403 protein-coding genes, 1 other RNA gene, 3 pseudogenes and 2 CRISPR repeat arrays (2 of these 409 only partly in view) are annotated in these 461,373 nt (G+C 70.8%); of the genes and pseudogenes, 194 read left to right on the top strand and 213 right to left on the bottom strand.

The annotated features are described in order from the left end of the window. Window positions 1-408, bottom strand: the 5' portion of a protein-coding gene (locus AB0H21_RS01025; protein ID WP_358509648.1) for a GNAT family N-acetyltransferase. The gene continues 369 nt to the left of window position 1, outside the view; the window shows 408 of its 777 coding nt (coding positions 1-408); it begins with the start codon at window positions 406-408; the stop codon falls past the left edge of the window. Further along, window positions 408-1,547 (bottom strand): dTDP-4-amino-4,6-dideoxygalactose transaminase, encoded by a 1,140-nt coding sequence (gene rffA / locus AB0H21_RS01030; RefSeq protein ID WP_358511330.1) that lies wholly within the window; start codon window positions 1,545-1,547, stop codon window positions 408-410. Before rffA ends, AB0H21_RS01025 begins: the two co-directional genes overlap by 1 nt. Before the next feature lie 359 nt (window positions 1,548-1,906). On the opposite strand from rffA, the gene AB0H21_RS01035 reads away from it, so the two are divergent. Next, complete coding sequence (locus AB0H21_RS01035; protein ID WP_358509651.1) at window positions 1,907-3,259, top strand: oligosaccharide flippase family protein; 1,353 nt, start codon at window positions 1,907-1,909, stop codon at window positions 3,257-3,259. Here the strand turns inward: AB0H21_RS01035 and AB0H21_RS01040 are convergent. Beyond that, window positions 3,235-5,601, bottom strand: a complete 2,367-nt coding sequence (locus AB0H21_RS01040) for a hypothetical protein (protein ID WP_358509654.1) — start codon at window positions 5,599-5,601, stop codon at window positions 3,235-3,237. The two genes, AB0H21_RS01035 and AB0H21_RS01040, sit on opposite strands and share 25 nt — an antisense overlap. Window positions 5,602-5,962: 361 nt before the next feature. Here AB0H21_RS01040 and AB0H21_RS01045 point away from each other — a divergent pair, with 361 nt between their 5' ends. The 4 genes from AB0H21_RS01045 to AB0H21_RS01060 are packed head-to-tail and all read left to right on the top strand — an operon-like array spanning window position 5,963 to window position 9,781. Then, complete coding sequence (locus tag AB0H21_RS01045; RefSeq protein ID WP_358509657.1) at window positions 5,963-6,904, top strand: sulfotransferase; 942 nt, start codon at window positions 5,963-5,965, stop codon at window positions 6,902-6,904. Between the two features lie 32 nt (window positions 6,905-6,936). Then, entirely contained in the window at window positions 6,937-7,566 is a 630-nt protein-coding gene (locus tag AB0H21_RS01050; RefSeq protein WP_358509660.1) for a class I SAM-dependent methyltransferase, read from the top strand. Beyond that, a complete protein-coding gene (locus tag AB0H21_RS01055; protein ID WP_358509663.1) occupies window positions 7,559-8,638 on the top strand; it encodes a deacetylase in 1,080 nt (359 codons plus the stop codon). The genes AB0H21_RS01050 and AB0H21_RS01055 overlap by 8 nt, the downstream gene beginning before the upstream one ends. A gap of 27 nt (window positions 8,639-8,665) precedes the next feature. Then, window positions 8,666-9,781, top strand: a complete 1,116-nt coding sequence (locus AB0H21_RS01060; protein WP_358509666.1) for a glycosyltransferase — start codon at window positions 8,666-8,668, stop codon at window positions 9,779-9,781. Here the strand turns inward: AB0H21_RS01060 and AB0H21_RS01065 are convergent. Continuing rightward, on the bottom strand, window positions 9,760-11,016 hold the full coding sequence (locus AB0H21_RS01065; RefSeq protein WP_358509669.1) for a hypothetical protein: 1,257 nt from the start codon (window positions 11,014-11,016) through the stop codon (window positions 9,760-9,762). The two genes, AB0H21_RS01060 and AB0H21_RS01065, sit on opposite strands and share 22 nt — an antisense overlap. A gap of 431 nt (window positions 11,017-11,447) precedes the next feature. On the opposite strand from AB0H21_RS01065, the gene AB0H21_RS01070 reads away from it, so the two are divergent. The 5 genes from AB0H21_RS01070 to AB0H21_RS01090 are packed head-to-tail and all read left to right on the top strand — an operon-like array spanning window position 11,448 to window position 17,175. Then, window positions 11,448-12,671 carry a glycosyltransferase gene (locus AB0H21_RS01070; protein ID WP_358509672.1) on the top strand — a complete coding sequence of 408 codons (1,224 nt, stop codon included), beginning with the start codon at window positions 11,448-11,450 and terminating at the stop codon, window positions 12,669-12,671. Continuing rightward, complete coding sequence (locus AB0H21_RS01075; RefSeq protein ID WP_358509675.1) at window positions 12,668-13,633, top strand: NAD-dependent epimerase/dehydratase family protein; 966 nt, start codon at window positions 12,668-12,670, stop codon at window positions 13,631-13,633. The genes AB0H21_RS01070 and AB0H21_RS01075 overlap by 4 nt, the downstream gene beginning before the upstream one ends. Before the next feature lie 59 nt (window positions 13,634-13,692). Next, window positions 13,693-14,691, top strand: a complete 999-nt coding sequence (locus tag AB0H21_RS01080) for a GDP-mannose 4,6-dehydratase (RefSeq protein ID WP_358509678.1) — start codon at window positions 13,693-13,695, stop codon at window positions 14,689-14,691. After that, window positions 14,688-15,725, top strand: coding sequence for an MraY family glycosyltransferase (locus AB0H21_RS01085; RefSeq protein ID WP_358509680.1), 1,038 nt, complete (start codon window positions 14,688-14,690; stop codon window positions 15,723-15,725). Before AB0H21_RS01080 ends, AB0H21_RS01085 begins: the two co-directional genes overlap by 4 nt. A gap of 4 nt (window positions 15,726-15,729) precedes the next feature. After that, window positions 15,730-17,175, top strand: a complete 1,446-nt coding sequence (locus AB0H21_RS01090; protein ID WP_358509683.1) for a polysaccharide biosynthesis tyrosine autokinase — start codon at window positions 15,730-15,732, stop codon at window positions 17,173-17,175. On the opposite strand, the gene AB0H21_RS01095 is transcribed toward AB0H21_RS01090, so the two are convergent. From AB0H21_RS01095 to ugpC, 4 genes are all read right to left on the bottom strand, one after another. Beyond that, on the bottom strand, window positions 17,079-17,720 hold the full coding sequence (locus tag AB0H21_RS01095; RefSeq protein ID WP_358509686.1) for a hypothetical protein: 642 nt from the start codon (window positions 17,718-17,720) through the stop codon (window positions 17,079-17,081). The genes AB0H21_RS01090 and AB0H21_RS01095 overlap by 97 nt on opposite strands. Then, the gene (locus tag AB0H21_RS01100) at window positions 17,704-19,464 is read right to left on the bottom strand and encodes a DUF4012 domain-containing protein (protein ID WP_358509689.1); all 1,761 of its coding nucleotides are present in this window, start codon (window positions 19,462-19,464) and stop codon (window positions 17,704-17,706) included. Before AB0H21_RS01100 ends, AB0H21_RS01095 begins: the two co-directional genes overlap by 17 nt. Next, on the bottom strand, window positions 19,454-20,371 hold the full coding sequence (locus AB0H21_RS01105; protein WP_358509692.1) for a hypothetical protein: 918 nt from the start codon (window positions 20,369-20,371) through the stop codon (window positions 19,454-19,456). The genes AB0H21_RS01100 and AB0H21_RS01105 overlap by 11 nt, the downstream gene beginning before the upstream one ends. 306 nt (window positions 20,372-20,677) lie before the next feature. Continuing rightward, a complete protein-coding gene (gene ugpC, locus AB0H21_RS01110; RefSeq protein WP_358509695.1) occupies window positions 20,678-21,898 on the bottom strand; it encodes a sn-glycerol-3-phosphate ABC transporter ATP-binding protein UgpC in 1,221 nt (406 codons plus the stop codon). A gap of 166 nt (window positions 21,899-22,064) precedes the next feature. On the opposite strand from ugpC, the gene AB0H21_RS01115 reads away from it, so the two are divergent. Beyond that, complete coding sequence (locus tag AB0H21_RS01115; RefSeq protein WP_358509698.1) at window positions 22,065-23,063, top strand: LacI family DNA-binding transcriptional regulator; 999 nt, start codon at window positions 22,065-22,067, stop codon at window positions 23,061-23,063. Here the strand turns inward: AB0H21_RS01115 and AB0H21_RS01120 are convergent. Then, entirely contained in the window at window positions 23,060-23,548 is a 489-nt protein-coding gene (locus tag AB0H21_RS01120; RefSeq protein WP_358509701.1) for a glutathione peroxidase, read from the bottom strand. The genes AB0H21_RS01115 and AB0H21_RS01120 overlap by 4 nt on opposite strands. A gap of 413 nt (window positions 23,549-23,961) precedes the next feature. On the opposite strand from AB0H21_RS01120, the gene AB0H21_RS01125 reads away from it, so the two are divergent. After that, complete coding sequence (locus tag AB0H21_RS01125; protein WP_358509704.1) at window positions 23,962-25,185, top strand: hypothetical protein; 1,224 nt, start codon at window positions 23,962-23,964, stop codon at window positions 25,183-25,185. An 88-nt stretch (window positions 25,186-25,273) separates the two neighbouring features. Here the strand turns inward: AB0H21_RS01125 and AB0H21_RS01130 are convergent, their stop codons facing one another. The 7 genes from AB0H21_RS01130 to AB0H21_RS01160 form a co-directional block, all read right to left on the bottom strand. After that, window positions 25,274-25,603, bottom strand: a complete 330-nt coding sequence (locus AB0H21_RS01130) for a DUF202 domain-containing protein (RefSeq protein WP_358509707.1) — start codon at window positions 25,601-25,603, stop codon at window positions 25,274-25,276. Between the two features lie 21 nt (window positions 25,604-25,624). Continuing rightward, on the bottom strand, window positions 25,625-25,966 hold the full coding sequence (locus tag AB0H21_RS01135; protein WP_358509710.1) for a DUF202 domain-containing protein: 342 nt from the start codon (window positions 25,964-25,966) through the stop codon (window positions 25,625-25,627). A 57-nt stretch (window positions 25,967-26,023) separates the two neighbouring features. Next, on the bottom strand, window positions 26,024-26,389 hold the full coding sequence (locus AB0H21_RS01140; RefSeq protein ID WP_358509713.1) for a hypothetical protein: 366 nt from the start codon (window positions 26,387-26,389) through the stop codon (window positions 26,024-26,026). 80 nt (window positions 26,390-26,469) lie between these two features. After that, window positions 26,470-27,024 (bottom strand): hypothetical protein, encoded by a 555-nt coding sequence (locus AB0H21_RS01145; protein ID WP_358509715.1) that lies wholly within the window; start codon window positions 27,022-27,024, stop codon window positions 26,470-26,472. Next, window positions 27,021-27,407: a hypothetical protein gene (locus AB0H21_RS01150; RefSeq protein WP_358509718.1), complete on the bottom strand. Its 387-nt coding sequence runs from the start codon at window positions 27,405-27,407 to the stop codon at window positions 27,021-27,023. The genes AB0H21_RS01145 and AB0H21_RS01150 overlap by 4 nt, the downstream gene beginning before the upstream one ends. A gap of 167 nt (window positions 27,408-27,574) precedes the next feature. Then, complete coding sequence (locus AB0H21_RS01155) at window positions 27,575-29,194, bottom strand: Na+/H+ antiporter (RefSeq protein ID WP_358509721.1); 1,620 nt, start codon at window positions 29,192-29,194, stop codon at window positions 27,575-27,577. A 154-nt stretch (window positions 29,195-29,348) separates the two neighbouring features. Next, window positions 29,349-31,112, bottom strand: coding sequence for a hypothetical protein (locus AB0H21_RS01160; protein ID WP_358509723.1), 1,764 nt, complete (start codon window positions 31,110-31,112; stop codon window positions 29,349-29,351). A gap of 438 nt (window positions 31,113-31,550) precedes the next feature. Here AB0H21_RS01160 and AB0H21_RS01165 point away from each other — a divergent pair, with 438 nt between their 5' ends. Then, complete coding sequence (locus AB0H21_RS01165; RefSeq protein ID WP_358511333.1) at window positions 31,551-33,623, top strand: ATP-dependent DNA helicase; 2,073 nt, start codon at window positions 31,551-31,553, stop codon at window positions 33,621-33,623. Between the two features lie 36 nt (window positions 33,624-33,659). Here AB0H21_RS01165 and AB0H21_RS01170 read toward each other — a convergent pair whose 3' ends face one another. From AB0H21_RS01170 to AB0H21_RS01205, 8 genes are all read right to left on the bottom strand, one after another. Further along, window positions 33,660-34,460 carry an SGNH/GDSL hydrolase family protein gene (locus tag AB0H21_RS01170; protein WP_358509726.1) on the bottom strand — a complete coding sequence of 267 codons (801 nt, stop codon included), beginning with the start codon at window positions 34,458-34,460 and terminating at the stop codon, window positions 33,660-33,662. Continuing rightward, window positions 34,457-34,891, bottom strand: coding sequence for a type II 3-dehydroquinate dehydratase (gene aroQ / locus AB0H21_RS01175; protein WP_358509729.1), 435 nt, complete (start codon window positions 34,889-34,891; stop codon window positions 34,457-34,459). The genes AB0H21_RS01170 and aroQ overlap by 4 nt, the downstream gene beginning before the upstream one ends. A 162-nt stretch (window positions 34,892-35,053) precedes the next feature. Continuing rightward, window positions 35,054-36,130: a 3-dehydroquinate synthase gene (gene aroB / locus AB0H21_RS01180; protein WP_358509732.1), complete on the bottom strand. Its 1,077-nt coding sequence runs from the start codon at window positions 36,128-36,130 to the stop codon at window positions 35,054-35,056. Further along, the gene (locus AB0H21_RS01185) at window positions 36,127-36,660 is read right to left on the bottom strand and encodes a shikimate kinase (protein ID WP_358509734.1); all 534 of its coding nucleotides are present in this window, start codon (window positions 36,658-36,660) and stop codon (window positions 36,127-36,129) included. Before AB0H21_RS01185 ends, aroB begins: the two co-directional genes overlap by 4 nt. After that, entirely contained in the window at window positions 36,657-37,835 is a 1,179-nt protein-coding gene (gene aroC, locus AB0H21_RS01190) for a chorismate synthase (RefSeq protein ID WP_358509737.1), read from the bottom strand. The genes AB0H21_RS01185 and aroC overlap by 4 nt, the downstream gene beginning before the upstream one ends. 93 nt (window positions 37,836-37,928) lie before the next feature. Continuing rightward, window positions 37,929-38,720, bottom strand: coding sequence for an A24 family peptidase (locus AB0H21_RS01195; RefSeq protein ID WP_358509740.1), 792 nt, complete (start codon window positions 38,718-38,720; stop codon window positions 37,929-37,931). A 32-nt stretch (window positions 38,721-38,752) separates the two neighbouring features. Beyond that, window positions 38,753-39,328 (bottom strand): SseB family protein, encoded by a 576-nt coding sequence (locus AB0H21_RS01200; protein WP_358509742.1) that lies wholly within the window; start codon window positions 39,326-39,328, stop codon window positions 38,753-38,755. Between the two features lie 61 nt (window positions 39,329-39,389). Further along, a complete protein-coding gene (locus AB0H21_RS01205) occupies window positions 39,390-40,496 on the bottom strand; it encodes a ring-opening amidohydrolase (protein ID WP_358509744.1) in 1,107 nt (368 codons plus the stop codon). 361 nt (window positions 40,497-40,857) lie between these two features. On the opposite strand from AB0H21_RS01205, the gene AB0H21_RS01210 reads away from it, so the two are divergent. Beyond that, window positions 40,858-41,196, top strand: a complete 339-nt coding sequence (locus tag AB0H21_RS01210; protein WP_358509746.1) for a hypothetical protein — start codon at window positions 40,858-40,860, stop codon at window positions 41,194-41,196. Between the two features lie 182 nt (window positions 41,197-41,378). Beyond that, window positions 41,379-44,594 carry a S8 family serine peptidase gene (locus AB0H21_RS01215; RefSeq protein WP_358509749.1) on the top strand — a complete coding sequence of 1,072 codons (3,216 nt, stop codon included), beginning with the start codon at window positions 41,379-41,381 and terminating at the stop codon, window positions 44,592-44,594. Window positions 44,595-44,668: 74 nt separating this feature from the next. On the opposite strand, the gene AB0H21_RS01220 is transcribed toward AB0H21_RS01215, so the two are convergent. After that, window positions 44,669-45,835, bottom strand: coding sequence for a pyridoxal phosphate-dependent aminotransferase (locus tag AB0H21_RS01220; RefSeq protein ID WP_358509751.1), 1,167 nt, complete (start codon window positions 45,833-45,835; stop codon window positions 44,669-44,671). Between the two features lie 93 nt (window positions 45,836-45,928). Here AB0H21_RS01220 and AB0H21_RS01225 point away from each other — a divergent pair, with 93 nt between their 5' ends. From AB0H21_RS01225 to AB0H21_RS01250, 6 genes are read left to right on the top strand one after another with little or no spacing between them, the layout of a single operon-like run. Next, window positions 45,929-46,942 carry a DUF418 domain-containing protein gene (locus AB0H21_RS01225; protein ID WP_358509754.1) on the top strand — a complete coding sequence of 338 codons (1,014 nt, stop codon included), beginning with the start codon at window positions 45,929-45,931 and terminating at the stop codon, window positions 46,940-46,942. Between the two features lie 25 nt (window positions 46,943-46,967). Beyond that, entirely contained in the window at window positions 46,968-47,789 is an 822-nt protein-coding gene (locus tag AB0H21_RS01230; RefSeq protein ID WP_358509757.1) for a carbon-nitrogen hydrolase family protein, read from the top strand. 10 nt (window positions 47,790-47,799) lie between these two features. Beyond that, on the top strand, window positions 47,800-48,258 hold the full coding sequence (locus tag AB0H21_RS01235; RefSeq protein WP_358509759.1) for a hypothetical protein: 459 nt from the start codon (window positions 47,800-47,802) through the stop codon (window positions 48,256-48,258). Further along, window positions 48,255-48,683, top strand: coding sequence for a hypothetical protein (locus AB0H21_RS01240; RefSeq protein WP_358509762.1), 429 nt, complete (start codon window positions 48,255-48,257; stop codon window positions 48,681-48,683). Before AB0H21_RS01235 ends, AB0H21_RS01240 begins: the two co-directional genes overlap by 4 nt. Beyond that, the gene (locus tag AB0H21_RS01245) at window positions 48,680-49,189 is read left to right on the top strand and encodes a sigma-70 family RNA polymerase sigma factor (RefSeq protein ID WP_358509765.1); all 510 of its coding nucleotides are present in this window, start codon (window positions 48,680-48,682) and stop codon (window positions 49,187-49,189) included. Before AB0H21_RS01240 ends, AB0H21_RS01245 begins: the two co-directional genes overlap by 4 nt. Next, complete coding sequence (locus AB0H21_RS01250; RefSeq protein ID WP_358509768.1) at window positions 49,182-50,447, top strand: hypothetical protein; 1,266 nt, start codon at window positions 49,182-49,184, stop codon at window positions 50,445-50,447. Before AB0H21_RS01245 ends, AB0H21_RS01250 begins: the two co-directional genes overlap by 8 nt. On the opposite strand, the gene AB0H21_RS01255 is transcribed toward AB0H21_RS01250, so the two are convergent. From AB0H21_RS01255 to AB0H21_RS01265, 3 genes are all read right to left on the bottom strand, one after another. Next, on the bottom strand, window positions 50,411-51,925 hold the full coding sequence (locus AB0H21_RS01255; protein WP_358509770.1) for a carboxyl transferase domain-containing protein: 1,515 nt from the start codon (window positions 51,923-51,925) through the stop codon (window positions 50,411-50,413). The genes AB0H21_RS01250 and AB0H21_RS01255 overlap by 37 nt on opposite strands. A 20-nt stretch (window positions 51,926-51,945) precedes the next feature. Then, window positions 51,946-53,103 (bottom strand): CoA transferase, encoded by a 1,158-nt coding sequence (locus AB0H21_RS01260; protein WP_358509773.1) that lies wholly within the window; start codon window positions 53,101-53,103, stop codon window positions 51,946-51,948. 322 nt (window positions 53,104-53,425) lie between these two features. After that, window positions 53,426-53,572, bottom strand: coding sequence for a hypothetical protein (locus AB0H21_RS01265; protein ID WP_358509776.1), 147 nt, complete (start codon window positions 53,570-53,572; stop codon window positions 53,426-53,428). Between the two features lie 214 nt (window positions 53,573-53,786). Here AB0H21_RS01265 and AB0H21_RS01270 point away from each other — a divergent pair, with 214 nt between their 5' ends. From AB0H21_RS01270 to AB0H21_RS01290, 5 genes are all read left to right on the top strand, one after another. Further along, window positions 53,787-54,707 carry a DUF2786 domain-containing protein gene (locus AB0H21_RS01270; protein WP_358509779.1) on the top strand — a complete coding sequence of 307 codons (921 nt, stop codon included), beginning with the start codon at window positions 53,787-53,789 and terminating at the stop codon, window positions 54,705-54,707. A 503-nt stretch (window positions 54,708-55,210) separates the two neighbouring features. Next, a complete protein-coding gene (locus AB0H21_RS01275; RefSeq protein ID WP_358509782.1) occupies window positions 55,211-56,050 on the top strand; it encodes a vWA domain-containing protein in 840 nt (279 codons plus the stop codon). A gap of 100 nt (window positions 56,051-56,150) precedes the next feature. Next, window positions 56,151-56,876: a hypothetical protein gene (locus tag AB0H21_RS01280; protein WP_358509785.1), complete on the top strand. Its 726-nt coding sequence runs from the start codon at window positions 56,151-56,153 to the stop codon at window positions 56,874-56,876. 3 nt (window positions 56,877-56,879) lie between these two features. Further along, window positions 56,880-59,000, top strand: a complete 2,121-nt coding sequence (locus tag AB0H21_RS01285) for a hypothetical protein (RefSeq protein ID WP_358509788.1) — start codon at window positions 56,880-56,882, stop codon at window positions 58,998-59,000. A gap of 244 nt (window positions 59,001-59,244) precedes the next feature. After that, complete coding sequence (locus tag AB0H21_RS01290) at window positions 59,245-59,616, top strand: hypothetical protein (RefSeq protein ID WP_358509790.1); 372 nt, start codon at window positions 59,245-59,247, stop codon at window positions 59,614-59,616. A gap of 25 nt (window positions 59,617-59,641) precedes the next feature. Here the strand turns inward: AB0H21_RS01290 and tnpA are convergent. Then, a pseudogene (gene tnpA, locus AB0H21_RS01295) lies at window positions 59,642-60,087 on the bottom strand (IS200/IS605 family transposase). A 16-nt stretch (window positions 60,088-60,103) separates the two neighbouring features. Here tnpA and AB0H21_RS01300 point away from each other — a divergent pair. Next, window positions 60,104-61,366 carry an RNA-guided endonuclease TnpB family protein gene (locus AB0H21_RS01300; RefSeq protein ID WP_358509793.1) on the top strand — a complete coding sequence of 421 codons (1,263 nt, stop codon included), beginning with the start codon at window positions 60,104-60,106 and terminating at the stop codon, window positions 61,364-61,366. Between the two features lie 236 nt (window positions 61,367-61,602). On the opposite strand, the gene AB0H21_RS01305 is transcribed toward AB0H21_RS01300, so the two are convergent. From AB0H21_RS01305 to AB0H21_RS01315, 3 genes are all read right to left on the bottom strand, one after another. After that, a complete protein-coding gene (locus AB0H21_RS01305; RefSeq protein ID WP_358509796.1) occupies window positions 61,603-62,811 on the bottom strand; it encodes a S8 family serine peptidase in 1,209 nt (402 codons plus the stop codon). A 199-nt stretch (window positions 62,812-63,010) separates the two neighbouring features. Beyond that, complete coding sequence (locus AB0H21_RS01310) at window positions 63,011-64,216, bottom strand: S8 family serine peptidase (protein ID WP_358509797.1); 1,206 nt, start codon at window positions 64,214-64,216, stop codon at window positions 63,011-63,013. Between the two features lie 73 nt (window positions 64,217-64,289). Beyond that, the gene (locus AB0H21_RS01315) at window positions 64,290-64,517 is read right to left on the bottom strand and encodes a hypothetical protein (protein WP_358509798.1); all 228 of its coding nucleotides are present in this window, start codon (window positions 64,515-64,517) and stop codon (window positions 64,290-64,292) included. A 289-nt stretch (window positions 64,518-64,806) separates the two neighbouring features. Here AB0H21_RS01315 and AB0H21_RS01320 point away from each other — a divergent pair, with 289 nt between their 5' ends. Continuing rightward, window positions 64,807-66,816: a hypothetical protein gene (locus AB0H21_RS01320; protein ID WP_358509800.1), complete on the top strand. Its 2,010-nt coding sequence runs from the start codon at window positions 64,807-64,809 to the stop codon at window positions 66,814-66,816. A gap of 4 nt (window positions 66,817-66,820) precedes the next feature. Here the strand turns inward: AB0H21_RS01320 and AB0H21_RS01325 are convergent, their stop codons facing one another. Together AB0H21_RS01325 and AB0H21_RS01330 are read right to left on the bottom strand one after the other, a co-directional pair. Further along, window positions 66,821-67,294: a hypothetical protein gene (locus tag AB0H21_RS01325; protein ID WP_358509802.1), complete on the bottom strand. Its 474-nt coding sequence runs from the start codon at window positions 67,292-67,294 to the stop codon at window positions 66,821-66,823. Window positions 67,295-67,760: 466 nt separating this feature from the next. Next, window positions 67,761-69,113, bottom strand: a complete 1,353-nt coding sequence (locus AB0H21_RS01330) for a hypothetical protein (protein WP_358509804.1) — start codon at window positions 69,111-69,113, stop codon at window positions 67,761-67,763. Window positions 69,114-71,012: 1,899 nt separating this feature from the next. Here AB0H21_RS01330 and AB0H21_RS01335 point away from each other — a divergent pair. Further along, window positions 71,013-73,175 (top strand): vWA domain-containing protein, encoded by a 2,163-nt coding sequence (locus AB0H21_RS01335; RefSeq protein ID WP_358511335.1) that lies wholly within the window; start codon window positions 71,013-71,015, stop codon window positions 73,173-73,175. A gap of 358 nt (window positions 73,176-73,533) precedes the next feature. Here AB0H21_RS01335 and AB0H21_RS01340 read toward each other — a convergent pair whose 3' ends face one another. Then, the gene (locus AB0H21_RS01340; RefSeq protein ID WP_358509806.1) at window positions 73,534-73,752 is read right to left on the bottom strand and encodes a hypothetical protein; all 219 of its coding nucleotides are present in this window, start codon (window positions 73,750-73,752) and stop codon (window positions 73,534-73,536) included. 169 nt (window positions 73,753-73,921) lie between these two features. Here AB0H21_RS01340 and AB0H21_RS01345 point away from each other — a divergent pair, with 169 nt between their 5' ends. The 7 genes from AB0H21_RS01345 to AB0H21_RS01375 all read left to right on the top strand — a co-directional run bounded on the left by AB0H21_RS01345 (window position 73,922) and on the right by AB0H21_RS01375 (window position 82,916). Next, window positions 73,922-74,683, top strand: coding sequence for a CU044_2847 family protein (locus AB0H21_RS01345; RefSeq protein WP_358509808.1), 762 nt, complete (start codon window positions 73,922-73,924; stop codon window positions 74,681-74,683). A 38-nt stretch (window positions 74,684-74,721) separates the two neighbouring features. Continuing rightward, window positions 74,722-79,029: a trypsin-like peptidase domain-containing protein gene (locus AB0H21_RS01350; protein WP_358509811.1), complete on the top strand. Its 4,308-nt coding sequence runs from the start codon at window positions 74,722-74,724 to the stop codon at window positions 79,027-79,029. A 33-nt stretch (window positions 79,030-79,062) separates the two neighbouring features. Beyond that, on the top strand, window positions 79,063-80,196 hold the full coding sequence (locus tag AB0H21_RS01355; RefSeq protein WP_358509813.1) for a protein kinase: 1,134 nt from the start codon (window positions 79,063-79,065) through the stop codon (window positions 80,194-80,196). 400 nt (window positions 80,197-80,596) lie between these two features. Continuing rightward, window positions 80,597-81,433 (top strand): hypothetical protein, encoded by an 837-nt coding sequence (locus tag AB0H21_RS01360; protein WP_358509815.1) that lies wholly within the window; start codon window positions 80,597-80,599, stop codon window positions 81,431-81,433. Between the two features lie 89 nt (window positions 81,434-81,522). Then, window positions 81,523-81,966: an ATP-binding protein gene (locus tag AB0H21_RS01365; protein WP_358509818.1), complete on the top strand. Its 444-nt coding sequence runs from the start codon at window positions 81,523-81,525 to the stop codon at window positions 81,964-81,966. Between the two features lie 25 nt (window positions 81,967-81,991). Then, a complete protein-coding gene (locus AB0H21_RS01370; protein ID WP_358509821.1) occupies window positions 81,992-82,126 on the top strand; it encodes an AbrB/MazE/SpoVT family DNA-binding domain-containing protein in 135 nt (44 codons plus the stop codon). A gap of 115 nt (window positions 82,127-82,241) precedes the next feature. Continuing rightward, window positions 82,242-82,916 carry a sulfotransferase family protein gene (locus tag AB0H21_RS01375; protein WP_358509824.1) on the top strand — a complete coding sequence of 225 codons (675 nt, stop codon included), beginning with the start codon at window positions 82,242-82,244 and terminating at the stop codon, window positions 82,914-82,916. A 122-nt stretch (window positions 82,917-83,038) separates the two neighbouring features. Here the strand turns inward: AB0H21_RS01375 and AB0H21_RS01380 are convergent, their stop codons facing one another. Both AB0H21_RS01380 and AB0H21_RS01385 read right to left on the bottom strand, forming a co-directional pair. After that, entirely contained in the window at window positions 83,039-84,868 is a 1,830-nt protein-coding gene (locus AB0H21_RS01380; RefSeq protein WP_358509827.1) for a hydantoinase B/oxoprolinase family protein, read from the bottom strand. Continuing rightward, a complete protein-coding gene (locus tag AB0H21_RS01385) occupies window positions 84,865-87,009 on the bottom strand; it encodes a hydantoinase/oxoprolinase family protein (protein WP_358509830.1) in 2,145 nt (714 codons plus the stop codon). The genes AB0H21_RS01380 and AB0H21_RS01385 overlap by 4 nt, the downstream gene beginning before the upstream one ends. Window positions 87,010-87,433: 424 nt before the next feature. On the opposite strand from AB0H21_RS01385, the gene AB0H21_RS01390 reads away from it, so the two are divergent. Then, window positions 87,434-88,096, top strand: coding sequence for a thymidine kinase (locus AB0H21_RS01390; protein WP_358509833.1), 663 nt, complete (start codon window positions 87,434-87,436; stop codon window positions 88,094-88,096). A 78-nt stretch (window positions 88,097-88,174) separates the two neighbouring features. Here the strand turns inward: AB0H21_RS01390 and AB0H21_RS01395 are convergent, their stop codons facing one another. The 5 genes from AB0H21_RS01395 to AB0H21_RS01415 form a co-directional block, all read right to left on the bottom strand. Continuing rightward, window positions 88,175-89,077 carry a hypothetical protein gene (locus AB0H21_RS01395; protein WP_358509836.1) on the bottom strand — a complete coding sequence of 301 codons (903 nt, stop codon included), beginning with the start codon at window positions 89,075-89,077 and terminating at the stop codon, window positions 88,175-88,177. A 531-nt stretch (window positions 89,078-89,608) separates the two neighbouring features. Then, the gene (locus AB0H21_RS01400) at window positions 89,609-90,472 is read right to left on the bottom strand and encodes an SRPBCC domain-containing protein (protein WP_358509839.1); all 864 of its coding nucleotides are present in this window, start codon (window positions 90,470-90,472) and stop codon (window positions 89,609-89,611) included. Between the two features lie 178 nt (window positions 90,473-90,650). Continuing rightward, window positions 90,651-90,800, bottom strand: coding sequence for a hypothetical protein (locus AB0H21_RS01405; RefSeq protein ID WP_358509842.1), 150 nt, complete (start codon window positions 90,798-90,800; stop codon window positions 90,651-90,653). Window positions 90,801-90,958: 158 nt separating this feature from the next. Beyond that, window positions 90,959-91,885, bottom strand: a complete 927-nt coding sequence (locus AB0H21_RS01410) for a hypothetical protein (RefSeq protein WP_358509845.1) — start codon at window positions 91,883-91,885, stop codon at window positions 90,959-90,961. Continuing rightward, entirely contained in the window at window positions 91,882-92,628 is a 747-nt protein-coding gene (locus AB0H21_RS01415; protein ID WP_358509848.1) for a Crp/Fnr family transcriptional regulator, read from the bottom strand. Before AB0H21_RS01415 ends, AB0H21_RS01410 begins: the two co-directional genes overlap by 4 nt. 687 nt (window positions 92,629-93,315) lie before the next feature. Between AB0H21_RS01415 and AB0H21_RS01420 the strand changes: the two genes are divergently transcribed. Together AB0H21_RS01420 and cydB are read left to right on the top strand one after the other, a co-directional pair. Next, window positions 93,316-94,749 (top strand): cytochrome ubiquinol oxidase subunit I, encoded by a 1,434-nt coding sequence (locus AB0H21_RS01420; RefSeq protein WP_358509851.1) that lies wholly within the window; start codon window positions 93,316-93,318, stop codon window positions 94,747-94,749. A 30-nt stretch (window positions 94,750-94,779) separates the two neighbouring features. Beyond that, complete coding sequence (cydB, locus tag AB0H21_RS01425) at window positions 94,780-95,715, top strand: cytochrome d ubiquinol oxidase subunit II (RefSeq protein ID WP_358509854.1); 936 nt, start codon at window positions 94,780-94,782, stop codon at window positions 95,713-95,715. A gap of 94 nt (window positions 95,716-95,809) precedes the next feature. Here the strand turns inward: cydB and AB0H21_RS01430 are convergent, their stop codons facing one another. From AB0H21_RS01430 to AB0H21_RS01455, 6 genes are all read right to left on the bottom strand, one after another. Continuing rightward, complete coding sequence (locus AB0H21_RS01430) at window positions 95,810-96,184, bottom strand: peptidase inhibitor family I36 protein (RefSeq protein WP_358509857.1); 375 nt, start codon at window positions 96,182-96,184, stop codon at window positions 95,810-95,812. Between the two features lie 203 nt (window positions 96,185-96,387). Then, entirely contained in the window at window positions 96,388-98,778 is a 2,391-nt protein-coding gene (cutA, locus tag AB0H21_RS01435; RefSeq protein WP_358509860.1) for an aerobic carbon-monoxide dehydrogenase large subunit, read from the bottom strand. Window positions 98,779-98,839: 61 nt separating this feature from the next. Next, window positions 98,840-99,364: a (2Fe-2S)-binding protein gene (locus AB0H21_RS01440; RefSeq protein ID WP_358509863.1), complete on the bottom strand. Its 525-nt coding sequence runs from the start codon at window positions 99,362-99,364 to the stop codon at window positions 98,840-98,842. Continuing rightward, window positions 99,361-100,296 (bottom strand): FAD binding domain-containing protein, encoded by a 936-nt coding sequence (locus AB0H21_RS01445; RefSeq protein WP_358509866.1) that lies wholly within the window; start codon window positions 100,294-100,296, stop codon window positions 99,361-99,363. The genes AB0H21_RS01440 and AB0H21_RS01445 overlap by 4 nt, the downstream gene beginning before the upstream one ends. After that, window positions 100,293-101,663: a solute carrier family 23 protein gene (locus tag AB0H21_RS01450; protein ID WP_358509869.1), complete on the bottom strand. Its 1,371-nt coding sequence runs from the start codon at window positions 101,661-101,663 to the stop codon at window positions 100,293-100,295. Before AB0H21_RS01450 ends, AB0H21_RS01445 begins: the two co-directional genes overlap by 4 nt. Before the next feature lie 1,007 nt (window positions 101,664-102,670). Next, a complete protein-coding gene (locus tag AB0H21_RS01455) occupies window positions 102,671-103,312 on the bottom strand; it encodes an ATP-binding protein (protein WP_358509872.1) in 642 nt (213 codons plus the stop codon). 276 nt (window positions 103,313-103,588) lie between these two features. Between AB0H21_RS01455 and AB0H21_RS01460 the strand changes: the two genes are divergently transcribed. From AB0H21_RS01460 to AB0H21_RS01470, 3 genes are all read left to right on the top strand, one after another. After that, window positions 103,589-105,160 carry a hypothetical protein gene (locus AB0H21_RS01460; protein ID WP_358509875.1) on the top strand — a complete coding sequence of 524 codons (1,572 nt, stop codon included), beginning with the start codon at window positions 103,589-103,591 and terminating at the stop codon, window positions 105,158-105,160. 69 nt (window positions 105,161-105,229) lie between these two features. Next, on the top strand, window positions 105,230-105,496 hold the full coding sequence (locus AB0H21_RS01465; protein WP_358509877.1) for a hypothetical protein: 267 nt from the start codon (window positions 105,230-105,232) through the stop codon (window positions 105,494-105,496). Window positions 105,497-105,651: 155 nt separating this feature from the next. Continuing rightward, window positions 105,652-106,254 carry a hypothetical protein gene (locus AB0H21_RS01470; RefSeq protein WP_358509880.1) on the top strand — a complete coding sequence of 201 codons (603 nt, stop codon included), beginning with the start codon at window positions 105,652-105,654 and terminating at the stop codon, window positions 106,252-106,254. 112 nt (window positions 106,255-106,366) lie between these two features. On the opposite strand, the gene AB0H21_RS01475 is transcribed toward AB0H21_RS01470, so the two are convergent. From AB0H21_RS01475 to AB0H21_RS01490, 4 genes are all read right to left on the bottom strand, one after another. Beyond that, window positions 106,367-106,915, bottom strand: coding sequence for a helix-turn-helix domain-containing protein (locus AB0H21_RS01475; protein WP_358509883.1), 549 nt, complete (start codon window positions 106,913-106,915; stop codon window positions 106,367-106,369). Window positions 106,916-106,992: 77 nt separating this feature from the next. Further along, a complete protein-coding gene (locus tag AB0H21_RS01480; protein WP_358509886.1) occupies window positions 106,993-108,246 on the bottom strand; it encodes an MFS transporter in 1,254 nt (417 codons plus the stop codon). 299 nt (window positions 108,247-108,545) lie between these two features. Continuing rightward, on the bottom strand, window positions 108,546-109,565 hold the full coding sequence (locus tag AB0H21_RS01485) for a phosphotransferase (RefSeq protein WP_358509889.1): 1,020 nt from the start codon (window positions 109,563-109,565) through the stop codon (window positions 108,546-108,548). A 123-nt stretch (window positions 109,566-109,688) separates the two neighbouring features. Next, window positions 109,689-111,254, bottom strand: a complete 1,566-nt coding sequence (locus AB0H21_RS01490; RefSeq protein ID WP_358511337.1) for a PucR family transcriptional regulator ligand-binding domain-containing protein — start codon at window positions 111,252-111,254, stop codon at window positions 109,689-109,691. A 156-nt stretch (window positions 111,255-111,410) separates the two neighbouring features. Between AB0H21_RS01490 and AB0H21_RS01495 the strand changes: the two genes are divergently transcribed. The 4 genes from AB0H21_RS01495 (at window position 111,411) to AB0H21_RS01510 (ending at window position 117,988) form a co-directional block, all read left to right on the top strand. Next, on the top strand, window positions 111,411-112,301 hold the full coding sequence (locus tag AB0H21_RS01495) for a DUF2877 domain-containing protein (protein ID WP_358509891.1): 891 nt from the start codon (window positions 111,411-111,413) through the stop codon (window positions 112,299-112,301). A 74-nt stretch (window positions 112,302-112,375) separates the two neighbouring features. Beyond that, window positions 112,376-113,761, top strand: a complete 1,386-nt coding sequence (locus AB0H21_RS01500) for an FdrA family protein (RefSeq protein WP_358509894.1) — start codon at window positions 112,376-112,378, stop codon at window positions 113,759-113,761. Next, window positions 113,758-115,152, top strand: coding sequence for a DUF1116 domain-containing protein (locus AB0H21_RS01505; RefSeq protein WP_358509896.1), 1,395 nt, complete (start codon window positions 113,758-113,760; stop codon window positions 115,150-115,152). Before AB0H21_RS01500 ends, AB0H21_RS01505 begins: the two co-directional genes overlap by 4 nt. Before the next feature lie 163 nt (window positions 115,153-115,315). After that, window positions 115,316-117,988: a protein kinase gene (locus AB0H21_RS01510; RefSeq protein WP_358509899.1), complete on the top strand. Its 2,673-nt coding sequence runs from the start codon at window positions 115,316-115,318 to the stop codon at window positions 117,986-117,988. A gap of 40 nt (window positions 117,989-118,028) precedes the next feature. Here AB0H21_RS01510 and AB0H21_RS01515 read toward each other — a convergent pair whose 3' ends face one another. Both AB0H21_RS01515 and AB0H21_RS01520 read right to left on the bottom strand, forming a co-directional pair. Continuing rightward, window positions 118,029-119,597 (bottom strand): metallophosphoesterase, encoded by a 1,569-nt coding sequence (locus AB0H21_RS01515; protein WP_358509902.1) that lies wholly within the window; start codon window positions 119,595-119,597, stop codon window positions 118,029-118,031. Between the two features lie 74 nt (window positions 119,598-119,671). Beyond that, window positions 119,672-121,270: an FAD-binding oxidoreductase gene (locus tag AB0H21_RS01520; RefSeq protein WP_358511339.1), complete on the bottom strand. Its 1,599-nt coding sequence runs from the start codon at window positions 121,268-121,270 to the stop codon at window positions 119,672-119,674. 244 nt (window positions 121,271-121,514) lie between these two features. Between AB0H21_RS01520 and AB0H21_RS01525 the strand changes: the two genes are divergently transcribed. From AB0H21_RS01525 to AB0H21_RS01535, 3 genes are all read left to right on the top strand, one after another. Beyond that, complete coding sequence (locus tag AB0H21_RS01525) at window positions 121,515-123,101, top strand: glycerol-3-phosphate dehydrogenase/oxidase (RefSeq protein ID WP_358509905.1); 1,587 nt, start codon at window positions 121,515-121,517, stop codon at window positions 123,099-123,101. A 581-nt stretch (window positions 123,102-123,682) separates the two neighbouring features. Beyond that, window positions 123,683-124,540: a sucrase ferredoxin gene (locus AB0H21_RS01530; RefSeq protein WP_358509908.1), complete on the top strand. Its 858-nt coding sequence runs from the start codon at window positions 123,683-123,685 to the stop codon at window positions 124,538-124,540. Between the two features lie 112 nt (window positions 124,541-124,652). After that, window positions 124,653-124,964, top strand: a complete 312-nt coding sequence (locus AB0H21_RS01535; RefSeq protein WP_093171423.1) for a WhiB family transcriptional regulator — start codon at window positions 124,653-124,655, stop codon at window positions 124,962-124,964. Between the two features lie 159 nt (window positions 124,965-125,123). Here the strand turns inward: AB0H21_RS01535 and AB0H21_RS01540 are convergent, their stop codons facing one another. The 4 genes from AB0H21_RS01540 to AB0H21_RS01555 form a co-directional block, all read right to left on the bottom strand. Continuing rightward, complete coding sequence (locus tag AB0H21_RS01540) at window positions 125,124-125,780, bottom strand: phosphoribosyltransferase family protein (protein ID WP_358509911.1); 657 nt, start codon at window positions 125,778-125,780, stop codon at window positions 125,124-125,126. 51 nt (window positions 125,781-125,831) lie between these two features. After that, entirely contained in the window at window positions 125,832-126,932 is a 1,101-nt protein-coding gene (gene rsgA / locus AB0H21_RS01545; protein WP_358509914.1) for a ribosome small subunit-dependent GTPase A, read from the bottom strand. A gap of 236 nt (window positions 126,933-127,168) precedes the next feature. After that, on the bottom strand, window positions 127,169-128,431 hold the full coding sequence (gene glyA / locus AB0H21_RS01550) for a serine hydroxymethyltransferase (protein WP_358509916.1): 1,263 nt from the start codon (window positions 128,429-128,431) through the stop codon (window positions 127,169-127,171). A gap of 105 nt (window positions 128,432-128,536) precedes the next feature. Then, window positions 128,537-129,535 carry a YihY/virulence factor BrkB family protein gene (locus tag AB0H21_RS01555; RefSeq protein WP_358509919.1) on the bottom strand — a complete coding sequence of 333 codons (999 nt, stop codon included), beginning with the start codon at window positions 129,533-129,535 and terminating at the stop codon, window positions 128,537-128,539. Between the two features lie 149 nt (window positions 129,536-129,684). On the opposite strand from AB0H21_RS01555, the gene AB0H21_RS01560 reads away from it, so the two are divergent. The 6 genes from AB0H21_RS01560 to AB0H21_RS01585 all read left to right on the top strand — a co-directional run bounded on the left by AB0H21_RS01560 (window position 129,685) and on the right by AB0H21_RS01585 (window position 133,792). Beyond that, window positions 129,685-129,861, top strand: a complete 177-nt coding sequence (locus tag AB0H21_RS01560) for a hypothetical protein (RefSeq protein WP_358509922.1) — start codon at window positions 129,685-129,687, stop codon at window positions 129,859-129,861. A gap of 81 nt (window positions 129,862-129,942) precedes the next feature. Further along, on the top strand, window positions 129,943-130,026 hold the full coding sequence (locus tag AB0H21_RS01565; protein ID WP_358511342.1) for a putative leader peptide: 84 nt from the start codon (window positions 129,943-129,945) through the stop codon (window positions 130,024-130,026). A 143-nt stretch (window positions 130,027-130,169) separates the two neighbouring features. Continuing rightward, a complete protein-coding gene (locus AB0H21_RS01570) occupies window positions 130,170-131,852 on the top strand; it encodes a nitrite/sulfite reductase (RefSeq protein ID WP_358509925.1) in 1,683 nt (560 codons plus the stop codon). A 37-nt stretch (window positions 131,853-131,889) separates the two neighbouring features. Continuing rightward, window positions 131,890-132,033: an Insertion element protein gene (locus tag AB0H21_RS01575; protein ID WP_358509928.1), complete on the top strand. Its 144-nt coding sequence runs from the start codon at window positions 131,890-131,892 to the stop codon at window positions 132,031-132,033. Window positions 132,034-132,119: 86 nt separating this feature from the next. Continuing rightward, window positions 132,120-132,848, top strand: coding sequence for a phosphoadenylyl-sulfate reductase (locus AB0H21_RS01580; protein WP_358509931.1), 729 nt, complete (start codon window positions 132,120-132,122; stop codon window positions 132,846-132,848). Window positions 132,849-132,970: 122 nt separating this feature from the next. Further along, entirely contained in the window at window positions 132,971-133,792 is an 822-nt protein-coding gene (locus AB0H21_RS01585) for a sirohydrochlorin chelatase (RefSeq protein WP_358509934.1), read from the top strand. Window positions 133,793-133,984: 192 nt separating this feature from the next. On the opposite strand, the gene AB0H21_RS01590 is transcribed toward AB0H21_RS01585, so the two are convergent. Continuing rightward, complete coding sequence (locus AB0H21_RS01590; RefSeq protein ID WP_358509937.1) at window positions 133,985-134,890, bottom strand: NADP-dependent oxidoreductase; 906 nt, start codon at window positions 134,888-134,890, stop codon at window positions 133,985-133,987. A gap of 113 nt (window positions 134,891-135,003) precedes the next feature. Here AB0H21_RS01590 and AB0H21_RS01595 point away from each other — a divergent pair, with 113 nt between their 5' ends. After that, complete coding sequence (locus AB0H21_RS01595) at window positions 135,004-135,369, top strand: MerR family transcriptional regulator (RefSeq protein ID WP_358509941.1); 366 nt, start codon at window positions 135,004-135,006, stop codon at window positions 135,367-135,369. A gap of 29 nt (window positions 135,370-135,398) precedes the next feature. On the opposite strand, the gene AB0H21_RS01600 is transcribed toward AB0H21_RS01595, so the two are convergent. After that, entirely contained in the window at window positions 135,399-135,515 is a 117-nt protein-coding gene (locus tag AB0H21_RS01600; RefSeq protein ID WP_358509944.1) for a DUF397 domain-containing protein, read from the bottom strand. A gap of 355 nt (window positions 135,516-135,870) precedes the next feature. Here AB0H21_RS01600 and AB0H21_RS01605 point away from each other — a divergent pair, with 355 nt between their 5' ends. Further along, window positions 135,871-136,887 (top strand): hypothetical protein, encoded by a 1,017-nt coding sequence (locus tag AB0H21_RS01605; protein ID WP_358509947.1) that lies wholly within the window; start codon window positions 135,871-135,873, stop codon window positions 136,885-136,887. A 456-nt stretch (window positions 136,888-137,343) separates the two neighbouring features. Here AB0H21_RS01605 and AB0H21_RS01610 read toward each other — a convergent pair whose 3' ends face one another. Continuing rightward, complete coding sequence (locus AB0H21_RS01610; protein ID WP_358509950.1) at window positions 137,344-137,895, bottom strand: hypothetical protein; 552 nt, start codon at window positions 137,893-137,895, stop codon at window positions 137,344-137,346. 728 nt (window positions 137,896-138,623) lie between these two features. Here AB0H21_RS01610 and AB0H21_RS01615 point away from each other — a divergent pair. From AB0H21_RS01615 to AB0H21_RS01635, 5 genes are all read left to right on the top strand, one after another. Beyond that, the gene (locus AB0H21_RS01615) at window positions 138,624-140,321 is read left to right on the top strand and encodes a histidine kinase (RefSeq protein WP_358509953.1); all 1,698 of its coding nucleotides are present in this window, start codon (window positions 138,624-138,626) and stop codon (window positions 140,319-140,321) included. Then, on the top strand, window positions 140,312-140,959 hold the full coding sequence (locus AB0H21_RS01620) for a response regulator transcription factor (RefSeq protein WP_358509956.1): 648 nt from the start codon (window positions 140,312-140,314) through the stop codon (window positions 140,957-140,959). Before AB0H21_RS01615 ends, AB0H21_RS01620 begins: the two co-directional genes overlap by 10 nt. A gap of 96 nt (window positions 140,960-141,055) precedes the next feature. Continuing rightward, the gene (locus tag AB0H21_RS01625; RefSeq protein WP_358509959.1) at window positions 141,056-142,150 is read left to right on the top strand and encodes a hypothetical protein; all 1,095 of its coding nucleotides are present in this window, start codon (window positions 141,056-141,058) and stop codon (window positions 142,148-142,150) included. Further along, on the top strand, window positions 142,147-143,403 hold the full coding sequence (locus AB0H21_RS01630; protein ID WP_358509962.1) for a hypothetical protein: 1,257 nt from the start codon (window positions 142,147-142,149) through the stop codon (window positions 143,401-143,403). Before AB0H21_RS01625 ends, AB0H21_RS01630 begins: the two co-directional genes overlap by 4 nt. After that, complete coding sequence (locus AB0H21_RS01635; RefSeq protein WP_358509965.1) at window positions 143,400-143,780, top strand: hypothetical protein; 381 nt, start codon at window positions 143,400-143,402, stop codon at window positions 143,778-143,780. Before AB0H21_RS01630 ends, AB0H21_RS01635 begins: the two co-directional genes overlap by 4 nt. 506 nt (window positions 143,781-144,286) lie before the next feature. Here the strand turns inward: AB0H21_RS01635 and AB0H21_RS01640 are convergent. Both AB0H21_RS01640 and AB0H21_RS01645 read right to left on the bottom strand, forming a co-directional pair. Continuing rightward, on the bottom strand, window positions 144,287-144,550 hold the full coding sequence (locus AB0H21_RS01640) for a DUF397 domain-containing protein (protein WP_358509968.1): 264 nt from the start codon (window positions 144,548-144,550) through the stop codon (window positions 144,287-144,289). After that, on the bottom strand, window positions 144,547-145,419 hold the full coding sequence (locus tag AB0H21_RS01645; RefSeq protein WP_358509971.1) for a helix-turn-helix transcriptional regulator: 873 nt from the start codon (window positions 145,417-145,419) through the stop codon (window positions 144,547-144,549). Before AB0H21_RS01645 ends, AB0H21_RS01640 begins: the two co-directional genes overlap by 4 nt. Before the next feature lie 216 nt (window positions 145,420-145,635). Here AB0H21_RS01645 and AB0H21_RS01650 point away from each other — a divergent pair, with 216 nt between their 5' ends. Genes AB0H21_RS01650 through AB0H21_RS01660 form a run of 3 tightly spaced genes read left to right on the top strand, consistent with a single transcriptional unit; the run spans window position 145,636 to window position 146,670 of the window. Further along, a complete protein-coding gene (locus AB0H21_RS01650; protein ID WP_358509974.1) occupies window positions 145,636-145,881 on the top strand; it encodes a hypothetical protein in 246 nt (81 codons plus the stop codon). After that, window positions 145,878-146,285 carry an ATP-binding protein gene (locus AB0H21_RS01655; RefSeq protein WP_358509976.1) on the top strand — a complete coding sequence of 136 codons (408 nt, stop codon included), beginning with the start codon at window positions 145,878-145,880 and terminating at the stop codon, window positions 146,283-146,285. The genes AB0H21_RS01650 and AB0H21_RS01655 overlap by 4 nt, the downstream gene beginning before the upstream one ends. Before the next feature lie 22 nt (window positions 146,286-146,307). Next, a complete protein-coding gene (locus AB0H21_RS01660) occupies window positions 146,308-146,670 on the top strand; it encodes a hypothetical protein (RefSeq protein WP_358509978.1) in 363 nt (120 codons plus the stop codon). Between the two features lie 15 nt (window positions 146,671-146,685). Here AB0H21_RS01660 and AB0H21_RS01665 read toward each other — a convergent pair. Then, window positions 146,686-147,075: pseudogene (locus AB0H21_RS01665) on the bottom strand (N-acetyltransferase family protein); the annotation flags it as partial. 371 nt (window positions 147,076-147,446) lie between these two features. On the opposite strand from AB0H21_RS01665, the gene AB0H21_RS01670 reads away from it, so the two are divergent. After that, a complete protein-coding gene (locus tag AB0H21_RS01670) occupies window positions 147,447-148,031 on the top strand; it encodes an RNA polymerase sigma factor (protein WP_358509981.1) in 585 nt (194 codons plus the stop codon). After that, window positions 148,028-148,747 (top strand): hypothetical protein, encoded by a 720-nt coding sequence (locus AB0H21_RS01675; protein WP_358509983.1) that lies wholly within the window; start codon window positions 148,028-148,030, stop codon window positions 148,745-148,747. The genes AB0H21_RS01670 and AB0H21_RS01675 overlap by 4 nt, the downstream gene beginning before the upstream one ends. A 354-nt stretch (window positions 148,748-149,101) precedes the next feature. On the opposite strand, the gene AB0H21_RS01680 is transcribed toward AB0H21_RS01675, so the two are convergent. Both AB0H21_RS01680 and AB0H21_RS01685 read right to left on the bottom strand, forming a co-directional pair. Then, window positions 149,102-149,530: a hypothetical protein gene (locus AB0H21_RS01680; RefSeq protein ID WP_358509986.1), complete on the bottom strand. Its 429-nt coding sequence runs from the start codon at window positions 149,528-149,530 to the stop codon at window positions 149,102-149,104. Between the two features lie 187 nt (window positions 149,531-149,717). After that, window positions 149,718-150,065, bottom strand: a complete 348-nt coding sequence (locus tag AB0H21_RS01685) for a helix-turn-helix transcriptional regulator (protein ID WP_358509989.1) — start codon at window positions 150,063-150,065, stop codon at window positions 149,718-149,720. 504 nt (window positions 150,066-150,569) lie between these two features. Between AB0H21_RS01685 and AB0H21_RS01690 the strand changes: the two genes are divergently transcribed. From AB0H21_RS01690 to AB0H21_RS01700, 3 genes are read left to right on the top strand one after another with little or no spacing between them, the layout of a single operon-like run. After that, on the top strand, window positions 150,570-151,511 hold the full coding sequence (locus AB0H21_RS01690) for an SPFH domain-containing protein (RefSeq protein WP_358509992.1): 942 nt from the start codon (window positions 150,570-150,572) through the stop codon (window positions 151,509-151,511). Next, entirely contained in the window at window positions 151,508-151,771 is a 264-nt protein-coding gene (locus tag AB0H21_RS01695) for a hypothetical protein (protein ID WP_358509995.1), read from the top strand. Before AB0H21_RS01690 ends, AB0H21_RS01695 begins: the two co-directional genes overlap by 4 nt. Further along, complete coding sequence (locus AB0H21_RS01700) at window positions 151,771-152,406, top strand: GPP34 family phosphoprotein (RefSeq protein ID WP_358509998.1); 636 nt, start codon at window positions 151,771-151,773, stop codon at window positions 152,404-152,406. Before AB0H21_RS01695 ends, AB0H21_RS01700 begins: the two co-directional genes overlap by 1 nt. 92 nt (window positions 152,407-152,498) lie before the next feature. Here the strand turns inward: AB0H21_RS01700 and AB0H21_RS01705 are convergent, their stop codons facing one another. The 3 genes from AB0H21_RS01705 to AB0H21_RS01715 all read right to left on the bottom strand — a co-directional run bounded on the left by AB0H21_RS01705 (window position 152,499) and on the right by AB0H21_RS01715 (window position 154,993). Further along, window positions 152,499-153,395: a DUF1707 domain-containing protein gene (locus AB0H21_RS01705; protein ID WP_358510001.1), complete on the bottom strand. Its 897-nt coding sequence runs from the start codon at window positions 153,393-153,395 to the stop codon at window positions 152,499-152,501. 102 nt (window positions 153,396-153,497) lie between these two features. Next, entirely contained in the window at window positions 153,498-154,439 is a 942-nt protein-coding gene (locus AB0H21_RS01710) for a maleylpyruvate isomerase family mycothiol-dependent enzyme (RefSeq protein WP_358510004.1), read from the bottom strand. Then, window positions 154,439-154,993 (bottom strand): sigma-70 family RNA polymerase sigma factor, encoded by a 555-nt coding sequence (locus AB0H21_RS01715; protein WP_358510007.1) that lies wholly within the window; start codon window positions 154,991-154,993, stop codon window positions 154,439-154,441. The genes AB0H21_RS01710 and AB0H21_RS01715 overlap by 1 nt, the downstream gene beginning before the upstream one ends. A 165-nt stretch (window positions 154,994-155,158) precedes the next feature. Between AB0H21_RS01715 and AB0H21_RS01720 the strand changes: the two genes are divergently transcribed. Further along, on the top strand, window positions 155,159-156,787 hold the full coding sequence (locus tag AB0H21_RS01720; RefSeq protein ID WP_358510010.1) for an isovaleryl-CoA dehydrogenase: 1,629 nt from the start codon (window positions 155,159-155,161) through the stop codon (window positions 156,785-156,787). Window positions 156,788-156,885: 98 nt separating this feature from the next. Here the strand turns inward: AB0H21_RS01720 and AB0H21_RS01725 are convergent, their stop codons facing one another. From AB0H21_RS01725 to AB0H21_RS01795, 15 genes are all read right to left on the bottom strand, one after another. Further along, on the bottom strand, window positions 156,886-157,284 hold the full coding sequence (locus AB0H21_RS01725; RefSeq protein ID WP_358510013.1) for a nuclear transport factor 2 family protein: 399 nt from the start codon (window positions 157,282-157,284) through the stop codon (window positions 156,886-156,888). Further along, complete coding sequence (locus AB0H21_RS01730) at window positions 157,281-158,480, bottom strand: amidohydrolase family protein (protein WP_358510016.1); 1,200 nt, start codon at window positions 158,478-158,480, stop codon at window positions 157,281-157,283. Before AB0H21_RS01730 ends, AB0H21_RS01725 begins: the two co-directional genes overlap by 4 nt. Continuing rightward, complete coding sequence (locus tag AB0H21_RS01735) at window positions 158,477-160,192, bottom strand: hydantoinase B/oxoprolinase family protein (protein ID WP_358510019.1); 1,716 nt, start codon at window positions 160,190-160,192, stop codon at window positions 158,477-158,479. Before AB0H21_RS01735 ends, AB0H21_RS01730 begins: the two co-directional genes overlap by 4 nt. Continuing rightward, entirely contained in the window at window positions 160,189-162,267 is a 2,079-nt protein-coding gene (locus AB0H21_RS01740) for a hydantoinase/oxoprolinase family protein (protein ID WP_358510022.1), read from the bottom strand. Before AB0H21_RS01740 ends, AB0H21_RS01735 begins: the two co-directional genes overlap by 4 nt. 3 nt (window positions 162,268-162,270) lie before the next feature. Beyond that, window positions 162,271-163,275: an ABC transporter ATP-binding protein gene (locus tag AB0H21_RS01745; protein WP_358510025.1), complete on the bottom strand. Its 1,005-nt coding sequence runs from the start codon at window positions 163,273-163,275 to the stop codon at window positions 162,271-162,273. Further along, window positions 163,272-164,240, bottom strand: coding sequence for an ABC transporter ATP-binding protein (locus AB0H21_RS01750; RefSeq protein WP_358510027.1), 969 nt, complete (start codon window positions 164,238-164,240; stop codon window positions 163,272-163,274). The genes AB0H21_RS01745 and AB0H21_RS01750 overlap by 4 nt, the downstream gene beginning before the upstream one ends. After that, window positions 164,237-165,109 (bottom strand): ABC transporter permease, encoded by an 873-nt coding sequence (locus AB0H21_RS01755; protein WP_358510030.1) that lies wholly within the window; start codon window positions 165,107-165,109, stop codon window positions 164,237-164,239. Before AB0H21_RS01755 ends, AB0H21_RS01750 begins: the two co-directional genes overlap by 4 nt. Beyond that, window positions 165,082-166,092, bottom strand: coding sequence for an ABC transporter permease (locus tag AB0H21_RS01760; RefSeq protein ID WP_358511345.1), 1,011 nt, complete (start codon window positions 166,090-166,092; stop codon window positions 165,082-165,084). The genes AB0H21_RS01755 and AB0H21_RS01760 overlap by 28 nt, the downstream gene beginning before the upstream one ends. Then, complete coding sequence (locus tag AB0H21_RS01765; protein WP_358510033.1) at window positions 166,092-167,756, bottom strand: ABC transporter substrate-binding protein; 1,665 nt, start codon at window positions 167,754-167,756, stop codon at window positions 166,092-166,094. Before AB0H21_RS01765 ends, AB0H21_RS01760 begins: the two co-directional genes overlap by 1 nt. A gap of 113 nt (window positions 167,757-167,869) precedes the next feature. Further along, window positions 167,870-168,202 (bottom strand): XRE family transcriptional regulator, encoded by a 333-nt coding sequence (locus AB0H21_RS01770; RefSeq protein WP_358510036.1) that lies wholly within the window; start codon window positions 168,200-168,202, stop codon window positions 167,870-167,872. 113 nt (window positions 168,203-168,315) lie between these two features. Next, window positions 168,316-169,758, bottom strand: a complete 1,443-nt coding sequence (locus AB0H21_RS01775) for an NAD(P)/FAD-dependent oxidoreductase (protein ID WP_358510039.1) — start codon at window positions 169,756-169,758, stop codon at window positions 168,316-168,318. Continuing rightward, window positions 169,755-170,042 carry a (2Fe-2S)-binding protein gene (locus tag AB0H21_RS01780; RefSeq protein ID WP_358510042.1) on the bottom strand — a complete coding sequence of 96 codons (288 nt, stop codon included), beginning with the start codon at window positions 170,040-170,042 and terminating at the stop codon, window positions 169,755-169,757. The genes AB0H21_RS01775 and AB0H21_RS01780 overlap by 4 nt, the downstream gene beginning before the upstream one ends. Window positions 170,043-170,056: 14 nt before the next feature. Beyond that, window positions 170,057-171,238, bottom strand: coding sequence for an FAD-dependent oxidoreductase (locus tag AB0H21_RS01785; RefSeq protein WP_358510045.1), 1,182 nt, complete (start codon window positions 171,236-171,238; stop codon window positions 170,057-170,059). A 7-nt stretch (window positions 171,239-171,245) separates the two neighbouring features. Beyond that, window positions 171,246-172,169, bottom strand: a complete 924-nt coding sequence (locus AB0H21_RS01790; RefSeq protein WP_358510048.1) for a dihydrodipicolinate synthase family protein — start codon at window positions 172,167-172,169, stop codon at window positions 171,246-171,248. A gap of 200 nt (window positions 172,170-172,369) precedes the next feature. After that, window positions 172,370-172,906 carry a cupin domain-containing protein gene (locus tag AB0H21_RS01795; RefSeq protein ID WP_358510051.1) on the bottom strand — a complete coding sequence of 179 codons (537 nt, stop codon included), beginning with the start codon at window positions 172,904-172,906 and terminating at the stop codon, window positions 172,370-172,372. 179 nt (window positions 172,907-173,085) lie between these two features. Here AB0H21_RS01795 and AB0H21_RS01800 point away from each other — a divergent pair, with 179 nt between their 5' ends. The 4 genes from AB0H21_RS01800 (at window position 173,086) to AB0H21_RS01815 (ending at window position 175,852) form a co-directional block, all read left to right on the top strand. Next, window positions 173,086-173,694, top strand: coding sequence for a cadmium resistance transporter (locus tag AB0H21_RS01800; RefSeq protein ID WP_358510054.1), 609 nt, complete (start codon window positions 173,086-173,088; stop codon window positions 173,692-173,694). Window positions 173,695-173,803: 109 nt separating this feature from the next. Further along, window positions 173,804-174,364: an MFS transporter gene (locus AB0H21_RS01805; protein WP_358510057.1), complete on the top strand. Its 561-nt coding sequence runs from the start codon at window positions 173,804-173,806 to the stop codon at window positions 174,362-174,364. A 225-nt stretch (window positions 174,365-174,589) separates the two neighbouring features. Continuing rightward, the gene (locus AB0H21_RS01810; RefSeq protein WP_358510060.1) at window positions 174,590-175,144 is read left to right on the top strand and encodes an MFS transporter; all 555 of its coding nucleotides are present in this window, start codon (window positions 174,590-174,592) and stop codon (window positions 175,142-175,144) included. Between the two features lie 126 nt (window positions 175,145-175,270). Next, entirely contained in the window at window positions 175,271-175,852 is a 582-nt protein-coding gene (locus tag AB0H21_RS01815) for a sigma-70 family RNA polymerase sigma factor (protein WP_358510063.1), read from the top strand. Window positions 175,853-175,988: 136 nt separating this feature from the next. On the opposite strand, the gene AB0H21_RS01820 is transcribed toward AB0H21_RS01815, so the two are convergent. The 28 genes from AB0H21_RS01820 to hpaD form a co-directional block, all read right to left on the bottom strand. Then, entirely contained in the window at window positions 175,989-176,762 is a 774-nt protein-coding gene (locus tag AB0H21_RS01820) for an ABC transporter ATP-binding protein (protein ID WP_358510066.1), read from the bottom strand. Further along, a complete protein-coding gene (locus AB0H21_RS01825) occupies window positions 176,759-177,883 on the bottom strand; it encodes an iron ABC transporter permease (protein ID WP_358510069.1) in 1,125 nt (374 codons plus the stop codon). Before AB0H21_RS01825 ends, AB0H21_RS01820 begins: the two co-directional genes overlap by 4 nt. A 3-nt stretch (window positions 177,884-177,886) precedes the next feature. Then, window positions 177,887-178,969 (bottom strand): ABC transporter substrate-binding protein, encoded by a 1,083-nt coding sequence (locus AB0H21_RS01830; protein WP_358510072.1) that lies wholly within the window; start codon window positions 178,967-178,969, stop codon window positions 177,887-177,889. Window positions 178,970-179,054: 85 nt separating this feature from the next. Beyond that, window positions 179,055-180,503 carry an MFS transporter gene (locus tag AB0H21_RS01835; protein ID WP_358510075.1) on the bottom strand — a complete coding sequence of 483 codons (1,449 nt, stop codon included), beginning with the start codon at window positions 180,501-180,503 and terminating at the stop codon, window positions 179,055-179,057. After that, window positions 180,500-184,894 (bottom strand): amino acid adenylation domain-containing protein, encoded by a 4,395-nt coding sequence (locus AB0H21_RS01840; RefSeq protein WP_358510078.1) that lies wholly within the window; start codon window positions 184,892-184,894, stop codon window positions 180,500-180,502. Before AB0H21_RS01840 ends, AB0H21_RS01835 begins: the two co-directional genes overlap by 4 nt. Beyond that, window positions 184,887-185,138: a phosphopantetheine-binding protein gene (locus tag AB0H21_RS01845; protein WP_358510081.1), complete on the bottom strand. Its 252-nt coding sequence runs from the start codon at window positions 185,136-185,138 to the stop codon at window positions 184,887-184,889. Before AB0H21_RS01845 ends, AB0H21_RS01840 begins: the two co-directional genes overlap by 8 nt. Window positions 185,139-185,162: 24 nt before the next feature. Then, window positions 185,163-186,731, bottom strand: coding sequence for a long-chain-fatty-acid--CoA ligase (locus tag AB0H21_RS01850; RefSeq protein WP_358510084.1), 1,569 nt, complete (start codon window positions 186,729-186,731; stop codon window positions 185,163-185,165). 21 nt (window positions 186,732-186,752) lie between these two features. Next, entirely contained in the window at window positions 186,753-187,280 is a 528-nt protein-coding gene (locus tag AB0H21_RS01855) for an FcoT family thioesterase (protein ID WP_358510087.1), read from the bottom strand. Continuing rightward, complete coding sequence (locus AB0H21_RS01860) at window positions 187,277-188,140, bottom strand: TauD/TfdA family dioxygenase (protein ID WP_358510089.1); 864 nt, start codon at window positions 188,138-188,140, stop codon at window positions 187,277-187,279. The genes AB0H21_RS01855 and AB0H21_RS01860 overlap by 4 nt, the downstream gene beginning before the upstream one ends. A gap of 48 nt (window positions 188,141-188,188) precedes the next feature. Further along, a complete protein-coding gene (locus AB0H21_RS01865) occupies window positions 188,189-188,434 on the bottom strand; it encodes a phosphopantetheine-binding protein (protein ID WP_358510092.1) in 246 nt (81 codons plus the stop codon). 5 nt (window positions 188,435-188,439) lie between these two features. Further along, complete coding sequence (locus AB0H21_RS01870) at window positions 188,440-189,453, bottom strand: beta-ketoacyl-ACP synthase III (protein WP_358510095.1); 1,014 nt, start codon at window positions 189,451-189,453, stop codon at window positions 188,440-188,442. A 427-nt stretch (window positions 189,454-189,880) separates the two neighbouring features. Continuing rightward, complete coding sequence (locus AB0H21_RS01875) at window positions 189,881-192,046, bottom strand: heavy metal translocating P-type ATPase (protein ID WP_358510098.1); 2,166 nt, start codon at window positions 192,044-192,046, stop codon at window positions 189,881-189,883. A 137-nt stretch (window positions 192,047-192,183) separates the two neighbouring features. Then, a complete protein-coding gene (locus tag AB0H21_RS01880; protein WP_358510101.1) occupies window positions 192,184-192,843 on the bottom strand; it encodes an ATP-binding cassette domain-containing protein in 660 nt (219 codons plus the stop codon). After that, window positions 192,830-193,786 (bottom strand): ABC transporter ATP-binding protein, encoded by a 957-nt coding sequence (locus AB0H21_RS01885; RefSeq protein WP_358510104.1) that lies wholly within the window; start codon window positions 193,784-193,786, stop codon window positions 192,830-192,832. Before AB0H21_RS01885 ends, AB0H21_RS01880 begins: the two co-directional genes overlap by 14 nt. Then, on the bottom strand, window positions 193,783-194,628 hold the full coding sequence (locus AB0H21_RS01890) for an ABC transporter permease (protein WP_358510107.1): 846 nt from the start codon (window positions 194,626-194,628) through the stop codon (window positions 193,783-193,785). The genes AB0H21_RS01885 and AB0H21_RS01890 overlap by 4 nt, the downstream gene beginning before the upstream one ends. Next, a complete protein-coding gene (locus AB0H21_RS01895) occupies window positions 194,628-195,626 on the bottom strand; it encodes an ABC transporter permease (protein WP_358510110.1) in 999 nt (332 codons plus the stop codon). The genes AB0H21_RS01890 and AB0H21_RS01895 overlap by 1 nt, the downstream gene beginning before the upstream one ends. After that, window positions 195,608-197,194, bottom strand: a complete 1,587-nt coding sequence (locus AB0H21_RS01900) for an ABC transporter substrate-binding protein (RefSeq protein ID WP_358510113.1) — start codon at window positions 197,192-197,194, stop codon at window positions 195,608-195,610. The genes AB0H21_RS01895 and AB0H21_RS01900 overlap by 19 nt, the downstream gene beginning before the upstream one ends. Window positions 197,195-197,408: 214 nt before the next feature. After that, the gene (hpaE, locus tag AB0H21_RS01905) at window positions 197,409-198,887 is read right to left on the bottom strand and encodes a 5-carboxymethyl-2-hydroxymuconate semialdehyde dehydrogenase (protein WP_358510116.1); all 1,479 of its coding nucleotides are present in this window, start codon (window positions 198,885-198,887) and stop codon (window positions 197,409-197,411) included. Further along, complete coding sequence (gene dapA, locus AB0H21_RS01910; RefSeq protein WP_358510119.1) at window positions 198,884-199,816, bottom strand: 4-hydroxy-tetrahydrodipicolinate synthase; 933 nt, start codon at window positions 199,814-199,816, stop codon at window positions 198,884-198,886. The genes hpaE and dapA overlap by 4 nt, the downstream gene beginning before the upstream one ends. Before the next feature lie 33 nt (window positions 199,817-199,849). Next, a complete protein-coding gene (locus AB0H21_RS01915) occupies window positions 199,850-201,307 on the bottom strand; it encodes a fumarylacetoacetate hydrolase family protein (RefSeq protein ID WP_358510122.1) in 1,458 nt (485 codons plus the stop codon). A 35-nt stretch (window positions 201,308-201,342) separates the two neighbouring features. Next, entirely contained in the window at window positions 201,343-202,446 is a 1,104-nt protein-coding gene (locus AB0H21_RS01920; protein ID WP_358510125.1) for an ABC transporter substrate-binding protein, read from the bottom strand. Beyond that, window positions 202,443-204,209, bottom strand: a complete 1,767-nt coding sequence (locus tag AB0H21_RS01925) for an iron ABC transporter permease (protein ID WP_358510128.1) — start codon at window positions 204,207-204,209, stop codon at window positions 202,443-202,445. Before AB0H21_RS01925 ends, AB0H21_RS01920 begins: the two co-directional genes overlap by 4 nt. After that, on the bottom strand, window positions 204,206-205,360 hold the full coding sequence (locus AB0H21_RS01930; RefSeq protein ID WP_358510131.1) for an ABC transporter ATP-binding protein: 1,155 nt from the start codon (window positions 205,358-205,360) through the stop codon (window positions 204,206-204,208). The genes AB0H21_RS01925 and AB0H21_RS01930 overlap by 4 nt, the downstream gene beginning before the upstream one ends. Before the next feature lie 97 nt (window positions 205,361-205,457). Beyond that, on the bottom strand, window positions 205,458-206,900 hold the full coding sequence (locus tag AB0H21_RS01935; RefSeq protein WP_358510134.1) for an aldehyde dehydrogenase family protein: 1,443 nt from the start codon (window positions 206,898-206,900) through the stop codon (window positions 205,458-205,460). Next, window positions 206,897-208,534, bottom strand: a complete 1,638-nt coding sequence (locus AB0H21_RS01940) for a thiamine pyrophosphate-dependent enzyme (RefSeq protein WP_358510137.1) — start codon at window positions 208,532-208,534, stop codon at window positions 206,897-206,899. Before AB0H21_RS01940 ends, AB0H21_RS01935 begins: the two co-directional genes overlap by 4 nt. Before the next feature lie 19 nt (window positions 208,535-208,553). Continuing rightward, on the bottom strand, window positions 208,554-209,486 hold the full coding sequence (locus AB0H21_RS01945) for a PDR/VanB family oxidoreductase (protein WP_358510140.1): 933 nt from the start codon (window positions 209,484-209,486) through the stop codon (window positions 208,554-208,556). 11 nt (window positions 209,487-209,497) lie between these two features. Next, a complete protein-coding gene (locus AB0H21_RS01950) occupies window positions 209,498-210,664 on the bottom strand; it encodes an aromatic ring-hydroxylating dioxygenase subunit alpha (RefSeq protein ID WP_358510143.1) in 1,167 nt (388 codons plus the stop codon). A 121-nt stretch (window positions 210,665-210,785) separates the two neighbouring features. Further along, window positions 210,786-211,631, bottom strand: coding sequence for a 3,4-dihydroxyphenylacetate 2,3-dioxygenase (gene hpaD, locus AB0H21_RS01955; protein ID WP_358510146.1), 846 nt, complete (start codon window positions 211,629-211,631; stop codon window positions 210,786-210,788). A 174-nt stretch (window positions 211,632-211,805) separates the two neighbouring features. On the opposite strand from hpaD, the gene AB0H21_RS01960 reads away from it, so the two are divergent. Together AB0H21_RS01960 and hisC are read left to right on the top strand one after the other, a co-directional pair. Then, window positions 211,806-212,531, top strand: a complete 726-nt coding sequence (locus AB0H21_RS01960) for an FCD domain-containing protein (RefSeq protein WP_358510149.1) — start codon at window positions 211,806-211,808, stop codon at window positions 212,529-212,531. Window positions 212,532-212,647: 116 nt separating this feature from the next. Continuing rightward, a complete protein-coding gene (gene hisC, locus AB0H21_RS01965; protein WP_358510152.1) occupies window positions 212,648-213,718 on the top strand; it encodes a histidinol-phosphate transaminase in 1,071 nt (356 codons plus the stop codon). A 109-nt stretch (window positions 213,719-213,827) separates the two neighbouring features. Here the strand turns inward: hisC and AB0H21_RS01970 are convergent, their stop codons facing one another. The 3 genes from AB0H21_RS01970 to AB0H21_RS01980 are packed head-to-tail and all read right to left on the bottom strand — an operon-like array spanning window position 213,828 to window position 217,686. Then, complete coding sequence (locus AB0H21_RS01970) at window positions 213,828-215,033, bottom strand: M20 family metallopeptidase (protein ID WP_358510155.1); 1,206 nt, start codon at window positions 215,031-215,033, stop codon at window positions 213,828-213,830. Then, window positions 215,030-216,235 (bottom strand): amidohydrolase family protein, encoded by a 1,206-nt coding sequence (locus AB0H21_RS01975; protein ID WP_358510158.1) that lies wholly within the window; start codon window positions 216,233-216,235, stop codon window positions 215,030-215,032. Before AB0H21_RS01975 ends, AB0H21_RS01970 begins: the two co-directional genes overlap by 4 nt. A gap of 2 nt (window positions 216,236-216,237) precedes the next feature. Then, window positions 216,238-217,686 carry a hypothetical protein gene (locus AB0H21_RS01980; RefSeq protein WP_358510160.1) on the bottom strand — a complete coding sequence of 483 codons (1,449 nt, stop codon included), beginning with the start codon at window positions 217,684-217,686 and terminating at the stop codon, window positions 216,238-216,240. A 244-nt stretch (window positions 217,687-217,930) separates the two neighbouring features. On the opposite strand from AB0H21_RS01980, the gene AB0H21_RS01985 reads away from it, so the two are divergent. After that, window positions 217,931-219,406 carry a hypothetical protein gene (locus AB0H21_RS01985; RefSeq protein WP_358510163.1) on the top strand — a complete coding sequence of 492 codons (1,476 nt, stop codon included), beginning with the start codon at window positions 217,931-217,933 and terminating at the stop codon, window positions 219,404-219,406. Window positions 219,407-219,469: 63 nt separating this feature from the next. On the opposite strand, the gene AB0H21_RS01990 is transcribed toward AB0H21_RS01985, so the two are convergent. Genes AB0H21_RS01990 through AB0H21_RS02010 form a run of 5 tightly spaced genes read right to left on the bottom strand, consistent with a single transcriptional unit; the run spans window position 219,470 to window position 225,950 of the window. Beyond that, on the bottom strand, window positions 219,470-220,651 hold the full coding sequence (locus tag AB0H21_RS01990; protein WP_358510166.1) for a M20 family metallopeptidase: 1,182 nt from the start codon (window positions 220,649-220,651) through the stop codon (window positions 219,470-219,472). Continuing rightward, entirely contained in the window at window positions 220,651-221,466 is an 816-nt protein-coding gene (locus AB0H21_RS01995; RefSeq protein WP_358510169.1) for an ATP-binding cassette domain-containing protein, read from the bottom strand. The genes AB0H21_RS01990 and AB0H21_RS01995 overlap by 1 nt, the downstream gene beginning before the upstream one ends. Continuing rightward, window positions 221,466-223,418, bottom strand: a complete 1,953-nt coding sequence (locus AB0H21_RS02000; protein ID WP_358510171.1) for a dipeptide/oligopeptide/nickel ABC transporter permease/ATP-binding protein — start codon at window positions 223,416-223,418, stop codon at window positions 221,466-221,468. The genes AB0H21_RS01995 and AB0H21_RS02000 overlap by 1 nt, the downstream gene beginning before the upstream one ends. Continuing rightward, window positions 223,415-224,404 carry an ABC transporter permease gene (locus AB0H21_RS02005; protein ID WP_358510174.1) on the bottom strand — a complete coding sequence of 330 codons (990 nt, stop codon included), beginning with the start codon at window positions 224,402-224,404 and terminating at the stop codon, window positions 223,415-223,417. The genes AB0H21_RS02000 and AB0H21_RS02005 overlap by 4 nt, the downstream gene beginning before the upstream one ends. 4 nt (window positions 224,405-224,408) lie before the next feature. Continuing rightward, complete coding sequence (locus AB0H21_RS02010; RefSeq protein WP_358510177.1) at window positions 224,409-225,950, bottom strand: ABC transporter substrate-binding protein; 1,542 nt, start codon at window positions 225,948-225,950, stop codon at window positions 224,409-224,411. A gap of 1,027 nt (window positions 225,951-226,977) precedes the next feature. On the opposite strand from AB0H21_RS02010, the gene AB0H21_RS02015 reads away from it, so the two are divergent. Beyond that, window positions 226,978-228,327 carry a HAMP domain-containing sensor histidine kinase gene (locus tag AB0H21_RS02015; RefSeq protein WP_358510179.1) on the top strand — a complete coding sequence of 450 codons (1,350 nt, stop codon included), beginning with the start codon at window positions 226,978-226,980 and terminating at the stop codon, window positions 228,325-228,327. Between the two features lie 98 nt (window positions 228,328-228,425). On the opposite strand, the gene AB0H21_RS02020 is transcribed toward AB0H21_RS02015, so the two are convergent. Further along, window positions 228,426-229,199, bottom strand: a complete 774-nt coding sequence (locus AB0H21_RS02020) for a CPBP family intramembrane glutamic endopeptidase (RefSeq protein ID WP_358510182.1) — start codon at window positions 229,197-229,199, stop codon at window positions 228,426-228,428. Between the two features lie 152 nt (window positions 229,200-229,351). Here AB0H21_RS02020 and AB0H21_RS02025 point away from each other — a divergent pair, with 152 nt between their 5' ends. Continuing rightward, complete coding sequence (locus tag AB0H21_RS02025; RefSeq protein WP_358510185.1) at window positions 229,352-229,996, top strand: hypothetical protein; 645 nt, start codon at window positions 229,352-229,354, stop codon at window positions 229,994-229,996. Window positions 229,997-230,185: 189 nt separating this feature from the next. Here the strand turns inward: AB0H21_RS02025 and AB0H21_RS02030 are convergent, their stop codons facing one another. Then, window positions 230,186-230,584, bottom strand: a complete 399-nt coding sequence (locus AB0H21_RS02030) for a hypothetical protein (protein ID WP_358510188.1) — start codon at window positions 230,582-230,584, stop codon at window positions 230,186-230,188. On the opposite strand from AB0H21_RS02030, the gene AB0H21_RS02035 reads away from it, so the two are divergent. From AB0H21_RS02035 to AB0H21_RS02050, 4 genes are all read left to right on the top strand, one after another. Beyond that, window positions 230,559-230,987: an OsmC family protein gene (locus AB0H21_RS02035; RefSeq protein ID WP_358510191.1), complete on the top strand. Its 429-nt coding sequence runs from the start codon at window positions 230,559-230,561 to the stop codon at window positions 230,985-230,987. The two genes, AB0H21_RS02030 and AB0H21_RS02035, sit on opposite strands and share 26 nt — an antisense overlap. 390 nt (window positions 230,988-231,377) lie before the next feature. Then, on the top strand, window positions 231,378-233,510 hold the full coding sequence (gene glgX / locus AB0H21_RS02040; protein WP_358510194.1) for a glycogen debranching protein GlgX: 2,133 nt from the start codon (window positions 231,378-231,380) through the stop codon (window positions 233,508-233,510). Window positions 233,511-233,583: 73 nt separating this feature from the next. After that, window positions 233,584-234,306 carry a pyrimidine reductase family protein gene (locus tag AB0H21_RS02045; protein ID WP_358510197.1) on the top strand — a complete coding sequence of 241 codons (723 nt, stop codon included), beginning with the start codon at window positions 233,584-233,586 and terminating at the stop codon, window positions 234,304-234,306. Window positions 234,307-234,332: 26 nt separating this feature from the next. Further along, window positions 234,333-235,403, top strand: coding sequence for an ATP-dependent DNA ligase (locus AB0H21_RS02050; protein WP_358511348.1), 1,071 nt, complete (start codon window positions 234,333-234,335; stop codon window positions 235,401-235,403). A gap of 93 nt (window positions 235,404-235,496) precedes the next feature. Here AB0H21_RS02050 and AB0H21_RS02055 read toward each other — a convergent pair whose 3' ends face one another. Both AB0H21_RS02055 and AB0H21_RS02060 read right to left on the bottom strand, forming a co-directional pair. Further along, window positions 235,497-236,018: a hypothetical protein gene (locus AB0H21_RS02055; protein ID WP_358510200.1), complete on the bottom strand. Its 522-nt coding sequence runs from the start codon at window positions 236,016-236,018 to the stop codon at window positions 235,497-235,499. A gap of 143 nt (window positions 236,019-236,161) precedes the next feature. Then, window positions 236,162-236,896 carry a BTAD domain-containing putative transcriptional regulator gene (locus AB0H21_RS02060; protein WP_358510203.1) on the bottom strand — a complete coding sequence of 245 codons (735 nt, stop codon included), beginning with the start codon at window positions 236,894-236,896 and terminating at the stop codon, window positions 236,162-236,164. 237 nt (window positions 236,897-237,133) lie between these two features. On the opposite strand from AB0H21_RS02060, the gene AB0H21_RS02065 reads away from it, so the two are divergent. Beyond that, on the top strand, window positions 237,134-237,595 hold the full coding sequence (locus AB0H21_RS02065) for a hypothetical protein (RefSeq protein WP_358510206.1): 462 nt from the start codon (window positions 237,134-237,136) through the stop codon (window positions 237,593-237,595). Window positions 237,596-237,774: 179 nt separating this feature from the next. On the opposite strand, the gene AB0H21_RS02070 is transcribed toward AB0H21_RS02065, so the two are convergent. Further along, window positions 237,775-239,127, bottom strand: coding sequence for a 6-phospho-beta-glucosidase (locus AB0H21_RS02070; RefSeq protein ID WP_358510209.1), 1,353 nt, complete (start codon window positions 239,125-239,127; stop codon window positions 237,775-237,777). A gap of 43 nt (window positions 239,128-239,170) precedes the next feature. After that, entirely contained in the window at window positions 239,171-239,929 is a 759-nt protein-coding gene (locus tag AB0H21_RS02075) for a DeoR/GlpR family DNA-binding transcription regulator (RefSeq protein ID WP_358510212.1), read from the bottom strand. Window positions 239,930-240,063: 134 nt separating this feature from the next. Here AB0H21_RS02075 and AB0H21_RS02080 point away from each other — a divergent pair, with 134 nt between their 5' ends. After that, the gene (locus AB0H21_RS02080) at window positions 240,064-241,212 is read left to right on the top strand and encodes a PfkB family carbohydrate kinase (protein WP_358510215.1); all 1,149 of its coding nucleotides are present in this window, start codon (window positions 240,064-240,066) and stop codon (window positions 241,210-241,212) included. A 140-nt stretch (window positions 241,213-241,352) separates the two neighbouring features. After that, the gene (locus AB0H21_RS02085; RefSeq protein WP_358510218.1) at window positions 241,353-242,204 is read left to right on the top strand and encodes an LLM class F420-dependent oxidoreductase; all 852 of its coding nucleotides are present in this window, start codon (window positions 241,353-241,355) and stop codon (window positions 242,202-242,204) included. Between the two features lie 84 nt (window positions 242,205-242,288). On the opposite strand, the gene ligD (AB0H21_RS02090) is transcribed toward AB0H21_RS02085, so the two are convergent. From ligD (AB0H21_RS02090) to hemG, 5 genes are all read right to left on the bottom strand, one after another. Beyond that, window positions 242,289-243,308 (bottom strand): non-homologous end-joining DNA ligase, encoded by a 1,020-nt coding sequence (gene ligD, locus AB0H21_RS02090; RefSeq protein WP_358510221.1) that lies wholly within the window; start codon window positions 243,306-243,308, stop codon window positions 242,289-242,291. A gap of 636 nt (window positions 243,309-243,944) precedes the next feature. After that, complete coding sequence (gene msrB / locus AB0H21_RS02095) at window positions 243,945-244,346, bottom strand: peptide-methionine (R)-S-oxide reductase MsrB (RefSeq protein ID WP_358510224.1); 402 nt, start codon at window positions 244,344-244,346, stop codon at window positions 243,945-243,947. Between the two features lie 102 nt (window positions 244,347-244,448). Further along, window positions 244,449-245,009 (bottom strand): hypothetical protein, encoded by a 561-nt coding sequence (locus AB0H21_RS02100; RefSeq protein WP_358510227.1) that lies wholly within the window; start codon window positions 245,007-245,009, stop codon window positions 244,449-244,451. 232 nt (window positions 245,010-245,241) lie between these two features. Next, window positions 245,242-245,946, bottom strand: coding sequence for a hydrogen peroxide-dependent heme synthase (gene hemQ, locus AB0H21_RS02105; RefSeq protein WP_358510230.1), 705 nt, complete (start codon window positions 245,944-245,946; stop codon window positions 245,242-245,244). An 81-nt stretch (window positions 245,947-246,027) separates the two neighbouring features. Continuing rightward, the gene (gene hemG / locus AB0H21_RS02110; protein WP_358510233.1) at window positions 246,028-247,476 is read right to left on the bottom strand and encodes a protoporphyrinogen oxidase; all 1,449 of its coding nucleotides are present in this window, start codon (window positions 247,474-247,476) and stop codon (window positions 246,028-246,030) included. A 162-nt stretch (window positions 247,477-247,638) separates the two neighbouring features. Between hemG and AB0H21_RS02115 the strand changes: the two genes are divergently transcribed. Then, on the top strand, window positions 247,639-248,688 hold the full coding sequence (locus AB0H21_RS02115) for a DUF4349 domain-containing protein (RefSeq protein ID WP_358510236.1): 1,050 nt from the start codon (window positions 247,639-247,641) through the stop codon (window positions 248,686-248,688). Between the two features lie 6 nt (window positions 248,689-248,694). Here AB0H21_RS02115 and hemE read toward each other — a convergent pair whose 3' ends face one another. After that, a complete protein-coding gene (gene hemE, locus AB0H21_RS02120; RefSeq protein WP_358510239.1) occupies window positions 248,695-249,732 on the bottom strand; it encodes a uroporphyrinogen decarboxylase in 1,038 nt (345 codons plus the stop codon). A gap of 757 nt (window positions 249,733-250,489) precedes the next feature. Between hemE and AB0H21_RS02125 the strand changes: the two genes are divergently transcribed. After that, window positions 250,490-251,092 carry a DUF3000 domain-containing protein gene (locus tag AB0H21_RS02125; RefSeq protein WP_358510242.1) on the top strand — a complete coding sequence of 201 codons (603 nt, stop codon included), beginning with the start codon at window positions 250,490-250,492 and terminating at the stop codon, window positions 251,090-251,092. Continuing rightward, window positions 251,089-252,360 carry an HRDC domain-containing protein gene (locus AB0H21_RS02130; protein WP_358510245.1) on the top strand — a complete coding sequence of 424 codons (1,272 nt, stop codon included), beginning with the start codon at window positions 251,089-251,091 and terminating at the stop codon, window positions 252,358-252,360. Before AB0H21_RS02125 ends, AB0H21_RS02130 begins: the two co-directional genes overlap by 4 nt. 52 nt (window positions 252,361-252,412) lie before the next feature. On the opposite strand, the gene AB0H21_RS02135 is transcribed toward AB0H21_RS02130, so the two are convergent. The 3 genes from AB0H21_RS02135 to dxs form a co-directional block, all read right to left on the bottom strand. Next, window positions 252,413-253,420 (bottom strand): LacI family DNA-binding transcriptional regulator, encoded by a 1,008-nt coding sequence (locus AB0H21_RS02135; RefSeq protein WP_358510249.1) that lies wholly within the window; start codon window positions 253,418-253,420, stop codon window positions 252,413-252,415. An 86-nt stretch (window positions 253,421-253,506) separates the two neighbouring features. Further along, entirely contained in the window at window positions 253,507-254,991 is a 1,485-nt protein-coding gene (locus AB0H21_RS02140; protein ID WP_358510252.1) for an amino acid permease, read from the bottom strand. Between the two features lie 142 nt (window positions 254,992-255,133). Further along, complete coding sequence (gene dxs, locus AB0H21_RS02145; protein ID WP_358510255.1) at window positions 255,134-257,089, bottom strand: 1-deoxy-D-xylulose-5-phosphate synthase; 1,956 nt, start codon at window positions 257,087-257,089, stop codon at window positions 255,134-255,136. A 178-nt stretch (window positions 257,090-257,267) separates the two neighbouring features. Here dxs and AB0H21_RS02150 point away from each other — a divergent pair, with 178 nt between their 5' ends. Further along, window positions 257,268-258,044: a neutral zinc metallopeptidase gene (locus AB0H21_RS02150; protein ID WP_358510258.1), complete on the top strand. Its 777-nt coding sequence runs from the start codon at window positions 257,268-257,270 to the stop codon at window positions 258,042-258,044. A gap of 29 nt (window positions 258,045-258,073) precedes the next feature. Here the strand turns inward: AB0H21_RS02150 and AB0H21_RS02155 are convergent, their stop codons facing one another. The 5 genes from AB0H21_RS02155 to AB0H21_RS02175 all read right to left on the bottom strand — a co-directional run bounded on the left by AB0H21_RS02155 (window position 258,074) and on the right by AB0H21_RS02175 (window position 263,647). Continuing rightward, window positions 258,074-259,276, bottom strand: coding sequence for an ROK family transcriptional regulator (locus tag AB0H21_RS02155; RefSeq protein WP_358511351.1), 1,203 nt, complete (start codon window positions 259,274-259,276; stop codon window positions 258,074-258,076). A gap of 164 nt (window positions 259,277-259,440) precedes the next feature. Next, window positions 259,441-260,694: an ABC transporter permease gene (locus tag AB0H21_RS02160; protein WP_358510261.1), complete on the bottom strand. Its 1,254-nt coding sequence runs from the start codon at window positions 260,692-260,694 to the stop codon at window positions 259,441-259,443. Continuing rightward, a complete protein-coding gene (locus tag AB0H21_RS02165) occupies window positions 260,691-261,467 on the bottom strand; it encodes an ATP-binding cassette domain-containing protein (protein ID WP_358510264.1) in 777 nt (258 codons plus the stop codon). Before AB0H21_RS02165 ends, AB0H21_RS02160 begins: the two co-directional genes overlap by 4 nt. 100 nt (window positions 261,468-261,567) lie before the next feature. Beyond that, window positions 261,568-262,692: a substrate-binding domain-containing protein gene (locus tag AB0H21_RS02170; protein WP_358510266.1), complete on the bottom strand. Its 1,125-nt coding sequence runs from the start codon at window positions 262,690-262,692 to the stop codon at window positions 261,568-261,570. A 229-nt stretch (window positions 262,693-262,921) separates the two neighbouring features. After that, on the bottom strand, window positions 262,922-263,647 hold the full coding sequence (locus AB0H21_RS02175; protein WP_358510269.1) for a TSUP family transporter: 726 nt from the start codon (window positions 263,645-263,647) through the stop codon (window positions 262,922-262,924). Window positions 263,648-263,826: 179 nt separating this feature from the next. On the opposite strand from AB0H21_RS02175, the gene AB0H21_RS02180 reads away from it, so the two are divergent. Together AB0H21_RS02180 and AB0H21_RS02185 are read left to right on the top strand one after the other, a co-directional pair. After that, on the top strand, window positions 263,827-264,282 hold the full coding sequence (locus tag AB0H21_RS02180) for a sigma-70 family RNA polymerase sigma factor (RefSeq protein WP_358511354.1): 456 nt from the start codon (window positions 263,827-263,829) through the stop codon (window positions 264,280-264,282). Beyond that, window positions 264,279-265,253, top strand: coding sequence for a hypothetical protein (locus tag AB0H21_RS02185; RefSeq protein WP_358510272.1), 975 nt, complete (start codon window positions 264,279-264,281; stop codon window positions 265,251-265,253). The genes AB0H21_RS02180 and AB0H21_RS02185 overlap by 4 nt, the downstream gene beginning before the upstream one ends. A gap of 124 nt (window positions 265,254-265,377) precedes the next feature. Here AB0H21_RS02185 and acnA read toward each other — a convergent pair whose 3' ends face one another. Both acnA and AB0H21_RS02195 read right to left on the bottom strand, forming a co-directional pair. Then, entirely contained in the window at window positions 265,378-268,113 is a 2,736-nt protein-coding gene (gene acnA / locus AB0H21_RS02190; protein ID WP_358510275.1) for an aconitate hydratase AcnA, read from the bottom strand. Window positions 268,114-268,330: 217 nt separating this feature from the next. Further along, the gene (locus AB0H21_RS02195; RefSeq protein WP_358510278.1) at window positions 268,331-269,062 is read right to left on the bottom strand and encodes a metal-dependent hydrolase; all 732 of its coding nucleotides are present in this window, start codon (window positions 269,060-269,062) and stop codon (window positions 268,331-268,333) included. Window positions 269,063-269,601: 539 nt separating this feature from the next. Here AB0H21_RS02195 and AB0H21_RS02200 point away from each other — a divergent pair. From AB0H21_RS02200 to AB0H21_RS02210, 3 genes are all read left to right on the top strand, one after another. Then, the gene (locus AB0H21_RS02200; protein WP_358510281.1) at window positions 269,602-270,321 is read left to right on the top strand and encodes a PadR family transcriptional regulator; all 720 of its coding nucleotides are present in this window, start codon (window positions 269,602-269,604) and stop codon (window positions 270,319-270,321) included. 6 nt (window positions 270,322-270,327) lie between these two features. Next, window positions 270,328-270,897 carry a DUF1707 domain-containing protein gene (locus AB0H21_RS02205; protein ID WP_358510284.1) on the top strand — a complete coding sequence of 190 codons (570 nt, stop codon included), beginning with the start codon at window positions 270,328-270,330 and terminating at the stop codon, window positions 270,895-270,897. A gap of 332 nt (window positions 270,898-271,229) precedes the next feature. Continuing rightward, window positions 271,230-271,886: a DUF6879 family protein gene (locus AB0H21_RS02210; RefSeq protein WP_358510287.1), complete on the top strand. Its 657-nt coding sequence runs from the start codon at window positions 271,230-271,232 to the stop codon at window positions 271,884-271,886. Window positions 271,887-271,913: 27 nt separating this feature from the next. On the opposite strand, the gene AB0H21_RS02215 is transcribed toward AB0H21_RS02210, so the two are convergent. The 3 genes from AB0H21_RS02215 to AB0H21_RS02225 form a co-directional block, all read right to left on the bottom strand. Next, complete coding sequence (locus AB0H21_RS02215) at window positions 271,914-274,430, bottom strand: polynucleotide kinase-phosphatase (protein WP_358510289.1); 2,517 nt, start codon at window positions 274,428-274,430, stop codon at window positions 271,914-271,916. An 88-nt stretch (window positions 274,431-274,518) separates the two neighbouring features. After that, window positions 274,519-276,045, bottom strand: coding sequence for a 3' terminal RNA ribose 2'-O-methyltransferase Hen1 (locus AB0H21_RS02220; RefSeq protein WP_358511356.1), 1,527 nt, complete (start codon window positions 276,043-276,045; stop codon window positions 274,519-274,521). Between the two features lie 107 nt (window positions 276,046-276,152). Beyond that, window positions 276,153-277,073, bottom strand: a complete 921-nt coding sequence (locus AB0H21_RS02225; protein ID WP_358510292.1) for an LLM class F420-dependent oxidoreductase — start codon at window positions 277,071-277,073, stop codon at window positions 276,153-276,155. An 86-nt stretch (window positions 277,074-277,159) separates the two neighbouring features. On the opposite strand from AB0H21_RS02225, the gene ligD (AB0H21_RS02230) reads away from it, so the two are divergent. Continuing rightward, the gene (gene ligD, locus AB0H21_RS02230) at window positions 277,160-278,155 is read left to right on the top strand and encodes a non-homologous end-joining DNA ligase (protein WP_358510295.1); all 996 of its coding nucleotides are present in this window, start codon (window positions 277,160-277,162) and stop codon (window positions 278,153-278,155) included. 65 nt (window positions 278,156-278,220) lie between these two features. Here the strand turns inward: ligD (AB0H21_RS02230) and AB0H21_RS02235 are convergent, their stop codons facing one another. Further along, a complete protein-coding gene (locus AB0H21_RS02235; RefSeq protein ID WP_358510298.1) occupies window positions 278,221-278,682 on the bottom strand; it encodes an Lrp/AsnC family transcriptional regulator in 462 nt (153 codons plus the stop codon). Window positions 278,683-278,735: 53 nt separating this feature from the next. On the opposite strand from AB0H21_RS02235, the gene AB0H21_RS02240 reads away from it, so the two are divergent. The 6 genes and pseudogenes from AB0H21_RS02240 (at window position 278,736) to AB0H21_RS02265 (ending at window position 281,797) form a co-directional block, all read left to right on the top strand. Continuing rightward, window positions 278,736-279,494 (top strand): AzlC family ABC transporter permease, encoded by a 759-nt coding sequence (locus AB0H21_RS02240; protein ID WP_358510301.1) that lies wholly within the window; start codon window positions 278,736-278,738, stop codon window positions 279,492-279,494. 6 nt (window positions 279,495-279,500) lie between these two features. Then, window positions 279,501-279,827, top strand: a complete 327-nt coding sequence (locus AB0H21_RS02245; RefSeq protein WP_358510304.1) for an AzlD domain-containing protein — start codon at window positions 279,501-279,503, stop codon at window positions 279,825-279,827. A gap of 466 nt (window positions 279,828-280,293) precedes the next feature. Continuing rightward, window positions 280,294-280,596 (top strand): hypothetical protein, encoded by a 303-nt coding sequence (locus AB0H21_RS02250; protein ID WP_358510307.1) that lies wholly within the window; start codon window positions 280,294-280,296, stop codon window positions 280,594-280,596. A 92-nt stretch (window positions 280,597-280,688) separates the two neighbouring features. After that, window positions 280,689-280,778: pseudogene (locus tag AB0H21_RS02255) on the top strand (hypothetical protein); the annotation flags it as partial. A gap of 595 nt (window positions 280,779-281,373) precedes the next feature. After that, window positions 281,374-281,628: a hypothetical protein gene (locus tag AB0H21_RS02260; protein WP_358511397.1), complete on the top strand. Its 255-nt coding sequence runs from the start codon at window positions 281,374-281,376 to the stop codon at window positions 281,626-281,628. A gap of 43 nt (window positions 281,629-281,671) precedes the next feature. Next, complete coding sequence (locus tag AB0H21_RS02265) at window positions 281,672-281,797, top strand: peptidoglycan-binding domain-containing protein (protein ID WP_358511359.1); 126 nt, start codon at window positions 281,672-281,674, stop codon at window positions 281,795-281,797. 264 nt (window positions 281,798-282,061) lie between these two features. Here the strand turns inward: AB0H21_RS02265 and AB0H21_RS02270 are convergent, their stop codons facing one another. Continuing rightward, on the bottom strand, window positions 282,062-282,568 hold the full coding sequence (locus AB0H21_RS02270) for a hypothetical protein (protein ID WP_358510309.1): 507 nt from the start codon (window positions 282,566-282,568) through the stop codon (window positions 282,062-282,064). A gap of 251 nt (window positions 282,569-282,819) precedes the next feature. Then, on the bottom strand, window positions 282,820-283,266 hold the full coding sequence (locus tag AB0H21_RS02275; RefSeq protein ID WP_358510312.1) for an NUDIX domain-containing protein: 447 nt from the start codon (window positions 283,264-283,266) through the stop codon (window positions 282,820-282,822). Window positions 283,267-283,592: 326 nt separating this feature from the next. Between AB0H21_RS02275 and AB0H21_RS02280 the strand changes: the two genes are divergently transcribed. Then, window positions 283,593-284,348, top strand: a complete 756-nt coding sequence (locus tag AB0H21_RS02280; RefSeq protein WP_358510315.1) for a hemerythrin domain-containing protein — start codon at window positions 283,593-283,595, stop codon at window positions 284,346-284,348. A gap of 153 nt (window positions 284,349-284,501) precedes the next feature. Here AB0H21_RS02280 and AB0H21_RS02285 read toward each other — a convergent pair whose 3' ends face one another. Further along, the gene (locus tag AB0H21_RS02285) at window positions 284,502-285,443 is read right to left on the bottom strand and encodes a phosphotransferase (protein ID WP_358510318.1); all 942 of its coding nucleotides are present in this window, start codon (window positions 285,441-285,443) and stop codon (window positions 284,502-284,504) included. A gap of 58 nt (window positions 285,444-285,501) precedes the next feature. After that, window positions 285,502-286,962: a hypothetical protein gene (locus AB0H21_RS02290; protein WP_358510321.1), complete on the bottom strand. Its 1,461-nt coding sequence runs from the start codon at window positions 286,960-286,962 to the stop codon at window positions 285,502-285,504. A 186-nt stretch (window positions 286,963-287,148) separates the two neighbouring features. Between AB0H21_RS02290 and AB0H21_RS02295 the strand changes: the two genes are divergently transcribed. From AB0H21_RS02295 to AB0H21_RS02305, 3 genes are read left to right on the top strand one after another with little or no spacing between them, the layout of a single operon-like run. Continuing rightward, window positions 287,149-289,014 (top strand): hypothetical protein, encoded by a 1,866-nt coding sequence (locus tag AB0H21_RS02295; RefSeq protein ID WP_358510324.1) that lies wholly within the window; start codon window positions 287,149-287,151, stop codon window positions 289,012-289,014. After that, on the top strand, window positions 289,007-289,693 hold the full coding sequence (locus tag AB0H21_RS02300) for an SDR family NAD(P)-dependent oxidoreductase (RefSeq protein ID WP_358510327.1): 687 nt from the start codon (window positions 289,007-289,009) through the stop codon (window positions 289,691-289,693). Before AB0H21_RS02295 ends, AB0H21_RS02300 begins: the two co-directional genes overlap by 8 nt. After that, on the top strand, window positions 289,686-291,077 hold the full coding sequence (locus AB0H21_RS02305; protein ID WP_358510330.1) for an AMP-binding protein: 1,392 nt from the start codon (window positions 289,686-289,688) through the stop codon (window positions 291,075-291,077). The genes AB0H21_RS02300 and AB0H21_RS02305 overlap by 8 nt, the downstream gene beginning before the upstream one ends. A gap of 145 nt (window positions 291,078-291,222) precedes the next feature. Here the strand turns inward: AB0H21_RS02305 and AB0H21_RS02310 are convergent, their stop codons facing one another. Together AB0H21_RS02310 and AB0H21_RS02315 are read right to left on the bottom strand one after the other, a co-directional pair. Continuing rightward, a complete protein-coding gene (locus tag AB0H21_RS02310) occupies window positions 291,223-291,609 on the bottom strand; it encodes a hypothetical protein (RefSeq protein WP_358510333.1) in 387 nt (128 codons plus the stop codon). Window positions 291,610-291,676: 67 nt separating this feature from the next. Next, a complete protein-coding gene (locus AB0H21_RS02315; protein ID WP_358510336.1) occupies window positions 291,677-292,003 on the bottom strand; it encodes a helix-turn-helix transcriptional regulator in 327 nt (108 codons plus the stop codon). A gap of 147 nt (window positions 292,004-292,150) precedes the next feature. Next, a CRISPR array of direct repeats spans window positions 292,151-292,847; the repeat unit is 29 nt; unit sequence CGGCTCACCCCCACGTGCGTGGGGAGGAC. A gap of 319 nt (window positions 292,848-293,166) precedes the next feature. Here AB0H21_RS02315 and cas3 point away from each other — a divergent pair. The 7 genes from cas3 to cas6e are packed head-to-tail and all read left to right on the top strand — an operon-like array spanning window position 293,167 to window position 300,865. Next, the gene (gene cas3, locus AB0H21_RS02320; RefSeq protein WP_358510339.1) at window positions 293,167-295,623 is read left to right on the top strand and encodes a CRISPR-associated helicase Cas3'; all 2,457 of its coding nucleotides are present in this window, start codon (window positions 293,167-293,169) and stop codon (window positions 295,621-295,623) included. Further along, window positions 295,610-295,999, top strand: a complete 390-nt coding sequence (locus AB0H21_RS02325) for a hypothetical protein (RefSeq protein WP_358510342.1) — start codon at window positions 295,610-295,612, stop codon at window positions 295,997-295,999. Before cas3 ends, AB0H21_RS02325 begins: the two co-directional genes overlap by 14 nt. 38 nt (window positions 296,000-296,037) lie before the next feature. Beyond that, the gene (casA, locus tag AB0H21_RS02330) at window positions 296,038-297,612 is read left to right on the top strand and encodes a type I-E CRISPR-associated protein Cse1/CasA (protein WP_358510344.1); all 1,575 of its coding nucleotides are present in this window, start codon (window positions 296,038-296,040) and stop codon (window positions 297,610-297,612) included. Beyond that, window positions 297,609-298,208, top strand: coding sequence for a type I-E CRISPR-associated protein Cse2/CasB (gene casB, locus AB0H21_RS02335; protein WP_358510347.1), 600 nt, complete (start codon window positions 297,609-297,611; stop codon window positions 298,206-298,208). Before casA ends, casB begins: the two co-directional genes overlap by 4 nt. A 16-nt stretch (window positions 298,209-298,224) precedes the next feature. Continuing rightward, window positions 298,225-299,412 (top strand): type I-E CRISPR-associated protein Cas7/Cse4/CasC, encoded by a 1,188-nt coding sequence (gene cas7e / locus AB0H21_RS02340; RefSeq protein WP_358510350.1) that lies wholly within the window; start codon window positions 298,225-298,227, stop codon window positions 299,410-299,412. Window positions 299,413-299,418: 6 nt separating this feature from the next. Beyond that, on the top strand, window positions 299,419-300,186 hold the full coding sequence (gene cas5e, locus AB0H21_RS02345) for a type I-E CRISPR-associated protein Cas5/CasD (RefSeq protein WP_358510353.1): 768 nt from the start codon (window positions 299,419-299,421) through the stop codon (window positions 300,184-300,186). Further along, entirely contained in the window at window positions 300,161-300,865 is a 705-nt protein-coding gene (gene cas6e, locus AB0H21_RS02350) for a type I-E CRISPR-associated protein Cas6/Cse3/CasE (protein ID WP_358510356.1), read from the top strand. The genes cas5e and cas6e overlap by 26 nt, the downstream gene beginning before the upstream one ends. 118 nt (window positions 300,866-300,983) lie before the next feature. Next, window positions 300,984-302,596: direct repeats of the CRISPR family, unit length 28 nt; unit sequence GTCCTCCCCACGCCCGTGGGGGTGAGCC. Window positions 302,597-302,677: 81 nt separating this feature from the next. Here the strand turns inward: cas6e and AB0H21_RS02355 are convergent. The 3 genes from AB0H21_RS02355 to AB0H21_RS02365 all read right to left on the bottom strand — a co-directional run bounded on the left by AB0H21_RS02355 (window position 302,678) and on the right by AB0H21_RS02365 (window position 303,580). After that, window positions 302,678-302,899: a hypothetical protein gene (locus AB0H21_RS02355; RefSeq protein WP_358510359.1), complete on the bottom strand. Its 222-nt coding sequence runs from the start codon at window positions 302,897-302,899 to the stop codon at window positions 302,678-302,680. Further along, window positions 302,896-303,126: a hypothetical protein gene (locus tag AB0H21_RS02360; protein ID WP_358510362.1), complete on the bottom strand. Its 231-nt coding sequence runs from the start codon at window positions 303,124-303,126 to the stop codon at window positions 302,896-302,898. The genes AB0H21_RS02355 and AB0H21_RS02360 overlap by 4 nt, the downstream gene beginning before the upstream one ends. A 70-nt stretch (window positions 303,127-303,196) precedes the next feature. Next, complete coding sequence (locus tag AB0H21_RS02365; RefSeq protein ID WP_358510365.1) at window positions 303,197-303,580, bottom strand: ATP-binding protein; 384 nt, start codon at window positions 303,578-303,580, stop codon at window positions 303,197-303,199. A 477-nt stretch (window positions 303,581-304,057) separates the two neighbouring features. On the opposite strand from AB0H21_RS02365, the gene AB0H21_RS02370 reads away from it, so the two are divergent. The 4 genes from AB0H21_RS02370 (at window position 304,058) to AB0H21_RS02385 (ending at window position 306,407) form a co-directional block, all read left to right on the top strand. Beyond that, on the top strand, window positions 304,058-304,909 hold the full coding sequence (locus AB0H21_RS02370; protein WP_358510368.1) for a helix-turn-helix transcriptional regulator: 852 nt from the start codon (window positions 304,058-304,060) through the stop codon (window positions 304,907-304,909). Window positions 304,910-304,916: 7 nt separating this feature from the next. Next, window positions 304,917-305,126, top strand: coding sequence for a DUF397 domain-containing protein (locus AB0H21_RS02375; RefSeq protein ID WP_358510371.1), 210 nt, complete (start codon window positions 304,917-304,919; stop codon window positions 305,124-305,126). Between the two features lie 351 nt (window positions 305,127-305,477). Continuing rightward, on the top strand, window positions 305,478-305,663 hold the full coding sequence (locus AB0H21_RS02380; protein ID WP_358510374.1) for a hypothetical protein: 186 nt from the start codon (window positions 305,478-305,480) through the stop codon (window positions 305,661-305,663). A 300-nt stretch (window positions 305,664-305,963) separates the two neighbouring features. Further along, the gene (locus AB0H21_RS02385) at window positions 305,964-306,407 is read left to right on the top strand and encodes a hypothetical protein (protein WP_358510377.1); all 444 of its coding nucleotides are present in this window, start codon (window positions 305,964-305,966) and stop codon (window positions 306,405-306,407) included. A gap of 115 nt (window positions 306,408-306,522) precedes the next feature. On the opposite strand, the gene AB0H21_RS02390 is transcribed toward AB0H21_RS02385, so the two are convergent. Further along, the gene (locus AB0H21_RS02390; protein ID WP_358510380.1) at window positions 306,523-307,788 is read right to left on the bottom strand and encodes a class I SAM-dependent RNA methyltransferase; all 1,266 of its coding nucleotides are present in this window, start codon (window positions 307,786-307,788) and stop codon (window positions 306,523-306,525) included. Window positions 307,789-307,802: 14 nt separating this feature from the next. Next, complete coding sequence (locus AB0H21_RS02395; RefSeq protein ID WP_358510383.1) at window positions 307,803-309,815, bottom strand: APC family permease; 2,013 nt, start codon at window positions 309,813-309,815, stop codon at window positions 307,803-307,805. Between the two features lie 140 nt (window positions 309,816-309,955). Here AB0H21_RS02395 and AB0H21_RS02400 point away from each other — a divergent pair, with 140 nt between their 5' ends. Together AB0H21_RS02400 and AB0H21_RS02405 are read left to right on the top strand one after the other, a co-directional pair. Then, window positions 309,956-310,624, top strand: coding sequence for a TrkA family potassium uptake protein (locus AB0H21_RS02400; RefSeq protein WP_358510386.1), 669 nt, complete (start codon window positions 309,956-309,958; stop codon window positions 310,622-310,624). Further along, entirely contained in the window at window positions 310,624-311,280 is a 657-nt protein-coding gene (locus AB0H21_RS02405; RefSeq protein ID WP_358510389.1) for a TrkA family potassium uptake protein, read from the top strand. Before AB0H21_RS02400 ends, AB0H21_RS02405 begins: the two co-directional genes overlap by 1 nt. A 28-nt stretch (window positions 311,281-311,308) precedes the next feature. Here the strand turns inward: AB0H21_RS02405 and AB0H21_RS02410 are convergent, their stop codons facing one another. From AB0H21_RS02410 to valS, 6 genes are all read right to left on the bottom strand, one after another. Then, window positions 311,309-312,073: a DUF3159 domain-containing protein gene (locus tag AB0H21_RS02410; protein WP_358510392.1), complete on the bottom strand. Its 765-nt coding sequence runs from the start codon at window positions 312,071-312,073 to the stop codon at window positions 311,309-311,311. 34 nt (window positions 312,074-312,107) lie between these two features. After that, window positions 312,108-312,497: an OB-fold nucleic acid binding domain-containing protein gene (locus AB0H21_RS02415; protein ID WP_358510395.1), complete on the bottom strand. Its 390-nt coding sequence runs from the start codon at window positions 312,495-312,497 to the stop codon at window positions 312,108-312,110. A gap of 60 nt (window positions 312,498-312,557) precedes the next feature. After that, the gene (locus AB0H21_RS02420; protein ID WP_358510398.1) at window positions 312,558-313,226 is read right to left on the bottom strand and encodes a DUF3710 domain-containing protein; all 669 of its coding nucleotides are present in this window, start codon (window positions 313,224-313,226) and stop codon (window positions 312,558-312,560) included. Between the two features lie 23 nt (window positions 313,227-313,249). Next, window positions 313,250-313,684: a dUTP diphosphatase gene (dut, locus tag AB0H21_RS02425; protein ID WP_358510400.1), complete on the bottom strand. Its 435-nt coding sequence runs from the start codon at window positions 313,682-313,684 to the stop codon at window positions 313,250-313,252. An 81-nt stretch (window positions 313,685-313,765) separates the two neighbouring features. Beyond that, window positions 313,766-314,944, bottom strand: coding sequence for an AI-2E family transporter (locus AB0H21_RS02430; protein ID WP_358510403.1), 1,179 nt, complete (start codon window positions 314,942-314,944; stop codon window positions 313,766-313,768). A 142-nt stretch (window positions 314,945-315,086) separates the two neighbouring features. Then, window positions 315,087-317,645 (bottom strand): valine--tRNA ligase, encoded by a 2,559-nt coding sequence (gene valS, locus AB0H21_RS02435; protein WP_358510406.1) that lies wholly within the window; start codon window positions 317,643-317,645, stop codon window positions 315,087-315,089. A gap of 77 nt (window positions 317,646-317,722) precedes the next feature. Here valS and AB0H21_RS02440 point away from each other — a divergent pair, with 77 nt between their 5' ends. After that, window positions 317,723-318,022, top strand: coding sequence for a DUF4235 domain-containing protein (locus AB0H21_RS02440; RefSeq protein WP_358510409.1), 300 nt, complete (start codon window positions 317,723-317,725; stop codon window positions 318,020-318,022). A gap of 185 nt (window positions 318,023-318,207) precedes the next feature. Here the strand turns inward: AB0H21_RS02440 and AB0H21_RS02445 are convergent, their stop codons facing one another. The 5 genes from AB0H21_RS02445 to AB0H21_RS02465 all read right to left on the bottom strand — a co-directional run bounded on the left by AB0H21_RS02445 (window position 318,208) and on the right by AB0H21_RS02465 (window position 323,439). Continuing rightward, a complete protein-coding gene (locus AB0H21_RS02445) occupies window positions 318,208-319,587 on the bottom strand; it encodes a trehalose-6-phosphate synthase (RefSeq protein ID WP_358510412.1) in 1,380 nt (459 codons plus the stop codon). 193 nt (window positions 319,588-319,780) lie between these two features. Further along, window positions 319,781-320,617 carry a hypothetical protein gene (locus tag AB0H21_RS02450; protein ID WP_358510415.1) on the bottom strand — a complete coding sequence of 279 codons (837 nt, stop codon included), beginning with the start codon at window positions 320,615-320,617 and terminating at the stop codon, window positions 319,781-319,783. Window positions 320,618-320,633: 16 nt separating this feature from the next. Further along, the gene (locus tag AB0H21_RS02455) at window positions 320,634-320,933 is read right to left on the bottom strand and encodes a DUF4193 domain-containing protein (RefSeq protein ID WP_214415384.1); all 300 of its coding nucleotides are present in this window, start codon (window positions 320,931-320,933) and stop codon (window positions 320,634-320,636) included. 275 nt (window positions 320,934-321,208) lie between these two features. Then, entirely contained in the window at window positions 321,209-322,789 is a 1,581-nt protein-coding gene (locus tag AB0H21_RS02460; RefSeq protein WP_358510419.1) for an ATP-binding protein, read from the bottom strand. After that, entirely contained in the window at window positions 322,786-323,439 is a 654-nt protein-coding gene (locus tag AB0H21_RS02465; protein WP_358510422.1) for a response regulator transcription factor, read from the bottom strand. The genes AB0H21_RS02460 and AB0H21_RS02465 overlap by 4 nt, the downstream gene beginning before the upstream one ends. Before the next feature lie 331 nt (window positions 323,440-323,770). Here AB0H21_RS02465 and AB0H21_RS02470 point away from each other — a divergent pair, with 331 nt between their 5' ends. Next, window positions 323,771-323,935: a hypothetical protein gene (locus AB0H21_RS02470; RefSeq protein ID WP_181871217.1), complete on the top strand. Its 165-nt coding sequence runs from the start codon at window positions 323,771-323,773 to the stop codon at window positions 323,933-323,935. Between the two features lie 72 nt (window positions 323,936-324,007). Here the strand turns inward: AB0H21_RS02470 and AB0H21_RS02475 are convergent, their stop codons facing one another. After that, entirely contained in the window at window positions 324,008-324,823 is an 816-nt protein-coding gene (locus tag AB0H21_RS02475; RefSeq protein ID WP_358510425.1) for an inositol monophosphatase family protein, read from the bottom strand. Beyond that, window positions 324,820-326,802: a S9 family peptidase gene (locus AB0H21_RS02480; protein WP_358510428.1), complete on the bottom strand. Its 1,983-nt coding sequence runs from the start codon at window positions 326,800-326,802 to the stop codon at window positions 324,820-324,822. The genes AB0H21_RS02475 and AB0H21_RS02480 overlap by 4 nt, the downstream gene beginning before the upstream one ends. Window positions 326,803-326,875: 73 nt before the next feature. On the opposite strand from AB0H21_RS02480, the gene AB0H21_RS02485 reads away from it, so the two are divergent. Then, a complete protein-coding gene (locus tag AB0H21_RS02485) occupies window positions 326,876-327,850 on the top strand; it encodes a ferrochelatase (protein ID WP_358510431.1) in 975 nt (324 codons plus the stop codon). On the opposite strand, the gene AB0H21_RS02490 is transcribed toward AB0H21_RS02485, so the two are convergent. Continuing rightward, a complete protein-coding gene (locus AB0H21_RS02490; RefSeq protein WP_358510434.1) occupies window positions 327,841-329,070 on the bottom strand; it encodes a lytic transglycosylase domain-containing protein in 1,230 nt (409 codons plus the stop codon). The two genes, AB0H21_RS02485 and AB0H21_RS02490, sit on opposite strands and share 10 nt — an antisense overlap. Window positions 329,071-329,175: 105 nt before the next feature. Between AB0H21_RS02490 and AB0H21_RS02495 the strand changes: the two genes are divergently transcribed. The 3 genes from AB0H21_RS02495 to sepH all read left to right on the top strand — a co-directional run bounded on the left by AB0H21_RS02495 (window position 329,176) and on the right by sepH (window position 334,867). Beyond that, a complete protein-coding gene (locus tag AB0H21_RS02495; RefSeq protein WP_358510437.1) occupies window positions 329,176-330,417 on the top strand; it encodes an MFS transporter in 1,242 nt (413 codons plus the stop codon). Between the two features lie 93 nt (window positions 330,418-330,510). Beyond that, window positions 330,511-331,809, top strand: a complete 1,299-nt coding sequence (locus AB0H21_RS02500) for a D-arabinono-1,4-lactone oxidase (RefSeq protein ID WP_358510440.1) — start codon at window positions 330,511-330,513, stop codon at window positions 331,807-331,809. Window positions 331,810-332,119: 310 nt separating this feature from the next. Beyond that, a complete protein-coding gene (gene sepH, locus AB0H21_RS02505; RefSeq protein WP_358510443.1) occupies window positions 332,120-334,867 on the top strand; it encodes a septation protein SepH in 2,748 nt (915 codons plus the stop codon). A gap of 183 nt (window positions 334,868-335,050) precedes the next feature. Here the strand turns inward: sepH and AB0H21_RS02510 are convergent, their stop codons facing one another. Together AB0H21_RS02510 and AB0H21_RS02515 are read right to left on the bottom strand one after the other, a co-directional pair. Continuing rightward, entirely contained in the window at window positions 335,051-336,571 is a 1,521-nt protein-coding gene (locus AB0H21_RS02510; RefSeq protein ID WP_358510446.1) for a PH domain-containing protein, read from the bottom strand. After that, the gene (locus AB0H21_RS02515; protein ID WP_358510448.1) at window positions 336,568-337,083 is read right to left on the bottom strand and encodes a PH domain-containing protein; all 516 of its coding nucleotides are present in this window, start codon (window positions 337,081-337,083) and stop codon (window positions 336,568-336,570) included. Before AB0H21_RS02515 ends, AB0H21_RS02510 begins: the two co-directional genes overlap by 4 nt. 239 nt (window positions 337,084-337,322) lie before the next feature. On the opposite strand from AB0H21_RS02515, the gene AB0H21_RS02520 reads away from it, so the two are divergent. After that, entirely contained in the window at window positions 337,323-338,309 is a 987-nt protein-coding gene (locus tag AB0H21_RS02520) for an ATP-binding cassette domain-containing protein (RefSeq protein ID WP_358510451.1), read from the top strand. Beyond that, complete coding sequence (locus tag AB0H21_RS02525; RefSeq protein WP_358510454.1) at window positions 338,306-339,118, top strand: ABC transporter permease; 813 nt, start codon at window positions 338,306-338,308, stop codon at window positions 339,116-339,118. Before AB0H21_RS02520 ends, AB0H21_RS02525 begins: the two co-directional genes overlap by 4 nt. Window positions 339,119-339,134: 16 nt before the next feature. Here AB0H21_RS02525 and AB0H21_RS02530 read toward each other — a convergent pair whose 3' ends face one another. Then, window positions 339,135-342,515: a BTAD domain-containing putative transcriptional regulator gene (locus AB0H21_RS02530; RefSeq protein ID WP_358510457.1), complete on the bottom strand. Its 3,381-nt coding sequence runs from the start codon at window positions 342,513-342,515 to the stop codon at window positions 339,135-339,137. A 93-nt stretch (window positions 342,516-342,608) separates the two neighbouring features. Here AB0H21_RS02530 and AB0H21_RS02535 point away from each other — a divergent pair, with 93 nt between their 5' ends. From AB0H21_RS02535 to AB0H21_RS02555, 5 genes are all read left to right on the top strand, one after another. After that, window positions 342,609-343,184 (top strand): YbhB/YbcL family Raf kinase inhibitor-like protein, encoded by a 576-nt coding sequence (locus tag AB0H21_RS02535; protein ID WP_358510460.1) that lies wholly within the window; start codon window positions 342,609-342,611, stop codon window positions 343,182-343,184. A gap of 183 nt (window positions 343,185-343,367) precedes the next feature. Then, window positions 343,368-345,344, top strand: a complete 1,977-nt coding sequence (locus AB0H21_RS02540) for a hypothetical protein (protein ID WP_358510463.1) — start codon at window positions 343,368-343,370, stop codon at window positions 345,342-345,344. Between the two features lie 81 nt (window positions 345,345-345,425). Then, complete coding sequence (locus AB0H21_RS02545) at window positions 345,426-347,717, top strand: SulP family inorganic anion transporter (RefSeq protein ID WP_358510466.1); 2,292 nt, start codon at window positions 345,426-345,428, stop codon at window positions 347,715-347,717. Window positions 347,718-347,929: 212 nt separating this feature from the next. Beyond that, window positions 347,930-348,943: an NAD-dependent epimerase/dehydratase family protein gene (locus AB0H21_RS02550; protein ID WP_358510469.1), complete on the top strand. Its 1,014-nt coding sequence runs from the start codon at window positions 347,930-347,932 to the stop codon at window positions 348,941-348,943. A gap of 274 nt (window positions 348,944-349,217) precedes the next feature. Next, on the top strand, window positions 349,218-349,526 hold the full coding sequence (locus tag AB0H21_RS02555; protein ID WP_358510472.1) for a cell division protein SepF: 309 nt from the start codon (window positions 349,218-349,220) through the stop codon (window positions 349,524-349,526). Between the two features lie 90 nt (window positions 349,527-349,616). Here AB0H21_RS02555 and AB0H21_RS02560 read toward each other — a convergent pair whose 3' ends face one another. Beyond that, window positions 349,617-350,234, bottom strand: a complete 618-nt coding sequence (locus AB0H21_RS02560; protein ID WP_358510475.1) for a hypothetical protein — start codon at window positions 350,232-350,234, stop codon at window positions 349,617-349,619. 558 nt (window positions 350,235-350,792) lie between these two features. Between AB0H21_RS02560 and AB0H21_RS02565 the strand changes: the two genes are divergently transcribed. The 3 genes from AB0H21_RS02565 to AB0H21_RS02575 all read left to right on the top strand — a co-directional run bounded on the left by AB0H21_RS02565 (window position 350,793) and on the right by AB0H21_RS02575 (window position 353,262). Then, window positions 350,793-352,013, top strand: a complete 1,221-nt coding sequence (locus tag AB0H21_RS02565) for a hypothetical protein (protein WP_358510477.1) — start codon at window positions 350,793-350,795, stop codon at window positions 352,011-352,013. A gap of 203 nt (window positions 352,014-352,216) precedes the next feature. Next, window positions 352,217-352,840, top strand: a complete 624-nt coding sequence (locus tag AB0H21_RS02570) for a TetR/AcrR family transcriptional regulator (protein WP_358510479.1) — start codon at window positions 352,217-352,219, stop codon at window positions 352,838-352,840. A 2-nt stretch (window positions 352,841-352,842) separates the two neighbouring features. Next, window positions 352,843-353,262: a thioesterase family protein gene (locus tag AB0H21_RS02575; protein ID WP_358510482.1), complete on the top strand. Its 420-nt coding sequence runs from the start codon at window positions 352,843-352,845 to the stop codon at window positions 353,260-353,262. A gap of 123 nt (window positions 353,263-353,385) precedes the next feature. Here AB0H21_RS02575 and AB0H21_RS02580 read toward each other — a convergent pair whose 3' ends face one another. Both AB0H21_RS02580 and AB0H21_RS02585 read right to left on the bottom strand, forming a co-directional pair. Then, window positions 353,386-353,622 carry a hypothetical protein gene (locus AB0H21_RS02580; protein ID WP_358510485.1) on the bottom strand — a complete coding sequence of 79 codons (237 nt, stop codon included), beginning with the start codon at window positions 353,620-353,622 and terminating at the stop codon, window positions 353,386-353,388. Next, on the bottom strand, window positions 353,619-354,050 hold the full coding sequence (locus AB0H21_RS02585; protein ID WP_358510488.1) for an ATP-binding protein: 432 nt from the start codon (window positions 354,048-354,050) through the stop codon (window positions 353,619-353,621). The genes AB0H21_RS02580 and AB0H21_RS02585 overlap by 4 nt, the downstream gene beginning before the upstream one ends. Window positions 354,051-354,431: 381 nt before the next feature. Between AB0H21_RS02585 and AB0H21_RS02590 the strand changes: the two genes are divergently transcribed. The 3 genes from AB0H21_RS02590 to AB0H21_RS02600 all read left to right on the top strand — a co-directional run bounded on the left by AB0H21_RS02590 (window position 354,432) and on the right by AB0H21_RS02600 (window position 355,902). Next, the gene (locus AB0H21_RS02590; RefSeq protein WP_358510491.1) at window positions 354,432-355,283 is read left to right on the top strand and encodes a helix-turn-helix transcriptional regulator; all 852 of its coding nucleotides are present in this window, start codon (window positions 354,432-354,434) and stop codon (window positions 355,281-355,283) included. An 11-nt stretch (window positions 355,284-355,294) separates the two neighbouring features. After that, complete coding sequence (locus tag AB0H21_RS02595) at window positions 355,295-355,498, top strand: DUF397 domain-containing protein (RefSeq protein WP_358510494.1); 204 nt, start codon at window positions 355,295-355,297, stop codon at window positions 355,496-355,498. 200 nt (window positions 355,499-355,698) lie between these two features. Then, the gene (locus tag AB0H21_RS02600; protein WP_358510497.1) at window positions 355,699-355,902 is read left to right on the top strand and encodes a DUF397 domain-containing protein; all 204 of its coding nucleotides are present in this window, start codon (window positions 355,699-355,701) and stop codon (window positions 355,900-355,902) included. Here AB0H21_RS02600 and AB0H21_RS02605 read toward each other — a convergent pair. Continuing rightward, entirely contained in the window at window positions 355,880-356,428 is a 549-nt protein-coding gene (locus AB0H21_RS02605; protein WP_358510500.1) for a hypothetical protein, read from the bottom strand. The genes AB0H21_RS02600 and AB0H21_RS02605 overlap by 23 nt on opposite strands. Before the next feature lie 253 nt (window positions 356,429-356,681). Between AB0H21_RS02605 and AB0H21_RS02610 the strand changes: the two genes are divergently transcribed. The 3 genes from AB0H21_RS02610 (at window position 356,682) to AB0H21_RS02620 (ending at window position 360,832) form a co-directional block, all read left to right on the top strand. After that, complete coding sequence (locus AB0H21_RS02610) at window positions 356,682-357,926, top strand: hypothetical protein (protein WP_358510503.1); 1,245 nt, start codon at window positions 356,682-356,684, stop codon at window positions 357,924-357,926. Between the two features lie 1,770 nt (window positions 357,927-359,696). Then, a complete protein-coding gene (locus tag AB0H21_RS02615) occupies window positions 359,697-360,353 on the top strand; it encodes a hypothetical protein (protein ID WP_358510506.1) in 657 nt (218 codons plus the stop codon). Further along, window positions 360,350-360,832 carry a hypothetical protein gene (locus AB0H21_RS02620; RefSeq protein WP_358510509.1) on the top strand — a complete coding sequence of 161 codons (483 nt, stop codon included), beginning with the start codon at window positions 360,350-360,352 and terminating at the stop codon, window positions 360,830-360,832. Before AB0H21_RS02615 ends, AB0H21_RS02620 begins: the two co-directional genes overlap by 4 nt. Window positions 360,833-361,084: 252 nt before the next feature. On the opposite strand, the gene rnpB is transcribed toward AB0H21_RS02620, so the two are convergent. From rnpB to AB0H21_RS02640, 4 genes are all read right to left on the bottom strand, one after another. Next, window positions 361,085-361,474: RNase P RNA component class A (rnpB, locus tag AB0H21_RS02625), an RNA gene on the bottom strand. Between the two features lie 184 nt (window positions 361,475-361,658). Next, window positions 361,659-362,897, bottom strand: coding sequence for a bifunctional RNase H/acid phosphatase (locus tag AB0H21_RS02630; RefSeq protein WP_358510512.1), 1,239 nt, complete (start codon window positions 362,895-362,897; stop codon window positions 361,659-361,661). After that, on the bottom strand, window positions 362,894-363,634 hold the full coding sequence (locus tag AB0H21_RS02635) for a C4-type zinc ribbon domain-containing protein (RefSeq protein ID WP_358510515.1): 741 nt from the start codon (window positions 363,632-363,634) through the stop codon (window positions 362,894-362,896). Before AB0H21_RS02635 ends, AB0H21_RS02630 begins: the two co-directional genes overlap by 4 nt. Further along, window positions 363,635-364,480, bottom strand: coding sequence for a Nif3-like dinuclear metal center hexameric protein (locus AB0H21_RS02640; RefSeq protein WP_358510518.1), 846 nt, complete (start codon window positions 364,478-364,480; stop codon window positions 363,635-363,637). A gap of 59 nt (window positions 364,481-364,539) precedes the next feature. On the opposite strand from AB0H21_RS02640, the gene AB0H21_RS02645 reads away from it, so the two are divergent. From AB0H21_RS02645 to AB0H21_RS02665, 5 genes are all read left to right on the top strand, one after another. After that, entirely contained in the window at window positions 364,540-365,982 is a 1,443-nt protein-coding gene (locus AB0H21_RS02645) for an NAD(P)/FAD-dependent oxidoreductase (protein ID WP_358510521.1), read from the top strand. Window positions 365,983-366,167: 185 nt separating this feature from the next. Next, window positions 366,168-367,229, top strand: a complete 1,062-nt coding sequence (locus AB0H21_RS02650; protein ID WP_358510523.1) for a membrane dipeptidase — start codon at window positions 366,168-366,170, stop codon at window positions 367,227-367,229. Beyond that, entirely contained in the window at window positions 367,226-368,329 is a 1,104-nt protein-coding gene (locus AB0H21_RS02655; RefSeq protein ID WP_358510526.1) for a M20/M25/M40 family metallo-hydrolase, read from the top strand. Before AB0H21_RS02650 ends, AB0H21_RS02655 begins: the two co-directional genes overlap by 4 nt. Then, complete coding sequence (locus AB0H21_RS02660) at window positions 368,326-369,162, top strand: GNAT family N-acetyltransferase (protein WP_358510529.1); 837 nt, start codon at window positions 368,326-368,328, stop codon at window positions 369,160-369,162. Before AB0H21_RS02655 ends, AB0H21_RS02660 begins: the two co-directional genes overlap by 4 nt. A gap of 325 nt (window positions 369,163-369,487) precedes the next feature. Then, complete coding sequence (locus AB0H21_RS02665; RefSeq protein WP_358510532.1) at window positions 369,488-369,748, top strand: hypothetical protein; 261 nt, start codon at window positions 369,488-369,490, stop codon at window positions 369,746-369,748. Window positions 369,749-369,883: 135 nt separating this feature from the next. On the opposite strand, the gene AB0H21_RS02670 is transcribed toward AB0H21_RS02665, so the two are convergent. Together AB0H21_RS02670 and AB0H21_RS02675 are read right to left on the bottom strand one after the other, a co-directional pair. Then, entirely contained in the window at window positions 369,884-370,843 is a 960-nt protein-coding gene (locus AB0H21_RS02670; RefSeq protein WP_358510535.1) for a hypothetical protein, read from the bottom strand. After that, window positions 370,843-371,388, bottom strand: coding sequence for an RNA polymerase sigma factor (locus AB0H21_RS02675; protein WP_358510537.1), 546 nt, complete (start codon window positions 371,386-371,388; stop codon window positions 370,843-370,845). Before AB0H21_RS02675 ends, AB0H21_RS02670 begins: the two co-directional genes overlap by 1 nt. A gap of 665 nt (window positions 371,389-372,053) precedes the next feature. Here AB0H21_RS02675 and AB0H21_RS02680 point away from each other — a divergent pair. The 7 genes from AB0H21_RS02680 (at window position 372,054) to AB0H21_RS02710 (ending at window position 380,725) form a co-directional block, all read left to right on the top strand. Then, window positions 372,054-373,397, top strand: coding sequence for a HAMP domain-containing sensor histidine kinase (locus tag AB0H21_RS02680; protein WP_358510540.1), 1,344 nt, complete (start codon window positions 372,054-372,056; stop codon window positions 373,395-373,397). A gap of 309 nt (window positions 373,398-373,706) precedes the next feature. Next, the gene (locus tag AB0H21_RS02685) at window positions 373,707-374,039 is read left to right on the top strand and encodes an antibiotic biosynthesis monooxygenase (RefSeq protein ID WP_358510543.1); all 333 of its coding nucleotides are present in this window, start codon (window positions 373,707-373,709) and stop codon (window positions 374,037-374,039) included. A gap of 48 nt (window positions 374,040-374,087) precedes the next feature. Next, complete coding sequence (locus AB0H21_RS02690) at window positions 374,088-375,671, top strand: sugar ABC transporter ATP-binding protein (protein ID WP_358510546.1); 1,584 nt, start codon at window positions 374,088-374,090, stop codon at window positions 375,669-375,671. Then, window positions 375,655-376,653 carry an ABC transporter permease gene (locus AB0H21_RS02695; RefSeq protein ID WP_358510548.1) on the top strand — a complete coding sequence of 333 codons (999 nt, stop codon included), beginning with the start codon at window positions 375,655-375,657 and terminating at the stop codon, window positions 376,651-376,653. The genes AB0H21_RS02690 and AB0H21_RS02695 overlap by 17 nt, the downstream gene beginning before the upstream one ends. Further along, window positions 376,654-378,006, top strand: a complete 1,353-nt coding sequence (locus AB0H21_RS02700; protein WP_358510551.1) for a hypothetical protein — start codon at window positions 376,654-376,656, stop codon at window positions 378,004-378,006. After that, entirely contained in the window at window positions 378,003-379,202 is a 1,200-nt protein-coding gene (locus tag AB0H21_RS02705; protein ID WP_358510554.1) for a DUF917 domain-containing protein, read from the top strand. Before AB0H21_RS02700 ends, AB0H21_RS02705 begins: the two co-directional genes overlap by 4 nt. Further along, window positions 379,199-380,725, top strand: a complete 1,527-nt coding sequence (locus AB0H21_RS02710; protein WP_358510557.1) for a helix-turn-helix domain-containing protein — start codon at window positions 379,199-379,201, stop codon at window positions 380,723-380,725. Before AB0H21_RS02705 ends, AB0H21_RS02710 begins: the two co-directional genes overlap by 4 nt. Window positions 380,726-380,811: 86 nt before the next feature. On the opposite strand, the gene AB0H21_RS02715 is transcribed toward AB0H21_RS02710, so the two are convergent. Beyond that, the gene (locus AB0H21_RS02715) at window positions 380,812-382,488 is read right to left on the bottom strand and encodes a hydantoinase B/oxoprolinase family protein (RefSeq protein ID WP_358510560.1); all 1,677 of its coding nucleotides are present in this window, start codon (window positions 382,486-382,488) and stop codon (window positions 380,812-380,814) included. A gap of 25 nt (window positions 382,489-382,513) precedes the next feature. After that, window positions 382,514-384,565, bottom strand: a complete 2,052-nt coding sequence (locus AB0H21_RS02720; RefSeq protein WP_358510563.1) for a hydantoinase/oxoprolinase family protein — start codon at window positions 384,563-384,565, stop codon at window positions 382,514-382,516. Window positions 384,566-384,729: 164 nt separating this feature from the next. Here AB0H21_RS02720 and AB0H21_RS02725 point away from each other — a divergent pair, with 164 nt between their 5' ends. Further along, on the top strand, window positions 384,730-386,124 hold the full coding sequence (locus AB0H21_RS02725) for a leucyl aminopeptidase family protein (protein WP_358510566.1): 1,395 nt from the start codon (window positions 384,730-384,732) through the stop codon (window positions 386,122-386,124). Then, complete coding sequence (locus AB0H21_RS02730) at window positions 386,121-387,053, top strand: ornithine cyclodeaminase family protein (RefSeq protein WP_358510569.1); 933 nt, start codon at window positions 386,121-386,123, stop codon at window positions 387,051-387,053. Before AB0H21_RS02725 ends, AB0H21_RS02730 begins: the two co-directional genes overlap by 4 nt. A gap of 216 nt (window positions 387,054-387,269) precedes the next feature. On the opposite strand, the gene AB0H21_RS02735 is transcribed toward AB0H21_RS02730, so the two are convergent. Together AB0H21_RS02735 and AB0H21_RS02740 are read right to left on the bottom strand one after the other, a co-directional pair. Beyond that, on the bottom strand, window positions 387,270-387,593 hold the full coding sequence (locus AB0H21_RS02735) for a tetratricopeptide repeat protein (RefSeq protein ID WP_358511362.1): 324 nt from the start codon (window positions 387,591-387,593) through the stop codon (window positions 387,270-387,272). A gap of 96 nt (window positions 387,594-387,689) precedes the next feature. After that, on the bottom strand, window positions 387,690-388,016 hold the full coding sequence (locus AB0H21_RS02740) for a DUF397 domain-containing protein (RefSeq protein ID WP_358510572.1): 327 nt from the start codon (window positions 388,014-388,016) through the stop codon (window positions 387,690-387,692). 165 nt (window positions 388,017-388,181) lie between these two features. Here AB0H21_RS02740 and AB0H21_RS02745 point away from each other — a divergent pair, with 165 nt between their 5' ends. Both AB0H21_RS02745 and AB0H21_RS02750 read left to right on the top strand, forming a co-directional pair. Next, window positions 388,182-388,811, top strand: coding sequence for a protoglobin domain-containing protein (locus AB0H21_RS02745; RefSeq protein ID WP_358510575.1), 630 nt, complete (start codon window positions 388,182-388,184; stop codon window positions 388,809-388,811). Window positions 388,812-388,963: 152 nt separating this feature from the next. Next, window positions 388,964-389,155: a hypothetical protein gene (locus AB0H21_RS02750; RefSeq protein ID WP_358510578.1), complete on the top strand. Its 192-nt coding sequence runs from the start codon at window positions 388,964-388,966 to the stop codon at window positions 389,153-389,155. A gap of 80 nt (window positions 389,156-389,235) precedes the next feature. Here AB0H21_RS02750 and AB0H21_RS02755 read toward each other — a convergent pair whose 3' ends face one another. From AB0H21_RS02755 to AB0H21_RS02765, 3 genes are all read right to left on the bottom strand, one after another. Continuing rightward, window positions 389,236-389,487, bottom strand: coding sequence for a hypothetical protein (locus AB0H21_RS02755; RefSeq protein WP_358510581.1), 252 nt, complete (start codon window positions 389,485-389,487; stop codon window positions 389,236-389,238). A 256-nt stretch (window positions 389,488-389,743) separates the two neighbouring features. Continuing rightward, window positions 389,744-389,920, bottom strand: a complete 177-nt coding sequence (locus tag AB0H21_RS02760) for a PIN domain-containing protein (RefSeq protein WP_358511365.1) — start codon at window positions 389,918-389,920, stop codon at window positions 389,744-389,746. A gap of 246 nt (window positions 389,921-390,166) precedes the next feature. After that, on the bottom strand, window positions 390,167-390,418 hold the full coding sequence (locus AB0H21_RS02765) for an AbrB/MazE/SpoVT family DNA-binding domain-containing protein (RefSeq protein ID WP_358510583.1): 252 nt from the start codon (window positions 390,416-390,418) through the stop codon (window positions 390,167-390,169). Between the two features lie 460 nt (window positions 390,419-390,878). Between AB0H21_RS02765 and AB0H21_RS02770 the strand changes: the two genes are divergently transcribed. Beyond that, on the top strand, window positions 390,879-391,889 hold the full coding sequence (locus AB0H21_RS02770; protein WP_358510586.1) for a LacI family DNA-binding transcriptional regulator: 1,011 nt from the start codon (window positions 390,879-390,881) through the stop codon (window positions 391,887-391,889). A 70-nt stretch (window positions 391,890-391,959) separates the two neighbouring features. Further along, window positions 391,960-392,127 carry a hypothetical protein gene (locus AB0H21_RS02775; RefSeq protein ID WP_358510589.1) on the top strand — a complete coding sequence of 56 codons (168 nt, stop codon included), beginning with the start codon at window positions 391,960-391,962 and terminating at the stop codon, window positions 392,125-392,127. Here the strand turns inward: AB0H21_RS02775 and AB0H21_RS02780 are convergent. After that, window positions 392,124-393,410 (bottom strand): MFS transporter, encoded by a 1,287-nt coding sequence (locus AB0H21_RS02780; RefSeq protein ID WP_358510591.1) that lies wholly within the window; start codon window positions 393,408-393,410, stop codon window positions 392,124-392,126. The two genes, AB0H21_RS02775 and AB0H21_RS02780, sit on opposite strands and share 4 nt — an antisense overlap. Window positions 393,411-393,584: 174 nt before the next feature. Between AB0H21_RS02780 and AB0H21_RS02785 the strand changes: the two genes are divergently transcribed. Both AB0H21_RS02785 and AB0H21_RS02790 read left to right on the top strand, forming a co-directional pair. Next, on the top strand, window positions 393,585-394,136 hold the full coding sequence (locus AB0H21_RS02785; protein WP_358510594.1) for a copper resistance CopC family protein: 552 nt from the start codon (window positions 393,585-393,587) through the stop codon (window positions 394,134-394,136). Further along, window positions 394,133-395,275, top strand: a complete 1,143-nt coding sequence (locus AB0H21_RS02790) for a CopD family protein (RefSeq protein ID WP_358510597.1) — start codon at window positions 394,133-394,135, stop codon at window positions 395,273-395,275. The genes AB0H21_RS02785 and AB0H21_RS02790 overlap by 4 nt, the downstream gene beginning before the upstream one ends. An 86-nt stretch (window positions 395,276-395,361) precedes the next feature. Here the strand turns inward: AB0H21_RS02790 and AB0H21_RS02795 are convergent, their stop codons facing one another. Continuing rightward, complete coding sequence (locus AB0H21_RS02795) at window positions 395,362-396,528, bottom strand: hypothetical protein (protein WP_358510600.1); 1,167 nt, start codon at window positions 396,526-396,528, stop codon at window positions 395,362-395,364. 115 nt (window positions 396,529-396,643) lie between these two features. Here AB0H21_RS02795 and AB0H21_RS02800 point away from each other — a divergent pair, with 115 nt between their 5' ends. The 3 genes from AB0H21_RS02800 (at window position 396,644) to AB0H21_RS02810 (ending at window position 401,832) form a co-directional block, all read left to right on the top strand. Beyond that, complete coding sequence (locus tag AB0H21_RS02800; RefSeq protein ID WP_358510603.1) at window positions 396,644-399,217, top strand: alpha/beta fold hydrolase; 2,574 nt, start codon at window positions 396,644-396,646, stop codon at window positions 399,215-399,217. Window positions 399,218-399,525: 308 nt separating this feature from the next. Then, window positions 399,526-400,320 (top strand): ABC transporter permease subunit, encoded by a 795-nt coding sequence (locus AB0H21_RS02805; protein WP_358510606.1) that lies wholly within the window; start codon window positions 399,526-399,528, stop codon window positions 400,318-400,320. 177 nt (window positions 400,321-400,497) lie between these two features. Then, on the top strand, window positions 400,498-401,832 hold the full coding sequence (locus tag AB0H21_RS02810; RefSeq protein WP_358510609.1) for a hypothetical protein: 1,335 nt from the start codon (window positions 400,498-400,500) through the stop codon (window positions 401,830-401,832). 118 nt (window positions 401,833-401,950) lie between these two features. On the opposite strand, the gene AB0H21_RS02815 is transcribed toward AB0H21_RS02810, so the two are convergent. Then, on the bottom strand, window positions 401,951-402,118 hold the full coding sequence (locus AB0H21_RS02815) for a hypothetical protein (protein WP_181871229.1): 168 nt from the start codon (window positions 402,116-402,118) through the stop codon (window positions 401,951-401,953). A 218-nt stretch (window positions 402,119-402,336) separates the two neighbouring features. Between AB0H21_RS02815 and AB0H21_RS02820 the strand changes: the two genes are divergently transcribed. Next, complete coding sequence (locus AB0H21_RS02820; protein WP_358510612.1) at window positions 402,337-404,457, top strand: ATPase; 2,121 nt, start codon at window positions 402,337-402,339, stop codon at window positions 404,455-404,457. Window positions 404,458-404,550: 93 nt separating this feature from the next. Here the strand turns inward: AB0H21_RS02820 and AB0H21_RS02825 are convergent, their stop codons facing one another. Next, window positions 404,551-405,537, bottom strand: a complete 987-nt coding sequence (locus AB0H21_RS02825) for a 4-epi-cubebol synthase (RefSeq protein ID WP_358510615.1) — start codon at window positions 405,535-405,537, stop codon at window positions 404,551-404,553. A gap of 60 nt (window positions 405,538-405,597) precedes the next feature. Then, window positions 405,598-406,020: an ankyrin repeat domain-containing protein gene (locus tag AB0H21_RS02830; protein WP_358510618.1), complete on the bottom strand. Its 423-nt coding sequence runs from the start codon at window positions 406,018-406,020 to the stop codon at window positions 405,598-405,600. 138 nt (window positions 406,021-406,158) lie between these two features. Here AB0H21_RS02830 and AB0H21_RS02835 point away from each other — a divergent pair, with 138 nt between their 5' ends. Both AB0H21_RS02835 and AB0H21_RS02840 read left to right on the top strand, forming a co-directional pair. Further along, window positions 406,159-407,064 carry a PAC2 family protein gene (locus AB0H21_RS02835; protein ID WP_358510621.1) on the top strand — a complete coding sequence of 302 codons (906 nt, stop codon included), beginning with the start codon at window positions 406,159-406,161 and terminating at the stop codon, window positions 407,062-407,064. Continuing rightward, a complete protein-coding gene (locus AB0H21_RS02840; protein ID WP_358510624.1) occupies window positions 407,061-408,125 on the top strand; it encodes a Gfo/Idh/MocA family oxidoreductase in 1,065 nt (354 codons plus the stop codon). Before AB0H21_RS02835 ends, AB0H21_RS02840 begins: the two co-directional genes overlap by 4 nt. Window positions 408,126-408,127: 2 nt before the next feature. On the opposite strand, the gene AB0H21_RS02845 is transcribed toward AB0H21_RS02840, so the two are convergent. Then, window positions 408,128-408,961 (bottom strand): tyrosine-protein phosphatase, encoded by an 834-nt coding sequence (locus AB0H21_RS02845; RefSeq protein WP_358510627.1) that lies wholly within the window; start codon window positions 408,959-408,961, stop codon window positions 408,128-408,130. A gap of 527 nt (window positions 408,962-409,488) precedes the next feature. Between AB0H21_RS02845 and AB0H21_RS02850 the strand changes: the two genes are divergently transcribed. Genes AB0H21_RS02850 through AB0H21_RS02870 form a run of 5 tightly spaced genes read left to right on the top strand, consistent with a single transcriptional unit; the run spans window position 409,489 to window position 415,968 of the window. After that, window positions 409,489-411,183, top strand: a complete 1,695-nt coding sequence (locus AB0H21_RS02850) for an ABC transporter ATP-binding protein (RefSeq protein ID WP_358510630.1) — start codon at window positions 409,489-409,491, stop codon at window positions 411,181-411,183. Then, window positions 411,180-411,743, top strand: a complete 564-nt coding sequence (locus AB0H21_RS02855) for an ECF transporter S component (RefSeq protein ID WP_358510632.1) — start codon at window positions 411,180-411,182, stop codon at window positions 411,741-411,743. Before AB0H21_RS02850 ends, AB0H21_RS02855 begins: the two co-directional genes overlap by 4 nt. Window positions 411,744-411,747: 4 nt before the next feature. Continuing rightward, the gene (locus AB0H21_RS02860) at window positions 411,748-412,563 is read left to right on the top strand and encodes an energy-coupling factor transporter transmembrane component T (protein ID WP_358510635.1); all 816 of its coding nucleotides are present in this window, start codon (window positions 411,748-411,750) and stop codon (window positions 412,561-412,563) included. After that, window positions 412,560-413,921 (top strand): amidohydrolase family protein, encoded by a 1,362-nt coding sequence (locus AB0H21_RS02865; protein ID WP_358510638.1) that lies wholly within the window; start codon window positions 412,560-412,562, stop codon window positions 413,919-413,921. Before AB0H21_RS02860 ends, AB0H21_RS02865 begins: the two co-directional genes overlap by 4 nt. 13 nt (window positions 413,922-413,934) lie before the next feature. Beyond that, window positions 413,935-415,968, top strand: coding sequence for a nitrate- and nitrite sensing domain-containing protein (locus tag AB0H21_RS02870; RefSeq protein WP_358510642.1), 2,034 nt, complete (start codon window positions 413,935-413,937; stop codon window positions 415,966-415,968). 76 nt (window positions 415,969-416,044) lie between these two features. On the opposite strand, the gene AB0H21_RS02875 is transcribed toward AB0H21_RS02870, so the two are convergent. Continuing rightward, window positions 416,045-416,704: an HAD family hydrolase gene (locus AB0H21_RS02875; RefSeq protein ID WP_358511368.1), complete on the bottom strand. Its 660-nt coding sequence runs from the start codon at window positions 416,702-416,704 to the stop codon at window positions 416,045-416,047. 160 nt (window positions 416,705-416,864) lie between these two features. On the opposite strand from AB0H21_RS02875, the gene AB0H21_RS02880 reads away from it, so the two are divergent. Both AB0H21_RS02880 and AB0H21_RS02885 read left to right on the top strand, forming a co-directional pair. After that, window positions 416,865-417,608 carry a Uma2 family endonuclease gene (locus AB0H21_RS02880; protein ID WP_358510644.1) on the top strand — a complete coding sequence of 248 codons (744 nt, stop codon included), beginning with the start codon at window positions 416,865-416,867 and terminating at the stop codon, window positions 417,606-417,608. Window positions 417,609-417,922: 314 nt separating this feature from the next. Then, the gene (locus tag AB0H21_RS02885) at window positions 417,923-419,593 is read left to right on the top strand and encodes a CHAT domain-containing protein (protein ID WP_358510647.1); all 1,671 of its coding nucleotides are present in this window, start codon (window positions 417,923-417,925) and stop codon (window positions 419,591-419,593) included. Window positions 419,594-419,844: 251 nt separating this feature from the next. Here the strand turns inward: AB0H21_RS02885 and AB0H21_RS02890 are convergent, their stop codons facing one another. Further along, window positions 419,845-420,339 carry an ATP-binding protein gene (locus tag AB0H21_RS02890; protein WP_358510650.1) on the bottom strand — a complete coding sequence of 165 codons (495 nt, stop codon included), beginning with the start codon at window positions 420,337-420,339 and terminating at the stop codon, window positions 419,845-419,847. A gap of 271 nt (window positions 420,340-420,610) precedes the next feature. Here AB0H21_RS02890 and AB0H21_RS02895 point away from each other — a divergent pair, with 271 nt between their 5' ends. After that, window positions 420,611-422,206 carry a hypothetical protein gene (locus AB0H21_RS02895; protein ID WP_358510653.1) on the top strand — a complete coding sequence of 532 codons (1,596 nt, stop codon included), beginning with the start codon at window positions 420,611-420,613 and terminating at the stop codon, window positions 422,204-422,206. A 459-nt stretch (window positions 422,207-422,665) separates the two neighbouring features. Here AB0H21_RS02895 and AB0H21_RS02900 read toward each other — a convergent pair whose 3' ends face one another. The 5 genes from AB0H21_RS02900 to AB0H21_RS02920 all read right to left on the bottom strand — a co-directional run bounded on the left by AB0H21_RS02900 (window position 422,666) and on the right by AB0H21_RS02920 (window position 432,890). Then, window positions 422,666-423,007, bottom strand: a complete 342-nt coding sequence (locus AB0H21_RS02900) for a hypothetical protein (protein ID WP_358510656.1) — start codon at window positions 423,005-423,007, stop codon at window positions 422,666-422,668. Continuing rightward, the gene (locus tag AB0H21_RS02905; RefSeq protein WP_358510659.1) at window positions 422,985-423,425 is read right to left on the bottom strand and encodes an RHS repeat-associated core domain-containing protein; all 441 of its coding nucleotides are present in this window, start codon (window positions 423,423-423,425) and stop codon (window positions 422,985-422,987) included. Before AB0H21_RS02905 ends, AB0H21_RS02900 begins: the two co-directional genes overlap by 23 nt. Window positions 423,426-423,596: 171 nt before the next feature. Beyond that, the gene (locus tag AB0H21_RS02910; protein WP_358510662.1) at window positions 423,597-423,770 is read right to left on the bottom strand and encodes a hypothetical protein; all 174 of its coding nucleotides are present in this window, start codon (window positions 423,768-423,770) and stop codon (window positions 423,597-423,599) included. A gap of 981 nt (window positions 423,771-424,751) precedes the next feature. After that, window positions 424,752-425,561 carry a hypothetical protein gene (locus AB0H21_RS02915; RefSeq protein ID WP_358510664.1) on the bottom strand — a complete coding sequence of 270 codons (810 nt, stop codon included), beginning with the start codon at window positions 425,559-425,561 and terminating at the stop codon, window positions 424,752-424,754. Window positions 425,562-425,684: 123 nt separating this feature from the next. Continuing rightward, window positions 425,685-432,890 carry a DUF4082 domain-containing protein gene (locus AB0H21_RS02920; protein WP_358510667.1) on the bottom strand — a complete coding sequence of 2,402 codons (7,206 nt, stop codon included), beginning with the start codon at window positions 432,888-432,890 and terminating at the stop codon, window positions 425,685-425,687. 292 nt (window positions 432,891-433,182) lie between these two features. On the opposite strand from AB0H21_RS02920, the gene AB0H21_RS02925 reads away from it, so the two are divergent. Continuing rightward, window positions 433,183-433,971 (top strand): AfsR/SARP family transcriptional regulator, encoded by a 789-nt coding sequence (locus AB0H21_RS02925; protein WP_358510670.1) that lies wholly within the window; start codon window positions 433,183-433,185, stop codon window positions 433,969-433,971. A gap of 25 nt (window positions 433,972-433,996) precedes the next feature. On the opposite strand, the gene hrpA is transcribed toward AB0H21_RS02925, so the two are convergent. The 3 genes from hrpA to ppgK form a co-directional block, all read right to left on the bottom strand. Next, on the bottom strand, window positions 433,997-437,878 hold the full coding sequence (gene hrpA, locus AB0H21_RS02930; protein ID WP_358510673.1) for an ATP-dependent RNA helicase HrpA: 3,882 nt from the start codon (window positions 437,876-437,878) through the stop codon (window positions 433,997-433,999). Between the two features lie 185 nt (window positions 437,879-438,063). Beyond that, window positions 438,064-438,495 (bottom strand): ATP-binding protein, encoded by a 432-nt coding sequence (locus tag AB0H21_RS02935; RefSeq protein WP_358510676.1) that lies wholly within the window; start codon window positions 438,493-438,495, stop codon window positions 438,064-438,066. Window positions 438,496-438,643: 148 nt separating this feature from the next. Further along, window positions 438,644-439,402, bottom strand: a complete 759-nt coding sequence (ppgK, locus tag AB0H21_RS02940) for a polyphosphate--glucose phosphotransferase (RefSeq protein WP_358510679.1) — start codon at window positions 439,400-439,402, stop codon at window positions 438,644-438,646. Between the two features lie 145 nt (window positions 439,403-439,547). Here ppgK and AB0H21_RS02945 point away from each other — a divergent pair, with 145 nt between their 5' ends. Further along, window positions 439,548-440,591: a hypothetical protein gene (locus AB0H21_RS02945; protein ID WP_358510682.1), complete on the top strand. Its 1,044-nt coding sequence runs from the start codon at window positions 439,548-439,550 to the stop codon at window positions 440,589-440,591. A 123-nt stretch (window positions 440,592-440,714) separates the two neighbouring features. Here the strand turns inward: AB0H21_RS02945 and AB0H21_RS02950 are convergent, their stop codons facing one another. Then, entirely contained in the window at window positions 440,715-442,103 is a 1,389-nt protein-coding gene (locus tag AB0H21_RS02950) for a cation:dicarboxylase symporter family transporter (protein ID WP_358510684.1), read from the bottom strand. A gap of 137 nt (window positions 442,104-442,240) precedes the next feature. Here AB0H21_RS02950 and AB0H21_RS02955 point away from each other — a divergent pair, with 137 nt between their 5' ends. Together AB0H21_RS02955 and AB0H21_RS02960 are read left to right on the top strand one after the other, a co-directional pair. Further along, window positions 442,241-443,875: a sensor histidine kinase gene (locus AB0H21_RS02955; protein WP_358510687.1), complete on the top strand. Its 1,635-nt coding sequence runs from the start codon at window positions 442,241-442,243 to the stop codon at window positions 443,873-443,875. Next, on the top strand, window positions 443,872-444,543 hold the full coding sequence (locus tag AB0H21_RS02960) for a response regulator (protein WP_358510690.1): 672 nt from the start codon (window positions 443,872-443,874) through the stop codon (window positions 444,541-444,543). The genes AB0H21_RS02955 and AB0H21_RS02960 overlap by 4 nt, the downstream gene beginning before the upstream one ends. A 66-nt stretch (window positions 444,544-444,609) precedes the next feature. On the opposite strand, the gene AB0H21_RS02965 is transcribed toward AB0H21_RS02960, so the two are convergent. Continuing rightward, the gene (locus AB0H21_RS02965; RefSeq protein WP_358510692.1) at window positions 444,610-444,798 is read right to left on the bottom strand and encodes a DUF2795 domain-containing protein; all 189 of its coding nucleotides are present in this window, start codon (window positions 444,796-444,798) and stop codon (window positions 444,610-444,612) included. Window positions 444,799-445,315: 517 nt separating this feature from the next. On the opposite strand from AB0H21_RS02965, the gene lanKC reads away from it, so the two are divergent. The 12 genes from lanKC to AB0H21_RS03025 all read left to right on the top strand — a co-directional run bounded on the left by lanKC (window position 445,316) and on the right by AB0H21_RS03025 (window position 455,470). Next, window positions 445,316-447,958 carry a class III lanthionine synthetase LanKC gene (gene lanKC / locus AB0H21_RS02970; protein WP_358510695.1) on the top strand — a complete coding sequence of 881 codons (2,643 nt, stop codon included), beginning with the start codon at window positions 445,316-445,318 and terminating at the stop codon, window positions 447,956-447,958. A 1-nt stretch (window position 447,959) separates the two neighbouring features. Beyond that, complete coding sequence (locus tag AB0H21_RS02975; RefSeq protein WP_358510698.1) at window positions 447,960-448,088, top strand: SapB/AmfS family lanthipeptide; 129 nt, start codon at window positions 447,960-447,962, stop codon at window positions 448,086-448,088. Between the two features lie 66 nt (window positions 448,089-448,154). Next, window positions 448,155-448,283: a SapB/AmfS family lanthipeptide gene (locus tag AB0H21_RS02980; protein ID WP_358510698.1), complete on the top strand. Its 129-nt coding sequence runs from the start codon at window positions 448,155-448,157 to the stop codon at window positions 448,281-448,283. An 84-nt stretch (window positions 448,284-448,367) separates the two neighbouring features. Further along, the gene (locus tag AB0H21_RS02985) at window positions 448,368-450,278 is read left to right on the top strand and encodes an ABC transporter ATP-binding protein (RefSeq protein ID WP_358510701.1); all 1,911 of its coding nucleotides are present in this window, start codon (window positions 448,368-448,370) and stop codon (window positions 450,276-450,278) included. Continuing rightward, entirely contained in the window at window positions 450,275-452,080 is a 1,806-nt protein-coding gene (locus tag AB0H21_RS02990) for an ABC transporter ATP-binding protein (RefSeq protein WP_358510704.1), read from the top strand. Before AB0H21_RS02985 ends, AB0H21_RS02990 begins: the two co-directional genes overlap by 4 nt. A 101-nt stretch (window positions 452,081-452,181) precedes the next feature. Next, window positions 452,182-452,652: an Asp23/Gls24 family envelope stress response protein gene (locus AB0H21_RS02995; RefSeq protein ID WP_358510707.1), complete on the top strand. Its 471-nt coding sequence runs from the start codon at window positions 452,182-452,184 to the stop codon at window positions 452,650-452,652. Next, on the top strand, window positions 452,649-453,056 hold the full coding sequence (locus AB0H21_RS03000) for a hypothetical protein (RefSeq protein WP_358510710.1): 408 nt from the start codon (window positions 452,649-452,651) through the stop codon (window positions 453,054-453,056). Before AB0H21_RS02995 ends, AB0H21_RS03000 begins: the two co-directional genes overlap by 4 nt. Then, entirely contained in the window at window positions 453,049-453,237 is a 189-nt protein-coding gene (locus AB0H21_RS03005; RefSeq protein ID WP_358510713.1) for a DUF2273 domain-containing protein, read from the top strand. The genes AB0H21_RS03000 and AB0H21_RS03005 overlap by 8 nt, the downstream gene beginning before the upstream one ends. Next, a complete protein-coding gene (locus AB0H21_RS03010; protein ID WP_358510715.1) occupies window positions 453,234-453,641 on the top strand; it encodes an Asp23/Gls24 family envelope stress response protein in 408 nt (135 codons plus the stop codon). The genes AB0H21_RS03005 and AB0H21_RS03010 overlap by 4 nt, the downstream gene beginning before the upstream one ends. Continuing rightward, entirely contained in the window at window positions 453,638-454,315 is a 678-nt protein-coding gene (locus AB0H21_RS03015; RefSeq protein WP_358510718.1) for a DUF6286 domain-containing protein, read from the top strand. Before AB0H21_RS03010 ends, AB0H21_RS03015 begins: the two co-directional genes overlap by 4 nt. A gap of 4 nt (window positions 454,316-454,319) precedes the next feature. After that, a complete protein-coding gene (locus AB0H21_RS03020) occupies window positions 454,320-454,874 on the top strand; it encodes an alkaline shock response membrane anchor protein AmaP (RefSeq protein WP_358510721.1) in 555 nt (184 codons plus the stop codon). Window positions 454,875-455,098: 224 nt separating this feature from the next. Continuing rightward, complete coding sequence (locus tag AB0H21_RS03025; protein WP_358510724.1) at window positions 455,099-455,470, top strand: VOC family protein; 372 nt, start codon at window positions 455,099-455,101, stop codon at window positions 455,468-455,470. 204 nt (window positions 455,471-455,674) lie between these two features. Here the strand turns inward: AB0H21_RS03025 and AB0H21_RS03030 are convergent, their stop codons facing one another. Together AB0H21_RS03030 and AB0H21_RS03035 are read right to left on the bottom strand one after the other, a co-directional pair. Continuing rightward, window positions 455,675-456,946 carry a hypothetical protein gene (locus AB0H21_RS03030; protein WP_358510727.1) on the bottom strand — a complete coding sequence of 424 codons (1,272 nt, stop codon included), beginning with the start codon at window positions 456,944-456,946 and terminating at the stop codon, window positions 455,675-455,677. After that, window positions 456,943-457,452, bottom strand: a complete 510-nt coding sequence (locus AB0H21_RS03035) for an RNA polymerase sigma factor (protein WP_358510730.1) — start codon at window positions 457,450-457,452, stop codon at window positions 456,943-456,945. The genes AB0H21_RS03030 and AB0H21_RS03035 overlap by 4 nt, the downstream gene beginning before the upstream one ends. A 268-nt stretch (window positions 457,453-457,720) precedes the next feature. On the opposite strand from AB0H21_RS03035, the gene AB0H21_RS03040 reads away from it, so the two are divergent. Both AB0H21_RS03040 and AB0H21_RS03045 read left to right on the top strand, forming a co-directional pair. Next, complete coding sequence (locus tag AB0H21_RS03040; RefSeq protein WP_358510733.1) at window positions 457,721-459,142, top strand: amidase family protein; 1,422 nt, start codon at window positions 457,721-457,723, stop codon at window positions 459,140-459,142. 102 nt (window positions 459,143-459,244) lie between these two features. After that, complete coding sequence (locus tag AB0H21_RS03045) at window positions 459,245-459,679, top strand: CBS domain-containing protein (RefSeq protein ID WP_358510736.1); 435 nt, start codon at window positions 459,245-459,247, stop codon at window positions 459,677-459,679. A gap of 57 nt (window positions 459,680-459,736) precedes the next feature. Here AB0H21_RS03045 and AB0H21_RS03050 read toward each other — a convergent pair whose 3' ends face one another. Next, window positions 459,737-459,880, bottom strand: a complete 144-nt coding sequence (locus tag AB0H21_RS03050) for a hypothetical protein (protein ID WP_358510739.1) — start codon at window positions 459,878-459,880, stop codon at window positions 459,737-459,739. Between the two features lie 178 nt (window positions 459,881-460,058). Beyond that, window positions 460,059-461,373 carry the 3' portion of a gamma-glutamyltransferase gene (locus tag AB0H21_RS03055; protein ID WP_358510742.1) on the bottom strand. The gene runs 242 nt beyond the window's last position, so 1,315 of the gene's 1,557 nt are visible here — the last part of the coding sequence; its start codon lies beyond the right edge, outside the window; the stop codon is at window positions 460,059-460,061.

The following is a 461,373-nucleotide window of genomic DNA, read 5'->3' on the forward strand; positions in this document are numbered from 1 at the left end:
GTCATACGCCTCGAAGAGCGGATCGGCCCCGTAGTGATTGCGGTACCCGGCGAAGATCTCGCCGACCAGCGCGCCCGCCGCCTCCGGGTCGCGAAGCTCCCCCGTCCACAGGCCCGGCGCCTGCGGCGCCCCTCGCCCCCGTCCCACGGCGAGACGCCAGTAGACCAGGGAGTCCGCCAGCAGAACGGTGCGGCCGGTGGTGAGCAGCTTCGCGAACCAGTCGATCCGCTCCGCCGGGTACCGAAGGACGATCACATCGGCTGCCGACTCCAGGATCGCCGCGCGCACCGGCGCGAACGACGGGTCGCTCTCGCCGCGCACCGTCAGCCGCTCGACCGGCCGTCCGAAGCGCGCGGATTCGAGCGGGGACGCCAGCGTCCGCACCGCCAGTACCTCCCGCGGGCCCATCAGGAGACCCGGTAGGAGGTCACCGCGTCGATCACGCGCCGCAGTTCCCGTTCCTCCAGGCCGGGGTACAGCGGGAGCCGGACCTGCCGGTCGGCGACGCTCTCCGCGACCGGGCAGCCGCCCGGGGCCGTCCGCCCGTACCTCTCCCCGGCCGGCGAGTTGTGCAGCGGGAAATAGTGGAAGACCGCCTGTACGCCGTGCCCGGCGAGGTGGCTGATCAGCGCCTGACGGTTGGCCATGTCCGGAAGCAGTAGATAGTAGATGTGCGCCGGGTGGGCGCATTCCGGCGGGACCACCGGGCGCGCGACCCCGTTGTCGTGAGCCCACGCCGCCAGGCTCTCGTGGTAGGCCCGCCACACGTCCTGCCGCCGCCGCTGGATCTCGCCGAACGACTCCAGCTGTGCCACCAGCTGTGCCGCGAGCGGCTCGGCCGGCATGAAGTTGGAGCCCACATCGACCCATCGGTACTTGTCCACCTGGCCGCGGAAGAACTCCCGCCGGTTGGTGCCCTTCTCCCGGATGATCTCGGCGCGCCAGGCGAGGTCGTCGTCGGCGACCAGCAGCGCGCCTCCCTCGCCGCACTGCACGTTCTTCGTCACGTGGAAGCTGAGCGCGCCGAGGCTTCCGAAGGTGCCGAGCGGCCGATCCCGGTAGGACCCACCCAGTCCGTGCGCGTTGTCCTCGACCAGCGCCAGGCCGTGGCGCTCCGCGAGCTTGGTGATCCGGTCCATCTCACAGCCGACGCCGGCATAGTGCGTGACCACGATGGCGCGGGTCCGCCCGGTGATCGCGGCCTCGATCCGCTCCTCGTCGATGTTGAGGGTGTCGGGACGGCAGTCCACGAACACCGGGACCGCGCCGCGCAGCACCCACACGCTCGCCGTGGACACGAAGGTGTACGACGGGACGATCACCTCGTCGCCCGGGTCCAGGCCGAGCAGGAGCGTCGACAGGTCCAGGGCCGTGGTCGCGGAGGTGGTGAGGACCACGTGCCCGGCTCCCGTGATCTCCCGCAGCAGCCGGGCGGCCCTCTCTCCGAACGGCCCGTATCCGGAGGACAATTTTCCGTGCATGGCCTCCGTAACATAGCCGAGCTGGTTTTCCGCGACGAATGTCCGGTGGTACGGGATCGCCGTCATATCTGTTGTGCTCACGAAAAACAATGAACACCGAGGCGGGCCGGAGTCGCACCGCCGAATGACCGCGCTTTGACAAGTTCTTGCTCAAGCAGTCACCGGCCCTTCCACGCGGTGTCCGCCGGCCAAGTGACCGCGAACGGGCATATCACGCGTCGCACTCCAAAAGGCCGAATGCGACGAACGGCCGGAGGCGCCGCACCGGAGCGCGGCGGGCCGGTATCGGCGCGCCATTTCGATATGCTGGCCGAATTCAGGCCCGATGCCCTCGCCGAAAATACGGCTCGGCACGTCCGCATCGCGGTCGACGCGAGCCGGAGGTCGGAAATGAGCACCAGCCCGGGCGGAGTGGCGGCCGCCGGATGACCGGCGCGGCGAGGGCCCTGGTCCACACCATCGCTGCCCGGGGGGTCGTGACCGCCTCCTCGGCCGTGATCAGTGTGATCACCGCACGCACCCTGCTCGCCGAGGGGCGGGGAGAGTACGCGGTGCTGATCGCCATCGCCTGGGCCGGCCTGGTACTCGGCGGGCTCTCGGCCGAGCAGGGGCAGGTGGTCCTGTGGGCCGACGCCGGGCTCCGTCCCGCGCTGACCGCGAACGCCCTGGTGCTCGGCATCCTCATGGGCGTGCTGACCGCTCCGGCCGTCGGTGCCGCCATGCTCCTTTCCGGATGGAGCGCCTCCTGCGCCGCCGTCATGCTGGCGGCCGTCCCGATCCTGATCGTGTGGGAGTACCTCTGCGGCATCGCGTTGCTGCGGGACAGGGCCCGCATCCTGAACAACGGCACGATGATCGGCTGCCTGGTGTGGTGCGCCTCGGTGATGGCCGCCGCGATGGCGGGATGGCTTACGGCCAAGGTGGCCTTCGCCCTGTGGACGGCTTACGAGCTGGTCACCGTCGTCTACTTCGTGCACGCGCTCCGGCCGCGACTGAGGGATTTCGACCACAGGCTGGCCCGTCGTACCGTGGGCGTCGGGCTGCGCTACCACCTCGGCCTTGTCTCCACGCAACTGCTTCCCCGGGTGGACGTGCTGATGGTGAGCGCGTTCTCCTCCACCGGCCAGGCCGGGCTCTACGCCGTCGCCACCACGCTCGCCGACCTGGCGCGCATACCGGTCGAGGCCCTGGTGAAGGTCGCGATGCCACGGCAGGTGGAGGGAGACCACGAGCGCGCGGTGGAGGTGACGCTGCGCGCGGTGCGCGCGGCCTTCGTCATGGCGCTGGTCACGGCCGGCGGCCTGTGCGCGCTGGCGTCCGCGCTCGTCCCGCTCGTCTACGGGGACGCGTTCCGCGGAAGCGTGCTCCCCTTCCTCTGCCTCGCGCCCGGCATCGTGTCGGCGAGCGTCGCGCGGCCGATCTGGATCTTCCTGCTGCGCCTGGACCGGCCCTGGGTGGTCACCTCCATGTCGGTCGGGGCGCTGGTGCTGGACGTGACGCTCAACGCGCTGCTCATCCCCCGCTGGGGCGCCACGGGATGCGCGGCCGTGACCGGCGTCGTGCTGACCGTGCTGGCCGGCACGCAGTGCGGGTGGTTCCTGCGGGCCACCGGAACACCGGCGCGGCGTCTGCTCCCGCGGTGGCCGGAGATCGCCGTCGCGCTGTCGGCGGCGGCACGGGCGGCCGGCGACACCCCTCTCGCCGGGCGCGTCCTGGCCGGCCGGCGGGCGTCACGGGTGCGTGAGCCGGACGCTCACGAGCGGTCCGGCAGCCGGTAGACGGCGTAGTCGCCGGAGCGGAACCGCAGGCCGGCGAGGGCGTCCAGAGAGGAGCCGGGACCGGTGAGGCGCAGGTCGACCAGCAGCCAACGAACGTGGTGGCGGTCGCGCAGCAGGCCGAGGGAGGCCGCGGTGGGGGTGTTGACGGCGGTGTCGTTCAGGCGCAGCAGTTCCTGGTCCCAGAAGGGCGGGTACCGGTAGTCCTGGCCCGGCCGCCACCGGTCGTTCGCCCGGGTGGTGTAGCGCCAGCCCTCGACCAGAACGCGCCGCTCCGTGAGCGCCGCCGCCCAGAACTGACCGGCGTCGCACGGATCACGCCGTCCCCAATGGCAGTGGGAGTTGGTGGCGACCAGGTCATCGGGGGCGGAGTGGTCGCGCAGCCAGCGCGCCGCGGCCAGGGCGCCCTCCGGCACCGCGTCGGACTCCGACGGCACGGCATGGCCGACCTTGCCGAGGCCCTTCGCCGCGACCTTACCGGGAAGCCACAGCATCAGGCCGTATCCGCAGGCCGTGAGGCCGACGCCGGTGGCGGCGGCGGTCAGCAGGGCCGTGGCGCGAAGCCGTCCGATGGTCACGGCCAGCACGGCGCCGGCCAGGCCGATGCCGGCGAGCACGGTGAGGTAGGGCAGGAACAGGGTGATGGCGGGCCGGCCGGGAGCGAGGGGGACCGTCACGTGCCAGGCGAAGGCGACCAGGCAGACGCCCAGGACGGCGGTCACCAAGGCGCAGGCGGTCGCCCACGCGGGAACACGCGCGCGGCGCAGCAGGGTGCGGGCGCCGTAGACGCTGACGATGACCAGGTAGGGGTAGACGGCGAACAGGAAGAAGAACTGGCTGTAGCCGGGGTGGTGGAAGAGCAGGGTGACCGCGTGGCCGGCGGCGGCCATGGCGAGCATGAACACCACCGCGGGCCGGGCGAGCAGCCGCCGGTCCGCCAGCAGTCCGGCGGCTCCGCACCAGGCGAACGCCAGGCACAACGCCAGCAACGCGCCGATGCCGAGCAGCCAGAGCGGGCCGGCGCCGGGCTGCCCGCCGAGTTCCTGCCAGCGCTGGCGCATGGCGGAGACCGGAGACAGAAGGATGCCTTGGCGGGCTTGCCCGAACAGCACGAGTTGGGCGTAGACCGTACAGGCCAGGGTCATCGCCGCCGCGAGCAGGCCGGGCCACCGGGGCCCTCGCCCCAGCGCGGCCCCGACCGCGATCACCGCGACCAGCCCTGCCAGCAGCAAGGGCAGGAAGACCGCCTTGGCCCCCATCACGGCCACCATCAGCACGGCGGCCACCGTCCAGAGCCCGGCCCGCGACGGTACCCTCAGCGCCTGCGGCCCGGCTCGCCCGGTCAGCTGGTCCAGAACGAGAACGGCCAGCGCGGCGAACAGCAATGCGCCGAAGGTCTGCGTGGGACTGCGCCAGGCGGTCGACTGGACGCCGCCCCAGCCGAAGACCATGTTGGAGCTGAGGTACAGGCTCGGCGTGCCCACGAACACGGTGCCGGCCAGCACCGGCGCGGTGATCCCCCATGACCCGGCGACCCGCCGCGCCGTCATCGCGATCAGCACCAGGAACGCGGCCAGCATGGGCAGCACCGAAAGCCGCAGCACCAGGACGACAAGCTCCACCCCGGTGACCCAGCTCGATGCCGCGACGTGCGCGTAGGCGAACCAGTGATACAGCAACGGCTCGCCCGCCACCATCGGCGTCCGCGGCGGCACGTGGTGCTTCAACTCCGCCGCCAGCGCGAGATGGAACGGCTCGTCGTAGTCGCCCGCCCCCATGGCCGGCCAGCTCAGGGGGTTGTTACGGAAGAACGGGACGGCGCTCCACACGGTGAGCCCGGCGAAGGCGGCCGCGATCGCCCATGATGACCGGAGCGGCGCGCGGACCCGCGCGCCGCTCCGCCAGAACCGCCGCAGCCCGGGAACCAGGAGGAAGACCAGGTAGGTGGCGACCGGCCATGCCAGGACGAGCCGCGGCGCCCCGAGCGCGCGGGCGGGGATGTAGGTGAGGACCTCGAGGGCGTATCCCACCACCAGGCCGAGCGCGACCTCCTCGGCCACCGTACGCCGGCCCCGGTAGACGGCACGGACCACCAGCGTCCCCGGCAACGCGACACACAGCGCCAGGTACGCGCAGAACACCGCGATGTCCCGGCCCGGGGTCCCGAACCACGCCGCCACGGCCACGGCCACCAGTAGCCCGAACAGAGCCGGCGACCACACCCGCACCCGGGACGGCCGTTTCGGTGACGGCCCGCGCCCGCCCGGGCGCACCTCCGTCGGCGCGGTGTCGACCAGGAACTCCGACCGGCTCTCGGAGCCGGGAAACGACGAGGTATGGGCCATGCGGCAATTCTGGTCGGCGGGCTCCCGGGGACGCCCTTTCGAATAAGCGCCCGACGGTATTGTTGCCGGTTCTTTGCCCGCGACCGCGAATGCCGCCGAAAACAACCGGTCACCGGTGCAGGCGGCAAGACGTTACGGGCGGATTCGGGAGCGCGCGCGGCGAATGGACGGACTCATCACGGAGGAACGGCCGGGGACCGGACGATACCGGCGCCGGACGATCTGGGCCGTCCGGTCAACCGCGACTATGAACATGGCAGCGATTCGGAAACTCGGCCGAAGCGCCGCGGGCGGTCGTCCGGTGTGGGTGTACCTATGTTTCTTCGAACATGCAGCCGCCGTGACACCGGGAGATCGCGTAATGGAAAACAGCCGCTCCATGGCGCGGAGCCAGGTCGCGACGGTGAATCCCGTCGATCCGCCCGGGAGCCTGAACCTCTCCTTTCTCCTCGGCACGGGGCGCTGCGGTTCCACGCTGCTGTACAAGGTGCTGACCCAGCATCCCCTGCTCGGTTTCCCGACCAATCTCGACGATCGGTACGGACGCCTCACGCCACCGCTCCGGCGGCTGGCGGCGGCCATGCACCGGTGGTCGCGGCCGGGCTTCCCGCCGAGACGGGTACGGCCGAGTGAGGCGCAGGCGGCCCTGACCCGGGAGGTGTCGCCGCTGGTCGTCGACCCGTTCCGCGAACTGGTGGCGGCCGACGTCACGCCCTGGCTGGCACGGCGGATGAGCTCGTTCTTCGAGGAGCGGGCCGTGCGCGAGGGGGTGGACCACTACGTGCACAAGTTCACCGGCTGGCCGCGCGCCGGCTTCCTCCTTGAGATCTTCCCTCAGGCTCGCTTCGTGCACATTCTGCGGGACGGGCGGGCGGTCGCCAGCTCGTGGACGCGGATGCCGTGGTGGCGGGGCCATCTCGGCCCCTGCGGCTGGCACTACGGGCCGCTGCCGGACGCGTACGCCGAGGAATGGGACCGCGGTGGGCGGTCGATGATCCATCTGGCCGGGATCGGCTGGAAGATCCTCATGGACGCGTACGAGCGCGCCCGGGCGACCGTTCCCCCCGACCAGTGGCTCGAGATCCGCTACGAGGACCTGGTCGACGATCCGCGCAAGCACATGACCGTGATCCTTGAGTTCCTCGGCCTGCCGTGGACCTCCCGTTTCGACCACGGCTTCGGCCGTCACAGGTTCGAGAGCAGGCAGGTGGACGCCTTCCGCCGCGACCTCACCCCCGCCCAGCTGGCGCTGTTGAACCGTTCTCTCGGCCCGCACCTCGGTGAACGGGGTTACGCGTTCTGACCGCGATATCGGATGTATGCAGGGGGCTCGTGATGCAGACCACAGTGAAAAGGCTCAACAGGAAAATCGAGGTCGCGCGACGGCACGGAGCCGACAACGTCGCCAAGGCCCTCGTGGGAAAGGCGGTGCAGTTCCCCCTGTCGCTCATATTCGGCGGCGACCGATGGCACCTGCGGGGATTTCACACCACCAACTACAAGAAGATGGCGGTCGAGCTCGCCCGGACGGTGCCCGGGCGGCTGGACGTCGTCGCCGAGGTGGGGTGCGGCCTCGGCGAAATCCTCAACCGGGTCCCGGCCGGACGCAGGCTCGGCTTCGACATCGACCGCGGCGTCATCGCCTGGGCCCGGTTCCTGCAGCGGTCGCGCCGGCCGAGGGCGGAGTTCGCCGTGGGCAGCTTCGACGCGCTGATCAAGCACGATGTCCGGGAGATCGACCTTCTGATCGCGATGGGCTGGTTCCATTACATGCCCGACGAGTGGATCGAGCACCAGACGCGCGCGCTGCTCGCCCTCAAGCGGGTCAGGTACGTGATGGTCGACGAGTTCCCCGAGCAGAAGGGCCGGATCGAGCGCATCTTCGACGGCTTCGGCGTCCGGGTGGACAGGCGTCACGACTGGCAGGACGACAAGCACCTGCTGCTCTACCGCTGCGATGTCTGATCCCCGGCCACCGGCCTCCGCGGCGGGGACCGGACGGAGCGACGCCGGGCCGCGGCGGCCCGCCTTCATCATCACGATCGACGTCGAGGAGGACGACGCCTGGAGCGGCTCCGCGACGGGCACGACGCGGAACGCCGCCTTCCTGCCCCGCTTCCAGGCGCTGTGCGACAGGTACGGCCTTCCTCCCACCTATCTGGTCGACTGGACCATGGCCACCAGCCCGGCCTTCCAGGAGTTCGGCCGCGCGGTGCTGGAGCGCGGCCGGGGAGAGCTGGGCATGCACCTGCACGCCTGGACCACGCCTCCGATCCTGCCGTTGACCGGGGCGGACCACCAGTACAAGCCGTTTCTGACGGACTATCCGGAACACGTGATGGCGGCGAAGGTGACGACCGCGACGAGGGTCCTGCAGGACACCTTCCAGATCGCGCCGGTGAGCCACCGTGCCGGGCGGTGGACGCTGGACGAGACCTACGCGCGGATCCTCATCGAGCACGGGTATCTGGCCGACTGCTCGGTGACGCCGCACATCTCCTGGCGCGGCACCTCCGGCGCGCCCGGCGGACGCGGCCCACGGGACTACACGGCATTCCCGGAGGAGCCGTACTTCGTGGACCCGGGAGCGCTGGACAGAGCGGGTGGGTCGCCGCTGCTGGAGGTGCCGATGACCATCGTGCCCCGCCGCTACGGCGCCCTGGCGGAACGCACCCGCGCCCTGCTGTCCCGCAGCGGCCCGGCGCGACGCGTGGCGGGCAGGCTCTGGCCGGCGACGACCTGGATGCGCCCGAACGGCAGAAACCGCCGCGAGATGATCGAACTCGCCCGGCGCGCGCTGCACTCCGGGCACGATCACGTCGAGTTCATGCTGCACTCCTCGGAGCTGATGCCGGGCGGCAGCCCGTACTTCCGGACCTTCCGGAGCGTCGAGGCGCTCTACGACGACATCGAGTCGCTCTTCGCGTTCGCCGCCGGCGCGTTCGAGGGGCTGACCCTCGCCGGATACCGGACCCGGTTCGCCGCGAACGCGGGGCGGCCGCCGGAATCCGCGGCCGGGCCGCGACGGACCACATAGACCGCATAAAGGACAGAGGGAGACACCGTGCGCCCCGTGCACGTCTGCGAAGTGATCAAATCGCTCGCCAGGGTGGGCGGTGCCGAGGTCCTGCTCACCCGGCGGCTGTGCGCGGCTCCCCCGGGCAGGCGCTACACCGTCGTGTGCCTGGAGGCCACCCCAACGCTCTTCCTGGAGCGGCTCCGGCGGCACGGCGTGGCCGTCGTCGACCTCACCTCCTGCCCCCGCCCGCTCAGGATGGCCCGGCTGGCGGCCGTGGTGCGGCGGCTGCGCCCGGACGTGCTCAACGTCCACTCCCCCCTGCCCGCGTCGGTCCTCCGGCCGGCCTCCCTCCTGTGGCGCCACCGGCCGATGCTGGTGTCCACCGTGCACAGCGTCCGGTTCCGCCTACCGACCCTGCTCCTCGACCGCGCCACCGGGTGGCTGGACCACCACACCGTGGCCGTCTCCCCCGAGGTCGCGCGGAGCGTGACGACCCTGGGCGCGCGCCGCCTGTCGACCCGCGTGCACGGTGTCGACGTGGCGGAGCAGCGCCGCTGGGCGGCGGAGGCGGCGCTGATCAGGAAGGAGTGGGACGTGCCCGAAGACGCCTTCCTGATCGTGCACGCCGGCAACTTCCGGGCCGTCAAGAACCACGGCTTCCTCATCGAGGCGGCGGCCGAGCTGGCGGCCTCGGGGGAGACGCGCGCGACGTTCCTGCTCGCCGGATCGGGCCCGCTGTTCGCCGAGACGGCGCGGCGCGTCGCCGATCTGCGGCTCCCCCGTGTGCGCCTTCTCGGCCACGTGCCGGACGCCGCGCGCCTCATCGCCGCCGCCGACCTGCTGGTGCTCTGCTCCACCTACGAAGGGCTGCCGGTCGTCGTCATGGAGGCGCTCGCCGCGGGCGTTCCCGTGGTGTCCACCCGCGTCGGCGGCATCCCGGACCTCGTCGAGTCCGGCCGCAACGGCCTGCTCGTCCCGCCGGGCGATCCCAAGGCGTTCGCGGAGGCGATCCTGCGGGCGATGCGGCCGGACGTGCACGCCCGCTTGCGCGAAGGCGCGCGCGAGAGCGCGGGGACGCTCGACATCGGGGAGACCGCGAAGTGGTTCGACCGGCTGTACGACGAGGCGCCGCGCCGATCTCAGGTCAAGCCCGCCGGCTGAGCGGCCCGCTCCATCTCCGGCGGGGCCTGCTCCTCAGGAGGCGTCCGCGTCCACGCGAGCGCGCACAGCAGGCTCGTCACCATGACCAGGGGCATCCGCTGGCGGGCGATCAGCCCGATGTTGGCCATCGTGGTGGCGTAGACGAGGGCGCCGGGGATGACGAAGAGCAGGAGGATCAGCAGCATCCTGCGGTCGCCGCGCCACAGCCGGCGGGCGCCGGCCACCCCGAAGAAGAGCAGCACGTACCACACGCACGTGTCGATCTTGCCCAGTTGCAGCGCCAGGCTGCCGGGCGTCCACGGGAACGGGGACAGCAGCGTGTAGACCAGCTTGGGGCCGAGCGCGCCCCACGCGAGGCCACCGTCGTCGAAGGCGATGCCCGACCCGTGCCGCCACCCCGACAGGCCGGCGTTGGAGTTCTGCGCGGCCGGCGACTGGGCGTACTCCAGCTGGTTCCGCATCGCCTCGACCGGTTCGCTCTGCATCACGAATTCGAACTGGAACAACACGACCATCGCCAGGGCGGTGAGGACGACCAGGCTCCGCACCGAGACGACGTGCTTCAGCCCGCTGATCCCGAGGGCCAGCGGGAGCACGCACATGAAGGCCATGTAGGGGCGGACGTTCCACAGCGCCCACAGGAGCGGCGCGAGCATGAGCAGCCTGCCGAGGCTGAATCGCCGCGTGAGCGAGACCCCGACGGCCAGGGAGGCCACCACGAGCAGCGCGTTCAGGCCGTCCTTGTAGGTGTCGGAGGTGTGCAGCAGGAAGGCCGGCATGAAGGCCACCACGACGAGCAACCAGAACGCGGCCCGCTCGTCCGCGCCGAGTATCCTCGCGAACCTGTACATGACCACGCACAGCACACAGGCCATCAGGGCCATGAGCGCCGCGGAGGCCAGCGGGGCGGGGCCGTCGCAGATGTATCTGATCAAGGCCAGCAGGTTGCAGTGGAGCGCGGCCCCGTAGAGCCGCCCGGCGCCGCTGACCGTGACGTACGAGATGCCGTCCCGCCTCCACTGGTCGGCGATCTCCTGTGCCCACAGGTCGTACACGACGTTGTCGCCGCCGTAGTCGAAGAGAGCGCCTCCCCTCAGCGACACGTGGGCGGCCAGGCGGGCCATGAAGGCGACCAGCAGTACCGGCAGCACCCGCTTCGCCGCCGTCGCGTCCAGACCGGCGCGGACGGCCAGGACCAGCGTCGCCGTGATCGCGACGACGATGAGAAATTCCATGAGGACCGGCTCCCCCCGCGCGGTTCGAGATCACACCCGGGGCCGACGGTCGCGGAACGCCCTGGATGGAGGCACTTCGCACGACGCTAGTGCCGGAGCGAGGCAAGAGATCGCCGCGGTCGCCTCGCCTGGTACGACGATGACCCGCACCGTGCGGACTTTTTCCCCGCCCCGGCGGCCTTCGCGGACCCCGAACGGCTATTTCCCCTTCAATCCACAACTGTGCCACCGCCGGGTCATACGGCGGACAAATACGAAAACCACTGGGACGGATACTCCATCGAGCGGATCACACCCGCTCCGCCACAAAACGGCCATGAGTGGGTACCGAATAAGGAAACACTTTTGCGGCAACCGCGACGGTGCGGCGAACGGAATAAATGGCGAGCTAGCTTCTTCGACGTGACCAGGCCCACCGCCAAGGAGCGCGCGTGAAGTCAGACGACCGGATCCGAGTCATGGAGATAATCGCGCGGTTGAACGTCGGCGGACCGGCGACCCAGATATCCGGGTTGATCGAGCGGCTGAACCGCCGTGAATTCGACCACCGCCTGTACACCGGGTACGTCGAGGAGGACGAGGCCGACCATCTTCGGCTGAGCGGCTTCCCTGGGCACCCGGGCGCCCCTCCGGCCGAAGGCGAGCCGGACGGCCCGGCCGCGCGGGTGCACCGGGTTCACGGGCTCGGCCGGGCGATCAGGCCGTCCGACGACCTTCGCGCCCTGGCCCACCTCGTCGCCGCCATGCGCCGCTTCCGGCCGCACGTCGTGCACACCCGGACGGCCAAGGCGGGGGCCCTCGGCCGTCTCGCCTCCCTGTTGTCGGGGGTCGGTTCGGCCCGGGTGCACACCTTCCACGGTCACCTGCTCGACGGGTACTTCACCGGGGTCAAGCGCGCGGCGTACGTGCGTTCCGAGCGCCTGCTGGCCTCGGTGTCGCACCGGCTGGTCACGGTCGGGGACCGCGTCCGCGAGGACCTTCTGGCCGCCGGGATCGGCACGCCGGGCCAGTACGTCGTCATCCCCCCTGGTGTCGGCGTCCGCGCGCTGCCGGCCCGTGAGGAGGCCCGGCGGGCCCTGAACCTCCCCCAGGACGCGCCCGTCGTGGCCTTCGTGGGGCGGCTGACCAAGGTGAAGCGGCCCGACCGCCTGCTCGCCACGGCACACGCCGTCCTCGGGTGGATCCCCGGCTGCCGGTTCGTCGTCTGCGGCGGTGGCGAGCTCCGCGAGGAGGTCGAGCTCGCCGCGGCGCGGCTTCCCGCGCCGGTCGTGTTCACCGGCTGGCGCGGCGACACCGGGACGGTCTACGCGGCCGCGGACGTCGTCCTGCTCACCTCGGACAACGAGGGCACGCCGCTCACCCTCATCGAGGCCGGCATGGCCGGCGTGCCGGTCGTGTCGACCCGCGTGGGCAGCGTCGGGGAGGTGGTGCTGGACGGCCGTACCGGTCTGCTCGCCGGCCGTGACCCCGCCGAGCTGGCGGGCCACGTCGTGCGGCTGCTCACCGATCCCGGGCTCGCCCGGACGATGGGCGAGTCCGCCCGCCGGTGGACCACCTCGGCCTTTCCCACCGAACGCCTGGTCTCCGACACCGAGGACCTTTACCGGTCGGTCGCCCGCGGCCGCCGGCCAGAAACCACGGAGGTAGACAGATGAGAGTGCTCGTGACCGGCGGGGCCGGGTTCATCGGCGCGAACCTGTGCCGGGCGCTGGCCGCCCGGCCCGACGTCGAGCGGATCACGGTCCTGGACGACCTCAGCGGCGGGGACCTCGTCAACCTCGCCGGGGTCGACGCCGAGTTCGTGCTGGGCAGCGTCCTGGACCGGCCGCTGCTGGCCGAACTCGTCGCCGGCGCCACGACGGTGATCCACCTCGCGGCCTTGCCGTCCGTGCCCCGGTCCCTGAAGGATCCGATGACCTCGCACGCCGTCAACGCCACCGGCACCGTGAACGTGCTGGAGGCGTGCCGGCGCACCAGGCCGCACGTGATCGTCGCCTCGTCGTCCTCGGTGTACGGGGACAGCCCGGAGGCGTTCAAGCACGAGGACCTGCCCACCCGGCCGCTCAGCCCCTACGGCGCCGGGAAGCTCGCCGCCGAGAGCTACACGCTGGCCTACGGGCAGAGCTACGACCTGCGGGTGCTGGCGTTCCGGTTCTTCAACGTCTACGGGCCGCTGCAACCGGCCGACCACGCCTACGCGGCCGTCGTGCCGGCGTTCGTCTCGGCGGCCCTGCGCGGCGAGCCGATCCCCATCTACGGCGACGGCACGCAGGCCCGGGACTTCACGTACGTCGAATCCGTGACGGGAGTGCTGGCCGACGCGGCGGCCCGGCGCGTGACCAGCCCCGTGCCGGTCAATCTCGCGTTCGGCACGCGCGTCTCCCTCCTGGAACTGAAGCACACGCTCGCGACCGTGCTCGGACGTCCCGTCGAGGCCACCTTCCTGCCACCCCGGACCGGCGACATCCGCGACTCGCGATCCTCTCCCCGGCTGCTCGGAGAACTGTTCCCGGACCTGCCGCCCGTCCCGCTGGAGGAAGGGCTCCGCCGGACGGTGGCCTGGTTCCAGACGTTCCTGCGCCCGGTGACGGGCCACGAGATCAACGCGGCCATCTGATGGAACACGGCCACCGCATCGACCACCAAGCACGTCCTCGCACGCTCACAGGAGAAGCCGTGAACGACTCGCCAGGGAAGACCTATCTGATAACCGGCGGGAGCGGGTTCATCGGATCCCATCTGACCGATTCCCTGCTCGCCCGGGGTGACTCCGTGTTCATCCTGGACAACCTGTCGACCGGGCGCCTCGCCAACATCGAACACGTCATCGGCCATCCGCGCCTCCGGTTCGTCCAGGGGTCGGTGCTGGACGAGCTGATCGTCGACGAGCTGGTGCACCGGTGCGACGTCGTCGTCCACCTCGCCGCGGCGGTCGGCGTGAAACTGATCGTCGAGCATCCGCTGCGGTCGCTGACGACCAACATCCGCGGGTCCGAGATCGTCATCGAGGCGGCGCACCGTTACCGCCGGAAGATCATGATCACCAGCACGAGCGAGATCTACGGGAAGAACTCCGGCGGCCCGCTCTCGGAGCTCTCCGACCGCGTGCTCGGCAGCCCGGCGGTGGTCAGGTGGGCCTACAGCACGGCCAAGGCGGTCGACGAGATCCTCGCCAACGCCTACCACAAGGAACGCGACCTGCCGACCGTCATCGTGCGGCTGTTCAACACGGTCGGGCCGCGGCAGAGCCCCGCCTACGGGATGGTCATCCCGCGCCTCATCCGGCAGGCGCTCGGCGGCACGCCGCTCACCGTCTTCGGGGACGGCACGCAGACCCGGTGCTTCGCCCATGTGGGGGACGTGGTGGTCGCGCTGCAGGAGCTGCTGGACCGCGAGGAGGCGATCGGCGAGACGTTCAACGTCGGCGCCTCGCACGAGGTCACCATCCTGGAACTGGCCAAGATGATCATCGAGCTGACCGGGACGACCAGCGGGATCGACAACATCCCGTACGCCGAGGCGTACGAGACGGGCTTCGAGGACATGACCCGCCGGGTTCCCGACACGGCGAAGCTGCACGCCCTCACCGGATGGACGCCGCGGCGCTCACTCCTCGACATCCTGCGGGAGACCATCGTCGAGGCCCGCGGCGAGCTGGTGACGTCGCTGAGATGAACGCGTTGACCATCCTCGTGACCGGGCTCGCCGGTTTCCTGCTCACCACGCTCGCGACGGGGCCGCTCGGCCGGCTCGCGACGCGCTGGGGACTCACCGACCGCCCGGGCGGATACAAGGCGCACGCCCGCCCGATCCCCTATCTCGGGGGAGTCGCGATCATGCTGGGCACCATCGCTCCCGTGATCGTCATCGTCGGCCTGAACGATTTCACGCTGGCCATGGTGATCTGCGCCGCCGTGGCGGTGGCGCTGCTCGGCCTGATCGACGACATCGCGCCGCTCTCCCCCCTCACCCGGCTCGGCGTCGAGTCGGTGGCGGCGGGCGGGGTCGTGCTGAGCGGGATCCAGGCCCCCGTCACGGGCGGCTGGCTGGACGTCCCTCTGACGATCCTGTGGATCGTCCTGATCACGAACTCGTTCAATCTGCTGGACAACCAGGACGGCGCGCTCGGCGCCATCACGACGGCGGGGGCGGCCATGCTCGCCGTCACGGCCTTCGCCGCCGGCCGGCCGATGATCGGCATGCTGCTGACCGCGCTCTGCTGCGCCGGACTGGGATTCCTGCTGCACAACTGGGCGCCGGCCAGGGTGTTCATGGGCGACTCCGGCTCGCTGTTCATCGGCTTCGTCCTCGCCTGCTCGGCCACGGCGGTGGTGACGGACCACGGCCTCGACCAGGTGATCGGCAGTCTGCTCCTGCCCACCTTCGTCGCCACGATCGACACCGGGGTGGTCCTGCTGTCCCGGGCGCGCGCCGGACGTCCCTTGCTGCTCGGCGGCACCGACCACCTGTCCCACCGCCTCAACGCGCTCGGCTTCGGCGTCCGGCTCACGGCCGTCGTCCTGGCCGGCGCCGCGGCCGTGTCGGGCGCGCTCAACCTGGCGATGACGCTGAATCTCACCTCGCCCCTCGTCACCACGGTCGCCGCCGTCGCCGCGGCCATCGTGCTCATCGGAATCCTGCAGAAAGCGCACAGCCCGGTGCCGGGCCACGCCGGCGAACCTGCCGTCAGCATCACTGAAAGGCGTTAATCAGGTGCAAGGTCTCTACTACCTCCGGCTCATGCGCGCGCACTGGGCGGTCATCGCGCTGACGCTGATCGTCTCCGCCGCCGCGGCCATGGCCATCACCGCCAACACGCCGCCGAAGTACGAGGCACAGATCAGCATGCTGGTGACGGGGTACGACAAGGAGGGCAGTCTGGCCACCGCCATCCAGGCGGGCGCGCTCTCCCAGCAGCGGGTGCAGTCGTACGCGAACCTCGTGCCCAGCCGGCGGGTGGTCGGCCAGATCACGAGCCCGGACGACGTCGGGCGCGTCCAGGCCGCCGTCAAGGCCGAGGCCATTCCCATGACCACCCTGATCAGGGTCACGGTCACCGACAAGGATCCCACCCGCGCGGCACTGCTGGCCAACAAGCTGGGCGTGGCGTTCCCTCGGGTGATCGGCCAGCTCGAGCGCCCCAGCCGGTCGAGCCCTTCCACGGTCAAGGTGACGGTGGTGGACCAGGCGAGCGTCCCGGTGAGACCGATCAGCCCGCGCCCGCTGACCAACCTCGTCATCGCGGAGCTGATCGCGCTGATCGTCGTCTTCGGGGCGCTGGTGCTGCGCGATCGCATGGACACGACCATCAAGACGGCCGAGACGCTGCAGGCCGTGTCGAAGAGCCCGACCATCGGGATGATCGGGCGCGAACGTGACGCGCAGCGGCATCCCCTGATCCTCCGCGACCGCGGCAGATCGTCCAGGGCCGAGGCGTTCCGGGCGATGCGCACGAATCTGCAGTTCATCAGCGTCGACCGGCGGCCGCGATCGCTGGTGATCACCAGCTGCCTCGCCGGGGAGGGGAAGACCTCGATCGCCGTCAACCTCGCCATCGTGCTCGCCCAGGCCGACTGGCGGGTCATGATCGTGGACGCCGACCTGCGCCGTCCTCGCGTCGCCGACCACCTCGGCCTCGAAGGGGCGGCGGGACTCACCGACGTGCTCATCGGCTCGGCGTCGCTGGAGGACGTGGCCCAGACCTGGGGACCGCCTTCCCTCACCGTGCTGACGAGCGGTCAGATCCCGCCGAACCCCAGTGAGCTGCTCAACTCCCAGGGGATGTGCAAGCTGCTCGGCACGCTCACCGAAAAGTACGACATCGTCATCATCGACACTCCCCCGCTCCTGCCGGTGACCGACGGAGCCTCGCTGGCCGCGGTCTGTGACAGCACGCTGCTCATCGCCCGGCACGGCAAGACGCGCGCGGGGCACATCGCGCGCGCGACCGAGATGCTGTCGTCCATCAACGCGCGCGTCGTCGGAACCGTGCTGAACTTCGTGCCGACCAAGGCCGACGGCTCGTACGGCTACGAGGACAAGTATGAGCCGGATGACGGCGCTCAGCGGATGCCGGTCGAGGTCGGCGCGGCCCCGGCGGTCAGCGTCGCGAGCGGGGCCGACAGGCCGGCGACGATCAGCCGGGCGGCCGACCTGTAGGCGAGCATCGAGCCGCCGAACGGGTCGGGGACGTCAGGGTCCTCCACCCGGACCAGCCCGCGCAGCGGCCGCGCCCGGGCGAGGAGGGCGTGTGCCCGCCGCGCCGGGTCCCCCGCCTGGGCTATCTCCACCGCTGACCGGGGCCGCGCGAGCACGGCCCCGGTCAGCGCGCCGAACTCGACGATGGTGAAGACCCGGCCGGCGATCCGCGGACGGCCCTGCACCACGAGGCCGCGATGCGCGGTGGTGGCGGTCAGGATCAGGTCGGCCTCCTCCACCATCCGCGAGGTCAGCCGGCGCGAGGCGAACCCCGAGGGATCGCCGCCCAGCTTCTCCAGCACGCGCGCCGCCCTGCGCGTCATCGGCCGTCCGGAGACGGCGCGCACGCCGGCGCTCTCCACGACGACGGGCGAGCACGCGCCCAGCGCGGCACGGGTGTACCGCTCGGCGATGGCGGAGCGGCAGATGTTGCCGGTACAGACGAACAGCAGGCGGAACCGTCCCTCATGTGGCGCGATACCGCCCGGATCAGGGCGGGCAGCCATTCCGGTCCTGGGTGATCCGGGTGTCCTGCGGACGGGCCAGGGGCTGCACCGGGATCACGGGGGACGCCCCGGAACCCGGTTCCACGAGGTCGAGTTCCCATGTCCTGGACTGCCCGGGGGCCAGTTCCAGGAGGGTGGAGTAGACCGGGTGGGACCTCTCGGCCTCCTTGATGGCCGTGACGGGGCGGCCGTCCAGGCGGGCCCCGGTGAGCTCGGTGCCGAGCCCGGCGTACAGCGACACCCACAGCAGGTTGGACCCGGGCACGTGGGGAATCCCGGGGCTGTCCAGCCTGCCGGTGACGTAGGAGGGCAGCGCGACGCGGGGCACGTCGTTGGTGAGCCGGATCCGCACGCGCGTCTGCCGCCGGCCGCCCCGGCAGGGGCCCAGCGTGTACTGCAGGGAGCGGTTCAGGTAGTAGTCCAGCTTGCCACCGGCCGAGTTGTTGACCACCAGCCCGGCGTACGGTCCCGGCAGGCGCGGCAGCACACCGCCGAGCGCGGTGGCGGACAGGCGCCGCTGCTCGGCGTCGCGGCGGCTCCATATCTGGAGCCTGCGCTCCTCGGCCATGGGCTTGAGCACGGGCAGCACGTGGGAGGGTCCGGGGAAGGACTTGGGCAGCGCCTCGCCGACGGCCGTGGCGATCGCGATGAGGAATCGCTTGCGCCTCACCGGGTCGGGATAGCGGGCGTAGGCCGCGCGCTCGGTCAGGTCGACGACGTTGGAGGTGGTCACCTGCTCCCCGCCCGGGAGGGTGACCGGCCCGACCAGGCCTAGCACGTAGGACAGACCCACCGGGTCGATCGCGATGGCGCCGTCCAGCCGCCGGCCGGTCTGGCGCTCCCACATCGCGGTCCAGGTCTTGGCGGCGTAGGGGAAGTGCGGGGAGAGATTGGAGACCGAGAGGAGCCGGGCCGCGCCGTCGCCGTACCGCGCGCGGAACGCCAGGCCGTGGTCGGTGACGGGGCGGGCGCTGGAGCTCAGGTCGTTGTCGGCGGCCAGCCGCGTGACGCGGACACGGCCCCGGTCGGCGGAAAGGATGCCGAAGGCGCCGACGAGGCCGCCGGTCCCCCGTGACTCCGCGTTGGTCTGGAAGGCCAGGAAGTAGCGGCGCGGGCCGTCATCGCCCAGCATCGGAGGGATCAGGTCCGCGGCGGTCGCCGCACCGCCGACCCAGCCGCGCAGCCGGTCCAGCTCGTACAGGACCTTGCTCCGCGTCTCGTCCACGGAGGCCACCCGGGTGCGCGCGGGGGTGGCCGCCAAACGGTCCCGCGCCCGCGTGAGCCGGGCGGCGGCTCCGTGCAGAACCGGAGCCGCCCCCCTGAGACCGGCCAGGAGCCGGTGAACGTCGTCCGCGGAACCGGACTCGGCCGTGAGGATGGACGTGCCGACCCCCTGAAGGCCGGTCAGCACGCCGGTGATCTCGGCCGCCGACTCGGCCAGCCCCCGCACGGTCATGGCGCCGTCACCCATCACGGGCAGGTGGGTGAGCAGCGACCAGTCCGCCCCGCCGGTGAGGCGCCGCGCCTCGGCCGCGTGGCGGTGGGCGTCGGCGAGCGTGACGGCCACCCGGTCGAGATCGCGGGCGCTCATCACCGCGCGCAGGTGCATCAGGGCGTCCCTGGTCGCCTGCAGGTGGTCGCGCACGCTGAGCCCGACATACGCCGACCAGCCCCCGTACGACGCCACGACGAGCACCGGCACGAGGGAGCCGGCGACGAGCCGCCGGCGCCGTCTAGCGTGCACCAGTGGATCGGCGGCGCCGCACGGAGATCAGGACACCGGCGGCTCCGGCGACCAGCAGGGCGCCACCGACCCCTGCCAGCGCGGTCACGGGCGCTCCCGTGAACGGGAGCTGCTTTCCGGCGTGCTGCCCGCCCGCGGGCTTCTCACCGGCAGGCTGGTGACCACCGGCCGCGGGCGCTTCCGCACCCCCGCCTCCGGGACCGCCGTGCCCGCCGTCGTGGCCGACATGGCCATGGTGGTCCGAGTGGTCACCGCCTCCGCCGCCGTCGTCGGCGTTCTCCAGGTGGAGCAGCTTGTCGGCCTTGATGATCTCCTGATCACCATCTGAATCGTGGTGGTTCCTGTCGGCCACCGTGGCGACATGATCGGCATGGTCATCGTGCTTGGCGTCGGGCTCGTTCGTCACGGCGTCGTCGTGCTCCTTGCCGTCCTCGTCATGGCCGTGCTCCTCGCCGTCCTCGTCGTGATGGTGGTGGTGGCACTTCTTGCATTCGCTGGCGTCGCGGGTGACGATGTTGCTCGCCGCCGACTCGTTACCCTGGGCGTCCCGCGCCCTCACGAAATACGAGACGGTGTCGCAGCACCGGCGCTTGTCGAGGTATGTCAGGACATTGCCGGGCACCGTGGCGATCAGGTGGAACGACGGGTCGCCGGCGTAGATGTCGTAGGCGACCACGCCAGGGCGCGGCGGGTAGCCGTCCTCGGGCGGGTCCCACTTCAGCTTGATGAGTTTCTTGGTGATCTGGAAAAGTCTCAGGTTCCTCGGCGCGTTCGGCTGCCGGATCTCAAGGCGGAAGGGCTCCGCGCGCACGACAGGCGTCGAAGCGGTCGGCCCGGTCGGCGCGCTCGCGGCCACCGCCGCGGCGCCCGTTCCCGACCCCATGGCACCGGCCAGGGCCAATGCCAAGAACGTAGGTATAGTGCGTTTCCCAGCCATTCAGGACTCTCCGATGGGCGCGGTTCCGGCTGCGGGAGACATCGCCCGTAAGCCGAGCGGGATGTCGACGCAACCGTTCTACGCACTCAAGCGGAAAGGCGGACACCCGGCGCACCGCTTTTGCGGAACCATCACATGCCATTCCTCCTTCCTTGACCGCGAAAAGCCGTGAAACGCGAAAAAGCCCCCGCCGTGGGAGGGGTGCACGGCGGGGGCTTCTCGCCCGGAAGGCTGGTTCGCGGGGGCGCGGCGCCGCGAGGGGCGCCGCGCGGGACCTCAGCGGCCGACGTTGACCGGGTGGCCGATGGCCAGACCGCTGTCGGTGTCGAAGAAGTGCAGGTTGTGGGTGTCGACCGCCAGCTCGATGTTCTGACCGGGGCGGACGTGGCTGCGCGCGTTGACACGGGCCGTCCACAGCGACTTGTCGCCGACCAGGGGCAGCGCGGCCTCTTCGTCCTCTCCGGAGTCCTGCGCGGCGACGGTGTCCTTGTGCTCGACCGGCGGGGCGTCGATGAGGAACAGGACGTTGATCTCGCTGCCGAGTTCCTCGGTGACCTCCGCGCGGGTCGGGATGCGGGCCCAGCCGCCGGAGCTGCCGTTGGCGGCCGCGGCGTCCTCGAAGTCGGAGGGGCGGATGCCGAGGATGAGCTTCTTGCCGAGGTACTGGTCCAGGCCGGGCTTCTCGGCGAACGTCGAGTCCGGCACCGGCAGCTTGTAGCCGGCGAAGGCCACGGCGGCGCCGCCGTCGCCGCGCACGAGCTCGGCGTTGACGAAGTTCATGGACGGGGAGCCCATGAAGCCCGCGACGAACAGGTTGACCGGGCTGTCGAACAGGTTCTGCGGGGTGTCGACCTGCTGGAGCAGGCCATCGCGCAGGACGCAGACGCGGTCGCCGAGGGTCATGGCCTCGACCTGGTCGTGGGTGACGTACACCGTGGTGACGCCGAGGCGCTCGTGCAGGGTGTTCAGCGAGGCGCGCATCGACACGCGGAGCTTGGCGTCCAGGTTGGACAGCGGCTCGTCCATGAGGAAGGCCTGCGGCTCGCGGACGATGGCGCGGCCCATGGCGACGCGCTGGCGCTGGCCACCGGACAGGGCGGCGGGCTTGCGCTTGAGGTACTGGTCGAGGCCGAGCATCTTGGCGGCCTCCTGGACGCGCTTGGCGATCTCGGCCTTGGGCATCTTCCGCAGCTTCAGGCCGAAGGCGAGGTTCTCCTCGACCGTCATGTGCGGGTACAGCGCGTAGTTCTGGAAGACCATCGCGATGTCGCGGTCCTTCGGCGGCAGGTGGTTGACCACCCGGTCGCCGATGGAGATCTCGCCGCCGCTGATGTCCTCCAGGCCGGCGACCATGCGCAGCGCCGTGGACTTGCCACATCCCGACGGGCCGACGAGCACCATGAACTCGCCGTCCTTGATCTCCAGATTGAGGCCGTTGACGGCCTTCACCCCGCCGGCGTAGATCTTGTCGACGTTGCGCAGAACGATTGATGCCATGGCAGTCCTTCGTGCGTCCGGGTGCCCGCCGGATGTGGATACGTTTTCATGAATCTCATCTGAACCGGACATCTCTGTCAAGCCCCTGTGAAATATAAGCTCTTCACACTCTTCGGATAGGGCCGCTGCCTGGACGATCGATGAAAACCATGATGGAATCGTTTCCATGAAGATGAGCGAGCAGCGCCGCACGACCATCAAGGACGTCGCCGAGGCGGCGGAGGTCGGAGTCGCGACCGTCTCACGCGTGCTGTCCGGCACCGGCTCGTCGAGTCCGGCGACCCGCGAGAAGGTGCTGGCCGCCGCGGCGCGGCTCGACTACCGCCCGAGCGCGCTCGGGCGCAACCTGCGCCGGCGGCGTACGGGCGGCATCGGCCTGCTCATTCCCGACATCACCGACACCTTCTACGCGCGGCTGGCCGACGGCGTGCTCGCCTGCGCGCAGTCCGCCGGCGAGCCGGTGATGATCGGCACCACCGGCGACGACCCCGAGCGTGAGGCCGAGCTCATCGGTTCACTGATCGAAGAGAGCGTGGAGCGCGTGATCGCGGTGCCGTCCGGCGACGGCGAGATGTGGGGCCCGGCGTTCCGCGCCGGTCTCGACGTGGTCTTCGCCGAACGGCCCGTGCGGGGACGCGAAGACGTCCCCGCCGTCGTCACCGACGACCGTTCGGGCGTGCGCACGGCGGTCGAGTACCTCGCCGCGCTCGGGCACCGCCGCGTCGCCTTCCTGGCGCGCCACGGCCAGGAGCAGCGCGTGCGCGCCTTCCGCGAGGCGATGGGCACGCTCGCTCTGCCCGTCGACGAGGAGCTGATCGTACGGGCGCGCGCGACCCGCGACTCGGCGTACGCGGCCGCGGCCGGCCTGCTGCACCACCGGTCCGACCTGACGGCGGTGCTGGCGGGCGGCAACCTGCTCGGCGAGGCCGCCGTCCTCGCCGCCCGGGAGCTCGACGTCCGCGTGCCGCGCGACGTGTCGATGATCATGTTCGACGACGTGCCCTGGGCGGAGCTGTGCTCGCCACCGCTGACGGTGATCTCCCAGCCCGCCCAGGACATGGGCTACCGCGCGGCCGAGCTCGTCCTGCGCCAGGGCCGCCGCACGCGCGGGGTGACCCTGCCGACCGAGCTGATCGTCCGGGGTAGCTGCGGCCCGCGCCGCTAGCCGATCGCCTTCTCGATGGCGCCGGTCACGGCCGGGTCCTCGGGTTCGGTGCGCGGACGGAAGCGCGCGACCACCGCGCCCTCACGGTCGACCAGGAACTTCTCGAAGTTCCACTGGATGTCGCCGGCCTCGCCCTCGGCGTCCGGCGCCTCCACCAGCTCCGCGTACAGCGGGTGGCGGTTCTCGCCGTTGACCTCGGCCTTCTCCAGCAGGGGGAAGTCGACGCCGTAGTTGGTGGCGCAGAACTCCTGGATCTCGGCCGCCGAACCGGGCTCCTGCCCCATGAACTGGTTGCAGGGCACGCCGACGACCGTGAAGCCGCGGTCGCCGTACCGCTCCTGCAACCGGACGAGGCCGGTGTACTGCGGGGTCAGCCCGCATTTGGACGCCACGTTCACCACGAGGACGGCCTTGTCGCCGGCGAGCCGGCCAAACGTCGTCGGCGCGTCGTCCAGCGTGCGCACCGGAATATCCCTAAGACTCATGAAGCCACCCTAATCAGGCGTCCGCCTCGCGCGCGGCTCGCCGTGTGCGAAACCGCTTCCGTCCTTGCTCCACGGGGCCCTCGCCGCGAAACCTCAACCGCGCGGCATTTCCGGATCACGCGGTGATCATCCCCGGCGCGACGCGCGCCAACCGGGGCCCGCGAGACGGCAGAGATGTCCCACCTCGATGGCAAACAACCGTCCGTAGCGTGTCACGGAACGCGGGCGCCGGGCGGGCCACCTATTAGAAACCGCCGTAGAGCACGTCGCGGCGCCTTCCGGGAGACATCTCTGTCTTCAACCGACTCCGGAAAGGCCACGCGGACGTCGCGGCGCCCGAGCCACGGGCGCGCGACGAGAGACGGCCGCCTCGCGCGGCCCCCTCCGCACGCGACCCGATGAATAGGACAGATTTGGACAGTAAACGCGCTATTCATGGCGCCGTCGCGGCCCTCATCGTCACCGCCGTCCTGAACGCGGCGGCAGGTGCGGCACAGGCCCTCACCCGGGCGGACAGCACGGCCGACTCCGTCACGGAGACGGCGGAACCGACGGGCGCACTCGCGACGGCGGCCCACGCCGCCACCGGCACGCCGGCCGAAGCGCAGGCCGGATCACACGCCGATGCACCGGCCCGCGCACAGGCCGACGCGCAGGCCATCGTCACGGCGCCGGCCGTCGTGACACCGGGCGGCATCACCGCACGGGCCACGGAGGCGGTGAGCGCCGTCACCACGGCCCCCGTCACGTCCGCCCAGGCCGCTGCCGCCCACCCGGCCCAGACGGCCGGAACCGTGTCCCCGATGTCCCAGATGGCCCCGGTCCACCCGGTCCACCCGGTCTACGCCGCCTACTCGGCGTACGTGGCGCCGATGACGCAGGGGGCCCAGGCGCACCAGACGACCGGCACATCCGGCGCGATCGGCGCGATCGACACGGCCGAGAACGCGATCGGCGCGATCGGCGACACGGCCGTGAACGCGATCAGCGCGGCCGGGAGCCCGCCCGTCACGGCCACCGCGGCTGCGCCCGCGAGCGTCCCCGCGGCCCACCCGGCCTGGACGCCCGTCCGGCCGGTCTGGACGCGGGCGGGAGCGGTACGGCTACCGTCCGCCCCGGCCCGCGGGCAGGCCGCGCACGCGAGGCTGAGGTCCAAGCCCGCCGCGAAGACCGCGGCGAGGACGCCCGCCAAGGCGAGGTCGGCGAGAAAGGCCCCGGCGAAGGCCGTGCCGAAGGCGGCGGTCGCGCGGAAGGCGGCGCCCTACCGGGTGCACAGCCGCCTCTGGACGACCTCGGCCCGCCCGGCCGTGCGATCGTGGACGCCCACGACGCCCAAGGGCAGGAACAAGGCGATCGCCTATCGCATGGTCACCCAGCGATCCTGGCCGGTGACCCAGTTCCACTGCCTCGACAGCCTGTGGACCAGGGAGAGCAACTGGAACCACAAGGCGCAGAACCCGTCGTCCGGGGCCTACGGCATCCCGCAGGCGCTGCCGGGCGACAAGATGGTCGGCGTCGGTCACGACTGGCGCGTCAACCCGGCCACCCAGATCCGATGGGGGCTCAAGTACATCCGGGGCCGCTACGGCTCGCCCTGCGGCGCGTGGGGCCACTTCCAGTCGCACAACTGGTACTGACCACGAGCGGGAGTGCCCAGGGGAAGGACGCACTCCAGGCGCCCGGGGGGATCACCCCGGGCGCTTCCGTTTCCCCCGGGTGAGCGGCTCAGGACGTGAGCACGAAGGCGAGCGCGCCCGCCGCCACGGCCAGCACGCCGAGCCAGGCGAGCAGCGCGTCCGCGCGGGCGTCCAGGGGAAGGCCCTGGCGCAGCGCCCGGTCGACGCGGTGGTAGCGCACGCCGGTCCGCGCCAGCAGGATCGCGCCGCACAGCGCGGCGAGGATGAACGGGACCGCCGCGCCGCCGTGCCCGAGTTCCCGCCCGGCGACGCCCGCCGCGCCGAGCCCGCCGGCGGCCAGCGTCGCGGCCGTGCGGATCCACGCCAGCAGGGTGCGCTCGCCGTGCAGGCCCGGACGTTCCTCCACCCCGCCGCTCATCTCACGGTCTCCCTCCGCGCCTCAGCCCGCGACGACGATGAGGACGAGCGCGATCAGGGCCACCGCCGCGACCCCGTACCCGAACACGGGGGCCAGCGCGAGCCCGGGCAGCGGCGCCTGGTGCCGCAGGGCCCGCTGGACGTTGCGCCAGCGCGGGTAGGCCAGCACCGCCGCGACCGCGGCGAGGACCACGAGGATGACGGCGAGGGCGGTGCGCATCCAGGGGATGAAGATGCCCCTCGGCACGGCCGCCATCGCCACGCCGCCGGCGCTGAGCGCGAGCGAGGTGCTGAGCCACGTGAGGAACGTGCGCTCGTTGGCCAGCGTGAACCGGGGGTCCGGCTCCCTTCCTTCGACGTCCATGGAATGAGGCTAATTCATGCACATTTCCCCTGGACAAACAGGGTTTTCAGCCTGGGATCAGGTGCATTCCTCGGCGATGGTGCGCACCGTCCGCGCGGTGTCCGTGGCGACCTTCTGCGCCGCGGCCGCCGCCTCCTCGGGGTTGTCGATGTTCAGCTTCTTGAGGCTGTCCGCCAGGCTCTGCAGGGCCTCGTTGAGCGTGGTGTTCCCCGCCGTGCCGGCGACGTCCTCCAGCTTCGCGGCCCCGTCCTTCAGGGCCTTCTCCATCGCCGCGGGATCGCCGGCCACGCCGGTGATCTTCGCACCCATGTCGGCGAGCGTCTTGTTGGCCTCGATGCACGCCTGGGCCTTGTCGACGGTGCTACATCCCGTCAGCACGGTGAATCCGATCGCCGCAACCGCGGCCAGGGGGAGGAATCGCATACGAACAACCCTATCCAAATCGCCTGACAGGGAGGGCTATGCGAAGAGTACGTCCGTCCGAGTGCGACCGGCCCGATCGGTCAACTATTCCTGATCATTTTGTCGCCGCCCAGGGCCAGCAGGAGGAACATATCGAACTGGTGGAGGTTCGACTTGTCCATGCGTTTGATGGCCTCGATGCCGGACCGGGCGGTGTTGATGTGGCCAAGAGCGCTCAGGCGTGTGGCATCGAACGCCGGGTCATAGTCGGCACCGTGCCTGGCTTCCTGAAGCTCGCTGAACGCGCTGGCGAGCACTTCGAGATCAACGGGCACTTTTCCGGTGACCGGGTCGACGAGCAGGAGCCTTACTGGGTTGGGGGGTGTACGACCGGCTGCGATGTCCTCCACCCATCGGGCGGCCTTCTTGAAGTTGCCGTGGGCGTACCAGCGGCCGATCGCCTGCTGGTGCTCGGTCGGCCCCGTCCTGGCGGCGCGCTTCGCGCCATGCTGAACCAGCTCGTGGAAGAGGGCATAGTAGGCGGTCGACGTCGCACGCCGAAGGTAGGCCGTGCGAGGACGCCCGCGTCCAGCGGTACGGCCCGCGAGCATGCCCGCCAGGTGCAGGTAGTCGTCGGCCTTGAAGTCTCGCCTCACGACCCGTCCTGCTGCTGGTCCCGGATCAATGCCTGGTCGATGTCGCTCGTACCGAAGCCGTCCAGCGGTTCGTCCGCACCTGTGCGGGCCTCGTATTCCTCTTCTGTGAAAAGGGCGACGTACACGTGCTCGTCGAGATCGCGTTCGGCGGCGAGCTTGTTCACCTGTCCGCGCAGCGTGTGTGTGAACTCTGCCGACCATCCACCTTCTTCGGGTGCGTCCAGGACGATGACCGCCTTGAGCGCGGGCTCGCCGTCCGCGTCCACATACGGCTCGACCGACGCGTTCTGGATCGCCGGTGAACCCGGAACGGTCACGCCCCGTATCGCTTCGGCCAGCTCGTTCAGGACTTCGTCTCGCCGGTTGACGCTCATGATGACCATCTTCGCACTCCCTGGTGCGCTTGGAGAGGAGGGCGACTAGAGGTTCGCCATCCTGCCATGGCTCTCCCTGACTCGTGGCCTCTTCCCAGGCATTTCCGGACGCTGAGCGAGGAACGCCGGGCGGCGCCGCCGTCGCGCTCCGCAGCCGAACTCCCGGGCAGAGGCCGTCAGTCGCGGGCCAGGGTCGCCTCCTCGTAGTCCAGCTCGCGGGTCACGCGGCGCAGCACCTCGTCGTCGATGCGCCGCTCGTCGCGCATGCGCACCAGCACCGCGCGCTCGGCCTCCAGCATGGCCCGCCGCAGCCTGCTGTACATCGCGCTCGGCGTCTCCTCGCCCTCCGGGCCGGTGCCGCCGCCGAGCCGTTCCCAGGCGCCCATCGCGCGGCGCTCGGCGTGCGCGCGCAGCCGGTCGACCACCTCGGCGTGCGTCTCCAGTACACCGTCGCTCGTCAGCTCGTCCAGCCGGGCCAGCGCCGCCCCGGCCGCCGCCTGCTGCGCCGCCGCCTCCGAGAGGTTGTCGCGGTAGACCTCGGTCTCGCTGGAGACGCGCAGGCGCCGGATCAGCCACGGGAACGACAGGCCCTGCACCAGCAGCGTGCCGATGACGACGACGAAGGTCAGGAAGAGGATCAGGTCGCGGCCGGGGAAGTCGGACGCCAGCGTGAACGCGGCCGCCAGCGACACCACACCGCGCATCCCGGCCCAGCCGATCACCATGATGTGCGAGGCGGGCGGCCGCTCCTCCCGCTCGCGGATCCTGCTGGAGAGCATGCGCGGCAGGTGGGTGCCGGCGAACACCCAGATGACGCGGGCGACGACCGCCGCGGCGAACACGACCACCGCGTACCCCGCCACCCGCCACGGGTCCTGCCCGGCGAGCCCCTTGAGGATGAGCGGGAGCTGCAGGCCGATGAGCAGGAAGACCACGATCTCCAGCAAGAAGTCGAGCACCTTCCACACCGAGTACGACACCACCCGGGTGCCGTACGTCGTGCGGTTCATCCGGTGGCCGATGTAGACCCCCACCACCACGACGGACAGCACCCCCGAGGCGTGCACGGCCTCGGCCGCGAGGTAGGAGGTGAAGGGGATCAGCAGCGAGATCGCGTTCGTGATCAGCGGATCGCGCACCCGCTTCATCAGCCAGCCGAAGGCGAGCGCCAGCACCAGGCCGATGACCAGCCCCACCCCGGCCGCGTACAGGAGCTGCCCGGCGGCGCTGAGCAGCGTCACGCCCACCCCGCCGGAGACGATGCCCACCCCTCCGACGGCCGCCACCGCGACGCGGAAGGCCGTCAGCGCGGTGGCGTCGTTGAACAGGCTCTCCCCCACCAGGATGGTGATGAGCTTGCGGGGCAGGCCGAGCCTGCGGGCCACCGCGACCGCCGCCACCGCGTCCGGCGGCGCCACGATCGCGCCCAGCGCGAAGGCCGCCGCGAGCGGCAGGCCGGGCACCATGGCGTACGTCAGCAGGCCGATCACCGCGGCGCTGAACAGCACCAGCCCGACCGACAGCAGCGCCACCGGGCGGCGCAGGTCGCGCAGGCGCAGGTAGGAGCTGTCCAGGGCCGCCGAGTACAGCAGCGGCGGCAGGAAGACGAAGAGCACGATCTCGGGGTCCAGCTCGTACTCGGGCATGCCCGGGACCCGCGCCGCGATCAGCCCGATGACGAGCCCGGCGAGCACGAGCAGCAGGGGCACCGACCAGCCCCGCCAACGGGCGAAGGCCGCGACCGCCACCGCGCACGCCGGGAGCAGCACGAGCTGGAGGACCGTCGTTACATCCATGATCCGAAGGATAAGTGGGAATCACGCGCGAGACAGCTCGTCATCAGGGCGACGGCCTCGTACGGCCGCACGCCCCCGCGCCGCACGCCGTCAGCGCGCCGGCGAGGAACGCGCCCCTCTCACCGGCCGGGCCGCGCGCGCCCGCGGGCGCCGCTCACCACTCACGGCCCTTCTCCTCGGAGTACGGGCGCCCGCTCTCTTCCGGCCGGGGACGGCCCGCCTCCGGGCGCGCCCGTTCCCCCGTGCTGTTCATCGCGTCGGGGACGTAGGGCCGCGAGAGCTGCGGATCCGTGTGTTCCATGGGGTGCTGGCCGATCGCGCCGAGCCCGAGCGGGTCCGCCGGATCGACGGGCACCTGGCCCTGCCGCGGGGTCCCCCAGTCGTATCCGGAGGGGTCCGCGGGCGCCTGGTAGCCCGGGTCCGGGTGCCCGCCGGGCGGGGATCCGTAGGGCAGGGAGTCGTTCACGATGAGGTTCTCCCTCGGCACGACGTCCCCCGGGTCGGCGCCGTAGCGCGCCCCGCCGTACTCGTTGGAAGGCGGGTACTCCGTCGAGTCGGCGTAGCCGGGGCGGCCCGAATAGTCGAGCGGAGGCGTGCCGTAGCCGCCACCGCCGAACGCGTCGCCGGGCTCGCCGCCGCGGCCGTAGCCGCCGGGCCGGGACTCGCCCGCCGCACCGTACCCGGCCGGGGGGTAGTCCCCCTGGGGCGCGTACTCGCCCGTGGGGCCGTACTCGCCCGTGGGACTGTACTCGCCCGTGGAGCCGTACTCGCCGCGCGGGGCCGCCGGGCCGGGCGTGAGCTGCTCGGCCGGGAAGCTGTAGCCGGTCGGCGGCGTGAAGTCGGGGTTGACCCCGGTGTCGGACGAGGCGCCCGGGTCGGGGTACTGGGCTCCGTACTGCGGGGAGCCCGCGTGGTCGGGACGGCCGCCGTACTGGGCCGGTCCGCCGGGCTCGGGGGCGCCGCGGTACTGCGGAGATCCGTAGTCAGAGGGCGCGGCCGGGTCGGGGTACGCCGGACGCGCGCCGTACTCGGGCTGCGGCGCGGCGGCCCCCCGGCCGTACTCGGGCGCGCGGCCGTAGTCGGCGGACGGCTCGTGCTCGGAGGCGGGCGCGCGGCGGGCCTGGGGCTCGCCGTACCCGGGCGGGACGCCGTAGTCCCCCACGCCGGGCGGGATGGCCTGCGGGCCGGTGGTGGGCATGGGCACGCCCCCGGGGAACTCGGCGGGCGACGGCGGGGCCTGCGGCGGAACGGGGTGGGCGGCCCGGTCACGGAAGTCGGCCTGCGGGTGCTCGCCCTGTGGCGGGACGTCGGCGGGACGGCCGCCGGAGGCGACCAGCTTGTCCGGGGCGGGCGCCGCGCCGCGCGCCACGAGGACGTCCTTCGGGCCGTGCGCGGGCACGGGGGCGTCCTGGTCCTGCGGGCCCCCCCTCCCCTGCGCGTACGCCGGGTCGTTCCGGTAGTCGTCCTGGTCGTCGGCGTAGGACTCCTGGTAGGACTCGCCGTAGGAGTCCTCGTAGGCGTCGCCGTAGGACATGGCCTGGGTGTACTCGCCGTCGTCGGGCGCGCCGGCGGGGCGGGCGTACTGCCCGGTGCCCGGGTACTGGCGGTACTCGGCGTACTCGCCGTCGTCGGCGTAGTCCCCCTCGTCCCCCTCTTCCCCGTCGTCCTGGTGTCCGGGGTGCTCGCCTTCGTGGCCCTCGGCGTATTCGCCGCCCGCGTCGGCGTACCCCTCGTCCAACGTGTCGAGGAGACGTCCGACGTCCTCCATGGGCATGCGGAAACTGGCGGTGCACATCTCGCCCCGCCACAGGCTGAGAACAAGCGTGCCGTCGTGCCAGGTGACCCGGAGGACACGCTCCTGGCCCCGGGCGTCGAAGAACACCTCACCGAACGATGGCAGTGGGACAACTTCCGACATGGCAGACATCGTGCTTTAACCAGCCTTTATTCGTCCACTCAACCTCAAGAAACCCTACCGAACCGTGAACGCCACCGTCATGGCAGACCCCATGGGCCACTCTTGGCGCATGTGCCGCCGGAACGGAGGCGTAAGGTAGATCGTCATTGACCCCCCAGAACCGGTGCGGCAAGTCTGCCACGCGAAGAGCCGTCCGGCTTCCGGAATGCCGAGATGCACCCGGAACGCACCGCGAGTCGCGGGACCGGTCCAGGCACCGCGACCCCTCCGGGGCGGGTAGCGTTGCGTGTCGTGCTCGACGACTCCCTCGACCCCGTGGACACCTCGGATCCCTCGGACATCTCCGGCGCCTCAGGCACCGCGGCCGCGACCCGCTCGGCGTACGACGCCGGGGACGGCCACGATGACTTCGACGACGAAGGCGCCTTCGAGGACGACCTGGAGGAAGAGGAAGAGCTTCCGCCCGTCGAGCAGTTGCTCGCCGCGGCCGTCACGGGGGTCGGCGGCGCCGAGCGTCCCGGCCAGGTGAAGATGGCGCAGGCCGTGCGGCACGCCATCGAGAGCGACGAGCACGTCGCCGTCCAGGCCGGCACGGGCACCGGCAAGTCGCTGGCGTACCTCGTGCCCGCGATCCGCCACGCCATCGAGTCCGACAGCGCCGTGGTCGTCTCCACCGCCACCATCGCCCTCCAGCGCCAGCTCGTCGACCGCGATCTGCCCCGCCTTTCGGAGGCCCTGGCCGATTACCTACCCCACGAACCACAGTTCGCCATCCTCAAAGGCAGGCGAAACTATCTATGCCGCTACAAAATCACCGCCGCGTGGCCGGACGACGAGGACGACCAGCTCTTCGACCCGCGCGAGGTCAGCGCCACCGGCCGCATGGTGCAGCGCATCCAGGAATGGGCCGAGGAGACCGAGACCGGCGACCGCGACGAGCTCGTGCCCGGCGTCAACGAGCAGGCGTGGCGGCAGTTCTCCGTCACCGCCCGTGAGTGCCTCGGCGCGCAGCGCTGCCCGAGCGGCGCCGAGTGCTTCGCCGAGCGCGCCCGTGAGCGCGCGGGCCAGGTCGACGTCGTCGTCACCAACCACGCGCTGCTCGCGATCGACGCCATGGAGGAGTTCGCCGTCCTCCCCGAGCACGACGTCGTCATCGTGGACGAGGCGCACGAGCTCGTCGACCGCGTGACGAGCGTGGTCACCGACGAGCTGTCGGAGGTCTCCGTAGCGACCGCCGTCCGCCGGGTCGGACGGCTGATCGAGCAGGCCGTCGCCGACCGCCTCCAGGAGGCCGGCGAGGACCTGAAGGCCCTGCTCGCCGCCGCTCCGCCCGGCCGCATCGACCAGATGCCCCAGGTGCTCGGCATGACGCTGTCGCTGGTGCGGGACTCCGCGTGGGCGTGCATCACCGCGATGGGCCCGCGCGGCGGCGACATGTGGGGCGGCGGCAAGAACGACGACCCCGAGAAGGCCGGGCAGCGCAAGGCCGCGTTCACCGCCCTGGACGAGGTGCACGACACCGCCGTCCGCATCCTGGAGGCGTTCGGCGGCGACTCCGAGGTCGACCGGGCCGAGGTCGTGTGGCTCGACGGGGCGACCGACCGCCGTCCCCCGGTGCTCAGGGTCGCGCCGCTGAGCGTCGGCGGCATGCTGCGCGACAAGCTCTTCGCCGACCGCACCGTGATCCTCACCAGCGCCACGCTGGCCCTCGGCGGCACGTTCGACGGCATGGCCCGCCAGTGGGGTCTCGGCCCCGCCCGCGCCGACCAGGCCGACCATGCCGATCATGCCGCACCTGCCGCCCCGGCCGAGAAGACCGACTCCGGGCAGAAGCGCAAGCCGTGGACCGGCCTCGACGTCGGCTCGCCGTTCGACCACGCCCGCAGCGGCATCCTCTACATCGCCAAGCACCTGCCCCAGCCCGGGCGCGACGGGCTTCCCAAGGAGTACCTGGACGAGATCACCGAGCTCATCGAGGCGGCGGGCGGGCGCACGCTCGGCCTGTTCTCGTCCATGCGCGCCGCCAAGGCCGCCACCGAGGCGCTGCGCGACCGCCTGGACACGCCCCTGCTCTGCCAGGGGGACGACTCGACGTCCCTGCTGGTCAAGCAGTTCGCCGAGGACCCGGCCACGTGCCTGTTCGGCACGCTGTCGCTGTGGCAGGGCGTCGACGTGCCCGGCCCGTCCCTGAGCCTGGTGATCATCGACCGCGTGCCGTTCCCCCGGCCGGACGACCCACTGGCGTCGGCCCGGCAGCGGCACATCGCGGCCAGGGGCGGCAACGGGTTCATGGCCGTCGCCGCCACCCACGCGGCGCTGCTCCTCGCCCAGGGCGCGGGGCGGCTGCTGCGCAGCCAGAACGACAAGGGCGTCGTCGCCGTCCTCGACCCCCGCCTCGCGACCGCGCGCTACGGAAGCTTCCTGCGCGACTCGCTGCCGCCGTTCTGGACCACCAGCGACCCGCAGAAGGTGCGCGCGGCCCTGCGCCGGCTGACCTCGGCCGCCTCGTAGGACGGCCAGGGCGCGCCGGGCGTGCGCGCCGGGCGGCTAGGTGCGCGCGTCCCCGGGCGGGGTCTTCGCGTCGGCCATGGTGAGATACGGCCCGAGCGAGGGACGCTTCGGGTCCACCGCGTCGCCCGAGGACCTGCCCCGCAGCCGTCGGCCCACCCACGGCAGCAGGTGCTCGCGCAGCCAGAGCCGGTCCTCGCGCAGCTTCACCCGGCGGTCTACACGCTCGCGCGGCGGCCAGGTGTAGCGCCAGTCGTCCTCGGACGGGACGCCGAGCACCTCGCACACCTTCGCGGCCACCAGGCGGTGACCCTCGGCGTTCATGTGCAGGCGGTCCTCGCTCCAGGCACGCCAGTCGCGCAGGGACTGCATCGACCACTGGTCCACCACCCGGCACCCGTACAGGTCGGCGATGGAACGTACGTGCAGGTAGAACGTGGCGCAGCGGCCCCGGACGTGGCGCATCAGCGGCGTGTCGCGCGGGTCCACGCCGGTGAACAGCACGACCTCGGCGCCCATGGCGCGCAGGTCGCGGACGGCGCGGGCGAACGTCTTGGCCATGCGGTCCGGGTCGCCGCCGGGGCGCAGCAGGTCGTTGCCGCCGGCGCAGAAGGTGATCAGATCCGGCTTCAGCTCGACGGCGGCCGGCACCTGGTGCTCGACGATCTGCTCCAGCAGCTTGCCGCGCACGGCGAGATTGGCGTAGCGGAAGCCGGGCTCCAGCGCGGCCAGGCGCTCGGCGACCCGGTCGGCCCAGCCGCGGAAGTGCCTGTCGTGGCCCGGGTCGTTGAGGCCCTCGGTGAAGCTGTCGCCGATCGCGACGTAGGAGGTGTACGTCACGCGCCCTCCTCGGCGATGGCGCGCAGGGCCAGCTCGTAGGAGCGCAGGCCGAACCCGGCGATCGTGCCCGACGCCACGGCCGCGACCACCGAGGTGTGGCGGAACTCCTCGCGGGCGGCCGGGTTGGAGATGTGCACCTCGATCAGCGGGGCCGTGCGCTGGGCGATCGCGTCGCGCAGCGCGTACGAGTAGTGGGTGAAGGCGGCCGGGTTCAGCACCACGGGGATCGCGCCGTCGGCGGCCTCGTGGATCCAGCCGACCAGCTCGGCCTCGTCGTCGGTCTGCCGGACGTCCACCGACAGCCCGAGCTCCCGCCCCGTCCGCCGGCACAGCGCCTCGAGGTCCTCGAACGTCTGCGCGCCGTACACATCTGGCTCGCGCGTCCCCAGCCGCGACAGGTTGGGGCCGTTGAACACGAACACTGTCCTCATCGAACCGTCCTCATCGAACCGGGCCTCACCGAACCGGGCCTCATCAAACCGGGCCTCACCGCACCGGGCTCATTCAACCGGGCTCGCCGCTCTTCTCTCCCCCACACGGCCGTCCGGGCGCCGTGCCCGTCCCTGCCGCCTGCCGCCGGCGCGCCTCCGCGGTCACCGGGCGATCTGGCCGTAGGCCGCCTCCAGGAGTTCCTCCGGCGGGTCCTCCAGCCGGGTGACCTTCGCGACGTCGTCCAGGATCACGAACCGCCGCTTGGCGCCGCGGTTCTTCTTGTCGACCCGCATGTGGTCGCGCAGCTCCGGCCAGGCCTCGCGGCGGTAGGCGGTCGGCAGGCCCACCGACGTCAGGATCGAGCGGGTGCGCTCGACCAGGTCCGCCCCGGCGTGCCCGGCCAGCCGGGACAGCTCCGCGGCGTACACCATGCCGATGGACACGGCCTCGCCGTGCCGGATGTGGTAGTCCTCGACCCGCTCGATCGCGTGAGCCAGCGTGTGGCCGTAGTTGAGGATCTCGCGCAGGCCCGACTCGCGGAGATCCGCCCCGACGACGTCGGCCTTGACCTGGATCTTGCGCTCGATCAGGGCGCGGGTGTGGCGGCCCTCGGGCAGGCGGGCGCCCTCGGGGTCGTCCTCGATCAGGAGCAGGATCGTCGGGTCGGCGATGAAGCCGCCCTTGATGATCTCGGCGAGCCCGGCCACGTAGTCGTCGCGCGGGACCGACACCAGGGTCGCGAGATCGCACAGGACCCCGGCGGGAGGATGGAACGCGCCGACCAGGTTCTTGCCCTCGGCGGTGTTGATGCCCGTCTTGCCGCCCACGGCGGCGTCGACCATGCCGAGCAGCGTGGTCGGCATCTGGACGACCTCGACCCCGCGCAGCCAGGTGGCGGCGGCGAACCCGGCGAGGTCGGTGGTGGCGCCGCCGCCGACGCCCACCACGGCGTCCGACCGGGTGACGCCGTAGCGGCCGAACGCCGACCACAGCTCGGCCGCGACCTCGACGGACTTGGCGGACTCGCCGTCCGGCACGGGCAGCTCGACCACGGTGTACCCGGCCGACCGCAGGACGCCGCAGACCGGGCGGGCGATCTCCGGCAGGCCGGCGGGGTGGACCACCGCGACCGTGTGCACGCCCGCGCCGAACAGGCCGGGCAGCTCGGCGAGCACGCCGGTGCCGACGACCACGTCGTACGGACGGTCGCCCTTGACGGTGATGCGGGTGCTGGTCACGCCTGGAGCCCCTTGACGATCTCGTCGGTGATGTCCTCGGGAGTGCGCCCGTCGGTCGCCACGATCAGGGACGCCAGCCGCTCGTAGATGGGGCGGCGCTCGTCCATGAGCTGCTTGAGGCGGCTGCGCGGGTTCAGCACCAGCAGCGGGCGCGCCTGGGCGAGCCCGACGCGCTGCACGGCGTCCGCGAGGCCGACCCGCAGGTAGACCACCGGGTGCCCGGCGAGCAGGCCCTGGGTGGCCTCGCTGAGGATGGCGCCGCCGCCGAGCGACAGCACCCCGGCGTGCTCGGCGAGCGCGCGGCGCACGGCCTCGGCCTCGAGCTCGCGGAAGCGGTCCTCGCCGTCGTCCACGAAGATGTCGGAGACGGGCTTGCCCGCCGTGGCCTCGACGTCGGCGTCGGTGTCGCGGAACGACGTGCCGAGCCGGTCGGCCAGCAGGGCGCCGACGGTCGACTTGCCCGACCCCGGCGGGCCGATCAGCACCGCCCTGGGCGTCGTGCGGTCGTCGCCGGGTGCAGGAGAGGTCACTTGATCACCATAGACGAGAGGTAGCCGGACACGTTGCGGGCGACCTCCTCCACGGAGTCGCCGCCGAACTTCTCGACGGCCGCGTCGGCGAGCACCAGCGCGACCATCGCCTCAGCGACGATACCGGCGGCCGGGACGGCGCACACGTCCGACCTCTGGTTGATCGCCTTGGCGGGCTCTCCGGTGAGGACGTCCACCGTGGACAGGGCGCGGGGCACCGTGGAGATCGGCTTCATGGCGGCGCGGACCCGCAGCGGCTCGCCGTTGGTCATGCCGCCCTCGACGCCGCCCGCGCGGTTGGTGACGCGCCGGACGCCCTCGGCGGTGTTCTCGATCTCGTCGTGGGCCTGCGAGCCCCGGCGGCGCGCGGTCTCGAACCCGTCGCCCACCCCGACGCCCTTGATCGCCTGGATGCCCATGAGGGCCGCCGCGAGGCGCGCGTCCAGGCGCCGGTCCCAGTGGACGTAGCTGCCCATGCCGGGCGGCAGCCCGTACGCCACGACCTCGACGACGCCGCCGAGCGTGTCGCCCTCCCTCTTGGCCGTGTCGATCTCTTCGATCATGGCGGCGGCGGCCTCGGAGTCCAGGCAGCGGACGGGATTCTCGTCGATCGCCGCCAGGTCGCCGGGGCCCGGGATCACGTCGGGGGGCGCCTCGACGGAGCCGATGCCGATCACGTGGCTGACGATGTCGACGCCGAGCGCCTGCTTGAGGAAGTTCCGGGCGACCTGGCCGAGCGCGACGCGGGCCGCCGTCTCACGGGCGCTGGCGCGGTCCAGCACGGGGCGGGCGTCGTCGAAGCCGTACTTCTGCATGCCCGACAGGTCGGCGTGGCCGGGGCGGGGACGCGACAGCGGGGCGTTGCGGGCCTGCGCGGCGAGCAGGTCGGGGTCGACCGGGTCGGCCGCCATCACCGTCTCCCACTTGGGCCATTCGGTGTTGCCCACGCGGATCGCCACCGGGCTGCCCAGCGTGCGGCCGTGGCGGACGCCACCGACGATGGTCACCTCGTCCTGCTCGAACTTCATGCGCGCGCCCCGGCCGTACCCCAGCCGGCGCCTCGCCAGAGCGTCCTGAACATCGGCGGTCGTCACCGCGACTCCGGCGGGCAGCCCTTCGAGGATGGCGACGAGCTCGGGGCCATGGGACTCGCCTGCGGTCAACCAGCGCAACATGATGACAAGTCTTCCATGCACCGCCCACTGCCCTCACCCACCTCCCGGCGAACCCGGCGCCCTGCTCCGGGGCGGTGCCGGTGGCCGTTCCGGCTAGCGGAAGGTGGCGGCCAGGGCCCCGAGGAGGATGAACGGGCCCAGGGGGAAGTGGGTCTTGGCGGTGGCGCGGCGGGTGAGGAGCAGGGTGACGGCGTACAGGGCGCCGAGGAACTGGCCCGCGAGCGCGCCCACGAGCCACGCGTCCAGGCCGAGGGCGCCGGTGAGCATGCCGACGAGCCCGGCGAGCTTCACGTCCCCGAAGCCGAGCGCGTCGGGCCGGACGAACCACATGATCGCGTACGCCCCGGTCAGCGCAAGGCCGCCGAGCAGCCCGCCGGCGAGGTGCCCCGTGGGGACCAGCAGGACCGCGAGGATCGGGTAGGACGGCAGCGTGATCGCGTCCGGCAGCCGCCGCGTACGCCAGTCGATCACCGCGAGCGCGCACCCCGCGAGCGCCGCGTACAGCCAGGCGGCCAGCTCCCACGAACCCGCGAACCTCCAGGCCACCAGCGCGCAGACGACGGCGACGCCCGTCTCGGCGACGGGCGGCCACGCGGGCCGGGGGACGGCGCGCACCATGCCACGGAACGCGCGCCGCGCCTCTTCCCTGGAGGCCCGCCGCGTCGCACCATGATCGAGCCGCGCCACGTCCTGGTGTACGTCCGCCGGATCCTCCGGGGCGAGGTCGGCCGCTTCGTGCCGGTCCGCCTCAGGGCCCTCCGGCGTCGGCTGGGCCGGGGTCCGGACGGTGAGGTCTTCGGACGGGCCGAAGCCGTTCGCCAGGGCGCGGATGTACGGCCCGGCGAGGAGACCCAGGAGGGCGGCTCCGGCGACGATGAAGCTCACACGCCGACCCTAGCCGCCGCGGCCCCTGGCGATCAGCCGTTGTCGCGGCGCAGGCGGCGGAACAGGCCGCGCCTGGCGGTGGGGATGCGCGCGACGGTCACGTCGGCGTGTGCAGCCAGCCCGCGCAGCAGGGCCTGCACGCCGTCGCCGTCTCCGGTGGTCCCGCCGATGGAGGCCAGGGCGCGCAGGACCCCGCCCTCGATCGCGAACGGCACCGGACCGGCGACGTCGATCATCACGGCGGCGGCGTCCTCACCCAGCGCGGCCCGGCAGACCTGTGGGGTGGCCGCCTGGATCGGCCGCGCGTCGGCGCGCCACAGCCGGAGCGACTCGGCCCCCGTGAACGCCGGCACCGCCTTCCTGCCGTCGGCGCCCACCAGGACCGGCAGCGCCATCTCGCTTTCCTTCTCCCGCCGGAGGCCGTTCTCTGCGACCTCCGACTCGGTCAGGAGCGCCACCACGGGGACGAGCAGGCGCGCGGTGCTCAGGGCGGTCGCCACCTCGGCGGCGCCACCGGTCCCGGCGGCGTACGCGGCCAGCGCGGCGGCCACCGACGGGTCGGCGCGACCGTCGTCGTCGGGAAGCAGCGGCTGCGGAATGCTCGGCACGACCCGCGAGCCTACCCGCCGCCACGGCACGCTCACGCCACGAGACCCGCCCGGTCTCCCGTCAGCTCAGGTCGGCGATGGCGGCCACGGGGCCGCCGCCCGAGGGGCCCTGGTGGACGGCGGCCACCGAGACGAAGACGGCCGGGTCGCCGGTGACACCGGCGGCGACGCCGCCGACCGTGGCCTTGATCTGGCGGTGCCAGTGGACGTCGGAGTCGTCGAGCATGATGTTCCTGCGCCCGCGCACCCGGCCACTGGGATCGGCCTCGCACTTCATGAACACGTTGACGAGCCGGCCGCCGAGGTCGCTCGGGTGCGGGCGGTCGGGCAGGTCGATGCCGCTGGCGCGGATCGCCTCCCAGATGCCGTCCGCGTCCAGGGCGTCCTTCATCACGCTGTGCCCGATGCGGTACCGGCCGCCGATGCCGCGGACGTTGCCGACGACGACGATCTGCGCCCGGTCCAGCTCGACGCCGGACGAACACGAGGCGACGCTGGAGTAGAGGGAGAGGTCGCGGTGGATCTGCTCGGCGCTCGGCATCTCGATCTCGCCGAGCGCGACGGCGATGCCGAGGGCGGTCGTGGAGTTGGAGATGTCCATGGAGGGGCCGGTGTCCTCGATGACGACGTCCTGCCCGCGCGACTTGGCGTCGGTGATCGTGGCGAGGGTGAGCAGCGGGGTCTTGGTCTGCACGTAGTGGACGTCGGCCGGGTCCTCGATCCCGGCGATCTTCATGGCCTCCCGCACGCCGGCGGCGACCTTCTCGACCATCGCGGGGCGGCCGATGTCCTCGGGGAGGATGACGTCGCTCATCGCGACGCCGACCGAGACGCGCGGCTCCTCGGACGGCTCGACGGTGGCGGGGTCGACGGAGGCGAAGATCGTGGCGTGCGGGCTGAGCACGCCGTCGGTGCCGCCCGACCACACCAGCGGCACCTGCGCGACCTCCTCGGGCTTCCGCGTTCCCTTGGCGATCAGGACCTCGCGGAAGGCGCGGTCGGCCAGGATGCGGGTGTAGTCGTTGACGCCGCCGTTGCCCTCGGTCTTGCCGATCACGGCGAGCACGCGGTCGGCCTCGATCACGCCGTCGTCGATGAGCTTCTCCAGCCCGGAGGCGTCGGTGACGCTCTCGATGGCGACCTTGCGCACCTCGATCGGATCCGGCATATCTCTTTCCTCTCCTATCTTCCGGTCACCGCCCGGTCACCGCGCGCGGGGCCGGTCGTTCCTTCACGGCCGGACGTTCCCGGCCGGCATGTCCATCACTCCCGTCGCGGGCTCCGGGCTCGGGGACGCGGCTCACGGCCCGGTCCCGTCCACGATCGTCCCGGCCCGAAGCTATCCACACCGGAGTCCGGCCTCATTGGCTACTATTGCCCACTGATTCCGGTTTCTTCGGAGCATTTCGCCGAATAAGATCCGGCCATACCACCATTTACCACCCCGCAGGTATATCGATTCGACGGAGACGCCGCCCGGGGCGCGGATTCCTCGCGCCCGCGGTGCGTCACGATGCAGAATCGGGGGCGTGGAGTCCCAGAAACTGGAGCGCGACGAGGTCGCCGCCGCCATGTCCGCACGCCGCGAGCTCGGCCCCCAGTACGAGCTCGAACTGGCCGAATCCCTGGTCGACCGAGTGAACGCGGTCATCGACGCCAGGCTGGCCGCCCGGCCGAGGCGCCAGGGTCCCGACTGGGCGCAGATGGCGCTCGGTCTCGGGTCGCTCGCACTGTCGGTGCCCCTGACGTTCGCCGTGGTGCTGAACACCTCGAGCACTTTTGCGCTGCTGCTCGTGTTCGCGCTCATCGCGGCCGTCAACTTCGCGTACGCGATCACCAGGACCGGCGGGCGCGACAACAGAAAGTGACGGCCGTCCCGCCCGGGCGCACCCCCATCCCTTCACTCCCTGAGTGCTAAATCGTTCCACATCCCATTATGTCGCCAAAGTCCGACTTTTTCTGAAAATATTTCGCGGCGGGAGGCAACCTCCCGTCGCTTTTTCGTGTCTGATCGGGTTGACGGGTAGTAAACAATCCGCAAAGGACGACGATGAAGCGAAAAGTCGCAGCAATCGCCCTCGCGGCCGTGACCACGCTGGGCGTGACGGCGGGGCCCTCGGCCGCCGGCACGGCCACGGCACAGCCCGGCGGGAAACAGCCCGGTACCGGGCAAGGCGCGGCGAAGAGCGTGTCCGGCACGGTAACCCTCATCACGGGCGACCGGGTGACGGTGTCCGGATCGCCGGACGACGCGAAGGCGTACCAGGTCCGGCCGGGGGCGGGGCGCAAGGCGTCCTTCTCGATCCAGAAGTACGCCGGGCACGTGTACGTGATCCCGTCGGACGCGGCCCCCCTCATCGGCAAGGGCCTGGTCGACCGGCGGCTGTTCGACGTCACGCAGTTGCTGGCGTGGGGCTACGACGACGCGCACCGCGCCGACATCCCGATCATGACGCAGGGCGGCGCGGCGCCGAAGGCGGCCAAGGCCGGGCGCACCCTGGACGACGTCGGCCTGGCGGCGTCCCGCGTGCCGAAGGCGCAGGCCGCCACCGTCTGGGACGGCCTGCGGCCCGGCACGGCCGCCAAGTCGCTCACGGCCGGCGTGACCAAGCTCTGGCTCGACGGCAAGCTCTCCTACCTGCTGGACAAGAGCGTCCCGCAGATCGGCGCGCCGGAGGCCTGGAAGACGGGCCTGACGGGCAAGGGCGTGACCGTCGCGGTCCTCGACACCGGCTACGACCCAAACCACCCCGACCTCAAGGGAGTGGTCACCCAGTCCGCCAACTTCTCCGACGAACCCGACACCAGCGACGACGTCGGCCACGGCACCCACGTTGCGTCCATCATCGCGGGCTCGGGCGCGGCGTCGGGCGGCAGGTACAAGGGCGTCGCGCCCGAGGCCAAGATCGCCGTCGGCAAGGTCGGCGGGGCCTTCGGGATCGCCGAGTCGGCGCTGATCGCCGGCATGGAGTGGGCCGCGACCGAGGTCAAGGCTCCGGTGGTCAACGTCAGCATCGGCGGGCCGGACGGCCCGGACGTCGACCCGGTCGAACAGGCGGTGAACACGCTGAGCGAGCGGACCGGCACGCTGTTCGTCATCGCGGCGGGCAACTCGGGCGTGCCCGGATCGGTCGGCAGCCCGGGCACCGCCGACGCCGCGCTCACCGTCGGCGCCGTCGACGGGAACGACCGTCTCGCGGCGTTCTCCAGCCAGGGCCCGCGCGTGGGCGACCGCGCCGTCAAGCCCGACATCACCGCGCCGGGCGTGGCGATCACGGCCGCGGGGGCCGCGGGGACCACGCCGGAGCAGTACGTGGCCTACAGCGGCACCTCGATGGCGACCCCGCACGTCGTGGGCGCCGCCGCGATCCTGGCCCAGCAGCACCCGGACTGGACGGGGGCGCGCCTCAAGGCCGCGCTGATGGCCTCGGCCAAGCCCGGCACGGACCTGACGCCGTACCAGCAGGGCACCGGCCGGGTCGACGTGGCGAAGGCCGTCACCCAGACGGTGGTGGCCGACACCCCGAACGCCTGGGCCGTCGTGCGCTGGCCGGGAAGCGGCCCGGCCGTCACCAAGGAGATCACCTACACCAACACCTCGTCCGCGCCGGTGGACCTCGCGCTGGCCGAGGACGGCCCGTTCACCCTCTCCGCCGACCACCTCGCGGTCCCCGCGGGCGGCAGCGCGTCGGTGACGCTGACCCTGGCCTCCGGGCTGACCGCCGGCGCCTACCCCGGCGTCGTCACCGCGACGGCGGACGGGGTGACCGTGCGCGGCCTGGCGGGCGCGTACGTCGAGCCGGAGTCCTACGACGTGACGCTGAAGGCGACCGGCAGGGACGGCCAGCCCCTCGACGACGCCTTCGCCACGTTCTACAACCTCAAGTCCGGCGATTACAACGATCTGCGCTTCACCGGCGGGGTCGCCACGGCCCGCCTGCAGCCCGGCGAGTGGAAGCTCATCGCCGAACTGCAGGAGGAGAACGCCTACACCTTCACCCACCGCACGGTGACGGTCGGCACGCATGACGAGACCGTGACACTGGACGCCCGCAAGGCGAACCCCGTCACGTTCTCGCTGGACGACCCGGCGGCCACGCGCTCAGAGTTCATCCAGATCAACACGCGCATGAAGGACGGCGACTCGGCGTACGAGAGCTTCTTCGCGAACGCGGCTCCGCAAGGCTGGAACGCCTACCTGCTGCCCTCCCGGGAGCCGAACCTCGACTACCTGTCGCGAACGGTGTGGGAGAAGGGCTCGCCCGTGACGAGCCGGTACGACCTGGCGGACTACCGCAAGGGCGGCCTTCCCGCCGACCCGGGCGGCCGGTTCAGGAAGGCGGACCTGGCGAAGATCACGACCACCTTCCGCGCGCAGGACGTCGCCGCCCCCGCCGAGTTCGACCGGGTCGCGAACCTGCCCGGCCAGTCGTTCATCCTCCGCGGGCTGTCGTCGTCGGCCGTGACGGTTCCCGGCAAGCTCACCAACTACGTGACCCCCGGGACCGAGATGTCGTGGAACGGCGCCCTCGCGCACGACCTGGGGGCCTACATCCTCGCCGACGCGGCGGCACACACCGTGCGGCGCGGGAACGCCTCCGAGGTGTGGAACGCCGCGGCCATCGGCCCGTCCGCGCCTCCGGTGCTGCGGTTCGAGGACGAACTGCTCTACGTCCTCGACGGCCTGTTCAGCGACCGCGCCGCCGGCCGCCGGGGCTGGGACAGGAACGTCACGGGGACCGCGAGCCTCAGCAAGGACGGCACGGTCCTGCAGAGCATCAGGCTGGACGGCTGCGTCTTCGGCGGCATGTGCGCGCTGCTGACGACGGTCCCGGCCGCCGAGGCGACCTACACGGTGAACGTGTCGGCCCGGCGCTCGGTCCCGTACTCCACGCTGGCGACGGCGGTCGACGCGTCCTGGACGTTCAGGTCGGCGCACACGGCCGACGTGTCGGCGCTCCCGGTTCCCGCCGTGAAGTACGACCTGGTGGGGGTCGACGACCACAACCGGGCGAAGCCCGGCTCGGTCACCGCGATCGGGATGACCGCCGAGGGTGGCGCGCTCTCGTCGCTGAAGGTCGAGGCGTCCTTCGACGACGGCAAGACCTGGCGGCCGCTGCGGGTGAACCGGGTCGGCGACAAGTGGGCCGCCTTCGTGGCCAACCCCGCCTCCGCCGGCTTCGTGTCCCTGCGCACCACGGGCGCCGGCCCAGGCGGCGTCGAGGTGAAGCAGACGATCACGCGGGCCTACGCGGTCAAGCGCTGACCGTGCGCCGGGCGCGGCGGCGGATCCGGGAGACCGGCCGCCGCCGCGCCCGGCGCGAGCCGTACGGCGCGGCGTCAGCCGTTCAGGCGGGCCAGCCGGGCCACGGCCTCGTCGATGACCTCGTCCTTCTTGCAGAAGGCGAACCGGACGAAGTGCCGCCCGAGGTCGCGGCGGTCGTAGAAGACCTGGGTGGGGATGGCGACGACGCCGGCGAGCTCGGGCAGCCGCCGCGCGAGGTCGAGGCCGTCGGTGAAGCCGAGCGGGCGGATGTCGGTCTGCACGAAGTACGTCCCCGCGGGCCGGTAGACCTCGAAGCCGGCCGACGTAAGCCCGGCCATCAGGCGGTCGCGCTTGGCGGCGAGCCCGTCGCGCAGGCCGCCCACCCAGGCCAGTTCCTCGCGCAGGCCGTGGGCGACCGCGAGCTGCCACGGGGCGCCGGAGGTGAACGTGAGGAACTGCTTGACCGTCTGGGCGGCGGTGACCAGCCCGCGCGGCGCGCAGATCCAGCCCGTCTTCCAGCCGGTCACCGAGAAGGTCTTGCCCGCCGAGGAGATCATGACGGTGCGCTCACGCATGCCCGGCAGGGTGGCGAGGGGGATGTGCTCGACCCCGTCGTAGGTCAGGTGCTCGTACACCTCGTCGGTGACGGCCACCAGGTCGTGTTCCCGGACGACGTCGGCGATCATCGTCAGCTCGTCGTAGGTGAAGACGGTGCCGGTGGGGTTGTGCGGTGAGTTGACGAGGATCGCCCGGGTGCGCGGGCCGGCGGCGGCGCGCAACTCGGCGGGGTCGAAGGTGAAACGGCCGTCCACGGGGCGCAGCGTGACGGGCCTGCGCACGGCGCCGGCCAGCGAGATCGCGGCGGCGTAGGAGTCGTAGTACGGCTCGAAGACGATGACCTCGTCGCCGGGCTCGCACAGGGCGAGGACCACGGCGGAGATGGCCTCGGTCGCGCCGACGGTCACCAGGATCTCGCCGTCCGGGTCGTAGTCGAGGCCGTAGTGCTGCTTGCGGTGCTCGGCGACGGCCTGCCGCAGTTCGGGCAGCCCCGGCCCGGGAGGGTACTGGTTGAAGCCGTCCCTGATCGCGGCGACGGCCCGTTCGAGCATGGCCGGGGGGCCGTCGGTGTCGGGGAAGCCCTGGCCGAGGTTGATCGACGCCGTGCGGACGGCCAGCGCCGTCATCTCGGCGAAGACGGTGGTGCCGAACTCGCGCATGCGCGCCACCAGAGGTTCGCTCACACCGGCAGCCTATCCGGCCGCCGGGCATTAGCCTCGTCGGATGGACGCCTGGATTGCCCCCTTATGCGGGTCATGTGAGCGGCGGCGGCGCGGGTGACGCGGATCCGGGAGCTCGACACGCTGCGCGGTTTCGCCGCCTGCGGCATCACCGTCGTCAACACCTGGCAGCACACCGCGGGCGCGCTGGAACGGCGCGTCCCCACCCCCGCCGACTGGATCGTCGAGAACCTCCTGCAGGGCCGCTTCTACCCCGTCTTCTCCTTCCTCTTCGGCGTCAGCTTCGTGCTGTTCCTGCGCTCGGCGGCGCGCAGGACCCCTCGTCCGTGGTGGCCGCTGCTGCGCAGGCTCGGCGTGCTCGCCTGCCTGGGCCTGCTGCACCGGTTCGTCAGCCCCGGAGAGGTGCTGCTGCCGTACGCGATCGCCGGGGCGCTCGTGCTGCTGCCCGCCTCCTTCCTGCCCCGATGGCTGGTGCTCACCGCCGGGGTGGGCGGCACGCTGTGGGCCGTGCTCGCCGAGGCCGGCGGCATCTGGCTGGTCCCGGGGCTCTTCCTGCTCGGCATGGCCGTGATCGAGTACGCCCCGGGCCCGCGCGCCCTGGCGCCCGCGTTCGCGGTGAGCGCTCCCCTGGCCGTCGCGCTGACCGGCGCCTGGGTGTACCTGTGGGCGCACCCGGAGACGTTCCGCTTCCCGTACACCGTGGCCGTCTACCCGCTCGCCGGGCTCGCCTCCGCCGTCGCCTACTGCACCGGCGTCCTGCTGCTCGCCCGCCGCGCCCCCGGCGTCGGCGCCTTCCTCCAGCCGCTCGGGCGGATGACCCTCACCGCCTACCTGGCGGGCAGCCTCTCGGCCGCGGCCCTCGCGCCGCTGCTGGCGCGGGACGGCACCAGGCTCGGCGCCCTGGCCGCGGCCGCCGCCGTCCTGGCGATCCTCGCCGGGTTCGCGCACTGGTGGCTGGCGCGTTTCCGCCACGGACCGCTCGAATGGGCCTGGCGATGCCTCACCTGGGGAGAGCTCGTCCCGGCCCGCCGCTCCCCCGATCCCGCGCCGCCGGCGACCGCGCCCCGCGACCTCTCCGGCGGACCGGCGGCGCGAGATCTCGGCAACTGAGGCCCTCCCCGCTTACCCTGGTGGGGTGACCCGCATCGCGCTGTGCCAGATCCCGGTGTCCGAGGACCCGAAGACCAACCTGGAACGCGTCCGTGACGCGCTCGGCCGGGCCGCCTCCAAGGGCGCCGCCCTGGCCGTGTTCCCCGAGGCGACGCTCACCCGCATCGGCAAGCGCGTCACCGACTTCGCCGAGCCGCTCGACGGCCCCTTCGTCACCGCCGTGGCCGACGCCGCGCGCACGCACGAGGTGGCGGTCGTCCTCGGCACGTTCGAGCCGGTGGAGGGCCGGGTCTTCAACACCGCCGTCGCGCTGGACCGCCGCGGGCGGCGCGCGGGGGCGTACCGGAAGATCCACCTGTTCGACTCCTTCGGCGCCCGCGAGTCCGACCTGGTCGCGCCCGGGGACGCGCCCGTCGTCGTGGAGCTCGCCGGCCTGCGCCTCGGCCTGATCACCTGCTACGACATCCGCTTCCCCGAGCACGCCCGCGCGCTGGTCGACCTCGGCGCCGACGCCTTCGCCGTCATCGCCGCCTGGGGCACCGGGCCGATGAAGGAAGAGCACTGGACGACGCTCGTCAAGGCGCGGGCCATCGAGAACACCATGTGGACGATCGCCGTCGGCCAGGCCCCGAACCCCGAGGCCCTGGACGGTTTCGGCGTCGGCAGGAGCATGCTGGCCGACCCGATGGGCGTGGTCCGCGCCGACCTCGGGCCCGCGCCGTGCGTCCACGTGGCCGAGATCGACCTCGCCGAGACCGAGCGCGTGCGCGCCACGCTGCCCAGCCTCTCGCACCGGCGCGCAGATATTTATCGCGCAGTGCCAAAAGCCGAGGTCGCCAGATCGTAAAATACCGAGTGTGAGCGAGCCGGCGCCAAGAACGCAGATGCAGAAGGTCATCCCTCCTCGGCTGCTGGTTCCCTACCTCGCGGGCCAGCGCACGATCATCTCGGGGTACGTCTACCGCGTGCAGGACTGCTCGCGCCTGTCCACCCCCGAGCAGATCATCTCGGCGCTCGACCTCACCTTCGAGGGCTCGGAGCTGACCCCCGAGGTCCCCGAGCTGTACATCCTGCGGTGGCTCTCGCGCGAGACCGACGTCTACGTCGTCCCCTACGGCCCGCACGTGGGCGGAGATTGGAACGATTCGCCCCCCTTCGCGGGCAACGGCTTCACCACCTCGCGCCAGCACGTCGTCCCCCAGTTCCACACCACGCCGATGCCCATCCCGGCGGGCGCCGAGATCCACCACCTGACCCCGCGCGGCGAGCGGCGCTTCGCCGAGTACGACGGGCTGACCTGGCGGTCGGCGGCATGAGCGAGATCGAGCCCATCGGGCTGGGCTTCATCGCCCGCCGTCACGACCAGACCTACGCCGCCGCCCTCGGCCCCGGCCCCGGCGACGTCGTCCTGTTCAGCGAGGAGCCCCGCGAGGGGTTCGACCAGGTCGGCGGTTACTGGCGGCGGCGGGTCCGGCGCGACGAGCTGCAGTGGCTGGTGCTGCTGCGCACGGTCGGCGCGTTCGGCGGCGAGCCGTGCGTGGTCCTGGACGAGGACGAGGACGGCCTGCACATCGCCTACACCGGCCACAGCGGCCCCAAGGCCGAGGCCCTCGGCTACTGGATGGTCGACCACGGCGCGTACGAGGTCGTGGTGCCGCACGAGGAGGTCCACTCGATCCGGGTCGAACGCATCCCCGTGCCGAGTCAACCGGCCCAGGGTGCAGGTGTCTCTCGTATGTGACCCAAACCCCGACCGTCTCCCGCGAGCGGCCCACGGTCGCCGAGATCTTCGCCGCGCACTACCCGGCGATGGTCCGGCTGGCCGGGCTGCTCGGCGCGGACGATCCCGAGGACATCGCGCAGGAGGCGTTCGCGCGCCTGCACCGAAGACAGGGACGGCTGCGCGATGACGGCGCCGCCGTCCCCTACCTGCGCGCCATCGTCTGCAACCTGACCCGCAACCGCGTCCGCCACCTGCGGCTCGTACGCCTGCGCCGCCCGGACCCTCCGCCGCCCGTGCCGAGCGGCGAGCAGACGGTACTGGTCGCCGAGCGCCACCGTGCCCTGCTCGCCGCCGTCGACCGCCTGCCGCGCCGCCAGCGCGAGGCCGTCGTGCTGCGGTACTGGCTCGACCTGTCCGAGCGCGAGATCGCCGACGCCATGGGCGTCTCCACCGGCTCGGTCAAGAGCCATGCCAGCCGCGCGATCGCGGCCCTCGGGCGTGCCCTGGAGGAGAACGATGATTGAGGACGACCTTCGCGAGGCCCTGGAGGCCCGGGCCTCCAGCTATGAGACAGATCCCCGCGCGTGGGACGGCGTGCGGCGCCGCGCCTCCCGGGGACGCCGCCTGGCGTGGGCGAAGGCCGCCACCGTCCCGCTCGCGGCGGGGGCCGTGCTGGGCGGCGGGTGGGTCGTCGTCACCACCGGGGCGGGTCCGGGGGGCGACGCGGTGACGGTGACCACCGTCACCCCCTCTCCCACGCCGTCCGCCAGCGCCCCGCCGAAACGCCACGAGGGGGCGTACACGACGGTCACCGCGACAGCGCCGCCGATCGGCGACACGCTGACGGTGGAGGACCCCAGCGTGGGCAGGCCCATGCGGCTCTGGTTCGCGGAGCAACGGGGAACGGACGGCACGGCGTACGTCGCGCTGTGCACGGCGCAGCAGACGCCCACAGGCGGCAGCGACGCGAGCTGCGGGGCCAGGAACGACGAGACCGGCCACCCCGGCGAGCGGGCCTGGTTCGGGAACCGCACAGAACACGGCTGGCCGTTGCCGGAGAAGCAGACCGCCTACGGCGCGGCGCGCGAGGACGTGGCGAAGGCGGAGGCCGTGAGCCCCGACGGCTCGCGGTTCACCGGCGAGATCCACCGGTTGCGCGGCGCTCCTCTGGCGGTCTGGACGGTGACGTACCCGTACGAGGCGAAGATCAGGGGTTTCGAGTTCTCCGACGCCCAGGGCAAGGTCGTCCAGTGGGTGGCGAACCCGTTCTACCCGAACTTTCCCGATCCGGTGGGCGCGTCCAACGCCAAGCAGGTGGGGCCGGCGCTGGACCTGCCCGGCGGGCCCGAGGCACGCATGTACGACGACGGGTCGCTGGTGTGGCGGCTCGGCGACAGGATCGTCGGCGCGGATTTTGCGGGAAATATGGCGATATCTCCACCTGATGGGCACCTCTCGAACGGGGTGACCGACGTCCCGGTCGCCTCGCACTTCGACGCCGGACGGTGGTTCGGCTACGCCAGGGCCCGGACGACCCGGGTGGAGGTCACGTTCGAGGACGGGCGGACGGCCCGCGCGCGGACCGTCCGGGACCCGTGGAAGCAGGGCGTGGTCCTGTTCTCGGTCCCCTTCGAGCCCGCCGGCGACGTGTACATCTCCGGATACCGGGTGACGGGGTTCGACGCGCGGGGCAAGAGGCTATGGCGGCACGACGAGCCCCCGCACCCGCCGCTGTGGCAGGCCGGTCAGGCCGGGCCGCCTCCCACGCCTAGCCGGCGGTAGCGGGCGAGGCGGGCGGCCAGGCGGTCCTCGGCCGGGCGTTGGAGCAGACCGATGATCTCGTACTCCAGCGCCCGGGCCACCCGCTCGCAGAAGGGCCGGGGTTCGTAGGCCGCATCCGGATATTCCGGAATTATGCGGTCGACGATCCCGTCCCGCTGAAGGTCGGCCGCCCGCACGCCCTGGGCCTTGGCGATCTCCGGCGCGAAGTCGATCGTCCGGTACAGGATCGCCGAGGCGCCCTCGGGCGGCAGCGGGGACAGCCAGCCGTGCTGGGCGCACAGCACGCGGTCGGCGGGCAGCAGGGCCAGCGCCGCGCCCCCCGCGCCCTCCCCCAGCAGCAGGCAGACGGTGGGCGCGTCCAGCACCACCAGGTCGGCCAGGCTGCGGGCGATCTCGCCCGCCAGCCCGCCTTCCTCCGACGCCCTCGACAGCTCCGCCCCCGCCGTGTCGATCACGGTGACCAGCGGCAGCCCGAGCTCGGACGCCAGGCGCATGCCCCGGCGCGCCACCCGCAGCCCCGCCGGGCCGAGACTGCGCCCCTGGCGCCTGCGGTCCTGGCCGAGGACGACGGCGGGCGCCGCGCCGAACCGGGCCAGCGCCAGCAGCACCCCCGGATCGCTCTCTCCGACGCCCGTCCCGTTCAACGGCGTGACGTCCGACGCGCCGAGCTTCAGCAGCGCCCTGACGCTCGGCCGGTCGTCGCGCCGCGAGCGGCTGATCGCCTCCCACGCCTCCACATGCACCGGCCGCTCGACCGGCTCCGGCCCGCGTTCAAGCTCCGGCCCCGTCGGCGCGCACAGCACGGCCAGGGCACGGATCGCGATCTCCCTGGCGTTCCCGGCCGACACCACTGCGTCGACCAGCCCGTGCTTGAACAGGTTCTCCGACACCTGCACGCCCTCGGGGAACGCGTAACCGTACAGCGACTCGAACACCCGCGGGCCGAGGAAACCGATGAGCGCGCCCGGCTCGGCGGCGGTGACGTGCCCGAGCGACCCCCACGAGGCGAACACGCCACCGGTCGTCGGGTGCCGCAGGTACACGATGTACGGCAGGCCCGCGGCGCGGTGGGCCGCGACGGCCGCGCCGATCTTGATCATCTGGACGAAGGCGAGCGCGCCCTCCTGCATGCGGGTGCCACCGGAGGCGGGGGCGGCCAGCAGCGGCAGCCGCTCGGCCGTCGCCCGCTCGACCGCGCGGACCAGCCGCTCGGCGGCGGCCACCCCGATGGACCCGGCCAGGAAGGAGAACTCGCAGGCCATGACCGCCACCCGGCGCCCGGCCAGCAGGCCCTCGCCGGTGACCACGGACTCGTCGTAGCCGGTCTTGGCGCGCGCGGAGGCGAGCTCCTCGGCGTAGGCGGACCCGGGCGGGGCCGGGTCCAGCGGCGGCTCGTCCCACGACTGCCAGGAGCCGTGGTCGAGGACGGTGTCGATGAGCGTACGGGCGTCAGGCCGTTGCGGGCTCGTCGGCGACATCGGCGACACGGTCGGCCAGGTCACCCTTCCCGCTCGGCCAGCCAGCCGAGCACGGCCCGGGTGTCCTGGCCGAGCTCCGGCGGGGGCGTGTGCTCGGCGGGCGGCACGCCGTCGAACCTGAGCGGCGACCCCGGCAGCTCGATCGTCCCGAGCACGGGATGCTCCACGGTCACGACCAGCCCCTGCGAGCGGACCTGGTCCCAGGCGTAGACCTCGTCCAGCGAGCGGATCGCCCCTGCCGGAACGCCGAGATCGGCGAGCACGGCCAGCCAGTGCGCCCGGTCGTGGGCGGCCAGGGCCTTCTCGATGTCGGCGATCAGCTCGTCGCGGTGGGCGAACCGCTGCCGGTTGACCGCGTACCTCGGGTCGGCGGGGTCGATGCCCAGCACGGGCGCGAGCCTGCGCCACTGCGCGTCGTTGGCGACGGCGATCTGGATCATCCCGTCGGCGCAGTGGAACGCCCCGTACGGCGCGATCGAGGTGTGGTGGTTGCCCGCCGCGGCCGGGACCTTGCCGCCGACCGTCCACGCCGTCCCGTGGTAGGAGTGCACGCCCACCACCGAGGCCAGCAGGGACGTGCGGACGACCTTGCCCTGGCCGGTGCGCTCGCGCTCGTACAGGGCGGCCAGCACTCCGTACGCGCCGTGGATACCCGCGAGCAGGTCGGCGATCGACGCGCCCACGCGGTACGGCTCGGCGGGCGAGGGGCCGGTGAGGCTCATCAGGCCCGCCTCGCCCTGGGCGATCTGGTCGTAGCCGGGCCTGCCGCCCTCGGGGCCGTCGTGGCCGAAGCCCGTGATGGAGAGGATCACCAGGCGGGGGTTCAGCTCGCGCAGCCGCTCCATGGAGAAGCCGAGGCGGTCGAGCACGCCGGTGCGGAAGTTCTCGATCAGGACGTCGCTCTGCCTCACCAGGCGGGTCAGCAGATCGGCGCCCTCGGGGGACTTGAGGTCGAGGGTGATCGACTTCTTGTTGCGGTTGGCCGCGAGGAAGTACGTCGAGACGTCACCCGCGGGGCCGGCGAACGGCGGGCCCCAGCCGCGCGACTCGTCGCCGCCGTCGGGATGTTCCACCTTGATGACCGTGGCGCCCAGATCGCCCAGCATCTGCGCTCCGTGCGGCCCGGCGAGCGCCCGGGACAGGTCGAGCACCACGATGTCGCTGAGAGGTCCCTGCAAGGTCAGCCTCCACGGGGGTCGGGGGGAGAATCATAGTCCCCACCGGCAAGCCTGCCAGGTCCGGCCGTCCGATCCACACTCAGGTCGCCCGGCGATTCCGTGTCACCCTGTGTCGCGTTATGTCGGATTGTGTCGCGTTGTGTTGCGGCCAGTCGTCCAGTGGCGTCCTGTACCGGCCTGTGCCGCCGTCGTCCGCGCCGTCCCGTGCCGCCGCGCCGGCTCCGGTGGCGCCGCCCGGCGCGTTCCAGGCGGCGCCGGCCACCCATGCCGGACGGACAGCGGGATCGTGCGGGTCCGGGCCGCTGTCACTCTCGCGTGGGTCCTAGTGGGTCGTCTTGCGCGCCCGCCAGCGGTCCACCAACTCGCGAAGCTTGCGCTGGTTCTGCGGGTCACGAGCCATCGTCTTCGCCTTCTCGACGTTCTCGCGGCCCTTCGCGCTACGCAGGTACTCCTTGATGCGCTCAACCATGGACGCCATATTCTTCACCACCATCTGTCGGTCACCGTTTCCACTGAACGGCTACCCTCGACATCCCCCGCCAATCACGCATTGTGCCCACTACCTGCAAAAACAGGACAACCAGTGACGATTGCGGGATAGAACCACAAGGTTCGCGCGATCACACCGTGACGAATCAGGTTCGGCCCGGCGTCACGCTCCGCGCCTTCGCCGGTGCGTTACCGTGGTCACCCGTACGGCCAGGAGTGGAACCGGCAGGGAGGGCGCGCGACTTGGGAGCCCCGCGACGCGTCACCGGGAGGACCCCCTGAACGGCAGCGACGACCCGGCCTCGGCAAAGATCATGGAGCGGGTCCGGCGCCTGCTCGACCTCGCCGAGCACCCCGCCACCGGCGAGGAGGAAGCGGCCGTCGCCTCCGCCCACGCCGCCGCGCTCATGCTCCGGTACGGGCTCGACGCCTCCGCCGTCCGCCGCGGCACGACCGGCCGGGCCGAGACGATCGACGGCATCGAGTTCGAGGTCTCCAACCGCGGCGGCCACGCCCGCGAGCGATGCTGGGCCCTGCACCTGGTGTGCGAGGCGCTCGACTGCAAGATCGCCCAGCACTGGACGGGGGTCAAGGGTCGCGGCATCCGGGCCGCCACGCGCGTCACCGTGACCGTCGTCGGGCCCGAAGCGGTCCTCGACGGCCTGCGCGTCCTGCTGCCGTCCCTCGCGCTCCAGATGGAGAACCAGGTCAGGCCCGCGCTGCGGCGGTTCGCGGCGGCGGCACTGGAAGGTGTGACCGACAAGGACCGGCGCGCCAAGGTCTCCACCGACTTCCGCCGCGCCTTCTACGTCGGCTTCGGCACGGGCGTGTCCGCCAAGTTGCGCGAGCGGGTCGCCGAGGTCGCCGGTGAGGTCCGGGGAAGCGGGGCGGAGCTCGTCCTGCTCGACCGCGCAGCCCTCGTCCGCGAGGAGTTCGACCGCCGCTTCCCCGGCCTGAGGCCCGCCCGCAACACTCCCCTGCACCACGACGGCTTCTACACCGGCCGCGAATCGGGCCGCCACGCCGACCTGAACGACCGCAACCTGGACGGCCTCACGGCGGGCGAACTGACCACATCACGCCGACCGGCGGCGCGAGACGAGGACCGTAGTTAGTCCCCGCGCTTCGCGTCACCGTCGTTCAGCGATCCACGGGATCCCACATGACGCGGAACGGGTCCCGCGAGCCCCCACGTGCCCGACTCCGGAGACGCGAATTCAAGGAGGTCTACATCCACTCGCAGTGACGGCCCAGTGGTGCTCTCCCGTCCCGGGCTGTGCGTTCTGCGCTCCCGCGACCGGAGATCTTCCGGCACGGTGACAACCCGACAACGCCTCGCGAATGCCCGGCAGTCTCCCTCCCGCCGGGCATTCGCCCTTGCGTGATCGCCGGTGGTCCCGCCGCTGGGGCAAGCTGGCCTGGCCTGCTCACCGGCCGGATCGGCGCCGGTGCACCCAGCTTCATCTGATGTGAGATACGCCGTGGCTGCATCTTGGAGTGATACTGGATCGTGATCTCTTAGACGTGAATCGTTCCAAATTCTATGGTTACCTCCCTCCTGTATTGCGCGCCGTAACGCACAACGGGCCATTCACGCGTTCAGGAAAGGACGGGGTTCATGCCCTATACGGCTGAGATCAGCCGGTCGAATCCGACCTGTTTCGTCTTCCTCGTCGACCAGTCAGCTTCGATGAGCGACCCCATCGGAGGCGAGGTCCCGACGAGCAAGGCGTCGGTGGTATCCGATGCCATCAACCGACTGCTGACCGAACTGTCAGTGAAGTGCGCCAAGGAGGAGGGCGTTCGGGACTACTTCCATGTCGCTGTGGTGGGATACGGCCACAACAGCGTGGGGTCCGCTTTCGGCGGCGCGCTCGCGGGACGTGATCTCGTACCGCTCAGCCAGATCGCCGACAACCCGGCGCGTGTCGAGGAGCGCACGAAGAAGATCCCCGACGGGGCCGGTGGCCTGGTGGAGACTACGGTACGGTTCCCGATCTGGATGGACCCGGTGAACAACGGCGGCACACCGATGCGGCAAGCGCTTGAATACGCTCACCGCCTCGTCGATCGATGGCTTGGCGAGCACCCCGCCTGCTTCCCCCCGATCGTCCTCAATCTCACCGATGGAGAGGCTAACGACGGCGACCCGACCATCCCCGCTGGCGGCATCCGCTCTCTTGCCAGTGCCGACGGAGCCGTACTGCTCTTCAACCTGCATGTATCGGACGCGGGCGGCTCCCCCGTGACCTTCCCGGACACCGAAGCCGGCCTCCCCGACAGTTACGCGCGCACGCTGTTCGGCATGTCCAGTCCGTTGCCCTTGCATATGCGGTCGTACGCGGCGCAGGAAGGTTTCACGGTCAGCGACGGCACTCGCGGCTTCGTCTACAACGCCGACATCACCTCGGTGGTGCAGTTCCTCGACATCGGCACCCGTGCGACCGACCTGCGGTAGACGGATACGAGGGAGCGTCGCCTGCCATCACTTACACAAGGGAGGCGGCGGGGCGGAGGAATACGAGGACGCGTACGCAGTTCTCCCCCGCGTGTCGCCTGTGGAAGAGATCGACATCGCATCCCTGAGGATCGCCCTGTCCGACGGTGCGTCCGAGAGTGTCCTCGCCGGCCTGTGGGCGCAGACACTGGTGGATCACTTCGTGGCCGTCACCCCCGGGGCCATCGCCTCGCGAGAGAGCTTTGGGGACGAAGCGGTCATGGCCACCGCATCATGGGAGGCGACCCTCGGCGACTACATCGCCCAGCGCGACGCCGCCGGACGGCCCATCAGGTGGTACGAGCAGCCGAAGCTTGACCGTGGAGCCTACGCCACGCTGCTTGCCGTCGCCTTCCATCCGCTAGGGAAGGGTGAGCCGACGGATCCGCGTGATGTGGGATGGTGGTCCGCCGCGGTGATCGGAGATTGCTGCCTCTTCCAGGTTCGCGACCGCTCGCTCGTTACGGCCTTTCCGCTGACGGGATCGGACGACTTCGGCACCAGCCCTCACCTGCTCAACAGCCGGAACCGGAATTCACTGCTCATCTCCGAACGCGTGGTCATGAGCACGGGGAGCCTGCAGCAGCAGGACGACTTCTACCTGTGCACCGATGCCATGGCCGCGTGGTTCCTGCGCGAGGTCGAGCAGGGCGGTCGCCCCTGGGAAGAGTTGAGGGATCTCGGCATGAGAGACCGCCCGTCATTTGCTGACTTCGTGGAGACACAGCGAGCGAGCGGACGCATGCGCAACGACGACACGACCCTGATTCACGTGGCGGTGTGGTGAGGCATGTCGACCAGGCGGTTCCCCAGCGGCAGCCAGTACGTCGAGGCGCTGCAGAACCCTAACCTGTGCTTCACCGACCCCGAGTTGCGCTCCGCGACGTTACAGGTCGACAAACTGGGGAGACCCAAGCCCATCTCGGGTAACTTCGCCAGTGTCTTCTCCGTACGAACAACGTCGGGAACGCGCTACGCGATCAAGTGTTTCACGAGGGACGTACCCGATCAGGAGAAACGCTACCGGGCGGTGAGCGAGCACCTCCAATGGCTCCCGCACATATGGAGGATGGGCTTCGACTACCAGCCCTACGGCATAAACGTGGGCGGTCAGAGATTCCCCATTCTCCGGATGGAGTGGGTCGAGGCCGTCAGCCTGATCCGCTGGATCGAAGATCATCTTGGCGATCAGGCGGCACTGCTCGATTTGGCGGAGCGGTTCGCCAACCTGGTTTCGGATCTTCACCGTGCGGGAATCGCCCACGGGGATCTCCAGCACGGCAACCTCCTCGTGGCACCCGACGGCACGTTGAAGCTCGTCGACTACGACGGCATGTACGTGCCTGCCCTGGCGGGGCTGCCAGCAACCGAACATGGCCATCGTCACTATCAATCCCCCGGTCGCACAGGGGCGGAATTCGGGCCTGAGCTGGACAGATTCTCCGCTTGGCTGATCTACCTGTCCCTGGTCGCCGTCGCTCTGGATCCCCGGCTATGGCAGGTTCTACACGAGCCTGGCGGCGAGCACCTGCTGCTGACCGACAAGGACTTCAGCGACGTGGGTTCCACAAGCGGGATGCCCGCCCTCATGGGCCACCAGATAATCGAGATCAAGCGCCTGGCCAGCCAGGTAAAGGACCTTGCCTCTCTGCCACTGACCTCCCTGCCCCCCTTGACTCCACTGCAGGTAATAGGACCCTCGTCGAACGCTGGCGCCGCGAGTAATCCCCAATCGGTCGCGGTCACCGCAGTTTCTCCAGGACTTCCGGCCTGGATGAGCGGGCACATGCCCACGCCCACGCCTCCGTCACTTGTCGCCATTCAGAAGCGCTCGGGTGCGCTACTGATGGCCCGACTGGCCCTCGCGGGGCTGTCTATCATCTTGGCGCTGATCGTATGGATGGCGCACCTTCCAGAAATCGCTGCACTCCTGGGCCCGCTCCTCGGTATAGGCGTCACCAGAGCCATCTACGCTTCGCATCCAGAGCCAAGGGAACGAAAGCCCATCGCCTCCCGGCTCGAAGCGGCCCGCCGACGCGCCATGAACGCCTATAGAACAGCGGCCAATACCGAAAGGGAACGCGACAAGATCCAGGCATACCCTGCCACTGTCGCTGACACCCACGCAAAGGAACTACAGGGTCTCAAAGAGCGGAACCGCCAGAACCTCGCCAATTACGACCGGCAGACCGCACAGCAACTCAATACCCACGACTACCAGCTACAGGCTCTCACCGCTAAAAAGTCGGAGGAACTTAGCCGCGCCCTCCATCAGCTCCAATGGCAGCATATCGATGCCTATCTCAGGCGCATCCGACTACGGCCTGGTTCCATCTCTGGCATCGGCGAGACGACGGTTGCCAACTTAGCGGCCTACGGCATCTCAACTCCAGCCGACTTCCGCGAAGTCCAGTACGTTGCCACCGGCTATCAGACCTCCGAGGTCCACGTGATCCTCGCCAACGGTCATTCGGTACGCGTGCCCGGGGTCGGCGAATCCCGTGCCGCGTCGCTGGCTGTCTGGAGGGAAGGGCACATGCAGACGGCCATGCGACAGCCGGACATGCCTAACACGCTGCCGACTCCACAACGTAGAGCGATCGAGTCGCGTTTCGTTACGGAAGAGCATGTGCTTAGGGACGGTCGCGCTCAGGTCGAAGAGGGCCTACAGAGGGGACGAACTAACCTCATTTCGCAGCAAATGGATGCGCTGAGGCAGTTGACCGACCGGCAGGGCGCTGCCATGCGGGCCGCAGCACAGGCACTGCAAGACGTCAATCAGCGACTGGCGACGCTGCGTGCCGAGCACCACGCAGCCGTCCAGGAAGAGCAGGCGCTCGCCCGCCAGCTTGCCGCCTACCGCCAGATCACCTATAGACGGTTCCTCCGCACCATCCTGATTGGCCGCTGATCTCTTGCAGGCCGTCTATACCTGTCCATTCGACGACGGAAGGCCCACGCCAAGGAGCTTCAGCAATTTCTGCGCTTCCCTCGTAGCCTGGAGACCGAACCGGAAGAGTCTGACACGAAAATAGAGTGAACCGCGCAGGTCAGACGGCTGTGATCGGTTCGAATGCGAGGCGCTCGGCTGCAAGGGCGCGCAGCGCTGGACCGGCGTCAAGGGCCGCGGCATCCGAGCCGCCACGCGCGTCACCATGACCGTCGTCGGGCCCGAAGCCGTCCTCGACGGCCTGCACGTCCTGCTCCCGTCCCTCACGCTCCAAATGGAGAACCAGGTCAGGCCCGCGCTACGCCGGTTCGCCGCGGCGGCGCTGGAAGGCGTGACGGACAAGGACCGGCGCGCCAGAGCCTCCGCCGACTTCCGCCGCGCCTTCTACGTCGGCTTCGGCACGGGCGTGTCCGCCAAGCTGCGCGAACGGGTCGCCGAGGTCGCCGACGAGGTCCGGGGAAGCGGGGCCGAGCTCGTCCTGCTCGACCGCGCCACCCTCGTCCGCGAGGAGTTCGACCCTCCGCAGTGCTCCGGCCTTCAGGTTCAGGCCGGGGTTGAAGCGTACTCTCCCGCGTAGCGGGGCAGGAAAAGCCGATTCGCCGTCAAGGCGAACCGGCGTCCAGGCGGGCTCGGACAGGGCGGTTCTGCTGCTCGATGTACTGGCGCAGACGCTGAACGGCGCGCCGCCCACGCTCCCGGCGAAGTAGGAGCCGGACCACAGCTTGTTCGCCCGGTAGTAGTGGCGGGCCAGTTCATGGAACTCCTGCCGCATCCGACGCAGGGAGACGCCCTTGAGGCTGTTGACGAGCCGGGACAGGGCGACCTTGGGCGGGAAGTTCACCAGCAGATGCACGTGATCGGCCTCGCCGTTGAACTCGGCAAGCTCGCACTCGAAGTCGGCGCACACGTCCCGCATGATCTGCTCCATGCGTTCCAGATGTGCCCCGGTGAACACCCGGTGCCGGAACCTGGTCGCGAAAACCACGTGGGCGTGCAGGACGAAAACGCGGGGGCCTGCCGATTTTTGATGTCTCCTTACTGGCTGTATGCCGTATGATCACGCTGTGCAGCTCCGGTACAACTTCCGCCTCTATCCGACCGCTGGTCAGCGTGCCGAGCTGGCCAAGGCGTTCGGGTGCGCGCGGGCGGTGTTCAACCACGGGCTGCGCGCACGGACCGACGCCCACGCGGCCGGGCTGCCGTACATCTCCGACGCAGAGCTGTCCAAGCGGGTCATCACCGAGGCGAAGAAGACCCCGGATCGCTCCTGGCTTGGTGAGGTGTCGGCCGTGGTGTTGCAGCAGGCGCTGGCGGACCTGAACACCGCGTACCGGAACTTCTTCGACTCGATCACCGGGAAGCGGAAGGGGCCGAAGGTGGGCCCGCCCCAGTTCCGGTCCCGTAAGGACAACCGGCAGGCCATCCGCTTCACCAAGAACGCCCGCTTCTCGATCACCCCCGGCGGGAGGTTGCGCCTGCCGAAGATCGGGGATGTGGAGGTCCGCTGGTCCCGTTCCCTGCCCGCCGACCCGTCCAGCGTGACGGTGGTCAAGGACGCGGCCGGACGGTACTTCGCCTCGTTCGTCGTGGAAGTCGATGAGCGGCCCCTCGCGCCGGTCGAGTCCGAGACCGGGATCGATCTCGGCCTGTCCGCCTTCGCGGTCCTGTCCGACGGGCGGAAAATAGACGCCCCGCGCTTCCTGCGCAGGGCGGAGAAGAAACTCAAGAGGCTCCAGCGGGCGCTGTCCCGTAAGGCCGAGGGGTCGAACAACCGGGCCAAGGCCCGGCTGGCGGTCGCCCGGCAGCACGCGAAGGTCGCCGACGCGCGCCGCGAGTTCCACCACCAGCTCTCCATGAAGATCATCCGTGAGAACCAAGCGGTGATCGTGGAAGACCTGGCCGTGGCGGGACTGGCACGCACCCGGCTGGCCAAGTCCGTGCATGACGCGGGCTGGTCGGCGTTCGTCGGCATGCTGGAGTACAAGGCCACGCTGCACGGGCGGGTCTTCCACCGGATCGACCGGTGGTTCCCCTCCTCGAAGCTGTGCTCCGGGTGCGGGACTGTCGCCGACAAGATGCCGTTGAAAGTCCGGGAGTGGACCTGCCTGTGCGGGGCGGTCCATGACCGGGATGTCAACGCCGCGCGTAACATCCTGGCCGCTGGGAGGCGGCAGGTCGCCGCTGGACGGAAACCCGTGCCTGAGATGGGCGGGAAGCGGAGACCCAAAACGCCTGTGGAGACTGGTAAGACCCGGACCTCCGCGCCCCGGCGCGGTGAGAAGGGCACGGTCGAGGAAGCAGGAAGCCACCGAAGTGCCGCCGCATGAGCATGTGCGGCACAGGCGGAATCCCCGGGCCTTCAGCCCGAGGAGCGCGTCAATACTTCAACGTGTACATCCCGTACATCCCCTCCCCTGACCAGCCTCCGCACCGAGACAGGTGCGCCGGAGCCCGAGCCCTGGACCGCGAGGTGGGTCACCACCCGGCTGGGCCGTCGTGAATGGCGCTGGCTCATGGACACGACTTCGGTGTCCATGAGCCCGTCCCCGTCCGTCGGTCGGTGTCAGAAGGTGGCGACGTTCAGCAGTTTCTCCGGAATGCCTGAAACCGGGACGGCCGCGGCCTGGAGCGACGTCCTGACGGACGCCGGAGTCGCGACCGGGTGCGTGGCCTTCCAGAGCGCCGCGCCGCCCGCCACGTGCGCGCTCGCCATCGAGGTGCCGGAGAGGGTGTTGTACGAACTGTTGATCCAGGTGGAGTAGATGCAGAGGCCCGGAGCGATGAGGTCGACGTCGGCACCGAAGTTGGAGGTGGGACTCCGCGTGTCGTCGGGAGCGCTGGAGCAGCCCGTCCCCCCGCCGCCCGGAAGCCCGTTGTAGTCGGCCAGCGCGCTGACGGTGATGACCTCGTCGTAGGACGCGGGCACGAAGCCGGCCGCGTTCGAGGCGCTGTTCCCGGCCGCCACCGAGATGGTCACACCCGCCCGGACCGCCGCGCAGATCGCCCTGTGCAGGGCGTCGCCGATGGTGACGCCGCAGTTGCCGTCGTCGCCGCCGGACCCGCCGATGCTCATGTTGGCGACCTCGATCTCCGAGGCATGGGCCGTGACGTAGTCGACCCCGCAGATCACCTGCGACCAGGAGCCGCTCCCGGCGGCGTTCAGGACCCGTACCGGCCACAACCGGGCTCCGGGCGCGACGCCGACGACGCCGATGGTGTTGTCGGTCGCCCCGATGATGCCGGCGACGTGCGTCCCGTGGCCGTTGAGGTCGTTGGCGCTGGTGCCGTCGTTGCAGTTCTTGGCGCCCGCCGTGTAGACGTTCAGGTCGGGGTGGGTGTACTGGATTCCGGTGTCGATGACGGCCACGTCCACATCGACCCGTTCGCCCGGGCCGTCGACGTTGTTGATCCTGGCGGTGGGGCTGAGGTCGGTGTCGACCCGGTTGACGCCGGTGGGCAGCGTCTGCGCGGCGATCGAGATCGTTCTGTCCGGCTGCACCCACTGGACGAGGGGGTCCTTGGCGAGGGCCGCGGCCGCTTCAGCGGTCATCTTGGCCGAATAGCCGCTGAGCGCGTGGCTGTAGACGTTGCCCACGCTGATGGCCCGGGAACCCGCCGGCGAATTACGGGCGAACGACGCGGCGTCGGTCCCGTCCTTCAGCACGACGATGTAGTCCCCCACGGGGTCGGGGGCGGCGGCCGCGGCCGCGGCCGGAATCGTCGCCACGGCCAGGGAAGCGGCGAACAGCGCCGCGAGAAGCGTTCTACGCACGGGAGGTTCCTCCAACTCAATGGTCCACATGACCGCGAAACTTCGAGCCGACAGGAAGGACAAACCGGTTACCCGCGACGCGCCCCGACCGACCCCGTCAGCCCTGATCGCGAAAAGGACCCACGGGGCGCTGATCCCCGTGGGTCCTTCAGCACTTCATTTCAGCCTTTCCGTTCAGGGACGGAGGGCTCGGACGACCTCAGAAGGTCGCGACGTTCAGCAGCTTCTCCGGGATGCCGAGAATCGGGACGGCCGCGGCCTGGAGCGCGGTCTGCACCGCGGCGGGAGTGGCCGTCGGGTGCGTGGACTTGTAGAGGGCCGCTCCACCCGCGACGTGCGGGCTGGCCATCGAGGTGCCCGAGATGGTGTTGGTGGTGTTGGTCGGCCACGTGGACAGGATGCACACGCCCGGGGCGATGAGGTCCACGTCGGCGCCGAAGTTGGAGAAGGTGGCCCGCGTGTCGTCGGCGCCGTAGTTGGAGCAGGTGGACGCCGCCCCACCGCCGGGAACCCCGTTGTAGTCGGCCAGAGCGCTGACCGTGATGACCTCGTCGTAGGCCGCCGGCACGAAGTTGGCCGCGTTGGCGCCGTTGTTGCCCGCCGCCACCACGAACGTCACGCCAGCCCTGACCGCGGCGCAGATGGACTTGTGCATGGCGTCGTTGTTGTTGTTGCCGCAGTTGCCGTCGTCGGTGCCGAACCCGCCGAGGCTCATGTTGGCGACCTCGATCTGCGAGGCGTTCGCGGTGACGTAGTCGATGCCGCAGATGACCTGTGCCCAGGTGCCGCTACCGCTGGCGTTGAGCACGCGCACCGGCCACAGCCGCGCGCCGGGGGCGACGCCGACGACGTAGCTCGTGTTGTCGAGGGCGCCGATCGTGCCCGCCACGTGCGTGCCGTGGCCGTTGAGGTCGTTGGCGCTCGTACCGTCGTTACAGTTCTTGGCCCCGGGGGTGTAGACGTTCAGGTCGGGGTGCGTGAGCTGGATACCGGTGTCGATGACCGCCACGTCGACGTTGACCCGTTCGTCCACGCCGTTGATCCTCGCGGTCGGGCTGAGCTCGGCGTCGACCCGGTTGACCCCGGTGGGCAGCGTCTGCGCGGTGGTCGAGACCGTCTTGTTGGGCTGCACCCACTGCACCAGCGGGTCCTTGGCCAGGGCCGCGGCCGCCTCAGCGGTCATCTTGGCCGAGTAGCCGCTCAGCGCGTGGCTGTAGACGTTGTCCACACTGATGGCCCGGGAACCGGCCAGCGAGTTGTTGACGAACGACGTGGCGTTGGTTCCGTCCTTCAGGACGACGATGTAGTCGCCGACCGGGTCCGGCGCCGCCATCGCGGCCGTGGCCGGGATCACCGGCAGGGCCAGAGCGGCGGCGAACAGGGCTGTGAGGAGCGTTTTGCGCACGGGGGGGATCCTCCACTCTTCGGTCCATCCGTGTTGTGGACCGCCAAAGAGGAGATTGACGCGCCTTTCCGCCTCATTCCAGAGCAGATGCCAATCTGTTACCTGGAATTGACAAAACACGGTCGCCTGAGTCTGAAGTGACAGAAAACATGCTTTGAAACTGAAAGGTGCCGACACTGCGGCGGATTCCGGGAATACCTAAATCGCGATCGACCATAGGACCATGTGCATAGTCCGATAAAATATGCCCGCCCGACAAAATGGCCAGAACAAAAATCCCCGTCCTCGCAACCCCGTCCATCCGTTACAGATCCCCCATCTCCCGCCGACTTACGATGATCGACCTTTTCGCCGGCCTTCCTGCGTTACGTTGGTACATCCGGCACCACAGGAACGCCGCACATCCGGCGAGCGGAGCCCGACAGGATGTGCCCGGCCAACGGAAGGGACCGCACGGGGACGGGCCGGACGAAGCGGCCGGGCCGACGGGGACGGATCGAGCGGCGCCGGGCGGGCGGTACGCACACCGGCCGCAGGGACGTGAGTGAGAACAGGGGACGTGAGCAGATGAGCACAGGGGGCGTGATCGCATGAGCACCGTGCCACCAGGCACAGGACCACTGTCACCCGACTTCACGGGCATCGACCCGAACCTGATGGACGGCCTCATCACCGAACTGGAGCGGGCTCGCAGCGTCATAGGCGAGCACACCGAGGCCATCCGCCGCGTCTACGCCTCCAACACCCTCCCCGCGACGTCCCTGGACCCCATACGCGAGGTCGAACGCTGGCTCGATGAACGCCTCCCCGACCTCAGACGCCGCAGCAAAATGGCCCACGACATGGCCAAGCTCCCCGACTGGTCGCCGGGCGCGGCCAGTGCGCTAGTGCCGTACGAGGAGAAGGACATGCTCCCGACGGCAGAGGCACGGCGGCTCGGGACTGATCTGGCGGCCCAGTACAAGAAGATCGACCCGGATGTCTTCTTCGACCCGGGCCTGGATGAGAAGTACCAGAAGATCGTCGACGCCCTGGGCTCCCATGCCAACGATGCCGAGTTCACTACCGCCTTCTTCGCCGGCCTAGGCCTGGACCGGACCTTGCGGCTTCCCGAGCGACTGCGGCACGCCCTCCAGGAGGGCGAACAGTCGGCGATCGACACGGTCAGCAGGGCGCTGGGAACGGCCCTCAGCGCTGGTGGCGCCGCGGTGGCCGGTCTCACCGCGTTCAGCAGCGGCATGAGGAACAAGGCCGCGAACCGCGACGAGCAGCAGGCCATCGGCGACCTGCTGTCGGCCGGCCGCTTTCCGACCGAGTGGCTCGCCCAGGTGGTCACCACCCAGATCTTCTTACCAGGCGACAAATCCGTGGGCTCGACGCTGACGCCGTACCTCAAAGCCCTGTCCAACGACCCAGGAGCGGCCCGCCTGGCGATCAGCCTGGCAACCCGCGACAGTCCGCTACCGAAGGACGCCTTCGCCAGGTTGTTGCCACACCTGCCCTCGGGCGTGACAGACCAGCGGCCCGACCTGGTGACATTCCTGAAGAACCTCAACGATCGGGCCAGAGTGGATGATGCATCGGCCGACGCATTCGGACGCATGCTGGCAGCCGCCTCCGGCGCCTACGACGAAAAGGACGGCCACCACAGCGACGCCGCAGCCCGCTTCGCCTTCACCGTCATCACCACAGCAGACGACTTCAAGCTTGCCGACCCCACCAGAATCCACCTCTCCGAAATCGCCGGGTCGTACGCAACCGAAATTACCGAGGGCGCCAACCTCGGCGACGCGAACCACGTACTACCCAGCGCTTTCGGAGACGTCAGGTCCCAGATCCCCGGACTGAATCCGAGGTTCCACCTAAGTCCCGAAGACACGTACAAGTTCATCAAGACCTTCGCCAACAGCCTGGACAACCAGATGCCCTTCCAAGCAGGCATGGACCTGCTTGCCACCCGGCTGGTCGGTGAAGGAGTGTCCGACATGATGAAGAACAAGGACTCCACCCGGTTGGATGACACCTTCGCGGCATTCGGTAACGTTCGCGGTCTCCAACTCGCAGCCCGCGAAAAGCTCGGGAAGGCTGTTGACGATGCCGCCGAAGAATTCGACAAGATAAGGAGCTTCGTGATCGGCACCGGGATGGGTCTGGCAGGAATCTTCCCTCCCCTTGACGGCATACCGGTCACCTGGACGGCCGTGAGTACCGCCTGGTCAGCCATCGATGGGTTCAAGCCAGACGATTTGACGGAGGTCGAGAAGATTCGCACAGCCGACGAACTGGAAACGCTTGGCCGACAACACGCCATCACTCAATCATTGCTCGCCGCAGGCTTCAAAGCCAAAATCTCACCCCAAGAATATCAGGCCATGTGCCCACCAGGCATCTCCATCACCGACGGAAACGGCAAGCTGCGCTCTTTCGCCGATATCCTGAAATTCGGAAACGACGGCCTCAACGCCCTCGACCGCTGGTTTATAGAGAATGGATTGAATGGACAGAAGTCCTCTCTGGGAGATACCAGCCGGTTCCTTGCAGACCGCTTCGATGGGCGTAAAGATTATGCGAATACCCGAGCACGCGTGTTCGAAAAATAGCTCACTAGATGTCGAGACACACGGTCTCGCCATGCACGTCGTACACACCGCTTGTTGGCGAACTCAGAACCAGAATCGTGCCCGCCGACTTATTCTCCACACGGATAGGCTGCCCTGGTTCGCCTGTCGAAATTATCTCGTATGTGGCGACACGCTTCAGCGCTCCAAGCAATGAGTCAACGAGTGCATCAGGCTTCCTCTGCGGCAAATCCGTTCCAGTTGCCGCAAAAGTCCGCTTAACCTTCCCGCCAGCGCACGAGACGTTCTTCCCTCCCGGGTCCGTAACAGTCACATTTCCCGCGTTCCGCTCCTTGAGTAGCTGAAGAACATGGCTCTGCAGATTTTGCCCGGCTTGGGCGACCGTGAGGCCTTTGTCCGATGTGCAGGCAGCGAAGAACGCAAGGGATGGGAGCAATGCGAGCGCCAGGGCCCTGCCGCAGAGCTTTGCGCGGCTAGACATACCGAGCAACGTCGTCACCTCCGTGTCTGGTCGGTGCCGGTTTCCGTCACACATAATCTCAGCGAGAGACACTGCGCCACCTAGTATTTACATCAGCAGTGAGGCCTTCATCGCAACGGGAGTGTCGCGTTGCCCATCGACGACGATCTGGTGCCCAACCCGAGGTTTCGGGAGTTGGAGACCGCGCTAGCGGCTGTTCGAGCGCACGTACAGGCGTTGGAGTCGGCGTTGGATCCGGCATGCGCGCAGTTCGGAGGCCATGCCGTGTGGGTGGGACCGACGGCGCGCGCGTTCGGTGACGAGTTGAATGGCCGTCGTAGTCGTATCAAAACGGCTGTTCATCATGTGCTTGCCGAACTGGAGGCAGAGCTCCGGTCTACGCCGACCCGCGTCTCCCGCGCTGCCGCGTCAGCTATGACCGGGTGGCCGTAAACAACCCCTCCACTTCAATCGCCACCCACCTACACTCCTCAGGCGCCAGCGGTCATATGCCGGGTGCCGGAGCCGTGAGTCCGGGGACGGTTGACGGGTCGGGAGCGCGGATCCCGGCGAGGGCTTCGCGCCAGTCCACCGTCGCTGAACCCGAGGTGCCTAGCAGGGCGTCAAACTCGTGGGCGCGGAGCACGACGGTGATGCTTTGGTACGTATGCGGATCTCTTATCGCAACGGTGGCGATCTGGCACGCCTCCTCGGCGTGGCCCGCCTTCGCGAGCGCGGTGGCGTGCGAGAACCGCACAAGCGCCGGATTGGTCGTAAGGGTGGGGTCGAATCCGGCCAGAGCGCGGGTGGCGGCTTCGCCGGCTCCCTCGACGTTTCCCAGGTCCGCCCATCCGCGTGCCTCGTAGAACGCCTGCTTCTCCGGACGGAAGGAGAAGATGCCCGGTTGGAGCATCTCGTCGGAACACCGGTCAAGGATCAGGCGTGACTTATTATTCGCACGCTCGAACGCTCCGCGATCTCCCAGTGCCGCGTGCGCCAAGGCACTGAATCCCCACAGCCAAGCGATGGCAGGAGTGGCGCCGACGGCCTGCTCAAGGCGGGGCGTGACGAGCGCGAGAACGCCATGCGGATCGGCCGAGTATGTGGGCAGGTACGCCGAGCTCGCGAGCGCCATGTCAACGAGATAGCCGTCTCCAGCCTCTTCGGCCGCCCGTACGGCCGACGCGTACCACCGTCTGGCCAGTGGAAAGTGGTTGCTGCAGAACATGATCTCGCCCATGACGAGAGACAGTTTCGATCCCACTCTCGCCAGGCGGCGCTGCACTTCGATCGGCTGACGGTGGGCCAGCAGCTCACGCGTGCTCCCGAGTTGGAGCAAAGCGTCGGGTAGAAGGGTGGCAGGCGGGACTTTCACCACCCGTTGTCCGAGGCGGTCTGCTTCTGTTTCCAGGTGGAGCAGGCGGGCCTCGCCGATGTTGTTGGCGTCGAGGGCCTGTTCCAGGAGGTCGGGGCCGCGCCAGATGCTTTCGGTGAGGCCGAGGGCTAGGGTGGCCGCGCCTAGGTGGAATACTTCTCGCCGGTTCGTGGCCGCCTCCCGGGAGTCGGGGCGCGTCGGGGGAACGCCGGCGCCGTTGTTCCCAGGGTCGTACGGGGCGAGCAGTTCCGCAACGGTGTGTCCCGGAAACATGCGCTCCAGCACCCGGCAGTGATCCGCCAGCGGCTTGGTCTTCAGGTGACCCTTCAACCACCGCCCGAACGCCTCGCGGCTGGGGGACGACCCGATCAGGCTCCGGTCAATGCTCCGGGCCACCTTGTCATACTCCAGACAGAACGCCCGATGCGTCTCCTGGTGACGCTTCATCAGCAACACCTTCAGCAAGGTCTGCCGGCCGGACATCGACTACACCTACCCTTCGCGATCGGACGACTACGTACAGCAACTCCCCGCTCACAGTAAAGTCCTCGGCCACCGGGTTCAGCGGTTTTCCCACGACGACACAGACAAGACACACCGGCGACCACCCGGCGACCCGGCCCTGAGAACCGAAACGGCAACCGCCAGACCTCACAAGACGGACCAACCACCACCAAAAGCCAACTGCCGGATCCGCAGAGAGGGAACCCAGGGCAGGAGTCGAACGGGCGCAGGGGTCGCGCCTAACGGCCACACGCCAGGTGCTTGCCGAACCGGAAACGGAGCTGCGCGCGACACCCGACAAGGCCTCCCGCGCCGTGGCGGCAGGTACGTCGAACTGGAGGCCAACCGCCTACTGCCACGACTCGGAGCGTCTTACCGGCTCGGCGAAGGAGCTGCCGAGGTGAGGCTGGACAAGGCTGCCGGGTCGGGGGCGCGGAAGGCGTCAGGGTTTCGCGCCAGTCGGCGGTCACCGCGCCGGACGGTGACAGCAACGCGTCGAACTCGTGGGCGCGGACGACTACCGTGACGCTGGAGCCGGACGGTGTCTCCCGCACGGCGGCCGTGGCCAGGCGGCAAGGCTTCTTCCACCCCCTTTCTTGGCGAGCGCGCAGGCGTAGGCGAGACGAATCAGTGCGGAATCGTTCGAGTCGGCGGTGTCGCGCGAGGACGCCGTTGACACGACGCGCACGGACCATCCCCGCGGGCGCGGGAGCGACCCACGCTTCCGGATCCGGGGCCCGTTCCCAGGCGGAACATCCCCGCGGGCCCGGGGCCGACCCTGCAAAGGGAGTGGGATAGGCCGAAACGCACGGAACATTCCCGCGGGCGCGGGGGCGACCGGTCAGCGGCCCTTAGAGTGCGCGTTCCTGACGGGGAACATCCCCGCGTGCGCGGGGGCGACCATAATGATGGTCGCGGACGAGGGTACCGAACGGGAACATCCCCGCGCGGGGATGTTCCCCCACCTCGACACCGTTGTCCAACTGACACCCCGTCGGCCCCGCACCCGCGGGGATGGTCCCTGGTAGGGGTTCGGGAAGTCCTGGAAGAATGCGTCGGCCCCGCACACGCGCGACACCCGACAAGGCCTCCCGCGCCGTGGCGGCAGGCATGTCGAGCTGGAGGTGGCTAACCGCCTTCCGCCACGACAGGGAACCTCTTAGAGCCTGCTGACAAAGGGTTTGGTCGCTGGAGCCGGGGCCGGGGATGCTTTGGTTGAGGTCGTCTTTGAGTGATCACCCACGGACGGGGAGCGGGCTCCTGGTAGCCGAGGTGTTGTCTACGCGACTCGGCCGCCAGGAGCCCGTGGTGTCTGTTTACACGCCCGCGGCTTTGGACGCCGACGGTTGTGCCTCGCCGGGGTGCCGCAGTCACGACCGGAAGCCGTCGTATCCGTCGGATCTGACCGATGCCGAACGGGCGTGAGTGGCCGTCGGTCGGCTCTGCGGCGATGCTCATAACCGCAATTCAGACGGTCCGGAGGACTGGAAACGGCCGATCTTTTGAAGCGGCAAACTGCGGATCACTCATTTCATCGGGCATACCTAAAAAGATCTCGGCAAAGATCGCTTCTCGCGGGCGCCTCTCATCGGCAAGGAGTGGCCGACTGCGGCCAGTCGGCCACTCGCCGTAATTGGCCTATTTACATCTATTCGCCGACCAGTCACCATATGACCCGTGGCCACACCCCGCCTCGTTGATCAGCGACTGGCGCTGAAAATGTCACCGAGGTTGTCAACCAATGCGATTTGGTATCCGCTCGCGCCAACACGCGAGGAGAGGACGTTCCGGGTGGCGCGATCATAGAAATTCTGCACGGCCGGCGATCCCAAATTCGTTATGGCATGACGCCACACCAGAAGGAATGACACCGTGAGAATGACGCGAAGATTACGGGCCGCCGTGTGCGTGGTGGTGGCCGGTGCAATGCTGGTGGCCGGGGTAGGGACGGCATCCGCCGCGCCCGGGGTCACCCCGGCGGACGTGACGCTGAACCTGGCCCCGGGCGGATCGACGACGATCGCCAAGACCGTGTCCACTCCGGCGATCCCGCCCAAGCCGGATATCACATTCCTGATCGACACGACAGGGAGCATGGGCGGGGTCATCTCGAACGTGCAGACCAACGCGAACGCCATCTTGTCCAACGTCGCTTCGGCGCAGCCGGACGCGCAGTTCGCGGTTGCCGAGTACAGGGACGTGTCGGCGGACGCGACGTCGTTCCGGGTGGCGCAGAACCTCACCGCCAACCAGACCGACGTCGCCAACGGTCTCAACTCGCTGGTCGCGACTGGCGGCGGCGACTTCCCCGAGGACGGCATCAACGGTCTGTTCCAGGTCGCGTCCGGGGCGGTCCACTTTCGGCCGAACAGCTCTCGGATCGTGTTGCTGATCGGGGACGCCCCCAGCCATGACCCCACCAACGGCCATACGCTGGCCGATGCGATCAGCGCCCTGCGGGCAGCCGGCATCACCGTGCTCGCGTTCGACCTGTCCGGGCTGAACTCGACCGGGCAAGCGACCGCGATCACCAACGCCACGGGTGGACGGCTGTTCTCCGGCATCAACCCCTCGGAGGTCAGCGACACCATCCTGGCGGCCCTGCACAACCTGCCGGTCACGGTCACCCACCGGCTGCGCGACTGCGACCCGAACCTGTCGGTGTCCTTGACCCCGGGCAGTCGGACGGTGACCAGCGGCGGTGATGCCACCTTCACTGAGACCGTCTCCGTCGGCGCCGGAGCCGTACCGGGAAGCACCATTACCTGCAAGGTGGACTTCCTGCTCAACGGCGTCCTGTCACCAGGCTTCACTGAAACGATCACCGAACACGTCCCAAAGGCGACCCCATCGATCACCACGACGCCGTCGGGCACGGTGCCCGCGGGCGGGAACGTCTCTGATACGGCGACCCTGTCCGGCGGGTTCCACCCGACGGGCACCGTCACGTTCCAGCTGTTCGGGCCCGGTGACACCGGCTGTGCGATGCCCATCGCGACTCGTACCGGGACGGTGTCGGGCAGCGGCACCGCCGCGTCCGGGAATATCGCCGCGGGCGGGGTGGGTACCTACCGGTGGGTGGCCTCCTACAGCGGCGATGGCGCCAACAACCCGGTCACCTCCGCGTGCGGCGATGAAGAGGTCGTGGTCGTCAAGGCCACCCCGGGCATCGCCACCACCCCATCGGGGTCCGTGCCGGCCGGCGGCGTCGTGTCCGACACCGCCACCATCTCCGGCGGGTTCCACCCCACCGGTACCGTCACATTCCAGCTGTACGGCCCCGGTGACACCACCTGCGCGACGCCGATCGCCACCCGCACCGACACGCTGTCCGGCAGCGGCACCGCCGCATCCGGCAACGTGACCATCGGCGCGGCCGGCACCTACCGGTGGAGTGCCACCTACAGCGGCGACGCCAACAACAACTCCGTCACCTCACCGTGCAGCGCCGAACAAGTCACCGTCACGCCGCAGCGGCTGACCGGACGGGCCTACGGCCTGACCGCCGACGTCTCCCTGGCCGGCATCCAACTGGTCAACATCGCACCCACCCCCGACACCGGCCACATCTCCACCACTTCGACCGATACCACCTCGGTGCCCTGCACCGCCACCCTCAGCGGACTGATCAGCGCGCACGCCCTGTGCGCCAAGGTCGCCACCACCGAATTCCCCGGCAAATCCGTGGCCACCGCCTCCATCGACGACACCACCATCGGGATCACCGGCATCCCGGTGATCACCGTCAAGACCATCAACTCCAGCTCCACCACCACCTGCGCTGGATCCACCGGAACCACCACGATCGCCTTCCTCAAGGTCGGCAACACGGTGGTCATCGCAGAACCCACCAATATCCAACCCAACACCACGGTCAACGTCGGCGTCGTCAAGCTCGTCCTCAACGAGCAGACCCCATTCACCACCCCCGACAATGGCCTGACCGTCAACGCCGTCCACATCACCGTCAACGCCCTCGGCCTGGCCAAGACCAACGTCGTCCTGGCCTCCTCCGAAAGCGATATCGGCAACTGCCCATAACCCAACCCACCTGGACCGATCAACCCCAAGGCCGGGCGGAACCGCAACTCCGCCCGGCCTCGGCCGGGCTTCAAGCGCCCCACGGCGTCGCTTTGCTCCGCATAGGCGGTCTCGCCACTGCCGGTGGACCATGTACGGCCAAAAGCCACTTGCTGGATCCGCAGAGAAGGAGCCCATCTCTGCCCGGCGGCACCCCGCGTACGACGAGCAGCGGCACTGAACGGTCCTGGAAGTCCTGCTCTGACGCGCTGCGCACGATCGCCGCGACATGGTCTTGCCGAGGGCATGCCGCCGCTCCTCTCACCCGGACAAGGTACGTGATCAAGGACCGACCTGGATCACGTACCTGATCTCCCCCCTACTCCTCGACAGGGTCGTCGCGCTCGGCAAGCACCTCAAGGGCGAGTTGCCAGAGGGATCCCTCCCCCGGCACGGTCCAGCGACTGGGGCCTTGGACCGCGACGGGACGGGTCTGCGCATCCCAACCGGCCTGATTCCAGATCTCGGTCACCAGGCCGGTCGGTGAGTACCGCCTGCCGTCGACCGCCCACACCAATGGCTTGGAACGGTCGTTCACCCACGCGGCCTGAATCCGTCGAGGGTCCCCAGCGAGCCAAGTGAGAACGGCGTCACGCTCGGGCTTGGTGGCACCGCGTTTCTAGTGTGACGTGACTCTCTGCACGGGTTCTGTTGCGGTTTGGTGAACTGCCGGGTTCGCTGCCTTGATCGTGGCTACGGTTTCGACAATGGCCCGGATTCCCTCCTTGGAGGAGATCCCCGAGGTGGTGGTGGACCATGTGCGGCGCTGTCTGCGGCTGGCGGAGGACGTCCGGCGGGATCACGGGTCGTCGCGCAGCGCGAAGGCGCATCGCAAGCTGGTGCGTCAGCGTCAGGGGGTGAAGTACGTATCTTCCATAACGCCCGGACATCTCCGATGTCGTGCGCGACATGGTCGCCGAAGGTGGCGGATCACCGCCGACCAACTCGGCCAGACCGCCCCCTATCTACGCGTCCACATCAGCCGCTTCGGCGCCTACGCCACCGATGAGTTGCGCCGCGAGCCCGATCCGTTCGACCCGCTCGTAAGAGATCGACTTCACCCCCATCGATCTGGCCGCATGACACTGGAGGATGTTATGAGTGACCGTCTTGTGCACACGGTGGAAGTGCCCGTGGGTGACGGCAGCGACGAGGTTGTCCGTGTCCAGATCCGCGAAGTCGATGAGGCTCTTGTCCGGGTGGGCAGAGGCGGGCGCACCATAGCGCGGGCCGAGCGGTCGCTCGGGCAGATGCTGGACACCGTCCGCCCGGTGGCGGAGAGCTTTGTCACGCGGTTTCGGGGACTGGCCAACGCGCCGGATGAGATCGTGCTGGAGTTCGGGATCTCGCTGTCGGCCGAGGCGGACGTCGTCATCGCGAGCACGGCGACCGCGGCCAATTTCTCGGTGAGTTTGACGTGGAACCGAAGCGACGAGCGAGGCGCAGCCGACGAGCCAGCCGGGGCTTGATCCGATCTGTATCCGTTGTGAGGCGCGGAGGGGACACGATGGCGGAGACAGGACGGACATGGTCAGTCAGCCCGGATGAAGACCTGGCCGCGGCGATCGTCCAGATCAAAGGACAGCACGGCGCGCTGGGGGGCGCGGGCTTTCTCATCGCCCCGGACCTGGTGCTGACCTGCGCCCATGTGGTTTCCGACGCACTGGAGAAGCCCCGGCAGGAGCCCGTGCCCACGGGGACACCGGTCACGGTGGAGCTTCCGCTGGCCCCGCCCCCTGTCAGCGGTGGGCCACGCCCGGCATGGCCGGCCCTGGTGGAGAACTGGGTGCCGATCAGGGGCGAGCGGACCGGCGACATCGCTGTCCTGCGGCTGCCGGAGCCCATCCCCGGCACTCATCCGCTGCCCATGGCCGACCCCGGCAAGGTGGAGGGCGGCCGGGTGCGCGCGGTGGGATTCACCCGCGACGCGCCGGGCGGGATCTGGTTTGAGGGCAAGCTCGTCGGCGCCACGGGTGAGGGCTGGGTGCAGCTGTCGAGAGCCACCGGACAGGCCGCCCACGTCAAGCCTGGCTTCAGCGGCAGCCCGGTCTGGGACAACGCACTACATGCGGTGGTCGGCCTGCTGGTGGCGGCGCAGCCTGAAAGCGACGCCCAGCAGGCCTACGCGCTGCGCACGAAGACAATCGTGGAGGAGATCCCCGAACTCGGCCCCGTCGTGCGCCCGCCCTCACCCTTCCGTGGCCTGAAGCCCTACGAGGAAGGGGACGCCGACTTCTTCTTCGGGCGGGAGGAGGATATCGGCAACGTCGTCACAGCCCTGCACGGGGCGCACACCGTGACGGTGTACGGACCTTCGGGCTGCGGCAAGTCCTCCCTGGCTCTGGCCGGTGTGGTGCCTCGGATGCGGGCGGACGGGTACGAGGTGCTGGCGGTCAACGCCGGGTTGATCTCCTCTATGCGGGCCGGGCTGGCCACCGAGCTTTATGAGGCCATCCGGTCCGGGCGGTACGGGCCCGCGCGTGTGGACAGCGCCGACCAGGTCGAGGCCTTGCTCACGGGTAAGGGGCTCAGGGACACGCTCCACCGCGTCCGGGGTACGGTGTCCGGCGATCTCCTCGTCGTCCTCGATCAGGCCGAAGCGCTCCTGAACCGCACCCAAACCGAGATCGACGAGCTCGCCGACCTGCTGTTCCCGCAGCGCCAGCCGATCGTCGGGGTACGGATCCTGGTCACGTTGCGTTCCGACCTGATGGACGCGGTGTTGAGACATCCTCGTCTGGGGCCCGCGTTACTTGGCGGAACGACGTTGCCGCTCGCCCCCATGTCCTCCGAGCAGTTGGAGGAGGTGATCACCAAACCCGTCGAGCGGCTTGCGGCCGTGGCGTACGAACCGGGGCTGGCCCGGCGCATCCTGGACGACGCGGGCGGCGAGCCCGGCATCCTCCCGCTGCTGGGCTTCGTCCTGCAGCAGTTGTGGGACCGGCAGGACGGCGGCTACCTGCGGTACGCGGCCTACGAAGAATTGCGGGGTGTGTCCGGCGCGCTGAATCTCCACGCCGAGCAGGCCTGGAAGTCCCGGGTCGAGGGTGAACCGGACAACGAGGAGGCAGCGCGGCGGCTGCTCACCAAACTGGTGCGGATGCTGCCCAGCAGCCAGATCCTGCTGCGCCGCAGGCTCACCCGGGACGAGGTGGACGAGACGCAGTGGGAGCTCGCGAAGGCATTCGCCGAGCGAGAGTGGCGGCTGCTGGTGCTGCATGGAGGCGAGGGCGAACCGGAGAGCGCGGAACTGGCCCATGAGGCGCTGATCACGGCCTGGCCCGCGCTGCGGGACCAGGTGGATGCGGATAGAAAGTTCCTGGCCGGGCGGGCGGAGTTGGCCCATTACCTGCAGCGCTGGCAGCACGGTGAACAGTCCGCGAGCCTGCTGCCGATCAGGGAAGAACTGCAGGGGATCGACCAATGGCTGGGCGGGCGTGAGGGCGAACTGGCAGAGAAGGAACGTGAGTTCCTGACCGCGGCCCGTCACCATAGGCGGAAGCTACGACGGCGTACACGTAATGCGTGGATCGCGGTGGCCATGGTGGTCGCACTGTTCGCGGCCCTGGGCGGCTTTTTCTTAAACGAGAGGCAGGTCAGCGCGGAGCGGGGGGATGAGAGCAAGTCACGTGCGCTGGCGAGCTCCACAGAGGAGATGGTCGGGGAAGACCCGGGGCTCGCGGCCCTGGCGGCCATCGCCGCCTACGATCTCGCGCCGACGCAGGAGGCCCATAGCGCGCTGTTGCAGCGATACGACCAGCTCAAGAACGCCGCCTGGATGCTGACGGGCTTCCAGGGATCGATCCTGGACACCGCGATGAGCGCCGATGGCACAGTGATGCTGGCCGCCTCCGAACGCGGCCGCGCGACACTGTTCGCCCGCCAAGCCGGCGGCAGGGTCCTGCGCAAGCATCTCGGCCTCGCCGGCAACGCGCTCCTCCCGCTGGTCAGCAGGGACGGCCGGCGCATCGCCTACATGCTGGGCGGAACCGGCTCGATGGCCTGGCACGAGGTGCGCTACACGGCGCACGACATCGTCGTGGGACCAGCGCATCGCCTGCGCGGCGGCTCCCTCCAGGAGTACACCCTGGGAGGACAGGATGGCAGCTACAGCATCGTCGCCTTCTCACCGAGTGCCGACCGGATCGCCATGGTGACGGGTGACGGACGGCTGCGGGTGTGGGACCTGGCGACACAGCGGCTCCAGGAACTGCCGGGGCGTCTCCCCGGCCTGCTGCAGGTGTGGTTCGGCTCGGATGAGAACACGCTCGTGGCCGCACCGAAGCAGGACGGGCACTCCCTGGTGTCCCTCGACCTCCGCACCGGCACCGTGCGGAATCTGGAAGATCGCCGCAGCGTGTCAGCGAAGGGTTCAGTGGAAGCCGAGGTATCGGCTGACGGGAGTGTCCTGGCCGTCTGCCGGAAGCCCTACGGTGCGGAGAAAGCCACCTACCGGGTCGTCCGCGTGTCCGACGGGCGGGAGCTGACACGCTACACGCCCCCGGACGGCTACACCTCATGCCGCCACCCCGCCATCGACCAGACAGGCGAGCACATCGCAATCGACGATGGTAACGGCAACTGGGTGCTCCTTGGCACCCGGCCAGGCATGCCCCCGCAACGGTTCGATGGTCCTGCCCTCGCCTACAGCGGCAAGACCGGCCCCCTCCTCGGCACGCCGAGCACCCCCATAGTGGTTCACCGTGACCAAGCCGGCGTGACCGGCTGGCAGATGTCCGCCGACAACGGGTTGGAGGTGTTCAGCCCACCCGTGCTGCTCGACCGGGGTCGCAGCATGCTGGTCCGCATCGGAAAGCACGGCGGCAAGGTCGCTGACCGGCTGGCGGTCATGGAGACCGAAGGCCAGGGAAGAACGCTCGCCGAGGTCCGCATCGCCGCCGCACCCCCCGACCCGGGCCTGCTACTGATGGACAACCCCGCCCAGACACTGGTGGCTGATGTGACCGACCACAACGAGATCGTGGTCTACGACCTTCCGCGCCTGCGCAAGGCGGCCGAGATCATCACCCGCATGCCCCCGGTCGACAAGAACGGGCGACGAGAACGGGTGCGCTTCTTCTTCCTCAGCGACGAGGAACTGGTGACGGTCTCCGGAAGCGTGATCGAACACTGGAACGCCCGCGACGGCCGACGCCTGTCCAATCCACTCGACATCCACGATCTTTACACCGACGGGGCCGACCTCACGGACTTCTTTGTCCAGCGGCATTACAAACCGGGATATGTACAGATCTCGAACGCAGGCGACAACACCCTGCGCGCCGTTCATCTGGCGACCCGCGCGGAGAATACGGACCTGCGGATCCGCCTGGGGACCGATGCGCTCACCGCGGTGGTCGAGCATAGCGGCCGCTACGCTATCGTGCTGACCCGAGGGAGCATGATCGAGCTGTGGTCGGTACAAGACCGTCGGCGAACGCGGAAGATACTGGGCCCTCTCGGACCCCTGGAACCAAATCAATGGCAGATAGGGGCCTTGGGAGACGACGGCTCGGGGAATCCCGGATTCTTCCTGGCCAACGGGCGCTCTGTACGCTTCATGAGAGTGGTCGACTCCGGTGATGTCGACGTGACCTCCTATAGCTTCTCTGGCAAGCAGAACTTCTTGGCATCGGCTGACGATGGCAAGGCCCTGCTGAGGAGTCACACGCCCGGAGAGACTGTAGAACTCTTCCGGCTCGATCCCAGACTGTGGAAATCCCACCTGTGTGACGTTCTCGGACGCGACCTCAGCGAGGACGAGCGCCGCGGCCTGCCACAGGGGCTGCCTGACGTCATATGCCCACCCCGATGAACGGTCAACACCTGGAACGCCCGCCGCGCCTCGGTGCTGTCCTGGCTCGACGGCACGATCAAGGTGCTCGATTTCGGCATCGCCGCCCCGCTGGTTCCGGGAGCGACGTTGATCACCCGGCTGGGGTACGGCGTGGGCACATTCTGCTACATGGCGCCCGAGCAGGCGGTGACCGGCAAAGCGGACGCCCGCAGCGACCTGTACTCCCTGGGATGCGTCCTGCACGAGTTGGTGTCCGGTAGGCGGGTCTTCGAATCGGCCCTTCCTCAAGCCGAGATGGCGCGGCATTACTCGGAGGCACCGCCACGGCTCGGATCGCTACGACAGGACGTCCCTCCCGATCTCGAACAGCTCGTGCTGTCGCTGCTCGCGAAGAACCCCGCCGACCGGCCCCCCTCGGCGGAGGTGGTCTACGAGCGGCTACTGCCGCACGTGGTCGCGCCGCCCCCGCTCCCAGGTGCGACGGCGGCGGCTCCATCGCCGAACCCGGGCCGGATGTACGCGATCGTGGCCGAGCGGATCGCGGAGTCGGCACTGGGCGGCGTCCGGATCCCGAGCACGTCCCCCGCACCCGCTCCCCGCCTGTCGAGGGACGCCCTGATCAAGGCCAGGGCTCGGGCCGAGGATCTCGCCATCGACGGACGGCTCACGCAGGCGATCGAAGTACTCGAAGAGGCCGTCACCGCGTGCGCGAGCCTGCCGGCAGAGCGTGAGTTGCTGTTCGCGTTACGCATGGACCTGGCCAACGCGCGCTTCGGGGCACGAGACTACGCGGCGGCGCTGAGCGAGTTCGAGGACGTGATCCCGAAGCTCGCCGCCATGCTCGGCGCCGACCATCGCGCGGTGCTGGACTGCAGATACAACGAGGCGTTGAGCGCCGCCGCCCTGGGACTCGACGAGACGGCACTGGACCAGATGACCGTCCTGCTCACCGACGTCGAGACTGCCCTGACCGCATCCGATCCGCTCGCCCTGCTGATCCGCCGGGAGATCGCGGCACTCCTCGTCAAGCTGGACGATCCTCGGCAGGCCTGGATCGACCTGCGCGCGTTGGTCCCCCGGATGGAGGCGATCCTCGGCGTGGACGATCCGGAGACCAGGCAGGCCCGGACACTGCTGGAGAATCTCGAGCGACTCGACGACCATCGACAACATCCCACTATTTAGTGGACATCTCAGGACTTCGCGCGTTGCTCCGGTCCGTTCAGGGGCGCGACGTCTGGACGCGGGAGAGGCGACGCTCGCGCGCCCCGCGACGACACGGTCCGGGGACGCCGACGACCTGCGGAGCCGTTTAACGTCCGGGGTGATCACGAACCAAGGCGGGCAGGGCTGAACCGGCGTTTCGGCGGTGAGCCGGGCCGGTTCACGCGGCACCCCCTTGAGGTTCTCCCCGATACGAAGGCGATGTCCTCACATGTCCGACGGTGCGGCTCTCCGCGATTCCTTCGACGCCGTTCAGCGCATCCGGTACGCGGTCTGGTGCGTGGGTCTGTCCCTCACGTTGCTCTTCACGAGCACGCGGCCCTGGTTGCGTCACCGGGAGCCAGGGTCTACGGACTCGGCCATGTCGCTGTGGGATCTGCCGAGTTCGAACGCCCAGGTCATCAGTGACCACGGCGTCAGCGCTTTCGGCATGCTGATGCTCACGCTCGTCCTCACCCTTCTCACCGCGCGCTGGCCGCACCGCCCCGTGGTGCTCGGCACGATCCTCGCGGCCGGGATGAGCTTCCTGAACACGATGCACCTGCACCAGACATTCGGCGGGCCCACTGCCGCCAGCGCGGCCCTGGCGCCCGGCGTGGCCTCCACCCTCGCCGAGACCGCGGCGCTCATTCTCGGCCTCGGCCTGCTGGCTCTGGTGGACTCGTCGGACGACACCGACATCGCCCGCCAGGTCCCGTGGTCGTCACGCTCGCGACCCGTGACCTCCCCATGGTCCCCGGACATCGCCCACCGGCTGGCCCGGGCCGCGCAGGGGGTCACCCTCGCCGCCCTCCTCGTGAGCATCGGCATCCTGCCCTGGACGGGTTTCCACCAGGACGGCGTCCGGTTCGCGCACCTGTCGCTCTGGGACCTGGCCGGCTCCTCGTACAGCGAGGAGGTGACCTCGGCCGGGGAGCTCACGCTGACCCTGCTGACGCTCTCCTGCCTGCTCGTGCTGGTCGTCGCGGCCGAGCCGCACCGATTCACCGCGTGCTGTGTCGCCGTGTGTCTCGCCCTGACGCTGGCGTCGGTCTGGCGGCTTCACATCGTGGTGAACCAGCTCGCCGCCCACCGCGCCGCACCGGAGCCGTCCACGCTTCCGGGCCAGGTCGTGGCGATCGTGGTGCTCGCCGTCTCGGCCGTCGCCGTCGCGCCGCTTCGCCTCCGGCGGGCACAAGCCTCGGCGTCGGCGGTCTAGCGACCGGACGGCGTGGTCCACCCGCTCCTCGCGCCCGGAAATGCTCCTTGGCCGGTGCGCCTTCCTTCTCGTATTCGTAAAGGACTCCCATGCGCCAGAGCAGCCCTGAAACCGCTGGAACGCCCGGTATCCGGATCATCGAGCGGGTCGTGTTCGCCTCGGAGGAGGTGTCCGTGGGCCAGGCCCGGCAGTGGGCGCGGAAGCTGCTGGATCGGCACCCGCGCCGGGACGACGCCGTGCTGCTGCTGTCGGAGATCTTCACGAACTCCGTCGTGCACACCAGGTCGGCGGCGATCGGAGTCGTCGTCCTCGTCGACGACGCGGACGGGGTGCAGATCGAGGTCGTGGACGAGGGGGCGGAGACGTCCCCGTGCGTCTGCGCGCACCGTACCGGTGAACTGGCGGAGTCGGGGAGAGGGATCCGGCTGCTGCGCGCGCTCTCCGACCAATGGGGGTTCATCGAGGAGCCCCCACGCTGCGTGGTCTGGTTCGCCCTGCGCGCGACGCCACCGACGACGGAGCCTCGCGGCTGAGGTCCGGCGAGGCGCGGAGGTTCCCATGAAGATCACATCGAAGGGGCGGGTCACCATCCCCGCCGACATCCGCCGGCAGTTGAACCTTCACGAAGGAGACGAAGTCGACTTCGTCGTTGAGGGCAGCAGCATACGGATCGTACGAACGGACGAGGAGTGATCTACAGCTGCACGGAGCGTTGCGCCGCCTGAAGCGTCATGTGATGGGATGGTGTTGGCGATTCGCCTTGCCCCGTCGCCTCCCGGTCTGGTGGTGTGGCCTGTGGGGGGATGTCATGGTGCAGGTCATTGGGGCGGGGCTTGGGCGTACGGGGACGATGGCGCTCAAGATGGCGCTGTGCCGGCTCGGGTTCGGGCCGTGTTACCACTTCACGGAGGTGTTCGCTCACCCTGAGCATCTGTACGCGTGGGCGGCGGCGGCGAACGGCGAGCCGGAAGCCTGGCGGGATCCGCTCAAGGGGTACGCGGCCACGACGGACTGGCCGGGGGTGGCGTTCTGGCGGGAGCTGGTCGAGGCGTTCCCCGAGGCCAAGGTCGTCCTGACCACGCGGGACGCCACCGAGTGGTTCGAGTCGGTGAACGGAACGGTGTTCGCGGCGATGGCCGGGAAGCTCCCCGGCACCGCCGAGCGCTACCGCGAGTTCGAGGCCGCGGAGCAGCTGACCGAGTTCGGGCGGGCCGGGGTGGTGGGACGGACGTTCGGCGGGCGCATCGACGACCGCGACCACGTCATCGCGTGTTACGAGCGGCACAACGACGAGGTCCGCCGCACCGTCGCCCCGGACCGCCTGCTGGACTTCCGGGTCAGCCAGGGCTGGGAACCGCTCTGCGCGTTCCTCGGTGTGCCGATCCCCGGCGAGCCGTTCCCCCGCGCGAACGAACGTGCGGGCTTCGCCGAGACGGTGCTCCGGGACCCGGGAGCCGGAGAACCATACCCGGCTGGCTCCTGATCGGGCCTCCGTGACGAGGACCGCGAGAGTACCCACCGGTAAGTGATCCCTGGTGTCGGAGGGGAATGCCGGACCTCCGCCGCCAAGGCCGTGAATGCGCCCGGCGGTCGGAGATCCGTGGGTCAGAGGATGTCGACGTCCGGGTGGGAATGGCCGCCGGAAAGGGTTTTGTAGCCGGGGCCTCGGTCGAACAAGCGAGAGGGGTTGGCGGCGCGGAGGGCGGCGCGGGTTTTCTCGGTGGCGGCCGCGTCGACTTCGGGCGCCTCCTGGGGGCCGCGCAGGATGACGCCGTAGTCGTCGCGGGCCGCTTCCCAGGACACCTTGCCGTCGCGGACGTCCGCCGCCACCAGGGACGGGTCGCGGTCGTACGGCGATCCCCAGCCACCGCCGCCCGTGGTACGGACGCGGATGATCTGGTCCTCCTTCACGGGGAAGTCGTCGACCAGGCCCTCCATCTCCTGACCGTCCACCGTGACGAGGAAGGGACGCCCGGCCCGCCCGCCGTTCACGCCCCAGCAGGACAGGATCGACCGGTCGGCGATGGACATGAACGAGGCGTCGCGCAGCATGCGGATGTGCTTGTCGTACCCGAGGCCGCCCCGGTAGAGGCCGGGGCCGCCGGAGTCGCGGGCCAGGCCGAGCCGTTCGACGCGGAACGGCCAGCGCGCCTCGGCGAACTCGACGGGAATGTTGCGGGAGTCGGGCACGACGTGGATGGTGTCCTCACCGTCGGCGTACCGGCGCCCGCCGGAGCCGCCGCCGAGCACCTCGCGCATGAGGTACGGACGCCCGTCGTGGTCCTCGCCATAGACGCCGGTGTAACGGATGGTCTCCTGGTCGGCGGGCATGCGCCCCCCGGTGGCCTTGGCGAGCACGCCGGCGAGCACGCCGAGCAGGCGCAGGATGACGAAGGTGCGCGCGTTGGTGGGCGCCGGGAAGATCGGGGTGAGCAGGGTGCCCTTCTCGGGGAAGCGCATCTCGATGAGCGGGACGACGCCCTCGTTGACGTCGAGTTCGGCCATGCGCTCGGGGGTGTCGGCGAGGTTGCGCAGGATGGGGGCGAGCCACTTCTTGAGGAACACGCCGCCCGCGTAGTCGCCGGCGTGGTTGATCGGCCCCTTGGCCTGCGGGGACGTTCCCGTGAAGTCGATGATCAGCGGGGTGTCGGCGGAGTGGTCGACCGTGAGAGTGATGCGCTGGGCGTGCAGGCGGGGCTCGTCGACGCCGTCGTGCTCGGCGTAGTCCTCCCAGACGTGCACCCCTTCGGGGATCTTGGCGAGCAGCTCGCGCCGGAAGGTCTCGGTGGTGCCCGCGATGATGGCGTCGAAGCACGCCTCGACCGCCGCCCTGCCGTACCGGGCGAACAGCTCGCCGAGGCGCCGGGCGCCCATCAGGCAGGCGGAGCACTCGGCGTCCAGGTCTCCGGCGAGGGAGTCGGGCATACGGGAGTTGCGGGTCATGATGGTGAGAGCGGCCCGGTTGGGGACGCCGCGGTCCCAGAGCTTGATCGGCGGGACCATCAGCCCTTCCTCGAAGGCGCTGCGCGCGTGGGAGGGCATCGACCCGGGGACGGCGCCGCCGATGTCGTCGTGGTGGCCGAACGCCTGGACGAACGCGACGACCTCGCCGTCGTGGAAAACGGGGACGGTGACGCACAGGTCGGGCAGGTGGCCGATGCCGCCCTCGGACAGGTAGACGTCGTTGTGGAAGAAGACGTCGCCCGGGTTCATCTCGGCGATGGGGAAGTCGCGCACGATGGGCTGCACGAGCGCGGAGTAGGAGCGGCCGGTGAGCTTGCGCATCCGGACGTCGTGGATTCCCGCCCGGAAGTCGTGGGCGTCGCGGATCATCGGCGAGCGGGCCGTACGGGCGATGGCGGTCTCGACCTCCATCTCCACGGAGGCGAGCGTGCCCTCGACGATCTCGACCAGTACCGGGTCGACCGTTGTCATTCGCCCGCTCCGTTCGTCAGGTGTGCGGAAATGTCGGCGCGCCGGATGACGAGGTTGCCGTACGCGTCGGCCTCGGCGGTGAAGCCCGGGTGCAGGGGCAGCGTGGAGCCGTACTCCTCGATCACCGCAGGTCCGGTGAGGACGTCGCCGCGCCGCAGGTCGCCACGGCGGTACACGGGCGCCGTCCACCATCCGTCCTCCGAGCCCCCGACAGCGCCCGCGTCCCCCGAGTCCCGGGTCGTGTCACCACCGGCGCCTCCGGGGGCGAGCGCCTCCTCGAAGTACACCTGCTGTTCCCCCGCCGGGGCCGCCGTGCCGCCGTCGCGGGCGGGTAGTTCGGGGATGGCCGGGCGGGTGATGGGGCCGATGCCGGAGACGCGCAGGTTGACCCATTCGACGGCGTGCCGCGGGTCGTCGCGGTACCCGTACCCGTACAGCTTGTGGTGGGCCTCGTGAAACCGGTCGAGCACCTCGGCGCGCCACGCCTCGTCGATCGGCCCGGCGGGCGCGGGCACCCGCACCTCGTACGCCTGCCCGTAGTAGCGCAGGTCGGCGCTGCGCGCGTACACGTGCCGGTCAGGCGGGAACCCCTCGCGGTCGAGGGCGTCGGCCGCCTGGTCCGTCAGCTCGCCGAAGATGCGGGCCGCCGTGTCGAGGCTCAGGTCGCGGGTGACGTGGGTGCGGACGTAGTCGTTCTTGACGTCCACGGTGAGCAGCCCGAACGCGGACACGTTGCCCGGGTTGGGCGGCACGACGACCGCGGGGAGGCCGAGGATGTCGATCAGCCGGCAGACGAGCAGCGGCCCGGAGCCGCCGAAGGCGACCATCGGGAAGTCACGGACGTCCAGGCCGCGCTTCACGGTGATCTGCCGGATCGCGTTCGACTGGTTGAAGGCGCTGATCTCCAGGATGCCGGCGGCGGTGCGCTCGGGCGTGAGGCCGAGTTTGCCGGCGAGCGCCTCGACGGCCGCGCGCGCCGCCCCGGCGTCCAGGGGGATCTCGCCGCCGAGCAGGTGTGGCGGGACGCGGCCGAGGAAGACGTGCGCGTCGGTGACCGTCACCTCGGTGCCGCCCTTGCCGTAGCACACGGGCCCGGGGTCGGCTCCGGCGGAGCGCGGCCCGACCTTGAGCGTGCCCTCGGGCGAGGTCCAGGCGATCGAGCCGCCGCCCGCGCCGACGGTCACGATGTCGATCATCGGGATCTTGCACGGGTACCGGCCGATGGAGCCCTCGGTGGTGAGGGACGGCTCGCCGTCGACCACGACCGCGACGTCGGTGGAGGTGCCGCCGCCGTCCAGCGTGATCACGGACGGGTGCCCGGCGGTGCCGGCGATCAGGGCGGCGCCGAGCGCCCCGGCGGCCGGGCCGGACAGCACGGTCGTGATCGGCTGGTGGACGACCTCTGCCGCCGACAGCACGCCGCCGTTGCTCTTCATCACCGAGAACGGCATGCCGAGGCGGGTGGCGAGATTGTCGATGTAGCGGCGCATCGTGGGCTTGACGGCGGCGTCGACCAGCGTGGTGACCGAGCGCTCGTACTCGCGGTACTCGCGCAGCACGTCGCTGGACAGGGAAACGACGGCGCCGGGGTGCTCGCGTTCGAGGACGGCCCGCATGCGGTGCTCGTGCGCCGGGTTGGCGTAGGAGTGCAGGAAGCAGACGCCGATGGCGGTGACGCCCTGGTCGCGGAACCAGCGGGCCACCCGCGCGGCGTCCTCCTCGTCGAAGGGCCGCACCTCCTCGCCGAGGTGGTCGAGGCGCCCGCCGACCGTCTTCACCCGGTGGACGGGGACGATGCGCGGCGGCTTGACCCAGAAGTAGGAGTTCCCGTAGCCGTCGGGGACGCTCTGCCGGGCGATCTCCAGGATGAACTCGAAGCCCTCGGTGGTGACGAACCCCAGGTCGAGGGGGCGGTCCTCCAGGAGCTGGTTGGTGGCCACGGTCGTGCCGTGCACGATGCCGCCGACGTCTTCGAGGTTCAGGCCGGGCAGGACCTTGTGCACGCCGTTCATGAATCCGACGGCGGGGTCGGCGGGCGTGGAAGGGGTCTTGGTCGTGGTGATCTGACCGGTCTGCTCGTCCACCGCGACCACGTCGGTGAACGTGCCCCCGGTGTCGACGCCGATACGGACGCTGCGCATGCTCTCAGTGTTTACCGAAACGCTCCAGCCACGCGAATCAGCGACCTTCGCCAAGGAATCGTCCGGTCGTCGGCAGGTGTCCCCTGGCCTCCGAAGATCTCAGAATCGTTCCCCGCGTCTGGAACCTCCGGGCGGAGGGGACGGTATGCAGGGCATGGAGCGACGCGACTTCCTCAGGTTCACGGGCGGTCCGGCGGGCACGGCACTGCTCACCGCCCGCACCCGGTCCCCCCCTCGTCCCGCGTGTCCCCGGGGTCCCCGAGGTCTCCGCGGCGAGCCCCACAGGGGCGGGCACGCCGCGGCCCATCGGGCACATCCTGTACGCCGGCGCGTCCACCCCACCCCGGTCACCCCCCTTGGATCCAGGACCTGCCCCCCGAACCGATGGCCGGGGTACGGTGGTCAATCTGTATGCTGGCGGGCCGTGAATGAAACGCCCGCCCTCTCCAGCGCCCCCGCACACGCCCGCCGCGACGGCGTTCTGCGGTTCTTCCACGGTCCGATGGACTGCGGCAAGTCGACGCTGGCCCTGCAGATGAACTACAACCACAGCCGCCAGGGCAGGCGCGGGCTCGTGCTCACCAAACACGACCGGTCGGGCGGGGCCCAGGTCACCAGCCGCATAGGGCTCGGCCTGGACGCCATCGAGGTCGGCGAGGATCTCGACCTGGTGCGCCTGGTGGCCGCCGGTGACGGCATCGACTACCTGATCTGCGACGAGGCGTGCTTCTACACCGTCGAGCAGATCGAGCAGCTCGCCGACCTCGTCGACGACCACGGCGTCGACGTGTACGCCTTCGGCCTGGCCTCGGACTTCCGGTCCCAGATGTTCCCGGCGGCGCGGCGGCTGTTCGAGCTGGCCGACGAGGTGGCCCGGCTGCAGGTGGAGGTGCTGTGCTGGTGCGGCCGCCAGGGCAGGCTGAACGCCCGCGTCGTGGACGGGGTCATGGTGCGCACCGGCGAGCAGGTCGTGATCGCCGACACCGACGGTTCGCAGGTGCATTACCGCGTGCTGTGCCGCCGCCACTACCGCAACGGTGACCTCGGCGCCTCCGAAGCCCAGCCCCGCCTGGCCGCCCCGGCCTGACCGAACCCGCCAGTCACGCGATCCCCGCGCCGACCGGCGAGGACCGGGTGGGGCGCCAGGTGCTCGGCGCGCGGAGGGTCAGGGGGCCGAGGCGATGTCGTCCATGCGGGCGGCGATCTGCACAGGGTCGCCGCCGACCAGGGCCGAGGCCGCGCGCCACCAGGCGAACCACTCGCCGCTGCGCCACATCCAGTCGGCGCGCTCGACGGCGGCGATCACGTCCCCCTTGGCCTGCCACCACGGGCCGATCTGCTCGAGCGTGGCGCCGTGGCGTAACGCCCATCGGCGCAGCGTCTCGGCCACGCGCTGGTCGACCGTGACCGCGTACGGGTCGGGGTCCTCGCCGGGGAGGGGGTGGGGGCCGAGCCCCGCGGCCACGCCCCAGCTCCACTGGGCCTCGGCGGGCCCGGCGTACCGGAGGGAGGAGAAGTCGAGGTTGGAGCCGAGCGAGCCGTCCGGGCGCTCGACCACGACGGCGTCCACCCGGCCGCCCGCGTCGAAGGCGGCGACGATGCGCGTGCCGGCGGTGGCGTCGAGGGGCGGTTCCACGCGGTCCTCTGCCTGCCACGAGTTGAGGTCGACCGAGCCGACCGGCGGGCCCCAGGCGGCGTCGGCTGCGTCGTCGGCGATCCACGCGGCGAGCATCTCCAGGACGGTGAGGTCGGTCCACGGCTCGATGGCGGTGCCGGATGCGAGCACCTCGTCCGGTGCGGGGATCTTCCCGCCGCGCCCGGACGACCACCAGCCCGCGCCGAGCACGCCGGTGCCGACGAGCAGGCCCGCGATGGCCGCGAGTTCGGAGGACCTGCGGGTGAGCGGGGCACCCTGGGCGAGCCCGGCGCAGCGTGCCGCCCGGTCGTCGCCGAGCGCGTCCCTGGCCGCGGCCAGCAGCGACGCGGCGGCCGGGTGGTCTTCACCGAGCAGGTCGTGGATGAGCCGCCGGGCCTGCGTCCGGGCGTCCTCCGCACGGAACTCTCGCATGCCCACCACGTTACGCCGGGAGATCCTTCTCCGCGAGGCTCCATAAAAAGATCGGGATCTACCCCCGTACGTGTGGCGGTCACGCTCGGGCCGACGCGTCCGGGCGCTCGTCCGCAGGCCGGTAAAGCGTCTCTGATTGGCTTAGCGATCCTGTGCGTTACACAGAATCAAGGCACAACGAGCTGCCCGGTATTCACCAATCGTCTTCGTGCCCTGGTGCCGACAAATGGAGCCGCCGGCCCGTCGAGCACGTCCCTCCGGACGCTGACCGGTCAGGCGTGCACAGCCTGACCGGGGAGGGTGCCCGACGTCGCCTGGGCGCCGGGCGTGCTGGTAACAGCATGCCACGACCCAACTACGATTCGCTAATCGAATCAGAAAGCCTCCGGCCAGGCCGACGTTCCCCCCACGCGAGAACGTCGCCGGCAGAGTTGGAAAGATCTAACGAACCGGCTCCGACGCCCGCCCGCGGCCTCGATCCCTATGGATCAGACCGAGCGAGCCCACCGGCCAGGCGGGTGGAGGGTTGGGTCAGCGGCGGGTGGGGCGGCCGAGGAGCCAGCCGATCACGGCGCTGCCGAGTGCGATGCCCGCGCCCATGCCGAACGCCGTCAGCACCGGCCACACGGGGGTGCCGGACGTCCCGCGCTGGGCGGGTGGCCGTTCGAAGACCTGCCCCACGGTGGCGGGGGCGGCGGTCGTGACGGGGACCGCCGGGCTCGCGGCAGGCACCACGGGGCCGGTGGCGGTGGCGCTGGTACCGGGGACCGCCGGGGTCGTGGCAGGCGCCACGGGGCCGGTGGCGGTGGCGATGGTACCGGGGACCGCCGGGGTCGTGGCAGGCGCGACCGCGACGGCAGCGGGGCCCTGCGACAGGGCGACCGAGGGCTGCGACAGGGCGGCAGGGGTCTGTGGCGGGGTGGCTGCGGCAGGGATGGGTTCGGCTGCGGGGATGGGTTCGCGGAGGTGGTGTTCCACGGCGGTGAAGAACTCTCCGGCGGTCTTCTTGGCCACCGAGCCGAGCATGCGCTGGCCCACGCCGCCGATCATGCCTCCGACGACGGCCTCGGCGTCGTAGTCGACCCGGGTGGAGCCGCCGTCGACCTCGCTGAGGCGGATGCGCACCGTGGCGTCGACCGTGCCGGGGGCTCCGGCGCCCCGGGCGCGGAGGGTGAACCCCTCGGGCTCCTCGGGGTCGGACAGCACGACCTCGCCCTCGTAGACGCCCTTGATCGAGGCGACGCCCGCAGTGACCGTCATGCGGTAGGTGTCCGCGCCGGTCGCCTCCAGCCGCTTGCAGCCGGGGATGGTGCGCACCAGCACCGCCGGGTCCTGCAGGGCGGCCCAGACCCGGCCTCGATCGACCCCGACCACGGCACTGCCGACGACCTTCATGGACACCTCCGATGCCGAGAGACTAGAGACTCGCCCGCGACGGCCGTAAGGGCAACGACTGCCCGCCGGTGTCGCCGGGGCTCGTCAGGTCTCGCCGGGCCCCAGGACGCCCTTCCCACCGGACGCCACGCTAACACCACGCCGCGACCCTGCGTGCGCGTCCCACCGCTCCCGCAGGTCACCGGCGGAGACGCGCCAGCATTTCCGTCCAGCGGCGAGCCAGGAGGGACACGAGGCCGCCGGGCCCGTGGCGGCCGTCGCGCAGGATCCGGCGGATCGCGTTGATGACGGCCGCGCGCCGGCGGGCGACGCGCCTGTAACGTTCCACGGCCCGGACGAGATCATCGAGCCCCTCCTGGACCTCACCGGGCTCGTGCCCCCGCGGGCCGGGGCTTGGGGGGCGGTGAGGTTTCTCCGGTCTTCGGTCGTCGTGCGGTGTTCCGTTCATGTCGGGGCCGTCTCAGTTCCGTTCATGCCGGGACCGTCTCAGTACTCGTCGATGCTGACGACCGGGCCGAGGCGGGCGGGCCGGCGGTTCGGGGTGCCGAGGACGCGGCCGTGCCGGAAGCTTCGCCGGTTCCCGTCGTAGACGTCCGGGACGCTGATCCACGCCTCGGAGAGCGGGCCCGGAGCGTCGGCGGGGAGCCGCCGGAAGGCCCGCCTCCTGAGGTTGCGGTGCTCGTGCTCGGTCACGTCCTCGAACAGCTGTGCCGAGATGGCGACCGCCAGGGCGACGTCGGGGTTGCGGCGCAGGGCCTCCTTGAGCGCCTCGCTGTCGCGCAGCAGGCAGACGGCGTCCACCGCCTTACCGGCGAACCCGCCGTCCACGACCCGGGTGGGGCCTTGGTGGAAGGCCACGCGCAGCCGGATCCTTTCACCCTCACCCACGTAGCGATCGTCACAGCAGTCACGGCACTCGCGCCGGGCACGGTCACCCCGGTCCCGCTTGTCACCCCGCTTGTCACCCCGCTGGTCACCCCGCTGGTCACGCCGGTCCCGCTGGTCGCGTTGGTCACGGTGAGGCGCGCCTGGACGGGCGAGCGCGAGGCGCAGTTCGCTGAGGAGCCCGGCGACGACGCGGGCCTCGTCCACGCCGGGCGGCAGCACGAACAGCAGCCCGCCGGAGGGCCGGAGACGGGCGGCGAGGGAACCCCCGGCACGCTGAACGAGGGAACCTCCGGCCCGTTGGGTGAGGGGACCGCCGGTCCTCTGGGCGAGGTAGAGGCGGTTCACGCCCGCCCGCCGGCTCGCGTCCGCGACGAGGTCGTACAGGTGCTCGGGCCCGGCGAGGTCGGCGGGCCCGTCGGCGTCCACGGCGACGCACAGCCGGCGGACGGATCCGGACGATTCGGCCGCGTCGTCCGTGGACGGCGTCCCGGAGGCGCAGCCGCGCCGGAACGGGGCCCGCGTCACGCCGGGACCTCGTACTCCCACAGGTGGCCGCCGAGCCCGGCGAGGCCGCGCAGCCTGCGCACGTCGTGGACGACGATCCGGCCGGCGTCGGTGCCGAGGATCCCGCCGCGGCGCAGCACGTCGAGGTCGCGGTAGATCGTCGGCTCGCGGGCCCCCACGAGTGCCGCGAGCTCGGCCCGGGTGAGGTCGACGTCGAGCAGCAGCCCCTCGGGCACGTCCCTGCCGTGGCAGGCGAGCTCGACCAGGACGCGGGCGAGGCGCCGGAGCGCGGGGAGGGTGCCGAACTCGACATGGCGGCCGTCGGCGGGGCGCAGCCCGGCCCGGCCCATGCGCTGGACGGCGGAGGCGGCCTCCGGGCAGCGCCGCAGGAAGCCGAGGAAGTCGTCCTGGGGCATGACGCGCACGAGGCAGTGCCCGGCGGCGGTGGCCGTGACGGCGCGGGGCCGTCCGTCGAGCGCGGCGAACTCCCCCGCCAGGTCGCCGCACACGCGCAGGCCCAGCAGCGCGGTCCTGCCCCCCTCGGTCCTCGTGGTGATCTTCACGCACGCGTCGAGGAGCAGGAAGACGTCGGTCGAGCGGTCCCCCTCGGTGAAGAGCGTCTCGCCGGCCGCCAGCTGTCGCGGCCTGCCCAGCGCGAGGAACCCGTCCCTGGCCGCCTCGCCGAGGCCGCCGAGAAGGCTGCCCGGGGGCCAGTCCCCCACTTTGCGTATGTCGCGGAGCCGCCCGATATCGGCGCCGGTCATGGTCTGTCCTCCAGTGCGATGGGGCCGGCCCCAGGCCGGCGATCGGAGCCCGGGCCCCCACCCGTGCTTGTGCGGCGGTGAGAAGGTCTCCGCGGCCGGTGCGGTGAGCCGGATGACCTTCAACCAAGTGGACGTACTTGTGGCGGGCTTCGAGTACTGCGTCAGGGGTTGTTATTCGTTTGTTTTTCAACTATGCGGTCGAGTCCTTGCGACGTCCTTGCGGACAGGTGACGGCGGGCGCCGGGCGCGGCGGAGAGGTGGCCGCACGTGGTCCCCGCGCCGTGAATCCCCCTCGGGGATGCCGCCCGGGGTGCCCGCCTACATCCGGGGCGCCCCTGGCGCGGGGCCGCGGTCCCTCGGACGGCGTACCCGTGAATCACCCCCTGGGCGGACGCCCGCGCCACCGTCGAGCCGAGATCATTGGACACGCCGCCAGGACGTGACGTCCCCCTGGGAGGGGGCAAGGGGCCCTCCCGGGGGACGGCCTGGCGGGCGTTTCGATTGGCACGGGGGGCGCCGCGAGCAGCGGTGATCGGCCGCGCGCGTGTCTTGAGGGAGCTCGCGCGCGGCGGGGTGTGACGAAGATCGCAGCACTCGGGGCGCCTCCCCCGGCCTGTTGCTCTACAAGCTGTAGTACTACTTGAGATAGAACTACGGCTTGTAGAGCTCCAGACCCGTGAGGGGAGCATGGACGCACTGGATCTGGCACGGTGGCAGTTCGGGGTCACCACCGTGTACCACTTTCTCTTCGTACCCCTGACGATCGGCCTGGGGATCTTCGTCGCCGGGCTTCAGACCGCCTGGCACCGCACGGGCAAGGAGCACTACCTCCGCCTCACCAAGTTCTTCGGGAAGCTGTTCCTGATCAACTTCGCGATGGGCGTGGTGACGGGCCTGGTCCAGGAGTTCCAGTTCGGCATGAACTGGAGCCGGTACTCGACCTTCGTGGGCGACGTGTTCGGCGCCCCGCTGGCGTTGGAGGCCCTGCTCGCGTTCTTCCTTGAGTCCACGTTCCTCGGCCTGTGGATCTTCGGCTGGGACCGGCTGCCCCGGCGGATCCACCTCGCGTGCATCTGGGCCGCCGCCATCGGCTCCAACCTGTCGGCGTACTTCATCCTCGCCGCCAACGCCTGGATGAAGCACCCCGTGGGGTACGAGGTCGTGAACGGGCGCGCCCGGATGACCGACCTGTGGGCCGTGCTGACCAACTCCACCGCCATCGCCCAGGTGCCCCACGTCGTCGCGGCGGCGTTCATCGTCGCCGGCGGGTTCGTGATCGCGGTGAGCGGCTACCGCATCCTGCGCGAGCGGCGCCAGGTGGCCGACGGCGACGCGACCGTCCCCATGGCCAGGACCACGCGCGGGCGCGTCCCCGGCGACCCGGTGATGTGGCGGACGAGCCTGCGCGCCGCGCTCGTCATGACGGCCATCGCGGGCGCGGTCGTCGCCGGCACGGGCGACATGTCGGGACAGCTCCTGCACGAACAGCAGCCCATGAAGCTGGCCGCCGCCGAGGGCCTGCGGCACGACGAGACGGGCGCGGCGTTCTCGCCGGTGCCCGGCATCGAGGTGCCGAAGCTGCTCAGCCTGCTGGCGGCGCACGACCCGTCGGCCGAGATCCAGGGCATCGACGACATCCAGGCCCGCTACGAGCGTCAGTACGGGGCCGCCGACTACCGGCCGAACGTGCCGGTCGTGTACTGGTCGTTCCGCGTCATGATCGGGCTCGGCCTGTCCACGGTGGGCCTGTCGCTGCTCGGCCTCTGGATGACCCGGCGCCGCCGCCCCACCCCCGAGTGGTTCGCCCGCGTCAGCCTGCTCGCGCTGCCGCTGCCCACGCTCGCGATCGTCGCCGGGTGGCTGCTCAGCGAGATCGGCCGCCAGCCGTGGACCGTCCAGGGCGAACTCCTCACGGCGGCCAGTGTGTCCCCCGGCGTGAGCCTGAGCGAGGTCGCGATCTCGCTCTCGATCTTCACGGTCCTGTACGGCGTGCTGGCGCTGGCCGAGGCCCGGCTGCTGGCCCGTCACGTCAAGGCCGGGCCCGAGCCGGTCGCCGTCGTGCCGCCGCAGGCGCGGCCGGACGACGACGCCGCCCGCCTCGCCCCGACCCTCATGTACTAGGAGACCTCCCATGGCCAACATGGAGCCGACATGGAACTGACCACCTTCTGGTTCCTGGTCATCGCGTTCCTCTGGACCGGCTACTTCGTGCTCGAAGGCTTCGACTTCGGCGTCGGCGCGCTGCTGCCGGTGCTGTCGCGGGGCGAGGCCGAGCGCGGGCAGATGCTGACCACCATCGGCCCGGTGTGGGACGGCAACGAGGTGTGGCTGATCACGGCGGCCGGCGCGATGTTCGCCGCCTTCCCCGCCTGGTACTCGGGGCTGTTCAGCGCGTTCTACCTGCCGCTGGTCATGGTGCTGGCCGGGCTGATCGTGCGCGGCGTGGCGCTGGAGTGGCGCGGCAAGGTGGAGGGACGCGAACGGGCGCTGTGCGACGCGGGCATCGTCACCGGCAGCGTGCTGACCGCGTTCACGTGGGGCGGCGTCTTCGGCCACATGCTGTTCGGCACCGCCCTCGGCACGGTGCTCGGCGGGCTGCTGTCGCTGTCGCTGGCCGTGCTGCACGGCGCGGTGTTCCTCACGCTCAAGACGGCCGGGCCGCTGCGGGCGCGGGCCCGCCGCGCGGCGCTCACGGCGGCGGCGGTCGCCGTCCCGGTGGCCGTGCTCGCGCTGCCGGGGCTGCCGTCCGCCAACGCGCCGCAGGAGCCGGGCGGGTGGACGGCGCATCCGCTGCCGTGGGTGGCGGCGGTGGCCGCGATGGTCACGCTGGCCGCGGGCGTGGCGCTGGTCTGGCGGCGACGCGAGGGGTGGGCGTTCGCCGCGACGGCCGGGACGATCGTGCTGGTCACCGGCACGGTGTTCGCCGCGCTGTGGCGGGCGCCGCTTCCGGGACTGACCGTGGCGGAGGCGGCCTCGGGCCCGTACACGCTGGGTCTGCTCACCTGGATCGGCCTGATCGCCCTGCCGTTCGTGCTGGCCTACCAGGGGTGGACGTACTGGGTGTTCCGCAAGCGCGTCACCGTGTGAAATATCGTGAATTATCGCGACGGAGAACGCCCGCGGGCGCGGACCATGAGGCCCGCGCCCGCGTCCCCTCCCCAGGATCCCCGGGTCCCCGGGCTCAGCAGCGAGGAGCGACGGCGTCGATCTTTCCGCCGAAGTCGTCCTTGTAGACCTTGCGGTAGTCGCCGTTGCGCACCACGCGCACTTCCTTCTTGTCGGGCACGTGGATCCAGTTGATGAAGCAGCCGTCGGCCTGGGCCCGGAAGGAGCCGACGTTGTCGTGCAGGGCCGGCGGCACGTCCACGTAGCCGTTGCCCGGGTTCCAGCACCACGACGCGCCCGTGTAGTCCTTGCCCGACCACAGGCAGATGTCCCCGGCCCGGCCCACGGGGGCTCCGGCCGCCGCGGGGGCCGGGGCGGCGAAGGCCACCAGGACGATTCCCGCGGCGCCCGCCGCCGCCGCGATCCGCGCACTCCACGTCGTTGGCCTCATGACGGTCCTCCTCGTATCGATCGCGTACCGGTCGTCCCGGAGATCGGCCTGCCCGGCGACGATCTCCGGCTTCCGTCACGGAATGTAGCAGCGATCACACGGAGAGCGACGCGATCGGACGGCCAGAGGAACCGGGCCGGCGCGACCGAAAACACTGACCGTGACGCCATAGACACGCAATGCTCACTCAGTGCGACCGGCGGTCACGACCCGGCGCGGGACCTCAGGTCGTGCAGCTCGGAGGGCGAGATGGGCATCCGGTCGACGGCGATGCCCTCGGCGTCCTCGATGGCCGAGGCGATCACCGCCGACACCGGGATGACCCCCGCCTCGCCCGCGCCCTTGATGCCGAGCGGGTTCAGCGGCGAGGGCGTCTCCAGGTGCGCGGTCTCGATCAGCGGCACCTCGGTGGCGTACGGCATCAGGAAGTCCATGAAGGACGCGTTGAGGAGCTGACCGTGCCCGTCGTACGCCATGCGCTCGTACAGCGCCCCGCCGACGCCCTGCGCGACGCCGCCGTGGATCTGCCCCTCGACGATCATGGGGTTGATGAGCCGCCCGCAGTCGTGCACGACGGCGTACCGCAGGATGCGGATCTCGGCGGTGTCCGGGTCGGTCTCCACGATGGCGGCGTGCATGCCGGAGGCGAACGTCGAGCGGACCGGCGAGTAGTAGTCGCGGCCCTCAAGCCCGGGTTCCTCGCCCTCGGCCACGGGCGGGCGGTCCATCGGCGCGGCGCCGCTGAACTGGGTGGCCCGCTTGGCCTCCTCGTCGAACGCGTAGCGCAGCGGGTTGGACAGCACGGCGACGGTCGCCAGCGGGATCGACGCCGACGGGTTCCCGGCGACGCGGACCTCGCCGTCCTCGATCGTGAGGTCGCGCGGGTCGGCCTCCAGCGCGTCCGCGGCGATGCGCAGCGCCTTCTCGCGCACCTTGCGGCAGGCCAGGGCGATGGCGTTGCCGCTCATCACCGCCGCCCGCGAGGCGAACGTGCCGACCGCGTAGCCGAAGCGCCGCGTGTCGCCGGTCACCACCGAGACGCGGTCCAGCGGGACGCCGAGCTCGGTCGCGGCGATCTGCGCGAACACCGTCTCGTGCCCCTGCCCCTGGGAGGTCAGGCCGGTCGAGACGTGCACGCGCCCGTCGGAGGTGACCTGCACGTGCCCGCCCTCGTACGGGCCGACGCCGGTGCCCTCGACGTAACAGCCGAGGCCGATGCCGATGCGGCGCCCCTCGGCTGCGGCCCGCTCCTTCTCCTCCGCGAAGCCGTCCCAGCCGATCAGGCCCTTCAGGACGCGCAGCGACTCGGGGTAGTCGCCGCTGTCGTAGATCAGCGGCCGTCCGTCCTGGAAGATGAGCCCCTGGTCGTAGGGGAACTCGTCGGGGCGGATGAAGTTGGCCTCGCGCACCTCCGCGCGGTCCTTCCCGAGGTGCGCGGCGATCTTGTCCATCGTGCGCTCCATGCAGAACGCCGCCTGCGGACGCCCCGCGCCCCGATACGGGGTGACCTGCACGGTATTGGTGTAGATCGAGGAGAACTCCACCCGGTACGCGCCGATGCGGTACGGGCCCAGGAGCTGGGTGCTGGTGATGATCGGCACGATGATGCCGTACGGCGTGTAGGCGCCGTGGTCGTGCAGGATCGTCACGTCCAGGCCGAGGACGCGGCCCTCGTCGTCGAAACCGACGCGCACGTGCTGCACCTGGCCGCGCTCGTGCGCCGAGGAGATGAAATGCTCGCGGCGGTCCTCGGCCCACTTGACCTCACGGCCGAGCAGCATCGCCGCCCACGGCACCAGCACCTCCTCCGGCCACGGGTGCACGATCTTCACGCCGAACCCGCCGCCGACGTCCGGGGCGATCACCTCGACCGACGGCAGCGGCAGGCCCAGCTTGGCCGCGACCGCCATGCGCACGCTGGTGGAGGTCTGCGTCGAGGTGTAGACGCGCAGCGACCGGTCGTCCGGATCCCACCGGGCGTACACGCCGCGGCCCTCCAGCGGCATGGACGCGCTGCGCTCGATGTCCAGCCGGAACGCCAGCGTGTGCGGGGCGGCGTCGATCGCCTCGCGGGCGCCGAGCCCCGCCGCGGACGGCACCTCCTGGATCATGTGGGCGCCGACGTTGCCCGGGACGTCCTCGTGGACCAGGTGGACACCCTGCGCGGCCTCCTCGATGCCGACGACCGGCTTGAGGAACTCGTAATCCACCGTGATGAGCGACGCCGCGTCCTCGGCGAGGTAGCGGTCCCGCGCCACGACCATGACGACCGGCTCGCCGACGTGCCGCACGATGTCCCTGGCCAGCGGGTACGCCGTACGGCCGTGCGTCAGCGCCGGGTGCGGGATCAGCAGCGGCAGCGGGTCGCGGACGCGCTCGGGCAGGTCCTCCCAGGTGTAGATGGCGACCAGGCCCTCGACGTCCACGGCGGCCGAGACGTCGATGTCGCGGATGCGGGCGTGCGCGTGCGGCGAGCGGACGAACGCGGCGGCGAGCGCGTCCTGCCCGAGGTCGTCCAGGTAGCGGCCCTGACCGGTGATCAGCCGCGGGTCCTCGCGGCGCTGCACCGGCTCGCCGAACAGCTTCGTCGTCACGCCACACCGCCTTCCGCCTCAGCAGTCGGCCTGGTCGTCAGCCTGGTCGTCGGCCTGATGGTCACGCCGCACCGCCTTCCGCCTCGGCCGTCAGCTCGGCCGCGCGGTGGACCGCCTTGACGATGTTCTGGTAGCCGGTGCACCGGCACAGGTTGCCCGAAATGCCGTCGAGCACCTCGTCCTCGGTCGGCGCGGGGTTGTCGCGCAGCAGCGCGGTCACCGTGCACAGGAACCCGGGGGTGCAGAAGCCGCACTGCAGCGCGTGGCATTCGGAGAACGCCCGTTGCACCGGCGACAGCTCCCCGCCAGGCCCGGCGAGCCCCTCGACCGTGGTGATCTCGCGGCCGTCGACGGTCACCGCGAACGTCAGGCAGGAGCGGACCGGCTCGCCGTCCAGCAGCACCGTGCAGCACCCGCACACGCCGTGCTCGCAGCCCACGTGCGTGCCGGTCAGGCCCAGCTCGTGGCGCAGGCAGTCCGACAGCAGCCGCCGCGCCGGGACGTTCGCCTCGCGCACGGTGCCGTTGACGGTCAGCGAGATCGCGTACCGTCTCTCCGCCGCCGTCCCGCTCGTCGTCTCGCTCACTCCGAGCCCTCCCCCGCGCCGTTCACTCCGTGGTCCCCTCCACCGTCCACGCCGCCGGCCGCCGCCCGCTGTGCCTCCGCCGCGGCCACGCGCAGCGCCCGCTCGGCCAGCACCCCGGTCAGGTGCCTGCGGTAGTGCGCGGTCGCGTGGATGTCCTCGTCCGGGTCGACGGCGTCGCGGACGGCGGCGGCAACGGCCTCCCAGTCGGCGGACGCGGCCGGGCGGCGCGCACACACCTCCGACAGGTCGATCAGGACCGGCACCGGGCCCGCACTCACGCAGGCGACCTTCGCCGAGGCGATGCGCAGATCCTCGTCCAACGTGACCACGGCGGCGGCTCCGGCCATCGCGTAGTCGCCGTGACGGCGGGCGACCTCCTGGAAGGCGGTGCCCGCGCGGGGCGGCAGCGCCGGGAAGAACGCCGACACCGCGAGCTCGTCCGGCTCGATCGCCGACTCCAGCGGGCCGGTGAAGAACGCCTCCGCGGCGACCTCCCGTACCGGGGCGCCGTGCCGGGCCAGCCGCACCGACCCGTCGAGAACGGCCAGCACTGCGGGCAACTCGGCCGAAGGGTCGGCGTGCACGAGGCTGCCGACGACGGTGCCCCGGTTGCGGATCACCGGATGCGCCACCAACCGGAGCGCGGCGGGCAGCAGCGGCTGCACGGCCGCCACGGCGGGCGAGCGCTCGACGACGGCGTGCCGGGCCAGCGCGCCGACCCGGACGCCGCCGGGCTCCACCGACAGGGTGTCCAGCTCGGCGACACGGTTGATGTCGACCAGGTGGGACGGCGCGGCCAGGCGCATGTTGAGCATCGGGATCAGGCTCTGCCCCCCGGCCAGGACCTTGCCGTACGGCGCCGTCCCGGCCAGGACCTCCAGGGCCTCGCCCAGCTCCCGGGGAGCGTGGTAGTCGAACGGGGAGGGCTTCACGTGCCTTGTTCGCTCCCCTCCGCGAGCGCGGGCGACCCGTCGGCGCGACCGGCGGGGGTGCCGGCGATGGCGCGCAGCAGGTGGTAGCCGCCCAGCACGACGATCGTGCCGAGGGCGATGCCCGCCAGCGAGAAGTTCTCGCTGATCCGGTGGGACACCGGGCCGATCGCGAGGATGATCCCCGCGCCGGTCGGCACCATGTTGACGGGGTCGGAGAAGTCGACGCGGCTCTCGATCCAGATCTTCGCGCCCAGCAGGCCGATCATGCCGTACAGGATGACGGTGATACCACCCAGAACGCCACCCGGAGTGGCGGCGACGAGCGCGCCGAACTTCGGGCACAGGCCGAACAGGATCGCCACGACGGCGGCGATGTAGTACGCGGCGGTGGAGTAGACGCGGGTCGCGGCCATGACACCGATGTTCTCGGCGTACGTCGTGGTGGGCGAGCCGCCGACCGCGGTGGCCACGGCCGTGCCCACGCCGTCGGCGAGGACGGCCCTGCCCATGTACGGGTCGACGTCGGTGCCGGTCATCTCGCCGACCGCCTTGACGTGCCCGATGTTCTCGGCGATCAGCGCGATGACGGCCGGGAGCACCAGCACGATCGCCGACCCGGTGAAGCTCGGCGCGTGGAAGTCGGGCAGGCCGAACCACGCCGCGTCCGACACCCCGTCGAAGCTCACACGTGGGTGGGTGTCGACCTTGCCGGTGCCGGCGTTGAAGGCCGTGATGTTCCCGAACACCTTGTCGGCGCCGATGGACAGCAGGTAGCCGGCGATCAGGCCGACCAGGATGCCGATGCGGCCGATGAGGCCTTTGAATGCCACGATCACGACGAAGGTGACGACCATGGTGATCAGGGCGATCCACTGGTCCTGCGGCCAGTAGATGTCGGCCACGACGTACGCCAGGCCGAAGCCGATGAGCATCACGACCGCGCCGGTCACCACGGGCGGGAAGACACGGTTGATGGACTGCACGCCGAGGAAGTGGATGGCCACACCGCACAGGGCCAGCACGACGCCGGCGACCAGGATCGCGCCCGTGACCGTCGCGTCGTCGCCCCCGGCCGTGCGGATCGCGACCACGCCACCGACGAACGACGCCGAGGTGCCGAGGTAGCTCGGGATCCTCCCCTGAACGATCAGCAGGAAGATGATCGTGGCGACGCCCGACATCATGATGGCGACGTTGGCGTTCAGGCCCATGACCAGGGGGAACACGAAGGTCGCGCCGAACATGGCGATGACGTGCTGCGCGCCGAAGCCGACCATCTTCGGCCAGCTCAGCCGCTCGTCGGGCTTCACCACCTCCCCCGGGGCGAGCCCACGCCCCTCCCCGTGCAACTTCCATCCGAAGACCATGAGAGCCCCTTCACTCACCAGGCCGGGGATCGGTGGCCACCCCGCAGGCGGGACCTCCGCGGCGTTCGCTTCCCGTACTCGAGCCGTGCCCCACATTGTTCACTCGTGATCGTTCAGTAGTGAAGCCCTCACCCGTGAAGTGCCTCCCGGCGAAGCGCCCGCCCGAAAGGCGTCCGTTTGTGAGTGCCTTCACTCGCGACGTGCTCACTCATCACGTACTCACTTCGTGCTCACTCGTGGAGCCGTACCACCACGCGGACGAGGCACCCCGCCCGCTCACACCGAGCGCCGAGGTTCCTCTCCCGTTGCGGGCACATTAGACCTGTTCACCCCGCCCCACATGGTAAGGATTTGCCAAACGTGACCCACGCCCCCGCACTCCTCTTGCGCACCACCCCCGCCACACACACGTGAACACCAGGAAACAAACCCCGAAACACACCGCAACCGCCGAAACACCGACCACCTCCAGCAAACGGACCTCGCTCCGCTCGGGCTGATCTTCCGGGCTGACGCATGTCGGCCACGTTCTCCAGGGCGCCCCGCTCTGCGAAGGCCGAAGGCATCTTGGGAATCGACTCGCCGACCCTCCAGCCACAGACCGACTGTGTGGGCCTCGCTCCGCTCGGGCTGTGTTTTCCAGGGCCTTCGCCCGACTCTCAGGGGCCTCCGGCCCACGTCGGTCATCAATGACGGGCCCTCATGCACCTCCGGTCCATGAACTGTCAGGAAACGGAAGAGCCTGACTTGATCACCGTCCGAGGACCGAAGAGCAGCCCCTTGATCACCGTCCGAGTACCGAAGAGCACCCTGATCACCGCCCGAACACCTGATCACTGTCTGGCATGCGAGAGGGTGTCTTTCTGATCGACGTGGGCCGGAGGCCCCTGAGGAGTCCGCCGGAGGCCCTGGAAACACCGCCCGAGCGCAGCGAGGCCCATTTCGGCGGCGTCACCCACTCCTGAATGTGCAGTGATCCGTTTGGCGGAGGCGAGGGGCGCACATGCTCAAGGCTCGGCGACGTTGTGAGCGATCGTGGTGGTGACCTCATCCCCGGCGACAGGGGCGCTGCTCCTCTCGAAGGTCGGCCAGGCCGAACGGTCGTCCTCGGTTCCCTCTGTCAGATAAGCCCACACGCGGTGGCCTGTCGCGGGGGTGCCCTGGTAGCCGACGCGGTCGGCGACGGCGGTGACGATCGCCAGGCCGCGCCCGTTCTCATCGATCGGCAGATCCTCCTCCGCGCCGTATGGAACCCGCCGCCGGTCGTCGTCCCGGATCCGGGGGACATTCCCGCCCCCGAGGTCGTACACCGTGAGCAGCACACTCGCGGCTCTCACCGGACCACTCGCCGGCCTCCGGCGTGAGGACCTGAACGCGATCTCCACGGTGAAATGACCGCCGGGTTTTCCGCTGGCCGTGTGGCGGATCGCGTTGCCCGCCAACTCGCCGACGATCAGTTCCGAGTCGCTGGCGAAGGCCGTACCACCGAGCAGGACTCGTACGAATTTCCTGGCCTCCGACGCCTGGTCGGGGGTGCCCGGGAAGGCACGGCGCCAGATGAGGATCTCGGGGCTCAACCGCACGGACTCGCCGAGCGGCGCGGGCAAAGACGGAGGAACCGCCCCGAGGATGCCGGATGGCGTGGCCAAGTCGGCCGCCACGCACGCCTGCCCTGCCTGAGGATCGAAAGACTTTGACACAGCCCAGAACGATGGCCGAGCAGGGCGCCACCCCCGATCCCGCCATCGTCCCGGGCGACCCCATGACAAGGCAGCCCGCTGACCTGCTCGAACACGTCAGCCAACGAGATCGACTACCTGACGGCCACCTGGGTGAATATCACAACGACCATCATTCTCCGTAGTCGAAACGGTACTCTGCGTAGAGGCTTTGCGATCCACATACGTACCGGGGAGACGTGCACCATGTCGGGCGAGGGGAACCACATCCTGCTGGAATGCCGTCGGCGCAGCGAGGCGCTCCGCGCCAAGGGGTACGGCTTCGATCAGATCGCCGATATGTTCTCGGTGTACCACGACGTGAGTCCCCTGCGGCTGTACCGGTACGCGTACGGCCTGACCGCCGCCGAGGCCGCCGCGCGGTACAACGACGCGGATCCGGCCGGTACGGCGGCGCTGCGCGAATCGCGGCTGTATGAGTTCGAGTACTGGCCGCAGCGGGGGATACGTCCCACCGCCCGCACCATCGCCCTGTTCGCCCAGGTGTACCGGACGTCCGCGCGGCGCCTGGTCAATGACCAGGTCTACGCGTCCTACACCCCGCGCGACCGTGAACTCATCGACCGCACGGATCATCGATCCCTTCCTTCCCAGCGGCCTTCGCGCGCCCCGGCTCCGCTCCCCGGGCATGTCACCATGAGTCAGGAAGCGGCACGTCCGGCCGTTCCAGTCCTTCTGCCCAAGGACTGCGCTGCGCTGCTTCGTGCCCTCGGAGCCGAGGAGGCCGATGTGAAACGTCGCGATCTGCTCTTCGAACTGGCCCTGGCACTCGGCGGCGCGCCCGCCTTGATCCTGCTGCGGCATCTGTCGCCGCCCGAGAAGGACCGACTGGTGACGGCCATCCGCTCCTCCACCCGGGTGGACGCCGGGACGGTCGAGGTGATCGAAAAGCTGACCGCCCGATGCCGCCGCCTGGACGATGACTTCGGCCCCGAAACCGTCCTGCCTATCGTCGACGGCCAGCGCACCCTCGTCGCCGACCTCCTGCGCCGCGAAGTCCTCCTCCCCGCCCTACGCGACCGCCTCACCCACACCTACGCCGAACTGAGTCAACTAGCGGGTTGGCTGCACCACGACCTGCTGGACTACGGCGGGGCCTACGAGCGGTACAAGGAGGCACTGACGGCCGCTCACGAGGTCCGCGACCCGACGCTGATCTGCTACCTGCACACCTGCCTGAGCGGTATGGCCCTCCACCAGGGCCGCACAGGTCAAGCACTGGACCACATCTTCGCAGCCCAAGGCTGGGCCCAGCAGAGCGCGAGCACGGTGCTGAAGTCGGTGCATGCGATGGATCTCGCACGCGTACTCGCCACGAATGGCAGTGTGCGTGCCAGCGAGCACGCCCTCGCTCAGTCGCGCCACTACATCGAACGCCCCCGAACCGAGGCCGACCCCTCGTACCTCTACTGGTGGACGCCTAACGGGGTACAGAAGAACACCGCCTTCTGCATGCTCGCGTCGGGCCGTCTGGATGACGCGATCGAGGCGGTCGAGAGGACCCTGGCGGCCCCCATTACGCGAAAGCTGCAACGCGGTGAAGCCCTCCTGTACTACGCCAAGGCACTGACTCAGAAGCGCGAGGTGCAGGTGGCGACCGGCAAGATCCGCGAGGCGGCTCAGATCACCGTTGGCCACAGTTCGGGCCGCCTGGTGAACTCCATACGCGAAGCCCGCGCCCGCCTCCGGCCCTGGGCAGGCAACAAGCACGTCCGCACCCTCGACGAAGAACTCCGCTCCCTGGGCATCACCAATTGACCTGCTGGGACTCACCGGCTACGACGCTCCACTCCGGTACCATTGGGTACTAGTACCGGGAGGTTTGTTATGGCTGGCTCGAACGTGGCTCCCTTGAAGGTGGATGCCGAAACCGATCGTCTGATCTCTCATGGCGCGCACTTCCTGCACGTAACGAAAAAGGAGTTCGTGGCACAGGCCGTACGCGTGTACCTGCAGGTCCGTCAGGCGGAGCTGCATGCGGCGATGCAGGAGGCGATGGCGCAACTAGACGGCACGCATGCCGCAAGGGTGGCGCTCGTGTCCGGACTGTCCAAGGAGCAGATCGAGGAGCTCGGCGGCGTGGAGGAAGCATGATACCTAGTCGTCCCACTGTCCGCTGTCTCCGTGAGGACCTGGGCATCGCCAAACTGCCGCCCGCTCGCGTACCGCTGAACGAGATCGACCATCCGTTGATCCGCAAAGCGTCTGCTCAGTTCGCTGGGGACAGTGCAAGGGAGCGCATTGTCTCGGTGGATGACAACGTGCTGTTCAAAGTCAAGATCCAGCGATGGCGCGGAGCGGTGTGGCAGGACAACCGCTGCCCATGGCTCGTGGCAGCCGGGCGTCGCGAGGACGGTAGCCCGGATGATTTTTATGCCGCGCTCACCGTGCGAGCGCGTCATGCCCGGAAGGCGTACAACAACTCTCACACGCCGACACTGACCTGTGACACCTACACCAAAGAGCTGCTTCCGGGCACGCTCGACGAGGCTCGCCTGCGGCTTGAAGACGCCGAGCGCAGTGTCCTGCGGATGGAGGCGTCGATACGCACGTTGGTCATCCGCGCCCTGCTGGCCGGCCGCGAACAGCGCGAGGATCTCGCCGGTTACACGCTTGCCGTCCTGGTACGCGCCGAAGAAGGGCACGAGACCTACGTGGGCGTCCGCATCATCGGTCATGTGACCATCGCTGACCAGGCAGCCATTCTCGATGCCGTGCCTGGCTGCGATCGCGACAGTTGGTACCCCGATGTAATGCCCCACCGCGACGTCGAATCAGGCGAAGTGATCTGGTCCAATCTCATGGATCCGCATGCCGCCGCAGCACTCTTGGCCGAGACCGAGCAAGATTAACCACTTGTCGCAGCCATCGACGCCTCACAATGGCGGACGGCCCCCGCTCCATGGTGGGTCCGCCGCCCTGGAGCGCTTACCTTGTGGGACGACGGCGTGGATCGCGCTCCCATTAGTCGGTCTGGCGGCCCAGCGTGCGCAGCGCGCTGCGGGTCAGCTCCGTGCGGAGCGCCGGGTCGGGGAGTGCGTGCTCGCCGGCGCTCGTCAGGAAGATCCCCACCATGGCCATCCAGCCCCAGACCCGCGCCTCCGAGGTGGGTGAGCGGCCGGTCAGCGCGTCGACCAAGCTCTCGGTGATGGCGTTCACGTCCGGTAGTTCCGGGCGATTGATCAGGGCGTCGACGTCCTGCACGAGGATCTTGACCTGCCGCCGGAAGCGCAGGGACAGATCCACGAGCCCGGCGACGGCCGCCCGCGCGGCCTCCTCGCCGTCCAGCGCGGCGAGCCGTTCCTCAAGCTCGGCCAGTTCCCGGCCGGCGGGCGCCAGCAGCTCGGTCAAGATCGCATCTTTGCTGGTGAAGTGGTACAGCAAGGACGCCTTCGAGCAGCCCGCGTCCGAGGCGATGTCCTGCAGGGACGTGCCGCGAAAGCCGCGCGCGGCGAACAGCCGCCCCGCCGACTCCAGGATGTCCGCGCGCATGGCGGCGGGGGCGTGTGGCATGACGCCACCCTATCTGACCGATCGGCCAGTTCTGACCGATCGGTCAGCCCGGGGATCGGGGGGCTCGGGATGAGCCTTCACGATTCGTTCAGATCAAGCTGCTCATTCGGTGGGCGCACCGCTCGGCGAGCGGCGACCCGCTCTTGGTGGCCGAACCAGATCGTCATCACGGCCATCGCCACAAGAAGCACCGGGAGCAGCTGGAATGCCTTGGCGACCGAATCTCGGCCCACGAATGCGATGATGATCGGCGCGAGCACAAAGGTCACGTATCCGGCCGCTGTCAGGTACGCCGTCGCGCGGCCCGGATCGGCTGCGGTATGGCTGCGTCCGATCACGGAGTAGGCGATGGGGGCGATCGGGGACATACCGATGCCGATGAGCAGCATCCCGACCGCGCTGGCACCGGCAACCGGGCTCGACACCAACATGATCACACCCAACGTGGCCACCGCTTGTCCGACGAGCACGGTCCGCCACTCCCCAAACCTCTTGATGACCAGGGAGGCGCAGGCCCGCCCAGTCGCACCGGCGAGATAGAGGGCCGCGAGACCGATCGCGCTCTGAGCCGCCCCCTGGAAGGGGAGCTGCCTGATGAAGAGTGCCGAGAACCCCTCAAGAGTCGCGTCGAGGGTGAACGCGCAACAGACGAGAACGAAGGCGAAGGCAATTGCCGTTTTACGCATGAAGCGCAGGTCGTCCGTCCAAGACGAGCCGTTCTCCACGTCGTCCGCCGCCGCAGCGGGATCGGAAGCGGCCAAGTCGCCTTTCCGCACGATCACGAGGACACCTGTGACAATGCAGCTGACCCCCGCAACCAGGAAAGCGACGATGAGGCTTTGATCGCCGGTCATCACGAACGCTGTGAGCGCACCTACCGCCGCGGCCAGACTGAACAGCGCGTGCAGCCTTGGCAGCAAGGTCCTGGCCTGCTCCGCCTCCACGGCCGCACCTCGGACGTTCGCCGCCACATCGAGAAGGCCGAGACCGAAGCCAGTCAATCCGGCGAGCACGCTGAACGTGACGAATGATCCGAGGTGCGACATCACTGCGTACCCAAGGCCGCTCCAGACGAGCGACCAGGCCATGAGTTTCGAGGGGCCTCGAGTGGCCGCGAGCCTCCCCGCCACGAGGGACCCGGCGATGGACGTGATCGCCATCAGAGCCAGCACGAATCCGAGTCGCTGCACGCTCATCTGAAGCCCGTCCACCACCACCGGCAGCGAGAACGCCCAGACACCGACCTGGTAGCCCATGGACAGGAACGCCAGGTGCAACGTCAAGGTGGAGTTCGCCGTGCGCTCGGCCGACCGTGCGCCTGGACTCTTCATCGATAGCAGCCGCCTTGCTCGATCACGCCCGTACATGGCATTGGTGAGCCGACTTCGTCCTGTAGCAGAGGGATCAAGCCGTACAGGTCGGGTAGACATAGGTCCGATTCAGGGCTCGGACCGCGCTGTCGCCCGGTCGCAACGTGAATCGGCTTGCCGCACCCTGCTGCCTGCCCGGCCTGGATATCGGTGTCATGATCGCCGTGGGCGTGGAGACCTCCGGAATTCGCCGCGATGCACCCATTTCCCATGTGGGCATCCGAGCGACCGTGAACATCCTGTATGGCGAGAAAGACGCATCACCACAGCCCCAGGTCGCGGGCGAGCAGTTCCGCTTCGCGGGCCCAGCGGGCGCAGAGGGACAGGCCGGCGGCTCGTGCGGCGTAGCCGGCGTCCGCGTCGACGGTGGCCTCGCCGCCGTAGTCAGGGTGCCGATCGGCCGAAGCCATCTCGAGACATCTGACCGTGAGCCAGTCGTACTTCACCGCGGACGCGCAGATGCCGAGCCGCACCACGCGCGCGTCACCGGTCCAGCCGGCGTCGGCGAGACCGTCGAGGTAGGCCTGGGTGGCTCGGGCGTCGAGGTCATCGAGCTTTTGGTGGGGCAGGAGCAGGTCGAAGACGGAGTCGGGGACGAGGTTGCCGACGTCTTCTCCCAGCGCGCCGTCGCCCACGAAGGCCCAGTCCAGCAGAACCACCTCACCGTCCGGGCGCCGGATGACGTTGTTGGGCCAGACGTCCAGGTGGCACACCGTCCGGGGCAGCGCCTGCATGAGCGACAGGAGCCACCGCCGGTCGCGATGCAGGTGCAGAAGTCCCTCCCGGAGATCCGGGGAGAAATGGTCCTTGATCAGCGGCTGGGACCAGGCCCGGTCCTCGTCGAGGAGGCTCCAGTCCGCGGGCCGTGAGGTGCTGTAGTCCGCCAGGAAGCCTCGGCTCAGCCACGGGTGATCGGGAAGGTCGCCGCGTCCCTGGCTTCGTCCCAGAGCGCGGGCGGTCTCGGCGATGTCATCGACGGACAGCTGCGACGAGTGCCGTCCCTTCACGTCCTCCAGCAGCAGCTCGATGTCCCCATCTCCGGTCTCCCGGATATCCACGACCGCGGGAGCGCCGAGGCCTAGGCGGCGGGGAAGGCCGGTCTCGTAGACGAGCGCCTCGCGGCGCCAGAAGTTCCAGTGCCGCGGGTCGGCCGAGGACGCCCAGTGCGCCGGCACCTGCCCACGGCGGTGCGTAAGGATCTTGTGGACGACGCCGTGCTCCCGCCAGATACCCCCGGTCACACCGTTCTGCCGGTTGTGGACCAACTGCTCGATGGACACCCGGCAACCCTAGGCCGACAGCGCCCCGACGCCAATGCCGTAGGCACCGGCAGGGCATCCGCGAGGGCGTTCAGCCGCTGCCATTACCGAGGCGGGCCGACCCTGGCCTGCTCCAAAGGTTCGTCAGATGCCTCGCATGCGGAGGACGTGGAGGGCGAGGGTCAGGTTGAGGCGGAGGTGGGCGTCTTCGGTGAAGTTGCCGAGCATGCGTTCCAGCTTGCCGATGCGGTAGCGCAGGGTGTTGTAGTGGAAGTGCAGGCGGCGCGCGGTCTCGGCGACGTTGAGGTTGGTATCCAGCAGCACTTGCAGCGTGCGGCGCAGGTCGATGTTCTCGGCGTCCTCGTCCAGGGCGAGCGGGCCGAGCGTCTCCTTGACGAACGCGTGCAGCTCGGCGGTGTCGTTGACCAGCGACAGCAGCCGGTAGACGCCGAGCTGGTCGAAGTGGGCGACCGCGCCGGAGCCGTGGAGCTGGCGGCCGACCCTGGCCGCCTTGAGCGCCTGGCCGTAGGCGTCGGGCAGCGATTCGGCGCCCTGCGCGATCCTGCTCATGCCGGTGGAGAAGGTGGCGGGACGGGAGTCGGCGAAGGCGGCGACGGCGTCCTTGGCGAGGCGCGTCATGTCGACGTCCGCGCCGGCGACGGCCACCACCTCGTGGGAGAAGCCCGCGACGGCGCCGCCCGGGTCGTGGCGGCGTAGGGCGGTCGTCCACGCGGTGAGCAGCCGGTCCGGGGGGATGTCGCATTCGGGGTCGATCTCGGCGACGAGCACGCTGACGGGACGTTCGAGGTCCCAGCCGAAGGCGCGGGCGCGGGCGGCGATGCGGGCCCCGCCCCTGCCGGTGAGCACGTCGCGGAGGAAGTCGGCGCGGTACTTGCTCTCGACGGCCGTGACGGCCTCCTGCCGGGTGACGACGAGGGCGACGACGGTGGCGGCACGCTCCAGGATGCCGATGTCACCGTCCCTGATCGCGCCGGCGGGGTGGTGGGCGACGATACGGCCGTGGTGGTGCCCGCCCGCGACGACGGGGACGACGGTGTAGTCGCCGGAGGAGACGGGCGGCGCGGCGCGCGGCACGGACGGGTCGCCGGAGGCCTCCAGCACCTGCCCGGTGGGGTCGACGACGGCCACGGCCAGGTCCAGCAGTCCGGCGACCTCGGCGACGACCTCGCGCAGCCCGCCCCCGGCGAGGACGATCTGGACGAGCGCGCGGTGCGCCTCCTCGGTGCGGGCGAGCAGCGCGGCCTGCCGGTTGAGGATGTCGGTGAGCACCTGGTTGAGGATGTCGTCGAAGCCGACGTCGTTGGGCAGCAGGATGAGCGGGAACCCCAGCCGGTCGGCCTGCTCGACCATCTCGGCGGGCAGTTCGTCCACGTATCTGCCGAGCTTGATGCCGAGGGCGGCGAGGCCGCGTTCGTCGAGGTCGGCGACGAGCCGTCCGAGGGACTGGGGGGTGTTGCGCAGCGGGTACCCGGTGGTCAGCAGCAGTTCGTGAGGTTTGACCCATGCGAGGATGTCGGGCACCTCCATGACGTTGAGTCGCTGGACGATGCGGTCGAGGCCGGTCCTGCCGCCGATCAGGCGGGCTCCGGCGAGGGTCGAGACGCCGAGCACCTCCCCCACGGACACGCCGTGAATGATGGTGCCCGTGGAGGCCAAACGCATCGCCGGGGGTGAGGGGTCCGCAGTCATGGTCATGCTCCAGGGTGAAGCGCCGTTTTCGTGATTCTGACGGAACATCATGTCTGTCAACAAGAGCCAACTCTCCGGGGAAGTGTTGGCAGCTTTCTCCGTACGAGGGTCTAACGGGACCGTTCTACGGTCTCCCCAGACTGGCGGGGAGGCCGAGTGACACTGGGGACGCGCACAAGAGCGCACGCGCCCGCGCACACCGAGGCGTTCGGCGCGGCGAGTTCCGCCCTGCGGCCCGCGCTGGACGCGCCGCGGCGCCCCGCCCGGGTGCTGGCGGTGTTCCCGCTCGGCGTCTACCTGGAGATACGCACCGACATCGAGCCGTCGGTGGTGGCCGTCATCACGGGCGAGGCGACGCGCCTGCCCAACTCGGTCGTGCTCGGCGATCCGCTGCCGCGGGTGTCGCCGGGCGACGATGCCACCGTCGGCGACGGGGGCATCGAGATCGGCCGCACGACCGTGCGGGTCCGCCGCTGGTGGGATCCGTCGCCCCCGCTCGGTGCCGTGGAGCTCGACCGGCTGCGGGCCGCGCTGCCGAGGCTGGCGGAGGTGTGCGAGACGTCCCCGCGCCGGCCCGGCCTGGATCCGGACGGCGGCGCGGCGCTGCTCGCGCGGGGCTGCGCGGACGGCTCACTGATGTCGGCCATCACCGCGGCCGAGCAGCTCATGGGCCTCGGCCCGGGGTTGACGCCGAGCGGTGACGACATGCTGTCGGGCGTGCTGGTCGCGCTGCGCAGGCTGGGCGACGCGGCGGGCGTGGGCCGGGCGGTGTGGCTGGCGGACTGGCTGGCCGCCACCGTGGCCTTCGACGCCGGCACCCGCACCACGCCGATCTCGGCCACGCTGCTGCACTGCGCGGCCCGGGGCGAGGCGTGCGCGGAGGTCGTCGCGGTGCTGCGCGGCCTGGCGGGGCATCATCCCCTTGAGCCCGCCGTACTGCGGTTACTCAGGCTCGGCCACACCTCGGGCGCCGATCTGGCCTGGGGGCTGCGCATGGGCGCGGCCGCGGTGGTGGCGCTGGGCGAGAAGGCGCGAGCGGGCGCGTGAACGGCGGGCGTTCCCGCAGGGAATGCGGCGAACGACGATTGATCACCGATTGTGGGAGGGACGGTGGGGGACCGTTGACCACGGGCACGGATCTTGTGGAGGTACGCGCCGGGCTCTACCACGACTCGGTGAGCCTGATGCGGGTCAGCCAGGCCCTGATCTCCCGTCCGGGGGTGGACGTGGCGGTGGTGGCCATGGCGACCGAGCTGAACGTCGGCCTGGCCCGTGACGCCGGGTTCGAGGTGCCGCCCGCCGGGCCGTCCGACCTGCTCGTCGCGATCCGCGCGGAGTCGGGCAAGGCGCTGGGCGAGGCGGCCGAGGAGCTGAGACGGCAGTTCGCCGAGCTGGCCAGGGGCGCGCGCGGCGGCGGGGGCGTCGCCGTCGAGAGCCCGCCGCGCACCACACGCGCCGCCGCCCGGGCGTGGGACGCGACGCTCGCGCTGGTGTCGGTGCCGGGCGACCACGCCTTCGCCGAGGCCATGGACGCCGTCGAGGCCGGGCTCTCGGTCATGATCTTCAGCGACAACGTGCCCGTCGAGCAGGAGGTCCTGCTCAAGGATCGCGCCCGGGAACGCGGCGTGCTGGTGATGGGCCCGGACTGCGGCACGGCGGTCGTCGGCGGCGCCGGGCTCGGCTTCGCCAACGTGCTGCGGCCCGGCCGGGTGGGCGTGGTGGCGGCCTCGGGCACCGGCGCCCAGCACGTGACCTGCCTGCTGGACCAGGCGGGCGCCGGGGTGAGCCACGTCCTCGGCGTCGGCGGCAGAGACCTGTCGGCGGCGGTGGGCGGCCGTTCCACGCTGGCGGCCCTGGCCGCGCTGGACGCCGACCCGTCCACCGGCCTGATCGTCCTGATCTCCAAACCGCCCGCCCCCGAGGTCGCCGAGACGGTGCGCCGGGCGATCGAGGGCCTGTCCACGCCCGTGGTCACCGCCCTGCTCGGCCCCGGCCAGGACGACCTGACCGCGGCAACCGAGAAGGCCCTCAAGGCGCTCGGCCTTCCCGTCCCCACCTGGCCGTCCTGGACGGTCCCGCAGGAGGCCGGGCCGGGCGGGCTGTCGGGCCTGTACTCGGGCGGCACGCTGTGCGCGGAGGCGCGGATCGTCGCGGGGACGGGCACGTTCACCGACTTCGGCGACGACGAGTACACGCGGGGCCGCGCGCATCCGATGATCGACCCGGCGCTGCGCCTGGAGGCGCTCGCCCGTACGGGCGGGGTCGCGCTGCTGGACGTGGTGCTCGGCCACGCCGCCGACCCCGATCCCTCCGCCCGGCTGGCCCCGGCGATCCGCGAGGCGCGTGAGCGCGGGACGGCCGTGGTGGTGACCCTCGTCGGCACCGATTCCGACCCGCAGGGCCTGCGCCGGCAGGCGGACACGCTGGTCGCGGCCGGCGCGTCGGTGTTCACCTCCAACGCGGCCGCCGCCAGGCACGCCGCGGGCCTGATCGGGAGTGCGCTGTGAGCTCGTCACCCACGCCGTCCGTGCTCGCGGGAGAGCCACGCGTGATCACGGTGGGCGCCGCCCTGCTCGCCGAGGCCCTGGACGAGCAGGCGGTGCCGCGCCTCGGCGTCGACTGGCGCCCGCCGCTGCCGGGCACCGCCGAGGCCCTGGCCAAGGTGCTCGCCGACCCGCGGCGCGCGCGGGCCAACGAGATCGCCGTCGGCAGGCTCACCTCCGCCCGTCCCCACCTGGTGGGGGTGCGGCCCGCGCGCGAGGTGCTCGACCTGCCGCGCGGAACGTTCTTCCACGCCGGCCCGCCGATCGAGTGGGAGCGCGCCTCGGGCCCGATGCGGGGGGCGCTGATCGGGGCCGCCCTGTTCGAGGGCCTCGCCGCCGACGCCGGGGAGGCCGAGAAGCTGCTGGCCTCCGGCGGCGTGACCTTGGACCCGTGCCACCACCACCGCGCGGTCGGCCCGATGGCCGGGGTGGTGACGCCGTCCATGTGGATGTTCGAGATCGCCGACGCCGAGCACGGCGGCTCCGCGTACTGCTCGCTCAACGAGGGCCTCGGCAAGGTGCTGCGGTACGGCGCCTACGGGCCGGAGGTGATCGCGCGGCTGCGCTGGATGGGCGACGTGCTCGGGCCGGTCCTTGCCGCCGCCCTCGCCCTGAGCGGCCCGATCGATCTGCGCTCGCTGATCGCCCAGGCGCTCCAGATGGGCGACGAGCTGCACAACCGCAACCGCGCGGCCACCTCGCTGCTCGTCCGCGAGCTCGCCCCGGCGATCGTCGACGCCGCGCCCGAGCGCGCCGCCGAGGTGCTGCGGTTCATCAACGGCAACGACCACTTCTTCCTGAACGCGGCCATGGCGGCGGGCAAGGTGGGCGCGGACGCGGCGCGCGGCGTGCCGGGCTCGTCGCTGGTCGTGGCCATGGCGCGCAACGGCACCGACTTCGGCGTCCAGGTCTCCGGGCTCGGCGACCGCTGGTTCACCGGCCCCGCCGGGGTCCCCGACGGCCTCTACCTGGGCGCCTACGGCCCGGACGACGCCAACCCCGACATCGGCGACTCGACCATCACCGAGACCTCGGGCCTCGGCGGGTTCGCCATGGCGGCCTCCCCCGCGATCGTCCGGTTCGTGGGCGGGGACGTCGCGGACGCCGTCGCCGCCACGCGGAGGATGTACGAGATCACGCTGGCCGAGCACCCGGCGTATCAGATCCCCGGCCTCGGGTTCCGGGGGACGCCGGTCGGCATCGACGTGGCGCTGGTCGCGCGGACGGGGCTGCTGCCGATCGTCAACACCGGCATCGCCGGCAGGGTCGCCGGAACCGGGCAGGTCGGGGCCGGGCTGGTCAGCCCGCCCACCGAGGCGTTCACCTCGGCGCTGGTCGCACTGGCGGAGACATAAAGGAAGACTGAATTCCCTTTGGCCCTGGATTGACTCTAGTATGAGCCAGCGTCATCTTGACGAGAAGCTCGATACATGATCCATACAGGGGATATGACGCGGACGAGCCTGAATTGGGGACCGCGGTATGACGACGGATCGCGCGCTTGGGGGGCTGCCCTCCATGCCTGAGGGACGGAGCCCGCTGGGCGGCGCGGGGGTCGCGCCGGAGGGTCAGGGCCGGCTGGTGGGAAGGCGGTATCGCCTGCTCTCGCCGGTCGGGCGTGGGGGCATGGGCATGGTCTGGCACGCGCACGACGTGCTGCTCGACCGCGACGTCGCCGTCAAGGAGCTGATCCTTCCGTTCGGCCTCGACCAGGCGGGCAAGCAGGTCGCCCACCGGCGCATGCTGCGCGAGGCCAGGTCGGCGGCCCGGCTCAGCCACCCCGGCATCGTCACCGTCCACGACGTCGTCGAGGAGGACGGCCGTCCCTGGATCGTCATGGAGCTGGTCCGCGCCTGGTCGCTGGAGCAGGCCGTACGCCAGAGCGGGCCGCTGCCCGTCGTACAGGCCGCCGAGATCGGCGTCCGCGTGCTGGACGCGCTGCGCCACGCGCACGCCGCAGGCATTCTGCACCGGGACGTCAAACCCGGGAACGTGCTGCTCACCGCGGACCGCGTGGTGCTCACCGACTTCGGCATCGCCGCCATCGAGGGCGACGTCACGATCACCCAGACCGGCCTGCTGATGGGCTCGCCCGCCTACATCCCGCCGGAGCGGCTGCAGGGCCGTCCGATCACGCACGCCGCCGACCTGTGGTCCTTCGGCGCCACGCTCTACGCCGCCGTCGAGGGCCGCCCACCCTACGAGGGGCCGGACGCGGTGGCCGTCCTCGGCGCGGTGCTGACCCAGGAGCCCAACCGGCCGCAGCGGGCCGGGGCGCTGCTACCCGTCGTCGAGGGCCTGCTGCGCAAGAACCCCGCCGACCGCATGCCCGCCGCCCAGGCCGCCGACCTGCTGGAACGGGTCCTGCGCAGCCACGGGTCGGGCCTGCCGCCCATCCGCCACGGCGAGCGTCCGCTGGCGGCGCCGCTGCCCACACCCGGCGACTCCACGCCCGCGCACATGCTGCCGCCGCTGGACCCGCCGTCGGGGCCGCTGCCCTCGCGCATCATCGAGACCCCGTCGGGGCCGGTGCGCGTGCCGTCCCACCCGGAGCCCGGGCACGACGCCCTGGACGGCGGCACGGACGCGCAGCGCGGCCCGTATGACGCGCTGAAGAGCCCTTCGGGCGGGATTCCGGCGGGCTCCTTCGACTCACCGCGCGGTACCTCCGGGTCTCAGTCAGGCCTGTATGACGCGCTGAAGAGCACGTCCGGCCCCTTCGACATGCCCGGCGGCGCCTCGGGGCCCCAGCCGAACCCGTACGACGCGCTCCGGAGCACCTCCGGCCCGCAGCCGGCCGACCCGTACGACGCGCTGCGCAGTCCCTCCGGGCCGCAGCCGGCGGATCCGTACGACGCGCTCCGCAGCTCCTCCGGGCCCCAGCGCGGCGCGTTCGACCCGTTCAGGAGCCCGTCGAGACCGCAGTCGGCCGACCCGTACGACGCGCTGCGCAGTTCCTCGGGCCCCCAGCAGACGCCGTACGACGTCCTCGGGAGCGGCTCGGGGCCTCAGCCGAACCTGTACGACGCGCTGCGCAGCACATCCGGCCCGCAGCCGGCCGACCCCTACGACACGCTGCGCAGCACTTCAGGACCTCAGAGCAGCCCGTACGACCCGCTGCGCAGCCCCTCGGGCCCGCAGCCGGCCGACCCCTACGACGCGCTGCGCAGCACTTCAGGACCTCAGGGCACCCCGTACGACGCCCTGCGCAGCGGCTCGGGACCTCAGGCGGACCGCTATGACGCGCTGCGCAGCAACTCAGGGCCGCAGGCGGACCGGTACGACGCGCTCAGGAGGCCCGCGGAGTCCCATCCGGGCGCGCAGTTCGACACGGCCCCGCGCTCGCCCCGCGACGCGCTGGTGGCGGGGACGCCGGACTCGCGTGTCTGGCCCGAGTCCACCTCCCCCGACCTGGCCGACCGCCTGGCCAAGGACATCGCGAGCGACAACCCCTTCGGGCCGCGGCGCAAGCCCTCCGGCGCGCGCCGCTCCGACGAGCTGGACGGGCCGCGCCGCCGCGCCGCCGCCGATGACGACACCCGCGAGGGCCGCTCCCCCGTGCTGCTCGTGCTTGCCGGGGTCGGCATCGTCGGCGTCGTCGCCGCCCTGCTGTTCGTGCTGTGGCCGACCTCCTCCGCGCCCCGCGACGACACCGCCGCCCCTCCGGACGCCGGCGCCCCCGTCGCCTCCGGCCCGGCGGACCCGTCCACCTCCACCGAGCCCGACGCCTCGCCCGCCACCACCGAGATCCCCTCCGGCTTCAAGGCCCGGACGGGCGCCGGGACGTCGGTCGCCGTCCCGCAGGACTGGACGGTCTCGGCCTCCAACCAGGCGGTGACCTACCTCGGACCGAAGAGCTCGGGCCGCCGCGTCCAGGTGAAGAAGGTCCCCGCCACCAAGGACGACGGCCTCGGCGCGCTCACCACGGCCAAGGACGAGGCCACGCTCACCGACTACGCGCAGATCCGGCTGGAGTCCTCCTCGTTCGGGGACGACACGTGGGAGTCGAGCGTCTGGGAGTACACCTACACCGCGCTGAACAACGTGACCACGCACGCCGTCACCCGGCACGTCTCGGTGGACGGCGACACGGCGTACGAGGTCACGTTCACCGCCCCCGACGCCGAATGGGACCAGCCGGACACCCGCCAGACGATGTCCGTCCTGTGGAACACCTTCAAGGTCCTGTAGTCCGGGTGTGAGGGCCGCCTCCTGCGGGCCTCTTGTGGCCTCACACGGCGGCGTGCGGGGTCAGCGGGATGATGATCTCGTCCTCCAGGGGCGGGTCGACCTCCTGGGGGAGGCAGCCGGTGGCGGCGAAGCAGCGGATGCGCAGGTCGCCCGCCTCCACGGAGACGTGCAGGAAGCTCTTGAAGAACGGCGGGGTGTCCCAGTCGGACAGCTCCGAGAAGTAGCGGTGGAAGGTGCGCCCCACGGGCAGGCGTAACGGCATGGGCCAGCCGCCGAGCACCCGCGCCGCCCACTTCATGCGCGCGGTGATCTTCATCGGCTTCGCGGCGGCCGGCGGGGAGCCGTCCGGGCCGCCCTCTCCTGTGCCGGGCTTCCGGGGCGGGGTGTTGCCGATCTGGCGGGACATCAGCACCAGGCCCTCGTCGGGCGTGAGGTAGAGCCAGGGCATGCGCAGCCGCTCGCGGTAGAGCTTGCTGTAGAACGACAGCGAGTCGCCGCGCAGCGGGTAGCACCGGAAGTCGTCCTCGCGCACCCCGCCGACGTCCACACGCGGGATCGTGTGGGTCGCGTGCATGAACGCCCCGCCGCCACCGGAGACGATGTACTGGATGACGCGCCCGTTCGCCGTGACCGGGTAGCGCTGGTAGTTGTGGGTGTCGCCGCCGATCGCCGCCACGTAGTTGGAGGCCGGGTCGCGGACGATCTCGTCGACGGTGCCTCCGCCGTCGATCGGGCACGGGTGGTAGGCGTTACGGTCGTAGATCGGCTTGCCGGTGATCAGGACCTTGGGCCGCGGGTCGGCCGAGACCCGGCGCAGCCATTCGCCCTGCTCGCGGTCGATCGTGCCCCGGATGCCGGTGTCGATGCCGACGAGCAGCAGGCCGGGCAGGTCGATCACCCAGTACGGCGCAGGCTGCGTCGCCCGCTGCTCCGGGCGCGAGCGGCGGGTGCGGGCCTCGGCCAGCCTGGCCTCGTCGATGGTCTCGGGCTTCTTCCACAGCAGCCCGCGCAGGCCCGCGGGCGACAGCGAGAAGCCCATGCGCGTGGCCTTGAGCGCGGGGGCGTCGCAGAAGACGCGCATGAAGCCGCCGAGCCCGTCGTACCAGTCGTGGTTGCCGGGGATCGCGTAGATCGGCGCGGGATAGTCCTGGTACGGGCGGAAGAACTTGTCGCCGTACTCGTTGCCGGAGCCGGTCGGGTAGATGACGTCGCTGGCGATGACCGCGAAGGCCGTCCCCTGGCCGATCTTGAGCAGGCCCGGCACGACGGCGTACTGCGAGGCGTCGCCCTCGCCGGTGTCACCGACGATCAGGAAGCTGTACTCGTCCCCGACCTGCGGCTTGATGCGGAAATCGGGGTCGGCGCCCTGCTCCTTTCGCGCGGCGATCCAGCGCCCGCGCACGCCGTTGGACGGGTCGCCGAAGAGCAGCGCCAGGATCTCGTTGCGCGAGCGCCACAGCGTGGCGGGCTTCAGCCAGGAGAAGCTCTTGCCGCTCGGGCGCAGCGCCTGGAACGTCCCGATCTGCCGGCACGACCAGCCCGCGCCCTCTTCGGAGACCCGTGAGCTGACGCGCTTGCCGACCTCGGCGGCCCGATCCACATCGACCATGCCCCTATCTTCGCCGTGATCTTCCCCGGCCGTACACCGGATTCCCTAACGAACACGGACCGGTCCGGCGAAGATCAGGGGATCAGGACGCCCGGGTTGAGGATGCCCTCGGGGTCGAGGCGGTCCTTGACCGCGCGAAGGATCTCCACGCCCAGCTCACCGATCTCGGTGGCGTACGCGGCCCGGTGGTCCCTGCCGACGCCGTGGTGGTGCGAGATCGTGCCGCCCGCCAGCCCGACCGCCTCGTTGACCGCGCGCTTGGCGATGGCCCACTGCGCCAGCGGGTCCGCGGTCTGCGCGGTCACGACGGTGAAGTACAGCGAGGCGCCGGTGGGGTACACGTGGGAGATGTGGCACATGACCAGCGGGGCCGTGGGCTGCGCCGAGGAGCCGGACGAGGTGACGAGAGCCGCGCCCAGCACCATGCGCACGGCGTCGTAGAGCTTGGGGATGCCCGACCAGAAGCAGGCCGTCTCCAGCGTCTCGACGGTCGCGCCCGCCGCCAGCAGCGCGTCGCGCAGGTACGGGGCGCTGAACCGGCCGCGGGCCCATGCCTCGCCCGGCTCCGGCCCCAGGTAGACGCCGCCGAGGTTCGACAGCGTGGCGGCGGTCAGCTCGCGGCGGTGGGCGACCTCGCCGGTCTCGCCCTCGTACCCGAGGACGGCCAGGCAGCCGGCGTCGGTCTGGAAGCCGCCGATCTCGCCCGGCTTGGCCAGGCCGACCATCGTCTCGGCCTCGTCCGACAGACGCAGAACCGTGGGCATCGGCCCGTCCTGCGCGAGGCGGCGCAGCGCGGCCGTCCCCTCCTGGAACGACGCGAACCGCCAGCCTTCGTACACCTTCTCGGCGGGGACGCGCCGCACCCGCAGGCGCAGCGAGGTGATCACGCCGAACGCGCCCTCGGAGCCGAGGACGAGCTGGCGCAGGTCCGGGCCCGCCGCCGACTTGGGCGCCCGACCGAGGTCCAGCGTGCCGTGGGCGGTGGCGAGGGTGAGGCCCACCACCATGTCGTCGAAACGGCCGTACCCCGCCGACGCCTGGCCGCTGGAGCGCGCCGCCGCGAACCCGCCCAGCGTGGCGTACTCGTAGGACTGCGGGAAATGGCCGAGGGTCAGCCCGTGCCCGGCGAGCAGATGCTCGGCCTGCGGGCCGCGCAGCCCCGGCTGGACGTCGGCGACCATGGACTCGGGGTCCACCGACAGCAGCCCGTTGAGGCGGGCCAGGTCCAGGGCGATCACGCCCGCGTACCCCTGGCGGGTGGCCACGAGCCCGCCCACCACCGAGGTCCCGCCGCCGAACGGCACGACCGCGACGCGATGGCGGGCGCACACCCGCAGGACCTCCACGACCTCCTCGTGCGAGCCGGGCAGCACCACGGCGTCGGGCGAGTCCGAGCCGTCGCCCGCGCGCATCAGCAGCAGGTCGGGGGTGGACTTGCCCCGGGTGTGGCGGATCCGCGTGTCGTCGTCGGTCCGGACGTGCTCGGCGCCGACCGCCGCGCACAGGGCGTCGGACACCTGCGCGGACAGTGCCCCGGGGTGCAGCCTGACCTCGCCGAACGTGGCGGGGGGCGCGGCGGGCTCGCGCACGCCGAGCAGGTCGCGCAGCAGCTTGCGCACGGGGTCGGGCAGGGCGGCGGCCTTCGCGGGGTCGCCCCAGCCGGACCAGAGCATGGGTTCGGCCGCGGTGTCGGGGGTTTCCACGCCCTACACTGTGACACGCGCGATCCGTCCCGCTACGTCCGGGCACCCCGCCGGAAGGTACAACTCCGTGACCTCCGTTCCAACCCCCTCGGACCCTCCGCGGCCCTCCCCCTCGGCCTTGGCGCCGGCCTCCTCGAAGCCCTCCCGCCCTGTCTCCCGTGAGCCCGCCCGCCCGGTCGCTTCGTCCGACCCTCGCCGCTCACCGGACCACGGCGTGGTCGCCGGGTCCTCGCTCAACGCGGCGCGGCGGGCGCGCGAACTGGCGGAGGTCCGTGACGGCGCCGTCGTCGACCTGCTGGTGGTGGGGCTGGGGGCGACGGGGGCGGGCGTGGCGCTGGACGCGGCGTCCCGGGGGCTGTCCGTCGCGGCGATCGACGCCCACGATCTGGCGTTCGGCACCTCGCGGTGGAGTTCGAAACTGATCCACGGCGGGCTGCGCTACCTCGCCAGGGGCCAGGTCGGGGTGGCGCGCGAGAGCGCCGTCGAGCGGGGGGTGCTCCTGACGCGCACGGCCCCGCACCTGGTGCGCGCCCGGCCGTACCTGCTGCCCCTCACCCCGGACGTCTCCCGCGCCCAGGCCGCCGTGATCATGGCGGGGTACCGTCTCGGCGACCTGCTGCGGGCGTCGGCGGGGACGCCGCGCGCGACGCTGCCCGGCCCCTCCCGCGTGACGGCCGCACGCGCCCGCGCCCTGGCGCCCGCCCTGCGCGCCGGCGGCCTGCGCGGCGGGCTCGTCTCGTTCGACGGCCGGGTGACCGACGACGCGCGGCTGGTGGTCGCGATCGCCCGGACGGCCGCCACCCACGGCGCGCGCGTCCTGACGCGGTGCCGGGCGCTGGCCCTGGCCGGCGACGGCGCCGAGGTCCGTGACGAACTGACGGGCGAGACGTTCGCGATCCGCGCCCGCGCGGTGGTCAACGCGGCGGGCGTGTGGGCGGGCGGGCTGACGGCCTCGGTGTCCCTGCGCCCCTCACGGGGCACCCACCTCGTGCTGCGGCCGGGAGCGCTCGGCGACCAGCGCGCCGGGCTGCACGTGCCGATCCCCGGCGAGACGGCACGCTTCGCGCTGGTCCTCCCCCAGCCGGACGGCCGCGTCCACGTCGGGCTGACCGACGAGCCGGTGGACGGCCCCGTCCCGGACGTCCCCGAGGCGCCGGAGGCGGACATCGCCTTCCTGCTCGGCGTCCTGAACTCGGTTCTGGAGACGCCGATCGCCCGCGCGGACGTGGCAGGGGCCTACGCGGGCCTGAGGCCGCTGCTGACGGGCGAAGGGCGCACGGCCGATCTCTCGCGAAGGCACACGGTCCTGAGGGCTCCTGACGGCGTCGTGACGATCGTCGGCGGAAAACTGACCACCTACCGCGCCATGGCCCGCGACGCGGTCGACGCGGCATTCCCCGCGGCCCCGCCGAGCCGCACGGCGCACCTGCCCCTGGTGGGCGCCGCCGGCCATCACGCGAACCCGCCCAGGGCAGACGCCGAAGGTCACGCGCGCCGGCCACGGCGGGACGGCGGCACGTACGAGACGCGGCCGGACAGGGACGGCGTGCCCGCCCGGCTGGCCGAGCGGTACGGCTCGGAGGCTCGCGCCGTCCATGAGCTGGCGCTACGCGATCCGTCGGCCGCGCGGGTGCTGCCGACGGGCGTCACGACGGCCGAACTGATCTGGGCGGTGCGCCACGAAGGCGCCCTGGACGCCGGCGACCTCCTGGACCGCCGCACCCGCATCGGCCTGATCCCCGAAGACCGCGCGGCGGCCCTCCCCGTAGCCGAACAACTCCTCCGCGACCACACCACCTGATTCCCCGAGCGCGTACCGGGGGACTCACCGAAAAAGGCGCCGGAACCGCCGACGTCCCTCCCCGCCGACGCGGCGCCGGTGGAAACACACGCCTCAGGCGGAACCAGCGCGGATCCCGGGGGGTGGTGGGCGGGCTCGCGGGGGTGCGGGATCGCCTTCCTCCGCTGAAGGGAGGCCCCCGGGGGCGGGGGCGGGGCCCGGACAGGGGAACCTACGGCCCACAGTCGGGCGGGGGTGGCCCCTGTCCTGGCGGTGGGTGAGCGGAGAGGTGGTGGCCGGGGGCGGGCGGTGTGAGCTGGGGGAAGGGGCGTGGGCGGGGCTCTAGTCACAGGTGGGCGGGCACGGCAACCCGACCTAGGGAATTGGGAACGTGATTAATCTCACACCCATGAGCCCGCCGGAGGGCCGCACAGGTGATCGCCCGTTGCACCCCAGGGCCGCCAAGGGGACCCCCAGCCCGGTCCGGACTCTCGGAATACCGGCGTGACCGTTTAGGTTAGTCTTACCTAAGTGTCTAAGGGGGCTATGTGACGGAGGACCGGGCCCGGGGCTGTGACCACCCGGACGGATGCCATGCGGGAATGGTGCCGACGCTCGCCAGCGCGACCGTGGGCGCGCGGTTCTGGCTGCTCATCGAGCACACCGGCCCATGGGCGTCCCATCTGCCCGAGTGCGACCTACCTGAGGACGTCCACGCGCTGATCGCGCGGGCGACCGAAATGGGCGTTCGTCCGCAGCTCATCCGGCGTCCCGGCCGCCGCAACGCCACCGCGAGCCCCCGCCATGTGATGGTGGCCGATACCACATCCCAGACGCCGTGGCTCGCCGAGGGCCGGTTCGAGGACGTCAGAGATCTTGACCTGGGATCTCTCGTGCGCGGAGTGGTGCCCGAGTCCTGCATACTGGTGAAGGAGCCGGTGTTCCTGGTCTGCACGCATGCCAAGCGCAATGCGTGTTGTGCCCGCATCGGTCTCCCCCTCGCGCGGGTTTTGGGTGAGAGCCAGCCGGGAAGAGTGTGGGAAACCACTCATGTGGGCGGCGATCGATACGCCGCTAACCTTGTGTGCTTGCCACACGGGCTTTACTACGGCAGCATGTCTCAGGCTGCTGCGATCGCGGCGGCAAACGCGTACCGGTGCGGTGAGGTAGTCCTTGACCGTTTCCGGGGACGCGCAGGCATCCCTGAGCCATCGCAGGCCGCCGAACATTTCGTCCGGGCTCATACGGGCGAGTTGTCGGTAGGCGGAGTGGCCGTGGAATCCACCAGGTCGGACGGTGACGTCACCGAGGCGATTGTGCGCCACGGGGACGTCCGGTTCCGGGTTGTGGTCGAACGTACGGTGTTCGCGCCGTGCGGCATGGCATGCGCCGACACGATCATGACCTACAGGCCGGTCGCGCTGGAGCGTCTCCAGTGCGGCGCGCCCGTTCTGACCTGAGGTCCCTACCGGGCCGGGAACACCACGGGTCTATTCGGCGTTGGAACGGAGGACGCCATACGCGTCCAAAGCGGCACAAACCCGAAATACATCTCACCTAAGGTGGTTTCTCATGTCTCAGGTACGTCGGCAGATCGCCCGCCCGCGCCCCAGCTGGGGTTGGCAGGATGATGCCGCGTGCCGGGGAGAGGACCTTGTGCTGTTCTTCGGTCCTGACGGCGAGCGTCAGCCGGAGCGCGACATTCGCGAGCGCAAGGCCAAGGCCATCTGCGCCCAGTGCCCTGTCCGCGCGGAGTGCCTCGACTACGCCCTCTCACGTCCCGAGAAGTACGGCACGTGGGGCGGGCTCAACGAGGACGAGCGCGCGTCCGAGCGTCGTCGGCGCATGCGGCGTGCCGCCAGCGCCGGCATCAGTGCTGCCTGAACCTCCACCGGCACTTTTCCGCCACGTCGTGATCATGCGGCTTTTCCGCTCCTGTACGCCTCCAGGGCCGAAATTGCCGCATGATCATGCGGGTCCCTCCCGGCGACGGGGGGCGCCCGGCGTTTCCCCCCGATTCCCGATGAAGGCGAAGAATCCCGTTCACCGCCCCTGCCGTAGCAGGCGGAGGACGTCCGCGTCGGTCAACTGCTCGAACCGCAGATACCACTGACCGACCGCGTGGAAGCCCGGCGGCGTGGAGAGCACCACGACCTCGTCCGCCTCGTCCCGAAGCGCCGTGACCGTCTTCGATGACCCGACCGGCACGGCGAGCACCACCCTCCTGGGTCCGGACCGCCGGACGGCGCGCAGTGCCGCGCGTGCCGTCCCGCCCGTCGCGAGCCCGTCGTCCACCACGACGACGTCCCGTCCCGCCAGAGCGGGCATCGGACGCTCGCCCCGGTAGGCCGTGACCCGCCGGGCCAGTTCCCGCCGCTCCCGCTCGACGATCGGGGCGAGATCGTCCTCGTCGATCTCCAGGCGCCGCAGCATCTCCTGGTCGAACACCGGATCCCCGCCCTCGGCGATCGCGCCGAGGCCCAGTTCCGGCTGCACGGGGTGGCCGATCTTCCGGGTCACCAGGACCTCCAGCGGCGTCTGCAGCCGTTCGGCGATCGGCCCGGCCACGGCCACACCCCCGCGCGGCAGGGCGAGGATCACCGGGTCGGCGAGCCCCGCGTCCGCGAGGATCTCGGCGAGCAGCGTCCCCGCCTGCTCCCGGTCGGCGAACGGAAGGGACACGCGCCGGGAAGCGCTCATGCACCTTTCGTACCCTTTGACCTGAAATGCAAGCGGGGACGCCCGCCCCTGTCAGGGCCGTGACCGCCCACGCATCGACTTGTGGATGATCTTCCACTGGCGCGTCTGCTCGGCCCGGAGCCGGGCGTCGGTGCGGCTCGCCATCCAGTTCGCCTCCCGCTGGAGCTTGCGCCAGCTCTCCAGGCGCCGCTCCGGCAGCTCACCGGACTCCAGCGCCGCGAGGACGGCGCAGCCCGGCTCGCTCTCGTGGGAGCAGTCGCCGAACCGGCAGTCCTCGGCGAGCTCCTCGATGTCGGAGAACACCATGTCGACGCCCTGGCTCATCTCGTACAGGCCGACGCGGCGGATCCCGGGCGTATCGATGACCAGCCCGCCCCCGGCCAGCGGGATCAGCTCGCGGTGGACGGTGGTGTGCCGTCCCCGGCCGTCGCCGGCGCGGACCCGTTGCGTCTCCATGACCTCCCCGCCGGCGAGCGCGTTGACGAGCGTGGACTTGCCCGCTCCGGACGCCCCGAGGATCACGGCCGTGCGCGCCCCGTCGAGATGGCCGCGCACGACCTCCACCCCCTCCCCCGTGAGCGAGGAGACGGCGTGCAGCGCCACCCCCGGCGCCGCGGCGGCGACGTCGCCGAGCAGGTCCGCGAGGTGCTCGCCGACCAGGTCGGCCTTGGTGATCAGCACGACCGGCTCGGCTCCGCTCTCCCAGGCCAGGGCGAGCAGGCGCTCGACGCGGCCGAGGTCGGCGAAGTCGGAGGCGTGCATGGACGGCTCGGCGACGAACACCACGTCCACGTTGGCCGCCAGCACCTGTCCCTTGGAGTCGCCGGACAGGCCGCCACGCGAGTCGCGGGCGACGCCGCCGCGGACGAAGGCCGTCCTCCTCGGGAGGATCGAGTCCAGCTCGTAGCGGCCCTCGGACAGCAGCGTGAGCGCCGCCCAGTCGCCCACACAGGGCAGGTTCACCGGGTCCTCCGCCGTCGCGCGCCTCAGCCGGGCGCCGTAGGCGGCGTGGTGGTGACCGTCGGCGGTGATGACGTCGGCGGCGCCGCGATCGACGCGCGCGACGCGGGCGGGGACGGCACCGCCCGGGAGCTCGGCCGCGAGGGACTCGTTCCAGCCGAGAGAAGAAAGATCGAGACCAGGAGTGGTCAACTCAGGGCACCCTTCGGGAACGGGTGCCGCGGCTTCAGCGCGCGGACGGCACCCAGGAGAAAACGGACTCGGGCATGCTTAGAAAGACCCGCATAGTCCTCACCTCCCGGGTGTCGTGGCCGCCTCCTGACGAAGCGGCGAAGCCGGGCCCACTGTATCGCGGGCCCGGCCTCGCGGGGCAACTCATTTACGGCGCGTCACACGACGGCGGGGGCACCCCTGCCGCCGCCGGGCGGTCAGGCCAGGCCGGGCGCCGGGAACTTGGAGGTCAGGTCGCTGACCTCGCCGTGAACGCGCGCGATGACCTTGTCGGCGGCGTCCGCGTCGCCCTTGGCCAGGGCGGTGACGACCTCGTCCATCCAGGCGCCGATCTGGCGCATCTCGGCCTCGCCCATGCCGCGGCTGGTGATCGACGGCGTGCCGATGCGCAGGCCGGAGGGGTCGAACGGCTTGCGCGGGTCGAACGGGACGGTGTTGTAGTTCGTCTCCAGACCGGCGCGGTCCAAGGCCTGCGCGGCGGGCTTGCCCGCGACGCCCTTGGACGTCAGGTCGATCAGGATGAGGTGGTTGTCCGTGCCGCCGGACACCAGCTCGAACCCGCGCGAGGAGAGCTCCTCGGCCAGGGCCTTGGCGTTGGTGACGACCTGCCGGGCGTAAGCCTTGAAGTCGTCCCCGGCCGCCTCGCGCAGCGCCACGGCGATGGCGGCGGTGGTGTGGTTGTGCGGGCCGCCCTGCAGGCCCGGGAACACCGCCTTGTTCAGCGCCTTGGCGTGCTCGTCGTCGTTCGCCATCAGCATGGCGCCGCGCGGGCCGCGCAGCGTCTTGTGCGTGGTGGTCGAGATGACGTCGGCGTGGCCCACCGGCGAGGGGTGGGCGCCGCCGGCGACGAGGCCGGCGATGTGCGCGATGTCCGCGGCGAGCACGGCCCCGACCTCACGGGCGACCTCGGCGAAGGCCGGGAAGTCGATCGTGCGCGGGATCGCGGTGCCGCCGCAGAAGATCAGCTTGGGACGGTGCTCCAGCGCGAGGGCCCGCACCTCGTCCATGTCGATGCGGCCGGTGTCCTGGCGCACGCCGTAGCGGACCGGGTTGAACCACTTGCCGGTCGCCGACACCGACCAGCCGTGGGTCAGGTGACCGCCGAACGGCAGTCCCATGCCCATGACGGTGTCGCCCGGGTTCAGGAACGCCAGGTAGATCGCCAGGTTGGCCGGCGACCCGGAGTACGGCTGGACGTTGGCGTGGTTCACACCGAACAGGGCCTTGGCGCGCTCGATGGCCACGGTCTCGATCTGGTCGATGACCTGCTGGCCCTCGTAGTAACGCTTGCCCGCGTAGCCCTCGGAGTATTTGTTGGTGAGGACTGTGCCCGTCGCCTCGAGGACGGCCCTGGAGACGTAGTTCTCCGAGGGGATCAGCTTGACGGTGTCGGCCTGGCGCCGCTCCTCCGCCCTGATCAACTCGGCGATCTCCGGGTCGACGTCGGCAAGAGAACTCATGGCCCTACCCTTCGTTGGATTGGATCCGGCGGAGACCCAGGCGCCCGGCCCCCGCCCTGTTCGCTCCCTGGTGGTGGTCCACCCAGACGCGCCGGTCACGTCGCGTCAGACGATAGCGGACTCGGCGTTTCTGGCGTTGACGCCGCCCGGCCACAGGCGGTCGACCTCGGCGTTGAGCGTCGCGCCGATGAGGACCGCGAGCGCCGTGATGTACAGCCACAGCAGCACCGCGATGGGCGCCGCCAGCGAGCCGTAGATCGACAGCGGGCTGAACCACGCGGCCAGCACCTCGCGCAGCACGGCCGCGCAGGCGATCCAGATGAGCAACGCCAGCAGGGCCCCGGGAACCTCCCGCCACCAGCGCGTGCGCACCGGAACGCTCACGTGGTACAGCAGCGTGAGCACCAGAACCGAGCTCACGATCACGACCGGCCAGTACAGGACCCCTACGATGCCGCTGTACTGCGGTAAGGCCTCCGAGAGCAGGGTGGGGCCCACGACCAGTACGGGGATGACGATCAGCGCGATCACCAGCGCCGCCAGGTAGAGGCCGAACGACAGGATGCGCGTGCGGATGATGCTGCGCGCCTCCCCCAGCCCGTAGGCGATGGAGATCAGGTCGACGTAGACGAACAGCGCCCGGGAGCCGGACCACAGCGCGAGCAGGAAGCCCACCGAGATCAGCGAGACCTGCCCGCCTCTGAGGACGTCGTCGAGCAGCGGGCGCACCACGCGGTCGATCGTGTTGCCGGTGAACAGCAACTGCGCCTGCTCCAGGACCCACCCGCGCGTCTCGGCGACCGTCCCCGGCCCGAGGATCCCGCTCAGGTGGCCGAGCAGGCCGATCAGCCCGAGCACGAACGGCGGCAGCGACAGCAGCGCGAAGAACGCGGCCTCGCCCGCCAGGCCCGTCACGCGGTAGTTGAAGCCGGCGACCGTGGTGGCGCGCGCCAGCACCCAGAGCCGGGACTCGAAGGCCCGCGCGCCGCGCAGCGACGCGAGGCCGGCCATCGCGTTGCGCCTGGCCCTGGCTCTGACCAGCCTCCATCGGGCCGCCCGCCGCGAAGGATCGGACGACCGGGCGGGCGCGCCTGTGGACGTCATGGCACCCAAAAGTAGTCGCTGCGCGCTTCCACCACGACACCACCTTGTGAACGATCTCGATCGTGGCGTCTACCCGGTGAGACGCCTTCCTATCCGGTGCGCATATCGCAACCTCCCATGCTAGCCGTTACGGAGGGCCGAAAACGGCGATGACCTGGGGTGAAGTGTCCCAGGGCGAAGAACGGGGGGAGAAGGAGATCGTGATCTGCAAGGAGTGCAAGGAGGGCCGGCACGAGGGGTGCCGGGGCGGTTCGTGGTGCGACTGCCAGCACCAGACCACGCCTCCTCCGCCGCAGACGCCGCTGGCCTGGCCGCGCAGCGGCTGAGGGATCCGGACATCGGGCCGGAATATCCAGAGTGTGGACCAGATATTGGACATCCGGCACAAGGAGGGTATGGTTTGGTACATGCCAGCGGACCCGCTCCTCGTCGTGCGACGCCACGTCGACTTGCTGCGTGTCCGCAGTGCCATCTGTAGTGACGCCCGTTGACCGTCGCCCGCTGTTGACTTCTGCCAGCCAGGGCGCGTGACAGGCGTCTTTTTTCTTGCCCTCAGGACTCCGCCCCGAGCCTGGCGGCGGCCTGCGCGCGCGTCCTCGCGCCCCCGATGACCATCCTCGGTAAAGGACGCCTCATGACCAGCCCGCCCAGGCCCGCGAACCGCCACCACAAGCGCCCGCGAGGCGAAGGCCAGTGGGCCCTCGGATACCGTGAGCCGCTGAACAAGAACGAGGAGAACAAGAGGAACGACGACGGGCTCAACGTCCGTCAGCGGATCATCGACGTTTACTCCAAGCGCGGCTTCGACTCCATCGACCCCGCCGACCTGCGGGGCCGTTTCCGCTGGTACGGCCTCTACACCCAGCGCAAGCCGGGCATCGACGGCGGTAAGACCGCGATCCTCGAGCCCGAGGAGCTGGACGACCGCTACTTCATGCTGCGCGTCCGCATCGACGGCGGGCAGCTCGACCTGCGGCAGCTCCGCACGATCGCCGACATCGCCAACACCTACGCCCGAGGGACGGCGGACGTCACCGACCGGCAGAACATCCAGCTCCACTGGATCGAGATCGAGTCGGTCCCCGCGATCTGGGAGGCCCTGGAGTCCGTGGGGCTGTCGACCACCGAGGCCTGCGGCGACACCCCGCGCGTCATGCTCGGGTGCCCGCTCGCCGGCATCGACGCCGACGAGGTGATCGACGCGACCGACCAGATCGACGACACGGTCGCCCGGTACATCGGCGACCAGGCGTACTCCAACCTGCCCCGCAAGTTCAAGTCGGCGATGAGCGGCTGCCCCGCGCACTGCACGGTGCACGAGATCAACGACATCGCCTTCGTCGGCGTGGTGAACGAGCAGGGCGAGAAGGGCTTCGACCTGTGGGTCGGCGGCGGCCTGTCCACCAACCCCATGCTGGCCAAGCGCCTCGGCACGTTCGTCCGGCCCGAGCAGGTGCACGAGGTGTGGGCCGGGGTCATCGGCATCTTCCGCGACTACGGCTACCGCAGGCTGCGCCACCGGGCCCGCATCAAGTTCCTGGTCAACGACTGGGGACCCGAGCGGTTCCGCGAGGTGCTGGAGAAGGAGTACCTCGGCTACACCCTGCCCGACGGGCCGGCGCCCGAGCCTCCGCGCGGCGGCCGGCGCGACCACGTCGGGGTGCACCCGCAGAAGGACGGCAACTACTACGTCGGGTTCGCCCCGAAGGTCGGGCGGCTGGACGGCGACAAGCTGCACCTGATCGCCGACATCGCCGAGCGGCACGGCTCAGGCCGCGTCCGCACCACCGTCGAGCAGAAGATGGTGATCCTGGACGTAGCGCCGGGCGAGGTGGACGGCCTCGTCGCCGACCTGGAGGCCGCCGACCTGCGGGTCAACCCCGGCACGTTCCGCCGCCAGACGATGGCCTGCACGGGCATCGAGTTCTGCAAGCTGGCGATCGTCGAGACCAAGGCGCTCGCCTCCGACCTCATCGACGAGCTGGAGCACCGCCTGCCGGACTTCTCCGACCCGCTGACCATCAACGTCAACGGCTGCCCGAACTCCTGCGCGCGCATCCAGGTCGCCGACATCGGCCTGAAGGGCCAGCTCGTCACCGACGGGTCCGGCCAGCAGGTCGAGGGCTTCCAGATCCACCTCGGCGGCTCGCTCGGCGTGACCCCCGGCTTCGGCCGCAAGGTCCGCGGGCTCAAGGCCACCGCCGCCGAGCTTCCCGACTACATCGAGCGGGTCCTGAAGAACTTCCAGAGCCAGAAGACCGACGGCGAGACCTTCGCCGAGTGGGTCCAGCGCGCCGAGGAGGCCGACCTCACGTGAGCCCCCGTACGGCGCCGGGGCGGGACGGGAGGCGGGCGTGACCGAGCGCGCCGTCCCGTTCCACTGCCCGTACTGCGGCGACGAGGACCTCGAACCCTATGAGGGCGATGGCGGCTGGTACTGCCGGTCGTGCGCCCGCGCCTTCAAGCTGAAATTTCTCGGCATCGGCGTGCGCTCATGATCGGCGCACCTTCTCGACGGGGGCCGCGGGCCTCCCTGAGCCCGGCGACGCCCCCGCGAACTTTGACGAACGAGGAGCAGCGAGTCATGACACTGGTGGAGATAGAGACCGGCCTGGAACGCCAGCGCGGCGTGCTGGACCTGCGGGGCATCGTCGAGTCCGCCGCCGCGTTCCTGGAGGACGCGCCCGCGCGCGAGATCATCCGCTGGGCGGCGGCCACGTTCGGCGACCGCCTGTGTCTGACGTCCTCGATGAGCGACGCCCTGCTCATCGACCTGGTGAGCCGGGTGAAGCCCGGCGTGGACGTGCTGTTCATCGACACCGGCTACCACTTCGCCGAGACCATCGGCACGCGTGACGCCGTGCGGCAGGTGTACGACGTCAACGTCATCGACATCAAGCCGTCCAGGACGGTCGAGGAGCAGAACCGCGAGCTCGGCCCGCGCCTGCACGGCCGCAACCCCGACCTGTGCTGCTTCCTGCGCAAGGTGGAGCCGCTGAACCGCGCGCTGGAGCCGTACCTCGCGTGGATCTCCGGCATCCGCCGCGACGAGTCGCCCACCCGGGCGAACACCAAGGTCGTCGAGTGGGACGCCAAGCGCCAGATGGTCAAGGTCAACCCGATCGCCCGCTGGACGCAGGACGACGTCGACAACTACATGGCCGACAACGGGGTGATCATCAACCCGCTGCACTACGACGACTACCCCTCGATCGGCTGCGCGCCCTGCACCCGCCGCGTCGCCCCCGGCGAGGACCCACGCAGCGGCCGCTGGGCCGGCCTGGGCAAGACCGAATGCGGAATCCACCTCTGAGCCCGGATCAGCCCCGGGCTGGACGGAGACCGCCGTACGGTATCGGGGGCGCCCTGGTTCAGGGGGCGCCGCCGGCACCGCTCCCGGTACCGCCGCACGCACCGCTTCCCGCGCCGCCGTTGGTGGCGGTGGCCCACGGTTCCCGTGACCCGCGCGCCTCGGCGACGGTGGAGGCCCTGCTGGAGGACGTGCGACGCGCGCGGCCCGGCCTGCAGGTCCTGGGAGCGTACCTGGACCATTCGCGGCCGTCGCTCGGCGAGGCCCTGGCCGGGCTGGGCGAGGCCGTGGTGCTGCCGCTGCTGCTCACCGAGGCGTACCACAGCCGCGTCGACATCCCGTCCGCGCTGCACGAGGCGCGCGCGGCGAGTCCCGGCCTGCGCGTCCACCAGGGCCCGACCCTGGGCCCGCATCCGCTGCTGATCGCCGCCCTGGAGCGGCGCCTGGCGGAGGCGGACGTGACGATCGGCGACCCGGACACCGCCGTCGTCCTGGTCTCCGCGGGTTCCAGCGACCCCCGCGCCAACGCGGTGATCGCCGACATGGCCCGGACGTGGGCCCGCTCCCGCCTCTGGCACTCGGTCACCCCCGCCTACGCCTCGGCCGCCTCCCCCACGCCCGACCAGGCCGTCCACGCCCTCCTGAACGACGTTCGGCCGGCCGTCCCGGACGGCATCGCGGAGACGCTCCCGTACGCGGGCCCGGCCTCGTACGGCGGCTCGCGGGCGGGCGGCGGGCGCGCGGGGAGGCCACGCCACGTCGTCGTCGCCCTCTACCTCCTCGCCTCCGGGTACTTCGCCGACAAGGTCACGCGCGACACCCTGCGCGCCGGGGCCCGCGCGGTCGCCGACCCGCTCGGCCCCGCCCCCGAGCTGACCACCGTCCTTCTCGACCGCTACGCCCGGGCCGCCCGCACGTTCGCCGCGGGGGCGCGGGGCCGGGCCTAGGGCGTGCCTGATAGCCGGCGGGTCCAGGCGATGACGGCGTTGAAGGGTGCCATTACCGCATCCAGCCTCGCACGACCGGATTGATCCGCCGTGCGAGGTCGTGTTCGGAGGATCCGGCGCGATGGTGCAGCGAAGCCGGCCAGGCTCGCGCGGCCGAGGGCCCGCCGGAGCGGGTTTCGCGGAGCGGGACGCTCAGATGCGGACCACGACTTTTCCTCTCACGTGCCCGCGCTCGGAGTAAGCGTGGGCTTCCGCGATCTGTTCGAGCGGGTAGGAGCGCTCGACACGAGGTGTGTAGCGGCCTTGTCGGCCCAGCTCCCCGGCTGCTGCCAGAAGCCCGGAGTCGTTGCGCGCGTTGGCCAGATGCGTGCCCAGGCGAGGTGCGTTGGCATGGTCGGCGACGGTCGACACACGGGTGGGATCGCCCACGATCGCGACGAGGTCGGCCAGGGACCCGGAGGCCGCGCTGTCCAGCGCGAAGTCGATACCGTCCGGGGCGAGGGCAGAGACGCGTTCTGCGAGCCCGGTGCCGTAGGTGGTGGCCATTGCTCCGAGAGCGCTGAGGAACTCGTGGTTGTGCTCGCCGGCCGTTCCGATGACCGTGGCGCCTTGCGCGACAGCGATCTCCACCGCGGCACTGCCCACGCCTCCGGCGGCGCCCTCGATGAGAAGGGTGCGTCCCTTGAGGGAACCGAATACCTCCAGGCCGGCCAGCGCGGTCACGGAAGCCAGGCCGGCACCGGCGGCCTGCTCGTCGTTCCATGCGGCGGGCGCGGGTGCCCAGGCCGAGAGCACGGCCAGCTCAGCTGTCGCGCCGGTGACACCGCCCAGCCCGAAAACACGGTCTCCGATACTCACCTCCCGCACCTTGTCACCGATCTCGTCCACCACGCCGACGGCATCGCGTCCAGGGATCGCGGGCAGCTCCACGGGGAGCACCTCACGTACCGCGCCACTGCGTACCTTCCAGTCGACGGGATTGACGCCGGCCGCCGTGACGCGGACGCGGATCTCACCGGGCCCGGGATGTGGGTCCGGCACTTCCTCGATCACAAGGGTCTCTACACCGCCGTACTCGTGATAACGGGCTGCGCGCATGGTGTCCTGCCTTACCAGATCGGTGGGCTCGGTGAGCCCGACGTCAGCTAGGCTAAAACCTCACGTCAACGTCAGATGCAAGTCGGGCAGGCGACCCGGAGAACGGAGGACCGGTGCGTATCGGTGAGGTGGCGGAGAAGGCGGGCGTGAGCGTCCGGGCCCTGCGGTACTACGAGGAGCAAGACCTTCTGCAGCCTGACCGCAGCGCCGGAGGCCAGCGTCAGTATCCCGATACCGCCGTCGCTCGGGTCAGGCTGATCCAGCAGCTCTTTGCCGCCGGCCTGCCGAGCAGGTCCGTCCGTGAGGTGCTGCCGTGCGTGGATTCCGGCAAAGCGGCCCCGGGGCTCCTGGACCACCTGGAGACCGAGCGCGCCCGTATCAGCCGGCGGATCATCGACCTGCTCGCGGCGCGTGACCGGCTGGACGTTGTGATCGCCAACACGCGGAACCCTCCCCCTCACTGCGATCACACGCAGTGACGAGTGCTGCTCTCGCGACCGTACGCGCGTCAGACCAACTCGACGAACCCCGCCCAAGCCTCACGCGACACCATGAGGACAGGTCCGGCGACATGCTTGGAGTCCCGGATGGTATGGCGGCCGTACCGGCGGCGATCTCTACGCAATCGCCACCCTCGGTTCCGCGGCGGCGGGGGTTGAGGAACATCGGAACGGAAACCGGCGGTAAGCCTTTTGGGGGCCTTGTGGCGTTTTGACCTCGGGTTACCTGGTGCCAGACCCTTGTTTCCCCACCGGACTCACCGGTAGCCTCACGGGCGATATCGCGCTCCTTGATCCGCCGAGTGGCCGGCAATCCACCGCTCCGCGCCCCAGCGGGCGTGACCTCGAACTGACGGCACCATCCAGGAGGCCGCGTTGACGGACGCCTTCCAGCTCCCCTTGTTCTATATGCCGTTCCAGGCGAGGGTGAATCCGCACCTGGAGGCCGTCCGTCCGCGAGTTCGCGCCTGGGCATGCGCTGTGGGTCTGCTTGAGCCGCCGGGCACCGACTCATACCACGGCGGCTGGAGTGCGGAGACCTTCGACAGGGCGGACTTCACCAGGTTCACCGCCTGGACCTATCCCCATGCCTGTGCCGAGGAACTGGAGCTATTGTCTGGCTGGCACAGCCTCATCTGGTGCCTGGACGACGTCTTCGGCGCCTGGTGTGAAGCTCTCGGTAGCCGGGAGCGGATCCTGCAACGTATCGAGCGGCTGATGGCATTCATGCCGATCATGACACCCGGCTTGGTGCCGCCCCCCGGGCATCCTGTGGAACGTGCGCTGGCCGACCTATGGCGCCGCACGGCGCCCTCGGCATCGATTCCGTGGCGCCTGCTGTACACCAGGTCCGTACGGCGGTTCCTGGAGGCATCGCTGTGGGAGACGGAGAACCTCGAACGCCACCGGTTTCCCGACCTCATCGAGCAGGCCGAGATGCGCCGCGACTACGGGGCGGCCGGGTGCAGCGCACTACTGATGGAGCACTCGCTCGGCTGGGAGATCCCCGATGGCATCCGGGGCACCCGGCCGTTCACTGTGCTGATCGACTCATTCCGGGACACGGTCGATCTGCACAACGACATCGTGTCCTATCCCAAGGAGGTCCGCGAGGGCGTCGCGAGGAACAACATCGTGCACGTGGCCCAGGAACTCCTCGGTGTCTCCCTCAAGGATGCGGTCTCCTTCGTTGACCACATCCTGACGGGCCGGGTCAGGACGCTCGAAGAGAACGTCGAGACGGACCTCCCGCAAGTGCTGCATGACCTGCATGCGGACCCTGAGACTCAGCGTGCCGCCCTGCGGCATGCCCAGGCCATCCAGGGCTGGGCTGCCGGCTCGTACCGCTGGCACAGCGACACCGATCGGTACCGGCCCGCCGCCGGCTCGCAGGGCCAGGATTCCGCGCGGGACCTCACGACCCCTTCGAGCCTGCTGTCCACATGGGAACGGGACGCGTTTCTCCGCGAGTTCGGCAGCCGCCCAGAAGCTCGGTGAGCGCCTCCCGCCGGTCGGCAACACTACGACCTCGGCCACGCCCCGCCGAGCCGGCCACACTACGTCACCTGGTCGATGACGGTGTCTCGATCACCGAGGCTGCCCGCACCCTCAAAATCGGCCACTCCACCGCCTAGACGCGAGGCTGCTTGTCATTCCGATAGACGAGGCGGTCGCCTTGCTGGAAGCGGCCGCAACCGGTGCCACTCTTCACCTCATCCGGCATGGCGGGAGCCCCGACGCACCCTACTCGCGGCAGCTCAGGGACGCGGTGATCGCACAGCTCACAGGTGTCGCCCCCGGCAACGAACAGCTCGGGCACGTGCCCGCAGCCCGCCGGCTTCTCGGATCCCTCTCCGACGCTCACGTGCCAGGGCTGAGCAGCAAAGAACTCGCGCTGCTACGCGACTGGCTCTCACGCATCACCACCGCCCAAGATCAATCGTCAGACACGGCCTAGCCGTCGGACGGCAGGGGGCTGGGGTCGGTGGTCGGGGGGTCGGTCGGGATCGGCGCCTCGCCGCGCAGGTTCACGGTCGTGGGGTCCGCTCCGACGTTGTGGTGGATGACGAGGGTGGCGGTCACGGTGCCGCCCTCGGGAGGCGAGGTGAAGTTCACGCCGAACGAGCAGGACACTCCGGAGGCCAGGTTCTTGCGCTCGCAGGAGCCGTCCTGGGTGAAGTACGCCTTTCCCGCCCCCCGGAACTCCATGTAGGTCACCTTCAGAATGGCGTCTCCCACGCTCTTGATGATCACCTCGTTGTTGTCGCAGCCGCCCTCGCTGGTGCAGTTGATCTCCCCCGGCGTGACCTCGACACCCGCCTTGCCCCCGGGTCCAGGCACCTTGATGATGCGGGTGCTCCCCCCGTTGTGGTCCTTCTCGGTGGCCTTGTCCGGGCCGCACATGAAATCCGGGCAGATCGGCGCCTTGGTGGTGATGAGCGCCGCGACGATGGCCGCTCCCGCCGCGATGAGCGCGGCTGCGATGCCCGCTCCTTTGCCTGACACCTGGTCCTCCACTAACGCTGTCGGACGATTTCGGACGATGAGGGAAACCAAATGGCCGGCGGACGCGAAAGGCTCGCGCCGCGCCCGAACGCCCTGCTCGAAGGCGGTGCGGGACGGCGTGGAACCGCGCGGCCGCCCCCGCGGCCGCGATTCCGGCCGGGCCGGATCGGGAATTCCCGGGTTTCAATTCCGGGAGGGGAAGGCGGCTCGCTCGGATCGGGCGAAGGTCGAGCCCGGATCACGATGAACCGCCGCGTGGCGAGAAACCGAGGACGATCGGTGCGTCGCCGCCGAAGCACAGTTCCGAAGCTTTACGCGAACAAGGATAAGCCGTCCCGCTTGCAACTCACCTGCATTTTCCCGTCACCTTCCGCTCTCCCCGGCTCAGGCATCCACCAGCCCCGAACGGGTGACTCCCATCTCCACCAAGGAGCTGTGGCTGCGTCAGGGCCCCGGCGTCAGGGCTGGAGGAGTTCTCAAATTTTGAGACGGCGAGGTCAAGTTCTGCATGTCACAGGTTGATCGAGTACGGCGTGGCGGACATGATGCACACCCAACGCGATCACGCCCGCTAAACGCCCCCGCAGTACCGGCCCACCCTCGTTGACCGCTATCGTGGCCGCCTCACGTCAATCGTGAGCACCAGGGGCGTTGAGATCCTCCGTGCTTGACCCGTGGTCAGCCTCATTCCGGGCGGTTCGCCCGTACGATTCCATCAGGGGTGGGCGATGGCGACGCGTTCCAAGGGCACCACCACGTTACTCGCCGTCGCGGCGGCAGGGACGTGGCTGCTGATCGTCAACGTTCTCGGGACCGGTCAGGGCCCCATCTGGCGGCACGGCCCGATCTGTATGCTCGGCGCGTCGGTCGGCGTCTCCTTCCTCACGGCCGGGACCGTAGCCTGGCGGGAGCACCCGCGTAACCAGGTCGGCCCACTCATGGTGGCGCTCGGGGTCGCCTGGATTCCCACGCAGCTGTTGTTCCTCCCCGAAGAGCCGCTGTGGGCGCTGGCGTCGGGCGGCATGTGGGCCGGCGTCGCCTGCCACCTGTTCCTCGCCTTTCCCACCGGCAGACTGGGCTTCGTGTCCTACCGGGTGGTGACCGGCCTGGCGTACGTCGCAGCTCTTGTGCTTCCTACGGCCCAGGCCGTCACATACCTTCCCCTCCCCCCGCCGCTCCGGCATCTCATCGTCGTGCTCGACGCCTCCTCCTGGACGGTGACCGTCCTGATCTCCGGCGCGGTGATCGCTCTCACGGTCAAGCGCTGGCGTCAGGCGAGCGTGGCACAGCGCCGGGTGGTCACGCCGGTCGCCATCGCCTCAACGGTCGCCACGATCACCTTCGCCGGGGACCACATGGCCGACCTCTTCGGCCCGAACCCGCTGCAGGTCACCTTCACACTCGTCAGGCTGGCGGCATTCGTGGCGGTCCCGCTGGCGTACCTGGTCGGCCTCATGCGAAGCCGGATCGACCACGGCCGCGTGGCCGAGCTCGTAGTACGCCTGAGCAGGCGCGAACGGCCGGACACGCTGCGTGACGAGCTGGCCGCCACCCTACGAGACCCAGGGCTGACCGTGGGCTATTGGACGGCCGAGCAGGACCGCTATGTGGATACCGACGGCCGCCCAGTCGACCTGGACCCGGGGCCGGGCAGGGTCGTCACCCGCGTCGACCAGGCTGAGGCGCCGCTCGCCGTACTCGTGCACGACGCCGCCCTTCTCGAGCAGCCCTTGCTCGTCGAGGCCGCGTGCGCCGCCGCGGCGCTCGCCCTGGAGAACGAGCGGCTCACCGCGGACCTGCGGGCCCGGCTGTGGCAGCTCGCGGCCTCGCGGCGGCGGATGTTGCAGTGGGGCGAGGCCGAGCGCCGCAAGATCGAACGCGACCTGCACGACGGCGTGCAGCAGCGGCTCCTGTCGGTGGCGATGACGCTCGGGCTGGCCGAGGCCGGCACAGAGCCCGGGCGGGCCGTACACCTGATCGGCGAGGCCAAGACGGCGGTGCTGACGGCGCTGGACGACCTGCGTGCGGTCAGCCACGGCATCCACCCGCCGGTGCTGACCGAGCGCGGCCTGTCGGGCGCGGTCACGGAGCTTGCCGCGGTCGCCCCCTTCGCCGTCACCTGCGACCTCGTGCTGGACGAGCCGCTACCACAGTCCGTGGAGAGCGCGGCCTACTACATCGTCAACGAGGCCCTGGCCAACGTGACCAGGCACGCCGCCGCGTCGAAGGCGTGGGTACGGCTCGCCCACGACGGCGGCAGCCTCCTGGTCGATGTGGGCGACGACGGCGTGGGCGGTGCCGATCCCGCGCGCGGCTCAGGGCTCGCCGGGCTCGCCGACCGCGCTGAGGCCAACGGTGGCAAGCTCACGATCGACAGCCCACCGGGGCAGGGAACCGTGCTGAAGGTGATCCTGCCGTGCGCGTAGCAATCTGCGAGGACTCCACACTGTTCCGCGAGGGCCTGGCCCGGCTGCTGGCCGAGTCCGGGTTCGCGGTGGCGGCGTGCGTCGACCACGCCGAGGAGCTGCTCGCTCATGTGAGGACGGACCCGCCCGATGTGGCCGTGCTCGACATCCGGCTGCCGCCCACGCACACCGACGAGGGGTTGCGCGCCGCGGTCACGCTACGGGAGCGGCATCCGACGGTGGGGGTGCTGGTGCTGTCGCAGTACGTCCGGGTGAGCTACGCGGTCGAGCTGCTCGGCGGCCGCACGGAGGGCGTGGGCTACCTGCTGAAGGACCGGGTGTCGGACCTGGCCGAGTTCGCCGCGGCCATTCGCCGGGTGGGGTCGGGTGGGTCGGCGCTGGACCCGGTCGTCGTCGAGCAGCTCGTCGGTCGCCACCGGCAGCCCGGTGACCCGCTGGGCCGGCTCACCGAGCGCGAGCGCGCTGTGCTGCGGTTGATGGCCGAGGGGCGCACGAACATGGCAATCGCCGAGCGGCTGGCCATCGCCGAGCGCACTGTGGAGAAGCACTGCACGAGCATCTTCGCCAAGCTCGGCCTGGAGGCGAGCGCGCACGACCACCGGCGGGTGCTCGCAGTGCTGCGTTACCTGAACGCATGACGGGGTGCGGATAACCGTACCTCTGGGGCCGTGCCAGCCCGGTTCCCCTTCCGGCCGCCATCGCCAAGGATCAGATCGACGGAAAGGAGCATTCTGATGGCGGCGGTGGATGCTGGGGTGCGGGGGCTGCTCGCGGACTCCGGGGAGGCGCGCACGTGGGTGAGCCCTCGGACGGACCTGGTCACGGTGTTACTCGGCATCTGGTTCGGCGGCGGGCTGATGATCGACGCTTGGGCGCACAGTAACCTGGCCGAGCTGGAGACGTTCTTCACGCCCTGGCACGCGGTGTTCTACTCGGGGTTCGCGGCGGTGTCGGGGTGGATCATCTGGCAGGTCTACCGCAACATGCGCGCTGGTCGGAGCGGGCTGGCCGCGGTGCCGAACGGGTACCTCGCGGGGTTGCTCGCCATCCCGGGGTTCGGCGCGTTCGGGTTCGCCGACATGATGTGGCACACGTTCCTGGGCATCGAGAAGACTGTCGACATCTTGTTCAGCCCATCCCACCTGGGGCTGGTCGTGACGATGATGCTCATCATCACGACCCCGCTCCGCTCGGCATGGACCGCCCCGGGCATCGGGGACCGGCCCCGGCTGTCGCGGCTGCTGCCGGCGCTGGCCGGGCTTGGCCTCGGCGCCACGCTGGTGTCGCTGTTCGTGTCGTACGGCAACGCCATGAACTGGACCGCGAACAGCGTCGTCCAAGCCTTCTCCACCGTGGACGACATCCGCGGCGGCGCCAGCTACCTGGCCGCATCAATGATCATCACGAACGTGGTGCTGATCGCTCCGGTGCTGTTCCTCCAGCGGCGGTGGCAGCTGCCATTCGGGAGTGTGACCGTGCTGTCCGTGGTGGGCGTCCTGATGCCGGGCGCGCAGACGGCCTTCCGCAACCTGCCGATCCTGCTGACGTTCGTCGCCGCCGGGCTGGTGGGCGACCTGCTGAACCGGTGGCTGCGCCCCTCGCGGGAGCGCCGGGGCGCCTACTGGGCCTTCGCCGGTCTGTCGGCGTTCGCCACTTGGTCCCTGTACATCGCGGTCGCCTCCCTGGTCGCCGGGCGGCTGCCCGCCGTACCCGAACTGTGGGCCGGCGCCCCGGTCGTGGCCGGTCTTATCGGCCTCGTCCTTGGCGTCCTGTTCCTCCCGAACGCGATGCCCGCGGAGGCCGGCGAGTCCGGCACCCGGCGGGCATGATCCGGCTGCTCTTCCTGGTCGGCCTGCTGCTGGTGGTGCTGGCGTCGCCGGCGGCGGCGCACGACGTCAAGGCGGGGGCGGACCTGCGGCTCGCGCAGACGATCGCGGGCGCGGAACTGACCCTGGTGATCAAGGCCACGACCCGGGTGCCGGGGCCGCTGCGCGTCGAGGTGGTCGGGTTCCCGTCCGCCCCGGCGCTGGACCTGCGGCTCCGGTCGGTGGCAGACGGGCGGGTCGTCCAGGGCACGGTGGCGCCGGGTCGCCCCGCCGAGCTACGGGCCGAGGAGACCGGGTCGCACGAACTGACCGTCAGCGCCGGGGGCGAGACCGCGGTGATCCCGTTCCGGGTCCTGGTGGACCGCGGTTCGGGGTGGGAGTTCCTGATCTACGGCGGCCTGTTCGTGGCCGGTCTGCTCCTGGTGGGCGGCCTGCTCACCGGGGCGTTCAACCGGCGCGGCCGGTCGGCCTTCGTGGTGACCGCGGTCGCCGCGGCGGGCCTCACGGTGGCCGCGTTGATCGTGATCCTCGATCCCTGGCTGCCCGCCGGGTCGCCGGACGGCGCCGAGCCGCGCCCCACGGACTCGGTGCTCAGCCGCCCGTACGTCCAGCGAGTGGTGACCACGGTCCCCGCCCGCCCGGCCGTGGGCGAGGAGTTCGTGGCGCGCGTGGAACTGTTCGACGGGTCCACGGGGCGTCCCGTCGACGACCTCACCATCCACCACGAGGCCATGGCCCACCTGGTGGTCACCAGCGAGGACGGCCGCTACTTCCGCCACGTCCATCCGCTGCGCACCGCGCCCGGCCGCCTGGAGGTACGGCTGCGCGCCGACCGTCCCGGTCGCTATCTCACCTACGTCGAGCTCGAACGCACCGACTCCGGTGGCCAGCTCCTCACCGGCGCTTTCACGGTCACCGGGCCGGCAAAGTCCACGGGCTCGTCTGATCCGGCGATCAAGGACGCCACCGAAGGGGCTGCCACGGTGACGCCCGCCGTACCGCAGGCGAGGCGGGTGGTCACCGTCGAGGTGACCACAAGTGGCACGCCGCGGCCGTGGCTCGGGATGGCGGGTCACCTCATCGTGCGCGACGCGGACGGCGACTTCCTCGGCCACGTCCACGAGATGGGGGCACCCGGCAGCCGGTTGCGCTTCACGTTCAGCTTCCCCACGCCGGGCCGCTACTTCGCCTGGGCACAGTACGCCACAGACCGCGGCATCACCACCGTGCCCTTCACCGTGGAGGTTCCCCGATGATGCAGATCAAGGGCCTGAGGGTCCTGGTGTTCGCCGGGCTCGTGGCGGCCGTGGTGGTCGCGTTCGTCGTCGCCCGCACCTCGGGCGTGGACCCGGTGACCACGACGGGAACCCACTACGCCATCACCGTCACAGCCGACCGGAAGGCGATCGACGTACGGCTGGACAGGGGCGAGGCCGACACGGTCACCGTTGCCGCCGTGATGACCACCATGGGTCATGCGATGCCCGAGGTCACCGCCAGGAAGACCGCTCCCGGCCAATTCGTCGCCGAGGGTGACCTGTTCTTCATGACCGGCGTATGGGAACTGTCCGTCCGCCTCGCCGGCCGATCCGGCGAGGAAACCCTCACGCTCAACACCCTCATCACCGGCTAAGTGTCGTGAAGATCTTGGTGGGTGGATCGGCGTGCGTCGTCCCGTCCGACTGGCAGGTCTGTCCGGCCAACGATTCTGTCTTCCTAATCAGTTCTGGGACGCTGACGTCCTCCATCGAAGCCGGAGCGCTTCATGTCACTTAGTAGATTCGGCCATTTCGATAGCTGATGCTTCTTTTTTTCGGGCGGAGAAGTGGATCCGCTCGGCCTGCTCGCGGAGGTCGGCTGCTACCCGCCCGGCCTGCCGCTGGAGATCCTTGACCAGTGCAGCGGACAACCGACATCTGATCGCCCCTTCCCCGTCCCCAGCGCCCCGCGTACCGGCACGCACCGCGAAGCGCCATGATGCACCGTCGATCCGACAGGATGGGCACGCCAAGCCGCGCCAGCCTGATAACAACACGGGCGCGGCAGCGGCCAGCGTGACGGTCAGCCGGGATAGGTACAGGTCAGGCTGTCGCTTGTCCTCCGCAGGGATGGGGAACTCTCAACGTAGTAGTCGGGAGATCATGCCTGATCTCCGAACCAGCCCCGCTTGACACCGTCGAGGAAAATCCCCCATTCGGGGGGACTGACCGCGAGGATTGGACTGCTGGAGATCTTGGAGTCACGTACCATGACGAGGCGGCGAGCCTGCCGTGAGCGACCAAGATTCGCTTGCCCGTTGTCCACTCTGGCTACTTCCACGCAATTCGGCCCATCGCCGCTTCGACTGCTCTTACGCCACTCAATGCGCGTTACGTCCACTACGAGATCACTCCGCTCTCTCATTGACCGCAGCGTTCCGAAGACCGCTCAGCCATCTGACTGATCAGTGCTCGTGACCTATCAGGACTGAGCGCGACCGCCCGTAGGTGATCGAAGGCGAGCGTATACCGATACAACTCGACATCACCCTCTACGTACAAGATGCTTGTCATGCTCTCGACGTAGGCGACATTAGGGTCATGGGGCTCACGGAACTCCATGATGGCGAAGCTCCCCGCAGTCGCCGGGTGAGCACCCACGGCAGTCGGCAGTACCTGAATCGTGACGTTGTCCCACATCATGCACTCAAGCAGCTTGGCGTACTGTCCACGCATCACCGATTCCGAGCCGACACAGCGCCGAAGAGCCGCTTCGTCGATCACCGTCCAGAACCGGAGAGGGCTGTCCTCACTGAGCAGGAGTTTCTGGCGGGTCATACGGACCTCGACCCGGCGCTCCACCTCGGCCGGAGGGGACAGTGCCATCAAGGCGGAGCGAATGACCTCGCGGGCATAGTCCTCGGTCTGGAGGAGTCCGTGCACGAGCATCCCGTCGAAGCTCCGGACGAACGCCGCTTCCGCTTCGAGCTGGATGTAGGTCGCGTAGTCGCTCGGCAGGGAGTCCGAGTACGCGTCCCACCAGCCCCTGGTGCGGGCCGTTCTCGCCAAGGAGTGCAGCGTGGCCCTCTTCTGCGTGTCGAGTTCGTACAGGTCAAGGAGCCGGGTGAGGTCGGGTGACGTGACCCCGACCCGAGCGGTCTCGATCCGCGAGAGCTTCGCCGTGGACCAGCCGACCCGCTCGGCAGCCTCCTCGATCGTTACCGCTTGACGCTCGCGCAACCTGCGCAGCTCGCCGGCCAGTCGCCGGCGCCGCACCGTCGGGCCACGTCCCATCACATCAACCTCCCAGTTGGATACGTACAGTGTGCAGCCAACCACGCACCGGCACTGCGGAAATCCAAAAGCGAGAGCGATGGTAACTTTGCAGAATCGGTTGCTAACTGAGCGTACTCACTGGACCATCTGGTGGTGTTGCAAAGTCAGCAGCTGAGCAGCGTCATCGCCTGAGGACGCACCTGCTCAGCCTGAGCAGAAGGGACAGGCGAGGGCATGAACGCGGGCGAGTTCCCATCGTGGAAGGTCCGGCTCGTCGAGCTGGCCGCTGAGTTGGACGATCTCGGGTTCGATTCGGTCGTCCGGCTTCCGCCGGGGCGGCGGCCGAGCCTGGAGATCTTCGTGCCTCCGGACCGTCCAGGGGCCGGACGGCGAGGGCGGGACGGTGAGCGGGCGCGTACTCGGCGGGAGCTGAGCTGGGTGCGGGCGGTGTCCGGGCGGATCGTGAAGGGGGTCCGGTGAAGGCGCTGGGGCTGCTGGGGCAAGTGGACATCCCGGCACAGGTCGCGGCGGTGCCGAGGGCGCGGCGGTGCGTGCGCGGGCTGCTGGACGGCACCGATCACCCGCAGGCCGACGACGCGCTGTTGCTCGTCACCGAGCTGGTCGCCAACGCGGTCCGGTACTCCGACTCCGGGCGGTGCCCGGCCGGGCGGATCAGCATCGCGGTCGCCGTGCACGACGGGACGCTGCACGTCGACGTGATCGACGGGGGCTCCTGGAGCAACCGGCCCACAGTCTGCCTGGAGACCCGCCTCGACAGCGGCGGCGGGCGCGGTCTCTGGCTGCTCCAGGAGGTGGCGACGGCCTGGGGCTGGTACGAGACCGCAGCCGGGCGTGTGGTCTGGTTCCAGCTCGACGGCAAGTGACCGCTCGGAGCGGTTCCAGGCCATGACCGACGGCCTTCGCCTGGCGGCCAGGTCTCTGTCGATCATCGCCCGATCCAATCGGGCTCGCGCCGAGAAGGTGTTCTCCGAGGAGCTTCCGTGGTTGACGTGGCTACCCACGGAAGCGCGTCCTGAGTGCGTGACCGAACTGCTCGACCACCTCCTGGCCGGCGCCGCCACCGGCCTTCTCGTGCCGTTCGCCCGTGCGCTGCGTGAGTGGACGGCCACCGCTGAGATCTACTCCGACCCCGAACTCGCCCGGCGCCTTCGCGGTCCCTTCGACACCAGCACGGCCACCGACCTGCCTCGGCCGGAGGCGCCGGCCCGCTGGCAGGAAGGCCGGGACCCGGCCGCCCGCCGTGGATGAACGCGGCGGGCGCGGTCAGGAGATGGCTGCGCTGCGCCGTTCGATCAGCACGACGTCGCGCCAGATGCCGCGGTGGCGGCCGATCCGCTCCCGGGTGCCGACCATCCGGAATCCGGCCCGGGCGTGCAGGGCGAGGCTGGCGGTGTTCTCTGGGAAGATCCCGGACTGGATCGTCCAGATCCCGGCGGCTTCGGTGGAGGCGATCAGAGCGGCCAGAAGGGCGGCGCCGGCTCCCCGACGGCGGGCGGCGGGGTGGACGTAGACGGAGTGCTCGACCACTCCGGCGTACGCGCACCGGTCCGACACCGCCATCGCCGCGACCCAGCCCAGAACCCGCCCGGCCTCGTCCACGGCGACGTGCCGGTGCGCGGGGAGCTTGGCCGCGTCGAAGTGCTCCCACTCTGGGGCTTCGGTCTCGAAGGTGCGCGGGCCCTGAAGTGGCCGGCGTCCTGCTCGACCGCCACGCCGGCGTCGTCCGGAGCCCGCGGACCGCGAGCCCGGCGTGGGGCTGACGCCTCACCGCCCGCGGCCCGAACTCGGCGCCGGCGCGGGCCGCAATTCAAAACCGGATTAATCCCGTTGAGTAGGCGTTAATACCGTCGACTCCCAGATATCACCTTTGCCGCTCTACCGCCGGCCATCCCACCAGCCTCCCTTTCCGCGCACATCGGGTATTTCGCGCGGGGCGCCAAGAATGCGGGCACCGCCGTGAACCGGATCGGCGCGGCGGACCAATAAGAAGAGAGAGAACGACTGGACGACCGATCTGGTGAGGTATGACGACCGAGCTGACCGACGCGGCCCTGATCGAGAAATCGCTCTGGTCGCCGGAGGTGTTCACCGAGGTGTTCGCCCGCTACGCCGATCAGGTCCACCGCTACCTGGCACGCCGGGCGGGGCCGGACGTGGCCGATGACCTGATGTCCGACACCTTCCTGGTCGCCTTCGAGCAGCGGCACCGCTTCTCGGGCGAGCGCAGCCCCACGGGAGCGCTGCCGTGGCTGCTCGGCATCGCCACCACGCTGCTGCGCAGCCACGGCCGGGCCGAGGCGCGGCGCTGGAAGGCGCTGGCGCAGACCCGGTCCGATCTCGCCCTCGCCGAGCCCTCTCCGGCCGACCAGGTGGCCGAGCGGGTCGACGCCGGTGCGGTGGTCCGGTCGGTGGTCCACACCCTCGCCGCCATGACGGAGGGCGACCGCGACGCCCTCCTGCTCTACGCCTGGGCCGACCTGAAGTACGAAGAGATCGCCGCGACGCTGGAGATCCCGGTCGGCACGGTGCGGTCGCGGATCCACCGCGCCAGAGCCCAGCTCCGTTCCGCCATCACGTCCACGCCCTTGGAAGGCAGGCCCGCACGATGAACGAGATCGACCTGCTCACGACGATCGGCGCCGATGTGCCGCCGCTGTCGGATGCGGCCCGCGGCCGCGTGCACACGATGCTCCTGGCCCGGGCCCAGGCCACCGGCCCGATGACCGCGCCCGCGACGTACGCCCTGACGGCGCCGGCCGGGCCGCCGCAACCGGCCGGGCGACGGGCGGCCGCTCCCCGGCGAAGGCGCCTGGCGCTGCTGGCCCTGGCGGGGGCCGCCGCGGCCGCCGCGGCGGCGGCGCTGCCGCTGGCGCTGGGCACGCCGGCCTACGCGGTGGAGCGGCTCGCGGACGGGACGGTGACCGTGCAGATCCACCAGTTCCTGGAGCCGGAGAAGCTCCAGGCGAGCCTGCGCGAGGCCGGCGTCCGCGCCGTGGTCGACTACCTCCCGGCCGGCCGATCATGCCGGCAGCCGCGCGGCCGGCAGGCCGCCGTGCCAGCCCTCCTGCTGGAGCGGCCGGTGGACGGCTCCGGAGGCGTCATGTTCCAGGTGCCCCCGGGTCGCCTCAAGGCGGGGCAGACGCTGGTCGTCGAGGCCACCTTCGTCCGGGACGACCCGGCGCGGGCGGGCAGCATCGCCACGAGCGTCGTGGAGGGCCCGGTGGCCCCCTGCGCGGCCGTCTCCGGCCCGGCCGGCGACGACCCCGTCAAGGTGGTGCCGATCCGGCCCGGTGAGGCGCACCCGGGAACCCCGGCCGGCTCCTGAGCCGCAGTGGCCTGCCGGAGCGCCCCACGTACTCCGGCAGGCCACCGCGCCGGCGGTTGCGGCGTGTCCGAAACACGCGCCCGGACGGGCTCTCGCTCACTTGGCGTGAGTATGAGGGCCGTGGACGCACCGGCCGGGCGCCGGTTCTCCGCGGGGTGGGGCGGCCGGTAATCGCGGCGGTGCGCGCTTTCCCTGTCACGACCGGTCCCCGGACCGTAAGGGCCGATATATCCGGAAAACGACGTGCGAGTCACCACGGCCCCTGCCTTCGGTGCAGGGCGGCTTTGACGGCGAAAAGGGGCTCCCGGTTTCCCGGGAGCCCCTTGTTCCGCTGTCAAAGGCGCGCCGGTGGGGTCAGAGCCACCAGCCGCCCCAGACCGCGGCCGTGCCGGCCGGGCAGGTGAGGATGTGGTTCCACGAACCGATGTACAGGGTGCCGAAGTAGTAGCGGAGCCCGTTGCTGCAGTCGAGGAAGACGCGGTAGCCATTGGCGTCGCTGGTGCAGGTCATATAGAAACTGGCGCCGGAGACGAAGCCGTTGTAGCACGTGGCAGCTGCGGTGCCGGCCCCGGCGCGGGAGACGGCCGCGTTGCCCAGGGTCTTGGTCGTCGTCGTGCGGATGGCGACGTCGGTCTTGGTGCCCTGGGTGGCCGATGTGCTGGTGACCGTCGCACCGGGGGCGGTGGCCGTGCTCGTGGAGGCCGAGGCCGCGGCCATCGGCAGGAGGCCGAAGGCCATGATGAGCGCCGTCGCGACGACTCCGAGCATGGTCTTGATCTTCACGCGGATTCCTTTCCTATGCGGCGAAAAACTGGGCGAATCCCCCCAGCGCATCGTGTGACCTGGGGTTATCCGATCGAGCGTTATTCGGTCGAACACGCCCGAGTAGCTCCAGAACGAGAATGCGCCCGGCCGAGGCCGATATCAATTAGCCTTTTGGGTAAGCTTCCGCGGGCGCTCACACTTACCGCTAAAGGTCCCCGCGCGACGTATTCGGATGACCGGCTCCCCTTCTCGTCACGGACGTCGCGTACACGTATGCGACCAGCCCGGCCTGTAACCGGGATTCCAGGCCGAGAACGTGGAGAATTCTGGCCGTGTGCGCCTTGACCGTGTGCTCGGTAACGGTCAGCCGGATTGCTATCTGCTTGGTCGACAGGCCCTTCCCCAGAAGGAAGAACACATCAAGTTGCCGAGGTGTGAGGAGTTCCACGGACGAACTCCACCCTTCCAGCGAACCCTCTTCGAGAAGATTCTCCCGAGATGGCTCCATTGCACCCTCCTGTTCTCCGCGTTCACACGGAAAGACAACGAACATAAGAGGAATAACCCGGGCCGAAACCTGGCGGCCGCCACTCTAGGCGGCGGCGACCGGCAAGAGCGTGATCCATTTCTCGTGGTAACCACTGGATCTTACTAACCACTTGAGTCCGAACGTCACTCAAGGAATATTTCATGAACCAGTTGGCGTGCCAACAGCCCGGACCCCCTTATCACCCGCCATTGCCGGGCGCGTGACGACTCTCCGGGCGATTTATGGGTCGCCACTCCGGCCGAAACCAGTGCACATCAATGAAAGTTACTGATTTAGGTCCGCATTAATGGATTAGATGAGATACGCAACCCTGGTTCCATCCGCCACCAAAACCCGGCCGACCCTTCCGCGCCGCACCCCCTCGTCCCGCGACCGAGGCCGGAGGGAGGAGTCACCTGCCCGGCCTCGGACCCCGCTCCGGCCTCACGCACCGGCCGCACGGGGCTCGTCCTCGGAGGATGTCCGGCCACCCCTTGAAAAGTGATATCACTTTGCTATGGTTGTGCCATGGTCAAGCAATCCCCAAGGACGGTGGCGAAGGTGAACGAGATCGAGCACGTGGCCGTGGAGATGCCCGCGTCGCGGGTGAGCGAGCGCAGGCCGGTCGACCTCAACGGGTGGCCCATGCTGGGCCTCGGCCTGCTCATGCTGGTCGGCGCCGCGGTGCTGATCGTCCAGGGCGCGGAGAAGAACGGCCCGCTGGTCGCGCTGGGTGCGATCCTGCTGGTCCTGGTGGCCATCGTGCTCAGCGGCCTCATCGCGATCGCCCCCGGCGAGGCCCGGGTCGTGCAGTTGCTCGGCCGCTACCTCGGCACGGTCCGCACCGACGGCCTGCGGTGGGTGGTCCCCTTCACCCAGAAGCGCAAGGTCTCCACCCGTATCCGCAACCACGAGACCGACATCGCGAAGGTCAACGACCTCGACGGCAACCCCATCGAGATGGCCGCCGTCGTGGTCTGGCAGGTCGAGGACACCGCCAAGGCCGTGTTCGAGGTGGACGACTTCGTGGAGTTCGTCGCGATCCAGACCGAGACGGCCGTCCGGCACATCGCGGGCAACTATCCCTACGACTCGCACGACGACGGCCAGCTCTCGCTGCGCGACAACGCCGACGAGATCACCGGCAAGCTGTCGATCGAGATCGCCGCGCGCGTCTCCTCGGCGGGCGTCCGCGTCATCGAGTCGCGCATCACGCGCCTGTCGTACGCGCCGGAGATCGCCCAGGCCATGCTGCGGCGCCAGCAGGCGGGCGCGGTCGTGGCGGCCCGGCAGCGCATCGTGGAGGGCGCGGTCGGCATGGTCGAGGCGGCCCTGCACCGGCTCGACGCGGCCCAGGTCGTCGACCTCGACGACGAGCGCAAGGCGGCCATGGTGAGCAACCTGCTCGTCGTGCTCTGCGGCGACCGGGACGTGCAGCCGGTCGTCAACGCCGGCTCCCTGTACCAGTGAGCGAGCGCAGGAAGATCCTCCTGCGCCTGGACCCCGCCGTTCACGACGCGATCGCCAAGTGGGCGGGCGACGAGCTCCGCAGCACGAACGCGCAGATCGAGTTCCTGCTCCGCCGGGCGCTGTCCGCGGCGGGGCGGCTTCCCGGCGACGTCGGCGGCATGCCTCGGCGTGGCCGTCCCCCCAAGAGGCCGGACCCCGGCGGCGAGGCCGCGGGCACCGGGGATCAGACGGACACCGGCGACGGTGACGAGGAGGAATGATGGTGGACGTCCCGGACACGCTGCCCGAACGGCTCTACCTGCTCACCTACGATGTCGAGAAGAAGCGGATGACCTACTGCTCGGAGCGCGGGTATCTGATGCGCGCGGGCATCCTCGCCGAGCTGCTGCTCGCCGGCCACATCGCCGACGCGACCGGCGGCCCGGTCGCCCAGGCGAAGACGGTGGCCGATCCCCTGCTCGACGAGACGCTCCAGATGGTGGCGGTGTCGCGGCGGCGCACCTGGCAGCACTGGGTGAACAAGGGCTCGGGCACGGCGGCGCGGCAGGTGCGCGACCGCCTGGAGTCGGGCGGCTGGATCCGCGTGGAACGCGGCCGCGTGCTCGGCTTCATCCCGCGCACCAAGGTCACCGTCCGCGACACGCGGGTGCCGAAGAGGCTGGCGGGCACGGTGGCGTCGGCCCTGCGCGGCCCCCATCCCGCCTCACGCCTGGACCCCAGGGACGCGGCGCTGGCCGCCCTCGCGGCCACGTTGCGGCTCAAGACCGTGATGCCGAGGGCCGACTGGCGGGCCAGGCGCGTGCGCGGCGAGGAACTCGCCGAGGTGGTCGCCCCGGTGCCGTGGGCCCTGCGCAAGGCGATCCAGGCCGCCCAGGCCGCCGCGAGCGCGGGCTGAACGGCGACGGCGCCCCGTCCTCGCGGGCGGGGCGGTCGTGCGGAGGCGGCTCTACCGGCTCTACGGGCAGGGGCTCGTGCGTGGGGGCCGCTCTACGGGCGGGGCGGGTAGGGCGGCTCCGCGGGGGGCGGGGGGTACGGGGGGCCGTCGTGGCGGGTGTCCCGCCACTCCCTGCGCTCCTCGCGGCGCGCGCGCTGCTCCTCCCGGCGCCACTCCCTGCGTGCCTCCTGCTCCTCGCGGCGCTGCTCCCTGCGCGCCTCGTGGAACGAGCGGTGCAGCGCGTGCCGCTCGCCGCGCATGTCGCGCAGCATGCCCTGGACGTCGCCGCGCGTCTCGGCCCGGCGCTCCAGCCACCACTCGGTCCACTCGGCCAGCGCCCGGCGGATCGGCTTCGCGCGCGAGTCACCGATGATCTTGACCTCGCCCATCACGACGTACGCCCGCACTCGGACGACCGGCACGTTCTGCCCGGGCGGCGCCTCGATGACGTGGACCTTCTTCTCGCCCATGATGGCGACGCCCTCGAGTTCGACGTCCACGCCGTCCGGGACGATGATCTTCACGCTGCCCATCACGGCGGTGGCGACGATGTCGATCCGGTTGGTGCGGACCTCGGCCTCGCGCAGGTCGATGGTCACCTCGCCCATGACGGCGGCCGCGCCGATCTCGTCCTCGACGCGCCACTTGCCCTTCCGTTTGGTCTCGCTCATGATCGCGGCGTACCAGCGGCGGGCCCTGCCGGAGCGCGGCGCGGCGGGCGCGGCGTACGGGGGGTACGGGGCGGGCGCGGGGCCCGGGGCGGCGGGCGACCCGGGGATGTCGGCGGTGACCTGGGCCAGTTCGGCCTGGGTGACCGCGAGGTAGGCGGCCTCTGTGCGCTCGGTCAGCTCCGCCAGCGTGAGGCGTCCCTCGACCGACGCCTGACGCAGATGTTCGACCACGGCCTCGCGTTCGGCGTCCGAGGCACGCATTCCACCCGGATCGTTCATGCATTGAATCTAGCGTGTATGTCCGTCCCCGTCCGATCCTCCCTAAGGAGGAAACCCCTATCCGCCAGGCGGCGCCCGTGCCCCGTTCCTGCGGACGAGGCGTCACGGCCCCGACAGGGCGGGAGCGCAGCGCAGGACCTCGCGGGCGAGCCCCTCGTCCCCCTCGAGGCGCGCGGCGAACGCCTCGGGCGTTCCCCGGCCGCCGAGCAGAAAGCAGAACTCCACCACGTCGCAGGTGATCTGGGCGTCGGACGGCGCGCCGTCGTCGGGCGCGGCGACCTGGGCGACCGACAGCGGAACGTGCCACGCGCCGCCTCCCGGCCCGGTCAGCGTGAGCCGCACGGACCGCTCGCCCCCGTCCACGCCGGACAGCAGCATCGTCCAGGGGATCAGCCGCGCGCAGAAGTCGGCCGTCGGGTGGACGTGCGCGGCGAGCGGAAGCGGGAGCGGCAGGCCGATGACCGCGGCGGCGTCCTTGGTGTGGATCCAGGTCTCCAGCATGCGCGCCAGCAGGTGGTCCGACACCGGGAACCGGGTGCCCCCGGGCGCGATCGGCGTCCCCGGCTCCATCGCGGCGGCGCGCGCGCAGATAGCCTCGGCCTGCGCGCGCCACTCGGCGCGGGTCTCCTCCGGCGTCCGGCCGCCCGTGTAGGCGATCATGTCGGCGGTGCGGCTCAGCACCTCGTCGGCCGCGAGCGGCGGCCCGGCGAGCGGGACGCCGATCGCGTGGGCGACCAGGCCGTCGGTGGCGGCGAGGTGGGCCACGAGCTCCTGCAGCGTCCAGCCCTCGACGATCTTCTGACCCCAGTCGGCGGGCGTGGCGGAGGCGAGCAGAGCGTCCATGGCGGCCACCCGCGCGGCGAAGGGCGCGGCGAACCCGGCGGCGGACGCGGGAGGGCGGGCGGACCGCGCGGCCGAGAGCAGCCGTGCCAGGGCGCCGGGAGGCGGCGTGGACGCGGCCTCGGCAAATACGTCGAGGCAAAGGCGGGTGACCGGGTCGGAGGTCCCCGGTATCGCGTCGCCACCGCCGGCGGGGCGGTCCATCACACCTCCTCTTCGGCCAGCTCGTCGGCGAGCCTGCGAAGACCCAGGCGTATGCGCGACTTGACCGTGCCCTCGGGCAGGCCGAGATCCTCGGCCGTCTGACGATAGGTACGGCCACGGTAGTAGGCGAGTTCGATGGGTTCGCGTAAACCCCCCGGCAACCGGCTGACGGCCTCCCGCACCCGGGCCGCCTCGTCCGCGGCCAGCACCCAGTCCTCCAGCGGACTCGGCTCGGGATCGGCCAGGCGCGGGCCGAGTGCGGAGACGCGGTGCCGGTGCTCGGTGCGCACGTGATCGACGGCGCGCCGGTGGGCGATCGTGGCGAGCCAGGAGCGCAGCGAGCCGCGGTCGGGGTCGAAGGCCAGCGGGCGCTCCCAGAAGGTGACGAAGACCTCCTGGACGATGTCCTCGGCGACGACGCGGTCGCGGGTGACCCGCAGCGCCAGCCCGAGCACGAGGGGATAGTGCCGGTGGTGCACCTCGCCGAGGGCGCTCTCGTCCCCGCCGACGACGCGTTGGTGAAGCAACCGGTCGTCGGTCCCAGGCGCCTCCACCGGGGTCCCCCCTCCTCCGGCCGGCCGCATCCGCCCGGCGCCGGCCTCCATCCGCACCCGAAGCATCCCATTGTTGTGGAGAAATGTTGAGATGGATGCCTGAGCACGCATGGAAGAGCGCGCTCAGGCACACAGAATCGCGCAGCGATCCGCCCGGAGGCTCTCTTGTCGCACGAAGTCTTCAACCAGGCACCCCCGCTCACCGGCCACGACGTGTCCGCCGACCCCGCCCTGCTGGACGGCGTGAAGCGCGAGGACGCCGACTGGGCGCTCGGGGAGCTGCGCACCCTGGGCACGCTCGCCGGGTCGGCGCGGGCCCAGGAGTGGGGACGTCTGGCCAACGATCACCCACCGGTCCTGCGCACACACGACCGGTACGGCCACCGGATCGACGAGGTGGAGTTCCATCCGGCCTGGCACGAGCTGATGGGGGTGGCCGTCGAGCACGGCCTGCACGCGACGCCGTGGTCCTCCGCGCGGCCGGGCGCGCACGTCGCCCGCGCGGCCAAGTTCTACGTCTGGTCGCAGGTCGAGGCCGGGCACGGCTGCCCGATCTCCATGACGTACGCGAGCGTGGCGGCGCTGCGCCACACGCCGGCGCTGGCGGCCGTGTGGGAGCCGCTACTGGCCTCGCGCATCTACGACTTCGGCCTGCGCCCGGCCGCGGCCAAGCGCGGCGTGCTGGCCGGGATGGCGATGACCGAGAAGCAGGGCGGCTCGGACGTACGCGCCAACACCACCACCGCCGAGCCGCTGGCCGACGGGAGCTACGCGATCACCGGGCACAAATGGTTCAACTCGGCGCCGATGTGCGACGTGTTCCTGGTGCTCGCGCAGGCCCCGGGCGGGCTGTCGTGCTTCCTGCTGCCCCGCGTGCTGCCGGACGGCTCGCGCAACGCGATGCGCCTGATGCGGCTGAAGGAGAAGCTCGGCAACCGCTCCAACGCCTCGGCCGAGGTCGAGTACGAGCGGGCCGTCGCGTACCTGGTCGGCGAGGAGGGGCGCGGGGTGCGGACCATCATGGAGATGGTCAACATGACCCGCCTGGACTGCGTGATCGGCTCGGCGGCCGGCATGCGGTACGGCGTGACGCAGGCCGTCCACCACGCCACCCATCGCTCGGCGTTCGGCGCGCTGCTGTCCGAGCAGCCGCTGATGCGCAACGTGCTCGCCGACCTGGTCATCGAGTCGGAGGCGGCCACCGCGGCGATGATGCGCCTGGCGGGGGTGACCGACCGGGCCATCCAGGGCGTGCGGGGCGAGGGCGCGCTGCGGCGCACGGCGCTGGCGGCGTCGAAGTACTGGGTGTGCAAGCGGGCGCCCGCGCACGCGGCCGAGTCGCTGGAGTGCCTGGGCGGCAACGGCTACGTCGAGGAGTCCCAGATGCCGCGCCTGTTCCGCGACTCCCCGCTGAACGGCATCTGGGAGGGCTCCGGCAACGTCGCCGCGCTGGACGTGCTCAGGTCGATCATGAAGGAACCCGAGAACCTCGACGCGTTCTTCGCGGAGGTCGAGCCGGCCGCGGGCGCCGACCACCGCCTCGACGCCGCCGTCCGCCAGACCAAGGACTCCCTGACCGACACGGCCGGCATCGAGTACCTGGCCCGCCGGATCGTCGAACGCCTCAGCCTCGTCTTCCAGGGATCCCTCCTGGTCAGGACGGGCCACCCCGCCGTAGCCGACGCCTTCTGCGCCTCCCGCCTGGCCGACGACTGGGGCCACGCCTTCGGCACCCTCCCTCCAGGTTTGGACCTCTCCGCGATCCTCGACAGGGCCACTGTGAAGATCCCCTAGAAAGGACCAGGATGGGCCGAGGACGCCATCCCCTTGGCCCATCCAGCGAGCGTTCCCAGCCGACCTACCCATCCTCACTGAAAGATCAGCGGGGGGCGTCAGTCCCAGCGCTGCTCGTGGTGGTGGACGACGAGCCAGCCCTCGGGCGAGCGCCTGAGCACGTCCGTGGTCCGGATCCTGACCGGGCCGGCGCCCTCGACGACCAGCCAGTAGCGGGCCAGCGCCGTGTCGCCCCAGACGTCGATCACCGGTTCCGCGCAGTGGAGCGCGTCCGGCCCCGGCCCGGGGTCCGGAGCGGCATCCCGCTGCTCACGGTGGGCGTCGAGGTCCCGGCGGCCGAACATGAGCGACTCGACATCGGCGTCCCAGACCGTGCCGTCGGGGTGGATGTGGGAGTCGATCCGCGCCCGGTCGCCGTCCATGAACGCGGCGTAGATGTCGGTCACGGCGGCCCAGACGTCGGCGGCCGCGCCGACTGGCGGCGTTGTCGTGGTCATCGCAGGTCCTCCCTGATCACCTCTCCGGCCTGGATGACGAGCGAGATCTCCCGCACCGCGGCCAGATCGGCCAGCGGATCCTCCGCCACCGCGACGAAGTCCCCCGCGAATCCCGGGGCGATCCGCCCGATCCGGTCGTCGGCTCGCAGCAGCCGGGCGGCCGTCGTCGTGATGGACCGGAGAGCGGTCAGGCGGTCGAGGCCGGCCTCGTGCATGAGCAGCAGCTCGTAGATCGCGGCCGGGACGCCGCCCACGTCGTCGCCCGGCGGGATGTCGGTGCCGTTGACCAGCCGCACCCCCGCCGCGATCGCGTTGCGGACGCTGCGCAGATGCGTCACGTTCTGCTTCTGTGCGTTCTCGATCGTGGCCTCGGCGAAGTCGTGCGCCCGCATCCACGGCTCCGAGCGGGTGACGCACAGGGTGGGCGTCACGAAGGCGTCGGAGGCCGCCAGCAGCCGCGCGGTGTCCTCGTCCAGGTCGTAGGCGTGCTCGAAGGAGCGCACCCCCTGGGCGAGGGCCTGCCGGATCGCGGTCGAGTGGCCGGAGTGCGCCACCACGTACGCGTCGTGCTCCCTGGCCGCGCGCACCGTGCCGGCCAGCTCCTCGTCGCTCATCTCCGAGGCGGTGACGTCTTCGCCCTCGGCGGCGAGGCCGCCGTTGATGAAGACCTTCACGTGGTCGGCCCCGGCCGACAGCTCGGCGAGGGCCGCCCGGTAGAACTCCTCACCACCGGAGGCGACGACGCAGTCCGAGCCCGACCCGTGCCCGTTCGGCGTGGTGATCGCCTGTCCCGCGCCGAAGATGCGGGGGCCGCGGAACCAGCCGCGCCCGATCGCCTCGCGCAGGAACATGTCGACCCTGTTCTGCTCGTGCACGCACCGCAGCGTGGTCAGCCCGGCCCGCAGCGCCTCGTGTGCCCGCTGCGCGGCGCGGAACGAGGTCAGCACGCCCGGCTCGGTCGGGTCGAGATCGGAGAAGGGCACGACCAGCGACAGGTGGGTGTGGCAGGAGATCAGCCCCGGCAGCAGGTACCGGCCCGCGACGTCGATCACCCGTGCGCCGGGCGGCGGCGTCGCCGTCCCGATCTCGGCGATCACGCCGTCCTCCACCCGGACGCTGCGGTCGCGCAGGACGGCGCCCTCGTCCACGTCGACGATGTGCGCGCCGGTCAGCCACACCGTGCCACACGTTCTCATCGCTCCACCTCCACGATCTCGCCACGCTCGTCGATCGTCACGCCGTAGTCGGCCCGCGCCGCCTCCCGGGAGACGTAGCCGTCGAGCACGTCGGCGCGCACCGCCTCCGGGTCGCGGGTGCGGGGATCGCCGTGACCCGCGCCGCCCGCCGTACGGACGACGATCAGGTCGCCGGGCTCCACCGGGACCCGCTTGGTGCTGATGTCCCGCTCCCTGTCCGTGCCTGGGAAGACGGTGATGCGGTTCGGCTCGGACTCCCGGCCCGCGCCGACGGGCCACGGGGCCGTCTTGGTCTTCTGCACGACCATCAGGAACTCACCGGCGCCGCGGAACCTGATGTGCCGCTCGATGCCGACACCGCCCCGGTGGCGTCCCGGGCCGCCCGCGTCGGCGCGCATCTCCAGCCGCTCGATCAGCATCGTCGTCTTCTGTTCGAGCACCTCGATGGGCGTGTTCCTGACGATCGACTCCGACAGGTGGATGGTCGCGTCGGCGCCGTCGTGGTCGGGGGTGCCGCCCCAGCCGACGACCTCATTGTTGCTGACCGCGAACATCCGCCCGGTGTCCGGGTGGGTGCCCACCATCATGAAGCCCGGCATGTCGCCGCCGGACGAGGCGCCGAGCCGGTCCGGCATCGCCTGCGCCAGAGCCTTGAAGATCAGCTCGAACGCGACGATGCTCGTCCACTGCGTGAACGTGGGGGCGGGATAGACGGCGTGGAAGAGGTTTCCCGGCTCAGCGAGGACGGTCAGCGGGCGCGAGTGGCCCGCGTTGCTCGGCTCGTCCGGCGAGGTCAGCGACTTCAACGCGACCTTGCACATGGCGATGGTCGCGCCGAAGGGGATGTTGACCGGACCGACCGCGGTCCCGTGCGAACCGGCGAAGTCCACCGTCATCTCGCCGTCCGCGATCGTCACGGTGCACTGCATGCGCAGCGGCTCGCCGGTGTCCCAGTCGCCGTCCGCGTAGTCGACGGCCGTCCAGTTCCCCTGCGGGAGGCGGGCCAGGGCGTCGCGGGTGGTCCGCTCCCCCTCCTCGAACAGCCGCCGGGTGATCTCGGTCACCACGTCCGTGCCGAACTTCTCGACGACCTCCTTCATACGGCGCTCGCCGGTGCGGATCGCCGACACCTGCGCGTGCAGGTCGCCGAACACGAGGTCCGGCATCCGGGAGTTGAACCGGATCAACTCCAGGATCTCGTGGTTCGGCTCGTACTTCTTGAAGACCTTGGTGCCGGGGAAGAGCATGCCCTCCTGGTGCACATCGGTCGAGTCGAGCACATAGCCGGGATCCTTGGCGCCGAGGTCCATCCAGTGCGCGCGGATGCAGAGGTACGCGAACGGCCGCTCGCGCTCGGCCCCGGCGCCGCAGAACACGGGCGCGAACAGCGTGGCATCGTAGGTGTGCGCCGAGTTCCAGAACGGGTAGTTCATCAGGACGATGTCGCCCTCGTCGAGGTTGTCCACCCCGACGTACTCCACGGCCTTGCTGATGGCGTAGTCGTTCGCGCCGAGGAAGAAGGTCAGGCCTGGCGCCTCGGAGATCAGGTTGAGGTCGGCGTCGTAGATGGAGATGCCGAAGTCCAGGACCTCGTAGATCACCGGGTTGAAGGCGGTGCGCACCAGGGTGGTCCGCATCTCCTCCGCGGCCGACAGCAGGTAGTTGTGCACGACGGACGCGGTCGCGCCGTCGACGGGGCTCGTCTTGCTCACTTGGCCACTCCTCGGATCAGCAAATGCCCGTAACCGTCGACGGTGCAGCTCTGGTCGCCGTGGACGACGGTCACCGACGTGCCTTCGTCGACGAGAGCCGGGCCGGGCACGACGTCGCCCGCCTCCAGCAGGTCCCGGCGGTAGACGGCGAACCTGGTCATCTTTCGTGCGGCGAAGTCGTAGGCGGACCGCTCGCCGGTCCCCGCCTGCGCCGGATCCCCGTCGCCCTCGGGGATCAGCGGCAGCTCCGGCTGCTCCAGACGGGCGACGCCGCGCACGCGGAGGTTGAGCACCTGTACCTCGTTGTCCATCGCGTGGCCGTAGAGCTGCTCGTGCCGCTCCCCGAACGCCTTGCGCAGCGTCGTGGCGTCAGCGAGCCCGGCGCCGACCGGGATCCGCAGGGCATGCTCCTGGCCCAGGTAGCGCAGCTCCAGCTCGCGCTGGACGACGATCTCGGCAGCGCCGGTCACGTTCTGGGCGCGCAGCCGCTCGGTCACCTCGGCGGCCAGCTCGTCCAGCCCGGCGGTGAGCGCCGGCAGGGCGTTCTCGTCGAGCGTACGCAGCATGGTCCGGGAGGAGTCCTCCGCGACGTCGGCGCTGAGCATTCCCCAGGCGGAGAACGCCGAGGGGGCCTGCGGAACGATGATCTCCTCGACGCCGACCTCGCGGCCGAGCAGCGGGGTGAGCAGCGGTCCCGCGCCTCCGAAGGCGAGCATCGAGAAGCCGCGCGGGTCGCGGCCGCGCTCCACCGTGATCTGGCGGATCGCGCCGACGGTCTTGGCGAGCATCACGGAGAAGACGCCGGCCGCGGCGTCCTCGACCGACATGCCGAGCGGTTCGGCGAGCCGTTTCCGCACGCCCTCCCGCGCGCCTTCCACGTCGAGCGCCATGTCGCCGCCGAGGAAGCGGTCGGGGTCGATGTAGCCGAGCACTACCGCCGCGTCCGTGGTGGTGGGTTCCGTACCGCCCCGGCGGTAACAGATCGGGCCCGGCTCGGCGCCGGCGCTGCGCGGACCGACCAGGAGCATGCCCTTGTCGAGCGAGGCGATGGAACCGCCGCCCGCCCCGATCGTACGGATGTCGTACACCGGGATCAGCAGCGGCATCTGCTCCAGCTCGGCCTCGTGCACGACCGCCGCCTCGCCGCGCTCGAACACGGCGGCGTCCAGCGACGTGCCGCCGATGTCGACGGAGATGAGGTCGTCGCGGCCGAGCAGGCGGGCGACGAACGACGCGCCCACGATGCCGCCGGCGGGGCCGGACAGGACGGTGGTGGTGGGAGCCAGCCGCGCCGCCGCCGAGGTCATCGCGCCGCCGCCGGACCGCGTGATCAGGAAGTGGCCGTCGAAGGAGCGGCCGGCGAGCTCCTCCTCCAGCCGGTCGACGTAACGTTCGAAGATCGGGCGGATGTAGGCGTCGAGCACCGCGGTCGACGTGCGCTCGTACTCCCGGTGCTCGGGCGCGATGTCGGCGGAGACCGCGACGTGCACGTCGGGGTACATCTCCCGGACGATCTCGGCCACCCTGTGCTCATGGACGGGGTTGCGGTAGGAGTGCAGCAGGCAGACGGCGATCGAGGTCACGCCGGACTCCTCGACCAAATAGCGGGCGGCGGCGCGCACGCTCTCCTCGTCGAGTTCGGTCACCACCTCGCCGCGCGCGTCCAGCCGGCCGACCACACCGACCGTGTCGCGGCGGGCCACGATGGCCGGCGGGCGCTGGTAGGTGAAGTCGTACATGCGCGCCTCGGGCACATTGCCGCGTCCCATGAGGAACACGTCGCGCAGGCCTTCGTTGGCGATGATGCCGACGCGGGCGCCGCGCCGCTCCAGGATCGCGTTCAGTCCCAGGGTGGTGCCGTGGATGAACAACTCGGTCGCGGCGAGATCGGTGCCGAGCGCGTCGAACGCGTCGAGCACGCCTTCCCAGGGCCGTCGCGGCGTGGTCGAGGCCTTCCTGAACCGGATCCTGCGGGTGTCGCGGTCGAGCTCGACGGCGTCCACGAAGGTGCCGCCGATGTCGACGGCCAGCCGGTAGCGTACGGGCGGGATGTCGGGCCGTGCTTCGTTGGGCATGCGTTACCTCGGATTCAGGGGACCGCCGACCGCTCTGGCCGGGACGATCCGCGTGGCGGGCAGCTCGGGCAGCCGCGAACACGCGGCGGCCCTGTGGGGGGACAGCGGAGCGAGCACGGGGACCGCTTCGCGGCACCCGGCGACGGTGAAGGGGCAGCGCGGTGCGAGAGCGCAGCCGCCGTCGGCGTCCACCGCGTCGAGCGCGCGCTCGAGCCGTACCGGCCCGGTGACCTCGCTGCCGCGCAGGCTCGGAGCCTCCGACAGCAGCGCGCGGGTGTACGGATGGGCGGGCTCGGTGAACACCTGATCGGTCGGCCCCTCCTCCACGACCCGGCCGAGGTACAGCACGGCGACGCGGTCGCACATGCCTCGTACTGTCGCCAGGTCGTGGGAGACGTACACGTAGGCGCGGGGGCGGGCGGCCATGAGCTCGCGCACCAGGCGCAGCACTTGGGCCTGGATGGTGACGTCCAGGGCGGAGGTGGGCTCGTCGAGCACCATGACGTCGGGGTCGACGAGCAGGGCGCGGGCGATCGCGATCCGCTGCGCCTGCCCGCCGGACAGCTCGTGGGCCCGCCTGCGGGCGAACGACGGGTCGAGGCCGACGCCGCGCAGCGCCTCGGCGATTCGGCTCTCCGGCGCGCTCCCGTCCGCGTTGTCGCCGAGAAGCCTCAGCGACTCGCCGAGCTGCGCGCCCACCGACAACCGCGGGTTGAGCGACCCGACCGGATCCTGGAACACCATCTGAACGCGGCGGCGGAACTCACGGAACCGCCGCTCGGGCAGCCGGGCGACGTCGGCGCCGTCAATCCGGATGCTCCCCGACGCCGGGTCGACCAGGCGCAGGATGCTGCGCGCGAGCGTGCTCTTGCCGCAACCGCTCTCGCCGATGATCCCCAGCGTCTCGCCGCGGTCCACCGACAGCGTGACGCCGCGCAGCGCGTGGTGCCGGGTCCCGCGCCGCCTGCCGTACACGACGTGCAGGTCTTCGATCTCCAACAGGCTCACGCGCCCGCCTCCTCTCGTGCGGTGACCGGGCAGGCGGACAGGTGACCGGGGCCGATCTCGGCCAGGGCCGGCCGCCGCTCCCCGCACGCGGCCTCGGCCGACGGGCAACGCGGCTCGAACGGGCAGGACCGCGGGGCCGCGCCGAGCATGGGCTGCCCGCCCCTCATCGGAACCCCCGGATCGCCGTGCAGGCTGGGGACGGCGGCGAGCAGGCCTCGTGTGTAGGGGTGGCGCGGCTCGGCCAGCACCTCGGGCGCCGGGCCGTGCTCCACCAGGGTTCCCGCGTACAGCACGACGATCCGGTCGCAGACGGCGGCGATGCCCGCGATGTCATGCGAGATCAGCAGGACCGCGCGGCCGTTCTCGGTGGCCTCGCGCCGGAACAGCGCGAGCATCTCCCCCGCCAGCGTCACGTCGAGTCCGGTGGTGGGCTCGTCGGCGAGCAGCAGCCGCGGGCCGCACGCCAGGGCAAGGGCGATCATCACCCGCTGGGCCATGCCGCCGGACATCTCGTGCGGGTAGGCACGGTAGCGGCGCTCCGGTTCCCGGATGCCCACCTGGCCGAGAAGCTCGACGGCCCGGACCCGCGCGGCGCGGCGGGCCGTCCCGCCGTGGGCGACGAGCCGGTCCACGAGCTGGTCCCCCACCCGGCGGACCGGGTTGAGGGCGAGCAGCGGCTGCTGGAAGCACATCGCGGCGCCCGCGCCCCGGTGGCGGCGCACCTGGTCGCCGGTCATGGCGAGCACGTCCTCGCCCTCGAACAGCACCTGACCGGTCGCGCTCGCGGTGTGCGGCAGCAGCCCGACGACGCTGCGGGCCAGCATGCTCTTGCCGCCGCCGCTCTCGCCGACGAGCCCAACGACGGCGCCCGCCTCGATGTCGAGCCGCACGCCGCTGAGCGCGGCCACCTCGCCGGTCGACCCGGCGATGGTGACGGACAGGTCGCGGATGGACAGCAAGCTCATGAGCGCCTCACCCTGGTCGCGGACTGAAGCCCCTCGGAGATCAGCGCGAGGGCCAGCACGGTGACGAAGAGGGCCGCGCCGGGGAAGACCACCGGCCACCACTCGCCGGACAGCGCGTCGCCCGCCCCCGTATTGATCATCGCGCCCCACTCGGCCTCGGTCACCTCGACGCCCAGGCCGAGGAAGGACAGGCCGGCCAACGTGATGACCGCCCAGCCGCAGTTGAGCGGGGCCAGCACGAACACCGGCCGCAGGCAGTTGGGGACGATATGGCGCAGCAGCAGCCGCAGGGTGCCGTTGCCCGCGCACCGGGCCGCCTCCACGTAGGTCGCGGACCGCACCCCGCGGACCTCGCTTCGCATCAGCCGGATGTACGGCGCGACGTTGACCAGCGCCAGCACGAGCACGAGGGTGACCGGGCCCCCGCCGAGCACCGCCGCGACCGCGAGGGCGAGCACGAACGCGGGGAACGCCTGCAGGATGTCCACCACGCGCATGCCGACCTCGTCGGCCCATCCACCGAGGTAGCCGACGGCCGCGCCGATCAGGGAGCCGACGACCACCGCGACGACGACCGCGCTGACCCCGACGAGCAGGTCGAGCCGTACGGCGTGCAGGACGCGGGCGAGCACGTCGTAGCCGAACCTGTCGGTGCCCAGCAGGTGCCCGGCGGTCCCCGGCGGGACGAGTGTGTTCGCGTCGTCGGCGGCGCGCGGCCCCCATGACGACAGGAGCGAGGCGGCCAGCCCCGCGCAGACGACGAGGCCGAGCAGCACGGCCCCTGTGATCAGCGCGCCGTTGGCGCCGCCGCGGCGGGCGCGGAGTGCGGTCACGATGGCCATCAGATCTTCACCCTCGGGTCGAGCCATGCCTGCACCACGTCGGCGATCAGGAAGAGCAGCAGGTAGGCGACGGCGGTGACGAGCACGAACGTTTGAATCACCGGGTAGTCGCGGGTGACCAGGCCCTTGAGCGCCCACTGGCCGAGGCCCTGCCAGGAGAACATCGTCTCCACCAGCACCGCGCCGCCGATCAGGTTGCCGAAGATGAGCGCCGTCAGCGTCGGCAGCCCGGCCAGGGTGGGCCGGGTGAGATAGCGGCCGATCACCGTGCGGCGCGGCAGCCCGTGCGCGACCGCGCAGATGTAGGCGTCGGAGTCCATGACGGCGATGGCGCCAGAGCGCACGGTGTTGATCAGCGGTGCGACCACGACGAGCGCGAGCGTCGCGACGGGCAGCGCCAGGTGCGCGAGGGCCGAGCCCAGGGCGGGTAGGTTCCCGCCGAGGATGGCGTCGAGCGTGCTCGCCCCGGTGAGCGGCACCAGACCGGTCGACCCGTCGACCCGCCCGTCGGGCGCCGGTGCCCAGCTCAGTGAGCCGTAGAAGACGATGATCAGGATCAGGCCGAGGACGAACTCGGGGATCGCGTTCCCGGCGACGCCGACGAGTCTGGCGCCGTTGTCGAGCAGCCCGCCGCGCCGGAGCGCGGCGGCCATGCCGATCACCGTGGCGACGACCAGCGCGATCACCATCGCGTAGCCGATGAGCTCGATCGTGGCGCCGATCCGCTCGCCCATTTCGACGCCGACGTCCTGTCCGCTCTGGAAGGAGGTGCCGAGGTCGCCGGTCACGACGTTGCGCAGGTAGATCAGGTACTGCAGCGGCAACGGCGCGTCCAGGCCGAAACGCTCCCGCGCCGCCGCCACGTCGGCCTCGGTGGCCGACTGCGGCAGCACCGTGCGCACGGGGTCGCCCGGCAGCACTCGGACCAGCAGGAACGTCAGGACGCTGACGCCGACAAGCACCGGAAGCAGCAGGAGCAGCCGCCGCCCCGCGTAGCGTGCCAGCCTCATCACTTGCCCAGGAAGCCCAGTCGGAACAGACCGTCGACGGGCTGCGCCCAGCCGGTCACGTGGGACCGCACGGGAAGCTGGAAGTCGGGCTGGCAGAGCATCAGCCAGGGGACGTCCTCGGCGAGGATGTCCTGCATCTCGGCGAACGCCTTATCACGCTCCCCCTGATCGACGGTGACCGTGACCCTCTCGAAGACCTTCTCGATCCGCGGGTCCCGGTAGTTGGCGTAGTTGAGGAACGAGTCCTTGGTCAGGCTGGTCGCCATGAGGTACTCGGCGTCGTTGACCCACAGCGAGCCGACGGCGATCTGCATCGGGATGTCGTTCTTCGCCCGCCGCTCGGCGAACTGCGCCGGGTCCAACTTGGAGATCTCCAGCGTGATGCCGAGCTTGGCGAGCTGGTTCTTGACGATGACCGCGATCTGCTCCTGGATCTGCTTGTCGGCGTCGATCGCCAGTGTGGTCGTGAAACCGCCCTGCTTGCCCGCCTCGGCGAGCAGAGCCTTCGCCTTCTCCAGGTCGGTGCCGTACGGATACCCCTTCTCGGAGTGACCGGGCATGTCCAGCGACAGCGGGCTGGTGCTCCTCCGGGCCTTGCCCTGGAAGACCGTGGACAGGATCTGCTCGTACGGCAGGGCGTAGGCGAGGGCCTGCCGTACCCTCCTGTCGTCGAAAGGTGCGGTCGTTACCGAGAGGGGGATGTGGTAAACCTCCGTCCCCGGCGCCGAGATGACCTTGATACCGGGCTTGCTCGCGAGGTCGGCGATGTCACGCTGGTCGAGTCCGAAGGCGATGTCGATGTCGCCCTTCTCCAGTTGCAACCTCTGGTTCGCGGGCGAGGGCACGATCCGCACCTCCACCTTGGGGAACGGCGTCACGCCTGTGCCGTAGACGTCGCGCGGATACTTCTCGTTGAGCTGGAGGACCATCTGGCCGCCGCGCTGGTAGGAGGCGATGTTGTACACGCCGCCACCGGTGGCGTTCTTGGCCGCCCATGCCTTGGCCCACGGGTCGTCCGCCGTGGCGTGCTTCTTCATCTCGACGCTGTCGCAGATGTACAGCGCGATGACCTGGATGGCGCTGGACAGCGCGCTCGGCTTCGACTGGTTGAAGCGGACGGTGTAGCGGTCGATGACCTCGACCTGCTCCGGCTTGATCAGCCCGATCATCCGGTAGATGCCGGCGACGTTGGCCTTCGCCTCGAAGGCCCGGTCGCGTGACCACTTGACGTCGTCGGCGGTCAGCTCGTTTCCGCTCGGGAAGGTGACGCCCTTCTTCAGCTTCAACGTCCAGACACGACCGGAGTCGTCGGAGGTCCACGACTCGGCGACCACGGACAGTACCTTCGTGGTGTCCTGCACCATCGCGTCCCCCTGGCTGACGTAGGGGTGGTCGATGAGATACGGGTAGTAGTTCTTCATCAGGGCCAGCCCGACCGTGTCGAAGGCCAGGTAGTCCTGGTCCAGGCTGCCCGGGTCGGACGGCACGGCGATGCGCAGCGTGTCGGTCGCACCGCCGCCGGACTGCGCGCCCGCCCCGCCGGTCGAGGTGCCTCGGGCACAGCCGACCAGGAGCAGCGCACCGGCGCCGAGCTGGAGCTGGAAGAACGTCCGGCGGGACAGCCTGGATCCGTTCGACGCGGCGAAATCCTTCTCCAGGACCATGCCTGTCCTCCATGGGGGGGTTCGAGTGGAAGCGCGTGAGGGGGTACGGGAGGCGGCCTTGGGCACGCGCCCCGAGAGCGAGATCGGAATCTTCGGATATGCGGCGGTTACGGTCAGGACAGCCGCGGCGTGAGGACGGAGACGACGGTCACGGTGGCCGTACGGTCGTTCCGGATGCTGTGCGGGATCGACGATCGCAGGTGAACACTCTCGCCGGGGCCGAGAAGGTGGTCGACGCCGTTGACGGTGGCGACCGGCTCGCCCTCCAGGACGTACGTGTGGGCGAGGGAGGACAGGCCACGCTCGACCTGGGCGAGGGAGCCGTAGGACAGGCCGGCCTTCGCGCCGAGCTCGCGAAGCGACATGCCCTTGGCCTGCCGCACCTGGCGGACACGGCGACCGATTGCGGCGGCGTCGAATCCGGGGTCTCCGTGCTCGACGCTCATCCACGGTCCTTCGATAACGGTACTTGCACCTTGCATAAAGTGTTCTACCAGACTAAACACGAACCAGACAAGAGCCCATTTACCTGCGATATCAATACTTAACACCTCCCCTCTTATTCAGGATCATGAAGGTCCGTGAACAGCACGGGAGACCTGCCCAGGTCACCCACGCTCAGGGGCTTCACCGGAACCCTCGCCGTGAACACACCGGTCTCCTCGACCGGGCGGCCGCCGTGTTCGGCGACCAGGTGCGCGAGCGTGACACCGCAGTAACGGCCCTGGCACGGCCCCATGCCGCAGCGCGTCAGCAGCTTGGCCACGTTGACCGTGGTGACATACGGATGCTCGGCCAGCGCTCGGCGCACCTGCCCCGCAGTCACCTCCTCGCAGCGGCAGACGAGCGTGTCGTCGTCGGCCAGTCGTGTCAGCGCGTCCAGCCGGGGCGCGAACTCCCTGCTCACGACGGCCGCGAAACGTCCGGCCCTGACGAGGTCTCGCCTGGCTCGCCGCTCCTCGGCCCGGTCCACGGCGACACCCAGACGCCGCAAGACACCGAGCGCCGCCAGCAGTCCCTCCGCCGCCGCCCGTTCGGCGCCCGCCACCCCGGTGACCTCCCCGGCCACGAAGATCCCCGGTACGGAGGACTCCTGCCACCGGTCGTGCTCGACGACCCAGCCACCCTCGGCGGGCGCCCAGCGTACGGCGCAGCCGGCCTGGCGGGCCAACTCGGCCGAGGCGAGGAACCCGAAACAGAGCGCCACCGCGTCGCAGCCGACCGTCCGAACCTTCCCGTCCGGGCGCCAGTCGGCGGCCACGCCGACGAGCTCGACTCCCTCGACGGTGTCGGCACCGAGAACCCGGCGCGGCAGTGTGGACCAGCGCACGGGCACGTCCGCGCGATGCAGCACCGCCAGCGCGCGAGCCCCCTCGGCCAGCTTGGCCGCGCCCCACGGCGCGCCGGGCAACGTTCGCAGCGCCGCACCGAATCCCGGCCGGGGCCCGGCCATCGCCACCTCGACCACCTCGGCTCCGGCGCCGGTCAACTGGGCGGCCACCACCAGCAGCAGGGGATGGGCGCCGGCCAGGACGATCCGGCCCGACGGGACGAGGCGGCCCGCCTTCACCAGCGTCTGGACGCCGCCCGCGCTCATCACGCCCGGCAGCGTCCACCCCGGCAGCGCGGCGGGCAGGTCGTAAGCCCCCGCGGTCACCAGCACCACCGGGGCACGGATCTCCTCCGTCCCGGCGCTGCCGTGCACGCCCACCACGTGCTCGCCGCTCCCGCCGTCCGCGTCGTCGAAGACGCCCCACGCGAGCGTGGAGTACCGCCAGGACACCCCCGGCGCCGACCGCGAGGCGGCGAGGAGCCGGGCGCGCAGCGGATCGCTACGCGGCGAGGCCTCTGGCAGCCCCGCCGGCGGTCGCCGCCAGATCTGCCCTCCCGCCGCCGGTTGCTCGTCCACGACCTGGACGGCGAGACCGGCCTCGGCCAGGCGGGCCGTCGCGGCGAGACCCGCCGGACCCGCGCCGACCACGAGAACGTCGGTCCTGCTCATCGCGGCTCTCCCGTCGTGACCCGCATCCCCGCGGAAACGGGGGTGACACAGGATCGGACCCCGCGCCGCCCGTCCACGTCCACAACGCATTCGAAGCAGGCTCCCATATTGCACAGCGGGGCGCGGGGCGCCCCGGACGGTGCCCGGCGGAAGGCGTGTACGCCCGCCGCGAGCAGTGCGACGGCCAGCGGCTCCCCGGTATAGGCCGGGATCCGCAGGTCATCGACGACGATCTCGACCGGGTCGGGATATCCCCCTTCCACAGGTACACGGCGCGTAAGCATCAGCTTCCTCCCTTCTAGGCGAACGTGAGATGGCCGAACCTGGCCGGGCTGTATTCCGCCACGGGCAGGTCGGGGCGCTCCCCCGCCATCAGCTGGGCCAGCAGCCGCGCATAGGTGGGCCCCAGGGTGAACGCCGAGCCGCCCGTGGCCGCGTACAGCCCGGGGCGGCGCGGGACCTCGCCCAGCAGCGGCACCTGGTCCGGCAACAGCGATGTCGTCCCGGTCCAGACCCGCAGCAGCCGAAGCGAGGCCACCTCGGGCGCGACGAGCGCGGCGGCGGCATTGCCCTTGATGGAGTCGAGGCGAGGGCGCGGTGACGCGGACAGGTCGACCCGTCCATCGCGTGCGACCAGGCGGGAGGGCCATCCCCCGCCGATCAGAACGTTGCCCTCGGCGGTCTGCTTCATCGAGAGCCGGCGTCCGGCGTGCTGCACGAGATGCATGACGAACGGGCGGGCGCGCTCGGTGACCGACATGGTCAGCGCGGCCGGGACCACCGGCAGGCGGACGTCCGCGAGCTGCGCGACCTCTCCCGTCCAGACGCCTGCGGCGATCAGCACCTGGCCTGCCAGGACCTCCTCCGGGCGTCCGGCTCCGGGCCCGGCGACGGCGACTCGCCATCCGCCGGGGCGGGGGCGCAGCCCGACCACCGAGGCGCCGGTACGCACCACGGCCCCCTGCCGTCGCGCGGCCAGCGCGTACGCATAGGTGGCCCGGCGTGGATCGGCCTTGCCCTCGGCCCGGCACAGCGCAGCCGCGATCACCCGGGAGGACAGGTACGGCGCGGCCGTACGCAGTGCCTCGCCGTCGAGCAACTCGACCGGCAGGCCGTACCGGGTCTCCAACTCGGCCTTGAGCTCCAGGGCACGCACCTGATCCCGGGTCTCGGCGAGCATCAGCCCGCCGGTCCGCGCCACACCGGCGCTCGCACCCAGCCGCTCCTCCAGCTCGCCCCATGCCCGGGCGGCGTCCACGTGGAGCGGCAGCGCCCGCGCGTTGTGCTCCGCCTGCGCCATCCCGTGCTCGAACATCCGGTATTCGAGCTGGAAGTGGAGGCTTCCGGCATTCTGACCGGAGGCGTGCAACCCGAGTTGATCGCGTTCCAGCAGCAGCACGCTGGCGCCGGCCGCGGCGAGATGGTACGCGGCGGCAACGCCCAGCAATCCCCCGCCGACGACCACGACGTCACTGGTCATCGTCGCCTCAACCGGGGAGCAGGCCGAGCTCGTCCATCGTGGCGGCAACGCGGTCGACCTGCTCGGGCGTCAGCGGAAGCAGCGGTCGCCGTACGTGGCCGGCGGGGACGCCGCGCATGCGCAGCGCGGTCTTGAGTATGCCCTGGGCATTGGCGAACCGTGGCCCGAGATCCTGGGTGAACCAGCGCTCCATCAGCACACGATCCCGCGCCCCGCAGCGGCGTGCCGCCTCCAGATCGCCGGAGGCCACGTGCCGGAAGAAGTCGGCGTGGTCGCTCCCCAGTACGGCTCCGGCGCCCATCGTGCCGTCTCCCCCGACGTCGCGCAGCAGGGTGATGCCCACCTCGTTCATCGGGAAGCCGAAGTAGCGCACCTGGTCCTTGAGGGCGTACAGACCGTCGATCCAAGCGGCGAAGTTTCCCGTGGAGTTCTTGATCGCGACGACCCCGTCCACCTCGGCGAGGCGGACCAGCAGTTCCGTCGGCATGTCGACATTGGTGCCACGCGGCCAGTTGTAGACGCAGATCGGCAGCCCGATGGCCGAGGAGACCTCCCGGTAGAAGACGACGATCTCGTCGGCGTTCGGCACGACGTACGGCGGCGGCGTGAGGAGAATGCCGTCGCAGCCCGCCCGTTCGGCGGCACGGGCGTGGCAGATCGCCTCCTCGGCGGTGTAGGCGTTGCAGCCGGCGATCACTGTGATCCGCCCGGCGACGCTCTCCACCGCCACCGTGCAGAGGTCAGCCCGCTCCTTCTCTGTCATGCTGAACCACTCACCGGTGGTCCCGGCCAGCACGACGCCGTGCAGCCGCTGCTCCACCATCCATTCCAGCTGGGCGGCCCACGCGGTGAGATCCAGCCCTCCGTCCTCGCCGAACGGCGTCGTGACCGCGGGCATGTACCCATGCCAGTCCACGGTAGTGCGGTCCATGTGAAGTCCTCCTGAACAGGGATCGGCGCACGACGACCCGCCGCCGGGCACGCGGAACCGATGGCACGGCCGTACGGTCGTACCACGGCGATAGGAGATCGGACACGGTGCGGGCATGCCGGACCGCCGCCTTGGCGTACGCCGCGGCATCGTCGTCTAGGAGTCGCGGTCTTGAGGGGGAAACCCCGCCCGGACAGCGGTCAGGGAGAAGGAGGGGTGATCGCGATTATCAGACGGGCCGGATCCGGCCCATGATTGATGTAGCGATGCGGCAGACGCGAGTCGAACGTCATCGCCTCGCCTGCCACGACCTCATGAGACTGGCCATCGACCTCCACCGTCACGACGCCCTCGAGCACCACAGCGCATTCGATCGACGGATGGGGCCTCGCCTCGGGTGCCGAGACATCGCCCGGCGCGAGATCCGCCTGCAGGACCTCGAGTTGCCCGTTGCCGGGAGTCAGCCGGTCATAGCTGATCCGGCCGCGTGGAGCATGCAGTCGCATCCGCTCACCCGGCCTCGAGATCCATACGGCCGGCACCTCGGGCTCCTCGAACAGGCGGGCCACCGACTCACCGAAGACATCGGCTAGGCTTCTCAAAGTGGCCAGACTGGGGTCGACCAGCCCGCGTTCGATCTGGCTCAACAACCCGGCGGACACACCCGCCTGCCCGGCGAGAGCACGCAAGCTGAGGCCGCGCGCCTGCCTCAGCTCTCTGAGACGCTCTCCGAGCATCCACAATCTCCGTTTCGTCTTATTAACTATGTATAAGTACACTAAACGAAGATGTGTGAACAGGTCAACACGCCTGCCGCGGCCGCGGACTCGTGAGCACGCAGCCCCCGGTCGGACCTGCCCTGGTCGGCGGCCCGGACGACTTAACGTTTGTGGCGTGCACGGTAGCTTGGGCCCTCGTGGACGGGCTCTGGGGTACCGTGGTGGCCGCGGCGGGCATATTCGCCGGTACGAACGTCGATGACATCATCGTGCTGACGGTGTTGTTCTTGTCGATGCGGGCCGGCGGCCTGCCGAAGGCCTGGCAGATCTGCGCCGGCCAGTACCTGGGCGTCGGTTTGCTGGTGCTGGTGGCGGTGGTGGCCGCGCTCGGTCTGACCATCGTGCCGGACGACTACGTCGGCCTGCTCGGCCTGGTGCCGTTCGCGCTCGGCGGCTGGGGCATGGTCAAGGCGATCCGGGCCCGTGCCGGCGGAGACGACGATCCCTCACCGGCGGTGGCCTCGGGACTTGTGCCGGTGATGGGGGTGACGGTCGCCAACGGCGCCGACAACATCTCCGTCTACACGCCCGTCTTCCGTTCCATCGGCATGGGCCCGACGCTGGTGACCATCGCCGTGTTCGTGGCCGGGGTCGCCGTGTGGTGCCTGGCCGGTTCCTGGCTGGGCTCGCATCAGAAGGTCGTCACCATCGTCGAGCGGTACGGACACTGGATCGTCCCGGCGGTGTTCATGCTCATCGGATCGCTCATCGTGATCGAGTCCGGCGTCCTCGGCAAGATCTTTTGAGCCCTGCTCGTCCATCGTCGGCCTGAAACGGCCTGCGCCCGCAGCTTGCCGATCTCAATAGTCGTCATCGCTCTTCTCGATGTGCCGTCCGCCTGTCACTATGGTGATCGTGTCCGCAGCGAAGCCGCTCCTGCGCCTGGCGCGGGCCATCGTCTTCGCGACGGTGTGCCTGATCGCCTCCGCGGCCGGGCACGCCTTCGCCGGCGGCGGGCACGTCGATCCGGCGGTCCTGCTCGCCGGGGCGGCCGGCGTCTGCGGCCTGGCGTACGCGCTCAACGGACGCGAGCGCGGGCCCGAGGTCATGCTGGGCACATCGGCCGCGGCGCAGTTCCTGCTCCACCAGATGTTCGCCTGGACCTCGCACCCGCTGCCGACCCTGCTGGGACAGGAGCACGGTCACCTCTCGTTCGGCATGACGCTGGCGCACCTCACGGTGGCGTTGGTGTCCGGATGGTGGCTCTACCGCGGCGAGAGCGCGGCATGGCTCCTGATACGCCTGTGGGCCGCAGCCCCTCTCCCGCTCCTGCGCTGGTCGCTCGCCACGGCGGACCGTAACGTCTTCCCGGGCGCTCCGGCGGTGCCGCCCTCCGTGCCCCGGCCTCATCCCGCGTGGGAGACGGCGCCGGGGATCCACCGGCGCGGACCGCCGCTGCCCGCCATCGCCGGCTGACTCGTCCGCGAGGCCGGCACACCGGTGAGCGGGCGCCCCGCAGATCCGCGCGGCGCCGATCCGGTCATGCCTGGATTTGTCCGGGACTTTCTCCTTGGAGCTCGCGTTGGTTTCGCGTACCAAGACTCCCGCCGTGAATTCCGCCGTACCGATGGGCGCGGCGGTCCACCGGCCGGGGCGGGGCTTTCCCTCCCCCGGCGCCGCCCGCGGCCGGTCTTACGTGTCATGTCCGCCGCGGTGATGCTGTGCCTGGCCCGCGCCACCGTCTTCGCCGTGGTCTGTCTGGGCCTGGGCGTTCTCGGCCACCTGCTCGGCGGGGGCTCCGTGTCTCCCCATGTGGCGGTGCTCGCCGCGGGGATCGCGCTGGCGGCGGCGCTGCCCGTCACCGGCCGCGAACGAGGCATGGCCGTGGTACTGCCGCTGCTGGCAGGAGTACAGGCCGTCCTCCATGTCGTTTTCTCCACCGCACCGCTGATCACACCGCTGGCCGGGACGGCCGGGACGCATGCCCATTCGGAGCTGGTGCCCGGCCTCGGCATGGTGGTGACACACGGCTGGGCCATGGTGCTGTCGGCCCTGTGGCTGTCACGCGGTGAGGCCGCCCTCTGGGCGACCCTGCGCCGGCTCGCCGTCCGCCTCCTGCCGGTCGTGTTCGTCCTGCTCGCGCATCCCCCACCACGGCTGGGACGCGCGCGAGACCGCGCTCCGGCGCCCCGGCGCCCCGCGCCGCTTCGGCACACCGTGATCGGGCGTGCCCCGCCGCGGTTCACCGCCGCCTGACCTTTCGCGGCAAGCCGTTCACCCGATCGTGCCCTCCGGACGGAGTCCCTCCGCCCGGCCGCCGCCGCGCGCCCAGGACCGGCCGGAGCGCACGCACTCGCCCATGACCTCAAGGATCGATCGCCAATGGAATCTGCCGCCGGCGGATACGAACCCTCCGACCGCAACGGGCGCCTGACGGTTCTCGCCCTCGCCGCACGAGAAGGAAGACCCGCGGACATCGAAGCGTTCGCTCGCGAGGTCTATCCAGATGTGCGGCGGTTCACCGCCTACCTCACCGACCCGCAGCAGGCCGAAGACCTCACCCAGGAGACCTTCCTACGGCTCCTGGGCAGCCTCCCCCGGTTCGCCGGGCGCTGCTCGGCGCGCACGTGGCTGTTCTCGATCGTCCGCCGGGTCGTCGCCGACCGATTCCGGACGGCGGCGGCGCGCCCGGTCATCGCCGACGTGCCTGACTGGCAGATCGCCGCCGAACGACACCAGCCGCGCGACCTGCCCGGCGCGGACGACGGCGTCGCCCTCGCCGACCTGCTGGACAAGGTGCCGGACGAGCGGCGTACGGCGTTCGTCCTCACCCAGCTCGCGGGCCTGCCCTACGCCGAGGCCGCCGAACTCATGGGCTGTCCCGTGGGGACGATTCGCTCCCGCGTGGCCCGGGCCCGCGACCAGCTCATGACATCCCTGGCCGAGGCCGAGAAGGCCGCCTGACCCATGACCCGTGCGGGCCCGGCGCGATGCCGCCGGGCCCGCAGGTCCTCGAACCCGTGGCGGGCCGCAGGCTCGCTCTGGCGGCCCCGGGCCGGAGCGGCCCCGGCCTCGCATCCGGAGCGCACCACGGCTGAGCTCATACGGCGAGGGGCTTGGCATGGTAGGTGATGCGGATGACGCCGTCCGGGTGGCGTTCCGCGGTGGCATCGACGCCGAAGACCTCGCGGAGCACCGTCGGCGTCAGGACCTCCAGTACCGGGCCGGCGGCCACGACCTCGCCTCGGTTCAGCACCACCAGTCCGGTGCAGTACCGGACGGCGAAGTCGAGTTCGTGCAGGACCGCCAGCGTGGTGATCCCCAGGTCGCGGACCAGGTCCAGCATCTCGAACCGGGCGCGGATGTCGAGGTGGTTCGTCAGCTCGTCCAGGACGAGCAGGCGTGGCCGTTGCGCCAGGGCTCTGGCGAGGAGCACCCGCTGACGCTCGCCGCCGGAGAGAGAGTCGAACATCCGGCCGGCCAGGTCCTCCGCGCCGGTCCGTTCCAGGGACTCGGCGACGATCGCGCGGTCGGCCGCGGTCTCACGGCTGATCAGGCCGTGATGTGCGGTGCGGCCGAGGGCCACCACCTCGGTGACGGACAGCCCGGCGGACCCCGAGCCGTTCTGCAGGACCGCCGCGGTGGTCCGGGCGGCCTCCCGCACGGATCGGCGCCAGATGTCGTCGCCGTCGAGCAGCACCGCACCGGTGGCGGGGCGCAGGGATCGGTACACCGTCCGCAGCAGAGTCGTCTTGCCGCTGCCGTTCGGGCCGACCAGCCCGACGACGCCTCCCGGCGGGACCGTCATGGTCACTCCCCGGAGCACCGAGACGCCGCCGAGCTCGACCTCGATGTCCGACAGATCGAGCTTCATGGGCCGGACCCCGCGTTCTGCCGGCGGCGGAGCAGCCACAGGAGGAACGGCGCGCCGAACGCGGCGGTGAAGATGCCGATGGGCAGCTCGTTCGGGGAGTCGACCGTACGCGACAGGAGGTCGACGATGACGAGGTAGGACGCCCCGACGAGGGCGGACAGCGGCAGCACCCGCCGGTAGTCGGCCCCGAATCCCAGCCGCACCAGGTGCGGGATCATGAGCCCGACGAAGCCGATGCCTCCCACCTCGGCGATGAGGACGCCCGTCACCAGCGAGGAGAGCCCGAGCAGGACGAGACGGGCGACACGCACGTCGACGCCCAGCGCGATCGCCTGCTCGTCGCCGGTGGCCAGGGCGTTGAGCCGCCTGCCGGACAACGTCAGCGCGCCCACCGTGACGATCACGACGAAGGCGACCAGCCCGAGCCGGCTCCAGGTCGCGCCCGCCACGCTGCCGAGCGTCCAGAACATGATCGCGCGCAGTTCGTTCGGGTTGGCCCGCAGTTGCAGGTAGTTGGTGACGGCCAGCAGGAGGTACCCGACGGCGACGCCGGCCAGGATGAGCCGGCTGGGGTTGATGCCGCCGTGCTGCCTGCCCAGCAGGAACACCAGCCCGACGGCCGCCATGGCGCCCAGGAACGCGGCGAACGACACTCCAACGCCGCCCGCGACCCCCGCGCCCGCGGTGATCACGATCACCGCGCCGAGGGAGGCCCCGGAGGTCAGGCCGAGGACGTACGGGTCGGCCAGCGGATTGTCGGCCACGGCCTGGAGTACCGCGCCGGCGACCGCCAGCCCCGCGCCGCACAGCACGGCGAGCAGCGTACGGGGGATGCGGAACTCCCACACGATCTGGTCGAGGACCGGGTCGAGGTGAGCGGTGTCCCCGGTCAGATGCCCGGCCACCACCCGCCAGGTGTCCGGGAGCGTCACGGTGACCGATCCGACGCACACCGCGACCAGCGCCGCGGCGACCAGGACGGCCGCGCAGGCGGCCACGGCAGCGGCACGACTGGTCCGGCCGAGCGGGGCGGGATGGGCCGGCCCGCCGCGCCCGCCGGAAGCGGTGGGCGCGGGAGGCGGGCCGGATCCGGTGAGCCTGGGGAGTGGGGTGCGCGCCATGGGTCAGAAGGCGTCCGGATGGACCATACGGGCGATCTTGTCCACCGCCACGTCGTTGCTCGGCCCGAAGTAGATGGAGTCGGAGAGGATCAGGAAGCGGTTGCTCTTCGTGGCCTCCCACTGCGGGAACTGCGCGAGGATCTTCTTGGCGCTGCCCTCCGGGTCGGGGTTCATGTAGTTGACCACGATGAGCGCGTCGATCGAGGCCGTGGCCAGCTTGTCCTTGCCCACGGTCACGAACGGGGCGCCCTTGGCGTCGGCGGCGAACGGGTTGACCACGCCGGCCTTGCCGAGGACGTCGTTCCAGATGCCGGCCGCGGCGATGGAGCTGAAGTCGTCGGCGCCCATGCCGGGGAAGACGATCATCACGTTCTTGGCGGGCTTCCCGGCGACCTTGGCGGTGACGTCCTTGATGCGTTGCTCCGAGGCGGCGATGATCTGCTCGGCGCGGCCGGGGACGTCGAAGATCTGGCCGAAGTCGCGCAGCATCTGGTAGCTGCTGTCGACCGTCGGCGAGCCCGTCACCATGCCGGACTCGCCGCAGGCGCTGGCCGGGGCGTAGGTGTTCGCGCCGATCTTGCCCAGGTCGTCCCGGGTGGCGTACCCGGACTTGGCCGCGAACCCGCCGTCGTAGGTGGAGATGACGAAGTCCGGGCGCAGGCTCAGCATCGTCTCGCGCGGGATGTCCTGCATCTCGTTCAGCTTGATGCCGCCGTTGGGCAGCACCTTGATCGCCTCGGCGCGGCCGGCCACGTCGGAGGCGCCGTAGGACTGGGCGTTGACCGTGATCCGGTCCCCCAGTCCCAACTCCAGCAGGGACGAGACCTCGGCGACCGATCCGCCGTTCATCACCACCACCCGGCTCGGCGCCTTGGCGAAGGTGTACTGCTTGCCGCAGTTGTCGAAGACGAGCGGGTACCGGGTCTTGCCTTCGCCCGACGACCGCGTGGCATCGGCCGCGACGGGGGTCGCGGTGTCGGCGGGCGCGGCGGACTGGCCGTCCCCTCGCGGGGTCTCCCCGCATGCCGTCGCGGTCATGACGACCATCGCCACCATCCCAGCAACGATGACCGGTTTGAGCATCATGTCGGGCCTTTCCTTGAAATCTTGTTTCGGACGTCCTGAAGAAGTGGTCGTTTCGCGGCTCGTTCCGGTTCCCGCGAACCCGGCGTCAGCCTGCGGGTTCGAGCCGGCGCCGCCCGGTGAGGCGCAGCGCGCACAGGCCGCTGGTGATCAATGCGAGCGTGCTCAGGACGAGGATGGCTGCGGTGTACGCCTGGACGTGCGCTCCGAGGTCGGACGGCGCGTCGGCGGCGCCGGGCGTGCCGCCGAGGACGAGGCCGTACCAGGTGCCGATCGCCGCGTACCCCGTGCCGAGGCCGAACTGGGTGACGGTCGAGGCGACTCCGGACGCCGCGCCGGCGTCGTCGGGGGCCACCTGGTCGAAGATGCCGGCGATCAGTGGCGAGACGACCAGCCCTTCGGCGAGCCCGACCACGCCGATGGCCACGGCGAGCAGGACCGGCTGAGCCCCCGGCGCCCCCCACACGACCGGGATGTGGGCGAGCAGGGACAGCGCGAGGAACGCGCAGCCGGCCACCGGCACCAAGGGGCCGAACCGGGCGACCAGGCGCCCGCTGACCGACGAGCCGAAGGAGAAGCCCGCGCCGAGCGGGACCAGCATGAACCCGGCGGCGAGGGGATCCATGCCCAGCCCGGTCTGCACGTAGTAGGTGAAGACCAGGAACAGGCCGGCGTTCCCGCCGAAGAACGTCAGGATGGCGGCCAGCCCGGCGAGCATTCCCCGGGCGCCGAGCACGCGCGGGGGGAACAGCGGCTCTCCTCCCCGGGCGGCCACGGCCCGCTGCTGCGGCACCAGCGCGGCCAGCGCGGCCGCCGCCACCACGACGCTCAGCCAGACCCAGCCGGAGCCGATGACCAAGGGCAGGAGCAGCGCGGGCAGCGCGACCGCGGTGAGCGCGACCCCGGCCGGGTCCAGCGTGGGAGCACGGCTGGACCGGCTCTCCGGAATCGTGCCCCGGCCGAGCAGCAGGATGACCGCGCCGATGGGCACGTTGATCAGGAACGCCGTCCGCCACCCGAGCCCGGCGACGTCCATGCGCACCAGGAACCCGCCACCGGCGAGCCCGCAGATCACGCCGAGGCCGATGACGACGCCGTAGACGCCGATGGCCCGGGTGCGTTCGCCGTCCCGCGCGAACATGGCGCGGATCAGCGCCAGTTCCTGTGGGACCAGCGCCGCCGCGGCGGCCCCTTGGAGGAAGCGGGCGGCGATGAGCAGGTCGGCGTTCGGCGCGAGCCCGCAGGCCAGCGACGCCGCGGTGAAGACGGCGACGCCGGCCAGGAACGTGCGCCGCCGGCCGTACCGGTCGCCGATCCTGCCGCCGGTGATCAGCCCCGCCGCGCAGGCCAGCACGTACGCGGCGCCGACGAGCTGGATCTGGTCGAAGCCGGCCGGCAGGTCGCGCTGGATGGAGGGAGCGGCGAGGGTGACGATGAAGCCGTCCACCTGACCCATGAAGGTCGCGCAGAGGATCACCGCCAGGCCCGCCCAGTCGCGCCGGGTCGCGACCGGCTGGTCGAGCTGCGAAGTGGTCATGTCTCCTGTTCCGGTGTCGAGAGGGCGGAATGAGCGGGGCGCGGGAACAGCCCCACGTCGCGGAAGTAGCCGACGCACGCGGTGATGGCGGCGGCGTCGACGGCGGGGAAGGGCACGGAATCCCCGAGCGCGGTGACCGTGTTCTCCCGGCCGAACGCCACCGGGCCGCCGCCCCCGGCGGGCCGGCCGTTGTGCGTGCTCGCCACCGCCAGCGTGTAGTCGCCCGCGTCGGCCGCGCGCTCCGCCTCCGCGGCCAGGCGGCGACTCCACTCGGCGGCGGGCACGCGCTCCAGGTCGTGGCCCAGCTCGCGCAGCGTGTCCAGCACGGTGGCGACGGCCGGCGGATCCGGGCTGGTCAGGTGGTAGGTGGCGCCCGGGGTCCCGCCGCGGGTCAGGTGGACGATGGCGGCGGCGACGTAGTCCACCGGCACCAGGTCGACGTGCCCGGCCGTGCCGCCGCCCTCGTCCGGCGCGGCGCCGAGGACGATCATGGCCCGGACGAGGTTCCAGAAGGCGTCGTCGGGACCGCACGCGCCGGTGACCGAGTGTCCGCCGACCCGGCTCGGACGGTGGATCATCACCGGCAGGCCGCGCCGGGCGGCGTCCAGCACCAGGCCCTCGGCGACCCACTTGCTGGCCACGTATCCGTTGCGCGTCAAGGATCCGGATCCGACCCGCCGGTCCTCCGTCAACGTGGGCGGGTTGCCGTCGGTCGCGTAGGCGGTGTCGCAGGTGGACACGTAGTGGACCGGCTTGAGCCTGCCCGTGGTGGCGAGCCGCAGGATCTCGGCGGTTCCCGCGACGTTGGCCGCCCGCAGCCGCGCGTACGGCTCCAGGTGGTGCACCCTGGCCCCGTTGTGCACAACGAGATCGATCTCCTCGGCCAGCTCCAGGAACCGATCGGGGGTCAGGCCGAGCGCGGGCCGTTCCAGGTCGCCCGGCACCGCCGTCACGCGCTCGTCGAAGCCGTCCTCCGGGAGAAGGTAACGGCGCGCCGCCGCGCGCAGGCGCAGGTCCGCCTGCCGCTCGTCCTCGGCGCGTACCAGGCAGTACACCCGGGCCCGGGTGCGATCCAGCACCTCGCGCAGCAGGAAGGCGCCGAGGAAGCCGGTCGCTCCGGTCAGCAGGACGCTCCTCGGCTCGCGGGCCGTCACCGGGTCCACGGGGGCGGCCCCCTCGGTGGTGACGCCGGGGTCCAGGACGGCCTCGGCGTCGAGATCGACGCCCGCCCACGGGTGGCCGTCCGCCGGTTCGGCCGCGTCCATGCGCCGCGCGAGGGCGGCCACGGTCGGCGACTCGAACACGTCCCGGATCCCGAGCCGGACGCCGAACAGGTTTCTGATCCCGCTCAGCAGACGGGCCACGAGCAGCGAATGGCCGCCCAGGACGAAGAAGTCGTCATCGACGCCGACCTCGGGAAGGCGCAGGGCCTGGGCGAACAGGTCGCACAGGGCGCGCTCCCGCTCGTCGCGGGGCGGGCGGCGCACGGCCGCGAGCTCGGCCGCCGGCGCGGGGAGGACGGCGCGGTCGAGCTTTCCGTTGGCGTTCGTCGGCAGCCGGTCGAGGATCACGAACGCGGGCGGCACCATGTAGTCCGGCAGCCGCTCGGCCGCGTACCGGCGCAGCGCGGCCGGATCCGGGGGCGCCGCGCCGGGCTCGGCCACGACGTACGCGACCAGACGGTCCTGGCCGTTGTGGTCCGGGCGGACCGCCACGGTCGCCTGCGCGAGGCCGGGATGCCCGGCCAGCACGGCCTCGATCTCGCCCGGCTCGATGCGGAAGCCGCGGATCTTCACCTGGTCGTCCGCGCGTCCGAGGAACTCCAGCGTTCCGTCCGGCCGCCATCTCGCGAGGTCGCCGGTTCGGTACATCCGGGAGCCCGGCGTTCCGAACCGGTCGTCGACGAATCTGGAAGCGGTCAGCTCGGGCCGCCTGTGATAGCCGAGGCCGACCGGCGTCCCTCCGAGGTACAGCTCGCCGACGGCGCCCGGCGGCACCGGGTGCATGGCGTCGTCCAGCACGTAACAGCGGGAGTTCGCGACCGGGCGGCCGATGATCGGGGACTCGCTGTCGCGCAGCCGCGCCCAGACGGTGTCCACCGTGCACTCGGTGGGTCCGTAGAGGTTGTAGGCGGAGATCCCGGACGCGCCGCGCAGTGCCGTCCAGAGCGAGGCGCCCGCCGCCTCACCTCCGAGCGCGATCACGGCCGGCCGCCGGACGCCGGGCCGCAGCAGTCCCGCGGTGATCAGCTCTTCGGCGTAGGTGGGGGTGATGTCGAGGAAGTCGATGTCGTGGCGGGCGATGTAGCGCAGCAGTTCCTCCGGCTCGCGGCGCGCGTCGTCGTCGACGAAGTGCAGCTCGTGGCCGGCCAGCAGCCAGAACAGGCCCTCCCACGAGGTGTCGAACGACAGCGAGGCGGTGAGCGCGGCGCGGAACCGGGGACGGCCGCTCGCCGCCACCTCCGGCTCGATCATCTCCGTGCGGTGGTGGTGGAACAGGTTGACCATGCCCCGGTGGGTCAGCACCGCGCCCTTGGGCTGCCCTGTCGACCCGGAGGTGTAGATGAGGCACAACGGCTCGTCGGGATCGGGTCCGCCGGATGGTCCCCCGCCGCCGATCTCGTCCAGCGCGTCGAGCACGAGCACGACTGTCCCCGGCACCGAGGGAAGGTCACCGGCGAGCTCCGCCACGGTGAGCACCAGTCGCGGCTCGCAGTCCTCCAGCATGAACGCCACACGGGGGCCGGGGTAATCGGGATCGATGGGGACGTACGCCGCGCCGGTCCTCAGCACGGCGAGCAGGGCGACCAGGGCGTCGGCGGTCCGGGGCAGCAGCAGGGCGACGCGTTCGCCGGGCCCCGCGCCGTGCCGGGCGAGCACCCCGGCGAGCCGGTTCGCGCGGTCTTCCAGCTCGGCGAAGGTGAGCGTGACGGACGCCCCGGCGCGGTCGCGGGCCACCAGCGCGGGCAGGTCGGGGGTACGCGCGGCGCGCTCCCGCAGCAGTTCCGGCACGGTGGCCGGCGGCCACGCCCGCGCCGTGTCGTTCCACTGCTCCAGCACGAGCCGGCGCTCGTCGTCGAGCAGCAGTTCCACCTCGCGTACGGGTGTGGCCGGGGCGAGGACGGACCGGCGCAGGAAGGCTCCGAATCGCTGGACGTGCAGGTCCAGGTCGGAAAGCGAGTAGAGGTTGGGGTTCCCGTCGAGGGCGATGCGCAGCCCGTCCCCGTCGGCCCGGTCGTACACGTTGAACGCGAGGTCCTCGACCAGCCCGGCGGAGACGTTGCGGACGACGCCCGGATGCCCGGCGAACCGGAGCCCGTAGTCGAACGGCATGATGTTGGCCGACGGCCCGAACAGCTTGCGGTCGCCGCCGACGAGCTTGAGATCGCGGCGCAACTGCTCGTAGCGGTACCGGTGGTGGCGCCGGCCGCGCCGCATGTGCTCGGCGACCTGGGCGGTGAGCGTGGCCAGGGTCGTCCGCTCGTCGAACTCCGCCCAGAGCTGCACGACGTTGAGCACCATGCACGGCACGCGCAGCGCCGCCGACCCCATGCGCAGCATGACGGGCAGCGCCACGGACACGGTCGCCGCGCCGGTCATGCGGTGCAGGTAGGCGGCGATGGCCGCGACCAGGACGTCGCTCCAGTTGGCCTTGGCCTCGGCCGCCGCCTTGCGCAGCAGCTCGGTCGTCTCCGGGTCCAGGTCGGTCGCCTGGCGGAGCACGTGCCGGGCCAGCGGCGCCGTGCGGCCGGCCAGGGTGACCGGCGCCGGGCGGTCCTCGTTGTAGGCCACCCAGAAGTCCCGGTCTCGCGTGTGGCTCTCGGAGGCGGCGTAGGCGAGGTCCTCGTCGATGACCGACCGCAGGGTGCCGAAGGAGTGCGGGGCGGGCTCCCGTCCCCCGGCCAGCGCCGTGTAGACGTCGGCGACCCGCCGGGCCACGAGCGCCAGGCCGTACCCGTCGAGGAGGATGTGGTGGACGCGGTGGTACCACAGGTACCGCCGGTCTTCGAGCCGGAACACGGCGTGGCCGAAGAGGACGTCGGCGCCGAGGTCGACCGGCCGCGCGATGTCCTCGGCCATCCACGTCTCGGCCGCCGCCAGGGGGTCGGGCGCGCCGCGCAGGTCCGCGACGTGCACCGGCCACTCCGGCCGGTCGGCGATCTGCCGGGGCGTGCCGTCGTCCTCGGCGAACCGGACGTTCAGCGCCTCGGTCTCGTCCACCACCCGGCGGATCGCCGTGGCGAGGACCTCCATGTCGACGTCGCCGCGGATGTCCACGTACTCGGCCGTGTTGTACGCGGGCGACTGCGGGTCGATCTGCTGGCCGGTCCAGATGCCGTACTGCGCCGCGGACAGCGGCCACCAGGTGGCCGGCGGGGCGCCGTCAGGCATGGGTCGACCCCGCCTGGCGCGTGGAAAGCATCTCCCACCAGGCGGCGAGCGTCGGCTGCTCGGCCAGTTCGACGAACGTCAGCTCCACGCCGGACTCGCGCCAGCGTTCGACGAGGGTGAGCAGGCGGATGGAGTCGAGGCCGGCGAGGAACAGGTTGTCGGTCTCGGTGAGCTCGTCGGCTTCCATGTACAGCGCCTCGGCGATGTCGGCGCGAACGGTCGCCTGGGTGAGCGGGATGGTCATCGTCGTTCCTTTCGGCACCCGGACTCAGTTGACCCGGCGATCTCTCGTGGCCCAGAACCGGTCGCGCAGCTCGCGGCGGAGGATCTTGCCGCTGGGGTTGCGGGGGACACGGTCGACGAACTCGAACCGGCTGGGGATCTTGAAGCTCGCGATGCGGTCCCGGCAGAACACCATCAGGTCGCGTGGCCGCGCCGCCTCCCCCGAGCGCAGGGCCACGAACGCGTGCACCGCCTCGCCGAACCGGTCGTCGGGGACGCCGATCACGGCGACGTCGGCGACCGCGGGGTGCTTGGCCAGGACGTTCTCGATCTCGGTGGGATAGATGTTCTCGCCGCCGACGATGATCATGTCTTTCAGCCGGTCGCAGATGTACACGTAACCGTCGGAGTCCAGGTAGCCGGCGTCGCCGGTGTGGATCCAGCCGTCGACCAGGGTGGCCGCGGTCGCCTCCGGCAGCCCCCAGTACTCCAGCATCCGTGCGGGCGTCCGCAGGCACACCTCGCCGATCTCGCCGGCGGGCAGCTCCGCCCCGGCGTCATCGATGATCTTGATGGCGACTCCCGGGTACGGACGCCCGGCGGCCCGCAGGCGGGGGCTGCCCGGCACGTGGTCGGCGGGAGGGAGGCAGACCGCGGTGTTGCCGGTCTCCGTGAGACCGTAGATCTGGGCGAAGTCGCAGTCGAACACCGGCAGCGCCCGCTCCAGCAGGGACTCGCTGATCGGCGACCCGCCATAGACGATCTTCCGGACGCTGGCGAACGTCTCGTGGTCCGCGCCCGGCTCGACGAGCATGAGCCGCAGCATGGACGGCACCACGCACGCGGTCGTGACGCCGAGCTCCCGGACGAGCCGGACCGCGCCCGCGCTCTCGAACCGGGGCATGGCCACGTTGGTCACGCCGGCGCTGAACCCCTGCATGGCCCACCAGACGCCGCCGACGTGGAATCCGGGGATGCCGATCAGGCTCCGGTCCCCCGCCCGCCAGTCGATCCAGTCCAGCCCCTCGCTCGCGAGGGCGTCCCGGATGGCGAAGAGGCTGCGCTGCGCGAGGACCACGCCCTTGGGCAGCCCGGTGGTGCCGCTCGTGTACAGCTGGACGATCGGGGTCTCGGGCCCCGCGTCCGGCGCGAGGTCGCTTCCAGGGTGCGGCGCCTTCCAGGCGGCGAAGTCCTCGGGATCGGCCCCGACCACCGCCAGGTCCGCCGAGGGGGACGCCTTGTCCGCCACCGCGCGCAGATCCTGGTCGACGAACAGCAGGCGGCTGCCCGAGTCCCGCAGGATGTGCTGGACCTCGTCCGCGGCGAGCCGGAAGTTGATCGGCACGAGCACGGTGCCGCTCTTGGCGCACCCGAACAGCACCTCGTAGTAGTGGATGGACTCCTGCCCCAGGTAGGCGACCCTCGCCCCGGGAGGCAGCCCGGCCGCCTGGACGGCGTGCGCCACCTGGTTGCTCTCCCGGTGCAGTTCGGCGTAGGTGAGCTCGCGGCCCGCGCAGATGATCGCGGGCACGTCCGGGCGTCGCGCGGCATGGAACGCGGTCACCGCGGCGACGTCGTGGAGTTCGGGGTGGTAGAGAGCTTCGGCGTGGGTCATCACATGCTCACTTCGTTCCGGTCATCCACTGACGATCGCGACACGGACCGTGCCGTCGGACCTTCCGCCGTTGTCGTCCCAGTACCGGAACGACGTCTCCATGGACACCAGCGGAGGGGCGTCCCGGCGCAGCCGCCGCTGGGTGATCCGGTCGAGGACGAACTCGCCGTGGAACAGGCGCGGGTCGATCGGCCGGGTGAAGGAACTCTGGAATCTGGCGATCAGGATGTCGGGGAGCTGACGCCGCCAGTAGTCGTCCATGGTCCAGGTCCCGAAGACCGGCCCGATCCCCTGCTGTACGCAGGTGGCGACGACCTGGTACAGCATCTGGTTGTAACAGATGTTGACCTCGACGGCGTTGAGGTGCCCGGTGTCGTCGATGTAGCAGGACTCGGGGATCGAGAACACCCCGGTGCCCCGCACGACCTCGCCCTCCACGTCCACGGTCATCGACTTCAGGTACCGGCAGTGCGGCTTGTAGCACCGCAGCACCCGCGACAGCAGCGCCTCGTCGTGGTCGTGACGCACCGCGAGCGCCGAAGCGGTCACGAGGGCGACCCCGGCTCGTCGTACACCGTCACCCGGAACGACTCCGCGGGCTCGGGGGTCGTCGTGTGCAGGGCCCGGTGGACCAGGCTGCGGTTGTCCCAGACGAGCAGGTCGCCGCGCTCGAAGGTCTGCAGGTGGATGGCGGGGTGCTCGAACGTCGTGTCCAGCTGGCCGCTGGCCGCCAGCAGCTCGTGGAGGAGGTCCGGCACCTCCCTGCCGTCGGCGTCCCGGACCGACTGCGTGAAGCCCTCGCTGACGAAGAGCACGGTCTCACCGGTGTGCCGGTGGGGCAGCGCGGTCGGGAACTCGACCGGCGGCGTCTTGCGGTCCACCTCGTCCAGGACCTCGGAGATCGGCCGGTACACGTCCGTGGGGCGGATCTTGAAGTACCGGCGGACGCTGTGGGTCGCGGTCGTGTCCTTCACCGCCCGCTTGAGGTCCGCGCCGAGGTTCTCGTACGCCTGGCACATGTCGATGAAGTACGTCCCCCGGTTCTTCGCCGGCACGACCTGCGGGTAGATCAGGGTGATGTCGAACGGCCGGGGCATGAACTGGTAGTCCGCGTGCCAGAACTTGCCCGTCTTGGGCACCCCGATCCGCTGCTCGCCCGACCCGACGTTGGAGGAGACGAACACCTCCTTGACCTCGGGGTGGTGGTAGATCGGCTCGTAGTACGCCTCGGGCGTGCCCAGCCTGCTCCCGAGGGCGAGGAACGCCCGGGGGGCCAGGTCCTGCTCCTTGAGCACCGCGATCTTCTCGCGGTACACCGTGTCCTTCAGAGCTTTGACGTCGGCCTCGGAGGTCGGGTCGAAGTCCTCGACGATGACGCCGAAACCGCCGTCCTGCGGTGTGATCTTCATGGTGCGCCCTTTGTACGTGTGCGGGGTGGGTGGCAGCTGGAGAGCCGGCTAGACGCGGGGCCGCGCGGCGGCCAGGTGATCCAGAAGGTCCTGAACAGTGGAGATCTCCGGCAGCGCGTCGTCGGGGATCTCGACCCCCGTCCTGCGCTCCAGCAGGGACAGCAGGTCCATGAGGCTCAGCGAGTCGATCCCCACGTCCTTCAGTGCCGCCGTCGGCGGGATGGGCCGCCGCACGTCGGGGGCCAGGTCGGCGACGAACTCGTCGATCAATTCGGACACGTACTCGGGATCCATGTCGTTCATCCCTGCTCGAAGTGGTCGGACGTCAGCCGCGGCCAGACGAGGGTGGCCGCTCCCCAGGTGGCGCCGCCGCCGAACGCGGCGAGCAGCACGCGATGGCCCTCGTCCAGGGCCTTGTCCGTCACGGCGTGGGCGAGCGCCAGCGGGATGGACGCCGCCGCGGTGTTGCCGACGTCCTGCACGTTGGCGTAGACCCGATCGGGGCCGATGCCCAGCTCACCCGCCACCGTCTCGAGGATGCGCAGGTTGGCCTGGTGCGCGATGAAGAGATCGACGTCGTCCGGCGTCCAGCCGGTGCGGTCGAGCACGTCCCGGGCCGAGGCGGTCATCCGCCGGACGGCGTGCCGGTACACGGCCTGCCCCTGCATGGCGAACCACGCCTCGGCGGCCGAGGCGTCCTGACGCCGCAGCCGGGATCCTCCGGCCCGCACGGTGATCAGGTCGGCGAGCCCGCCGTCGCTGCCGAGTTCGACGTGGCGGACCGCGCCCGCCTCGGCGGGGTCTCCGCCGCGCAGCACCACGGCGCCCGCGCCGTCGCCGAACACCGCGGCGGTACTCCGGTCGCCGGGGTTCAGGATGGTGGAGAACGTGTCGGCGCCGATCAGCAGGATCCGGCCGGCCGCTCCCGTACCGATCAAGCCGTCCGCCACGGCGAGGCCGTAGAGGAAGCCGGAGCACACCGCGCTCAGGTCGAACGCCGGGACGTGCCCGAGTCCCAGGCTCGCGGCCACGGCGGGCGCGGTCGCCGGACACGGGCGGTCGGGGGTGGTCGTGGCGAGGATCAGCAGGTCGACGTCCTCGACGGCCGCCGAGCGCAACGCGGCGGCCCCGGCCTGGACCGCGAGATCCGACGTGGCCTGCTCCGCACCGGCCAGGTAGCGGGTTCGGATGCCGGTACGACTCTGGATCCATTCATCGGATGTGTCGAACTTCTGTGCCAGGTCGTCATTGGTCACTTCGGTCGGCGGGACGTACCCGCCGACCCCGGCCACCACGGCCGCTCGCCTCCGCACCGCATCATCGCCCACGCCCGGGAAAGGGTCGCCCCGCAACAGGAACGTCTTGTGTTGCATACCAAGCAAGTCGGGCGTCAGTGGCCGGTGGTTCCCGGCGAGATCAAACTTTTTCGCGACAACGCGGCAAGTTTCGGACAATCCACACGCGGTGGAGGCATCGGCATGCTCAGGCAGCCCGCTGGATCCAGTCACGCCTCGACGGACCCGCTGTCTTCGCGAGCGGCCCCTTGACCATTCTTTCGCGGGAATTGACGGACAGTCATCCGATGTCTAACATGCGTCGAACCCGCTCCGGCCGTGAGGGCCACGGCACGACAAGGCGCGAGGCCCGCCTTGCTGGGCCGGGCCTCGCGTTCGCCGCCGGCGCCCGCATGGTCACGTCCGGACGGCCGGCGCGTCCTCCCTGGTCACCGGCCGCCCGGCGTCAGGAACGGCTCTCCGCCCGGAAGCGGTAGAGCCGCACGCTGTTGAGGACCACGAAGACGCTCGACACCGCCATCGCGCCGCCGGCGATCATCGGGTGGAGCGCGCCGGACGCGGCCAGCGGCAGCGCGGCCACGTTGTAGGCGAAGGCCCAGAACAGGTTGCCCTTGATGACGCCGAGCATGCGCCGGGCCAGCCGGATCGCGTCGACCGCGCCCAGCAGGTCGCCCCGGATCAGCGTCAGGTCCGCCGCCTCGATCGCCACGTCCGTACCGGTGCCCATCGCGATCCCGAGGTCGGCCTCGGCGATGGCGGCCGCGTCGTTGATCCCGTCACCGACCATGGCCACCACGCGGCCCTCGCCCCGCAGGCCCCGGATCACCTCGGCCTTACCCTCGGGCAGGACTCCCGCCGCCACCCGGCCGATCCTGACCTGGGCCGCGACGATCTCGGCGGCCGAAGGGTTGTCGCCGGTCAGCAGCATCACGTCCAGGCCGAGCTCGCGCAGCCTCCGCACCGCGTGGGCGGCGCCCGGCCTGACCTCGTCGGCGAGCACCAGGACGCCGCGCGCCGCCCCGTCCCACCCCGCGACGACGGCGGTCGCGCCCCCGGCCTCGGCGGCGGAGACCGCCTTCGCCAAGGTCTCCGGCAGCTCGCCCCAGCGCTCGGCCGCCAGGCTCGGACGTCCGACCAGGACTTCACGGCCCGCCACGACCCCCTGGGCGCCCAGGCCGTGGAGCGAGGTGAAGTCCTCCACGGTGTACGGCGAGTCGGCGGCCTCGGCGATGGCGCGCCCGATCGGGTGCTGCGACCCGCTCTCCACGGCGCCCGCCAGGTGCAGGACCTCGGTGGCGTCCTCGCCGTCCCCGGCCGCGACGTGGGACAGCGTCATCACGCCGGTGGTCACGGTCCCGGTCTTGTCCAGGACGACCATGTCGATGCGCCGAGTCCGCTCCAGCGACTCGGGCCCCTTCACCAGGACGCCGAGCTGCGCGCCGCGCCCCGTACCGGCGAGCAGGGCCGTGGGCGTGGCCAGCCCGAGAGCGCACGGGCAGGCGATGATCAGTACGGCGATCGCGGAGCGCGTCGCGGAGGTACCGTCGCCCCCCGCGAGCATCCAGCCGGCGAACGTGAGCACCGCCAGGCCGATGACCACGGGCACGAAGACGGCCGAGACGCGGTCGGCCAGGCGCTGCGCCCGCGCCTTGCGCTCCTGCGCGGCCTCCACCAAGCGGGTGATCCGCGCCAGCCGCGTCTCCGCGCCGACCCGCGTGACCTCCACGACCAGCCGGCCGCTCATGTTGATCGTGGCGCCCACGACCTCGTCCCCCGGCGCGACCTCGACGGGCGCCGGTTCGCCGGTGAGCAGGCTCGCGTCCACCGTCGACATGCCCTCGGTCACCACGCCGTCCGTGGCGATCTTCTCTCCCGGCCGCACGACGAACCGGTCGCCGGGCCGCACCTGGGTCACCGGGACGCGGATCTCTTGGCCCTTCACCAGCAGGGCGACGTCCTTGGCGCCGAGTTCCATCAGCGCGCGCAGCGCCGAACCGGCCCGGCGTTTGGCCCGGGCCTCGATGTAGCGGCCGGCCAGGATGAAGACGATGACCCCGGCCGCCACCTCGAAGTACACCGAACCATGGCCCGCGTGGCCGGGCGTGGTCATCAGCGCCCACACCGACCAGCCGAACGCGGCCAGGGAACCGAGCGACACCAGCGTGTCCATGGTCGTGGCCCCGTGCCGGAGGTTGGTCAGCGCCGCGCGGTGGAACGGCCACCCACCCCAGGCGATGACCGGCAGGCACAGCGCGAGCGACACCCACTCCCAGCCGGGAAGCCACAGAACGGGCACCATCGCGGGGACGACCACGCCGAGCGCGAAGGCGGCGGAGAGGAGCAGCCGCGTCTCCTGCCTCCACAGCTCTAGCCCGTCCCGCTCCTCCGGCTGGTCGGGACGCGCGACATGGGCGGTGTAGCCCGCGCGTTCGACCTCGGCGACCAGCGCTTCCGGGTCGATGTCGGCGGGGTGTGTGACGCTCGCCTTCTCCGTCGCGTAGTTGACCACGGCGTACACCCCGTCGAGCTTGCGCAGCCGCCGCTCGATCCGTGACGCGCACGAGGCGCAGGTCATGCCGCCGATGCCGAGATCCGTCGTGATGGTGTCCATGAGATGTCCCCGAGTTTCCTGAGGTGTCGTCAGGGCGTACGACCCATGGGCCTGAGAGATTCAGGCCCGCCAAGAGATCAGTCGGCCGCGACCCGGCTCTGGTTCCCGGCCGGCGGTAAGGACCCTTTGCCGCGCCCTCAGGCGCGCGGCTCGACCACCCCCATGCGGTGGATCGACCCCTCGGCGCCCGCCCACCGGGCCAGGAGCTCGTCGTCGTGGGTGATGGCCAGGACCCCGGCGCCGCTCTCCTCCCGGTACGCCTCCAGGCGGGCGACGAGGTGTGCCTGCGTGGACGCGTCGAGCATCGTGGTCATCTCATCGCAGATCACGTACCGAGGACGTAGCGCGAGGGCGCGGGCGACGCAGGCGCGCTGGAGCTGGCCGTCGGACACCTCGTGCGGCCTGCGGGTGAGCAGGTCGGAGGTCAGGCCCATCTCCTCGGCCAGTTCGCCGGCCCTGCCGGGACTACGGCCGGTCGCGCGCAGGGGCTCGGTGATGATCTCCCGCAGGGTGAATCGGGGATCGACCGCGAGCCGGGGCTGCTGGAAGATCAGCCCGATACGGATGCGCAGCTCCCGGCCGGCTCGGCTGCGCCAGCGGCGCGCCTCGGTGCCGTCGATGGTGACCCGGCCGGTGGCGGGCTTCTGGACGAGGCCGAGCACGCGGGCGAGGGTGGACTTGCCGCATCCGCTGGGCCCGGCGAGCCCGGTGACGGTTCCCGGCCGCAGGTTGATCCCGGCGTTGTCGAGCACCCGGCGGCGACCGTAGATGACGGTGACGCCTTCAGCGTGCAGCATGACTCTCCAGAGGATGGTGGCAGGCGACCCGGCCGGGACCCGCGGACATCGAGGGCACGTCGTCGCAGGCGGCGTCGGCGCGCGCGCAGCGCGGACGGAAGGCGCACCCGGCGGGCAGGTCGGTGAGCTCGGGGGGCCGTCCCGGGATCGCGGCGAAGCGCCGGGACGGGAGCGCGTCCAGCAGGCCCGCGGCGTACGGATGACGGGGCCCGGCGAAGAACTCTCCTGCGGGGTCCAGCGACACGATGCGCCCGGCGTACATGACGGCGACGTGGTCGGCCACCTGCTCGGCGGCCCGCAGGTCGTGGGTGATGAGCAGGACGGCCCGCCCCTCGCCGGTCAGCCGCCGCAGCTCGGCCATGGTCGCGTCCACGAGGGGACGGTCCAGGCCGCTGGTGGGCTCGTCGGCGATGACGAGCCAGGGATCTCCGGCGAGGGCGATCGCGTTGACCACGCGCTGCGCCATGCCGCCGGAGAGCTGGTGGGGGTACAGGTCCAGGTCGTGTGGCCGGAGGCCGGCCCGCGCGGCCAGGTCGTCCGCCGGGGCGGGGTTGCCCAGCTCGCGCAACGCCTCGGTGAGCTGGGCACGTGCCGTCCGGACGGGGGTGAGGTGCGCGGCGGGGCTCTGCGGGACCAGGCCGACGCGGCGCCCGCGCACCGTGCGGGCCAGCACCCTCTCCGGTGCGCCGATCAGCTCCACCGGGGAGGCGTCGCCGGTCTCCAGCCGTGCGGACCCCGTGACGATGGCGTTGCCGGGGAGCAGTCCGAGCAGCGCGTGGGCCATGACGGACTTGCCGCAGCCGGACTCGCCGGCCAGGGCCAGGCACTCCCCCTGTCCGACCGTGAAGTGCGCGTCGGTGACGGCGTGCACGGTGGCGCCGGGCAGGTGGAAGCGAACCGTCAGCCCGTCGACGCGCAGGCGGGATCCGGCGGGGGTGGTCATAGCTGGAGCTCCGATCGCCGGCGCGGGTTGGCGCGGTCCCGCCAGTACTGGGCGAGGGACGAGATCGCCAGGGTGGGCAGGAGGATGAACAGGCCGGGGAAGAGCGAGGCCCACCAGTTCCCGGCGAGCAGCGACCGCGCCCCGTCGTTGATCATGTTGCCGAGCGAGGCGAGGTGGGGCGGCAGGCCCAGGCCGAGGAAGCTCAGCGCGGTCTCGTGCCAGATGGCGTGCGGGACCATCAGCACCGCGGCCAGCGCGATGTGCGGGGTGAGGTGGGGCAGCAGGTGGCGGCGGACGATCCGCAGCCTGCTCGACCCGCCGGAAATGGCCGCGTCCACGAACGGGCGGGCGCGCAGGGACAGCACCTCGGAGCGGACGATGCGGGCCGCGGTCATCCAGTGCGTGAGGGCGACCGAGACGACGACGGCGGTGGCGCTCGGGGAGAACAGGGCCACGATGAAGATGCCGAACAGCAGGTGCGGCACCGAGTTGAAGCCGTCGACGACCCGCATGAGGACGCGATCGGCGGTGCCGCCGAGCGCGCCCGCCATCAGGCCCGCCAGGGTGCCGATCGTGACGGACACCAGCGCCGCCGCCAGGCCGACGAGCAGGGAGACCCGCAGTCCGTAGACGGCGCGCAGCAGCACGTCGCGTCCCACCTCGTCGGTGCCGAACGGGTGCGCGAGGCTCGGCGGGAGCGAGGCCAGACGCAGGTCGACCAGTTGCTGGTCGAGCCGGGCGAGGATCGGCACGACGAACACGGCCAGGACGAGCGCGGCCAGCACGGTCACGGCGAGCCAGTGGGTCCGCCGTACCGGGGTGATGTGCGTGTGGGCCGTCATCAACTAACCCCCAGGACCCGCACCCGCGGATCGGCGATGGCATAGGCGGAGTCGGCGAGCAGGTTCCCGGCGACGACCGCGAGCGTGGCCAGCAGCGTGAGCGCGGCGAGCAGCGGGAAGTCGGCGGCCAGCGCGGCCTGGACGGACGCCGAGGCGACCCCGGGCCAGGAGAACACCGTCTCTACGAGAATCGCGCCGGTGACGAGCTCGGGAACGCGCGCGCCGAGCAGCGTGATGAACGGCAGCAGCGCCGAGCGCAGGGCGTGCCGCACGATCACGGTACGTTCCCGCAGGCCGCGGGCCCGGGCACCGATGACGAAGTCCTCCCGCAGCGTCGTGATCAGCGATTCCCGGACGAACAGCAGCAGCCAGGAGGACTGCGAGAACGCCAGCACGGCCACTGGCAGGATCATGTGCCGCAGCACGTCCCCGGGCTCGACCGCGCCGGTCGCCGCGTCGGTGAGCCCGCCCGCGGGCAGCCAGCGCAGCTTCACCGCGAACACCCAGATCGCGATGAGCGCCGTCCAGAAGACGGGGGCGGCCTCGTTGGCGTAGGCCGTGCCGGTGATCAGCCGGTCGATCCACGAGCCCTGGCGCCAAGCCGCCACCGCCCCCACGACCAGGCTCGCGACCAGCATGAGCACGACGGCGCAGCCTGCCGCGAGCAGCGTCCAGCCGAGCCGCTCGCCGATCACCTCGGCGACCGGCCGGTGCATGCTGCGCGACTCGCCGAACTCGCCGCGCAGCAGGTTGCCGAGCCAGGTCAGGTACTGCTCGGCGACCGGCCGGTCCAGGCCCCAGGACTCGCGTATCTGCCGGGCGATCTCCGGGCTGGTCGTCAGCGCCCGGTCCCCCAGGTACTGGCGGACCGGGTCGAAGGGCGAGGCTTTCGCCAGCGCGAACATGCCGAGCGTGACCACGAGGACCAGCGGGGCGGCGAACGCGAGCCGCCATGCCGCCATCCGGGCGAGGGCGCGCGTCACGGGCCGGGCTTCCACTCGGCGAGGTTGCGGAACAGGCCCGCGGTGGCGTGCTCGTGCGCCTCCACCCCCGGCGTGATGCCCGTCCACGTTCCCCGGACGACGTACACGTGCTTGAGGTAGACCAGGTACGCCCACACGGCGTCGTCGTGGATGCGCTGCTGGAAGGCGTCGTAGGCCTGCTTGCGCGCCGATGGGTCGGACTGCTCGCGCCCCTTCTCCAGCAGCGCGTCCACCTCGGGCACCTTGTAGTGGCCGGGGTTGAAGAAACCCTGGCCCGAGAAGCTCGAATGGAACAGCTCGAAGTTGGTGTAGTCGGGGTCGAACGGGGTTCCGTACCCCATGACCAGGGCGTCCTTGGCCATGCGGGGCACGATGGCGTCCCAGTCCAGCCCGGCGAGCCGGACGTCGACGCCGAGCTTCTTGGCGTCGGAGGTGAACGCGAGGGCCAGTTCCTTGCGCAGCGAGTCCCCCGCCGGGTACATCAGCGTGAAGCTCGCGGGCCTGCCGTCCTTGCGGCGGATGCCGTCGGGGCCGGGTTTCCAGCCTGCCTCCTCCAGCAGCCGGGTCGCGCCGGCCTGGTCGGGCGTGGGCGAGCCGTCGACGGCCGGGTTGTGCCAGGTGGTGTCAGGGGCGATGGGCCCGAACGCCGGGCGTCCGGCTCCGGCCAGGATCGTGTCGACCATCGCCTGGCGGTCCAGCCCCAGGCCGAGCGCCCGGCGTACGGCCCTGTCGCCGGTCACGGGCGCCTCCAGCGGGAACATCACGCCGCGGTAGTCGGCGCTCGGCGCCTGGTAGACGGTCAAGCCGGCCTGGCCGTCGAAGCGGGCGGCGGCCTTGGGCGGCAGCTCGGTGGCGTCGAACTCACCCGCCGCCATGCGGGTGGCGCGCACGTTGTCGTCGGCGGCGTACGCCATCACCAGCCGCTTGATCGCCGGGGTGCCGCCCCAGTACTGAGGATTGGCCTCCAGCACGATCTTGTCCCCGGGCGTCCAGGAGACGAAGCGGTACGGCCCGGTGCCGACGGGCTTGGTGTTGAACGCCGCCTTCTCCAGGCTCTGCCCGTCGAGCAGGTGCCGCGGGACGACGCCCAGGGTGGCACGCTGGAGGATCGGCGCGTACGGGTACTTCAGGTGGAAGACGACCGTGGCCGGGTCCGTGGCCTCGACGGACTCGATGGCGGTGTAGTCGCCGCGGATGGTCGAGTTGTTCTTCGCGTCCAGCACCGCCTGGTAGGTATAAGCGACGTCCGCGCTGGTCAGCGGCGTACCGTCGTGGAACTTCACTCCCTGGCGCAGGGTGAAGGTGACGGTGGTGCCGGTGGCCTCCGGCAGCCGCTCGGCGAGCGCCGGCTTCAGGGTCAGGTCCGCGTTCCTGGTGACCAGCCCGTCGAACAGCAACGACCCTCCGTCGGGCGCGTAGCCGAGGACGGGGTTGAGCGTGTCCGGCTCCGATCCGAGCCCGAGCACGAACGTGTCACGCGGCTTCTCCCCCGTCCCGGGGGCCGACGGCCTTCCACAGGCGGAAAGGACGAGCGCCACTATGAGCACTGCAAGGGGGACGAAACCGGCACGGGTGAGCTTCATGGGGCGAAGGTAGAACGAGATCGATCATTATTGCAAGTAATTCGCAGTTGCCAGAAACTGGCTAGAGGGTGACCGATAGGCCGTGGCTCATCAGAGCAGGGCCCAGGGCGGTGGGCGACGACGAGCAGGGTGCGCCCCTCGCGGGCCGCACCCAGGGCCTCGCCATTCCGACAGGGTGTTGACGCGGATCCCGTACGGCCCGAGTATCGCTCTCTCAGACGCCGAACCTGGGCACATGGGTGTCGCCGAGGGCGACGTGCACGATCTTCGGCTCGGTGTAGAGGTCGATGCTGTGCCGTCCGCCCTCGCGGCCGAGGCCGCTGGCCTTGACCCCGCCGAACGGCGTGCGCAGGTCGCGGATGTTGTGCGAGTTGAGCCAGAGCATCCCCGACTCCACGGCGTCGGCGACCTGGTGGCCCCGCTTCAGGTCGCTCGTCCACACGTACCCGGCCAGGCCGTAGCGGGTGGCGTTGGCCAGCGCGATCGCCTCCTCCTGGGTATCGAAGGGGGACACGCAGACGACCGGCCCGAAGATCTCCTCGGTGAAGATCCGCATGTCGGGCGTCACATCGGCGAAGACCGTGGGCCGCAGGAAGTTGCCGCCCGCCAGGTCGTCGGGGACCACTCCCCCGGCGACCAGGCGAGCCCCCTCCTCGACGCCGATCCGCACGTAGTTCAGCACGCGGGCGTGGTGCTCCGGGTGGATCAGCGCGCCGACCTCGGTGGCCGGGTCGGAGGGCAGGCCCACCCGCACGTTGTCGGCCCGCTTGGCCAGCCGTGCGGTGAACTCCTCGTAGACGGACCGTTCCACCAGGATCCGCGACCCCGCCGTGCACCGTTCGCCGTTCAGCGAGAAGATGCCGAACACCGCGGAGTCCAGGGCGGCCTCCAGGTCGGCGTCCGCGAACACCAGTACGGGGGACTTCCCGCCGAGTTCCATGGACAGGGTCTTGAGGTGCTCGGCCGCGCTCCTCATGATGGTCTTTCCGGTGGTGGTCTCCCCAGTGAACGACACGATGGGGACGTCCGGGTGCTCGACCAGCGCCGCACCGGCCTCCTCGCCGATGCCGTGCACGATGTTGAACACCCCGGCCGGGACGCCCGCCTCCTCCATGATCTCGGGGAGCACCGAGGCGCTGAGCGGCGACCACTCCGCGGGCTTCAGCACCAGCGTGCATCCCGACGCCAGCGCGGGCGCCAGCTTCCAGGTCTCCAGCATGAACGGCGTGTTCCACGGTGTGATCAGGCCGGCCACGCCGATCGGCTTGCGCGTCACGTAGTTGAGCTGGCTGCCCGGAACGCTGTACGCCTCCTCGCCGGAGGCCACGATGACGTCGGCGAAGAACCGGAAGTTCTCCGCCGCGCGGGCCGCCTGCCCGCGCGCCTGCGTGATGGGCAGGCCGGTGTCGTGCGCCTCCATCTCGGCGATCCGGGCCCCGCGCGCCTCGATGGCGTCGGCGATCCGGTTCAGGATCCCGGCCCGCTCGCGGGCCCGCATCGACGGCCACGGCCCGTGCTCGTACGCCTCCCGGGCGGCGGCGACCGCACGGGCGACGTCGGCGGCCTTGCCCGCCGCGACCTTGGTGTAAGGCGTGTTGCGCACCGGTTCGAGCACGTCGACGGCGGAGCCGTCCAGGCTCGGCACCAGGCGTCCGCCGATGTAGTGCTCGATCAGTTCCGGATGTCCGGTCATCGGGGGTACCGCTCCTTCGCTAGCAGGTCGCTCCCCTGGGCGAGGAGCGTGTCGATCTTGGCCAGGCCCGCCGCCGTGGGCGTGATGAGCGGCGGGCGCACGTGGCCGGACCGAATCAGGCCACGCCGTTCGAGCACCGACTTGGCCGGTGCGGGGTTGGTCTCCACGAACAGCAGGTCGACCAGGGGGTGCAGGGCGTAGTGCAGGGCGAGGGCGGTCTCGGTGTCTCCGGCCGTCCACGCCTCGTACATGCCGGCGACGGCGCGCGGGGCGATGTTGGCGACCGCGCTGACGAATCCCGCACCGCCGAGCGCGAGCAGCGGCAGGCAGAGCAGCTCGATGCCCGACCACACCAGGAAGTCGCGCCCGCACGCGTGGAGCACCCGCGAGAAGTGCTCGAAGTCCTTGGTGGTCTCCTTGATGCCGACGACGTTGTCGTTGTCACGTCGGATCCGCGCCACCGTGGCCGGATCGATGTCGACGGCCGTCCTGGACGGCACGTTGTAGATCACGATCGGCAGGTCGGGAAACTCCCTGGCCACGGTGGTGTACCAGGTGTGCAGCGCCTCCTGCGTGGGCCGGGCGTAGTACGGCGTGATCACCAGAGCCGCGTCGGCACCGAGGTCGCGGGCGGCGGCGGTGAGGCGGAGGGTCTCCTCCAGCTTCGCCGACCCCGTGCCCGGCAGGAACGGCACCCTGTCGGCCACGATCTCGGCGACGGCCTCCATCGCGGCGATCCGCTCGTCGACGCTCTGCGCGCCGGGCTCTCCGGTGGAACCGCCCAGGGAGATGCCGTGCGAACCGGACTCCAACTGCCAGCGGACGAGTCCGCGCAGCCCGTCGAGGTCCACGTCGCCGGTGGCGGTGAACGGTGTGACCACAGGGGCGATCGAGCCCCGGATGGATGCGGGATCTGATCGGAACTTCACGTCATCTCTCCTCGGAAATATTCGGAAACGTGCTCAGCTGTGGTTCGCGGCCCAGGCGTCGTACGCGTCCCGCCATCGCGGGCCGATCGGGTAGAGCCCGTCGACGCTCTCCCCGGCGGCGACCCGCTCGTAGATGAACCGCTCCTGACGTTCCTGCTCGACCGCCTCGGCGGTCACGTCCACGGCCAGCGCGGGCGGGATGACCACGACGCCCTCGGCGTCCCCGACCAGCAGGTCACCCGGCATGACGAGGACTCCCCCGCACGCCACGGGCACGTTGCCCTCCAGGGGGACGTGCCTGCGCCCGAGTACGGCGGCGTGCGGGACGCCGTAGTACGTCGGCAGGTCGAGGGAGGCGAACGAGGGACTGTCGCGCAACCCGCCGTCGGTCACCACACCCGCCGCGCCGCGCCGCAGCGCGCGCAGGGCGAGGATGTCGCCGAGGGTGCCCGCGCCGTGGTCGCCGCGCGCCTCGATGACGAGCACCTCGCCAGGCCGGATCTCCTCGACGGTGCGCTTCTGAGCGTTCATGCCTCCGCCGATCTCGGCGAAGACGTCCTCGCGCAGGGGCACGTACCGCAGGGTCCGCGCGAAGCCCACCATCCGCAGATCGGGGCGGGCCGGGCGCACGCCCTCGATGAAGTGGTGCTCGATGCCCTTCTTGCGCAGCACGCTGGAGAGCGTGGCGGTGGACACCGTGCGCAGCACGGCCAGCGTCTCCTCGGGCACCGCGGGCCGTACGAGATCGGGAGCCGGATCGACGGCCGGCGCGGGAGCCGGCGCGGCGCGCCCACCGAGGGCGGCGTCCCGGTCGGCGGCCGAGACGCGCGGCATGGCGCCGATCGGCTCCAGGTCGTGATCGGCCTCGACGATCTCGTTGCGCAGCCGGCCGGAGTTCTCCAGCTCGACCTCGACGACGTCACCCGGACGGACCACGGTAGACCCCGCCGGGGTTCCGGCGAGGATGACATCACCGGGTTCCAGCGTCATGAGCCGGGACAGATCCGCGACCAGGACGGCGAACGGGAACAGCAGCTCCTCGGTGGACGCCTCCTGCACCAGCTCGCCGTTGACCCATGTACGCAGGGTGAGGCGGTTCGGGTCCACCTCGCGGGCGTCGAGCAGGGTGGGGCCGATGGGGGTGAATCCGTCGGCGCCCTTGGAGCGGACGTTGGAGCCGCGATCGGCGTGGCGCAGGTCGTACACGCCGAAGTCGTTGGCCGCGGCGTAGCCCGCCACGTGGTCGAGCGCGTCGGCGACGCGCACCCGGTGCGCCCGCCGCCCGATGACGACCGCGATCTCCCCCTCGAAGGCGAGGTAGGCACAACCGCGCGGCCGGACCACCGGGACACCCGAGTGGCTGAGCGACGAGGGCGGCTTGAGGAAGTAGGAGGGAGTTTCGGGCAGGCGGCCCCGCTCCTCCGCCCTGCTCCGATAGTTGAGATGCACCGCGATGATCTTCGACGGCGCGAATCCCAGCGGATGTGTCACGGGAAGTGCTCCTTGGCGCGACTCGGCGGCGCGATTCAGCCCTTGGGAGAGCCGAAGACGTCCTTGAACTTGGTGGTCATGGGGTCCCAGAGGGAGGTGATCTCCTCCGGCCCGGGGATGTCGAGCAACTTCACCTGGTCCAGCGGGACCAGGCCCTGGACCGCGGGCGCGCCCGGCATCGTGGGCAGCGCGTCCATCTGCGCGAACGCCTGCTGCGCCTCGGCGGTGAACAGCCAGTTCATGAGCAGTTCGGTGGCCGCGGGGGCGGCGCCGTCCTTGAGCGCGGCGAAGTAGGTCGGGGTCGAGACGTTGCCGTCCTCCAGCGGGAAGGCGAACCCGATCGGCGCGCCCTTCGCCTTGGACGGGAAGAAGAAGTCCGACAGCGTGGTCAGCAGGATGTCGAACTCGCCGCGGGCGACCGACTGGTCGGCGATCTCCAGTGACGACTTGAACGTGACGTCCTGCGCCTTCAGCCGGTCCAGCCAGGCGTCGTCGATCGCGTGCCCGCCGTACAGCCGGATGAGCGTGCCGGAGGTGGCGCTCGGCGTGGTGGGGTCGCCCGCCACGATCCGGCCCTTCCACTTCGGGTCCAGCAGATCGGCCCACTTCCTGGGCACGTCGGCGCCGGCCACCTTATCCGAGTTGTACTCGATGCCCCAGACCGTGGTCGTCGGCGCGTAGAAGATGCGTGAGTCCTCGCGGTAGGCGGCGCCCAGCGTCTTGGCCGTCGGCAGGTCCAGGGGCTTCAGCACCTCCTTGCGCTGGAAGTCGGGACCGCCGAGCAGGCTGCCGACGTGCTTGCCCGAGGAGCGCTCGGCGGACAGCTTGGTCGTCAGCTCGGGGCCGTTGACCGCCAGGCCCTTGGTGGTGATCCCGGGGAAGCGCTTCTCGAAGGCGTCCCACACCTTCTGGTACTGCTCCCACCCCTGCATGTACGCGACGATCCTCGTGTCACCGCCGTCCGTGGCCTTGGTGTAGAGGTCCTTCAGGTGGGCGGTCGTGGCCGCGTCCACCTTCAGCGGCGCGAGGTCGAGCCCGTCGGCTCCGACGGACGTGCCGGCGGATCCGCCGCAGGCCGCCGTCAGCGTGAGCGCGCCCGCGACGGCCAGCGCACAGACCGCCCTGAACAGGTGCTTCATCGGTTCTCCTTGAGGCGCCGGCCCACCGCGCGGGCCGACAGAGCTAGTACGGCGAGCACGCCCCAAACGGCGAGCAGCAACCCGAACAGGGCGGCCGCGGTGGCGGTGTCCCCCGATCGGTTCAGGTTCAGGACCTCGATCGCCACGGTGGGGACGTCAGGCGAGGCCAGCAGCAGCGGGACGGCGAGGTTGCCGGAGATGAGGATGGCCGCGACCAGCCAGCCGTACCCGAAGCCGGGGATGAGCAGGCGCAGGATCAGACCGAGGAAGGCACGCGCGCGACCGGCTCCGGAGACCCTGGCGGCCTCCTCGAACTCCGCCGGGATCTGCGCGACAGAGCCCTCCGCGGTGCGCACCGCGACCGGGACGGCGGCGATGACCAGGCCGATCAGCATGATCCAGACGGTGGCGTACAGCTGGTCCAGCCCCGGGACCGCGAGGAACGACCACATGATCCCCATCCCGAGCACGATCCCGGGCACCGTGACGGTCACCCAGAGCGCTCCGGCCATGTAGCGGCTGAGGAGGCCGGGCCGTGTCTTGATCACCCAGGCGAGCACCACGCACAGGAGCATGGTCACGAACCCTCCGACCAAGGCCAGGCCGAACGTGGTGGTGATCGCGTCGATCGTGTCCGGGTCGTCGAGCACCCTGCGGTAGTTGTCGAGCGTCCAGTTGTCGTAGAGCCCGAAGAAGGATTGGAAGCTGCCGATGTAGAGCTGGACCAGCGGCAACACCAGGGCGAGCAGCGCCTGCAGCGCGATCATCGCCGTGCCCAGCCAGCGCAACGGGCCGAGCGACCATCGCTCCGTGCGGTAGGACTTGCCGCTCATCGTGGTGTGGCGCCGCCTGCCCAGCACCCTGGACTGCACCGCGATCAGCACCACGATGATCACCATGAGCACCAGCGCGAGGCTGCTGGCCTCGGCGTACCGGCCGCCGGCGTCACCGCTGATATAGCGGTAGATCTCGGTGGAGAACACCCGGATCCCGGCGGGGAGCCCGATGATCTGCGGGAAGTCGAACGCCTCCAGGAAACTCACGAAGGCCAGCAGCAGCGCTCCCAGCAGCGCGGGGGCGAGCAGCGGCACGTGAACCCGGAAGAACGTGCGGGTCTTTCCCATCCCCGAGACCAGCGACGCCTCCTCCAGCGACCGGTCCATGGCGCGGAACGGCGCGAGGATCAGGAAGTAGTTGAACCCGACCGCCTTGAGTACGCACACGAAGATCAGGCCGGGCCACGACGTGATGTCGATCGGCCCTCGCTCCGCCCCGGTCATCGCCATGATGACCTGGTTGATGAGGCCCACCCGCGGGTTGCCGAGCATGTCCCAGGAGATCGCGAAGAACAGGTTCGGGCTGACCATGGTGAGCAGCATCAACGGCGTCACCAGCCCGCGCAGCGGCACGTCGGTGCGGGCGACCATCCAGGCGAAGACCGCCGCGATCAGCGTCGACAGCACCGACACGACGCCCGCCAGAAGGACCGACTGACCGAGCACGGCGAGCGTGCCGGGGTCGGAGAGCGTCTCGATCAGAGGTCCGGCCGTCCAGGTCCCGCCTGGGTCGCTGATCAGGCCGTCATGGAAGGCGGCGACCACGATCATCGAGACCGGCCACACGAAGAGCACCGTGCAGAGCGCCGCCAGCGCCCACGCACCCGGGCCGATCCCCCGCGCCCACGCGACCAGGCGGCCGGGAAGGCCCCGCGGCACGCCGGGGTACGGCGGCGCCCCGGCGGTCACGCGGCCATCGGCGGTCACGCGCCCACCCCGGCCGAGGTTCCGGCCCTCCCGAGCACCACGGCGTGCCCGGCGCTCAGCGCGACCGCGATCCGCTCCCCGGTACGGGGAACCCGGACGCCGCCATCCTCGTGCCCGGGTACCCCGGCGCTGTGCCCGTGCGACACGGACACCGTGATCGGCAGCCCCTCCGCGTCCACCGTCAGCTCGGTCCGCCCGCCGAGGTAGACGGCGTCGAGGACCACGGCCCTGCGCACGCCGGGCTCCTCGCCCGCCGCCCCTTCCGGGACCATCCGCACGTGGGCGGCCCGTACGGCGACCTCGACGGCGGAACCGGACGGGCCCGGCGGCGGCCCGGCGACCCTCAGGGGCGGCCCGCCCGGCGACGGGTGGAGGGAGAACCCTGTGCCGTCCGCCTCGCCCACGGTCCCGTCGAAGATGTTCTCGAACCCCATGAAGTCCGCCACGAACCGGTTGGCCGGGCGCGTGTAGACCTCGCGGGGCGTGCCCTCCTGCTGTATCACCGCCTCGCTCATCACCACGACCCGGTCCGAGAGCGCCATCGCCTCTTCCTGGTCGTGCGTGACGTAGACGGCGGTGGTGCCGATCTCCCGCTGGAGCCGGCGGATCGCGGTACGCATGCCGACCCGCAGCTTGGCGTCGAGGTTCGACAGCGGCTCGTCGAAGAGCATGAGCCGGGGGTGTGCGGCCATCGCCCTGGCGAGCGCGATCCGCTGCTGCTGCCCGCCGGACAGCTCGCCCGGGTAGCGCCCGGCGTGGTCGGCCAGGGCGACCGCCCCCAGCATCTCGGTCACCCTCGCCCTGCGCTCGGCCGCTCTCATCCGGGCCGCGCGGAGCGGGTAGCCGACGTTGGCACCGGCCGTCAGGTGCGGCCAGAGCGCGTAGCTCTGGAACACCATCCCCACGCGGCGCCGCTCCGGCGGCAGGCACACGCCGCGCGCGGCGGAGTAGACGGTGTCGCCTCCGATGGTGATCTCGCCCGCGGTCGGCGTCTCCAGTCCGGCGAGGCAGCGTAGCGTGGTCGTCTTCCCGCAGCCGCTCGGGCCGAGCAGCGTCAGGAACTCGCCGTCGGAGATCGTCAGCTCGACGTCCCGGACCACGGTGACGTCCCCGAAGCGCTTCACCAGTCCGGTGATCCGCACTTCTGCCATGCCCGCTCCAACCAAACCAAAGAGAAGATTTTTCTGATGTTGCGGCCCTGTGCGAGGACCGCGGTACGACCCGTCACGCGACCCGGCCGGTGACGCTTCAGGCGACGCCTTCGGGCATGCCGACCACGGTCTTGGTCTCCAGGAACTCCTCGATGCCGTAGCGTCCGCCCTCGCGGCCGACGCCCGACCGCTTGTAGCCGCCGAAGGGCGCCGCCACGTTGAGCCCGGCCCCGTTGACGCTCACCATCCCGGTGCGCAGGCGGCGGGCCACCGCCAGCGCCCGGGCAGGGTCGGCCGACCACACGCCGCCCGACAACCCGTACTCGGAGTCGTTGGCGATGGCGACGGCCTCGTCTTCCGTGGTGTAGCTCATGATCGAGAGGACCGGGCCGAAGATCTCCTCACGCGCGATCGTCATCTCGGGGCGCACGCCCGAGAAGATCGTCGGCGATACATAGGCCCCCGGGCCTTCGATCGGGGCGCCGCCCACGATGAGCCGCGCCCCCTCCGCGATCCCGGCCTCGATGTAGCCCTGGACGATCCGCTGCTGCCGCCGCGACGCCTGCGGGCCGAGCCTGGTGGCCGGGTCGGACGGCGGGCCGGGCACCCAGCCGGACGCCGCCTCGACCGCGAGCCGTTCGACCTCTCCCAGCAGGTGCTCGGGGACGAGCACCCTGGTCAGCGCGGCGCAGACCTGGCCGGAGTTGGCGAAGCAGCCGCGGACGGCCTGCGGCACGACGGTCGCCAGGTCCGCGTCGTCGAGCACGATGCCGGCCGACTTCCCGCCGAGCTCCAGGGTGACCCTCTTGATCGTGCGGGCGGCCAGCTCGGCCACCCGCGCACCCGCGCGAACGGATCCGGTCAGCGTGACCATGTCCACCAGCGGATGCGCGACGAGCGCCTCCCCGGTCACCGGCCCGTCGCCCGGCACCAGGTTGAACACGCCCGCGGGCGCCCCCGCGGCCTGGACGATCTCGGCGAAGACGTAGGCGTCCAGCGGCGTCAGCTCGCTCGGCTTCAGCACGATCGTGCACCCGGCCACGAGCGCCGCGCCCACCTTGAGGGCGATCTGGTGCAACGGGAAGTTCCACGGGGTGATGGCGGCCACGACCCCGGCGGGCTCACGCACGACCAGGGCGCCGCCGATGACCTCCTCGGCGGCGTAGTCGCGCCCGGCCTTGACGATCTCGTCGAGGTCGGCCAGCGCGACGCCGAGCTGCGCCTGCCTGGCGAACGTGATGGGCGTGCCCATCTGGAGCGTGAGCAGCGCGGCCAGTTCCTCACGCCGTTCCTCGACTCCGGCCCTGATCCGCTCGACCAGCGCGACCCGCTCCGTCATCGGCACCTCGGACCAGGCCGGGAACGCCGCGGCGGCGGCCCGGACCGCGGCGTCGACGTCCTCGGCCGACGCGATCGGGACGCGCCCCACCACTTCGTCCGTGGCGGGGTCGACCACGTCGAGCGTGCCGGAGGTGCCGAGGGCGCCGCCGTGCGCGGCGGTCCACTCGCCACCGATCAGCAGGTCGTCGCGCTCGATCATGACTCCTCCAGCGGTGCGGGGCGCGGCACGCCCTCATGGATCAGATGCCAGGGGCCCGGGAACTCCTTGACGGGAGCGTCGACGAGCACCGGCTCACCGGCGGCCAGCGCCTCCTTCAGCACCGTCTCCAGCTCCTCGGGACCGGTCGCCCGGGCCGCGGCGACGCCGAAGGCGTCGGCGAGCTTGGCGTAGTCGGGGTTGACCAGGTCACTGGCGAAGTAGCGGGCGCCGAAACGGTTCTTCTGGATCCGCCGCACATTGCCGAAGAAGCCGTCGTTGAAGACCACCGTCACCGTGGCCAGGCCGTACTTCTTCGCCGTGGAGAGCTCCTGGAGCGTCCAGGAGAAGCCCCCGTCGCCGGTGATCGAGACGACGGGCCGGTCCGGGTCGGCCGCCTTCGCGCCGAGCGCGGTCGCGAAGCCGTACCCCAGCGTGCCCTGGTATCCCGGCGTCAGGAAGGTACGCGGCCGATAGACCGGGAAGCAGGCGCTGGCGGCGTAGCCGACCTGGGTCAGTTCGCTGACCAGGACGCCGTCGTCCGGCAGCGCGGCGCGGATCGCCCGCAGGTAGGCCCGTTGCGGGGCGATGTCGGCGTACTGCTCCTCCAGCCAGTCCCGCGCCGCGTCGAACTCCGCCGCGCGGGACTCACGGTCCACGCCACGCAGTTCCTCGGCCAGCGCGGCGAGCGCCAGCCGCGCGTCGCCGTGCACGGCGAGGTCGGGGGTCCGGGGCTCACCGAGGTCGGCGGCCTCGGCGTTGATCATCACCAGCCGGGCCCCGGCCGTGTTCACCTGGGTGCTGAACGCGGTCACGAAACGGGTGCCCAGGGCGAGCACGACGTCGGCGTCCTCGCGCAGCCGGCGGAACGCGAGCGCGTCGAAGGCGAGCGGGTGTCCGGCGGAGATCGCGCCGCGGCCGTTCTCGCTCATCACGACCGGCGCGTGCAGGATCTCCGCCAGCTCGCGCAGCTCCTCCGAGGCGTCGGCGGCGATCACGCCGCCACCCGCGTAGATCAACGGCCGCCGGGAGCCGCGCAGCAACTCGGCCACGGCGTCGATCAGCTTCCGGTCCGGGACAACGGGCGCGTGCGGAGCGGCGCCGGGGATCTGGACGTCGGCCCGCGCGGCGAGCACGTCGGGAGGGATCTCCAGGCCGACCGGGCGGGGCCTCCCCGAGCGCATCTCGGCGAAGGCGCGGTGGACCAGGCCGGGGATGTCCTCGGGGCGCTCCGCCAGGCCGCTCCACTTGGTGAGCGTGCGCAGGATGCCGCTCTGGTCGGGGATCTCGTGCAGCACGCCGAGTCCTCTGCCGATCGCCGCCGAGTCGATCTGCCCACAGATGTAGAGCAGCGGCGAGGAGCAGGCGTACCCGGTGGCGAGGCCGGCCAGGCCGTTCAGCATGCCCGGCCCCGGCACCACCATGGCGACGCCGGGCCGGCCGGTGGAGCGGGCGTAGCCGTCGGCCATGTAGGTGGCGGCCTGCTCGTTACGCACGCAGGTGAAGGCGATGTCGTCGCTCGCGTGGTAGAGGGCGTCCGCGGCATGGTCGAGCTGCACGCCGGGGATGCCGAATATCTGGCTGACGCCGTTGGCCGCCAGCGAACGGGCGAGAGCCTCGCCGCCCGTCATCTCCATGGGTCTCCTTAGGGAAGTTTCATCGGTCGAGGACCAGGCGCGGCGAGCGGCATCGGGAGACGCAGAGGAACATCGTGTCCCCGGCGGCGCGCTCGGCCTCGGTGAGCACCGAGTCGCGGTGCTCCACCTCGCCCTCGAGCACCCTGGTCTCGCAGGACCCGCACACACCTTCCAGGCAGGAGGTGGGGACCTCGACCCCCGCCTCCTCCAGTACGGACAGCACCGTGCGGTCGGCCGGAACCGTCAGGCTGAGGCCCGACCGTTTCAGCACCACCTCGAAGGCGCCCGGCTCGGCCGCCTCCGGGCGGAGCTTCGGCCTGAACCGCTCCACGTGCACATCCGGGACGCGTTCCTCCATGGCGGCGAGCAGCGGCTCGGGGCCGCAGCAGTAGACCGCCGCCCCCGGCGCCGCGGCCAGCGCCGCGTCCAGGTCCAGCGGGCCGTACTCGTCGTGCGGCCGCACCACGACGTGCTCGCCGTGCCGCGCCAGCTCGGGCAGGAACGCCATCGACGTCCGGGTACGCCCGCCGTACAGCAGACGCCACGGCACCCCCGCGGCGGCGGCGGCGCGGACCATCGGCAGCAGCGGAGTGACGCCGATGCCCCCGGCCACGAACAGGTAGCTCGCGGCCGGGAACAGCGGGAAGTTGTTGCGCGGACCGCCTACCCCGACCAGCGCGCCCGGGCGGAGCCGTTCGTGCACGAAGGCCGAGCCGCCCCGGCTGTCCTCTTCGCGCAGCACGGCGATGCGCCACAGGAAGGGGTCGGCCGGATCTCCGCAAAGGGAGTACTGCCGGGTCGGAACGCCCTCGGCGACGAGGTCGATGTGCGCTCCGGGGGCCCAGCGGGGCAGCGCGTCCCCTTCCGGGTCGGCCAGGCATACCGCCAGAACCCCGTCGGCCTCCCAGGTCATGGAGCGCACCCGCAGGGTGCTCGGCCGGCCCGTGCTCATTCGGCCCGTGCTCATTCCACCATGAAGGCGGCCGCGTCCAGCTGGATCAGCGCCTTCTGCTCATCGAACGCGACACCGACCGGGTCCTGCCCGGCGGCCACGGCGTCGATCTGCCGCTTGAGGAACCTGCGGAGCATGACGATGCCGCGGTCGGTGGTGCCCAGGTGCTCGGCCGCGTGGTCGGCGATGTCGCCCTGGCTCTTTTGCGCCTCGTAGTCGCCCGGCATGCGCTGGTGCTCCTCCTCGGTCAGTTCCGCCCAGGGGCGGCCGTCGAAGAGGGTGCGGATCCGGGCGATGGCCTCGGGGTCGCGGGTGCGGAAGACCGAGTAGATGCGGAAGGTGGTGTCGTCGATGGGCACCACCCAGCCGATGGAGTCGGCCGCGCCGAGCACTTCGAGGCGCGGGTTCGGCACGACGCGCAGGTTGGGGAAGACCACCTGGGTGCGGCGACGGTAGATCCGGCCGCCGTCCAGCTTCCGGTCCTGGATGCTGCGCACCCCGTGCTCGGTGACCTCCCACTCCACTTGGGGCAGGACGCCCATCTCCTTGACGAACTGCACGCCGGAGAACGAGCCGTGCAGGATGGGCGCGTGGAACGGGTCCATCACGTTCTCCCAGTGCTGCAGCCAGTTGAAGTCGACGATCACCGGGCCGCCGGACCCGACGCTCCTGTCGTCGGCGACCAGTTCCTCCCCCTCCGTCAGATCCTCGAAGATCGAGAACCGGGGGAAGACCGGCATGCGGTCCGGCGGGCCCATGTAGGCCCAGATCAACCCGGCCCACTCGTGCAGCGGGTACCACGGCTGGCGGATGCGGTCGCGGTGCCGTCCGCCGTCAGGCTCGCAGGGCTGGTCCAGGCAGGCGCCGTCCGCGCCGAACAGCCACCCGTGGTAGCAGCAGCGGATGCCGTCGTCCTCGACCCTGCCGTAGTACAGCGAGGTGCCGCGATGCGCGCAGTTGGGGTGCAGCAGCCCGGGCACGCCCTTGCGGGTGCGGAACAAGATGAGGTCCTCACCGAGGATCCTGATCGGCCGCGGCGTCGTGGTGGCGTCGCCCGCCGTCCCGACCGGCTGCCAGTAACGGCGCAGCAACTCTCCGGCGGGGGTGCCGGCGCCGACGAGCGTCAACTCGGGGTTGTGCGAGGCGGCGCGCCGGCCGTACGCGGTTCCCGTGAGCACGCGGTCTCCTTTCTGCCTCTCGGCAGGGCTTGCATGAAGTGGTGAACGAGGTGCGTGGCGAGCGGTCTCCGGCGGGGGTGCCGGGACCGGCAGGCGTCAGCTTGGGGTCGCGGCGCGCAGTTCAGAGCGTGAACTCGACATTGGCCTGGCCGGTGCCGGTGCTGCCGAAGAACCGGCCGAGCAGCTCGCCCCGGCCGCGGTAGGCATCCCAGCCGAGCGCGCCGAAGAGCATCGCCGTGTCCCCCATGCCGGCCTCACCGTGGCAGCGCTTGGCGTACTCGGGCAGCATCGCGATGAACTCGGCCATGCGGCCCGCCTGCCACAGCTCCAGCACCCTCATGTCGACCTGACGGTTGAACTCGTTGGTGTGCTCGTTGAGCTTGGTCTCCGAAATCGCGTTCGGCGGGAACTCGTGCGAGAGCGAGCCGCTGGCGAGCAGCGCCACATCTCGGTCGCTCGCGTCCACGGCCCGGCGCAGGGCCTCGCCGACCAGGCGCTGCTCCTCGATCGAGGCATAGATGTTCACGCCCACCGACAGCACCCGCAGATCACCGTCCGGGTTCATCAGGTGCATCGGCACGAGCGTGCCGTACTCGAAACCGAGGTCGGGCACGTCGTGCGCGTGGGCCTTCATCCCGGCGGCGCGAATCTCGTCGACGACCAGCCGGGCCAGCTCGGGGTCGCCTCGGTAGTCGTAGCGGAGGCCCGAGATGAAGTGCGGGAGTTCGTGGGACGCGTAGCTCCCCGTCACACGTTCCCGCGCGTTCAGGTGGAATCCGGCGTTGTTCTGCCAGTGCACGTCCAGCACGATGAAGGTGTCCGCACCGCGCTCGCGTGCCCGGCGACCGAGTTCGACCAGGCCGTCCACGGCGTTCTGCCGGATGCCCTCGTGTTTGGTGCCGGTCTGCAGCGACAGCCAGATCGACGGCACATGCGTGATCTTCGCGGCGAGGACGACCGAGCCCATCGCACACCTCCTCCAAAAACCAAGCCGACAGAAACCATTCATATGGTTATTACAGTTCAGGGAGAGTGTCAACCATTAGTATGGTTTCTATGGATCGAGGACGTGTGGACAGGCACACAGCCGCGCGGCGAACGATCTACAGTTGACAGATCGCCGTCCACGGGAGAAGCCGGCATGTACGATGCAGACACGGTCACCCAGGTGACCTTCGATCGCAGCGACGCACGGTCGTCGATCGCCGAGACGCTGGTCGAGCGCCTCGAAGACACGATTCGCCGCAGCAACCTCGCGCCGGGCCACCGCCTCGGCACCAAGGACGAGCTCCGTCAGCAGTTCGGAGTCGCCCCCGCGACACTGGCCGAGGCGATCCGCGTACTGCGGCTGCGCGGCGTGCTGGACGTGCGCCCGGGGCCGGGCGGCGGCATCTTCGTCGCGGAGCAGTCGCCGCTGGTCCGGCTCGGCCACGACATGCTCCAACTCGGCGCGGACGGCGCGTCGGTCAAGCACTGCCTGGCCGTCGTGGACGTGCTCGACCAGGAGGTGGCACTCGACGCGGCCGCCCACCGCACCGAGCAGGACATCGACGAGCTGGCCGAGATGATCGAGCACCTGCGGCGGTCCTGGCCGGACGCGGCCGAAGCCCAGCGCTGCAATTGGGACCTGCACCGCCGGCTCGCCCTGATCTCCCCCAACGTCCTGCTGCGGACCATGTACACCCGGCTGGTCGACTACATCAGCGGAGACCTGTCCTCGGCCATAACCGCGGAGGACTTCCGCAAGGGCTCGGCCGACCGGCTCCAGGTGCACGTCGATCTGGTCGAAGCGGTCATCCGGGGCGACCAGCGCGGCGCCGAGGCCATGGCCCTGCGCCACCGCGGGCTGACGCGCGACGACCGCTGACCTCCGCGACCTGGAAGGGGCCGGCGCCGGTGGGCGCCGGCCCCTTCCTCGTCTTGCAGATCAAGGAGAATCATTATATAGATTTATGTGATTCTTTCTGTCATCAGAGGAGTGAGATGACCGTCAAGCACCGCGCCCCCATCGACGGGTTGGTCGCCTACAAGCCGGGCCGGGCTCCGGTGGCAGGCCGTCCCAAGGTCAAGCTCTCGTCGAACGAGATGCCGTTCGGGCCGTTGCCGGCCGTGCTGGACGCGATCTCACGGGCCGCCACCACGTTGAACCGCTACCCCGACTTCCACCGGCTGGAGCTGACCGAGGCACTGGCGAGCCGGCATGGCGTGGATCCGTCGCAGGTGGTCGTGGACAACGGCTCCGGCGCGCTGCTGCAGGTCCTGGCCTCGGTCATCGCCGGCCCGGGCGACGAGATCATCTACGCGTGGCGGGCCTTCGAGAGCTACCCGATCGTGACCGCGGTCTCGGGGGCGACCGCGGTCACCGTCCCGCTGGACGGCCGGTACGCCCACGACCTGGCCGCGATGGCGGCGGCGGTCACCGACCGAACCCGGATGGTGATCGTGTGCAACCCGAACAACCCGACCGGCACCGTGGTGTCCCGCGCCGAACTGGGCCGGTTGCTCGACGCGCTGCCCGACGACGTGCTGCTCGTGCTGGACGAGGCCTATCAGGACTTCGTCACCGACCTCCGCTCGCCGCGCGGCCTCGACCTCGTCGGCGAGCGGCCCAACGTCGCCGTGCTGCGCACGTTCTCCAAGGCGTACGGCCTGGCCGGGCTACGGGTGGGATACTGCGTGACCCGGCCGGAGACGGCCGAGCTGATCAGGAAAGCGATCGTCGGGTTCTCGGTCTCCACCCTGGCCCAGGCCGGCGCCCTCGCCGCGCTGACCCCCGAGGCCGGCGTCGAGCTCAAAGAGCGCATCGCGCACGTCGTCGAGGAGCGCACCCGCGTGACCGACGAACTGATCCACCTGGGCGTGCCCGTCGTGCCCAGCCAGGCCAACTTCGTGTTCATGCCGATGCCCGACGGCCCCGCCATGGCCGCCGCGTTCGAGGAGCGCGGGGTGATCCTCCGGGCGTACGCCACGGACGGGCTGCGCGTCACCATCGGCACGGCCGAGGAGAACGACCGCTTCCTCACCCTCGCCGCCGAACTGCTGCGGCGGCCCTGACCCTGTCGGCGCCGGCGCAGGCGCGGTCCACCGCGTGTCGCCGGCGCCGAGGGCGGACGGCAGGCGGCGTCGATACGCCGGCCTCGCGGCGTGAACCACGCCGAGGCGCTCAGCCCCGAGCCGCGACGTGTCGCAGCGCGAGCGCGGCGAGCGCCACGGCCTGGTCGGCGAGCACGCCATCGTCGAAGACCGCACGAGGCGAGTGATTCATCTCGGCCCGCGCCGGGTCGATGTGCGAGGGCGTCGCCCCCAGGAACACGAAGGCTCCGGGCACTTCGTCGAGCACGAACGAGAAGTCCTCCGAGGCCATCACGGGCGCATCGAGCAGACGCACGCGGTCGGCCCCGAAGGTCTCGCCCAGCGTGCGCATGGCGATTTCGGCACGCTCCGCGTCGTTGACGGTGACGGGATAGACGATCTCGTACTCCGTCTCGGCGCGGCAGCCGTGTGCCTCCGCGATACGCGTCGCGAGCGCGGGCAACTCCGTGGCCAGGCGTTCGGACGACGCCTTCGACATGGTGCGCACCGTCGCGCCGAGCTCGGCATGCTCCGGGATCACGTTCAGCACGTCGCTCGCCGCGAGCTTCGTCACCGAGATGACGACCGGATCGAACACGGAGACGCGACGGGTGACGTACGACTGAAGCGCGAGCACGATCTCCGCGAGCACCGGTACCGGATCCACGGCCTCGTGAGGGCGCGAACCGTGTCCGCCGCGTCCGACGACCCGCACGCGCAGCACGTTCGCACCGCCCATGAGCGGACCGGGACGCGTGGAGAACGTGCCGGGCACACCAGGAAGGACGTGGATACCGTAGGCCGCCTCGACGCGCTGCCCGGCCGCCTCGAGTACACCCTCGTCGATCATCAGGGGCGCGCCCCCACCGGCTTCTTCTCCGGGCTGGAACATGAAGACGACGGAACCGCGGATCTCGGATCGCCGAGCCGCGAGCAGCCGCGCCGCACCGACGAGGCCGGCCACGTGCAGGTCGTGACCGCAGGCGTGCATCGCACCGTTCCGCGACGCGAACTCCAGTCCGGTCTCCTCGCGGATCGCCAGCGCGTCCATGTCGGCCCGCAGCAGCACCGAGGGACCGGGGTGCTCTCCGCGGAGGACGGCGGTCACGGAACCGAGTCGCGCGCCCGTGCGGATCTCAAGCTCGAGCGGCTCGAGTGCCTCGATGATCGCCGCCTGGGTGCGCGGCAGTTCGAAGCCCACCTCGGGTTCGCGATGCAGACGGCGTCGAAGTGCGACGAGGCCTTCGGCGAGTCCGGCGGCGTCCTCGCGCAGCGACTCCGGCGTCGACACGGTCATCGCTCGCCCCACCGATCCGCCACGATCGGCGCGCCGTTCTCAACTCGGTAGACCTCGCGGCCGAGGATGTGCACGCGCTCGACGGTCGAGCCGAGTTCGAGCGGGTCTCCGCTCCACACGACGACGTCGCCATCGCGGCCGGGCTCGAGGACGCCGACCCGATCGTCGAGTCCGGCGATCTCGGCCGCGGCCGAGCTGATCGCCGCGATCGCCTCGTTCCAGCTCAGTCCGGCCCTTCGGGCGACGGCCGCCTGGAGGACGAGAGCATCGATCGGCACCACCGGGTGGTCGGTGCAGATGGCGGTGCGGACGCCGGCGCGCGTCAGCGCGACGAGGTTGCCCACGGACGCCTCTCGGGTCTCGACCTTGCCTCGGGTGCTGAGCACCGGACCGAAGATGACGGGCACGTCGCGTTCGGCCAGCTCGGCGGCGAGCCGGTGGGCCTCGGTGCCGTGGTTGAGCACGAGCCGAAGCTTGAACTCGTCGGCGATCCGCAGCGCGGTCGCGATGTCGTCGTGGCGGTGCGCGTGCTGGTCCCACACGAGGTCGGCCGCCAGCGCGGCGGCGAGCGCCTCCTTGCCGAGGTCACGTGCGAAGAACTCGCCCTTCTCCTGGGCGTCCGCCCGCCGGGCGGCGTACTCGCCCGCCGCGACGAGCGCCTGCCGGATGACGAGCGCGACGCCGAGGCGCGTGCGCGGCAGCAGGCCGCGCTCGCCCCAGGCGTTCTTGGGGTTCTCGCCCAGAGCCGACTTCACCCCGACCGGGTGCTTCACGACCTGCTCGTCGACGGTCCGGCCGCCCCAGGTCTTCATCGCCACGCTCGTCCCGCCGATCGGGTTGCCCGATCCGGGCTTCACGACAACGGTCGTGACTCCGCCCGCGAGCGCGTCCCGGAAGGCGCGGTCCTCGATGTTGATGGCGTCGATGGCACGCACGGCGGACATGTCAGGCGCGCTGACCTCGCTGGCGTCCGCACCCGCGGGCCCCTCGCCGTCCTCGTGGGCGCCGATGTGGGTGTGCGTGTCGACGAACCCGGGGAGCACCCAGCGCCCGTCCGCCTCGACGACGGGGACGCCCTTGGGGACGACCGGATCGTCGTCGACGCGGTCGATGATGCCGTTTCGCACCAGGACCGTGCCGCGGTCGATGATGCGACCGGCGCCGGTCACCACGCGTCCACCGGCGAATGCGACCTCCGCCACGTTCACTTCCCTTCCCTGCCCTCGCGGAGGAAGGCCCTGAGGTCGGCCGACAGGGCGGCCGAGCTGTGGGGATCGGTGTACATCATGTGCCCGGCCGGGTAGCGCCCCTCGCGCAGACGCGCGGCCGGCAGTCCATACTGCGAGCGCAGGTGCTCGAGCGAGCCGACGGTCGTCAGGGTGTCGAAGTATCCGGTGCCGAAGAACAGGCGCGCGTCGGCGTTGGCGCGGAGCAGCGCCGCCAGGTGCGCCGGGTAGTCGAACACCGCGAAGGGCGAGGGCATCGCGCTGCCGCCGAACCGTGCGACGGCGGCGTTCTCGAGGTAGTTCCAGCGTTCATGTGCGGCGACGGCGACGCGGTACCGGAGCTCGCGGGGGATCCCCAGGTGCTCGGTGAACAATCGCCGTGCGGCGGCGTAGAAGACGGGATCGAGTCGTACGGACGCGGCGTCGACATGCGGCTCGCCCGCACCGGCCGGCGCGGGCAAGGTGTAGCGCGCGTCGGTCAGCCCGAGCACGAGCCCTCGGTCGGCCAGGAGCAGCGTACGGAACTCCTCCTTGTCGACGCGGAGGCGGCGCGCCCGGAGTTCCGCGGCGCCGAGTCCGGTGAAGCCCACCAGCCGCTCGACGACGGGGTCGGGCATCTCGTCGGTGAGCAGCGCCACCGCGTACTCGCCGACGGCGAACGCATGCGCCTGGCGCACCACCTCATCCAGGGTGAGCGCGCCGTGGGCGCTCTTCCCGTGGTACCAGGCGGTGGCGGCGAGCAGCGGGAGGGCGGCGATGAACCCGATCGGGTTGCCGGGGCGTTGCGTGGTCTCCTGCGCGTTCACGCACTGGCCGAGCATGGCGATGCCGGAGACCGCGACCGGCTCGTCGGCGGTGAGAAGGGCTGTCGCGGTGAGTGCGGCGCGGGTCGTACCGTAGCTCTCGCCAAGCAGGTAGACGGGTGATTCGAGCCGGTTGTGGCGCTCCAGCCACAACCGCACGATCTGCGCGGTGATCGCGGCGTCGCGGTCGACGCTCGAGATCGCGGCGGGTTCGACGCCGTCGGCGAGCCGGCCGAAGCCGGTGTCGATCGGGTCGATGAACACCAGGTCGGCGGTGTCGATGAGGGCGTCGGGGCTCGGTGCCAGCGTGTCTCGCACGATGGGTGCGGCGTCGAGTTCGCGAGGAGCCGCGGCGCGCCAGGGGCCGAGCCCACCAAGGTGGAGCCACACGGAGGAACAGCCCGGCCCACCGTTGAAGAGGAAGAGCACCGGGCGCTCCGCCTCTGCCCTGTCCCGTTCTGTGCTGTCCCGTTCTGCGCTGTCCCGGACGTATGCGAATGTCCACACGTCGCCGAGTGTGCGCCCACACTCGTCGGCGATCGAGATGCGACACGCCTCCGCCGTGAAGTCAACCGAGGTGTCACGAATCACCGCAGAGTGCCGACTCGTGTAGTGCTGGGGCATGTCGTGATCCTCGCGAAGCCATTACGTAAATGGTTATAATCAATTAAGATCATATGAAACCAGAGTTACAGGTGTCAATAGCACCCAGGACGCGGAGGCGAGGGCCCGCGGACCACCGAGCCGCGCCTTCGCGCGAACGGGCCGAGCGGCCGGTCGAGCGGCCGGTCGTCACCACGGCCGATTCTGCGCGACAGAGCCTTCCGCTAGGCTATTCACCATAATCGTATACATTGATTGGAGCGGGATGACCGAACTCGAAACCGCGGTCGACGCGGAGGAACGCGTCGAGACCCGGCACACGATCCGATTCGGCGAGCGCACGCTTGAGTACACCGCGGCCGCGGGAACCGTCGTCGTCCGCGACGACGACGGGCCCCCGATGACGAGCATGTTCTACGTCGCGTACTCCGCTCTCCGCGAGGAAGGCGCCGCGAGGCGACCGATCACCTTCCTCTTCAACGGTGGACCCGGCTCGGCGAGCCTCTGGCTCAACATCGGCGGGTTCGGGCCGAAGCGCACACCGACCGCGACCCCGGCGGCGACCCCGCCCGCGCCGTACACCGTCGGCGACAACCCGCACAGCCTGCTCGAGCACAGCGATCTCGTCTTCCTCGACGCTCCCGGCACCGGCTATTCGCGCCTGCTCGGCGACACGCCGGCCGCGGAGGTCTGGGGCGTCGACCAGGACGTCGACGCGTTCGCCCGCGCGATCACCCGCTACCTCACCCTCACGAACAACTGGAACGCGCCCCGGTTCCTCTTCGGCGAGTCGTACGGCACGACCCGGGCGGCCGCGCTCGTGCATCGGCTGCAGAACCAGGGGCTCGATTTCAACGGCGTCGTGCTGCTCTCGACCATGCTCAACTGGGCGGAGAACCACCTCGGTCTCGACCAGGAGCACATCAATCTCTTTCCCTCGCTCGCCGCGACCGCTTGGTACCACGGCCGGTCTCGCATCGGCGCGACGAGCATCCAGCAGGTGCTGGATCAGGCGCGCGAGTTCGCACAGGTCGAATACGCGACCGCGCTCCAACTCGGCGACCGGCTCCCCGCCGATCGCGAGCAGGCGGTCGCCGAGCGGTTCGGCGCGTTCACCGGACTCGACGCCGACCTCGTGCGCCGGCGTCGGTTCCGCATCGGCATGGAGCCGTTCCGCTACGCCCTCCTCGCCGACCAGGGCCAGGTCGTCGGCCGCTTCGACACTCGCTTCGTCGCCGATCACCAGTACGTGGTCGGCACCGGCTCGCACGATCCCGCGACCGACGACGCGGCGACCGCCGGCGTCAACAGCGCACACCTCTCGGCGTTCCGGGAGCACATCGCGAGCGATCTCGGCTACACGAGCGACCTGCACTACCGTCACCTGTACAACATGGTGATCTCGCGCGCATGGGACTGGCACCACAAGGCCCCCGGCATCGACGAACCGATGCCGGTGCCCGTCGTGAGCCTCGACCTCTCGGCGGCCATGCGCCGCAACCCGAACCTGCGGGTCGCGGTGATGGGCGGCATCTACGACCTCGCGACTCCGTTCTTCGGCGCCGAAGTCGACATCGCCAAGCTGTATCTCGCCCCGCATCTGCGCGAGAACATCGAGTTCCGCTTCTACGAATCGGGCCACATGACGTTCGTCGACGAGGCCGTCGTAGCGAAGATGAAGGCCGACCTCACGGCCTTCTATGCCCGATCGACCGACCATAGGCCGGTCGATCCCTCCTGACGACCTGGCGCGTGAGGGAGAGCGAGCCGCGCGGGCACGAACACCGCACGGCTCGCGACGTCCTCACGGTGGGCCGAGGTGGCGGATCGCCAGCGAGGCCAGCGCGACGGCCTGGTCGGCGAGTACGGCGTCGTCGAAGACGACGTGCGGCGAATGGTTCGGCGAGGCCGTCTCATGATCGATGTCGCGGGGCGTCGCGCGGAGGAAGACGAAGACCCCGGGCACGTGGCGGAGGACGTAGCTGAAATCCTCGGATCCCATGACGGGGGCGGGTGAGACGCGGACGCGTTCGTCGCCGAAGGTCGCCGACAGCGTGGCCAGCGCGTCGGTCGCGAGGGCGGGATCGTTGACCGTCGGGGGGCACACCACGCGGACCTCGACGTCGGTGTCACACCCGTGGGCGGCGGCGACGCCCCTGACCAGGCCCGGAAGCTCGGCCTGCAGCCGGTCGAGCACATCCGCGGACAGCATGCGGATCGTCGCGCCGAGCCTGGCCTCGTCGGTGATGATGTTGCGGGCCGCTCCGCCCGCGTGCAGTTGCGTCGTGGTGAGCACCACAGGGTCGAAGACGTCGAACCGGCGCGTCACGAACGTCTGGAGCGCCTGGACGAGCTCGGCGGCGGCGGGCACGGGATCGATCGTGAGGTGCGGGGCGGACGCGTGGCCGCCTCGACCCCGGACGACGACATCCAGCTCGGCGCATCCGGCCATGAGCGGTCCGGGACGCGTCGAGAAGACGCCGAACTCGCCCGGCACCACGTGGATGCCATAGGCCGCCACGGGGCGCGCTCCCGCCGCGTCGAGCACCCCCTCCGCGATCATGCGGGCAGCGCCGTCTCCGAGTTCCTCACCGGGCTGGAACATGAACACGACGTCACCGGCGAGCGTTTCCCGCCGCCCGTGCAGGAGCCTCGCGGCGCCGACGAGCCCGGCCACGTGCAGGTCGTGTCCGCACGCGTGCATCGCGTCTCCACGCGCGCGGTACGGCAGGTCGACCTCCTCGCGCATGGGCAACGCGTCCATGTCGGCGCGCAGCAGCACGACCGGCCCGGGACGGCCGCCCCGTAGCACCGCCACGACCGAATCCAGTCCCTTGCCGAGCGTGACCTCGAGGTCGAGGTCTGCCAGCGCGGTGATGACCCGCCGCTGGGTCCTCGGCAGGCTCAGACCGAGCTCGGGGTCGGCATGGATCTCGCGGCGCAGGCGGATGAGCTCGGGCAGCATCAGACGGGCGTCCTCGCGCATCAACGGACACCGTCCGCATCGGCGAGTCGCAGCAGGTGATCGGTGCCCGCGTTCTCGATACGCGGGATCGCCGATACGAGCGCCTGGGTGTACGGCTGCCGCGGATTCGCGACGATCGCCTCCGCGTCACCGTGCTCGACCACACGTCCGCCGCTCATCACCGCGGTGGTATCGGCGATGTAGCGGACGGCGGCGAGGTTGTGGGTGATGAAGATCATCGAAAGTTCGAGCTCCCGCTGCAGGTCGCGGATGAGGTTGAGCACCGCGCCCTGGACCGAGGCGTCGAGCGCAGAAGTGATCTCGTCGGCGACGATGAGTCGCGGACGCACGGCGATGCACCGCGCGATGGCCACGCGCTGCCGCATCCCGCCCGATATCTGCGACGGGTACTGGTCGGCGACCGCTGGCTTCAGGCGCACGAGATCGAGCAGTTCGCGAACGGACGCGGCCCGCTGTCTCGCGTCGAGGTCACCGTGCGTGGTCAGGGCCTCCTCGATGGTCTCGCCGGCCGTCATGCGCGGATTCAGCGACGAGTAGGGGTCCTGGAAGATCATCTGCACGTCCCGTGCCCGGCGGCGACGGTCAACGCCGCGCGTACGCAGCAGGTCGTCGCCGTCGAGCGTGATGCGCCCGGAAGTCGCCCGCTGCAGCCCGGCGACCGTGCGCGCGACGGTGGACTTGCCCGACCCCGATTCACCGACCAGACCCACGATCGTGCCGTGCGGTACGGTCAGTGAAATCCCATCGACGGCGTTGAAGGCTCGGTGACGGTGACCGAAGGTCACGACCAAGTCCTCGATGACGAGCTCGGCCATCAGGCTCCTACCTCCTCGCGCCCAGGTGCTGTGACAGGTGCGGTGTCGGCTTCGACCGCGTCCTGCGGATGCCGGCACGCGACCCGGCCTCCGTGGCGGTGCGGAGCCAGGACGGGGGTCTCGGTCCGGCAGAGGTCGGTCGCGAACGCGCAGCGGGCGGCGAAGGCGCACCCCGTCATGGGACGCGACAGGTCCGGCGGCTCGCCGGGGATCGTCACCAGCGACTTGGTACGGTCGGTGTCGAGATCCGGAAGCGATGCCGCGAGCGCCCTGGTGTAGGGATGCGCGAGCCGCTCGGGGGTCGCCAGGAGGGCGACGTCGACGTCCTCCACGATACGGCCGGCGTACATCACGAGGATTCGCCGGCAGAGCTCGGCCAGGACGGCGACGTCGTGCGACACGACGATGGCGGCCGCGCCGGACTCGGCGCACTCGCGACGCAGGAGCGCCAGTACACGCCGTTGGACGGTCACGTCGAGCGCCGTGGTGGGTTCGTCGGCGATGATGAGCGACGGCGAGCCGATCTGCGACATCGCGATGAGCGCACGCTGGCGCATCCCTCCTGAGAACTCGTGGGGGAACTGCTGAGCGCGGCGCGCGGCATCGGGGATCTGCACGTCGTCGAGTGCTCGGACCGCCATCTCGTGCGCCTTCTTACGGCCGGCGCCGCCATGGACGCGCGGGATCTCGGCGAGCTGGGTACCGACGCGCAGGGCGGGATTGAGCGCCGTGAGGGAGTCCTGGAACACCACGCCGACGCGGGTCCCGAGCACCTTGCCCCTCTCCGCGGGCGTGAGGCCGGTCAGGTCCTCGCCGTCGAAACGGAGCCGTCGGGCGGTCACGGCCGCACCGGCCGGGGCGAGCTGCGCGACCGACATCATGGTGACGCTCTTGCCGCTGCCGGACTCGCCGACCACGCCCACGATCTCACCTGGGAAGACGCGGAAGGAAACATCCTGGACGGGGCGGATCCAGCCGTCCGGTCCGGGAAAGGACACCGAGAGTCCGTCGACCTCGATGAGCGGGACGGTCGTCTCCGCGCGCTCGGTCGCGGTCGTGGACGGCGTCTGCGCCGGGCGCTCGGCGACCGGTGCCGGACCAAGCCGGCGAGGCGACAGCGCCTTCCTGTGCTCGCGGTCGCGGAGCTGCGCGGCGAGCGACTCACCGAGCATGCTGAACGCGAGGCCGGCGAACACGACGGCCACACCCGGGCCGATGGCGGCGACGGGCGAGCTGTACACCTGACCGAATCCCTCGCTGAGCTGGCGGCCCCAGTCGAAGTCCGGTGGCTGCACGCCGACGCCGAGGAAGCTCAGGCTGGACAGCGCGAGCAGGCCACCTCCGATCGAGGTGGTCACGTTGACGATGACGGGCTCGGCGATGTTCGGAAGCACGTACCGCGTGAACTGGCGCCCCCGGGAGACGCCGAGCATACGCGCGGCGGCAAGGAACTCGGAGCCGCCGACCCGCGAGGAGAGCGTCTGCGCGAGGCGCGCGAACGACGGTGTCATCGTGAGTGCGAGGGCGACCACCGCGGTCGTGGCCCCCGGCCCGAGGAGGATCACCGTGAGCATGGCGACGAGGAGCACGGGGAACGCCAGCCATGTACTGACGACGCTCGCGAACCAACGCTGGGCGCGAGCGCCGAGCACCGCGGGCAGGGCCCCGAGCACCAGGCCGGCGCACACGCCCATGAGTGTCGCCGCGACGGCCATCACCAGCGAAAGCCGCGTGGCCACGAGTGTGCGCAGGAGGATGTCGCGACCGAGCTTGTCGGTGCCGAGCAGGTGCTCAGCGGACGAGGGCAGCGCGATGGCGTCGGGATGGGCCGCCACGGCGTCCTCGCCCCACAGGACCGGAGCCAAAACGGCAAGCAGGACGAGCACTCCGAGCATGCACGTGGCGATGATCGCCATCGGCTGTCGCAACAGTCCGGAACGGCGGGTCGTCATGAGGTCTCCAGGAGCGAGGTGCGCCGGTCGAGCAGGGAGAGCACGACGTCGATGAGCAGGTTGACGACGAGGATGATCGCGGCGTACACGAGCGCGAGGCCCTGGACGATGCCGTAGTCTTTCGTGGTGATGGCTCCGACGAAGGCCATTCCGAGCCCCGGCCAGTTGAACACCTGCTCGACGAGCACGCTGCCCGCGATCATCGCCGCGAGCAGCGTCCCGCCGATCGTGAGCGTCGCGGTGAGCATGTTCGGCAGGGCGTGCCGGAAGTAGACCATCCAGGCGGGAAGTCGCTTCGAGCGCGCCGTGCGCACGTAGTCGTCCTTGAGCGTGTTGAGAGCCTCGATACGGGCGATACGCGAGATGGACGCGGCCGCTGAGACGGACAGGGTGATCACGGGCAGTACGTACGACGCCGGGCCTGTGCGCCCGGCGACGGGGAACGCGTGCAGCGTGATGGCGAAGACGATGACCAGGACCACGCCCAGGAGGTATTCGGGGATGGCCGCGATGAACGCCGTGACCCCCGTGAAGACCGCCTCGGCGCCGCGACGGCCGTTGCCCTGGGTGATGATCGCGATGGCGAGGCCCACGGGGACGGCGACGAGCAGCACGACGAGGAAGGCGACGCCGGCGAGCTCGAGCGTCGCGGGCAGCCGGTGCGAGACGAGCTCGGTGACGGAGCGGCCGGTGATGATCGAGGCACCGAGATCGCCGCGGAACAGACCCACGAGGTAGTCGAAGTACTGCAGGATGAGGGGATCGTTCAGGCCGAGCTGCTCCCGTCGGGCCTGCACCACGCTCGCGTCGGCGGTCGCGCCGAGCGCGGAACGGACGGGGTCGCCTCCCGCCATCCGCAGCACGATGAACGCGACGGTGATGATCACCCACATGGCGACGAGCATTCGCCCCGTGCGGCGCAGAAGGAAGCCGAGCCACCGGTTGCCGCCGGGGCGGCGACCGGTCGCGGATGTCGAGCGCGTCATCGGGCTACTTCGATACGCGCAGGCTGGTGGGCACTACGAGTGTATTCGAGTTCAGGTTGAACTTGACGCCGTTGCCGTAGGCGGTCTCGGTCGACTCGTACAGCGGCAGCACTTCGAGGTCCTTGACCAGCGAGCGCTGCGCGGCCTCCCAGCTGCCGCAGCTCTGCTCGCCGGCGTGGCCCTGGGCCGTGGCTGCCAGATCGAAGAACTCCTTGTTGGTGTTGTAGGTCCAGTTGCCGCCCTTCGGGGGGAAGTCACCCGAGAGGATGCCCTGCCACGTACTCGGCAGGGTCGTCGAGATGGGAGCCCACAGCAAGTCCCAGTCGCCCCCCTGGAAGATGACGTCGGTGTACGACGGCGACGGCGTCGGGGCCGCTTTCACCCCGATCTCGGCGAGCTGCTGCTGGATGAGTTCGATACCCGAGACAGCCGACTTGTCGGAGTTCGCGGGATAGAGCAGCACGAGCGACAGCGGGGTGCCGTCCTTCGCCCGGGTGCCGTTCGCGCCCTTCACCCAGCCGGCCTTGTCGAGCGCGGCCGCCGCGGCATCCCGATCGAACGCCGTGAGCGCCGGAGTGATGTCGGTCGCCTTGCAGACGTTGCTGTACGACGTCGTGAGGCTCTTCATCGGCGTGCCGCGACCGCCCGTGCTCACCTTGCCGACCGCGTCGCGGTCGATGGCACCGGCGAGCGCCTGGCGTACGGCGAGGTCGTGGGTCGCGCGCCCCTTGGCCTGGTTGAAGAACACCAGGCCCGGGCGAGCCGGCACGTCGATCTTGTTGAGGCCGAGCGAGTCGAGACGCGCGCGGTCGTCGCCGGCGACGAGCCCGAGGTTCACCTCGCCCGACTGGAGCATGTTGGCGATCGTCGACTCACTCTCGACGACCTGAACGGTCACGGTGGCAGGCAGGCCCTGCGTCTTGGCGGTCACTCCACCGGCTCCCCATGCGTACTCGGGGCGAAGCTTGAGCGTGTAGCTCTGGCCGGGCGACGACCCGGCGAGCTTGTACGGGCCGGTGCCGAGCCACTCGGCGTCGAGTCGCTTCGGGTCGGCCGAGCCTGCGCGGCAGACGATCGGCATGAGGCCGACCGTGGCGAGCAGGAAGCTCTGCGGGGTATCACTGTGGAACGTGACGGTGCGGCTCGCGTCATCGGCGTCGATCTTGAGTCCGGTGGCCGGGAAGTACACGCCACGGAACGGGGATCCGGTCTCCTTGCGGCCGGCATATTCGAAGCTCGCCTTGACGTCGCTCGCGGCCAACGGGGATCCGTCGGCGCAGACGATGCCGTTCTTGAGGGTGAAGCTCAGCTCGGTGGTCGACTCCTCCCACTTCTCGGCGAGCAGTCCCTGGGGGTCGGCACCGGCAACGAAGGACACGAGAGACTCGTAGCCGAACGCGGCGAGGTTCTGAGACGCCACGGTCGCATTCTTGATGGGGTTGAGCTGGCCCGGGTCGCCGGCGAGCGCGTATGTGACGCTGTCCGACGCCGCGTCGCCATTGCCCGTCGCGGTGCAGCCGGTCAGCGCGAGCGTGGTCGCACTCACGACACCGAGGAGGGTAACAGTGCTTCGTTTCATGGTGGTCCTTCAACACGGACGCGGAGCGCGCGCCCGGCACTAAATGAATGTTATGAATTATGTAGATACCGAGGTTTCGCTGGTGTAACGATTCGCGACACGAACCTCACGCACGCGAGGCCGCCCATCACCGGCTTGTCCTCGATGCACTGCTCGAAGCCGCGGCCCTCTCTCCCGTACGGCCGAGCCCCGACCGCCCAGAGCCGCCGTACGGGGCGCCGACGTCGCGCCGGTCCGATCCGGGATCCTCACGCGGCACTCCGAGGTGCTCGCCGACGGCACGGGAGCCGATCCGTCCGGCGATGAGGAGCTTGGTCGAGTTCGCCGGGCACCCGGCCGGGAGGCGACATCGAGCCGGACCCCGGGGATGCCGAAGACGCGGGAGACCACATGGGCGATTGGTGCATCCGCGATGCAGATCATCACCGGCCTGTTCCCTCATCGGACCCCTCCCGCTAATGGCGGAACACTGTATTCGTTACAATGATTTATGGCAACCATGGACGAACTGCGTGATCGTGACGCGCCGGTCCGCCGCATCGCTCGCGTCGCGGGGTCGCCGCCCTGGAGCACACCCCAGGTGCGCATCGCGGCCTTCCACCAGGCTCCATGCCGGCGGCCGGGTCGGCGGGGAACCGCTCGACGGCAAGCGGGTCAACGGCAAGGTCACCGACATCGGCCGTACCGCGCGAATCGATAGCGGTCCGCGAACAAGACACCCCAGGTCGAGATCACCGTCGGGTTCGACGACTCCGTCGAGGGCGTGGACAAGGTGCCCGAGAACCTCGACGCAGCGGCCTCAGCGGCTCCGGGGTCGCGCCTCGCTCCCCCCAGACCGCCGTGCCGCCTCCCGTGATGACCGGCATGCCACGCGATGGGCTTTGTGTAGCGATATCAACTTTTTCCGCGTTTTGGTCGTATATTTCCTCGGAACCGGCAAGGGGTTCTGTGGGAGTGATTACGGTGCACCTGGTCACGAGGGGCGGTGATCAGAGTGAGCAGGTGGCACCGCTGCTCGATCCGGGGCCGCTTGACTGTGCTGGCGGGGATCGTCATGGCGATCCTGTGCACAGCCGTGGCCATTTTCGCGATGGTGATGGTGCGGCAGGCGGCCATCGAACACGGCTCCGATCAGCTCTTCGCCCGCGCCGTGACCATGGGCGGTCAGGCACGCCTGAAGGTACCTGATCTGAGGAAACACCCGGACCAGACGATCCAGATATTGGATCCGGACGGCGTCGTGGCCACCGCCACCCCTGATATGGCCGGCAGGCCGCGCATGTCGAACGTGCGTCCTGATGTCGACGCGTTCGCCGTCACCCACACCTGCGACGGGCAGGTGTTCCCCGGCCGGTGCAGGATCGTACTCGTTTATCCTTTTCACCGCCATGACGGCGTCTGGAAGCTGTTGATGGCCGCTCCCGGCGTCCCCTGGTACGTGGGCCCGCAGCTGCTGATCCCGGTCGTCGTCGGCTGGGTGCTCCTGGTCGGGGTCGCCGCCGCAGGCACCCACCGGATCGTGGGCAAGGCCTTGGAACCGGTGTACGACATCAGCGGCAACCTCGCCCGGATCACCGCCGACGACCTCGGCCATCGGGTCCCGGCTCCCCGGTACCGCGACGAGCTACGGGGTCTGGTCGAGACCGTGAACCGGACCCTGGATCGGACCCAGTCGGCGGTCCAGCAGCAACTCGACTTCGCCTCCGACGCCTCCCACGACCTGCGCAGCCCGCTGACCGCCATGCGCACGCAGATCGAGGAGGCGCTGATGGACCCGCGCCACGCCGACTGGCTGCGGACCGCGAACGCGCTGCTGGACAGCGTGGAGCGCATGCAGTCCCTCATCGGCGACCTGCTGCAGCTCGCCCGCCTGGACACGGGCGTCACCGGCAACCGCGAGGCGATCAGCCTGACCGAGCTGGTGCGGCACGAGCTGGACCGGCAGCCGCGCAAGGTCACCGTAGACCACCACCTCGCCTCCGGGGTGACCGTGGACGGCGACCGGATCGGCCTGACCAGGCTGCTGAACAACCTGCTGGACAACGCCGAACGGCACGCCGCATCCGCGATCACCGTGACCCTGGAGCTCCACCCCGGCACCGCTGTGCTCCAGGTGTGCGACGACGGCGAGGGCATCGCCCCCGAGCAGCGGGAGGCCATCTTCAAGCGGTTCGCGCGCCTGGAGGCCTCGCGCGCGAGGGACCCCGGCGGCACCGGACTCGGGTTGCCGATCGCCCGGCAGATCGCCCAGCTCCACGGTGGCACCCTGACCGCCGAGGACAGCCCACACGGCGCCCGGTTCGTCGTACGCCTCCCACTGGCCCCGGCTCCCGGCACTCTCTGAAATCCCGCAACCAGGCCTCCTTGACGAGGTGCCGGCCGCTCGCGTCCTGCGCCCCGTGCGGCTCACACCACACCGGGCCGCCGACGAGCCGGCGGCGGTCAAAGGCCGGGGCCACCGGCCGGTGCGATCAGAGATCGTGCCGTCCCGATCGCGATGGCGGCGGCGAGCACGCACGCCGCGGCGATGGCCGGGTCGTAGACCGGGCTCACGGACCACGACACGTTATAGGCGGCGTGAGCGAGCGTCGGCCCCGTCGCCCCCGTCCCGGCCGCGTAGAGATGGACAAGAACGATGCGGAATCCGATCGTGAACACGCACTGGCCGACGACCCAGCCGGGCCCGTGTCCCTGCTGGATGTACGGAACGACATGCCAGGCCGCCCAGATCACGCCCAGCACCGCACCGGCCCTCAGCGCGCCGAGCCGGCGCAGCAGCGGGCCGGTGGCATACGCGCTCCAGCCCAGCTCCTCGGCCGCGGCGCTGATCAGAAAGATCGCGATCAAGCCGGGAACGGCGCCCCAGGCGATCATCGCGCCCGACGGCCCGGTCCCGGCCGCCATCGCGGTAACGGCGACGACGAGCGGCATGAGCGCGACCGACACCACGTACCACGGCGTGCCGGCGGCGCGCGGGCGGGGCCAGGCTCCCCGCAGCCAGGCGCGGACGCCTTCACGACCGCCTGCCAGGACGGCCGCGGCGATGGCCGGGCAGACGAACATCAACGCCGAGGCCGGCAGCCGGGGCAGCACCGTTCGCGACGGGTCGTCCAGCAGCGGGCCGAGGACGTAGAACACCGCGCCGAAGGCGAAGACGAGAGCCGCGAACAACCCGATCGGCCGATTCGCCTCACCGGCCGATGGGCGAGCCGCCACAGTGAACCGCCTCCCTGTACGCGGTCACCCTATCGGCCGTGGCCGCCGCCTACCGCGTCCTTTGAAGAGCCGCATGAGCGTGCAGGGTTCTCAATCACCATTTCCTGCGATAGAAGATGATTTCGACCTTCTGTCAAACTCGTGAGGCATACGTGAAGAATCTCCTGCGACTGCTCGCAACCCAGTTGTTAGCGGCGTCCCTCGTTCTCGCCGCCTTCACCGTCCCGGTCCACGCGGACACCGCGGACGATGACGCCGAACTGGCACTCCAGTGGCAGGACGCGTGGGACACCTACAAGTTCTACGACACCACACCGCCCGCCCCGGAATCGGGACGGAGCCGGGCCACGGCCGACATCTCCATCGAGATCTCCGCTCCCGTGAAGCGCGTCTTCGAGAAGTATTCGAATTTCAACAACCACATCGGCATGCATCCGTTCCTGAAAAGGATCGTGACCCACCGGGAGTGGTGCCGGCACGGTACGCGCTACGTCAACCTCACGGCCGTCGACGAGATCCCGTACAACGGCGCGATCGTCCTCAGCAACGCTCACGCGCAGCAGCGCATCCACGAAGAGGACCTCTACTACGAGACGGACACCTGGTCGCTGCCCGGCATCGTCACGCACCAGAAGATCGTCTTCAAGAGGCTGTCCAGCGGGAAGACCAAGGTCACCGAGCACCTCGTCTTCGACGCGGACACCTCGCTGATCGATCTCGTCGTCACCAGCGGCGTCTCGTCGCATCAGCAGACGCAGCGCGGGCTCAAGACGGCGATCGAGCGCGGCGACATCTGATCGCGGGGCGGGCGAGGCTCTCGCGCGACGATGTACGCCATCGCGCTCGCCCTGTTCGGCTACGGCCCCGACGCCGAGGACGCCACACAGAGCACCTTTACGTTGTAGATCAAATAATAGGACATGTCACCTTTGTTCCTCCGGACGGCCGGCGGCAGCGGGTGGGCGATGGCGAGGGCCCTGGCGTGCTCACCCTGCGTGCTGCTGGACGAGCCGTTCAGCGCGCTGGACGTGCAGGACGTGCAGACGAAAGAGGACATGCAGGTGTTCATCCGCCAGGTGTGGCGGGACGTCGGCACAACCGTGATCATGGTGACCCATGACGTCGAGGAAGCGGTCTTCCTGGGGCGGCGGGTCATCGTCCCGTCCTGCGATCCCGGGCGCGTGGCCCGTGACCTCGCCGTCGACCTGCCCGCCGACCGCACGCTCGCGGACGAGCGCTCGCCGGCGTTCCTCGCGTTGCGCGCGGAGGTGGAGGATCTCGACGTGCCGAGCACCGCGCCCGTCAGGCGCGCATGTAGGTTCGGCTTGAATCACCTCAGTATCGAAAGGGATGATCGCAATGGCGACGACACGTACCGCGACCACGCAGTGGAAGGGCCCGCTGCTCCACGGCTCCGGCACCGTCTCGCTCGACACCTCCGGGGTCGGGACGTTCGACGTCACGTGGGCCTCGCGCTCGGAGGAGGCCAACGGCAAGACCAGTCCCGAGGAGCTGATCGCGGCGGCTCACTCGTCGTGCTTCTCCATGGCACTCTCGCACGGCCTTGCCCAGGCGGGCACCCCGCCGCAGAGCCTGGAGACGAAGGCCGACGTGACCTTCCAGCCGGGCGAGGGCATCACGGGCATCGTGCTGTCGGTCCGCGCGCAGGTCGAGGGCATCTCCGCGGCGGACTTCCAGACCGCCGCCGAGACCGCCAAGGCGAACTGCCCGGTGAGCAAGGCCCTGACGGGCACCACGATCACCCTGAACGCCGAACTGCTCGGCTGAGAACGGCCCGCGGCCCCCGTGCGTCACAGCGCACGGGGGCCGCGGCATGTCTGCTTTGCGGATTTCTGCACAGTCAAGTGGCAGTAAAGGCGATATGTACAAATATATCCGTTTACGTGTACGTTGTTGACTCTCCCCTGGTGGAGCACCCAGGAGACGAGGACCGCCCGCGCCCACCCCAAGGGCGTACGGCGGGCACCCCCGCCTGGCGGTAAAGCCCTGGAAAATCAGGCCCGCGGCCCTACTATCGACAGTAGAGCCGGAACTCACAGCCAGGGGACGCGGACGGGAGCCTTCAGGGAGGGAACACGAGGCACCGGATCACGAGAGGGAAACAAGCCACGCGATCGAGCGGCACCGCGGACCGTTCCACGACCACAATGAGGCTACATGCGTGAGGTCTGGCCTGGAGAGCCATACCCCCTGGGCGCGACCTGGGATGGCATCGGAACGAGCTTCTCGCTCTTCTCCGAGGTCGCCGAGCGGGTCGAGCTCTGTCTCTTCGACGACGACGGCCGCGAGAGCCGCGTCGACCTGCCCGAGGTCGACGGTTTCGTCTGGCACGGCTATCTTCCCGGCGTCCAGCCCGGGCAGCGGTACGGCTACCGCGTGCACGGGCCGTACGACCCCGCCGCCGGGCACCGCTGCGACCCCTCCAAACTACTTCTCGACCCCTATGCCAAGGCGATCGAGGGCGAGGTCCGCTGGGACCGCTCGCTGTTCTCCTACCAGTTCACCGACCCCGGGCGGCGCAACACCGAGGACAGCGCGCCCAACATGCCGAAGAACGTCGTCGTCAACCCGTTCTTCGACTGGGGCAACGACCGCCCGCCCCGCACGCCGTACCACGAGACGGTGATCTACGAGGCGCACGTGCGCGGGCTCACCATGCGCCATCCCCAGGTGCCCGAGGCCCAGCGCGGCACCTACGCCGGCCTCGCCCACCCCGCCGTGGTCGACCACCTGAAGAGCCTCGGCGTCACGGCGGTCGAGCTCATGCCGGTCCACCAGTTCGTGCCCGAGCACGCGATGGTCGCCCGCGGCCTCACCAACTACTGGGGCTACAACACCATCTCCTTCCTGGCCCCGCACAACGCCTATTCGAGCTCCGGCCAGCGCGGCCAGCAGGTGCTGGAGTTCAAGGCCATGGTGAAGTCGCTGCACGAGGCCGGCATCGAGGTGATCCTCGACGTCGTCTACAACCACACCGCCGAGGGCGACCACATGGGCCCCACCCTCGCCTACCGCGGCATCGACAACGCGTCCTACTACCGGCTGATCGACGGCGACCGCCGCCTCCTGCTCGACTACACCGGCTGCGGCAACTCCCTCAACGTCCGCTCGCCCCACGCGCTCCAGCTCATCATGGACTCGCTGCGCTACTGGGTGCTGGAGATGCACGTCGACGGCTTCCGGTTCGACCTCGCCGCCGCCCTGGCGCGCGAGCTGCACGACGTCGACCGCCTGTCGGCGTTCTTCGACCTCATCCAGCAGGACCCGGTGATCTCGCAGGTCAAGCTGATCGCCGAACCCTGGGACGTCGGGCCCGGCGGCTACCAGGTCGGCAACTTCCCCCCGCTGTGGACCGAGTGGAACGGCAAGTACCGCGACAGCGTGCGCGACTTCTGGCGCGGCGCCCCCTCGGTGCTGCCGGAGTTCGCCTCGCGCCTCGCCGGCTCCTCCGACCTGTACGCCAGCAGCGGCCGCCGCCCGGTCGCCTCCATCAACTTCGTCACCTGCCACGACGGCTTCCCCCTCACCGACCTGGTCTCCTACAACCACAAGCACAACGAGGCCAACGCCGAGAACAACCGCGACGGCACCGACGACAACCGCTCGTGGAACTGCGGCGCCGAGGGCCCCGTCGAGGACCCCGCGATCGTCAAGCTGCGCCACCGGCAGCGCCGCAACCTGCTGACCACGCTGTTCGTGTCGCAGGGCGTGCCGATGCTGCTGCACGGCGACGAGATCGGCCGCACGCAGCAGGGCAACAACAACGCCTACTGCCAGGACAACGAGGTCTCCTGGGTGGACTGGTCGCTGCTGCGCCAGGAGTCCGATCTGCTGGAGTTCGTCCGCGCGCTGGCGAAGTTCCGCAGGGACCACCCGGTGTTCCGGCGCCGCCGCTTCTTCCTCGGGCGCAGCCCCGAGAGCAGCGGGGGCGACATGGGGGACATCGTCTGGCTCACGCCGTCGGGCAAGGAGATGACCTCGGGCGACTGGCACAGCGGCTTCGGCAAGGCCATGGCGGTGTTCCTGAACGGCGAGGCGATCAGCGAGCCGGGGCCCCGGGGCGAGCGCATCTCCGACGACTCTTTCCTGCTGGCGGTCAACGGCCACCACGAGAGCATCACGTTCACGCTGCCGGGCCGCGAGTTCGGGCCGGGCTGGGCGCCCGTCCTGGACACCGCCGACGACAGGCCCTGCGACGACGGCCGCACGGACCGGTCGTGGGAGCCGGGGGCGCCGGTGCCGGTGACCGGCCGCTCGATGCGCATCCTGCGCTCGACCGCGCGCCGCTGACCGGCCGCGTCCTGCGAACGTCCCCACCGGCCCCGCGCGTACCCGGCGGCCCGTCTGTGCCATGGTAGAGAGCGTGCGACGCATCCTGCCCGGCCCCGCCGACGACGTGAACCTCGCCGAGGCGTACGCCTACCCGCGTGACGCGTGGCTGCGCCTCAACATGGTGGCCGGCGTCGACGGGGGCGCGTGGCTGAAGGGGCTCTCCGAGGGCCTGTCCGGCGCGGGCGACCGCCGGGTCTTCCACATCCTGCGGGCGCTGTCGGACGTGATCCTGGCCGGCGCGGCGACCGTCCGCACCGAGGGGTACGGCCCGGCCCGCCCCCGCGCGTCGTGGCCGGACCTGCGCGCCGGACGCCCGCCCGTCCCCCCGATCGCCGTTGTGACCCGCAAGCTCGACCTCGACCTCGGCGGCCCGCTGTTCACCGAGGCGCAGCCCTACGCCCGGACCATCGTGATCACGACCGAGAGCGCCCCCAAGGACCGGCGCGACGAGGCCGCCAGGAACGCCGAGGTGATCATCGCGGGCGACGAGAGGGTGGACCTGCCACTGGCGATCGCCCAGCTCCGCGAGCGCGGCCTCGGCCGCGTCCTGTGCGAGGGCGGCCCCCGCCTCAACGCCCAGCTCGCGGCGGCCGGGCTGGTCGACGAGCTGTGCCTCACGATCAGCCCGATCATGGCCGGCGGGGACGCCGCGCGCATCCTCAACGGCCCTTCCTCACAGGTCCGCCTGCACCTCGCGCACGTCCTGGAGGAAGAAGGCTTCCTCTTCTGCAAGTACACCCGGGAGCCGCTATGACCCTTCCCGTCCAGCCCGTCCCCGAGATGAACCTGCCGGTCGTCCCGCCCGTGGCGCCCATGCTCGCCAAGGCGATCAAGAACGTGCCTCCCCAGAACGGCACCATGCTGTACGAGCCGAAGTGGGATGGCTTCCGCTGCATCGTCTTCCGCGACGGCGACGAGGTCTACCTGGGCAGCCGCAACGAACGCCCCTTCAACCGCTACTTCCCCGAGCTGATCGAGGCGGTGAAGCGCGAACTGCCCGAGCGCTGCGTCCTCGACGGCGAGATCGTCCTGCGCCGCGGCCAGATCCTCGACTTCGACGCGCTCCAGCAGCGCATCCACCCGGCCGCCTCCCGGGTGCGGCTGCTGGCCGAGCAGACCCCGGCGTCCTTCATCGCCTTCGACCTGCTGGCCATCGGCGACGAGAACCTCATGGAGACCCCGTTCGGCGAGCGCCGCGCCCGCCTCGTCGGCGCGCTGGCCGACGCGGGCGACCTCATCCGGCTCACCCCGGTCACCAGCAACGACGAGCGGGCGGCCGAGTGGTTCGAGATGTTCGAGGGGGCGGGCCTCGACGGCATCGTCGCCAAGCACTCCGACCAGCCGTACGAACCGGACAAGCGCACGATGCTGAAGGTCAAGCACGAGCGCACGGCCGACTGCGTCGTCGCCGGGTACCGCGAGCACAAGTCGGGGCCGATCGTGGGGTCGCTGCTGCTCGGGCTGTACGACGCGGCGGGCGTGCTGCACCACGTCGGCGTGTCGGCGTCGTTCCCGATGAAGCGCAGGGCCGAGCTGATCGACGAGCTCAAGCCATACCTACTGGCCGACCTGTCCGCCCACCCGTGGAGCTCCTGGATGGCGCAGGACGAGAACACCACGCAGCGCATGCCCGGCGCGATCTCCCGGTGGAGCGCCGGCAAGGACCTCTCGTTCGTCCCGCTCGAACCGCGGCTGGTGGTCGAGGTGTCCTACGGGCAGATGGAGGGCCAGCGGTTCCGGCACACCGCCCACTTCCGCCGGTGGCGCGTCGACCGGACCCCGGAGTCGTGCACCTACGAGCAGCTGGAACGGCCGGTGGACTACAACCTGGACGACATCCTGGCACGCTGAGCGCCGGGCGTCGGCGGGCGTGGGGGAGGGACATGAGCAGTGCTCATGTCCCTCTTCGGGTGCGAGAATCGGAGACGATCGCCGGGGTGACGGCTAGTCGAGGAAGATCGACCTGAATCTCTCGGACTCGCTGCCGCGCTCCATCCGGCCCATGCGCTCGGAGAACCGGCCCCGCTCCATCCGGCCGAACTCTCGTTCCCGCTCAGAGAACGGGCGCCGCTCGAACCTGCCGCGCTCCTCGCGCTCGAAGAACGGGCGCCGCTCGAACCTGCCGCGCTCCTCGCGCTCGAAGAACCGGCCCCGCTCCATCCGGCCGCGCTCGCGCTCCCGCTCGAACCGGCGCCGTTCGGAGGGCCGGCCTCGCTCTTCCCGTTCGAAGCGGCGCCGCTCGGAGAACCGGCCCCGCTCGGAGTACCTGCCCCGGTCCCTGTCGTACCCGTAGCCGTAGTCGTCCTCGTCGTAGCCGTCCGACTGCGGCGCCGTCACGGCACCGGCGGCGACGACCGGCCTGTCGAGGGAGGGCTGATCGGCCGATGCCTGTGCGACTGCGGCCTGCCAGAACGTGAACGACAGGACCACAGGCCCCAGAACCATGAAGCAGCGCTTGCTGACCATGGCCGATTCCTTTCGTCGCGGCCACCCACGCTGATCGTTCCGACGCTTCAGGTGGCCTCCGTGGCGTCGAACCACAGCCTGGCGGGCCGCCCGCCACCGGACCGTGACACCGACGTGACCGGCGAGCGCCTTCCCCGCCCGCCTCAGGGCTGAGCGACCGCGCGCAGCCCCGCGACGAGATCGCTCACCAGCGGCGTCGGCCGGAGGCCCAGTTCGGCGTCGAGGAGGTGCTCGTACCGCTCGTAGTCGCGCAGCGCCTCGGCCTGGTTCCCCTCGGCGAGGTGGGCGCGGATCAGCGCGGCGTGGGAGCTCTCGCGCAGGGGCTCGGCGCGGACGGCCATCCCGGCGGCGGCGACCGCGTCGGCGAAGCGCCCGCCCGCGATGAACTCGTCCGCGAGGGCCTCCAGGGCGTGCAGGCGCAGTTGGTGCCAGTCCTCGGCCTCCCGGACCACCCAGTCGTCGTACCAGCCGGGGAGCAGGTCCACCGACAGGCTCTCGACGGAGTCGGCGGTGAGGTCCTCGGCGGGGGTGGGCGCCTCGGGATCCAGGACGCGCCGCGCCAGCGCGCGGGCCTCCTCGACGTCCACCTGGGCGTCCTGGCTCAGGCGCACCTCGGTCGTGCCGATGTCGAGTATCTCCCTCCCGGCCCCTTCGAGCCTGGCCAGGGCGGACCGGAGGCTCGCGTACGCGCGCCGCTCGGGCCGGTCCGGCCACAGCGTGCCCGCCATGAGGGTGCGGGGGACGGCCTGGCCGCAGAGCGCGACGAAGGACAGAAGACGCTCGGATCCGCCCGAGACCGTCACCTGCTCGTCCCCGGCCAGCAGCCGGAAGCCACCCAGAAGAACGACCCGCAGCGCGGGCCGGTCGCCGCTCTCCATAGTCGCACTGCCTCTCACTGGAAAGCGATTCGTCTGGTAAGCAGCCCCTCCCGTCGCCGTTCCTCCCCGCTATGTACCCAGTTCGTGGTGATTCGCGCGGTTATGCGCATCGTTTGCGGAACAGAGGCGCACCGGCGGCGGCGCGCCCACGTCACGCGCCCGTCATGCCGGGGTGACGGCGGCCCAGGCACGCTCACGGTGCCGCCATCTTCCGCGGCGGCACGAGAGGAGACCTCCATGAGGAGAAACGCCTTCGCCGCGCTCGTCCTGAGCGGCGCGTTCGTCCTTCCCGCGGCCGCCACGGCGGCGCACGCGTCCGTAGCCTCCGACGACCTGATCAAGCCGGGCTACACGTCCCTGACGGCGTGCCAGAGCGCCATCCCCGGAATCCAGCTGAAGGGGTTCTCCGTAGGAAGCCTGGTCTGCAAGTCCGACAGCGGCTCGACCGCCGAGACCCCCGGCACGATGTGGGGCGTCTACAGCACCGAATCCCTCGGCACGCAGTCGAACGGCAGCGAGGCTACCGACGAACAGACCACCGCCGAACAGAGCGAGCAGACCACCGGCGAAGAGACCACCGGCGAGGAGATGACCGGCGAAGAGATGACCGGCGAGCAGACCACTGGTGAAGAGATGACCGGCGAGCAGACCACCGGCACGGAGAGCACCGGCCAGAATATCCAGACCCCGTCCCAGTGACCGGCGGCCCACACCGCCCCCGGGCCCGGTCTCGCCCACCCGGCCCGGACACCTGAAACCGGCGAACCCAACGGCCCGTGCCCGCCAAGCACGGGCCGTACCCAGTGAACGTCCCCCGCCTCGGCGCCGAGCCGGGCTCTCCGCGCCCGGCCGCCCGAGCCCGCCGCGAGAAGCGTCAGCTATCCGGCGGGGTGCAGGACGGCCGCGAGTTCGGGGATGCGGGCGCGGTAGCCGTCCAGCAGCGAACGGGCCACCGACACCGAGTCCACCAGCGGGTGGGAGGCGAACGCCCGCAGGGCCACGGTCGCCGAGCCGGTCACGGCGGCCTCGATGACGAGCTGCTCGACGGCCTTGACCTGCTGGACGAGCCCGAGGAACTGGCCGTGCAGGGGCCGGGTGGCGAGCGGGCGCACCCCGCCGGGGTCCACCGCGCACGGCACCTCCACCACCGCCTCCGGGGGCAGCCCGGGGACCGCCGTACCGTTGCGCACGTTGAGGATCATGGTGTCGGTACCGCCCCGCGCGATGGTCGTCATCAGCGCGAGCGCGATGCCCTCGTACCCGCCCGCCAGCAGGTCGGCGGCGTCGCGCTCCCCCGCCCCCGCGGTCTCGCGGGTCTCGGCCATGTACGACGCGTCACGCTCCCGGCGGGCGCGCCGCCACACCTCCAGGGCGCGCCCGGGCTCGCGCGCGACCGCCGCGTAGAACTCCGACTGCTGCCGTACCAGCGCCTCGCCCCGGGTCTGCGGGGCGCCGCCGATCGCGGCCACGGCCTCGCGGGTGAAGTAGTAGTAATAGAGGTATTCGTTCGGCAGCGCGCCGAGCGACCGCACCCAGTCAGGGCCGAACAACCGCGACTCCTCCACTCCCTTGAGCGCCGCGTCGTCGCCGAGAAGGTCGGGCAGGACGTCCCGCCCGTCGTGGACGAGGCCGCGCAGCCAGCCGAGGTGGTTCAGCCCGACGTAGTCGGGGGCGGTCCTGCCGGGGTCCAGGCCGAGGGACCGCGCGGCCCGGCGGACCAACCCCAGCGGGGAGTCGCAGATGCCCACCACACGGTCGCCCAGCACCCGCTGCATGGCCTCGGTGATCATGCCTGCGGGGTTGGTGAAGTTGATCACCCATGCCCGGGGGGCGACGGCGGCGACGCGCTCGGCGACACGCAGGGCCACCGGGATCGTGCGCAGCCCGAACGCGATGCCCCCGGGGCCGACCGTCTCCTGGCCGAGCAGGCCGAGGCCGAGCGGCACCCGTTCGTCCGCCGTGCGCCCCTCCAGGCCGCCGACGCGGATCGCCGAGAACACGAAATCGGCGTCGCGCAGGGCGTCGTCCAGGTCCGTGGTGGCGCGGACGCGCGGCGGGTCGTCGTGCCCGGCCGCGAGCTGGGCGCACACGTGGCCCATGGCGGTCAGGCGTTCCTCGGACAGGTCGTACAGGACGACCTCCTCCACCCGCGGCCTGCCGGTGTCGCGCAGCAGCGCGCCGTACACCAGCGGGACGCGGAAACCGCCGCCGCCGAGGATGGTCAACCTCATGCTCGCTCCTCGTGCTCGCCCGTCCGCCTCGCGGCGCGGCCGTTCATGTCAGCAGCACCTCGGCGCCCGCCTCGCCGAGCGCGCGGAGGGTCGTCTCGTCGGCGCCGTCGTTGGTCACCACGGCGTCGATCTCGTCCGGCCCGCACACGCGCAGCGCGCCCGAGCCGGGGAATTTGTGCCGGTCGACGACCAGCACGACCTGGCCCGCGGCCGCCATCATGGCCCGCTTCAGGGGGACCTCGGCCACGGTGGAGTCGGTCACCTGCCCGTCGGGCCGCACGCCGCTGGCGCTCAGGAACAGGCGGTCGGCGCAGACCTGGCGCAGGGCCTGCTCGGTGAGCACGCCCACAAGGGAATGGTAGGCGCGGCGCAGCATGCCGCCGAGCACCAGCACTTCGACCGCCGGGTCGCCGCGCAGCACGTCCAGGACGGCCACACTGGAGGTGACGACGGTGACGGGCCGGCCGCGCAGGTGGTGGGCCACCCTGACCGTGGTCGTGCCGATGTCGAGCAGGACGACGTCGCCGTCGCGGACGAGCCCGGCCGCGCGGGCGGCCACGGCATCCTTGTGGCGCTCGTCGACGGCCGCGACCTCGGCGAAGGGCAGATCGACGTCGGCGTCGTCGTGGGCCAGCGCCCCGCCGCGCACCCGCCTGAGCGTGCCGTCGCGATCGAGGATCTCGAGATCGCGGCGGATGGTCGAGGGGCTGACGCCGAGCTGCGCTGCGAGGTCGCGCACGCTGGTCGCCCCGGCGAGGCGGACACGCTGCATGATCTCGGCATGCCGGACGCGCTGGAGCACTCAAGGATCGTATCAGTCATGTGTGAGCACAACTAAGCAAAAATGCGCACGATCATCCGTCGACTCTTGATATGGGCGACCAAAACATGCAAGAGTGCGCACATTCTTCTCACCGTCGAGGAGGACCCACTTCCGTGTCTGTCCAGGCCTACGACCCACTCGCCGCTCTACGCCGTCCAGACGGGCCGGAGTTCGACGTGTTCACCGCCGGCACCGTGTTCCTGGACATCGTCTTCACCGGTCTCCAGGCGATGCCCGCCGCCGGCACCGAGGTCTGGGCCGAAGGGATGGGGTCCTGCCCCGGAGGCATCGCCAACCTCGCCATCGCCGCCGGCCGCCTCGGGCTGCGCACCTCCATGGCCGCCGCCTTCGGGGACGACGACTACGCCGACTTCAACTGGCGCATCCTGTCCGAGCAGGAATCCGTGGACCTGTCGAGATCGCGCCGTTTCAAGCAGTGGCACTCCCCCGTGACCGTCTCCATGGCCGTCAACCGCGACCGCAGCATGGTCACCCACGGTCACCCCCCGCCCATGGCCGCGACCGAGATGATCGGACGTCCCCCGCGCTCCAGCGCCGTGATCGCGCCGCTGTCCATCGAGGAGCCGCTCGGCAGCGCCGACTCCTGCACCTGGGCCGACCAGGCCCGCAAGGACGGCGCCCTGATCTTCGCCGACGTGGGCTGGGACCCCTCTGAGACCTGGGCGCCCTCCCTGCTCGACCAGCTGGAGGTGTGCCACGCGTTCATGCCGAACGCCGTCGAGGCCATGTCCTACACCGGCACCGAGACGCCCCGCGAGGCCCTGTACGCCATCGCCGACCGCGTCCCGCTCGCCGTGGTGACCGACGGCGCCAACGGCGCGATGGCCATCGACTCCACCACCGGCGAGGAGGCGTACGTCCCGGCGCTGCGGGTGACCGCGCTCGACCCGACCGGCGCCGGGGACGTCTTCGGGGCCGGGCTCGTGCTCGGTACCCTGGCCCACTGGCCGCTCGGCGACCGCCTGGCCTTCGCGGGGGTCTGCTCGGCGCTGGCCGTGCAGCAGTTCGGCGGGTCGCTGGCCGCGCCGGGGTGGGGGGACATCGCCGACTGGTGGCACGACGTCCGGGAGGCCGCGGGACACAGCGGGGCCTACATCGAGTCGCTCGCCCGCCGCTACGCCTTCCTCGACACCCTGGTCCCGACCGTGCCCGTGGGGGCCGTCCGGCGCGCGGCCGCCACCATGTCCCTGCACGCCGACGTCTCCGCCGGAGCCGAGCCGGTCGACAAGAAGGGAAACTGAGCGCGCACCGCCCGGAATTCCCTACATTTCTCACAGGGAATAGCCCTCCGGCGGCGGGGGTTGTCGCGCCTGGGCCCGTCGGGGCGCCCGGGTGTCCTCCCGCGCCTGGTCTCGGAACGACTGTGAAGAAGGGGAGCACCATGACGACATGGCCCGCGCTCGGCAAGGTCGGGGTGTGGCGCAACGCGTCGCAGGTGACGCCCGCCCTGGCGGCGTCACTGGAAGAGCTCGGCTACGGCGCCGTCTGGCTCGGCGGATCCCCCGGCGGTGACCTGCGGATCGCCGAGGACATCCTCGCGGCGACCGCCACGCTCACCGTGGCCACCGGCATCGTCAACATCTGGCAGGACGATGCCGCCGCCATCGGCGCCGCCTACCACCGCATCGCGGACGCCCATCCCGGCCGCTTCCTGCTCGGCGTCGGCGCCGGACACCGCGAGGCCACGGCCCGCTACGCCAAGCCGTACGACGCGCTCGCGGCCTACCTCGACGGGCTCGACGCGGCGAAGGTCCCGGTCGAGGGCAGGGCGCTGGCCGCGCTCGGGCCGAAGGTGCTGCGGCTGTCCGCCGAGAGGAGCGCGGGCGCGCACCCGTACCTGACCGTTCCCGAGCACACCCGGCAGGCGCGGGAGATCCTCGGCGACGGGGTCCTGCTGGCCCCCGAGCAGAAGGTCGTCGTGTCGGAGGACACCGAGGCGGCCCGGCGGATCGCGCGGGAAATCGCGCGGGAAACGGTGCACTTCTACCTGCGCCTCAGCAACTACACCAACAACCTGCGCAGGCTCGGGTTCGGCGACGACGACCTGGCGGGCAGGGGCAGCGACCGGCTCGTCGACGCGCTCGTGGCCCAGGGCGACCCGGCGACGATCAAGCGCCGCGTGGACGAGCACCTCGCCGCGGGCGCGGACCACGTGGGCATCCAGCTCCTGACGGCCGAAGACCAGGACCCGCTGCCGGGGTACCGCGCCCTCGCCGAGGTGCTGTTCGCCTGAACCGGGTCTCACGCCCGGACACCGGAGGGGCCGCCGAAGTCGCCGCGGCCCATCCGGGGGGCGACGTGGTGGCCGAGGACCCGGTCAGCCCGCCTCGATTTCACCGGCAGGCTGCCGGGCCTTGCTGGGTTGGACGCGTTTCGGTTCGCCGGGCATTTTGGGGTAGTTGGGCGGGTACGGCATGTCGCCGCGTTCGTCCTTCGCGTACCACTCCAGGAGCGGCTCGATGGTGAACGCGCGGTCGTCGATCTCTCTGTGCACGTCGCCGAGCGCGGCGAAGCGGGGCGGGACGGTGCGGATGTCGAAGTCGCGCGGGTCGACGTCGGTCAGTTCCTCCCAGGTCACGGGTGTCGAGACCGGGGCGTGCGGCTTGGCGCGGACGGAGTAGGCGCTGGCGATCGTGCGGTCGCGGGCGTTCTGGTTGTAGTCGATGAAGACCTTCTCGCCGCGTTCCTCCTTCCACCAGGCGGTGGTGGCGAGGTCGGGACGGCGGCGCTCGACCTCGCGGGCGAGGGCGATGGCGCTCTGGCGGACCTCGGTGAAGGACCGGTCGCGCGCGATGCGCACGTTGATGTGGATGCCCCGGCTGCCGGAGGTCTTCGGGAAGCCGCGCATGCCGAGCTCGTCGAGGATCTCGCGGACGACGAACGCGGCGGCCCGCGCGTCCTCGAAGCCGGTGCCGGGCTGGGGGTCGATGTCTATGCGCAGCTCGTCGGGATGCTCGACGTCGTCGGCGCGCGTGGGCCAGGGGTGGAAGTCGATCGTGGCGAGGTTGGCGCAGTAGGCGATCGCGGCCACCTCGGTCACCCGCAGGGCATCGGCCGTGCGCCCGCTCGGGAAACGGATCGTGACGGTCCGCAGCCACTCGGGGTGCTTGGGCGGCATGCGTTTCTGGTAGATCGCCTCGGTGGCCACGCCGTCGGGGTGGCGCTTGAGGTAGGTCGGGCGATCTTTCAGGGCGCGCAGCGCGCCATCGCCGACGGAGATGTAGTACTCGACCAGGTCGCGCTTGGTCGCCCCGATCTCGGGGAAATAGATCTTGTCCGGGTTCGTGACCTTGATGACCCGGTCTCCGACATTGAGCTCGATGAACGGCGACGCCATGCTCCGACCGTACCTTCCGGCGGTGACAAAAGGCGGGCGGGGGACGGTCCGTCCCGGAGCGCCTCTGTGGCGGACCGCGCTCGGACGGGACGGACCCCCCGGGATCGCCCGCCGGACGGGCGCTGACGTCTCCCCCGTCCGGTGACCTCCCCGAACGGCGCGCGGAAGCGGGGATGTACCGGCGATCTTCCTCGTAGGAGGTGATCAGCCCCCATACCGGTGAAGACGCCGGAACCGGGCCGGCAGGATGCTCGCGACGGAAAGCTTTCCGCCGGGCCGACGTTCCGCATACGCGCCCGGGGTTGTGCACCGCCCGGTCAGTCCGGGCGGGGTCGAGGGGGTTTGCGGGGCTTCCTCACCCGTACCCGGGTCTTGCCACAGATCTCGCAGCGCTGCGTCACCACCTGGCCGATGGCCTCGATGGTGTCCCACCTGTGGCGTATGTGCACAGAGCTCCAGACCGAACCAAACCAGAGTCTGCGGGTGGCACCACCCCACAAGCGTCTCTACCCGCGCATGACGCGGCCATGCGCCGTTCGTTACTCTTCGCACGCGAGCGATCACCCTGGCGGACCACGGGCCGGTCCGCGGCCTCAGGGCGGCCGTTCCCGGCCCGCGGAGTGGTGTACGGCCCGGTCAGCCGACCGGTTCGAGGTGGAGGGAGACGGAGTTGATGCAGTACCGGTCGTCGGTGGGGGTCGGGTAGCCCTCACCGTGGAAGACGTGCCCGAGATGGGAGTCGCAGCGGGCGCACCGGACCTCGACCCGCACCATGCCGAGCGAGCGGTCCTCGATCAGCGTCACGGCGTCGGACTCGGCCGGTTCGAAGAACGAGGGCCACCCGCAGTGGGAGTCGAACTTGGCCTCGGAGCGGAACAACTCGGCCCCGCAGGCGCGGCAGGAGTAGACCCCCACGGTCTTGGTGTCGACGTACTCCCCCGTGAACGGACGCTCGGTGCCCGCCTGGCGCAGGACGCGGAACTCTTCGGGAGACAGCTGGACCCGCCACTCGGCGTCGCTCTTGACCACCTTTTCCATGCCCTCAAGCCTATGCGGGCCGGGGCGGGGCCGCCGTCCGCGGGCGTGCGCCGCGGGGACATGTAAGGGCCTCGTAATCCCTTGCCGTGGCCGGGCGGCCGCCTACTTGGGTGACGGGGCGGACAGGCGGCAGGAGGTGTCGTCCGGGCCGGCGATGTTGGCGAGGACGGGGTTGCCGTTCTGCCCGTACTTCGCCTGGACGAACACCACGGGGCTCTGGTCGCCGACCTCCTGGAGCAGGTACTCCATGCCCCGCTTGCACAGGTCGAGCGCGGACTTGGAGTTGTGCGCCGACTGCGGCAGGTCGGTGTAGATGCGAAGGTACTTCCCGGTCGTCCTGATGTCGGTGATCCGCTTGACCGCCTTGTCGTCCGCCCACCGCTGCCTGAAGTAGCTGATCGCCTTGCCGTCGGTGTGCCGGCTCGGCCCCGACGCGGTGTCGGCGGGGTCGCGGCGCTTCTTCTTCGCCTTCTTGGCGGGAGCGGCCTCCGCGGCCGTGACGTCGGAACCCGCCGCGACCTTGGGACCCGCCGTAACGCCCGGGTCCACCGGGACGGACGGCGCGACGCCCTCGCCGGCCGGCGCGGGCGCGGCTGCGGCGCCGCCCTGCGGGCGCGCGAACACGGCGACGACCGCGAGGGCCGCCACCGCTACGGCCGCCACCCCGGAGAAGATCTGCAATAACCACGCACGGCGGCTTTTGCGCCGCCTGTGCCCCCCTCGCCTGGAACGTACCAGGCCATTGCCCCTGTTCACCCTCTGCCTCACATCGACACGGGAATCACCCACGAGTATGCCAAAGATCGCGAGCCCGCGTGGGTTGTTCCTGAAATATCAGACGTGGTCGCTTTTGAGGCGTCGGTGACGGATGTCCCGTTTCTGGGGGATTCGACGGTCACGGCAGGGCGGTGACCAGCTCCTCCAGCGGCTTGCGCGTGCCGGTGTAGAACGGCACCTCCAGCCGGGTGTGCCTGCGGGCCTCCGACGCGCGCAGATGACGCATCAGGTCGACGATGCGGTGCAGCTCGTCGGCCTCGAACGCGAGGATCCACTCGAAGTCGTTGAGCGCGAACGACGCCACCGTGTTCGCCCGCACGTCGGGATAGTCACGGGCGAGCCTGCCGTGCTCGGCGAGCATGGCGCGGCGCTCGGAGTCCTCCAGCAGGTACCACTCGAGGGAGCGCACGAACGGGTACACGCAGACGTACCCGCGTGGCTCTTCCTCCGCGAGGAACGCCGGGATGTGCGACTTGTTGAACTCGGCCGGCCGGTGCAGCGCCATGACCGACCACACCGGCTCGCTGGCGCGGCCCAGGGACGTGCGCCGGAAGCGGCCGTAGACCTCCTGCAGGTCCTCGGGCGTGGGCGCGTGCCACCAGAACATGTAGTCGGCGTCGGCGCGGAACCCCGCCACCTCGTAGGCCCCGCGCGTCACGACGTCCTTCTGCGCGGCCTGCGACAGCACGGACTCGACCTCGTGCGCGGCCTCCTGCCGGTCGCCCGGCAGCGGCTCGCGCACCCGGAAGACCGACCACATGGTGTAGCGGATGACCTGGTTGAGATCGCGGGCCTTCGGCCGCGCGCCGCTCTCCGTCGTCACTTGAACTCGCCTTCCATCGAAGCGTTCGTCGTTCCCGGCGCGGTCGACCCGGCGCCGTTCTTCAGCTGGGTGCGGGGCCGCTCAGCGGGCGCCGGCCGCGGGATGCCCCTCCAGCCATTCTCCCTCGCGCCGCTCGTCGAGGTACGCGAGGATGCCCGCCGCGGCCGTGCGCGCGGTGGCCACGCACGCGGGCACGCCGAGCCCGTCGTAGGCCGCGCCGCAGACCGCGAGCCCCGGCTGGACGGCCACGGCCGCGCGGACGCGCGCCACCCGGTCCAGGTGGCCGACCTCGTACTGCGGCAGGGCGCCGCCCCAGCGGGTCACCCGGCTGTCCAGGGGCAGCCCGCGCACGCCCATGACCTCGGCCATCTCGCCCATGGCCAGGGCCACCAGCTCGTCGTCGGCGCGCTGCAGCAGGTACTCCTCGCCGAGGCGGCCGACGGAGCAGCGCAGCACCAGCACGGCGGGGTCGGCGTCGGCCAGATGGGGCCACTTCACCGAGCTGAACGTCACCGCCTTGACCGCGCGCCCCTCGACCGGCGGCACCAGGTAGCCGCTGCCGGCCGGCGGCTCGGGGAACGCCGCGCGCGGGTAGGCGAGCGTGACGATCGCCATGCTCGCGTACTCGATGCGGGCCAGCTCGGCGGCGGCCTTGGGCACCTCGGCGGCGAGCAGCCGGGCCGCGGCGGGGGCGGGGACCGCGATCACCACGGCGTCGGCCTCGACGACCTCCGGCGACCTCGTGGGACCGGTCACCAGGCGCCAGCCCTCGGGCGTGCGCGCGAGCTCGCGCACCATGACGCCGGTCCTGATCTCGGCGCCCGAGGCGCGGGCCACGGCCTCGGGCAGGCCGCCCATGCCGCCGCTCAGCGTGGTGAAGACGGGCCCGGCGTCCTTCGGGGCGTCGTCGGCGATGCCGCGCGCGGCCCTCAGCAGCGAGCGCTCGGTGCGGGCCACGGCCGCGATGTGCGGCATGGTGGCGTCCAGCGAGAGCGTCTCGGCGCGGCCGGCGTAGACCCCGCCGAGCAGCGGCTCGACCAGGCGGTCGACGACCTCTCCGCCCATGCGCGCGCGGATGTAGGCGGCCACCGACACGTCGGAGCTGATCAGCGTCGCCGGAAGGATCTGGTCGACCGGCACCCGGGCCAGCCCGGCCGGCGAGAGGATGCCCGAGCGCCCGAGCTCGGCGACGTCGGCGGGGACGCCCATGACCTGCCGCTTCGGCATGGCGCGCAGCGCGCCCCTGCTGTAGATCGAGGCGCCGGCCGGGGCGGGGTGGACGAGCTCGTCGCCGAGGCCCACCGCGCGGGCCAGTTCGCGGCCCTCGGGACGGCGGGCCAGCATGGCCTCGGCGCCCTCGTCGACGGGGATGCCCGCGACCTCCGAGGTCCGCAGCTTGCCCCCGACGCGGGGAGCGCCGTCCAGGACGGTCACGGCGAGGCCGGGGTCCTCGTGCCGCAGATGCCACGCCGCGGCCAGACCCGCTATGCCCCCGCCCACGACCACGACGTGCCGCCGAGTCCCTTCCATGCCTCAAGACGTTACCCGCCTAGGGCGTCACCCCGGACGGCGGCCGGGCCCGGCCTGGGGACGAGCCCCTCGGCGGTAGGGGGCCGGGCGGCCGCCCAGAACGTGACGGCATTGTGACGTGCGCCACCCAACCGCGGGCCCGCCGCACCCGTCAACAGGGGCATGAGCAGATTACGATGCCGTGCGGCCCTGCTGGCGTCCCTCACGGGGGCCGTCGTCCTGTTGGCGGGCTGCGGAGGCGGAGACGGTGGCATGGCCGCCGTCGGCAGCGCGCCCGCCGCGCCCCAGGACGCGGCGCGGATGCCGGTCCCGGCCGACGCGAGTGCGGAGGTGGCGAGCGGCTCGGCGGGCTCCGGCGGCGCGGCCCCTCAGCGGGACACGGCGGCCGGTGAGGCGGGGTCCCCTGTGAAGATCGCCGAACCGGTGCGGTCGATCGTCTACACCGGCGAGATGACGGTCCGGGCGAAGGACGTGACCGCGGCCGCCGAGAAGGCCAAGCAGATCGTCGCCGCGTCGGGTGGGCGCCTGGACAGCGAGGAGTCCACCTCGGACGGGAGCGGGGGTGGCGCGACGCTGGTCTTCAAGGTGCCGCCGGACGGCTACCAGGCCCTTCTCGGGCGGCTCGGCAAGGAGCTCGGCAAGCGGGAGGCGCTGCGCCAGGCCACCGAGGATGTGACCGAGCAGGTCGCCGACGTCGACAGCCGGTTGAAGTCGGCGCAGTCCTCGCTCGACCAGCTCCGCTCGCTTCTGAGCAAGGCCAAGACGATCGGGGAGGTCCTGTCGGTCGAACGGGAGATCTCCACCAGGGAGGCCGACCTGGAGTCGCTCCAGGCCCGGCAGAAGTCGCTGGCGGCGCGGACCGCCGAGGCCACGCTCACCCTGCGCGTCGTCGGGCCCGCCGCGGTCGTCCAGGAGCCGGACGACGACCCGCCGGGCTTCCTGAGCGGTCTCAGGGACGGCTGGGACGCCCTGGTGACGAGCTTCAAGGTCGTGCTGATGGTGCTGGGCGCGCTGCTCCCCTGGCTGGTCGTGCTGGCGGCGGTGTGGTTCGCCGTCTCCGCCGTGCGCCGCCGCGCAAGGCGCCGCCGCGTGGAGGCGGAGCGCGTCGCGGCCGAGGCCACCGTACCCGCGGCCCCCGACGGCGAGGGCGAGCGTCGCGAGGCCGCGGCGGAGGGCTCGCCCGCCCCCGAGCCAGGGCGGCCGGAGGCGTGACGGCGGTCAGCGGGCGGAGGCCTCGTGGACGAGGTCGGTGAGGCGGGCGAGCTGGGCGGGGTCGGTGGACGGCAGCACGCCGTGGCCGAGGTTGAACACGTGCCCCTCGGCCGCCCGCCCGCGCGCCAGGATGTCGCGGGCACGGCGCTCGACGACCTCCCACGGCGCGAGCAGGATCGCCGGGTCGAGGTTGCCCTGGAGGGCCTTGCCGGGGCCGACGCGGCGCGCGGCCTCGTCCAGCGGCACCCGCCAGTCGACCCCCACGACGTCGGCGCCGGCCTCGCCGAGCAGCCCGAGCAGTTCGCCGGTGCCCACGCCGAAGTGGATGCGCGGCACGTCCAGGTCGGCCAGGCCCGCGAAGATGCGGCTGGTGTACGGGAGGACGAACTCGCGGTAGTCCTCGGGGGCGACGGCGCCGACCCAGGAGTCGAAGAGCTGGAGCGCCGAGGCGCCCGCGTCGGCCTGCACCCGCAGGTAGGCGATGGTGATGTCGGTGAGGCGGCCCATGAGCGCGTGCCACAGCCCGGGGTCGCCGTACATCATGGCCTTGGTGTGGTCGTGGTTCTTGGAAGGGCCGCCCTCGATGAGGTAGGACGCGAGCGTGAACGGCGCGCCCGCGAAGCCGATCAGCGGGGTGGGGCCGAGCTCCTTGGCGAGCGCCTGGACGGCCTCGGTGACGTAGGGCACGTCGTCGGGGTCCAGGGGGCGCAGCGCGTCGAGCGCGGCGCGGTCACGGACCGGCTCGGCGACCACGGGGCCGACGCCGGGCTTGATGTCGAGGTCGACGCCGATGGCCTTGAGCGGCACGACGATGTCGCTGAAGAAGATCGCCGCGTCCACCCCGTACCGCCGCACGGGCTGCATCGTGATCTCCACGATGAGGTCGGGGGTCGCGCACGCGGTGAGCATCGGCACGCCGGAGCGGACGGCGCGGTACTCGGGCAGTGAGCGGCCCGCCTGCCGCATGTACCAGACGGGGGTGTGCGGCACCGGCAGGCGGCGGCAGGCGCGGATGAACAGGGATTCGGCGGTCTCGGAGTTCACCCTTCCAGAGTGCCATGGAGGGGTGCCGGTCCACGTATCGCGTGCGTGCTCAGATCTCGCCGCCCGGGAGGGCGACGGGGGCCGGTCCGGGCGGTTTCGCGGGCACCGGAGGTGGTCCCGGGGGCAATACCAAAGCTTGCCGCGAAAACGATATTTACCGGGCGGATGTCCGGCGATGATGATGGAAGCCGCGATCCGTACACTATGTCTGGTTCGACGGCCGGCCGAGGGCCCGCACCGGAGGGCAGGCCGCGTCAACGCGCTCCCAGGCACGGGTACAGTACGTCTCACGAGAGGTCCGTGATCATGTCGCGGCTGGTTCAAATGTTCGTCAAATCGCCGCGCGGCGGCGATTCGGTGACCACTTTCGGGACACGCCGAGCGCGTTGCGGGGAAATGTCGCCGTGACGTGTCAACGTCGGACCAGCCCCGAGTTCACGGACAGGGCCCGCGGGGGGAGCGTCGGCCAGGCGGCGCGCAGTCTTGTCCGCGCGAACTCTCGATCTTGGGACCCGACGAAAGGCCCGCGATGACCGCGATGTGGAGTTCCTCCGAGCACCGCACTGTGCATTGTGCGCACCTTGCCGTCGAACGGGGCGTGGCGCGGCTCCCTCGCCTCGACGCGCACGACGGCCGCCGATTCCTGGGGTGTGCGGAGCGTGGCGGCGCCCCGGTGACGAGAGCTTGATCACCATCCATGCATTCCGCGCATACCCCCCTGTTCCCGGCACCACCCGTTCCGGCCTACGCTGCAATCATGACCATCGGTGACGCGCCGCCGGCCCCCGCCGCATTCCGGCGGGCCCTGGCGAGCCTGCGTCCCGCCGATGTCAGGCCGGAGATCGAACTGGAGGACATCCCCGCGCCGCAGCGGCTGGCCCCCTACTCCGGCGCGGTCGGCGCGTCGGTCTACCGCGGCGACGACGAGCTCGCCGTCGGCCGCCTGATCATGCTGTTCGACCCCGACGGCCAGCGCGGCTGGGACGGCCCCTTCCGCCTGGTCGCCTACGTCCGCGCCGACATGGAGCCCGAGATCACCTCCGACCCGATGCTCGGGCCTGTGGCGTGGAGCTGGCTGACCGAGGCCCTCGACTCCCACGGGGCCGGGTACGCCGCGGCGGGCGGCACCGTCACCCGCGCGGTGTCGGAGGGCTTCGGCAACAAGGCCGACGACCCGATCACCACCGAGCTGGAGCTGCGCGCGTCGTGGTCCCCGCTGGAGGATGACCTGTCGGCCCACGTCGCCGCATGGTGCGACCTGATGTGCCTCGCGGCGGGCATCCCACCCCTGCCACCTGACGTCGCGGCCCTCCCGCCGCGGTCCGCGCGTCGAGAAGACCCGGAGCCCTTCAGGACGTGACCGACGACGAAATCATCCCCGCATCCGAAATAGTGCCGCTCCTGGAACCCCGCGAGGGCATCCCGCCGGTCATCGAGGACGCCGGCGCGCTCGCGGCGGCCGTCCGCGCGTTCGCCAAGGGCACGGGCCCGGTGGCCGTCGACGCCGAGCGCGCCTCCGGCTACCGCTACAGCGGCCGTGCCTACCTGGTGCAGCTCCGCCGCGCCGGGGCGGGCAGCGTGCTCGTCGACCCGGTCGCCTGCCCCGACCTGTCGGAGCTCGACGAGGCGCTGGTCGACGCCGAGATCGTGCTGCACGCCGCCACGCAGGACCTCGCCTGCCTCGCCGAGCTGGGCTTCACCCCCCGCACCCTGTTCGACACCGAGCTCGCCGGGCGCCTGCTCGGATACGAGCGCGTCGGCCTCGGCACGATGGTCGAGAACGTCCTCGGCCTGCGCCTGGAGAAGGGCCACTCGGCGGCCGACTGGTCGCAGCGCCCCCTCCCCGAGGACTGGCTGCGCTACGCCGTGCTGGACGTCGAGGTGCTCATCGAGCTGCGCGACAAGCTGTACGAGGAGCTTTCCACCGACGGGAAGCTCACGTGGGCGCAGGAGGAGTTCGCCGCCATCCTCGCCGCTCCCCCGTCGCCGCCGCGCACCGACCCATGGCGGCGCACCTCCGGCATCCACCGCGTGCGCACGCTGCGCGGGCTGGCCGTGGTGCGCGAGCTGTGGACGCTGCGCGACGAACTGGCCCGCGAGTCCGACCTCGCGCCCGGCCGCGTGCTGCCGGACTCGGCGATCGTGACCGCGGCGCTGGACCAGCCGCGCACCACCAAGGCGCTGACCGAGATCGCGCCGTTCACCGGGCGCAGCGCCCGGCGTCACCTGCGCGAGTGGCTGAACGCCATCGGCCGCGCCCGCGCGCTGGCCGAGACCGAGCTCCCGCAGCCCAGCGGGCCGGGCGAGGGTCCTCCCCCCGCCAACCGGTGGGCCGACCGCGACCCCGCGGCGGCCAGGCGCCTGGCCGCCGCCCGCGCCGCGGTGGCGGCCCTGGCCGACGCCAACCGCATGCCCACGGAGAACCTGCTGCAGCCGGAGGCGATCCGGCGCCTGACCTGGGAGCCGCCCGCCGACCTCGGCGACGAGGGGGTGGCGGCGCGGCTGCGCGAGCTCGGGGCGCGCGGGTGGCAGATCGAGCTGACGGCGCATCCCCTGTCCCGGGCGCTGATCCGCCTCGTGGTCAAGGGCGAGATCGACGAGCCCCCGCCCGCGTCCCTGACGAACTGACCCGCGGGCTCCGTCACGGCGCCCGCGGACCTTCGGCACAGCGGGGGGCCGGTCAGCCGGTCACCGGCCTCACGCTGTCGCGGAGCACGACCTCTCCGCCGACCGTCTCGCGCCTGGGGACGCCCTCGTGGCCGAGGGCCAGGTCCAGCGCCAGCGAGCCCATGCGCGCCAGCGGCAGCCGCACGGTCGTGAGGGAGGGTACCAGGTCGCGCAGGGGGGCGATGTCGTCGAACCCCGCGAGCGACATGTCGCGCGGCACCTCGACGCCGTTCTCCCTCAGGGCGGCGAGGGCTCCGGTCGCCATGACGTCGGTCACCGCGAACACGCAGGTCACGTCACTGCGCAGGGCCAGCAGCTCGCAGGTGGCGGCGTGCCCGCCGTCGCGGTCGAACGCGCCGCGCACCACCAGCGGCGGCGGGAGCCCGAGGTCGGACAGCGCGGCGGCGAACCCCCCGGCGCGGTCGATCGCGGTCAGCAGGTTGGACGGCCCGGCGAGCGTCGCGAAACGGCGGTGCCCGAGGCCGGCCAGCGCCACCGCCAGGTCGTAGGCCCCCTCGCGGTTCAGTGGGGCCACGGTGTCGGTGCCGAGGATGTCCTGGCCGATGACGGCGACGCGTCCCCCGCCGGCGCGGTACACGTCCAGCTCGGCGCGCAGCCGGCGCAGGACGGCCTCGTCCGTGACCCGGGAGCCCGCGATCAGCACGACCCGGGCGCGCTGGGCGTTGAGCGTGGCCACCAGCGCGATCTCGCGCTCGGGGTCGCGGTAGGTGGTGCCCAGGGTGACGACCATGTCGTGGCCGTCGGCCGCGCGGATCGCGCCGTCGGCGATGGCGGCGAAGTAGGGGTCGGTGAGGTCCTGGATCACGATGCCGACGACGTTGCTCGCGCCGCGCGCCAGGGTCTGGGCTGCGGCGTCGACGCGGTAGCCGAGCTTGGCGGCCGAGAACTCGACCCGCTCGCGCATGGCCGCGCCGACGTGACGTGTGCTGCCGTTGAGGACCCGCGAGGCGGTCGCCAGCGACACCCCCGCGTGCCTGGCGACGTCTTCGAGCGTGGCCATGATCGCCTCCCGTGGCCGGCGTGCCGCCGCGGGGCCGGACCGACGGCCCAGACCCCCATACGCACGGTAACCGATCCCGGCAACGATCAGGTGACGGGCACCCGGGACTCCCGCTCGACGCGGCTGTGCCGCCTGCCGTACAGGAAGTAGATCACGACTCCGGCGCCCATCCAGACCAGGAACCGCAGCCAGGTCTCCGCCGGCAGGTTGAGCATGAGGTAGAGGCAGGCCAGCGCCGAGAGGACGGGCACGAGCGGCACCAGCGGCGTGCGGAAGGCCCGCGGCAGGTCGGGGCGGGTGCGGCGCAGGATCACCACGCCCACCGACACCAGGACGAACGCGAACAGCGTGCCGATGTTGACCAGCTCGGCCAGCGCCGAGAGCGGGATCAGCCCCGCCAGCAGCGCGGTGACCGTCCCGATGATGATCGTGATGACGTACGGCGTGCCGAAGCGGGGATGGACGGCGGCCAGGGGCCGGGGCAGCAGGTTGTCGCGGCTCATCGCGAAGAACACGCGGCTCTGGCCGAGCATGAGGATCATCACGACCGTCGTCAGCCCCGCCAGCGCGCCCACGCTGATGATCGTGGCCAGCCAGTTCTGCCCGAGTGCGCGGAACGCGCCGGCCAGCGGGGCCGATCTGTTCAGCCGGTCGTACCGCTGCATGCCGACGACGACCAGCGACACCGCGACGTACAGGAAGGTGCAGATGGCCAGGGAGGCGATGATGCCGACCGGCAGGTCGCGCTGGGGGCGGCGGGTCTCCTCGGCGGCGGTGGCGACGATGTCGAAGCCGATGAAGGCGAAGAAGACGATGGCGGCGCCCGAGAACACGCCGAGCACCCCGTAGGCGACCGGGGTGAGGCCGAACAGGGTCTGGATCAGCGGCGCCTTGAGCCCCTCGACCGCCGGCGTGGGGTGCGCGGGCGGGATGAACGGGGTGAAGTTCGCGCTCTTCACGAAGAACAGCCCCGCCACGATCACCAGCAGGATCACGGCGACCTTGACGGTGACGATGACGAGGTTGAACCGCGCGGACAGCTTGATGCCGGCCACCAGCACGGCCGTGAGCGCCAGCACGATGACGGCCGCCGGGACGTTGAACGTCGCGTTCTCCCCTGTCAGCGACGACGGCAGGTCGACGCCCATGGCGGCCAGCAGTTCGGCGAAGTACCCCGACCAGCCGACCGCGACCACGGCCCCGCCGAGGGCCATCTCCAGCATGAGGTCCCAGCCGACGATCCACGCCGGGAACTCGCCGAGCGTGGCGTAGGAGAAGGTGTACGCCGACCCGGCCACCGGCACGGTGGAGGCGAACTCGGCGTAGCACAGGGCCGCGAGGGCGCAGACGACGCCGGCGATGACGAACGACAGCGCGACCGCCGGGCCGGAGGTCTCCCGGGCGACCTGCCCGGTCAGGACGAAGATGCCCGTACCGACGATCACGCCGACGCCGAACACGGTCAGGTCGAGCGCGCTCAGGTGGCGCCGCAGCCGATGCCCGGAACCCTCGGTGTCCTCGATCGACAACTCGACCGGCTTCGTCCGGAACATCGTCCGCAGCACAGACATTCGGCACGCCCCTGATCGCCCTCGACCATGTGCTACACCTTCACGAGGAAAGCGCACACCACGAGTACCCCAGGTCAGACCGAACATTCCTCCCCGTTTCCGCCGGGCGCCGACCGGCGGAAGGGAGGATCACGGGCGTCGGTCAGGAGGCTGGGTGCTCCTCCAGGACGGGCGCGCCGCGGGTGACGGTCTCGGTGATCCGGCGGGCGATGTCCTGCCCGGTGAGGCCGGCCTCGGCGAGGATCTTGGGCCGCTTGGCGTGGCCGAGGAACTGCTGGGGGACGCCGAACGTGCGCACCGGGACGTCGATCTCGGCGTCCCTGAGCAGGCGCGCCACGGCGTCGCCCACCCCGCCGACCCGGCCGTTGTCCTCGACCACGGCGACGAGCCGGGCGGCGCGCGCGGCGCCCGCTAGCGCGTCGTCCAGCGGCTTGACCCAGCGCGGGTCGACGATGGTGGCCGAGATGCCGTGCGCGTCCAGCAGCGCGGCGGCCTCCAGGCAGATCGCGGCCATGGGGCCGACGGCCACCAGCAGGACGTCGGCGCTCTCGCCGCCGTCCCGCAGGACGTCCATCGCGCCGAGCTTTCCGGTGGCGGGGATCTCGGGCCCGACCGCGCCCTTGGGGAACCGCAGGACGGTCGGGCCGTCGTCCACCTCGACCGCCTCGCCGAGCAGCTCGCGCAGCCGCGAGGCGTCGCGCGGCGCGGCGATCGACAGGCCGGGGACGACCTGGAGGATCGACAGGTCCCACATGCCGTTGTGGCTCGCGCCGTCGTCGCCGGTGACGCCGGCGCGGTCCAGCACGACGGTGACGGGCAGGCGGTGCAGCGCGACGTCCATCAGGAGCTGGTCGAAGGCGCGGTTGAGGAACGTGGCGTAGACGGCGACGACCGGGTGCAGGCCGCCGAGGGCGAGGCCCGCCGCGCTGGTCAGGGCGTGCTGCTCGGCGATGCCGACATCGTAGATGCGCGAGGGGTAGGCTTCGGCGAACGCGGCCAGGCCGGTGGGGTGCAGCATGGCGGCGGTGATCGCCACCAGGTCGGGCCGCTCGGCGCCGAGCCGGACGAGCTCCTGGCCGAAGACGTTGGTCCAGCCGTGGGGCCGGGGCTGCTCCTCGCCGGTCAGCGGGTCGAAGGGCTGCGGCGAGTGGAAGCAGTCCTCGTCGTGGTTCTCGGCGTGCGCGTAGCCGTGGCCCTTGGTGGTGAGGACGTGGACGATGACGGGGCCGCGGAAGTCGCGCGCCTTGCGCAGGGCCGCCTCGACCGCCTGCTCGTCGTGGCCGTCGATCGGGCCGACGTACTTCAGCCCGAGGTCCTCGAACATGACCTGGGGCGCCAGGACGTCCTTGATGCCCTTCTTGACGCCGTGCAGCGTGTCGTACAGCGGGGCGCCGACGACGGGGACGCGGCCGAGGTTGTGCTTGACGAACTCCAGCATGTGCTCGTAGTTCTGCGTCATGCGCAGGGACGCCAGGTGGGAGGCCAGCCCGCCGATGGTGGGCGAGTAGGACCTGCCGTTGTCGTTGACGACGATGACCAGCGGCAGGTCGGGGTCCTTGGCGTGGCCTGCGATGTTGTTGAGCGCCTCCCAGGCCATGCCGCCGGTCAGCGCGCCGTCGCCGATCACCGCGACGACCGTGCGGCCGGTCTCGCCGCGCAGCTTGTAGGCCTTGGCCAGGCCGTCGGCGTAGGACAGGGCCGTCGAGGCGTGGGAGTTCTCGATGATGTCGTGCTCGGACTCGGCCTGGCTCGGGTACCCCGACAGGCCGCCCTCCTTGCGCAGGGTGTCGAAGTCGCCGGCGCGGCCCGTGAGCATCTTGTGGACGTACGCCTGGTGGCCGGTGTCCCACAGGATGCGGTCGCGCGGGGAGTCGAACACGCGGTGCAGCGCGATGGTCAGCTCGACGACGCCCAGGTTGGGGCCGAGGTGACCGCCCGTACGGGAGGTCGTGGAGACGAGAAGGTCACGGATCTCGGCGGCCAGGAGGGGCAGTTCGCCGGGCTCCAGCCGCTTGAGGTCCCCTGGACCCTTCACCGAGGCGAGAAGGTCGGCCTGTCCGTCATCAGGACCGTCGCTCCGCTGGCTCCGCTCGCTCACGGAATCATCTCCTCCACTTGCTCGCCTGTTTACCTGTTCGCCGACCTGGCCCGAAGTCTATTTGCCCAAGGATCCCACCCCGGCGGCGCTCCCGTGAGAGCCTCGCCAAACCTTCACAGCTTGCCCACATTAGATCGGTTTTACGAGGTGTGGGCGTGTCGCGTACCCTCATGGGGTCATGCGCAAGCTCTCCCTTGTCGTCCTGTTGGCCCTGGTCGCACCGCTGCTCTTCCAGGGCACATCCTGGGCCTATCCGATCAAGAACGCGCCGGTCCTCACCGGGAGCCCGCTGTACTCCTCCGGGCCTCTTCCCCGCACGTCCTGTCCCGAACAGCCCGTGGAGGCGGGGGACGTGGCCTCGGCCAAGCGCTACCTGACTCCGCTGGTCTCGTGCCTGAACGACGTGTGGTCGGCCCAGTTCAAGCGGGCGGGCATCCCGTTCGTCGCGCCGACTGTGAAGTTCATCACCAAGCCCCAGCGGGCGTGCGGCGACAAGTGGGGCAAGTACGTCCAGGCGATCTACTGCAACCCGACGCGCCAGATCGTGTTCCTGCTGGACAAGTCCGTCATGACCAACGCCGAGGACCTCTTCCTCATGGACGTGATCGCCCACGAGTACGGCCACCACGTCCAGAACCTCGCGGGCATGTGGAAGGCCTACAACAACCTCCCCGGCCGCGGCCGGTCGGAGTACGACGAGCAGACCCGCAGGCACGAACTCCAGGCCGAATGCCTGGCGGGCGCCTTCATCGGCAGTGTCTGGAGTTCCCTCGACCGTTCCACGGACGACTGGCGGACGCTGCTGGACGCCGACCGGCGCAGCGGCGACGAGACCACCGACGCGCGCGACCACGGCAAGGGTCGCAACATCGCCAACTGGCTGAACCGCGGCTTCAAGGCCGCGGGCCCGGCCGCGTGCAACTCCTGGATCGCCGGCGCCTCGATGGTGGCGTAGAGAGCGGTCCCCGGCAGAGAGCGGCCCGGCTAGGCGCCCACGCGGGCGAGGGCGTCCAGAGGGTCGGCGAGCACTTGGGCGAAGGCCAGCTCGGCGGCCCCCACCAGCGTCGTGTCGTCCCCGAGCACGGGGGTGCGCAGCCGCAGGTGCTCGCGGGAGGCGTGCAGGACGTCGGTGTTGATCCGGCTGCGCACCTGGGCCGCGGCGCCCAGGTAGATCTCCCTGAGCATGCCCCCGAAGACGACGATCTCGGGGTTGAAGATGTTCACCAGGTTGGCCACGCCGAGGCCGAGCCAGTCGCCCACGCGCAGCAGAGCCTCGCGGGCGACGACGTCGCCGCGGTCGGCGGCGTCCACGACCGAGCGCACGGCGTCACGGCCGACCTGGTGGCCGAACCGCCCGGCGGCCTCCAGCAGCGCACGCTCCCCCACCTCGGCCTCCAGGCAGCCGCGGGACCCGCAGCCGCACGGCCGTCCCCCCGCGTTGACCACCATGTGCCCGACCTCGCCGCCGTAGCCGCCGTGGCCGCCGAGCAACTGGCCGGAGGCGATGATGCCGCCGCCGATGCCGACGTCGCCGTGCAGGTAGATGAGGTCACGGGACCCGGCCCCGACGCCCCGGGCCTGCTCGGCGAGCGCGCCGAGGTTGGCGTCGTTGCCCACGGCGACGGGGATGCCGAGCCCCAGCCTGGACTCCAGCTCCGCGCCGAGGGGGACGTCCGAGACGCCCAGGTTCGGGCTGAATCTGACGACGCCGTCGAGCCGGCGGACGCCGCCGGAGAAGGAGACGCCCGCGCCCACGCACACCGCGTCGGCGCCGACCTTCTTCAGCATCCGGCCGGTGAAGCCCGCGAGCAGGCCGGACACCTCGCCGAGCGAGAAGGGGCCACGCTCGCGCGGGGACTCGACGCGGTCGAGGATCACGCCGCCCAGGCCCACCCGGGCGGCGACGAGCCGGTCGACGCCGATGTCGAACGCCAGGACGTACACCCGCGACGACTCGGGACGCACCACCAGGGACGGGCGGCCCGCCCGCCCGGTCTCCCCGGGCAGTTCCTCGCGGACGAGGCCCGCCGCGGTGAGGTCGGCGGTGAGCGCCATGATCGTGCTGCGGTTGAGCCCCATCCTGCTGGTGAGCTCGGCACGGGAGGTGGGCCCGCTGAGATGGACGTGCCGCAGGAGCGCCCCGAGGTTCTGGCGCCGGATCTCCTCCTGCGAGGGCCCCGCGCGCATCATCGTTGGTCCTCTGGTTCGTTCGTACTGTCAGGTGGGCGGAGGGGCGAGGCCGTCCCCGGACAGGCCGCGCGCCGACGGCACACCGGCACGGGAACCCCGCCGGTGTTCATATGAACACCATAGACGTTCCTTGGCAAATTACTGGGACGGACAGGCAGGAATCACCCTAGACCAGAGGCGGCGGCGCGCTTGCGGGAGAGCGCGTCGACCCCGGCGGCCAGGAGCAGGACCAGTCCGGTGACGATGTACTTGACGCTCGCGCTGTAACCCATCAGGCCCATGCCGTTGTTGATGACCGCGACCACGGCGCCGCCGAGCAGCGCGTCCAGCACCCTGCCCTTGCCTCCGAACAGGCTGGTGCCGCCGATGACCGCGGCGCCGACCGCGAACAGCAGCACGTCGCTGCCGCCCGTGCTGGGGTCGACGGAACTGGCCTGGGACGCCAGGACGATGCCGCCCACGGACGCCATGCCGGAGCAGATGACGAAGGCGCTGACCCGGATGCGGTCCACGTTGATGCCGGCGCGGCGGGCGGCCTCGGCGTTGCCGCCGACGGCGTAGATGTGCCGGCCGAAGGCCGTGCGGCGCAGGACGAACGTCCAGAAGATCAGCAGCGCCAGGATGATCGGGACGACGATCGGCACGCCCTTGAGCGAGACCAGCAGGGCGTTGCGGCTGCGCTCCAGGTTCAGGGCGTAGACCGCGAGCCCGCCGAGGATCGCCAGCGCGCCCACCCGGACGGCGATGAGCGTGACCGGGTCGGCCGAGAGGCCGCGGCCGGCGCGGCGGCGCGCCCGCACGATCTGCAGGGCGGCGTACGCGAGGACGCACACCGCGTACAGGATCCAGCCGAGGACCGGCGGGAGGTACCTGTTCTCGATCGCGATGATCACCGGGTCGCGGATGGCGATGTTGTTGCCCTCGCGCACCAGGACGAGGAGCGCGCCCTGGAAGGCGAGGAAGGCGGCCAGCGTCACCACGAAGGAGGGGATGCCGAGCTTGGCGACCAGCGCGCCGAGCGCGAGGCCGATCACGACGCCGGTGAGGATCGCCGCGCCGACGCTGACGTACCACGGCAGGCCGTTCTGGGTCATGGCGACGGCGAGCACCGCCGCGCAGACGCCGCTGGTCCACCCCGCGGACAGGTCGATCTCGCCGAGGAGCAGGACGAAGACCAGTCCCATGGCGATCACGCTGATCGCGGCGCCCTGGGTGAACAGGTTGGCGAAGTTGATCGCCGACAGGAACACCGGCCGCAGGATCGCGAAGGTGGTGCACAGCACGAGCAACCCGAGGATGGCCGGCAGGGCGCCCATGTCACCGCCCCGGACCCGTCCGATGTAGGCACGGACGTTCTGGCCGATGCCGGGCGACGGCGCGGCGGTCTTCGTGCCGGGAAGCATCGTCGTACTCATGCGGTGACTCCGTTGACGTTCTGCAGGCCGAGCTCGCCGCTGCGTCCCGAAGTGATCAGCTCGACGACCTGCGCGTGGGTGACGTCGGCCGTCTTCACCTGCGCGGCCATGCGGCCGAGGTACAGCGCCGCGATCCGGTCCGAGACGGCGAAGACGTCGTTCATGTTGTGCGAGATGAGGATCACCGCCAGGCCGTTGTCGGCCAGCCGGCGCACCAGCTCCAGCACCTGGGCGGTCTGGGCGACGCCGAGCGCGGCGGTGGGCTCGTCCAGGATGACGACCTTGCTGTTCCACAGCACGGCCTTGGCGATGGCGACGGTCTGCCGCTGGCCGCCGGACAGGCTGGACACGAGCTGCCGGATCGACTTGACGGTGCGGACGGAGAGGCTGTCGAGGGTCTTGGCCGCCATCTCCTCCATCGTCGCCTCGTCCAGGACGAGCCCGCTCCTCTTCTCGCGGCCCAGGAACATGTTCTGGACGATGTCAAGGTTGTCGCACAGGGCGAGGTCCTGATAGACGATCTCGATGCCGAGGTCGGCGGCCTCGCGCGGGCTGTTCACCTGCACCGGGCGGCCGTCGAACAGCATCTCGCCTGCGTCGATCGGGTAGGTGCCGCCGATGCACTTGACCAGGGTGGACTTGCCGGCGCCGTTGTCGCCGACAAGTGCGGTGACCTCTCCGGCGTACGCCGAGAAGGCGACCTCGTGCAGGACCTGCACGGGTCCGAAGCTCTTGTCGAGCCCGCGGATCTCCAGGACGGGTTGGGATGACACGTTGCTCCTAAGAGATTGACGGTACACGCCGCGCACCCCGGCGGGGAGACCTCCTGTGGGAGGCCTCCCCGGGAAGCGGCGGCCGTACCGGACCTCGGTTCTACTGGATTCCGGCCTTGGTGCAGAGGTCGGCGAACTCGCCCGTGCAGAGCTCGTCCTTGCTGACGAAGCCGTCGGCGACGACGTCCTTGACGCTGTTGAAGGTGATCGCCTGCGGGTCCAGCAGGACGGACGGGACGTCCTGGTTGGTCTGGGCGTCCTTGGTGACCCCGCTCACGGTCGGCTTCTCGCCGTTGGCGAGCGCGATGGCGAGCTGGGAGGCCGCGTCGGCCTCCTTCTTGACGGCCTTGTACACGGTCATGCACTGGTCGCCGGTGAGGATGTTCTGCAGTCCCTGGACGCCCGCGTCCTGGCCGGTCACCGGCACCTTGCCGTTGAGCTTCTGCTTCTTCAGCACGGTGATGGCGGCGTTGCCGAGGTTGTCGTTCGCCGCGAGCACACCCGCGATCTTGGGCTGGGAGGTCAGCATCTGCTCGAACATCGTGCCGCCCTTGACCGGGTCCCACTCCGGCACGGACTCGTCCGGGCCCTTGGTGTACTCGCCGGAGTCGAACTTCGGCTGGAGCACGCCGTCGTAGCCCTGCTTGAACAGCGTCGCGTTGTTGTCCGTCGGCGAGCCGTTGAGCTCGGCGATGATGGGCTTGTCGACCTTCTTGTCGGCGAGGCACTGGACCAGGCCCTCGCCCTGAAGCTGGCCGACCTTGACGTTGTCGAAGCTGACGTAGTACGACGCGCCGCCGCCGAGGGTCAGGCGGTCGTAGTCGATGACCGGGACACCCTGGGCCTTGGCCTTGTCGATGACGGCCTTGCCGGTGCCGCTGTCCAGGTTGACGATCAGAAGCACGGTGGCGCCGTTGGTGATCATCTGGTCGGCGATCGTCTGGAACGCGGTCTTGTCGTTCTGCGCGTTCTGGATGTCGTAGGCGACGCCCGCGGCCTTGAATGCCTCTTCGAGGAACTTGTGGTCGGCGGTCTCCCAGCGGGGAGACGACTTGCTGTCGGGCAGGATCACGCCGATCTTGCCCGGCTTGGCCTCGGAGGACGGGGAGGCGCCCCCACTGGACGGTGCCGCGCTGGTGTCACCACTGTCACTGCCCCCGCAGGCGGTGAGACCGAGAGTGAGCGCCGCCGCGGCGGCGGTCAGGCCGAGGATCCCCTTGCGCATGGGTGCACGGGTCCTTTCTGCAGAGATCGCCACGGGAGGCGTGGCGTTGGGGGTCTGGGTGGAAGGTGCCCGGCCGAGCTCTGACCGGGGGAAGGAACGGCTTCCACCGGGTCGCGGCTTGGCCGTTTCTTGAATGTTGTTTGCGGCAACGTATTCCGATCCGGGCCGGTGCGCCAGACCTCCGGGCGTCAAAATTTGTTGCCGCCGGTAACAATCGGGAAACGCATGCTTAACCTGCGAGGCTGCGCGTGATCAGCACGAAGGCCGAGACGGCGGCCACCACGAGGATCCCGGTCCGGATCCGCCCCCCGTCCATGAACCGCCGCAGCGGCCCCGACGCCGCGAACCCGGCGACCATGAACGGGATCAGCGCCGCACCCCAGAGGACCGACCGGAGCGGCAGCCTGCCGACGACGGCGAGGACACCGAGCGACTGCAGGGCGGCCAGGAAGAAGAACAGCGCCAGCGTCGCGCGGATCCTCGGCCCCTTCTCGTGCTGGTACACGATGCCGAGCGGCGGCCCGCCGATGCCGGTGGCGGTTCCCGTGATCCCGGAGATGAGCCCGGCGGCGGTCAGCGTGAAGCCGTTCTTGGGCACGGCCAGGGCCGAGGCCGTGACCGCCACCGCCACGAGCACCATCACGCCGACCAGGACGCCGAGCGCCCGCGTGCTGACGTAGAGGACGACGAGCCCGCCGAGCGCCGTCCCCGGCAGCCTGCCGAGCAGCGCGAACCCCAGCCCCCGCCAGTCGATCGCGCGCCATTCCGCGACCAGCGTCAGCAGCGGCAGGGTGGCGTTGACCACCTGGACGCCGCCCGGCATGACCGTGGGGTCCAGCACCGTGATGATCGGCGCGGCCAGCAAGCCCAGCCCGAACCCGACCCCTCCCTGCACCACCGCCCCGACGAATACCGCCAAACCACCCAGAAATATCAGAAGTACCTCGTGACCCATGCATAGCACCGTAGACTCCGGCGCCCCACCCATCGCAAAGGGTCATCCCTCGCGACGAGGCACCTCCCGCCCGGAAACGGCACCGGCGGCCGATTCGCCTGTGACCGATCGGCCGGTGGCGTCGTCTCCTTGGGTGTGAGACATCCATCCCCGACGCGGAGGCGGCCATCAGCGACCGGATCGAGCGGCTCTACCGGGAGCACTGGCCCCTGGTCTGCGGCTACCTCCTCCGCCGCACCCGCGACCCCCACCTCGCCCAAGACCTCGCCCAGGACACGTTCGTCAAGGCGACCCGGGCCCTGCTCGGCTGGCGCGGGGAGTCACCGGCCGCCTGGCTGCTCAGCATCGCCCGCAACGTGCTCATCGACCACGTGCGGCGAAACCGCGTCGAGCTCGCGCTGCCCGTCCCCGACGAGCCGGCCGCGGCCGGGGAGCCGATCGCGGACACCGTGGCCGTGCGCGACGTGCTCGACCGGCTCCCCGACGGGCAGCGGCGCCTCCTCGCGCTCGTCTACTTCGACGGGTTCTCCCTGGCGGAGGTGGCCGCGATGACCGGCCGGTCCACCTCGTCGATCAAGACCGCCCTGTGGCGCGCCCGCGCCGCCTTCGCCGAGATGTACGGAGCCACACGATGACCGACCCCACCGGACCGGCCCTGGAACCGGCCGGCCCCGCCACGACGGCCGAGGCCGGCCTCGACATCCCCGAGTTCGACCCCCGCAGGACCCGCAGGGCCGTGCGCCGGGGCATCATGCGGACGAGCCTCACCGTGGTCGTCACGCTCGTGCTGATCTCCCTGCTGGTCACCCTGGGCTCGGCGTGGTTCCAGCGGCGCGGCGACCGGGTGCAGCGCATGAACGACGTGCTGGGCACCGCCCTCCAGATCGCCTACCCCGCGTACGAGATCCGGCTGGACGAGACCGTCGCCTCGCCGGTGTCGCTGTCGATTCAGGTCGGCATGAGGCCGCTGCGCGCATACGGCGGCTTCTCCACGGGCGCGGGCTTCGGCGAGGTGAAGGGGGAACTGAGCCAGGACTTCTTCGGCCGGGTCCGGCGGTCGCCGCTCGGCTACTACACCGAGACCCCGCTCACCTACGCCCTCTACGACGTCAGGACGGGTAACCAACCCAAGGAGCAGATGCGGAAGGTCCTCGCCCGCCTGCCGGAGACCATGCGCGCGCTCGCCGTCGTCGAGTTCTCCGCTCCCCTCACCGACGCCGAACTCCGCGCCTTCGGCGGGCAGCACAGGGCGTGCCCCGACCTGGTGGTCTACGAGAACCGGCCGCGGTCCACGCCCATCACCTGGGGTGGCCCGCACATGTCGCCCAGCACATCACAGCTGCACAGCGGAAAGTGCTCCGACCAGACCACCCCGGAACTGGCGAACTTCCGCGCCTGGGTGGCCACGCTACGCGACCACGACGACCCAAACCTCCGAAAGCTCGGCCTGACCCTGGACAGACTCCGCGCCGCGGCGACCGAGGGGAAGGCCTATGCCTACGTCGACCAGCTCGCCGACGTCGCCACCCTGAGAAAGATCATCGAAGACCCCCGGGTCGCGACGGTCCGCGTGGCCGACCTCGCCTACGACCTGGAGCGTCCATAGGACCGCGCCGGACGGCTCCGGGGCGGGAAAGCCGGACGGCCCGGCGTGTGGGTGGGACGCCGGGCCGTCGTCGTCGGAGTTCGTGACCCCCGAGTGCGGGGCCGGAGGGCCCCGGTGACCCTGCTCAGCTCTTGGCGAGCAGGGAGCGCAGGACGTACTGCATGATGCCGCCGTGGCGGTAGTAGTCGGCCTCGCCGGGCGTGTCGATGCGGACGACGGCCTGGAACTCCTTGCCGTCGGCCGTCACCGTCACGGTCGCCGGGACGGTGCCCGCGTTCAGTTCCTCGACGCCGGTGATGTCGAACGTCTCCTCGCCCGTCAGCCCGAGCGACACCGCGCTCTGGCCCTCGGGGAACTGCAGCGGCAGCACGCCCATGCCGATGAGGTTCGAGCGGTGGATCCGCTCGTAGGACTCGGCGATGACGGCGCGGACGCCGAGCAGCGCGGTGCCCTTGGCCGCCCAGTCGCGCGAGGAGCCGGAGCCGTACTCCTTGCCCGCGAGCACGACCAGCGGGGTCCCGGCCGCCTGGTAGTTCACCGAGGCGTCGTAGATCGTGGAGACGGGGCCGCCGTCCTCGGTGAAGTCGCGGGTGAAGCCGCCCTCGGTGCCCGGCGCGATCTGGTTGCGCAGGCGGATGTTGGCGAACGTGCCGCGGATCATGACCTCGTGGTTGCCCCGGCGCGAGCCGTAGGAGTTGAAGTCCTTGAACTCGACGCCGTTCTCCCTGAGGTAGCGACCGGCGGGCGAGTCGGACTTGATGGAACCGGCCGGCGAGATGTGGTCGGTCGTCACCGAGTCGCCGAGCAGGGCGAGCACGCGCGCGCCCGCGATGTCGGTGACCGGCTCGGGCTCGCTCGGCATTCCGTCGAAGTACGGCGCCTTGCGGACGTAGGTGGAGGACGGGTCCCACTCGAAGGTGTCGCCGGTCGGGATCGGCAGCGAGCGCCAGGTCTCGTCGCCGGTGAAGACGTCCGCGTAGTCGCGCTTGAACATGTCCTCGCCGATCGAGGAGTTGACGACCGCGCTGACCTCCTCCGGGGAGGGCCAGATGTCCTTGAGGTACACCGGCTCGCCGTCGGCGCCCGTGCCGAGCGGCTCGGTGTTCAGGTCGAGGTCCATCGTGCCGGCCAGGGCGTAGGCGACGACGAGCGGCGGCGAGGCCAGGTAGTTCATCTTGACGTCGGGGTTGATCCGGCCCTCGAAGTTGCGGTTGCCGGACAGGACGGCGGTGACGGCGAGGTCGCCGGACTGGACGGCCTCGGAGATCTCCTCCGGCAGCGGGCCGGAGTTGCCGATGCAGGTGGTGCAGCCGTACCCGACGAGGTTGAAGCCCAGCTTGTCGAGGTAGGGCGTGAGGCCCGCGCGCTCGAAGTAGCCGGTGACGACCTGCGAGCCGGGGGCCAGCGAGGTCTTCACCCACGGCTTGCGGGTCAGCCCCTTGTCCACGGCGTTCCTGGCGAGCAGGGCGGCGCCGATCATGACGTAGGGGTTGGAGGTGTTGGTGCAGGACGTGATCGCGGCGATCACGACGGCGCCGTGGTCGATCTCGAAGGACGTGCCGTCGGCGAGCGTGACCGGCGTCGGGTTGTGCGGGCGCGCGCCGTCGGCGCGGAAGTTGGACGCGGGCGCGTCGGAGGCGGGGAACGACTCCTCGCCCTCCTCGTCCACGCCGTCGGCGTCCGGCACGAAGACCCGCACGTCGCGGCGCCAGGTCTCCTTGGCGGCGTCCAGCGCGATGCGGTCCTGCGGGCGCTTGGGCCCGGCGATGGACGGCACGACGGTGGACAGGTCCAGCTCGATGTACTCGGAGAAGTCCGGCTCGCGGGACGGGTCGTGCCACAGGCCCTGGGCCTTGGCGTACGCCTCGACCAGCGCGACCTGCTCGTCCGGGCGGCCGGTGAGCTTGAGGTACTTCACGGTCTCGTCGTCGATCGGGAAGATCGCGCAGGTGGAGCCGAACTCGGGGCTCATGTTGCCGATCGTGGCCCGGTTGGCCAGCGGGACGGCCGTGACGCCCTCGCCGTAGAACTCGACGAACTTGCCGACCACGCCGTGGCGGCGGAGCATCTCGGTGATGCGCAGGACCAGGTCGGTGGCGGTCGCGCCCGGCGGGAGCTCGCCGGTGAGCTTGAAGCCGACCACGCGCGGGATCAGCATGGAGATCGGCTGGCCGAGCATGGCGGCCTCGGCCTCGATGCCGCCGACGCCCCAGCCGAGCACGCCGACGCCGTTCTCCATCGTGGTGTGGGAGTCGGTGCCGACGCAGGTGTCGGGGTAGGCCTTGCCGTCGCGGGTCATCACGACCCGGGCGAGGTGCTCGATGTTGACCTGGTGGACGATGCCGGTGCCCGGCGGGACGACCTTGAACTCGTCGAAGGCGGTCTGGCCCCAGCGCAGGAACTGGTAGCGCTCGCGGTTGCGCTCGTACTCGCGCTCCACGTTGCGCTGGAAGGAGTCGGGGCCGCCGAAGAAGTCGACGATGACGGAGTGGTCGATGACCATCTCGGCGGGGGCGAGCGGGTTGATCCTCGCCGGGTCGCCGCCGAGGTCGCGCACGGCCTCGCGCATCGTGGCGAGGTCGACCACGCAGGGCACGCCGGTGAAGTCCTGCATGATCACGCGGGCCGGGGTGAACTGGATCTCCACGCTGGGGGCGGCCTTCGGGTCCCACTGGCCGAGCGCGCGGATGTGCTCGCCGGTGATGTTCGCGCCGTCCTCGGTGCGGAGCAGGTTCTCCAGGAGGATCTTCAAGCTGTACGGGAGGCGCGCCGACCCCTCGACGGCGTCCAGCCGGTAGATCTCGTAGGCCGCGTCACCGACGCGAAGTGTGTCACGGGCACCGAAGCTGTTCGCGGACACAGGGACTCGCCTCCTTGTTCCAACTCATCGCCACTGATGGTGGGTCGCACACGTAATGCCGGGTTCGCCCCATAGATCCTGCCGCACCGGCGGAGTAACCACCGCAGTTAGGTGGACCTAACCTCGCACGCGCGAAGGATGTCTCGATATCAAGATATCGGGTCATGTATCTCGACATCAAGTTAACAGTGAGTAGCCTACCGCCGCGTCGCGCGCCTCACGTGGCGACCGGTATGAGCCGGGCGGCGAACAGGCCGATCACGACCACCGACAGGACGGGCCCGAGGATCTTCACCTCGAACGCCCGGCCGGTCTTGATGCCGATCTTCCACGGCAGGAGCCATCGGTGCTGGAGCGGCCACAGCACCGGGCACCCGCGCTCGGTGAGGCAGTCCCCCACCACGTGCGCCAGGCAGCCGATCGCGACGGCTAAGCCGAGCCAGAGGTAGTCCACCCCGCGCGACTGCAACAGGATGAACGCCCCCGCGGTGATCGCGATGTTCACCAGGGCCGAGACGACGGTCTTGCCGGGGATGCCGATGCCGATGGCGCGGACGGCCAGGCCGATCATGAGGATGACGACGATGTCGCGGCCGACGGGATAACGGTCGGCGAGGAAATATGCCCCGAAACCGGCGGCGACGGCGAACGCCAGGGAATGGGTCGCGTGGCGGTGGCCGCCGCTGACCCAGTTGACCACCTTGCTGAGCACCCACGTCACCGGGCCGAAGGTCTGGGCGATCGTCGCGTGCGGATGGTCCAGGTCCGGGAGCATCGCGGCCCCGGCGCAGACGAGCGTTCCCGCGATCAGCTCGCCCGGCGACAGCACGCCCGCGACCATGGGGGCGAGGTCGGCGGCGGGACCTCCGAGCGCGGGAAGGGCGGTGAGCGCCGGCGCGAGGAGTAACCAGGCGGCGGCCCCGCTCAGCGCGTGCGTATGCCCCATCATGCGTAGATCACGTTCGGGCACCTTACGGCAAAATCCCGGCCATATCCGGGAAGCGTGCCCCCAACGGCCCGGCGTGTCGCTTGCCCCGAAGATAGGTGACCCTGACCAGCACCGGAAGGTTACTCGACAGTAGTCAGGGGCAGCGACGGGAAGAGGCCGGAAATAGACAGACGGGACCGTTCCGCTCCAAGAGCACCCCCCAGCCCTCTCAAAGCAGAACGGACCCGTCGATAGGTGGTAACGCTCGAATCTTAGGCCCTGTTCCCGGATTTTCGTGAGCTGCGTCACTATTTTTTGGCACGTTCCGCCCTGCGGTGACGGAAGGTTCGCACCCGATCACCCTGTGCGGCAAAGCGCAGGTAGAGCCTTCCGGCGGCCACCGCGCCCACCTCCCGCACGCAGGTCCCACGACGGACGACTCCCAGATATCTCAAGTATGAGGTTGTTCTAAGAACAGTATCGATATATCGTTGAGCCATCGAGAGCGGTCGACGGTCGATCGCCACGTCAGGGGGAAGACGATGACACACGCACATGCGATGAGAGGGCCCTGGCCCGACCCGCGGGAGATCAAGGGCGCGGCGATGGCCGCGTTCGGCTCCATGGCCTCCGGCTGGCACCAGGGGCACCACCACCAGCAACACGGCCCGCACGGGCCCGGCGACGAGCACGAGGGGCGGGAGCGCCGCCACCGGGGGCGCCGCGGTCCGGGCCCCTTCCCGTGGGACTTCGGGCGCGGCCCCTTCGGCGGGCCCGGGTTCCCGTTCGGACGCGGCGGGCCGTTCGGCCGGGGACCGCGCAAAGCGAAGCGCGGCGACGTCCGGGCCGCGATCCTCGCGCTGCTGAGCGAGGAGCCCCGCAACGGCTACCAGATCATCCAGGAGATCGCCGAGCGCAGCCAGGGCGGCTGGAAGCCCAGCCCGGGCGCGGTGTACCCGGCCCTGCAGCAGCTCACCGACGAGGGCCTGGTGCGCTCCGAGGAGACCGAGGGCCGTAAGACGTTCCAGCTCACCGACGCGGGCCGCGAGTACGTGACCCAGCACCCCGACGAGGTGCGCGCGCCGTGGGAGGACATGACGCCCGAGGTCGACGACACGGTCTACGAGCTTTTCGACCTGTCCCGGCAGGCCGCCTCGGCGCTCTTCCAGATAGCGCAGACTGGGAGCGAGAACCAGATCGGGCAGGCCAAGCAGATCCTGGCCCAGACCCGGCGCAAGCTCTACCAGATTCTGGCCGACGGCGACACCTCGGAGGAGTGACCCCCGATGACCTCGCGGGACGATCTGCGGATCGGTGACGCGGAGCGCGACGAGGTGATGACCGTCCTGCGCGAGCACTTCGCGCAGGGCCGTCTCACCCACGAAGAGCTGGACGAACGACTCGACACCGTCCTCGCCGCCCGCACGGCCGGCGAGCTGCGCCGGGTGACGGCCGACCTTCCCGGCCCCGCCGCGCCTCGCCGGGCGGACGGCGGGCGGCCCGGCTGGGCGCCCGCGTGGGGGCCCGCGTGGGGACCCGCCCCGCACGCCGATCCCGCGCCGTGGGGCCGCGCGGCCGGCCCTCCCTGGGGGCCTCACCCCGGCGACCTGGCCTGGCGGCACGCCATGCGTGCGGCCCGCTACGAGCGGTACCGCGCGCACCGCCGGCACGGCAGGCCGCCGATGCTCCTGTTCATCCTGGCGATCGTGGTGATCGCCTCGCTGGTCACCGGCACGCTGTGGGCGGTGTTCGGCATCCTGAAGGTGCTGTTCCTGCTGTGGCTGGTGTTCGTCGTGCTCGGCCTGGCACACCGCCGCCTCCGTCACCACCACCCCCGCGCCGGCCGCCGTTTCTGAGCCGCCGCCGGGCCCCGTAAGCCGATCCGTAAGCCGATCTTCCGGCCGGACGGGCCGCGTGCCCGTCCGGCCTTTCGCATGCGAGCCGACCTGCGCGGACGCCCCCAGAGCGGTTGCGCGCCGTAGCCGCGCGAGTGCCCGCCGTCCCGAATTGGGTCTTGACGCTCAAAGTCAGCCGATTCATGATCTGCCTTGTCTTGAAGACCGTTGTCATTTCCGGGTTTGGCTGTGAACACGCCCGGGCATGGTGGCGCCTGTTCTCCCCGTACCTCACGCCAAAGCTCCGCGGCCGGCACTCCGTGGAGCGCCGTACCGACGACGAGGAGCAGCCGATGGTCCCGATGACCCGCGTTGATCGCCGTGATCTCAAGGTGGTCGAGGTCGCCGAGGTGTTCGAGCGGGTACGCACGGCGGACGCGGCGGTCCTTCCACCGGAGGTGTACGGCCCGGAGTTCCGCGCGGCCTACGAGAGCGCCGAAGGCGTGGTCTGGAAACTGGAACGCGCCCAGCACTTCTACGAGCCCTACGAGCCGAGCTGGGTCGCCATGACGGAAGGCGACTGGGAACGTTCCCTGCGGCTCGTCGGCGAGATGCGCGCGGGGTTCCCCGCCGAGTACGACGGCTACGCCGAGTTCCGCCGCGTCCGCGTCGTCGAGTGGCCCCTCACGCCCTACATGCAGTGGGAGCTGCACGTCCTCGCGGCGCGCGCCGACGCCGGCGAGCGGTCCCGCGTGGTGCCCGCCTCGGCCGTGCGCCCGTTCGAACGTTCCCGGCCGCTGCCCGAGCTGCTGATCTTCGAGTCCGGGCTGATGTACGAGGTGCTGTACGACGGGGCGGGCGCCCACCTCGGGGGGCGGCGCATCACCGACCCCGAGGTGATCGACCCCTGCCTCGCGGCGCTGACCGCCCTGTACGACCAGGGCGAGGAACTACGGGCGTACGTCCACCGCGAGGTCGGCCCGCTGTCCGCGCCCGCCCGGACGCCCTGACCCCGCCTTCCGGCGGGCCCCGTGGGGTCAGAGCCGCGGGTCGACGGGCTCGGACTCCAGGGCGAGCACGGCGAAGACCGGCTCGTGGACGCGCCACAGCGGCTCGCCCTCGGCCAGCCGCGCCAGCGACTCCAGGCCGAGGGCGTGCTCGCGCAGCGCCATTGACCGCTTCTTGCCGAGGAAGCGCGAGCGCAGCGCGTCGATGCTCTCGGTGTAGTCCGGGCCGTAGATGATGCGCAGGTACTCGCGCCCGCGCACCTTGACCCCCGGCTGGACGCGGCCGGGGCCCGGGTGGACCGGCTTGACGACCATGCCCTCCCCGCCGGCGCCGGTGAGCGCGGTCCACCACGCGGTCGCCTCGGCCCGCGACTCCTCGGAGTCCAGGGACACGAAGACGTGCCGCGTCGGGGTGATGACGTCGGATTCCAGGCGGGCCAGCGTCTCCAGGTGCCAGGAGTGCGGCTCCAGCGCCGCCGTCGCCCGTCCCTCCACCGCGAGGATCTGGAACGGCGCCAGCCGGATGCCGTCCAGCCCCGACACCGGCCCGCAGTACCGCGCGTAGGCGTCCCGGAACAGGGTGGCGTTGGACGCGCGGCGGCGGGCGCGGGCGAGGGGGCCCTCCACGTCCAGGCCGCGCCCGGCCGCGGCCTCCAGCAGCGCCACCGCCTCGGGCAGGGACGCGCGGGCCGCCGCGCCCACCGAGGCGTACTGCTCGCGGATCAGCCCCTCGGCCTTGGCCGACCAGGGCAGCAGCTCGCAGTCCAGGACGATCCACTCAGTGCCCAGGCTCCCCCAGAGCCCGGCGTCCGAGACGGCCTCCCTCAGGCGCGCCACGAGCCCCTCCGTCAGCGCCGGATCGTCGAAGAACGGCCGCCCGGTGCGGGTGTGGACGGTCCCACAGCTGCCGTCGGCGACGCCGAAGCGCGCCGCGGCGGCCTCGGGCGTGCGCGCGAGCACGGCGATGGCCCGCGAGCCCATGTGCTTCTCCTCGCACACGACCTCGGTGACGCCGAAGGAGGCGAACTCCTCGAACGCCTCGGCCGGGTGCTCCAGGTAGCCGTCGAGCGGGGAGGTGGCGGGCGGGGCCATGGTCGGCGGCAGGTAGACCAGCCAGCGCGGGTCGACCGCGAACCTGCTCATGATCTCCAGCGCCGCGGCCGCGTTCTCCTCGCGGATCTTGACCTTCCCGCCGGTGCGCGTCTCGACGTACCGGGTGCCGTTCACGTCGCCGATGTCCAGGACGCCGGGGTCGCGCGCGGCGGACCCGGCGAGCGGGCGCGCGGGCTCGTACCAGACCTGCTCGGCGGGCACCGACACCAGCTCGCGGCTCGGGTACCGCAGCGCGGTGAGCCTGCCGCCGAACACGCACCCGGTGTCCACGCACAGCGTGTTGTTGACCCACTCCGGATCCGGGATCGGCGTGTGGCCGTAGACGACCATCGCCCGGCCCCGGTAGTCGTTGGCCCACGGGTAACGGACGGGCAGGCCGTACTCGTCGGTCTCCCCCGTCGTGTCGCCGTACAGCGCGAAGGACCGCACACGGCCCGACGCGCGGCCGTGGTAGGCCTCCTTCAGTCCCGCGTGCGCGACCACCAGCTTGCCGTCGTCGAGCTGGTAGTGGCTGATCAGCCCGTCCATGAACGTCCTGGCGGCCTCGCGGAAGTCCTCCGGCTCGGCGGCGAACTGCTCCAGCGACCGCTCCAGGCCGTGCGTGACCGACACCTTGCGCCCGTTGAGCGCGCGGACGAGCTTGTTCTCGTGGTTGCCGGACACGCACAGCGCCGTCCCGGCCGCCACCATGCCCATGACCAGGCGCAGCACGCCGGGCGAGTCGGGTCCCCGGTCGACGAGGTCGCCCACGAACACGGCCGTCCTGCCCTCGGGGTGCGCGGCCCCGACCGGACGCCCGGCGTCGTCGCGGCGCAACTCCCAGCCGAGGGCGACGAGAAGGGACTCCAGCTCGGCGCGGCAGCCGTGCACGTCGCCGATGACGTCGAACGGGCCGGTCAGCTCGCGCCGGTCGGTCCACGCCTTCTCGAAGGTGATCGTGGCGGCGTCGATCGCCTCCTCGCCCCTGAGTACGTGGACCCGGCGGAAGCCGTCCCTGGAGATCTTCGACAGCGAACGGCGCAGGTCCTTGCGCTGCCGGACGATCACGTGCGCGCCGAAGTCGCGGTCGGGGCGCAGGGCGTTGCGGGCGATCGCGACGTCCTCGGGGACGTCGAGCACGATCGCGTCCACGAGCACGTCATGGCTCTTGGCCAGCTCGACCAGCTTCTTGCGCGCCTCCCACTGGACGTTGGTCGCGTCCACGACGGTGAGCAGGCCGCGCCGCAGCCGGGTGCCGACGATGTAGTGCAGCACGTCGAAGGCGTCCGGTGTCGCGGCCTGGTCGTTCTCGTCGTCGGCGACCAGGCCCCGGCAGAAGTCCGACGAGATCACCTGGGTCGGCAGGAAGTGCTTGTGGGCGAACGTCGACTTGCCGCTGCCCGACACACCCACCAGGACCACCAGCGACAGCGCCGGCACGCCGATCTCAGTCACGGCCTCTGTCACGGACTCTGTCACGGCCTCTGCCACGGACTCTGTCACGGCCTCTGTCGCGGACTCGGTCACGGACTTACTCACGGCCTCAGTCACGGCTGAACACCCCCATCTGGGTCGGCGGGCCCACCTGGGGGTCCTCCTCGCCGACCGGCCGGTACTCCACGCGGTATCCGTACTCCCCGCCGACCCGCTCCGCCCAGGCGGCGAACTCGGCGCGGGTCCACTCGAAGCGGTGGTCGGGGTGGCGCATGCCGTCGAGGAACTCGTACCGGACGTTGTACTCGCTGTTCGGCGTCGTCACGATCACCACGCCGGGGCGGGCCGTGCCGAACACGACCCGTTCGAGGGCCGGCAGGCGCGGCGGGTCGACGTGCTCGACGACCTCCATCAGCACGGCGGCGTCGTACCCGGAGAAGCGGTCGTCGGTGTAGGTCAGGGCACCCTGGAACAGGGTCAGGCGCTCGCGGCGGGCGTCGGGCATGCGGTCGAGCTTGAGGCGGCGCGCGGCCAGGGCCAGCGCCCGCGCCGAGACGTCCACTCCGGTGACCTTGGTGTAGGCGGGGTTCTTCAGCAGCTCGCCGACCAGCCGGCCGGACCCGCATCCGAGGTCGATCACCGAGCGCGCATGCGTCTCGGCCAGCACGGCGAGCACGGCCTCGCCGCGCAGGTGATTGAGCGGCCGCTTGGCAGCGTCCCCGGCGTCCCCGGCGTTCTCCCCTGCGTCCCCGACGTCCCCGCCTTCCTGGGTGCCCTCGGCGGTCTCGACGTCCTCGGCGGTCTCGGTGCCGGCCTCGCCCGGTTCGGGAAGGCCCCGCGCGGACGGCTCGGCGGGCTCCTCCTCGACGGGCGGCTCCAGGTCCTCCTCGACGTCGTCGCCCAGCTCGGCCAGGCGGGCGAACGCGGCGCCGGTCAGCGCCCTGCGACGGCCGAGGTAGCGGCGGGTGATGCGCCCGCGCTCGGGATGGGACGCCAGCCAACCCTCCCCCGCGCGGATCAGCTTGTCGACCTCGTCGGGCGCGATCCAGTAGTGCTTGGCGTCGTCCAGCACCGGCAGCAGGACGTACAGGTGGTTCAGCGCGTCGGCCAGCCGCACCGACCCGGTCAGCGCCAGGCGCACGTACCGGGAATCGCCCCAGGCCGGGAACTCCTCGTCCAGGGGGATGGGGGCCGCCTCGACGTTCCAGCCGAGCGGCTCGAACAGCAGGCGCGCCAGGTCGGCGCCGCCCCGGCAGGGCAGCGCGGGGATCGCGATCGACAGGTCGATCGGGCCGGCCGCGAGCTCGGGCCTGGCCTTGCAGATGCCGGCGCGGGCGGTCCTGAAGACGTCCGCGAGCGCGACGGCGAGCATGGACGACGCGGCGTAGGGCCGGTCGTTGACGTATTGCCCGAGGCTGAAGTCGGGCGGCGCCGAGGACGTCCGCGAGCGCACCAGCCGCACCGCGTCGACCTCGATCATGAGCGCGGCCGTACAGAGCTCGGCGGTCGCCTCTGGGTAGAAGACCCGGGCGACGCCGAAGGACTGGGCGAACTCCTGGACCCGGTCGGGGTGTTTGTGCAGCAGGAAACCGAGATCGGTGGCCGGCCGCGTGGTCGTCGAGATGGCGAGCAGCACGCTGCCCGATTGTTCCCTATCGACGATCACAGCGGCCACCGGATTCGGCGATCACACCGGCCACCCGATTCGGCGAGCCCCCTCGCCCGGCCCCCGGCCGGTGGACCTCAGACGTGCGGGAGGATCTCGGCGGCGATCAGCTCCAGGTGGTCGAGGTCGGACAGGTCGAGGACCTGCAGGTAGAGCCGCTCGGCCCCGGCCTTGGCGAACTCGCCGATCTTGTCGAGCACCTCCTGCGGCGTGCCGGCGAGGCCGTTGTGCCGCAGCTCCGGCACCTCGCGGCCGATCGCGGCGGCGCGGCGGGCCAGCTCGGCCTCGTCGGCGCCGACGCAGACGACCTGCGCGGCCGAGTACACGATCGGCCCGCGCCCGGCCGCCTCGCACGCCTGGCGGACCCGGGCGAAGGCGGCGGCGGTGTCGTCCAGGACGTTGAACGGCACGTTGTACTCGTCGGCGAACTTCGCGGCGATGCGCGGGGTCCGCTTGGCGCCGGTGCCGCCGATGATCACCGGGGGCCGCGGGTGCTGCGCGGGCTTGGGCAGGGCCGGGGAGTCGGCGAGCCGGTAGTAGGCCCCTTCGAAGGAGAAGGTCTCGCCCGGCGGGGTCGTCCACAGGCCGGTGATGACCTCAAGCTGCTCCTCGAAGCGGGCGAACCGCTCGCCGAGCGGCGGGAAGGGGATCCCGTACGCCTTGTGCTCGGCGTCGAACCAGCCGGTGCCGAAGCCGAACTCGACCCGCCCGCCGCTCATCTGGTCCACCTGCGCGACGCTGATCGCGAGCGGGCCGGGCAGGCGGAAGGTGGCGGCCGAGACGAGCGTGCCGAGGCGGATCGTCCGCGTCTCGCGGGCGAGCGCGCCGAGCGTCACCCAGGAGTCGGTCGGCCCCGGGCCGGGGTCGCCGCCCATGTTGAGGTAGTGGTCGGAGCGGAAGAAGGCGTCGAACCCGAGACGCTCGGCGGCCTGGACCACGCGGAGCTGGTCCTCGTAGGTGGCGCCCTGCTGGGGTTCGGTGAAGATCCTCAATCTCATGGGGCCATTATCTCGACATCGCCGGACACGACTCGGGGGTGGCGTAGGGGTTCGTACGGACCGGCATGACGGGTAAGAAAACGCCCATGGGGGGACTTCCTGCCTATACCCCGATGCTCGCCCAGGTCGGCCCGCTGCCCGCGCCCGACGTGGACGAGGCGTGGGGCCACGAGATGAAGTGGGACGGCGTGCGCGCCCTGGCGTACGTCCAGGACGGGGCGCTCACCCTCGTCTCGCGCAACGGCAACGACGTCACCACCGCCTACCCCGAGCTCTACGCGCTGGCGGGCGCGGTGGGCGGGCGGGACGTCGTGCTGGACGGGGAGATCGTCGCCTTCGACGAGGCCGGGCGGCCGAGCTTCTCGGCGTTGCAGCCCCGGATGCACCAGCGCGACCCGGCGCGGGTCCGCCACCTGGTGCGGGCGGTCCCGGTGACCTACATGCTGTTCGACGTCCTGCACGTCGGCGACGAGCCCGTGATCGCCCTGCCGTACGTCGAGCGCCGGGCGCTGCTGGAGGACATCGTGACGCCGGGCGCGCGCTGGCAGGTGCCCGCCTGGTTCCGCGACGACGGCGCGCACGCGCTGAGCCTGAGCAGGCGGCTCGGCATGGAGGGCGTCGTCTCCAAGCGGCTGCTCTCTCCGTACCGGCCTGGACGGCGGTCGCCGGAGTGGACCAAGGTGAAGAACTTCCGCGCGCAGGAGGTCGTCATCGGCGGCTGGACCCCCGGCAAGGGCCGCCGCTCCACCACCATCGGATCGCTGCTGCTCGGCGTCAACGAGTGCGACCGGCTGGTGTACGCGGGGAACGTCGGCACCGGGTTCACCGAGGAGGCCCTGCGCGAGCTGCTGGCGATCCTCGCCCCGCTCGCCCGGGACACCTCCCCCTTCGCGGACGAGGTGCCCCGCGAGCAGGCCAGGGACGCGCGCTGGGTGGAGCCGGTGCTGGTGGGAGAGGTGCAGTACGCCGAGTGGACGCCCGACCGCCGCCTGCGCCACCCGTCCTGGCGCGGGCTGCGCGACGACAAGGCGCCCGGACGGGTCATCCGCGAGGACCCCGGCCCGCCGCAGCTCGCGGGGTGACCCCTCGCCGGCCGCCCGGGCTGGAGGATCAGCCCCCGCGTTGGCCGGCCGAGCGTGCGGCCTGATCACTCCTTGATGTGTTTCATGGTGAGATGGGAGTCGACCCGGGAGACCGCGGGCAGCGGCAGGATCTGCCGGCTGAGGAACTCCTCGTAGGCGATCGGGTCGGCGACCGCCACCCGGATGTAGTAGTCCGGGCGGCCGAACATGCGCCGGAACTCCACGACCTCCTCCAGCGCCGCGACCCGGGATTCGAAGTCCTCCACGGTCTGCAGGTCGTTGACCGCGATCTCCACCGAGATGACCACTTCCATGGGACGGCCCAGGGCCGCCGGGGAGATCTGCGCTCGGTACCCGGCGATCACGCCGGCGTCCTCCAGGCGCTTGACCCGGCGCAGGCACGGTGGGGGTGTCAGCCCCACCCGGCCGGCCAGCTCCACGTTCGACAACCGACCGTCCCGAGCCAAGTGAAATAGTATTTCACGGTCAATGGGATCAAGCCTAACAATATTACTCATACGCGTCATTCTAGGCAGTTCTTGAAACCATATTATGCGCTGTACGCACTAAAATTGCGCCCATGGCGGCAATACGAACGAGGGACGGGTCGCGGGACTTCGCGGCGGCGGCGGCCGACACCGCCTCGGTGGGGCTCAGCCTGTTCCCCCTCGGGATCAGCTTCGGCGTCCTGGTGGTGCACACCGGGCTGAGCTGGTGGTGGGCCACGGTGTTCACCGCCGTGATCTACGCCGGGTCGCTGGAGTTCCTGCTGCTCGGCTTGGTCGCCTCGGTGACACCGCTGGGGCAGATCGCGGTTACGGCACTGCTGGTGAACCTCCGGCACGTCTTCTACGCCCTGTCCTTCCCGCTGTCGCAGGTCCGGCCGCTCGGCCGCGTCTACGCCACCTTCGCGCTCACCGACGAGGCCTACGCCCTGACCAGCGGCGAACACGCCCGATCCTGGAGCGGCGCCCGCATTCTGTGGATGCAGGTGCTGTGCCAGGGCTACTGGGTCGCAGGAGCCACGCTCGGCGCGCTCGCCGGCTCCCTGATCCCGCTCACCCTGCACGGCCTGGACTTCGCCCTGACCGCCCTGTTCGTGGTCCTGAGCATCGACGCCTGGCACGCCCGGCGGGACCTGCCCGCTCCCCTGCTGGCCGCGGCGAGCTTCGCCGTCGCCGCGCTCCTGACTCCCGGGCAGGTGCTACCGGCCGCGATGGCCCTGTTCACCGCAGGGCTGCTGATCCGCTACGCCATGGGCCGCCACACCGCCTCCCGCGCACCCGACGATCGCGCCCGACCTGTGCCCGCCGCGGCCACCCCAGCCGGGGAAAGGTGAGAAACCGTGCCCAGCCCGCTCTACCTGGCCGCTGCCGTGACCGTCAGCGCCGCCGTCACCTGGGGTCTACGCGCCCTGCCCTTCGCCGCCTTGACTCCGCTGCGCCGCTCGGCCGTCCTGGGCTATCTCGCCCTGCAGATGCCCACCGGCATCATGATGATCCTCGCTCTGTACACCCTGCGCGAGGTCCGCCCCACCTGGTCGGCCGCCGTGCCCGCCGCGGTGGCCCTGGCCACCGCGATCGGCCTGCACCTGAGAACCCGCAACGCCGTGATCAGCGTCCTGGGCGCGACCACCGTGCACGTGGTTCTGTCGACCCTCTGGCAGACCTGACACCCCATAGCGCGACCTGGAAGATCGTGGCCCGGACTTGATCTGGTAGATCCACGGCTGGTCATCCGGCGACGGTAGGAGGAGCCCGACGTCGGGGCCGCCGATGCCAGTCGACGGCCGCCGGTCGCGCGGGGGCAGCGTGACCACCTCGACGAGGTCCCCCAGGTCGACGTACGCCGCGACCTCCGCCACCGACCGGCAGTAGGCCACCAGACACCCGTACTGGCTCACGCGCAAGCAGCGACCGCCCGTTCAGTCGCACGGCCTCGACCTCGTGCCCGGCGGCTCCCACCCATCGCGACATGGGCGAAGGATACGAACCCGCAGGTCAAGCGGCGGCAAACCCGGCCGGGCCTCCCCCGTGGACAGGGTCTTGACGAGCCCCCGCCTGCGGGTATGTTTCGCTTAGGAAACTTTCCTAAGAGAAAATGCTCGTCACCTCTGAGAACCACAGGAGGAAGCACACGTGAAATCCAGGAAGTGGGCGGCCGCCCTCGGCGGCGCCGCGCTGCTCGCCGTCGCCCTGCCGGGCGGCACCGCCTACGCGATCCCGAGCACCTGCAGCACCTGGGTGTCGAGCGGCGGCTACGTCAACAGCCTCTGCGAGAGCGGCACCGGCGAGCACCAGGTCTACCTGGTCGCCCGCCACGTGAACCCCCAGGTCGGCGTCCTCACCAACGAGGGCCCCTGGGTCCCGGTCGGCTCGATCTCGACGGCCCGCATCCCCGCCACCGGAACGCTCCAGAGCTACGGGGTCCGCCTGCGCTGAACCCCGCCGGCACCGGGACGGGGACCACATCGCGCCCATGACCGGCAGCGCGACCGTCCCGCCGTAACGGGTCATCGATAACACGCCGGACGTTGGTTGCCCCAGGTCGCTCTGGGGCAACCCCCCCGATCGGGCGGCTCAGCACGGCCGAGCTGGAGCAGCGGCTGGAACTGGCGCTCACCGCCATCTCCTCCGGCGAGCTGGAGCCGGTCGTGGCCGACCTACCGGACCTGCCGGACCAGCCCGACGACGTGGTCCGGCTCGGCTCGACGGGCGGCCACATCAAGCGGGCGGGCGACTGGCCGGTCCCGCGCCTGCTGCTCGTCGAGTCGGAGTACGGCAGGGCGCGGCCCGACCTGTCCCGGGCCGTCATCCGGCATCCCGGAGGTCGACATCGAGCTCAACCTCACCTACGGCTCCGCCACCATCATCCTGCCGCCCGGCGCGACCGCGAACGCCGACGGCGCGCGAACCCAGTGGGGCGGCGTCACCTGCAAGGCGCCGGCATGCCCCCGTCCGGGAACGCCGCACATCCGCGTAACCGGCGACCCGACCTACGGCCGCCTGACCATCCGCAACTCCCGCAATTGACACAGGGGAAACAGAAGTCCCCCGCGGATCATCCCTCGTCCTCAGTTCCAACCCGTCGCGGCTTCACGGCACGGCGGAGGCGCACACGTTACCGGCGCGGCAGAAGTGGTTCACACCCAACGGCCTGGCCATCTACAGCAAGCGCTTCTACAACAACGGCAAGACGCCAAGGGCAACGCCGAGCCGATGCAGCCGTACGTCTCCAAGCACGGCCCCAGCTCGGCGACCGCGACGTTCGGTGTCTACCAGGGCATGCTCACCAGGTCGCCGAACCACGCCGCATGGCAGAACCGCGGCCTGACCTCGGTGCAGATCAGCAACGGCTACAGCCTGCAGGACGGCCCGGTCCCGCAGATACCGCCGGTCGCCGGCGGCCACACCCCAGAATTCTGGGCCCGGCTGGACGTCGCAGCGAGACAGGCCGCCGCCACCTCGGCCTGATCGCCGAGATCGTCCTGAACCCCGCCGCCAACCCCGCCATCTGATCGTTGTCGATGGCTCCTACGGGAGCGTCTCGCGCGAGGCGCGCCGACGGATCCAGAGCGCGGCCGGCCTCGATGAGGACGGCATCGTAGGGCCGCTCACCTGGGCCGCGACATTCGAGCAGTAGGACTGCGGCGAAAGCCCTTCCACCCTCGCCTGCAACCGTGCCAGCCGGCCCTTTCGTGCCCCCGGGCCTTACGTGGCAGACCAGTGATCTTCCTTTTTCCGACGGCCAGCGACACCGCCGCGCTGCCGTGGTCGCACTTTGGGGGCGCCGGTGGCGGAAGCGCCTGAGCGCATCCCCGGATCTCGTCGTTCACGCCGGCCGAAGGTCGTAGACGGTTTACTACGCCGCACGACTCGGGTCTGACTCAGCGTTTATGACCGAGACTCAAGGAGAACTCGGCCCTTCGGGGAAAGAATAGTGGGCTCCGAACCTGACAAGAAAGCGCCAAGCCTCGGCCGATGTAGAACTCGCGGGGAACACTTCAATCGTTACGGCGCTGTTGAGTTGGATACGCAGATCGCCAACTGCGCCGACAGATACGTCCTGGACGATCCCAGAACCATTCTGCAAAACCTTCTCTATCACATCCGCGCGATCGTCATAGATGCTTCTTGATTCCATGGAATCATCTGCAGATACTCTCTTAACCGGAAGAGTCTCGTACATGTCATCGGATCCAAATATTATCCGAGCCTTTTGCGTCATTCTAAACGCACAATTGACATGCAGCGCGCACTCTCTACCTGTCACCAACTCGGCCGTGCCGGCCGACGCCCATGACACCTCTCGACCGAATCCAAGAATGGCCATATGCCCTATCCTGCCCACTTCCATGAATGGCTGACCGATGATTACGCCGATCGCCGTGCGTGCGTCTTGCGCGTCGAACACCAACAAGCACCGCCGCCAAATAAGTGTTCACTTCGTTGAACAACGCCATTATAATCAAGCCCTCGCTTAGTGATGGCATCGTGTACTTGACGTTTCGGCACGAGCGAACTGCCCTACATAAACGACTTGGCCGGTCGCCAGACGGGGCACGGTCTCGCCGGGCGCCGCGATGGGGCTGCTGTCGGGGCCGTGATCTGCTCGGACATGCGAACCGGTCGTCCCGATGTGCCGGGACCCTGTCTTTCAGGAGATCAGACCGGTTGTGTCCGCAGATCGGCGAGATGGAACAGCTCAGTGGCATGGTCGGCGATCAGGTCCGCTATCGAGGTCGGCTTGAGCGCGATACCCCCGATGCCTTCGGCGGTCAACGGAATCTCCTCGACGATGTACTCCCCCTGCGCCGGGTCGGCGAACTCCGGGCCGGTGCGCCGGTCCGGATCCCAGTGCGCGATACGGGCTAGGTAGAAGTATTCCCGCTGGTCGCCATCCTCGTTGACCTGCACCAGCGCGCGCACGACGGCCTCGCCGTCGAGCTCCTCGCGGATCTCCCGGGCGAGTCCGGCCTCCAGACTCACGTCGGTCGGCTCGACCCCGCCGCCAGGCAAGACCCAGTACGGCGTGGCGCCCGGCCGGACCCGCTTGATGGTGAGCAGTTTGCCTGAGGGGGTGATGAGGATGGCTCGTACGCGTTCGATCATGGATCCGTCCTTCCAGTGCATTAGGTACCCGCCATCGACGTGCACGGACTGCCCGGTGATGGATCCTGCGGCCAGGTCCCGCGAGGAACGTTACCGCTCCGGCGACGTCTTCGGGCTGGCCGCGCCGGGTGAGGCATTGCCAGGGCCGGTCACATGACCTGAGGCGGGAGGAGTCGGAGGCAATGCCGCGGATCAAGCATTTACCCACGTGTCGGCGTGGGGCCCGGCGGGACGGGGGACCTCTCCCGTGCACACGCGGGTGCGTGCGGTGAAAGCCGAGAACCGGGCAAAACGGAGATATTGTGGAAGATCATCACTTGCCGGCGGTGAGCCGCCGTGACCTGATAAGCCTGTCCACCGTCGCCCTGGCCGGCGCGGTGCCCCTCGCCGTCTATCCCGGATCCGACACGCCAGCTCTCGCGGCGGCGTCCCCTTCGCAGGTCCACGGGCATGGGCACAAGCCGGGGGTGACTCCTCCAGAGGACCTCATGCGGGAGCACGGGGTGCTGAAGAGCATCCTGCTGGTGTACCGGGAGGGGATCCGGCGGATCCAGCGCGGCGAGCAGGTGCCCGTCCAGCCGTTGCACGCCGCGGCCCGCATCATCCGCGACTTCATCGAGCGCTACCACGAGTACCTGGAAGAGAAATACGTCTTCCCGCGCCTGCGCGAGGCTGGCAGACTCCGTCACACGGTCTCGGTCCTGGAAGTGCAGCACAAGCGGGGACGCGAGGTGACCGCCCGGATCCTTGCCGCCACCCACCATTCCAGGGTTTCGGCCCACCAGCGCCACGCCTTGGTCTCCGACATGGCCGCCTTCATCCGCATGTACGAGCCCCACGAGGCCCGGGAGGACACCGTGGTGTTCCCCGTCTTCCGCAAGGTGACGCCCGCCAGGGAGTTCGCCCGCCTGGGTGAGGTCTTCGAGGCCGAGGAGCACCGCCGTTTCGGCCAACGCGGCTTCACCGCCGTGGTCCACCGGGTCGCCGACATAGAAAAGGCCCTGCACATCCACGACCTGTCCCAGTTCACCCCCCGAAAGTCATCCCCCCACCACCGACACGGCCGAACCGCAGCCCGCTGACCTCTTGCGTTCTCGCTCCCCGTGGGCGACCTTGACCTGCACGTCCAACATCGACTACATCCTTTGACCGGCCCTCCACGAGGCCCCCAGGGGAGTGCTTCGGGGCCTCATATCGTTCACGGGGGACGGCTCTGCGGCCCGAAGAAGCGGGCTTTACCAACCGGTGCGATGCCTGACCCAATCGAGAGCGGCTCCTGCGGCACGCCGCTGGTAGCCGCGCAGGTACGGAACCATGGGTGGGGCAGGCTGCCGACACGTGCGAGCCCAGTATCCGGCGAAGGCTACTGCGTAGCTGGTGATCATCTCTGGGTCGGTGCCGTTCCAGGCGGGGACATCGGCGACCGCGCACTCAGCCGCGGCCGGATCGTGCCCGGCCAAGATCAAGTGAGGGATCAGGTCGACGATGTCAATCCACGCCGCTCCGCACGCCGGTTGTGCCCAGTCGATCAGATGCACTCCGCCGGTGCCGTCGATGAGCAGGTTCGAGGCGTTGATGTCTCCGTGCAACAGCGTGGGGCCCGCGGCTGCCCTGAGCCAGTGGGACTCCATTTCGGCCAGACGGTTGACGTGAGCGCATTCCCAAGGATCCAGATCCAGGGGCGGTGCGTCGGCCAGCTCGGCCCAGCCGTGGACGATGGCGGCCAGTTCGGCGGTGGCGTCCGGCGCCTGGGGCAGAGGCGAGGGGGTGAGCACTTCAGCGAGGCCGGCGACCGCGGCCACGACCCGGGGGACGTCGGGTGACCCGGGGGAGAGGTCGGGGTGCCGTCCCTCGATGTCGTCGAAGATCAGCACGACCCATTCGGCGATCTCGCCGGTCCACTGCAGCCGAGGCGCCGGTGTGGTCGCTGGGAGGGCGCGGGCGGTGTCGGCCTCTGTCCGGTACTTTCCTGCGAGCGCGTGATCGGAGGGGATGCCCTTGGCGAACAGGTGCCGGCCTGTGGCCAGGCGGAGGCGGGCGGCAAGGCCGGGGGTGAATCCGCCGGTCTGCACGTCGGCCACCGCGATACCGCCGAGCAGGTCGGCTAGACCGGCGCGTAGGCCGGTGGGCAGGGCGTCCCACTGCGGCCGTAGAGCAGTGGCGGTTGGTGCGGTCATGAACAGGTCCCCCGCTCGAAACGATGCGGCTGTGGGGAAAGGGTATCGACGCGTATGGTCACGCGGCGGTTGTCGACTGCAGCGCGTCGTGGAACTGACGGACGTTTTCCTGGCCGGGCCAGCGGGTCGTCAGGACCCGGTCGATCTGCCCGAGCTCGGCGAGGACGTGTTCCGATCCGGCGCGGCGGGCCTCGCCCAGTGATCCCATCGCGGCGATCGCGGCCGCGTCGGGTACCTGATCGGCGGCGTGGGCGGCGCCGAGCCTGGCGAGATAGGCGGCGCGGTCGCGATGGTGGGACACCGGCAGGGCGGTGATCTTGCTTTGCAGGATGGTGACGGCCCTGGCGGGGGTTCCGGCGTCCACGTAGCAGGTGGCGCGTTGGACATCGGCGAAGTCGGTGCCGAAGAACCGCAGGTAGGCGGGGCCCGAGGTGACGCTGCGGGTGGCGATGAGCCGGGTGGCGTCGTCGAGTTCGGCGGAGGCCACGGTGCCGGTGAGCGCGTGCCCGCGCGCCTCGTAGGCTTTGGCCACCCCCTGCAGGACCGACGGAAGCTGCCACGGGGCGTGCTGTGCGGCTCGCGCCAGGTCGATCGCCTGGGCGGGATCGCGCTGGTCGAGGGCGATGCTGGCGTTGCGGAGCATCATGTAGGTGACCATGGAGGTGTCTCCGGCCTCCAACGCCCAGGTGACGGCGCGTTCGATCCAGGCGCGGCAGGCGGCCAGGTGCCCGAGTTCGCGGTACAGCCAGCTCACGTGCTCGGCGTACTCGCTTTGCACCTGCCGCAGTTCACGGGCGTCGGCCCGGGATACGGCGCCGCGGCTGTGCTCGATGCGGCCCAGTTGCCGGCTCAGCGCGGTGATGTGCGCGGCGGGATCAATCAGGTGATGGCCGGACTGGTGAGCGGACAGAACCTGCCGGAAGTAGGCGGCCCCGCGCTCGGGCACCGGTTCGGTTCCGGGCAGCATGGCCACCAGACCGCCTGCGGCCAGGAGCTCAGTGAATTGGCGGCGCGACAGCCTCACGGTGGTGGTCCCTTCGCCGGTGAGGATAGCGACGGTGATAAGCGCATCATGCCCAGTTTCGTCAGCGTAATCGCTGGCGTCGGCGCCGGACAGGCCCTCGGCCGGCCAGGGGGTGCCTGCCGCCGTGGTCATGGGGGCGTGGCGTGGCCCAAGCAGCAGATCATCGACGAGGCATCCATACAGCGCGGCGAGCCGCACCAGATCCTCGTAGGAGGGGGCGCGGGCAGACGCCGACGAGGCGGGCGATCCGGGGCCCTGCCAGCACTCCCAGTACGAGATCTGCTTGAACGTCTTGGGGTGCTCGCTGGGCCAGCGCCGGTTGTACAAGTCGGCGACCTGGGCCTGGGACAGGCCGACCGCATGCCGGAACGCCACCCGGGGATTGAGGTGTAACCGCTCGCTGATCACCGCAGCGATCTGCCGGGTGGACGCGCCTTGACGATGGAGCGCCGTACGCAGGTCGTTGATCTGGCGGCGGATACCCGCGTCCGTCACGGCCCCTGCCCTTCCCTCGCAAAAGCACATGAGCCCCGGCGCGACCATACGGCAGCGCCGGCCGGTGTGTCCTCCCCGCCGAGCGGGGAATCCCCGCAGGGGTTGTTCCCCGCGACGCGGGGTCGGACGCGGGCCACCGACGGTGTTGCCTCAAGAGCATCCCACCCGATGCTTGGAGAGACATCCATGATCCTCACCAGCACGTACCGCGATCAGACCACCCTCAGCCGTGACCTGCTGGCGGCCTACTCGCCGCTGGACCATGCGACCACCGCCACTCTGCCCCCCGAGCAGGTGGACGCCGCGTTCGAGCGGCTCCTGCGCCGCCTGGCCGTGCTGGCCGCCCTGCACGGCGCCCACACCCCGGCCGCGTTCCTGTCCGCACTCGCCGACACCGCCCAGGACGCCGGCGACGTCGACGTGGTGGACCTGGCCGCCGCGTTCCTCGAGGACGGCACGCCCCACCTGGCCGCCGGGCCGAGCGAGATCCAGCAAGAGCTCGTGCACTTCTCCCGGATCGTCGACATCGGGCACCTCGGCCTGGGCGGCGGCATCGACGAACACGCCCTGCGGCGGCTCCGCGGCTCAGACAGGCTGCCCGACTCGCTCAAGGTGCTGTCGGAGCTCGTCGTGGTCACCCGGGCCCGGCTCACCCAGCGCGGCCGGACGCTGCCGACGCCCTGCCTGCGCCAGTCCCACCCTGCCGAGAGCGACGCCGCCGCCGATCTGACCACCGCCGCCCCGACATCCAGCCCGGACTATTGGATGGCCGTGCGCTGCCCGCGCCGCCGCATCCGCCGCCAGGTCCGCCACGAGCTGTCCATGCTGCTGGCGTACCTCACCCCGGCCGAGGCTGCGCTCGCCTTGTGGGCCCACGCCCACGAGCAGCAGCTTCCCGCGCGGATCGAGCTGGTCGTGGCCCAGTCCGACGCCCCGGGCCACGCGACGATCGTCCGCTGGGACTACCAGCCCGGCACACCGGCGGTCGCCGACGAGGTGATCGGCCGGGTCGCCCGCCAGCTCCCCACGATCACCACGGCGTCCGACGGCGAAACCACGCAGGTCGACCTGGGAGACGACGCCTACCGGCTGCGGATCGCCGGTGACGGCACGACCATCCTCACCGGTGACGGTACGACGGCCGCGCTACTCACCCCGCCTCCCCAAGGACGGCAGGCCGCACCGGCCGAGATGGCCGTGCGGGCGCGCCAACTGCTGTCCGGCTACACAGGGCCAGACCTGGTCAGCATCGAGTCCGGGCACATCCACCTGGACCGTGACCTGGACATCGACCAGGACACCGGGACGGCGATCGGCCACGCGCTGGTCGACCTGCTGGCCGGCCGGCAACAGCGGCCCCCCGTGCTGACGCCGATGATGGACGACGACCACGTGCTGGTGAGGCTCACCCCGGACCATTACCGCACCTGGCTGCGCCGCACCTTCGGCGCGGCACCGATGCACCTGATCTGCGAGTCCTCGCCCATCATCCGGTCGATCGTCGTCGCGTTGTACCAGCGGATGAACAACTCCCGGCTCGCCGACCGGTACCAGCGCCGCGGCGGAAACCTGTTCCTGGCGCTCGGCGACGGAAGCCACTGCGAAGTGTTCGAGGGCATCGACGGCCAGGCCCCGATCACCGGCTGCGTGATGTTCGAGACGGCGCTGCTCATCTACCGCACCGCCCCCGCCCGGTTCGACCGCTACTTCACCGACCGGTACCACCTGACCGACGGCGTCCACGACCACGCGGCCGCCATCTTGTCCACCGGCCAGCCGCACGACACGAAGATGGCGGCCCTGGCGGGCTACTACGCCATCTTCGGCGACGTCACCGACCCGCACCGCCCCGACCGGCACATCACCGCCCTGGTCAACGACGTCCTGGACCAAGCCGGCCCGGTGACCGCGCACCTGAACGTGCTGGAGGACTACTACGAGGTCCAGCAGCGCCGGGTCCGCGCGCTGCTGAACCTGCTCGGTCTCCCGCTGAGGCTGGTCACCGTGCACTTCAACACCGCCACCGGCCGCCTGGTGCTCTGCGATGAATGAGCCCCGCGCCCTGCTGATCACCGGGGCGTCCGGAACCGTCGGCACCGCCCTGCTGGACAGGCTCGCCGACTGGCCCGGCCCACTGCTCATGGTCGGCCGGGCCCGCCCGGCGCGCGTACGCTCCGTCGACCGGTTCATCGCCTGTGACCTGTCCGACCACGCCGCTACCGCCGAGACCTGCACGCACATCGCGGCCGGCCCGCCACCGGCAGCCCTGGTGTGCGCGGCCGGGCAGGACTCCCGCGCCGCGCTGGGCGATCTGAACCTCGCCGCGTTCGCCGAATGCGTGCAGGTCAACTGTCTGGCCCACCTCCAGCTCCTCCACGCGGCCACCACCAGCCGCCCGGACGCGGACAGTCCGCTGCCCGTCGTGCTGATCTCCAGCGATGTCATCGACCAGCAGATCACCGGCACCTTCGCCTACGCCGCGGTGAAAGCGGCAGCCGAACAGGCCTTCCGGCACGCCACCGCCGACATCCCGCCGCCCGGCCTGGCGCTGCTGCTGGTGCGGCTGCCCGACATCGGCGTGCCGATGCGCGCCGCGACGCCCGGCACCCCACCACCGCCGTCCCGCGCCGGTCAACGGCCACTGCCCATCCTGACGGCCGCAGTCGAGACCATCGCCCGCTTCGTGACCAGCAGCCACCGCACGGCGAAGGTAGAGGTGTGGCATGCCTGAGTGGCGCATCTCCACCACCACGACCGGCCCCGTCGCCGCCCGCAGACTCGCCGCCGAGACCCACCCGCCGCTGAGGCGGGCATCAGGCGACCGGCGTACGTACCTGATCGCCGGAACCCGCCAGGCCGCGATCGCCGCGTGCGCCGCGTCCGCGCTGGACGACGGGCACCGTGTCGTCCTGCTCCCGGGAGAATCCGGGCACAGCGTGCACGGAGCCCTGCCGGTCGGCACCCGGCTCCAGATCGGTGACCAGGGCGTCGCTACCCGGCCGCTTGGCGGGAGCGGCGCTCGCGACGGCTGGGATCTGGCCATGTTCAGCTCCGGTAGTACCACCGGGAACCCCCGCGGCTACGGCTTCATCCGCCACCAACTCGACATCGTCACCGCCTGGTACGAGTCGATCTACCAGACCACGCGCGACAGCGTGATCATCACTGCCCTGCCCGCCGCCTACAACTTCACCTTCGTCGCCAGCGCGCTACTCGCCGCCCGGCTCGGTGCCCGACTGCACCTGGCCGACACGTTCCGCGACGTCCTCCTCGACGCCGTCCGGTTGGCGGCCACTGCCGATCGGGTGGTCGTCCTGGCCAACCCTGTCGTCCTCGACCAGGTCACCACGGACATGCGCCTGCCCGGCCACGTGCTGATCGACTCCGGCGGCGCCCCGCTCAGCACTACCGCCATCACCTACTACCGCTCCCGCGGCGTCGATGTCCGCGAAGGCTACGGGCTGACCGAAACCGCCTCCCTCACCCACTTCGATACCGAAGCCGTTACCGCCTCCCTCGGCACCGTAGGTACCGCGATGCCCAGCGTGGGCACCACCATCACCACCGAGGCGGGACGACCCATCATCGAAGTGACCACCCCCGCCATTGGCGTTCCGCTCGACCCCGCCGAGCTTCCGTCCGGGCCCGTACTGCGTACCACCGACCTCGGGCATATCGACGACCACGGCCGTCTCCGGATCCTTGGCCGCGCCGACGATTACCCGATCGGCGGCTTGTGGCCGCGTGACACCCTCGACGCGCTTGGGCCGGTCCTGGGGCGACGCTGCGCTTTGGTCCGCCATCTCGCTGTTGACCAGGTCACTGTTCACGTGCTCGCTCCAGCCGACCCTGAGACCTTTGATGCCCTCAAGGAAACGGCCGCCGGCCTGCTCGGCCTGCCACTCGACCGTGTGGCCGTCACCAGCCAAGGCCAAGCCCCGCTGCTGCATTCGGCGAAACTCACCCGTACCCCAAACGGAATCTCTGCGGAGACCCGCCAGAGCGTGCGCCGTGACGCCGCGATGCTCGACGGTGCGGACGACACGCCAGTCCTGCACGTCCCGGTAGTAGGCGACCAGCCCGGGGTAGGGCCCGGTGCCAATGGACCTCGCTGACCTCGTGGAGGCGGCGTCCCTCACGGATCGCCGTCGCCCGGTGAATATACCGACAAGGAGAATTGATGGAGGGAAGTTTGCAGCCAAGGAATGTGAACGGCAAATCATTGAATCGCGCCCACCAAGGAAAGCGGTCACCATGTAGCTAAAGCGGCGAAATCGGTTGGCTGAAGGGCTTCACCACTGGTCCGCCGATGCCCAGGCTCTCTCCGGCCACGGCGACGGCTGGGGTCCATCCGGCGATCAGCCCGGCGATCGCGCCGGAGAAGATCACCAGACTCAGGGTGGCAGTGATGATCAGGTTGTGGCCTTCGCTGAGCACATCGGTGGCGAACGCCACGGCCAGGGCGATCAGCGCGGCGGTGAACACCGCGCCGATGGCACCGACCGGCAGGCTCAGCAGGCTCTCCCCGTCGCCGCCGGCCAGCTCTCCGACCGCGCGGGCGGCGCCGGTCGCGCCCAGGATGGCTGTGCCGGCCACGGCGCAGCGCACCACCCCGGCCAGGCGTAGCAAGGTGTCCTTGACCGGCACGGTCTTGTCAGGCCCCGCAGCCGAGGAGGTTCCCGGGGGTGTGTTCTGCCGGGGGACAGATCAGTGGTCACGTGCGTCCTTCTCGCAACAGCGCCGTGGCAGGCCACGGACGCGCACGCCGGGAACTCTCAGCGGCCTCGTACAGCCGTCGTCCTGAGCCGGTGAGGGCATAAAAGCGGCGGCGCGGCCGCCCTGTCGGATCGCCCTGCTCCCAGTCCCCGCTGATCCACCCTGCCTCCTCCAACCGCTCCAGAATCGGGTACACCGTCCCAGAGCCCAGCCCGGCCAGCTCGCAGATGCGATACCCCCACACCGGGTCATCTGCGCTGGACGCCAGCAGCACATCGAGCACGAGCCGGGTGGCAGTCGTCAGTCTGATCCTCGCCGCGCTCATGACCCCCAATCCTGAACCGGCACCGCTCGCCCTATGTCGAGAACGACGCATCCACCTGGGGCCACAGGCCGCACTACGCCAGAGGTGACCGCGCCCCGGCGCGCATCCCAATGGTCCGTGCGGTAGCAAGGCGGCGGGCATCCTGGCGGGCTCACCCCCACGGGCGTGGGGAGGACGAGGCGGCTCTCACCTTCCGCCTCCCGGGACGGCTCACCCCCACGGGCGTGGGGAGGACGCCAGCCGGTGGTGGTGGGCGCGGCGAACGACGGCTCACCCCCACGTGCGTGGGGAGGACTGCGGCTGCCCCCAGTTCGGCACGCCCGAGTACGGCTCAACCCCACGTGCGTGGGGAGGACCGCGACTGCCGCCCTGACCGTGTCAAGTCGCGCGGCTCACCCCCACGTGCGTGGGGAGGACCGGATCGTCTGGGTCCGCTCCGAGCCGGGGTTCGGCTCACCCCCACGTGCGTGGGGAGGACGTCGATCTCATAGGCACAGACCGGGCAGCCCTCGGCTCACCCCCACGTGCGTGGGGAGGACGGGTCGGCATACATCCACTCGACCCGGTAAGTCGGCTCACCCCCACGTGCGTGGGGAGAACGTGCCGGACACGTTGAACGCGTCGGCGTTCCCCGGCTCACCCCCACGTGCGTGGGGAGGACCTGGGGCTGCTGGTGGTGGTCGGCGCCCGTACCGGCTCACCCCCACGTGCGTGGGGAGGACCAGGCAGGTGACGACCCGCGCAAGCAGATCCTCGGCTCACCCCCACGGGCGTGGGGAGGATGGGATCGTCCCGGCCATCGCACAGTAGATGTCCGGTTCACCCCCACAGGCGTTGGAGACCGGCACATGAGGACATCGCGTGGGCGCTGGCCTGGGGTTCGCCTCTGGGCGGTGAAAGGAAGGTTCAGTCTGTAGTTTGCAAGTTTCGTGCTTCGCCAGCGCGAAGATCGTTTCAGGCTCACCCATGCAACGATGGGTCATGTTATTCGGTCGGCGATGCACCGTGGGTCAGATATGGAAGTAATTGGCGCTTTGGCGGGCAGTCTGGCATAAACTACGTGAATCAAAATCGCGTTCGGTTACGCACGCATGTGGCGCTGTTCGTGTGTATGATCCTGGTCCTGCTGCGACTAAGTCTTTTTAGAGTGGTGAGGACGTATATTGGGCGGTTTCGGGGGGTCCGAGTTTGACCTGCGGGCGCCGTGGGGCAAGGCGGGCTCAGGGGACGTCCCGCATCCGTTGATCTGTCACGCGATCGACACGATGGCGGTGGCGGAGTTGCTGTTCGCCAAGCTGTTCAGCCAGTGGATGCGCGCGAGGCTGACGGCGGCTTTCGCGCCGATCGGTGATGCCTGCGCCTGGACAGCGTTCTTGAGTGGACTGCATGATCTCGGGAAGCTGTCTCCGGCTTTCCAAGCCCGGCGCCGTGACCTTGCGTCGAGGCTGATGGGTGAGCCGGCGGCTTCCATGCTCCTTGAGATGCCTGATAACAAAGAGCTCGGTCAGCGAGTGGATACGCCCCATGGAGTGCTCACCGCGCTGCATGTTGAGCGGATTTTGAAGCGGTGGGGCGCACTGCAGCGCACAGCGCAGGATGTCGCGTATGCGCTTGGTGGGCACCACGGGTTTTTTCCGCGTAGTGCCTCGGTGAGTGAAGCTCGTAAGAAGAAGAGGGATCACGGAGAGAGGATCTGGGAAGGCTGGTGTGATGACTTTGTCCACCTGTTAATCGGCCTACGGGGTTTGCAGTTGCCTCCAGAGGAGGCGTGGGGTCAGGTGCGGCTCGACCTGGGGCTTCTTGTCGCCCTGAGCGGGCTGACCTCCGCAAGTGACTGGATCGCCTCCGACATGCAGAACTTTCCCTACAAGGGTGCCGCGGTAGATCTGGACGCCTACGTCGCTGAGGCTAGGGATCGGGCTGAGGTTGCTGTAGAGCGGTTGGGCTGGTTGCCCTGGCAGCCGCCCGAGGATGCGAGTTTCATCGGCCTTTTCAAGACCGGGCCGCGTCCGGTTCAGGTGGCTGTCGAGGCGTTGGGACATGTCTTTGAGGCGCCGACGTTGCTGATCGTGGAGGCGCCGACTGGGGAGGGGAAGACGAAGGCGGCTTTGCAGGCTGCCGCGCAGATGAGCCGGTCGGCTGGCGTGGCCGGTGATGGGCTTGGGCTGTATTTCGCGGCTCCGACCAAGGCGACCAGTAATCAGGCGTATCGCGAGATCAGGAAGATGCTGGAGTTCCACCAGGCAGACCTTGCGGTGAGGTTGCTGCACGGCAGCGCCAGTGAGTTCCTCGCCGCCGAGGCTTCGACGCACGGGGCTAGGGGCGTTGTCCGGCCGGTCTGCGTGGGCCAGGACGAAGGTGGTTCGACCGAGTCGGATGCTCGTGAGTGGTTCACCGGTAACAAGGGACTGCTCGCGCCGGTAGGGGCCGGCACGTGGGATCAGGTGCTGATGGCGGGGATCAGGTCCAAGCACGTCTTCGTCCGGTTGGCGGGGGTGTCCGGCAAGGTTGTCGTGATCGATGAGGTGCATGCCCTCGACACCTACATGTCGACGTTGCTCGACCGGGTCTTGGGATGGCTAGGCTTGCTCGGCGTCTCGGTGATCTTACTGTCGGCGACATTGCCTGCGCATCGTCGTCTGCAACTGGTGGCCAACTGGCGTGCCGGCCTGGGGAGTAACGAGGGCGATATCCCTTACCGGCAGACATCCACATATCCCCGCATCACCTATGCCACTGCCGAGGAGGTCGAGACGTTCCCCGTGGCCGTGAGTGATCTCAACGCTGACCGGTCGATGAAGCTGGTCACGGTGGCCGATGAAGAACTCATGGACTGGCTGCTCGGCAAGGTCAGTGAAGGCGGGTGCCTGGCGGTGGTGCACAATCTGGTCCGCCGCGTGGAGGGCACCTGCGCCAAGTTGGAAGAGGCGATCGAAAAGCTTCCTGCGCAGGAGCGTCCGGAGTTGTTCGTTATCACGGGGCAAATGGCGGACCGGGCGCGTTATGAGGTTGAGGAGAAGCTGCGTGAGCGGTTTGGTCCTCCTGAGGAAGGTGAGTCGTGTAACCCTCGTCGGCCGGTTCGGGCCATTGTGGTGGGGACGCAGGTCTTGGAGTCGAGCCTGGATCTGGATTTCGATGGCCTGGTAAGCGATCTGGCGCCGATCGACAGCCTGATCCAGCGCATGGGCCGGGTGCAGCGCCACGGCGCTGTCCACCGGCGGTTCCCTCATCTGGCTGAGCTGACCTTAGCGATCACGGGTGTAGCGGAGTCCGCTACAGGGCCGGTGCTTCCTGCCTATACCGGTGCGGTGTACCCGCGGGCGCTGACCTGGCATACCTGGGCGCTGCTCAGGGATCGCCGCCACATCCATTCACCCACCGAGGTGTCCGATTTGGTGGAGCAGGTGTACGGCGACAACCCGGTGTCGTATCCGCCTGGCTGGAAGGGTGGGGAGACGGCTGATGAACAGCTGGATAGGAGGACCGACAGTCAGAGTGCTGACGTGCGGGTGATCTATCTTCCGCCGCCGGAACCTGATCGTTCGCTGAAGGATATGACCGTGCGGGCGACGTATTCCGGCAGAACGCGCAGCAGGAGCGGTCCTCATGAGCGGAACTGAGTACGACCTGGCCGACGCCGTTCGGGCCATTGCTGATGTAGTGGTGTTCCGGGCGACCCCTAGAGGAGCCCTTCCGGTCGAGGGCAGCACACCGGTCGATTTGGCCGCCGACGTTCCGCTTGCCATCGAAGTGGTCGGCCAGTTGCTGGACTCCCGCGTCCGGTTGATCGCGCCATTCGATGTGCCCTACGGGCTGGTCGAGGCGATCCAGCGGCAATCGGTACCCAGGGCTTTCGCCAGCGATTCGTGGCTGGGTCGGCATCGGGCGCTGGTGTTTCGCGATGACCGGTGCGCGGTTGAGGGATACCGGCTGCGCTACTCCCGTCGTTTCGGGGTGTTGATCGACGATCCACCGCTACCCGCCGACCGCTCTTAAGCGGCTGCCGGTGTGCCTGAACACAGGAAGGTACTCATGTGATCTTCGATCTGATGGAGCAGCCGTGGCTGCCGGCCGAGTGGTCGGACGGCTCGATCAAACCGGTAGGGCTGAAAGATCTGCTGCTGGAGGCGAGGGAGCTTCGGCGGCTGGCCGCTGAGACTCCCACGATGACCGCGGCCCTCTATCGGCTGGTTCTGGCCTTGGCGCATCGGGTGTACGGCCCGGCGGACGCCGAGGCGTGGGGCAGGCTGTGGCGGGAAGGTTTCACCGCCGGACCACTGGATGCTTACCTGGATGCCTACCCTGATCGGTTCGACCTGTTCGACGCCCAGCGGCCCTTCCTGCAGTGTGCAGCGCTGGCCGCCTGCCCGAAGTCCGATGCCGCCAAGCTGGTGCTCGATCGTTCGACCGGCAACAACGCCACCCTGTTCGATCACACGACCTCCGACGATCAGATCACGTTGGATCCCGGTCAGGCTGCCCGGTGGCTGGTGACCATTCAGGCCTATGACCCTGGCGGTACCAAGACCCCGTATCGGACCGTGAGGTCGTCCATGCGTGGGCTGGCGAACTATTTCGGGGTCGTGGTGGTGGAGGGCGGAACGCTCCACGAGACCTTGATGCTCAACATGCCGATCTACAACCCGGGTCGTGAGCAACCCCAGCCCACCTCGGTACAGGATCGGCCGGCCTGGGAATCGAACGCCTTCCCCAACCCGGAACCGGATCAGCGCTCTTCGCGCGGCTGGACCGATCTGCTGACCTGGCCGGCCCGGCGCATCCTTCTGGTCCCGCGAGAGAGCGAATGCGGCCCGGTGGTGGCGAGCGTCGTGATCACCCCCGGCACCGAGCTGCACGGCGCTTTGCCCGACATCGAGCTGATGTCGGCGTTTCGCCGTCCCCCGCGCAAACCACGGCAGAAGAAGTGGGAGGAGTTCCGGCCGCTGCGACTAGATGAACGCCGGGGGGTGTGGCGGCACACCGAGACGCTGTTGCTGGCCGGGGATGAGCAGGAGCGGCGCCGCCCGCGGGCACTGGACCACATCGCCGACCTGGTTGAAGACGGAATCATCGGTGACGACACCGTCTATACCCTGCGGGTGTTCGGGCAGCGGCTGGGCTCCAAGGCCGCAGTGGTGGCCTCCTGGTCGGAGGAAACGGTCGCGGCCCCCGTCGCTCTGCTACGCGCCCAGCACGAGCCCGCCGGGCCCATCATCGGGCATGCCGTCGACCTGGCCGACCAGGTGGCCAGCGCGCTACGCGACATGGAGGCGGACCATGCCGCCGCCATGAGCGTTGACCGCGACGGCACCATCGACCTGGCGTACTGGGCGCGTCTGCCCGGACCGTTCGATGAGTTCTTACGCGCGCTCGCCGATGCCCGGCGCCAGCATCAACCAGAGACCGCGGCCATAGATGCGTGGGCCGGTGATGTGCGCAAACTCGCGACCGCCACCGCCGACCGCTGGGTCTACGGTTCACCCCGGACCGGTCGCAACATGTCGGAGGCCGGGCGGGCGTTCGGCAAGTTCACCGGCAAACTCCACTACTTCGTCAAGGTGTTCACCGCCCAGGCAACGCAGTTCATCAGCAAGGAGGCCCTCCTGTGAGCATCCAGGCGCCGGAGCACCACGATGAGGTCCGTGCGCGGCGACGCCGGTTCGTCGGACACCTGTACGGCCTGCACGCCAAACTCGAGTCCGGGAACGCCCACCAGGTCGCTGAGGCCCGCCGGACGCTGGCGCAACTTCGCCGCTCCCTCACCGGTCCGAGGCACGAGGCTGAAGCCTACGCCGCGGTTTTCCCCTTCGACCCGCCGCAGGCGGAGCAACAGGCGTGGATCCTGGTCGCTGGGCTATACGCGACCCATCCCCGGCCCAGACCGCGAACCGCCCCAGGTGATGGTTCCCGATCCTTGGGAACCTCGCTTCGTGCGCTGGTCGCCAAACGTCCTTCCGCCGAGCGGCGGTTTGTGCAGTTGCTGGCCGTCGACCGGACGTCCCTGCCGTACTACCTGCGCCAGACGGTGCGGCTGTTGAGCACCGCCGACATCCCGCTCGACTACGACCGGCTTTTGAACGATGTGGTGACGCTCATGCGGGAGCCCGCCGACCCTGAACGCGTCCACCGGGTGCGCCTGAACTGGGCACGAGACTTCCACCGCCCCACGCCATCGGCTGCTCCCGCAGCCTCTCCAGCCAACTGAACTCTCAGGAGAACCCTTGATCATCGAGCTTCACCTTCTGCAGTCGTTCCCGGTCAGCAACCTCAACCGCGACGACACCGGACAGCCCAAGACGGCCACCTTCGGTGGCGTCACCCGAGGCAGGATCTCCAGCCAGAGCCTCAAGCGCGCGGCCCGGCAGATGTTCAATGACTACGGCTTAAGCCAGGACGAAACCGGTGTGCGGACCAAGCGGCTGCTGGACAACGCCGCTGAGATCCTGATCGACCAACACGGCCGCGATCCCGAGGCCACCACCGCCGTGGTCATCTCAGGTCTGGAAGCGCTTGGGTTCGGGGTGGACGACAACACCCGACTGACCCAGTACCTGCTGTTCGTCGGCCGCCAAGCCTCCGAGCTGCTGGCCGACTTCTGCAACCGCGAGTGGAACCGGCTCGAAGCAGCCGCGGCTACCAGAGCAACCAAGGCGCGGGCCAAAAAGCCCAAGGACGGCGGGGAGGAGAAGGGCGAAGAGACCGAAAACACCGGCAAGTCCAAGAAGATCAAGCCGACCAAGCAGGACCTGGCGGAAGCACGCCGCATCCTGGACGCCGGCAAGGTCGCCGACGTGGCATTGTTCGGCCGGATGATCGCCGACAACAAGGACTTCAGCGTGGACGCCGCCAGCCAGGTCGCCCATGCCCTGTCCACCCACGCGGTGGTCAACGAGTTCGACTACTACACCGCCGTGGACGACCTGAAACCCCAGGACCAATCCGGCGCAGACATGATCGGCACCGTCGACTTCAACAGCGCCTGCTACTACCGGTACGTCAACCTCGACCTGGAGCAGCTCACCCGAAACCTCGACAGCGACACCGATCTGGTCGCCCGCACCGCCCGAGCCTGGCTGTACGCCTTCATCCACGCCGTCCCCACCGGCAAGCAGAACTCCATGGCCGCCCTCACTCTGCCCGACACACTCGTCTGCGTGGTCAGGCACCGGGGCGCGTGGAATCTTGCCAACGCATTCCTGCACCCGGTCTCCGGTACGGACCTGATGGACCTGTCCAACCAGCGTCTCATCAAGCACCTGGGACAACTGCGCCAGTTCTACGGCGGAAACGACATCATGTCGGTCACCGCCGCCTCGGTGACCGGCGCCCTCAACGGCCTGGCAGACACCGAGAAGGCCCGGTCGCTGGACGAGTTCACCAGCCGGGTCTTCGCCGCGGCCAAGATCTGACCGGCGATGACGCTCACCCTGGCCCTGTGTCTGGATGCCCCCATGCAGTCGTGGGGCATCCGGTCACGCTTCACCACCCGCGAAACCACCACAGAACCCACCAAGTCCGGGGTCGTCGGCCTGCTCGGCGCCGCCCTGGGAATCCCCCGCGACGACGCAAAACGCCTGGGCCAGCTCGCCGAACTGCGTATGGGAGTGCGCGTCGATCGTGAAGGGATCCTCGAGCGCGATTTCCATACCGCGCAAAACGTCCCCACCACCGCAGGGACCGGCCACCGCACCGTGCTCAGCGAGCGCTACTACCTCGCCGACGCGTTGTTCCTCGTCGTGCTCCAAGGTGATGCAGGCCTGTTGACCGAAGCGGCAGACGCCATCCAGCAACCCCACTGGCCACTGTGTTTCGGACGAAAGGCATTCCTCCCTGCCCGTCCCCTGATCGGCACTGGTGAAGACGGTCACCTACAGTCGGGGGCCGGTCTGCAGGAGAAATCACTGGGGGCAGTCCTCGAGCAACACCCGTGGCTTGAAACCCGCGCCTTTATGCACAGCCGCGAACTCGCTGCGATCGACAAAGGAGATATCGGCACGCTACGCACCATGGTCGAATGCCCGCCGTCCACGGTGGGTGCCGAACCGCGACGCGACCACCCCCTCTCCCTCGCCCGCGGCGACCGACGCTTCACCACCCGCACCGTGCTCAGCGGACATGTGCCACTCACCCGGGGTTTGATTTCAACAGGAGAACCGCGTGTTCCTGAGCAAACTGACCGTTGACGTGACCTCGCGACACTTCCGCCGCGACTACGCCGATATCCATCAAATGCACCGCACCGTCATGTCTGCCTTCCCCCACATCGAAGACGACATCCCGGCCCGGCAAGCCCACGGAGTCCTCTGGCGCCTGGACCCCAGCGACCGAGGGTTCCTGCTCTACGTCCAAAGCCACGTCGAACCGGACTGGTCATCCCTGCCCGACCACTACCTCACCCAGCCTCAGGAGGTCCGCAACCTACAACCCGCCCTCCAAGCCGTCACCGGAGGCAGCAAATTCGCCTTCCGCCTGGTCGCCAACCCCACCCGCGCCGTCAAACGCGAAGAAGCAGAACAAACAAAACGCGCCCACGCCGGAAAACGCGCCCAACCCCGCCACGTCGTCCTACGCACACCGCAAAGCCAAATCGATTGGCTGGTCCGGCAAGGTGAACGACATGGCTTCGTCATCCCAACAGGCCGCAACGGCCAACCCGACATCGCCCCCTACCCCGCCCTCAGAACCCAAGGGCAATCCCAGACCGGCACCCAACCCCACCGCATCACCATCGACCACGTCCGCTACGACGGCCACCTCATCATCACCGACTCCGCCAAATTCACAACAGCACTCCGCGACGGAATAGGCCGAGGTAAAGCCTACGGCTGCGGCCTCATCAGCCTCGCCCCGCCCAGAAACTAAATCCACACTCCGCAAATTGAAAACTCCACAGAGAACAACCACGGGTCGCATCAACATGCGGATGCTCCTCCGCCTGAGGGCGTGCCACCGGATGCAGGCTCAATCAAGGCGAAAGCGTCCTCTCCACGCCGGTGGGGGTGAGCCGACGAGGCGATACTCCGCCGTCTTCAAGGGATCGTCCTCCACACGCCCGTGGGGGTGAGCCGTCACGGGAGGAGGGATCGAAGAGCCAGCGGACGTCCTCCCCACGCCCGTGGGGGGTTGAGCCATGTCCTCGTCGGGATACTTCCTGACGAGCGTCGTGCCCCCATGCCCGTGGGAGTGAGCCGGACGTGTTCCAGGTCCGGGACCTCTTCACGCAGTCCTCCCCACGCCCGTGGGGGTGAGCCGCAGTCCATCGTGCTGGCCGCGTCCTGCGGCGCATCCTCCCCACGCCCTTGGGGGTGAGCCATGGCGCACGCTTTCGGGGCGGTCGGCTCGTCCGTCCTCCCCACGCCCATGGGGTAAGCCGATGGTGGACCACTACGCGGGCGAGCTGGCGGGGGCCTCCCCAAGCCCGTGGGGGTGACGCCAGCGCCGCGCATGATAGCCGCTTGGTTGACGATGTCCTCCTCACGCACGTGGGGGTGAGCCGCTTTACAAGCAGATCGTGGGCCTCAAGGTTGCGTCCTCCCCACGTCCGTGGGGGTGAGCCGTGGTCCAGCGCGGACAAAACGCGGTCAGGGATGTCCTCCCCACGCACGTGGGGGTGAGCCGCGCGCCCCCTGCTCGCAGGGGCAGACCTGATCGTCCTCCCCACGCCCGTGGGGGTGAGCCATACGCGGGCATCCGCGCCGCCGTCGACCTGCTGTCCTCCCCACACCCATGGGGGTGAGCCGTACCTCGACGGCGAGGCCCTCACGACGCAGGAGTCCTCCCCACGCCCGTGGGGGTGAGCCGTGCGGCGACGGTTCCACGTACCGGTGGTGGCTGTCCTCCCCACGCCCGTGGGGGTGAGCCGACACCCGACCAGACGACCGCCCGGAGCGCGACGTCCTCCCCACGCCTGTGGGGGTGAGCCCAGGCGGGGGAACGGGGGGAACGTGGGGGGAACGTCCTCCCCACGCCCGTGGGGTGAGCCACATGGTCAAGGGGTACAGGAGCCCCATACGTCGTCCTCCCCACGCCTGTGGGGGTGAGCCGGTGAGCATCTCCTTGGTGTCGCTCACGTCGTCGTCCTCCCCACGCCCGTGGGGGTGAGCCGCTGGGGCTCCCGCCTAACCCGTGGGCGACACCGTCCTCCCCACGCCCGTGGGGGTGAGCCGCCACGTTCCTACATATGCCGTGTCCTCTTGCCGTCCTCCCCACGCCCGTGGGGGTGAGCCGCCACGTTCCTACATATGCCGTGTCCTCTTGCCGTCCTCCCCACGCCCGTGGGGGTGAGCCGTTCCTCGACGAGTGGGACGTCGAGCCCGTCCGTCCTCCCCACGCCCGTGGGGGTGAGCCGGGGAGCCACCCAGCATGCGAATATGGGCGGCTGTCCTCCCCACGCGCCCGTGGGGGTGAGCCGGACCCCGCCGGGACGATGATCCGTCGCAACCCGTCCTCCCCACGCCCGTGGGGGTGAGCCGGCTGCTGACGTACCCGGTCCACCCCGGGCCGAGTCCTCCCCACGCCCGTGGGGGTGAGCCGTAATCGCCGCCGTCACTGACCTCGCCGCCGAGGTCCTCCCCATGTCACGTGGCAGGACGCGACCGATCTTGGCGTAGTCGATGATCGCGGTCGGACCTGTGAACGGGATGCCGGCCAGCTCGGGAATCCGGTTGCGGGTGCTCAACGGTCCTCCAGAAGTTCGACGTCGAAGACGTACGGCTCGATCGCGCGGTAGTCGCTCGGGGTGCTGTACACGGCGAGCAGGTACACCTGGCGGCACCAACTGGCCACGCGGCGCGCGTGCCAGCGGATGGTGTAGATGCCGAGCCGGGCGGCGATCAGATCGTCGGTCGCGGCGGCGAGCAGGCACAGCACGGCCCAGGACAGCCGCAGATTGCTCATCGGAACTCGTCCCTTCGGTAGTCGGTTCGGGCGCGCGCCCACAGGCCGGCGCCCAGGGCTGCGCCGAGCACGACGGCGGCGGCCCAGGCGACGATGACAAGCTCGGGGCTGGTGCCGGTGAGGGTGAACGCGGCGGACAGGCCGAGGCCGACCAGCGCACCGAGGGTGGCAGCGCCGGACAGGTGGCGGACCAGGGAGGGGCCGCGCTCGGACGGGCGGTGCACCATCACGGACCTCCGGACACGCCCGCACCGGCGTACGGGGCGGCGCCGTTGATGGGCGCGAGGGTCGTCTCGATCACGTCGAGGTGCCGTCGCGGAGCAGGGTGAACCAGATGGTCTTGCCGGTGGGGTAGGGCCACACCCCCCAGCTCGCGGCCAGGGCGCGCACGATGCCCATGCCGCGCCCGCCGGTGTCCTCAAAGTCGGGGTTGCGCGCGGCCGGGGGGGTGGTGCAGTGGTCGGTGACGGCGCCGATGAGGGCGGGGCCGGCGTCGTGCAGGGCCATGACCACCGGCCCGACCCCGTGGATCAGCGCGTTGGTCACCAGCTCCGAGATGACGAGCTCTGCGTCGTCGACCAGGTGGGGAAGGCCCCAGTCGGTCAGGGTCTTGCGCACCATGGCGCGGGCTTCTCCCACCATGGCGGGGTCGGAGGGCAGGGCCCAGGATGTTGCGTTCATGTCGGCTCCGAGAGCGGCCCCATGCAGGGGCGTGGGGGATGTCGAGGGTGCCCGAACAGCGCGGAGATCCCCAGCGGCGAGCACCTTCCCGCCGGAGATGAGGGTGCTTACGTGCGGATCGCGGTCTCAGCGACGGTCGCCAGCTCGTTGTGCAGGCGGACCAGTTCGACGAGGGTGCCAAGGTCATCGGCGCTCACGGTGACGGCGCAGCCAGCATCGCGCTGGGCGCGGCTAAGGCCAGTGGTTTGGCTCGTCCACCATCGGCCTGCGTCCGTGTGCCATGCCCGCTTCCAGCCCGGCAATTCCAGGGTTTCAAGGGTCACAAGGTCTCCCCGTGTGGTTGCTTGGGGACTGTCCGTAGTCATGGTGGACCCGCAAGTACTAACATGCAAGTTCTAAGTCGAAACGTGCGGCGTTCGTCCCCCGATACGTAGGGTGTCTGGGAGTGAGGCTGTGCGCGTTGATTGGAGTGAAGTAGTGACCGACTCGGATCACAGCCCGACCGTGCGGCTTCGCCGTCTGGGTCACGAACTGCGTCGCCTCCGTGAGGAGTCCAGGAAGACCGTTCATGATGCCGCTGCAGCACTGGAGTGCTCACCGTCAAAGATCAGTCGCCTGGAGAACGGCTTGACCAAGAGACCCGACGTGCACCACGTCCGGAAACTGTGCGAGGTTTACGGCGTCACGAACGAGCCCTTCATCGAAGCACTGGTGGAACTCGCTCGCGAGGCCAAGAAACGCGGCTGGTGGGCTGCCTATAGTGACGTTCTGACCGGCGCCTACGTTGGCCTGGAAGCCGAGGCATCGTCCATTCGAAACTACGAGCTGGCTCTCATCCCCGGCCTGCTCCAGACGCCCGAGTACGCAGCCGAGATCATCCGCGCCGCCGGAGTCCGCGAGCCTCGCGAGATCGAACGTCGCGTCGCCGCGCGCATGGAGCGGCAGCAGTTGCTGGTACGCAGGGATCCTCCGCAGTTCTGGGCCGTGATCGACGAAGCGGCACTAATGCGTCCTGTGGGAAGCCGCGAGGTTCGTGAGGCACAGCTACGGAAATTGATGAACACAAGCCCCCTGCAGCATGTGAAGCTGCAGGTACTGCCGTACAGTGCAGGGCCACACGCCGGCCTAAGCGGTCAATTCGTGATCCTCGATTTCCCCAATCCCATCGACCGGAGTGTGGTCTACGTCGAGACCCCAACGGACGGTCTCTATCTGGAGGAGGTCGAGCAACTCAGAACCTATACGCTGTTGTTTCAGCACGTGTGCGCCACGGCGCTCAGCGTGGACGCGTCGATCGCGTATCTGTCCAATCTGATCGACAAGCTGTGAGGCATCAATGGATCTGTCCAGCATGGATCTGTCCGGCGCTCAATGGCGCAAGAGTACGCGCAGCCAGGGCACCAGCAACAACTGCGTCGAGGTGGCGTGGTTGACAGGCGGCGTCGCCGTGCGCGACAGCAAGAACGTCAGCGGCCCTGCCCTGGGCTTCACCAACACCGGATGGGCCGCATTTATCGGCGGCATTAAGGCCGGCGAAGTTCAGTAGCGCATGCGTACTAGGGCCCCCGGCGCATAACGCTCGCCGGGGGCCCTAGGTGTATCTGTCCAGCTCCAGCATAGCCCGGGAAATATATTTGCTTCCCTTCTTCCCCTGACGCACCGAAGCAACATGACCACACAGATGACGCGCGCGGGGCGAGCGCCGTGCTGTGAGGGCATGAGCGCTCAGCCCGTCCACCATGAGGATCCGCATGATTCCGAGGTGATTCTGCGGGACGTGGCCGAGCGCGAGCGCGCCGAGTTCCTGCGCCAGTACCATGCCGCGGTCGACGCCGCCCACGACCCTTCCGGCTAGCGCGCGCTGCAGCGCCTGCTGCGGCACTGGAGCCTGGCGGTGGTGGCCACCAACCAGCCCGGGTACTACGTAGAGCTGGAGGCGGTGAAGAACGGCACGGCCCGCACCGTGCCGATCGAGACGGTCATCCCCGACTGGATACTTCATGACCTCGGCCACCGAGCAACAGTAGGCGACCAGGACCCCGTGCTGACGCACACCGCAGCACCGACCGCCCATCGGGCCTGATCGGCTCGATCTCGTACCCGTTGCTCCCCCCCACCCCTCGCGATATGCCGGAATTATAAGAAACCCAAGACCAAAGCGCTCAAAGCCCCTAAAGCGGCGACGGCGTGAACCGAATGCCGACCATCGGGGATCCCGACGCAGACCCTTCAGGTGAATCACTTGGCGTATTCGCATGCAAACGATCAGTTACATCGTGAACGATGGTCGCCATGCCCAGCCGATCACGCCGGACCGAACAACCGCGGACGGAGCGAGCGTTTCAACAGTTGCTTCGGCCCACCCACCTGGTTGGAGGTTTTGATGCCTGAGCACATTCGCCTACGCTTCGGCGCGTTGCCCTGGCAACCCGGCGACGACAGCACCCTGAGCACGGCCTACGATCGCCATGACCGCCCTGTCAGCGGCCTGCTTGACCAACGTGGACAGCTGTACTTGTTCGACTGCATCGAAGGCCATGCCTGGGACGTGAACGTCTGGGTGTACACCCCCGTCACCAACGCCGATGCCGACAAGCTGGCCGACGCCGAAGGGCGAGAATTCGCGGGACTGGTCGACCGTATCGTCAAGCGTGGGCCGACCACTGCGGCACTGGCCGTCGCCGACCGCCTGGAAATGGCCCTTCCAATCAAGCCTGACGCGATCGGCAAGGATCTCTACACCGGCATCATGGACATCGTTCTCACCAAGATCGAAGCTGCTCCCACAACCGCCAAGGAACTCCGCAAGCTGCAGCTCACGCGGTAGCGAGGAGCGCCACAGGCATCACGGCCCCGCCTCGTCCAGGCAGGACCCCGCTCCACAGAGGCCGTGCGACCCGTAGGCGTCAAGATCTGTAGCGGCACAGCCGCTGCCCGGCAGGTCAGATCACCTCTTTGACCAGCAGCGCCACCGTCTCAACGTGGTGGGTCATCGGGAAGGCGTCGAAGGCGCGCAGGTCGACCAGTGGGTAGCCCTGGTCGGCGAACCAGGCGACGTCGCGGGCCAGGGTGGCGGGGTCGCAGGAGACGTACACGACCCGGGAGGCGTCCAGGCCCGCGACGCGGCCCACCACCTCGCGGCCGAGGCCGGTGCGCGGAGGGTCGACCACGACCACGTCGGCGCGCTCGACGCCGAGCCGGTCCAGGGTGTCCTCGACGCGGCCGCGCTCGACCCGCGCCTGGGGCAGGTCGCGCAGGTTGTGGCGAGCGTCCTGGACGGCGCGGGCGTCGGACTCGATGCCGAGCACGGCCCCCTCGGGACCCGCCGCCTCGGCCAGGCCCGCCGCGAACAGCCCGACCCCGCAGTACAGGTCCAGCGCCCAGTCGCCGGGGCGCACCGCGGCGAACTCCAGCACCGCGTCCAGCAGTACCGCCGCCGTGCCGGGGTGGACCTGCCAGAAGCCGCTGCCGGTGACCCGGAACTCCCGGGAGCCGACCCGCTCGGTCAGGGCCGTACGGCCGCGTACGGCCCGGACGTGGCCCCGCCCCTCGTCCACCAGGACGTAGGCGTCGGCGCCCAGCTCGGGGACCGCGACCGTGCGGTGGCCCTTCGGCGTGACGACCACGGCGCGCTCCCCCGTGGAACTGGCGATGGCCTCGACGCCCGAGGCGCCGCGCCAGTTGTGGCGCTCGACGCCGGGTCGCTCGACCTCGGGGTGGGCGATCAGGCAGGCGTCGACCGGCTCGATCTCGTGCGAGCGGTGGCGGCGCAGGCCGGGGTGGCCGTCGGGTGTGACGGCGAACTGGACGCGGGTGCGCCAGCCGAGGCCCTTGGGCGCGCCGGGGACCTCCTCGACGTCGACCTTCACCTCGACGCCGGCGAGCCGCTGGAACTGCTCGGCGACGATCTCGGCCTTGTAGCGGCGCTGCGCGGCGAGGGTGGCGTGCTGCCAGTCGCAGCCGCCGCACCGGCCGGGACCGGCGAACGGGCACGGCGGCGTGACGCGGTCGGGCGAGGACTCCAGGATCTCGACGGCGTCGGCGCGCAGGAAGCGCGTGGTCTCGTCCGTCACCTCCGCCAGCACGCGCTCGCCGGGCAGGGCGTGGCGGACGAACACCACACGGCCCTCATGCCTGGCGACGCACCAGCCGCCGTTGGCGACGCGCTCCACGTCGAGTTCGATGAGCTGCGTGGGTTCTACGGGCACTGCGCTCCCCCCGATCACGTCTTGACCTGATCATCCTTACGCGCCACAGCGTAGGGCCGGCGGACCGCCCCGGGGGCGAACGACTCCGGCCTGCCCTTGAGGCGGTCCGAGGACGCCAGCTGCCACGGCACGCTGGTGACCATCACGCCCGGCTGGAAGAGCAGGCGGCCCTTCAACCGTAGCGCGCTCTGGTTGTGCAGCAGGTGTTCCCACCAGTGGCCCACGACATACTCGGGAATGAACACCGTCACGACGTCGCGGGGGGAACGGCGGCGCAGGCTCTTGACGTACTCCAGCACCGGCCGGGTGATCTCGCGGTACGGCGAGTCGAGGATCTTGAGCGGCACCGGGATCCCGCGCTCCTCCCAGTCGTGCTGCAACTGCTTGGCCTCGTCCGCGTCCACGGCGACCGAGATGGCCTCCAGCGTCGAGGGCCGGGTCGCCCTCGCGTACGACAGGGCGCGCAGCGTCGGCTTGTGGATCTTGGAGAGTAGGACGATCGCGTGGTTCCTGGCCGGGAGCATCGACTCGTCGACGTGCGTGTCCTCCGGCACCACCAGCTCGGTCGCGACGTTGTCATAGTGGCGCCTGATGCCGCGCATCATGAGGAACAGCAGGGCCATGGCCGCGCAGGCGATCCACGCGCCGTGAATGAACTTGGTGATCAGCACGACGACCAGCACCAGGCCGGTGACCGTCCCGCCGAACGCGTTGATCACCCGCGACCGCTTCATCTGGCCGCGCTTCTTGGGGTCGGTCTCGGTGGCCAGAAGGCGGTTCCAGTGGCGCACCATGCCCGTCTGGCTGATCGTGAACGACACGAACACCCCGACGATGTAGAGCTGGACCAAGCGGGTGGTGTCGGCCTGGAAGGCGAAGATCAGCAGTCCGGCCATCCCGGCGAGGATGACGATGCCGTTGCTGAACGCCAGCCGGTCGCCCCGGGTGTGGAGCTGGCGCGGCAGGTAGCGGTTCTGGGCGAGCACCGACCCGAGCACCGGGAAGCCGTTGAACGCGGTGTTCGCGGCGAGCACGAGGATCAGCGCGGTCATCGCGGAGATGACGTAGAAGGCCGGGGTGAAGTTGCTGAAGACGGTCTGGGCCACCTGGGCGATCACCGGGTCCGGATGGGGCACCACGCGGCCCTGCGTGTCCATGACGACGCTGCCCGTCGAGGGGTCGGCGAACTTCGCCCCGGTGATGTAGGCGAAGGCGGTGATGCCGGCGAACATCGTGGCGGCCAGCACGCCGAGCGCCAGCAGCGTGTTGGCGGCGTTCTTGCCCTTGGGCTTCCTGAACGCCGGGACGCCGTTGCTGATGGCCTCCACGCCGGTCAGGGCCGCGCAGCCGGAGGAGAACGCGCGCAGCAGCAGGAACACCAGCGCGAACCCGCCGATGCCGACGCTCTCGCCGGTGACGGTGTAGTCGGCGGTCGGGGCCTTCAGGTCGGCGCCGAACATCAGGCGCACGCCGCCCCAGATCATCAGCCCGAAGACGCTGATCATGAAAGCGTACGTCGGGATGGCGAAGGCGAGGCCGGACTCGCGGATGCCGCGCAGGTTCATCACCGTGAGCAGCGCGACGACGACGATCGCCGCGGCCGCCTTGCGGTCGTGCAGGAACGGGATGGCGGCGCCGAGGTTCTCCACCCCCGACGACACCGACACCGCCACCGTGAGCACGTAGTCGACCATGAGCGCGCTGGCGACGACCAGGCCGTAGTTGGACCCGAGGTTGGTGGTGGCCACCTCGAAGTCGCCGCCGCCGCTGGTGTAGGCCCGGACGTTCTGCCGGTACGACGCGACGACGGTCAGCAGGATCACCACGACTGCGGCGGCGATCCACGGCGTGAACTGGTAGGCTGCGAGACCCGCGACCCCGAGCGTGATCAAGATCTCCTGCGGCGCATACGCGACCGATGACAGTGCGTCACTGGCGAATACCGGCAACGCGATGCGTTTGGGCAGCAGTTGCTCGTGTGCCTGCGCGCTTCGGAGCGCCCGGCCCACCAGTAACCGCTTGACCATATCTCCAACCTTGGCCACGAGTGATGATGCTAGCCGCGGGCGGACATGCTCCTCACATGTGCTGGCCAGAACCGGTCATACTTGGGCTGGTAGCTGGATAAAGTCCAGGGGTTGCCGCTCAACAGCCACAGCGGGGGAGCATGCACATCGTCATCATGGGATGCGGCCGGGTCGGCTCGACCCTGGCCCACATCCTCGAGGACAGCGGCCACTCGGTCGCGATCATCGACAGAGATCCCCAGGCGTTCCGGCGGCTGCGCGCGGGCTTCCGCGGGCGCCGCGTGACCGGCATCGGCTTCGACCGCGACGTCCTGGAGGAGGCCGGCATCGAGTCCGCCGGCGCGTACGTCGCCGTGAGCAGCGGCGACAACTCCAACATCATCTCGGCCCGGGTCGCCCGCGAGACCTTCGGCGTCGACAACGTGGTGGCCCGCATCTACGACCCGCGCCGCGCCGAGGTCTACCAGCGGCTGGGCATCCCCACGGTGGCGACCGTGCGGTGGACGGCCGACCAGATCCTGCGGCGGGTGCTCCCCGAGGGCGCCGAGCCGCTGTGGCGCGACCCCACGGGCACGGTCATGCTCGCCGAGGTCGCCTACCACCCCGGCTGGATCGGCACCCGCACGGGCACCCTGGAGAACGCCGCGGGCACCCGCGTCGCCTTCGTCAACCGCATGGGCGAGTCCCTGCTGCCCCGGGACGAGACCGTCCTGCAAGAGGGCGACATCCTGCACGTGATGGCCGCCGAGAACGACATGGAGCGGATCAACAAGGTGCTGTCGTCGGCACCCGAGGAGGAGTCGCACTGATGCGCGTCACGATCGCGGGCGCGGGGGCGGTCGGCCGGTCCATCGCCGCCGAGTTGCTCGAGAACGGCCACGAGGTCCTGCTCATCGACATCGACCCCAAGGCCATAAAGATCGACAGCGTGCCGCGGGCGGAGTGGCTGCTGGCCGACGCCTGCGAGATCTCCTCGCTGGACGAGGCCGGGCTGAACAACTGCCACGTCGTCATCGCCTCCACCGGCGACGACAAGGTCAACCTGGTCGTCTCGCTGCTGGCCAAGACCGAGTACGGCGTGCCGCGCGTGGTGGCCCGCATCAACCACCCGAAGAACGAGTGGCTGTTCAACGAGTCGTGGGGTGTGGACGTCGCGGTGTCGACCCCGCGCCTGCTGTCGGCGCTGGTGGAGGAAGCGGTCAGCGTCGGCGATCTGGTCCGTCTGATGACGTTCCGGCAGGGGCAGGCCAACCTGGTCGAGCTCACGCTGCCCGAGGACGCCCCCGTGGTCGGCCAGCGGGCCGGCTCGGTGCCCTGGCCGGCCGACTCGGCGCTGGTGGCGATCCTGCGCGAGGGCCGGGTGCTGGTGCCCACCGACGACGACCCGCTGGAGGCCGGCGACGAGTTGCTGTTCGTGGCCAGCCAGGAGGTCGAGCAGGAGCTCGCTCACCTGCTGGCCCCCTGAGGCCCGTCCCGCGTGCCGCGCCGGGCGTTCAGGCGCCCGGCGCGGAGGGTCCCGAGATCGGCGTCCTGCCTCGGGCCAGCACCCACACCATGGCGGCGAGCCCGGCGACCTGCAACGGCCAGCCGAGCGCGACCTTGGCCACCCCCAGGGCGGCGACCTGGTCGGCGTAGTACAGCGGGAGCTGCACCACCACGCGCAGCAGGCACGGCAGGATCAGCAGCCACGTCAGCCGCGAGCACAGCCGCACGACGCCGGGGTCCTTGTGCCAGCCGGTCGGGTCGCCGGTCACCGACCCGATGAGGAAGCCCACGATGGGCCAGCGGACCACGACCGAGAAGATCATCGCCACGGCGTAGCCGGCGTTGTACCAGATGCCGGGCAGGTAGATGTCCTTGGCCTGGCCCGTGCGGCTGGCGAAGATCGCGCCGATGGCGATGCCCACCAGGCTGTTCAGCACGAACTGGACGGTGGAGCGCTGGACCACGCGCACGAGCAGCAGCAGCACGGCCATGCCGATGCTGACGATCAGGGACGTCCTGAGCTGCTCGGTGGCGATCCAGGTGATCGTGAACGTCACCGTCGGGACGGCGGCCTCGATGATGCCGCGCACGCCGCCGAGGGCCTTGGCGAGCTGCGCCCGGATGGCCGCCTCGACGGTATCGTGCGCGGCCCGCTCACCGGCCGCCGTGTCCACCGCGCCGACCCCGGTCGTCGCGTCGCCCACGTCGCCCGCCTGGCCCACGGCCGGTGGGGGCGCCTCTTCCGACGTCCGCGCGCCGTCTCGCCGGTCCATGGTCATTGGTCTCCTCGCGTGGTGGAAGCCGTGGTCACTGGCCGCTCGGCGGCAACAGCTCGTATCGGGGGTTGAACATGACCTTCCGGCCGTCCTGGATGCTGACGAGGCCCTCGGCCCGCATCACCCGGCCCGGCTCGACTCCGACGATCTTCCGGCGGCCGAGCCAGACCAGGTCGATCACGTCCGACCCGTCGTACAGCTCGGCCTCCAGGGACGGGACGCCACCGCGCGGGCGCAGGGTCACCGTGCGCAGCGTGCCCGCCACGCAGAACCGGCGGCGCTGCGCGCACGAGGCGATCGGCGTCGCGCCGTGCTGGGCGAGGTCCTCCTTGAGTTCCTCGGCCTCCTGCTCGGCCCTGGTCGTCGTCAGCCGGCGGAAGAACCCGCGCAGCCCGCGTTTGACGGGCTCAGCCGTACTCATGTCCTGCTCAACTCCTCGGGAGGCCCGTGAGACGCCGTGAGACTCTGCCCGCAGCTTACGTCAGCGGATCTCGGTGATCTCAGGCCCGCGCTCGAACGGATTCAGGCCGGGCCTGTCCTGCTGCGCGGCCTGCTGCTCGACGGCCTGCCGGGCCTCGGCGGGCAGCCGCAGCTCGATGGGCTCCTTGGGCGCCATCGGCTGGTCCCCGCGCACGACGACGATGTCGCGCATGACGTCCTCGAGGGTCTTGGCGGTCTCGGCGTCGGTGACGGCACGGCCGCTGATGACCCCGCGCAGGAACCAGCGCGGCCCGTCGACGCCGAGGAAGCGGACGGACTGCGTGCCGTCCTCCTGCTTGACCTCGGCGGCGAGCTCGGGGCCGAAGGGGCCCTCGCGCTCCTCGCAGGACCCGCCCGAGGCGGTGACCTCGCGGGCGAGCTCGGCGCGCACCTCGTCCCAGATGCCGTGCTTCTTCGGGGCTGCGAACGCGTGCACCTGCAGGGCGCTCTCGTTGACGAGCACCACGGCGCCGACGAGCTGGTCGCCTGCGACGTTGAGCTGGACCTCGAACCCGGGACCGACCGGCAGCAGCAGGCCGCCGAGATCGACCCGCTCGTTCTCGGGATAGGACTCCTCGGAGTCCCAGGGTCCCGACTCGCGGACGGGGGCCGGCGCCTCCTCGGCGACCGGTTCCGTCTCCGCTTCCTCGTGACGGCGGCGTCGGAACACTTTCCTTCACACTCCTTATCGACTCATCGGCCGGTGGAGCCGAACCCGTCGGCGCCGCGCGCCGAGCCGGGGAGCCGCTCCACCTCGTAGAAGGCCGCCTTCTCGACGCGCTGGACGACGAGCTGGGCGATCCGGTCGCCGCGCCTGAGCCGTACGGCGTCCTTGGCGTCGGTGTTGATCATGGTGACCCGGATTTCGCCGCGGTAGCCGGCGTCGATCGTGCCGGGCGCGTTGACCAGCGTCACGCCGAACCTCGCCGCGAGGCCCGAGCGCGGGTGCACGAACGCGGCGTACCCGTCGGGCAACGCGATGGCCACGCCGGTGCGGACGACCGCGCGCTCGCCCGGCAGCAGCTCGACGTCCTCGGCGGCGTGGAGGTCGGCTCCCGCGTCGCCCGGGTGGGCGTACGTGGGAAGCGGCAGATCTGGGTCGAGTCGCTGGATCAGCACCTCGATCATCGGTTCACCTCGTCGCCCTCAGCCTCAAGCTACGCCACCGGCCCCGCGGGCGCGGAACCGGTGTGCTCACGATGGGAGACCTTACCCGTTGCGCTGGGGCGACACGTCCTCTGCCGCACCGGGCGCGGGCTCGGCCGGCGCGGGCTCGGCGGGGGCGGGCGGCGGCGTGGGGGGCTCGTGGTGCGCGGCGGGAGGCAGTTCGGGCGGCGTTCTGCGCAGTTCGGGCAGCGCGCGGTAGATCACCGCGACGACGGGAACGGCGATCGCGGCGCCGGCGATGCCGCCGAGGACGCCGCCGACGGCCAGCACCAGGATGATCGCCAGCGGGTGGAACTTCACGGCCCGCCCGACGATCAGCGGCTGGAGGACGTGGTTCTCCAGTTGCTGCTCGACCACGAGGATGCCGATGAAGACCAGGGCGAAGACCGGGCCCTTGGCGCCGAGCGTGACCAGGGTGGCCAGTCCCCCGGCGATGAATATGCCGACGATCGGGATGAAGCTCGCCATGAAGATGAGCACGGCCAGCGGTGCCCAGAGCGGCACTCCCATGCCGAACAGCACGACGCCGATGACCACGCCGTGGATGGCGGCGACGATGACCGTGCCGTGGATGTACTGCGACAGGGTGTGCCAGGCGGCACGCCCGGCGCGGTCGACCCGGGGGGCGGCGCCGCCGAAGGCGCGCAGGAACCACGTCCAGATCTGCCCGCCGTCCTTGAGCAGGAAGAACGTGATGAACAGCAGCAGCACGATCGAGGTGAGCACCTCGATGAAGACCGCGGCCGTGGACAGGATCGTGCTGGTGATCGCGCTGCGCTGGGCGTTGATCTGCCGGACGATCTCGTTCACCATGTCGGTGAGCTGGGCCTCTTTGAGGTGGAAGGGGCCGGTCAGCAGCCAGTTCTGGACATCGCGCGCGGTCGACTGGATCTGCTCGGCGAGCCGCGGGAACTCGTCGTTGGCGCGGAAGCCGATGATGAAGCCGAGCCCGACGATGATGGCGAACGCCAGCAGCATGGTGATCCAGGTCGCCCAGATCGAGCGCATGCCCGCCCGGCGCAGCCGTTCGGTGAGCGGGAACAGCAGGGCGGTGAGCAGCAACGCGATCGCCACGGGCAGCGCCACGAAGCTGAGCCGGACGATGATCTGCACGAAGACGTAGAAGACCACGCCGATGACGATCAGACGCCAGCTCCAGGCGGCCATTGCCGACAGGACGGGTGGCACGCTCCGCTGGTCGTTCTCCCTTTCCACGATCACGCCTCCAGACTGGCACGCGAGGCGGCGGAACGCGCGCGGGTTAGGGTGCGGTTCAAGCCCCGGTCTGCTTTCGTCCTCGTCCAGGCCGCCGCGTATGCCCCGTTCACGGTATACGCGGCTTTCGTGTGACGAGGCACGGCGCCTACGCGGGGGCGGCCTCCGCCAGCATGACCTCGACCCGCAACCCGCCGTCCTCCGGCAGCAGGACGAACTCCTCGACCGAGCCCGCCGCGCACAGGTCGTCCTGGGCGGACCCGACGAGAGCCACGGAGGCGCCCGACACCGTCAGCCGCGCGACCTCGGCCCGCATGGACAGCTTGGCCGTCGACTTGGCCCTGCGGACCTCGCGGAGCACCTCCGACACCGCCGCGAGGACCGCGGGGTCGCCCGGCGCGGCCGGTTCGCCCGGAGCGGGCCAGGCGGCGCGGTGCACCGAACCCGGCCGCCACCACGACCAGACCTCCTCGGTCACGAACGGCAGGAACGGGGCGAACAGCCGCAGGATCACCTCAAGCGCCCGCCGCAGCGCTGCCCGCGCCGACCGCGCGCCCTCGTCGTCGCCGTACGCGCGGGTCTTCACCAGCTCCAGGTAGTCGTCGCAGAACTCCCAGAAGAAGCGCTCGGTGACCTCCAGCGCCCGCGTGTAGTCGTAGGACTCGAACGCGGCCGTGGCCTCCTCGACGACCCCGGCGAGCCGCGCCAGCATGGAGGCGTCCAGAGCCTGGGAGACCTCCCCCGGCCCGCCCTCCGCCGGGCCGAGGCCGAGCACGAACTTGGAGGCGTTGAGGATCTTGATGGCCAGCCGTCTGCCGACCTTGATCTGCCCGGTGTCGAACGCCGTGTCGGTGCCCGGACGCCCGCCGGCCGCCCAGTAGCGCACCGCGTCCGAGCCGTACTCGCGCAGCAGGCCCATGGGCGTGACGACGTTGCCCTTGGACTTGGACATCTTCTTGCGGTCCGGGTCGAGGATCCACCCGGAGATCGCCGCGTTCTTCCAGGGCAGGACGCCGTTCTCCAGGTGGGCGCGGACCACGGAGGCGAACAACCACGTGCGGATGATCTCGTGCGCCTGCGGCCGCAGGTCCATCGGGAAGACCCGCGCGAACAGGTCGGGGTCGCGCTCCCAGCCCGAGACGGTCTGCGGCGACATCGAGGACGTCGCCCAGGTGTCCATGACGTCGGGGTCGGCGGAGAAGCCGAACGGCCGGTCGCGCTGCTCCTCGGAGTACCCGGGCGGCGCGTCGATCGCCGGGTCGACCGGGAGGACGTCCTCGCGGGCCGCGATCGGGTTCTCGTAGATGGGCCGCCCCTCGGAGTCCAGCGGGTACCACACCGGGATGGGCACGCCGAAGAACCGCTGGCGGGAGATCAGCCAGTCACCGGCCAGCCCCTGGACCCAGTTCTCGTAGCGGACGCGCATGTGCGGCGGGTGCCAGCGCAGCTCCCTGCCGCGCTCGACCAGCGCCTCGCGCAGCCCGGCGTCGCGCCCGCCGTTGCGGATGTACCACTGGCGGGTCGTGACGATCTCCAGCGGCCGGTCGCCCTTCTCGTAGAACTTCACCGGGCGGGAGATCTTCCGTGGCTCGCCGTCCAGCTCGCCCGACTCCCGCAGCAGCTCGACCAGGCGCTCGCGGGCGCCGTGCGCGGTCTTGCCGGCGAGCTCGGCGTACGGCCCGGCGGGCACGCCGTCGGGGGGCTCGGGCAGCAGCCGCCCGTTCCAGCCGATGACCGGCCGGGTCGGCAGGTCCAGCTCGCGCCACCAGACGACGTCGGTGACGTCGCCGAACGTGCAGATCATGGCGATGCCCGAGCCCTTGTCCGGCTCGGCCAGGCGGTGGGCCAGGACGGGCACGGGGACGCCGAAGATCGGCGTGCGGACGGTGCTGCCGAACAGCGGCCGGTAGCGCTCGTCGTCGGGGTGGGCCACCAGGGCGACGCAGGCGGGGATCAGCTCGGGCCGGGTGGTCTCGATGAAGACGCCGTCCTCGAAGGCGGTGCCCGGGACCCCGCCGAAGCGGACGCGGTGAAAGGCGCCGGGCCACTCGCGGTCCTCCAGCTCGGCCTGGGCGACGGCCGTGCCGAAGGTGACGTCCCACAGCGTGGGGGCCTCGGAGAGGTAGGCCTCGCCGCGCGCGAGGTTGCGCAGGAAACCCCGCTGGGAGGCGGCGCGGGAGGTCTCGTCGATCGTGGCGTAGGTCAGTGACCAGTCGACCGACAGGCCCAGGTGGCGCCAGAGGTCCTCGAAGGCCTTCTCGTCCTCCAGGGTCAGCCGCTCGCACAGCTCGATGAAGTTGCGCCGCGAGACGGGCACCTGGCGCTTGGGATCGGGCTCGGCCGGGGGCGTGAACGCCGGGTCGTAGGGCAGGGAGGGGTCGCACCGCACGCCGAAGTGGTTCTGCACCCGGCGCTCGGTGGGCAGGCCGTTGTCGTCCCATCCCATGGGGTAGAAGACCTCACGACCGCGCATGCGCCGGTAGCGCGCCAGGGTGTCGGTGTGGGTGTAGGAGAAGACGTGTCCGACGTGCAGGGAGCCCGAGACGGTGGGCGGGGGCGTGTCAATCGAGTAGACCTGCTCGCGGGTCTTCGAACGGTCGAAGCGGTAGGTGCCCTCGGCCTCCCAGCGGGCCGCCCATACCGTCTCCAGACCGTCGAGAGAGGGCCTGTCGGGAACGGTGGCGCGGTGCGGTCGCTGTTCGGTCATGGCGCCCTATGGTATGGCGTCTCGGCGGCCCCGGGCACGACAGACTAGGGTTTGGTAGATCGACGAGGGGAGAGGTCATGGGCGGCAGGTCCGACGAGGTCGAGAAGCAGGACATGGCGTGGCGTCTCATCGGCGCGGTGGTCGGCCTCGGCGTCGGCTTCGTCGCCCGCAAGTCCATCGAGTTCGGCTGGCAGAAGGTCACCGGCAAGCAGCCTCCCGCGGACCCGAACTCGCTGGAGACGAGCCTCGCCGAGGCGATCGGCTTCGCCGTGGTGATGGGCGTCGGCATGGAGGTCACCCGCATCATCGCCACGCGCTCGGCGCACAAGCGCTACCAGGCGTGGAAGGAGCCGAAGGCGGAGCGGATCATCTCCTGACCCGGCGCCAGGGGGGCGCCGGGTCGCGTCTCAGCGTCGTCTGAGCGGTGGGCGCCGGCTTACAGCGGTTCGTCCGCCGGCTGGGGGATCACGTTCGTCTGCGGCGCCGGTGGGTCGTCCGAGCGGTGCGTCTCGGCGTGGCGCCGGTGGTGCTTCAGGCGGGGGCTTTCCCGGGGGGCAGGGGGTCAGCGTTCCAGTGCGGCCAGGAAGTCCCCGGCCCACCGGTCGACGTTGTAGGTGGCGACGCGGCGGCGCATGGAGCGCATCCGGCGCGACAGCTCGTGCGGGGTGGCGCGCATGGCGGCCACCATCTGGCGTTTCAGCCCCTCGACGTCCCAGGGGTTGACGAGGTAGGCGTGTTTGAGCTCGTCGGCCGCCCCGGCGAACTCCGACAGCACCAGAGCCCCCCGCAGGTCGTGGCGGCAGGCGACGTACTCCTTGGCGACGAGGTTCATGCCGTCGCGCAGGGGCGTCACGACCATGACGTCGGCGGCGCAGTAGAGCGCGGCCAGCTCGTCGCGGCCGTAGGACTGGTGGAAGTAGTTGATCGGGGGGACGCCGAGCACGCCGTGCTGGCCGTTGATGCGCCCGACCCGCAGCTCGATGTCGTCGCGCAGGTTGCGGTACTCCTCGACGCGCTCGCGGCTCGGGGTGGCGATCTGGACGAACACCGCCTCCCCCGGGGTGACCGTCTTGTCGGCGAGCAGCTCACCGAACGCCTTGAGCCGCTGGCCGATGCCCTTGGTGTAGTCGAGCCGGTCGACGCCGAGCAGGACGTGCTCGGGTTCGCCCAGCTCGGCGCGGATCTCCTTGGCGCGGGCGATGATGTGCGGCTCGCGTACCACGGTGTCGAGCTCGCTGAAGTCGACCGAGATGGGGAAGGCCTCGGCGCGTACGGTGCGGTCGCCGTAGGAGATCTCCTGCCGCTGGTTCTGCAGGCCGAGCTGGCGGCGGCACAGCCGGATGAAGTTGGAGGCGCCGCCCGGACGCTGGAACCCGACGAGGTCGGCGCCCAGCAGCCCCTCCAGGATCTCGCGCCGCCAGGGAAGCTGCCAGAACAGCTCGGCGGGCGGGAAGGGGATGTGCAGGAAGAAGCCGATCTTCAGGTCGGGGCGCAGCGCGCGGAGCATCGCCGGCACGAGCTGGAGCTGGTAGTCCTGCACCCAGACCACCGCCTTCTCGGCGGCGATGTCGGCCACGGCCCGGGCGAACCGCTCGTTGACCGCGCGGTAGGCGTCCCACAGGACGCGGGAGTAGATCGGCGCGGCCACCACGTCGTGGTAGAGCGGCCACAGGGTCGCGTTGGAGAACCCTTCGTAGTAGAGCTCGACCTCGCCCGCCGAGAGGGGAACGGGGATGAGGCTCATGCCGTCGTGCTCGAAGGGCTTGAGCTCCTCGTTGGGAGCTCCGTGCCAGCCCAACCACGCGCCGTCCCGGCGTTGCATCACCGGGGCGATCGCGGTCACCAGTCCCCCAGGGCTGCGCCGCCAGGAGGCGCCACCGTCCGGGGCGATCGTCCGGTCCACCGGCAACCGGTTCGCGACGATCAGAAAAGAGCTGCGCACACGTCCTCCTTCGTGATCGGTTTATGACCACCTTACGAAACCGGTCGCAGCTCTCCGTGCACGGCCTCCGATGCAGGAGTGTGCACATACCCTCACAAAAGCCGATAAGCGCATTTAGACATGACGAAATGCCCCTACAGACGGTAAAGGAGGGAGGTCCGGGGGCGCGTGAGGCAGGGCGGGGAAAGGGGAATCAGTCGGCGGGCGGCAGGGCCCGCTGGCGGCGCAGGTCGGCGCGTACGGTCTCGGCGAGCCGCTTGGTCGCCATCCGGTTCAGGGCGCCACCGGCGACGGCGCCGGTCAGGAAGGGGCCGAGTGTGGTCAGATGACGGCCCAACGTGCGCATGAGGCGTTTGCGTAACCCCGCCTTGGCGGCGGCCCCGAGGGCCAGCGTCACCGACGCGGGCGACAGCGGGTCGACCCCGCGCTGCCTGGACCAGGCCACCGTGAAGGCCATCGCGCGCGGGCCGCCCGCGCCGGGCACCTGGATGCCGTACACCTCGTGCAGCTCGGCGATGAGCTTGACCTCGATCGCGGCGACCACGAGGGTTTCGGCCACGAGCTGGGCGGGCGCCGACAGCAGGAGCGGGGGCGCGGCGAACTCGGCGGCGGCGAGAGCCCCGCCTACGGCGCCGGCGGCCGTCGTCGCCTTGGCGGCGGTGCGGACGAGATCGTCGGCGAGGGCCTCGCCGCTGAGGCCGTAGTGGTGTTCCTGGAGTGTCGCGAGGTCACGGATGGGAAGACGGGGCACTATGGACGCGAAGACGTCGGCCAGCCAGCGGCCCCCGCCCGCGCCCGACACCCGGGCCTTCCTCGCCGCCGTGACCAGCGACATGCTGAGGCGGCCGAGCAGCCGGCGCCGCTCGGCCCTGTCCATGGTCTCCGCGCCGGAGAGCTTCCCCACCAGCTCGGCGACCTCGACATCGGTTCCCTGGTCTCCCAGGCTTTCAGGGGTCTTCTGGTTGTCCGGCCCGGGCACGGCGGGCAGCCCGGGCTGGTCCTGCGATGATCGATCCGCTCCAGAGGTCACGGACCCTCCCTGAGTCTCAGGCGGCGCATTCTCTGCAGATCTGCTGCCCATTCTTGTCGGAGGCAAGCTGACTGCGGTGATGCACGAGGAAGCACCGCGAGCACGTGAACTCGTCCGCCTGGCGCGGGATCACCCGGAGCGAGAGTTCCTCGTTCGACAGGTCGGCGCCGGGAAGCTCAAGCGACTCGGCGAGGTCGGTCTCGTCGATGTCGATGCTGCCCGAGGACTTGTCCGTCCGCCGAGCCTGCAGCTCCTGAAGGCTGTCCTCACTCAGGTCATCATCGGTCTTGCGTGGGCTGTCGTAATCGGTGGCCATTTGCGTATTCATCCCCCTCATCTATTGAGTGCGCGTCAGGCGTCGCGCGTCTGTAACGCCTGGGCGGTCCATCTTGTGCCCGTGTCTGCCGGGGAATTTTGCAATCGGTACCCCGTAGGCACGGCAGACGAACCTCCTCACACGTGAGGGCCTTGCCGCCTTCGCCATCGAGTTAGCCAAATATGGCGAAAACCTAAGCATTGGCCACAGGACCCATCGTGTTCGACGGCACATCCAACCACATGTCTGGCGCGAACGAGACGACCCCCGCCGTATCAGCCCGCCGGAAGTCGCACCGTCATCACGAGACCCCCGCCTTCCCGTGGGACCGCCTTGACGATCCCCCGGTGGGCGCGGACCACCGCACGCACGATGGACAGCCCGAGCCCCGTGCCGCGTGCCGACTCCACGCGGTCGGAGTTGAGCCGCCGGAACGGCTCGAACAGGTCGTCCACCTCGTACGCGGGCACATGCTGCCCGGTGTTGGCCACCTGAACAACCGGGCCACCGTCCACCATTCCCGTGCGGAGCCAGACCTGTCCCGATGAGGGGACGTTGTACTTGATCGCATTCTCGACCAGGTTGGCGACCAGGCGTTCCACCAGCACGGGATCCCCCATCGTAGGGGCCATGCGCAGGTCCGTGTGCACCGTGACATCGGCCTTTTCGGCCATGGCCGCGTGCTGCTCGACGACGGTCTGGCCGACGTCGCGAAGATCGACCGGCTTGCGGACGGCCAGCTCGCGTTCGCTACGAGCGAGCAGGAGCAGGCCCTCGATGAGGTCCTCGTTCCTGGCGTTGGTGCCGAGCAGGGTGCGGCCCAGCACCCTGAGGTCCTCGGAGGCGTGGGGGTCGCCGAGCGCGACCTCCAGCACGGTCCGGTTGATCGCCAGCGGCGTGCGCAGCTCGTGGGAGGCGTTGTCGACGAACCGGCGCTGGGCGTCGAACGCCCGGCCGAGCCGGGTGAGCATGGCGTCGAAGGTGTCGGCGAGCTCCTTGAGCTCGTCGTCCGGCCCGTCGAGGTCGATGCGCTCGTGGGCCAGGGAGGTGTCCGACAGCTTGCGCGCGGTGGAGGTGATCTTCTGGATCGGCCGCAGCGCCCGGTCGGCGACGTAGTACCCGAAGATCAGCGCCAGGATGCCGACCCCGGCGAGCGCGAGCAGGGACCGGAGCAGAATCTGGTGCTGCGCGGTGACGATCATCTCCGAGCGCATCGATTCCCAGGTGTCCTGGATGTTGGCGACCACGCCCGCCGGCGCGTCTTCGGGCAGCTGGATGGGGAACGCGGGGAACGAGGTGCGGATCGACTCGCCGACGAACACGTACATCACGAAGAGCAGCAACGCGCCCGCCGCGAAGAACAGGGCGCCATAGGTGAGCGTGAGCCGCACCCGGATGCTTATGCGCCCAGAAAGCAGCCGAATCCGGCCCAGCCAGTCGTGGGCGACCGGCCTCGGGCCGATCGGCGGGGGGCCGTCCCAGGCGGGCGGGCCGCTCGGCGGGGGCGGCGCGGACTTGGGCCGGAGGGGAGGCCGGCCGCTCTGGACGGTCGGCTGCTCGCTCCTCCACCCGCCGGGCCGCGTCCCCGCGGACGCGTCGGACACGGACAGGGCCGCGGAGCCGGGCGACGCGGAGGCTCCGGGCCGCGCGGCGTCCTCCGCGCGGCCGGTGGCGGGAGGGCCGAGAGGCGGCGAGACGGGGGCGTGCGCCGCGTTGTACCCCTGGCCCTGCCCGAGCGCGGCGTCCTCCGAGGCGGGCGCGCCGTCGGCGCCGGGCGGGACGATCAACGGCTGGGGCGAGGAGAAGGTCGGCCGCCCCGCGCCCGGGGTCGCGCTCCGCTCGCGTTCCTCGGTCACAGCTTGTAACCCACTCCCGGGACCGTCTCGATCACCGCCGGCTCGCCCAGCTTCTTGCGCAGGGTCATCATCGTGACCCGGACGACGTTGGTGAACGGGTCGATGTTCTCGTCCCACGCCTTGTCCAGCAGGTCCTCCTGGCTGACGACGGCGCCCTCGGCCCGCATCAGCTCCTCGAGGACCGCGAACTCCTTCTTGGTGAGCGCGATCTCGGCGCCGTCCCGGGTGACCAGCCGCTTGCCCGGGTCGAGCCGGACGCCGGCCCGCTCCAGCACCGGGGGCAGGGCCGGGGCCGACCGGCGGCCGAGCGCCCGCACGCGCGCGACGAGCTCCATGAACGCGAACGGCTTGGCGAGGTAGTCGTCGGCGCCGAGCTCCAGACCCTCGACCTTGTCGTCGACCTCTCCGGAGGCCGTCAGCATGAGGATACGGGTCGCGGTGCGCTCGGCGACCAGCCTGCGGCAGACCTCGTCCCCGTGGACCTTCGGCAGGTCGCGGTCCAGCACGACCACGTCGTAGTCGATGTACGACGTACGCTCCAGCGCCCCCGCGCCGTCGTAGGCCACGTCCACGGCCATCGCCTCGCGGCGCAGCCCGGTCGCGATCGCGTCCGCGAGCACCCGCTCGTCCTCAACCACAAGCACCCGCACGGCTCCTGGCACCTCCTGTAGTCCCGGCCCGACCGGCCGGCTCCCGCTTCACGGCTCCGTCCGCGTCTCCCGGGGCCCTCGGGCCGCCGGGGCCGGAGCCCGCAAGGTTCATTGTCGCCACAATCGGCTTAAGCGCATGGTAAGCACGCGCCGACCGCGCGGCGGACCCGGTGACATAAAGCACATCGCGGACATCCGACATTCCTGGTTTAAGCCCAACAGGTGGGTGGGTAGACCCTCAGACCCAACGGCAAGGCCGGGGAAGATCAAAGCTCTCCCCAGGCACCCGGAGGGTCGAATACTCCTTCGCCCCCTCGAGAAAGAAGGTGAGATGGGCGAGTTCACCACCACGATCGAACACCGGCTCGACCAGGCCTACAAGGGTCTCCAGGAAGCACGCACGAGCGGCGACGACTTCCTCGCCGACACTCTCACCGCCGAGATAGAGGACCTGCGGCGTATCGCCGTCGACAACGGCGTCGCGATCAAGCCCTGAGGGTCCTCCGCCCGACGGACACAGAAGGGCCCGCCCGATCCATGGGCGGGCCCTTCGTCGTGCCGCGGCCGGCTAGCCGTCCCGTTCCGGGTCCAGGGGCTCCAGCAGGTCGTGCAGCTCCTCGAACAGGCCGGGGACGGCGCAGACGGTCATCTCGGGGGTGCACGGGCGGCCGCGCAGGCCGCCGACGCGGGCGCCCGCCTCGGCGGCGATCAGGCCACCCGCCGCGAAGTCCCAGTACTCGGGGCCGCGCTCGTAGTAGCCGTCCACCCGCCCGGCCGCGACCGAGCACAGGTCGGCGGCGCACGACCCGCTCCGCCGGATGTCGCGCACCCTCGGGATCACGTGCGCGAGCACCTCGGCCTGCACGGCCCGCCGCTCGGGGCGGTAGCCGAAGCCGGTCGCGATCAGCGCCCCGGACAGCGGGACGCCGGTGTTGCAGCGCAGCCGCTCGGTGGGCAGGCCCTCGCGCAGCAGCTCGGCACCGCCTCCCTTGGCCGCCGCGAACAGCTCGCCACGCGGCACGACGTTCACCACGCCCGCCACGATCTCGCCGTCCACCTCGACCGCGATGCTCACGGACCAGTCGGGCAGGCCGTACATGAAGTTGACCGTGCCGTCGATCGGGTCGACCACCCAGCGCACGCGCCCCTCGCCGGAGGCGGTACCGCCGGTCTCGCCGCCCTCCTCGCCGAGCACGGCGTCACCGGGCCTGGCTTCCTTGATGCGCGCCCTGATCAGCTCCTCGGACGCGCGGTCCAGGGCCGTGACCACGTCGGTGGCGCTGGACTTGGTGCCGACCGCCTCGGGCCGCGCCGGGCGCTTGGCGGTCAGCATCTCTCCGGCCTCGCGGGCGATGGCGACCGCGAGGTTCAGGAAATCCGTCACGCGACCGACTCCGGGCGCTTCCACTCCTCGCCGAGCACATGCTGCGCCAGGAACGCCAGGACCGTCTCGTACCAGGCGATGGCGTTGCCCGGCTTGAGGATCCAGTGGTTCTCGTCGGGGAAGTACAGGAACTTGGACTCCACCGACGACCTGCGCAGGTCCCACCACAGGCGCAGCGCCTCGCCGATCGGGACGCGGTAGTCCCTGTCGCCGTGGATCACCAGCATCGGCGTCCTGATCTCCGACAGCGAGTGGTGCGGCGACAGCGTCCGGTACCGCTCGGAGCCGGGCTCGCCGAACTCGCGCTGCCAGTACATCGAGGAGTCGGTGGTGCCGGCGAACTGGTCGAGGTTCCACAGGGAGGCGTGGGTGACGACGGCCCGGAACCTGTCGGTGTGCCCGGCGATCCAGTTGGCCATGTACCCGCCGAAGGACCCGCCCATGACGGCCGTGCGCCCGGCGTCGACGTCGGGGCGTGCGACGCAGACGTCGGTGATCACCATGAGGTCGGCGTGCGTGCGCGGGCCCCAGTCGCCCCAGCCCCGCTGGATCATCTCCTGCCCGTAACCGGTGGACATGCACGGGTCGGGCATCAGCACCGCGTAGCCGTGCTCGGCCATGATCCACGGGTTCCAGCGCCACATCCAGTCGTTCCAGCTCGCCAGCGGACCGCCGTGGACCCACAGCAGCAGCGGCGCGGGGTTGCCCGCCGAGGCGCCCGCCGGAAGCACGAGCCAGCCCCTGACCTCGACGCCGTCGTCGGCGACCGCGGTGACCTCGGTGAGCGTCCCGGGGATCTCCAGCGCCGGGGCCGGTGAGGGCAGCTCGGTGACCTCCCCGCCGTCCAGGGCGATGCGCACGGGCGCGGGGGCGGCGCCCATGGAGCTGCGCAGCGCGTACAGGTAGCGGCCGTCCGGCGAGGGGCAGAGCTGCAGGTAGGAGTCGTCGCCGGGCGTGACCCGCACCGGGTCCCCGCCGTCGAGGGACACCTCGAAGATCGGACGGCGGCCGAAGCGGTCGGCGGCGACATAGACCGAGCCGGAGTCGGCGGCCCAGACGACCGCCGAGGGGACCAGGCCGACGACGCTCGCGACCACCCCTCCGGTGGCGACGGCGGCGATCAGCAGGGTGAACTCCGGGGCCCGCTCCTCGGTGCTGTGGCTCTCCTTGAGGAACGCCACGTGCCGCCCGTCGGGCGAGACGGCGAGGGGGCCGCGGAAGTCGTGGTCCTCGGCGGACGCCAGGACGCGGCGCTCGCCCGTCGCCGTGCCGATCGCCACCAGCTCGGCGCGGGACCGGCCCGCGGGCAGCTCGACCTCCCAGGTGGTGACGACCTCGGCGCCGTCGGGGGTGACCGTGAACGACGCCTCCAGCAGGGCGCCGGCGGCGTCCGGGGTCAGGTCGCGCGGCTCGGCGAGGCCGGGCAGGCGCGCGGCGAACAGGCGCGTGCGGCCGGGGCCGAGGTCGTGGTCCCAGAACCGGATCGGATAGCCCTCATGGAGGATCGCGCTGATGCCGGAGTCCTTCCTGGCCTTGCGGCGCTCGGCGTCGGTCTCGGCGTCCCCGTCCAGCACGTCGGCGGCGAACACGACCGTGTCACCGCCGACCTGGAGCCCTCCGATGCCGCCGGGCCGCTCGGCGACCCTGCGGGCCTCGCCGCCCCGCGCGGGCAGCGCCCACAGCGCGGGCGTCTCGTCCTCGGGCTGGTCCTTGGCCGTGGGATCGGGCCGCCGGGAAACGAACAGCACGTCGCCGTCCGGGGCGAACTCCGCGCCGGTCTCCCCCTTGGCCGAGCGCGTGAGCCGGTACGCCTCGGCGCCGGGCTCGGTCGGCACGGCCCACAGAGAGGTGCCGAATGACTTGCCGTCGGGGGCGAGCGACTGGACGACTGAGATCAGGCGGGTTCCGTCAGGAGAAAGCCGCAGCGACAAGACGCGCGGCACGCTGACATATTCGCGGATGTCCTTGAAGTGGCTCACTTCTCCGAACCTACCCCCAGGGGCCGCCCGTCCCATAGCTTCCGCACGCCCCCGGATGCGGTTGGATGGACTCATGGGACGTTACGACGCGCTGCTGGTCGTCTCCTTCGGCGGGCCCGAGAAGCCCGAGGACGTCATGCCGTTCCTCGAGAACGTCGTGCGCGGCCGTGGGGTGCCGCGGGAGCGGCTCGTGGAGGTCGAGGCCCACTACCAGGGCTTCGGCGGGGTCAGCCCGATCAACCAGCAGTGCCGCGACCTCATCGAGGCCGTGCGGCCGCTGGTCGACCTGCCGATCTACTGGGGCAACCGCAACTGGCACCCCTTCCTGGCGGACACCCTGCGCAAGATGGCCGCCGACGGCGTCCGGCGCGCGGCGGCGTTCGTCACCGCCGCCTACAGCTCCTACTCGAGCTGCCGCCAGTACCTGGACGACATCGCGCGGGCGCGCGCCGAGGTGCCGGGCGCCCCCGAGATCGTCAAGCTGCGTCACTACTACGACCACCCCGGTTTCATCGCGGCGATGTCCGACCACACCCGCGACGCGCTCGACCGGCTCCCCGCCGAGCACCGCGACCACGCCCGCCTGGTGTTCACCGCCCACAGCATCCCGGTGTCGATGGCCGAGTCGTCGGGTCCGTCCGGCGGGGCCTACGAAGCGCAGCTCCGCGCCGCCGCGTCCCTGGTCGCCGGCGACCGGCCGTGGGATCTTGTGTGGCAGAGCCGCAGCGGGCCGCCCCACGTGCCGTGGCTGGAGCCGGACGTCTGCGACCACCTGGAGACGCTCGCCGCGTCCGGCACCGAGGCCGTGGTCCTGGTGCCGATCGGCTTCGTGTCCGACCACATGGAGGTCGTCTACGACCTCGACACCGAGGCCGTCGCCAAGGCGCGCGAGCTGGGCCTGCCCATGACGCGGGCGGCGACGGCGGGCACCCACCCGCGGTTCGTGTCGATGGTGGCCGAGCTGCTGGAGGAGCCGGAGCCGCTCCCCTGCGCCGCCACGTGCTGCCCGGCGCCGCGCCGGCCCACCGCGAGGCCCGCTCAGGAGTAGGCGTGGGCGTAGGCGTCCGCGATGCGCAGCACCTTGTCCACGTAGTCCCATGAGTGGTTGTAGCGGTACACGGCCGAGCGCAGCTTGGCGCCGCCGAGGCCCGCGCCGTTGGCGCACAGGTAGCGCGCCGCCGACGGCACCGCGTCGTAGGGGCTCCAGATGTCGGACTTGCCGTCCCCGTCGCCGTCCACCCCGTACGCCTTCCATGTGGCGGGCATGAACTGCATGGGCCCGAGGGCCCCGGCCGAGGACGGGCCGTTGTTGCGGCCGTGCCCGCTCTCGACCTGGCCGATCGCGGCGAGGACGGTCCAGGACAGGCCGGGGCAGACCTGCGCGGCGGCGAGCTTGTACAGGTCCAGGTAGCTCCCGGGCCGCCCGACGAGGTAGGAGCCGGGCTTGGCCGCCGCGACGAGCGGCCGGGACGTGGGCGCGGCCGGGGCCGGGGTGGGGCGTGCCGCGCGGCCGATCGGCACGATCTGCGCGTCCGGGCCGAGCAGCTTCTTGACCCGCGCACCGACGGCGGCCTCCTTGCCCGCGGAGGTGTTCACCAGCACGGCGACGCCCGGCCGCAGCCCGAGGACGCGGCCGGTCTCCTTGGCGACCAGGCCGTCCACGCCGGGCAGGCCGAACGGCGCCGACGCGGCGACCCGCAGCCGCGACCCGCCTCCGGCCTCGTACTCGCCGCCGAGCCTCAGCAGGTACTGCGCGGCCGTCTTGGACTCGGCGACGAACTCCCCCCGCGCGAGCGCGTTCCACACCTCCGGCTCTTCCGCGACCGCCTTGGGCGCCCAGGTGCGGTACTCGGCCGGGTCCACGGCGAGGAGGTTCAGGGTCGCGGTGGAGAAGCGGATCGCCCCGGCGTCGGCGAGCGTGACCTTCCTCACGTCCTTCGACGCGGCGATCCGGGCCAGCGACTCCGGGCTCACCGCGCCGCGCGCGATGGCGATCAGCCGGGGCGCGGTCAGGGGCGCCGAGGCGCCCGCGGGCGAGGCGGCGGGGCTCGTGAACGACGTGGGCTCGGCCCGCGCCTTGGGCGGGGCGATGGGTGCGGTCAGATCCCGGACGTCGGCCAGGGACGTACGCGGGGCACGGGGCCGGTCGGCGGAGGGGTCGTCACGGGTGGCCAGGAACGCTCCACCGGCCGTCACGCCGGTGACGATCAGAACGGAGAGCCCCACCACGACGGCACCCACGGGCGTGAGCCGAGGACGATGCGACACTTGACCCACGTTAACCTGGCGAATCCTGATTCGTGTACGTTGCCCGAAATTCACTTGCCGCCTCGCGGGGCCGTGCGCGAGTGTTTACGTCGGATGGATCGACGCGTGCCCGGGGCGCGCGAAAGGGGCGAGATCGTGGTCGGGCCGTATCGAGGGCTGTTCAGCACGCCCGGGGCCAAAGGGTTCGTCATCACCGGATTCATCGGGCGGATGCCGATGTCGATGCTCGGAATCGGCATCGTGCTGCTCATCTCGGCGCTCACCGGCTCCTACGCGACCGCCGGCGCGATCTCGGCGACCGTCTCCATCTCCTACGCGGTCGCCGCCCCGCTGTCGGGGCGGCTCGTGGACAGGTTCGGCCAGGCCAGAGTACTCGTCCCGTTCGTGCTTCTGCACGGCGCCGCGCTGGTGGCGATGATGCTCCTCGCCGAGTACGGCGCTCCCCTGTGGACGCTCTTCGCCTCCGGCGTCGTCGTCGGCGGCGCGGCGACCTCGCTGGGCTCGATGGTGCGGGCCCGCTGGTCCCACCTGCTCGGCCGCTCGGCGCGGCTCCACACGGCGTTCTCGTTCGAGTCCGTGGCCGACGAGGTCGTCTTCGTCGCCGGCCCCGCGCTCGTGACCGGCCTGACCACCATGGTCAACCTGTACGCCGGGCTCGTCCTCGCGCTCGTCTGCACGGTCACCGGCACCATCGCCTTCGCGCTCCAGCGCGGCACCGAGCCTCCGGTGCGCCCTGCCGAGGAGCGGTCCGGCAGCCCGATCACGATCCCGGGGGTCGCGCTGCTGTCGTGCGTGTTCCTCGCCATGGGGTCGGTCTTCGGCTCGATCGACCTGATCACGGTGGCGTTCGCCGAGGAGCACGGCACCAAGGCGGCGTCCGGGCTGCTGCTCGGGGTGTTCGCGAGCGGCAGCATGGTGTCGGGCCTGTGGTTCGGCTTCCGCGACTGGAAGATCACGCTGCGACAGCGGTTCGTCCGGGCCCTGGCCGTGTTCGCGGTCGGGCTGACCCCCATCCTGCTCGTCGGCGACATGCGGATCATGGCCGTCGTCCTCTTCTTCGCCGGGTTCGCGATCTCGCCGACCATCATCACCGGTTACGCGCTGGTCGAACGGCTCGTCCCCGCCCACCTGCTCACCGAGGGCATGTCGTGGATCTCCACGGCCGTCGGCTCCGGCGTGGCGGTCGGCGCCTGGGCCGCGGGCCGCCTGACCGACGTCTTCGGCCCGTCCAACGCCTACGCGTTCTCCTACGGCTGCGCGCTGCTGGCGGTCGCGATCGGCATCGGCGGCAACACACTGCTCCGCACCCCGGAGATCGGCGCCACCGAGGCTCAAACGACCGCCTGATCCGGTCACCCGGGGCGAGGCCATCCGCCACGACACATGAGCCTGGCTCATGAACCTGGTCATCCAGCCGCGTCCTGATTATCGTGCTCATGCATGAAAGCCGTCTTCCGGAACTGGGCGGGCAACCAGTCCGCGACGCCCGCCGAGGTCCGCGTCCCCGCGTCCGCCGAGGAGATCGCCGCGGCCGTGCGGGACGCGGCCGCGCGCGGGACGCGGGTGCGCATGACCGGCACCGGGCACTCCTTCACCGGCACGGCCCTCACCGACGGCATCCTCCTGCGGCCGGACGCCCTCACCGGGGTGCTCGCCGTGGGCGACGGCCGCGTCCGGGTGGCCGCGGGCACGCCGCTGCGCGTGCTGAACGAGGAGCTCGACCGGCACGGGCTCGCCCTCGCCAACATGGGCGACATCACCGAGCAGACCGCGGCGGGGGCCATCCAGACCGGCACACACGGGACCGGACGGGACGTCGGCGGCCTCGCCGACCAGGTGACGGAACTGGAGATCGTCCTCGCCGACGGCTCGATCACCACGGTCTCGGAGGACTCGAAGGGCACGGAGCGCGACCTGTTCGACGCGGCGAGGGTCGGGCTCGGGGCGCTGGGCATCCTCACCGCCGTCACCTTCCGGGTCGAACCGGCGTTCCTGCTGCACGGCGTCCGCCGGCCGATGGCCCTCGGCGAGATCCTCCACTCCCTCGACGAGCTGACCTCCGCCAACGAGCACCTGGACTTCTTCTGGCTGCCGCACACCGACACCTGCCTCGTCAAACGCAACAACCGGTCGCCGGGCCCGGCCGCGCCGCCGGGGGCCCTGCGGCGGTGGCTGGACGACGTCTTCCTGGAGAACACCCTCTTCGGCGCCCTGTGCGCGACCGGCGCGCGCCTTCCCGGCGCGATCCCCCGGCTGAACGCCGTCTCCGCGGCGGCCCTCGGCGCGTCCGAACGCACCGACACGGCGTACAAGGTGTTCACCAGCGTGCGTACCGTGCGGTTCCTGGAGATGGAGTACGCCGTCCCCCGCGAGCGCCTGGGCCAGGCGCTGCGGGAGCTGCGCGACCTGGTCGATCTGAGCGACTGGCGGATCACCTTCCCCGTCGAGGTGCGGGTGACCCCGCCGAGCGACGCCTGGCTGTCCACCGCCTACGGCCGCGACTCCGCCTACATCGCCTGCCACGTCTACCGGCCCACCCCCAACCCCGGCTACTTCGCGGCGGTGGAGGAGATCATGGTCCGGCTGTCCGGGCGCCCGCACTGGGGCAAGCTGCACACCCGGGACGCCGCGTACCTCTCCACCGTCTATCCCCGCTTCGGGGACTTCGTGGCGCTGCGCGACGCGCTGGACCCGGCGCGGCTGTTCTCCAACGACTACCTGGACGTGGTGCTGGGCTGACCCCCGCGCGGCCCCTCGTCCGCTTCGGGCCCTCCCTGCCTTCGCGGCATTTCTGGTGTCTCTTGGGTGAACTGGAGGGCGGCGGCCCCCGCGATTCGCGAGAATCCGGAAGGACGCCTAACCCGTTTGCTGCATATCGAGCAGCCGCTGGATAGGGTGAAAGCGACATAATTGCCAGCCCCTGACCACTACCCAAGCCTCTGACCAAGGCGATGTTCGGACATGCCGGGTACGGTGCTGGAAGGCAACGGGCTCACGCGAGAGACTCAAGGGTCCGGGGGAAGATGAGCACGACGATGAAGGGACTCGCATGCAGGAGCTCCGACTCGTCGCGGTAAGCGAGGACGGCACCTACCTCGTGCTGGCTACGGCCGGCCGGGGCACACGATTCACGCTTCCCGTCGACGAACGGCTCCGAGCGGCGGTCCGCGGCAACTTCTCCCGTCTCGGCCAGTACGAGATCGAAGTGGAGAGTCCGTTGCGCCCCAAGGAGATCCAGGCCCGCATCCGTGCGGGGGAGACCGCGGAGGAGATCGCCGCCACCGCGGGAATCCCGGTGGAGCGTGTCCGCTGGTTCGAGGGACCCGTCCTGCAGGAACGCGAATACACCGCGCAGCAGGCGCAGCGTGTCGCCGTGCGCCTGCCCGGCGAGTCCACTCCGGGGCCCACCCTCGGCGAGCTCGTCACCGAACGGCTCAGCCGCCGCGGCGTCCCCGCCGACGAGATCGACTGGGACTCCTGCAAGCGCGACGACGGCCTGTGGCGCATCAAGCTCGGGTTCGTCTGGAACGGTCACACCCGGAACGCCGAGTGGCTGTTCGACATCCGCCGCCGTCACGTCACCCCGTACGACGACGAGGCCATGCGCCTGTCCGCCACGGAGTTCGTCGAGCAGGCCGAGGAGGCCACGGTAACGCCGTTCGTGCCCCGGCTGACGCCCAAGCTCACCCCGGTCCCCACCGTGCCGTCCGCACCCGCGGAGGCGCCCGCCTACCGCGAGCCCTCGCCGTTCCGGGAGCAGACCGGCGCCGCCGGCGACGACGCGCGGGCCTACCACGACGAGCGGGCCCCGTTCCGCCAGGAGCCGCCGGGCTTCCGCGAGCCCTCCCCGTTCCGGGAGGGGACGAGCGCTCCCGATGACGAGGCGCGCGTCCACCGCGACGAGCGGCACGGCCTCCGGCAGGACTCCGCGCGCCTCCACGAGCAGCCGTCCGGCCCCCGTGAGGAGCCGCCCGCGTACCGCGAGGCCACTGCCGGGTACCGCGACGAGCCGGGGCCGTCCCGCGAGCGCGCCCGCGCGTCCGAGGCGGCGTCGTACCTCGAGGAGCGCGCGTCCTTCCAGGACCGGCCCGCGTTCCGGCAGGAGGCGTCCGCGTACCACGACGAGCCCACCGGTCCGCGAGCCGCGCACTCCGGCCCGCGCGACGCGGAGGCCGAGTCTCGGCCCGAGCCTTCCGGCCTCCTGCGGGAGCCGACGCCGCTGCGCCCGGTACAGCCCGCGGCGCACGCCGAGTCCCGGGACGGGCGGAGCGAGGTCTCCGCGCCGGACTCACGGGAAAGCGAGTCCCGGGACGGGCGTAGGGAGGTCTTCACGCCCGACTCGCGGGAAAGCGAGCGTGAGCGCCTCGCGACCGGCACCCGGGACGTCCTGGAGCTCCGCTCGCAGGCCGGCGGCCCCGCCGAGGCGGCGTCCCCTGCCGCCCCGCACACCTCGGCTCCCGGCTCCGCCGAGCCTGACCAGGCCGCCGGTTCCGCACGGATTCACGCCTCCGACGCCACCCAGGCCGCCGGTCCTGCTTCGGTTCAGGCCGCTCATGCCACTCAGGCCACCGGTTCCGCTTCGGCGGGGTCCGCGGCCTCGCCCGTGGATGCGACGGCCGCGGACCCCGGCCGTGCCGAGGCTCCGACGCCCGAGGCGGTCGCCCGGGCCGTGCGGGCCTCCATGGCCCAGTCCGAGACGCCGGCCGCCGCCGAGGCACCGGCCGCGCGCGCCGCCGAGCCGTCGCCCGCCGGCGCCGCGCCGCGGACCCACGCCGGGCACGCGGCGGCGACGTCCGAAGAGACCGCGTCGCCCGAGCGGCCCGCGGACCGCTCCGTCACGGACCACGTCGCCGCGCGGGCAGCGGAGGTGCGCGCGGACGACCACGCCGAGTCTCAGGGCGTGCCGAGCCACCGCGAAGCGCCTTCCCCGACCCCGGCCGAGCGGCCCGCGGCGGCCGCCTCGACCCCGGCGGAGCGTCCAGTGGGCTCCCCGGACCAGGTGGAACGCCCGGTCGGCTCTTCGGAGCGGGCCGAACGCCCGGCCGCGGACTCGGAGCAGGCGGAACGCCTCGCCTACGTCTCGGACCAGGTGGAACGCCCGGTCGATTCTTCGGAGCGGGCCGAACCCCCGGCCGCGGACTCGGACCAGCCGGAGCTCCCGGCCGCCGCCTCCCCGGTGCGGCATGATCGCCCGGCTGCCGCCCCGGACCAGCCGGAACGCCTCGTCGCGGCCGACTCCAGCTCGGCCGAGCAGGTCTTGGCAGCCCCGAGCGAGCACGTCGCGGCGGCCTCTCCGGCCCATGTGGACGTGCCCGCCGCCTCTCCGGCGCGGGCCGACGCCGACCGCCTCGCCTCCGAAGGGCGTGACGCGGAGGACGACGCGCTCGCGGGCGGGTCTTCGGCAGGCGAGCCGGAGCCTCAGGTCGCGGCCGTCCCCATGCCGCCCACTCCCCGGCGTCCGGTCCCCCGGCCCTACCCGGCGGCCGCGAAGCCCGTGGCGCGGCCGGCCCCGTCCGCGAGCCCGGCCAGGAAGGCTGCGGCGAAGAAGTCCGAGGCCGAGGAGGCCGCGGTGGCCGTACCCGCCGCCCGAACCAGCGGGGACAAGGCGAACCGTCCGGCCGCGTCCGTCGAACCGGACAAGTCCGAGCAGCCGGGCGCCGAGACGAAGGACACCAAGCCGGAGCCCCAGCAGGCGCCGAGGCCGAACCCGCGTCCGGCCCGCAAGGGCGGGCGGGGACGCCGCGCGTCGGTCCCGACGTGGGACGAGATCATGTTCGGCGCCCGCCGCCAGGACTGACGAAGGCCGGCCACTCCCCCGGCCGGCCCGGCGTCCCCCCCCACCGCCCACCCGTACCAGCACGAAGCCCGTCCTCTTCGACCACGACCCCGACCGTCTGAACGGCCCGCCGCCACCCGCCACCCGGGCGATCCCGTGCGCGCGGCACGTGCCCCGGCCCCCGCACGAAACGCGGCCGGAGTCTCACTGAGGCTTCAGGAAGGGGGTGATCCACTCGGGGGTGACCTCGGCGGCGAAGCGGAGGCCCTGTTCCTCGCCCGTGTCGATGGCCGGGTAGCCGCCGCTGCCCGCGCCGACGCCCGCCACGACGGTCAGCACGGACGCGCGCCGCTGGAACCACGTCTGGTGCACCGTCCAGCCCACCACCGCGCGCCGCTCGACCACCGCCTGCGAGCGCGGCAGCGACCCCGACCGCACCGACAACCGGGCGCCGTCGTACCCGTGGCCGAGCGACCGGTAGCGGTCGAGCCCGAGGGCCACGCCCAGCGCCGCGGCGGCCAGGGCGACCAGACCGGCCCACACCCACCCGAACGCGAACGCCGCGACCGCGAGCACCACGCCCGGCGCGACCGCGCGGAACAACCTCCTGCGCCGCGCCGCCGCAGGATGGGGCCGCAGCCTCGCCTCGAACGGGCCGATCGCGTCGGCCGCGACCTTCGTGGCGAACGTCCGCGGCGTGACCGGCAGCAACTGGCCTCTGGTCCGCGAGTCGCCGAGGCCGGTGACGATCGCCCAGAGCCGCACGACGTCGGCCCGGCGTTCCAGCAGGCCGTCGGCGATCTCGTACCCGCGGATCCTGGCGTGTTCGAGGGCCACGCTGCGCCGCGTGATCAGCCCTCGCTCGGCCACCAGGGAGGCGTCGCGGCGGCGGAGGGTGAAGTTCCAGTTGAAGACCGCGTACATGACGCCGCCGGCGACGGGCATGGCCAGGACCAGCGTGATGGCGATCAGGATCAGCAGGAGCGACCGCTCCCACAACCATGTGCCGATCGCGATCGGCAGGTCGTCGCCGAACCCGAGCTCCCTCCCCCACTGGATGATCAGACCGGCCGCGCCACCGACCAGGACGAACGGCGCGAACAGGTACGCCCCGGACAGCGGACCGTACAGCAGCCACGGCCAGGGCACGCGCACGTAGACCCGTTCCTCCACCTGGGCGGGCGGACCCGCGGGCGTCACCCCGGCCGCGGCGGCGCCGGGTTCGGCACCCCGGCTGCGCCGCAGGAGGATCTCGCGCAGGCGCTCGGCCTCGGGCAGCGGCACGCCGTCCAGCTCGCCCTCCTGCTTGCCGCCGCCGGTCGCCCCGGTGTCGATGTGCATGACGGCGAGGCGGAACAGGCGGTGCAGGGGCGGCGTGGTGACGTCCACGCCGCGGACGCGGTCGAGGGGGATGGTCTTCACCGAGCGGCTCACCAGCGAGCGGGTGAGCTCCAGCCGGTCGCCCGCCACCCGGTAGGTGAAGGTGGCCCAGCGCACGGCCGCGTAGCCGACCGAGCCCACGACCGCGAGGACGGCCCAGAAGAACGAGGAGGGCGAGAAACCGCCGATGAACAGGACCCCCACCAGCGGGAAGAACAGCGACGGCAGCATGCGCACGGGGTCGATGAGCAGCACGAGAGGGCTGAGACGGGCGGGAGGGACCCACAGCGCGCCGTCCCCGGGCGGAGGCGTCGGGATGGGCGGGTGGCCGGGGGCCTCGGTCATGTCGCGTCGTCCCTGAGCTGGTGGGCGCGGTGCGCGAGGTCCTCGGCGAGGCGGGCGGCGACCGTGACGTCCAGGCCCTCGATCGAGGAGGAGCCCGCGTGCGACGCCGTGCGGATCTCCAGGGTGGCCAGGCCGAGCATGCGCTCGAACCAGCCCTGCTCCTTGTCGACGGTCTGGATGCGGCTGACGGGGACGAAGACCCACTTCCTGCTGAACCAGCCCGAACGGGCGTACACGACGTCCTCGGACAGCTCCCAGCGGTGGACCGCGTAGCGCCACAGCGGCTCGATGACGATGAACGGCAGCTCCACGACGGCGAGCGCCACCGGGACCCACCAGATGTGGCCGGTGAGCCAGTCGGGCAGGAACCGGCGGCCCGAACCGGCGATCCAGCTCGCCGCCAGGGACGACAGGCCGACCAGCACCACGAAACCGACCAGTGCCTGCAGGACCCACAGGGTGATCGCGCGGCGCGAGACGCGGTGCGCGGGGTCACGCAGGGGAGGAGTCACGGCACCAGCCTAGCTAGATCACCGCGGACTGGGGGCCGCCGCCGTATCCATCCCGGTCCATCCGGTTCCGTCTGGTCCGGGCGCCGCTGGTGGAATCTGTCAGCGATCTGTCAGCCGCCGGGGCGGGTGCGGGCCCGCGGCTCAGAAAAATGTCAGTGCCGTGCAGCAGACTTCGAGTCAGTCACCCCGGGCCGCGAGCCGTGCGTGATGGATACCCCCTTGACCAAGGAGTTCATGCGATGCGATATGCGGTCCAGGCCGAAGGTCTGATGAAGCGATATGGCGAGACGCGCGCGCTCGACGGCGTCGACCTCGCCATCCCCGAGGGCCGGCTGCTCGGGGTGCTCGGCCCGAACGGCGCGGGCAAGACCACCGCTGTGCGCATTCTCGCCACCCTGCTGCGCGCCGACTCCGGCCGCGCCGTCGTGGGTGGTTTCGACGTCGCCAAAGAGCCGCACAAGGTGCGCTCCCTGATCGGCCTCACCGGGCAGTACGCCGCGGTGGACGAGACGCTGACCGGCGTCGAGAACCTCGTGATGATCGGGCGGCTGCTCGGGCTCTCCCGCGCCGCGGCCAGGCGGCGGGCGGCCGAACTGCTGGAGCGCTTCGCGCTGACCGACGCCGGGGGCCGCGCGGCCAAGACGTTCTCCGGTGGCATGCGCCGCCGTCTCGACCTCGCGGCCAGCCTCGTCGGGCATCCCACGGTGCTGTTCCTGGACGAGCCGACCACGGGCCTCGACCCGCGCAGCCGCACCGACCTGTGGGAGGTCGTGCGCGGCCTCATGGCCGACGGCGTCACGGTGCTGCTCACCACCCAGTACCTCCAGGAGGCCGACGAACTCGCCGACGACATCGTGGTGTTCGACCACGGCCGGGTCATCGCCTCGGGCACGTCCGACGAGCTGAAGGCCACCACCGGCGCGCAGGTCCTGCAGGTCCGTCCCACGGCCGCCCACCACCTGCCCCTCGTGGCCGAGGTCATCGCCGACCTGATCGGCGAGCGGCCCGACCTCACCGGCGGCGAGGCGACCGTCAACATCAAGGACCCGACGGTGGTGCCCGCCGTCGTGCGCCGGCTGGACGATCTCGGGGTCGTCGCCGCCGAGCTCAGCCTGCGCAAGTCCAGCCTCGACGAGGTGTTCCTCGCCCTCACCGGCCACCGCGCCGAAGACCAGACCTCCGCACGGGAGGCCCCGACGAAGCAGAAGGAAGAGGTGCCGGCGTGACCTCCCTGACCGGAACCGCCCCCCGCGCGGCCGTCCCCGGCCGCATCGGCCCGGCCGCCGGGCTGCGCCACACCATGACGCTCGCCTGGCGCAGCCTGGTGCAGATCAAGCACAACCCGATGGAGCTGCTCGACCTGTCGGTCCAGCCCATCATGTTCCTGTTGCTGTTCACCTATGTCTTCGGCGGCGCGATCTCCGGGTCCACCAGCGACTACCTGCAGTTCTCGCTGCCCGGCCTGGTCGTGCAGAACATGCTGTTCGCCACGCTGACCACCGCCATCGGGCTCAGCACCGACATCACCAAGGGCGTGTTCGACCGTCTGCGCAGCCTGCCCATCGCGCGGTCGGCGCCGCTGGCGGGCCGCATCGTCGCCGACACCTTGAAGCAGATCTGGGCGTTCGCGTTGTTCCTCGGCCTCGGCGCCATCCTGGGGTTCCGGGTGCAGACGGGCGTGCTGGGCGTGGTCGGGGCGCTGGCGCTGCTGATCGGCTTCGCCCTGGCGATGTCCTGGCTGTCGGTCCTGATCGGCCTGGTCGCGTCCGAGCCGGAGAAGGTGCAGATCATAGCGTTCTCGGTGATGATGCCGCTGACGTTCACCTCGAACGCGTTCGTCCCCACCAAGACGCTGCCCGAGTGGCTGCAGAAGTGGGTGGACGTGAACCCGGTCACCCACCTGGCGGACGCCGTGCGCGGCCTGCTCAGCGGCGGCCCGGTGGCGACCCACGCGACGATCTCGCTCATCTGGGCCCTCGGCATCGCCCTGGTCTTCATCCCCCTGTCCCTGCGCGCCTTCCGCGCCCGCGCCTGAGACAGGCAGGCGGTGGTCAGGTCTCGGCGAGGGCGAGGGTCTCGTGGTCGGTCATCATGCGGCCGTGCGCGTGGCGGCGGGAGTACTCCTCCCGGCCGAGCGCGGCGATCGTCGCGTCGGTGATGCGCACGTGGTCGTACCCGATCACCGCGTCGATTCTGCGGACGCGCGCGGCGGCGCCGAGCAGCGTCGCCGCCCGGCCGGCGTCCCCCTCGCGGACGAGCAGGCCCGCCACGGCGATGAACACCAGCCCGACGGCGGGGCCGTCATGGGTGGTCCGCACGAGCCGCAGGGCCTCGGCGTGCGCGTCGCGGGCCGCCCGCAGGTCGCCCTCCTGCTCGGCGAGCATCCCCATCGACGCGCACAGGACGGCGCGGTAGGGCGTGGGCAGCGGCATCAGCGGGTCGACGGCGAGCCGCCGCGCCTCGTCGTAGAGCCGGCGGGCCAGCGCGTAGTCGCCTTCCTCGCGCGCGAGGTCGGCGCGCACACTCTGGACTCCGGACTCCGCCATGCGGTCGCCGGTGGCCCGGCAGATCTCCATCGCCTCGTCGAGCGCGGCCTCGGCGCCGGCCCGGTCACCGGACGCGCTGAGGGCCGTGGCCAGCCGGATGCGCATGAACGTCGTGTCCTCGACGGCGCCGATCTCGCCGGACAGCGCGAGCGCCTCTTTGATGACCGCGATGGTCGTCGCGTTGTCGCCGCGCAGCGTGCTGGCCTCCCCGAGGGAGCCCATGGCCGCGCTGACGCCCCACCGGTCGCCCACGGCGCGGAACCGCTCGATGGCCGCGCGCGCGTCGTCCTCTCCCTCGGCGATGCGGCCCGCGTTGTAGTGCACCTGCGCGCGCAGCAGATGCCCCGACGCCACGACCCACGGGTCGGGGTCGTCGAAGAGCTCGGGCATGAAGGCGTCCGGGTCGGGGTCCCCGTCGACGAAGAGCCAGAGCATGGGCTCGGCCAGCGAGATCATCGGATGCCACGGGCGCGGCACCCGCGCCCGCGCGAGGGCCACCGCCCGTTCCAGGACGTCCTTGGCCTCCTGCCAGGAGTTCGTCCCTCCGGCCAGCAGAATGCCGTGCACCGTCAGCGCCACCGCCAGCCTGTGGGGGCGCTCATCGGGTTCGCGACGGGCGCCGGAGGCGAGGGCCAGCACCTCGGCGGCGCGCTGCGCGCCCTCGGAGCGGCGGCCGGCCAGGAACCAGTACCAGCCGAGGGCGCCGACCAGGCGCAGGCCGAGGTCGAGGTCCGCAGTGGCGAGGGCGAAGCGCAGCGCGGCCGTCAGGTTGACGTGCTCGGCGGCCAGCACGGCGAGCCACTCGACCTGCCCGCCCCGGCGCAGCTCCGGTTCCGCCAGCTCGGCCAGCCCGGTGAGGAACCGGGCGTGCGTGAGCGCGACGGCGTGCCGTTCCCCCGACTCCTCGAGGCGATCCGCGGCGTACGCCCGGATCGTCTCCAGCATCCGGTACCGCGCGTTCTCGTGGACGACCAGCGACTTGTCGACGAGCCGGCCGAGGACGTCCAGCACCTCCTCGGCCGGCAGCCGTTCGTCCGAGCACACCCGCTCGACCGCCTCCAGCGTCGCGCCGCCCGCGAAGACGGCGAACCTCGCCGCGAGCAGCCGCTCCCGCTCGTCCAGAAGGTCCCAGCTCCACTCGACCACCGCGCGCAGGGTCTGATGGCGGGGCAAGGCCGTGCGGCTGCCGCCGGTGAGCAGCCGGAAGCGGTCGTCGAGCCTGTCGGCGATCTGCCGGGCGGTCAGGGTGCGCAGCCGGGCGGCGGCCAGTTCGATGGCGAGCGGCATGCCGTCCAGCTCACGGCAGATGCGCGCGACGGCGTCCTCCTCGTCCTCGACGCGGTAGCCCGGCCTGGCCGTCGCGGCGCGGTCGGCGAACAGGCTCCGCGCGTGCGCCTGGCCGAGCGGCCGCACCGGCCACACGAGCTCGCCGGGGACGCCGAGCGGCTCGCGGCTGGTGGCGAGGATGCGAATTCCCGGGCATTCGGACAGAACTCTCTCGGCCAGCGACGCGGCGGCCTCTACGAGGTGCTCGCAGTTGTCGAGGATGATGAGCTCCCGCCGCCCGGCGAGCCCCGCCACCAGCCGCCCGGCCGGGTCCACCGGTTCCGGGGTCACCACTCCTGGCGTCCGCACGGACGCGCGGGCGCCGTCGCGCATGCCGAGCGCGGCGAGGACGGCCTGCGGCACCCCGCCGGGGTCGCTCACCGGCGCCAGCTCGGCCAGCCACACGCCGTCGGGCATCCGTCCCGCCAAGGTCTCGCCCGATTCGACGGCCAGCCGGGTCTTACCCGCGCCACCGGGGCCGAGCAGGGTGACGAGCCGGTGGCGCGCGAGCAGCTCCCCGGCGTGCTCGACGTCGTCCTCTCTGCCGACGAAGCTGGTCAGCCGGGCGCGCAGATTGCCCTTCCTGTTCTCCGGCGCCGCGTTGTTCTGGACCGCCCTGTCGTACTCGGGCGCCGCGTTGTAGGGCGCTGTGTCGTGCTCGCGCGCCGCGTTGTTCTCAAGCGCGCCGGACAGGCCGCCAAGGGCGGCTGCGGCCACGGGCGCGGTCTCGCCCGTCTTGGCCCCGGGCCCGCGGGCACCCGCCGCGGCGACGGCCGGTCCACGGGCGGTCCCATTCGTGCCGCCGTCCGAGCCGCGGAGCATGGACAGATGCAGGTCCGACAGTTCGGGCGAGGGGTCGACGCCGAGTTCCTCGGCGAAGGCGGCCCGCGCGGCCTCGTAGGCGGCCAGCGCCTCCACCTGACGCCCCGAGGAGTACAGCGCGCGCATGAGCTGCCCGCGCAGCCGTTCCCTCAGCGGATGGGCGGCGATCAGCGGCACCAGCGCGCCGACCACCTCCTCGTGGCGCCCGAGCAGAAGCCGGGCGTCGACGTGGTCCTCGGTGGCGGACAGGCGCAGCATGTCGAGCCGGACGATCTCGGCGCCCGCCGCCTCGCATCCGGCGAGGTCGGCGAGGGCGGGTCCGCGCCAGAGCGCCAGCGCGTCCCCGAACAGCCGCGCCGCCTCCCCGGCGTCTCCGCGCGCGAGGGCGGCCCGGCCGGCGGCGGCGAGGCGGGCGAAGCGGTGCGTGTCCACCTGATCCGCCGATATCGCCAGACGGTATCCCGCGGTCTCGGCGACGACCGAGTCGCGCCCGAGCGATCCCCGCAACCGTGACACCAGCGCCTGCAACGCGTTGCCGACGCCGCTCGGCGGATCGGCGGGCCAGACCCCGGCGACGAGCGTGTCGAACGGGACCGTCCGTCCGGGGGTGAGCAGCAGCAATGCCAGTAGGGCGCGCAGCCGTCTTCCCCCGATGCGCACCCGGACGCCGTCGTGGCGCACCTCCAGCGGGCCGAGCACGGCATAGCCGGTCCGCGCGCCCGCCGTCGCCCCGTCCATGCATCGATTGTGGCCGATTCGACCGGTCGCCGTGGACGTCCATTCGGGCGATGGGGTCAGCGCACTCCTCAGATCCGCGTAGCATCAGCGGGCATGGGGCAGCCGAGAAATTCCGTGCGCGTCGGGCGCAGGGGACGCGACAGGCGTGTGCTCGTGATCGCGGCCATCGTCGCCGCGGCGTCGGGCTGCGGCATCGTGGGCGGCGGTTCACCGACCGACGGGTCGCTCGACGGGCTCAGCGTCTCCAGCCCGAGGATCCGCGACGGGGCTCCTCTCCCGGCCGACTACTCATGCGCCGGAAAGGTCGGGAATCCGCCGCTGAGGTGGTCCGGCGTGATCCAGAAGCAGACCAAGTCGATCGCCCTGGTGGTCGACGCCAACAACGCGCAGGGAACGGCGGAGGTGCACTGGGTGGTGTACAACATCGACCCGCTCACCCCCGAACTGGCGCCGAACAGTGTCCCGAGGGGCGCCGTGGAAGGGATGACGTCGAGCGGCAAGCCGGGCTATTCGCCCCCGTGCCGCCGTGACGACATCTACCGTTTCAGCGTCTACGCGCTCGACGCGAAGCTCGACCCCAAGAAGGCCACCGGCCTGCGGGAGACGTTGGAGCTGATCGCGCAGCACACCATCTCGCGGGGACGCCTCACGGCGTCTCACATCGAGTGATGCGGTGCGTACCCCGGGTGATTGTCGATACCGGATCTTCTCGTAGGGTGTGACAACGGTCATAGTGGTCGGACAGAATCAGGTGCAATCCTTGAGCGCAGGTGGTCAAAGGGGGCAGGTCGCGTCGATGGCCGCGCGATCTCACCAGCGCCACTGGAAGGCCATGGCCATGAAGGTGGTGCGATGATTATCGCGGTCATTGTCGGCCTCGTCGCCGTCGTGCTGCTTGTGCTTATGGTCGTGGCGATCGGCATGCGGTCGATGAACCGCCGGGAAAGCAATCTGCCCCCAGAGCGGCTGCGCAAGATGGCCGAGCAGGCCGAGGATCCGAACGCCAAACGCCCGGGGCGGCCCGCCGAGGAGACCTTCTTCGAGAGCTTCCCCGAGGGCTTCGACGCCTTCCAGGAGCCCGAACGCGCGACGGCCCGGCTGCGTCCGGGCAACGGCAAGCCGGGGACGCGTCCCGCCGGCCGGCCCGGGGGACGTTCGGCGCCGCGCGGCAAGCAGAACGCCTCCTCGCGCGGCCGTCGCGGCGTGGACGAGTGGGGCGACGCCGACGACTACGACGACGACTACTGGACGCGCGTCCGTGCGGACGACGGCGCCTTCGGCGGCACCATCGCCGCGCGCATGGGAGCGAGCCGCCCCGACCTCGCCTCTCCGTCCTCCACCTCCCCGGCCGCCAAGGCGGCGCCCGCGAAGGACGCCGCGAAGAGCGGCGACGAGGTGGACGCGAACGCGGCCACCATCCAGGCCCCGCTCCCGCCCCGGCCGGCCGGCCTCGCCGGTCAGGGGGACGCGCGGCGCACCACCACCCCCGCCTCCCCGGCTCCGGCCGCTTCCGCCGCCGCATCCGAGCGCACCGCGACCTTCCCCGCACCCGTCCCGCAGGCCCCCGCGGCCGCGGCGTCCGCCGCCGACGTTCTGGGCGCGCTCGGCACTCCGCAGCCACCCGCCGCACAGCCTTCCGCCGCCGCGCAGCCGCCGGCGCGCACCGGCCGCGGCTCGCGCCCCGACCCGGCCGACCCGCTGGGCGTCAACGACGCGGTACGTCCGAAGCCCCGCCGCCGCGGCGAGTCCGGCGACTCCGGCCGCACCCCCGCGCCCGGGCGCACGCCCGATTCGCGCAGGACCGACTCCCGGCGCACCGGCTCCGGAAGGGCCGCCGAGCCCGGCCGTTCCGGCTCTTCCCGCCCGGAATCCGGGCGTCCTGCGGCCGGGCGCCCCGACGCCGGGAACCCGCTCACCACCGGCCCCATGTCCAGCGGCCAGTTCGGCGCGGGGGCCCTCGGCAACGACCCGCTGACGAGTGGGCCCCTGCCGGGCTCCCCGGCGTCCGGCGGTTCCGGGTCACGGCGCCAGCCCTCGGGCTCGTCCTCCGACGGCGCCCGGCGGCGTTCCGGGACGGGTGGCTCCGGCGGTTTCGACCCGGGCCGCTCCTCGACGGGCTCGTACGACACCCCGCGCCCGGCGAGCGCCGACCCGGCCGGCCCGTTTCCCGCCTCCCCGTCGTACAGCGGCCAGGCCGACCCTCTGAGCACCGGAACGGCCGCCCCGGCGGGCGGCTCCTGGCCATCGCAGCCCGCCTACCAGGCCACCGGCTCCTACGACATCCTCGACGGGCCGGCGACCCCCGCGGCGGGCATTCCCGCCGCGCCGTCCTCGTCCTCCAACGAGAAGTGGAGCACGGCGGACTACCAGCTGCCCTCCTACGACGGGTACGCCGCCCGCGGCGAGACCTACACGCCCGACCCCGCCTACCCGGCGGCCACGCCGTCGGCGCCGACGGCGCCGTCGTACGAGGTGCGTCCCGGCTGGGCGACCATCGACGACTCCGACACGGCGACCGGCCCCGCGCCCTCACGCGCCGCGTCGGCGTACGAGACGCCCGCCGCGCGGGACCTGCCGGGCGGCGGCCGGGGCGACGAGCGGCCGTCCGGCGGTCAGGGCTACGGCGGGTACGGCGCGGGCTCCTCCACCGGGTCGGCCGCGGTGTCGTCGTCCTGGGCGCCGCCGCGCGAGAACACCGGCGGAAGCTGGCCGTCCTACGGCGAGCTCTACGGCAACGGCGAGGAGCAGCCGACGCAGTCGAAGGCGTCCCCGTCCCAGGGCGGTCACCACCGCCCGGCCGACACCGACTATCCGGACTATTACCGCTGATCACCCAGAATTCCACCGGCACTTGTAAAACGCGCCCGGCAAAGGCTTAATCAATCGGCCGTCGCGACGTATGGTCGGCTCATGACCGGGGACACGCAAAGTAGCCGAACGACGACCGAGCGTCTCATCTCCGTGCTCCGGCACGACCTTCCCGCCTCGCTGGTGGTGTTCCTCGTGGCGGTGCCGCTCTCGCTCGGCATCGCCGTGACGTCCGGGGCCCCGCTCGTCGCGGGCCTGGTCGCCGCCGTGGTCGGCGGCCTGGTGGCGGGCGCCCTCGGCGGTTCTGTGGTCCAGGTGAGCGGACCGGCGGCCGGGCTCGCGCTGGTGATGGCGGAGCTCGTGCGCACGTACGGCTGGCGCGCCACCTGCATGATCACCCTGATGGCGGGCGTACTGCAGATCGTGCTGGGCGCGTTCAAGGTGGCGAGGACGGCGCTCGCCGTCTCGCCCGCGGTGGTCCACGGCATGCTGGCCGGTGTGGGCGTGGTGATCGCCCTGTCCCAGTTGCACGTGGTGCTCGGCGGGCAGCCGCAGAACTCCGCGATCGAGAACATCCTGGAGCTGCCGAAGCAGATCGCCGACAACCACAGCCACGCGGTGGCGGCCGGGGTGCTGACCATCGCGGTGCTGCTGCTGTGGCCGCGGCTGCCGAAGGTCCGGGCGATCCCCGCCCCGCTGGCGGCGCTGACGTGCGCGGCGCTGACCGCCGGGCTGCTCGGCTGGGACGTCGCCCGCGCCGACCTGTCCAAGGGGTTCAGCGAGTGGGCGACCCCGGTGCTGCCGTCCGGCGACTGGCACGGCATCGCGGGCGCCGTCCTGCTCGTGGCGCTGCTCGCCGGGGTCGAGTCGCTGCTGTGCTCGGTCGCGGCCGACCATCTGCACGACGGCCCGCGCACCGACCTGGACCGCGAGCTCACCGGCCAGGGCGTCGCGAACCTGGTGTCCGGGGCGCTCGGCGGCCTGCCGGTCGCGGGGGTCGTCGTCCGCACGACCACGAACGTCCGGGCGGGGGCGCGCAGCCGCTGGTCCGCGATCCTGCACGGCGTGTGGGTGCTCGTGTTCGCGGTCGGCTTCGGCTGGACGGTGACGCTGATTCCGCTGGAGGCGCTGGCCGCGCTGCTGGTCTTCATCGGCGTGCGCATGGTGAACCTCGGCACGATGCGCGGGCTGCACGGGCACGGTGAGCTGCCGATATACGTACTCACGATGGGCGCCGTCATCGTGGTCGGCCTGGCCGAGGGGGTGCTGCTGGGCCTCGGCCTGGCCGCGCTGTTCGCGCTGCGCCGCCTGACCAAGGTGTGGGTCCACGTGTCCCTGGAGCCGGACGGCCGCTGGCACGTCGTGGTGACCGGCTCGCTGACCTTCGTGGGCGTACCGCGCCTGACCGACAGCCTGCGGGCGATCCCGGCCGGGGCCACGGTCGACCTCGACCTGAACGTCGACTTCATGGACAACGCCGCGTTCGAGGCGCTGCACGGCTGGCGCCTGGAGCACGAGCGCGCCGGGGGCACGGTGGCGATCGACGAGATGCACGACGAGTGGTACACCTCCGCCACGAAGGGCACCCGGGCCTCCTCGGCGAAGACGCCGCCGAAGGCGCCGGACCGGTGGTGGCTCCCCCGGGCGTACCGGCGCGGCGGCCCGCTGTCGGCGATCCCGGTCAAGCACGCGGGGGCGTGGGTGCCCTCCCGGACCGAGCATGCGGTGCCCGATCTGCTGGCGGGCGCGAACGACTTCCAGCGGCGCACGGCCCCGCTGGTGCGGCCGTTCCTCACCCGCATGGCCCGCGCCCAGGATCCGTCCCACCTGTTCATCGCGTGCGCCGACTCGCGGGTGGTGCCCAACCTGATCACCGCCAGCGGCCCCGGCGACCTGTTCACGGTGCGCAACGTCGGCAACCTCGTGCCCCGCTACGGCGCGGCCTCCCCGGACGACTCGGTGCTCGGGGCGATCGAGTACGCCACCACCGCGCTGAACGTCCGGACCATCACGGTGTGCGGGCATTCGGGGTGCGGGGCGATGGCGGCCCTGCTCAGCGCCGGAGAGCAGATCGACGGGCTGCCGGGGCTGAATCGCTGGCTGCGGCACGGCGACCACACGCTGGCGCGGTACATCCTGTCCGATCCCGCCGGCGAGGACGAGGGGCCGCTCGACCGCCTGTGCCGAGTGAACGTCGCCCAGCAGCTCGACAACCTGCGCACCCATCCGGCGGTCGCGCGCCTGGAGGCAGAGGGGCGGCTGGAGCTCGTGGGCCTGTACTTCGACATCGGCGCCGCCCGCGTGCACGTGCTGGAACCCGGCGGCTTCACCCCGGTGTCGAGCCATGCCGCCGTCAGCCTCCCCGCCCCTGGGGCCGCGCCGCCCAGAGGCTGACCGGCGACACGCCCGCCGGGGTGACCGGCGGGCGTCCGCGGGTGTGACCGTCCGGGCGCCCACCGGTGCGACCGGCCGGAGACCGCGGGCGTGACCGGCCAGGTGCCCGCGGGCAGTGTCGCCGGGTGACGGGCGCGAGCGTCCGCTGTGGGCGGATCCGCTCAATGTGAAACCCCTCGGCCGCGCGGACCGTCCGCCACCACAGTTGTCGCATGAGAATTCTGGTGATCGGCGGGTCGGTGTTCCTTGGCCGGGCCATCGTCGAGGAGGCCCTGCGACGGGGCTACGAGGTGACCACGTTCAATCGGGGCAAATCAGGTGAGGACGTGCCGGGCGTCACGGCCGTGCGCGGCGACCGCGAGGTGGACGCCGACCTCGCCGCGCTGGCCGAAGGCCGCGAATGGGACGCGATCGTCGACGTGTGCGGATTCACCCCGCGCGTCGTCGCCGCCTCCGCCCGCGCCCTGTCCGGCCACGCGGCGACGTACGCGTACATTTCCAGCGTCTCGGCCATCTCCACCTGGCCGGCCGAGCACGTCGACGAGTCCGCGCCGCTGTGGGAGTGCTCGCCCGACGCCGGCCCCGAAGACGGCGACTACGGCATCCTGAAGGCCGGCTGCGAGCGCGCCGTCGAGCGCTATTTCGAGGGGAACGCCCTGATCCTCCAGCCGGGGCTGATCCTCGGGCCGTGGGAGAACGTCGGCCGGCTCCCGTCGTGGCTGCGCCGTATCTCCCGGGGAGGCCGGGTCGTGGCCCCGGGTGACCCTGAGCTGCCGATGCAGCTCATCGACGCCCGCGACATCGCGGCGTTCACCCTCGACCAGGCCGTCAAGAGCACGGGCGACCGGTTCATGCTCACCGGGCCCGCCGGCAACACCACGTTCGGCAGGTGGCTGACCGACTGCGTGGAGGCCACCGGATCGGACGCCGAGCTGGTCTGGGTGGACGACCGATTCCTGACGGACCACGAGGTCCAGCCGTGGACCGAGCTGCCCCTGTGGATGCCGATCGGCGCCGGGGAGGCCGGCGTGTGGGGCGTCATGACGGGCAAGGCCGAGGCGGCGGGCCTGCGGTGCCGCCCGGTGAGCGAGACCGTCCGCGACACGTGGGACTGGCTGAAGGACCGCGACCACGCCGCCCTGGAGGAACGGCTGCCCCACTGGCGGCGGCACGGCCTCGCGCCGGACAAGGAGGCCCGCATCCTCAGCGACTGGGACGCGCGCTGACCTCCCGCGGGCGCGGCCCGTCGCCCCCGCGGTCGTGAACCGTCTCGCGGACGGGCTCACCCAGGGCGAAGATCGCGTGGGTGAGGCCGTCGGCCATCGCCAGGTGTCTCAGCGAGAACCACGGCACGCGCGTTCGAGACGAACCGAGCCAGATCTACGGCAGGCGTGTCCGGGACGAACCGCCCGCCGATCCGGCCACGTGAGCCACGGGGCGATCGCGACGGACCGCCCCGTACCCTCCCCAAGAAGATCGCCGGGTGTTAACGTCGGCGACGTGGCAGACCTCCGGAGCACCAGCGGTGCCGACGACCACGCGTCCCCCGCGGCCCATCCGGCTCCCCGGCCGGACATGTCGACGATCAGGACGCTACGCCCGCAGGACTACAACGAGGTGCTGTACGTCGGGCACTTCTACCGCAAAGGGCAGCCGGTCGTCATGGACCTGACCGGCCTGTCGGACGCGGACGCCAAGCCGCTGGTCGACTTCGCCGCCGGGCTGGTCTTCGGCCGCCAGGGCGACATGGACCGCATCGCCCACAAGGTCTTCCTGCTGGTCCCGCCCGGGGTGGTCATCAACGGCTGAGCCGCCGTCCGCGCCCGGGAACGGCGGTGCCGTGCCCGGGACGGTCCCCGCGGCACGGCACGCGCCGTCGCTCCGTGAGCCCTGGTGCGGCTAGAGCGGCGGAGTGACGTCGGAGAACGGGGTGCAGTTGCCAGGCCAGGAGACGTTCACGCTCAGCGTGCAGGTCGTCTGGCGCAGGAGGCCGTTCCGGGTGCGCACCGTGACGGTCAGCACGTTGCCCGGTGGGTTCGCGGCGAGCGTGACGTCGGAGGCGTTGACCGGGTAGTTGAGCAGGGTGGAGAGGTCGTGCCACGGCGGGTTGGCCGGGCCGACGGAGGTCGGGTCCCGGACCAGCACGATGCCGTTGGGCTGGGCCAGGGCGACGTACGTCACCGGTCCGGGGACCTCGACGCGGGTCGGCGTGGCCACCGCAGAGTCGATCCCCTCGTTCGCGCCCCGCGGGCCGGGAGGGCCGGGCGGCCCGGGCGGGCACTTCTTGCAGCTCTTCTTGACGCTGATGACCTCGTCCTCGTCGTCGCCCCCGCCCGCGGGCCGCTGCTGGTGATCGTGCGACACGTGGACGACGTGGACGCTCGCCCCCGCGCCGGTACCGGCCTGCGCCGAGCCGGAGAGCGCGACGGCTCCCCCGGTGAACAGCATCGCGACGGCGACCGCCCACGCGAACCTAGCCGCGAAAGCACCCGTTTCCCGTTTTTCCCGTGGTACCACTCGGCTCTCCCATATCCCTTTAAATCCGATGAGCCAGACATTCACGTGCTACCGAGTAGCACCGCGCCCGAGGAATACCCGTTCACCGAAGAGCCGACGCGGCACCCGAGTACCGATAGAGAAAACAGACGGCACGCTGAATAAAATCACCGCCCCCGCGACCCAGAACCCCTCATTCCGAATACCGCTTAGACGCGAATCCATCCACTATCAAGCAGTTCTAGGATTTCTCACCCCAAACGCCGACGCACACGCGGGCGGCAGGAGCATTGCCCTGAATGCGTGCCGCCGGAAGGGTCGGATTTGCTAGCTTGTAGCGTGTGAAGACTCGCATCGTTGAGGTTCTCCCCCCACAGCCCCTCACCTGGTACAGAAGCGGCACCGTCGCCGCCCGAGGCGGATGCAGCCAGCACGGAACTCCCCCATGTCACGACCAGATCGTGAACAGTGTGATCGTGTCCGACTCCGGCAGCGCGGAAATAAAGCTAGCGGTGTGCCAACGCGGACTCGAAGCCCTACAAAGCGGTCAATAACACCACGTGCCAGAATGCTCTCGTGATGTCCCCCAACGTGACGACGCGGCTGACCGGGCCGGGCGGCGACGACGTGGAGCTGCGGCGGCAGGGGTCCCGCGTCAGCCTGCGGCGCGGCGGCCAGGTCGAGGTGCTGATCGACGAGGTGGACGAGGACGTCGCGATGGTGCACTTCGAGCTGGCCCTGGACGGCTACCTCGGCGACGGCTACTCCCCCCGCCCGCAGGCGGCGCAGCCCAGCGCGCTGAGCACGCCGGTGGACGACGCCGGGTACGCCTTCGTGTTCGCCGCGATGGTCGGCGGGCTGACGGGCGAGCTGATCGAGGCACAGGCGGCGCGGCTGTGGGAGGACGACCAGGCGGCACGCGACCGGGAGCGGGAGGCCATCGAGCGGGTCGGCTCCGAGGTCGGCTTCGGGAACTTCGGCCGCCTGCTGGACGCCCAGTTCCTGCTGGTCCCGGACGGGCCGGCCGTGCACGCCTACGTCGACGCCGACGACCTGGTCTCGATCGTCGACGGCCTGGCCACCGCCAAGGGCATGACGGCGGGCCGCCTCGGCTTCGACCCGGTACGCGAGCCGTGGCGGGCCGATCTCGTGGGCCCCCATCTGCTCCGCGGCCTGCTCGCGACCGAGCATATGAGCCGGCTGCGGTCACTGCGGGTGCGCACCTGGGGAGGGACCGCGCGCCTCGACCCGGTCCTGCGCTCCTTCCACGCCGCCGACCGCCTCACCCACCTGTGCCTGGTGTCGCAGAGCGACGCCGTCGATGCGCCGGTGGCCGGGCGCTACCCGGGCCTGCGGGCGCTGGAGTGCGCCGCCTGGGAGGTGCCGGAACTCCTGTGCGACGGAGCGCCCCGGCTGCACACGCTGGTGGCGTACGGCACCGACCCGTCCCGGCCGCCCCTGCTCGACGCGCTCGCCGGAGTTCCCCTGCCCGCGCTGCGCCACCTCGCCCTGTGGGAGACCCTCGTGGACCCCGCGACGCTGACCGGCTCCCCGGTCGTCGCGCGCCTGGCCACCCTCGACCTGTGGAACAGCGCGGGCCGCCGATTCGACTTCTCCGGCCTGCTACGTTGCCGCGAGGAGCTGGCGCATCTGGAGCGGATCGTCGTCCCCTGGCACGACATCCCGCCCGGCACCCGCGAACGGTTCGCCGACTGGCCGCAGGTCACCTTCGCGAGTCATGACCGCCGCGAAGTCCAGGCCCACGACCTGGACACCGTGGGCTACCTGCTCGGCTTGTGAACGGCCGTTCCCGGGCGCGGCTTTCCGGAACCGGCGAAAACAGGGCCCGGTGCGGCGGCCGTGTCCACTGGCGAAGGTCTACGAGGACGACAGCGGCGCCTCCCAGATCTGCGAGCGCCGGTGGACCTCGACGAGGCGATGATGGGGTCGCCGGGTCGAAAAAAGAACGACCGGTCGTTCGTATTTCGTGCTAGCGTTTCGCCATGCCGGACGGACGGAGGCTGCGCGGTCAGCGTAGCCGTGAAGCGATCCTCGACCAGGCCGTCTCCCTGGCCTCCGTCGACGGGCTCGGCGGGCTCTCCCTGGGACGCCTGGCCGAGGCCGCCGGCGTCAGCAAGTCGGGGTTCTTCGCTCACTGGCGCGACAAGGAGCAGCTCCAGCTCGACTGCGTCGACCGAGCCCGCCGCCTCTGGCAGGACCGCGTGATCGCCCCGACGGCCACCGCCCCCAAGGGCCTCAGGCGGCTGTTCGCCCTCCACGAGGCCCGCCTCGCCTTCTACACCGACGGCGTCCTGCCCGGTGGCTGCTTCTTCTTCGTCGCCCAGGTGGAGTTCGACGACCGCCCCGGCCCGGTCAGGGACGCCGTCGCCGCCGCCATGGCCGACTGGCTCGGTTACCTCGAACGCCGCGTCCAGGACGCCGTCGACCTCGGGGAGCTGACCGCCGACCCTGCGCAGCTCGCGTACGAGATCGAAGCGCTGGGCGAGGCCGCTGTGACCCACGCCCGGCTGCGCGACGCCGACGCCGCCTACCGCCACGCCCGCAGAGCCGTCCTCGACCGGTTGCGCGCGCTCGCCACCGATCCCTCGATCCTCCCGGAGGACTGACCGTGTCCCACACCCGTCCCGTCCAGGTCCACTTCGACGACCTCGACGCCATGGGCCTGCTGCACAACGCCCGTTACGGCGTGCTCGTCGAACGCGCGATCGGCGCCTTCTGGGCCGAGCTCGGCTGGCACTACGACCCGGCCCTGTCCCGCTTCAAGGACGTCTTCCTCGCCGTCCGCGAGTTCCAGATCACCTACCACGTGCCGATCAAGGGCGTGGGCGAGCCGCTGGTGCACTTCTGGCTGGAGCACATGGGCACGAGCAGCGGCGTCTACGGCTTCCGCGTCCTGTCCCCCGACGGCCAGACCGTCCACGCCGAAGGCCGCCGCGTGAACGTCAACCTCGACCCCACAACCCTCCGCCCAACCCCCTTCACCCCCGAAACCCGCACCGCCGCCGAGCCCCTGCTCCCCACCCCTTGACCCAAAGCGCGCACCACCATCACGGAGCTGAGTAACCGTGCCGCTGGCACGCGACGGCCTCACCGGTGGCACCCTGAGGCCCGAGACCGGGCGGTGAGAGGCGACCGCCCGGCGACATCGTGGTCAGTCCCGGTACGGCTCGTGGCCGCCCGGCGGACAGGACGGGTCGCACAGCACATCGACCCAGACATCGGCGACCGGCGCGGTGATCCGCTCGATGACGGCGGCCGGGATCATGTCGTCTGTGACATCGGCCCAGATCACGCGTACGGCGGCGGCCAGCGTGACGATAGGGGTGCCGCACCGCGCGCAGACGCGGACGTCATCGGGCATGTCCAGAACGGACAGCGTGCCGCTCACCGGGATCTCCACTCCGCGCAGACGAACCATACGGTCTTGCCCTCCTGCGCAGGCTCGACGCCCCACCGGTCGGCACAGGCCGCGACGATCGTCAGCCCACGGCCATGCTCCTCGTCAGAACAGGCCGGGAGCGGGGTCGGCCACATGGCGCCGTGGTCGGTGACCTCCCCGCGCACGATCCGCCCGTGCCGGTGCAGGGAGAGGGTGATCGGCGCCCTGCCGTGGACGAGCGCGTTGCCCACCAGCTCCGACACGACCACGGTCACGTCCTCCACCAGGGCGGACATGCCCCAGGCGGTCAGGGCTTCACGTGCGAGCCGACGCGCCGTGCCGGCCGCTCTGGGATCGGCGGGCAGATCCCAGCACGCCTCCCTCGTGTTCTCGTCGTCCCTTATGGGAGGTGGGGGGACGGGGTTAGGGTTCTTCATAGGTCAGGGGGCTCCGTTTTCCTGATCCAGTCCTCGGGCGGGTGGTTGCGTCACCACGCCCGAGGACGCCGATACTCATTTCGCCACTGCCTTGCCGACTCCTCGTCGAGCAGGCGTGAGCACGTCAATCGACGACATATGCGGTGAGAGTGAAGAGCCGGTGCCTTGCCCCGGCCGCTCACCCGCTGGATGAACCGGTCTGAAACTTCCCAGCGCAGCCCATCACGTCAACTTTCAGTGCCGTAACGCCTACCGTCCGTAGCTGGAGAGGCTAGCCTCATGATGGCCTCGAATACCGCGGTATGGCAATATCCAAATTCGGCAATACCTATAAGTGCGCCATGCACAGATTGCCCGAAATGCACGAGGAGAGAATGACACGTGGCATACAGCCCCACAGTCAGGCGAAGGCGCCTGTCCAACGCTCTACGCCAGTTCCGTGAAAGCGCCGGCCTCGACTCCAAGGAGGCCGCACGGCGACTTGGCTGGCAACCCAGCAAAGTGACCCGAATCGAACGAGATGAGTGGCGCCGCCCGACCATCAACGATGTCATGGACCTGCTCGACGTCTACGGCGTGACGGATGTAGCCAGACGGCAGGCCATCATCGCCCTGGCGCGAGAGAGCCGCCGACGTGGATGGTGGGAGGAGGAGTTCAAGGGCGTCCTGGGTGGAGCACTCGTCGGCTTGGAATGGGAGGCCACAGAGATCCAGACCTTCGAGGCGATGCTGATCCCCGGCCTGCTCCAAACCGCCGACTACGCCATGGCGGTCTTCAAAGGCGGGCAGGTGATGAAGACAGCCGATATCGAGCGCCTGACCGAGGCACGCCTGGCCCGTCAACGAATCCTGGACCGTGAGGACCCGCTGACCTTCTGGGCAGTGATCGACGAGGCCGCACTCCGCAAGCAGGTTGGCGGCATCGCCGTGATGCGCGACCAACTCCACCATCTGTGCCGAATGGCCGAACGCCGGAACGTCGGCATCCAGGTCCTCCAAGACGCGACCGGCGCGCACACCTCGATGACCGGCGGGTTCACGATCCTCGACTACCAGGCATCCGAGGATCCCAGCATCATCTACGTGGAGGTCGGCGCGGCCGGTGACCTCTTCCTGGAGAAGCCTGAGGACGTGGCCCACTACCGAAAGAGCTACGGCTATCTCCGCGCATCCGCACTGAGCGCTGAGGCGTCGATGACGTACATTGAAAATCTGGCCAAAAACCTTAAGTAGGGGCGGAAGTCATGGACATTGCCTATTCAGATCTCAACTGGCGCAAAGCCTCCCTCAGCTCAGCAGAGGGACAGAATTGTGTTGAGGTCGCGGCGCGCCCCGGTGGAGGCCAGGCCGTACGGGACTCCAAGAACCCCGGCGGACCGATCCTGACGTTCACCTCGGGCGGATGGAACGCCTTCATCAGGGGTGTCAAGGATGGCGAGTTCGGCTGACGGTCACCCGCCGTACGGGTGCGACGGCGGCGAGCCGCTGAGCCAAGGCTTCCATCTCAGCGAGCAGCCCGGCCGGTGACTGGTCGAGTTCGAGTGCGTGCTGGTGGATGGTGATGCGCGCGTGCCCCGGACGCAGCTGCCCTGGACAGCGCGAGCGTCATCGAGAAAATCTGATCAAGCAGCTAAGCTGAGAGGAAATCATGGTCCTCCCCCAGACCTACCCCCTCACCTGGCGAAAGAGCTCCCGTTCCGGCTCGGGCGACAACTGCGTCGAGGTCGCGGTGCTCCCCGACGGAGGCCAGGCCGTACGGGACTCCAAGAACCCCGGCGGACCGATCCTGACGTTCACCTCGGGCGGATGGAACGCCTTCATCAGGGGTGTCAAGGATGGCGAGTTCGGCTGACGGTCACCCGCCGTACGGGTGCGACGGCGGCGAGCCGCTGAGCCAAGGCTTCCATCTCGGCGAGCAGCCCGGCCGGTGACTGGTCGAGTTCGAGTGCGTGCTGGTGGATGGTGATGTGGGCGTGCCGGACGCGGTGGGCGGCGTGCGGGGCGTTCCCCTTGGCGTAGACGAGGTGCCCTTCCGGCAGGTTGAGCGCGGTGCAGTAGGCGAGCATCTGGTAGAGGTCGGCGTCCGGGAAGCCCTTGGGTTTCCCGGCCTTGTACTTGGCGTCGGCCACGGCGAGCGGGGTGCCGTCGTCGGCGTACCACACGAGGTCGGGAACCATCCGGATCGCGTGACGTTCGTCGAGGTGGTGGGTGGTCTGAAGGACACAGTGGCCACCGCTGCCCGTAAGGGCATCGCGCAGGGCGACGGTGACGAAGTCCTCGAAGACCCCGGCCATGTCGAAGAGGAAGCCGTTCACGGTGACATCGCCGGGCCGGTGCTCGACGGAGGCGCCCCGCAACACGAGTTCGGCCAGGCGCACTTGCCGGTGGGGATGGGCAGGTTGGGCTGGATCTGCTCGACGGGCTCGCGAGAGCCCTCCGGTGGAGCACGATGCGCATCTGTCGTCGGTGATGACCGGCGGTCAGCCACTGCCTGCTCTTGCGGGCAGTGGTGTCGAGCCCTTCGAGCGTCGACTCCCGGATGTTCTCGCGCGAGGTAGTGGAACCGCGTAACCGGCTGCTGAACATCGCGGTGGGGGTGGTCGTGAGGGGCTAATGTCGGAGGCCGCATTTATGGTGCTGTTGACGATGGCGCACCCAGATCCGTCTGGGCACTGCCGCCAAGACCTGGAGAATGACGTGCACTTTTTCGATGCCGCAGACGTTCCGGAGACAGATCACTGGGAAGCGTGGCTCGCCTACGCGGATCTGCTGACCGGGGCGGGTGATCTCCGAGGTGAGGCGATCCGGCTGGAGCACCACTGTGAGATCGGGGATGGGGATCCAGCCCGGCTGGCCGCGGCGTACGCGGAGGTGGAGCGGCAGTGGGGGCTGGACGGGCTGCGGGAGGACGGCTCGTGGCGGCTCACCTGGTCCCGCGGCTTCATTGACGAGGCATGCTTCCGCCTGGCCAAGGACACACAGCCGCAACGCCGAGAACTGGTGGAACGGCTCCTGACAGATCACCCACGCACCGCGACCGTCGACCTGACCGACCCTGAACAGTGGGAAGCCGCACTGATCGACGTCCTGCTCTCCCACCCCGCCGCCCACCGACTGCGCGCCCTCGAACTGCACCTCACCGACTACCACCGCTCTGCCGAGCACTCCGCGATCTCACTTGCCGGCCGGCGACGCCCCCGTCTGGAGCGCATGTACTTCGGCTACGACTTCGAATACCTCTACGAAGACAGTGAGGGATCGACGGGTAACCGGATCAACCCCCTGGACTACCATCACAAAGGACTTGTTCAGGCCGATGTGTGGGACTCGCTTCCCGCCCTGCGCACACTGGAGCTCGAAGGCGCGTTCCTGTTTCACTTCGTGAAGCACGACGGCCTGACCCGACTGCGGGCGCGGGGCCCCGTCATCTCCGACGGCTCAGTTTTCGATTTCGGATGGACTACCGGCCTGCAGTCATTGGAAGTTGAAATCGGTAGTGACGTTTTCGGTTGCCTCTGCCCGGTTGAGCAGCTCGACGAGCTCAAGGCCTCCAAGTACCCCAACCTCGAAAACCTCGACCTCAGCGAGGCGGAATTCGATGCCACCTCGTATGAGGTGGTTTCAGCCCTCGCCGATTCCTCGGTCCTTCCTCTGCTCAGGTCTCTGTCCATCCGTGACCTGACGATCAGCCAGATGGACTGCGAGGGGGATCCGCTAACCACGCTGGCCGAACTGGCACCCAGATTCGGGCATCTTGATCTGTACGTGGGCGACGTCATCGACATCGAAGACGCCGATGACGAGGAGGTCGATCGGGTTCTCTCCCAATTCGGTCTGAGCCAGATCCACGCTACCGGCGACCAAGGTGACGATTGAGCGTCGGTCTGAAGCATCCCCACCGGGACATCGTGGACGCGACCTCGTACGTGGTCCGGACCGGCTGCTCCTGGCGGCAGCCCCCGATGTGCCCTCTCGGGGTTTCAAGCCTCCTGAAGGAGAGCTCCGCCGCAGGTCAGGGGCAGGGAAAGCGGACGAGTCGGCCTGTAAGCCGGGTTCTAATTCGACAGATTGGTGACCTGCGCACATGTCGGCGCGCTTTGCCCTGACCTGGGATTATACTGTGATCACCTGTCGACATTTAATAACGTCTTTGGGTGGCATGTGCCCTCAATGTGCCCTTTCGCGTGAGGCGGGCATGCGGTTCCGGGGCATGGTCGGCGGGTCTGCCACCCTCGACGTCAATGTGTGGGTCTGAGCCGCGACGAGCTGCCGTCCCCTTTCTCGCAGCTTAGACGCTACAGCGCTCGTGATGCTACGCCGGCCCTCCCGGAGGCTGCTTGATCACGTACATGGCGACGAGAGCCGTAACTTGGCTCATGATCTGCGTGATATCGGTAGCGGTGTAACCGATCAAGGCAAGCACGATCGCAATGACGCCAAGAATCACTGCGACAAGCACGGGATGCGAAGGCGGGGGTAGGCTACTCATACACGACTCCTCTGCCGTAGGGGTTGCGAAGCCGCCCACGCCCGAGGTCACTCCTGCCAGGGTTCAGCCTCGGGGGGGCGGCGCACATCGCAATGCTACGTGGGCTGCGGTGACCGCGCGGGAACCTCAATCTGAGGCCAAAGATCCGATGATTTGGCATGCATTTAGCGCGTCGTGTATATACACATACGACCGGATTTCGCAGGTCAGAGACATGGAACCGCGCATAAGTGTACTGCTCAGAGGCCATGCCGAACCTACATGCATTTAGCACTTAAATGATCAGTAACGATAAGATAACATTCATTACCGACCGAGCACTTTCACGGCTTTTTGTCCGGGTTTAGCCGCTTACGAGTTGGTCAGCTTCTAACTACTGGACATCAGCCATCCACCGCAGGGTGGTCCATCTCTGACCTGGACCCTTCTAAGCTGAAGGGCTATTCACCTGCGAAACGTTGATGCTGCTGTTATCGTTTGCCCCCGACTTCCAAAGCGATGTGCCCTCAATGTGCCCGCACCCGCCCCTTGCCGGGATGTTCCTCCAACTCCGAAGCGCTACCGGTCAAGTGGAGGCTTGTGGGACAGCGGCCCCGAGTTATTCCGTGTCGGCGCTCGTCCCTGCCTCCGCGTCCTCACTCCGGGCGCGGCGCTCGTAGGTGTCGGCCACACCGCGCAATACACGTGCGGCCATGGGCACGTACGTGCCGGTCATGGCATCCGGTGGGCGTGGCTGTCGTAAGCAAGTCCCGGGTGTTGGTCGCCCATGGCGCACGTAAAGACATAGCCAACTAGGCCTTGGCTACGCAGAGGGGGCAGGCGATGGCGGGAAGGCTGGCGGACCCGTCCGAGCACACCGACAAGGACATGCGCAAGGCCCTCAAGCGGTGGGTAGCCCTGGGATGGAGCCTTCGCCACGAGGGCCACGGCTTTCGGCTCTACTGCCCGTGCGAGAACAAGTGCACAACGATCCCCGTCGCGAGCACGCCCGCCAACCCTGGACGGGCCAGCCGTCGAATCAACGATGCGGCTCAGCTGTGCCCCAAGGACCCAGATGACCCCCGGAGGGCGCTGACCGGCATGGATCGGGGATAATGGAGCTTGTCGTTGACGGATGTCAACAGGTCTGAGAAGCTGAGCGTGTGGGAGGAGGCGCGGTGGAGTACGAGTTTCGCTTCGTGGTCGAAGGCGCGTCTGTCGATCACACTGCAGCCGTGGAAGTTTTGGAACGCGAACTCGACGCCATGCTGTTCCGGGGCGGAGGAGTAGACCTCCTCGACATTGCCTTCGAGGGGGAGGATGCGTTCGATGCAGCGATGCACGCTGCAAGGTCGGTTGCCAGGCATGTTCCTGACCTCCGGTTGCTCCGCCTACATCGAGATTTGGTAGGAATCCCGGAGATCGCTGAGCGGGCCGGGGTGACGCGCCAGAACGTACATCAGTGGGTCACTGGTCAACGTCGGCGCAGAGGTGTAGCACCCTTTCCGGCTCCCGAAGGAACAGCTGGTCGCACCCAAGTGTGGCTGTGGGTAGAAGTCAACGCCTGGCTAAAGCAGCTAAGTATGGACGATGGCGCGAACAGGCCCGATCGGAACGAAATTGCCGACATCGACTCCGCACTGAACTGTGGACTGCAGCACAGAACGAAGCTAGCGATGGAACGCTGGCGCCGTAATCGAAACTTCAGTGCCGTGGCAACATATGAGACGACCCTTGAACTGGTGGATGCCGAAGAAGTGATCCACTCATCCTCCACCGCAGCTCAGAAGTGGAGCACCTCAGGATCTCTCGATTACGAAGTTGCCCTACGATGACTACCCGTCAGCCCGCTGATCAAATAGATCTCGAAGCTGCGCTGGAGCTCAAGACCATCTATTTCATCGAATCCTCCAGCCGACGATGGAACTGCACTCCGGGGGAAAATGAGACTCCTCCGGAGAAGTCATCACTGCAACTCCTCGTTCTACAGAGCGTGAGCGAGGAAAAAATCTCTGTGCGGAGCCGACTGACCGTCAAGACTCCCCAAGCGCTACTAATTGCCGACGCTGCGGCTGTTTACGAGGTCAAACCCGAAGCAGGGGATTCTCGGAACCTTGCAGAGGATGGGCGAAACCGGGTTGAGCCTGACGATGACGCCCTGAGAGCATTTGCCGAAAATGTTGGAGTCCCAACCATATTTCCATTTCTTCGCGAGGCGATCTATGGCGGCGCTCAGAAGATTGGCGCCAAGACTCCCGTCATCGACATACTTCGACGTGGCAACATAGAGCTTAGTCCTACCGATGGCCCCTGATCGCGAGCAGAGCCAGAGGGCGTGTGCGATGGGCAGCCGGTCTCCTGGCACAGCTCGAACACCATCTTCACGGCACGATCACGAAGCTCTTGGGGGGTACTTCCTCTGTACGGGCACGGCTCCCAGCCTTCCAGTCTTGGGAGTCTCCAGCAAACCCGGGGCGCGTCACTAACGATGTGCCCCGATTGTGCCCTCCCGGCTGTTGGGTCTTGCCGGGAGCGCACCTCCGTGCAAGTCCAGGGGCAGGGAAGGCGGGCGAGTCGGCCTGTAGGCCGGGTTTTGTCCTTTGCGTTGCAAAGGGGCGACCATCCATCTAGGGCCGCCGTTGCCGGCGGTCTCAAGCGGTCTACCCGCGCGGCTCGGGCGGGTCACCCTCGAACGCCGCGCGCGGGGTCCTCCGAGGAGGGCCCCTTCTTGACCTTGCTCCGGGTGGGGTTTACCGAGCCGCCCACGTCACCGTGGGCGCTGGTGGTCTCTTACACCACCGTTTCACCCTTACCTCCCGCGAGGGAGGCGGTTTGTTTTCTGTGGCACTGTCCCGCGGGTCACCCCGGGTCGGTGTTACCGACCACCCTGCCCTGCGGAGCCCGGACCTTCCTCGGCAGGGCTCGAAAGCCCTGACGCGGTCGCCCGGCCGACTCGTCCGCTGCCAAATAAGTTTAGCCGATCAGCTACCTCGTCGACTCCGGAGGGAGGCTGCCCGCCGTGCCTATTGCCGCGCCTCCGGCATGGCGGTTTTAGGCGGCGTTCTTCCGTCGTCACTCGGAAGGGGCTCGTTCCTCACCCCTCCCTCCTCCTCCAGAACACTGCCGCGCCCCGAACAGGATCAGCCGAGGTGGGCGGTGTCGTTGAGGGTTTTCACGAGTTGGGGGCCGTCCGGGAAGTAGTCGATCACGGAGAGCGCCGCGAGGTCGAGGTGCATGCGGTACAGGGCGGCCGGGGGCGCCAGCAGGGCGGAAGCCAGCAGCAGCTTGATGGGGCTGACGTGCGAGACCACCAGCACGGTCTTGCCCTGATGGTCGAGCAGCAGCCGGTCCTTGGCCTCCTGGACGCGGACCGCAGCCTGGGTGAAGCTCTCGCCGCCGGGCGGGGTCACGGACGGGTCGGCGAGCCAGGCCGCCAGTTCGTCCGGCCACCGGCGCTGGATCTCGGTGAACGTGTGGCCTTCCCAGGCGCCGAAGTCGACCTCGCGCAGTCCGTCCTCCACGGCGACCTTCAGGCCCGTGTGGGCGGCGACGGCCTCGGCGGTCTGGCGGGCGCGCCGCAGCGGGGAGCTGACGATCGCGTCGATGGCGTACGGCGCGCGGGACAGCCGCGCGGCGGCGGCCTCGACCTGGGCGAGCCCGGCGGGCGTGAGCTCGGGGTCGCCGGTGCCGGAGAAGCGGCGGTCGATCGAGAAGGGCGTCTCGCCGTGGCGGAGCAGGAGGAAGGACGTGGCGGCGGTGGTGGCGGAGGCCGTCCAACCGCTGGCGGGCGTGGACCGCGTCGGCTTCTGCGCCACGATCCGCGCCTGCCCGGCCGAGGTGGCCGGGATGGCCGAGTCGCCGTCGCCGCCCGGCTCGCGCGTGAGGGCCGACGGGATCTCCCCGGTCGGCTCGGAGGAACCCCGGGGACCCTGGGAGGGGGGCTGGGGGAAGGTCTTGCTCTGCCATCTGGTGCCGCGGGCGGCGGCGTCCATGGCTTCGTTGGCCAGGCGGTCGGCGTCGCGGTTGCGTTCGCGGGGGATCCACTTCCAGGTGACGCGCAGGCGCCGGGCGAGCTCGCGGGCCTCCTGGGCGAGCGGGCGCAGACCCTCGTTCTTGACCTTCCAGCGGCCGGCCATCTGCTCGATGACCAGCTTGGAGTCCATGCGGACCTCGACGGGGGCGCCGTCACCGGCGAGCGCGAGCGCCGAGCGCAGGCCGGCGATCAGGCCTTGGTACTCGGCGACGTTGTTGGTCGTGATGCCGAGCGCGTCGGCGGCCTCGGCGAGCACCTGGCCGTCGGCGTCCTTGACGACCGCGCCGTACCCGGCGGGCCCGGGGTTGCCGCGCGAGCCGCCGTCGGCTTCGACGACGAGGTTCACAGGCCCGACTCGGGGGTGCGGACGAGGATGCGGCGGCATTCCTCGCAGCGCAGCACCTCGTCCTTGGCTGCGGCGCGGAGGCGATTGAGGTCGGCGATGGACAGCGATACCTTGCAGCCCTGGCAGCGGCCGCCCTGCAGCATGGCCGCGCCGACGCCGTACTGCTCGCGCAGCTTCTCGTACAGGGCGAGCAGGTCGGCGGGGATGTCGGGCGTGACGCCGCCGCGCCTGCCCTTGGTCTCGCCGCTCTCGCGGTCGAGCTCGCCGATGGCGGCGTCGCGCTTCTCCTCCAGCGTGGCGAGGCCGGCGTTGATCTCGCCGCGCTCGGCCCTGAGCCGGGTGACGGTGGCGTCGGCGCCCTCGCGGCGCTCCATGATCTCCAGGACGACGTCCTCCAGGTCGCCTTGGCGGCGGTGGAGCGAGGCGATCTCGGACTGCAGGTTGGACAGGTCCTTGGAGGAGGTCACCTGGCCGGAGTCGAGGCGCTTCTGGTCGCGGTCGGCGCGCACGCGCACGGCCTCGACGTCGGACTCGGCCTTGGTCTGCTCTCGGGCGAGGTCACCGGCCTCGGTCTCCGCGGCGATCACCTCGGTGGCGAGGCGGGCGAGCTTGGCCGAGCGTTCCTCGATCTCGGCGAGCTCGGGCAGCGTGCGGCGGCGGTGGGCCAGCCGGTCGAGGACCGCGTCGAGCTCGGCCAGTTCGAGCAGGCGCTTCTGTGCTTCCGGGGCTGCTTTCACTTAATCCTCGCACTGTGCTGTTGTGGTCCAGGCGTCCGTGACCGTCCGTGAGACGCGCGTCTCAACATTAATCCCCTTCGCGGCCAACCCGGACGCGAGCAGCTCGGCCGCCTGGGGCAGCCAGGGCCATTCGGTCGCCCAGTGGGCGGCGTCGATCAGCGCGGGGCCGCCGCCGAACGCGCCGGACTGCAGGAACTCGGCGGCGGGGTGGTGCCGGAGGTCGGCGGTGAGGAAGACGTCGGCGGCGCGCACCGCGCCGAGGCCGAGCAGGGAGTCGCCCGCTCCCCCGCTGACGGCGACGGTGCGCACGACGCGCTCGGGTTCGCCGGCGACGCGCAGGCCCCAGGCCGTGCGCGGCAGCCCCTGGACGGCCTGGCGGGTGAAGTCGCGTAAGGACATCGGGGTCTCCAACTCGCCGACGCGGCCAAGCCCCCGGCGGGGGTCGTCGGGGGACGGCTGGAGGGGGCGCAGGGGCCCGGTGAGGCCGACGGCCCTGGCGAGGGCGTCGGACACGCCGGGGTCGGCGACGTCGGCGTTGGTGTGGGCGGTGTAGAGGGCGATGTCGTTCTTGATCAGCGTGTGCACCAGGGCGCCCTTGGCCGTGCCGGCGGCGACGGTGGTGGTGCCGCGCAGGTAGAGGGGGTGGTGGGTGACGATCAGGTCGGCTCCCCAGGCCACGGCCTCGCCGCCGACGGCGGCCACGGGGTCGACCGCGAACAGGATCTTGCGTACGGGTTGCGCCGGGTCTCCGCAAACCAGGCCCACAGCGTCCCAGGGCTCCGCCCAAGCGGGGTCATACGACGATTCAAGTTCCGCGATGATCGCGGACAACGCTGTCGGGGACACGTGCGCAGACTACCGCCACGATTTACCATGAGCGGGTCTGACACCCGGAGGGCCGGCGAATGGCACCAAGCGTAGCGATCATCGGGGCGGGCTTCGGCGGGCTGTGCATGGCCATCCAGCTCGAGAAGGCCGGGATCACCGACTACACGATCTTCGAGAAGGCCGGCCGCCTCGGGGGGACGTGGCGGGACAACACCTATCCCGGGGCCGCCTGCGACGTGCCGTCCCACCTGTACTCCTACTCCTTCGAGCAGGCGCACGACTGGACGCGGCGCTACCCGCGCCAGCCGGAGATCCTCGCCTACCTCGATCGCTGCGCCGGGAAGTACGGCCTGCACGCCCGGCTGCGGCTCGGAGCGGAGGTGACGGCCGCCGTCTTCGACGAGGCGGTGAACCGCTGGCGGGTGACGGTCGCGGGCGGCGAGGAGCAGGTGTTCGACGTGGTGGTGTCGGGAGTGGGGCAGCTCAACCGGCCCCGCCTGCCCGACATTCCGGGTCTGTCGACGTTCGCGGGGACGAGCTTCCACTCGGCCCGCTGGAACCACGCCCACGACCTGGCCGGACGCCGCGTGGCGATGATCGGCAACGGCTCGTCGGCCGCGCAGATCATCCCGCGCGTCGCCCCCGTGGTCGCCCATCTGGACGTCTACCAGCGCACGCCGAGCTGGGTCATCCCCAAGCCGGACGGCGAGTACGGGCCGGTCGAGCGGCTGGCCTTCCAGCGCCTGCCGCTCCTGCGGTCGGCCGACCGTCGGCGGGTCTACCGGTTCATCGAGGGCGTGGTGTACCCGGCGCTGGTGGACGGCTGGAGCCGGCCGTTGATGATCAAACGGGCCGAGGAGCACCTCAGGCGGCAGGTCCGGGACCCCGGGCTGCGCGCGAGGCTCACCCCGGCGTACCCGATCGGCTGCAAGCGGATCGTGCTGGACAACGACTTCTATCCCGCCCTGACCAGGGGCAACGTCGAGCTCGTCACCGACCCGATCGTCCGCGTGACGCCGGAGGGCATCGAGACGGCGGGCGGCACGCTCCGCGAGGCGGACACGATCGTCTTCGCGACCGGCTTCCAGTCGACCGACTTCCTGGCCCCGATCGAGATCGCCGGGCGGGGCGGGGCGGCTCTGCGCGAGGTGTGGAAGGACGGCGCCGAGGCATACCTGGGCGTCGCCGTGCCCGCCTTCCCGAACCTGTTCCTGCTGTACGGCCCGAACACCAACCTCGGCCACAACTCGATCGTCCTGATGATCGAGGCGCAGGTCAGGTACATCATGGGGTGTCTGCCGCTGCTGGCGGCGCGCGGTCCGATGGAGGTGCGGCGGCCCGCCATGGACGCGTGGCGCCGGGCGCTGGACCAGGCGCTGGCGCGCACGGTCTGGCGGGGGGACTGCGACAGCTGGTACAAGAACGCCGCGGGGCGGGTGACCAACAACTGGCCGGGGACGGCGTCGATGTACCGCAGGATCACCAGGGCCCCGCGCCCGGACTCCTACACCTTCGGATGACCCCTGACGAGCCGTTCCCCGGGTAAGGACGGGCAGGTCGACGGCAGGACGTCCGCACCCGGGCCCCTGGTCTCGGATTTCTCTTTGCCCGCCGTACGTATACGGTCGGATGACATCGGACCATCAGGGTGACCCGGGCCCCGCCACGGAGAACGGAGACACCCGCGGGCGAGAGGAGTCCACGCGTGTTCACCGACCTCCACCGGGACGCGATCGTGGCGGACACCCACAACGATCTTCTGATGGCGGTCTCGGCGAGGCCGCCGGACCGGTGGGCGTCGTTCTTCCGGGAGCGATGGCTGCCCCAGCTCCGCGCGGGCGGCGTCGACGTGCAGGTGCTGCCGGTCTTCATCGACGACCAGTACCGCCCGGAGGGCGCGCTTCGCCAGACACTGCGGATGATCGAGTGCGCCCACGTCATCGCCGAGGGCAACCCGGACGAGGTCGGCATCTGCCTCGACGGGCGGCAGATCGACGAGACCGTCGCGCTCGGCAAGATCGCGCTGGTCATCGCCCTGGAGAGCATGCCCGGCGTGGACGCCAGCGTCGAGCTGATCCCCACGCTGCACCGCCTGGGCGTCCGCGTCGCGTCCATCGCGCACTGGGGGCGCACGCCGCTGGCCGACGGCAGCGGGCAGGACGCCACCGGCAGCCGCCTGACCAGCGATGGCGTCGCGGCGCTGGCCGAGATGGAACGGCTCGGCATGGTCTTCGACATCTCGCACCTGAGCGCGTCGGGCGTGGCGCACGTCCTGGAGCTGGCCACGCGGCCGGTGATCGCGACGCATTCCTCGGCCCGCTCGCTGCGCGACCACCACCGCAACCTCACCGACGACCAGCTCCGCGCGGTCGCGGCGAACGGCGGCGTGGTCTGCGTCAACTTCCTGGCGGCGTTCCTGGCCGAGAAGCCCGAGGGGTACACCATCGAGCGGCTCGCCGACCACATCCTGCACATCGCCGGCGTCACGGGCATCGACCACGTCGGCCTCGGCCCCGACTTCATCAGGGAAGTGATGATCGACCTGACGCCGCCGTGCTGCGAGGATCAGAGCGTCAGCGGCCTGGACGCCCTGGCGTCCGTCCCGGGGCTGGACGGCCCGAGCGGCATGCCCCTGGTCACCGAGGAGCTCGTGCGGCGGGGTCTCGGCGAGGACGAGATCCGCAAGATCCTCGGCGGCAACGTGATGCGCCTGTTCCGCGCCGAGATGGGACGGCCGTCCCCCGCCGAGCCGCAGGCCGCGCCGTGACGCCCGGCGACCTGCCCGCCATGCTGGACGACCTGGAGGCGCTGGTGCTCCAGGAGTCGTTCTCCTCCGACCACGCCGCGGTGGCGGCGAGCGCGGCGGTGGTGGCCGAGGTCGGAGCCCGGCACCTCGGGACGGGGCCGGAGACGCTGGTCGTGGACGGCGTGACCCACCTGCGCTGGAGCTTCGGCGTGCCCCGCGTGCTGCTGCTCGGCCACCACGACACGGTGTGGCCGATCGGCTCGCTGCGCGAGCACCCTTGGTCGGTGGCCGACGGCGTCGCCCGCGGTCCGGGGGTGTTCGACATGAAGTCCGGGCTGGTCCAGCTCTTCCACGCCCTGCGCTCGCTGCCGTCCCTGGACGGGGTGTGCGTGCTGGTCACCGGGGACGAGGAGCTCGGCTCGCGCACGTCGCGCACGCTGATCGAGGAGGCCGCGCGGGCCTGCGAGGCGGCGCTGGTCCTGGAGGCGAGCGCCGACGGCGGAGCGCTGAAGACCGCGCGCAAGGGCGTGTCCAACTACCGGCTCAAAGTGCGCGGGCTGGCCGCGCACGCGGGCCTGGAGCCCCACAAGGGGGTGAACGCGGGGGTCGAGCTGGCCCACCAGATCCTCGCCATCGCGGCGATGGCGGACCCGGACGGCTCCATCACGGTGACACCCACGCTGGCGGGCGCCGGGACCAGCGTGAACACCGTCCCGGCGGAGGCGTTCATCGCCGTGGACTCGCGCGCCGCCGACCGGGCCGCGCAGGAGGCGGTGGACGCGCGGATGCGGGCGCTGACCCCGCGCGTGCCCGGCACCCGGCTGGAGCTGGAAGGCGGCCCGAACCGGCCGCCGATGGACCCGGCGTCCTCGGCCGCGCTGTTCAAGCTGGCCGAGCAGGTCGCGGGCGAGCTCGGGCTCGGCCCGCTGCGCGGCGTGGCCGTGGGCGGCGGCTCGGACGGCAACTTCTCGGCCGGGGTGGGCTGTCCGACGCTGGACGGCCTCGGCGCGGTCGGCGCCGGCGCGCACGCGGCCCACGAGCACGTGATCGTCGAAGAGATGCCGCGCCGCTCGGCTCTGCTGGCGGGGCTGGTCGAGGCGATCCTCGCGGGACGCGGATGACCTCCGGCACGTCGGCGGAGACGGCGTTCGGGCGGGCGGAGGCGGCCGCCCGCCGCGCCGGGGTCGAGGTGCGCGAGCTTCGCGAGATCGCGGAGTTCGAGGGGGTCGCCGCCCTGTTCGACGCGATCTGGAAGACGCCGCCGACGGCCGTGCCCATCACGGTCGAGCTGATGATCGCGTTCGCGCACAGCGGCAACTACGTGACGGGCGCGTTCGACGGCGGCCGGATGGCGGGGGCGAGCGTCGGGTTCCTGGCCGGGCCGCCGGGGACGACGCTGCACTCGCACGTCACCGGGGCCGCCGTGGGGCGCGGCATCGGGTACGCGCTCAAACTCCACCAGCGGGCGTGGGCGCTGGCCCGGGGCCTCACGCGGATCACCTGGACCTACGACCCGCTGGTCCGCCGCAACGCGCACTTCAACATCACCAAGCTCGGCGCCCTGCCGGAGGCGTACCTGCCGTCGTTCTACGGCCGCATGGAGGACGCCGTGAACGCGGGCGACGAGTCCGACCGGCTGCTGGCGGTCTGGCCCGTGGCCGAGCCGCGGGTCGTAGCCGCGTGCGCCCGTGACGTCCGGGAGCCGGCGCGGGCTCCGGCGGACGCCGTGATGGCGCTGGGCGAGCGGGACGGCCGTCCCGTGGAGGAGCGCGGGGACGGGCAGGTGCTGCTGGTGGCGACGCCGCGGGACGTCGAGACGCTCCGGCGCGAGCATCCGGGGACCGCCGCGGCGTGGCGGCGGGCCGTGCGCGCGTCGCTGGGCGGGCTTCTGGACGAAGGCGCCCGCGTCACCGGCTTCACCGCGGCGGGCGAGTACATCGTGGAACGATCGTGAGCCGCCGGGCACCGTCCCGGCCGTCCTCGACGACGTGACCACCGCCACGGAGTGGATCCCGGCCTGAGCCGCCGGGCCCGGACGCTGATCGTCCCCGCGCCGTGCCGATCCCGTATCCTCTCGGCAGGCCGCGAGAGATCACGGGAACGGTAAGGGCAGGTGCCACATGGACGACCTCAAGACCGGCGACGGGCCGGCGCCGCCCCTTCGTGACGAACTGTCGCGAGTACGTTCCGCCTTACTCGGCTACGACGACCTCCTCTGCGCCGAGCCTCGCTGAAATGACCGCGTCGACGTCGCGGCCGGGGAACATGGAAGGCGGACCATGAGAAACGGATTCTGCGCAAAGTGCGGCTCGAACCACGTCATGGAGGGCGTCGAGGTCCGCGACCGCGCGAGCAACGGTCCCGTCCCGCTGAAGGTCCACATCACCGAGCCGGAGCCACCGGACCACGGGTTCATCTGGAAGCAGGGCTCGTCGTCGGGAACCGTGCGCGCCTGGATCTGCGCGTCCTGCGGCTACACCGAGCTCTATACGGACAATCTGGCCGAGCTCTACGCGAGCTACCGCAAGGGCCGGCCGTAGCGGAACCCCGGCGAGGTGGTGTTCCGTTGGGGGCCAAACGGAACACCCCGGCATGATCATCCTCGCGGCCGGCCACCGCTGATTTCCGCACTCAGCTTCCCCGAAGGCCGATATGTCATGGCTGCCCGGGCAGGACTATTCCTTGATGACATTGTCGCGTGGACCACCGTAGACAGGGTTCCTGTCGAAGCGCTTGTCGGTGACGAGCAGGCGGATCAGCCCCGGTTTGCGGATGGACTCCTCCGCCTCCCAGACGATCCAGTCGTCGCCGACGGGCTTGGTCTGCGTGCGGAGCTCGACGTAGCCGCCCGGGTTGTCGGGCGCGACCTCCATGATCAGATACGTGACCTTCAGCCCGCGCCTCTTGAGCTCGGGCAGGACCTCCCCGGCAGTCTTCTCGTCCACCCGGAAATCGGCGAGCGAGCCGCCCTTCGTGGTCGCCGTCCGGTAGTCGGACTTGCCCACCTTCGCTTCGTGTGACTTGTCGGGCACGAGAACGCACGGGGCGACCGGCCCACTCATCAGGATCGTGCTGGTGCTGTGGTCGCTGATCGTCCAGACGAACGTCTGGCCGGGCTTGAAGAGCTTGGTGTCGATCCGCATCTGCCAGCCCTGGCTGTGTTCCTCCCCGGGGATGTTCTCCGGCACGGAGTACAGGCCGCGGGGGATGTCCTGCACCCAGGTTCCGCGCGGTTCCTTGCACCACTTGCCCGGGGGCGCGTAGTCGACGATGGCCGGGACGTTGAGCTCCTTCAACCGCTTCGCCAGCCCCGCCTTGTCGCGGAAATCCCGGACCTGGACGTACACGACACCGTCGGGTTCCTTGGTGACCGCGTAGGAGGGGGTGCCGCTCTCCTTCAGCAGGCTCGGCCCCACCACGATGCCCACGGCGAGCAGCCCCGCGCCCGCCAGTCCCAGGACCGGCCGCCGGGCAGGGCGCCGGCGGGGGCGGACGGGGGATGGGCCGGGCTGCTCGGCGGCGATTGAGGCCAGCAGCTTCCGCGCCCCCACATCGGAGGCGTGCCCTCCCGGCTTGCCCGGTTCCACCCGGGCCAGCGCACGTGTGATCTCGTCGATGTCGTCGGTGTTCTTCATCACAGATGTCCCTCCGCGGGGGCCAACCGGCTTTCAGATGTGAAGTGCACGTCCGCCTCGGCGAGCGCGCGGGCGAAGCGCCTGCGGGCGCGGTGGAGTCTGATGCGTACGGCGTTGCGCGACATGCCGAGCACGGTGGCGATCTGCTGTCGGTCCAGTCCCTCCCAGGCGACCAGGGACAACAGCTCCCGATCGGTGTCCGGTAAGGCCCGGAAGATCTGCGCGATCGCCGTCAGCTCGACCCCGCTGTCGGGCGCGGCCTGGTACAGGTCGGCCATTTCTGCGTCGAGCTCCACGCTGAGGGTCTGGCGGCGCACCTCGACCCGATAGTGGTTGGCCAGCACCTTGCGCGCCACGCCGTACAGCCACAGTGTGGCCTGCTCTCCATCCGGCACTTCGCCCATCCGCCGCCAGGCGATGGCAAAGGTTTCCGCCACGATGTCCGCCGCATCCTGCGGCGAGTGGCAGCGGCGGGCCGCGTACGCCGTGATCTGGCCATACGTCTCCCGGTAGACGGACTCGAACCTGGCCGGCTCACTACCCACGGGCTGGTCCCGCGTCCGGTCTGCTCGGCGTCCCCATGGCCGCCTCCTTCATAGCTTTGATGTACGGACATCTGTGCCTATGTAGGTAGTCAGGCCATCATTTCGTGCCAGGGCGAAGAAATTTCGGGGCTACCCCGCCGCAGCGAAGGGCCGAACCCGGATGCTCCCGTCGGTGCCTCCCTGACGGGAGGTCGGTTCACGTCAGGAAAGGGCCATTCCGTGAAGTAACTTGGCGGCATGCCATCTCCCCGTCCCAGCTCGGCGGCGCCCCAGACAGCTCGGGATCACGCCGAATTCGCTTCACGAAACGTGCTAGAGCGTCGGTCATGTAGCTGTGACGGGATTCGTGGCACCTCGTCCTGATCGCGTCTTTGGTCGGGGTCGGGGAGAGGATCCGTGATTCATGCGTCCCAGAACGTGACAGCCATCAGTGGAGCCGTCTCGGGCGGAGCAGACCATCATCAAAGCGATCAAGCGGGCCAAGCTGTTCATCTTCTTGCGCCTGCACCGGCACGAGCATTTCCGGCAAATCCGGTGCATAAGCCGAACGGACGGTGAGCGGCCCGCACGTCCTTGACCCATCGTTTCTGACGCCTTGCCCTCCCCACGCCCTGACCTCGCGTGATCCGCATTTAGGGTGATCGTTGGGCGGACAAGGGGGCGCGGTGGGCTTGTTGCGCGACTGGTCCGTGCGGACTCGGCTCACGTGGGTCGCGACCATCGTCACGGCGTTGGCCTGCGTGGGCGTCAGTGCGCTCGTGTTCATGGGCGCGCACAGCCTGGCCGTCGCACAGCGCATCCAGGACATCATCCTCGCCGACCTGCACGTGTCCCATATGATCAAGCTCCGGCGTCTCAAACATATGATCCCCGACCAGGACATCTCGGCCGTCCAGGTGCTCGACGAGACCGGCCGGATCATCGCCACCACGCGCAACATGGCCGGGCGGGAGCTGATGCCCTCCTTCACGCCCCCCGACACGAAGGCCGTAGGACACACGCTCACCTGCTCCTCCCCGGGCTTCCCCGACGACTGCGTGCACGTCGTCGTCATGCGGCACTACCGCGACACGGGGAACCTGCTGATCTACGGCGCCGACCCGACGATCCCCTGGTTCGTCCACCCCGCGCTGTTCGCCCTGCTCACGGCGACGGCGCTGACGCTGGTCGGGATCACCGCGTACGGGACGTACCGGGTGGTGAACCGCACCCTCGCGCCCGTCGACGCACTCCGCGCCGAGCTCGCCGAGATCACCGCCTCGGACCTCAGCCGGCGCGTCCCCCTGCCCCCGCACCGCGACGAGCTGCGCGGCCTCGCCGAGACGGTGAACCAGACGCTGGACCGGCTGCAACAGGCCGTGGAACGGCAGCGCCGCTTCGCCTCGGACGCCTCCCACGACCTGCGCAGCCCCATCACCGCGATGCGCGCCCAGGTCGAGGACGCCCTGGCCAACCGTGACGACGCCGACTGGTCCAAGGCCGCCGAGGCGATGACCGGAAGCCTCGACCGCCTGCAGGCCATCGTCAGCGACCTGCTGGTCATCGCCCGGCTCGACTCCGAGGAGCGGGTCACCCGCGACTACATCGACCTGGCCGAACTCGTGCGCGGCGAGACCGGCCGCCGGTCCCGGGGCAAGCGGCTCGTGGCGGACCTCCGGCCGGGCGTGATCGTGAGCGGCGACCGGCTGCAGCTCGCGCGGCTGCTCACCAACCTGCTGGACAACGGCGAACGACACGCGGCCTCGACCGTCACCGTGCGCCTGCGCCGCGAGGGCGGCGACGCCGTGATGGAGGTCATCGACGACGGCGAGGGCATCCGGCCGGAACACCGGGAGGTGGTGTTCCAGCGCTTCACCCGCCTGGCCGCCGGCCGCGAGAAGGACGCGCAGGGCACCGGCCTCGGCCTCGCCATAGCCCGCGAGATCGCCCAACGCCACGAGGGCACCCTGACCATCGAAGACTCCCCGCGAGGCGCCCGGTTCGTCCTCCGAATGCCCACCCTCCCCTAGGGACGCCGCCACGCCTGATGGCTCGCCTTGTTCATCACTGGGCCTCCTTCCTGTCCGGGACGCTCGTGCCCGGCGCGGCCGGGACGGGCCTCGGGACGACCGGCGACGTTTCCCGGGTGTCGTGGGCGCGGTGACCGCGAACCACCACGCCGCCTGACTTCGCCTGTTCAGGAGGGTGCGGCGCGGCGCACAGCGGGGGCGGGCCGCACTGTGCGGGGCGCCCAGGGGAGGGCTGGACCGGTTTCTACAGTTTCTGCCACGTCGTCGGGCCTCGACGCCGGTCACCGTCCGATCCGTACGGAGGAACACATGATCCGCAGTGTTCTCTACCTGAGACCGCTCCCCGGCAAAGAGGGCGACCTGGAGGAGTTCTTCGCCCGCCACGGTGTGCTGAACCGGGCGCTGTCCCTACCGGGCTGTCACGGTACCGCGTTGCACCGCCCCGCCGAGCCGGGCGAGCCGTACCTCGTCACCGCGACGTGGAGCGCCCCGTCCGACTACCAGCAGTGGCTCGACGACCCCTGGCGTCAGGAGGTCACCGCGGAGCTGGGCGCGCTGCTCGACGGCGGGCCCCGCGCGGACCAGGGCGGCGGGATCTACACGATCGTGGCGGCGGTCGGCGACGAAGAGGCGGCCAAGTGAGAAGCAGGATGCACATGCACATCAACGACAAGGGACTCGCCCTCGGCGTTGCCGGTCAGGATCGACCTGGAAGGGTTCGGCAAGGCGTACGGCGGCGTGCACGTACTGCGCGACGTGTCGTTCACCATGTACGGGGGACGGGTTCACGGCCTGCTCGGCGAGAACGGCGCCGGCAAGTCGACGTTGCTCAAGGCGGTGTGCGGGGCGGTGGCTCCCGACGCCGGGCGCATCCTGCTGGACGGGAAGCCGATCTCGGTCGGTTCCCCGAGGGACGCGCTCCGGCACGGGTTCGCGCTGATCTCCCAGGAACTCGCCCTCGTGCCGGCCATGACCGTGCTGGACAACGTCCACCTCGGCCGGTGGCGCAACCGGCTCGGCTGGCGGACCGGCCGCGAGGACGCCAGGACCCTGGCCCGGCTGATGGAACACACCGGATTCGAGCTGGACCCCTCGGCCCTGGTGCGCGACCTGCCGCTGGCCGCGCAGCAGCAGGTGGAGATCCTCCGCGCGCTGGCGTCCGGGGCCTCGGTGATCGGCATGGACGAGCCCACGGCGCTGCTCACCCAGACCGAGACCGACCGGCTGATGGCCGTCGTCAGGCAGCTCGCGGCCGAGGGCACCACCGTGGTGCTGATCTCGCACTTCCTGGAGGAGGTGCTGTCGGTCTGCGACGACGTCACCGTGCTGCGCGACGGCCGCCATGTGATCACCGGGCCGGCGGCCGCGCAGACGCCCGGCAGCCTGGTGCGGCACATGGTCGGCCGGCCCCTCGAACTCTTCTACCCCGAGCCGGCGCCGGTCCGGGACGGCGCCCCGGTGCTGCTCGGCGTCCGCGACCTGCGCCGCGGCACGGCGGTGCGCGGCGTGTCGATGGAGATACGTGCCGGGGAGATCGTGGGAGTGGCGGGGCTGGTCGGCAGCGGCAGGTCGGAGACGCTGCGCGCGATCTTCGGCGCCGACCCGCGCGACGGCGGCGCGGTCGAGGTGAAGGGCGAGGCGGTGCCCCCCGGCTCGCCGGCGCGGGCCATGCGCGCCGGCCTGGCCATGGTCCCGGAGTCCCGCAAGGAGCAGGGGCTGGTGCTGGACCGCTCGGTCCGCGAGAACATCGCGCTGGCCAGCTTGAGCTCCCGGCAGCTCGCGGGTTTCGTCCGGGGCGCGTCCGAGGGGGCGACGGCCGGGTCCATGCTCCGGGACCTCGACGTGCGGGGCTCGGACCTCGGCGGCCCCGTCTGGACGTTGTCGGGTGGCAACCAGCAGAAGGTGCTCTTCGGCAAGTGGCTGATGGAGAAGCCCGCGGTGCTGCTGGTGGACGAGCCGACCCGCGGCGTGGACGTGGCGGCCAAGAGCCAGATCCACCGGCTCCTCGTCGACCTGGCCGCCGAGGGCATGGCGGTCCTCATGGTGTCCTCGGAGGTCGAGGAGGTCATGGGGCTGTCACACCGGGTGCTGGTGATGCGGCACGGCCGGCGCGTCGCCGAGTTCGCCAGGGGCGAGGCGACCCGCGAGCAGGTGCTCTCGATGGCCTTCGCCGACGACCTCCCCACCGGGGACGCCCCGGGCCGTCCGACCCGACGAACCACACCGAATCCAGCCGTACCAGCACGGAGGAGCACGAATGACCACCATGGCTGACACGGAGACCCCGCCCGAGGCGGTCGCACGCGCCACGGCCGGCAGGTTCACCCGGCTGCACGACTTCGGCATCGTGCTGACCGTGGTGGTGATCGTGGTCGCGCTGTCCCTCACCACCCAGACGTTCATGACCACCGGCAACCTGGTCAACCTGCTCGACCAGGCGGCGGTGATCGGGCTGCTGGCCTGCGCCGCCACCCTCGTCATCATCTCGGGCGCCTTCGACCTGTCGATCACCGCCGTGCTCGCCGTCTCGGCGATCGTCGCCGTGGTGGTCACCACACACGCCGGGGTACCGGCCGGCATGGCGGCCGGGGTGGTGACCGGCGGTGTGCTCGGCGCGGTCAACGGCCTGGTCGTGATCACCGTCAAGGTCCACTCGTTCATCGCCACGCTCGCCCTGAGCATCATGTACCGGGGGCTGGCCGTGATCCTGACGGCCGGCGCCATCGTGTACCCGGACGAGAGCCGGGTCAGGGCCTTCCAGGCGCTCGGCTGGCCGACCGTGCTCGGCGGGATCACCGCGGCCTCGCTGCTGTTCCTGCTGGTCGCGGCGGTCTGCTGGGTGGTGCTCTCCCGCACCACCTTCGGCAGGCGCATCTACTCCGTCGGCGGCAACGAGGAGGCCGCGCGGCTGTCCGGCATCCGGATCGGCGCGGTCCGGGTGGCGGTCTTCGCGATCAGCGGCGTGTGCGCGGCGCTGGCGGGGCTCATCCTGGCCTCCCGGGGTGGGTCGGCCCAGGCGAGCATGGCCACGGGCATGGAGCTGACCGCGATCGCGGCGGCGGTGGTGGGCGGCACCAGCGTCCTCGGCGGCGAGGGCGCGATCTGGCGCGGGCTGATCGGCGTGCTGCTCATCACGCTGATCGGCAACGGGTTCAACCTGCTGGGCTGGGATACCATCTACCAGCAGGTCGTGCAGGGTGCGCTGATCCTCGGAGCGGTCAGTTTCGACCGTTTGCTGCGAGGCCGAAGGAGTTAGGTGGCTGGCGCGCGGATCGGCGTCCGGCTGGGCGCCGGCCAAGCTCGCGCCGCCCTCGTCGGCGGCGGTCACATCCGTCATGCCGTGTGCCGGTCCGGCGACGGCCGCGGCCTCTCCCGCATGCTCCGCGATCTCGCCCAGGGTACGCCGGTCCGGTCGGTGACCTGGGACGTCTCCGCCGAGCTGGACCCTGCGAGCTCCGGCTCGCCGGTGGCGTCCGTGCGGGTCACGCCCCGGCCGCCGGCGCGCGGCCTCGGGACCGGGCATCCTTCCCCCTTGCTCCCGGCGCTCGTCAGGCTCCAGGCCGCGGTGATGGGAGGACACGACCTGTTCGGGGTCGAACTCGCCACGCTGGACATCTACGAGGTGTTCCGCGTCGCGGCGGCGGCACAGGCGGAGGGGATCGGCGCGCTGGCGCTGACGGCCACGGGGGCCGTCGGATGCCCCCACCACGAGCTCACCGCCGCCGAGGTGGTCCGTGAGGCGTTTCCGCAGCTCAGAGTCTCGCTCTCGCACCAGGTCGGCGGGCTCGGCCTGCTCGACCGCGAGGCTGCGACGGTGATCAACGCCGCGCTGCTGAGCCGCGCCGAGCAGGTGGTGGCACGCTGCGTGCGGATCTCGGGCCGGCTCGGGGCCTCCACCTCGGCCTGGTTCGTGGCCGGGGACGGCGGCCGGATCTCCGCCGAGCGGCTGCGGCTGCTGCCTGTGCTGGGGCTGTCCGCCACCGGCGCCGCCGCGCTGACCGGCGCCGCGCGGCTGGCCGGGGTGGACGACGCGGTCGTCGGGCTGGCCGGGCCGGACGGGCTGTCGGTGGGCCACGTCCGCGACGGCCTTCCGAACGTGGCGACCGACCGGCCCGGGCCCGGCGGGGTGCGGATGGCCGTCCCGCAGGCGTCGCTGACACCGATCCGCGGCTCGCACGCGGACACGGCGTCGGCCTTCGCCCTGCTGGCCGAGCACGACCAGCACACCGCGGTCATCGCCGTCGCCGGGGGCGGCCCGGACGGCGACGCCCCCGACGAGGCGGCGACCGGCCGGGCGCGGTCCGCCGCGGCCCGGCTGCCGTCCACGTCGGTGCTGGTGGAGCCACCGGCCGAGCTGGCCGCCATCGGCGCCGCGGGCACCGAGCCGAGCGCCTGGCTCGACACCGTCCTGTACGCCGAGACCTCCGAGGTGCTGGCCCGCAAGCGGGCCGCGGCGGAGCAGCGGGCGCTCACCCTGGTGGCCGAGAGCGGCGCGCGGCTCGGCAGCGAGCGCGTGGTCAGCTCCCGCGCCCTGTCGTTGTCGTTCCTGCGCAGCGGCTCCTACCGGCTGCTGGTACGCGCGGGCGGCCGGGCGGAGGACGACGCGTGACCGGCCGCTCCATCACCGTGGCGGACGTCCCCGCCCTGCTTGCGGGGGCGGAGTTCTTCTCGACCAACGCGGCGGGCGAGGGCATCGAGTTCGCCGGCTTCTGGCTGGAGGACATCCTCGCGCGGACCGGGCCGGTGGAGCTGGTCACGGCCGACGAGCTCGACCCGGACACGCCGTGCGCGGCGGTCGGCGCGATGGGCTCGACCGTGGCCATGGCCGAGCTGCCGCCCTCCGGGGAGGAGCCCCTGGTTCTGGCGCGCAGCCTGGCCGGCCGGTTCGGCGCCCCGCTGGGCGCGATCATGCCCCTCAACGCGGCCAGCGTGAACGCGCTGCAGCCGGTGGCCGCCGCCGCGGTGCTCGGCCTGCCGCTGATCGACTGTGACGGCATGGGCCGGGTGTTCCCGCTGATCCACCAGACCACCTACGAGCTGGCCGGCCTCTCGCTCAGCCCCCTCGCGGCCGTCAGCGCCGGGAACGACTCGCTGCTGCTGGACACCGGTTCGGCGCGCGCCGAGCAGATCGCCCGGTCGATCACGCAGGCCGCCGGCGGGTGGCTGCTCTGCGGGATGTACCCGACCCGGGTGGGACGGCTGCGCGAGGCCGCGATCCACGGTTCGGTGAGCCGCACGCTCAAGGTCGGCCGGCTGCTGCGCGAACACGCCTCCGACGGCGCCACGGCGCAGGCGCTCGCCGGCGACCCTCCGTGGGGCGGCGCCTCCCCCTGGCCCGCGCACGCGGGCCCCGGCGACGGCGAATGGTCCCGGCGCGGGACCGCGCCGCACGAGCGCCTGCTGCGTGACCTCACCGCGGCCACCGGCGCGACCGTCCTCGGTGGCGGCCGGGTGGTCGAGCTCGGCCCTTCCCCACGGCAGGCGGGAATCGTCTATCCGGGCAACCCGATGAGCATGGTGGTCCACGACCACGACAGCGGCCGCCTGATCCGGCTGGAGGCGCACAACGAGCTGGTGCTCGCCCTCGCCGACGGCGCGCTCACCGCGGCCGTGCCCGACCTGCTCTGCCTGCTCGACCGGGGCACGCTGCGGATGACCGGGCCGGAACGGCTCACCGTCGGCGACCAGGTGGACGTGCTGTGCGTACCGGCCGCGCCCGTGTGGCACAGCGTCCACGGGCTCGGCCTCGGCGGGCCGGGAGCCTTCGGCTTCCCCCTGCGCCACCCGCGCCAGGAGGGCCGATGAAGCGCGCCGGACGCCCCTCGGAGCAGCTCACCGTGGACGAGCTCGTCAGGTACGGGCCGCTCGGCCGCGCCGAGACGCTGGTCGGGGAGAACCTCGCCCGGCCGGTGTCCCGGGTGGCGCTCATCTCCGATCTCGACCAGGTCCGCCACTGCGGCCCCGGCACCGCGGTGGTGCTCTCCCGGGGGCTCGCGCAGGGCGCGTGGGCGGTCGAGTCGGCGCTGCGCCTGGCCTGGGAGCGCAGCGCCGCCTGCCTGGTCAGTCCCGCCGTCGCCGGGCTCGACCAGGCCACCGCCCAGCTCGCCCGGCGGATGCGGCTGCCGGTGTTCGTCGTGACCGGGGACACTGCGGCCTGCGCCCTGGACCTGGCCGCGGCCATCGCCAGCCCCGACGCCGCCCGCGCCCGCCTGGCGGCGCGCTGCGCGGAGCTGTTCGCCGAGCGGAGCAACGCCCGCGGCATCGTCGGGGTGATCAACTCGGAGGTTCCCGGCGTGACGGCCGCGCTGGTGGCCCCGGACGGCCGCGTGCTGGCAGGTCAGGCGTCCGTCGACCGGGCCGAGCACCGCGTCCAGGTGGACGTGCCGGGCCCGGACGGGCGTCGCTGGGCCGAGCTGGTCGCCGCCACGACCGGCCCTTCCTCGCCGAGCTGGTCCGAGACCGTGCTTCTCATCCTGCGGCTGGCCCGGGGACCGCTGGCCGCGTCGGTCGCCAGGGAACGCCTTGAGGCGGTGCACGGAGCCGAGCGCGGCCGGGCGGCTCTTCGCGCCCTGTTCGCCTCTGCCGGGGCCGATCCCGGTCCGGCGGCGCAGAAGGGGCCGGCCGGTCGTGACCGGGGAGACGACGGGCTGGCCGTACCCGAGGAGGCACTCGGATGGCGCGTCGGCGGGCGGCACGTCGCGGTCTTCCTGCGGTCCAGCACCCCGCTGGACACCGCCGCCGCCGGTCCCGGCGTGATCTCGGCCTGGCAGGAGGCCGTCGACGACCTGCCGCTGGTGCCGTGGGACACCGGCTGGGCCAGCTGGTGGACCGGCGACCGGATCGAGGTGGAGCAGGTGGCGTCGGCGCTGCGCCGGCATCTCGCCCGGATGCGCTCGCCGATCCCGCTGAGCGCGGGCGTGGGCCGCGCCGCCGAGGGGGCCGAAGGGCTGCGGGAGTCGCTGTCGCAGGCGATGCTCGCGGCCGGGGTGACGGTACGGGACGGCCACGGCACGGTGCGCTCGTTCGACGAGCTCGGCTTCCGGGTGCTGCTCGCCTCGCTGTCGCAGCCGGAGCTGGCCGGATCCGCCCGGACGGTGCTCGCCGACCTGCTCTCGGCGCCGGACGGTCCGGTGCTGGTGACCACGCTGGCCGCGCTGCTGGACTGCGCGAACTCCACCAGCCAGGCCGCCGCCCGGCTCGGCGTGCACCGCAACACGGTGCTCGGCCGGGTCGAGCGCATCAAGGCGCGCGGCGTCGACCCCGACCGTCCCGACCAGCGGCTCGCGCTGCACCTCGCCTGCTACGCGCTGCTGCCCGAGCTGGGCTGACCCCGCGGGTCGAGACCGGTACGGCGGCGCGGGCGCCTGGCCCTGCGCCGCCGTACCGTGATCGGATGCCCGGCTGAGACGGTCGCTCAGACGGTCACGGCGTAGAACTCGGCCGCCCGCGCGGCGGAGACGTGGCCGTCGAGCACGTCCGTCCGGACGGCCTCGGCGTCGCGGTCGGCGGGGTCGCCGAAGCCGCCGCCACCACCGGTCATGCAGCGGATCACGTCGCCGGCGGCCAGGCGCAGGCCGTTGCACTTGAGGATGCGCCGCTCGCCGGGACGACCGGGGTTGATGACGATCTCCGGCGGGACAGCGTCGTGCCCGCCGAACAGGCCCCACGCGGGGGTGGCCGACCGCTCGAACCACAGCGAGACCGTGCAGTCGTGCAGCACCGTGTACTCGCGGACCACACCGTTCCCTCCGCGGAAGCGGCCGGAGCCGCCGGAGTCCGGCCGGATCTCGTACCGGCTGATGCGGAACGGGTACCGGGTCTCGAACACCTCCACCGGGATGTCCTTGAGCGAGCCGTTCGTGCTGTTGATGAGCGCGGTCTCGCCGTCCGAGCCGTCCCAGGCTCCCCACCCGCCGAGGGTGGCCTCCAGGCTGACGTAGTCGCGCCTGGTTCGCGGGTCGGTGCCGGCCAGCAGCACGATCATCGAGTCGCCGTGGCTTGCCCCCGCCACCTTGTCCGGCATCGCGGGGGCGAGCGCCTTGGCCACCATGTCGATGAGCATCCCCAGGTGGGAGAAGTACCACTGGCAGGCCGCCGGGGCGACCGCGCCGAACACCGAGCCCTCCCGGACCTGGACCGTCATCGGGCGGAAGGACCCGCCGTTGCCGGGCACGTCCGGGCTGACGAGCAGCTTGTACCCGACCCGGCAGGCCGACACCGTCTGGGAGACGCCACAGTTGACCGGCCCTGTGGTCTGGTCGGCCGACTCGGTGACGTCGAAGTCGATGTCCGAGCCGCTGACGGTGATCTTGAGCTTGATCGGGACGGTGGTGCCGAGGTCGATGCCGTCGTTGTCCAGGCAGCCCTCCGCGGTGTAGACCCCGTCCGGGATCGCCGCGATGACCTCGCGCTCCAGCGCCTCGGTCTGGGCGAAGATCTCGTCGCGGGCGGCGCGCAGCGTGTCGAGGCCGAAGCGCCGGACGATCTCCTCCAGACGGGCCTGGCCCATCTTGATGGTGGCGATCATCGCGTGCATGTCGCCGCTGGTCTGGTAGGGGAAGCGCACGTTCGTGGCGATCGTGCTCATCACCCCGGGCACGTCGCGGCCGCCCTCGACCAGCTTCTGCGCGCCGAGCCGCAGGCCCTCCTGGTAGATGTTCACCGAGTCCATCGACCCGCCCGGGTCCTTGGAGCCCACGTCGATCCAGTGCGCCCGGGTGGCGGTGAAGCCGACCAGCTCCTCGTCGACGAAGACCGGGCCGAAGATGGTGACGTCGTTCAGGTGGGTGCCGCCGAGATAGCTGTCGTTGAGGATCCACACGTCGCCCGGCTGCCACACCTCGCGGCCGAACTGCTCCTCGGTGGCCTTGGTGCAGGTCTCCAGGTTGCCGAGGAAGATCGGCAGCCCGGCGGACTGGCCCAGCACCTGGTGCCGGTCGTCCAGCAGCGCGACGACGCAGTCGCCGCACTCGTAGATGATCGGGGTGTACGCCGACCGGATGAGGGTGGCGTTCATGTCGTCGGCGGCCGCGGCGAGCGCATTGCGGATGATCTCTACCACGACGGGGTCGACGGTCCTGTTGTCGGTCATGATTCCTCCTGTCCCATACCGTTTGTCACAGCGCCGCGTCCGTACCGGCCCGAATCACCAGGGAGCCGATGGGGTCCACCGACACCGAGAAGCCCGGAGGGACCACGGTGGTGGCCGTGCCCTCCACGATGATCGCCGGGCCCTCGAACGCGTGCCCGGCCGCCAGGTCCTCGCGGCGGACGAGCGGGGTCGAGCGGCTCTCGCCGTCGAACACGACCTCGCGAAGCTCATGCGGGAATTCCGTCCCGGTGGCCCGCTCGACCTGCTCGGCGGCACCGCGGCCGAGGTCGCCGAACGCGGTGGTGCGCAGCGTGACGAACTCGATCGGCGCGCCCAGGTTCGCGTGGCCGTAACGCGACATGTGCTGCTGCCCGAACCGCTTGGCGATGATCTCCACGAAGTCGTCCCTGGCCGGCTCGTCCGCGTCGAGCAGCGGCACCGTCAAGGTGTACTCCTGAGCGGCGTAGCGGATGTCGACCGCGCACTCCGCCCGGCGGTTCCGCTCGGGCACCCCCTCGTCGGCGAGCGAGGCCAGGGCGGCCTCGGCCATGGCCGCGAGCCTGGCCGCCATGTCGGCGGTGTCCAGGTCGGCGTCGAGGTAGAAGTAGGTGTCCGAGGCGTCCTTGCGGATGTCGGTCTGCAGCATGCCCCACGCGGAGAACGCGCCGGGGAAGCGCGGCACCACGACCTCGCCGATGCCGAGCTCCCTGGCCAGGAACACCGCGTGCATCGGCCCGGCGCCGCCGAAGGCGACGAGGGTGAAGTCGCGCGGCTCGATGCCCCGCGAGACGGTGATGGTCCTGATCGCCTGCGCCATCTTGGCGTTGGCGACGTCGCAGACGCCCTCGGCCATGGCCATGGTGTCCAGGCCGAGGGCCTCGGCCAGGCCCTCCAGCGCGGTCCGCGCGGCCCCGGTGTCCAGCGTGAGCGAGCCGCCGGCGAACCACTCCGGGTCGATGCGGCCGAGCACGAGGTTGGCGTCCGTCACGGTCGGCTCGGTGCCGCCGCGGCGGTAGCACGCCGGGCCGGGGTTGGCGCCCGCCGAGCGCGGGCCCACCCGCAGGCCACCGGCCTCCAGCCAGGCGACCGAACCGCCGCCGGCTCCGATGGTGTGGATGTTCACCACGCTCATCAGCATCGGCAGGCCCTCGATCTTGGCCTCCGCCGAGATGTCCGGCTGCCCGTCGATGATCAGCGACACGTCGAAGGACGTGCCCCCCATGTCCACGCAGATGAGGTTCGGCCGGCCGATCGCGCGGGCCAGCTCGACCCCGCCCATGGTCCCGCCGACGGGGCCGGACAGCAGCGTCTGCAACGGGCGGCGGCGGGCCGACTCGGCGGTGAGGACGCCCCCGGAGGACTGCATGACGTGCAGCGGTACGGCGAGCCCCCGCTCCTTCAGATTCGTCTCCAGGCGCTCCAGGTAGCGTCGCACCACCGGACCGGTGTACGCCTCGACGACCGCCGAGGAGGTGCGCTCGTACTCCCGCCACTCCTTCGCGGCCTCGTGCGACAGCGAGATCGTGACGTCCTCGCCGAGTTCCTCGCCCAGGATCTCGCGGGTGCGCAGCTCGTGCGACGGGTCCAGGTAGCTGAACAGATAGGCGACCGCGATCGCGCCGAACCCGCCGTCGCGGTAGCGCCGGGCGGCCTGCCGCACCGCCTGCTCGTCCAGGGGTTCCAGCTCCGCGCCGGCGGCGTCGAACCGGCCGCCGATCTCGACGATGTCACGCAGCGGGACCAGCGGCTCCGGCTTGCGGAAGTGCAGGTCGTACAGCCGGGTGCGCGGGCCGCGCGCGATGTGGTAGGTGTCCCCCGCGCCCGCGGTGGACAGCAGCAGCACCTTCACACCGCGCCGTTCCAGGAAGGCATTAAGCCCCTGCGTGGTGCCGTGCACCGTGAACGCGATGTCGCCGGGAGAGTCCACCAGGGACCCCAGCGCTGTCAGCACTCCCTCGGTCAGATCTTCTGGCGTCGTGGACGATTTGCCGACCTGGTAGCGGCCGGTGGCCTCGTCGTAGCCGATGACGTCGGTGAACGTGCCGCCGATGTCCATGGAGACCCGGAAACGGCTCATTAAGGAACTCCTCTCTGCAAGGCGTAGCGGTGACCGTAACTCCGGCGGGACGGCCCGGGATGTGCACGGTGACCACCACATCGCCGGGTCACCGTGCGAGGCGCCCTGCGAGGGCCGCGACCGCTGCAGGAAACTGGGCGCGCCGTAACAGGGGGAGGTAGGCGATGGACGTCTCGGTCGGGCCGGGTCGGGCGGATGCGCCCGAGGTGCGTGGGGTCTTCACCGAGGAGGTGGAGAGCCTGCGCGCGGCGGGCCTGCTGAGGTGGGAGGGGTTCACGGCCGAACCGGGCTCCACCGCGCCGGTCGAGGACGGAGGGCCGGTGCTGCTGGCCGGACTCGGGCCGCGGGACGGATGCGACGCCGAACGACTGCGCGCCGCCGCGGCCGCCGCGGCGGCGCTGATCCCCGGCGACACCGTGCGGGTCGACCTGGCGAGCCGCGGCGCGGGCCCGGTCGGCGCCGGCGAGTCCGTCCGCGCGGTCGTGGCCGGGCTGGCCCTCACGGCCGCGCGACCGCTCGGCGTGACGCTCACCGGGCTCGCCGGGCCCGAGAACGACCACGTCACCGCCGGACTGCTGGACGCGGAGGCCCTGCTGCTCGCCCGGGACCTGACCAACCGCCCGCCGAGTGAGCTCGTCCCCGGCGATCTGGCCTCCCTCGCGCGGGACGTCGCCACCCGGGAAGGCCTGACCGCGCGGGTGCTGGACGAGCGCGACCTGCGCGGGCTCGGGATGGGAGCCCTGCTCGGCATGGGCGCCGGATCTCCACACCCGCCGCGGCTGGTGGACCTGCGGCACGAGCCGCCGGACGCGCGGTGTTCGGTCACGCTGGTGGGCAAGGGCATCACCTTCGACTCCGGGGGCCTGTCCCTGAAGTCACCGGCGGCCATGATGGCCATGCGCTGCGACATGGCGGGCGCCGCCGTCGTACTCGCCGTGATGTCCGTGCTGGCCAGGCGGGGTCTCCCGGTCGCCGTCCGCGGCCTGCTCCCGCTCGCCGAGAACATGATCGGCCCGCACGGCGTACGGCCCGGGGACGTGCTGCGCGCCTGCGACGGCCAGAGGATCCAGGTGCTCGACACCGACTTCGAGGGCCGCGTGACGCTGGCCGACGCGCTCGCCCTCGCCGCCCAGGAACGCCCCGACGCGATCGTCGACATCGCCACGCTGACCTACCAGGTGGTGACCGCGCTCGGACCGGAGATCGGCGGAGTGCTCGGACGCGACCCGGGCCTGACGCGGCAGGTGCTCCGGGCGGGCGCCCTCGCCGGCGAGCCGCTGTGGGCCCTGCCCTGGGCGCGCCGCTACCGGGACCAGATCACGTCCGGCTACGCCGAAGTGCGGAACTTCCCCGAGGCCGACACCGGCCGTGCGATCACGGCGGCCCTGCTGCTCGGCGAGTTCGTCCCGGAGGAGATCCCCTTCGCCCATCTGGACATCACCGGACCGGCATGGCGCGGACCGGCCTCCGGCCGCGGCGCCACCGGCTTCGGCGTGCTCACCCTCACCCGCCTACTGGAGTCGCTCGCGACCGACTCGTTCTCCCGGGACCGCGCATGACGCCCCCGCCGCCGTACGTCACGGCCGAGCAGATCCGCCGCGTCCTGCCCATGGAGCACGCGGTCATGGCACTGGAGCAGGCGTTCCGCGCCCGCGCCGGCGAGGGCGACCCGCCCCGCACGGCCGTCCCGTGGAACCGCGGCGAACTGCTGGTGATGCCGAGCGAGCACGGCGCGTGGGCGGGCACCAAGCTCGTCACCGTCGCCCCCGGCAACGCCGCGCTCTCGGTGGACCGGATCAACGGCGTCTACGTCCTCTTCGACGCCGCGACCCTGGTCCCCCGGCTGCTGCTGGACGCGTCCGAACTGACCACGCTGCGGACCGCCGCCGTGAGCGCGCTGGCGACCCGCTACCTGGCCCACACCGACGCGCGGACCCTGGTGGTCTTCGGCACCGGCCCGCAGGCCCGGTCGCACGTGCGGGCCATGCTCGGCGTCCGGCAACTCGCCGAGGTGCGCGTCGTCTCCCGCGACCGGGCGCGGGCCGCGCTACTGGCCGGCGAGCTCACCGCGGAACACGGGCTGACGGTCACCCCCGGAACCCCGGCCGACGTGGCGACCGCCGACATCGTCTGCACGTGCACGAGTTCGGCCACTCCCCTGTTCGACGGCCGGCTGCTCACCGACGTGGCACACGTCAACGCCATCGGCAGCCACCATCCCGAGGTCCGGGAGGTCGACGGCGAGACCGTACGGCGAGCCTTCGTTGTGGTCGAGCAGCCCGGCCCGGCCCGCCGCGAGGCCGGAGACCTGATCATGGCGGTGAAGTCCGGCGCGGCGGACGACTCCGTCTTCGACGTCGACCTGCACCACGTCGTCACCGAACCATGGACCCGCCCGGACCGCCCCACACTCTTCAAGTCGGTAGGCCTCGCCATGGAAGACCTCGCCGTCGCCACCGAAATCGCCACCAAAGTCCTGCCGCCCTGACCCGTTCCGAACCACGAGCACCGCCACCGGGCTTCAGCACGGCAGGGGAAGGTATTCGCGTCCATGCCTTGACGCAGCGGATGGCACGGGCCGAGTTTGATAGTCACAACTATGATAGTTGTGACTATCAAACGCCCCTAAGAAGTCCCCACCCGCTCGTCTCACCGCCGAAGGCGACCGCCGTGGGGACATCCCGGGCAGCCCTAGAGGACCTGCCTAGTCGAGGTTCGCCGCGTACACCGAGACGTCGACCGCCGTCACCTGCTCCGCGCCCATGGCGACGGCCAGCTTGCGGTAACGTTCCGCCTCCTCCGGGCGGCTGCGACGCTCCAGGGTTCGCGCCAGCGCCTCACACGCCCAGCCGTTCACCGGGTCCAGCTCGACCAGCCGCCGGAACGTCTCCTCCGCCCGCCCGAGCTGCGCGCTGTGGAAGTACGCCCGCCCCAGCAACTCGACGGCCGCCCGGTTGGCGGGCTCCGCCTCGACGATCGAGGCCAGAATCCGCGCCGCCTGGGGATAGTCCTTCGCCTCGAAGAACATCACCCCACGCCGAAACTCCTCGTAACTCACCGACCCATCCCCTCCAAGCGGCACTGGCTCTCGTCGTCCAGCGCTCGCCCCTCCTAACAGGGGATCTCAGCCGATACTTCCCTCCTTCACCCCTGCGATGAAGGCGCGCCATTGGAGAGACGTGAGGGTGATGACCGGGCCGGATGGGTTCTTGCTGTCGCGCAGGAAGACCGCGGACGCCCGCGCCCCGGAAGCGACGTCGGCCATCGCGACCTCCACGCACTCCGACCCGTTGGCACTGCGCGTGCTCGTCGGTTTCCTTCTCGCGAAGGCCACGCACCTGCTCGACAAATCCGCAGGGACACTCCCCCACCGGCCCACCACTGTTCGAGCGCTGTCGAAGGGTTGCGCGGTTACGGTCGAGGTGTGGCACCTCAAGGTGGGTAGGCCCATCTTGAGGAAGCCGGAACTCGACCGGCTCGTGGCCCGGACCAGAGGCGTTTAGGCCGTATCCATAGATGGACAAGTCTTCGCAGATCGAAGGCGCGGGGTACGGGGTGCGCCGCGCTGTGATGCTTCGAGGCCCGAATTCGACGCCGTACGACCAAGGGGGCTCTTGTGAAGACCGCGCACACGCCCACACCCAAGCTGGTCACCGAACAGGCCGAGGGCATTCCCGGTTACACCTATGGCACGGCCGAAACCGCCGCTTCGCCGCTGACCATGCAGGACCTGGAACGGCTCAAGGCGGTGGTGGGGCTCACCGAAGAGGATCAACGAGCCCTGGTGGACGCCGCCGGCATTCTCGCCGACCAGGCCGACGACATGGTCACCGCCTACCGCCGGCGGCTCGGCGAGCTGCCGTTCATGCGCCCCTACTCCGGCCATCCCGACGGCAGGCCCAACCCCGAGTACAGCGCGGCGTCCAAGCCCCGTTTCGACCGGTTCATCATCGACGCCTGTACCCGCCCCCTGGATCAGGACTGGCTGAACTACCAGCAGGAGATCGGGCTGCGTCACACCCGGGCCAAGAAGAACGCCACCGACCACGCCGACTCCCTCGAGCACATTCCCATGCGCTACCTGCTCGCCTTCACCGCCGTCGTGATCGCCACGGCGCGTGAGTACCTGGCCGCCAAGGGCGCCTCGCCCGAGCAGGTGGACCGCATGCACGCCGCCTTCACCAAGTCGGTCATGCTGCACGTCACGGTCTGGACCCGGCCTTACGTGGACGCGGCCGACTGGTGACCGCCGGGGCGGTCGAACCACCGTGAGCCGCCCGAACCGATGGGGGGATGACAACACTCCCGGTCGAGGTCCGATCGTCCTGCGAAGCCGAAACGCCACAACGACTAACGGTAGCCATCTACGATCGGAACGTGATCGCCAATAGGTGCCGTATGGACAAAACCACCGAACCCACTGACGAGGCTCCGTTCGACTACGAAGCCATTCGGAAGCGCTTCCGGTGGGTCGGCAGCATCGCAAGCGGCGAGCGCGAACTCTCCCAGAGGTACCGCCAGATCATGGCCAAGGCTCGGAAGGATCGGGAGATCGTCGAGGCCATCGACGCGATATGGAAAAGCGAATGAGAACTCCGCCGTGCGACTCCGGACCTCTCATCGCGACCAGCGACCGAGATGACAAGCGCCACGCCAAGCGCATGATCAGACTAATGGTCCAAGGCCAGGTCGTCTTTCACCATGACGGAGAGAAGCCCATCTTCGTCGAAGTACATGAGAACACCCGACGTAACCACCTGCCACCATGTTTGGTCCGGCACGTAGGGCTGGGTCTCCACGACCACCTCCCCGGCCTCACGCAACGCGGCGAGCAACTCATCGCGGCGAGGAGCAGGCACCCTGACCGACTCGTATGACCCCCGCGGGAACTCCGCGATCTCCCCCACCGGCTCTACCGCCATGTACCACACGACACACTGCGCGATCTGCCAACCTGGACGTCCGCGAAGGCGTACATCTTGTCATCCGGTCCCTCGGTCTCGCCATCCGGGGGACCGAGCACGCGGAGCGCCTTTGACCAGGGATCGCCGATACGAAGACCCTTCAAAGCGCCCGTTCTCGCGAAGTCGCTTACCTCTTGCGTGATCATCTGACCGTTCTAGACGACAGGGCGCCGAAGCATCTGGCGCCTGTTCAGGGCTGACATCCTGGCGAGGATCAGCCATGCACCGATGGACGGACGAGTTCCACGAGATCTGGTGCGATGGCGTAGAGCTTCTGGTCGGCGGTGAGCAGAGCGTCGGCTCCGGCCTCACGGGCCGTAGCGATGATGAGGGCGTCCGGGATCCGAACGGTCAAATCTCGGGCTCTGAGCGCGGCCGCGCACTCAGCCATCGACTCGTCCACCGTCACGATGCGATCGATGGCGGCGGCACGGAACTCCGCGAGCGCCTTCTCGGCCTCGACGCCTTACGGATGGCGCCCACCCGCAGCTCACCCCAGGTGATCACGGAAACGGTAAAGAACGCCGTTCGGTCCTCCCAATGACGAACGGCCTCCACAGCGCCTCGATGAAGCGCGTCATGGGGATTGAGAAGGCCCGAGATGATGTTCGTGTCGAGCACTACGGACCGCACGCCATCAGCTCCAGCTGTCGCGGCTCGCCTCGACGTCCACGGCCTCGGTGAAGCCGGGGATGGTGCCGATGACGCCGTCGAAGCGACTGCGATGCCGCCGAATCACGATCTCGCCGTCTTCTTCGACGATGTCGATCGGGTCTCCCGGGCGCAGGCCGAGCTTGCGAAGCACGGCGGCCGGTAGGGTCACCTGGTTCTTGCTGGAGATGCGCGCCGGCCCCGCGCGCCTGGCACGGGACCACTCCGTGGGCTCCATAACCTTTACCGTAGCCAGCATAGGTAAAGGTTAAACGCGATGACTCAACGTGCACTACCGATTCCCTACAGCAACTCATGATGTGGGCGTGCTGCCGGCGCCGGGCGATGAGGCGTACATGGGGTGCCGCCGACCCGCCCGCGCCTCCCACAGCCCGCGGCTCCGCCGATGAGGAGCGTGGCCACCGCCAGGGTCACCGCCCCCCGCCGACCCGACGCCATGTCACCGGCCCCTTCCTCGTTCACATCGGGCCGGGGAGCCCCGAGGGCTCGCACAGCGCTTTGAAAGTTTCGCAATCAGCCCGAATATTTCGCGACCCGGAGAGTGCGTAAGCGCGGCGTAACCCGTCAATAGCCTTCCCGTAACAGCTTCCGGGCCGCGGGGACCGCATATCGGCGGATATTCCGCGGCTCAGTGGGGGCCGCTCGGGAGCCGAAAGCTTTCGGATAAACTCCCTCCCATGTCAGCGAAGAGCAGGGTCACGATCGCCCTGATCGCCGAACAGGCCGGGGTCTCCGTGCCCACGGTCTCCAAGGTCGTCAACGGGCGTCCCGAGGTCGCGCCGGAGACGCGCCGCCGGGTGGAGCGCCTGCTGCACGAACACGGCTACAAGCGGCGCGTCGGCCAGGGCGACGGCCCGGTCGGCCTCGTCGACGTCGTGTTCGCCGAGCTGGAGAGCCCCTGGGCGATGGAGATCATCCGGGGAGCCGAGACCGCGGCCCGCGAGGCCGACGCCGGCGTGGTCGTCTCGGTCCTGCACACCCACGGGGGCCCGGGCCGCGACTGGCTGGACCGCATCGCCGCCCGGCGCACCGACGCCGTCGTCCTGGTGGCCTCGCGGCTGACCCGCCGCCAGCACGGGCAGCTCGTGGCGCGTTCCATCCCGTTCGTCATCGTCGACCCCGAGGGCGAGCCCGCCGCCGAGGTCGCCTCGGTGGGGGCGACGAACTGGCACGGCGGGCTCGCCGCCACCCGCCACCTGCTGGAACTCGGGCACCGGCGCATCGGCGTGATCGGCGGGCCGCCCGAGATGCTGTGCAGCCGCGCGCGCATCGACGGCTACCGCGCCGCCCTGGAGACCGCGGGCGTGCCCGTCGACCCCGAGCTGATCCGCTACGGCGACTTCCTCGTCGGCTCGGGGCACGTCCACGGCAAGGAGTTGCTCGAGCTGCCCGACCCGCCCACGGCGATTTTCGCGGGCTGCGACATGCAGGCGTTCGGCGTGTTCGAGGCCGCGCGGCGTGCCGGGCTGCGCGTGCCGGACGATCTCAGCGTCGTCGGGTTCGACGACCTGCCGCTGGCCCGCTCGGCGTGGCCGCCGCTCACCACCGTCCGCCAGCCGCTGGAGGAGATGGCGGCGCTCGCGACCCGCATGGCCCTGGACATCTCGCGCGGTGAGACGCCCGAAACGCGCAGGGTGGAACTGGCCACCGACCTGGTGATCCGCGACAGTACGGCCCCGCCGCGGTAGCCGTCCCCTCCCATCCGAAAGGTTTCGGCAGACGGCCGGGTGTTTTTGCGGTACGACCCCGTTCGCCGCCGTGAACCCCTCGCCGGCCTTCCACGAGGAGGTCGAGCCGGCGCCCGGCGCGACGTGGAGCCACCGCTACCGCGTGGTGGTCGGGGACGGGTTCTGGGACCGGCAACGGCCAAAGGCGTACGTGCGCGACCATCCCCTCGAACCCGCCCCCCTAAGGCAGCGGATCTAGGGCACTGAGCGGATCTTCCAGACCAGGCCGGCGCCGAGGAGCGTCAGGGCGCCCGCCGTCAGGTACAGGACCGGGTAGCCGCCGAGGCTCGCGACGATCGGCCCGGCGATCACGGGGGCGAGGACCTGCGGGCCCGAGTTGGCGATGTTGATCACGCCGAGGTCCTTGGCACGGCCCGCGGCGGCGGGCAGCACCTGCGTGATCAGGGCATTGTCCACCGACAGGTAGACGCCGAAGCCGACACCCATGACGGCCGCGGCCACCATGACGACCGTCCACTGCGGCCAGAGGGCGAGCATCACGGCGGGGACCGCGCTGATCGCGCCGGACAGCGTGACGAGCGTCCTGCGGCGCCCGAGCCGGTCGGAGATCGCGCCGGCGGCCACCGTCGTGAGGATCACCGCGACCGTGTAGATCAGGATGAGGACTAGCAGGCCGTCCTCGGCCTTCGCGCCGGGGAACTCCCGTTCGTAGTGCACCGCGTCGGTGAGGAAGTACAGCAGGTACAGCAAGGTGACGGCGTTGCCGAGCTGCATCAGGAACCGGGTCAGCCAGGCCCAGGCGAAGTCGGGGTGGGCGCGGGGGCTGATCCAGAAGCCGCGCAGGAAGCCGCCCGCGCTGAACGGCGGGCGGTGCCCGGCGGGCAGCGGCGGGTCGGGCGTGGCGAGGACGAACGGCAGCGCGCACAGCGGCACGAGCGCGCCGATCATCAGAAATCCGGCCCCGGTGGTCGTGACCACCGTCGTCACCAGCACGACGGCCAGCACCACGCCCAGCGTCTGCGGGATGCCGATCCACCCCGACACCGCGCCGCGCTGGCGTACCGGGACGTGGTCGGGCACGCCCGCCGTCAGCGCGGCCTGCATCGCGTTCAGCCCGGCCTGGGCCAGGCACCATCCGATCACGACACCCGCCACCGTCCCCTGGACGGCGAGCAGGACGAGGCCGAGGCCGCCCGCGAGCGCCCCGAGCAGCGTCCACGGGTGACGCCGGCCGTAGCGGCCCGCCGTCCGGTCGGACAGGGCTCCGGCCAGCGGGTTGGACACCATGGCGACCGCGGCGCCGATGCCGGTCACCCACGCCAGTGCCGTCTCCTTGCCCACGGGGGCGACCGCCTCCATCTGCTGCGGCAGCAGCACCTGCAGCGGGCCGAAGTAGCCCATCCACAGCGCGAGATTCGCCAGCGAGATGAGGCCGATCCAGCGCGGCCCCACCCGGGTCACCGGCTCGGCGAGCGCCAGGGGGACGTCTGCGGGCGACTTCACGGGGGGTGGCGTGCTCACCGGCATAGCTCCTAGTGATGAGGGGTGCTGGGATAGTAGTCTCGGCGCCCCCCGCGAGAAACCCCCTCCGTACGATCACTCTCTTCTCCTGAGCCACTGGCCTTGCGGACGCACCGCCCCCGTGGAGATGGCACGATGGCAGCATCCGACAAATCCCCAGGAAGGCACTTCGCGGTGAGGCGATTCCTTACGGTGCTGCTCGCGGCCTGTGCGGCCCTGGCCGTAGGGGCGGCGCCCGCGCTGGCCCACAACGTGCTGACAGGGAGCGACCCCAAGGACGGCGCCCGGTTCGCCGCCATGCCCGGCCACGCCACGCTGACGTTCGACCAGCCGGTGCGCGCGGACTTCGCCCAGATGGCGCTGACCTTTCCCGGCGGGCAGGTCTCCAAGCTGGACGTCCGGGTCTCCGGTGACGATGTGATCGCCACGCTGCCGTACTCCGACAAGCCCGGCGCCTACCTCATCGGGTATCAGATCCTCTCCAACGACGGCCACCCCGTGAGCGGGAAGATCGGCTTCACGCTGGACGCGCCGGCCGGCGCGGCGCCGCCCTCGCCTCCCGTCCAGACCTCGACGGGGGCGCCCGTGGCGGGCCAGGTCGCCGCGGTCCCGGCGAGCGGCGGCGGCTGGGTGTGGGGGCTGCTCGTGGTCGCCCTGCTGCTGTCCGGGCTCGGCATCCTCGTCGTCGCCCGTCAGGGACGCCCGGTGAGGGGCGAGGGCGCGTGACCACGACCGGCGCGGGCCAGGGCCCCGTCTCCACGACGCCGGCCGAGGCCGCCACCCTGACGGAATCCGGGTCCCCCTCGGTCTCGACGTCCACCTCGGCCTCCGGTCCGCTCGATCCGGATTCCGCCGCACGCGTGGCTTCTCCCGAGGTGGGCGTGCGGTGGCCGCCCGCGTGGGCGATGACGGGCGGCGCGCTGCTGACCCTGCTGGTCGCGACGTGGTGGACGCTGCCGGGGGCCGTTCCAGGGCTCACCGCGCCCGGCCCGCTGATCGAGTACGGCCTGCCCGTGGCCCGGCTGGCCCTGGACCTGTGCGCGCTCGCGACCGTGGGCCTGAGCCTGCTGCCGAGGTTCGTGGGCTTCGACGATCCCGAGCGGACGGAGGCGATGCTGTCCCGGGCGCGGAGCTGGGCGGTCCTCGCGGCGTTCGGGTGGGCGCTGGCCGCCCTGACGGCCATGGTGCTGAGCGCCGCCGAGGTGACCCCCGGCGAGGCCCCCGACCTGGCCGCGTACGTCGCCCGCATCGGCGCCGGCCAGGGGCTGGTGATCAGCGCGGCGTGCGCCCTGGTCTACACGTGCTTCGGGTTGCTGGCCGTGCGCTTCGGCGAGAAGGTCCCGGCCGAGCTGCGGATCGCCGTGGCGATCTTCGGGCTGCTGCCGCTGCCGGTCAGCGGCCACGCGTCCAACTGGTACTGGCACGACATCAGCATGGTGTCGATGGAGCTGCACGTCGCCGCGGCGTCGGCGTGGACGGGGGGCCTGGTGGCCCTGGGCGTTCTGCTCGCCCGCGACCGGGAGCTGCTCGCCCGAGCCCTGCCGAGGTTCTCGCGGCTGGCCACGGTCGCGCTGGTGGTGGTCGCCGTGTCCGGGCTGTTCAACGGGCTGATCGAGCTCGCGCTCTCGCCCACGACGCGGCTTCCCGGTTCGCTGTTCACCACCCACTACGGGCTGCTCGTCGTCGCCAAGACCGTGTTCGCGGGCGTGATCGCGGCGCTGGGGGCCAACATCCGCTGGCGCCTGCTGCCCGGGGTCGCGCGGCGGGAGGCCACGGCGTTCGCCGCCTGGGCGCTACTGGAGATCACCGTGATGGGCCTGGCGTACGGCGTCGCGGTCGCGCTGACCCGCGCCGCCGTCGTCTGACCTGTTCGGGGCGCCTAAAAGAGCGCCCCGAACCGCCGTGCCGGAGGCGCGGCCATAGGCACAGCTCCCCCGCACGAGGGGGGGGGCTAGGGGGTGGCGGGAGCGCGAAGGGGCGGGGCGGCGGCGTCCGCGGTGGCCGGTCGGCCGCCCGAGCGCCCGCGGGTGAAGCGCTCGGCGCCGTACCAGGCCGCGGCGAGCAGGACCGCGCTGACAGGCGCGGAGGCGACCATGAACGGCGGGGCGTCCAGCAGGAGGTCCTGGATCGCGAGGCCGCCGTAGACGGCGGCGGTGACCAGCACGGCGCCGGCCACCGCGCGGACGGCGGGGACGCGCAGCATGAACGCGACGTCCACGCACACGGCCGCGGCGAGCAGGAAGAACGGCACGGCCGACGGCGGGAAGTGGAACGCGTACAGGAGCGGCCAGATGGCGGTCCTGAAGGCGACGTACACGCCCGCGACGGCCGTGGCCGTCCACCTGCGGCCGACCAGCGTGCGCGCGAGGACCAGGACGAGGACGGCGGCGACGCCGAACCACATCGGGTACACCCAGTCGGGGACGGGCAGCGAGAACTTCTCGACCATGCCGCGGTCGACGGCCCGGCCCATCTGGTTCGCGGCGAAGTCCAGCAGCGTCTTCTCTGCGTACGGCTGTCCCCGGTCCCACGAGGCGAGCTCCAGGACGCCGTACTCCTGGTGCTCGCTGGGGAACAGCACGTTCTCCAGGAAGAACACGAAGAAGCCGCCGAGCACGATCGAGCGCAGGCGGCCCGGGGCCGCGTACACGTACCACCCGCGGATCACGCCCGTGATCATGAAGGCGGTGCCGAGGTAGAGGAGCACGTGGGAGGGGCTCCACGAGGTGATGTCGACGCCGTTCACCCGGTGGTTGATCAGGTCGATGGGGATCGCGATCAGGAACGTCCCCGTGCCCCACTGGATCAGCCGCTGCGCCGGGCGGTCGACGCCGTAGCCGGTGTAGGAGTGCACGATCGTGAGGGCGACGACGATGGCCGTCCCGACGCTGTTGATCAGGTGCGGAGGGGCGAAGTCGTCGCGCAGCCACTTGAAGTGCCAGGAGACGTCCCAGGAGGCGCCGAGGACCTTCAGGATGAAAGCGGCGATCCACCCGTAGTAGAGGACGCGGAACAGGTCCGGGGGCGTCTCCCTGCCCGCCGGTCCTCGCGTCCAGTACGGCAGGGCCCACTCGACCATCTGAGTGACCCTGTCCTTGATGCGTGCCCTCGGCTTCACGCGAAGAAATGATGCCGGTCCTCGACATGTACCGCAATCGGGGTTTACCCGGAGAACCCGCTCGCGGGAGGCGCGTCTCAGCGAGCTCTCAGGGCGGATCAGTAGGCTCGCGGTCATGAAGCTTTGGGGGAGGCGGTCCGCCGCGTTGATCACCGCGGCGCTCGTGGCGGCCGGGGCGGTGGTGTGGGCCCTGTGGCCGTCGCCCCCGCCGCCGACAGGGCTCGACCAGATGATCCCCGTGGTGGACGGCCCGCGCGACGACCAGCGGGTGACGCTGGACACCACCTTCTTCCCGCCCGCCGGGGGCGGCAGGCGTCCCGCGATCCTGCTCGCCCACGGGTTCGGCGGCAGCAAGGCGAGCGTGCGCGACGAGGCCGTGCGGCTGGCGCAGGCGGGGTACGCCGTTCTGACCTGGTCGGCGCGGGGCTTCGGCGCCTCGACCGGCCAGATCGCGCTCAACTCCCCCGACTACGAGGTCAAGGACGTCAAGCAGCTGATCGACTGGCTCGCCAAGCGGCCCGAGGTCCTGCTCGACAAGCCCGGCGACCCGCGCCTCGGCGCCGCCGGGGGCTCCTACGGCGGGGCGATCACGCTGATGGCCGCCGCCTATGACGACCGCATCGACGCGATCGTCCCGCAGATCACCTGGTACGACCTCGCCGACGCGCTGTTCCCCGACGCCACGGGCGCCGGGCCGCGCGACGGCGTGTTCAAGCGCATGTGGGCCGGGCTGTTCTTCACCCGCGCGGTCGACTCCCCCCTCGCGCCGGGCGCGGGCGGCGCGGCGGCGCTCGCGGCGGGCGGGGCGGGCGCAGCCGGCCGTCCCGGCCCCTCCGGCGGGCCGCAGGACGTCCAATGCGGGCGGTTCCTCCCGGAGATCTGCGCGATGTACACCGAGGTCGCGTCGACCGGCCGGGCCACCGACGCCGCCGTCCAGACGCTGCGCCGGTCCAGCCCCGTCTCGGTGCCGGGCAGGATCCGCGTGCCGAGTCTGCTGATCCAGGGCAAGCGCGACTCGCTCTTCCCGCTCGGCCACGCCGACGCCAACGCCAAGGCCATCGCCTCCACCGGCGCCCCCGTGGAGGTCGCCTGGTTCGAGGGTGGCCACGACGGCGGGGACGGTGAGGCCGACTGGGTGGCCGACCGCACGATCGGCTGGTTCGACCGCTGGCTGAAGAAACAAGCCCCCTCCGGAGGCGACGCCGCGCAGGCATTCACCGTCACCCGTGACGGCGGGCGCGATCCTGGCACCCGGCGTCCCGTGCTCGTCCACGCGGTTTCCGGGAAATATCCAGGGTTGTCCGGCACGGCGGCCACGCCGGTCGCGCTCGCCGGCCCCGCCCAGCCGGTGGCCGTCCCACCCGGTGGGTCCCCCGCGTCGATCTCCAGCGTGCCGGGCATCGGCGGGCTGCTGGGCAACCTCGGCGGCTCGGCCGGAGGCGGGCTGACGCTGGACATGCCGGGCCAGGCCGCCGCGTTCGAATCGGCCCCGCTGACCGCGCCGCTCGACGTGACCGGCACGCCGGTGGCCGATCTCACGGTGAGCGGCGAGGGTGAGGTCACGCTCTTCGCCAAGATCTACGACGTCGGCGGGCAGCGTCCCGCGCTCCCGCAGGGCCTGGTGGCACCGTTCCGCGTCACCGCGCGGCCGGAGGGCACGCCGGTCAGGGTGACGCTTCCCGCGATCGACTACCGCTTCGCCGCCGGGCACCGGCTGCGCCTAGTGGTGAGCACCACCGACATGGGGTACGCCTCGGGCACCGCCCCGGCCGTGTTCCGCGTCGCGGCCGCCCCGGCACCGCTGACCGTCCCGACCGATCCGGCGCTCAAGGCCGCCGCGGCAGGCCTGTCATGGTGGACGTGGGCGCTGCCACTCGCCGCGCTCGTCGTCGCCGTCGCCCTGGGGCTGACCGGGCGCGCCCGGCGCCGCGACGCGCCGGACCCCGCGCTCGCCGACGTCCCGCTGCAGATCACCGGCCTCACCAAGAGGTACCGCAACGGCGAACTCGCCGTGGACGATCTGTCGTTCCGGGTCGAGCGGGGCCAGGTCCTCGGCCTGCTCGGTCCGAACGGCGCGGGCAAGACGACCACGATGCGCATGCTGCTCGGGCTGATCCACCCGGACGCGGGAGAGATCCGCGTCTTCGGGCACCGCGTGACGCCGGGCGACGCCGTGCTCGCCCGCCTCGGCTCGTTCGTCGAGGGCCCCGGGTTCCTGCCCCACCTGTCCGGCCGGGAGAACATCGACCTGTACTGGCAGGCGACGGGACGCCCGCGCGAGGAGGCCCACATCGAGGAGGCCCTGGAGATCGCCGGGCTCGGCGCGGCCCTGGACCGCGCGGTGCGCACGTACTCCCAGGGCATGCGGCAGCGCCTGGCCATCGCGCAGGCCATGCTCGGGCTGCCCGATCTGCTCGTGCTGGACGAGCCCACCAACGGGCTGGACCCGCCGCAGATCGCCGAGATGCGCCGCGTGCTGATCCGCTACGCCGCGCGCGGGCGCACGGTGATCGTCTCCAGCCACCTGCTGGCCGAGGTCGAGCAGACCTGCGACCACGTCGTCGTCATGCATCGCGGCCGTCTGGTCACGGCGGGCCCGGTCACCGACCTGCTCGCCGCGGCCCCGTCCAACGGCGCGCCGGGCCGCCTGGAGGACGTCTTCCTCGACCTGATCGGCACCAAGCCATGACGACGGGCGCGCGCGGCCAGGGCGTCGGAGAACACGCACCCGACACGGGAGACGAAACAGCCGGAATGAGCACAACGGGCAAGGCGAACGAAACGACCGGGGCCGCGGAGGACGACACCGGAAACGGCGTCAGCCCCGCAGACACGACCGCCGGAAACCCGGCAACGGCGCGTAAAGGGCCGCCCGACCGGAACGCGGATTCGGCCGGGCGCGACTCGGAAACGTACGAAGCCGGGCGCGACTCGGGAAGAGATGCGACGGGTCGAGGCTCGGGAACCTACGCGGCGGGGCGCACTCTGCCGTTGCGGGTGGAGATCGTCCGGCAGTTCCGGCGTCGCCGCACGCTAGTCATGTTCGGCCTGCTGCTGGCGCTGCCGTGGATCCTCGTGGTGGCGTTCTCGTTCGGCCCCGCGCCGACGCAGCAGAGCACCCTGCGCCTGTCCGACCTCGCCACGCAGGGCGGCCTGAACTTCGCCGCGTTCACGCTGTCGGTCTCGGCGACGCTGCTGCTGGTGGTGGCCGTGGCCCTGTTCTGCGGGGACACCGTGGCCAGCGAGGCGAACTGGTCGTCACTGCGCTATCTGCTCGCCGCGCCGGTCCCCCGGGACCGCCTGCTGCGGCAGAAGCTCGTGGTGGCGCTCGGCTACTCGGCGGCCGCGGTCATCATGCTGCCGCTCATGGCGTTGCTGGCCGGCACGGTGGCCTTCGGCTGGAACGACATCCGCCTGCCGGGCACGGGCGAGGCCATCGCGGCCACGACGGTCCTGCCGCGCTTCGGCATCGTCATCGGCTACGCCCTGGTGAGCCAGCTCGTCGTGGCGGCCCTGGCGTTCCTGCTCTCGGTGAACACCGACTCCCCGCTGGGCGCGGTCGGTGGCGCCGTCGGGCTGGTCATCGTGAGCAACATCCTCCAGGCGGTCGAGGCGCTCGGCGTCATCCGCGAGTTCCTGCCGACCTTCTGGAACACGGCCTGGCTGGACGCCCTCGCCCCCGAACTCGACTGGAGCGGCATGCTCAAAGGTGCCTCCCTGTCCGTCACCTACGCCGCCATCCTCACCGCCCTGGCCTTCCGCCGCTTCCGCAACAAGGACGTCGTCTCCTAAACCCGACCTCCCCCTGACGGCGTCCACCGGCCCCGGCGGCCGTTTTGTGGCAATTGGGGGTGGTGGGTGGTGACTTTCTGCTAGGGCAAAGTGGGTTTGAGGGAACATTGGTGGCGCTGGTCTGAAATGATCCTCTCGGTAATCCTGTCGGACATCGAGAATGACGGACAGTGACTGATGCCCCCCATCGATCAATTGACAACGTACGCGGCGGCCAACCCGCTCGGAGCGGCCATCATCTGCGTGTCCGCTCTGGTCGCCCTCGTGCTCGCGTTCTTCGCCCTTCGCGCGGCCTACCGCGCGGCATCCAGCGGATACCGCAAGTTCGCCGAGAACCGTCCGGCTGAGGACATCCTCACCATCGTCGCGGCCAGCATCGCGACCGGGGTGTCCGCGCAGGGCATGTGGCGCTTCTCCGGTGACGTGCTCGGCTTCGACGGGCCTCTGCGCCTGCTTCTCTTCGCGTTCATCGAGGTCGCGGTGATCACCAGCGCGGTGCGCGCGCGCCGCAACATGCGTGAGAACTACTCGGCCGGCATCGACGGCATGGCGGTGTGGGTGCTCACCGGCCTGTCGGCGGTGCTGTCCAGTCTGGACGCCCGCAGCCTCGCCGAGGCCATCTTCCGGCTCGCCGCCCCGCTGGTCGCCGCGTGGCTGTGGGAGCGCGGCATGGCCATCGAGCGGCACCGCATCACCGGCCGTTCCCGCATCAAGTGGCGGTTCACCCCGGAACGGGCGATGGTCCGCCTCGGCCTGGCCGAGGTCAGCGACCGCACCGTGACCGAGGTGGACGCCCACCGCCGGCTCACCCGCGTGGCCCTGGCCGCCAAGCGCGCCCGCGCGCTGCGCGAGGCGGGCGCCTCCGACCGTAAGATGCGGACCGCGCTCGCCAAGCTGGACCGGGTGATGGACCAGGCCGTGGAGCACACCGGACTCGCGGTCGACCCGGGCCGCCAGGAGGCGCTGCTGTCGCAGATCGGCGCCCTGTACAACACCAGCGCCCTCATCGACCTGCGCCCGCCCGTCCCGTGGGAGCCGGAGCCGGAGGAGCCGCCCGCGCCGCACGCCCTGCCCGTGGCGGGCACTCGCGCGGCCTACATCGAGGACGACGACGATGACGCCGTGACGGCGGCCCCGCAGGTGGTCGACACGGCCCAGCGCGCGGCCCTGATGCGCGCGGCGCGCCAGTACTGGGACAAGCAGATCGAGCGCAGGTTCGTTCCCCGCGCGGCGGACATCGCCAAGGAGACCGGCATCTCGCTGGCCACGGCCCGGGAGTACCGCGCCCTGTGGAAGCTGGAGCCCCGGGCGCACGCGCTGATCGAGGCCGCCTACAACGAGCACGGCATCATCGACACCGGGACGTTCCCCGCCATCGTGGTGCCGGACGGTTCCGACTCGGGCGACCACCCCGACCGCTCCGACCGCTCCGACCATGAGGAGCCGGTGCTGAGCATGAACGGCTCCGGCAGCATGAACGGCTCCGGCCCGGCCCACACGGCCGGCGTCTGAGCGCCGCGCTCACCGATGTGAGGACGGCGAGAAGCCGCGGCCCGGAGGCAGGAGCCTTCGGACCGCGGCTTTCGCGGTGGGCCCGGCGGACGTTTCCGCGCGGCCCGGACGACGGGCGTCAGTCCCAGTGCGGGGGTCGCTCCTCCAGCAACCGGGAGACGTCGTCTGACGAGCGCCACTCGCCCCAGCCGGAGTCGGTGTCGTCGCTCGTCTGGTCGGGTAGCACCGGCAGCCCCTCTTCGGAGAGGTCCACCGGACGCAGGTCATCCGGCTCATGCACAGTCACGGGCCCAATGCTACGCGCCGCCGGCGAGGTCTGATCGCTGCCCCTGTCAAGACTTCCTCGATTCCCCCCAAAAGTGATTCCCGGCTCGTTGCCGTGCACCGATCGTCAGGCTCCACATCTCGGGCGTGCTCACGCCCGCGGGCACCGCGCGGAACCGCCCGCGCGGGTACGATACGGAAGCAGGTAGAACGCCGGAACGACCCCCACGTGAGGCGGCCATGGCATCGCCGGGAGCATGGCGAAGAGACGGAAACCTCCCCGCGGAGCTCACCAGCTTCGTCGGCCGAGACCGGCTGCTCGCCGCCCTCAGGCAGCGCCTGCTGGAGGCCCGCCTGGTGACGGTGACGGGCATCGGCGGCGTCGGCAAGTCGCGCACGGCGCTGCGCGTCGCCCACCAGATGCTTCCGCAGTTCCGCGATGGCGTCTGGTACGCCGACCTGTCCCGCCTGCAGGACCCGTTCATGGTGCCGCACGCGGTCAACGCGGCCCTCGGCATCGCCGACCAGTCGGCCCGCCCGGAGACCGAGACGCTGGCCGACTGGCTGGCCGGGCGCGAGCTGCTGCTGGTCATCGACTCCTGCGAGCATGTCCTGGCCGCGACCGCGGAGCTCGTCGAGCGGGTGCTGCGCGCCGCCCCGGGCGTGCGGGTGCTGGCGACCAGCCGGCAGTCCCTCGCCGTCCAGGGCGAGCAGTCGGTCCCGATCGCCCCGCTGCTGGTGCCGGGCGACGACCGCGATGAGAGCCCGTACCTCAACGAGTCGGTCCAGCTTTTCGCCGAGCGCGCCTCGGCGGTCGTCCCCGGGTTCGTGGTGGACGAGGAGAACGTCACGGCCGTCTCCGAGCTGTGCCGGCGGCTGGACGGCATCCCGCTGGCGATCGAGCTGGCGGCGGTCCGCCTGCGGGCGCTGTCGGTGGAGCAGATCCTCGCGCTGCTGATCGACCGCTTCAGCCTGCTCGCGGGCGCCAGCCGTACGGCGCTGCCGCGCCACCAGACGCTGCGCGCGGCGATCGGCTGGAGCCACGAGCTGTGCGAGCCGGCCGAGCGGCTGCTGTGGGCGCGCCTGTCGGTGTTCTCCGGCGACTTCGAGCTGGAGGCCGCCCAGTACGTCTGCTCCGGCGAGACCCTGCCGGAGGCCGACGTGATGGACCTGATCTCCGGCCTGATCGAGAAGTCCATCCTGCTGAGCTCCAGCGAGCGGTCGGGCGTCCGCTACCGGCTCATCGACACGCTTCGCCAGTACGGCGGGGAATGGCTGGACAAGCTCGGCGAGACCGACGCCACGCGCCGCCGCCACCGCGACTACTACCTGGGGCTCGCCGAGCGCGGCGAGGGCGCGTGGTCGGGGCCGAGGCAGGTCTACTGGTTCGGCCGCATGCGCCAGGAGCACGACAACATCCGGTCCGCGCTGGACTACTGCCTGCACGACCCGGCCGAGGCGCGCACCGGTCTCACGCTGCTGTCCTCCCTGTGGTTCATGTGGGTGGCCTGCGGGTTCGCCCGCGAAGGCCGCCTGTACCTCGAACGGGCGCTGGTCGCCTCCCCCGATCCGAGCCGGCAGCGCTGTAAGGCGCTGTGGGTGCTCGCGTACGTCCGCAGCGCGCAGGGCGACACGGCGGGGGCGCTGGAGGCGGCGGAGCAGTGCGCGAGCGACGCGGTGCGGGTGGGCGACTCGATCGCGGTGATCCTGGCCACGAAGATGCAGGGCACCGCCGCGTGGCTCCAGGGCGACCTGCACAAGGCGACCGCGCTGATCGGCGTGGCGATCGAGTTCCACCGCAGCGGGCGCGAGCTGAACCCCGGCCTGCTTCCCGCCATCGTGGAGCTCGCGGTGGTGCTCACCCAGCAGGGCGAGCTGGAGGAGGCCGAGGGGCTGCTGCGCGACTGCCGCCAGCTCTGCGCCGAGCGCGGCGAGCTGTGGCTGCGGTCGTACGCCGTCTGGGCGACCTCGGCGATCGAGCGCATGACCGGTCGCACCGCGGACGCCGTGTTCAGCGCCCAGGAGGCTCTGCGCATCAAGCGGCACTTCCACGACGTGCTCGGGGTCGTGGTGGCGATGGAGACGCTCTCCCAGCTCGCCCTCGACCAGGGGGACGCGGCGCGGGCGGCCCGCATGCTGGGCGCGGGGCAGGCGAACTGGCAGATGTTCGGCCTGCCGCTGTTCGGCTCGCCGTTCTTCGGCACCGAGCACGAGCAGTGCGTCAAGGAGTGCAAGCGCCTGCTCGGCGAGGAGGCCTACGCCGAGGCCTACCGGCAGGGCGCGCGCATGGAGTTCGAGGAGGCCGTGAGCTACGCCATGGGCGAGGCCGAGCCGGACGACGCCCACGACGGCGCGGCGTGACGACCCCACAGTGACGACCCACAGTGACGACCCCCGCGTGACGGCCCCCGCGGGGCGGTCTCCGCGGGACTGCGTCGATACGCGGACGGGCCGTCAGTTGTGGCCGCGGACGGGCAGGGTGGTCCCCTTCCAGGCGCGGGTGTACCTCGTGCTGGTGAGCGAGTAGGCCACGCTGCCGCTGACCCAGTGTTCGAGGCCGCGCACGTAGGCCGTCACCGCCTCCGACCCCAGCCCGGCGAGTTCGTCGTGCAGGGACAGCATGCGGGCGACGGACTGGTCGCGCATGCGGCCGATCTGGTCCATGGCGTTCTGGATCGACCGGTCGCCGTGCCGGGCCAGGACGCTGACCAGGTTGTTCCCGGCGTTCACGCCGTCGCGCTCCTTGGCGTAGGACAGCAGGTCGTTGTCCCATACCACGACGTCGTTGGCGCACTCGGTGATCGCGCGCACCCACGGGTGGCGCCACTCGCCGGGGGTGAGGGCGTGCCCGGTGGCGAGGTCGATGAGGGCGAAGACGGTCAGCATGGCGCCGGTCCTGCGCCGCATGAAGACGTAGTCGCCGTAGGTGGGGACGACGGCGTCCTCGCGGTTCGCGGCCTCCCAGACCTGGGCGAACAGGTAGTCCTTGGTGACGGTCCGCCACCGGTCGAGCTGGTCGGCGTCCCCGGCCGCGCCGACGCGGGCCATGATGTCGCGCATCGCCCGCGCGAAGGGGTCCTCCACGGGGATCCCGGCGTCGGAGTCGTCCAGGACGCAGAGCAATTGCGGCAGCGCGCGGGCGATTTCGGCGGCGCGCCGGTCGGACTCGCAGAAGGCGTCGTCGAAGGCGAAGAGCCACACGCACCAGTCGGTCACCAGCCGGAGCGCGTCGTACGGGGCGTAGGGGTAGGTGCGGGCGCCGAGGATTCCGTAGGCGGCCTCGCGGTAGTGCTCCAGCTCGGCCTGGTCGACGATCATTCGGCTGGCCCGCAGCCAGGAGAAGGTCTCCCGGTCGACCTGGGCGGCGTACGGGCTGATCAGACTGGGGAAAGGGCTCGACAAATCGGGTAGAAGGAGCTGGGAATGCGCCAAATCAGCCATCCCCACATCATGGCAACAAAGACAGCCCGTAACCACTCCGCGACGGGTCCGTATGTGACATTATCGACCTTTGTCCGCGAACAATGCCAGGATTTCGGTCTGCCCGAACATCCGCGCGGTGTCGGCCGCCGACGGCGACCCCTCGGACGGATCGGCCCCGGCCTCCAGGAGCGCCCGCACCACATCGGGCTGCTTCTTGAGGACCGCGCCCGCCAGCGGCGTCTGCCCGCGCTCGTTGGCGCGCCCCGGATCGGCCCCGCGCTCCAGCAGAGCCCGGACGGTCTCGGCGTGGCCGTGGTAGGCGGCGAGCATCAGCAGCGTGTCGCCCTTGTCGTTGTGGAGGTCGGCCGGGACCCCCGCGTCGACGTAGGCGCACAGCCGGTCGGTCTCCCCCGATCTCGCCATCTGGAACAACCGGGTGGCCAGCTCCACGACGTCCGCGTCGCCGGCGTCGCCCTCAGCGCGGTGTGGCACGTCATCCATTCTGCCCAGGCGGGTGCAGGGGCCCGGACGGCGGGTGGCGGACAGCGGGTAGCGGGTAGCGGGCGACTCGCCCGGCGGAATCCTCGCCACATCCCATAGGTTCTCTCTTGAGAGACGAAAGAAAGGCTGGGACCCAAGGTGTTCGACCCGACGGATCTTTACCGGCTCAGCGGCGATGTCCCTGAGCTGACCGATCCGGTGCTGCTCTACCACTTTGACGGTTTCGTGGACGCGGGAGGGGCCGGAAGGCTCGCCGTCGGCCACCTGCTCGCCGAACTGGAGCACCGGGTCGTGGCGACGTTCGACGTGGACCGCCTCCTCGACTACCGGTCGCGGCGCCCCCTGATGACCTTCGACACCGATCGCTGGGTCGACTGCGAGACGCCCGAGCTGGCCGTCCACCTCGCCCACGACGCGACCGGGACGCCGTTCCTGCTGATGAGCGGCCCCGAACCCGATCGCGAGTGGGAGCTGTTCACCGAGGCCATCGGCGCCCTCGTCACCCGCCTCAACATCGGCAAGCTGGTCACCGTGCACGGCATCCCCATGGCCGCGCCGCACACGCGTCCTCTCGGGGTGACCGCGCACGGCACGCGGCCCGAGTTGGTCACCGGGCCCGGCAGCCCGTTCGGCAAGATCCAGGTGCCGGGCAGCGCGGCGGCGCTGATCGAGCTGAGGCTCGGCGCCCGGGGGCACGCCGCCCTCGGCTACGCCGTCCACGTCCCGCACTACCTCGCCCAGGCCGAGTACCCGCGGGCGGCGGTGACGGCCCTGGAGGCGGTGACCCGCGGCACCGGGCTGGTCTTCCCGATGGACGGCCTGCGGGACGCCGCCGAGAAGACCACGGCCGAGATCGAGGAGCAGATCGTCGCCTCTGCGGAGCTGTCCACGGCCATCCAGGGCCTCGAACAGCAGTACGACGCGTTCACCGCCGGGGAGGAGCGCGAGAACCTCATGGCCGAGACCACGCCGATGCCCACGGGGGACGAGCTCGCCGCGCAGTTCGAGCGGTTCCTCGCCGAGCGCGACGAGAGCGACTCGTGATCGCCACCGGCCTGGTCGGGTACGGCACGGCCGGAGAGTTCTTCCACGCCCCGCTGATCGCCGCGGCGGACGGGCTCCGGCTCGCCGCCGTCGTGACGCGCGACCCGGAGCGCGCGGCCCGCGCCGCCCGTGATCATCCGGACGCGCGGGTCGTCCCGTCCGCGGACGACCTGCTCGGGCTCGGCCTCGACCTGATCGTGATCGCCTCGCCCAACCGGACGCACGTCCCGCTGGCGCGGGCGGCGCTGTCGGCGGGCCTGCCGGTCGTGGTGGACAAGCCGCTGGCCGCCACGGCGGCCGAGGCGCTGGAGCTGGCCGATCTCGCGCGCGAGCGCGGCGTGATGTTGACGGTGTTCCAGAACCGCCGCTGGGACGGCGACTTCCTGACGCTGCGCACCCTCGACCTCGGCGAGGTCCACCGCTTCGAGTCGCGGTTCGAGCGGTGGCGGCCGGTCCCCAAGGGCGGCTGGCGCGAGAACGGCGGCCCGGAGGAGCTCGGCGGCCTGCTGTACGACCTGGGCAGCCACCTGGTGGACCAGGCCCTGCGCTACCTCGGCCCGGCGACCGACGTCTACGCCGAGACCGACGTCCGGCGGGCCGGCGTCGGCGCGGACGACGACGCCTTCGTGGCGCTGACGCACGCCTCGGGCGCGCGCTCGCACCTGTGGATGAGCTCGGTCGCCGCCCGGCTCGGGCCGCGTCTGCGGGTGCTCGGCTCGCGCGCCGCGTACGTCAAGTGGGGGCTTGATCCACAGGAGGAGCGCCTGCGGGCGGGCGAGCGGCCGGGCGGCCCCGGCTGGGGTACCGAGCCCGCCGACCGCTGGGGCGTGCTCGGCACCGACGCCGAGAGCCGCCGTGTCGAGACCGTGCCGGGGGCCTACCAGGAGTTCTACGCCGGGGTGGTGGCCTGCCTGCGGGACGGCGCGCCGCCGCCGGTGGACCCGGCCGAGGTGGCCGGGGCGCTGGCCGTGCTGCACGCCGCGCGGACCTCGGCCGCGGAGCGCCGCGTCGTCGCGCTGGACCCCTCTGCGGGCCTGATTCAGGCGAGCAGGGGGGCCTGAATCTAGCCGAGCAGGCGGACGCGCAGGGCCGCCGCGTCGTCGGGCGTCCAGCCGTTGCGCTCCAGCCAGCCGAGCGGCCCGCCGTAGGTCTCGTCGAGCACGCCGAGGAAGTACTCCATGTACTCCGGCCGCGGCAGGTGGTTCTCCGCGGGCTGGGCGTCCAGGTCGTCCCGGTAGGTCGAGCTGGCCCGCAGCCGCGCGAGCAGGGGCTCCAGCCGGTCGCCGGTGGCCGCGTAGTCGGCGACGATCGCCTCGCGGGCGACGCCGGCCACCGAGAGCGCCAGCGCGCTGACGACGCCCGTCCTGTCCTTGCCGGCCGCGCAGTGGACGATGGCCACGCCGTCGCCCCGGGCGAGCACCCGCAGCGCTGCGAGGACCGAGTCGGGCCGGTCGCGCAGGTAGGCGTGGTAGAAGCCGATGACCCGGACCTCGGCCAGGTCGTGCTCACGCTGGCCCTGCCAGGGGAGCACCCGGTCGCCGTCGATGCGGCGACGGCGGCGCGTGTCGTCGGCGAGGTCGCCGGTGTCGGCCTCGACGTCGGTGTGGCGGCCACCTTCGGCGAAGAGCGTCAGGTGATGGATGCCGACCTCGGGTACGCGGGTCAGCGGGCCGGGGCCTTCGAGGGCGACCTCGGCGTTGGAGCGCAGGTCGATCACGTCGCGGAGCTTCATCTCGCCGACGAGCTTTCGCACGTCGGCCTCCGTCAGACCCTGCAGGTTGTCCGAGCGGAGCACCCGCCCGAACTGTGTGGTCCGGCCGTCCTCCGTGGGGAGACCGCCGAGGTCCCTCACGTTCACGGCCCCGTCAAGGGCTATCCACCTCGTTAGTTCGTTCATCACTTGCCAGCCTATATGCGCTGTATGTCCGCGTGGAGAACGCGGCGCGGGGCAAAGCGTCAAAAGACATGTCCATCACGTGGCCATCGCCACCGTGACGCGGGCGCGTTCGTGGCGTGAGGACCGGCCGGCCGCGCCCGAGACCGCGCGGCTCGGCGGGCAGGCACGGGAGGTAGGTGGAGCGCGTGTTACGCGCGAGCGTGGACGAGGCGTGGCTGAGCGGGGAGCCACCTGCTCTCGGCCGACCGGCCTTCCGCCAGAGGTCCAGAGGTACGGGCCGTGGTGGTCGCACCCGGTGGACCTGGGCGGCCGTGGACACCCGCTTGACCAGTGACCTCCCGTGCATTCACATGCCCTTAATTGAGCTACCCGAAAGCACACAATTCGGTCAGTGTGCCTAATACGCTCGTTTCACCAGCAATTGCGCTCGCAACACACCGTCCCCTTTAATCTCCTTCTGGACATCGTGATTCGGTCCACGCCGGCCACTACCTCGGGGCACCTCGGAAGGAACCAGTCGATCCGTCATGACCGCGCTCATCGAGGTCCGTGACGCGAGCGTCCGCTACCTTTCCACCGGCCAGGCCGCGCTCGGCGCGACCTCGCTGACCGTCAACCCCGGCGACCTCACGCTGGTGAGCGGGCCGTCCGGATGCGGCAAGAGCACGCTGCTGCGGCTGCTCAACGGGCTGATCCCGCACGCCTACCGGGCCGAGGTCTCCGGCGAGGTGCTCGTCGGCGGCCGTCCGGTCGCGGGCAGGACGATCCGCGACATCTCCACCATCGTCGGCACCATGCTCCAGGACCCGCGCCGCCAGATCGTCGGCACCACCGTCGCGGCCGAGATCGCGTTCGGCCCGGAGAACCTCGGGCTGCCCCGCGAGGAGATCCGCCGCCGCGTCGGAGACGTCGCCGCCCGCGTCGGCGTCACCCACCTGCTCGACCGGGCGACCGCCGGGCTCAGCGGCGGCGAGCTCCAGATGGTGGCCTTCGCGGGCGTGCTGGCGATGGATCCGCGGGTCGTCGTCGTGGACGAGCCGCTGGCCAACCTCGACCCCGCCGCAAGTCTGCGCCTCATGCGCGAGATCAGGAGGTTCGTCGACGAGGGCGGCGCCGCCGTGGTCGTCGAGCACCGCGTCGAGGAGATCCTGGAGTTCGAACCGGACGAGGTGCTGTACCTGGAGGATGGCGCCCCCCGCTACCTCGGGCCCGTCGAGGGTTTCCTGCGCATGGCCCCGGCCGGCGACGTCAAGCTGCCCTTTTCGACCCTGGTGTCCCGCGCCGGCGAACTGCCCGCCGTGACCCCTCCGTCCCGCCGCGAGAGCGGTGCCGCACCGTCAGGGCAGGCCGTGCCCCGCCTGGAGTACCGGCGGGTCGCCCTCGCGTACGGCCCGCGCACGGTGCTCGCCGACGTCGATCTCGCCCTCGGCGCGCGTGAGCGGGTCGCGGTCCTCGGGCCGAACGGCGCCGGCAAGTCCACGCTGTTGCGCGCCGCCGTCATGCTCGTCACCGCCGCGCGTGGCGAGGTGCTGGTGGACGGGTCTCCCGTGGCCGGCCGCTCGACCGTCAGCCTCGCCACGACCTTCGGCTACGTCTTCCAGAACCCCGGGCAGGCCCTGTTCAGCGCCACCGTCGGCCAGGAGCTCGCCTTCGGCCCGCGCAACCTCGGCCGCGACCCCGAGGAGATCGCCAGGGACTCGGCGGACGTCCTGCGGGCGATGCTGCTCGACGGCGAGAAGGACATCATGGACCGGCCGCCGAGGACGCTGTCGTTCGGGCAGCAGCGCCGCCTCACCGTCGCCCTGGCGCTCGCCATGCGCCCGCGCACGCTGATCCTGGACGAGCCCACCGCCGGGCAGGACCTGCGCACCACCACGGCGTTCCTCGGCCACGCCCTCGCGGCCGAGAGCGTGGAGAGCGTCTACTTCATCACCCACGACGTCGACCTCGCCCTGACCTACGCCGACCGTGTCGTCGTCGTGGACGGCGGGCGGGTGGTCGCCGACGCCTCCCCCGCCGAACTGGCCCGTGACGAGAACGTCTGGTCGGGGGCGGGGCTGCGCGCCACGAGCCTGGTGCGCGCGGTCCGCGACCATCCGCCGGCCCCAGCCGGGTCGATACCTCACCCGTTCGACCTCGCCCGCGCCCTCGCGTCCCGTACACCGGGTACGGACGCGCACAGTTCCAACCCGTCCCCCGAGGAAGGAACCACCCCCTCATGAGCGCAGACGCCGCGGCCCGCCGAGGGCCGTTACTGGAGATCTCGTCACGCACGGTCGTCTACGGCGCGGTCGGCGCGGCCCTGTACGCCGCGCTCGGCCTGTTCAGCTTCCTCATCCCCGGCACCCAGTACGTCACGGTGCGTCCCGCCTTCGCCCTGGTGCCCTTCTTCGGCAAGCGGTTCGGCGTGGTCACGGGGTTCTTCGTGGGCTTCGTCGGCAACATCGTGATCGACCTGATCCAGGGCGGCGGCCTGACGTACTTCAACTGGAGCGTCGCCAACGGCCTCGTCGGAGCCGTCGCGGGGCTCATCTTCGCCTACCTGCCGCCGATCGCCAACGAGGCCCTGCGCCTGGTGGTGACCGCCCTCGGGGCCCTGGTCGCCACCGCCGCCGGCCTGCTGTTCGTCATCACCGACATCCCGCTGCAGCACATCGACTTCAACACCTTCCTGACGCTGAACTACGGGCCCGCGCTGCTGGCCGACGCCGTCGCCGTCGTCATCCTCACCCCGGTGCTCGACGCGATCTGGGAGCCGCTGTCCAAGCGCGCCGGCCGGTGACCTGATGGACGTCACGCCGCGCTACCTGGGCGCGGGCTCCTTCCTGAGCCGCCGCGATCCGCGCGTGCTCCTGCTGGTGCCCGTGCTGTACCTCGCGGCCGTGGCGGGCGTCGACGACCTGCGCCCGGTGCTCGCCTGCACGGTCGTCGCCGTGCTGTACTACCGCGCCGCGGGCATCCCGTGGCGCGGCGTGCGGGCGAACTGGACGTTCATGCTGGGGTTCACCACGCTGCTGGTCCTCGCGAACAGCGTGCTGACGCCGGCGGACACGCGCTCCGGGGGGAGCGTCCTGTTCACCGTCCCGCTCGCGCACACCGACGTGACCTGGGCCACGCTCTCGTACGCGGCGACGATCCTGGTCCGGTACGTCTCCCTGGCCCTGGTCGGCTTCCCTGTGGCGTTCGCCATCGCGCCCGCCGACTTCGGCGTGGCCTTCGCGCGGCTCGGGCTCTCCCAGCGCCTGGCGTACGGGGTGGACCTCACCTTCCGATTCCTGCCCTCGACCTGGGCGAGCCTGCGCGAGACCGTGGACGCCCAGCGCCTGCGGGGGTACGAGCACAGCCGCAGCCGCAACCCGGTCAAACGGCTCCTCACGCTGAAGCCGGTGGTGGTGCCGGTGACGGTGAACGCCCTGGTCGACGCCGAGGACACCGTCAACGCCATGGACCTGCGCGCCTTCGGCGGACGGCACCGCACGTGGACGCGCGAGCTGGCCTTCGACCGCGCCGACCGGCTCGTGCTCGGCGGCTTCGCCGCGATGGCCGCGGCGATGACCGTCGCCCGGTTCCTCGGCCTCACGGGGACGGTGTGGGTTCCGTGAGCGTCGCCGGCGAGGCGGTCGTGGTCCACTCGGCGCCGCTGCTGCTCCCCGTCTCCCGCCCGCCGATCCGCGACGGCGCGGTGGCCGCGCGAGACGGCCGCGTCCTCACCACCGGGACCCGGCGCGAGACGCTCGCCGCGCACCCCGGCGCCGAGGAGGTCCGCTGGCCCGGGGTCGTCGTCGCCGGACTCGTCAACGCGCACACCCACCTGCAGTTCACCCGCATGGCCGGGGTCGGCGCGCGCGTCTACGACACCTTCGAGGAGTGGTCGGACACCTTCGACGAGGTCTACGCCTCGATGGACGGCGAGGACTGGGCGGCGAGCACCCGCGAAGGGGCGCTGCTCGCGCTGCGTCACGGCACCACGGCCGTGGCCGACGTCGTGACCGACCTCGCCGCACTGCCCGTCCCGGCCGAGACGGGCCTCGCGGGGGTCTCGTACCTGGAGATCCTCGGCGACGACGACCGCGAGTGGGCGCGAGGCGGCCGCGCGCGCCTCACCTCCACGCTGGGCCGGCTCGCCGCCGGCGACGTCCCGCGCGGCGGCGGGCCGTGGACGGCGCGCGTCGGGATCGCGCCGCACGCCCCGTACACGCTGGACACCGCGGTCCTCGCCGACCTGGCGGGCCTGATGCGCGCGTACGGTCTGCGGGGGCACATCCACCTGCAGGAGTCGGCCCACGAGCGGGAGTTCACCGTCTCGGGCACCGGGCCGCTGGCGGCGCTGATCCGCCGCATCGGGCTGGACTTCGAGATCCTGCGCGCGGGCGGCACCGGCCAGGGGCCCGCCGACTTCCTCGACGGCCTCGGCATGCTCGGCCCGCACTGCCACGTCGCCCACGGCGTCCACCTCGACGCCGGCGAGCGGGCGCTGCTGCGCGCCCGCGGGGTCGGCGTCGCACTCTGCCCGCGCTCCAACCGGACCCTCGGCATCGACGGCCCGCCCGTCGCCGCCCTGCTGGAGGAGGGCGGCATGGTCGCCGTCGGGACCGACTCGCTCGCCTCCTCGCCCTCGCTGGACCTGCTCGAAGACGTCCGCCTGCTGCACGCGCTCGCCCGCGAGCAGGGGTACCGGGCCGCCGACCTCGCGCGCCGCCTCGTCGAGGCCGCCACCACCGGCGGCGCCCGCGCGCTCGGCCTGGCCGCCGGGCCGGGCCGGATCGGCTCCCTGGACGCCGGCGCGCGCTGCGACTTCGCCGTCTTCGACGTGGATCCCGGCGACCCCGGCGACCCGGACCCGTACCGCACGCTCATCGAGGACGGTCCGGGGCAGTGCGTCGCCACGGTCACCGGCGGCGTCCACACCGGCCTCGACCGCCTCGCGAACTTCACCCCGGAGGTACCACGTGGGCGCTAGCCTCACGGCGACGATGACCAGACTCGGCGGCCTGTTACGCGGGCTCCTCGCGCCGGCGACCCGTGCCGGCGATCTGGCCCGCCGCGAGAGGACGCTGCGTTTCAAGCTGTACTCGCTGCTCAGCCTGCCGATCGTCGCGCTGATCCTGCTCTGGACGTTCATCACCGGCCACCTGATGAACGACCTGTTCGAGCTGCGCAGGGCCGTCACGCAGTTCGAGCAGGTCGCGGCGCCCGCCACCGCCCTGGCCGACCGCCTGCGCGAGGAGCGCCACCGGTCCGCCGTCGTCCTCAGCGGGACGGGCCCCGACGGCGGGCGCCTGGCGACCGCCCGGCAGGAGACCGACCGGGCCGTGGTGCTGCTCCACCAGCGCGCGACCTCTCAAGAGGGATCGAGCGCCACCGGGCCCGACATCGTGGACGACCTCACCGCGCTGGAGCGCGAGCTGCAACGGCTCGGCGGCCTGCGGGAGCAGGTCGACTCCCGCGCCCTCGACCGGCTGGGCGCCGTCCAGCAGTACACCGAGATCCAGCGGTCGCTCTACCGGATGACCGACGGGCTGGTGACCGTCCCCGACCCCGCGCGGTACCGGCAGGCGAACGGGCTGCAGACCATCGCCGAATCACGCGAGCTGCTGTCCCAGGAGGACGCCCTGCTGTCCGGCGCGCTGCTGCGCGGGCAGCTCGGCACCGAGGAGCAGCGCCTGTTCGCCCAGACCGTCGCCGCGCGCAGGCTCCTGTTCGACCGCGGCACACAGCAGCTCGACCCCGAGCTGCGGCGGCCGTACGACGATCTGCTCGCCTCCGCCGACTACAAGCACCTCACCGCCATCGAGAACGAGGTCGGCGCGCGGCGCACCGCCCTGGGCCAGGCCACCGCGTGGAAGGGGCTCGCCGGGACGCTCGGCACGCGCGTGGACCGGCTCACCGCCGACCGCACCGCCCTGCTGAACTCCCTCGCCGACGGCGTCTCCTGGGGCATCATCGCCCAGATCGTCATCGCGGGCGGGCTCGGGCTCGTCGCGATCCTGCTGGCCGTGGCCCTGTCCGCGCGGCTCGGCCGGGGCCTGGCCCAAGAGCTCGCCGACCTGCGCAGCGCCGCCCTGGACCTCGCCGACGTGCGGCTTCCCGGCGTCGTCCGCAAGCTACGCGACGGCGAGCCCGTCGAGGTCGACACCGAGGCACCGCCGATCCGCATCACCGGCACCACCCTGGAGGTGCAGGACGTCGCCCAGGCGTTCTCGACCGTGCGCCGCACGGCCGTCGAGGCGGCGGTCGGGCAGGCGGACCTGCGCAAGGGCGTCAGCCTGGTCTTCCGCAACCTGGCGCGGCGCAACCAGTCGCTGCTGCACCGCCAGCTCACCCACCTGGACACGATGCAGCGCAAGACCAACGCGCCCGACGCCCTCGCCGACCTGTTCCGGCTGGACCACCTGACCACGCGCATGCGCCGCCAGGCCGAGGGCCTGATCATCCTGTCCGGCGCGCCCGCCGGCCGCGCGTGGCGCAAGCCGGTGCCGATACACGACGTGGTGCGCGGCACGGTGGCCGAGGTGGAGGACTACACCCGCGTCACCGTCATGCCGATGTCGGACGCCTCGCTGGTCGGCACGGCCGTCGCCGACGTGATCCACCTGCTGGCCGAGCTGATCGAGAACGCGACGGTGTTCTCCCCGCCCAGCACCCAGGTCTACATCAAGGGCGACCTCGTCGGCCGGGGCTTCGCCGTCGAGATCGAGGACCGTGGCCTCGGCCTGACACCGGAGGCCCGTGAGGAGATCAACCGGCGGCTGGCCGACCCGCCGGAGTTCGACCTCACCGACAGCGACCGCCTCGGCCTGTTCGTCGTCAGCCGCCTGGCCGCCCGCCACGGCATCACGGCCTCCCTGCGCCGCTCCCCGTACGGGGGCACCACCGCCGTCGTCCTGCTCCCCCACGGCCTGGTGATCCCCGCGGGCCTGGACGACGAGCCCGCCGGCCCGGACACCGGCTCGATGCCCGCCGTCATCGCCCTGGAGCAGGGCTCGGACCCGACCAACAGCCGCTGAGGTCCCGTTTCGTCCCGCTTCGACAGGGCTTCGTCAGGGCGCGGCGAAACCGGCACCGTCTTCGCCTGGCGCCGGGCTACTGGACGCGGCCCTCGGCCAGGACGGTGACCAGCTCGGGGATGCCGTCGATGATCACATCGGCCCGCCGTGCCTCGGGGCGCTCGGCGTGCAGGTAGCCCCAGGGGCCCCTGCGGAGCAGGGCCGTGCGCATTCCCGCCTCGGCGGCGGGGAGCACGTCGTTGTCCAGCCGATCCCCGACGTAGAGGATCTCACCCGGCTCGCGGCCCGCCACGGCGGCGACCTTGGCGAAGAACTCCGGGTCCGGCTTGCTGACACCCCAGCCCGCCGAGGTGTGAATGCCGTCCACCGGCAGGTCCATCGCGGCGAGCTGGTCGTACGCCTGCGGGGGCTGGTTGCCGGCGATGACCAGCTCGTACCCGGCCTCCCGCAGCGCGGCGAGGCCCGGCCGCACGTCGGGGTACAGGTCGTCCTCGTCGAAGTTCTCCCGCAGCCCGCCCGGCTCCTCCCGCCGCCAGGCGTCCAGCTCGGCGGACAGGTCGATGCCCGGCCGCACGACCTGGAAGGCGTCGCGGTGGGACCGGTCGAGCGCCGCCATCCCCCCGAGCACGCCCATCATGACGAACCGGGGCACCCCCAGCCGGTCGGCCCACCGCGACCAGATGCGCGTCTCGTCGACCAGCGTCTCCCCGACATCGAACACCAGCGCCCGGACCACCACGACTCCCCCTCCTCAACGCACTACCCGGACCCTACTCGCCGCTCATCCCCGCAGGCCCACCGAGGGCGACCGCATCTCTGATATCCGAGCACCTGTTCCGCGATTACCGAGATACTCATCGTGTCCACTTAACTACGAAGGGACAGGAAAGATGGTCATGACGTCGCGAAGGTCGCACACGAAACCTGCCGTTCCCCCGGACTCGACTTCTCGGCCGGAGACCGAACCCGAGCCCACGCTCGAACCGACGACGATCGACGGCCAGACGGGGAGTGCCTCGGAGATCGCGCCGCGACCATCCCCCGGCGCGAGGTCGCACGCGAAGCTGGCTCCGACACCGGAGACGGCGGGCCGGCCACTGCCGACGACTCCGCGAGAGCTCTTCGACGCCCTACCTCCCCTTCCCCTCCGCACTGAAATCATCAACGGGAGAATGATCGCGAGCCCCATGGGCACCCCCGAGCACGCCGATGCCGCGATGAACCTTTACCGCGCCCTGTGGCCGATCATTGACACACACGGATGGGACGCGTTCACCGGCAATGTCGACGTCTGCATCGACGGTCCCCGTGATCCCGTCGTTCCGGACTTCGTGCTCGCTCGCCCCGACTGCCCGCGATGGGGGTGTGAGCTGCTTTCGTCCGGACTGCTCATGGTGGCCGAGGTCGTTTCGCCCGGCAGCGTCCGCGAGGACCGCGAGGACAAGCCCGACCTCTACGCTCGTGGCGGTGTGCCAATGATGCTGGTGATCGACCCGGAGGACGCACCGCCCTCGGTCACCGTCCTCAGCGACCCGGAAGACGGTTTCTACCAGACCATCACCCGCGTGACGATGGGCAAGCCCCTGCGCCTCCCCGCCCCCGTCGACTTCGACCTCGACACGGGCATCTTCCTGAGCTGAGCGCATCCACGGGACGAAATGGGGCGGTCAGCGGGTCAGTTGCGCCATGACCACGCCATGGCCTTGTGGATGCGTTTGTCGGAGATGGGGTACGGGTGCCGAGCGTTTGGGCGAAGTAGCTGACTCTCAGTGCTCCGGAAGGGGGTCAGCCTGGTCTTCCGCAACCTGGCCCGCCGCAACCAGTCGCTGCGGCACCCGCCAGCTCAGGAATATGACGAGATAACGGGACATGACGCGGTGAACGCGAACGCGTCCGGTGGACCCCGCACGCGTGGTGCGGCCGATTAGGATATTCGGCCGACACTGGAGGTCAAATGGGCGAAAGCAGCGCTCCACGCGTTTTCATTTCCTACGCACAGGACTCCACGGAGCACGAGGAATCGGTGCGCAATCTCTGGATCTTCCTGCGCTGCCATGGTATCGACGCCCGCATCGACCTCCCTGGCGCCGAGGGCAGGCAGGACTGGCCCACGTGGACACGGGACCGCCTCCACGACGCGGATTTCGTCATCGTCGTCGCCTCGGACGCCTATAAGCTACGCGCCGAAGACACCGCGGAAACCGGCGATGGCGACGACGTGCGATCGGCGGCCCACCACATCCGCGACGCGTTCCATCGAAATGACCCGAGCGCACCGCTCAAGTACCTGCCGATTCTGTTACCTGGGCATTCATCGGGCGAAGTCCCGGAGTTCCTCGCCGCCGCGTCTGCCCCTTACGAGGTCACCGATTTCACCGTCCGCGGCACCGAAAAGCTCATGCGGAGCCTGACGGCCCCTCCCCCACGAAGCGTGCCCTCGATGAGCGGACCACTGGCCTCCCCCGCGCCTCCGGCGGCGTCACGGCCGGGGGCACGTTCGCCGCTCAGCCACGAGTTGGTCCTCGCCGTCACGGTGGAGGAGGGACGGGTCACCTGCGAGGCGACGCTGGCGGGTGCCGTCCTCGGGCGGCACGACGCGAGCCTCCCCGTCAGCCCCGGCACCCTCGCGCACGCGATGAACGCCCCGCCGCACGTGGCCGAGGAGCGGCTGATCGAGGCGGGACGCGCGCTGTGCGCCGCCCTGCTCACCGAGGACACCACCCGCCACATCGCCAGGCTGCTGCACGACTCGCGTTTCGGCACAGTGGTCGACGTAGTCATCGACGCGGACGGCGCGGCGTCCGCGCTGCCGTACGAGCTGCTGCGCCTCCCCGACGGCCGCCTGCTCGCCACCGTCCCCGGAGTCCACGTCCGGCGCCGCGTCGCCGCCACCGCGAACCAGACGCCTGCGGCCTCGCCCGGCCCGCTGAAGATCCTCGTGGCAGTAGGCCCACCCACCGGGAACGGCTCGCCGGCCGGGGAGCCCGGGACACGGGGCGTCCCGGACACGACCGTCACCCCCTGGGCCACCCTGGACCCCGGTACGGACCGACGGGCAACCCTGGACGCGGTCACCAACCTGCGGGCCATGGGCGCGGCCGAGGTACGCATCCTGGAGGACACCAACCCGCGCGCGATCGCCGAGGCACTACGCGCCGACCGGTACCACGTCCTACACCTGTCCGCGCCCGGGACATCGTCCGAAGACCCGATGCCCGCCGAGCCCCTGACAGCGACGCCGGCAGACGACCTCCCGCCCCTTGTCGTGATCTCCGGATGCGCGGCGGCCGTGCCCTCCACGCCAGACGGCGACGCACCCGCCGTGACGCTGATCCGGCGCGGCGCCGACCGCGTCCTCGCCATGCAGGCACCGGTCACCGCCAGATACGCCACCGTACTGACCACACGCTTCTACACCGCCCTGGCCACCGGCGCCGCCCTCACCCCGGCCGCGGCCCTGGCCGACGCCCGCAACCACCTCGAACAGGAACGCATGCACCTCACCCGCGCCGACCCGGACGACCCCCCACCGCCGGAGTACGCCATCGCGACCCTACTGTCCACCGGCGACGACCTCCCCCTGATCGACCTCGCGATGCCACCGCTCCCGCTGAGCCGTTCCTAGATGCGCGCTGGCGTCGGTCTTCCGTACCGCCTTGATCTAGGCGTGCGTCATTCGAGCCGCACCGCGTAGAGCCGCGCCGCTCTACTTCAGAACCGTCCAACGCGCCGGTTCCCGGAGGACCGCTGCGGCGCCTTCCAGGTCGGCAAGCCGCGCCGCAAGGGTGCCTCGGCGAGACGAGGCGAGAGCGCCGTGCTGGATTTGAGTCTGTGGAGGGCCCTGTGGTCGATCTCCAGGCTCTAGGGGATTCGGGGCTAGGGCAGGCATGGGGAGAGGTAGGCCCATACGCGGTGGCCGGAGGATGGGGTGCCCTGGTAGCCGGCTCGGGTGGCGATGGCCGACACCATCGCGAGGCCCCGGCCGTGCTCCTCGGTACAACACTGCTGGTCGTGCCCGGTGAATCGGGGTGTGCCGGTCCCGCCGTGGTCGTACACCGTGAGCAGGATGCCGGCGGCACTGTCGTCCAGCACGACCTCGACCGTGAACCGGCCGGTGGCGAGGCCGCTGCGCGTGTGGCGCAGAGCATTACCCGCCAGTTCCGAGACGATCAGCTCGGCGTCGTCGGCCCGGGGGTCGTCCGCCAGCAGGAACCGGACGAACCTTCGCGCCTCGCGCACCTGGTCCAGCCGCCCGGGGAAGATCCGTCGCCAGACCAGGCCGCCGGACGAGTCCGGTGACACGGGGTCGACCGGCCCCGGCTCCTGCCGAGCGGTGGCGACAGCGGGGAACGCGGAAGGGTCGGAGGGCACCAGGACCACCTGCCTTGAGGGAAGACGTGATGAGTACGCGGACAAGGCGTAACTCTGGCCTGAGAGACCTCAGCCGTTGGATCCCCTGCTCTGGCAGCCGCACTTCTCACGGGCCCGCACATCTCGAACTGCAAAGACCCGCCCCACCTCCGGCGCCTTCCCTCAAGAAGGGCCAAACGGAGCCCCACATCCGATGTGCGTCTGAGTAATCGATCGTGTACGTTGAGTGAGAACAGGTGTTCGGAGTCCGAGTCGTCGAAGGGGTGGGGCGATGTCCGGCGAGGGGTACCGCGAGCTGCGCGAATGCAGGCGACGCGGCGAGGTGCTGCGTGCCAAGGGGTTCACCCATGAACAGGTCGCCGACATCTTCGCGGCCTTCTTCGACGTCGGCCCGCTCCGGCTGCATCGGTACGCATATGGGCACACCGCCGCCGAGGTGGTCGCCATGTACAACGACCTCGACCCGGCCGGTTCCGCCTCGCTTCGCGAAGGTCGGTTCTACGAGTACGAGAGCTGGCCGGTCAGCGGTAAGCGCCCCTCGGCGAGGGTCCTGGCGATCTTCGCCCGCGTCTACCGCACCACCGCCCGCCGTCTCGTCACGGACGAGGTCTACGCGTCGTACACCGTTCGCGACCGTGATCTCATCGACCGTACGGACCATCGGCACCTCGTCCCCCACGGCACATCTCGCGCCCCGGAGACCGGGCGAGGCCGTGCCACCATGGAACAAGCGGCGGCGCGAGCAACCGGCACGGTCGGGCAGGTCCTGAGCCCCGCACCAGCGGACTGCGCCGCCTTGCTACGCGCCCTCTCATCCGAGGAGACCGATGTGAAGCGACGCGACCTACTGTTCGAGCTGGCCCTGACGCTGGGAGGCGCTCCGGCCCTCGTCCTGCTCCGCCAGTTGTCCTCGTCCGAGAAAGACCGCCTGGCGACCGCCATACGCACATCCGGTCACGTGGACGCCCGGACCGTAACCGTCATCGAGAAACTGACCGCGCGATGCCGCCGTCTTGACGACGACTTCGGCCCTGAAACCGTCCTCCCGATCGTAGAGTCGCAACGAGTGATGATCACCGATCTCCTGCGCCACGAACACTTGCTCCCCGCCTTGCGTGGCCGGCTCGTCAACGCCTACGCCCAGCTCAGCCAACTGTCCGGATACCTCCACCACGACCTGACCGATTACGCGACGGCCCGCACGCGTTACCGACAGGCGCTGAATGCGGCTCACGAGGTAGAAGACCCGACCCTGATTGCCTATCTGCACATCTGTTTGAGCTACATGGCGATGTACCAAGCCCATACAGGTCAAGCACTCGACCACGTCTTCGCCGCACGCGGGTGGGCGAAGCGGAGTCCGAGCAACGTCCTGCGATCCGTGCACGCCATGGAGCTCGCACGCACCCTGGCGCGGAAGGGCGAGACAGCGGAAAGTCGGCACGCGTTCGAGCAATCCCTCAGGCTGGCGGGCCAGCCGCGAGACGAAGCCGACCCCTCCTATCTGTACTGGTGGACACCGACCCAGGTGCAAAGCTGCGCCTCGGATTGCATGCTGGCCTGGGGGCAACTCGACGCTTCGATCACCGCCGCCGAGCGAACGTTGGCGTCCACCGACACGCCGATGCTGCTGCGCGGACAGACTTTGTTGCAATACGCGGACAGCCTGACCCGGAAACGAGAGATCTCCGCAGCCGCAGAGAAGATCCGCGACGCAGCCCGTTTGACCAACGTGCACAGCTCCGCACGCATCGCCGACTCGGTGCGGCAGGCTCGGGGGCGGTTGCAGCCGTGGGCGGGGAACAATCACGTCCGCGAGCTCGACGAGGAGCTCCACTCCTTGGGCATCGCCGCCGTCGCTTCCTGATCATTTGCCGTAGGGCGTACCGGTTCTCGCACCAGTGGGCCCGGCCCTGACCTCCTGGGGTCAATACTGAGCGTGTTTACTTCGGCACGAAAGGTCAAGAACGAGGGTCGTGACATCACGAAGGACGCATCCTGAGCCCAGCGTCGCGCCGGAGCTCAGGTCTCTACCTGACGGCGAGTCCAAGCTTTCCGCTGCTTCTTCGGGAGCCCCGGCGACAGGCGAGGCCATCGTCTCCAGCGGTGAGCGGCAAGACACCCATGCCATGCCCACCAAGAGAGCCCACGCCATGTTGGCGCCGACGCCCGAGACCGCGCACCAACCGCTGCCGAGCACTCCACGAGAGCTTTTCGATGCGCTGCCACCCCTTCCCTTCCGCACCAAGATCATCAACGGGAGAATGATCGTGCGCCGTTGAACGCATCCGGTCAAAACGTCAACTCGCCGGGACCCTGGGCTTAGTTACGGTTGGGTACGCTGCCGCTCACCTCCTTCAGAAAAGAAGGTATCGACATATTCAGACGGCGCCAGATTGCTGGTGCGCATTAACGAAAACACTTCCACCCCCTCGTCAAGATCATCCGATATGTGGTACGCCTGAGAAAGCCCCACGTAGCGAACGTCAATTAGTGTGATTGCGTACTGAATTGCTTCGCTTTCGGCCAGCCGAATCGCCTCCGAAAAATTGGCAGCCCTCCAAATTGTTATACGTTCTTCATATGCGCCCAGGTCGCGATGATGGAATACGCATCGCACTCCATACCATTCAGGGTCAGATTTTCTATCGATCTTCGCACTCTCCACCGGAAACCCCCTCTTCACTGAGCTTGGCTGGCTGAGGTTTTGTTCCGTCGAGGTCCATCTGATTGATGGGGTCTTGGTTGGCGTAATCATATGAATTAGCAGAACCGCCTGCAATCGGGTCAATCTGAAGAAAACGTCCGACCTTGGGATTATAAAGGCGGGCGCCCATCAGGATGAGGCCGCCTACGCTTTCGCCTGAGCGCTGGCAGGCACCAAACCAGCCATATCGGGTGGCGGTCGCTGGTGTTGACTGCGCGGTCGAGGCCATATTCGTCTGTTCCGCGTAGTTGTCTACACCTGTGGGACTACTGGCATCGGCGCAGGTGGCGACAAGCTCCCCGTGCAGTTGCAGCGTGAGCGTGCCGCCACTGGACTGCGTCTCCTCGAACCCGCGAATGCCGTGGCATTGCGCGTCCACGTCCCGTTGACCTCACCGATCCAGGCTGGCCATTACTGGGGCCACCCAACCGAAATGGATACTCAGAACGAGTCAGGCGAGCGCGAGAACGTGGCACCGATCCAGACAGAGAAAACGCGGCGGCCCCCTGCCTGCAGGCCGTGAAGTCTCCCTTCACACAAGCGCGGCACTTCACTTGTTGCGCTTACGTTTCCGGGCAGAATCGTACAGGCCAGCGGCCATCGCCACGCTGGCGATGACCGCCGCGCCATGACCCTTCCATCTGTCCATAAGAAAAAGGAATGCCGCCAGCGCCACGGCTCCTAGGAAATACAACAAGTACACCCACCACGGTTCACGTTTCATCTTCCATCCCGAAGAGGCGCTATACCGTGCAACTCCGATCGGCCCGCACGGTGAGGGCCGATCGCTACCCGTTTCCTCTCTCAGCAACAGACCATCGCGCCTCCGGATAATGAAGTCCGGCCAGGGAGACGCTGTTCGCGGCCTCTTCGCCACTTACCTTGCCTTCCGGACTCACAAGAACCCTACTTGGGTACGTGACCGGAAGTCACCGGGCACCCCAGACGCCTTGTGGCGTTCCTTTCGTCTGGTCTTTCAGGGTGCCGTCGGGCATCAGCATCGGCGCTTTGAGCCAGCGTGCCACTAATTCGGCCCTATTGACCGTAATCTGACATCGTATGTGCCAGAAGTCAGGCGCAGTACCCGGGTTCCGCCCGACAGCGAACTCGAGGGCGACGGTGCGTCACTCGTCCGCCGCCGGGCCTGGACCGGACGTCTCTCTTTCCAGTTATTCTTCGCCGACTGCTCACCGATGTCGCTCGAACCAAGCGCTTATGCAGAGGACTACTGCCGCGAGCACAGCAAAACCGAGGCCGATCCCAGCGCACAGCAGCCAGGGGATCGGCTTCTCCCCGTTCTTCCGGGACGCAAGAGAGAAAATCACGAACATCGCGAACCCTCCTGCGGCACCGAAGCATACACCGTAACGCAGAGGATGTCCTATGGCGAACTCATGCCTCGCACGATCAATTCGTTCAACGGACATCATGACACGTTCCAACCTCGAACCCGCCCACAAGTCATCATCGTCCGGTGGCCGATGCACTATCGTGGTACTCCGCTCATTCATGCTTCCGGATATCCCACCAGCACGCTCTTCCGGACAACTATCCGGAAGTTACCCGAAGACGATCACACCCCGCACTCAGCTCATGACAGAAGCGCCCGGCTGGCATGGCTCAGCATGCCAGCCGGGGGCCGAAACGCAAACTCCTCTCTAATGGGCCTTTGTATCCTCTCCATTGGCGCTAATGATGCCATAAACTACTGTTTCACGTTATCGACGGCGACGCTTACAGACCCAGCGAATGGTCTCACTCCCTCAGGTTTCGCTAGAACTTGCGGCTGGCCGTTTTCGCGCACAGTCACGATTTCGCCATCCGCAGAGCACCAACCGAGGATCCCACGAACTGTGATGCCAGCGAGGAAGCACGGCCGGCCTCCCTTATTGGGCCGCACCACCTCAGCCGTTGTTTCCGCGCTCTGCCGGTCCACGAGCAGCCATTTTTTGGGATTCTCAACAGCGAGACTCGAACCGTCCGGTGCCCATGCGACAGCGGACGGGTCACCGGCGACGTTCACATCGCTCGTCTTGCCGTCCGCGATCGAAATGATCGAAACGGAAGCCCCCCTGGGAGCGAAGACGTTTGATTGATAATTCTCACTGCCTCCGTGCACGAGGGCGACCCAGCGCCCGGCGGGGTCTACGTCGAGGGAGTGAATTTCCCCTTTTACCTTGGCGAGCATTTTCGGAGGCGCCGACTGAGTCGTGTCCGCCACAGCGACATTTCCTTCATTGTCCCCGAGAACAATGCGTCCACTGGAGCCGACCCAACTGACGACGGAGGCTGGGAATCGTATCTCCCGCTCGGTTCCGCTGCGTATGACGACGACGGAGTACTCACCGTCATCATCAGTCGAGCCTCTGGCCCAACAGCCCACGAGGGCAATGCTTCGGCCATCCCTACTCAGCCAGGGGAACTCCATATCGGAGCCTGCCGCACAGTCTGGCAACTGCACCGGCGAAAGATCGGCCTTCGCCACATAGCTGTCATTCGCCTCGCCAGGCTGCACGCCAACGAACCACGCGAAGTCGTAGGCAGCGGGATCCCCTCCACCCGAGCCTCCGCATGCGGCCAAGCATGCGACCAACATGACTCCGAGCAGAACCGACCTGAACATAACGCTCACCCAGCCTCACCGATGGCAATATGACAGCTTTTTCCCATTCGTACACATGAGTCTATACCAACCCCAATCCTTGAGCCGGTCTGCCACCCAGAAAGCATTTTTCGACTTTTTCGGGTTACTTCTCTTGAGGTTGTATCCCAGGGTTCTGCCGAGGTTGTTGTTGTACAGGTCCATCTTGGTCCAGTAACCACAATGCCGACCGCAGTAATCCTCATGATTGTCGCTGATCGTCTTCGCGGCGGCTACTCCGATGGTAAGCACCATGAGCGCGTTCCACAGTGCGTGCAAGAACGCGTTCTTCCACGTGCCGTCGTCTTCGGAAGTATACTTACCCCACATGCGTACCGTGATGGAGATGGCGGCTTCCTTCATATTCCATCCGGCCTTACACGTCGTTATGTCCAGCTCCCACCAGCAAGCTGCCGCTTCGCTCAGGTTGGGCATCGCACCATCAAGATCAGTACAGTTCACAGGGTCCGTATTGCAGTAATCAAAGGCGGTCGCACTTGCTCCTTCGACGGGATCCATCTGCAAGAAGCGGCCAGTGGCAGGGTTGTAAAGGCGGGCGCCCATGAGGACGATGTCGGCGACGGTGTCGCTGGCTCGTTGGGCGCCTCCCAGCCATTCATATCGGTCACTGGTGTTGACTGCGCGGTCGAGGCCATATTCGGTCTGTTCCGCGTAGTTGTCCACGCCTGTTGCACTACTGCTATCGGCGCAGGTCGCGACGACATCCCCGTGCAGGTTCGTGAGTTGCAGCGTGAGGGTGCCGCCGCTGGTCTGCGTGGCCTCCAGACCGGTGAACGCGGTGACGTTGCGGGTCCAGGTGCCATTCGCCTCGCTGATCCAGGCTGGCGAGTCTCCGCCACCAGCGTAATGGTTGGTCTGCGTGCCGGCCGAGGACGTGGTCTGGCGGACGCGGCCGAGCGGGTCGAGGGTAAAGGTCTTGGTCGTCGACGCCTGGGTGAGGGTCCTGACCATGTCACCCGCGTAGTAGCCGACCGTGACCGCCGCGCTGTTGGCTGTGGATCCCGCTGGGATGGCGGTCGTACGGCCGAACGCGTCGTAGGAGTACCCAGAATCGGTGATCCTGTCCGCCGAGTCGAAGGTATGGGTCACCGTCGTCGGGGTGGTCGAGGTCGAGCACGACCCGTCGTCGGCCGCCGGGTAACTGGCCTGCGAAGTGCGGTTGGTGTCCACGTCGAACCCGTACGTGCGGGTCTCGCACGACAGGTTGTAGGTGTCCGACACCTGGGTCAGCCGCCCGGCGGTGTCGTAGTTGTAGTGCTGCAGGCTGCCGTTCGGCCCGGCCGTCTCCACCGTCCGACCGTTGGCGTCGGGAATCGCGGTGAACGCCAGCCAGTTCGTGCCCGACTTGGCGTAGTTCAGGCTGGTCTGCTTGCCGGTGTCGTCCCACCCGCTGGTGGCGGTCAGGCCGTTCGGGTACACCTGCTTGACCAGGTTGCCCGCCGCGTCGTAAGCGGCGGTGAATGAGCCGATGGTGGAGACGGCGATGCCGGTGGGCAGGCCGCGCCGTTCGGCCTTTCCGGCGGCGTCGGTGCCGTCGTAGGTGTAGGTGTAGGTGCCCTTGCCGTCGTTGACCGTGGCGGCCCGGCCAGTCGCGTCGTACGTCGTGACAGCGGTGTTGCCGTCGGCGTCCGTGGTCGAGTACGCCCGGCCGAGCGCGTCGTAGGCGGTCGTCACCGAGACGCCGCCGGCGGTGACCCCGGTCTGCAGGCCGGTCGCGCTGTCGTAGGTGTAGGTGCGATCCGGCAGTGCGGTGCTGCCGGCGCCGGTCTCGGTCACGCTGGTCGCGGCTGTACGGCCGGCGGCGTCGACCGTGATCGTCGACGACCGGGTCGCCGACCCCGACGTCTCGACGGTCTGGGCGGTCTGGCCCCAGTAGCCATAGGTGACTGTGGTGACCGGCAGCGTCCCTCCGCTGGAAGGGTTGGCGGCGGGAGCGGTGCGGCACACCAGTCCGGCCCACTGCGGCTTCCCGCCGCACGACGGGTACGAGGAGTTGGCGGCGGCGCTGTAGTAGGTCGCCGTGGTCGTGCCTGCATCGGAGCCGGAGGAGGACGGCATGCGCCGCTCGATTTGGCGTCCGGCGTCGTCGTAGTGGACCTTCTGCACGATGTCGGTGCCGCCTGCGACGACGGTCTTGTGGCTGGTGGGTTGGAAGAGGTCCCAGCCGGAGGGGTCGCCGGAGACGATCGGGTCGTAGCCCGTCTTCTCAGTGTGGGTGTCGGCCGCCGCGACCGTACCGGCGCCGTTGACGACCAGCGGCTTCACGATCGTGGTCGTGACGAGGTGGTAGTCGACATCGGGGGCGGGCTTGCCCTCGTCGTAGGTGTAGTTGGTGTGCTGGCGGGCGGACACGAGCGCGCCGTCGGCGAGCATTACCTGGCGGGCGGGGCCGTCGCCAGTCAGGGCGTCCCCGTCGTCGTTGTAGGTCGTGAGGGTGGCCAGCAGGTCGGCCCGCTCGGCGCTGCTGGTGCGCCCGGCCACATACGCGTCCGTTGAGGACGTGGGCGCGAGAGCCTCGGCGCGATTGCCCGCGCTCAGATCCCACACGGTGTTGCCGTTGTCATCGTACCGGGTCGTCGAGACCTGCCAAGCGCCCGCGCCGTACGTCGCCGTGTTGACGGCGCGGCCGTTGACGTCCATGTACGTCAGGGACGCGTACGGATAGTCGCCGGAGGCGGGAGCGTAGGAGCCGTCCCCGGCCTGCGGAGGCACGTGCCAGGCGGGGAAGACCGCCGTACCAGTCCGAGGGAGGTCAGAGGTCTGCGACCAGGTCGCGGCAGTCGCCCCGGTCACGTCCACCGGCGAGTTGATCGGCACGCCGTACGACACCGCCTGGACGATGTCCGTGGTGCCTGCCTCTCGCTGGACATCGGCCAGTCGGCCGGAGGTGTCGTAGTCCATCCGCCACGGGTTGAGCCCGGGCGGGGTTATCTGCGAGATCCGGCCCGCGCCGTCGTAGTAGTAGGTGACCGTCAGATTGGGGCGGGGGTCGGACACCGTGCGCAGGTGGCCGGTGGAGTCGTAGGCGTACGTGGCGACGGTGGTGGTTTTCATCGCCGACGTGTCGGGGTCGAAAGCCGTGTATGAGATCGACTTGGCCAGCCCGGTGTAGTCGCCCCAGCCGGAGGCGATGCCCGTTGCCGTGGTGGCCGATGCATAGGTGATGTCGAGCGTCTTGCAGCCGGCGACCAGGCTTGCGGAGCAGTCCACTCCTACCGGAACCGGGGCGAGCATGCGGGTTACCCGTCCTTGCCCGTCATGCGCATAGGTGGTGGTGTTCTCCTGGCCGGGTTCATCGACACTGCTGACGACCCATCGGGTCAAGTCAGAAGCGAAGTTGACGTCGACCCAGTAGTTGCCGCCGCCGTAGGAACTGGTGGGGAACTGGGAGGCGCTGCCGTAGGAGAAGACGCCGTTGCCGCCGTACACGGCGCTGGTGGCCGGGGCGTGTAGTGGCGGGCTGTCCTTCGTCGACGCGAAATAGTTACCGTCGAAGGAGTAGTGCCCGGCGGGAGCGAAGTAGGACGCGATGTACGTTGTGCCCGACGTTACCCGGATCGGTGCGGGGAAGGTGAGGGTCTGCCAGCCCGAGTCCGTCTCCTCCGTGAACGTGCCGGTGGCGATCTTCTGCCCGGACGCGGTCCACAGGTTCCCGATGTGGGTTCCGGTGTTTCCTTGGCCCTTGTAGAAACGTACCCCGGTGATGAATCCGGGCTGGTCGGCGGTGAACTTCACCCCCAACTCGACCGGGTCGGGGTCGGTGGAGGCCGTGGTTCCTGGGGTGGCGGCCACGCCGAACAGGCTGGTGGTGCTCACGGTCGACAGGGCGGGATCAGGTGCACCCTGGTTGGGGACGAACTCCACATCCACCCAGTAGTTGCCACCGTGGTAACTCCCGGACGGGAACGTGGAGGCCGCCCCGTAACCGTAGACGCCGTTGCCGCCGTACACGTCCGCAGTGGCCGGGGCGTGCAGCGGCGGGCTGTCGGTGGCCGTGCTGAAGAAGTTGTCAGTGAAGGAGTAGTGTCCGGCCGGAGCGAAGTAGGACGCCACATACGTCGTGCCAGGACTCACCTGGACCGGTGCGGTGAAGGTGAGGGTCTGCCATCCCGATGCGGTCTCGCCGGTGAACGTCCCGGTGGCGAGGTTCTGCCCGGAGGTGGTCCACAGGTTGCCGGTGTGGGTTCCGGTGTTGCCGGGCCCCTTGTAGAAGCGGACCCCGGTGATGAGCCCCGGCTGGTCGGCGGTGAACTTCACCCCGATCTCCAGCGGGTCGGGCTCGTTGACCGACGCAACCGCCGGAGCCGCCGTGGCGGCGAAGAGGTGTGCGGGGGCGGTCGGGGCCACCGCGGCTGCTTTGAAGGTTGTCTTGTCCCCGAAGGTATCGGTGTGGGTGAACTGGGTGGGTGAGTCCTTGACCACCGTAGACCCGTCGGTGGCGTCGGAGACGCCCTGGTAGGTGCCGTCGGCCTGCTTCGTGTAGGTGAGCTGAGAGCCGTCAGGACCCGTGAAGAGCACGTAGCCCTTGTCGGTGTGGTCTTCGAACTGGCTGCCGGCGACGATCGAGTTGCCGGTGGGGAAGGAGGCGGTCCAGCCTGGTCCGAACACCCCGCCTGCGCCGGTGACGGTTGCGGGGGCCAGGGTGGTGTGGCCTCGGGATACCGACAGTCCGAACGCACTGACGTCCGTCGCGCCGACTGAGTAGTCACCGGTGAGCAGGGCGGCGGTCCCGGGGCCGAGAGGCGTGGTCGCGTAGGAGGCGCCGAAGGCGGTACGTTCCAGGGTGAAGCCGACCGCATCGGAGCAGTTGTCGGCGGTGCCGCTGGTGAAGCAGGCCCGCAGCGCGACCGGGCCGTCACCACGACCGGCGCTGCGCATGGTGTGGGCGACGTCCCAGTACAGCTCGGCGAACGGCTGGCTCGTGTTGGTCCGTGTGACGGGCCAGGCGGCAATGGGGGTGGCAGAGCCGGGTACGGTCACGTCGGTGGTGGGGATCGGTGACCAGGCGGCGTCGGTCTTGACGTCGGCCTTGTACTCGTACCGTACGCCGGTGCGGTCGGGGGCCGCTACAGCGGCCAGGGCGATCGCGGCCTGGGTGCGGTCCTCGTCCAAGGGTTTGGTGATCTCACCGACTCCCGCGCCGAAGTTGTAGGCGGTGACCGTCGAGGTGCGCAGGGCCATGTCGCGGGTCTTGACGTACAGGGTGTGCCAGCCCTGCTTGGGGTCGATGCTGATCGTCAGCGGGTGGCCGCCGCCGCCGTTGTCGGCGGCCAGGTTCGGCGCGGAGGGGTCGTCCAGGCCCCAGTAGTAGCCCGAGCCGTCAGCCGAGGTGGTGCTCAAGGTGGCGGTCACCGGCTGGGTCTGCTTGGCCGACCAGACGTTCGCCGGATAGGACGGCAGGCTCACGGTCGGGGCCGTCGGGTCGGTCACATCCACGGTGAAACTCTTCAGCGCCGACCAGGAGCGGGAGTAGTCGGTGCCGTCGAACCCGCGCGCCCGCCACTGGTAGTGCTTGCCGTCGGCGAGCTTGCCCGCCGGGACCTGGATCTTGCCCAACTCGCCCTGCTGGAGGCCGTTCACCGCGCCCGACCAGACCGTCCCGGTGCCTTCGGCCGGGTAGGCCGGATCGCGCAGGATCTCGAAGTCGATCCGCTCGGTGTCCCATTCGCCGTCGCCGACCAGGCCGGCCAGGGTCGGGGTCAGCGAGGTGACGTAGGTGCCGCCGTTGGTGCCGCCCGCGCTGGGTGTGATGGACAGGGCTGAGGGCACGGTCGGGTAGGAGTTCCACTGGACGGTGATCTTCGGGCCGGGCATGCCGGCGGTGTTCTCCGAGGAGCGGAACATCCGCCAGTTGGTGACGTCGGCCTCGTTCACCGCGCGGATCTGCAGGCCATAGTTCGGCGTGCCGTCCGACCAGGCCTGCAGGATGCTCTCGATCGAGAACAGCATCGTGCTCTCGGCGCAGCCCGGATCGCCGTAGCCGTTGGTGTTGGTGACCGCGCCGGTCGTCGTCGTGGACGGCTGTGCCGCCAGGGTCAGCGTCGAGGACTGCCACGCCGAGGTGACCCGGCGCACCTGCACACCCGATTCCACGCTGCTGCCACAGGCGTTGGACTTGTAGTTCGACAGGGTCAGATCCGCGTTCATGATGTGCTTGCGGGTCAACCCGTTCAGCCCGAACTGCAGGTAGGTGCGTGCGGTCTTGGCGCCGGAGCCGAACTTGCCCGCGTGCAGCCAGGTGGCGCCGGTCTGTGAGCTGGGGTAGTCGTCGGAGACGAAGGTGTCGGTCTGCAGGGTCAGGTTCATCCACGGGTCCACCGTGACCGGGAACTGCACGGCCGGGTCGGACAGGAACGCGGTGTCCGGCTTGAGGACGAACGCAGGCCCGTCCGGACCGTTGACGATCTCGGAGGCCACCTCGGCGCGCCTGCCCTGATCGGGGGACTCCTCGGCGGCGGCGTCCCACATCTGCGGCGCGGGAGCAGCGGCGATCACCTTGCCCGAGGAATCATCGGCAAGCTGCAGACCATGGTCGGCGCGCTGGCCGAACTTCACTCCTGACAGCTCCATCGGCAGCCTGATCTCCACCGGGCCGGTAGGCCGCTCCCGGAAGACCACGAAATGCACGAAACCACGAGCCTGTGCCTGCACGACCAGATCAGCACCCGGCGCGACATCACGCCACGTCAAGGTGCTGCCGGAAACCTCCGGCCTGCCCAACTGACCGGCCCACTTCAGGCCGAAGCGGCGCGCCTTGCCCTTGCGCTTGCCGTTGACCTTCACCGTGGTGTCATCAGCGATCGAGGCGAAGGCACCGGAACCGTCCGCGCTGAAATCGATGTCGGCAACAGCGGCCTTGGGAACCAGGCGGTTACCCTCCTGAACGAGCGTGGTGTCGACCGGCACCCAGCCATCCCCACGCTTGACGCGGATAGGCCCGGAGTTGACCTCCGTTGTCACGGTCCCATCGGGATTGATCCAGGACGTGGACTCCTCGGTACGCTCCGAGGTCACCTCCACGCGGGAGTTCTGCAGACGAGCGGCCAACCCGGCCGACGTCATGTCGGGGCGCTCGGTGACCTGCTCTTGTGGAGAGGTCGCCTTGGCCGCAGCCACCGCAGCGGCGCGAGCCTTGTCTGCGGCCACCGCTTCAGGAGCGCCTGCGATCGTGGTGACCGCCACCACGATAACCGTGCCAGCCGCGATTGTCCGGGTTTGCCATGGCCTGATTTTGAGCCACGAGAAGACCATCTGCACTCCGTACGTAGCTGGGCAAGGGCATACGCACAGCACGGTAATGATCACAGGCACATCGAAGGCACATTGAAGGCACACTGGCGATGCCCCTTCGGGGCCGCCCCGTCGGGGCCGCGCTGCCGGAATAATCCCGGTTTACTGAGATTGACAGCATCCTTTAAGGTTCACGCTAGAGATCAACAAGTCTTGTCGTGGGCCCTTTTCCCTCAGGAGAGCCGTGCTGTTCGAGGTGCTTGGACCGATCCTGGTGCGAAACGACGAGGGCGAGATACTACAGATCGCCCGAGGGCTGCCTCGGGTTCTGCTCGCGCTGCTGTTGCTCAAGGCCAACCTGCCGATCCCCGCCGATCGTCTGATCGACTGGCTCTGGCACGGCAAACCACCGAAGTCCGCGAGGAGCAATCTCAAGACCTACGTGGCGATGCTCCGAGCCGTGCTGACGCCGGGCAGCCTCCCTGTCCGCACCGCCGGAAACGGCTATCTCCTCGTCATGGAGCCGGACAGGCTGGATGCCACGGCCTTCGGCCGTCTGGCCGCAGGTGGGAGGCAAGCCGTCCGTGATCATGATCTGGTCGGCGCGAGCCGGCTGTTCGAGCGGGCGCTGAGCATGTGGCGGGGGGAGGTACTCCATGGACTCGACCTCAGAGGAGAGCTGGCGGACTGGGCTCGTCGCCTGGAGGACGAGCGCCTGACCGTGTCGGAGGATCTGATCGACGTCAAGCTCGCGCTCGGCCGCCATAACGACACCATCGGTGATCTGCTGTCCCACACCGCCAGGCATCCCCTACGCGAGCGCGGCCATGCCCAGCTCATGTTGGCTCTATACCGTTCCGGACGTCAATCCGAGGCCCTGGACGCCTACCATCGGCTGAGTCACACTCTCGTCGACCAGACCGGGGTCAAACCCGGACTCCACCTGCGGGAACTTCACGCCAAGATCCTCAACGGGCATCCTTCGCTCGCCCATGGACCACTCGAAACTCGATGTGAAGCTTTCCGTACGTGACCGCAGCGGGCCCGACCGGGCGGGGTCATGGAGTGAGGCGGTCCATGGCCTTGCGGATGCGTTTGTCGGAGATGGGGTACGGGGTGCCGAGGGTTTGGGCGAAGTAGCTGACGCGTAGCTCTTCCAGCATCCAGCGGATCTCCACCACCGCGTCCTCGGAGCGGCGTGGCTCGGGGAGGCGGGTGAGGAGGTCCTCGTACGCCAGGCGGATCTCGTCGAGCTGGAGCATGCGCTCGTGGTCGCGGTAGGGGTCGTCGGGGAGCTTCTCCAGGCGGCGTTCGACGGCCCGTAGGTAGCGCTGGAGGTCGGGCAGGCGGCGGTACCCGGTCTCGGTGACGAAGCCGGGGAAGACGAGCGTGGACAGGTGCTCGTCGATCTCCTCCAGCGCGTCGACGGGGCTCTTCATCGCGGCGAGCGTGCCGCGTACCCCCTGCCAGACGACCAGGATGCGCTCGACGCGGGACACGGCCTCGGCGGTGGTGTCGTACAGCTCGGCGCGTACGTGGTCGTGGGCGCGCCGGAAGTCGGCGGGCGTCCAGGCCGGGCCGCCCGCGTCGGCGATGAGCTTGTCCGCCGCGGCCGTCACGCAGTCCTCGAAGAGGTCGGCGGCATCGCGGTGGGGGCTGTGGCTGAGGGCGAGCTTCTGCTGGGTGGTCAGCCCGCGCAGGATCGCCTTGGCGGGCGAGGTCACGTCGAGCAGGACGAGCCGGCGCATGCCCTTCCACATGGCGGCCCGCTGCTCGGCCTCGGTCTCGAAGACGCGGATCGCGACCGAGGCGCCCTCGTCCACCAGCGCCGGGTACGCCTTGACGCGGCCCTGCTCGAACAGCTTGGGCAGGTCGCCGAAGTTCCACGCGCGCAGGCCGGAGCGTTCGAGCTCCTCGCCGGCGCGCGACAGCGTGGCGCGCACCTTGGGGGCGAGGCGGCGTTTCAGCGCCTCCAGGTCCTTGTCCTCGCCGACGGTGCGCTTGCGCTCGTCCACGACGCGGTAGGTGACGCGCAGGTGGTCGGGCAGGCGGGCCGGGTCGAAGGAGTCCGGCGGGACGCGGACGCCGGTGAGCCGCAGCAGCTCGCGGGACACGGCCTCGGCGACCGCCTCCTGGCCGGGCGTGACGTTCTGCAGGACGGACCGGGCGTAGTTGGGCGCGGGGACGAAGTTGCGGCGCAGCGGCTTGGGCAGCGAGCGGATCATCTCGGTGACCAGCTCCTCGCGCAGGCCGGGGACCTGCCAGTCGAAGCCGTCGCCCTCGAACTGGTTGAGCACCTGCAGCGGGATGTGGACGGTCACGCCGTCGGCGTCCGCGCCCGGCTCGAACTGGTAGGTGAGGCGCATGCGCTGGCCGAGGTTCCGCCACGCGTCCGGGTACGCCTGGTGCAGGTCGCCGGCGTCGGCGCCCGCGTTGATGAGCATGTCGGCGGTGAACGTGAGCAGCTCGGGCTCGTCCTGCCGCTTGCGCTTCCACCAGGTGTCGAAGTGGGGGCCCGAGACGACGTCCTCGGGGATGCGCTTGTCGTAGAAGTCGAACAGCGTCTCGTCGTCGACCAGGATGTCGCGCCGGCGGGCGCGGGTCTCGAGCTCCTCGACCTCCGACAGCAGCCGCCGGTTGTCCTTCAGGAAGCGGTGGTTGCTCTCCCAGTCGCCCTCGACCAGGGCGTGCCGGATGAACAGGTCGCGGGACAGTTCGGGGTCGATGCGCCCGTAGGGGACCTTGCGTTCCACGACGATCGGCACGCCGTACAGCGTGACCTTCTCATGCGCCATGACGGCGCCCTGGTTCTTCTCCCAGTGCGGCTCGCTGTAGGTGCGCTTGACGAGGTGCCCGGCGAGCGGTTCGATCCACTGCGGCTCGATCTTGGCGACGACGCGCGCCCACAGGCGCGAGGTCTCGACCAGCTCGCCGGCCATGACCCAGCGGGGCTGCTTCCTGAACAGCCCCGAGCCGGGGAAGATGGCGAACCGGGCGCCCCGCGCGCCGATGTACTCGCGCATGGCGCGGCGGCGCGAGCCTTCCTCGTTCTTCTCGACGTCCATCACGCCGATGTGGGACAGCATGCCCGCCAGCAGCGAGACGTGGATCGGATATGCCTCGGCGCGGGTGGAGTTGAGCGTGATGCCCATGCCCGTGGCGACGTGCCGGAGCTGGCTGTAGATGTCCTGCCACTCGCGGACGCGCAGGTAGTTGAGGTAGTCGGCCTTGCACATGCGCCGGAACTGGCTGGAGGACAGCTCCTTCTGCTGCTCGCGCAGGTGGTCCCACAGCTTGAGGTAGGTGAGGAAGTCGGATTCCTTGTCGGCGAAACGCGCGTGCTTCTGGTCGGCCTGGGCCTGCTTGTCGGCGGGCCGCTCGCGCGGGTCCTGGATGGACATCGCCGCCGCGATGACCATGACCTCGTCGGCGCAGCCGTTGGCGTCGGCGGCCAGCACCATGCGGGCCAGGCGCGGGTCGACGGGGAACTGGGCGAGCTTGCCGCCGATGGGTGTGAGCCGGCGGTCGTCGTCGAAGGCGCCGAGCTCGTGCAGCAGGTTGACGCCGTCCTTCACCTGCCGCTGGTCGGGCGGCTCGACGAACGGGAAGGCCGTGATGTCGCCGAGGCCGAGCGTGGTCATCTGGAGGATGACCGAGGCGAGGTTGGTGCGCAGGATCTCGGGGTCGGTGAACTCCGGCCGCCCGAGGAAGTCCTCCTCGGCGTACAGGCGGACGCAGATGCCGTCGGAGGTGCGGCCGCAGCGGCCCTTGCGCTGGTTGGCGGACGCCTGCGAGATGGGCTCGATGGGCAGGCGCTGGACCTTGAGCCGGTGGCTGTAGCGGGAGACGCGGGCGAAGCCCGGGTCGATGACGTACTTGATGCCCGGGACGGTGAGGGAGGTCTCGGCGACGTTGGTGGACAGGACGATCCTGCGCCCGCGGTGGGACTGGAAGACGCGGTGCTGCTCGCCGGCCGACAGCCGCGCGTACAGCGGCAGGACCTCCTCCTTTCGGCCTTTCAGCGCCTCGGCGGTGTCGCGGATCTCACGCTCGCCGCTGAGGAAGACCAGGATGTCGCCGGGCCCCTCGGCGCACAGCTCGTCCACGGCGTCGACGATCGCCTGCGCCTGGTCCTCCTGCTCGTCGGTGATCGGGCGGTAGCGGACCTCGACGGGGTAGGTGCGCCCGGAGACCTCGACGATCGGGGCGTCGCCGAAGTGGCGGGAGAAGCGCTCGGGGTCGATGGTGGCCGAGGTGATGATCACCTTGAGGTCGGGGCGCCGGGGCAGGAGCTGTTTCAGGTAGCCGAGGATGAAGTCGATGTTGAGGCTGCGCTCGTGGGCCTCGTCGATGATCAGGGTGTCGTAGCGGGACAGGAGGCGGTCGCGCTGCATCTCGGCCAGCAGGATGCCGTCGGTCATCAGCTTGACCAGCGTGTCGTCCCCGGAGTGGTCGGTGAAGCGCACCTTGTACCCGACGGCTCCGCCGAGCGGGATGGCGAGCTCCTCGGCGATGCGCTCGGCGACCGTCCGGGCGGCGATCCTGCGCGGCTGGGTGTGGCCGATCTGGCCCTTGACGCCCCGGCCGAGCTCCAGGCAGATCTTGGGGATCTGCGTGGTCTTGCCCGACCCGGTCTCACCGGCGACGATGACCACCTGGTGGTCCCGCACGGCTTCGAGGATGTCGTCCCTGCGGGCGCTGACCGGCAGGTTCTCCGGATAGGTGAGCGGGGGGACGAGGGCCCGCCGCGCCTCCACCCGGGCCTCGGCCGCCTCGATCTGGCCGGTCACCTGGTCGGCGATGGCCCTCAGCGCCTTGTGGTCGCGCACCTTGCGCGCGCCGTCGATGCGGCGGCGCAGCCTGATCTCGTCGCGCAGCATCAGCGCGGGCAGGCGTTCGCGCAGGCCGGTCAGGGGCGATGTCACCGAAGAAGATCCCATGGTCGCTTTCCCGGCCGTCCCGTCGAACAGCCGCCACCGGCAAGGATAAGCAACCCGCCCGGGGTCTTCGCCAACGGTTTAGCGGCGGCCCCGGGTTGCTCCGGCATGTGGGTCGCCGGCGCGGGTCGCGGCGAGCGCTCTCGGCATCCGCCCGTAGGGGTTCTCGGCGCCGCCCGCCGGGGGGCTCAGCGCGCGCTCAGCAGATGGCCGGGAGAGTCGGCGGTGAACTTCAGGGTCTTCTCCAGGCAGACGATCGCCCCCTGCCGGGGACGGTTCATGAACCGCACATCGTCCGCGAGCGCGCGCATGATCTGGAGCCCGCGGCCGTGCTCGGAGAGTGGCAGGCCGGGGCGGATCTTCTCCGGATCGAACCCCCGTCCGGTGTCGACCACGGTGATCAGGCATCTGTCGTCCACGAGCTCGACGCTGACCGTGTACTCGTCGCCCTCGGTGGCGTGCCGGATGACGTTGGAGCACGCCTCGGTCAGCATGAGCTGCACGTCCTCGGTGATGTGACGCTCGACGCCGAGGACCTCCAGCTCGGCGCCGAGAATCTGCCGGGTGACGGACACGCTCGCCGCGTCCCTGGGCAAGCGCAATGCGATGGTCACCTTCACGGTTCCTCCTTCTCACCCACCCCGTTAAAGGTGCCCTCAGGATCACGTGCAAACACAGAAGCACGTCATGATTGCGCCGGTCTCCGTGACCTTCTGCGGCCACGGAGGAAACAGGGCCGCCCCGGACCGGCGCGCCGTGCGGCCCGTCTCAGCAGTGGCCGCTGGGCGCGGCGGCCGAGGCGGCGGCGAGCGCGGCCCCGATGATCCCGGCGTTGTTCAGCAGGGCGGCGGGCACGACCCTGGTCCCGGGCAGGTCGATGTGGTGCAGGAACTTGTCGGCCTTCCTGCTGACTCCCCCGCCGATGACGATCATCGCCGGCGACATGAGCATCTGGATGTGCTCCAGGTACTTCTGGACGCGGTGGGCCCACTTCTCCCAGTTCAGGCCGTGCGCCTCGCGGGCGTGGTCGGACGCGCGGTGCTCGGCCTCGTGCCCGTCCAGCTCCAGGTGGCCGAACTCGGTGTTGGGGATGAGACGGCCGTCCATGATCAGCGCGCTGCCGATGCCGGTGCCGAAGGTCAGGGTGACGACCAGGCCGTCCTGGTCCCGGCCGGCGCCGAAGGCGGCCTCGGCGAGGCCCGCCGCGTCGGCGTCATTGAGGACGATGACGCCGAGGCCTCCCGCCTCGGTGAACAGGGCGCGCGCGTCGAGGCCGATCCAGGCGTGGTCGACGTTGGCGGCGGTCGTGGTGACGCCGTTCACCACGACGCCGGGGAAGGTAACCCCGACCGGGCCGGTCCAGTCGAAGTGGCGGATGATGTCCCGGACGACCTCGGCCACCGGGCCGGGGGCCGAGGGACTGGGCGTCGGTATTCGCAGGCGCTCCGCGAGCAGTGTCCCGGTGGCGGTGTCCACGGGGGCGCCCTTGATCCCCGAGCCGCCGATGTCGATTCCCAGTGCGTTCATATGCCGCTCCCCACCAATCGGGTCCCCACCAATCGGGCTCCGCGCCGAACAGGCCTAGCCGATTTCTGCCACGTACACGGCAGAACTACCATCCGTTTCCCGTATCGCGGGCATCGGCGCCGTACCGATCTGGTAGGGATGACGGGTGCCGACCTTCACGTCCGCAGTCTCGTCCAGGTTCTCGTCCACGCGGGCCGCGCTCCTCACGACCGCCCTGCTCGCGACCGTGGTCACCACCGTAGCCACCACTGTGGTCACCACGGCGGTCGCGGCCCCGGCCGCCGCGAGCCCCTCGGCGGCGCCGCGCCCGCCGAAGATCCCCGCGGGCACCGCGGCGAGCTACGTGGTGTTCGACCGGGTCACGGGCAGGACCACGCTGTCGTACAAGCCGCACGTCCGGTTCCGCTCGGCGTCGGTCGTGAAGGTCCTCATCGCGCTGGACTACCTGGAGTCGCGCAAGTCCGGCACCGCCATGCCGCCCGGCGACGCCGACCTGCTGCGGCGCATGCTGCGCGCCAGCGACGACGACGCGGCGACGGCCTTCTGGAACCGGGGCGGCCGGGCCGCGATCATCGACCGCGTGGTGCGCCGCCTCAAGCTGGTGGACACCGGGCCACCTCCCGCGTCCAAGCCCGGCTTCTGGGGGTACACCGCGCTCAGCGCGTCGGACGTCGTGAAGACGTACCGCTACCTGCTCGAGCGGGCGAACCCGGCGGTGCGGGACGTGATCCTGGGCCACCTGAGCAACGCCACGCGGTGCGCCGCGGATGACTTCGACCAGTATTTCGGGATCCCGAGCGCCGTCCCGCGTCCGTGGGCGGTCAAGCAGGGCTGGTCGGGGTACGGCGCCCACCCGGCGGTCCCGTGCTCGGGCACGCAGGCGAGCGGCCGGGCACCCGCGAGCGACGCCGGGATCACGGGCGCCTCGTCGGCGACGCTCGCCCCGGGCACGGCTGCGGACGCCGCCACGGCCGCCCGTGAGAGCACCCCCGCGTCCTCCGCGTCGCCCGCGCGTCCGCCGGTGAACCTCGCGCGCCCGGTGCTGCACACCACGGGCCTCGCCGGCAAGGGTGACCGCCTCATCATGGCCGTGCTCACGCTCCAGCCGGCGGGGGCGTCCTACACGTCCTCCGCGGCCCGGCTGACCGCGCTGGCCAGGGAGGCCTACCGCGCGGGACTGCCGCGGTAGCCGTCACCCCCGGCCGCCGGGTCTCCTCCAAGGCGGCGGGCGTGCGACATCGGAAAGTTGCGCGGCGCGCCCGGCCCGGGTTCACCGGGTTTCTCCGGACGCGCCGCGGGCGGGCCCCGCAGGTCAGTGCGGTGACAACGCCGGTTCCCGCTCGGCGGCCGAGGGCGGCGGTGTGGGGTGGCCCTCGTCGAGCAGGCTGGATTCGTCGAAGGGAAGGCGTCCGGCCAGGACCTCCTCGGCGCGGTCGCGGTCGAAGTCGCGCACCCAGTTGCCGATCAGGACGGTGGCCACCGCGTTACCGGCGAAGTTGGTCAGCGCGCGGGCCTCGGACATGAACCGGTCGATGCCCACGATGAGGCCGACACCGTCGACCAGCCCGGGGCGGTGGGACTGGAGGCCGCCGGCGAGCGTGGCGAGCCCCGCGCCGGTGACGCCGGCCGCGCCCTTCGAGGCGATGATCATGAACACGAGCAGCGCGATCTGCTCGCCGAGCGACAGCGGGGCGCCGGTCGCGCTGGCCACGAACAGCGTCGCCATCGTGAGGTAGATCGCGGTGCCGTCCAGGTTGAACGAGTAGCCGGTCGGGACGGTGATGCCGACGACGGCGCGGCCCACCCCGAGGTGCTCCATCTTCGCGATCAGGCGCGGCAGCGCGGACTCCGAGGATGACGTCGACAGGATCAGCAGGAACTCGCGGCCGAGGTAGCGCAGCAGGGACCACAGGTTGATCCCGGTGAACAGCCGCAGGATCGCCCCGAGGATGACGCCGACGAACAGCAGGCACGTGATGTAGAAGCCGATCATCAGGACGGCGAGGCTACGCAGCGCGTCGAACCCGCCCGCGCCGGTGACGGCGGCCATCGCGCCGAACGCGCCCACCGGCGCCGCCCACATGATCATCGCGAGGATGCGGAAGACGAGGCGCTGGATGTGGCCGAGCCCGGTGAGGATCGGCGCGCCGCGCCGGCCCATCGCCTGGAGCGCGAAGCCGGTGAGCAGCGCCACGAGCAGGGTCTGCAGCACCTGGCCGGAAGTGAACGCCGAGACGAGCGTGGTGGGGACGATGCCGAGCAGGAACGTGGTCGTGTCGCTCTCGCCGCCCTTGGCGGCCTGGTCCTCGGCGGCCTTGCGCAGCGCGTCGGTGAGCTGGAGTCCCTCGCCGGGGTGCAGAAGGTTGCCGACCACCAGGCCGATGACCAGCGCGACCGTGGACATGACGACGAAGTAGCCGATGGCCAGGCCGCCCACCTTGCCGACCTTGGCGGCCTCGGCGACCGACCCGACGCCGAGCACGATGGTGCAGAAGATGATGGGGCTGATCATCATCTTGATCAGCGCCACGAAGGCCGTGCCGAGGGGTTTGAGGGCGACGCCGGCGTCCGGGGCCACCAGCCCGACGAGGATGCCCGCGACCACCGCGACGATCACCGCCAGGTACAGATACCGGGTGCGATCACGGGGCGGCGGGGACACCGGGGTGCCGGGGGTGTCCGGGGTGATTGTCGTGGTCACACGACCCTCCCTGTTTCCGCAGGTGCTGGGGGATGCGTATCGAGCGACTATCCCCCGGCCAGTGATCTGCGTCACTATTACGTACATTTCGTTCGCCAACGAAGGGTCACCGCGAGCTGTGAGAAAGGAGCCGCCGCGTGGACGCCGTGACGCCCCTCTTCCCTCGCCTCCGGCGATGGAGTCTGGCCGGGCAGATGCTCACCCTGCAGATCGCCGTCGTCGGCATCACCGTGGCCGGCGGCACGCTGCTCACGTTCCTGCACATCCGCCAGTTGCTGATCGACGAGGCGGGCGCCACGACCAAGGCGGTGGCCGTCAGCGTGGCCGACTCCCCCGCCGTCCTGGCCGCCCTCGCCGACCCCGACCCCTCGGCGGTGCTCCAGCCGTACGCCGAGAAGGTGCGCACGGAGGCCGGGCTGGACTTCATCACGATCATGAACCCCGAGGGCCGCCGGTACACCCATCCGAACCCGGCGGAGATCGGCAGGCGGTTCCTCGGCAACACCGCCCCCGCCCTCGCCGGCCGCACGTTCACCGAGACCTACACCGGCACGCTCGGCCCGTCCGTACGCGCCGTCACGCCCGTGCGGGACTCCGGCGGGCACGTGCGCGCGCTGGTCGCCGCGGGCATCACGGTCGAGAAGATCAGCGCACAGCTCCGCGAGCAGCTCGCGACGGCCGCGCTGACCGGGGCGATCGGCCTGTCGGCGGGCACGGCGGGCACGTACCTGGTGGGCGCGCGCCTACGCCGCCAGACCCACGGGCTGCGCTCGGCCGAGCTCAGCCGCATGTACGAGTACCACAACGCGATCCTGCACGCGGTGCGCGAGGGCCTGCTGCTGGTGGACGCGGAACACCGGCTGACGCTGGCCAACGACGGCGCGCGCGAGCTGCTCGGCCTGCCGCCGGACGCCGAGGGGCTGCACGTCTCCGCGCTCGGGCTGCCGCCGTCGCTGGCCGAGGCGCTGACCTCGGGCGACGACCGCGCGGACGAGATCCATCTGACCGGCGACCGCGTGCTCGTGGTGAACGCCGCCGTCGTCCGCTCGGGCGCGCGCTCGCTCGGCACGGTCGTGACGCTGCGCGACCACACCGAGCTGCAGGCGCTGACCGGCCAGCTCGACGCCGAGCGCGGCTTCGCCGAGTCGCTGCGCTCGGCCGCGCACGAGGCCGCCAACCGGCTGCACACCGTGGTGACCCTGGTCGAGCTGGGCCGCGCCGAGCAGGCGGTCGCGTTCGCCACTGCCGAGCTGAAGGCCGCCCAGCAGCTCACCGACCGCGTGGTGGGCGCCGTGCGCGAGCCCGTGCTCGCCGCCCTGCTGCTCGGCAAGACCGCCGAGGCCGCCGAGCGCGGGGTGGAGCTGTCGATCAGCCCCGAGAGCGAGCTGGACGACGTCGCGCTGGACGGGCGCGACCTGGTGACCATCGTCGGCAACCTCATCGACAACGCGGTGGAGGCGGCCATGACCGGGCCGCCGCCCGCCCGCGCCGCCGTCCACCTGAGTGCGGGGGACGGGGGCTTCCTGGTCCGCGTCTCCGACAGCGGGCCGGGGCTCGGCGCGGACGAGGCCAAGGACGCCTTCCGTCGCGGGTGGACGACCAAGGGCGACGGCCGGGGGCTCGGGCTGGCCATGGTCGGCCAGGCGGTGCGCCGCCTCGGCGGGACGATCGAGGTCGAGCACGGCGGACGGGGTGCGGTCTTCACCGTACGGCTGCCGCTGACGGGTCCGGCTCCGGCTACTGGGCCGGCCGCCGGGAAGGAGGAAGCGTGATCTCGGTGCTGATCGTCGAGGACGAGGAGCTGACCGCAGAGGCCAACCGCCTGTACGTCGGCCGTGTCCCGGGGTTCCAGGTGCTCGGGGTGGCCCGCACGGGGGACGAGGCGCTGCGGTTCCTGCGGCGGCGGCCGGCCGACCTGGTGCTGCTCGACCTGTACCTGCCGGACATGCACGGGCTGGACGTGTGCCGGGCGCTGCGCGCGGCGGGCGTCCTGTCGGACGTGATCGCGGTCACCTCCGCGCGCGACCTCGCGGTGGTGCGCTCGGCGGTGTCGGTGGGGGTGGTGCAGTACCTGCTCAAGCCGTTCACCTTCGCCGCGCTGAGCGAGAAGCTGGAGCGGTACGCCGAGTTCCGCTCCTCCGTCGGCGGGCAGGGCGAGGTGAGCGGGCAGGGCGAGGTGGACCGCGCGCTGTCGGCGCTGCGGGGGACGGCCCGCGTCCCGCTGCCGAAGGGGATGACGCAGGCGACGCTGGACGCCGTGGCCGGCGAGCTGCGCAGGGCGCAGGGCGGGCTGTCGGCGCAGGCCGTGGGCTCGGCGATCGGCGTCTCCCGGGTGACGGCCCGGCGCTATCTGGAACACCTCGCCGGGACGGGCAGCGTGCGCCGGGTCCCCCGGTACGGCGGGCTCGGACGCCCTGAGCTGCTCTACCAGAGCGTCTGAGCCCCGCCGCCGCGTCCCTCGCGCCCATGAGCGGGGGCTCCAGGCGGGCGTCCGGACGGGTCAGGACTACTTGGCGAGTTCCTTGCTGACGCCGTTGGGCCCGTCGTACTCGCGGTCGGGCAGGCGCCCCAGGGCCTTCATCGCCTGCTCGTCCGCGCCCTTCTTCTTGGCGTGGTCCACCAGCTGCTGCTTGCTCGCGGGGTAGTCAACTCCGGAAAGGTACTTCTGCACGTGGATGAAGTCCGTCTGTGTCATGGTTCCTCCTTTTCGTCATGGTTCCTGTCCCCGGCGAATCAGCTGGAAACCAGGCCATTCCACCTCAGAAGAACGCGATGCACGAGTCTTTACGTCACCTTCCCCCTCCACTTCACAACTCCCTCCTAACCGGAGTGAATCAGACGGATCCCACCGCCGGCGACGCCGTCCGCGCGGCGCCCCGCCCTCTCGCCGCACGCCACCGGCGACGCCGATCTCCATGACGGACACCCTGACCTGGAAAACGCGAGAACTTTTCTGGTTTGAATCGAGGCAGGTCAACACCACTTTTTGGTTTCAAACCAGGCCAACCCCGGAATTTCTCCGAAGTCACCCCAGGAATCCCACACTTTCATAAACACACAGGTCAAGCCCGCCGACAATGACAGTTATCACGAATGCAACAGTGACAGCGGCATATGACCCCTGTGGGCAGCGTCACTAGCCATCGCTGGGGTTATCCGTAATTCTCATCCCAGCGATCGTGCGGCGAGCAGCGGTGAGAGGGGTGTGGAACGTGATCAGCAGATACGAGATCTATTGCTTGGCCGATCCACTGTTTTACGACACCCTTGACAACCAGCGGACAAAGTACCCCGATTTTCCCATAGCGGACAGAAAGGTTCCCCCCGGCTGGCGTCACCGCGTGACGGACACGTGGCTGCACTACGGGCCCGAGGAGGACGTGCTCCCGGCCCAGGGATGGAAGATCCACGTCTCCGCCCGCCTGGCCGACGCCGAGCGGACGCTGGACACCGTCTGGGACTACTGCGTCGGCCGCCGGCTCAGCTTCAAATTCCTGCGCGGGCCGCGCGTCGTGACGATGCTCAACTCCAAGTACGCCGACCGGGGCAGCAGCGGCAAGCTGGTCACCATCTACCCCGCCGACGAGGCCGAGCTGGAGCTCGTGGTCAAGGAACTGGACGGCCTGCTACGCGGCGTGCGCGGCCCGTACATCCTCAGCGACCTGCGCGTCGGCGAGGGCCCGCTGTTCGTCCGCTACGGCGGCTTCGCCGAGCGCTACACCCTGAACGCCGACCGCGACCGCGTCCTCGCGATCGAGAACCCCGGCGGCGAGCTCGTGCCCGACCGGCGCGGCCCGTCCTTCTCGCCCCCGTCCTGGGTGACGCTGCCCGCCTTCCTGGAGCCCCACCTGGCCGCCCGCAACGCGGTCACGCTCACCGGCCTGCCGTACACCGTCGAGGACGTGCTGCACTTCTCCAACGGCGGCGGCGTCTACAAGGGCACGGACACGCGCACGGGCGAGACGGTCGTCCTCAAGGAGGCCAGGCCGTACGCCGGGCTGGACGCGGCCGGGCGCGACGCGGTGGCCCGCCTCCGGCACGAGGCCGAGATCCTGCGCCGGCTCGACGGGCTGGACGCGGTGCCCGCGCTGCGCGACTACTTCGAGCTCGGCGAGCACCACTTCCTCGTCCAGGAGTTCGTGGACGGCACCACGCTCAGCCAGGAGTCGATCCACCGCCACCCCCTGACCCGCGCGACCATCACCGCCGAGGACGCCGCCGAGTACACCGAGTGGGCGCTCGCCATGCTGGACCGCGTCGACCGCGCCGTCACCTCGCTGCACGGGCGCGGCGTCGTCTTCGGCGACCTGCACCCCTTCAACGTCCTGGTCGAGGGCGACCGCGTCGTGCTGATCGACTTCGAGGTCGCCAGCCTGGCGGAGAGGAACGCCCGGCCGACGCTCGCGCACCCCGGCTTCTGCCCGCCGCCCGACCGGCTCGGCGTGGCGGCCGACCGGTACTCGCTGGCATGCATGCGCCTGAGCCTGTTCGCCCCGATGTCCACGGTGCTCATCCCCCTGCACCGGCCCAAGGTGACCCACCTCGCCGCGCTGGTGCGCGAGACCTTCCCGGTGCCGGGCGACTACGTCGAGGAGGCCGTCCGGACGATCCTCGGCGACTCCGACGACTCGGGGAGCACGGCCGCCGGGAGAGGGCGGCCGGGCTCGCGGGCGATGGAGGAGCTGCCGCTGCCGGGCAGGGCGTCCTGGAAGGACATGCGGGACGCCGCCCGCCGGGCCATCCTCGCCTCCGCCACCCCCGAGCGCGACGACCGGCTGTTCCCCGGCGACGCCGCGCAGTTCCAGCCGGGCGGCGGGCTCAACCTGGGCAGCGGCGCGGCGGGCGTCCTGTACGCGCTGGCCGCGACCGGCGCGGGGCGCCACCCCGAGCACGAGAAGTGGCTGCGCGAGCGGGCGTTCGCCCCCGAACCCGGCACCGGCCTCGGCTTCTACGACGGCCTGCACGGCGTGGCCTACGCCTTCGACGCGCTCGGCCGCCGCGAGGACGCCCTGGAACTGGTCACCCTCTGCCTGCGGGAGAGGTGGGAGCAACTCGGCCAGAGCCTGTACGCCGGGCTGTCCGGCATCGGGCTGAACCTGCTGCACCTCGGCCGTACGACCGGGGAACGCGAGCTGCTGGACGCCGCGTACACGATCGTCGACCTGGTCGCCGGGCGGCTCGGCACCGTCGAGAGCGTGCCCGAGGTCAGCGGCGGCGGCAACCCGCACGCCGGGCTGATGCGCGGATCCTCCGGCCCGGCACTGCTGTTCCTCGAAGCGTACGACGCCACCGGCGAGGACGCGCTGCTCGACCTCGCGAGCGTGGCCCTGCGGCAGGACCTGCGCCGGTGCACGCGCCGCGAGGACGGCCAGCTCCAGGTCCAGCAGGGCTGGCGCACGAACCCGTACGTGGACGAGGGCTCGGCCGGCATCGGGCTGGTGCTGCGCCGGTACCTCGACCGGCGCGAGGACGAGACGTTCCGGCGGGCGCTTGCGGACATCGGCCCCGTCGCCACCCTCGACTACTACGTCCAGTCCGGCCTGTTCTCCGGGCGGGCCGGAATGATCGCCGCGCTGGCCCTCGGCCTCGTCCCGGGCGTCGGCCGCTCCTCACCCGAGGTGGCCGCCCAGGTGGCGCGGCTGGCCTGGCACGCGATGCCGTACGGCGGCGGGCTGGCCTTCCCGGGCAACCAGTTGCTCCGGCTCTCGATGGACCTCGGCACCGGCACCGCCGGTGTGGTCCTCGCGCTCGGCACCGTGCTGCACGACCGGCCGGTGTCCCTGCCCCTCATCTCCCCGCCCGGCACCCCCGCCGGGTCGGCGGACGGCTCCCAGCACGGGAAGGAGGTGACGTGACATGGCGCTCCTGGACCTCCAGGACATGGAGCTCCCCGGCGGCGGCCACGGCGGCGGCGGCAGCAACCTCAGCCTCTTGGGGTGCACCCCCCACGAGAACAGCAGCCTCAGCATCCTCTGCGGCAACTGACGTTCCGCTCGCGGGACCCCGCGATACCCCTGAACCCCGAAAGATCAAAGAAAGGGCGTGATCCCCATGGCGCTTCTCGACCTGCAGGACATGGAACTCCCCGGCGGCGGCCACGGCGGCGGCGGCAGCAACCTCAGCCTGCTGGGGTGCACCCCCCACGAGAACAGCAGCCTCAGCATCCTCTGCGGCAACTGACTCGCGGGCTGAAGCCTGGGGCGGCCCTGCACGGCCGCTCCAGGCTTGTCCATTCCCTGGACTCTTCGAGGGGAAACCTTGGCGATGGCGGAAACCACGGCTCCGTCCGAGGCCTCGGCGGAACGCCGGGCCGACGGGCTCCTGCTGGAGATGGTCCGCCGCAGCGGCGGATGGCCCTACGTCTACGCCGTGGCCGCGCCGGTCGGCGCCGTGGTCGAGCTGCTGCTCCCCGGTGCGCTGGGCCGCGCGGTGGACGTCCTCGTCTCTCCCGGCGGTGACGTCACCGGCGTGCTCCTCGTGTGCGCCTCGCTCGTGGCGGCGGTCGTCGCCTGCGACGCGGTGGGGGTGCTGGCGTCCGGCTCGGGCGGCGCGCAGGCGGCGCGCCTGCTGCGCGGGCGGCTGGTCCGGCACATCCTCGCCGGCGGCCCCGCGATGTCGCGCCGCTTCCCGCCCGGCGACCTGGTCACCCGCGCCGGGGCGAACGCCGAGGAGGTCGGCGCCGCGCCCGAGGCCGTGATCACCGCCGTGTCCCTGCTCGTGCCGGCCGCCGGATCGCTGGTCGCGCTGGCGCTCATCGATCCCTGGCTCGCCGTGGCGTTCACCGCGGGCCTGGCCGTGATCCTGCTGGTGCTGCGGGCCTTCCTGCGCGAGACCACCGCCGTCTCGGGGGGTTACCAGGAGGCGCAGAGCGACATCGCGTCCCGGCTGATCGACGCGCTGGCGGGCGCGCGCACCATCGCCGCCGCCGGAACCGAGGACCAGGAGGTCCGCCGCGTCCTCGCCCCCCTGCCGCGCCTGCGTACCCATGGCATGGCCCTGTGGCGCGTCAACGCCCGCGCGGGCGTGCAGGCGGCCATCGTCGTCCCGCTGCTGGAGACCGCGGTGATCGGGGTCGGCGGGCTGCTGCTGGCGGCGGGCGAGCTGACGGCCGGGGAGCTGTTCGCGGCGGCCCGGTACGCCGTGCTCGGCGCCGGCATCGGCTCGGCGCTCGGGTACCTGAACCGGCTGGCGCGTGCGCGCTCGGCCGCCCGGCGGGTACGGCAGGTGCTCGACCATCCCGCCCCCGCGTACGGCACCGGCGAACTGCCCGGCGCGGCCGGGAAGGGCGGGCGGCTGGAACTGCGGGACGTCACCGTCCACACCGTCCATGCCGACGGGCGGGCCGTGCTGCGCGACATCGACCTGGTGGTGCCCGCGGGGGCCGTACTGGCGGTGGTCGGCCGGTCGGGCAGCGGCAAGTCGGCCCTGGCGGCCGTCGCCGGGCGCATGCTCGACCCCGGCCGCGGCGAGGTCCTGCTCGACGGGGTGCCGCTCCCCCGGCTCGCCCGCCCGGCCCTGCGCCGGGCCGTCGGGTACGCCTTCGAGCGGCCCGTGCTCTTCGGCGGCACCCTGCGCGAGGCCATCGCCGCCGGCGGCCCGGACGCGACCATGACGGACGGGACGGTGACGGACACAGCCGTGAGGGGCGGGGGCATGACGGACGCGGGCATGACGGACCGGGGCGTGACGGACGCCGCCCGGGCCGCCGCGGCCGACGCGTTCGTCCGCAGGCTCCCCCGCGCGTACGACACACCCGTGGACGAGGCGCCCATGTCGGGCGGGGAGCGGCAGCGGGTGGGGCTGGCCCGGGCGTTCGCGCACGGCGGGCGGCTGCTGATCCTGGACGACGCGACGTCCAGCCTGGACACGGTCACCGAGTACCAGGTGGCGCGGGCGCTCACCGAGGAACTGCGCGACCGCACGCGGGTGATCGTCGCCCACCGCGCGGGGACGGCGGCGCGCGCGGACCTGGTCGTGTGGCTGGAGGACGGGCGGATCCGCGGGCGGGGCTCCCACGAGACCCTGTGGGCGGACCCCGCGTACCGGGCGGTGTTCCAGGTCGGCGACCCGCCCGGCCGTCCCCCGGGAGGGACGCCACCGGACGGCCCGCGGCCCGCGAAGGCCTCCACGTCGCCGGACGCGGTCCGGGACGCCGCGGCGGTGGAGCGAGGATGAGGATCCGCGAGCTGTTGTGGGGGGCGGCGCGGCGGCGGCCCCGCGACCTGGTGCGGCTGTTCGGCTGGTCGTTCGCCGAGGCCGCGCCCTCGTTCGTGTCCGGCCAGGCCATCGCGCACGCGCTGGACGACGGGTTCGCCGCCGGGCGCCCGGTCGCCGGCCTCGGCTGGCTGATGCTGATGGCCGCAGCCTGGCTGACCGCCGCGATCGGCGCCCGCCAGGTGCTCCTGGCCGTCGCCCACATCGTCGAGCCGTTCCGCGACGCGCTGCTGCGCCACGTCGTCGCCGGGACGCTGCACCGGTCGGCGAGCTCGGGCCTGCGGCCGGACAGCGCCGCCGTCGCCCGGCTCGGCCGCCAGGTGGAGCTCGCCCGCGACTCCTTCGCCGCCGTGATCGCCGTCAGCAGGTCGTTCCTGTTCTCGGTCGCCGGGGTCGTGCTCGGCGTGCTCACGTTGACGGACGGGGTGCTGCCGCTGGTGCTGGCGCCGCTGGTCGCGGGGCTGGCGCTGTTCTCGGCGTCGCTGCCCGCCATGGCCCGGCTGCAGCGGCGGCTGATCCTCGCCGAGGAGGGCACCGCGTCCTCGCTGGCGTCCATGGTGGACGCGCTGCGCGACGTCACGGCGTGCGGCGCGGAGGACCGCGTGGAGGCCGCCGTCGGGCGGGACGTCGCCCGTCAGGCCGGGATCGCCAAGGCGCTCGCCCGGCTCACCGCCGTGCGCACGCTCTCCCTCGCCGTCGGCGGATGGCTGCCCATCCTCCTGGTCCTGGTCGCCACCCCGAGCCTGGTACGGGACGGCGCGACCGCCGGGGTGATCCTCGGCACGCTGACGTACGTGGCGCAGTCGCTGACGCCCGCGCTCGGCAGTCTCGTCCAGGGGGTCGGGGTGAACGGCGTGCGGCTGGTGGTGGCGCTGGAACGCATCCTGGCGACCGGCGCTGGGCCGCCGGCCGGTTCCCGGGGCGGGCGGGAGATCACGGCGTACCCCGCCACGGCCTCCCTCGCGACGTCCCGGGGCGCGGCCGGGGCGCCGCTGCGGTTGCGCGGGGTGACGTTCGCGTACGGGCCGGACGCCGAGCCGGTGGTGTCGGACCTGAACCTGACCGTGCCGGAGGGGGACCACCTGGCCGTCGTGGGGCCGAGTGGCATCGGCAAGTCCACCGTGGCGGCCCTCGCGGCGGGGATCCTGCGGCCCGCGCACGGGCGCGTGCTGCTCGGGGGCGTCCCCGTGGAGTCGCTCGGCCCGGAGTCCCTGCGCCGGGCGCGCGTCCTCATCCCGCAGGAGGCGTACGTCTTCCGCGGGACGCTGCGCGAGAACCTGGCCTACCTCGCGGCGGGCGGCGCCGCGACGGACTCCGTCCTGGACGGGGCCGTGGAGGCGGTCGGCATGGCGGAGCTGGCGGGGCGGATCGGCGGGTACGAGGCCGTGGTGGACCCGTCCGAGCTGTCCTCGGGGGAACGGCAGCTCATCGCCCTCACCCGCGCGTACCTGTCCCCCGCGCGCCTGGTCCTGCTGGACGAGGCCACCTGCCATCTGGACCCGGCCGCCGAGGCCCGGGCGGAGGAGGCGTTCGCCGCCCGCGAGGGCACGCTGATCGTCATCGCGCACCGCCTCACCTCGGCGCTGCGGGCACGGCGGGTGCTGGTGATGGACGGCGTCCGGGCGCGGCTGGGCACGCACGAGGAGATGATCGCCGGGTCGCCGCTGTACCGGGACCTGATGGGCCGATGGGAGGACCCTGTCGCCGCCGGGGCGTGCGACACCCCATCAGAAAACCGACATTGGGCCATAAAATGCCCTTAATTTACCCTCGCCCAGGGTACGTCTCCGATCACGCCGGTTGTGCCTTCCTATTCGGCCTAGTCGGCGCCGCAGGGGGACCTGCTGGAACGGAGGACACCGAGGTGAGCGCACAGAGGAGTGAGGCGCCCCGCCAGACGTCCGACACCGTGCAGACGCGGGGACACGGGTCCGCGGAGCTCGTGACCGAGCGGGGCAGGACCAGGATCGCCGAGACGGTGGTCGCCAAGATCGCTGCGATGGCCGCGCGCGATGTCCAGGGGATCCACGCGCTCGGCGCCGGCATGTCCCGGGCCCTCGGCGTCGTCCGCGAGCGCCTGATCGGCGGCCCGGGCCCCGCCACCCAGGGCGTGGCGGTCGAGGCGGGAGAACGCCAGGCCGCGATCGACCTGGACCTGATCGTCGAGTACGGGGTGGCGATCCCGGAGGTCGCCGCGGCCGTCCGCCGCAACGTCATCGAGGCCGTCGAGAACATGTGCGGCCTGGAGGTGACCGAGGTCAACATCGCCGTGGAGGACCTGCACCTTCCGGGTGAGGAGGTCTCCTCCGAGCAGCAGGAGGCGCGGGTCCGATGACGTCCACCACCGAGACCGGACGGACCGGCGACCCCGAGCGGCTCGCCGACCGGATCGCCGAGGCCGTTGCCTCCTGCCCCGACGTCGACTCGCTGGCCGGGGGCGGGCCGGCCTCGTACCTGCCCGGCCACCGGGTGACGGGAGTGGCGGTCCACGACACCGAGGTCGAGGTCGCGGTCGTCGTGCGGTACGGAAGGCCGATGCCCGAGATCGCCGACGAGGTCCGCGACGTCGTCGAGCCGCTCGTGCCGGGGCTGCCGGTGGACGTGCGCATCGACGACATCGCCGAGGTCACCGAGACGACCGAGACCGGCGAGCCCGGCGAGCCCTCCGGCACCGCCGGGACCACGACCACGCCGCCAGAAACGACAAGGCCGGCAGGGGAAGGTGAGCGAGATGGATGAAAACCGCTGGTGGCCGGCGATCGGCCTGCTGTTCGGCACCGCCCTGGGCTTCGCCGTCGTCGTGGGCGGCCTGACGGCGTTCCTCATCGTGCTCGTCCTCGGCGTGGTGGGCTACCTGATCGGCCGCGCCATGACCGGCGAACTCGACATGAGCGGCCTGCGCGGCCGGAGACGTCCATGAGCACCGGCGCGGCCACGCCGTACGGGGCCCCGCACGTCACCGCGCCGCCGGAGGTGCGCGGACGCACCGATATCGCCGACCGCGTCCTGGAACGCGTCGCCGCCCACGCGGTCGCCGAGGTGGAGCACGCCGGCGGGATAGCCCCGCGCGTGCTCGGCCTGCCGCTCGGCCGCGACGCGCACGACACCGCCCCCCGGGTCACCGCGCACGCCGAGGGACGCGTGGCGATCGTGCGGGTGGCGATGTCGGCGACCTACGGGGAGCCGGTGCGCGGGCTCGCGCGCCGGGTGCGCGACACCGTCATGGCCCGCGTCCACGAACTGACCGGCCTGGAGGCCCGGCAGGTGGACGTGCAGGTCACGCGCTTCGTCCAGCCACCCCCGGACGAAAGGCACCTGCGGTGACCTGGCCGGAGCACGGGATCACGCCGGACCATCCCACCGCCGCCTGGCCGGGGCCGGGCGACGCGGGCGTCGCTCCCGTGGAGGGCGAGCACGAGACGGGCCGGCCGCCGCCGCGCGAGGGTGCCCAGCGGCGGGCCGCGGCGCGGGCGTTCCGTCCTCGCCGGACGGTCCCGGCGACCGTCACCGCCCTGCTGCTCGCCCTGGCCGCCCTGGTGACCCTGATCGGAGCCGTCGCGGCGGCGACGGGCGCCAACATGCGGACCGTGCCGTGGACGTCGTTCGCCGACTTCGGGGCCGGGCCCGTGGACGACCCGGCGCACCTGGCGGTGGCCGGCGCGGCGGTCGTCGTCGGGCTGTTCCTGCTCGGGCTGGCCCTCGTGCCCGGCCGCACCCGGGTCGTGCCGCTGGCCTCCGACGATCCGAGTACCGTCACCGGCATCACCGAGAGGGGGCTGCGCCGCCACCTCGCCACCGTCGCCACGGCCGTGGACGGCGTGTCCCGGGCGCGCGTCAAGCTGCGGCGCCGTGTCGTGCACGTCCAGGCGGTGACGCCGCTGCGCGACCCGGGGGACCTTCCCGGCGAGATCACCGAGGCCGTGGGCGGGCGACTGGACGCGCTGCGGCCGCTCAAGCCCATGCGGGTCCACGTCGACGTCACGCACGGAGGGAAGTGAGCGCGTGAAACACCGTCCCGCTGCCGCCAACCGCGTCGGCCTGGTCCTCGTCGGCCTGCTCCTGGCCCTCGCGGGCGCCGTCACGCTCGTACGCGCGCTCGGCCTGCTCGGGTCCCCCAACGCCCCGCTGATCCCCCCCGAGGTCGCGGGCTTCCCCGCCGGCCGCCCGTGGTTGTGGCCGGCCGTGATCGCGGGCTCGCTGGTCGTCGCGCTGCTCGCGCTGTACTGGCTGCTGGTGCAGGGGCGTCTCGACACGCTGCGCACCCTCGAACTGGAGCCCGACCCCTCCCACGGCACGACCCGCGTCTCCGCGGGCGCCGCCGCCGGGGCGCTGGAGGACGATCTCGCCGAGCACGTGGGCGGGGAGCGGGCGCGCGCCTCGCTCGCGGGCGCACCGTCCGACCCGCGCCTCGCGATCGTCGTCGTCCTGCCCGACCAGGCCGATCCCGCCGTGGCCCGGCAGGGCATCAACGGGGCGGTGGCGCGGCTGCGCCGGTCCCTGGAGACCGACCGGCTGCCCGCGACCGTCCGGATGCACGCCGTCCACCGGCGCATGTAGCCGCCTGCCTGATCTGCCTGGCTTGGAGGAACCTTGCCGCCGCGCCACACCGGGGAGAGGTGCGCGGGCCAGGGATCACGGGAATGCGACCGCCGAGTGCGCCGACGACCAGGGAGTGCGCTTCTCCCCCGGCCGACCTGTCCGGGGGCGAGGACGACTAGGGTCGGTGCGGCCGGCCCGCCGCGCTCCCCGTTCTCCGCGCCGGGCCCAGAAGGAGGCGTTCGATGATCGGCAGGTTGCAGTGCGTGGTTCTGGACTGTCCGGACGTCCTCGAGCTCGCGCGGTTCTACCAGGCGGTCCTCGGCGGCGAGGTCAACCGGCCTGACCGCCGCTGGGGGGTGGACGACGACTTCGCGACGCTCCATACCGAAGGCGGCCTCGTGCTCGCGTTCCAGCGCGCGAAGGACCACCGCCCCCCGCGCTGGCCCGACCCCGCCCACCCGCAGCAGTTCCACCTGGACATCGACGTCCCCGACCTGGACACCGCCCAGGAACGACTCCTCACCCTCGGCGCGACGCTCCTCCACACCGACCCCCACGGCTGGCGCGTCTTCGCCGACCCCGCCGGCCACCCCTTCTGCCTCCTCAAGGGCTGACGGCCTCCAGGCCGACGACCCAGAAATGGGGATATGTCCTGATTCATTGTCCGGCGTCGCAAGGCAACCGGCGCGGCTCGGGGCCGCTACGTGGGCCTGCGCACGCAGTAGAGGTGCTGTCAAGAACTGCAATGGGCCTGTACGAACGGTCGGGCCGGACGATCGAGCGGCACCGCCGCGAGATCCGTGGGGTCCGCTCCTCACTCACCAGGCCACATTCAGGTGCTTGCCCTTCGGGAGCTCAGGCATCGCGATCGGTACCAGCCGCTCACCGTCCACCCGGACCAGTTTCCCCGGCCGTGTCCACCCCAGCAGTACCCGTCCCGTCGAGTCGAACGCCAGTGGATTGAACCAACCCTCGACCTTCCAGTCGAGCACCCGCTTACCCGTGGTCGTCGAGAACTCCGCGAGCCGGGTGCTCTGCTCCGTCCTGGCCAGGCCCATCACGAAAGTGGACGCGCCGGGCCTTCCGGCGACGGGCGTCGCGGCATCGGTGACGAGGACTCGGCTCGAAATCGACCCGTCCGGCGGAATGTCCAGCACCCTCACCTGACGGTCGCCGATCGCCTCCCCGAACAGGGTGAACACCACTGAACCACCGTCCCCTGCCCAGGACATGTCTTGGATGGACTTCGCGTTGGGGCTGCGCCAGCGGCGCATCTTCCCGGTCCCGACATCCACCACCCGCACCTCCGCGTATCGCGAGCAGGGCAGCTTGCAGTCAGGTTCCCGCACCTGGACGCTGAAGGCCAGCCTGCGCCCCTCCGGTGAGGCGGCCAGGACGACGATGTTCTCGCTGCCGATGGTTCCGGAGAGCGGCAGGGGCACCTGCTCAGCGATCCGCCCGTCGGCTGTCAGCGTGACCCTGATGAACTTCGTCGGTGCGATCCTCGTCTTGGGATTCCGCCTGTCACGCCCTGCGATGAAGAAGGTACGGCCGTCACCCAGACCCGCGACATGGCTGTCCACCAGGTCCGGAAGATCTGCGGTCCGCTTGCCGGTTCTGCTGTCGTAAACGCCCCAACGTGCGGCCTCGAAGTCGGACGAGACGACCTTGCCCTTGACCGTGCGGCGCTCGGTGAGGACGGAAGCGGCGTAGAAGAGCGGAGTCCCTGCGGGAGCGGTGCCGTCGGCCACCGGATACCGAGCGCCACGGCCCTGCACCGTCACGGTGATCGCCGTCACCAAGGTGACCATCGCGGCCGCGACGGCCACAGGCAGCACCCATCGGACGTGCGACGGCCGCCCGGGAGCACGCGCAGGCGAGGTCGGGAACCGGCCATCGTCCTGTGCGGTGGCCACCGCCGCGGCGATGGCCGAGAACGTCCACCGGGGCCGTGCACCGAATCCCGCAATCGGGCGGGGAGCCGGTTCGTCGATGATGCTCCGCAGCAGCATCTCCTGTCGCGGGCCGTAGGACAGATCGGCCGCGTCCACCGGGTTGGCGGCGGCCAGCAGCGTATCCAAGTCGTTCATCGGATGGCCTCCCCTACGGGCGTGTGGTCGTTGGCGAGCAGACCGGCCAGCCGTTTGCGGGCCCGGTGCAGGCGAACCTTGAAAGCCGAGACCGAACAGCCGGCCACGTATGCGGCTGTGCGATGGTCCAGCCCCTCCCAGCTGATCAGCATCAGCGCCTCGCGCTCGCCGGGTGACAGCCGCCACAACGCCTTTCGCAGGCGTACCTCCTCGACCACGCTGGACGCGTGGTCGGGCACGACTTGGTGGTGTCCCGTCAGGCGGTCTACGAGGCGCTCTCGGCGCCGCGCCGAACGGCGGTTGTTGCTCAGGCAGTTGTGCGCCGTCCGGTAGAGCCAGGGCAGGGGATCCTCCGGCAGGCGATCGATGTGGCGCCATGCCGCCGTGAACGTCTCGGCCACCACGTCTTCCGCCTGTGCCTCGTCGGCCCGGCGCAGCACGTACGCCAGCACGTGCCGATGATGCCGCCGGAACAGCATCGTGAACCGTTCAGCTTCATCACCCACGAAATCGCTCCAACGAGACTCCAACCCGAGATCGTTTCTGCCTTCGTCTTCATTAGGTCCGGCAGCGGCCTCGTGGTTACATCGCCCGGCGCCCGCCATCGGCCGGCGCCCGCCCGTCCGTGACGCCACGTCACCGCAACGCCCCCTGGCGCCCCGGGGAAAATCAGTGGAATCGCGCACGGGCCTGCGAGTAGGACTGTTCTCGCGCGGGGAGCGGCATGGATGGTGACGGACCGGCCTCCCGCATCCGAGCGACAGGGAGACGAGCGTGAAGCCGCACGAGTACGCCGGGTACGACGCCATCGGGCTCAGAGACCTGATCCGGACGGGCGAGGTCACCGCCACCGAGGTCGAGGCCGCCGCCCGCGACGCCCTTCAGAAGGCGAACACCGAGGTCAACGGCCTCGCGCTGCCGCTGTTCACCCCGGCGCTCGCCCACGCGCCCGACGGGCCGCTCGCCGGTGTGCCGTTCCTGATCAAGGACAGTCAGCCGATGGCCGAAGGGGTGCCGTTCGGCCTGGGCAGCCGCGCCCTGCGCCACGTCCCGGCCCGCCACGACAACGACCTGATGACGCGGTTCCGGGCCGCCGGCCTGGTCACCCTGGGCGTCACGACCGTACCCGAGATGGGCCTCAGCTTCTCGACCGAGCCGGTCAAGCACGGGCCCGCCCGCAATCCGTGGGACCTCGCGCGCGGCGTCGGCGGGTCGAGCGGCGGCGCGGCGGCGCTGGTGGCGGCGGGCGCCGTCCCCGTGGCGCACGGCAACGACGGCGCCGGCTCGGCGCGGGTCCCGGCGTCGTGCTGCGGCCTGGTCGGCCTGAAGCCGAGCCGCGGGCGCACGCCGTCCGGCCCCGACACCGGCGAGGCGTTCTTCGGCATGGTCTGCGAGACGGCGCTGAGCCGCACCGTCCGTGACTCGGCGCACCTCCTGGACGCGATCCAGGGCCCCGGCGTGGGCGACAAGTACACCGCGCCCCCGCCGTCGCGTCCGTACGCCGAGGAGGTCGGGGCGGATCCGGGCAGGCTGCGCGTGGCGGTGACGACGCGCGCCTGGTCGGGCGTGGCCGTGGACCCGGAGGTCGCGGCGGTGACGGCCGAGGCGTGCGGGCTGCTCTCCGAGATGGGCCACGAGGTGACGGAGGCGAGCCCGGCCATCGACTGGGAGGACGTGCTGCGGGCCATGGTGGCGCTCGGCGCGGCCTCCGCCGCCCACCCGCTGGTGACCGCCCCGCGGCGCCTGGACCCGTCGCTGCTGGAGGCGGTCACCCGGCGCATCCTCCTGGAGGCGGGCGAGATGACCGCGCTGGAGCTGATGGGGGCGTTCGACGCGCAGAACCGGGTGAGCCGGTCGGTGGGGGCGTTCTTCACAGAGTACGACCTGCTGGTCACCCCGACGCTGGGGCAGCCGCCCGCCCCGCACGGCACCCTGCGGTACGACGACCCGGCGCACACCTTCCGCACCTGGCTGGAGTCGATGTTCGCGTACGGCCCGTTCACGGTGGTGTTCAACGTCACGGGACAGCCCGCGATCAGCCTTCCCCTGGGGCGGACGAGCGGCGGCCTGCCGGTCGGCGTCCAGTTCGTCGCCCCGTACGGCCGGGAGGACCTGCTGTTCCGGGTCGCCGCCCGCCTGGAGGAGGCCGCGCCGTGGCGGGACCGGGTGCCACCGATCTTCGCGGGAAACCTCTGACGGGGGGCGGTGCCACCCGAGGTTTAAACATCGCATTACCCCTCAAATAGGGCAATCCGGGTAGGGGTCGTGCGAAGGAGTCAATCGATCGAGGGGGCACCGATGAGCACACCGAGAGCCGCACGGACGGCGCATGACGTGATGCACCCGGGGGCCCAGTGCATCGGCGAGAACGACAGCCTCCGCACCGCCGCGCGGATGATGCGCGACCTGAACGTCGGCGCGCTGCCGATCTGCGGGGGCGACGACCGCCTCAAGGGGATCATCACCGACCGGGACCTCGTCGTCCACTGCTGTGCCGAGGACAAGGACCTTGACCGGACCACGGCGGGGGAACTGGCTGAGGGGCTGGTCTGGGTCGACGGCGCGACCAGCATCGACGACACGCTGACCACGATGGAACAGCACCAGGTCAAGCGGATCCCCGTGCTGGAGAACCGCCGCCTCGTCGGCATGATCAGCGAGGCCGACCTGGCCAAGGAACTGCCGGACGACAAGCTGGCCGAGTTCGTCCACCGCGTGTACTCGGGCGCCTGACCCGGGTCCGCGCGATCACCGCGCCCGGACGCCCCGCATCGCGGCGCCCGGGCGCGGTCACGCCCGCGTGGCGGCGAGCATCCCCACCAGGTGCTTGAGCGTGGTGAGCTGCCGGAACGCGCGAAGCCCCGCCGGGAAAATCCCGGCGGGGCCTTCACGCTGTGGACCGATGTGCGGGTCGCCTCTCGGCGAAAGGCTCAACGCGGCTCCAGCCGAACGGTATTCCGCGAAGGCTATAGATGAGGCCCGGGGACACCAGACACATCAGCCACGAGACATGTAACCACACCCTCCGCGTGATTGTTCCCCGCGCCGCGAAAGATTCCGGCGAGAATCTTCCAAGGCCCCCGCCCTGCGAGGACGCGGGGGGCTCTGGGGCTCAGTAGCCCGCGGCGCTGGAGATCACGGCTCTGGGGTCGGCGGCGCCGGCCAGCGTGCCGTCGGGGCGTGACTCGATGAGGTGGGCGTGGCCGAAGGAGCCGCCGTAGGGCAGGTGCCGCACATCGTGCCCGCGTTCACGCAGGTCCGAGGCCCATGGTGCGCCGTCCTCCACGTCCAGGGTCGCCCCGTCGGGGTCGACCCACGCGTCGAAGCCGTTGTCGCCGGGGCCGAGCCGCCAGCGGGGCGCGCGAATGGCCTCGCCGGGCGTCTGGCCGGAGGCCAGCAGGCGGGCGATCACCTGCAGCAGGATCTGCGGCTGGGAGTCGCCGCCCATGGTGCCGAGCACGGCGCGCAGCGAGCCGTCGGGCCGCGTCACCAGCGCGGGGGCCAGGGTGTGCGGCGGGCGCCGCGCGGGCCCGTACTCCGCCGGGTGCCCCTGGGTCAGCGAGAACCCCAGGCCCCGGTTGTGCAGGTTGATCCCCGTGGCCGGCTCGAACAGCATGCTGCCGAAGCCCGCCGCGTTGGACTGGATGAGGGACACGCCCATGCCCCCGGAGTCGACGGCGCACAGGTACGTCGTGTCGCCCGGCGCGATCAGGTCCCGGAGCCGGGCGCGGCGCGACGGGTCGACGCCCTCACGGCGCTCGCCGGCCGAGGCGAGCACCTCGTCCACGGACGCCCCGTCGTACAGCACGTCGGGACGGTCGTGCCCGGCGGCCCGGGCGGCCTCGGCCAGCAGGTGCGCCCACAGCGGGTCCGCCGGATCGCGCGGCAGGTCGAGCCCGTCGGCGATGGCGAGCGCCAGCAGCAGCGTGTAGCCCTGGGAGTTCGGCGGCACCGTCCACACGTCGTGCCCGAACGCGCGGACGGCGATGGGCTCGACCCAGTCGGCGTTCACGCGGGCGAGGTCGCCCTCGGAGTACTCTCCTGCGGCGGTGCCGCCCACCGCGGGGTCACGGCCGAGCGCGAGCAGGCCCGCGCCGAACTCGCCGAGGTAGAAGCCGTCACGCCCGTCGGCGCCGAGCGCGCTGAGCGCCCGTGCGACGCCCGGCCGCCGCAGCGGCGTGCCCGGCGCGACCGGGGCGTCCACGCCGGGCAGCACCGCGGCCGCCGGGGCGAGCAGCGGCGACGCGGGGAAGCCCGAGTCGGCGTACCGGATCGCGGGGGCGAGGAGTTCGTCCAGCGGCAGCCGTCCGTAGCGCGCGTGCAGGGCGAGCCAGCCGTCGGCGCAGCCCGGCACGGTGACCGATCTGATGTCGTGCTGGAACGGCATGCGCTCGTGCCCCTCCGCGCGCAGCCGGTCCGGGTCGGCG

The sequence above is a fragment of the Sphaerisporangium sp. NPDC051011 genome (genome assembly GCF_040653595.1).
Taxonomy (GTDB): domain Bacteria; phylum Actinomycetota; class Actinomycetes; order Streptosporangiales; family Streptosporangiaceae; genus Sphaerisporangium.

Coding starts and splice junctions, on each gene's coding strand:
- rffA (WP_358511330.1), bottom strand. CDS start 1,547: ATGACGGCGATCCCGTACCACCGGACATTCGTCGCGGAAAACCAGCTC.
- AB0H21_RS01035 (WP_358509651.1), top strand. CDS start 1,907: ATGACCGGCGCGGCGAGGGCCCTGGTCCACACCATCGCTGCCCGGGGG.
- AB0H21_RS01040 (WP_358509654.1), bottom strand. CDS start 5,601: ATGGCCCATACCTCGTCGTTTCCCGGCTCCGAGAGCCGGTCGGAGTTC.
- AB0H21_RS01045 (WP_358509657.1), top strand. CDS start 5,963: ATGGAAAACAGCCGCTCCATGGCGCGGAGCCAGGTCGCGACGGTGAAT.
- AB0H21_RS01050 (WP_358509660.1), top strand. CDS start 6,937: ATGCAGACCACAGTGAAAAGGCTCAACAGGAAAATCGAGGTCGCGCGA.
- AB0H21_RS01055 (WP_358509663.1), top strand. CDS start 7,559: ATGTCTGATCCCCGGCCACCGGCCTCCGCGGCGGGGACCGGACGGAGC.
- AB0H21_RS01065 (WP_358509669.1), bottom strand. CDS start 11,016: ATGGAATTTCTCATCGTCGTCGCGATCACGGCGACGCTGGTCCTGGCC.
- AB0H21_RS01075 (WP_358509675.1), top strand. CDS start 12,668: ATGAGAGTGCTCGTGACCGGCGGGGCCGGGTTCATCGGCGCGAACCTG.
- AB0H21_RS01085 (WP_358509680.1), top strand. CDS start 14,688: ATGAACGCGTTGACCATCCTCGTGACCGGGCTCGCCGGTTTCCTGCTC.
- AB0H21_RS01095 (WP_358509686.1), bottom strand. CDS start 17,720: ATGGCTGCCCGCCCTGATCCGGGCGGTATCGCGCCACATGAGGGACGG.
- ugpC (WP_358509695.1), bottom strand. CDS start 21,898: ATGGCATCAATCGTTCTGCGCAACGTCGACAAGATCTACGCCGGCGGG.
- AB0H21_RS01115 (WP_358509698.1), top strand. CDS start 22,065: ATGAAGATGAGCGAGCAGCGCCGCACGACCATCAAGGACGTCGCCGAG.
- AB0H21_RS01120 (WP_358509701.1), bottom strand. CDS start 23,548: ATGAGTCTTAGGGATATTCCGGTGCGCACGCTGGACGACGCGCCGACG.
- AB0H21_RS01130 (WP_358509707.1), bottom strand. CDS start 25,603: ATGAGCGGCGGGGTGGAGGAACGTCCGGGCCTGCACGGCGAGCGCACC.
- AB0H21_RS01135 (WP_358509710.1), bottom strand. CDS start 25,966: ATGGACGTCGAAGGAAGGGAGCCGGACCCCCGGTTCACGCTGGCCAAC.
- AB0H21_RS01140 (WP_358509713.1), bottom strand. CDS start 26,389: ATGCGATTCCTCCCCCTGGCCGCGGTTGCGGCGATCGGATTCACCGTG.
- AB0H21_RS01150 (WP_358509718.1), bottom strand. CDS start 27,407: ATGGTCATCATGAGCGTCAACCGGCGAGACGAAGTCCTGAACGAGCTG.
- AB0H21_RS01155 (WP_358509721.1), bottom strand. CDS start 29,194: ATGGATGTAACGACGGTCCTCCAGCTCGTGCTGCTCCCGGCGTGCGCG.
- AB0H21_RS01160 (WP_358509723.1), bottom strand. CDS start 31,112: ATGTCGGAAGTTGTCCCACTGCCATCGTTCGGTGAGGTGTTCTTCGAC.
- aroQ (WP_358509729.1), bottom strand. CDS start 34,891: ATGAGGACAGTGTTCGTGTTCAACGGCCCCAACCTGTCGCGGCTGGGG.
- aroC (WP_358509737.1), bottom strand. CDS start 37,835: ATGTTGCGCTGGTTGACCGCAGGCGAGTCCCATGGCCCCGAGCTCGTC.
- AB0H21_RS01205 (WP_358509744.1), bottom strand. CDS start 40,496: ATGCCGGATCCGATCGAGGTGCGCAAGGTCGCCATCGAGAGCGTCACC.
- AB0H21_RS01215 (WP_358509749.1), top strand. CDS start 41,379: ATGAAGCGAAAAGTCGCAGCAATCGCCCTCGCGGCCGTGACCACGCTG.
- AB0H21_RS01240 (WP_358509762.1), top strand. CDS start 48,255: ATGAGCGAGATCGAGCCCATCGGGCTGGGCTTCATCGCCCGCCGTCAC.
- AB0H21_RS01250 (WP_358509768.1), top strand. CDS start 49,182: ATGATTGAGGACGACCTTCGCGAGGCCCTGGAGGCCCGGGCCTCCAGC.
- AB0H21_RS01255 (WP_358509770.1), bottom strand. CDS start 51,925: ATGTCGCCGACGAGCCCGCAACGGCCTGACGCCCGTACGCTCATCGAC.
- AB0H21_RS01265 (WP_358509776.1), bottom strand. CDS start 53,572: ATGGTTGAGCGCATCAAGGAGTACCTGCGTAGCGCGAAGGGCCGCGAG.
- AB0H21_RS01275 (WP_358509782.1), top strand. CDS start 55,211: ATGCCCTATACGGCTGAGATCAGCCGGTCGAATCCGACCTGTTTCGTC.
- AB0H21_RS01285 (WP_358509788.1), top strand. CDS start 56,880: ATGTCGACCAGGCGGTTCCCCAGCGGCAGCCAGTACGTCGAGGCGCTG.
- AB0H21_RS01290 (WP_358509790.1), top strand. CDS start 59,245: ATGACCGTCGTCGGGCCCGAAGCCGTCCTCGACGGCCTGCACGTCCTG.
- AB0H21_RS01315 (WP_358509798.1), bottom strand. CDS start 64,517: ATGGACGGGGTTGCGAGGACGGGGATTTTTGTTCTGGCCATTTTGTCG.
- AB0H21_RS01320 (WP_358509800.1), top strand. CDS start 64,807: ATGAGCACCGTGCCACCAGGCACAGGACCACTGTCACCCGACTTCACG.
- AB0H21_RS01330 (WP_358509804.1), bottom strand. CDS start 69,113: ATGTCCGGCCGGCAGACCTTGCTGAAGGTGTTGCTGATGAAGCGTCAC.
- AB0H21_RS01335 (WP_358511335.1), top strand. CDS start 71,013: ATGACGCGAAGATTACGGGCCGCCGTGTGCGTGGTGGTGGCCGGTGCA.
- AB0H21_RS01345 (WP_358509808.1), top strand. CDS start 73,922: ATGGCCCGGATTCCCTCCTTGGAGGAGATCCCCGAGGTGGTGGTGGAC.
- AB0H21_RS01350 (WP_358509811.1), top strand. CDS start 74,722: ATGGCGGAGACAGGACGGACATGGTCAGTCAGCCCGGATGAAGACCTG.
- AB0H21_RS01360 (WP_358509815.1), top strand. CDS start 80,597: ATGTCGCTGTGGGATCTGCCGAGTTCGAACGCCCAGGTCATCAGTGAC.
- AB0H21_RS01365 (WP_358509818.1), top strand. CDS start 81,523: ATGCGCCAGAGCAGCCCTGAAACCGCTGGAACGCCCGGTATCCGGATC.
- AB0H21_RS01370 (WP_358509821.1), top strand. CDS start 81,992: ATGAAGATCACATCGAAGGGGCGGGTCACCATCCCCGCCGACATCCGC.
- AB0H21_RS01375 (WP_358509824.1), top strand. CDS start 82,242: ATGGTGCAGGTCATTGGGGCGGGGCTTGGGCGTACGGGGACGATGGCG.
- AB0H21_RS01380 (WP_358509827.1), bottom strand. CDS start 84,868: ATGACAACGGTCGACCCGGTACTGGTCGAGATCGTCGAGGGCACGCTC.
- AB0H21_RS01385 (WP_358509830.1), bottom strand. CDS start 87,009: ATGCGCAGCGTCCGTATCGGCGTCGACACCGGGGGCACGTTCACCGAC.
- AB0H21_RS01395 (WP_358509836.1), bottom strand. CDS start 89,077: ATGCGAGAGTTCCGTGCGGAGGACGCCCGGACGCAGGCCCGGCGGCTC.
- AB0H21_RS01400 (WP_358509839.1), bottom strand. CDS start 90,472: ATGAAGGTCGTCGGCAGTGCCGTGGTCGGGGTCGATCGAGGCCGGGTC.
- AB0H21_RS01415 (WP_358509848.1), bottom strand. CDS start 92,628: ATGACCGGCGCCGATATCGGGCGGCTCCGCGACATACGCAAAGTGGGG.
- AB0H21_RS01420 (WP_358509851.1), top strand. CDS start 93,316: ATGGACGCACTGGATCTGGCACGGTGGCAGTTCGGGGTCACCACCGTG.
- cydB (WP_358509854.1), top strand. CDS start 94,780: ATGGAACTGACCACCTTCTGGTTCCTGGTCATCGCGTTCCTCTGGACC.
- AB0H21_RS01430 (WP_358509857.1), bottom strand. CDS start 96,184: ATGAGGCCAACGACGTGGAGTGCGCGGATCGCGGCGGCGGCGGGCGCC.
- AB0H21_RS01450 (WP_358509869.1), bottom strand. CDS start 101,663: ATGGTCTTCGGATGGAAGTTGCACGGGGAGGGGCGTGGGCTCGCCCCG.
- AB0H21_RS01460 (WP_358509875.1), top strand. CDS start 103,589: ATGTCGGGCGAGGGGAACCACATCCTGCTGGAATGCCGTCGGCGCAGC.
- AB0H21_RS01465 (WP_358509877.1), top strand. CDS start 105,230: ATGGCTGGCTCGAACGTGGCTCCCTTGAAGGTGGATGCCGAAACCGAT.
- AB0H21_RS01475 (WP_358509883.1), bottom strand. CDS start 106,915: ATGCCACACGCCCCCGCCGCCATGCGCGCGGACATCCTGGAGTCGGCG.
- AB0H21_RS01480 (WP_358509886.1), bottom strand. CDS start 108,246: ATGAAGAGTCCAGGCGCACGGTCGGCCGAGCGCACGGCGAACTCCACC.
- AB0H21_RS01490 (WP_358511337.1), bottom strand. CDS start 111,254: ATGACTGCGGACCCCTCACCCCCGGCGATGCGTTTGGCCTCCACGGGC.
- AB0H21_RS01510 (WP_358509899.1), top strand. CDS start 115,316: ATGCCTGAGGGACGGAGCCCGCTGGGCGGCGCGGGGGTCGCGCCGGAG.
- AB0H21_RS01515 (WP_358509902.1), bottom strand. CDS start 119,597: ATGGTCGATGTGGATCGGGCCGCCGAGGTCGGCAAGCGCGTCAGCTCA.
- AB0H21_RS01520 (WP_358511339.1), bottom strand. CDS start 121,270: ATGCTCTGGTCCGGCTGGGGCGACCCCGCGAAGGCCGCCGCCCTGCCC.
- AB0H21_RS01530 (WP_358509908.1), top strand. CDS start 123,683: ATGGTGCCGACGCTCGCCAGCGCGACCGTGGGCGCGCGGTTCTGGCTG.
- AB0H21_RS01535 (WP_093171423.1), top strand. CDS start 124,653: ATGTCTCAGGTACGTCGGCAGATCGCCCGCCCGCGCCCCAGCTGGGGT.
- AB0H21_RS01540 (WP_358509911.1), bottom strand. CDS start 125,780: ATGAGCGCTTCCCGGCGCGTGTCCCTTCCGTTCGCCGACCGGGAGCAG.
- glyA (WP_358509916.1), bottom strand. CDS start 128,431: ATGAGTTCTCTTGCCGACGTCGACCCGGAGATCGCCGAGTTGATCAGG.
- AB0H21_RS01555 (WP_358509919.1), bottom strand. CDS start 129,535: ATGACGTCCACAGGCGCGCCCGCCCGGTCGTCCGATCCTTCGCGGCGG.
- AB0H21_RS01560 (WP_358509922.1), top strand. CDS start 129,685: ATGACCTGGGGTGAAGTGTCCCAGGGCGAAGAACGGGGGGAGAAGGAG.
- AB0H21_RS01565 (WP_358511342.1), top strand. CDS start 129,943: ATGCCAGCGGACCCGCTCCTCGTCGTGCGACGCCACGTCGACTTGCTG.
- AB0H21_RS01570 (WP_358509925.1), top strand. CDS start 130,170: ATGACCAGCCCGCCCAGGCCCGCGAACCGCCACCACAAGCGCCCGCGA.
- AB0H21_RS01580 (WP_358509931.1), top strand. CDS start 132,120: ATGACACTGGTGGAGATAGAGACCGGCCTGGAACGCCAGCGCGGCGTG.
- AB0H21_RS01590 (WP_358509937.1), bottom strand. CDS start 134,890: ATGCGCGCAGCCCGTTATCACGAGTACGGCGGTGTAGAGACCCTTGTG.
- AB0H21_RS01615 (WP_358509953.1), top strand. CDS start 138,624: ATGGCGACGCGTTCCAAGGGCACCACCACGTTACTCGCCGTCGCGGCG.
- AB0H21_RS01625 (WP_358509959.1), top strand. CDS start 141,056: ATGGCGGCGGTGGATGCTGGGGTGCGGGGGCTGCTCGCGGACTCCGGG.
- AB0H21_RS01630 (WP_358509962.1), top strand. CDS start 142,147: ATGATCCGGCTGCTCTTCCTGGTCGGCCTGCTGCTGGTGGTGCTGGCG.
- AB0H21_RS01635 (WP_358509965.1), top strand. CDS start 143,400: ATGATGCAGATCAAGGGCCTGAGGGTCCTGGTGTTCGCCGGGCTCGTG.
- AB0H21_RS01640 (WP_358509968.1), bottom strand. CDS start 144,550: ATGAGAGAGCGGAGTGATCTCGTAGTGGACGTAACGCGCATTGAGTGG.
- AB0H21_RS01645 (WP_358509971.1), bottom strand. CDS start 145,419: ATGGGACGTGGCCCGACGGTGCGGCGCCGGCGACTGGCCGGCGAGCTG.
- AB0H21_RS01650 (WP_358509974.1), top strand. CDS start 145,636: ATGAACGCGGGCGAGTTCCCATCGTGGAAGGTCCGGCTCGTCGAGCTG.
- AB0H21_RS01660 (WP_358509978.1), top strand. CDS start 146,308: ATGACCGACGGCCTTCGCCTGGCGGCCAGGTCTCTGTCGATCATCGCC.
- AB0H21_RS01670 (WP_358509981.1), top strand. CDS start 147,447: ATGACGACCGAGCTGACCGACGCGGCCCTGATCGAGAAATCGCTCTGG.
- AB0H21_RS01675 (WP_358509983.1), top strand. CDS start 148,028: ATGAACGAGATCGACCTGCTCACGACGATCGGCGCCGATGTGCCGCCG.
- AB0H21_RS01685 (WP_358509989.1), bottom strand. CDS start 150,065: ATGTTCGTTGTCTTTCCGTGTGAACGCGGAGAACAGGAGGGTGCAATG.
- AB0H21_RS01690 (WP_358509992.1), top strand. CDS start 150,570: ATGGTCAAGCAATCCCCAAGGACGGTGGCGAAGGTGAACGAGATCGAG.
- AB0H21_RS01700 (WP_358509998.1), top strand. CDS start 151,771: ATGGTGGACGTCCCGGACACGCTGCCCGAACGGCTCTACCTGCTCACC.
- AB0H21_RS01705 (WP_358510001.1), bottom strand. CDS start 153,395: ATGAACGATCCGGGTGGAATGCGTGCCTCGGACGCCGAACGCGAGGCC.
- AB0H21_RS01710 (WP_358510004.1), bottom strand. CDS start 154,439: ATGGACCGCCCCGCCGGCGGTGGCGACGCGATACCGGGGACCTCCGAC.
- AB0H21_RS01725 (WP_358510013.1), bottom strand. CDS start 157,284: ATGACCACGACAACGCCGCCAGTCGGCGCGGCCGCCGACGTCTGGGCC.
- AB0H21_RS01730 (WP_358510016.1), bottom strand. CDS start 158,480: ATGAGAACGTGTGGCACGGTGTGGCTGACCGGCGCGCACATCGTCGAC.
- AB0H21_RS01740 (WP_358510022.1), bottom strand. CDS start 162,267: ATGCCCAACGAAGCACGGCCCGACATCCCGCCCGTACGCTACCGGCTG.
- AB0H21_RS01750 (WP_358510027.1), bottom strand. CDS start 164,240: ATGAGCTTGCTGTCCATCCGCGACCTGTCCGTCACCATCGCCGGGTCG.
- AB0H21_RS01755 (WP_358510030.1), bottom strand. CDS start 165,109: ATGGCTCGACCCGAGGGTGAAGATCTGATGGCCATCGTGACCGCACTC.
- AB0H21_RS01760 (WP_358511345.1), bottom strand. CDS start 166,092: ATGAGGCTGGCACGCTACGCGGGGCGGCGGCTGCTCCTGCTGCTTCCG.
- AB0H21_RS01765 (WP_358510033.1), bottom strand. CDS start 167,756: ATGGTCCTGGAGAAGGATTTCGCCGCGTCGAACGGATCCAGGCTGTCC.
- AB0H21_RS01770 (WP_358510036.1), bottom strand. CDS start 168,202: ATGAGCGTCGAGCACGGAGACCCCGGATTCGACGCCGCCGCAATCGGT.
- AB0H21_RS01775 (WP_358510039.1), bottom strand. CDS start 169,758: ATGAGCAGGACCGACGTTCTCGTGGTCGGCGCGGGTCCGGCGGGTCTC.
- AB0H21_RS01780 (WP_358510042.1), bottom strand. CDS start 170,042: ATGCTTACGCGCCGTGTACCTGTGGAAGGGGGATATCCCGACCCGGTC.
- AB0H21_RS01785 (WP_358510045.1), bottom strand. CDS start 171,238: ATGACCAGTGACGTCGTGGTCGTCGGCGGGGGATTGCTGGGCGTTGCC.
- AB0H21_RS01790 (WP_358510048.1), bottom strand. CDS start 172,169: ATGGACCGCACTACCGTGGACTGGCATGGGTACATGCCCGCGGTCACG.
- AB0H21_RS01795 (WP_358510051.1), bottom strand. CDS start 172,906: ATGCTCGGAGAGCGTCTCAGAGAGCTGAGGCAGGCGCGCGGCCTCAGC.
- AB0H21_RS01810 (WP_358510060.1), top strand. CDS start 174,590: ATGTCCGCCGCGGTGATGCTGTGCCTGGCCCGCGCCACCGTCTTCGCC.
- AB0H21_RS01815 (WP_358510063.1), top strand. CDS start 175,271: ATGGAATCTGCCGCCGGCGGATACGAACCCTCCGACCGCAACGGGCGC.
- AB0H21_RS01820 (WP_358510066.1), bottom strand. CDS start 176,762: ATGAAGCTCGATCTGTCGGACATCGAGGTCGAGCTCGGCGGCGTCTCG.
- AB0H21_RS01825 (WP_358510069.1), bottom strand. CDS start 177,883: ATGGCGCGCACCCCACTCCCCAGGCTCACCGGATCCGGCCCGCCTCCC.
- AB0H21_RS01830 (WP_358510072.1), bottom strand. CDS start 178,969: ATGATGCTCAAACCGGTCATCGTTGCTGGGATGGTGGCGATGGTCGTC.
- AB0H21_RS01835 (WP_358510075.1), bottom strand. CDS start 180,503: ATGACCACTTCGCAGCTCGACCAGCCGGTCGCGACCCGGCGCGACTGG.
- AB0H21_RS01840 (WP_358510078.1), bottom strand. CDS start 184,894: ATGCCTGACGGCGCCCCGCCGGCCACCTGGTGGCCGCTGTCCGCGGCG.
- AB0H21_RS01845 (WP_358510081.1), bottom strand. CDS start 185,138: ATGACCATCCCGCTCACCCAGGCGACCGTTCGCGCCGACATCGCCGAG.
- AB0H21_RS01850 (WP_358510084.1), bottom strand. CDS start 186,731: ATGACCCACGCCGAAGCTCTCTACCACCCCGAACTCCACGACGTCGCC.
- AB0H21_RS01860 (WP_358510089.1), bottom strand. CDS start 188,140: ATGAAGATCACACCGCAGGACGGCGGTTTCGGCGTCATCGTCGAGGAC.
- AB0H21_RS01865 (WP_358510092.1), bottom strand. CDS start 188,434: ATGGATCCCGAGTACGTGTCCGAATTGATCGACGAGTTCGTCGCCGAC.
- AB0H21_RS01875 (WP_358510098.1), bottom strand. CDS start 192,046: ATGGACACCATCACGACGGATCTCGGCATCGGCGGCATGACCTGCGCC.
- AB0H21_RS01880 (WP_358510101.1), bottom strand. CDS start 192,843: ATGCTGCACGCTGAAGGCGTCACCGTCATCTACGGTCGCCGCCGGGTG.
- AB0H21_RS01885 (WP_358510104.1), bottom strand. CDS start 193,786: ATGACCACCCCCGCCGGATCCCGCCTGCGCGTCGACGGGCTGACGGTT.
- AB0H21_RS01890 (WP_358510107.1), bottom strand. CDS start 194,628: ATGACGGCCCACACGCACATCACCCCGGTACGGCGGACCCACTGGCTC.
- AB0H21_RS01900 (WP_358510113.1), bottom strand. CDS start 197,194: ATGAAGCTCACCCGTGCCGGTTTCGTCCCCCTTGCAGTGCTCATAGTG.
- hpaE (WP_358510116.1), bottom strand. CDS start 198,887: ATGACCGGACATCCGGAACTGATCGAGCACTACATCGGCGGACGCCTG.
- AB0H21_RS01920 (WP_358510125.1), bottom strand. CDS start 202,446: ATGAAGCACCTGTTCAGGGCGGTCTGTGCGCTGGCCGTCGCGGGCGCG.
- AB0H21_RS01930 (WP_358510131.1), bottom strand. CDS start 205,360: ATGGCAGAAGTGCGGATCACCGGACTGGTGAAGCGCTTCGGGGACGTC.
- AB0H21_RS01935 (WP_358510134.1), bottom strand. CDS start 206,900: ATGATCGAGCGCGACGACCTGCTGATCGGTGGCGAGTGGACCGCCGCG.
- AB0H21_RS01940 (WP_358510137.1), bottom strand. CDS start 208,534: ATGGAGATGACGGGCGGCGAGGCTCTCGCCCGTTCGCTGGCGGCCAAC.
- AB0H21_RS01945 (WP_358510140.1), bottom strand. CDS start 209,486: ATGAGCACGGGCCGGCCGAGCACCCTGCGGGTGCGCTCCATGACCTGG.
- hpaD (WP_358510146.1), bottom strand. CDS start 211,631: ATGGGCTCGGTCGTCCTCGCCGCGAAGATCACGCATGTGCCGTCGATC.
- AB0H21_RS01960 (WP_358510149.1), top strand. CDS start 211,806: ATGTACGATGCAGACACGGTCACCCAGGTGACCTTCGATCGCAGCGAC.
- hisC (WP_358510152.1), top strand. CDS start 212,648: ATGACCGTCAAGCACCGCGCCCCCATCGACGGGTTGGTCGCCTACAAG.
- AB0H21_RS01970 (WP_358510155.1), bottom strand. CDS start 215,033: ATGACCGTGTCGACGCCGGAGTCGCTGCGCGAGGACGCCGCCGGACTC.
- AB0H21_RS01980 (WP_358510160.1), bottom strand. CDS start 217,686: ATGCCCCAGCACTACACGAGTCGGCACTCTGCGGTGATTCGTGACACC.
- AB0H21_RS01985 (WP_358510163.1), top strand. CDS start 217,931: ATGACCGAACTCGAAACCGCGGTCGACGCGGAGGAACGCGTCGAGACC.
- AB0H21_RS01990 (WP_358510166.1), bottom strand. CDS start 220,651: ATGCGCGAGGACGCCCGTCTGATGCTGCCCGAGCTCATCCGCCTGCGC.
- AB0H21_RS01995 (WP_358510169.1), bottom strand. CDS start 221,466: ATGGCCGAGCTCGTCATCGAGGACTTGGTCGTGACCTTCGGTCACCGT.
- AB0H21_RS02000 (WP_358510171.1), bottom strand. CDS start 223,418: ATGACGACCCGCCGTTCCGGACTGTTGCGACAGCCGATGGCGATCATC.
- AB0H21_RS02005 (WP_358510174.1), bottom strand. CDS start 224,404: ATGACGCGCTCGACATCCGCGACCGGTCGCCGCCCCGGCGGCAACCGG.
- AB0H21_RS02035 (WP_358510191.1), top strand. CDS start 230,559: ATGGCGACGACACGTACCGCGACCACGCAGTGGAAGGGCCCGCTGCTC.
- glgX (WP_358510194.1), top strand. CDS start 231,378: ATGCGTGAGGTCTGGCCTGGAGAGCCATACCCCCTGGGCGCGACCTGG.
- AB0H21_RS02050 (WP_358511348.1), top strand. CDS start 234,333: ATGAACCTGCCGGTCGTCCCGCCCGTGGCGCCCATGCTCGCCAAGGCG.
- AB0H21_RS02055 (WP_358510200.1), bottom strand. CDS start 236,018: ATGGTCAGCAAGCGCTGCTTCATGGTTCTGGGGCCTGTGGTCCTGTCG.
- AB0H21_RS02060 (WP_358510203.1), bottom strand. CDS start 236,896: ATGGAGAGCGGCGACCGGCCCGCGCTGCGGGTCGTTCTTCTGGGTGGC.
- AB0H21_RS02065 (WP_358510206.1), top strand. CDS start 237,134: ATGAGGAGAAACGCCTTCGCCGCGCTCGTCCTGAGCGGCGCGTTCGTC.
- AB0H21_RS02070 (WP_358510209.1), bottom strand. CDS start 239,127: ATGAGGTTGACCATCCTCGGCGGCGGCGGTTTCCGCGTCCCGCTGGTG.
- AB0H21_RS02085 (WP_358510218.1), top strand. CDS start 241,353: ATGACGACATGGCCCGCGCTCGGCAAGGTCGGGGTGTGGCGCAACGCG.
- ligD (WP_358510221.1), bottom strand. CDS start 243,308: ATGGCGTCGCCGTTCATCGAGCTCAATGTCGGAGACCGGGTCATCAAG.
- msrB (WP_358510224.1), bottom strand. CDS start 244,346: ATGGAAAAGGTGGTCAAGAGCGACGCCGAGTGGCGGGTCCAGCTGTCT.
- hemG (WP_358510233.1), bottom strand. CDS start 247,476: ATGGAAGGGACTCGGCGGCACGTCGTGGTCGTGGGCGGGGGCATAGCG.
- AB0H21_RS02115 (WP_358510236.1), top strand. CDS start 247,639: ATGAGCAGATTACGATGCCGTGCGGCCCTGCTGGCGTCCCTCACGGGG.
- AB0H21_RS02125 (WP_358510242.1), top strand. CDS start 250,490: ATGACCATCGGTGACGCGCCGCCGGCCCCCGCCGCATTCCGGCGGGCC.
- AB0H21_RS02135 (WP_358510249.1), bottom strand. CDS start 253,420: ATGGCCACGCTCGAAGACGTCGCCAGGCACGCGGGGGTGTCGCTGGCG.
- AB0H21_RS02140 (WP_358510252.1), bottom strand. CDS start 254,991: ATGTCTGTGCTGCGGACGATGTTCCGGACGAAGCCGGTCGAGTTGTCG.
- AB0H21_RS02150 (WP_358510258.1), top strand. CDS start 257,268: ATGCGCAAGCTCTCCCTTGTCGTCCTGTTGGCCCTGGTCGCACCGCTG.
- AB0H21_RS02155 (WP_358511351.1), bottom strand. CDS start 259,276: ATGCGCGCGGGGCCCTCGCAGGAGGAGATCCGGCGCCAGAACCTCGGG.
- AB0H21_RS02160 (WP_358510261.1), bottom strand. CDS start 260,694: ATGAGTACGACGATGCTTCCCGGCACGAAGACCGCCGCGCCGTCGCCC.
- AB0H21_RS02170 (WP_358510266.1), bottom strand. CDS start 262,692: ATGCGCAAGGGGATCCTCGGCCTGACCGCCGCCGCGGCGGCGCTCACT.
- AB0H21_RS02175 (WP_358510269.1), bottom strand. CDS start 263,647: ATGGGTCACGAGGTACTTCTGATATTTCTGGGTGGTTTGGCGGTATTC.
- AB0H21_RS02185 (WP_358510272.1), top strand. CDS start 264,279: ATGACCGACCCCACCGGACCGGCCCTGGAACCGGCCGGCCCCGCCACG.
- AB0H21_RS02195 (WP_358510278.1), bottom strand. CDS start 269,062: ATGATGGGGCATACGCACGCGCTGAGCGGGGCCGCCGCCTGGTTACTC.
- AB0H21_RS02200 (WP_358510281.1), top strand. CDS start 269,602: ATGAGAGGGCCCTGGCCCGACCCGCGGGAGATCAAGGGCGCGGCGATG.
- AB0H21_RS02205 (WP_358510284.1), top strand. CDS start 270,328: ATGACCTCGCGGGACGATCTGCGGATCGGTGACGCGGAGCGCGACGAG.
- AB0H21_RS02210 (WP_358510287.1), top strand. CDS start 271,230: ATGGTCCCGATGACCCGCGTTGATCGCCGTGATCTCAAGGTGGTCGAG.
- AB0H21_RS02225 (WP_358510292.1), bottom strand. CDS start 277,073: ATGAGATTGAGGATCTTCACCGAACCCCAGCAGGGCGCCACCTACGAG.
- ligD (WP_358510295.1), top strand. CDS start 277,160: ATGGGGGGACTTCCTGCCTATACCCCGATGCTCGCCCAGGTCGGCCCG.
- AB0H21_RS02235 (WP_358510298.1), bottom strand. CDS start 278,682: ATGACGCGTATGAGTAATATTGTTAGGCTTGATCCCATTGACCGTGAA.
- AB0H21_RS02240 (WP_358510301.1), top strand. CDS start 278,736: ATGGCGGCAATACGAACGAGGGACGGGTCGCGGGACTTCGCGGCGGCG.
- AB0H21_RS02260 (WP_358511397.1), top strand. CDS start 281,374: ATGCAGCCGTACGTCTCCAAGCACGGCCCCAGCTCGGCGACCGCGACG.
- AB0H21_RS02275 (WP_358510312.1), bottom strand. CDS start 283,266: ATGATCGAACGCGTACGAGCCATCCTCATCACCCCCTCAGGCAAACTG.
- AB0H21_RS02285 (WP_358510318.1), bottom strand. CDS start 285,443: ATGACCGCACCAACCGCCACTGCTCTACGGCCGCAGTGGGACGCCCTG.
- AB0H21_RS02295 (WP_358510324.1), top strand. CDS start 287,149: ATGATCCTCACCAGCACGTACCGCGATCAGACCACCCTCAGCCGTGAC.
- AB0H21_RS02300 (WP_358510327.1), top strand. CDS start 289,007: ATGAATGAGCCCCGCGCCCTGCTGATCACCGGGGCGTCCGGAACCGTC.
- AB0H21_RS02305 (WP_358510330.1), top strand. CDS start 289,686: ATGCCTGAGTGGCGCATCTCCACCACCACGACCGGCCCCGTCGCCGCC.
- AB0H21_RS02315 (WP_358510336.1), bottom strand. CDS start 292,003: ATGAGCGCGGCGAGGATCAGACTGACGACTGCCACCCGGCTCGTGCTC.
- AB0H21_RS02325 (WP_358510342.1), top strand. CDS start 295,610: ATGAGCGGAACTGAGTACGACCTGGCCGACGCCGTTCGGGCCATTGCT.
- cas5e (WP_358510353.1), top strand. CDS start 299,419: ATGACGCTCACCCTGGCCCTGTGTCTGGATGCCCCCATGCAGTCGTGG.
- AB0H21_RS02355 (WP_358510359.1), bottom strand. CDS start 302,899: ATGAGCAATCTGCGGCTGTCCTGGGCCGTGCTGTGCCTGCTCGCCGCC.
- AB0H21_RS02360 (WP_358510362.1), bottom strand. CDS start 303,126: ATGGTGCACCGCCCGTCCGAGCGCGGCCCCTCCCTGGTCCGCCACCTG.
- AB0H21_RS02365 (WP_358510365.1), bottom strand. CDS start 303,580: ATGAACGCAACATCCTGGGCCCTGCCCTCCGACCCCGCCATGGTGGGA.
- AB0H21_RS02375 (WP_358510371.1), top strand. CDS start 304,917: ATGGATCTGTCCAGCATGGATCTGTCCGGCGCTCAATGGCGCAAGAGT.
- AB0H21_RS02385 (WP_358510377.1), top strand. CDS start 305,964: ATGCCTGAGCACATTCGCCTACGCTTCGGCGCGTTGCCCTGGCAACCC.
- AB0H21_RS02395 (WP_358510383.1), bottom strand. CDS start 309,815: ATGGTCAAGCGGTTACTGGTGGGCCGGGCGCTCCGAAGCGCGCAGGCA.
- AB0H21_RS02400 (WP_358510386.1), top strand. CDS start 309,956: ATGCACATCGTCATCATGGGATGCGGCCGGGTCGGCTCGACCCTGGCC.
- AB0H21_RS02405 (WP_358510389.1), top strand. CDS start 310,624: ATGCGCGTCACGATCGCGGGCGCGGGGGCGGTCGGCCGGTCCATCGCC.
- AB0H21_RS02410 (WP_358510392.1), bottom strand. CDS start 312,073: ATGGACCGGCGAGACGGCGCGCGGACGTCGGAAGAGGCGCCCCCACCG.
- AB0H21_RS02415 (WP_358510395.1), bottom strand. CDS start 312,497: ATGAGTACGGCTGAGCCCGTCAAACGCGGGCTGCGCGGGTTCTTCCGC.
- dut (WP_358510400.1), bottom strand. CDS start 313,684: ATGATCGAGGTGCTGATCCAGCGACTCGACCCAGATCTGCCGCTTCCC.
- valS (WP_358510406.1), bottom strand. CDS start 317,645: ATGACCGAACAGCGACCGCACCGCGCCACCGTTCCCGACAGGCCCTCT.
- AB0H21_RS02440 (WP_358510409.1), top strand. CDS start 317,723: ATGGGCGGCAGGTCCGACGAGGTCGAGAAGCAGGACATGGCGTGGCGT.
- AB0H21_RS02455 (WP_214415384.1), bottom strand. CDS start 320,933: ATGGCCACCGATTACGACAGCCCACGCAAGACCGATGATGACCTGAGT.
- AB0H21_RS02470 (WP_181871217.1), top strand. CDS start 323,771: ATGGGCGAGTTCACCACCACGATCGAACACCGGCTCGACCAGGCCTAC.
- AB0H21_RS02485 (WP_358510431.1), top strand. CDS start 326,876: ATGGGACGTTACGACGCGCTGCTGGTCGTCTCCTTCGGCGGGCCCGAG.
- AB0H21_RS02500 (WP_358510440.1), top strand. CDS start 330,511: ATGAAAGCCGTCTTCCGGAACTGGGCGGGCAACCAGTCCGCGACGCCC.
- sepH (WP_358510443.1), top strand. CDS start 332,120: ATGCAGGAGCTCCGACTCGTCGCGGTAAGCGAGGACGGCACCTACCTC.
- AB0H21_RS02510 (WP_358510446.1), bottom strand. CDS start 336,571: ATGACCGAGGCCCCCGGCCACCCGCCCATCCCGACGCCTCCGCCCGGG.
- AB0H21_RS02520 (WP_358510451.1), top strand. CDS start 337,323: ATGCGATATGCGGTCCAGGCCGAAGGTCTGATGAAGCGATATGGCGAG.
- AB0H21_RS02530 (WP_358510457.1), bottom strand. CDS start 342,515: ATGGACGGGGCGACGGCGGGCGCGCGGACCGGCTATGCCGTGCTCGGC.
- AB0H21_RS02535 (WP_358510460.1), top strand. CDS start 342,609: ATGGGGCAGCCGAGAAATTCCGTGCGCGTCGGGCGCAGGGGACGCGAC.
- AB0H21_RS02540 (WP_358510463.1), top strand. CDS start 343,368: ATGATTATCGCGGTCATTGTCGGCCTCGTCGCCGTCGTGCTGCTTGTG.
- AB0H21_RS02545 (WP_358510466.1), top strand. CDS start 345,426: ATGACCGGGGACACGCAAAGTAGCCGAACGACGACCGAGCGTCTCATC.
- AB0H21_RS02550 (WP_358510469.1), top strand. CDS start 347,930: ATGAGAATTCTGGTGATCGGCGGGTCGGTGTTCCTTGGCCGGGCCATC.
- AB0H21_RS02565 (WP_358510477.1), top strand. CDS start 350,793: ATGTCCCCCAACGTGACGACGCGGCTGACCGGGCCGGGCGGCGACGAC.
- AB0H21_RS02570 (WP_358510479.1), top strand. CDS start 352,217: ATGCCGGACGGACGGAGGCTGCGCGGTCAGCGTAGCCGTGAAGCGATC.
- AB0H21_RS02585 (WP_358510488.1), bottom strand. CDS start 354,050: ATGAAGAACCCTAACCCCGTCCCCCCACCTCCCATAAGGGACGACGAG.
- AB0H21_RS02595 (WP_358510494.1), top strand. CDS start 355,295: ATGGACATTGCCTATTCAGATCTCAACTGGCGCAAAGCCTCCCTCAGC.
- AB0H21_RS02600 (WP_358510497.1), top strand. CDS start 355,699: ATGGTCCTCCCCCAGACCTACCCCCTCACCTGGCGAAAGAGCTCCCGT.
- AB0H21_RS02610 (WP_358510503.1), top strand. CDS start 356,682: ATGGTGCTGTTGACGATGGCGCACCCAGATCCGTCTGGGCACTGCCGC.
- AB0H21_RS02620 (WP_358510509.1), top strand. CDS start 360,350: ATGACTACCCGTCAGCCCGCTGATCAAATAGATCTCGAAGCTGCGCTG.
- AB0H21_RS02645 (WP_358510521.1), top strand. CDS start 364,540: ATGGCACCAAGCGTAGCGATCATCGGGGCGGGCTTCGGCGGGCTGTGC.
- AB0H21_RS02660 (WP_358510529.1), top strand. CDS start 368,326: ATGACCTCCGGCACGTCGGCGGAGACGGCGTTCGGGCGGGCGGAGGCG.
- AB0H21_RS02665 (WP_358510532.1), top strand. CDS start 369,488: ATGAGAAACGGATTCTGCGCAAAGTGCGGCTCGAACCACGTCATGGAG.
- AB0H21_RS02670 (WP_358510535.1), bottom strand. CDS start 370,843: ATGAAGAACACCGACGACATCGACGAGATCACACGTGCGCTGGCCCGG.
- AB0H21_RS02685 (WP_358510543.1), top strand. CDS start 373,707: ATGATCCGCAGTGTTCTCTACCTGAGACCGCTCCCCGGCAAAGAGGGC.
- AB0H21_RS02695 (WP_358510548.1), top strand. CDS start 375,655: ATGACCACCATGGCTGACACGGAGACCCCGCCCGAGGCGGTCGCACGC.
- AB0H21_RS02710 (WP_358510557.1), top strand. CDS start 379,199: ATGAAGCGCGCCGGACGCCCCTCGGAGCAGCTCACCGTGGACGAGCTC.
- AB0H21_RS02715 (WP_358510560.1), bottom strand. CDS start 382,488: ATGACCGACAACAGGACCGTCGACCCCGTCGTGGTAGAGATCATCCGC.
- AB0H21_RS02720 (WP_358510563.1), bottom strand. CDS start 384,565: ATGAGCCGTTTCCGGGTCTCCATGGACATCGGCGGCACGTTCACCGAC.
- AB0H21_RS02725 (WP_358510566.1), top strand. CDS start 384,730: ATGGACGTCTCGGTCGGGCCGGGTCGGGCGGATGCGCCCGAGGTGCGT.
- AB0H21_RS02730 (WP_358510569.1), top strand. CDS start 386,121: ATGACGCCCCCGCCGCCGTACGTCACGGCCGAGCAGATCCGCCGCGTC.
- AB0H21_RS02735 (WP_358511362.1), bottom strand. CDS start 387,593: ATGTTCTTCGAGGCGAAGGACTATCCCCAGGCGGCGCGGATTCTGGCC.
- AB0H21_RS02740 (WP_358510572.1), bottom strand. CDS start 388,016: ATGGGCCTACCCACCTTGAGGTGCCACACCTCGACCGTAACCGCGCAA.
- AB0H21_RS02750 (WP_358510578.1), top strand. CDS start 388,964: ATGGACAAAACCACCGAACCCACTGACGAGGCTCCGTTCGACTACGAA.
- AB0H21_RS02755 (WP_358510581.1), bottom strand. CDS start 389,487: ATGGCGGTAGAGCCGGTGGGGGAGATCGCGGAGTTCCCGCGGGGGTCA.
- AB0H21_RS02760 (WP_358511365.1), bottom strand. CDS start 389,920: ATGGCTGAGTGCGCGGCCGCGCTCAGAGCCCGAGATTTGACCGTTCGG.
- AB0H21_RS02765 (WP_358510583.1), bottom strand. CDS start 390,418: ATGGAGCCCACGGAGTGGTCCCGTGCCAGGCGCGCGGGGCCGGCGCGC.
- AB0H21_RS02770 (WP_358510586.1), top strand. CDS start 390,879: ATGTCAGCGAAGAGCAGGGTCACGATCGCCCTGATCGCCGAACAGGCC.
- AB0H21_RS02800 (WP_358510603.1), top strand. CDS start 396,644: ATGAAGCTTTGGGGGAGGCGGTCCGCCGCGTTGATCACCGCGGCGCTC.
- AB0H21_RS02810 (WP_358510609.1), top strand. CDS start 400,498: ATGCCCCCCATCGATCAATTGACAACGTACGCGGCGGCCAACCCGCTC.
- AB0H21_RS02820 (WP_358510612.1), top strand. CDS start 402,337: ATGGCATCGCCGGGAGCATGGCGAAGAGACGGAAACCTCCCCGCGGAG.
- AB0H21_RS02825 (WP_358510615.1), bottom strand. CDS start 405,537: ATGGCTGATTTGGCGCATTCCCAGCTCCTTCTACCCGATTTGTCGAGC.
- AB0H21_RS02830 (WP_358510618.1), bottom strand. CDS start 406,020: ATGGATGACGTGCCACACCGCGCTGAGGGCGACGCCGGCGACGCGGAC.
- AB0H21_RS02845 (WP_358510627.1), bottom strand. CDS start 408,961: ATGAACGAACTAACGAGGTGGATAGCCCTTGACGGGGCCGTGAACGTG.
- AB0H21_RS02850 (WP_358510630.1), top strand. CDS start 409,489: ATGACCGCGCTCATCGAGGTCCGTGACGCGAGCGTCCGCTACCTTTCC.
- AB0H21_RS02855 (WP_358510632.1), top strand. CDS start 411,180: ATGAGCGCAGACGCCGCGGCCCGCCGAGGGCCGTTACTGGAGATCTCG.
- AB0H21_RS02860 (WP_358510635.1), top strand. CDS start 411,748: ATGGACGTCACGCCGCGCTACCTGGGCGCGGGCTCCTTCCTGAGCCGC.
- AB0H21_RS02870 (WP_358510642.1), top strand. CDS start 413,935: ATGACCAGACTCGGCGGCCTGTTACGCGGGCTCCTCGCGCCGGCGACC.
- AB0H21_RS02880 (WP_358510644.1), top strand. CDS start 416,865: ATGACGTCGCGAAGGTCGCACACGAAACCTGCCGTTCCCCCGGACTCG.
- AB0H21_RS02885 (WP_358510647.1), top strand. CDS start 417,923: ATGGGCGAAAGCAGCGCTCCACGCGTTTTCATTTCCTACGCACAGGAC.
- AB0H21_RS02895 (WP_358510653.1), top strand. CDS start 420,611: ATGTCCGGCGAGGGGTACCGCGAGCTGCGCGAATGCAGGCGACGCGGC.
- AB0H21_RS02910 (WP_358510662.1), bottom strand. CDS start 423,770: ATGAAACGTGAACCGTGGTGGGTGTACTTGTTGTATTTCCTAGGAGCC.
- hrpA (WP_358510673.1), bottom strand. CDS start 437,878: ATGGGATCTTCTTCGGTGACATCGCCCCTGACCGGCCTGCGCGAACGC.
- ppgK (WP_358510679.1), bottom strand. CDS start 439,402: ATGAACGCACTGGGAATCGACATCGGCGGCTCGGGGATCAAGGGCGCC.
- AB0H21_RS02965 (WP_358510692.1), bottom strand. CDS start 444,798: ATGACACAGACGGACTTCATCCACGTGCAGAAGTACCTTTCCGGAGTT.
- AB0H21_RS02975 (WP_358510698.1), top strand. CDS start 447,960: ATGGCGCTCCTGGACCTCCAGGACATGGAGCTCCCCGGCGGCGGCCAC.
- AB0H21_RS02980 (WP_358510698.1), top strand. CDS start 448,155: ATGGCGCTTCTCGACCTGCAGGACATGGAACTCCCCGGCGGCGGCCAC.
- AB0H21_RS02985 (WP_358510701.1), top strand. CDS start 448,368: ATGGCGGAAACCACGGCTCCGTCCGAGGCCTCGGCGGAACGCCGGGCC.
- AB0H21_RS02990 (WP_358510704.1), top strand. CDS start 450,275: ATGAGGATCCGCGAGCTGTTGTGGGGGGCGGCGCGGCGGCGGCCCCGC.
- AB0H21_RS03000 (WP_358510710.1), top strand. CDS start 452,649: ATGACGTCCACCACCGAGACCGGACGGACCGGCGACCCCGAGCGGCTC.
- AB0H21_RS03005 (WP_358510713.1), top strand. CDS start 453,049: ATGGATGAAAACCGCTGGTGGCCGGCGATCGGCCTGCTGTTCGGCACC.
- AB0H21_RS03010 (WP_358510715.1), top strand. CDS start 453,234: ATGAGCACCGGCGCGGCCACGCCGTACGGGGCCCCGCACGTCACCGCG.
- AB0H21_RS03025 (WP_358510724.1), top strand. CDS start 455,099: ATGATCGGCAGGTTGCAGTGCGTGGTTCTGGACTGTCCGGACGTCCTC.
- AB0H21_RS03030 (WP_358510727.1), bottom strand. CDS start 456,946: ATGAACGACTTGGATACGCTGCTGGCCGCCGCCAACCCGGTGGACGCG.
- AB0H21_RS03045 (WP_358510736.1), top strand. CDS start 459,245: ATGAGCACACCGAGAGCCGCACGGACGGCGCATGACGTGATGCACCCG.